This window comes from Rhodopirellula baltica SH 1 (assembly GCF_000196115.1).
Lineage (GTDB): Bacteria > Planctomycetota > Planctomycetia > Pirellulales > Pirellulaceae > Rhodopirellula > Rhodopirellula baltica.
Genome location: NC_005027.1, coordinates 5,137,672 through 5,599,044, shown reverse-complemented (window position 1 = coordinate 5,599,044; position 461,373 = coordinate 5,137,672). Strand labels below are relative to the sequence as shown.

The window sequence follows — 461,373 nt, the reverse complement described above, 5'->3', positions numbered from 1 at the left end:
ACACCTGAACGCTTTGCAGGTTCTGCGGACCGGCGACATGTCCGCGTGTCTTCAGTTCATCAGTGATTTGGCGGAGCAACTCAGTGCGAGTCACGTCGGCAACCGAGGTGGAATTGGTTACGCCGGCGGACAGCCACAACCCACGCCAAACGCATCCCACTAGAACGACAACAACCATCAAGACGTTGCCGCGATTCATGAACCCTCTCGCAATCGATCAAAGTATTCACGGGTTTGTTCACGTTCGTCACGAGGCAAGACCTGATCTTCGAGTGGATCACCTTCTTCGCTGAGGTTCGACTCGATCGCCGACTGGATGTCTTCGCGGGTCACACCTTTTCGGTTGGGACCGTCCGCAAAACCAGCGATGATTGCTCGTCCGCGTTTGACCTTGCCGCGAACCTGAGTGTCGTAGGTGTTGACGTCCGTTTCTTCTTCGGGCCGGTCTCCTTTGCCCTTGCCGCGTCCCATTCCCATCCCTGGTTCTTCGCCCTCACCAAATCCCTGACCCTGGCACGCTTGGCAACCATCGCCATTGCATTGTTTGCAGTTCATTTGGTTCTTGGACTGCGACAGGTCACCCAGGGCCGATTCCAAATCTTCCAGCTCGGACATGGCCATTTGCATGTCGCCCAACTGACTGGACATTTCTTCCATCGCTTGAGCAGCTGCGGATTCATCGCCTTGCTGCATCGCGTCAGCGGCTTGCTGCATCGCATCAGCCATCTTCTGCATTTGCTGCATCTGTGCATCGGCTGATTCAGATTCGTTCAGTTTCTGCTGCAACTTGGCGGCCTCTTCGTTGCGTCCTTCTTTTTTGGCCTGTTCGATCTTCTCTCGCAATTGCTTCTTTTTCTCTTCGTGGTTCTTTGCAGCCTCTTTCATCTGCTCAGCCATCTTTTTGATTTGCTTGTTCAGCTTTTCTTTCTGCTGATCGGTGAGCTTGCCATCTTTCACTTGCTTTGCGAGCTTTTTGATCTCTTCCGCGGCTTTGCCAAACTCACCCTTTTGAATCTGCGACAAAACCTTTTCGGCCGGACCGCCATCGAGCCCCTTCATCTGAGCGAGCGTCTTGCGCATCTCTTCCGGCGACCCCAGTCGGTCCTTGCGAGCTTGGATTTGTTCTTTGATGTCGTTGAGTTCCAGCAACGCGTCCTTGCGTTTCAACGTTTTGCTTTCGGTGATCTTGTCGAGTTGCGATTCCATCTTCTCGAACAGTTCGCGTGCCTCGAGTAAGCCCTTCGCATCGGCTTCTCGCTTTTGTTGAGCCAAACGTTTCTTCAGCTCCGCGGCGGCGATTTTGACTTGTCGAACTTCGCTCGCGTTGACTTCGTTGTTCAGCTCGGAAGTGATTTCGGTTGCCGGCTCGATCGCGAAAACCATGACGGCCAAAATCGGGACAATCGCCAGCGGCAACCAAGAAACTCGCTGAGGTGACAAAGCAAACTTCTCCGCCACGTCCAGCTTGCTGGCTCGTCGGGCGGCATCCTGCCGGAGTGCGTTCCCGGCCGCGGATTTTCCATCCGTCGAACCATCGGATGACAATGCGCTGCTCAAACGTTCTTTCAATCCGAATCGAGAATCGACTTCGGCAGCGACTCGCATGACCGATGGAGCCGAGACCATCGTCACAATCGCGGACGCAAGAATGGAAACCACGGTGGCAGCCACGATCCATCCCGTCGCCCATTGCTGCACCGTCAACGGGGAGGCTCCAACTTCGGAAGATTCCAATCCGAAGCGATCCAGCGGCAACGGGGTGATTGCCATCGCACCGACCGCAATCGTTGCGACAATCAAACCAACAAACCATGTTACAGCGAACGTGCGTCCAAACTTCCCAAGCATCATTCGCCTGCGAGCGGAACGAACCTTCGATTCCACTTTGGCCTTGGCTTCCTCGGGCGACCACTGGGTCAACTCGTCGTGCGGATCCTGCGATGGGGCGACGCTGGTCATGGATAGCTCCGTGGGTGCCCGAAGTTGTGAACTTGGAACGAGTGCGGTTCGATTCTTATCATTATAGCGCGGCGAACGCTTTTCCCGCACGCCGAATCTTGCTCCCGACGGCAGAATCTGTGCGGCGGAATCCGTGCCGTTCCTCAAATTCCCCGATGAAACGAGAATCCTATCCGGCGGGTTCGCCAGTGACGTACACTTCCATACATGTCTCAAACCCAACCCATTACCGACGCGAAAACGGCCGCAGAGCCATTGCCCGGTCCTTCGCAAACGACACGCGGATCTGGCGATTTGCCGGATCCTGACCAGTGCTCGACGTGCGATGTGGTGATTTACGACGGCCACTGCAATTTTTGCAAAGCGGGCGTCCAGAACCTTCGGCGTCTGGATTGGGGTGGAAAGAGGCTGGCGTTTTTGTCGCTCCATGACGATCGAGTGTCGACCCGTTATCCCGATCTGACGCGAGAGCAGCTGATGGAACAGATGTACGTGATTGATCAGCAAGGCCAACGTCACGGCGGTGCCGATGCGGTTCGCTACCTTTCGCGACGGTTACCGATGCTGTGGTTTGCTGCTCCGATCTTGCATCTTCCGGGGACGGCAAAATTGTGGCGTCGGCTGTATCACGAGGTCGCCAAACGTCGGTATCGGCTGGCGGGCAAATCGTGCGACTCAGGTAGTTGTTCGATCCACTGAACGACGATCGTGAAACGTAGTATCGGGCACCGCCGTATCGAAATGGTTTGCCCGGGTCGGCGAATCTGAATGATGGTGAGCTTTGGACGCTGGGTGACAGAGCCGCACGACCGGGCTAAAGTTCGGCGATGAGCCAAACACCTCCCTCTTCCGACAAGCCACTGCCAGAGCTGTCCGACGCGATTCGGATGTTCGAAGCCGCACGTGGTCAAATTGAATTTGCCCGTCAGTACACACTGGAACTGCTTGAAGCGACTCCGATGGATCGCTGGTTCGAGATTCCACCGGGTGGCGTATCCCATGTGGCTTGGCAAGTCGGACACTTGGCCGTCAGCCAATACGGTTTGCTGATGTTCCGGATGCGGGGCCGTCGTCCCGAGGATTTGGATTTGATCAAAGGTCGGTTTCGCAAGACCTATGGCCGCGGCGGCAAGCCGCCCGAATCCAGCGAAGGTCAACCAACCGCGGAAGAGTTGCTCGACAAACTCAATCGCATCCATGCTCTCGCGTCAGCGGAACTGGACGAACTGGATCCTGCTGAGTTGTTGGTCGAGATCGACATGCCGTACGCGGTGTACCCCTGCAAGTTGGGCGCGGTTTTGTTTTGCCCGATTCACGAAGGTTTGCATGCGGGCCAAATTGGAATGCTGCGACGCGGGCTCGGCCTGGAATCCGTTCGCTAGGAACTGAAAGAAACTGAATCCATGGAAGTCCTCGAAGAATCGATCTACGACCATCCCAAGTACTACGACTTGGTCTTTGGAGCTGACATCGCCGCGGAGACGCAGTTCATCTTGGACTGCGCCGACAATTTTCTAACCCGCAAACCGAAGTTGTTCTTCGAGCCTGCGTGTGGGACAGGACGATTGATGGCTTCGCTGAACCGCAAAGGACATGCGACCTGTGGATTGGACCTGAACGAAAAAGCCGTCAAGTTCTGCAATCAGCGTTTGAAACGAGGTGGATTCAAACCAACCGCGATCGTCGCGGACATGTGCGACTTCTCACCCGCTGATTTTCGATCCGCACTCGGCAAAGCCAAAACGTCCAAAGCGGAAGGGCCAGCCTGCGTCGCGTTCAACACGATCAACAGTTTTCGGCACGTGAACTCCGAAGCCGCCGCTCGCGGGCATCTACGCAGTATGGCATCGATGGTTCGTCGCGGCGGGATCTACTTACTCGGTGTGCACCTGACACCCACAAAGGTTCCACCCAGCGAAACGGAATCATGGTCGGCGCGTCGCGGCAACTTGGCGATCAACACACACATGTGGACGATCAACCGCGACAAGAAGAAACGAATGGAGCGTTTCGGAATTCGCTTTGACGTGCACACCCCGAGTCGAAGTTTCCGCATCAACGATGAACTTCACTTGCGAAGTTACACACCGGCACAGATGAATCGGTTGATCGCGGCGGACGACCAATGGGAATGCTTGGCAACGTACGACTTTGCGTATGACATGGATGATCGCATCACCGTCGATGCGTCAACCGAAGACGTTGTTTACGTGCTGCAGAACAAGGGTTGAGCACAGACAGACGCCCCCGAAGAGGACGCCAACCAAGTGTCCCTCAACCGAACGGTGTTGAAATGTATCGGTCCAGATTTTTTTTCTGGATTGTGAGCGGGTTCACACCTCGCTTGCCCGACCGGATCGACCGACAAAAAACGCCCCGATGACAGCCAGCAAACCAGCTCCGGAAAACAGCCCGGCGTTCGTCAGCCAAGCCTGTTTGTCGAGCTCCATGACGCGGTACTGATACATCGCCGGAAGGTCGACTCCGTTGCGATTGATTTCTTCCCATTCCCGAATCATTTGAGCTGAGCTGACCTCTTTGTAGGCCTGACGGAACTCATCGATGTGCCCTTCGGTGGTCAGTGGAACGCTGATAGTGGCCCAATTCACGACACAAAACGCGGCCGCGAGAAACAGGCCGGCTGCCAGCAAACCGAGTGCCGTGAACAGCACTGTCGGCCGGTTGGCTCGACCCTCGGCCGCCTTGGCTTTGGACTTCTCCGTCGCCGCGTCGCCCTCTGCGGTGGGGAGCTGACGCAGTTCACCCAGTTTTGGAACGGGGATGTTCTGGCCGCAATGAGGGCATGGGATCTGGTCACCGGCGCGGGCGGGACTAACCTCGGCGGACTCTTCGCAGTGCGGACAGGGAAGCAAATACATGGCTGAAATCACGGGTCAAAAGAACAACGCCCGGGTGGACCGAGACATTCTGGGAACTAGAATCACGGTGTGCTGAGGGTAACACACGACCAATCGCTCCCGTCAGGACGTCACTCTCGTCGAACGGCCATTTGGCGGCAAGCTGATTCAGAGTTTCATCTGAAATTCTTCAACTTGCTTGGCCAATCGATCACGAGAATCACGTTTGCCTGACCGGACATCCTCTGGATGAGTCGCGATACAACCACAACGAGCTATCGTTCGTCTTCGCTTCCGAATGGGATTCGGTTCGCGCAACAAACGGTCCACCGTCCCTTTTCAGCCTCCAGGATGGAATATCGGGTCAATCGGAAAATTTTTCCAATTGGCAGTTGATTCGGAGGTTCGCAGGTTAACGGGTGGTAGAGTCACTGTGTGTCGGAATTTTCTTCAATGGACGTCGTCGGTCGGTCAATCGATCTGCACCCGCGTCCCTCGCACTGGCAACATTCCCAACACATGGACCGTTTCGAATTCGTTATTGATTGATTGTTCTTCTCGAAACCCAAGTGCTTCTCGAACTTCTCCTGACCGACTTCGCCAGTGACCCAATGCCCGGCGGCAGATTACGTCTCGACCTCACATTCGGCGTAACTACACTCCGACGACGAGCTGCTCATACGAGTGCCGCCGCCCAACGACACGGATGTTCCAAAACCAATTGAATTGCCCCGAACGCTGAATCGCCACAGCGTTCTTTGTGACGACCCACCAAACCAATCGCGGTCGTCGAACATAGAAAAGACAGCCACCTAAAGGAGTATCTACTTTGTTTGATCCGATGATGGATGATTTCGACGACGTTTCAGCACAAAGCACTGACGTGGTCACAGGAGGATTCCGCAAGTTACCAGTCGACGACAGCGAAGACGACAACGCGGTCAGCGTTGCCGATGCGCCCGAAGGCGAAGTCCAATTGGACAGCCCGGACGAACTGATTGCGCTCGATGAGTCGGAAACTTGGTCGGACGACCCTGTTCGAATGTACCTGACGCAAATGGGCGAGATCCCTTTGCTGACACGTCGTCAAGAAATCGAGTTGGCCAAACGTATCGAAGAAACTCGCCGCCGCTTCCGCACGAAGCTGCTCGAGAACCACTACGTATTGGTCGAAGCCTACAAGACGTTGAAGAAGGTTTACCGCGGCCAACTGCCGTTCGACCGAACCGTTCAGGTCAGCGTGACCGATCGTTTGGAAAAAGAACAGATCATTGGTCGTTTGCCACACAACCTGAAAACCCTGCAAACGTTGCTCAACCGCAACCGTCACGACTGGAAAGTCGCGATGAGCAAGAGTGCACCCGCCCGCCGTCGCGCGGAAGCTTGGCGTGCATTGGCTCGTCGCCGTCGTCGTGCGGTTCGTTTGGTCGAAGAACTCGGTCTGCGTACACAGCGCATCGAAACCCGAATCGGCTTGCTGGAGAAATTCTCTCGCCGACTCGACGAAATCGATGAGTTGGTGCGTCAGCAAAAACGTACCAAGCACGGCCGCGAAGTCCGTGAGCAATTGCTGCACGAGCGTCGTCAGATCCTGACCGCTTGCCAGGAAACGCCCACCTCGCTTCGCAATCGCGTGAAGATGTTGGGATCGGTTTACAGCGATTACCAACAAGCCAAACGTGAACTGAGCGAAGGCAACCTGCGCCTGGTCGTCTCGATCGCGAAAAAGTATCGCAACCGGGGACTGTCGTTCTTGGACCTGATCCAAGAAGGCAACGCCGGTTTGATGCGAGCGGTCGACAAGTTCGAATACCGTCGTGGTTTTAAGTTCTGCACCTACGCCACTTGGTGGATTCGCCAAGCGATCACCCGTGCCGTCGCGGATCAAAGCCGCACGATTCGGATTCCCGTTCACATGGTTGAAACCATGAGCCGTGTTCGCAACGTGGCTCGCCAGTTGTTGCAAGAACTTGGTCGCGAACCATCGATCGAAGAAACTGCTCGTCGTGCGGACGTCACCATCGAAGAAGCACGTCGTGTTTTGACAATGAGCCGTTTCCCAATCTCGTTGGATCGTCCCGTTGGCAACAGCGAAGACAGTCAATTCGGCGACCTGCTGCCCGATGGCACCGCAGAGAGCCCGCAGATTGGTGCGACCCAAGAAATGCTTCGTCAACGAATCACCGGCGTGCTGAAAAGCCTGTCCTATCGTGAACGCGAAATCATTAAACTGCGTTACGGTCTAGGCGATGGTTACAGCTACACGCTGGAAGAAGTCGGGCACATCTTCAAGGTGACCCGTGAACGAATTCGCCAAATCGAAGCCAAAGCGGTCCGCAAGCTGCAACAGCCCAGCCGCAGCCAAGATTTGGTTGGTTTCCTGGACTGATGCCAACCTTGGCCGAGATCTTGCAGCAAAGCTGGCAAGTTCATCAATCGGGTAACGTGGACGCCGCGATGCAAATGTATCGCGGCGTTTTGCGTCAGGTACCCAACTCCGCGGATGCCTGGGTCTACCTGGGCATCGCTCAGTTCGACAAACGAGATTTCACCGGAGCGGTGGACTCGTACCAAAAAGCGATCGATCTGCGTTCCAACTTCCCGATCGCGTGGAACAACCTTGGCAACGCATTCCGAATGATCGGCCAAGTCGATCAAGCCGAGGCAAGCTTTGCCAAAGCCATGGAGCTTCAGCCAGGCTATCTTTCCGCGATCAAAAATCGCGGCACGCTTTGGATCTGGAATGGTGAGATCGAACGTGGCCTGAAATGGTATGAAGAAGGCCTCGCGATCCAGCCCGACAACGCCGAACTGCACCGCAACCTCGGTGTGATCTCGCTATTGCTGGGTGACTACGACCGGGGTTGGAACGAATACCGCTGGCGTTGGCGAATGCCCGGTGTCGGTCGTCCCGCAATCACGGATCACTTGCGTTCCGCGGGTGGGCATGTGCCAGTTTGGTCCGGCCAACCACTCGCTGGCAAAACCGTTTTGATCTATCCCGAACAGGGACTTGGTGATTCGATTCACTTCCTGCGTGTCGCCGCGGCACTCGCGCAGGATGGTGCTCACGTGATGGTCGTCTGCCCACCAAAGATGGTCCCACTGTTTTCCTCCGCCGTCGGACCATCAGGTTTGGGCATCGAACGTTTGATCCCAGACATCGACGCTCAATCCGGGCTGATGAGTTTGCCCGCGGGTGTCGAGATCGATTACCAGGGATCTTTCCTCGAGGTGCTCGACGGTTTGTATCAGCGCGATGGCAAACTTTACGACGGGTCCGATTTGTTTCAGCGGAATGAATCGGATCACTGGGCGGGGTACTTGAGCGTTCCGGAATCAACCGTCCACTACTGGGCAAATTTCCTGCAACCGCTGAAGCAACCCGGAAAGAAGCTGATCGGGCTCAACTGGCAGGGCAATCCGGAACACCATGCCGATGTGTATCGCAGCGTTCCGCTGGAAACGTTTCGCCCGCTGATTGAAATGCCAAACGTAGAATCGATCAGCCTGCAATTCGGGCATGGATCCGAACAACTCGAGCAAAGCGATTTGGGAAGCTCGATCCACCGGTTGCCCGACGACATCGACCAATCGGGTGGACAATTTGTGGATACTGCGGCAGTGCTGTGCAACTTGGATGCGTTGGTCACCACCGATACAGCCATTGCCCACTTGGCGGGATCCCTTGGTGTACGCACGATACTGCTGCTGGGCAAAGTTCCCGATTGGCGTTGGCTCCGATCGGGGGAGACGACCGTTTGGTACCCCAGCGTTGAAATCGTTCGCCAAACCGAGCTCGGGGATTGGAAACCGTGCCTTGAAACGGTCCTTTCCAAACTCGCATGACTTCTGTTCCACTTCTCAGCATGAATCTTCCACGTCACGTCGCGATCATCATGGACGGCAATGGCCGTTGGGCCCAAGCACGCGATTTACCTCGCATCGAAGGCCACCGACGCGGCGTCACGACGGTGCGAACGGTCACGGAAATGGCCAGCGAACTCAAACTCGACGCTCTGACGTTGTATTGCTTGTCGAGCGAAAATTGGAAACGGCCGCAGGCAGAGCTCGACTTTTTGATGCACCTGCTTCAGCAGTATCTCGTCGAGGAACGGCGAACCATTCGCGATCAGAACATGCGATTGCGTTTCATCGGAAGACGCGACCGGCTGAGCGATGAAGTCCTGAAGGAAATTGCGAAAACGCAGGCGGTGAGCGAAAACAACACCGGAACGGAATTGGTCCTGGCGGTCGACTATGGCGGACGCGACGAACTGACTCGAATGACTCGGCAACTCGCTCAGCAAGTCCGGGACGGTGAGCGGTCAATCGACGAGATCACTGAGTCGCTGGTGGATGAATCGCTCGACACGGCGGGACTGCCCGACGTCGATTTGATGATTCGCACCGGGGGAGACATCCGAATCAGCAACTACCTGCTGTGGCAGATTAGCTATGCCGAGCTGTACTTCACCCCGAAATGCTGGCCAGAATTCGAGCGAGACGACTTCCAGGCTGCTTTGGATGAGTTTGCCGGCAGACAACGTCGCTTTGGCGGGTTAAACGTGGGCGCCTGACACACTTCCCGACCCAATCTTCCATGACGTGGGTATGATAGAGAAGGTGTTTTCTCCATTCCGTTTTCTTTCATTGCCTCATGCCTCGCAGTCGTCTCGGTCCGCTCGCCATTGAATCCCCGCTGGGTCCCGATCCGTCGGCGAGGGACGCGCGTGTTTGGCGTGCTGTGCACATCAAAATGCGAAAAGCGGTGGCCGTTCGCGTCTTCCAAATGCCATTTGGCGGAACGCAAGAATCGCGACAGGCTTTCGCGGAAGAATGGGATCGCCTCAAACGGCTTGATCATCCAGCGATCGTCAAATGCTACGGCGGCGGCTTTGAAGAGTCAGAAGCCTACCTGGCTCATGAGTTGGTCGAAGGATCCACTTTGGCCGAAGAGATCCAGCGTCGAGGTCGATTGCCTTGGGAATCGGTTCTAGAACTCGCGGAACCGCTGATCGATGCGTTGATGTATCTGCACGACCGCGACATCGTTCACGGAAGAATCACCCCTGATAAAGTCATCATCGCTGGGCTGAGTCCGGTCTTGATCGATGTTCGCGACGTTGACGGAACGCCTCCCTTTCGAAGCGGTCCGTACCACGTTTCGCGTCCACCATCGATCGGCCAAATGATGCGGTCGGCTCCGGAGGCCCCCACGCCAAACGATCCGGTGACCGCCCGCACCGACCTCTATCTGTTCGGTGCGTTGCTATACGAAGCACTCACAGGTGCCCCGCCGATCACCGGTTCCACCGTTCAAGAAGTCACCAGTAACCTGAAGTATCAGTCGCCAACTTCCGTGGCTTCCACCGTGATGGAATGCCCCGTGTGGATGGATCGATTGGTGATGCAGTTGCTCAACAAAGATCCCGGACAACGCCCGGTGTCGGCTGCCGCGGTCAAGCTCCAGCTAGCCGAAGTCCGCAAACGTTCCATGTCTCGCAGTGGTGTCGCCGAGCATGCCTCGAGTGGTTTCAGTCCGTTGTCAGTGACGGACGATGCGGATCGGAAAGAAGCCCGCAAGCTGCTGGGTCGAAAGGAAATCGAAGCGGAGGTTGATTCGATTCCGGATGCCACACCGTGGCACGATCAAGCATTGGTGCTGCTACCCATCCTGGCTTTGTTGATCGGCATACTGGTATGGGTCGCTTGGCCAATGAACGAATCAAAGATGCGAAACGAAGCGGAGGAGCTGCTAGCACAAGACACACGCTCGTCGATGTCGCAAGCTCGCATCAGTTACCTGGAACCAATGTTGGCTCAATTCCCGGATGGAGAACACTCCGAATGGGCGGCCGAACAAATTGACCGCGTGCGAATGGTCGAGGCTGAGCATGCTTTGACGGTCAAGATGAATCGCAACTTGCCTCTCCAGAACGAAGCCGAACGCCTGGTTGCCGAGGCCATGCGGTATGAAACGTTCGGAGACAATGCCACCGCAGTCGACAAATACCAATCGATGATCACGGTGCTCGGAGACGAAGAACAATACAAACCATTGGTCAATCTCGCCCGCAACCGCATTGCGCAGATCTCACAGGCGGACACCAACCAAACCGAAGCCGCCCGGATCATCACGGACCGGCTGAAAGAAGCCGACCGTATGTTCGTCGAAGGGCGAACCATCGCGGCGCGGAAGATCTGGTACAGCATCGAAGAACTGTATGGGTCCAATGCGGCTGTCGAACCGCTCGTTGCCACCGCACAAAGTCGATTAGCGGAAACATCTGCCGGTGCCGCCGTCGACAAACTTCCTTAGCGAGATCGTCTGGATGACTTCCGCCGAAGCGAACCTGGAACTCCCCCCGCCGAACGAAGGCGTTGACTCGTCAGCGGAACAAACGCATGGCGTCTCCGATCGTGTTCACCGTTCGATCGTCATTCAGCCAGGAACGGTTGCACCGGCGTACTTGAAAGGCACCAATGACGACGATGCGGCCCAGTGGTCGAATCGTCCCGTGGCAACATTGACAGTCTTGTTTTTTGTGACTGGTGCCTTCGGGATACCGCTGTTGTGGCGAAACCCAAACTTCTCTGCTTGGCAACGAGTCCTCTGGTCAATTGTGGTGCTGATCTACACGATCGCACTCTTCGTCGGAGTCGGCATGCTGGTGCTACACACACTCGCTCCCACGCAGGGCAACTGACCAATGTGGCAAGCGTGGTACGAATATCGCATCGACTACGCTTTGTTCACCATCGTGTTCTTAGTCGGGCACTCCTCCATCCTTTCGCGCGTCCGACGGGCAATGCCGCCGCCTTCCACGACGCACCCGGAAACATCCACCTCTCCCGAAGCGATTGGATCCGGCTTGCGAACGAGGTTGTCATTCTGCATTCTCGTCTTGTTGCTGATCGGTGGTTTCATAGCGGTCGAAACCGCCGACCGTGTCCAGCGATCGCGAATGCGACAACAAGTTTTCGGAATCGCACCAACCTATGCGGCCGAGTTGCAACAGCTTGGGCATGCGAACATCGACGAGCAAACATCGCCGGATGATCCGCAATACCTTCGCATGATTGAGGCTCAGAAACGTTGGTTGTCGGTCAATCCACAAGTCACCGACATCTACACCATGCGGCGGGTCACAGAGTTAGATTTGTCCACCCGTCCGTTGCCCGATCGCGAAAACAACAACGGACATCTCTACAAAATCATCGTCGACTCAGAGACCGACTATAGCGGCGATGGAAGGATTGAAGGCGTTCGAGAAAGTCGCACTGAGATCGGCGAGATTTTTTCTGACAGCAGCGTCGAGCAAATCGAACAAGCTTTCCGCGGAGTGACAACTTTCGCCAATCAACCCAGTCGAGACCGATGGGGGAAATGGGTTTCCGCTTACGCGCCTCTATTTGATGCCGATGGGAAGGTTGAGGCGTTGGTCGGAGTCGATTTCCCCGCCGAAAACTACATCCATTCGATCATCCTGACCCGGCTCGGTGCGATGGGAATCATTGCCGCACTCATCACTCTGTTTTTGGGTGCAGTCACCAGCATTGGAATGCTGAAGGCTGGAATCGTTGCCCAACAGCGCAGCCACGCTCTGTTGCAAGACCAGCGTGATTTGGCAACCCAGGCCGCCGCGCAAGCTCGGCAAGCAGCCATTATCAAGAATCAATTCCTGGCCAACATGAGCCACGAAATCCGAACGCCCATGCACGGCATTTTGGGAACCGCCGAACTGATGACCCGCAGTTCGCTCGATGAGCAACAACGGCACTACATGTATATGATTCAGACATCGGCAAAAGGTCTGCTCACCGTACTGAACGACATCCTCGATTTCTCGAAGGTCGATTCAGGACAGATGACGTTGGAATCGGTTCCGTTTGAGTTGAAGGATCTTCTCAGCCAAACGATGCACGCCGTCGTGAATCTCAAGAACGAAGAGGTTGATCTGCAATTCCAACCGCCCGTCGGAGTCCCCGAAATCATTGTCGGTGACCCCACACGACTCCGTCAGGTCCTGATCAATCTGGTCGGAAACGCTCTGAAGTTCACCGAACAGGGTCGAGTCACTGTAACCGTCGAGAACGAAACGCGAGACGCGACGACGTTGGACACATCGGATTCAAAAGGATCTCGCATCGCATTCACGATCACCGACACCGGTATCGGCATGACGCAGCAACAGCAGGCCAAGATCTTTGAGGCATTCACTCAAGGCGACTCATCCACGACGCGACGGTTCGGCGGAACCGGATTGGGTTTATCAATCAGTTCGCAATTGGTGGAGTTGATGGGTGGACGTCTGCAGGTCAGCAGTGTTCCAAACGAAGGCAGCAGCTTTCGCTTCGACATCCCGTTGCGGACAACCAATGGGGTGGAGCCTCACGAGATTGCGAAGACACAGCCGCTCGAGACGTCCACCAAGTCATTTGGTCAGTGCGACCAACCGCGTGAACTATTGCTAGTTGAAGACGGTGCCATCAACCGCACCGTCGCGGAAACCATGCTGCGTTCGAGAGGTCATCGTGTGACATCCGTTTCCAATGCGAAAGACGCAATCGAACAACTCCGATTGCATTCATTCGACCTGGTTCTGATGGACGTGCAAATGCCTGAAATTGACGGTTTGACGGCGACTCAGATCATTCGAAACGACTTGCCTGCTCCGGCCAGCGAGGTTCCCATTGTCGCATTGACCGCCCATGCAATGCGTGAAGACCGACAACGATGCTTGGACGCGGGGATGAATGATTGCCTTACAAAGCCCTATCCGCCGGAGGTTTTGTTTGAAACAATCGAATCGTTCGCCACTCATACCGATAACCAAGATGACTTGGTTTCTTCGCCTCAATCAATCGAAAAGTCACCTTCAACCAATGTTGACGAACCGTCGGCCGAACCATTGAACCGCGAGGTGATCCTTCACAATGTTGGCGGTGATTTGCAGGTGCTCGCCATGTTGGTCCAAACCATCACGGATGAATTGCCACCACAAATGCAAAGGCTTCAACAAGCCATCGAAGTGGGCGATTCAACTCAAATTGCACGAGCCGCACACACGTTAAAAGGAACCGCTTCGGCAATCGGTGCGACGCGGGCTCAAGAAATCGCTGACAGGTTGGAAACCTTTTCTTCTGGGGAAACGTCTCAAGAGAAGTCCTCGCATTTTTTCAACAATCAGATGAAAGCACTCGCTAGTGCCTTCGATTTGGCCCAAACTGAACTGAAGAAGTTTCTGCGTTCTTCATCCGGAAGAGAAAACCCCGGAAACGAAACACTATGAAATTGCTGATCGCTGACGACAATCCAGTTTGGCGAAACCTGATTTCGGCGGCTGTCGAAAACTGGGGCTACCGGATCGAGCTGGCTTCGGATGGGAACGAGGCTTATGAGCTTCTTCAGTCCGACGACCCGCCTCGGTTGGCGTTGCTCGATTGGTTGATGCCGGGGATGGAGGGAGTCGAAATCTGCCGCCGGATCAAACAGGATCCCGAAAACCCATTCACCTATATCATTCTGCTCACCAGTCGCGATCGCGACGAAGACATGATTCAGGGTTTGGACGCGGGCGCCGACGACTATTTAACAAAACCAATTGTCGCGCCGCTTTTAAAGAGCCGCCTGACCGCCGCGAGGCGGATTGTCGAAGCCGTTCCACCGATGAAGTGGACGAAACCTCAAATCGAAGGCTTCGACATTGATCATCTGATCGGACGAGGAGCCTTTGCGACCGTGTGGAAAGGCATGCATCGTGCCTCGGGCAAACCGGCAGCGATCAAGATCATTCGCGCGGACCTGGCAACCGATTTGGTCTTCGAACGGTTCGCTCGCGAAATTCAGGTGATGCGAAAAATGGATCATCCGGGAATCGCAACCATCTATGCGAGCCATCTAGAACGCGACCTTGCTTACTACGCGATGGAATTGATCGATGGCGAGTCTTTGGCGAATTACATCGCTCGGGAATCTCCCCGTGCGACTCGCATCATCGAGATGATGGCGATGGTTTGCGATGCATTGCAACACGCGCACGATCATGGTGTGATCCATCGAGACGTCAAACCATCCAACATCATGGTGGGTCCCGACGAACAACCCAAGTTGGTTGATTTTGGATTGAGCAAATCCATGTTCCGAACCAAATCACCAGTGTCGGCAAACAGCACCCACGATGGCGCTGTCCTGGGTACACCACTTTACATGTCACCGGAACAAGCCCGCGGTGACGCAAATAGCGTCGATCATCGATCGGACCTTTACGCAGTCGCAACGATGCTTTATCTGTTTCTGCTTCGAGAGCACCCGCACGGTGCACTGTCGCTGAGCCGCGAAGAAACGATCGATGCGATTGCGAACACCGATCCGCGACCGGCGACCGAAATCAATCCCAAGTTCAACCCGAAACTCGAATCCATCCTGTCTCGATGTCTGTCCGACGATCCCGAGGAACGCCCCCAGTCCGCGGGCCAATTGGCTCAAGAGCTTCGAGATTTCCTCAACGATCGTGCTGCGTTGCGAACGCAAACTCTTTGATCTGCCATGCCTCGACTTGATGCCCGCCTCAAACTGGTTGCGGCAGAAATCCGAGGAAAGATCCACGCCGACATTGGATCGGATCATGGGCATCTGCTCGCCGCTCTGCTGTCAGCCGACCGAATCGAGCGAGGCATCGCGGTGGAGAACAAACTGCAACCGTATCGGAATTCCTCCGCCACGTTGGAACGACTCAACGCGGAAGTTCGACTCGGCGAGGGGATGGACGTCATCGAGGAAAATGAGATTGATTCACTGAGCATTTGTGGCATGGGCGGTCAATCGATTGTTCGCATTCTCAGTGAGCATCCGAACCGACTGCCCAAACAGCTCGTTTTACAACCCAACCAAGCGATCGCCTCGGTCCGGCAATGGGCAAGAGACAACGGCTATTGGCTAACGGACGAAAAGTGCACCGGCACCAAACGGCGCTTCGAAGTGTTGGTTTTTTCGCGGTTTGGACCACCACACGATCCGGTCTATCAGAAGCTAAATGAGGTCGGCTTGGATGAGTCCATGGGATTGATGTTTGGGCCGTGGTTTCTGTTGCGAAAGGACGAACGGTTGTTGCAGCGATTGGCGGAGGAACAACGCTATCTGCAATCAAAACAAAATCTCACCCAAACGAGTCGTGCGAGGGTGGAAACCATCCGCCGACTTCTATCTTCGGATCACTTCCTGAGTCGATAGCCGATCTCGGCAAGTTTCTGCCGCACTCGTTCCACGTGGTCGCCCTGCAGTTCGATGAAGTCGTCCGCCTTCTTCACCGTCCCACCCGCACCGCATGCAGATTGCAGCTTTCCGAGCAATTCGGGTAAATCATTCGCCCGGGACGTCAAACCTTCGACCAGCGTGACGGTTCGGCCACCTTTACGTCGATCCAATCGAACACGTGCGGTCTGTTTTTCCGGCGGCAATCGGTCGGCTTCCCGTTGCTGTTGAGCCTCAGCTTCAGCCTTTTGCTGGGGCGTGCATTTGCACTCGGATTCCTTCTGACCGCACAAATCGCAGGTCGGAGGAATATCAAACGGTGTTCCTGCGAAGAGACGCGTCATGACGTCGAAGGGGGCAAAAGGATCGAATCAATGACTCACGAAAGATCGCTTTCGAGCAGCCATCGGGTGTCGTGAGAACGGTTGGTGATGATCCATCCCAACGACGTTCAATTCAATCCCTTCACGAGCGAATTCGCCTTCGAGTTCGTGCAATTTTTCCATCACACTGTGATCGATCAAGTGAACGTCACTGAAATCGACGGTGCAGTTCTTGCCTTGTTTGAGACTCTTTTCGACAACCTGACGCCGAAAACCGATCCAGTTGCTGAACACAGCCGAATCGCCTGCGTGAACATTGACTTCCGTTTCGGACGTTTCATCGAATTGCAACGTCGGCACAAACAACGATCGCAAAGGAACTCCATTGATCATGTGAATGGCAAACTTGGTCGCAATACCGATCGCAATTCCGATCAACAGATCCGTGGCGAGGACGGCAACCAATGTCGTCGCGAAAATGATCAATTGTTCGCGGCCAACGCGGTACACACTTCGGAATTCACTGGGCGATGCCAAACGAAAGCCGGTGAAGACCAACATCGCGGCCAACGCCGCTCGCGGAATGTTGTGGATCAAACCAGGCAACAAAGCGACGAATCCCAATAAGAAGACTCCGTGCCACATATTCGCGAATCGAGTCTTGGCTTGATTGTCAATGTTGGCTTTGCTCCGCACGATCTCTGAGATCATGGGAAGGCCGCCGATCAACGACGCCGCCATGTTTCCAACACCAACCGCCCAAAGGTCTCGGTCCAGATTCGTTTTTCGTTTGTGGGGATCCAACATGTCGACCGCTTTAGCGCTGAGCAACGATTCCAGTGAACCAATCAACGCAAACATCAGCACCCAGCCCAGAGCAGCGGGAAGTGTTTCGCTGTTGAGGAAAACACCAAAATCAGGAAACGTGATCGCACCAAACAGGTTGAAAGGCACAGTCACTAAGTCGCTTTCGCCGACCGTGAATTCTTTTCCCATCAGAGTGTAGGTGTGGTCGCTGCTCAGATTCATCGCCATTCCCATCGGGATTGCAACCAACAGAACCACCAACGGACCAGGGATCTTGTTGATGAAGCCGTCGCTGGTACGACTTTTCAGAAATGCCAACCCGAACAGGATCAGCAGTGACACACCGCCAATCAATGCGATCTCGGGATTCGCATTCATCAAGAGGTGCGGTAGCTCTTGCAAGATTTCAAGCGGTTCGCCGCTGGCGGACTGGCCGACAACGATGGGCAGTTGTTTGACCATGATGATGACGCCAATCGCCGCCAGCATTCCGTGGACGGCTGCCGTCGGGAAGAAGTCACCAAGAATGCCAGCTCGTAGCAAGCCGAATGCGATCTGAACCAAACCGGCCACAACACCGACGGCGAGCGCCATTTTGTACGCCTGCATGTCTGCGACGGGATCCACTCCGGCGGTATAGCCAAAGCTATTCACGGCACCCAGTACGATCACGATCATCCCAGCCGCGGGACCTTTGATGGTGAGCTCGCTGTTGCTCAAAAAGGTCGTCAGAATGGAACCAACGATCGCGGTGAATACACCGGCAATCGCGGGGAACCCGGAGGCGAGTGAGATCCCCAAGCACAATGGCAGGGCGATCAAAAACACCAAACCGCCGGCGATCAAATCGTCTTTCAGAAATCGCTTGAACCCGCTGATGTCACCGCGGGGTGGGGTGTCCATGCTGGCGGTCGAAGAATCCGAAGGTGCATTCATCATGAAGTCGGCATCGCGAATTGAGTGAAAACCTCTGCCATTGCAGAGGCCGACGCACTCAATTGCAGGCACCGTACCAACCCGACTTGGCATCGGGCATGACCGGGGACGGACCGCTCGTTTTGCCCGCGTTTTCCGCGGCGAAACCTATTTCATTTTTTTGGAAAACGCAGAGAGTTGCCGCTTCGGCTGCCCATCCGTGACGTGGACGTGCAAACGATTGCGTGAAACCTGCAAAGAATTGCACGATTCAGTGCAGACCGTAGCGACCCATTTTGTAGTGGAGTGTCCGGACGCTGACACCGAGCCGCTTGGCCGTGTTTTCTCGATGAAAATCGCATTCGGCCAGAATGGTCGAGATCATCTCACGTTCGCAGTTTTCGACCGCTTCGCTGAGCGAGGCCGGCTGCGTCTTGACCCCTCGGTCCGTCATGGCCGGCTGCAAATCGGTGGGCAGTTCGTTTGAGTCTATCACGTCGCCGGTGTGAGTCACCACCAATCGCTCGACCAAATTGCGAAGCTGCCGGACGTTCCCCGGCCACTGGGCACCAACCAGCACACGCATGGCATCCGGAGCAATCTGCTTCATCGGGCGACCATGACGCGAACAGAAATGTTGAAGGAAGTGTTCGATCAACAAAGGGATGTCATCGCGACGCTGACGAAGCGACGGCACTTCGATCGGAATGACATTCAGTCGGTAGTAAAGATCCTCGCGAAAGGAACCGTCTTGAATCAACTCGGGCACCGATTTGTTGGTGGCGGAAACCACTCGCACGTCCGTTTCCAGCAACTTCTCTCCGCCGACACGCGTGAAGCGACGTGACTCCAACACCCTCAGCAAATCCACTTGGCTTTTCGCTGACATCTCCGTCACTTCGTCGAGAAACAAAGTCCCACCGGTCGCTTGCTCGAAACAGCCTGGCTTTTGCCGCGAAGCGCCGCTGAATGATCCTTTTTCGTGGCCAAACAACTCGCTCTCAAGAAGTGTCTCGGGCATCGCGCCCAGATTGACCGCCACGAATGGTCCACCGCTTCGGTCGCTCAAATCATGCAACGCTCGCGCCACCAGTTCTTTGCCCGAACCGCTCTCGCCCTGGATCATCACCGTGGCTTCGGTCGCGGCGACCTGTCGGATTTGATGAAATACGTCCTGCATCGCGGCACACTGACCGATGATGTTTGACAACTCACCGGCGTCGGCCAATCGAGTTCGCAAAGACTGGTTTTCTTGACGCAGCTCTCGGTGCTCTCGGGCTTTCCGAACCTGTTGCCGAACCAAATTCAAATCGAGCGGTTTGGAGATGAAATCAAACGCGCCGGCACGCATCGCATCGACGGCGGTTTCAACTGTGCCGTGGGCGGTGATGACGATGACGGCGACCTCCGGATCGATATGCCGAATTCGCCCCAGCAATTCGATCCCGTCCATGCCACCACCCAGCCGAACGTCGGCGATCACCAATTGGTAAACACCTGTTTCAAACGTTGCCAAACCTTGTTCAGCGTCGGCTGCGGTTTCGATTCGATCCGCTTCATTGACCAACCCCTTCTGAAGCCCCGAACGAATGTTGGGTTCATCATCGACGATCAGTACCGAAAATTCGCTGCGGTTCATGCTGATTGACTCAGTGGAAGGAGGACCGTGAACTCGGTACCCAATACGGAATGGTCGGAGTCGGGATTGGAGTTCTCAATCACCCGAAAATCGATGCTACCATCGTGCTGACGAACGATCTTGTCACACAAAGCCAGCCCCATGCCAGTGCCGTTGTTGCGAGTCGTGAAGTAAGGGTCAAAAATTTGGGACCGAATTTCTTCGGGAATACCGATGCCGTCGTCCCGCACATCGATCCGAACGAACTCGTCCTGGCGACTGAGCCGGAAGGTGAGCTTGCCTCCATCAGTCATCGCTGCCATTCCGTTTAGCGCCAAGTTCAGCAGGACTTGTTCGAGACCGACGGAATCGCCCTCAATCAGTCCCACCATTTCAGCGGGTAGCTGCACGTCCAGCTTCACCGATTGCTGCTCAGCCTGCGGACGCAGCAAACGCACCAATCGTTCAATCAAAATCGCCACGTCCACGGAAGTTCGACCGACTTGGTTGGTGGAGGCGTAGTTGCGGAACCCGTCCAAGACGTCGTTGATACGGCGGATCTCCGTGTGCAAAACGTCTAGCAGTTCGTCGACTTCCGCGTCCTGCGTGGTCGTTTCCAATCGTTCGCAAAGCAACTGGATATGCAGGGACAGGGCACTGAGCGGATTCTTGATCTCGTGCTGCAAACCTGCCGCGAGTGACCCCAACCCCATGTAACGTTCCATTCGGCGGAGACGTTCTTCCATCAAAGCCCGCTCCGACACGTCACGCACGTGCAGGACGGTGCCGATTTCCTCACCTCTGCGATTCCTCAACAGAGTGCATCCGGCTCGCAGCGTTTGACGATGGCCTTGATTGTCGAGGTTGTAATCACGGTCGCGAATCGGGTGATGATAGGTCGCGACGTCTTCGCGAATCTCGACGAGCAGTGAGTGCAGCTTCCCCAGCGACTCGAGCGTTCGTCCCAGATGATCTTCGTCGCAACTGACCAGCTGCTTTCCACTCGGGTTGATACTGGTCATCCGTCCGTTGCGATCGGTGGTGATCACTCCGGCATCCATGCTGGCCAGCACGTCCGCTGAATAAACTTTGACGTCTTCCAAAGTCCGTTCACTGGTCAGGTAACCTCGCACGACCCAAGCGAAAGCAATCGCGGTGCCGATCGTGTTGAGCCCCAACAGAACCAACAATCCGCCTTGTAGACTCAGTTCGCCTGACAGTTCGCGAGCCGCCTCGAGATCGCTCTTTGGCAAATGCTGGGTCAGTTTGGCGAAAATTTCTTGTTCATGATGCACGTGGTACAACATGGACGCGGTGACCGCGAATGCCGTCAGACTCAGCAGTGCCAGCACCGCTGCGAATCCCCTGACGCTGGGGCCATCGTGATTGTCAAACATCGAGATTGCGTGGTTGAAGGGTCATGTTCATTCGCGGCCAGCGTGCAATGCTTTGCACACATTTTGTGCAACATTCTGCACAACCTCGGGAAGAATCTAACGCGAGCGAAATGGAGTGAGCGAACAGAAAACTTCGTTTTTAACGCCGTTTAAGCTCGCCAGTCGCACTCGTTTTCACCCAGAACCGTCCTTGGCACAACACGTGCTTTCCCAACGACCTTCTGTTTTCTTGGACGCAACCGCAGAACTCGCTGTTTCCCATATGAACTGAAACTGACTTACAAAGCTCAATGAGCTCTGGCAACACGTCGAGCCAAAACCACTCACCAGTCAACAATCAGCCAACCCGTCTCAAATCACCGCTTCCCGCCCTTCACAAGGACACTCAACCAAACACTTCACATCAAGCCACAAACGTCCTGCAAGCAATCGAACACGCACGTCACTTCTTGCCTGCGCAGGGCCCTATCTCAGTATTTGTCCACCACAACACCCTGCACGCTTTCGAAGATCTGCCTTTCGAGAAAGCAGTGATCGAGGGTGGACGACGATTTGGTTGCGAACCCTATCTCAGCGAGGAACGCTACCACCAAGAGCTTTTGCGAGGTCGTATTAGCCGCGAGGATCTTCGCGAAGTCTTGATGGCTGACTTGCAGGATGACGCCGACAAATTGGTGGCGACATTTGGGACTCGCTACACGCTGCGTTTGTCAATGTTGCAGACCGAACTGCAACCCATGCCCGAATCAGGACTCAGTTGGGTCTTGGCCGAGAGCGAATTGTTGAAACGCTTTCGAGAGGAAGTTCCCGCGCCCTATCGCGAAAAAACAATCACCCAAACACGTGGTTGGGTGATGCGACATCTGGAACCGATCACCACGGACACCACATCGTCGAATCCGGCATCTCCGCTACCTGCTCCACTGCAGGATCGTTTAAAAGCGGCCGGTGAATCCCAAATCCATCGCTGGAATGATCAGCAATGGGAATCCTTCACCTTGCACGCGTTGTGGGAGACTTGCCAACAGGGCGTTGAGAAAGCAGAGGTTCAAACACCCAATACGGCAAGCAATGATTCGCTCCATCGATTGATGCGGGGTGAACTTGGCATTGATCTGAAGACGAAGATTGATGACGTCCTGATTCGTTTTTGTGGCTGCTTCCTCGACCAGGGGTTCGCGGATTGGAAGCTGCCCGAGCGGGAAAACGGCTTCGCCAAAGCGTTCGCCGATTTGTACTTGGGTCGGTGGGCGATCCGTGCGGACTGGATGAAACATGTCGACGCGTCGCTACGTGAAGTCCAGTCGCCGGATTGGGATGCCATCCAGAGCATTGAACAGTCGCTGGAACGAATGGGTATTTCGAACAATGAGTGCGAAGGTTTTCTGTCCGAGTGTCTGCTCTCGCTGAGAGGTTGGGCAGGAATGATTTGGCAGATGGAAACAAACGGTCCATTCTTAGCGAATCCAATCCCCGAGGGATCTCTCAACGAGTACTTGGCCATCCGTTTGATTTTGCTCGCGCACGCCATTGAGCACTTCGGCAAAGCCAAGTTCAACGTCGGAACCGCGAGCGAGATCCTTCGACTGGCGTTGAAATCGGCGGACGTCCGGTCCGCGTCCTCCGTGCGTTCCCGCACCCACACGGTATTTCAGCTGGCTCAATTGGGAGGCTGGACTCCCGAGCAGATGCTGAACATGTCGTCCGCTCAATGGCGATGCTTGATAACCGAAATCGAATCATTCGCGTCATTGGATCGCCGCCGGTTGTTGCATGCCGCCTACGAACGCCATTACGCCAACCAGGCGCTCGATGCGATTTCAATTCACTCTCGTCGCCGACGTGAGCTCGCGACAAATTCGCGACGACGTCCAGCTTACGCTGCGATTTTCTGCATCGACGACCGCGAAGAATCATTCCGGCGGCATCTAGAAGAGGTCGCTCCGGATTGCCGCACCGCATCGGCAGCCGGCTTCTTTGCCGTGGCGATGTACTACCAGGGTGCCGATCACGCAAGCTTCCGCCCTCTTTGTCCGGCGATCGTAAAACCACAACACTACGTCCGCGAAGAACCGTTGTTTTCTTCGATGGCCGCCGGTGAACGACGTGCTGTTCGGCGACGACGGCTGGGTTGGTTCGCTCACCAAGTTCATCAAAACTCACGGACGTTGATTGGCGGCTGGGTCACTGGTTTGTTTGGTGCCATCGCGACGGTGCCGATGGTCGCTCGCATCTTGGCACCTCGTTTGACATCGCAGATTCGCGAATCGATGGGAAGCTTGGTTCGTCCGCCAGCAACTGAGCTGCATCTCGAACGACTGGCCGATGCCCCTGGTTCCGATCCGGCGTCGATGGGTTACAGCCTCGATGAGATGTCCCAAATTGTCGTCCGCATATTGCAAGACATCGGCATGGTCGATGCCTTCCCACCCATCATCGTGTTCTTTGGTCATGGCAGCGGCAGCCTGAACAACCCGCACGAATCCGCTTACAACTGTGGTGCCTGCAGTGGAGGTCGTGGTGGCCCCAACGCGAGAGCATTCGCTGTGATGGCCAACGACCCTCGGGTGCGCCGCCGCGTTGCCGAACAGGGGATCGAACTGCCCGATGAAGTTCGCTTTGTCGGGGCCTATCACAACACCTGCAATGACGACGTCGACTACTACGATTTGGATCTCTTGCCGCGGTCACTTCGTGAGCTGTTCCGACGAATTGAATCGGATGTCATCGAAACGCGAGCCCGCAACGCTCACGAACGAGCCCGCCGATTTGAGTCGGCTCCATTGGATTTGACGCCTCAGGAAGCTCTCGAACATGTTGAGGAACGCGCAGAAGATTTGTCGCAAGCGCGACCGGAATACAACCACGCGACCAACGCATTGGTCACGGTGGGTCGACGTGACTGGTCGCGAGGTTTGTTCATGGATCGCAGAGCATTCGTGACCGAATACGACCCGACGGTGGATGACGAAAACGGACACATTCTCACTCGCATCTTGCAAGCTGCGATTCCGGTTTGCGGTGGCATCAGCTTGGAATACTACTTCTCGACGGTGGACGTTGAAGGTTACGGGTGTGGATCGAAGTTGCCGCACAATGTGGCGTCCATGGTCGGCGTCATGACAGGTGCGGCCAGCGATCTGCGACCGGGTCTCTCACAGCAAATGGTTGAGATTCACGAACCGATGCGAATTTTGTTTGTCATCGAAACCACTCCAGAGATGCTTAAAAAGATCATTTCCGAAAACGAAGGCATCCGGCGAATGGTCGAAGGCAACTGGGTTCAGCTCGCCATCCTCGATCCGTCGACCTACACCATCCAGAGATACATCGACGGACATTTTGAACCGCACGTGGTCACCGATCGTGAGATCCCAACGGTCCAGTCCTCGATGCATTGGTACAGAGGCCAACGTGACCACCTCGGGTTTGCGACCATTCAAGAATCTGAGATCAAAACGCCTGTGAGTTCATCCGAGTCCGACGCGAACACATCGGAGGTTTTGGTATGAACACACTGGACATTTTCTTTCATGTGCTGGGCACCGCCGTGGTTGCCAGCCCCGTGTTGCTGCTGGCGGTGATGGGGTTGACCTTGCTTTTCAATCGCCCGCTCAGCGAAACAGCGACGGTTCGGCTCACGCAAACATCGGTGTTGCTTGCTCTCATTCCTGCGATTGCGATTTTGATCGCGATGTTGGCGACGGGAATCCGAAACGTTCCGATCGAATTTGGGAATTGGGTGACGATTCCGGAACAAGCCTTTCACTTTCATTTGAAGTTCACCTTCGATCGACTGAGCATTCCGTTCTTGATGCTCTCGTGTGTGCTATGCGGCGTCGTCGGAGAGTTCACGCGGCGATACTTGCATCGCGAACAAGGCTTTGCTCGGTTCTTTTTGTTCTACGCGATCTTCTACTGCGGGATGGTCCTGTCTTCGCTGGCGGGCACCATTGAAACATTGTTTGTTGGATGGGAAATGGTGGGATTGTCGTCTGCCTTGCTGATCGCCTATTTCCACGAACGCGAAAATCCGGTTCGAAATGGACAACGCGTTTGGACGATCTATCGGCTCTCGGATGCCGCTTTGTTGATTGCCGCGATCACGATGCATCACATGGTCGGCGAAGGCGATTTCGGCGGTCTGATGAACTCAGGAATCTGGCCGGAAGGAACCGCGGCAGTGACTTCATCCCAGGCACTCTTGGTGGGCACGTTGTTGCTGATCGGTGCAGCAGGGAAATCGGCACTCTTTCCATTCAGCGGTTGGTTGCCGCGCGCGATGGAAGGGCCAACTCCGTCGAGTGCAATCTTCTACGGGGCTTTGTCGGTTCATTTGGGTGCCTATTTGTTGCTTCGTCTCAGCCCCTTGTTGGAAGCTTCACTCGCATTGCAAGTGATGGTCCTCTCACTCGGCGTCATTTCGGCCATCGGAGGCGCCTTGATGTCTCGGGTGCAAACCGATGTAAAAACGTCGCTCGCGTATGCGTCTCTGACTCAGGTCGGAATCATCGTCGTCGAAATCGGATTGGGCCTGCGTTACCTCGCGCTCATTCACATCATGGGGCATGCGACATTGCGAACGATGCAGTTGCTCAGGGCTCCAACCCTGCTTCGAGACTACAACGACCTCGAGAATAAAATTGGTTCTCGCTTGCAGCAACAACCTTGGTCAGGTGTGGGCTGGTTGCCAAAACCAGTCCAACGTTGGTGTTATCGATTCGGGTTTGACCGAGGCTTCATGGACATTGCCCTGGATCGTTGGATTGCGGGACCATTCGTGGGTTTCTTCCTCGCCTGCAATCGAACGGAAGAACGGATCACTCGTTTTCTCTCGCGGGAACCTGATTCCAACGTCGAAACCGATGAGTCTGGTTTTGACGACAACACGCCACAAGACATCTCCACCGCCGCATAGGGATCCCCATCGTTGTCTGAACTGCATTTTCCCTGGATCGAATGTTCGATTCTCGTTCCACTGCTCGGTGCCGTCTGGTTGCAACTCCGCAGCAACAGCGAACGCGCGTTGCGGGACACCGTTGTCATCTGCATCGTGACATTGTTGTTGACGATTGGCGAACTGGTCGACTTCACCATGGTCGGCGCATTCGAAGCTCACGACCACTGGCAATTTCTGAGCTGGATCTTTCCGCCGGATGTTTTCGTGATTGACGAACTGAGTGCATTTCAGCTTCCGTTGGCAGCGTTGATTTTCATGGTCATCGTGCTATCAACGCTTCGCACAAAGGCACCACGTTTCTCGCTTGAGTTGGCATTGATTTCAGAGTCGTTGGTGTTGGCAACGTTCAGTTGTCGCGCATCATGGGCATTAGTCGCGTTGTTGATCGCTTCCACCATTCCGCCTTTCTTGGAACTGCGACGTCGCCAGCGGTGCACACGGATTTATTGTTTGCACATGGGCCTGTTCGCTGGGTTGCTGGTCGTTGGTTATGGGTGGTTGACGCTGGTCGACTCCGGCACCACCGCCATTCTGATTCCAGGTGCGTTGCTGACCGCGGCGGGTCTGCTTCGAAGTGGCATTTTCCCGTTGCACTTGTGGATGACGGATCTGTTCGAAAAGGCCACCTTTGGCACCGCGATTTTGCACACAACTCCCTTGGTGGGTGCTTACGCGGTGATGCGATTGGTTTTGCCGATTGCTCCTTCGTGGGCGTTGCAAAGCATCGCGGTTTTATCCTTGTTCACGGCGGTGTATGCCGGTGCGATGGCGTTGGTGCAATCGGACGCTCGCCGAATGTTCTGCTTCTTGCTTCTGTCTCAGTCTTCGTTGATTTTGGTTGGACTGGAACTGGTCACGCCTACCGGACTGACCGGTGCGTTGAGCTTGTGGTTGTCGGTGGCCATGTCGCTGACCGGATTTGGGATCACGTTGCGATGCATCGAAGCAAGAATTTCTCGTTTTTCGTTGGACGAGTTCCACGGTCTCTACGCACAAATGCCGATGCTGGCAGGATTCTTTCTGCTGACCGGACTCGCATCAATTGGATTCCCTGCAACGATCGGGTTCGTTGGAATGGAACTACTGATCGAAGGCGCGGTCGAGGTTTACCCGTTGGTTGGGACGATGGTGGTGATCGCAACGGCGTTATGCGGCATCGCGGTGTTGCTCGCCTATTTCCGAGTATTCACCGGTCGCGAAAATCGAACTTTGGTTTCGATGCGGGCTCGCCCTGCTGAACGTTTCGCGATTCTGCTGCTGACGTTGTTGCTGCTTGGTGGCGGTTTGTACCCACAACCGGGAATCGCTTCGCGTTATCACGCCGCGAAGGAACTGACGCGTTTGCGCCACGACACTCCGCCTGATGGCGAACCAGCCAACGCCGCATCCCATGAACACTCATCCACAGCGGTGAACATACCCGAATGAAGTCTTGCTAGACTTTGGAACGGCGGGCACGCAAACGCTCGGTCGGCGCGAAATCATTGGCACGGCGGTTGAGCAGCGTGCCTCCGACGAGCAACGTTCCAACATCGGGCAATCAAAATTGAATCAGCGTGTTTTCCTGTGGAGTTTGACGTCGTCCTTGGCGGGGTTTTTGTTCGGCTTTGACACAGTCGTTATTTCCGGAGCTGAAAAAGCCATCCAGGGTCTGTGGGCGCTGGGTGATTTCCAACACGGTCTTGCTCTGAGCGCCGCGTTGTGGGGGACCGTCATCGGATCCTTGGTCGGCGGTTGGCCAACTGACAAATTTGGACGCAAAAAGACGTTGCTCTGGATCGGAATTCTGTACTTGGTTTCGGCGATCTGGTCAGGTTTCGCGACCGACGTTTTCTCGTTCATGATCGCTCGCTTCATCGGCGGCTTAGGCGTTGGAATTTCTACCGTCGCGGCTCCGCTATACATCTCTGAAATCTCGCCACCGAAACATCGCGGGACTTTGACTGGATTGTTTCAATTCAACATCGTCTTTGGAATCATGGTCGCGTTCGCGTCCAATTATCTGATTGGCACCTGGGGTAACGAGAATGCTTGGCGATGGATGTTGGCGGTGGAAGCGATCCCCGCTTTGATCTTCACCGTCATGTGCATTTCGTTGCCATCCAGCCCTCGATGGTTGATCGCGGTCAAGAAAGACCAAGCGGCCGGCATGTCGGTTCTGAAACAACTACGGCCAGATGCGTCCGATGAAGAGGTGCAAAGGACGGTCGATGAAATTGTCGCCTCTCTCCGTGCCGAGTCGGACCTGACTCCCGCGGAACCGTTTTGGAGCCGTCGACTATTCACTCCCATATCCATTGCATTCCTCGTCGCGTTTTTCAATCAGCTTTCTGGAATCAATGCCGTTCTATACTTCTCACCGCGAATTTTTGAATTGGCCGGTATGGGCGAACAAGCCGCTCTTTTGCAATCGATCGGCATTGGTATCACCAACCTGATCTTCACCTTTGTGGGCTTGTATTTGATCGACCGACTGGGTCGTCGCACGTTGCTACTGATTGGTTCGGCGGGCTACATCCTGTCGCTGGGGACGTGCGCCTACGCCTTTCAATCCGAAACATTTAGCATTGTTCCCGCATGCATTTTCGCCTTCATCGCATCGCACGCGATGGGGCAGGGTGCGGTCATTTGGGTGCTGATCTCAGAAGTCTTTCCCAACGAGCATCGTGCCGCGGGTCAATCGCTGGGAAGCTTCACGCACTGGATCTTTGCGGCATTGCTGACGCTTGTTTTTCCGGCCGTGGTGGAGACGTTTCATCCCGCTGCCATCTTCGGCTTTTTCTGCTTCATGATGGTCCTGCAAGGACTTTGGGTCATCACGATGTTGCCTGAAACCAAGGGCATCTCGCTGGAGCAAATGGAAGCAAAACTCGGAATCCGCGTTTAAGCGAACTCAGGCAATTTGGCCGCTGCACGCGGGCCGAATGGCGGTCTCGATCTTGCATTGATTGCGTCCGTTTTTCTTTGCGGCGTACAAGGCCAGGTCCGCTCGGCGAAAAGCAGAACGGCTGTCATCAGAAGCCAGCACACATGTGCCACCAACACTGACAGTCACCCTGATGTTTTCGGGGTGAAAGTCCAATCGCTCAATCGCCTTTCGATGTTGCTGCTGAAGCGTTCCGAGTTCATCAATCGACGTGTTTGTAAAGATGATTGCGAACTCCTCGCCACCGATCCGAGCCACCAGGTCACCGGGCCGGCTGATTTCACGAAGTTCTTGACCGACTTTGCAGATGACGTGGTCACCCAAATCGTGACCGCCGGAATCATTGATCGATTTAAAACAGTCAATGTCAACGATGGCAACGCAAAACGGAACACCGCTTTGTGAAAACAACTCCAACCGGGTTTGGAATTCAATATCACAGCGGCGTCGATTGGCGATTCCCGTCATCGAGTCGATGTGAGAAGCCTCTTGAAGTTCCAGCATTTGACGCTGACGCAGAATGGCATGGATCGTCAATCGCGTCAGCAAGTGATCCTTCAAGTCGTTCTTGGATAAGAAGTCTTGAGCGCCCGCTTCGATTGCGGCGAACCCGGTTTCGACTCGATCGTCGCCGGTTTGGACAACGATAGGAATCGATGTGACTCGTTCCCGAATCGCGCGGATTGATTGCAGTCCGCTGCTGTCAGGCAACCCTAAATCCAGCAGGACAACGTCGAAGTCCGATTGTTCGGTCTTTTCAAGAGCTTCACTGAGCGAACACGCTCGAACGATCTCGGCATCGAACATCGTGGAGCGTTGGAACACCCGTGTGATGAACATCGCATCCAAGTCATTGTCTTCGACCAACAACAAGCGAAGAGATTCGATGGGCATAGGTTGGGATCAGTCCGTGAAATGAGTGCCGAGTTTGAGATGACGTTCAAACGTAGGACACATTCGGGACTCCGTAGTCGCCTAACCCAGTAAACCCAGGAATTGATCAATTTCGGCGGGATCCGTGCAGAACGAGGTCACAAATCGGTACATCGCATGCCCCTCAGGTGGGTCCGTCGTGGAGTCATTCGGAGTCGGCCAGGGATAGAAACGGGCCCCCGCTGCTTGCAAGCTTTCTGCTCGCGATTTTTCCATCACCACGAACACTTCGTTTGTTTCGTTTTGCCAAGCGAGTTCCGCAGCGGAAGACTTCTCAATTCCATCGGCCAAACGCGATGCCATCCTATTTGCATGCCGAGCCAAGCCGAGCCAAAGATCGTCATCCAGGTAAGCGTGGAACTGAGCGGCGATAAAACGAGTCTTTGAAAACAGCTGCGCCGCTCGTTTCCGAATGAATGGCATTTGCTTGGCCAACTCAGGACGAAAGAAGATGATGGCTTCTGCACACCAGCAACCGTTCTTCGTACCGCCAAACGACAACACATCGACACCCGCTTTCCATGTCATCTCTGCGGGTGTCAGATCCAAATGGACGAGCGCGTTCGCGAAACGCGCACCGTCCATGTGAAGCGGCAACTTATGGTCATGGACGATGCCACTGATCTCTTTCAGCTGATCAACGTTGTATACCGTTCCCACTTCGGTCGCTTGCGTGATGCTGACCGCCATCGGTTGTCCATGGTGAACAAAATTGGGATCGAACCGCCGCAGTTGCTTTTGCAAGGCTCGCGGGCAAATCCTTCCCAGGTCTCCCGAGACGGGTGCCAGACGAGCCCCCGAGGTGAAGAATTCGGGGGCCCCACATTCATCTTCGATCAGATGAGCATCACGGTGGCAAAGCACAAAGCCACCCGGTCGGTTAACGGCGGACAGAGCCAACGAATTCGCGGCGGTACCGGTACCGACAAAAAAGACTTCCAGCTCGGTCTCGAACAAATCGTTGAAACGTTGTTCGAGTCGTTGATCCAAGTCGCTCGTCCCGTAGGCGGGCGACATCCCCTTCGCGTGGCGGCTCAAGGATTCCGCAATTGGATCGGCGGCACCGGCCCAATTGTCACTCGCAAAAAACATGAACCGATACCTCGCGAAAGTTTAGCGCATTAGAAAATCATCATCCCGCCACGCGGCTCATCGTATCGCTTTCTTGTGCCAACAAATAGTAGAACGTGACGCGACATTTTGACTTGTCGCCTTGCATGATCTTGCACACCTTCGCGATGGCTGCGTCGGCCTCTTCGGATGTCAAATCGAGGTTCACCGAACAGTAACCACGTTTGATGCTGGCCAGTTCTTCAGGGTCAGAGGCCGCGACGATTGCTGAGTCACGGTTCGCTAAAGCCAACCGCAGATGGTTGGCCAAAGATTCCACCGCGTCTTCGCTGGGATTGGGCACGTACTTTTTGACGTTGGCCATGTATTTTTCGATGTCCATCTGTCTCTACTTCATGGTTAAAAGGAGCGGAAGCGACCTCCCGTTTGTAGTGGACTGCGATCGTCAAAACAACCTTGCAAGCGATCGCTGTTAATTCCGCAACCACTGAACTAGATTGGTCGCTCCTATCACCCCCTCAAGGAGTCCTAACACCATGCAAGTGTGTAGATTACGTAAATTCCTTACGCTGCAAACAGTCTTTGCTTTGGCTGTCACAGCCACCTGGTGCGTCAGTGTCGCGGCCCAAAAACCAGACGCTGTGTTCACGGAAGCAAACGGGTTTTTGAAAGTCGAAGCGGAAGACTTTGCTTCACAAACCAACACCGACAAACGCGCCTTCTATTTGACAACCGCTGAATCGGCTCCTTCAGTCCAACCCGATGGAGATCCTTCTCACGCGTCCGATGCCAGTGGCGGGGCGTACCTGGAGATCTTGCCGGACACACGGCGAACACACGCGGACAAACTGATTCACGGAACCAACTTTTCGCCGCAACCCGGCAAAATGGCAGTGCTGACCTATCGGGTGAATGTCCAGACTCCTGGTCGTTACTACGTTTGGGTACGAGCCTATTCGACCGGCAGCGAAGACAACGGATTGCACGTCGGCATCGATGGCACCTGGCCTGAATCAGGGCAACGCCTGCAATGGTGTCAGGGAAAACACTCTTGGTACTGGGACAGCAAGCAACGAACTGAGGCTCAACACTGCGGTGAGCCCGGCAAGATCTTCCTCGACATTCATGAGCCCGGCGAACACAAAATTCACTTCTCCATGCGAGAAGATGGGTTTGAGTTCGACCAATGGTTGATGACGACCGACAGCAGTTTCCAACGACCTCCGGCCGGTAAGTCGAACAAGCCGAAGGAAAATGCGACCACGCAAGTCCTTTCGCTTCCGGCGAAGGAGTTTGAATTCAAATCCGGTGGTTACTACTTGGACCAAGGCAAATGGTTGGCAATCAATCCTGATCGCAATCAATCCGCTGCTGCGAAGAAGGTCTTTCCTTTTCCCAGTGGACGTTACGACGTCACTTTGAAGGCGGTGGGTGAGAACGACGGTCAATCCACCTACTCGGTATCGGCTGACAAAGAGTCGATTGGTTCCTTCACTTGTCCGATGGCGGACCAAACCTTTGCCGAAGGCAAACAATTCCACCAAACATTTGCGAACGTTCAGATCACCGAAGGAGCTGAACTGGAAGTCGCTTCGAAGATCGCATCAGCGGATGGAGCAGAATACAGCCGGGCCCGTTGGAGCGAATTGACATTTACTCCAGCCAACGAAGCGACCGCGAAGGCGGCAGCCAATTTCGCGAAAGAGAATCACCTCGTTGCCGCGAAGACTTCTGCTGAGTCCAACGACCGCACCGGCAGCCCCACCAAACCGGTCAGTGATCAACCTCTACAAATGCCTCGCGAAAAAGACGGCGACGGTAGCGTTCAGGTCACCGGTGAAAAACGCATGTGGCACAAGGTCACCGTCACTCTCAACGGTCCCTACGCTCACGAGCAAGACAACACTCCGAACCCATACTTGGATCATCGGATGGAAGTCGAATTCAAACATGAAAGCGGCAAGCAATATTTGGTACCGGGATACTTTGCCGCCGATGGAAATGCTGCCAATACATCGGCTGAATCGGGCACCCAGTGGCGAGCTCACTTTGCTCCTGACGAAACGGGCGAGTGGACTTACACCGTTCATTTCGCGACTGGAAAAGATGCTGCGATCGATCGCGATGCATCGGCCAAAACGGTGGCTGCATTCAACGGAAAGACCGGAACGTTCAATGTCGCAAAGACGAACAAATCCGGACGTGACTTCCGTGCACATGGTCGACTTCGATACGTCAACCAATCGCACCTCCAATTCGCGGGCACCGGCCAGTATTTCCTCAAAGCTGGTGCGGACGCTCCAGAAACGCTGCTTGGTTATGCTGAATTCGATGGAACCGTCGCTGGCAAACCCGGCAAGGTTCCTTTGAAGAAATATGAACCGCACCTTGGCGATTGGCGTCGTGGTGATCCGACCTGGAAAGACGGACAAGGCAAGGGTTTGATCGGTGCGGTCAACTACCTTTCATCAAAGGGCTGCAATGCATTTTCATTCCTGACCTACAACGCGGGTGGCGACGGCGACAACGTTTGGCCTTTCATTCAGCGTGATGACAAACTTCACTATGATTGCAGCAAGCTGGATCAGTGGGGCATCGTCTTTGACCATGGAACTGAAAACGGCATGTACCTGCACTTCAAGTTGCAGGAAACCGAGAACGATGACCATCGGCAAGGGCAAAAGGCCAAAGGCTTCAAACCTGAATCGCTCGATGGTGGCAAACTCGGGTCACAGCGAAAGCTGTATTTGCGAGAGATCATCGCTCGCTTCGGTCACAACTTGGCATTGAACTGGAACCTCGCCGAAGAAACGACGCAAACCACCGACGAACACCTCGCGATGTTGAACTACATCGAAGAGATGGATCCGTACGGTCATCATCGTGTCTTGCACACTTACCCGGGTGAGCAAGACAAGAAGTACGATCCGTTGCTTGGTGACAAGTCGAATCTGACAGGTGTGTCGCTGCAAAACAGCCACATCAAAGACACTCACTGGCAAACCGTGAAGTGGAGCGAGAAAGCCCGTGAGGCTGGAAAACCTTGGGTGGTTGCCTTTGACGAGTCTGGATCGGCCGCTCACGGTCAGTGCCCCGACCTTGGTTACCGTGGCTACGACGGTCGCGACAAGACTGGCAAGATGACCTACACCCAACATGAAGTCCGCAAGCAAACGCTGTGGGGTAACTTCATGGGTGGCGGCGGCGGAGTCGAATACTACTTCGGCTACCAATACGACGAGAATGATCTCGGCTGCGAAGATTGGCGCAGTCGCGATCAAAGCTGGGACGCTTGCCGAGTCGCCATCGAGTTCTTCCAAAACAACGCAGTTCCGTTTTGGGAGATGGTCAACGCAGACGAGTTGGTGGGCAATGAAAAGCACGACAACTCGAAGTACTGCTTGGCGAAAGCTGGCGAAGCGTACGTGGTCTACTTGCCCAATGGTGGCACCACTTCGATCGATTTGAGTGATGCCGACGGTGAGTTCCAAGTTCATTGGTACAACGCTCGCATCGGCGGCGATCTTCAATCGGGATCCGTCAAAACGGTTTCCGGTGGTGGTTCCGTTGAGATCGGACAGCCTCCCGCGGATGCGGATCAGGACTGGGCGGTGTTGCTACGGAAGTAGTTCACCCTGAACAATCCGAATGGCCCGGCGCAGTTGCGCCGAGGCCATTTTTTTTGCGCGGTCATCAACTCGAAGCAACAACGTCATGATCGGCTCACCGATTGCAACTCGGGTACGTTCAGTAGGAAGGTCAGCGAGTTCGATGATGATTGATTCGGCACACAATCGCCTTCGAATCCTACCAACGTCGACGACACCTTCTCGATTGGCGAACACGATTCGCTTGTTCCACTGAGTGCGAACAATTGGCGAAGACCAAACCGCTGTTTGTGAATCCCCATCAAATCGGCTCGTTGAGTCACCACCATCGATCGCCTCCATGTGCATTCGCATCAACGAATCATCCGGGGCCAACCAACCAGCATCCGTTGCCCAGCGCTCGATCACTTCGCACGACGCACTCGGACGTGCGTTCAGTTCCAGCAACCACCATCGCCCGGATGCGTCGCGAATGAAATCGAGGTTGAACAACCCACGAAGCGAAAACGATTTTGCGACTTGTTCACTCAGTGTTTGCAAATGACGCCAGGGTACGTCACTGACACCGGCGTCTCCAATTCGTGACACCGGACCGCGAGAGCCGGAATAAACAAACGGCCGATCATCGAACCTTTGGTGCAGCCCAACGGTGATCCCCAATATGCGTGTTTGGTCGGCACTGGCAATTGCCACCAACCCGTACGAACGCCCGGCCACGCGTTGTTGCATCCATCCATCGCTTGTCTTCGAATTTGACATATTGGATGGCGCCACCGAACGAACTCCCATTCCGCCGGTGGAGTTCGTCTCCTTCCAAAGCCAGTGAATGGGTCGCCCCGACGTCTGGGCAATCAGATCGCCGACGACAACGACACCATCATTCGCACCGGTCAAGCTGCATCGACCAGCGGAGCATTGATAGGTGATCGGAGTTGCGACGGGGAATTCGCCGCAATCCGATCCGGCGGCGATTTCACGAACAATTGCTTGCAAACGATTCCATCGTTGCCAAGGTTTTCCCCCGCCAGGAACCTGGAGCCCGCCGACATGAATTGTGCGAGCGGCATGCAAATTCGCGACTGATTGGATCTGTTGCGAAAGATTTTCCTGGGAATCTTCGCCAGTCTGAAAAGGATGAAATTGGTCGCAAACCATTCGGGTGTCAGAATCGCCAAACCAATCCAGACCGATGACCCGTGAATTTGGCATGCCACGACGCAGTGACTGCGCAGCCCAGCGGACAGACGCCCCCGCCAGCAGAATCGCGGGGCGGTTTTCACCGTCGCGGGGGTTTGTTACCGTTTCGAGCCTGCCCGACCCACCCATCGCCATTGGTGTGTTCATCCTGCGTGTGGGGTAAGGACCATGTGTTCCCACCGGTAACTCTTTGGGCGTTTGTTTCCCCTCTCCAAAGGCATCTTGTCATGCAATTCCACATTGGTGAATCCCTCGTCGGTGACGGCAACGAAATTTCTCACATCGATCTCATGATCGGCAGCAAGGACGGACCTGTTGGCATGGCGTTCGCCAACGCTCTGGCCAACCAAAGCGAAGGTCACACCAACCTGTTGGCCGTTCTCGAGCCCAACGTTGCCGTCAAGCCATCGACCGTGATGGTGACCAAGGTCACGATCAAAGGAATGAAGCAAGCCGTCCAAATGTTCGGACCTGCTCAAGCCGCCGTTGCACAAGCTGTTGCCGATGCCGTCAGCGAAGGCATCATTCCAAAGGACCAGTGCGAAGATCTGGTTTGCGTCTGCGGCGTGTTCATTCACCCAGCGGCCGAAGATGACGAAAAGATCTACAAGTACAACTACGAAGCCACCAAGGACGCTCTGAAGTCGGCTATGCAAGGCAAGCCATCGGCAGACGACATGTTGGCGAAGAAGGACACCGCCGCTCACCCATTCAAGGGATTCTGAGCCAAAGCTTTTGTCCAAAGCAAACGACGAACAAGCTTCGGGTGAGAACCCGAAGCTTTTCTTTTGCCTTCAAAGAAGTTTCCCTCACCAGCAACGGTCGCGACGATGTCTAAGAAAATCCTTCTTCAACTGGACGTGGATCCTCATCCCAGTTCGTTCGATTCGGTGGTCGCGGTGGATGCGGGCGTCGATCACTTGCTTCAGTACGGCAACGTACAGAGCGAAGCGGTCGAGTCGCTGGTCCACGGAGCGATGTTCACCCGGGGCGGCGACGACCTGAAGAATTCGGCTCTGTTCATCGGTGGAAACGACGTCGTGAAAGCCGAAGCGATCTTTCGCAGTGTCCAAAAGGCATTCTTTGGGCCCGTCCGTGTGTCGGTGATGTTGGACGCATCGGGATGCAACACGACCGCCGCCGCTGCGGTTGCCTCCGCCTCCAAGCACGTGTCTCTAAACGGATGCACGGCGGTGGTCCTGGGAGGCACCGGTCCGGTTGGCCGTCGTGTCGCACAAATGCTGGCACGGCAAAACGCCGACGTGTTGCTGACAAGCCGATCGCTCAACCGTGCCGAGATCGCCTGCAAAGAAATCGGCGAGCACGTCAACTCGGGCAACCTCGAAGCTGCCGCTCCCGAAACCCCAGATGACTTCAGAGCTTTGCTGGAACGAGCCGATGTGATTATCGCCAGCGGAGCCGCCGGCGTGGAGTTGGCTTCGAAGGAGTTGATCGACAGTTTGTCCAAGCTACGAGTTGCCATCGACCTCAACGCGGTGCCACCCGCCGGACTCGGAGGCGTCGAAGCGTTCGACAAAGCCAAGCTGCTTCATGAAGGGGACGAGGATGGTCCCGTGGCGTATGGTCCGATCGGTGTCGGCGGTTTGAAAATGCGGACTCACAAAGCCGCAATCGCCAAACTCTTCACCTCGAACTCTCTAGTTTTAGACGCCGACGAAATCTACGACTTGACGATCGAACAAATGAATCGTTGAGCGTCGAGACGCGAGCACGACACCTGTAGCGACGAAAAAAGGCGAGTCCCGAAAGACTCGCCTTTTTGATGCATTGGCAGGTTCGCGAGAACCGTTTGCAGATGAGCGTTTAAAGTTCGCGAGCGTAGGTCGGGTTCCAACGAACACGGTGCGAGATGTTACGAATGCTAGCGGGTTGGCCGTACGTTCCACGGCGTTTCCAATTGGCTTCTCGGTCACCCAATTCTGGTTGCTCGACTTCATCCGAATCTTTTGGATCGAACAAGTAATCGTAGCTGTCAGGCAGATCGCTCTCGGAGTCGGGCTCAGGAGCTCCAAACTCAACTTTGCCCATGGTCGACTTTGGTTCGGATTCATCCGATTGATACGGAGCTTCAAGTTCCGTTTCTTCCGAATCCAAAACGGGTCGCGAGCTAATCACCGAACCAGGCTCGGTGATGATTGACGAACTGGGATAGCTCGACGAGTAAGGAACCGAGTCAACGATTGGATGGAACGATGAATATCCACTCGTGATTGCTGGACTGAAAGGGTCGACGTATGACAACGGAACCCGTTCAACCACGGTTCGCGGAACCATTTGCTGCACTTGATACTTTTGGTATCGCGGAACCGACACAGGTCGGCGAACCACTTGCACGACTTCCTCTTGCTCGTAGTACTTCACCGTGATCGGTTCACGACGAGTCTTGTAGACGACGCGATTCGTTTGAACCGGTACTTTGCGAACCACTTCTTCGGCTACCCAACGTTTGCTTTGCACCGGCACTTTACGAGTGGACGTTTCCGTCACGGGACGCTGAACGATGTAGGGCACTTTCCGCACGGTGGTTTGTGGAACCATTTTGGTCGTTTGCACGGGAACGTTCTGCGTGACCATTTCGGTTTGCATCCGTTGGACGGTAACGGGAACGTTTTGAGTCACCATTTCCGACTGCATCCGAGTCACTTGGATCGGACGTTGGACTTGCTGAACTTCCGGCACGTACTGCGTCTGAGCAATCTGTTGATTGACGTAGTTCGGACGATAAACCATTTGCGTTTGGACCTGCGGCGGTGTGACCACGGGGACCGCGGTCGCGGCACCTCGAGGGTACGCCAGCAATCCGAGCGGCCCAGGTTGATAGTAGGCTCGCGGGTTCCAACCCAAACCGTATTGCAGTTGGCTTGGGGTAACGGTCGTCTGCGGCACATAACCACCGGCGTCGACCGTTTGTTGTTGCACAGTGGTGACGGGTCGATAGGAAGTGACTTGCTGCGTCTGCAATTGGGTCTCAGTCACAGGCCGTTGAACCATGTACTGCTTTTGAACCATTTGCGTTTCGGTGACCGGACGCTGCACTTGGTATTGCTGCTGGTACATCTGCGTTTCGGTCACGGGACGGTACGTCGTGACACGTTCTTCGCGCTCCGCCGTCTCATTGACGTAGCGAGTTTGTGTCACGGTTTCTTCCCGGTACGAAGTCTCCGTGACCGGTTTATAAATCGTGTAGCGTTCTTCGCGGAACGAGGTTTCGGTCACCGTTTCCGGGACGGTGATCTCACGTTCTTCGACACGAGTTTTCAGGACGGGCCGATAGCTTTTGACCTCTTCTTCGACGTACTGCGTCTCGTAGGTCAATCGTGTTCGCTCGACCAACTCGGGCTGCATGATCGTTTGGGACTGCAAGCGATATTGCGGCGTGAAGCAGCATGCATCCTGAGCCGATGCGGTGCCGGCTGCCAGCAAGCAACTCAGTGCCGAGAGCTTGGCAAATTTCGATGACAGAACAGTGTGATTCATGCGTTCATTCAAACAGAGGTCTTTGAGGCGAAGGCCGATACGAGTCGAAACGGTCATGGTGGCATGTCTCAAAAAGGAAAACCTGGGTGGGACACCGAGATCTCAATGCTTCGAGACGACAGGTGTACAGACCCACGGGTCACAGCCGGATTGTTGCAATGACGCACCCAAAGGAAAGGGCGAACCATCGGCGCGGCAGGCATCCTTGGGGCCAAAACAGCCGCACAAATAAGAGTAGGCAAGACTTAAGCCATTTGCAGAAAAAACCCGTGAAAAACGACACTTTTGCGACCTCCCCGGGGTGGCAGCTTCGCTATTTTGCCGAGACCGTCTCGCCAAACACACAGGTGTTGCATTTTCGCAACATCGCACAATCCACCCAAGCCTCCCGTTCGTTCAGGGCATCATTTTCGATCGACATCGCATCCGAACATCGAAACAGCAGCAAGAAGGCATCCAGAAGCGTAAGAGTCCCGTTCGCTGATCGGATTGCTGCTCCCGTCGCTTCCGCGTGAAGGACAAGTTACTTTGTGAGCCAAGATTTGACTGTTCTTCTTTTGCCCGCCGCCGGACCTCATTGCCTTCCGTTGCGTCGTCTGTCAGCGGGCCCCCACCGATCACTTCCCCGCCCCCTGAGTTCCCACCATGAAAACTGGACCGTTCAATCCCAACCTGTTGTCAGAATCCGTCTTTGCGGTGCCACCGTTGGCTCGTGACGCGGACTACCAAATCGATGCCGACGAAAACGAAAAGATCATCCGCTTCTTAGAAGCCGGCGGCGTCCGTTCGTTGCTGTATGGGGGCAACGCCGTGCTCTACCACACCAGCTTGGCTGACTTTGACGACTTGCTCGGGATGATCTCCGACTCGGCCGGTCCGGACACAACCGTGGTGCCATCGTTTGGCCCATCCTTTGGAATCGCGTCGGATCAAATCAATATCCTTCAAGAGTTTGATTTTGGAACCGCGATGCTGTTGCCGTCGCGAGACATCGTCGATTCGACGGGCATCGCAACCGGTATCCGTAAGTTGTCCGAACAATACGGCAAGCCAATCGTCGTTTATCTGAAACACGACCGTTGGTTGTCTCCCGAAGATTTGAAGTCGCTGGAAAGTGACGGTGTGATCTCATGGATCAAGTACGCGGTCGTTCGTGACAACCCCGCGGAAGATGACTACCTCCGCGAAGTCTTGGACGTCTTTCCTGCGGAGCGGATTGTCAGCGGCATCGGAGAGCAACCCGCGATCGTTCACTTACGAGACTTCGGCATCACAGGATTCACCAGTGGATGTGTTTGCGTCGCACCACGCAAAAGCATGGACATGCTTGGTTCCATCCAAGGCGGTGATATGGAGATGGCAGAATCGATTCGGCAATACTTCCAACCGCTCGAAAACCTTCGCGATGGAATCCACCCAATTCGGGTTCTGCACGAAGCGGTCGCTCTCGCCGGCGTTGCAGAAACAGGGCCGATCCAGCCCATGCTCAGCAACGTCTGCGACGAAACCAAATCCAAGATTCAAGAAGCTTTGCGAACGATGAAGCTGATCGACTGAGTCGTGGCCCAAAGTAGAAACATTCCAAAACAAAAGACCGTGCGGTTACCCCGCACGGTCTTTCTCATTGACACCCACACCAAATCGATGGTCACCAGTCTCAGCGGACCTGGACCTCGATTCGACGAGGCTTTGCTTCTTCGGATTTAGGCAAATGCAATGTCAGCACTCCGTCCTTCAACTCGGCTGTGATACCAGCCGCGTCAATCTTTTCACCGATCGTAAAGCTTCGCTGAAAGTCACCGACTTCGTACTCGGACTGCAGGTAGCGGTCCGCTTCGACATGACGTGTGACCCTTCCGCGAACGGTCAACAATCGGTTCTCAAATTGGATGTCCAAATTTTCCGGCTCGACGCCAGGCAAATCACCTAACAGCGTCAACGCTTGCTCGCCTTCCCAGATATCGAATCGCGGCGTGAACATTTTGCCGCGGTTGCCATTCTGGGTTTGTTCCTTCGAACGAGCATTGGGGCTGGTCACGGTGGTCGTTTTATTATCTGACCCATTGGAATGGGTCGTCATGGCAGTGCTCATGAGATTCTCCAATCAATTAGACAAAGGGGTGGGCCAAGAAGAAAACAAGCGGTCAGTTCGACCGAACTTCAATTCGACGTGGTTTGGCGGTTTCGCTCTTTGGCAACGTGATCTTCAGAATGCCGTGCTGAAATTCCGCCGAGACTTGGTCGGCGTCCACGTCAGCAGGCAACTCCATCGTTCGATGGAAGCTTCCGAAACCACGCTCCTGACGATGCCAAGTCCCGCCTTCCATTTCCGGAGCGGATCGCTCGCCTTTGAGAGTGAGCTGATTCGCATCGACATAAATCTCCAACTGCTCGGAGTTGAATCCGGGCAACTCGGCCTCGACGTAAACCGTGCCCTCGTCTTCCCAAACATTCAGCGCGGGAAAGGTCACAACGGATGTGGGGGATGAACCACCGCGAGAGAACAAACGATCCATCTCACGCGAAAGTTGGCTCAATTCGTTCCAGGGTTCCCAACGAGTCGCTAACATTTTTGATCCTCCGTCTACACGAATGTGCAAGCAAAGTTTGTTGATTCAGTTTCATTCGACAGCGAATGTCAATCTGACAGACGACGTCGTTCGAGAACTTCAAAAATGCAACGAGTGTGCCAATTGATGGCGAAGCGGCCTTAAATTCAGGGCCTCAAAAACGAACCAAACCGTGAACCGGAGCCGTTCGTAGAACAGGGTTTTGGCCCACGCGATCGAAGACCATCGCGGTGAATCATGAGCCGTAAAACGGCCCGTTATGCGAAAGCGGCATGAGGTTCAAACTCAAGACCAAGCGACGGTTTACTGGACCTGACGCAACTGAAGCGTGTCGATGATTTTTTCGTCGGCCAAAGCGTTGGTGATGACCCCCAACCAAACGCCCGGTTTGCACCAACCGCTCTCCTTCAGAACTTCCAATGCGTTGGTGATGGTTTGATCGTGATCTTCGGAGAACTCCATGAAGAACGGCTCCACACCCCACGGCAACATTAAGTGACGGAACGTATGCTCGACATCGGTGAAGGCGAAAATTGGCACACCCCGAGGCCTCAGGGCCCCCAGGACGTAAGCGAGAAAACCGCTGCGGGTGAAGACAACGATTCCTGAATCACCCATCTCCTGTGCCAAGGTGCACGCCGATCGCAGCATCATCGATTTGGGCTCTCGAAGCACGATCTTTGAGTTCAGTTGGCGGCTGACCGTTGGCTCGATGCTGGCGACAATGTTTTGCAGCACACCAACGGACTCCAGCGGGTATTTACCCGTGGTCGTTTCACCAGACAGCATCACCGCATCGGCTTGTTCGCGAATTGCGTTGGAGACGTCCGACACTTCCGCACGAGTTGGAACCGGCGATTGAATCATCGACTCGAGCAGGTGCGTGGCGATGATGACGGGCTTGCCATCTTCTTGGCAGGCACGAATCAAATCGGTTTGAACAAGCGGCAATCGGTGGTAATCAATTTCAACGCCGAGGTCACCACGAGCGACCATGATCGCATCGGATTGCCGGATGATCGCCTTCATGTTGCGAACACCGGCTTGGTCTTCGATCTTTGAAATGATTCGTGCGGGTGAGCCGTGTTCGTCTAAGAATGCACGCAGCGTGCGGACGTCTTCCGCTTGGCGAACAAACGAAAGCGCAACGAAGTCGATGCCCGCTTTGACGCCCGCCGCCAAATCGGTGCGGTCTTTGTCCGTGATCGCGGGCAAGTTGACTTGGACGCCAGGCAAGTTGATGTGACGTCGAGATTCCAGAACGCCGGGCGTGATCACGCGGCAGCGAACGGTGGTGGCGTCTTTCTTCAGTACATGCCAATGCAACAAACCGCTGTCGACCAAAATCGTGCTGTCCAAGTCGATCGCACCGGGCAGGCCCAGATAGTTCACACTGACCCGCGGAGTTCCGTCGGATTCGACCGCCGATTGATCCGCGCAGTCTTCGGTGAACAGGACCAGCTCGTCGCCGGCTTTCAATTCGATCGCATCCTCCACCGCACCGGTTCGAATCTCTGGGCCTTTGACGTCCATCATCACCGCAACGTGACGACTAATATCCTTGGAAACCTTTCGGATCCGTGCGACGATTTCGCCGACCCATTCAGGCGTTCCGTGTGCCATATTGAGTCGCATGACATCGACGCCCGCTTCGATCAACGCCGCTAGTTTTTCGGGGGACTCGGTTGCCGGGCCGATCGTGGCAATGATTTTTGTGTGACGGTAGTCCTGCACGGTTGCGTCTCAATGAGCGGAAATAAGTGACGAGGCGGCGAAGTGTCGCGGGCAAAGGCTCCGCAAACAACCAGTCGGCCGACCAACGGCTAGCATCCCACCGGTGAGGGCTTTGTTGGTCACATTTGCCTCCGTTCGCCTTGCCGGTCACAATGCCGGGCAGCTTCCGAACATTCGCGACTTTGGATTTCGCACGATGTCCCCTCTTGAAATGCAGCCCACGTTCTCTATGGACTTTCCGGTCTCAGCGGATGTCCTCGTGGGTCGAGTGCGGTCGGCAATCAAGTCGCTTGGACCGAACACACGGGCGGTCGCGGCGGGCAAGTGCGTCGAGATTGCTCCGCCAAAAACCGAGACTCGATTCTGGTCACCTCATTTGTCGGTCCAGATCGGTGACGCGCCGGCGAGCTCCAACGCTCAAACCGAAGTCACCCCTTCCGTGGATTCTTCAGACCATCAATCGCATTGCCAGCTATTTGGGCGTTTCTCGCCACGGCCGGAGATCTGGACCTTCTGCATGTTTCTGTACCTCGTGATGGCGATGGTCCTGTGTGGCGGTTTGCTCATCGGCTACGTGCAGTGGAGCCTTGGTGCTTCACTGACGGGCCTTTGGCTGGTGCCACTTTCGCTCGTCGTGATCGCTGGATTGCACGCGGCGAGCTTGGTCGGACAAGGCTTGAGCCGCCACCAAATGATCGAATTGCGAGAGCAGCTGGACCAAATTTTGGATTTGGCGATCCAAGAAACTCCCACTTCGGAACGCCCCGGCTTGTCGACGGCAGACCAAACGCCGACGATGCGGGTCGAAATCACGTCCTGATCTTCCTCATCTCCTTCCCCGCTGACCCCCTGGTTCCATGAGCGTTGCTGATTCCAGTGCTGCTGATTCTGTTGCTGCCCCGGACACTGCCGACACGTCATCGTCCGTCGGTGTGTTTTCGCCTCCGGGATACTACGACGCGTTAGCTCAACAAGTCCTCGATGGCACGCCGATCACCCGAGAGCAAGCTCTGGCGATGTTGGAAGCGTCCGATTTGGACGTGCCCGCGATCATCTCGGCTGGCTACCGAATCCGTCATCAGTACTTTGGCAACACCGTCCAGCTGTACTTTTTGATGAACGCCAAGAGTGGATTGTGCCCTGAGGATTGTCATTACTGCAGCCAATCCAAGGTCTCCGACGCTCCCGTTCCCAAGTACAACATTCTCAAACGCGATGCGTTGATGGACGCCGCCAAGGTCGCTGCCGAACGAGGTGCAAAGACCTACTGTTTGGTGATCTCCGCCCGTGGACCCAACGAACGTGAGATGAAAGCGGTCGAGGAGATCGTTCCCGAGATCAAGCAAAAGTACAACTTGGACATCTGTGCCTGCTTGGGTTTGCTGGATGAATCTCAAGCGGCTCGACTGAAGGCTTGCGGTGTCGACCGAGTCAATCACAACCTCAACAGCAGCGAATCGCACTACGAGAAGATCTGCACAACGCACACATACGAAGACCGCGTTCAAACGCTGCGTCACGTTCGCGATGCGGGCATGGAAATGTGCAGTGGCGGCATCATCGGGATGGGCGAATCCAAATCCGACATCGTGTCGATGGCGTTCGATCTGAATGAGCTCGGTGTGCAATCGATTCCCGTTAACATTCTTAACGCGATCGATGGCACGCCTTTGGAAGGAACCGCCGCCCTCACGCCTCAAGACGCGCTCAAAGCTTTGGCGATGTTCCGATTCGTGAACCCCGATCGCGAACTGCGGATCGCTGGCGGTCGTGAACTGCACCTGCGTCAGTTGCAACCGATGGGGCTGTACGTTGCCAACAGCGTGTTCGTTGGCGACTACCTGACAACACAAGGGCAGGCCCCTCAAGCGGATTACGACATGATTCGCGACCTTGGCTTCGACGTCACCGGTTCGTGCGAAGAGATGAGCATCTGAGGTGGGAACCACCGATCTTCGTTCACGATTGCAAAACGTCTTCGAAACCGATGACCCGGTTGCCATCGTCACCGGCAGTGGGTCACCGCGAGTCGGCCGTGTCATCGCGGAAGAGCTTTCGCGACGCGGTTGCCACGTCGCTTTGCATGCCAACACCAGTGTCGATGAGGCTGAACAAGCCGCCTCACAGTGGCAGCAACGATTTGGCCGAGAAGCAATCGTCGTCCAAGGACCACTCGAACAAGATGCGACCTGCGACGCGATCGTTGATCAAACACATCAACACTTTGGCCGGCTCGACATCCTGGTCAACAGCGCAGCGATCTGGACCCCGACGCGATTGGAAAACATCACCGGTGAAGAGATCCGTCGGTACTTCCAAATCAACTCCGTCGCGTCGTTGCTGTGCGCTCGAGCCGCTGGCCGACACATGGTCGCTCAATCGAGTGGCGGATGCATCATCAACCTCGGTGACTGGGCCACCGTTCGACCGTATGCCGAACATGCCGCGTACTTTCCCAGCAAAGGCGCGATTGAGGTCATGACCCGGTCGCTGGCCGTCGAACTGGGTGCCCACAACGCTCGTATTCGCGTCAACTGCGTTCAGCCAGGACCCGTGCTGCTATCCGATGACGTCTCGCAGGAAACAGTCAACGAATTGGCGGACAGCACCCTGGTTCGGCGAGTTGGAACGCCCGAAGATGTCGCTCACGCGGTCAGCTTCTTCTGCGAAAACACATTCGTCACCGGAGTCTGTTTGCCGGTCGACGGCGGCCGCAGCATCTTTGCGCCGGATGGGCTTCAGATCGGTCGCAACACCGGATGAACCCGGCCAAAGCGAGACCGTCGCGACATTCATTCCGCGACTCAAATCCGGCAATCCAAATCCCGCAACACGGACGCACCTCCACCCAACGGACTGAACCACGATGACCGATTCCAAAACCGAGGCTGCTTTCAAACCCGTGGAGCTGTACACCGACGGTGCTTGCAGCGGGAACCCGGGACCTGGCGGTTGGGCATTTGTGTTGCGTTGCCCGCGGACGCTGAAAGAGATCCAGCGTTCGGGCGGGCAACCTCACACGACCAACAACCAAATGGAATTGATGGCCGTCATCCGTGGACTCGAAGCTCTCAAAGAACCTTGCGCTGTCGATCTGTATTCCGACAGCAAATACGTCGGGCAGGGGATGTCGAGCTGGATGGCGGGTTGGAAAAGTCGCGGCTGGAAACGCAAAGACGGTTCCAAACTGGTGCCCGTCAAGAATGTCGAACTGTGGCAGGAGCTCGATCAGCAAATGCAAGCTCACCGGGTGACCTACCACCACGTCAAAGGTCACGCCGGACACACCGAAAACGAACTGTGCGATAAATTGGCGGTCGCGGCGTACCAACAATATCTGTAACACTGGCCGGACGCGTAAGATAAGCAGTGAGCGGGAAGCAAGTGCTAGAGACCTAGCCCTAATCTCCCGGCCGTCTTGAGTCCGTTTCTCTCACCGAGCGTTTGAAGTCCACTTCGCGGAACACGCTATCGGTTTGTGTTCTTCGTTTGGTCAGTAAGGTTGTCATGTCCCAAAAGAAAGTCGTTGTCGTTGGGGCCGGACCGGGTGGACTGGCGTCGGCGATGCAGCTCGCCGCGGGCGGTTGTGATGTGACCATCCTGGAACGCCGCGGCCAGGTCGGCGGACGAACATCCGCGATCGAAATCGATGGCTTCCGCTTTGACTGCGGTCCCACCTTTTTCCTCTATCCACGCGTGCTCGACGAGATCTTTCACTCGACCGGTCGCGACCTGATGGAAGAGGTCCCAATGGAACGTTTGGACCCTCAGTATCGGCTGACATTCGGTGGCGGCGGTCAACTGGATTGCACGCCCGACATGGACGAGATGGATCGCCAGATCGCTCAGTTTTCACCGCAAGATGTTGGGCAATTAAAGCGGTACATGGACGACAACCGGATCAAGCTGGAAAAGTTTCGTCCCATTCTGGAGTCGCCCTTTCACTCCGCATTGGATGTGATGAAGCCGTCGTTGCTGGGCGCGGCCAAGCACCTGCATCCGTTTCGAACGTTGGGCAAGGAACTTGAACGCTACTTCAGCGACCCAAGGCTTGTGATCGCGTTTGCGTTCCAGTCCAAGTACCTCGGCATGTCGCCGTTCAATTGCCCGAGTCTGTTCAGCATCCTCTCGTTTCTCGAATACGAGTATGGCGTCTTCCATCCCATCGGTGGTTGCAGTCGCGTGAGCGAAAAAATGGCTGAGATCGCCGAAGAGATGGGTGTGAAGATCCGGCTCAACGAACCAGTCGATTCCATCGAAATGGAAGGCCGACGAGTTCGTGCGTTGCATACCCAAGCCGATCGTTACGACGCGGATGCATTCGTCGTCAATGCTGACTTCGCTGACTGGATGACAAAGACGGTCCCCAACGCTTCTCGCAAACGTTGGTCGGACGAACAGATCGCCAAAAAGAAGTTCTCCTGCAGCACTTACATGTTGTACTTGGGGATCGAAGGATTATACGAAGACCTGCCACATCACAGCATTCACATCAGCAGCGACTACAACCGCAACCTTCGCGAAATTGAAACCGATCACATCCTCAGCCAAGATCCGTCGGTGTATGTCCAGAATGCTGGCGTGACCGATCCGACACTGGCTCCCGCCGGGCACAGTTCGCTTTATGTGCTGGTCCCCGTCACACATGACACCGAAAACGTTGATTGGTCAAAAGAAGCCGCCGGTTTTCGCGAATTGACTCTCGATAAACTTGGTGAACTCGGTCTGACCGATGTGCGTGATCGAATTCGTGTGGAACACCAAATCACTCCTGACGATTGGCAAAGCGACTACTCGATCTACAAGGGTGCGACGTTCAACTTGGCACACAACTTAGGCCAAATGCTTCACAAGCGACCACGCAATCGATTCGAAGAACTCGATGGCGTGTATCTGGTCGGTGGCGGAACTCACCCGGGCAGTGGACTGCCTGTGATCTACGAGTCCAGCCGCATCAGTTCGAGATTGTTGCTGCAGGACTTGGGGATGGACACTGGCTTCATCGACGACTCTGCCCGCGGCGTACCGCCTCGTCCCGAGCCCACTGCAGTGGCGTAGGTTTCCAGCTTGTGAATCGGCTCCGTTGGTTTTGCCAGGCCTTCACAAAAAATGGTGATGCCAACGCTGCCTCGCAAAGCAGATAGAATCATGGCTCTGAAATTGCACCCCAGATTCATGCATTCAACACGAGCCTCACGTGAACATCCCATCGCCATTGCGACGCCGAACAAGCGTCTTCGCTGCTGTTCCATTCTGCATCGCAGCCTGCTTCGTCAGCCTTACCGCCACAGTATGCTCGGCCCAGACGTCCGCATCGAACTCAACGGTTCGTCCATCGCATCCAAAGGCTCACGCTCACAACGACTATCTGCATGATCGTCCGCTGCTGGACGCACTCGACAATGGATTTCGCAGTGTCGAAGCAGACATTTTTTTGGTCGAAGGTGATCTTTGGGTTGCTCACTCCACTGCAGAACTTTCCGCCGATCGAACATTGAAAGCGTTGTACCTCGACCCGCTGCGTCGGCGCATGCAAACCCACGCGAATGATTCCCCGGGCTCTTTCCAAAGTGTTGAAGGCGATGGCCAACCCATCACATTGCTGATTGACTTGAAGTCTGATGGAGAGTCGACATATCGGGCACTCAATCAATTGCTATCGAAATACGACGATGTGTTCACGCATGTCGATTCCGATGGCATTCACCGTCGCGGCGTCACCGCCATCATCAGTGGCAACCGTCCCATCGAATCAGTCCAGTCGGACTTGCCGCGTTTCGTTGGCGTGGATGGTCGGCTGGACGATTTGAACAAGGATTACTCAGCCGAGCTGATGCCCTTGATCAGCGATCACTGGGGCCGCAATTTTCAATGGCGGGGCAAAGGCGACTTGCCCGAGGCCGATCGCGAAAAGCTGAGCGGGATTCTGGAACGAGCTCATCGACAAAACCGCCGAGTTCGATTCTGGGCAACGCCCGATCACCAAGCAGCCTGGAAAGTTCTGAATGATGCCGGAGTGGATCTGATCAACACCGACGATCTTGAGGGGCTCAATCAATTCCTGCAAACGCAATCGAATTGACTGTTTGGGACTGAGCGGCGAGCGTGTTGCCGCGAATGGCTTGCGAAATGAACCGATCGGCTCGGCCTTTCCCTGAAAATTTCAGATCTCAGCCCTTCCACCTTCGCGGCTCGTCCGCTTGAGGAAATCTGGGCGTCGCCTCCGAATCGGCCTGATCGACGAGATTCCTTAACCGGAGCGTAAAATTGCGAGTCTTGGAACTTTGACGGCACAAGGTGGATGAATACGCCGCACGAAGCGTGCATAATGTGCATGCTTCCCCGTTGTCCCACCTTCCTCTCCTTTCCATAGGCCCGCCATGAAATCTGCCCCAGCCTCCTCCACCCGTGGCTCGCGAATCAGTCGCCGTCAGTTCACCGCTACCGGAATCGCGGTCGGGGCGGCTATTGGTGTTCACACCAGCCGATCCGCTTCCGCCCAAGCCACCTCGCCCAACGAAAAACTTGGCGTGGCAATTTGTGGCGTCAACAGCCGCGGTGGAGAGCACATTCGAGGGTTCGACAAAGATCCTCGCACCGAAATCAGAGTGTTGGTCGACATTGATGAAAAAGTCGGTAACAGCCGCGCCGACAAAGTCGCCGACTTGCAGGGACTTCGCCCCAAAGTCGTCAAAGACTTTCGCGAAGCTTTGGACATGGACGATGTGCAGATCCTGACCAGTGCTACGCCCAATCACTGGCACGCACTGATGGGTGTCGAAGCGATGCAGGCGGGCAAAGACGTCTACATCGAAAAACCGATCAGCCACAACATTCACGAAGGCCGTGCCCTCGTCGCAGCAGCAGCCAAGTACGGCCGCATGTTCCAAACCGGTACTCAGTGCCGTAGCAGTTCCGGCATTCGCGAAGGCATGCAGTTCCTCGCTGATGGTGGAATCGGCGAAGTCAAGCTTGCCCGTGGCCTGTGTTACAAACGGCGCAAGTCGATCGGCCCATTGGGCGACTATGAAATTCCCGCCGGCGTTGACTTCAATCAGTGGAGCGGACCGGCCACCTACACCGATCCCAAACTGACCCGTCAGCGTTTCCATTACGATTGGCACTGGCAACGTCACTACGGCAATGGCGACTCCGGCAACCAGGGTCCTCACCAAACCGACGTCGCACGTTGGGGACTGGGTCTGGATCGTCACCCCAACGCGGTGCTGAGCTATGCCGGTCGTTTGGGTTACAAAGCGGAACGCAAAGACCCCGACTACGTTGATGCTGGCGACACCGCCAACACGCAAGTTTCGATCTACGATTACGGCGATAAAACCATCGTGTTTGAAACTCGTGGTCTCAGCGTTGACGAATCGGCCGACCAAGAGATCAACGAGTTGTTTGGCTATAGCAAGGGAAACAAGATCGGCGTCATCTTCTACGGTGAAGACGGCTATCTCGTGCAGGGCCCCAGTTACAGCCGTTGTGCCGTGTTCGACAAAGAACGCAAATTGGTGCGTGAATTCAAGACAACATCCAACGTCGGCGACGCCCACTTTGCGAACTTCCTCGATGCGGTACAGTCTCGCGACGCCTCAAAGCTCCATGCCGATGCGCGCTGCGGTCACCTGTCTGCCGCGGTCGCTCACCTGGGCAACATTTCGTACTACGTTGGTCAAGAAAACCGGGTCGATCCCAAAACGATCTCCGAGTCACTCGCGAACATTTCGTCTCTGGATGACGATCAAGCCACGCTCGATCGAACGCTTCAACACCTTCGGGACAACAACGTTGATCCTGAAAAAGAGCAGTTGTCGCTCGGCCCCGTGCTGAAGTTTGATCCCGAGGCGGAAAGCTTTGTCGACAACGACGAAGCCAAAGCGATGGAAACTCGCGAGTACCGCGACGGGTTTGTCGTTCCCAGTGCGACTGACGTTTGATTCGACGAACCTCTCGCAACGGTCCCTGATGTGAACGAAGCCGAAACGATTCGATATCACGCCGCCCACAATGGGCGGCCGGCAGAACTGGACCTGCTGGATCAAACCAAGTTGCCTGGAACGCTGACGCGTTTGGTTTGCACAACCATCGACCAAACGCACGATGCGATCCAACGATTGGTCGTTCGTGGTGCGCCCGCCATTGGCATCGCCGCCGCGTACGGAGTCACCCTGACTCCGGTCGATGCTGAGTCAAACTCGAGCCTGCCTGAAGCGCAGGCTCGGTATCGGCAAACAATCGACTATCTGGCGACCAGCCGACCGACGGCGGTCAATTTGTTCTGGGCGCTGGATCGCATGCGAGCGATCGTGGATGACTTCTCCGGGCCAGTCGCTGAACTTCGCGAACGCTTGGTGACCGAAGCCATTCGGATTCACGATGACGATCGGCAGATGTGTCGTTCCATCGGCTGCCATGGCGCGACGCTATTGGCTGATTGCAAAAGCGTCATGACACACTGCAACGCAGGATCACTGGCAACTTCGATGTGGGGAACAGCCCTCGCACCAATGTACCACCTGCACGAATCCGGCCACTCGCTGGAAGTGTTCGCCGACGAAACACGACCGCTGCTCCAGGGAGCTCGTCTGACGGCCTGGGAACTTCACCAAGCCGGAATTCCGGTCACTGTCTGCACGGACTCAATGTCCGGCAGTCTGATGCGGCAGGGGCGGGTCGACGCCGTCATCGTGGGCGCCGATCGAATCGCGGCCAACGGAGACGTCGCCAACAAGATTGGAACTTACCCGCTGGCTGTTCTGGCCAAATACCACAACATCCCGTTCTACGTCGCGGCACCGACGAACACCTTTGATTCGGAATTGGAATCGGGCGATTTGATCCCAATCGAGCAACGCAGTGCGGACGAAGTTTCGTATCCCTGCGGAACCGATTCACCTCGCCAGACTCCCGAGGGGGTCGCGGTCGTGAATCCCGCGTTCGATGTGACGCCAGCGGAATTGGTAACAGCGTTGATCACCGAAAAAGGCGTGATTTCTGAGCCTGACACAGCAAAAGTCCGGGCTCATCTTGGTCTGTGACCAAACGTGTCACGCCCCTAGCTGATACTACTTGTGTGGACGAGAGAAACAGTTGTCTCAGGGTGAGACGGCCTCTCGTTTTGAAATGAGCTGGACGCGAACTGGTTGGAACGGACTGTCATCGATCCAAACCAAGTCTGAACTCAAATCGATTTGCGAATGTAGTCAAATTCCGCTTAGAATGTGTTTTTTGAGCATTCGCGAATGATTTAAGAGGATTTGGAAGTTTAGGTGAACCTTATGGCGCAGATCTTGCTCCTTAAAGTTTCCTCACGAGGGCATCGCCCCCGTGTTGCAAAGTGAAACGAGAACAACCCTCTTCAGTCTGAGACGTTGAACTCGAACAACCAACGCTTGAAACGATTTTCAAAACGCAAAAGCATCCCGCAGGGAAAGGATTCAGAAATGTTGGTACTCAGTCGAAAAGAAGGCGAAAAGTTGGTCATCGGTGACAACATCGTGATCACGGTCAACCGAATCGCTGGCAATCGTGTCGCAATCGGCATCGAAGCTCCTCGTGAAGTTTCGATCGTGCGTGGCGAATTGGATCAACGTGACAGCGTTGATCGCGTCAGCAAAGACCTAGCGGGTGCTCCAAACTCGGCCATGCTTGAGCACGACATCGCCGTCGCTGGCCAAGCCGAACGTTGATTGCCGCTCTCTCACACTGAGTCCCGTCCTTCCCTCCTGTCTCACGCTGTGGATCTTGCCCCACGTCGATTGAGACCGATTCGGTCGGATCATTGAAGCTGACGCTTCACGTGCTGAGGCTGTGCAAAGCCTCCACGTTGCCCCGGTGCGACACATCAGGTGTGCAATCAGGGACCAGTGTGAACATGCGGTTGGTGGAAAATCATCCGCCGTATGAGATTTCTTGTTCGCGAAAAACGACTCGCGTCTTAGGCGGGCTCGTATCCTAGGCAGGATAGGGGCTGATCCGACTGATCGTCAGATTGCCTGAAAAACATCGCTCAACGTCCGTCCCCGACGTCCTCGGCCGTCCATGGAAATCCGATTGGATTTGAATCGGTTGACGTTCGACTCGTCTCGGCATCGGTTCCGAACCGGTCGCAGATTGAGACCTCGCGAAAACCTCCGTTTGGTCTTTCAGCGTTCCTGCTCTCTGCATTGGTTTTCGTTCCACCTCGCAATCAAACATCGGTGGTAAATCCGTGTCCGGATCAATTGCTGGCAAATTGACGTTCCACAATTGTCCCGGTCGATGCTCGGAATCATTTGCTGTCACTCTGACATCAAAATTGCCGGTCGACATCACCTCGCGAAAAAATGAATCCAAAACCGGCTTGAGCCACCGCCCTGTGTGATCCCATGTCTTGGGCACATCCGGACGTCGATAGTGCGAGACCGCCATGCTCGGGACGCCATGCAACGCCGCTTCGCGGGCGGCAGCGAATGTTCCGCTGACCAGCAGGTCAACGCCCAAATTGGCGCCCGCATTGATGCCAGAGAACACCAGCGAAGCGTTGGGGCACAGCACGGTCATCGCAGAACGAACACAATCGACTGGAGTTCCGTCGACCGCGAACCATCCTGATTGCACTTCGGTGACGGCCAAGTCGCGGGTGGTCGTCACGCTGTGTCCACACTCGCTACGTCCTCGATCGGGTGCAACCACCGTGATGTCATAGCGATCTTGGTTGCCGGATATCTGAATCCATTGCGAGATCGCTTGATGCATTGCAACCAAGCCGGGTGCATCAATCCCATCATCATTGGTCAATAAAATCGCGGTGCGTTGCATCAGCGGATCTGAACCGTTGGCCAAAGGTGAAGTTCGATGAAGTCTGTTTCAGCGAGGTTTGCGCCGGATCAACGCTTGCGTCGCCGACACCAACGAAGGCATTTCGCTGGGACGGGGATCAGGCGGGATCTGAACAAAATAATTCGCGTCGATTCCCATCACTTCTCGGCGTGTCGCTGATTGGCGTGGGTCTTCGTCTAAGAACAAAGACGCCATCTCAAAGTCGCGGTCCCAAAGAATTTGATCTGCCAGTGACTCGATCAATTCATCCCACGCCGCTGTGTCTAGCGAATGCAGATCTGGGATCCGGAATTCCGTTGGCATCACCTCGTCGACATGAATGACTTCGCCCGTCTTACGTTCCATCCCCAGCAAGTCATCGCGGACTAAACAATCAATTGCCGCGTCCCGGATCAATTGCCGCCAGTAGACGTTTTCGACGTCCAACGACAAATCCATTTCCATCTCCACGTGATGGTGCAACTCCGAAAACAGGGCTGCCACCGTGGCTTCGGCAATCGCACTGAGCGGCATGCCTTCGGGCGTGGGCTCCAACAAGTGCTGCGCGACGTCATGCAACAATGCGATCTGTTGTTCGCTGTGCAGGTTATCAAACAGTTCGATCCCGGTCTCGCAGGACCAATCGGCATCGGGCTGCCATTCTTCATCGAACTGCATCAGCAGATCTTCGAGCAACGACTCAATCAATCGCTGCATCAATTCCGCTTCGGCACCTTCGAGCGTGCGATCGCCTTGGCTGGTGTGCCACATGGTCGTACCGATTGATGGTGTGATGAAACGGCATCTAACGAAAAAAGGCCACAGATTTGACTCGGTGGCCTCAGCATACTTCACAGCGTCACCGCCGGGCTAGCCGACAGCGATCCCAGTCACGGATTCGCCAATTGTTCACCGTTCCGCGGAAGGGTGCATCTAACTCACCCAACCATGCGATCGGCGCCCCGTCGGGTCGGCCGCGTGCGTCCAGCTTTTTCAGCAATTGCAGCCGCGTCTGCAAATTGATGCACGTGCACATCCATTTGAGGGAATGGGATACCGATTTCGGCCGCATCCAGTTGCGTTTTGATTTCGCCGGTCAAAGCCTCGGTCATCGGCCAAAAATCTGAGCTGGCAACCCACATGCGGACCTTCCAATTCACGGCACTGTCACCCAAACCAGCCAGCACGACGGCGCTGCCTCGATTTTCGCCTTGGATCACATTGGCAGACAACTGATCGACCGCGTTTTGAAGTGCAGTTCGAGTGGTTTGCAGATCGGCAGAGTAGTCCACACCGACGGGCACTTCGACACGGCGATGTTGATGGTGACTGATGTTTTCAATTGTTCCACCCGCGATTGCGCTGTTGGGAACGATGATGCGTCGGTTGTCAGGGGTGTCCAACGTCGTCGTGAACAAATCGATTTCGTCGACCTTGCCCGTCACGCCAGCCGCGTTGACAACATCACCGACTTTGAACGGCCGAAACACCAACATCAAAACACCGGACGCGAAATTGCTGAGCGTTCCTTGGAACGCCAAACCGACGGCAAAGCCTGCCGCGGCCAACATCGCGGCCAATCCGCCCAGAGGTGCACCCAACTTCGTCAGCACACCGCCGACGACGGCGAACATGATCGAGTAGAAAACCATCTTGCCGACGAACTTGCCCAGCGTTTCATCCACGCGTCGACAAACCGGCCGACTGATGACTCGCATCAGATACTTGGCCACCAAGTATCCGATGAAGATGACAAACAAACCCAAACCCGCTGATAGAAGTGCGGGTGCGAGGTGTGTGGTGGCGTAGTCCGTCAAACCATCGAAGTTGCCTTCGGTCATTTGACTGACCAAGTCCGACGTTGCATCCGCAAAACTTGGAGTGGAAGGATCGGCGGCTCCCAAGTTCATCTCAGAAGCAATGGTGGATGGTGAGATACTGGTTTCGGTCATAGCGAATCACGACAGCGCACGGAGCGGAAATAGAAGACACGTTCTGCAGAACGTCGATACCTCATTCCAGCGAGGGGATTCAAGATCGATGCACACTTGTTTCCTGTTCTCAGCTGGTTGTATTCCTCGCCCAAACCGACTCACGCAGAACAGTTTGCATCGGCAAACGCAGGTATGCATCGCGTGCCGGACGATTGGTTCGATCCACGGCAAGAATCATTCGTGAAGCGGACTCCTCACGACAGCACTCAAGCGCCAACGAAAGGATGTCACGCGAAAATCCACGACCACGAGCCTCAGGAACCACGCCCATGTAGACGACTTCCAAAACCGATGCCGAATCGCCGCCGTGCCGCGCCATCAACAAGCATCCAATGGGTTCGTCGCCCGGTCGCTCGGACAACGTGAACCACAGATCGGGAGCGTAGGTGGGTACGCCTTGATAGCCATCCATGATCTGCGCCGCCGTCCGAAATTGTTCCAGCGAGGGACAATCCATCGACCCCTGATACGTCAGCTCAACCAACGCACGAATTGCGTTCATTTGCTCTTCGTCATCGACATCGACGGCACGAACGTGCAACTGGGTCGGGGCATCCAACGAGTCGAAGGAAGACGATTTGGTCAAGTCGAGAGCGAGATACTCCAAATCGCCGACTTTGGAGAACCCCATCCACTTCGGCCAGGCACTCGGCAAATCGATGGACCGAGTGGAGTCGCCTTCTGCAAACGATGGATCATCCGCATCAGAAGCGGATTCTTCCGGCGGCCAAGCGGTCGCCCACTGCAAGAATCTGATTCCCCGCTGCCGGCAAATCTGACCAAGTGTCCGGCCAAGCCCATCGGCCAATCGTGAATTCTGAGATTCTCGGTCGAGCGGGCGAGCATATTGGTCCGCCGCGACAACGATCGGGCCTGCGTGCAGCACAGTCGCCATATCGCTGTTGGGTGTTCCCAGAACGATCCCGATCGCATCGGAGCTCTCGCTGATCAACAAAATCAAGTCGTCGGTGACTTGGCGTGAAATCGCCGATCGAATTTGGTCCGCCACCATCACCGCTCGAGATGGCGGGATTTGGGCGAGTGCTGGCGGCAGCAGCGTGGGAAGCTCTGTCAGAGAAAATGGCCGAAAAAGCGGTATTCGGTCGGATGCATCGCCAGAATTGGCCGCTTGGGTGCCGTTGGCAGGCTCGTCAAACCCGAATTGGTTGGCGTTCCCCATCATTCTCTCTATGATCGATTGACCGCGTCCTTCTGCGTTCCCTCCCACCCGTCGGGAGGCAAACTGCCGAAGGAACCTTCAGTCCTAAAATTGAGATAAAAATGCTTCGATCACGTCGACGCTCGAACTGGATTCGTTGGGCCGTTTGCCTGTCGATGTTTTCGTGCATTCATGCGATCGACGCATCGGATGCGTCGGCTCAACGGCTGCTGGAACGTTTGCGAAACCGCATTCAAACCCCGCCGCCGTCTCCGCTTCAACAACCACCGTACCAGAATCCTGCTGCCACCAACCGCGCCAATTCGGGACGAAACCGGACGTTGGCCACGCCGTTCCCAAGAACGAATCCGTCGACCGATCGACGTGCCCCAACGACGCAACGCAACCCAACCGCATCGAACGGGCAACCCACCGTGACGGGACGTAGCGGTGAGATCGCGTCGGATAGCATCGAGTTCGGCATGCGAGTCTCGCCGGCGGTTGTCGGCGGATACCAAGGCCTCCGTGTCGATGGCTTTTCGTCCGACTCACGTGCCGATGAAGCTGGTGTTCGCCCGGGAGACTTGATCGTATCGATCGGCAACTCGCGAACACGCTCGCTTGACGAAGCCGTCGCCGCACTCGATGACATCCGGTCGACACCTGGAGAAGAACCTTCCGTCGCGATGCAGTTGTTTCGAGGCGGTCGCTTGTACCGCGGAAATGTTCCGGCAATCGCCAATGAACGCATCGCCGCCAAGCCACCCATCACACTTCCCGATGCCGGCCGAAGTGTTTTGGACGACTCCGAATCAAACATGAATCGTCCGCAGGACAACGAGTTTCCTGCACCCCGACTCCCAGCACCAGCGACCAACCGTCTGCCGCCGCCAACTAACAACGCGGGCCCCACCCTCGCTCGTTCGCGTGGTTCACTTGGCATCGAAGTTCGCGATGCGGCACCCCAACGTGGCGTCATGATCGTGTCGGTTCCTGATGGCACCGCGGGCAAAGTCTCGGGTCTCGCCGAAGGAGATCGGATTGTTTCGGCCTCTGGTCGTCTCATCCGTGGAACGGACGACTTACTTCGTGAGATCTCCGTTCTTCGACCCGGCGACGAAATCGAGTTTGGTTTGATTCGCGGCGACGCAATGCTTCAAAAGCAAATTGAAATGGGCGGGCCGGGCGGCGAACCCACACGTTCCGCCATTGCCAATTCAGCCACCACGACCGCGGAAACCAACGGAGAAACCACCGACTCGGGCGAAGCACCATCGAGTGGATTCCTCGGCGGCATGGGATCCATGTTTGGCAAGATGCTCGGCGGCAACACTTCGACATCGCAGGCACCCGCTAGCGAAGAGCTTCCTCCGCCGAACGCCGAGCCCAAGGCGACATTCACTTTGCCCGCTCCCGCCGAATCCCTGCCTTCGCCCAAGCCGACTGCGGAACCATCGGTCGAGTCCGATCCGTTGGCGTTGCCCAACGATTCCTTCGCTCCAAGTGTCGAAAGTCTTCCGCCCGCCGAGCCCAAGCCACCGACGGTAGAAGAATTGCAACGCGAAATCCAACGCTTGAAGCAACAACTGCAAGCGAAGGAATGACGCCGGAATTCAACTGCGCATTCGCAAGCAAACATAGACGGCGGCGGCAATGAAGTCCGCCGTCGTTCCAGGATTCAAACGGTGAGCTTCGCTCCGCAGATACGCGTCGAACTCTTTGATCGATTCAAGTTCGCCGATACCGGAATTCCCGCTGCGTTGGAAATCGTCCACGCATCGCTCGGCTCGTTTGCGAATCTCTCGTTCGGTTTGTCGGCCATTCTTCCGCGCGATCAAAGAGTCACCGCGGTCGGCCAACAATCGCAAATGAGCCAGCGAAATACCGGATAACAGATCGCCCGTTTCGCGAACGGATGTTTCTACGGTCGGCACAACATCAGCAAAGAAACTCTCAAAGCCGTTTGCGTATTCAACCGCAATCAAATCGCGATTCTTTGCCTCTCGCATCGCGGCCATCACGTCGAACGAATCGGTCAACGATTGAACGTCGAGCGATGGGTCTTCCGGTTGATAATCTCCATCCATGCCACCGGCCGACGCTTTCGCGATCGCTTGTCCCAACCGATGACTTTGTTCTTTCGTGATGTTCAGCAGAACGTTTGAAGTTGCGTCGTGCCAATGATTCAACGTCCATGAATCACTCGTCGGCCGCTGCTGTTCTTCCGCCAACACGATCGGTCCAAACAGCAACGCGATTCCTAGATTGACGTTCGTGTTTGTCCTGCGTCTTGTCTGATCGATCAATGAATGCACTCGATCGCCCAAACCCGATGAGGCCACGGTCAGTTCGATGGCGGCAATTTCGGCGGCAGAAACGAAATCGGCAAAGCAGAGATCGTCAAACTTTGCGACCGGATGAACGTTGCCCGCTTTCGGTGCGGTCGCTTCCAACACGCAAGCGTACTGAATCGCATCGGCTGGACCGCCAATTGTATTCGCGATCCATTGCCACGGATCACGCCGCACCGATGCGTTCCTTGACGCGGGCGAGCAATGAATCAATCGCGGCCAAGGTTTCTTCGGGCGAGTCTTCGATCACATAGTGACCGGTCGTCGCCAGTTCCGTGACTTCCGCGTCGGGCCAAACGGATTGGAAACGTCGCAGACATTCCGGTCGAAAACACCAATCCTTCATTCCCCAAATCAAAGAGATGGGTAGCGATGCCAGGTCCGGCAGATCGGACTCCAGCTGCCGAAGAGTCTTCATCGTGGGATGCGAATCATTCAAAGGAATGTCGCGAACGAACCGATCGATTGCGACTCGGTTCTTCCAATTGTCATAGGGAGCCAGCAATCCCGCTGCGACATCGGGTTTCATCTTCGTACGCGACATGGCCATGGTGACCGCGGCCCGTGCGAACAAGTTCAATCCGCGAACTGCGGGAGTTCCCAACACCGGCATCCGGCACGCGGCAATTCGCTGAGGCATGTACGGCGGTGGGAACGCAGCCGTGTTCAGCAACCCAATCCCAGCCAAGCGGTCTCGGCGAGCATGCATGGCTGACAAACCAATCGCACCACCCCAATCGTGAGCGATCAGGATCACGTTCTTCAGATCCAACTCGTCGACCAACCGAATCAGGTTGTCTCGATGCGCGGCCATCGTGTACGGGAATTCGTCTTCCGATGGTTTGTCGCTGCGACCACAACCGATGTGATCGACCGCGATCACTCGTTGCTGCTTGCCATACCGCTCGATGATTCGCCGGTAGTAAAAGCTCCACGTCGGATTGCCATGCACACAAAGAAACGTTGGCTCGCCATCGGAGGATCCGACCGCGGAACTCGGGATGTCAGAGCTGGCCGCCGTATCGATGTAGCGCAGCGTGTGACCGTCGATGGACAATTCCGACGACGGGTGGGGAAACAGATCGCTAGCAAGATTCGTCATGGCGGCTAGTTTCGACGATCCGCGGCGATTTGACGAGAGGCGGCAACTCAAATCTCAATTGCCACCCGCTTTCAATTCTCTCGCCTGCTTCAAATCTCTAGCAGACTGCATCTTCCAGCCGGATTCTTCACGAACCAGCTTTCTCGGCTCGCTCCGCCCAAAATTTGCGAGCCGCCCGAACGTAGGGCACAAATGCCTTCAATTGGTCAGGTGGAAGCTTGGCCAATCGCTGCTCGGTTTCGCCCAACCACTTCTGGAAAAAAGCGACGCTGCGTGCGGAGATTCTCGGTTGCCCACCAACCTGAAAATACCAAGGCGACGAAATCACGGCCCGGTAGTGGTCCTCGTGCAATGTCACCACTCGAACCGTCGCCCAGCCCGATTCTTTGATTTTCAGAGGAGGGATTCGACCGCCCGCTTTCGCGAATTCGTCCAACTTCGCTCCATAGTGCAACCGACCGTTGTGAATGACTTCGAGGTACTCGACCGGGTCGCGAACGTTCAGGACAACTTCGGCGGTCAGCTCGACCGATTCGTCGCCGCTGACGTCAGCCCGACGAATCTCGAATACATGGCCGGGCAAACGTCCCTCCAAATTAGTCCGCATCAAGGGACCGTTTGTCGCGAAACTGCAACCGTCCCAAGCCGCGTTCCACCAATCTTCCATCGTCCCGACGGCGACCGATTCTTCCCTCGAATCAAACGACGAAGTCTGCGATCGAGCAGCAACATACAAACGGTTGTATCCCACCGGCGAGTTACCCGGTTCATCACCTGAGCCCGCCATCGGCGCCAGTCGGAAACCAGCGTCCAACAAATGCCAATGGATCTGCTCGGCGTCACGTCCAAGCTGAGTCGCATCGGTTCGGTTGGCGGGTTGCAGCATGCGTCCGTCGGAAACGCGATTGACGGATTCGTTCAGTCGCAACCAATCGCCGAGCACAAAGACGCCGTCAATCTTTTCGCTGGCCAACCAAATCGGCAACAACCAAGCGAACGGATTTTCTATCGCAACACGCGTGGAAGAATCGGCCGGCAAACTTGCCAACCAACCGAGTGAAGCAAGCTCCTGCGAAGCAAACTTTTCCGTTGGAACTGGATTCCAGTCGGGATCGATCTGGTTCCGATAAAACGCCAAACCGCCGATGCAGTCGACGTTAGTCTCAATCCACAATGGTTCCGTCGGCCAACCATCAGGCGTTTGCACAGGCTCGTTGTCACCGAACAGGTTCTTAGCGTTGCGACGTGGGATCGGTTTCTCTATTCCGCGTCCGGCAATTTCCAAATCACGGAGGACGTTTGCCAAATGCAGATCCTCTGCCGTCATTCGCATCGGCAAACTTTCCGCCGAACGAGGCACCAAGCAATCGCCGCTCGTCCAGCCTTCCGGTCGCATCTGGACCATTCGCGGAAGTGCGAGTTGATGCTCGTCTTCACCGCCACGTTGAACTTCAAAAGTGCCTCGAAGAACTCGCGACTCGGGACCTCGCGTCAGCTTGAACTCGTACGCGCCATCTTGCAGCGACAGTTCCGCGAATTCATCCAGCACAAATCCGGGCCCCGACGACAGCGAATGACGCGGAGCCACCGAAACTGACTTCGGCCGCGACGTTCGCCGCACCGTTGTGGGCAGCTGTCGGGTCAGCTCCATGCGCGCGATCGTCGGTTCTCCCGTCGACTCGTCAACCACTCGCAGCGTCAGGTCGCCGTCGGCCCAAAGCGGCACAGGTGGGCAGAAACCGCACAAAACCAGGGCAAAAAGGGGACAAATCGACTTCACGGCATTCCCCCATCGGTCTGTGGTTCGGTGTTTGCTATGGTGAATCCACAAAAGACTGTTCCTGTCAAAATGACACAATCGCCTTCAAAATCATTGACACGCTGTGGCCGAAGATCTGTATCAAACGCTGGGAGTTTCTCGCGACGCCGACAAGGCCGAACTGACCAAAGCCTATCGCAAGTTAGCCCGGAAGTACCATCCGGACATGAACCCCGATAACCCGGACGCGCAAGAAAAATTCAAACGCGTTCAGGAAGCGTACGAAGTCCTCAACGACGAACAAAAGCGAGCGGCATACGATCGCTACGGATCCGACTTCGAAAAAATTCGCGGGGGTTGGAATCCCGGAGCCGGTGGTGGTGGCGGAGCAGCGGGTCCATCCTTTGACGGCTTGGATCTGGAACAAATCTTCGGCGCGGCCGGTCGCGGTGGCGGGGGAGGAGGCCAACCTGGATTTGAGAACGGGTTCAACGACTTCTTTGAACAAATCCTCGGTGGCGGAGCACGAGGCGGTGGCGGTTCACCATTCGGTGGTGGCCAGCGATCGGCGCCTCCGCAACGTGGTCAAAACATTCGGCACGAATTGTCTGTCACGTTCCGCACCGCGGTGCTGGGTGACAAAGTCGAGTTCTATCTCGCTCGAGGTGGCAAACAAGAAAAACTGTCGGTCGCGATTCCACCCGGGGTCAGCTCCGGCAGCAAAATTCGATTGCGTGAACAGGGACATCCCGGCCCCGGTGGTGCGGGTGACTTGATCCTGATCATTCAAGTCGACGACCACCCGTTCTACAAACGCAACGGCAACCACTTGGAACTCAAACTTCCGATCACCGTCGCGGAAGCTGTGTTGGGTGCCAAGGTCGACGTGCCAACTCCCGCGGGAACGATCACGCTTTCGATTCCCGCCGGCAGTTCCAGCGGCAAACGTTTGCGTCTGAAAGGACAGGGCGTTCGCAACCCAAAGGGAACGGACGGCGACTTGATGGTCGAACTACAAATCCAATTGCCTGAATCGATCGACGACGAATCCAAGAAACTGATCGAACAGTTCGACGCTGCCAATCCCATGCAGCCGCGTGAATCGCTGAAGTTCTGATCGGCTTCCACCATCACGGCTTCCAATCACTCCGACTTGGACGCCGCTTTCGATTCTAACTCCCTCTCATACATCATCACCGCCATGATGATGTGTCGGTCGGACAAAGTGTTCAAAGGCACCCGGTGCAGGATGCCTTTGCTGTCTTCCAGCTCCACCGTTTCGCGCTCGATGATCCGATTGAGCTTCGCTTTCAAACGATGTTCGCCATCGTGATCTGTCCATGTCGTCCAGCGTTCCTCGGCTGCGGCAGCCTGATCTGGATTGCGTTGCTCTCTGACCACTTCTTCGATGGAAGCATTGTTGGTGATTGGACTGGCCAGTACTTCCCTGGCTGCTCGACTTCCCATCGCGCCCCAGACTCCATACGGACTGCGTGATCCCGGCCGGGTATATTCGCTGCCAATCGACACACCCGGCTGAGAAAGATCTCCCGTGTCGATGCTGTCCCGAACAAACACGGTTCGGCCGTCCATCATCAAAGCATGCACCCCATCGGCGTGCCGACTGGATGCCGATGCAATCGGGTCCTCCATTCCCAAATCCGATAAACAGGTCGGCGAGTTGGGTGGCAAGACGGTTTGGAAACCACTGATCGCCAAAGCTCCGTCTGCCCAACGAGATCCCCGGCGAACCTCCCACCAATCGGCATGGTCACCGTCGCGTGTCTTCAGGCACAACGATGGATTCAAGCTCAACCCTTTGATCCCTTGAGCAATGTGGGACTCCTTCGCGTCATTCTCATCCGGCGTGATCGTTTCGGACATTCCAATTGTGTTGGACAACCCGTCCAAGAAGTCACGAAACCTCTTTCGCTGATTCCCGCTGAACGCACCTCGCATACCCGCCTGCACGCGCCGCATCGATTCGGCATTTTTCTGGTCAATCTTCTCACCCATCAAATACGTTCCGTCACCATAACTAAACACGTAGTTGCAGAACGTTGCTGGATCGATTGCCCCAGGCGGCAGCTCGGGCATCGCCAAGGTCGTCACCACGATTGTTTCTTGTTCCGGCACTTCCGGTTTGGTTTGCATGTCGTCGGGACAACGCAAGGTTGCGAAAGCCGATGCCCATGGTGTGTATTCCGTTGAATCAAACCAGGGCGCTGGACCCATTGGCGGAAATCGCTTCCCGGTCTTCGGCGACACATAGGGATTCGCGATTTTTTCCCACAATGCCTGCTGTTCCAAAAACGGCGAGAGCGTGACCAACGGGCTGAGCCGTCCTTGGTTGCAAGTGTCATCTTCTCCACCAACGGTTCCACCCAACCCCGGCGGCAATTGGTTGTAAGCAGCGTGATAGTTGTGCATCGCCAAGCCCAACATTGCGAGGTTGTTCGAACACTGAATGTTTCGATTAGCAGCACGCTGACGCAAGACCACCGGCAACAACAAACTGAATCCAACTGACGCCACCACGCTGACGAGGATCAGATCTGTGAGAGTGAGCTTTGACTTCATCGGAGAACTCCAAAGGAAAAGGCGGTTGCATCCGCACGGGGATGACTGTGTTTCAAGCTTGGCGGCGACGTTGCGGTTCACTTAATCGGGATCTTCTAACGGGCCCCGAAAGGATCCCTGGCGGCCTCCATCGCCCGCATAAACTGAACCGGTTGACGACCACCGCGTTGATTTGCCCGTGCATCAAAAACGAGCTTCCAACGACCACCCAAAAACGCCCATTGGAAACCGCGAGTGAGTCCCTTGCCGGTTGCCAATGCCTCCTGCAGCTTCCCCAGAACCTCCGGTGTAGCTGTGCTGGTAACTCCAAGAAGCTGATCGTATACGGTGATCAATGCACCTCGCTGTGACCCTATCATCGCTGCCGTCATTGCAATCGCGGCAGGATCATCTCCCTGTTGACCATCGCCGAGAACAACCCACTCACGAACAAATGTTTCGAACTGTTTGTCCTCTAACAATTCAAGTTGAGTCGACAATTGCTCGACCAAAAGCTTCGCTTCCTCCAGCTTTCGTTGGCGATGGGTTTGAACCGCTCGGTAAGCGTCCTGGCTGCTGAATCTCGACAACGCCAACCGACGAATCCCACCTTGTTCGGACATCAAGACAAGGACACCCTTGTCGGTCAAATCCACCTGACGAGCTTGGATCTTTCCGGTGCCTTTTGCCGCATGCCAAGTTTCCAGTTCAAACTTCGCAAACTCAGCGAGCTCTTCCTCGGTGAAAGTGCGCACAGGCTCAGACAATTCGTTGGAATCGAATCGATCCCGGGCCGCTCTCGTCCCCATCGCACCCCAAACCCCGTACGGGCTCTTACTACCTGGCGGAAGAGTCTTGCCTTTGTCCAGGTGTCCTTCGGCAACACTCGGGGATTCCTGATCGCCCACATCGATGGAACTGCTCGCGAATCGCACGGCTCCATCGGCCATCAACACGTGAGCTCCTTCACCGTGCAGACTAGACGCCGACATCACGCCCTCGAGCTCACCTTTCTCCGATGTCGCCGAGTGAGAATTGGGTGGCAGAATGGTTTGAACACCCACTGACAACAGCGATCCATCGGCCCAACACGCACCGCGTCCCTCAGGCCAGTACTTGGTCTGATCGTCCTCATGAGCGTCCAGGCAAACCGCAGGTCGCTCGATCAATCCGGAGACCTCTTTCGCAACACGGACACCGCCAATTCGGGCTTCACTCATCAGCAACGTATTGGACAACCCATCCAGGACGTCACGAAACCGAAAAACCATCTGATAGCCAAACATGCCTCTTAAAGCACCGGGCGTTCGTCCATAGGGTGGCATTTCTTCTAGCGGCGATGCTCCCACATTCATGACCGCGTCGCCATAGTTGATCGTGTAACTGGCGACCGTCGGAAAATCCTTCGCGGTTGGATCGGCGGGACAAACCAACAACTCGGGCCGTTCGTTCCAAGGTGTGTAAACCTTTGGATCAAACCAGGGAACCGGGCCCATCGCCGGGAAGACCTCCCCATTGGCTCGCAATGGGTTGGCAATTTTTTCCCACAACGGTTGTTGTTCAAAGAATGGAGTCAAACCCACCAGCGGACTCAAACGATTCGCGTTGCCCAATGTCGGCTCATCCGCACTTCCGGAGGATGTGCCACCGCATCCCATCGGCATCGCTCGATAAGCAGAATGGTAGTTGTGAAGTGCGAGCCCCACCTGTTTGAGATTCATCTCGCACGTGGACCGCCTCGCGTTTTGTCTCATTCGAGGGACAACGCCGGCTAACAAAACCAAACCCACCATCAATGCAACACCGAATGTGATGACATCGACAAACCTTATGTGAAGCTTCGTTCCCATGACTTCATCCCAACCTAAAAAGAAATCTGAGCGTGACGATGGTGTTCAAACCGTGGCAAACGCGATGGCTTCTCCCCATTCGGTCACAAACGCCCCGACCATTCGTTTCGATCAATCACATCACTGATGAACATCTGCTGAGCCACCAAGATGGATTCATGCAACTGTTCCGCAGTCACTGAACCAGCCTTGTTGGAAACGTCCAATGTTCCGGTCGCATCGCTTAAAAACTCGACCTGATACCCACGGTGAAAGGCCTGACGAGCCGTCGTGTCACAACAAACCTGTGTCATGTAGCCCGCGATACTGACCGTATCAACGTCGTTGGATTTCAGAAATTCGTCGAGGTCCGTGTTGGTGAACGAACCTGGCAAGGCCTTGTCAATCAACGCATCTCTGTGTCGCGACTCCACCTCGGGATGCAACTGCCACATCTCGCTGTTCTTGCAGAACACGGGTGAATCCGGATCGGGTTGATGGTGACGAATCACCGCCGTTGGAACCTTTGCGTTTCGGGCTTGGTCCATGACTTCCAAGATCGATTCCAGATGTCCGACGGGATGCCGAATAGGAAACGCACCGTCGAAGTATTCACGCTGGACATCGATGACCAACAAAGCTCGCTTCATTCGTTCGCCTTTGAAAAAGCAGAAAAGGGGGAGGGCGGTTACACCCTGAGGATGATCATGGCGTCTGAGCCGCTGGAATGCAAATTTCCAGCACTTCCATCACACGCCGACAACTGCAGAAGGCGTGAACCCGGTGACGATTGCTGCGATTGCGGACAGAAACCCGAGAAACACGAATTGGCTGAATCGTCAAAGCACCTCGCCGCGTCGGCTTCTCGCGGCATCAGGGTTGGATCTGCAACTTTTGCAAATCGCTCCTTAGCTTGCCCTCGATCAGTTGGGGATCTTTCATCAGATCTCCATAGCGAAGCAGCGAACGCGCCAACCTCGCGGCAATTGTTTGATTCTCTGGTTTGCCAATGTGGTTCGTGGTTTCGTGCGGATCCTCTTTCAGATCAAACAACCAGGGTTGATCGTCCGCCGACACGATCAACTTGTACCGATCCGTGACTGCGGCGATCCAGGCGGCTTTACTGGAAGCGGCCCGCAAAAACGTGACGCTGTTTCGATGAGATTCCTCGTCGGACGTCTCAATGTTTCGAAACCATTCTGATAGATCTCGTCCCTGAGTCCCCGCGGGCACTTCCTTCCTCAACAACGACAACAAAGTGGGAGCGAAATCAACAGTGCCCATCGCTTGATCGATCCGCAATCCCGCCGAGATCAGCCCCGGTGCCGCGATGATCATCGGAACCTTCGCACTGCCTTCGTATGGATTGCCTTTGTTGAGGCGGCCATGTTCATAGCACAGGTCCCCATGATCTGAAGTGAACACCACCACGGTTCGCTTGGTCAAGCTGAGTTCGTCAAGAAGTGACAACAGCATGCCGACATTGTCATCAATGCATCGAACCATTCCAAAGTACTGTGTCATCAACCTCGCATTGAATCGCTGTTGCGAATTGCGATTGGTCGCTGGCAACCACCCCGGTTGATCCCCATCCAACTGAAACGTCATCGGTGGCCGAACCGGCATGTTTTCAAACATCGTGTCATAAGGCTGACGAACCGTGTTCGGACCATGAGGATCAGGCAACGACAAGTGATAACAAAACGGTTCTTGCGAATGCTCACGAATGAAATCAGCCGCTCGATCACACAACCAATCCGTGCTGAAAGTCTTCTCATCCGCTCCATTTAGATCGTAGTTCGGCTGCCCCTTTTTGTTCGTCGCCGCGACACTCGGTTGACCATTCTCAAAGTCAAATTTCTTCCAGTGACCGCGGTTGAACATGTATCGATTGTCGGAAAAGCCGAATTGGCGATCCGGTCCCCACTGAGGTTTGCCAGGTCCATCCAAATGCCATTTGCCCGCATAGCCGGTCGCATAACCGTCCCGTCGCAGCACTTCCGCGAACGTCACCATGTCGCCGCGAAGCGGTCGGTCGTTTTGGTAGGCACCTGTGTTTTGTGGGTATCGCCCCGTAAAGAAAGCAGCTCGCGAAGGCGTGCACACGGGGGACGTCGCGTAGAACGATGTACAAATCGCACCACGTGCTGCGATGGAATCGATGCTGGGTGTTTCGACCACGGCACCTTTGCCCCAAATTTCAGCCTCCTCGATCGGCAACGTGTCGCGATAACAACCCAACGTCCGAAAATTGTGCTCATCGGTTTGGATGATCAACACGTTCGGTTGTTCGTTTGCAGAAACCGCAGACACCTCGCGTGCCAGAACGCAATTGGCCATCGTCACTGCAAACAAAGCCAACATGCACTTCATTGGAAATCGCAATCGCGATCCAAATCGATGGCAACAAAATGACGATGCGACCATTAGAGACCTGCCTTCGAATCGTGGTGACATGCTGACACTTGTAGAAGAATTTGGATCTCACACTCTAGCCGATCGACGTTTGTCGCGGTTCCGAGACTGCGGCAGGGATATCAACCGCCGGACTTTCGCTGCAGGATCAACGGCCGAGCCGGGACGCTTGTTTCCGACATTCGAACGGGTTGGATCGGCGGGCAAGCGACTTGACCTTCATAAACCGTCCAAAGCGGTTGGCCCGTTTCGACACGGTCGCCAACGCGAAAGTGCAAATCAATTCCAACGGACGGTTCCACGGGATCAGTTGTTTTGCGTCGACCACCGCCCATCGAAATGATCGCATCGCCGATGGCGGGGCAATCAATCGATTCAACCCATCCGGATCGCTCCGCGACGGTGTCGCGTTGTTTGCCCAGCGGCAGATGACCGGAAAGCTTGCCGCCCTGTTCGTGCACCATGCGTTCAAATCGTTGCCTCGCTTCACCCGAATCGAGTTTGCGAGCCAACAACCCCTCCGCCGTTTGCAGATCGCCAGCTTGCTTCGTTGCCACCAGCAACTCCGCCGACAATCGCAACGTCAATGCTCGCACTTCTTCCGGCCCACCGCCATCGAGTACATCAAGAGACTCGTTGACCTCGTTCGCATTTCCGATGGCTCGTCCGAGTGGTTGATCCATGTCAGACAGGACGGGAATGGTCGGCAAACCCGCTTCTACGCCCACTTCTCGAAGCGAGTCGGCCAACTCGGTTGCCTGCTGAATGCTTGGCATGAAGCCAGCCGATCCAACCTTCACATCCATCACCAGGGCATCCAAGCTTGCCGCCAGCTTCTTGCTGAGAATGCTGGCCGTGATCAGCCCCACGGATTCGACTGTGGCTGTGACGTCTCGCAGTCCATACAAACGGCGATCCGCTGGTGCGATTGACTCGGTGGCTCCCACGATGAAGCAACCCACATCCTTCAGGACTCGGCTGGATTGTTCGATCGACAGCTGCGTTTGGTAGCCCGGGATCGATTCGAGCTTGTCGAGCGTCCCACCGGTTCGCCCAAGGCCACGGCCACTGATCATCGGCACGTCCACATCGCAGCAGGCCAGCAGCGGAGCCAAGATCAGCGAGACTTTGTCGCCCAGCCCTCCGGTGCTGTGCTTGTCGACTCGAGGTCGATCACTGACCCGGGGCAGACGTTCACCACTGTCGACCATGCACCGGGTCAGCTCAGCCGTTTCGCGTCGATCCAAGCCGCGAAAGAAGATTGCCATCGCGAGGGCGGACATTTGGTAATCCGTGACCTCACCGCCACAGTAGCCCTCAATCAGGAATCGCCATTGCTCGGCGTTCAGGACCCCGCCGTCCCGCTTGGTCCGGATCAAATTGGCGGTCAGCATCGAGCACTTGCCTTGCGAAAGACTGGAGAAGGGCGGAGAGTCAAACGGGGCGAGCAGGAGTCACGGGGGCGATGCCACGAGGCCCGGTGGAAAACCACGGGATGACATCCTACAAACATCTGGCTTGTCTTTCGACAATTGGCCTTGATCGACTAAGCTAAGGCCCGGATTCAACCTGAAGACTCTTTTCCTCCTTCCTCCGATTCACGGGAATTTTCGCCTGTCTGGCGGACTTTTCTCGGTCACGCGAGATCAAAACGAATGGCACACGGCGCAGCGAAAAAGGTTCCCGCAGGCCCCCCCCGCGATATGTCGCCCGATGCGGTCGCCGCGCGGCTGAAAAGCAGTTTGCTGCAAGAAAAGAAGGAACTGGAAGTCGACAAGATTTTCCGGGCGTTGGTCAAACTGGAAGGTTCTGACCTTCACCTGAAAGTCGGCCAACCACCCATGGTTCGCGTCGGCGGTGAACTCAAACCGCTCAATCGGGGACCGATCGAAGCCGAAGAAATGGTTCGATTGCTGTTGCCGATGATGGACGATCGCAACCTGATCATCTTTGAAGAAGAAGGCGGCGCCGACTTTTCTTACCAATGCGAAGTCGACGGCACCCGCTGGCGGTTCCGGATCAACATGCTGAAATCGCTCGGCAACATCGGTTTGGTCGCTCGTCGGATTAGTAACTTCATTCCCGACTTTCGCGGCCTCTTCCTGCCCGATTCGATTGAAAACCTCTGCCACTACGAACAGGGCATGGTTCTGCTCGCCGGAGTCACGGGCTCGGGAAAAAGTACCACGATCGGTTCGATGCTGAACTACATCAACAGCATCTATCGAAAACACATTTTGACCCTCGAAGATCCGATCGAATTCATCTTCACGGAAGACAAATCGCTGATCAACCAACGCGAAATTGGTCAGGACGTCGTGGACTTCTCCATCGGAATGAAACACGCCGTGCGGGAAGACCCCGACATCATTCTGGTCGGTGAGCTTCGGGACGAAGAAACGTTCATGACGGCGATTCACGCGGCCGAAACAGGTCACTTGGTTTTCGGAACGATCCACGCCGCGAGTGCCTCGACCTGCATCGGCCGGATTCTGGACTTGTTCCCCGAAGAAATGCACAACGCCATCCGCAGCGCCATCGCCTTCAACATGAAAGGCATCGTCGCCCAGAAACTGCTCAAGAGCATCAAGCCTGGCGTTTCGCGTGTGCCAACCTGCGAAGTGATGACGTTCTCGCCAATGATTCGCAAATTGGTCCTCGAAGGCCACGACAACAAACTACCCGACGCGATTCGCATCGGTGCCGAAGACGGCATGCAAGACTTCACCATGAGTTTGAAACAACTGATCGACGATGAATTGATTGATCGGCCGACCGCGTTCGCAGTCGCACCGAACAAGGACGCGCTGAAGATGGCGCTCAAGGGCATCGACGTCAAAGCACCAGGAATCCTGTAAGTGGCAAAGCAATCCAACGAAGAAGTACAACTCTGGCAAACCGTCGCTCCCGTGGAATTCGTTCCTCGGATCAAAGACAACAACGAATTGCAAGCGTTGCTGATCAGCACCCGCCAAGGCGCCGGCTACGCCATCGCTGGCGGCCAAATTGCGCACGCGATCACGTCGCGAGCCACGCACATCCTGATGGATTTTTCAAAGTCCGCCTGTGCGATTCGCTATCAGATTGACGGGGCATGGGAACAGCTACCACCGCTGGATCGCGAAAGCGGTGACGCGATGCTGTACGCATTGAAACAACTGTGCTTGATGAATCCGGCCGATCGTCGCGGCAGCCAAAAAGGCGGCATGCGAGTCAAGTTGGTCAAAGACAAGTATCAATTCAACGTTCAATCACAAGGCGTGCCCACCGGCGAACGTGTGATCTGTCGTTTGGAAGCCGAAGAGATGCCGTTCAAGAAATTGGGCGACCTCGGCATGCGAGACAAAATGATCGAACAGTTCAAAGAGAAACTGAACGGTTCGGGCAACATCGTCCTGATCACGGCCAAGAAAAGCGAAGGTGTTTCGACTTTCTGGAACGTCGCCATCAGTGCCGCTGACCGCTTGGTCCGCGACTTCCAATCGTTCGAACCCGCTGAATCACCCGAACCCGAGATCATCAACATCTCGCCCAACTTGTTTGGTGGAGACACGGGAAAAACCGAACTCGAGATGGTCAACCGAATGGTTCTGCGTGAACCGGATGTGTTGATGTTCCCCAACCCACCGCAGCCCGAATCACTGAAGGTTGCGTTGGAACAAGTCGTCGCCGCCGACCGACAAGTCATCCACCGGATGGCGGCCGAAAGTGCGATGCCCGCCTTGCTAACTTTCTTGGGACGTTACCCGGAATGTCGCAGCCTGATCGCAAACAACATCGGCTGTGTAATTCATCAGCGATTGGTTCGACGTTTATGTGACAACTGCAAAGTCGGGTTTGAACCGCCTCCAAAGCTGCTCGCTCAACTGGGCATCCCGGCTGGTCGAGTTCCGTTGCTCTACAAACCGTTCATTCCACCACCGATCGAACAACAAGTCGACGAGAACGGACGCCCTGCACCAATCACACCGTGCCCCGTCTGCAATTCACGAGGCTATCACGGTCGCATCGGATTGTACGAGATGCTGACACCAGGCCCGCAACTCAAAGCGGCATTGGCCAAGACCCAGGACGCCGGCCAATTGACCGCGATCGCCAAATCCGAAGGTTTCCGCCCCGTCCAATCCGAAGCCGTCCTCACGGTCGCGCGAGGACTGACCAGCCTCGACGAACTCAAGCGAGCGTTTGCCAAACGCTGAGAAATGATCGCGAAGCTCGCCCATTCTTTCAAAGCTTGAAAGAGACATGAGCCACCGTTCTCTCAGCCAAAACAAGCCGAGGCTCGAGCTTGGCCTCGGTGGTGCCTATGGCCGTTGCGTTCCGCGTCGGCTTTCATGGATTCCGGACGGCCTACGCAACTGGACTTGCCGAAGTACTTTTGCCAGTCCCATACCAAGTCACGCCACATCGACGCATCGATGCCGACTTCGGAAAGCGTATGGGCCAGACGATTGGGCAGCTCGGCAACTTGCCCGGCGACTGACTGCGCCGCTGTCCAGTCAAGCAACCGCTTATAGTCGCTCCATCGAATATGGAGGAACCCGCGGTCACTGCTGCGAACACCTTGAGTGTGGACTTCTGGTTCTGCTGAAAGCGTTGTTTTGCTCAGTGTCAGCGGGCTGAGCCATCCGTCGCGACGAATGCGTTTGCCCGTTGGGTTGCGTCGCTTTGCCTTGCGTTTTTCCTGGAGAATTTCGACAGGTGTCTCGCGGATTTCGCACCCGGCTTCTTCCGTGGGAATCGGCTTGAGATCAAACGCGGCGGAAGGGATTTGTTCGCCCTTGCGAGCTTCGATTCGGTCGTAGGCACTGGTGTGCGGGCTGGTCTCGGGCGTGGTGGACATGGCCGCTCGAACTGGATTCAGGTCGACATACATGCTGCAAGCGAGCAAGCCCGCTTCATCGACAATTCGTTGGGCTTTGAAGCGACCTTCCCAGAACCGGCCGGTACACTCGTCTTGCTTGTTGGCCATACGGGCGATCGGTTCGGCCAGGGCTCTCATGAACCAAGAAATATCAGATAAGCGACTGCGGACCTCGGCCAGTCGTTCTTTGTTTCGAACCAGCATCTGAACGTCGTTTTCAGTGGGTTCGGCTAAGTGTTCTTCGAGACGTCGGCCGGGGAAGACTCGCAGCCAGCGAATCGCCACCTCTTCGTCGCTCCACTGCGCACAAACATCCGGCCGATTGCGGAGGATCTGATGCATGTGATTGCTCATTATCGCGTAAGAAAGAACGTCGACGGCGAACACCGACGCCAGAGCCTCCATCCGCCGACGAATCCATTCTTTGCGAAACGAGAAATCCTTGCCGGTTGCGTGATCGACACCAGCCAAAAAGGCTCGACGGACACATCGCTGCACGACATGCACGATCCCAACTTCGCCGGAATCAAACTGTTCACGTCGCTGAGGCCGCGGCATGGCTGTGCTCTCTATCTCGGAACCGACTGAAAAGACAACTGGATCCTACGCAGCGGCACTCGAGAGTCAAGGTTTGGTGGGTGGCACCATCCGACGATCCCCAGAACCGGCCGGTACACTCGTCTTGCTTGTTGGCCATACGGGCGATCGGTTCGGCCAGGGCTCTCATGAACCAAGAAATATCAGATAAGCGACTGCGGACCTCGGCCAGTCGTTCTTTGTTTCGAACCAGCATCTGAACGTCGTTTTCAGTGGGTTCGGCTAAGTGTTCTTCGAGACGTCGGCCGGGGAAGACTCGCAGCCAGCGAATCGCCACCTCTTCGTCGCTCCACTGCGCACAAACATCCGGCCGATTGCGGAGGATCTGATGCATGTGATTGCTCATTATCGCGTAAGAAAGAACGTCGACGGCGAACACCGACGCCAGAGCCTCCATCCGCCGACGAATCCATTCTTTGCGAAACGAGAAATCCTTGCCGGTTGCGTGATCGACACCAGCCAAAAAGGCTCGACGGACACATCGCTGCACGACATGCACGATCCCAACTTCGCCGGAATCAAACTGTTCACGTCGCTGAGGCCGCGGCATGGCTGTGCTCTCTATCTCGGAACCGACTGAAAAGACAACTGGATCCTACGCAGCGGCACTCGAGAGTCAAGGTTTGGTGGGTGGCACCATCCGACGATCCCGACTCTGCATGGCGGCACTCACCTTCGTTCCACTCAACAAGGCCGGAACGTTGCTGACTAGCAGCATCGAACGATCCGTGAGCAAGAACGCTACCGCAGTTCTCTGGTGCAGTGGTATGGTTAATTTACCTCCGTCCCCTTTGATCGTTCCACGCCACATCGACGCATCGATGCCGACTTCGGAAAGCGTATGGGCCAGACGATTGGGCAGCTCGGCAACTTGCCCGGCGACTGACTGCGCCGCTGTCCAGTCAAGCAACCGCTTGTAGTCGCTCCAGCGAATGTGGAGGAACCCGCGGTCACTGCTGCGAACACCTTGGATGTGGACTTCTGGTTCTGCTGAAAGCGTTGTTTTGCTCAGCGTCAGCGGGCTGAGCCATCCGTCGCGACGAATGCGTTTGCCCGTTGGGTTGCGTGGCTTCGCCTGGAGAACTTCATCGGGCATCTTGAACAGAGAACTCGAGCTTCAACTAGGCGACGCGTTTTGAACTGCGACGAACGAACCAATATGAAGGAGAAAGCGACTCAACCGTCGCATCCACGCGAAGTCAAATCCTTATTGGTTAGGCGTCTTTTTGAAGCTCTCCAACTCGTGAGTATGAACTCAGCAATCTTCTTTGTTGTACGATTGCTTGCATCGACATAGCCGTCAATAGACAGCATGCCGTCCACTTCGGCGTCATCAAATCTGACGAACATTACGCGTTCGTCTTCTTTTGATTTGATGATGTCGCGAATCGCCCGCCATTCCAAGCCGCACCATTGCTTTTTGGCGTACTCATCGCAGAGGAAAACCACGATTAGGTCGGATTGATCGCGGTAGATTCTTTGTAACAGTGTATCGAGGTTTGGCCGAGCCAACTGCGCCTGGTAATCGAAGTCGTAGAATACAGAATCGTTGCCAAGTGGGTCACGCAGAGCGTCAACAACGCGAGAAACATATCGACGCTTTTCACCGGGAAAAGAGACGGCGACTTTGAAGTTTAGGTCGGACAGTGAGTACGTAGAACGATCGCTCTTGCCGACAGATTGATCGTTTGCGAGTCGCTCCAAAGCAAGAAGCGACAGGGAAAATGGGTCCGGTTCAATCCGATGAGCCTTGTCCCGCCCAGGGTTTACCTGTGAAAGGTGATACAGCAAGTAGTTGAGCCATACGGACAGCGGGTTTGAATTGACTGCGGCGGTAGGTTTACCGGAACGCCCTTGCGATTTCTCGTTGTCTTGGATTTCGGATACGACCCGCGACTCGATGTATCGGGCTTCGTCGGCGTCGAACATGGTGCCTGCACGGGCTGCCATCCGGACGAACAGTGGTGTGGCGTCACCTTCGATGACACCCATGAAGGTGAGGGCAGACCCGCGGAGGCCCCACTGCAAGTCGCTGTCGTTTATGTTCGTTACCAACTCTTCGATGTCATCGTCAGTGTTCAGCATGCCGTAGTATTGCCACAACATGATCGCGTGATTGGGCTGGACGAATTTGCGGTCCAAGATGGAACCGCCTTCTTGCGTTATGTGGTACGTGTGGAACTGCAGGTGATGGAATTTCGCGGCCTCGGTTTCAAAAGCTTCGATCAGGCGTTGGATTTCCTCAACTTTGTCTTTAAGTGCCACTGGCGTGATGACTCCGTTTTGACGCCCAACAACAGACTCAACCCTACTCAGTAGGATCGTATTCGGGAAATCCCAGGATACGGGGTAAGTGAGTTGGGGTGTTTGACCAACATCACTCAACTCACTCCCGTGCTCAGAATCCTAGCTGCTGCGCGTTGCCGCGGCAACGTTTCGTGCCGGTGGAACCGAATCGTGCCAAACTTGATCCGGGGAGGCTGGAAAACTGGGCCGCAACGATTCAGCAGTCCAACTCGGCGCAAACAAAAACACGTCAGCAAGAACTGACGTGTCGATGTTGTTTTTGATTCGAAGCTTTGGTGAAGCCTAGCGGCTGGCTCGCAGTTGCCCGCGAGCTCGACGCACGGCGGCGTCTTTGATTTGAGCTTGCTCGGGAGTGCTGCTGGGCATGTCCAGTGCTTCTGCCAATGTCTTGGTCGCTTCGTCATTGTCGAGCAAATCCACGGGAATCGCTCGTCCAGTCAAAACGTTCACGACGTCATCCTCGACTTGGGCGAAACCCCCGTCGACGAAGTAACGCTCGGGGCCGCTGACCGTCTGCAAACGCAACACACCGTAGCCGAGTCGGCCAATCATCGGTGCACGACCGCGCTGGACGCCAAGTTCGCCATCGAACATCGGCAAGGCTACAAAGTCAGCTTCCCGATCCAGTTCGGTTCGTTCGGGCGTGACGACGACACATCGAATGGACATCGGTTACTTGGACTCCATCTTCTTGGCTTGCTCTTCGGCTTGCTCGATCGCACCGACGTACATGAACGCTTGCTCGGGCAAGTGATCGTACTTGCCGTCACAGATTCCTTCGAAGCTGCGGATCGTGTCTTCGAGAGACGTGATCTCACCGGGTTTGCCGATGAAGACTTCTGCCACGAGGAAGGGCTGCGACAGGAATCGTTCGATGCGGCGTGCGCGGTGAACGATGGTCTTGTCTTCTTCGCTGAGTTCGTCGACACCGAGAATCGCGATGATGTCTTGCAGTTCGCGGTAACGTTGCAAGATCGTTTGAACGCGGCGGGCGATCGTGTAGTGACGGTCGCCGACGTACTGAGGATCCAAAATTCGCGAGTTCGAAGCCAACGGGTCGATGGCGGGATAAATCCCTTTTTCCGAAATCGAACGCTCAAGGTAAATGAAAGCGTCGAGCTGACCGAACGCCGTGGCCGGAGCGGGGTCAGTCGGGTCATCGGCAGGCACATAAACGGCTTGCACCGATGTAATAGCACCTTGCTTGGTCGAAGTAATCCGTTCTTGCAGAGCACCCATTTCGGTTGCCAGTGTGGGCTGATAGCCCACAGCCGATGGCATCCGTCCGAGAAGTGCGGACACTTCCGAACCGGCTTGCGAGAAGCGGAAGATGTTGTCGACGAACAACAGAGTGTCAGCACCAGTTGTATCGCGGAAGTATTCCGCCATGGTCAGTGCGGACAGAGCAACACGCAGACGTGATCCTGGTGGCTCGTTCATTTGACCGAACACCATGCAGGTTTGCTCGATCACGTTGCGACCGGTCGAACCGATCTCGGTTTCTTGCATTTCCAACCAGAGGTCGGTGCCTTCCCGTGTTCGTTCACCCACACCGGCGAAGACCGAATAACCACCGTGGCTCGATGCGATCCGAGCGATCAACTCGGTCAGAATCACGGTCTTGCCCAGACCAGCACCACCGAACAAACCTGCCTTACCACCACGAACAAATGGGGTCAGAAGGTCAACCACCTTGATGCCCGTTTCGAACAGCTCGGTGTTCGTTGACAGTTCGTTGACGGGAGGAGCCTGGCGGTGAATGGGCCAGTAATCGTCGGCTTGAACATCGCCACGTTTGTCGATGGGTTGCCCGAGAACGTTGAAGACGCGACCCAAGGTGGCTTTTCCGACGGGAACCGAAACTGGCTTGCCAGTGTCGACCACGTTCATGCCTCGCATCATGCCTTCGGTCGAACCCAAAGCAATCGCACGAACACGACCACCACCGAGGTGTTGCTGCACTTCGCCGGTCAAGTCAATGGTGACCCCTTTGTGCTCGCTTTGGATTGTCAAAGCGTTGTAGATCTTTGGCAGTTGACCTTCAGGAAACTCGGCATCAAAGGTTGAACCGATGACTTGAGTGACGCGGCCGGTGGCGGTTGCAGTGGACATGAGGGAGAAGCTCCTAGCGGTTAGCTACTAGCAATTAGCTTATGAATTGAATGGGGTGGTGTGTTTGCTGTGACGATTCGTCATTTGAAAATCGATGACTCAAGTAGCTAGTGGCAAGTCGCTAGAAGCTCTCAAGTTGCCCGAGGGCATTAGCCTTCCAGGGCTTCGACACCGCCGATGATTTCCATGATTTCGCCGGTGATTTGACTTTGACGGGCTCGGTTGTAGGTCATCGACAACTGTTTGATCATGTCGCCGGCACTTTCGGTGGCTCCCTTCATCGCGATCATTCGAGCGACTTGTTCGCTCACCGCCGCATCCAGGAAACACTTGAACAACTTGACTTTGAAGCTGGTCGGCACGACCTCTTCCAAAATGCTTTCCGCCGATGGAAGGAATTCGTATTCGGCATTGGTGTCGTCTGAACCATCCGAAGCGGAATCTGACTCGTCGCCGAGGGAACCAAGCGGAAGCAAGGTTTCGATCACGGCCTCTTGCTTCGATGTGCTGATGAACTTGGTGTAGACGACATCCAAACGGTCGATTTTGCCGGTAATGTATTCGGCCAAGTAACCTTCAGCGATCTTTTCGACATCGTCGTAAGCCGGTTGATCTTCGAACTGCAAGAAACGCTGTTCCGTTTCGATGCCACGAAACTTCAAACCATTGACGCCACGTTTACCGCTGGCATCGACGATCACATTTGGAATCGATTCGCGAAGCGACTTGATGCGGGGCAGAGCGGTTCGCAGAATCGAAGCGTTGTATCCGCCGCACAAACCACGGTTGCTGGCCAGAACCAGAACGCGAGTCGTGTTGATCTTTTCGCGTTGTTCCAACAGCGGGTGCTGCACGTCCAACCCGGCATCAGCGAGTCGCGAGACAATTTTGGTGATCTGCTCGGTGTAAGCCGTGGCCGCGGCAGCGCGGTCCATTGCTTTTTTGTACCGAGCCGTTGCGATCAGCTCCATCGTCCGCGTGATCTTGCGGATGTTGCGAATCGACTTGCGTCGTTTATCGAGGGCACGTGCGTTGGCCATGAATCACTCCGCCTTTCGGGTTCAGGCTGCAGGGGTGGCGGGTTTGTAGACAGTCTTGAACTCTTTGACCGCCGCAACGATGCGTTCAGCGATTTCGTCGCTCAAGGCTGGCGTCGCGGTCAGATCGCTGATCAATGAACTGTGCTTGTCATGGACGTATTGCAACAATTCCTTTTCGAACCTTTGCACTTCTTTGACGGCAACGTCATCGAGGTGACCGTTCGTACCGGCGTAGATGCTGATGACTTGCTCAGCGACCGAAAGCGGTTGGTACTGTGGCTGTTTGAGCAACTCGACCATGCGGTAACCACGGTCCAGTTCGGCCTGGGTCGCGGGATCCAAGTCGGTACCGAGCTGAGCAAATGCTTCCAAAGCACGGAAAGCCGCCAACTGAAGACGCAAACCGCCGGAGACCTTTTTCATGGCCTTCGTTTGAGCGGCACCACCCACGCGAGAGACACTGATACCAGGGTTCATAGCGGGACGAACGCCCGAGAAGAACAAGTCAGGTTGAACGTAGATCTGACCGTCGGTGATCGAAATCACGTTGGTTGGAATGTAAGCCGACACTTCGCCTTCGAGGGTTTCGATGATCGGGAGGCTGGTGATCGAACCGCCACCGAGTTCATCGGACAACTTCGACGAACGCTCGAGCAAACGACTGTGACAGTAGAACACGTCACCGGGGTAAGCTTCGCGGCCTGGTGGGCGACGCATCAGCAAGGACATTTGGCGATACGCTGTGGCTTGTTTGGACAAGTCATCGTAGACGACCAAGGCGTGTCCGCCGTTGAACATGAAGTGTTCTGCCATCGCGGTTCCGGCATAAGGAGCCACGTATTGCAGAGGAGCTGGTGCACTGGCACCCGCCGCGATGACGGTGGTGTATTCCATCGCACCGTGACGCTCGAGGACGTCGACGACCGAAGCGACGGCGGAGTCCTTTTGGCCGATGGCGATGTAGAAACACTTCACGCCCTGACCCTTTTGGTTCAGGATCGCGTCGATTGCGATGGCCGTCTTACCGGTTTTGCGGTCACCGATGATCAGTTCGCGTTGACCGCGTCCGATCGGGGTCATCGAGTCGATGGCCTTGATACCGGTTTGCAGAGGCTCGGTAACTGGTTTGCGTTCAGCAACGCCCGTCGCGATGATTTCCACCGGGCGGGTGATGTCGGTTTGCACGGGGCCTTTGCCGTCCAACGGGTTCCCGAGTGGATCGAGGACTCGACCGATGACTGCATCTCCGGCTGGAACGGACAACAGCGTTCCGAGTGCTTTGACTTCTTGACCTTCTTCGATCGTCAGGTAGTCACCCAGAATGATGACCCCGACGCTGTTTTCTTCCAGGTTGAAGGCCAGTCCGATCGATCCGTTGGCGAACTCGACCATTTCACCGGCCATGACGCCGGACAAGCCGTAGACGCGAGCAATCCCGTCACCAACTTCCAAGACCGTTCCGACTTCGCGGACGTCAATTTTGTTATCGAACTGTTCGATCTCGGCCTGCAAGACAGAGGCGATCTCGTCGCTATTGAATTTCACTGGACCGTACCGTGTTTTCCGATGGTGGTTTGTGCGTAAATGTTTTGAGGTGGAAGTTCAGTCGCCGCGTTGGATCACGACGATGAACTGAATCGATCCGACTGTTCGATCAATTGACGAGCGAATCCAGCCGCAGCGGATTTGCCGAGTTTGTCCAATCGGCTGGCCACTGACGAATCAAAAACGGTGTCGCCGACTCGGATCACCATGCCGCCGATCAGTTCGGTATCGACTGACTCACGAAGGCGAACGGTTTTGCCAAAGCGGCTTGAAAGTTGTTGGGTGACTTCACCACGCAGCTGTTCCGTCATCGGAACCGCCGTGCGAACTTCCGCGACGACTCGACCTGCAGCTTCATCGAACAAATCGACCGCAGCATCGCGAACTGCGACCAAGTAACCGAGTCGACCACGTTTGGCCATCACCTTCATCAGCTTGATCAAGGTCGGATGACTGTTACCACCAAACAAACGATCCACCACACGGCATTTCTCGTCAGCGTCGATTTGCGGCGACTGAAATGCGAGTTGCAGCTTGGGGTTGTGCAACAAAGCTTCGTCACAAATCGCGTTCAAATCACTGACAACCGCATCGGTGGATCCATCCGCTTGAGTCGCAGCGAGCAACGCCCGAGCGTAGGTCTTGCCGAGTTTTTCGGCGCCGACGTCAAGGACGGTGGAATGCGAGGCGGTTTCGGACACGTTGGGGGTCTCGTCGGTTGAGCGTCGTAGGAATTTCAGGGAAGGGAGTTTGACCACGTCAAAGGCGTTAGTTCTGGCTGGGCAGCCGTTCCATCGATTGACGAATCAAATCCGCGTGATCGTCAGCCGACAATTCGCGACCGACCACACTGCGAGCAACTTGCATGGCCAATTTGGACGTTTGTCCGGCCATCTCAGCCATCGCAACTTTCTTTGCATTCTCGATGTCCGACAAAGCTCGCTCGCGTTGGGCGGCGGCTTCCACTTTGGCAGCATCGACAATCTTCTGACCGTTCGCTTCGGCGTCACGACGAGCATCCGCCAGCATCGTTTGAACTTGGCTGGCCGCCTCGTCCAATTTCAACTGGTAATCGCTCAGCATTTGCTTTGCTTCGGCACTGGCCTTTTCAGCCGATTCCAAATCTTCGCGAATCTTTTCTTCGCGAGCCTGCAAACCGCCCAGGACGGCTGGCCAAACGAATTTGGACAGAATCGCCAAGACGCACAGGAAGATGATCAGGTTCCAAATGGCCGACCCACCGTCGAACGACAACAGAGGAGTCGCTGCATGATCGCCGTCGCCGTGACCATGTTCGTCTCCGGCGGCTTCATCGTGCCCATGGTCATCACCTTCGTGATCATGGTCGTGATCGCCATCTTCGCTGTCCGCCGCGTCCGCAAGAGCGTCCACCACGGTCACTTCATCTTGTGCTGCCAACGAGCGTGCAGGTGAAACCACCAACAACACCAGTGAGGCCAGCAAAGTGAGCGAGCTAATTGCAAGCAAGCGTTTCATCAAATTCGACCTAGCCGCGGCACAACAGAATGAACACCAATGCGATGACGGTTGCACCTTCGATCAGTGCAGCCGCGATGATCATCGCCGTTTGGATGCGTCCGCCAGCTTCAGGCTGACGTGACATCGCGTCGACAGCACTGCCACCGATGCGACCAATGCCCAAAGCGGCACCGATAATGATCAATCCGATTCCGATCCCCAGACCCATGCGGCCGAAGTCGTAGGAAGCGATTTCTTGGGCCAACATCATTGCCAGTTCTAACATCTTCAGATTGCTCCGTAAAAATTTTGAGCGAGTGAAAGGGGAAAGGTGTTTTTTGAGTGCGGAAGAATAGTCCAACCAAGTCGAACCGTCATGCCACCCTGCTGTAGTTTCGTCAGAAAGGAGCTGAAAAAGGTTTCAGTCCCGAACGCCTGACGGCGCGAATCAAAACAGTTTGCGGACTCAGGGCAATTTCATCGTGCTCTGAGTCTTGAAAACGAGCGACAAAATGCCACATCGTTTTCTGTTCATTCAAATCGACCGTCGCGGGTCTTTCAAAACGGATCAGACGCCCGCTGGATGACTGGCACCCACGGCTGGACTGATGCGACTGGGGTCAAAAATCTTGTCTGGGTCCATTTGGTTGGCGTCCGTCATTGCGTGCGGGTCGTCGTCCAAATGCTCGTCGTGTTCATGAGTCGCCATCGCGGCGATGAACAGCACGGTCAGGAAGGTGAAGATGAACGCTTGCAGGCAGCAAACAAACAACTCCAACAATGTCAGCGATGTTGCCACCAAGACAACAGGGACGCTGACCGCGTATCCCATTCCCTTGCTCGCTTCACCGGCGGCGAAGATCAGACCAACGAAAGCGGCAAGCACCAAGTGGCCGGCCATCATCGTGCCGAACAACCGCATGGCAAGCACGAAGCATTTGACCAGCAAACTGAGCCACTCGAGCACGTACAACATCAACGCGATGGGCAACATCAAAATGCCGCCATCCCAGCCAATGGGGTTGAAGTGATTGAAGAAGTCTTTGGCACTGGTTTCGCGAATCCCGATGAAAATGATCGCGATCAGCGAGGTCAAAGCCAACATGCTGGTCAACGACAGGTTCCCAGTGGCACTACCGCCCCAGTGCGAAAATGCGTCGTTTCCAGTGATCAACTGCAACATGTAGCCAAATGGGATGACGCCCAAAATGTTGGCAAACAGGATGAAGAAGAACACCGTCCAGATGTAGTGAATGTATTTGTCGGTCAGGCCGTGCAGGTTCGGATAAGCGACCTCATCGCGAATGAACGCACAGATCGTTTCGAACAATTGCGACAGGCGACCGCGAGTTTGATAGCGTCCCAGGCCTTCGCCATGAAAGATGCTGATTTTTCGCGAGCACAATACGCCGGTGATGATCAGCAGCAAACCGACCACGGCCGTCATCATCAAGTGATTGGTCAGGAAGAACTCGTAGTAGCCATCCCGGATTCCCAGCGCGGGAACGTTCGTGTCCTCGCCACCAAACGGAATCTTGAGCAACGGCGAATCATGCAACGCGTGCGGAATCGCGTGATCGGTCGGATCGTGACCGGCTGCGGCTAAAAATGGCAACATGACAAATGAATTGGGTCGGGATGATTTCAGGCAACGTCACGGTGAGCGAACCGTGCGATCACAACGACTTCGACGGCCAATAAACTGACGTGCCAGAACAGCAACCAGCCGGCGGTCCAAGTCTCGGGAGCGTCCAAGTAATAACTACTGGCCAAAAACAACGCAACGGTCCCGCTGATCCGAATCAGCATCCCAGCCAGAAAGCCTTGCGTAGCCAGCCACCGGTCTGTGCTGATTTGGACCGACATCAATCGCGGAAAGACCGAGGCCAAAGCGATCACCCAACTCGCGATCGCCAACTTTCGCCACACTAAAAAGGGACTGACCAGCGACACAATGCCCCAGGTCGAATTTGGCGAAATCAGGCTCTGAAGAAAACTCCCCGCCATCACCAGCAGACACAAAACCAGCCAAACCACGGTGATCGTCGCAACCGTGATCAATACAATTCTGCTCGAACTCGCTTGCGTCAAATGTCACCGCCTACGGGCTGCTGATTTAGTCGTGTACCGAATGACAACAATTAGCCGAATTAGCGCTGGGTATTCGCCCCGGTTGGCGTCTGATCAGCCGCCGCGAACGCGGTACGGCTCGTCAATCAACAGCCCGCCCACGAAGAATTGGGCGTGTCAAACACGTTCCGGAGGCTGATTTCACGATGGAAGCTGATTCACCATCAGGATGAGCCGGTAGAACCCCAAACAGAATCCGACCAAAACTCCGGCGATCGCGATATATGGGGTCTCGTTCCCCATCCAGGGATCCAGCCAGTAGTACCCCATCGCGCCCAGCAGAAGGGGAAAAGATGCCAGTTCGAACCCCGCGGAGGCCAATCGAAGCATCGGCTGCGTGTTGTTGCCTTCGTCGTTCCGTTGCCCTGGATCACTCATGCCAACCCCCTCTCCTAAGCTGTTTGCTCGATTTTCTCAGCGAGCAAGTTATAGTGTCGCGAACATGATCTCACCCAACCCTTCGCAGATTCGTTCGCTCGAACCGTGCAAAGATTGGACGATCAGAGGGTTTTTGTCATCCGAGGGTCCGTCTTTTCGCTTCTCAATCCGGCTTTTCGCCAATCGGACACTGGAACATTGAGCATCCCCTTGCCATAATAGTTGGGCAGCAGATTCCCCCGTTAAGGTGCGATCACTAACCGATTATGCCTCCTTCCCCGGCGTTATGGCTGGGTGAACATTGGCATCAATCTGTTGCCTCAAATCAACCATTCACGCCTTTCCGCCCCCCAACTTTGGGGTGTTCAGTGAGGCGTTCATCTCGAGGAGCCCACCTTGATTAGTACTGTTGATCTACCGTCGCAAACCCGTCGCGAATTGGCTGAAATCGCCAAGAACTACGGAATCACAGGTTGGCACTCGATGCGGAAAGACGACTTGATCAGTGAGATCAAGAAGGCTCAGCAACGGCTGCGCCGAAAAGCCGCCAGTGACGCAAAGAAAAGCCGTGCGGGGGCTGGTGCAGGGTCCGCCAAAGCGAAAAGCACCTCGAAACCCAGCGAGCCGCGAGCCGCCGCCACCGCAAAGAAACCTCGCTCCGCCACGAGCAGCAAAACTCCCACCAAGTCTCCAGCTCGCAAATCTGCCACCACCAAACCAAAGACGACCGTGCGAACTCGCCCCGACGCACCCATGACGGACCTGACGGAACCTAAAGTTTCCGCAAAAACCGAACGTATCCGGGCTGAAATGCGTCGCCGCCGCGAACTGGTTCAAAAGCACAAGGACCTCTCCACCGGCACGCTGGTTGCCGGATCCGCCGTCACCGACGGTGCCCAGCGTCACCGAGCCGATTCTCCTCACAAAGACCGCATCGTCCTGGTCGTTCGCGACGCCTATTGGTTGCAGGCTAGCTGGGAAATCACCCAAACCAGCGTCCAACGTGCTCAGTCGGCAATGGCTGAAAAGTGGCACACCGCGGTCCCAACCTTGCGTTTGTTGGCCGTTGGCGACGTGACCAGCAACAGTGCCGAAACGGTTGCTCGCGATATCACCGTTCACGGCGGAGTCAGTAATTGGTACGTCGACGTCCAAAACCCACCGTCGCGCTACCGCGTTGCAATCGGGTATCTGGCCAGCGACGGAGAATTTCACTGTCTTTGCCGCAGCAACGTGGTCGAAACACCCGTGCCCGGTGATTGCCAACGTCTTGATGAACACTGGCAGGACATCGCTGAAGATTACGAGCGAATCTACGCTCTCAGCGGCGGATACGAATCCCGCAGCAACGACCTGCGAGAAGTCTTTGAAGAGCGTCTTCAACGCAAAATGCCTCATCGAAACGATTCAGGTTCGACCACCGGCGACCCCTCGCTGCTGCGTCAAACCAAACTGCGTTTGGATGTCGAAGCCGAACTGATCGTGTTCGGAAAAGCTGACCCAACGGCCTCGGTGATGGTGGGCGGGCATCCCGTCAAACTGCAAAACGATGGTGCGTTCACGGTTCGCATGGAGTTCCCCGACAAACGTCAGGTACTTCCCGTGACGGCCGAAACACGCGATGGTCTTCGCCAACGCACCACCGTGATCGCGATCGAGCGAAACACAAAAGTCATGGACACCGTCGAACTTCAAGAGAACAACTGAGCATGACGTCTCTCACCACCCTGTCGCGGCGTTTCGCCGCGACTTTTTTGTTGGCATCCGCAGTCCTTCTCTCAGGACTCGCCTCAGCGGACGAACCATCCAAAGCCGAATCAGACGACGATTCGCTAAGTGTCCTCATCATCACCAGTGGATGCTGCCACGATTACGACTTCCAAGCCAAAGCCATCCAGATGGCGGCCACTAAAGCCGGTGTCGAAGCCAAATGGACCGTCGTCAACGATGGTGGCAAAGGCACCCAAGCCGAAATCGACTTCTACGGCGATGAAGATTGGGCCAAACCGTTCGACGTCGTCATTCACAACGAATGCTTCGCCGCCACGACCAACCCCGATTACATCCGTCAGATCACGAAAGCCCACCACGCTGGTGTTCCCGCCGTGGTCATTCACTGTGCCATGCACACCTACCGTGACGCGGAAATCGATGATTGGCGAGAGTTTTTAGGTGTCACCAGCCGTCGCCATGATCACCAAAGCCATTACCCAATCAAAGTGGTCGCGGAAGACCATCCGGTGATGCGTGAGTATCCCGCCGCCCACGTGTCCGCGATGGACGAGCTGTACATCATCGAAAAAGTTTGGCCCAACACAACCGTTTTGGCGACTTCCAAAAGCGAACGTGATGGCAAATCGCATCCCGTCATTTGGACCAACCAATACGGTGATGCTCGCGTTTACGGAACGACCTATGGTCACTCCAACGAGACGTTCCAAGACGATGTGTTCCTCGCCAATCTGGTTCGTGGAATGCTGTGGGCCGCCGGTCGCGTCGAGTAGGTTCTCGACCGCGGCGACGATTGGCCGAGCGTGGATGACCCGAAGCGAAATCAGGCTGTTGATTTGTTCAGGGAAACAACCGATCGCCCCTCAATGAACGACCAACCGGCGTCCAAGCTAGTTTTTGGGTCCCGTTTGGGCTCTCTGGGATTCGTTTGGGCTCATTGTTCAGTGGGTCACGATGAGCCAACGCATCAGTGCTAAACTGATCGACCGAACTCGACACTCCGTTTGGTTGGTCTTTTCAGCTTGAGCTCATTGATGGCACGCACTCTGATCCGAAACGCGCAGGCGGTTTTGCCTGGCGATGGCATCCACAGTTCTTCCGGCACCGTCGATCTTCGTCACGTGCTGATCGAAGACGGGAAGATTCTCGACGCGGACGCCTCATCCACCGCCTCGTGCGATCATTTGATCGAAGCCGACGATCTGTTTCTGCTGCCCGGCGTGATCGATGACCAAGTCCACTTTCGCGAACCTGGTCTGACTCACAAAGAAGATTTGGCGACGGCGTCCCACGCTTGTGCCGCCGGTGGTGTGACCACGTTCTTGGAAATGCCCAACACCAAACCGCCTGCGATCACCATCGAAGGTGTCCAAGCTAAAGAAGCCCTCGCCGCCGAAAAGTCATTGGTCAACTATGGCTTCTACATCGGCGCGACACCGGACAACGTGGCCGAGCTGAATGCCGCTCAAAACGTTCCCGGCATCAAGATCTTCATCGGCAGCAGCACCGGCAACCTGTTGGTCGATGAACAAGCCGCCTTGGAACGCATCTTCGCTGAGACGACTCTGCCGATCTGCGCCCACTGCGAAGACGAAACCACCGTGCGAGCCAATGCAGAACGACTGGCCGGCACCACCGACATTCACGATCACTCTCGTATACGTGATGAAGCCGCCGCGGTGATCTCGACCGCACGAGCAACCGAGTTGGCCCGTCGGCACCAACATCGTTTTCATGTCTTGCACGTGTCCACCGGCGCGGAACTTGTGTCGCTCGTCGATCCATCGCCATACCTGACCGCGGAGGTCTGCCCGCATCACTTGTTCTTCAACGTCGATGATTACGACCGGCTGGGTTCACTGATCCAAATGAACCCTTCGATCAAAACCGCGGAGGACAACGCCAAGCTTTGGCAGGCTCTGCAGGACGATGTCATCCAAGTCATCGCGACCGACCACGCACCTCACACGTTGGAAGAAAAAGCCCAACCCTACCCGCAGTCGCCATCGGGTTTGCCAGCGGTTGAGAACTCGCTCGCGTTGATGCTCAATCAATGCAACGCCGGCAAAGTCACTTTGCCACAGATCGCGCACTGGATGAGCGATGCCCCCGCGCGGGTTTGGGGCATCACGGGCAAGGGCCGCATCGCCAACGGCTACGACGCTGACCTAGTCTTGGTCCGCATGAATTCCGAACGCACGATTCGCGATGAAGACCAACACACGAAGAACCGCTGGAGCCCCTGGAACGGCGAAACCCTTCGCGGATGGCCCGTCACGACGATCGTGAACGGTTCCATCGTGTGGTCCATCGACGGCGGTTTTCGCGAAAAGATTCGCGGCCAAAAACCCATCTTCGATCACGCCCGCGGCGGCTTCTGGAACACGGCTGACGGCATCGGCCCAACAAACGCCTGATAGGTTGCACAACCACACAGGCTTTCCGTTGCTCATTCAGCTTCACAGACTTGATCGATCATCGGCGGACTTCGATCACGCTTTTGCACACCTCTCATTCATTCGCCCCTAGCCACTCAAGTCATGTCGCACGTTCACGTTTTGCAGCACCCTTTGGTTTCGCATCATCTTTGTCAATTGCGAGACAAGCGAACGCGACCGTCTGAGTTTCGATCCGCCGTTTCGCGGCTGGCGATGTTGATTGGTGTTCGTGCGACCGATGACTTGCCGACACAACCCATCACCATTCCCACGCCGGTTGCGGACGCGCCGTGTCATGAATTGGCAACGGATATCGGGATCGTTCCCGTGCTTCGAGCCGGACTGGGGATGGTTGATCCGTTGTTGGACCTGATCCCTGACGCCTCCGTGTGGCACCTCGGTCTGTATCGCAACGAGCAAACTGCCGAACCGGTCGGCTACTATGACAAACTGCCCAAGAAGGGCGCTCCCAACGTCGCTTTGATTCTCGATCCAATGTTGGCCACCGGCGGATCGATCGACATGGTCGTTCGTCGTTTGATGCGGTGGGGAGTCGAAGACATCCGTGTGCTCAGCATCATCGCATCCCAAGCCGGACTCGACCGCGTCGCCAAAGATTTCCCCCACATCAAATTGTTCGTCGCCGCGGTTGACCCCAGCTTGAACGAACAAGCCTTCATCGTCCCCGGCCTCGGCGACGCCGGCGACCGCATCTTCGACACACCGCAAAACGACTGACAATCTCAGATGCAGCCTGATCTTCTAAAGTGAATCGTTTGAACATCCGCATCTGAGCGACCGGTCCCGGCAAGAACCTCACACCGAAATCGCTATGGCTCACCCGGTGAAACGCGACGCTAAAGTTCACGCGAACGATCATCAAACCTCATTTTTCGACTGATCAATGACAACTGGGTAGAATGGCGATTGTTCACGTCTAACTCGGAGCACCCCAAAATGAGCCAACATCTTTCCCCTGAGAACCAAGCCTACATCGACGATCAAGTCGCAGGCGGTGTCTACACCTCACGTGAAGAGGCGATTGATGCGGGTATTGCGTTGCTTCGTAAACGCAACGAATTGGTGGTCCAATTGAAAGAGAGCCGTCGCCAGCTCGACGAAGGCGAGTTGGTTGAATACGACGACCAAACGCTGGCCGCACGATTTGATGAGCTGAAAGCGAAAGCAGCCTCTCGGTCGCAAATGTGAGTCGCTATCTACTTTCGCACTCAGCGAATGCGAATCTCGATGAAATCGCGGGCGATGCGAGCAACGCAGTTGCGATTTTAGAAGCGTTGCACAATACGTTTCAGGTACTGGCCAACCATCCTGGTGTCGGAACTCTTCGAGAAGACCTGTTGCCCGGTATCCGTGTGTTCTCGCCTCCTCGTCCCGCGAACAACTACGTGATTTTCTTCTATCCAATATCCGGAGGCATCGAAGTCGCCGCTGTGATACACGGATCTCGAGATTGGATCAGCATGTTCACCGACGGGTTCAGGCCGAAAAAATCATGACTCACTCGGATGTTGCCGCGGCGCCCAGCGCTTCGGTCAGCAGACTGTGTTCGGTCCATTCGCTGGCGGGACGGATGCTGGTCAAGCGGCCTTGGTGAATCACGCCAATTGAATCGCAGACGCCGAGCAACTCGGGCAAGTAACTGCTGATCAACAAGATCGCTTTGCCCTCCGCCGCCAGCTCACCAATCGTTTGATAGATCGTGCGTTTGCTGCCGATGTCGATGCCGCGAGTGGGCTCATCAAGCAACAAGATCTCGCAATCATGATGCAGCAAACGAGCCAATGCGATCTTCTGTTGATTACCACCGGATAGCTCACCGATCGCCTGGTCCGGGTCGCTCGCCCGAACCGCCAATTCTTTCATCCAATGCTCGGTCGCCTTCTTCATTTCCGATCGACGAAGGAACGGGCCTCGTCGGTAGGGCTCGGTTCGAGTCAGCGTCAGGTTCTCGGTCAGACTGCGTTCCAAGAACAAACCTTCGTTCTTGCGATCCTCGGACACCAAACCCATCGCGTCTCGAATCCAACTCTTCTGCGGATCCCGCCGCGCATCTTCGCGACCCATCACGACGACTTTGCCAGACGCCAATCGATCCAGCCCAAACAGGGCTCGAATCGTTTCCGTCCGTCCCGCGCCGATCAATCCGGCGAGCCCCAAGATCTCGCCTCGGTGCAGCGTCAATGAAACATCGGTAGGCAAACGTGACCCGCGAACATCTTCGAGTTGCAACACGGGTTCGCCACGAACATGGTCGAGGTCGGGATAGAGTTGCGAGATCTCACGACCAACCATCATCTGCACGATGGAATCCATCGGCATCCAATCCGGGTCGTTTTCAGTCAAGCTGCCTGAGCCTGCTGTCACGCCATCTCGAAGGACGGTGAAGCGATCACCGACCGACTGACACTCTTCCAGAAAGTGGCTGATGTACAGCACGCTGACGCCTTCGGATTTCAGTCGCTCGATCACCGCGAACAGGTTCTCGGTGTCGACCTGGGTCAGGCTGCTGGTAGGTTCGTCCAAGATCAACAGTTTCAGCTTGCGATCGGCCACAACCGCGCGAGCGATCTCGACCATTTGCTGCTGAGCGATCGACAATTTGCGAACGGGTTGCGCCGGATCAATGTCTTCGCAGTGCAACCGCTTCAAAGCTTCCTTGGCGATCGCATGTTGCCGACCACGATCCAGCCAACCACCTCCGCGTCCGCCCCATCGAGACGGTTCGTCGCCCAAGGTGATGTTGTCCGCGACCGACAAATCAGGAGCCAGGTTCAGCTCCTGATAAATCATCGCGATACCCGCGGCCTGGGAGGCTCGCGGGTTGCTCAGATCAACCTCTTCCCCATCGATTTGGATTCGACCGGCGTCTGGGCGATGAGCACCGGACAAGACCTTCATCAAGGTGCTCTTGCCAGCCCCGTTTTCGCCGATGATCGCATGCACTTCGCCAGGACCGACGACCAAATCGACGCCGTCGAGCGCCTTGGTCGATCCAAAGTGTTTGCGAATTCCGGTCAGTTCCAGACGATGGGTGGCGTCGGTCACAGCAGTTCGTCGAGTTGCTTGGAGAGACTGGCGAAGTGATCCAAAGTCGTCTTCACCGCTTCGGGCTGGGTCATGTCGACGCCGGCTCCGCGAAGCAGATCCAATGGGTCTTGGCTGCAACCACCACGCAAGAAATTCAGATAATCATTCAGTTCCGATTCGCCACCACCGAGCACGCGACGACTGAGCGCCACGGCGGCACTGAGTCCGGTGGCGTACTTGTAAACGTAGAACGCACGGTAGAAGTGAGGGATACGGAAACATTCCAGTTCCAACGCGTCATCGACAATGAAATCGGGACCGAAGTAAGCATCCAACAACTCGCGATACGCGGCACGGAACGATGCAACGGTCAGCGGTTCACCGGCTTCCGCCATCTCGTGAGTCTTCTTTTCGAACTCCGCGAACATCGTTTGCCGGACCACGGTGGCGCGGATGCTGTCGAGTTCGTTGTTGATCAAATAGGCTCGCTCGGCATCGTCTTGAGCGTTCTCAAGCAAATGATGTGTCAGCAATTGTTCATTGAAGGTGCTGGCAACTTCCGCCACAAAGATCGTGTAATCGTAGTACTGATAAGGTTGGTTCTTCGACGAATACCAACTGTGCATCGAGTGACCGGCTTCGTGCGTCAGCGTGAACACATCGTTGAGCACTTCTTCTTTGAAGTTCATCAAGATGAACGGGTCGCCATCGAACGACCCGCAACTGAAAGCGCCGCTTTGTTTGCCCCGGTTGGGATAGCGATCAGCCCAACGGCCACGCAGTCCCTCTTCCAGCGTCGACACATATTCGTCGCCGAGCGGTTGCAACGATTCCAGCACGACGTTGACCGCTTGGTCCCACGTGTGATGCTTTTTGATTCCTGACAGGATCGGCACGTAAGTGTCGTAATGATGCATGTCGGGCAAGTTCATCTTGCGACGACGCACGTCCAAGTATTCGTGAACCGCTGGCAATGAATCTCGCACCGCTTGGATCAAATTGTCATAGACCGACACGGGCATGTTGTCGGGGAACAGCGACGCTTCCAGGCTGCTCTCGTAGTTGCGGGCACGAGCGTAGTACACGTCTCGGTGGACGCTGCCGGCCAAGGTCGCCGCCAGCGTGTTCTCGTGTTCCGAGAAGACTTGGTAGTACTGATCGAACGCCTTCTTGCGAACGTCGCGATCGGTGCTGTGCAGGAACTGAATGAACGTTGCGTGCGACAACTCCATCCGTTGTCCGTCTTCGTTTTCAAGCTCACCAAAACGAAGGTCCGCGTCGTTGAGCTGTCGAAAGGCGTTGCCTGCCGCGCCCGCCATCTCGCCTTGCATCGCCAGCAAACGTTCTTCGCGATCGGTCAACGTGTGTGGACGATAGCGAACGATTCGCTCGAGCAACAACTTGTAAGGTTCCAGAACCGGATCGTTCAAAAACGATTCCATTTTTTCCGGCTCGATGCTCAGCAATTCGGGACGAACAAAGCTGCTGGCCTGCGACGCTTTCACGGCCAAGTTTTGAAATCGCGACTTGCGGGCTTGATGATCGCTGTCGGATTGATTCTCGGTTGTTCGCAAAAACGCGTACGTGCCGCAGCGTTCTGCCATCCGGTCGAACTCGCCATCAAAATCCAAGAATTCACGGATGACTTGGGCCGATTCGCCCAAGCGTCCTCGGTAGGTTTCGAAGGTGTCGATTTTCGACGTCAGCGTGTCGAAATCGGCCTGCCAACCCTCCTGGGATTCGTACAGGCTGGACAGGTCCCAGCAATCGCTGGCAGCGACTTCGTCGCGGGTTAGCAATTTCGTGGCGGCGGGTGCGTTCATCCGTGGAGCATCGTTGGTGAGAGGAGTGAAGACGAGATTGAGTGCGATAGTTTAGCACCGGACTCAAACCGCCATCACCGCCTCATGGACCAAGTCCTAAATCCTTCGAATTCTGCTGATTCCCAGCACTTTTGAAGGGATTTGGCCCCACGGAATGAATCGACCATCCCTCACTGGAAGCCTTCGCGACAGATCCGGTCGGGTTGGAGTCCTTCCGGACGATCTCGATCTTCAAAAGGTCTCCAGAATACGGATCCTCCATCGCCTTGGGCGGCAAATCCAATTGGTCAGGTGTTACATCTTCTCCAGTCAACTCGTGCGTTCGAATCGCGTTGAGAATCCTCAAGCACCGACATCGAATGCGATCACGTTCAAATGAATTACGGCAAGCATCCACCGCAGTCATCGCAATTTGGCTCAAGGCACCCAAAGGTGGACCGCGAGTGTTCGGTAAGTCACACGTTGGCATTTTGCCGAAGTCAATCTGAGTTTTCATCGCCGACAGATAGTCCTGAAGCTCTCCTGAGATTGTCCGGATCATCATGCCCATGGATTCGATTGATGCGATCCCGTACGCCCGTTCGGTTTTGAGAGCATGCACGAACGCGTCACTTGATTCGTGTTCCGCCAACACTTTTTCGATTTCGGCGTGCGTGCCGGGATCCAGCGGTTGCGTCTGCAAGATCGCATTGAGTTGATTGATGGCCGATTGCCGGATCGCAACGTTGGTTTGATAAACAACGACTGTCGGCCCCGTCTCTTGCAGACCGGTCAAACGGATTAAGTCGACGCACAGCATCGCGGACTCATCGACCTTGCCTTTGGCTGCCAAGAACCGCGAACCACAAAGCATCAACCGGCCAACCATTCGCAATCGGCTGACTTCTTTCAGCAAGACTTGCATGTATTGATCGGGCGGCATCACACCGGACGGCGTCAGCGGCGAAGGCCACGCGTATCGCTGGCAATGCGACGCGTCTCGCAGAGCGGGCAAGACCTCCGGGTGCTTTTGAAAAGCGTCTTCAAACAACGCCTCGTTTTGTGCAGACAATGATCGGTGAAGATCAGCTGCCGCATCGGAATTCAGATAGGGCTGCAGTTTCTTGGAGAGGCGTTCTGCCGGTTCGATCACCTCCATGATTTCACTTCGCGCATCCACTTTGTCCGCCATTGGCCAAACAGAAACGGGAGTCCGATCACCCAATTCCGAGAGCGAGATCGGATCACCAGCCGATGCAATGGCCTGCAACTGATTCTGAACCCGGTATTGCCGAAGCCCGATTGGAAACATCACCACCAACAGACCGACGCACAGCAAACCCAGACAGCCGAGTGAAATAGTTTTCGCGTTCATGCTCCCCCAGGCCAGATCACCCGCTAGCAGGGGCGCGGAAATTTTGGTGAGTAGGCCAGGTTTTCACCTGGCAACCTAGCCGATGCTTCGAAAGAAGCGAGGCGCGCTGACACTCCAACCCATTGCAAGGTGAGTCGTCTATCGCTTGAGTACTCGCCCTTGCCAGGTGGAACCATGGCCTACAACTCAGTGCGTGCCAGGTGGAACCGTGGCCTACGAACTAGCCGGCGGCGAACGCTGCCTGGGCTTCGGTCCGAATTTGATCGGCTGATTTTCCGGTCGCGGCACACAATCGTTTGACCTCGTCATTTTCCAACGAGAACCGCAGCGTTCCGTCCGGCAAACGCACCGTCTTGCCCTTCGCAGGTCCGTCCGGCGTTTCCACCGTCTGACTTTCGCGAGCCAGCTTGGACCGATTCATCTCCGTTCGTCGAAGTCCGATCGTGCTGGTTTGAGTGAACAGCAACGTTTGCAACGCGCCGATTCGGCTGGCGTCACAGAGCACCGAAACCGTCGTCGCCAAACGTCCCTTTTTCATCACGATGGGAGTCTGCCAAACATCCAGGGCTCCCGCGCTCATCAACAGCTCGCTGACATTGGCCAATTGTTCCGCCGTCGCGTCGTCGATGTTGCTTTCCAACAAGGTGACGCGATCGGTTTCGATCTGACCTTGGGAAGAACTCGCTTCGGTCAGCTCACCCAGCGTCACCCGCAACACATTGGCTTGACCTTCCAAATCGCGCGTTCCGGATCCATAGCCCACTCGCAACGGAGTCATCGCCGGCGGCGGTCCAAACGATCGAGCCAGCGTCTTGATGATCGCGGCCCCGGTGGGCGTGGTCAGTTCCGATTCAATGTCACAAGCCATCAACGGCACGCCCGTCAGGATTTCCGCAGTGGCAGGCGCCGGCACAGCAACGCGGCCATGATCAATCGTGATCGCTCCCGTCCCAGTTGGAATGGTCGATGACGTCGCATGTTGAACATCCAACGCATCGATCGCGATCGCAACGCCGACGATGTCCGCGATGGAATCGATCGCGCCGACCTCGTGGAAGTGAACTTTCCGAAGCGAACAACCATGGACCTTGGCTTCCGCTTCGCCCACGCACAAAAAGATCTTTTTCGCGAGAGCCTTGGCGGAATCGTTGATCTCGGTGGCTTCGTCGATCATCGCATCAATGTGGTGCAGATGCCGGTGAGCCTTTTCCGGCGGGTGATCGATGTGAATTTGCACGGCTCGAAAACCGCACTTTTTCACTTCCTCGGTCCGCAGCTTCAAATCCGGCAGGTTCAGCGAATGCAGCCCCTGCTGGATCTGGTCCACGGACACGCCCAAATCGATCAGGGCGCCCAACGTCATGTCGCCGCTGATTCCCGATAAACAGTCAAAGTGAAGTGTTTTTGTCATGCGGAATAATGGAGCAAAACGAGCTGAAATTACCAGGCCGCCGCTTCATCAAAACCTCACTTTGGGGCCTCCATAAATCGCGTTCCGGTGAACACGTGATTCGTGGTAACTTGTCTGCCTACCGCAACTTGCTCGTCATCTCCTCCGGAACTTTTCATGACCGACGAAAACGAAAATTTGCCAGCCGAAGCCATCGGCGAAGATGAATTGCAACGGCCGCAACCGATCGATGATCCGATCTCCGACAACCAGTCGCAGGACTTGTACCAAGTCATGCGGCACACGATCGAGCGATTGGAAAAGGACAACACGGCTCGCGGTGATGTGAAGATTCTGTCTCGAACGATCCGGGAATTGCGGTACGCATTCAAAGTCTTTCGGCCGTATCGACGGCGACGCAAAGTCACCATCTTCGGATCGGCCAGAACGGCTCCCGATCGCCCTGACTATCAATCGGCGGTCGACCTGGGTCGGCGGATGGCGGCTCACGGTTGGATGATCATCACCGGTGCCGGCGGCGGCATCATGGAAGCCGGTCACAAAGGTGCCGGACGGGATGCATCGATGGGCCTCAACATCATGTTGCCGTTCGAACAAGGCGCGAACGAATACATCGAGAATGATCCCAAGTTGGTCACGCTGAAGTACTTCTTCACTCGCAAGTTGATGTTCCTCAAAGAGTGCAGCGGCATCGTCTGCTTGCCCGGGGGATTTGGGACGCTCGACGAAGGCCTCGAAGTCCTGACACTGTTGCAAACCGGCAAGCAAACCATGATGCCGTTGATCTTCCTCGATCATCCCGGCGGCAGTTACTGGAAGGACTTGGGCAAATTCATTGACAAGCAACTGATGTGCAATGGCATGATCAGTCCCGAGGACGTGGCCCTCTACAAAATCACCAACTCGGTTGATGAAGCCGTCGAAGAGCTGCTGACGTTCTACGACGTGTATCACTCCCAACGTTACGTCGGTGATCAGTTGGTGCTGCGGATGAAGCGAAAGCTCTCGGAAGAAACCATGGAATTGATCCGCACCGAATTCGCGGACATTTTGAAGAGCGGCACGTTTGAACAAACCGGACCGCTGCCGGAAGAAGCTGGCGAGCCCGAACTGGCCGACTTCCCAAGGTTGGTGTTCCACTTCAACCGTCGCGGCCTCGGTCGATTGCGAATGTTGATCAACCAAATCAACGGTCATCCACTGACGACCACCCCCGATCCCGAGTGCTGAACAAGCCCAGTCTTTCTTAGCGGAGCGGCGCAAGCCGCCCGGTGCGTCACCAGAGACCCCTGCGCGCTTCCCACAATCGTTGGCATCCTCGCCTGCGAAGCCTTAAGCTGAAGGCTTGATTCCCATCCCCATCGCAGCCGACGAGGATCTCTGATGTCGACAACCCTTCCAGAAATCGCACCCCCAAAAGTCCGTCACACCCAGTTGTTCATCGACGGCCAATGGCGGGATTCAGCCAGCGGAAAAACGTTCGCCACGATCAACCCGGCCACCGAAGAAGAGATCGTTCAAGTCGCCGAAGGTGACAAGGAAGACATCGACGCTGCAGTGAAAGCGGCTCGCAAAGCGTTTGAGTCGGGTCCCTGGCGGACGATGGACGCTCGCGATCGCGGACGGCTGATGATGAAGTTGGCCGATGCGATCGAGAACGAGATCGATGAGCTGGCTCAACTCGAAACACTCGACAACGGGAAACCCCTTCGCGAATCGCGACATGCGGATTTGCCCTTGGTGATCGATGCCCTCCGCTACTACGCCGGCTACGCGGACAAGATCCAAGGCGAAACGGTTCCCATTCGTGGGAACTACCTCTGCTACACACGGAAAGAACCGGTCGGTGTGGTTGGACAGATCATCCCTTGGAACTTCCCCATGTTGATGGTCGCTTGGAAGTGGGGACCGGCTCTCGCCACTGGCTGCACGATCGTGATGAAACCCGCTGAACAGACACCGCTGACCTGCTTGCGGATGGCGCAGCTCGCCAAAGAGGTTGGCTTCCCCGATGGCGTCATCAATGTCGTGCCGGGCTTTGGCCCGACCGCCGGTGGAGCCCTGGTCGACCATCCTGGCGTCGACAAAATCGCCTTCACGGGAGAACACCGAACGGCTCAATTGATTATGAAGAACTCCGCCCAATCGTTGAAACGACTGACGTTTGAACTGGGCGGCAAAAGTCCCAATGTGATCTTCAGCGACGCGGACTTGGATGCCGCCGTGCAAGGCAGCTTCGTGGGTCTGTATCTGAACCAAGGCCAATGTTGCTGTGCCGGCAGTCGCGTGTTCGTCGAAGAATCGATTCACGAAGCCTTCGTCGAAAAACTGACCGATTTGACAAACAAACGTGTCGTCGGCAACCCATTTGAACACACCACCGAACAGGGTCCTCAAATCGACCAAGCTCAATTCGACAAGATCATGAGCTACATCGACAAAGGCAACCAGCAAGGCGCGTCCTGCGTCAGTGGTGGCAAGCGTTCCGGAGATCGTGGTTACTTCATTGAGCCGACCGTGTTCACTGACGTTCAAGACGACATGGCGATCGCTCGCGATGAAATCTTCGGTCCTGTGATGAGCGTGCTGTCATTCAAAGACAGCGACGACATTCTGAAACGAGCCAACGACACGATGTTTGGATTAGCGGCCGCCGTGTGGACGCAAGACATCAAGAAAGCTCACCACTTCGCCGCCAACGTTCGCGCGGGAACCGTGTGGGTCAACTGTTACGACGTCTTCGACGCCGCCGCCCCATTCGGCGGATTCAAGATGAGTGGCCAAGGCCGCGAACTAGGCACCGAAGGCCTGAAGGCTTACCTGGAAAGCAAAACCGTGACGGTGGCCCTTTGAGCCGCGGAAGTGGAGCGGCCTCAGGGCTCGATTCCCTGAGGCCTTCTTCAACATGGACTGGGTCTCACTTCGACGGTCGTCTTGCTGGCCACAGGCCATCAGCAACATGTCTGGGCCGGATCGCATTCCAACTCTTCCACTGAGTCGCTGAACAACGGCGTCGAGAAGTAGCGTTCCATGCGGTCGGGAAAGACCGTGACGATCGTTGAATCGGGCGGGAGATCGCGTGCGGCTTCCAGGGCCGCGGCGAAGTTCAACCCTGAACTTGGCCCGACGGGAAATCCACGCCGGATCAGTTGGCGACAACACGCCAAAGCCACGCTGTCTTTCACATCGACTTGTCTGAGTCCGGGCAGATGGGCATCGCGGAAGATTGCCGAAGCACTTTCCACCACACCCGGTATCTTCTTGCTGAAACTGGAACACTCCAGCTCATACAGGCCATCGGAGCAGACCGGCCGAGCCAGCACCGGCCGAGTGATGCATCCAAAATCGCAGAATCCCTGGTACAGCCCGACCAAGGTGCCACCCGTTCCGACCCCACTGACGACCGCATCCACCGAGCGAGAAGGAACTTGAGCGATGATTTCTGCGGCGGTTTGATAGCGATGTGCCGCCGGGTTGTCTGGGTTCTCAAACTGCTTGCTTGCGAACGCTTCTCCTCGACCGGCGATCTCATCTGCTAATGCCATCGCTCCGCCCACACCTTCTTCCGCCGGTGTCAGGATCACTTCGGCTCCAAACGCTCGAATCATCTTGATCCGTTCGGAACTCACCCCGCGCGGCATGACCGCAGTGAATCGCAAACCAAACTGGGCGCACATCAATGCAAGCGAAATGCTGGTCGACCCGCTCGATGCTTCGACCACCGCATCACCACGGCCCAGCAACCCGCTTCGGATTGCCTTTCCCAAGATGAAACGAGCGATCCGATCTTTGGTGGAGCCACTCGGGTTGTGATATTCCAGCTTGCACCAAATGACTGGCCCATCATCGGACAGTTTCACCGGCGCAATCGGAGTCGTGATCGCTTCGGTCGCATAGCTGTACGAAGCCGGATGATTCGTCATTATTTCATCGCGGGTTGCGAGTTCTTGGCGGTGACACCATTTGTCAAACCAACAATTGACATTCCGAGTTTGGCGAATGCCACTGTTTTCTGCAGCAACATAAAATACGGACGACCGACCACCCTTAACACGCCGTCTTGGGTGATGATCCAAACAACAAAAGATGACTCCGTGGAGATTTCTTGCTGGCGGAGTCATTCCATCCGGCGAGGACCGTTCATCAGTGGTTGCGTGTGCTTTGGCCAGTCATACTGTTGACCTGACCGGTCGTTTAAAAGGGAGCAGTGACCGCTGCTCCGATCGGATGCCTGTTCCATGCCACTGCCTGATACTTGAACGCTGAGTCCATCTCATGAGACAGCCGTTGATTGCCGTGATCCTTCCGACGCTCCTCCTCGGCCTTTCTGGACTCGCATCGGCGGAGTTCGACACCGATCGACTGGCTCTGGCGGGAGACAACCGTGCGGAACTGGAACGAGCCCTGGCAGATGCCCCAGCGGATCAACGGGAAGGAATCGAGTTCCTGATCGCGAACATGCCAGAGAGTGATCTGCAAACGCTTTCGGCGGACTACCTGTTGGAAAACACTCGACTGGCCTATCAAGCATGGACCAATGCACCGTGGGCAAAGGAGATTCCTAAAGACATCTTCCTCAACAATGTTCTGCCCTACGCGAGCATCAACGAGCGACGTGACGAGTGGCGAGCCGATTTTCGAACGCGATGCCTGCCGATGGTGGAAGGAGCGAGCTCACCGAGCGAAGCCGCCGCTTTAATCAATCAAAAACTATTCAAAAACGTCGGCGTCAAATATTCCACCCGGCGAGTGAAAGCGGATCAAAGCCCACTGGAATCAATGGAAACCGGGTTGGCGTCGTGCACGGGTTTGTCGGTGTTGCTGATTGATGCTTGTCGTTCTGTTGGGATCCCCGCTCGGTTTGTGGGCACGCCCCTGTGGTTCAATCAATCCGGAAATCACTCGTGGGTGGAAGTCTGGGACGATGGCTGGCATTTCACAGGTGCCGCTGAACCAACCGGGAACGAACTGGATCGTGGTTGGTTTGTCACCAATGCAACCAAAGCAGACCGATCGTCAAAAGCTCACGCGATCTATGCAACCAGTTTCAAACAGACCCCGCTCTCGTTCCCATGCGTTTGGAATCGAAAGCTTCGAAGCATTCCCGCTGTGAACGTGACCGACCGCTACGTTGCTCTTCAAAAGTCATTGCCGCCCGGCATGACTGAGTCGTTGTTCGTGGTGCATGGTGCGGATGGGCACCGAGCCAGTTGCCGATTGCGAGTCCTGGAAGGCGACGAAGTTGTCTTTGAAGGTCAAACCAACGACGAGGGATTCGATGCCAACGATCATCTTCGTGTGGAACTGAAACAACAACACAAGTACTCCGTCTTGATCGGCGAAGGCGATCAAGTCATTCGTGACACCATCATCACCGATGCGGATGAGGAATTGCATGAGCACCACCTCGTCTCCGTCGATGCCGTCTCCGAATCATCGGCAGACAAACCCGCCACCGCGATCAAAGCTCTCCGGGATTACCTTCAGTCCCAACCGGCAGCGGATCTCAAGACAATCCGCGCTCAATCGTTCAGCGATGTCGCGTTGACCGCGGACGATGTTGTCCAAGCCAGAAAGATCCTTGCGGAGCATCAAAAGCAAACTCTTCTCAAAACTCGTGCCGAGGAGATGAAGGCTCGGGTGTTGGTCCACGGTGATCATGAGATGCCGTTTGACTATCGCGTTTTTGGCGAAGCACCCGAAGACGGCCGCAGTCTCTACATCTCCATGCACGGCGGTGGTGGTGCCCCGAAAGCGATCAACGATCGTCAGTGGGAAAACCAGAAACGTTTGTATCAACCCGAGGAAGGTGTCTACGTGGCACCGCGTGCACCAACCGACACATGGAATCTATGGCATCAAAAGCACATCGATCCGATGTTCGTGCGTTTGATTGAAAACATGGTCGCGTTTGAAAACGTCAATCCAAATCGTGTCTACGTGATGGGATATTCCGCGGGCGGTGACGGCGTGTATCAACTGGCACCGCGTCTGTCCGACCGCTGGGCAGCCGCCGCGATGATGGCTGGCCACCCCAACGAAACCTCCGCCCTGGGACTTCGCAACGTTCCCTTCGCGTTGCAAATGGGAGGCAAAGACGCCGCCTACAAACGCAACCAAATCGCTGCGGATTGGCAAACGAAGCTCGCTGAACTGCATGAAGCGGATCCCGAGGGATACGAACACTTCGTGAAGATCTACCCGAACAAAGGCCACTGGATGGATCGCGAAGATGCGGTCGCACTTCCTTGGATGGCGAAGCACACTCGAAACGTGACCCCGTCCAAGATCGTGTGGGTCCAAGACGATGTGACTCATTCGCATTTCTACTGGTTGGGCGTGGAGGAGTCGTCGGTCAAAGCCGGTGCGACCATCATCGCAACCGTCGACGGTCAAACGATTGATTTGACCTCCTCGGACGTGAACAAGATGGAGGTCTTCTTGGACGACCGATTCATCGACTTGGACAAACCGATCCAGATCACCAGCGGTGGTCAAACGCTGTTCGAAGGCCAGGTCACGCGAAGTTTGAAAACACTCGCGACAACCTTGGACGAGCGATCCGATTCCGAGCTCGCCTTCCCGAGTTCTGTCGAAGTGGAGATGCCCAAGCCGTTCCCTCAATCGTTGGTTCCTGCCAAGGATCTGCCACGATACACCGCGGCGAAGATTGATACGGAGCTGACGATCGATGGTCGCTTGGACGAGGAAGCTTGGCAGCAAGCCCGCAAGACCACCTCCTTTGTCGACTTGGTCAGCGGGCAACCCACTCGCTACGACACACGCTCATCCATCCTGTGGGATGACGAGTTTCTCTACATTGGATTCTGGTTGGAGGAGCCCAATGTCGACGCGGAGTACAAAGACCGTGACGATCCGATTTACTACGACAACGACGTCGAAGTCTTCATCGCTGGAAAGGACGCCTACTACGAGTTCGAGATCAATTCCTATGGAACCGTCTACGAAGGTTTCTTTGTATGGCAGGAAGCGTATGAGAAAGGCGGTTACGCATCCGACCCACAACTCGCCAAAGACACTCCGAATCAACAGGAGTTCGATGGCGTTGGTTTCACCAACCATCCACGCGGAAAACGCATCGCGTTTCTAGGCTACGACTTTCCCAATTTCAAATCCGCCGTTCACATCAACGGGACCTTGAACGACGATTCCGACGTCGATCAAGGCTGGACGGTCGAGTTGGCATTTCCATGGAAGGAGATGAAATGGCTTGCCAAAGGCGACGATCGATCGCTGCCACCCAAGGTCGGTGACCAGTGGCGAATCGATCTCTTCCGATTCAACAAGACCAAGGCCCCCGAACCCGCCACCGACTCCAGCGGCTGGGCCTTCGGCAAACACGGAGTCTGGGACTCCCACATCCCCGAAATCTTCCCAGTCATCACCTTCGCTGAAGAGTGACCGAATTGGGCTCGACACGGACCGTTGAGACGCTCGTTTCGGCTCGGAGGTTTTCCTAGCCACATGGGTGGCCTGCAGATACACTGATAGAATGGGTGATGTCACTGAACTGTTGTGCCAGGTGCGTTCGGGCGATGCGAAAGCGTCGGAGGGCCTGTTGCGCGCTGTCTACCAGGAGTTGCGTTCGATAGCGGAAAGTCAATTCGCAGTGGAACATCGGGAGCGCACTCTTCAGCCCACGGCGTTGGTCAACGAAGCCTACCTACGTCTGGCATCTGGCGGACGTCTGCAGAAATTTGATAGTCGCGGGCATTTTTATGCAGCCGCTGCCGAAGCGATGCGACGAATTCTGATTGACGCTGCACGAGCTCGGGGAAGTCGAAAGCGAGGTGGTCACTGCCGACGACTCGCACTAGGTGAAGTAGCGGATGACGTCACGCCCGCAACCGATCTTTTGCTCGATCTCGACGACGGGCTGGAGCGATTGTTCAAAGTCGATCCCGATTCTGCCAAGCTGGTTGAACTTCGTGTGTTCGCCGGGTTGTCGATCACCGAGGCTGGCGAATTGATGAAGATGTCGCGAAGCACCGCCTATCGGAACTGGGAATTTGCTCGCACTTGGTTCGCGGTTCACTGGGACGGTTAGGGGCAACGCATGTCGGATTCACCCAAACAAGAATCCATCAAGGATGTGTTTTTGCAGGCAATTGAAATTGATGATGTCGTAGAACGCCAACGTTTCGTTGCACTGGCCTGCCAATCAAATGAACCAATGCGAAAGGCGGTGGAGCGGTTGATGGCGTCCCACCATCAGCAGGAACCCAACCGACTGGATGATCTCGTCGATTGTTTGGGTGTTGGTGAGACCCAGTGGACATCGACCCGCTCGGGAATTTGGCCGGAGACATTCAAAGCCAATCAGATGCATCGCATCGATCGTTATTCGATTTGCGAGCTGATCGGCGAAGGTGGAATGGGCAGCGTCTTTGTAGCTCAGCAAGAACAACCTGTCCGTCGCAAAGTTGCTCTCAAGATCATTCGAGCAGAAATCGCTACGAAGGAAGCTTTAGCACGATTCTCCGCCGAGCGTCAGGCACTGGCGATGATGGACCATCCTTGCATCGCCAAAGTCTTGGATGGTGGGGCAACGGAAAGTGGGCAACCTTACCTGGTAATGGAGTTGGTTCAGGGGACGCCCATCACTGAGTATGCAAGTCATTCCGGATTGTCCATCGAGCAACGATTGCGTCTCTTCCAAAAAGTTTGCCACGCTGTCCAGCACGCTCATCGAAAAGGAGTGATTCACCGCGACTTAAAACCCTCCAACATCTTGGTTGCTGAAATCGATGGGGAAGCACTTCCAAAGGTGATCGACTTTGGATTGGCCAAAGCACTTGACCAACCGCTCACCGACATCACGATCCACACTGGTTTTGCACAGTTGATGGGAACACCGATGTACATGAGCCCCGAGCAAGCGGAGATGGGGACGATCGACATCGACACTCGAAGCGATGTCTATTCCCTCGGAGTGTTATTGTACGAACTGATGGTCGGTGCGCCACCGTTTGATCGTGAAACCTTCAAAACGGCAAGCTTTGACGAGGTTCGCCGAATCATACGTGAGATCCAACCTCCTCGACCTAGCGTCGTTAGCCGCACCCTCTCTGCCAATGAAAACGTCAATCATCAACAAGGTGACGTTCAACGGAAGTTGCACCCGAGCATTCGGGGAGAGCTGGATTGGTTAATCATGAAGACGATGGAAAAAGACCGTCGCCGGCGATACGGATCGGCGTCTGAACTCGCAGATGACATCCAGCGATACCTCACCGGTCAGACGGTTTTGGCATGCCCTCCATCACCAATCTATCAGTTTCGAAAAACAGTCAGCCGTCACCGCTTTGCAATCGCAGTGTCCTCCGTGGTGCTCGTCTCATTGGTCATGACAAGCATCATTTCGACTTGGAAAATGCTTGAGGTTCGCCAAGCCAAATCGATCAGCGAAGCGCGAGAACGGCAAGCGAATGAACTGCTTGAATGCAATCAGTTGCAACAAGCAGTGTCAGCATATCAGGCTGGCGATCTCTTGCAGTTGTCACAACTCACGAAGATCGTAACCCACCCTCACGCATTGCCATCCAGTAGTCGAGTGACTGAGCAATCAGCGTTGTCCCACTTTTTTCGAGCGGCGGCCACTCCAGTACCCAACCAGTGTTTTAAAACGTCTTCAGCGATTCATGAAATCGCGATCTCATCGAAACGGAAAGCTGTCTTGTGTGCATGCGAAGATGGTAGCGTTGTCATGTTTCCCTTGGATGGCTCGACGACTGCCGGACGTTCCTTGGGACGTCATGATGAACCGGTTCACGCCGTCTCGTTTTCACCGGACGGTTCAATGGCGGTCAGTGGATCGACGTCGGGGTTGATCAAGTACTGGGATGTGGAAAAGACAATCTGCATTCACCAAGTGCGGCCGGTGGAGAACGGGATCGAATCGCTCGCTTGGTCGCCCGATGGTCGGTCCGTTGCCGCGGGCTTTCGTTACGCTGGCGTCTGGGTGGGTGATGCGAACGGGAATGAGAAATTTCGCCTTATCAATGATCATCGTCATGAGACTCTTTTGTTCACGCCTGACAGCCAGGAATTGTTGGTTCCGACACGAGATGGAATTCATGTCTGGGACGTTTCCGCTGCAAGGCACGATCGGACAATCGAGACCGATCCCTTCACAAATGTCCGTGCGATGTGTTGGGCAGGACCGAATCAACAGTGGCTGATTGCTGGCGAACGATACTTTGATTCGCTGGCTGTCTTTGATCGCGAGACCGGAGCGAGACGGGGCACGTTCAATGTCAGTGCGTCCTACGCGAAATCGCTGGCAGCATCTTCCAATGGAATGTGGCTGACGGCGGGGTATGGCGACGGAAGGATTCAGATCATCCGCTTGCACGGAACAGATGAATCAGAGGTCGGCGGCGAAGTGCGCACACAGTGGAACGCTTATCAACAAGACGACAAGCGATTGGCTGTAGGTTGGCTAGAAGATGACCCAAACCAATTCATCACTGCCGGCCACGATGGAACAGCACAAAGATGGGATCTCGATGGTGTCGTCCCGAAAAGTGAATTCAGATCTCCGGTCGCTATCGAGGGAGCTTATCTATTGGATGACAAGCCCGATCCAGTCTTGTTACTCCGAGGGCAAGAACCGACCCGATTGCCGGTCGAAAAAATGTCCCTTCGAGCCGAGGAGGGATTGGTCGCGTTGCGAAGCGACAATCAGATTTCCATTGTGTCACTAAGGACTCGCCAGACACTGACCACAATCGATTCGCCACCCCAACGCGATGAGCATCTGGCTCTTTCCTCCGATGGCAGCCGCCTGGTCGCTGTCGGTGGTGGTTTCGCTTTTGTATGGGAATCGGTCGATCGCTGGGTCACCCACGAGTTGATAGCAAGCTTCACTGCGATCGACAACGGAAATGCCGTTTTTGCCAACCACAATCAAACATTGATTTGCGGGACCGCCGACGAAGAATCGCTGCAGGAACTGAATATCAAATCGGGCGAGGTTGACCATCAGTACAGGATTTCACATCCGCGCGTGGTCGCCATTAGCAATGACGAACGGCAGGTGGCAATTGGAAATGACCAGCGTTTGACGGTTTGGGATCGGAAAACCGACCAGGTTTTTTTAGATATCCGCGAAATGTCGAGAATCTGGTCGCTACGTTTTCTCGCCGACGACCGCGTTTTGATCTCAGGTCATAACGATGGGCGGATCATGGCCTGGCACGTCCCGACCGGCCAACCGCTGGGCACGTTGTATCACCCGCGTCCCGGACTCAGACGCCCGCAAAACCTCCAATTGTCCGGAGACGGACGCCGCATGCTTCTGGTTTACCCCAGCGAGCACGGCTACGTCCCCGTGCTGCTGGGCCGTTAACACGTGTTCAATCAATTCGCCAGTGTCCTTCTCGGCAGATCAGAATAGCCTTTTGGACGAATCATCGATCACTGCATCGTTCGACCAGACGTCTCCTTTTCGCCATCCTTCTTGCAACCAATCCATTGACGCGAAAACAAAATCAGATGCGTCCAATTCACTGTGGCTCGGTTTTCGGAGGTCTGTTTCGAGGGGTTCTGAAACCGCGTCTGCGTCTATCAGATTGAGGTAGTTGATCACTCGGAGTGCATCCAAGGCGGTTGCTTTTCCATCACGATTGACATCGTAGAAGTTCCGAGGATACGGATCGACAAGTATCGGGTCTCGTAAAACCCCCGTTACAGGATCGGAGTGAACGCGATCATTCAATTCGTTGATGATCCGTAATGCGTCTAACGATTGAACGTTCTCCGATCCCGTGACATCAAAAGCATTTACCACATTGGTCCAACCCGTACGACGGAAACGCAACTGCGTCACACCATTTTCAAAGACTTGCGTCAGCGTCTCGTTTTCTCGTTCCGTCGATTCATACTTCCACTCGCCGCGAGGATCGACCACGACTCCCTCAGACGACTCGAAGATCAATGACTGAAAGCCAAGCAGTTCGTGATCGATGACTTGCTCGTCAGTACTGACACGCACGTTGATCTGTCCTGACGAAGCGCCGCCGACAAGGGCGTCGCTAGAGGACGAACCCGCACTGACCGTCACGGACGACGATGGATCCAATACCATCACAACAACATCGTTGCCACCACGGCCCAGCATACGAATCGCCGTCTCCGATGTTGGATTCTCATCATCGCCCAACTGGACCGGCCCACCACTTTGATAATCCAGTTCGATTCGATCGTCGACATTTTCTGCACCCAAGAGCGTAAAAGTCTGCACACCGCTCATGGAGCGATCGACCAAGAGTGTTTGAGAAACGCGATCGAAGACTTCAAGGTGTTCCCCGTTCCGTCGGACAACGACGTCGCTGGCCGTCGCATCGGGAAGAGTGACTTCGAGAGGTTGAGGGACATTGTCGTCCCCACCGAGGACAGTGAGCCGGAATCGCGACGACTCCGCGAATGCAATTTCTTCCGGACTGAGTTCGAGATTCCCGTCCGGACTCGAAAGATCAGACAGAGTGGTGACTACCGAGGAGTCTTGCGGAATCCCCAAACTGACCAGTACGTCTTCAGCGGGTCGCATAGCCACGACCGGAATATTGAAATACAAACTGCCAGGAAGTCTTCCCCCTAGCGGAATTGGGTGAGCCGAAGCGGACAGAAAGGAATCAGTTTGAAGATTGTCTGTTGAGAACTCTGCGAGCGAAACGGTCCCAAATACCCCATCGAGCAGGGTAGCATTTCGCATTGCGACGATAATGGGATAGACATTGAAATTTCCATCGTCATCGAAAATATCGATCTGTTCAGAACGAGTTTCGATCACTTCACCGCTATCGATCCACTCAACGTTGAGTTGAGGGACATCACTGCCCACGATCAAATGGTTGGGATATTCAATCTCGATCTCGACCATGTCTCCTGAACTAGAAGATGAGGCGTTGATCTCGAGTTGGTCAACGGAATCGATCTGGTCGGAGAGCGAAACGATCACATTCGCCAAATTGGAATAAAGTTCCGAGTTCGTGTCACCAAGAAAGTCCTCCGCCAACATCGACTCGGTCTGCAAGGGATTGTCATCAAAGTAGAACGTCACCTGCCCAGACGGCGCAAACAAGTTTTCGACGGGGAATGAGATTCGCTGGACTTCTCCGACGACAGGTGCGAGCACGCCCTTTTGATCGATCAACAGGTCTGTGAACATCTGATCGATGCCGAACGTGGAATCGCTTTGGAGCGTCTGAGCGGCGACGCGAAGATTGAACTCCTCACCAACGTTGACTCGGTAGTCAATCGACTCCGTGTCGTTGATGGAGACCTCCGAGACTCCCTGGAGGTTCTCGATCAACGCATCGTTTTCATCGCGCGCCGACAAAACGAATTGAAGTAGCGGGTCCGCGGCGAGGAGATCTCGTCGCTCCAGCATCTCGAGGCGGAGATGCCGAGATCCAGGGAGGAATCGCACTCCACGAGTAGCAGCATCAGTTCGCAGAAGTGATTGAAACATTATGTGGCTACCAATTGGGGAAAGCTCCAATGACTTCAGAACCAAGCCACCACCGACGTCGCTACAGCTTGGAAGGGCAGGCGCATCAGGAATCTGGTGAGCTCGGTTTCAATCTCTTCCTCTATGCCATGCGAAAATCACCAAACAATCGTCCCGCATCACGTTTGTTTTCGGACGCCTGTCAGGAGACGATCCCGCTGAACGGGCGAGCGTGTCCTGAAGAAAAGAAATTTCCGGGAAAAGACGGGACAGATCGAAGTGGCTTTTCGCATGAAGCTTTGGCCTTCGTTTTGTCTCCCCAATCCACTCGGCTTTCTCGATGACATACTCAAGCAGTCGCCGATTCAATCCATTCCTTGGCCCCCGCAAACCAAGCCGATCTGCTCCACGTCGCCGCAAATTGCTCGCTGAACAATTGGAAAAACGCCATTTGTTGGCTGGGGATATTTTCCTTTCGAGTGGCTTTGTCTACGAGAAATTGCCATTGGATTCTCCAGTTGGTGAATTAGCAGCAGTCAATCCCGACGGTACCGCTCCGTACACTTTTGAGCTGGTCGCTGGTGAAGGCGGAGAGGACAACGCCAATTTCCGCGTCGACTCGGAACAACTGGTCACCGCCGCCACGTTGGACGACGAGGTGCAGTCGGTTTATTCCGTTCGTGTGCGTGCCACCGACAGTTTGGGAGAGGTCACCGAAAAAGCGTTTCAAATCGATGTCCTGGACACGGATGGCGAATACCACGATGTCATCGGTACCTCCGCCAATGAAATCTTCACGGCGCAGTACGTCGGCAGCGGGACCAACGAATGGTTGGTCAGGCGTGGCGGCTCAACTGTTTTCAATGGCGAATTGGACACTCCAACAACCAAGCTACGAATTTTGGCGACCAGCGGTACCGACACTTTGTCAATCATCGGCAGCAGTGGCGACGACACGTTCATAGTCGATGGGCAAACAACGGAAGTCAACGGCTTCGCTGTGATCGGGCATAGCGTCGAAACAAGACAGATTTTAGCTGGCAACGGGAATGACACCTTGATCGGTCCCGACACCAACAACCTGTGGACGATCGATGATCGCAACGACGGCACGCTCAATACAACAACCAGCTTCTACGATGTCGAATCGCTCGTCGGTGGATCGGCAGACGATACGTTCCAGTTCACCGGAGGTAGTTCGGACTACATCAACGGAACGCTGGACACCGGCGAGGGTTGGGACACGCTGGACTACTCACAGTTCTTCGCGAGCCACAGCGTGTATGTCAGTTGGGCACAGAACCGAGCCACCGGTGTCGGAACTAGCTCATACACAGGAATTGCGGGTGCTGCCACCAACTTTGAGGCCGTCGTGGGTTCGGGGGCCAACGGCTACCAGAGACTGGAAGGTCCTGACTCCGTCAACCAGTGGACGATCACCGGAGAGAACACCGGCAACATCAACAACGGCCAGTACAGCTTCACCAACATCGCTCGCCTCGAGGGTGGACCACAAGCAGATGTCTTTCGCGTCGAAAGTGACGCATCCATCACCGGCTCTGTCAGCGGCTCCATCAACGACGATCGCATCGAATTGGAAGATCGCGGCGTGCCGCTCGATGTCAACGTTTCCAACCGCAATGTTGCAGGAGTACTCGGCAGCTTCTATGCAGGAGAATTGCTCATCGAAGGAGAACAAGACAACCGCTTGATCGGTGGCACCAGCACTGTAACGTTGAACCTGCAATCCGATGGGACCGTCATTGCCAACAACGTGCACTACAGTGCAGGTTTCGATCAGTTCGTGGGAGGAAGTGGTACCGCGTCACTCCACGCTCCCGATTTGTCAACCGACTGGTACATCACTGAAGACGACACCGGTCACGTCCTTTTCGATGGCCAACGCTTCGACTTCACGGCCGTCGAACGTCTGTATGGCAGCGACACGGCGGACTCCTTCACCGTGGATGTCGGTGGGAACTGGAGCGGTCAACTGTATGGACGAGATGGAGATGACAACTTCACGATGCTTGGCCAATCGACTGGGGCAGTTCGTGGCGAAGGCGGCAGCGACACGCTGATCGGTCCGAACGTGAATAGTGTCTGGACCATCGATGATCGCAACGACGGCACACTCAATACAACAACCAGTTTCTATGATGTCGAATCGCTAGTCGGTGGATCGGCAGACGATACGTTCCAGTTCACCGGAGGTAGTTCGGACTACATCCAAGGCACGCTGGATACCGGCGAGGGTTGGGACACGCTGGACTATTCGGAGTTCTACGTAAGCCACAGCGTGTATGTCAGTTGGGCACAGAACCGAGCCACCGGCGTCGGAACTAGCTCATACACAGGAATTGTGGGCGCTGCCACCAACTTTGAGGCCGTCGTGGGTTCGGGGGCCAACGGCTACCAGAGACTGGAAGGACCAGACTCGGTCAACCAGTGGACGATCACCGGAGAGAACACCGGCAACATCAACAGCGGCCAATACAGCTTCACCAACATCGCTCGCCTCGAGGGTGGACCACAAGCAGATGTCTTTCGCGTCGAAAGTGATGCATCCATCACTGGTTCTGTCAGCGGCTCCATCAACGATGATCGCATCGAACTGGCCGACCGCGGCGTGCCGCTCGATGTCAACGTCTCCAATCGCAATGTTGCAGGAGTACTCGGCAGCTTCTATGCAGGAGAATTGCTCATCGAAGGAGAACATGACAATCGCTTGGTCGGTGGCACCAGCACCGTAACACTGAATTTAAACACCGACGGGACCGTCACTGGGAACAATGTGCACTACAGTGCAGGTTTCGATCAGTTCGTGGGAGGAAGTGGTACCGCGTCACTCCACGCTCCCGATTTGTCAACCGACTGGCACATCACCGGAGACGACACCGGTTATGTCCTCGTCGATGGCCAACGCTTCGACTTCACGGCTGTCGAACGTCTGTACGGCAGCGACACGGCGGACTCCTTCACCGTGGATGTCGGTGGGAACTGGAGTGGTCAACTGTATGGACGAGATGGAGATGACACCTTCACGGTGCTTGGCCAATCGACTGGGGCGGTTCGTGGCGAGGGTGGCAGCGACACGCTGATCGGTCCGAACGTGAACAGCGTCTGGACCATCGACGATCGCAACGATGGCACGCTCAATACAACAACCAGCTTTTACGATGTTGAATCGCTGGTCGGTGGATCGGCAGACGATACGTTTCAGTTTGGTGACATTAGCAGTTCGAACTACATCTACGGAACGCTGGATACCGGCGAGGGCTGGGACACGCTCGACTACTCGCAGTATCAAGCCAACACCAGCGTCCTGGTCAGTTGGAGTGCGAACCAAGCCAATGGTGTTGGGACCAGCAGTGGACGCGCGGGGGCAACCACCAACTTCGAAGCTGTCATCGGCTCGGGATCCACGTACCAACGAATCGAAGGACCTGACTCGGTCAATCAGTGGACAATTACCGGTGAGAACACGGGCAACATCAACAACGGCCAATACAGCTTCGCCAACATCGCTCGCCTCGAGGGTGGACCACAAGCAGATGTCTTTCGCGTCGAAAGTGATGCATCCATCACCGGCTCTGTCAGCGGCTCCATCAACGACGATCGCATCGAATTGGAAGATCGCGGCGTGCCGCTCGATGTCAACGTTTCCAACCGCAATGTTGCAGGAGTACTCGGCAGCTTCTATGCAGGAGAATTGCTCATCGAAGGAGAACAAGACAACCGCTTGGTCGGTGGCACCAGCACCGCAACATTAGACCTGCAATCCGATGGGACCGTCATTGCCAACAACGTGCATTACAGTGCGGGTTTCGATGAGTTCGTGGGTGGGAGTGGTACCGAGTCACTCTACGCTCCAGAGCTAGCAACCGATTGGCACATCACCGGAGATGACACCGGTTACGTCCTCGTCGATGGCCAACGTTTTGACTTCACGGCCGTCGAACGTCTGTATGGCAGCGACACGGCGGACTCCTTCACCGTGGATGTCGGTGGGAACTGGAGCGGTCAACTGTATGGACGAGATGGAGATGACACCTTCACGGTGCTTGGCCAATCGACTGGGGCAGTTCGCGGCGAGGGTGGCAGCGACACGCTGATCGGTCCGAACGTGCACAGTGTCTGGACGATCGATGATCGCAACGACGGCACACTCAACACCACGACCAGTTTCTATGATGTCGAATCGCTGGTCGGTGGATCGGCAGACGATACGTTTCAGTTTGGTGACATTAGCAGTTCGAACTACATCTACGGAACGCTGGATACCGGCGAGGGCTGGGACACGCTCGACTACTCGCAGTATCAAGCCAACACCAGCGTCCTGGTCAGTTGGAGTGCGAACCAAGCCAATGGTATTGGGACCAGCAGTGGACGCGCGGGGGCAACCACCAACTTCGAAGCTGTCATCGGCTCGGGATCCACGTACCAACGAGTCGAAGGACCTGACTCGGTCAATCAGTGGACAATTACCGGTGAGAACACTGGAACAATCAACGACGGCCAGTACAGCTTCGCCAATGTTGGACGTCTCGATGGCGGCCCCCAGGAGGATGTCTTTACCATCGAAAGTGACGGTTCCCACGATGGCTTTTTCATCGGCAACGGTGGCACTGACCGCTTGGAACTCGCCGCACGCAGTGAGCCCCTGGAAGTCAGTGTCAACAGCCGCAGTGTCCCCGGTGTGCTCGACTCCTACTCACTTGAAAATGTCGTCGCCCTGGCGCCTGCGGACAATCAACTGCTGGGAAGCGAAGCAAATACCAATTGGCAAGTCACCGCCGATGGTGACATCCGAGTCAACTCCGTGACTTACACGGGCTTTGATTCCATCCTCGGCGGCAGTGGCGATGACACGCTGCTGGTGGATTACACCGGCGGAAACCTGGAAGCCGCCCTGCAAATTGCCTTTGACGGTGGTTCGGGAGGAAATGATGGCTTGGGATTCACCGGAGGCAGCTTCCAGACGGTGTCCTATGACCCAGCCCAAGGAACGCTTCAGCTCAATGATGTGACATTCGAACTGGCGACCGGAAACCTGTTCAACCTGACCAATTCAAGCATCGCCAATCTGCTTGTCGACATCGATCAAACCAATCTCGTTGCCAACGAAATCACGACCACTTTCACTGCCGCTGATACCACCGACACGCTCATCTCCTTCAGCGAATCGCTGGGTGGACTTCTGGTTCGCAACGTGAGCGGAAGACTGACCGTGTTGGGCGACATCATTGACAGTGACACCGTCACTCTCGCAGGCATCGGCAGCTCCTTGGCCGCGAATGTTGCCATCGACGGAGGTGGGGGAACTGATCAGGTCGCCTTCGACGAGACGTTCGTACTGAAGAACAATGACGACCTGGATGTTCTCGCGGAGCAGATCACCATCAACGCCGGCGTCAGCGTCCAAACTCAAGGGACGGGACGAGTCACGTTGAAGGTCGACGATCTAAATGTTGATCTGACATCAACGATTCAATCCGCCGACTCGGTGGTGCTGGCTCCGTTATCGGCCGACAGGGACATCGGGGTAGGTACGGAAAACACGGGTGAACTAAGCCTTCCCATTGGATTGCTCAATCGAATCACGAGCCCATCGTTGGTCATTGGCAACGAGGAAATCAACGGCGACATCACCTTGAGTGGCGATGTGACACTGGCAACAAACACCGATCTGCAATTCATCACATCAGGTGACATCTTCCTGGCAGGCACGATCGACACCGCTGGGGGCAAGCTTTGGTTGAATCCAGGTGCGGCTCCTCACGCGGTGCACGTTGGTTTGACATCCAATGAAGTGATTGCCAGCGAGTTGTCTTTTGCCCCCAATCGCGACATTCGATTCACAATTGATGGCACCACACCAAATACTGAATATTCCCAGCTCAGCCTCCTCGGTAGTCTGGATCTGACCGGAGTCAATCTGGTCATCGATGGGGAGTATTCAGTTGGACTCGCGGAGTCCTTCGTCTTGATTGAAAACGACGGAATGGAAGCAGTGTTGGGAACCTTCAAAGGTTTGCCGGAAAGTTCGTTCATTGACAATTTCCTCGGCTCCTCACTGAGTGCACAGATTACCTATTTGGGATCAGATGCGGCGACCGGCAATGACGTCGTGTTGACCGTGACCACACCACCCAATGTCCCACCCGTCGCCGATGCCGGTGGTCCATACGAAGTAAATGAGGGTGGGGCAGTGCAATTGAACGCATTGAATTCCCGCGACCCTGACGCGTCAGATGAGACACTCGTCTTTCATTGGGACCTGGATGGCGACGGAGTATTCGGAGAGACAGGAGTCGGAGCTGAGCGTGGCGATGAACTTGGCAGCAATCCAGACTTTGACGCAAACCATCTAAATGGTCCAACGAGCGTGACAGTGGGCATGCGTGCGATTGACTTATCAGGTGATTCGGACACCGCCTACGCAACTGTCAACGTTCGCAACGTGGCTCCGACAATCTCACTTGATCCCTCGATCGCAGTCGGCAGAGGTGAAACCTGGACAATCGATGGTTCTTTTGTTGACCCAGGGCCTGATATCTGGACAGGCACAATCAATTACGCGGACGGTTCCGGTGATCAGCTTCTAGTGCTCAATGGAAACGAGTTCGAACTCAGCCATGCCTATGGTGCCGCGGGCGTCTACACCGCCATCGTCACGATTGACGACGGGGAAGGCGGGGTTACCAGCAAGAATTTGATCGTTGAAGTGGACTTACCGCCACTGGCAGACCTGACATTGATCTCCTCGGATGTCCTGTTTGATCCAATCAATCCGGGCGTCGGTGAATCATTCGATTTTGTCGTGGACGTGACCAACGCGGGAACACTTGCCGCGAGTGAAGTTCCTGTCAGCATCCAGGTATACGACGCCTTGACGGAGTCATTCTTAGAAATCGGTCGTGGGTTGCTTCCTTCGATTGATGCGGATCCCGAAGAAGATGCGAAATCAGAAGCACAGATTCGCGTGACTTGGGACGGCAACAACGGTCAGCCTGCGTTGCCAACCAAGGAAGCGTACCTACTAGTTCGCGTCGTGTTGGATCCTGACTCAACGATCGAAGAATTGGACGAGTCAAACAATGAGGCAATCCAAGTCTTGCAAGTCGGCAGCCCCGATTTCGGCTCCGCCGAGTTAGTCGCGGACATCCCTGACCGCACGTTCTACCGAGACCAATACGTAGCAGTCGGCGGCCAAGCTTACTACGACTTCAGTACCATTCCGGGAACCAATGACTTCCCCATCCAGAACGCAAGCGTGACCGCTCGGTTGTTCGACTCGTCAGGCAACGTGTTGGCAGCATCAGGAGCCCGGACGGCACCCAACGGCAATTTCCTGCACACCATGCGGAGCCCGAAGGAAGATGGTGACTACACGCTACGGTTTGAAATTAGTGACGGGACATTTAGCAGGGTGTTTGAGTCGACACTCACCGTCGACGGCGAATCCCCCGATCCTCCACCGCAACGACCACGCGGACCGGCAGGACCGGGCTATGTCTTCTCTTCTTCGGTTGAGGTCACTGATCCCGTTTTACCAGAGAATCCTCAGATCGGTGAAGAGGCAACCATCCTCGGCAGCTTCAACTTCGAGCTCGATCAACTTCTTTTGAAAGTTCCTGTGACATTCAACGACCTTTTCCCCGTCGCCGGACAGGTACGCACGTTCGAGATTGGAAGTGGCTCGATCAGTTTTCCTGAAGGCGGTCTAGCTGGCCCTGCTTTGCTATCGATGGGATGGACGCCGACGGCGGAAGGCTATCACATCATCCAAGTGATCGCTAAGCCTGAATTCGAGTTCAAAGCTCATACGCATACAACTCGATTGGTACTGGTCGGCGACCTGGACACCACTTCGTTGAACGTCGAATACGATACGACCATCGTGCCCGATTCTGAACTGGTGTCGTTGATGTCCGCTTCAAGAGGTTTTGCGACCGCCTTTGCCGCTCCATCCATGCGGGCAGTGGCCGTCAGTGAGACACCCGAACCCGGCGATACGCTCTCATTCACCCTGCGATACGAGAACACGGGCACCACCACTATCACTGGTGGAGTTCTGATGGACGACTTCGATGAATCGCTGATGGGGATGCCTACCAATATCAGCGACGGCGGGACAGCCGACGGCAATGTGATTCGCTGGGAACTTGGTGATATCGCACCAGGGGCTTTCGGAACTGTAACTTATGAAGTGACCATCAACTCCTCGGCTGAGTTCCCACCGGGATCAGCATATCTATTCAATACGGCAGTCTTGAACGCCGACCAAGCCGTCGCGGCGAGCACCAGCGAATTAACAGTAAACAACAATGCACCGGTCATCAGCAGCATCAACGTTGAACCAATCATAGATGCAAATGGTGATGTCACACTTACTGGAACGTTCAGCGATGCCAGCACAGTGGATACCCACACAATCAACGTTAGCTGGGGAGACAATCAAACCGATACCCTGATATTCACGGCGGGACAGCGAGAGTTCCGCATCGGCCATTCGTATGCATTGAATTCGTCGCCCCCGAAAGACGGCATCTACGCAATCAACGTCAGTGTTTCCGATGACAGTTCGCAAACCAGTAACAGTGGCGTTACGACGCAGTTGCCGGCAGTTGCGTTGGCAGACAGTTTTGAAGTCGATCAAGCGACCACGCTGTCAGTCGAAATTGCCGACAGCGTTTTAAGCAATGACATTGGGGCGACAAGCGATCCATTGCAAGCGGTTCTAGCAACAGCACCAGAGTATGCAGAGAGCTTCACACTCAGGCCGGATGGAACCTTCACCTACACGCCGCTGGAAGACTTCCGCGGAATCGACGAATTCAGCTATTACGCCGAAAACAGTGCTGGAAAAAGTCAAACGGCCATCGTCCAAATTCTCGTCCGCAACCTCGCACCGACTATCGAGTCGATTGAGCTAGCGGGTCGCGATGACCAATCTGTTGCGGGCGAAGTCGTGCGGATCAGCGGAACCTTCCTGGATGCAGGAACGTCGTTGATCCATTTCGGTACCGTCGATTGGGGTGATGGAAGTGGTCCTCGACCATTGGAAATCTCAATCGATTCCAACAGCAAAACTTTCGAAGCGACTCACATTTACGCGACTCCAGGATCGTATCCAGTTGAGATCACAATCGACGACGGAGACCTTCATACAACTACGTCACTGACAGCGGAGATCCAATCCGCCGAACCTACGACTGGTGTGAGGTTGGTTAACGGAGTGCTGCACATCATCGGTACAGACCAAAACGATTTGGTCAATGTTTCTCGCCTTGGATCCCGCGTCTACGTCTACGCCAACTTTCTGCCATCTACCCACCGCTTGCAACTCGGTTCCACCTGGTTCCCGCTTGCGGATGTGCAATCAATTGAGGCGAAAATGCGGGATGGCAACGATATCTTCCGTGCGTCCGCGTGGGTCACCGTGCCCGCAACGATCGATGGTGGATCCGGAAACGATGTCCTCACAGCAGGTGGCGGTTCCAGCCTCCTGCTTGGAGGAGAAGGAAATGACTTCTTGCTCGGCGGGCAGGCGCGCAACGTATTGATTGGGGGTGGCGGTCGCGATCATCTACTCGGCGGTCGTGATGAAGACCTTTTGATCGGTGGTGACTTTCATGCGATTGACGAAAACCCTTCCGGACATTCCTTGCAAGACCAAGTCATGTCCGTCTGGAACGGCGATGATCCCTACAACACGCGGATCGAAGCGATCGATGGGTTGATCGACGACACCGACGATGGTGAACGAGACATGTTGTTTGGCTTATCAGGACGAGACCTGTACTTCAACGGTTTGGGAGATCGCGCGATAGGTGTCAGGCGTGCCGGATCCCAGGCAGAAACCATCCTGTAACGACATTCCTCCAACGACGCTCAAAGCTTCCCTCCCATTGACCTGCTTCAAGATGATCAACCAACAATTTGCTGTGACTCGATTGATACCAATGGCTCCGAGAACGTTCGTCATCCTGACGGTTCTTGTCGCATCGCAACAATCGCATGCTGCTCTGGTCACCTCCTCGGGGATGATTCATGCCTCCATTAGGATTGACGGTGTGGTCGACAGCGGCGGCAATCCGGTATCAACAACCGGGCTAGACATAATGAGCGAACCGTATGATCAATCTGATGACTTTGGTTTTGGTAGCGTCGTGACTTCAGCATTTGCATCAGCAAATGGAGGGAGCAACCCCAACTCACTCGGCGTCGCCGACACCATTCAGATCGACAATTCGATTGAAATTGAATTGAACGGTCCTGGGACGAGTGAACCGTTCGCATTCTCAACTGTCGGCATATTGCTCGACAATAGAACCGGAGCGGATGTCACGATCAACTTTTCGGTGAACTACCAACTGTATCTTGAGTCTAGTCGCTGGTCCGATCCTGAAACCATATCAATCATTTTTGGTGATTTGGACATCACCTATAGCGACGCCGAAAACGTGGTCTTTCTCGAACACGAGTTGAGTGACCCTGATGGGGGTATCACATCAATCAGTAACTCAGCCAGCTTCGCGATCGACTTGGTGAGCGACCAGGATACAACTCTATTTCTTTCTTCCTTTCTCAGTGGACAAGCGTCCGTATCGGCAGTGCCTGAACCTTCCAGTCTAGCTGTAATTACTCTCGTTTCGGCTGCGAGTCTGCTGAGAAGATGTCGCCGGCGAAAGAATCCAGCGATCAGTTAATTCGGCAGTGAAGCCAACCCAACAAAATCAAGCAACCGCTGAGTAATCATCCAGTACCGACACTGGTTAAGAAGTATGATCACCGTTTATGTTTTGGGAAATGTGTTCGCCAAAACGCGTTGCAACATACAAATTGGCCAATATCGAATGCACTCGTGAGTGGTGAAATGAACTCGCGACGACTTCCGTTGGGAGGAGCGCTTTCCGCAGATCCTTTCCAAGGCTTTAAGGACCCGAATGACTCGGGGTATTCAAATCTGAGAAATTTGCTTCGCACCCGTGGCATGCCTTATCCTTACCGTTCTTCTTTTTCGGATTGGACGGAGTCTTGGGGTCCGGTGTTTCAAACCAGGTGGGTACACAATGAATCGAGCGAAGACGATGGGATTCTTGATGGTGCAAGCCGTGTTGGTTTGTTTTCCGGTTATTGCCGATGAGCCGGAGAAAATCATTGAGAAGATCCAGTCTTTCGATGTGAAACCGAGTCCGCTGACCGCCATCACCGGTTGCGAACATTCCGCGACTTGCTTGCTCGGCTATTACGACGGGAGCATCGAGCGGATGGACCTGGAAACCGGAACGAGGACAGAAGTCTGCCGAGGCGTTGCACCGATCCGGCACATCGCCCTGTCAAACGATGAGCAGCAGTGGTGTGCGGTTGTGAGTGGTCAAGACGAAGAAGTCCATTTGGTCTTTGGTCAGTTTGATGGTTCCAGCGCGTTGAATGTCATTCCGCTCGCCAACGGCTTGAGGTTGCGAGGATGCTACGCCGAGTTCTCCCCCGACGGAAAGTTCATTGGCATTTCAGTTCGCGGGCTCAAAGACAACAGTTCCGTTTTCTTCGTCGCTCACTGCGAAACCACTGAGATCCTTTGGGAATCAAACACCAAAAGCACAGTGACCAGTACTAGTGGCTTGCCACAATTGTTTGGGCTGACTTGGATCGGTGATCACAAGGTGGTCTTTCTTTCAAACCAATCCAAGTCGGGTTCGGCCGTCCGAATCATCGACGCGGCGACTCTGATAGATATGTCGCCTCTGGATCGCCGACGACATATCAATCTGAAGAGAAAGCCGGAGTCCATTCAGGTTCCTGGAGAGATCCTGCAGATTCGTGCGGCGATTGACAAGAAATCGATCATCGTCCTCTCTGACCTTGATCCAAAGACCACGCTTTTGAAGGTGGCTTTTTTCAAGTGTGCACTGTCCAACCCCGAAGGTCAGGCAAGTCCAGCAGCACAGGCTGAATTGCTGTCCCAAATGCCGCAGAGCCACTACCTGCGTGACTACGTTTATCTCATGAATGATGAAGGCAGTTTTTTGGTCAACCTGAGGCAACCCAATGCTGGCGGCTTTTCTGTTGCCTACGAGCTCTATGTGGTCCATCCAGCAGGTGTGAAGTTGATTGAACGATCAAACGCACCCGCCATTCTGCTCGCCGCTGAGAACTCGGTGCGGTTGCAACATGACCGAAACAATGAGACTTCTTTTTTGTTTGGATACGTTAAAATCGATGAACAACAAAGTCTGCTCGCAATACGCCACCACCCGACAGAGACCCGTGACGACGGGGTCTTCGATTTAAACTTCCAAGGCAGGCATCCAACCAGTGTGATGGCAGGCGACAAGCCCAGGTACCTGGTGATTGCCGCAGTGAATGTGGTGCTTCCGTTCATTCCTGATGTCCCGACCCGAATACAGCAACCGCCGGTGTCACCGATCGTGGTTGCCGAATTGGTCCCCGCAATTGGGTCATAGCCTGGACTGGCGACACTTTATCATCGATGTGTTGCGATCAGTCCAACAGCTCGTTCAATTGCAGCCAAGCTTTGAGTTGGTTGGTCCATTGGTCGACGGGGCGGTCGCCGCGGAACATGCCGAAGCCGTGGCCGCCGGTGGGAAAGAGATGCATTTCGGCTGGGACGCCGTGTTTGATGCACGCCGAGTAGTAACGCAAGCTGTTTTCGACTGGAACAGCCTTGTCATCGCCAGCGTGAACCAAGAACGTGGGGCATGTTGATGAGGTGACTTGTTCGTCTCGTGACATTTGGTGCACCAATTCGTCACTGGGCGATTCACCCAACAGGTTCTTCTTCGAACCGCCGTGCGTGACCGCTTTGTCCAGCGAGATCACCGGGTAAATCAACGCGGCAAAGTTGACTCCGGTTTGCGGGTCCGTTGCGATGGTGGACGCTAGGTGACCGCCAGCGGAGAAACCCATGATGCCGACTTGGTCCGTTTTCAGTTTCCACTCGTCAGCATGATCTCGCATCAACTTCACCGCTTGGCGAGCATCGCCCATGGGAATCGGATGCTTGTGAGCACCACCGCCACATCGGTACTTCAAAACGCCAGCCGTCACGCCTTGTTCGGCAAACCATTCGGCAACCACGTGGCCTTCTTTGTCGATTGCCAGCCCGCCATAACCACCGCCGGGGCAAATCACAATCGACGTTCCTGAATGCTTGTCCGGGTCAGCGTGGTAGACCGTCAATGTCGGACGCAAGATGTCCGTGACCCAGGCATTTCGTTCGCCTCGATCGTGCAAAACTTCGGTGTCATCGGCTGGGGTGGATCCGAGTTCTTCGTCGGTCCAAAGTTGAAGCGTTTCAGGTTCCGCAGAATGAGCGGGTGGGGAAAGTGGCATCCAGGTGGCAGTGAAAACGGCAAGCGTAAGAGCAAACTTCCAGGAAGTGTTCATGGGCAGGGCATTCGCGAACAAGGTGGGATGATTCGTTGTGACAAACGAAATCATAACTCGTCACGACGCGAAAAGTGTGAGTGGGCCTGTCTGCCTCTCGAGACAAAATTCGCGAGGATGTTCCGCCGCTGCGTCAGTGCATGTTTGACGCGGGCGATTCGTTGCTGGCCGCTTGGCTGACCCGAGGTGGGTTCAATTGCGACTCGTCCCACATCGGTTGCGGCTCGGGAACAGGGACCGACATGTCTGGCTGAGAGATTGCCGGAACGGATTGATGCGGAACCGGTTGGCTACGGAACATTTGATGGTAATCGGCCAAATGCTGATCCACATCGCGAGAGAGCATGCGTCCGTTGGCGTGACCTGCGATCACACACCCGTAGTACAACGCCGTCCCGCCCCCAGGGATGAACCAGCTGGCCGTGCCCGCCACATAGGTTCCGTAGGCAGGATACTGAATGCGATTAGCTTCGATGATCCCGGCTCGATCGTGACGATCGTAGAGATGAGCCATCACGTCACGCGATGCGATCGTTTCGTGCCAAGTTGGAAAGAACATGTACGCCAGCGCGTACGTGCCTTGATAGCGACGACGCGTGAAGTCCTTAGCATGAGCCAGTTCATGCAATGCGATCGCGGGAACATCGCTGTAGAGGTGAACCGTTTGCGTGTACGGGTTGAAGTGGTCGCCACCGAAGAAGCGACCTGGCAGAATCGTTTCGCCTCCGACGGACAACAGCCCCAAGGTGTAACGATATGGCCACGCGACCGTTTTGTTCTGCCGCAATCGGTGAAAGTCTTGCAGCGGTGCGTATTGGTTCACACGCACCTTCACGTGCGGCAGGTTGTTCTCATCCAAGTAGCTGGCAACCGTCTCAACGGTCGGGGCAGTGATCTGGTGATTGTCGACCCGATGGTCCCACAACAAGATTTTGTCTGGGATGCCCCAGATCCATCCCGCAGTATCGAGCACCTTGTGGGGCTCGCCAAACTCAACCTGGCTGCTTGAATCGTTGAGCAACTCGGGAGCGATGTATTGCGGGCGAGCTGGAATGTGTGCAGGACTCAGCACGTGGCAACCGGTGGAACTGAGCAGTCCCAACGTCGTCGCCACGAGAGCCAAGAGTTGGCAACGAATCGCTGCGTGCACCTTCATTCCGCCAATCCCTTCACCGAATTCTGATGTCGACTGAGACTCACGAAGTGATTTTCGCGAGCGAGCCTATCCATGAACCGAAGCGAACCAGCAGGTGGCTCGGCTCCGCAGGATTTCTATCGGAAGGGAACCGGGTCCAGGACGAATCGAACTGGACCGGTCATGCGAATTTTGCTGCCTTTGACGGCAACGGTTTCACGTCGTCCGTTTCACGCCAAGCGGTCGGTCGCCACGTGATAGTGCGGGTCTTCGGAAACGTTGACTTCAACCAAATCACCCGCCTGATTCAACAGCGAGCGACATTCTTGGCTGAGGTGAGTCAGGTGCAAACGCTTGCCGGCGGCTTGGTATTTCTCGGCCAGTCCATTGATGGCTTCCAGACCCGATTGGTCGTAGACGCGGCTGTAGTAAAAGTCGATCACCACGTCGTCGGGATCTTCGGCAACGTTGAACATCTCTTTGAACGACGACACCGATGCGAAGAACAGCGGGCCGTGCAGTTGATAGATTTTGCTGCCAAATTCGTTGATTTTGACATCGGCACCGATGTGCGTGGCGTGTTGCCAAGCGAAGACCAAAGCCGAGACGATCACACCCAAGATCACAGCGGATGCCAAGTCGTGCATGAACACGGTGTATCCAGCCACCAAGATCATCACAAACATGTCACTGCGAGGCATGCGACGAAGCATCTTCAGCGACGCCCATTCGAACGTTCCGATCACCACCATGAACATGACGCCGACCAAAGCCGCCATTGGAATTTGTTCAATCCAAGGTGCCAAGAACAACACGAACAACAGCAAGCAGATTGCGGCGGTGATTCCCGAAAGTCGACCGCGACCGCCCGAGTTCACGTTGATCAGAGATTGACCGATCATGGCACAGCCACCCATGCCGCCAAACAAACCACACACCAAGTTGGCAGTGCCTTGTCCGATGCATTCGCGGTTTCCTTGTCCACGAGTTTCAGTGATCTCGTCGATCAGCGACAACGTCATCAAGGATTCGATCAATCCCACGCCACACAGAACGATTGCGAAGGGGAAGATGATTTTCAGCGTGGCCAAATTAAATGGGACCATTTCGAATTCCATCCAGAACGGCATCGGCAATCCGCCGCTGATGCCCGATTCTGAACCCGCCGTGTCTTCCGCAGCGGGATCGGCCGGTGGCATTTCAATGTCAGGCGTGTCAGTCGCCGATGCGAAGGAATCTTTGATCGATGGTCCGTCTTGCGCGACAACGGCACTGATCAATGTGGTGGATCCATCGCCCGAGCTAACAGGATTGAATTGCCCGGCGTGCAGGGCGGCTTCGGCTTCTTCGGCGGCAATGGCTTCGTTGGCGGCTTTGGTTTCAGCCGCGATTGTGTTGGTTCGCAACATGTCACCGACGGTCGCTACCAAATTGTCGCCCGACTCGTTTTGTTGCGATTGATTCACCGCCACGGCGATCAAGGTGATACTCAGAATCGCTGCCAACGAAGCGGGAACCGCCGTTGTGACTTTGGGCAGCAACCAAATGATCGCCATCGTCAAACCGACCAATGCCAACATTGCAAACAATGGCAAACCGTTCAGGTAAACCAAGGTTCCCGATTCAGACAGAGTTTTAAAACTGCCCAGCTGCGCCATACCAATGACGATTGCCAGTCCGTTGACAAATCCCAGCATCACCGGGTGCGGCACCATTCGGATCAGTTTTCCTAAACGCAGCAAACCGATGATGATTTGCAACACGCCACACAAGATCACGGTCGGGAACAAGTACTCGACGCCATGATCGGCGACCAAGGCAACCACGACCACAGCCATGGCTCCGGTCGCACCTGAGATCATCCCGGGACGGCCACCGACAACCGCAGTAATCAACCCAAGAAAGAAAGCCGAGTACAAACCGATCAGAGGTGACACGCCAGCAACAAAGGCGAAGGCGATCGCTTCTGGTACGAGGGCCAACGCAACGGTTAGGCCAGAGAGAAGGTCGTTCTTGAACGAACTGGTTTGTTGACGAAAAAAGTTCAGCATGTTTGTTTCCGAAGCCGCGACTCACGATTCAGTCGCTGGCTCTGCTAGGTCATTAGAAAGGGAGCTTCCTCAAACGTAGGCCACCGTGAGACATAAGCACGACCGAATGAAGATTCGGGGCATCAGCAAAAACCCGATCGACTTACCATCGAGGTATCGCGGGCGGGTGTTGAAACCCAAGAAGCGACGCAGGTCATTCCGTTCATTCCTGCGTGAAAGCCGGACTATAATCCTGTCCTACCATGGGTCAACGCGAATTCACTTGGCCCAGCCCGCCTTCGGTCGATGCCACAATCCTCAATCATCGACTCACCAGAAGTCGTGACGCAAACTAACGCGCCTCACACTGACTTTAAGTTCATCCGTGGTGACTGTTCGCCCCGGTACCCGCCCCGTTTGTCCCACCAAATCCACAGATTTCGATCATGCGGCTCGTTACAGATTTTTTTAACGCTTTCCCGTTTCTTCAACGAAACTCCACGTCATCCGCGTTGATGTCACTGGTGTTCGCCGGATGTTGTCTGCTCAACGTTGGATTCGAATCCATCGCGGAAGCGGATGAACCGGCGGAGCAGACAAGCAATGTCTCGGTAAAAATCTTTGACACCAATGCGCCGGGTTGGCGGCAATTGGATGGAGATGATTTCGTACGAGTCAACGGCGACGATCAAACACTGACCTGGGAAGGCACCGAGGCTCTCGGCAGCGGCCAGCCCATCGGTGTGACGCGCACGAACTTCGAAGTCAAAAACTTTGAACTGGTCATCCAGTGGAAGCATCTCAAACCGGCCGGCAACTCGGGCGTTTTTGCTTGGGTGCCCATGTCAGCACTGAAAGACCTACCGCCCAATCGACTTCCCAACACGGGAATCGAAGTCCAAATGCTGGACCTCGACTATGGCCGCATGTACACCGAAAAAACCGGCAAGCCACCCACTTGGTTCACCAGTCACGGTGACATCTTTGCCGTCGGGAAGTCATCGATGCAGCCATTCCCACCACTTTCGCCCGATGGACATCGCAGTTTTCCATCGGCTGAGACAACGAATCCGCACGGCGAATGGAATCAGTACTACGTTCGCGGGATCAATAGAGAGATTCGATTGTGGGTCAATGGGGTGGAAGTCTCCGGAGGACGCAGTTGCTCGCCCGACGAAGGCTTTTTGTGTTTGGAATCCGAAGGCAGCCCAATTCGATTCCGCGAAATATGGCTACGTGAGCTCCCCTGAGCACCGATTTAGAAACCATTCGGGATCAAAAAGGTAGCGGAAGGGCGCGAGCCGAATGGCACTTACTTTACAACTTCACCCTCGCCCCTGGGGAGGTCGTGCAGATTGTCGAGGTCGCGTTTCAGCGGAGTTCTGTATGATGCACCTCTCCCGAAACGAAGTTTGGGGGGAGGTCGAGCGACGCCGTTCAGGCGTACGCGAGGGAGGGGGCCGAGCATGGAAAACGGCGCGGATTGCCCTCCCCCGGAAATCTCGCTGAACGCTCGCTTTCCGACCCCTCCCGCTGCACGGGCGGGGTTCTCAAGGCGTTACTGGCGATGCACGTAAAAATTCACAACCTCCTTGAGGGGGTGTGAAGTAAGTGCCATTCGGCGCGAGCCCTCCGGTGACACACCGGGCGGCTCGCGCCGCTCCGCTGTAACCGACACTTAATTCCGAACGGTTCCTTAACACCAACAATTGTTAGACCGGCCAATATTTGGCTCAACCGATCTGTTTACGAGCGACGATCTACTGGATTCGCTCGCTTTGAAAAATCAGCCCTGGTCAAAACGACGGTCGGTCGTTATCCTCCGCGATTCGAAAATCCGACCTTCCGGTCAATTCCCACTTCACCCCGAACCTTTTTCCCGCCATGTATGCCATCTTTGTCGACGGTGGACGCCAATACCGAGTCGAGCCAGGAATGGAACTCGACGTCGATTACCGTGACATCGCTGCAGGAGAAAACCTGAAATTTGAAACCGTTTTGGCCGTCGGTGCCGAAGACGGGCTAAAATTAGGTGCTCCAACGTTGGACGGTGTTTCGGTCAGCGCTTCGGTGTTGGGGATGTCCCAAGACAAGAAGATCTACATTCAAAAGTTCCGTCGCCGTAAGCACAGCAAAAAACGCACGGGACACCGCCAAAAGAACACCCGCATCCGAATCGAAGAAATCGCGGGCGTATGACGCTTTCCTAACCGGCTGAATTGATGCCCCACCTCCGCCTGACAGATTTTGAACTAGGCGCAGTTCTCGGTGTGGGCACGGTCGGCACGGTTTACGACGGGAAAATTCTTGATGACGTCGAAGTCCACCCCGCCGCGGAAGCCATCCGCGGTCAGGATTTGGCGGTCAAAAAGCTGCACCCGGCCGTTTCTCAAGACGACCTGATCCAGGCCCGATTTCGCCGCGAAATGGTGATCTTGGAACGTTTGCAGCATCCAAACATCATCGGCTATTTCGGTGGTGGCTCCGAAGACGGTCAATTGTTCTACGTGATGGAACGTGTTGACGGCGGCACGATCAAAGATCTGCTGGAAACCAACGGAGCTTTGGCTTGGCCCGTGGTCGTCGATGTGGCTCGGCAAGTTTGCTCGGCACTGCAGTGTGCCCACAACCATGGTGTGATTCATCGCGATTTGAAACCGGGCAATTTGTTCCTTACCCGCGACGCTCACGTGAAGCTGGGTGACTTTGGAATCGCTCGCGACCAACACTCGTCCGATCTGACCTCCCAAGGTTTGACCGTCGGCACCCACGCGTACATGGCCCCGGAACAAATCACCGGTGATGAGGCCATCAGCGGCAAAGCCGACCTGTACGCTCTCGGCTGCGTGCTGTTTGAAATGCTCGCCAATCGAAAGGTTTTCGCGGGTGAGAACTTTGCTCAGTTGTTTGAACAACACTTGCGGACCAAAGCGCCCACAATCGCGTCGATTGTGCCCGACGTGCCCCCGGAACTGAGCCAGGTCATTGCCGATTGCCTTGAAAAGTCACCGGACGATCGACCTTTCAACGCTCGATCGGTCCAAGGTGTGATGATCGAGATCGGCGAGAAATACAATCTCTCGGCCCCGCCTGATTCACCAGTCGGACCAAACCATTCCGAAACAGGGAATGCACCCAAAGACGTCAGCGCGGACAGTGTGACCGAGAAAGGCCGACGATTGCTGGAAGAACAAATTCACTATCGATTGGGCGGCACGTCACGCGAACCGGTGAGTGCGGGGAAAGTCAGCCTGATTGTGGTCGCGATCATTGTTTTGATTGTGTTGGCCGTCTCGCTATCGGGTGGTTCGTAGTTTTGAAACCGGCGTTTGGCATGATTTGAGTGCGAGTCGCTGGCCTCAATCACTGCGGTAGAACGCATCATTGTGCTGGTTGATGTGATGCATGCAGCGTGGAGTCATCTGGTGTTTCAGCCGCCTGTTATTGGGCTCGGTTTCACCAGCGAAGCACGATTCACTCCCGGGTGGATCCTGCGTTTTGCAAAATCATTCACTCGAACATGCTTTGATCGCGTTAAAAAACGTCAATTCTGAGTGAACGACCACACCCAATTCGTCGGGGCGTGAAGTATTCTGCCTCGACTGGTATCTTGAATGCAGGCAGCACGAAGTCTCGAAGGTTGTCGGCGATTGTCTGCCAACAACGCGTCTGCTTGCCTCCCTCTTAGGACATTACCGATGCCCCGTCTCTCCCGCCTAATTCCCACCCTCTGTTTGGCCACGTTCGTCATGACCTCCCCCGGCAACGCCCAAGATGATTCTGCGGCCAAGGTCGATGATCAACTCGGCTACTTCCTCGGATTCACCGTCGGCAACTCTTTCGTTCAACAAGGTTTCGAACCAACCGACTTCACCGTCGAAGGTATGAACCAAGGTCTGAAAGACGCGTTGTCAGAAAAGGACCCAGCGTTGTCCGACGAACAACTGCAAGAAATCCAAGGCAAGATTCAAGCCATGATGCAGAAGCGTCAGGCGGAGCGGATGGCCGAGCTTAAAAAGCAAGGCGTGATGAACAAAGAGAAGAGCGACTTGTGGCTGAAACAAAACGCCAAGGCGAAGGGCATCAAAGAACTCGAGGGTGGACTGCAATATAAAGTGGTCAAGGAAGGCGAAGGAGCATCCCCGACCGCTGAAGACACCGTCGCGGTTCACTACACCGGCAAACTGACCAATGGCGAAGTCTTCGACAGTTCGGTCGAGCGTGGTCAACCTGCCAAGTTCCCTGTCGGTCGAGTGATCCAAGGATGGCAGATGGCTCTTCAGAAGATGAAGGTTGGTTCGAAATGGATGCTCTACATTCCACCAGAATTGGCATACGGCGAGAACGGTTCGCCACCAAAGATCGGACCCAACGAAGTGTTGGTTTTCGAAGTCGAGTTGCTTGAGATTTTGTAGATCGTTTCGGCAATCTCGACACAATCAATTGATCATGGACGCTCGTCATTTGGCGAGCGTCTTTTTTGCTATCCCCACTTATCTCATTTGTTCCCCGAAGGTTCTCGCTATGAAGAAGTCTTGGATTCATCAGCTGCTGCTCAGTGGAGCCGCAACAGCTTGCTTGGCCACGCCGGCCGCAATCGCGGAATCACCCGATGCGGTGGCGTCCACGCCGAAGCAATCTTCGTCCACCATCAACTTGGCCGATCCTCCCGCATCGCTTGACGTTTCACCGATGCCGGTCAAAACCGTGGAAGCGTATCCGAACCTTCGCATCAGTCGTCCGGTGATCATCACCGGTTCGGGCGATGGCAGCGGACGTGTGTTCGTCGCCAGCCAAACCGGTGAAGTGTATGCCTTCGACGAGAACGACAGCGAGATTTCCGAGCCTGAAGTGTTTGGTGACTTCAGCGAGCTGGTCACCTACAAGGACAATGAAAACGAAGAAGGGTTCTTGGGTTTGGCATTCCATCCCAAGTTCAAAGAGAACGGTCTTTTCTACGCTTACTACACCACGTCGGACAAACCGCACGTTTCTGTGCTGACTGAGTTCAGCACCGTCAAAGGTAGCAACAATCAAAAGGGTGATCCTTCGACCGCACGCGAGTTGATGCGGATCGAGCAACCGTTTTGGAATCACAACGGCGGCACCGTCGCGTTCGGTCCCGATGGTTACTTGTACATCGCTTTGGGTGACGGTGGTAAAGCCAACGACCCGCTGCAATCGGCACAAGACCCGAGTCAGTTGCTTGGTTCGATCATGCGGATTGATGTCGACAAACGCGATGGCGACAAGCCTTATGGAATTCCCGACGACAACCCTTACGTCGGCAAGTCCGATGCACGGCCGGAGATCTACGCGATCGGGATTCGCAACATTTGGCGAATGGCATTCGATCCCAAGACCGATTTCCTATGGGCAGCCGACGTGGGCCAAAACGAGTGGGAAGAAGTCAACCTGATCCGTCGTGGCGGGAACTACGGTTGGAGCCTGCGGGAAGCCAATCACAAGTTCACGTTGAACGGAAATGGTTCTGACGCTCGTCCTGATTTGATCGATCCGTTGATCGAATACCCGCACACCGATGATTGGGGCAAATCGGTCACTGGCGGAGCTGTCTACCGCGGAACTCAAACACCGATGCTCGATGGTTATTACCTCTACGGTGACTATGTCAGCGGAAAGGTTTGGGCGTTGAAATACGATGCGGAGACATCGACCGTCACCGAGAACCGTCCCATCTCAGCAAGCGGTTTGCCCGTCTTCACGTTCGGACAAACGGACTCGGGCGAAGTCCTGGTCAGCACGATGATGGCCGGCGGACGAATCTACAAATTCGTCGCTGAGTGAATCATCTCCCATCGAGCCGCTGAGCCTCGCCGCGAAAGCTTCCTCCTCCGAACAACGAATCCCGGCTTTGGATTTGTCCGGAGGAGGAACATGGAATGAGACTTAGCCACGCGTCAACAACAAGTGACGATGTTAGCGGTGTGGCGCAAGCCGCCCGGTGAGGAACCGGAGGGCTCGCGCCCTTCCGCTACTTTTTAAAATCCCGAAATTGTTCCCGAATAGCTCCTCAGCGAGCGATATCAAACGCGAAGATCAGGTTTTGGTCACGAATGAACAAAGTCTGATCAGCCACCACGGGGTGAGCCCAGATCGCACCGCTTCCGCGAGGCAAATCGGTTTCGCGAGGAATGGTCAACTTGCCGAGCGGTGACCAACGATCCTTGTTGGGTTCCAGCAGAACCACGGTGCCATCTTTGTCGTTGTAGCAATACAAACAACCATCGGCGAAGCAGATCGAACCACTCGTGTTCGGACGCAACTTCTCTTGCCAAAGCGTATCGCCGCTCTTGATGTCTTGAGCCATCCAAACACCACCACTGGCTTTGGTCAGTCCGTAGATGGTTCCATCCACAGCCACCACGCCGCCGTGGTGGTTCATCATGGATTTCCCATCCAAGTGGTAAACCTGCTCGGCGTTGATTCCGTTGCCAGCGGATGTCAATTTCAACAGAACATTGCCGGCACCGTAGTCACTGGTGTGGTAGATGTGGTCGCCGAGAATCAGCGGCGTTGGAATCGTTGCAACTTTGTTTCCTGATAGTTCATTTCCGAACAGCTTCTCGCCTGATTGGCAATCAAACGCTACCACGCCGATGCTGCCCGCGGTGACGTAGTAGTCGACATCGCCGATGGAACCCTTCATGGCCGAAACATAATGTGCGACTGAGTCGACACCTTTGGACTGCCAAAGCAATTTGCCGGTTTGACGATCCAAGGCAATCATGAAGTTGCTGCGTCCCGGGGTGACGACCACACGATCACCGTCGATCAATGCTGACTCGCTGTATCCCCACTTGGGAATCTCACCACCGTAATCAGCGACCAAGTCCACCGACCATAGCTTGGCACCGTCTTCGCGTCGCAATGCCGAGACGACACCCACATCAGACATGACAAAGACCTGATCACCATCAACGGTTGGGGTGCTGCGTGGTCCGCCGCCCCAACCGGTGTTGTAGTCGTCACCGGTGCCGGCTCGTGAAATCGGAACTTGCCAGATCGATTGTCCGGATTTGGCATCGATGCAAATCGCATAGCAATTCTGTTCGTCTGATCCCATCGAGAACAGCTTGCCGTCGACGATGGTCGTGCTGCTGTACCCACGTCCGGCAGTGGAAAATGTCCACTTCAGTTCAGGACCACCTTCCGGCCATGTTTGCAACAGACTTTGATCGGCCGCTTTCCCGTCTCGGGCCGGACCTCGCCATTGAGGCCAATCGGCATCGCCGGCCAGCAAACTCGTTCCCAGCGTGCTCGTTGCCAATGTGATTGTGCCGAGCATCAAAGAAGTTGCGGCAAATCGATTCAGCTTTGCCAAGATTGGCCGAACAGATTCGAATGAGGGCAGGATACGAAGTCGACGAAGCATGATGGCTCGTTCCGTAGTGGTGTGAAGGCGGGGAAGGTCGGAACTTTTGGTGAAGTTCCGCCTTGGCACTTTAGCAAACCACCTCACGCCATCCAAGCAAGCCGAATGGTGATCTGGACGCCATTCGATCCCGGCCCCATTTTTTTAGCCAATCCAGGACATCGTTTTGCAAATCCAGAGTTGGGAAGCACTTAGGAAGTAAGCGAAATATCGGAGCTGAACCGAGAATCGGTCCACATCGGGATCTGAAAACGCCATGATTGACAGTTGCACCACGTTCTTTCACCAAACCTAGTCCGGCGGGAGATCAACCAGGCGGTGAAACTGGATTAGACTGACAGACACCGTTTTTGCTGAGAGATTTCTGTTGAACCGATCGCCTTCCAATTCGACATCATCAGACACCACGACCGCTTTGGTGATCGCTTCCAAAGGAGGCGACAACGAAGCGTTGGGTCGACTGATGCTGCGCTATCGAGGGTATCTGTTGATGCTGGCCCATCGGTATCTCAGCGATCAACTTCGCCGGCGAATCGATCCTGCGGATTTGGTGCAAGTCACGTTTTTGGAAGCCAAACGTGACCTGCATGCTTTTCGAGGTGAATCGGCGGGTGAGTTCGCGGGCTGGTTGCGTGGCATGCTGAAAAACAATGTTGCATCAGCGGTCGCTCATCACGTGATGACTCAAAAACGTTCGACCAAGAAAGAAGTGCATGCCGGAGGGGCCGGTGGCGATGGCAGTCAGCCGGACAACTGGATCGCACAGATGCCCGGAGCCAAAACCAGCCCGAGCGGCGTCGCGGTTCGACAAGAGGCCGTCAGCGCGATGATGCAAGCACTGCACGAACTTCCAGAAACGCAAGCTGAGGCGATTCGTTTGCGTTACATGGAAGGCTTGTCGTTGAAAGAGATCGTCGACCGAATGGACAAGAGCGAAACCGCGGTCGCCGGATTGCTCAAACGCGGTTTGAAAAAGCTTCGCACGATTTTGGACACCGGCAGCAGTCCATGGTGGAAGACGTGATGGCTGAGTCCAACGAAGACGACTTGGATGAGATCTTCGCTTTGTACCTGTCCGCATGCGACACAGGGGAACTGACGTCACGAGATGACTTTCTCAACCAGCACCCCGAACACGCCGATCAACTTCGCGAATTGATGGATGCTGCTGACTTGATCGGAACGTTTTCAATGGCCGGGTCGGATGCCAAGGGAACGTCAGGTCCATGGACAGAACCCATAACGCTGCCACCCGATGCGGAGATCAGCGACCAAGCGGCTCAGTTGGCATCAACGGCCAGCCAGATCGACGTGCAAACCGACATGGCGGACACGATTGGAATCGGCACCGCGTTGTCGGCTGACGGGTTGGGCGAACACTCCAATGTGGATCCCAATTTGACGTTGCCGATGGCCAATCGATCACAGGGCGATTCGGGTCCGTCGCTGCCGTTTGATCTGGGTGACTATCAGCTGCTCAAAGTCTTGGGCGTTGGTGGGATGGGTGTGGTCTACCTGGCCAAGCAACGGGAACTGGACCGGTTGGTTGCGGTAAAGATGATCCGCAGCGGTATTTTGGCGGGACAAGATGAAGTCAAACGCTTTTACACCGAAGCCAAGGCCGCCGCGAAGCTCAAACATCCCAACATCGTTGCCGTTCACCAATTTGGACGCCGTGCTGGCCACCATTTCTTCTCGATGCAGTACGTCGAGGGAGAAGACCTCCAAAAGGTGCTCGCCAAAGGCCCGTTGCCGTCTCGACGTGCCGCTGAGATCGTTCGCGATGTGGCTCACGCCATTCATCATGCACACAGCCGCGGAGTCCTGCATCGCGATCTCAAGCCCGGTAACGTGCTGATCGACCCATCCGGCCAGGTCCACGTGACCGATTTCGGTTTGGCAAAGCACACCGATGCGGACAGCAGCGTGACGGGCAGCGGTGCCGCGGTGGGAACGCCTCACTACATGGCTCCCGAGCAAGCTCTCGGACACAGCGATCGTGTGACCCATCACAGTGACATCTACTCACTCGGTGCGATCCTATTTGCGGCGATCACTTCGAGACCGCCAATTGTTGGCGACACCGTGATGCAAACGTTGTTGAAGGTTGCTCATCAACCTCCGCCGACTCTGCGATCGGTGTGTCCGGAAGCGGAGTCGGATCTGGAAGTGATCGTTGCTAAATGCTTGGAAAAGCAGCCCAAGGATCGCTACAAAACTGCTAAGAACTTGGCTGATGATCTGAATCGGTTTTTGTGCGGACAAACCATTCATGCTCGTTCTCGAAGTCGAGCCCGCAAGGTCGTTGATTGGTTCGGGCAAGTTCCCGTGGTCGCCGCGGTCACGGGTCGCCAAACGTCTGGCACCCCGGTCGGACAACGTCGCTTTCAAAATGGAATCTTGTCGGCTTCGCTGATTCTTCCGCTGTTGTTGTTTGGCGGTTTGGTTTGGCAGCAACGAATCAACAACGCGATGCCGACTCAAATTCGAATTGCCGGTGGTCTTCCCGGTGGTCTGTACAATCGCGTCTCCGAACAGCTGTCGAAAACATTGCAGTCACAAACGTCGGTTCCTTGCGAAGTCATTGGAACCAATGGCACATGGGACAATCGCGAACGATTGATCGCTGGTGAATTTGAGTTGGCACCCATCCAAGCGACCGCGGTCAACGGTGAAACACTTCGTGTGGTCGCACCATTGTTCTACGAAGCGGTCCACGTTCTCATTCGCGACGATAGTGAAATTGATTCCGTCGAAGATCTCTCGGGACAACGCATTGCCGTGGGGCCTCATGGCAGTGGTTCCCGTCGAGCCGCTGAAATGGTGCTAGAGTCGCTGGGATTGTCCGAATCCGTTTCACCTCGCGTCGAAATGCCATGGGACACACTGCAAGAAACCAATCCGAAAGTTTCTGCGGAAGCCGCGATCATTTGCATCGGCGTCGGCAGTGATCTAGTCACTCGAATGTTGGCAGAACAGCGATGGCATTTGCTGCCGCTACCCGATGGCGTTTCGATCGCGCTGCAGCATCCAACGTTGCACGCGATGACGATCGCGACCGATGCGTACGCGGGTTCGAGCATTCCTCCATCGGGAATTCACACGGTCGGAACCACCGCGTTTCTTGTCTGCCGAGATTCAGCTCCTGATCCGTTGATCGAGAGCACGCTGCAAGCACTCTACGAAGAACCTTCCATCGTCGGGTTGATCCCCGCGCGACAAGCGGCCGAATGGCAAGGCCTCGCCTTCCACCGCATCTCGCGACGCTACTACGACGACTTGGAAGCTCGTTTAGCCAACACTCAGTGAAACCAACTGAGTTGCGTTCTGGTCAAGATTTCGCTTGCTTCTTTTTCCGTTTGGATTGGCCGCGTTTCATGTGATTGAGGGCGTCCAATTCGGTCGCTTGGCCTTTGTCGCCGCAATGCTGCATCCATTGATCGAGTTCCATTCTCAAGGATCGCATTGTCTCATAATGAGCTGGATCGGCGGCCAGGTTGTTCAGTTCCAACGGGTCATTCGCGAGATCGTAAAACTCGATTTTGGGACGCTGTGTGTAACGCTCGACCAGCTTAATCGCTTTCGCGTTTCCAGCTTCCGCTTCGCGTTTCCAACTGACAAACTCTTTCGAACTCGTGCAAGCATTTTGGAAAGTCACCTCCGGGGTGAAGTTCCAAATGTACTTGTAACGTTCCGATCGGACGCTCCGAATGCCGTAGTACTCGGAACCGTTGTTGATTCCTCGTGTGGTCATCTCCCCAAACACCAGGTTTTTATGAGTTTGCTTGCCAGCCAAAACAGGTAGCAAACTTTTTCCGTCGAGTTTCGCTGCCATCTCGGAACTGAGATCGCCACCGGCCACCTCGATCCATGTCGGAAGAAAGTCGATGTACTCGATCATGGCATCGTTCGTCGATCCGGCTTCGACATGCCCTGGCCAACGGACGATGCAACCTGATTGCAGCCCGCTGTCATAACAAGTCCATTTCGCAAATGGCATCGAATTGCCTTGTTCGCTGACGACGATCAACAGGGTGTTGTCGGCGACTTTGTATTGGTCAAGCAAATCGATGGCCTCTCCCACCTGCGAATCGAAGTAGGTGATCTCAGCCAGGTAGCGAGACATCCCATCGCGAGTTTCGGGTGTGTCCAGAATGTAGGGCGGCAACTCGAGTGTCGCAGGATCGTAGCGGGAAGCATCGCCTTTGTTCCAAGGTGTGTGAGGTTCGTTGGAACATAAGAACAGGCAGAACGGTTGTTCGGTTTCAGAGCACGCTTTCACGAACTCTTCCACCGCCTCAAAGTCGGGGTTGGAGTTGCCCGGCAACTGCTCCCAATTGAAAACCGATGGTGGTGCGATGTGTCGTTTCCCACTCTGTGCGACCTGATAACCCAATGGTTGCAGGAACTGAACCACGCTATCGGTTCCTTCCGGGACAAACGTGTGATTCGGGTAGGCACCTGATTTCACCGGGTACTGACCGCAATAAATGCTGTGCCGGGTTGGCGAGCACATCGCGACGGATTGGAAGCAACGGGTGAACCGCATTCCTTCATCCGCCAACGCATCGATACGTGGTGTGTGGGCTTGGCCACCGTAGCAACCAATATCTCGAAAGGTGCAATCATCGGCGATGACAAAGACCAAGTTTGGCTGTTCATTCGCTGTCGCAGCTTTTCCCATCAAGAAAAGCGAGACAACAAAGACCGATAGCGAGAATAACAACCGAATCATGAGTTCACCTTCTTTCGCCAAACAGGGCGAGCATTCGCCGTGATCTCTTCGTTCAATTCTTCCATGCGAGCATGCATTTTCTGCACGCGTTCGGGTTGTTGTTCAACAAGGTTATTCTTCTCACCGATGTCCTGTGACAAATCAAACAGAAAGACCTTTGGTTCGGGCTTCGGTCCCTTCGCATTCGGACCTCGACGCGCTACCTGTCGCAGATATTTCCAATCGCCCATCCGAATACCTTCAAGCACACCATGTGCGGAATAGAAGACGAATTCATCCCGGGCAGACTCGTCCGATGTGAAAGTCGACGTCAAGTCGATCCCGTCGATCTTTCGATCGTTCTCCAGTGCGACGCCCGTGAACGAAGCGATGGTGGGAAGCAGGTCCATGTTGGTCGCGAAAGCGTTGCTGGATGTGCCCGCAGGAATGCGTCCTGGTGCCCACATGATGCAAGGCACTCGCTGGCCTCCTTCAAACGTGGTGCCTTTTCCGGCTCGCAAGGGACCGGCACTTCCGCCATGGTTTTTGAATTGCAACCAAGGTCCGTTGTCGCTGGTGTAAACGATCAGCGTCTTTTCTGACAAACCAAGATCACGGACGGTTTGAACCAGACGCCCCACTTCCGTGTCGATGTGCTCGATCACGCACTTGTATGCATTTTGTGGATCGGGATCGTAAACGTCCTCCGGCACATACAAAGGAATGTGCGGCATGGAATGAGGCAGGTACAAGAAGAACGGTTTGTCTTGGTTTGCTTCGACAAACTCGATGGCCCGATCCGTGTACCGGCGGGTAACGGTCCTTTGATCAACGGGCAGTTCGATGATCTCTTCATCTTGCACCAACGGTGTGTTCCACAGAGTCACCGCAGAGGACTGGTCCGTCCAACGATCATCCGACGACATCTTGCCGAGTCGTTTGTTGTCGGGATGATTCATGTCATTGGAATACGGAATCCCATAGTAAGAGTCAAAGCCGTTGGATGTTGGCAGCGTTTCCTTGTGGTGACCAAGATGCCATTTGCCAACGCAAGCGGTGGCGTAACCGGCTGACTTCAAATGGTCCGCGATGGTGACCTCATCCGGATGCAATCCATAAGTGCTCTGCGGGAACAAGACATGCTGATGCAATCCAACCCGCTTGGGATAGCAGCCCGTTAGCAACGCCGCTCGCGAAGGCGAACACACCGAACACGCTGAGTAGAAGCTGGTGTAGCGACGTCCTTCGCTGGCCAAGCGATCAAGGTTTGGAGTCTTGATATTGGGTGAACCATAACATCCCAAATCGTTGTAACCTTGATCATCGGTGAAGATCACGATGACGTTGGGCTTCTCGGTCGTGTCGGTCGACTCAGCAGCCGAGCTGTGGCTACCAAGCAGTGCGAGAAACCCCGCGAGGCCGAGCACAATGGATTGGCAGCGAGGAATCGGGAAAGCGCTTCTGGATGACATGAACTCGCCTTGCAAAGGAGGGAGGACGGTTCCTGCCAGGCGAAGGAACCGGTGGGCTGCGGTCCATCATAGCCACTGCTGCCAGACGAAGCAGCAAAGGATCGTGCCTTCAGACCGCACATCCACGACGGCCCCCTCCGGGGCGTCGATTCAACGAGTGAGGTAGCGGAACTCGCCAAGAGTTTCGGCCTGCACCGTTATTCGCCGAAAGTCTTGGCGACTTCCGCTACGGCCAGATGCGTCAGTAATAAAATCGACATCCTCCGGGGCGAATGCGCGTGAATAGCGCCGAGAGAGCCCCGAGACCCACCCGCCTTGATCCACGACCTCCTCAGCTGGCGAGCAACGCCTTCGTAGCGATCGTGATGTCGGGCTGACGCATCAGCGATTCGCCGACCAAGATGGCTTTGATGCCGCCGGCTTTCAACATTGCGACGTCGGCCGCGGTTCGGATGCCGCTTTCACCGACCACCAATCGGTCCGAAGGAATGTCCGCCGCCAAGCGAACACAGTGTTGCAGATCAGTTTCGAAAGTTCGCAGGTCTCGGTTGTTGATTCCAACCAATCGGGTCTTGGTTGCCAGAACCGGAGCCAGGTTCTCAGGCTCGTAGAGTTCGATCAGCGTTTGCAGGCCCAACTCGGAGGCTTGCTCATCCATCTCGATCAATTGCTGAGGCGAGAGACATTCGGCGATCAACAACACCGCATCGGCACCGGCGACGCGGGCCTGCAGCAGTTGATAGGGATCGACGATGAAGTCCTTGCGAAGGATTGGCAAATCAACTGCCGAGCGGACTTGGCGGAGATAGTCCAATGAGCCTTGGAAGAAGGGTTCGTCGGTGAGCACGCTGATGCAAGCGGCTCCCCCGTCTTCGTACGACTTGGCGATCGTTGGTGGGTCGAAGTCTTCGCGAATCAGGCCGGCGGAAGGACTGGCTCGTTTGACTTCGGCGATCAAGCGAACTTGATCGGTGGCCGCGAGCGAACCGTGAAAGTCTCGGCACACGGGAAGATCCTTCGCCGCCGCGACGAGTTCCGCGGCGGGCACGGAAGCTTGATCACGCGCGATGACTTGGCGGGTTTTTACCAGGATGTCGTCGAGAATCGTCATCGCAATGCTATCGGTCGATCAGTGTTTGAAGTGACGACGACCGGTGAAGACCATCGCGATTTCGTGTTCGTCACAGGCGGCAATCACTTCGTCATCGCGACGCGAACCGCCGGGTTGAATGATAGCCAGCACGCCCGCTTTCGCGGCTGCTTCGATCGAATCGGGAAAGGGGAAGAACGCATCGGACGCGAGAATCGATCCTTCGGAACGCTCTGCGGCTTTCTTGATCGAGATCTCGACGCTGTCGACGCGGCTCATTTGGCCGGCACCCACGCCGATCAACGATGTGTCTTTGGCCAGCACGATCGCGTTGCTCTTCACATGACGAACCATTTCCCAACCAAAGGAAATGTCGTCCCACAGGTCATCATCGACGGGTGTTTCCGTGACGGTGTTCCACTGCAAAGGTGAGCTGACCATGCGGTCGGCGTCTTGCACCAACATGCCGCCGCTGATGAATCGCCGCGACACTTTGCGAGCGGGTTCGTCCAAGCGACCAACTTGCATCAAGCGAACGTTGTCTTTCCAACGCGGTTTGGTTGTCAGCAGCCCGACCGCACCGGCTTCGAAATCGGGTGCGACGATGGCTTCGATGAACAATCCGGGCTGACACAAAAATTCGGCCGTCGCTTCATCGAGCGTTCGGTTCATGCCAATGACGGAACCAAAGGCTGACAGCGGGTCACCAGCCATGGCTTTGTCGACCGCTTCGGAAAGAGTGTCACCGGTTGCAGCACCACAGGGGTTGTTGTGCTTGATGACAGAGACCGCTGGTTCGGCAAAACCGCGAGCGATGTCGAGAGCGGCATCGAGGTCCAGCAGGTTGTTGTAAGACAACTCTTTGCCACTGATCTGACGAGCCGACACCAAGTTCGCGGATCGATCCGACGAATCGGAATACAACGCGGCTCGTTGGTGCGGGTTTTCGCCGTATCGCAACTGGGTTTTGCGTCGTAGTGACACGTGCATCGAAGCGGGGAACTCGCCGCCCACCGCATCGCCTTGCATGTAATCGGCGATGGCTCGGTCGTAGCCGGCGGTGTGATCGAATGCTTCGGCGGCGAGCTGAGTGCGTAGCTCGTCGGTGGTTCCGCCCAACGTTTCCAGTTGATCGAGAACGTCGCCGTATTGCTCGGGACTGGTAGCGATCGCGACATCGCCATGGTTTTTCGCAGCCGCTCGCACAAGGCTGGGGCCACCGATATCGATCTGCTCGATGCATTCGGCTCGAGTCGCACCCGAACGACTGACCGTTGCGGCGAATGGATACAGATTCACGACGACCAAATCAAATGGCTCGATGTCATGATCAGCGATCGTGTCCATGTGATCATCGAGGTCGCGACGAGCCAAGATGCCAGCGAAAATTCGCGGGTGCAGCGTTTTGACGCGACCATCCAGCATTTCCGGAAAACCGGTGTACTCGGCCACATCTTCGACCTTGATACCGGATTGTTCCAAGTGGGCACGAGTCCCACCGGTGCTGTAGATCGTGACTCCAGCGGCGGACAATCCGGCGGCAAAATCTGCCAGCCCCATCTTGTCGCTGACACTGATCAATGCGTTACGGACGGGGACCACATCAGACACGGTAAACGACTCGGTTCAAGAAAACGGTTGAAAGCCCCACAGCAGCTTCCGGCAACTCAAACCGCCATGTTCCTTCCCACCGCCAAGACGGTCAAGGCACCGTTGACGATCCGTTCATGTGGCGAAAGGCTCTGCGGGCATCCGAACCCGAATTCCAGCCTCGGCCATGTGCTGTTTGGTCGGTCCGATTGGGTGGGTGCCAAAGTGGAAAATGCTGGCCGCCAGAACCGCGTCCGCCTTCCCATCGCGAATGGCCTCGACCAAGTGGTCCGGATTTCCAGCTCCTCCACTGGCGACCACTGGGATCCGCACCGCTTCACTGACCGCTCGGGTGATCGGAATGTCATATCCGTCGCAAGTACCGTCGGCGTCCATACTGGTCAGCACAATCTCGCCGGCCCCCAGTTCCTCGACTCGTTTGGCCCACTGGACCGCTTGCAGCCCGGTCGGTTTGCGACCGCCGTTGATGTGCACCTCCCAGAATTCTTCGCCGTCTTTTTGGACTCGTTTGGGATCGATGTTCACCACGATGCACTGACGCCCGAATCGATCGGCGGCTTGGCGGATGAAGTCGGGGTTGGTCACGGCTGACGAGTTGATGGACACCTTGTCGCAACCGGCCGACAACAACGCTCGAACATCCTCGACCGTTCGCACGCCACCGCCCACGGTCAGCGGCATGAAAACCTGTTCTGCGGTACGGCGAACGACATCCAACAAGATCGCTCGTTCTTCGTGGCTGGCGGTGATGTCCAAGAACACCAATTCATCGGCCCCTTCGGCTTCGTATCGCCGAGCCACTTCGACTGGGTCACCGGCATCTCGCAAGTTCACAAAGTTGGTGCCTTTGACGACGCGTCCGCCATGGACATCGAGGCAGGGAATGACGCGAGCGGAAAGCATGGGGAATCCAGTGGAAATGGCGGACGAGCAGGGCGGTGCTAAGCGGGTACGCTGGAATGATTCGGGTTGAATTCCGTTAGCCGTTCGGGCATTCGCCCCGGTTCAGTGCGGGAACCGTGGCTAACGCCAAGCGGCTCACGTACCCGATGACACCTGCGTACCTGCTTATCAACGTACCCAATCGGATTTCAAAAACGCAAGGATGCCAGCCGGTCAGGACAGGTCACTTACTCGTCGGCGGCATCGACCGCGGCCTTGCTTCCGCTGCGGATCGTGATTGCTGGAACAACCCAAACCTCGGACTACTCCGCTTGGACCTTGAAACGCAGATCCTGGATTTTGGCTTGCGGGTGTTCCTTGGCCAACTTTTTCAAGATGCGGCGTTTCTGAAACGTCAGCTCCTGCATGACGACGCTGTCGACCGCGTAGATCATCAGCACGCCGCGTTGCAGTTTGCCGACTCGAAACGAAGAAGCGATCGAAGCATCGACGGCGGATTTGATTGTCCCTGTCAAAGCTGACTCGGCCCCGACGGAAGCGTATCCGCGTCGGCTCATCAATTGAGAAATCAGACTGCCGATTTTTCGCGGTCCGCCGGATTTCTCTTCGACCAGTTTGGGCGGCAGGCGTTTTGAAGAATTCGCCCCGCGACTGGATTCACCGCCGGATGGTTTAGGCGGTTGTCCCATGGCGATCACCGATCACGAGCCATCGGCATGATGACGTAAGCGTACCCGTCGTCGGTCTGCAGCAGAGCGGGTGACTTCGCCGATTCGATTTCCATCACGACGGTCGACTCGTTGTCCATCACTTTGCAGAAATCGGCCAGGTAACGATGGTCCATTGTCAACGTGATCGACTCACCGTCGTAGGCGATCGGCAATTCGATTTGTGATTCACCCAGGTCGGCGGTTTTGGCTTCCAGCTTCAACGTGCCGTCGGCGAAAGTGAAGTCGACTCCGCGGCTGTCCAGGTCGGTCACGATGGCGGCTTGGCGAAGGGCCGCGAACAAGGGCCCGACGACCACATCGATCTGAATCGCGTTTTCTCGTTGGGGCAAAACCTGACGCCAGTTCGGATAGCGACCTTCGACCAAACGGCTGCTGATGACCGCCCGTGGGGTCCGGATCAGAAGGTCGTTTCCACGAGAGGCGACCTCGACGAAATCGTCCTTCTCGCTCAGGGCTCGTTCGATCAATCCGATCGCTCGCGTCGGCACGATGGTGGTCATTCCACTGGTCGCGTGGCCGCCAACCGATTCGCCGGTGCCTTCCATTCGGGCCAGTCGCCGGCCGTCGGTTCCAACCGCGATGACGGAGTTTTCTTCCATTTCCAAAAGCACACCACCGAGGGCGTAGCGGCTGCTTTCGGAGTCGGTCGCAAAGACGGTCCGGCGGAGCATTTCGCGAAAGGTGCGAGTGCTGATCTGGTGGTACTTTGACTCGTCGAATTCGTGGACGCTGGGGAACTCATCGGGGTTGTTTCCGGGCAAGCGAAACTTGCTCCGGCTGCCCGAGATTTTGATGCCGGCTTCATCGGTTTCGATCGTGATCGTCTCGTCGTTGCTCTCTCTCAGAATCGGCCCGGTTCGGGCCACTGGCAGCAGAGCCGTGCCTTCGGTTTCAACCTCGATTCCCTCGCTAACGTCCAACCGAATTCCGACCTCTTGGTCGGTCGCCATCAGCGTGATCTTGTCGCCCGCGGCGGTCACTTTGACGTTCTGCAAAATCTCCTTCGGCGATCGGCTCGGAGCAATCGATGCTGCGAGGACGAAAGCGTTGGCGAGGATGTCTCGTTGGCAGGTGATCTTCATCGGAGCGATTGAAAAAAGAGACAGGGCAGGAACGCCGACAACCGCCGGCCGAGCCCCACATGCTTCGCGGCAAACACGTTGCTCAGGGCGGTCCAAGTTGTAACGCGATCGCTTCGGATTGGCATCCCCTGAAAGCTCCACCGAAGGCCCCGATTCGAACACGACCCAAAACCGCATGTGAGCTTGGGCGGTTCTTCCCAGCATGTTTGCTATCAAAACTTACTAATTTAATTACCGTCGTCGTCGTAATGTGTGGACGCCGAGTGTCTGAAAGCGTTGTTTGAAACTCAAATGACCCCGCGAAACACGATCAAAACAGCGACTAAAGCATTGTGGATAACCTGTCGTTTGGATGTCTCAAATCTGTCTGAAGTTGGACCGACTTCGAACACACCCAGACAGTGACTTGCCAATGGCTGCCAAAAGTCAGACATTTTCAGACAGACTTCAGACAGTGAAATGACAGGTTATCCACAGGCGTTTTTGGGGTGAAAACGAGGGTCGATGAGCACAAAAAAAGAATTTGAGAACGACCCAAAAAAGTCCATTTCGAGGACGTTCGATGGGCCTCGTCTGACCGTTTTGTGGACGACCGTGCAATCTTCCGAGCAGGCGGAAGCGATCGCGAAGGGGTTGCTGCGGGAGCGTTTGGCAGCATGCGTGCAGATCGATTCACCGATCATCAGCCACTACGTTTGGGACGGCCAGTCCTGTTCAGAAAAAGAGTTCCGAGTGGTCATCAAAACCATCTCCCAACGAACCGATCAGGTGATCGATTGGTTGGCCCAGAACCATCCCTACGACGAACCTCAGATCGTCGCCTTGCCGGTCGAGAAGGCGTCGCCGGGATACGCTCGATGGGTCGACGAATCAACGTCGGAGTGATCGCAGATGGGCTCCGCTCAATGGCCCCTTGCCTCTGACCAATGGATGGAGGCTCGCTGAAGAAGTCGTTCGTTCGGCTGGAACTGAACGGCGACGTTGATGCACCAAAAACGCCCTCTCGGGCTCTCGAGGTCATGCAGTTTTCAGCATTGGCTTACCTCTCCCGAAACGAAGTTTGGGAAAGGTTGAGCGACGCCGTTCAGGCGTACGCGAGGGTGAGGGCCGAGCAAGGGAAGCGGCGCGGATTGCCCTCCCCGGAATTCTCGCTGAACGCTCGAATCCCGACCCTCCCCAACTGCGTTCAGGAGGGTGATTTCAACCTCGCGAGTACGGCACTTGAAAACTGCACGACCTCTCTTGGTGGAGGCCAGCAAGGGCAGCGTGGCTGAGCCGAAGTTGGCCGCTCAGGTCACTTCGAATCGCCGATTTGGATGGCGTCGATGGAGGTGAATTTGCCCTCCTGCATGTTAGCTCCACCGAGCATCACCAACCGGTCGTCAGTGGTGGGAAGCATGCGGTGAAAGAACCGGGCCGGTTCGACCTTCGCGACCGTTTCCCAGACCTGTCCATCGGCTGCCAATCGGTGAACAAATCCGTCCAACGTGGTGACGTACAGACGACTTCCAGCGGCGAAAGCGGAGGACCCAAAACCAGCCATTCCGGATCCGGGCAGCGATGGTGCCACCGACCAAGTTTTGGCTGACGGGTCGTAAACATCAACCCGGGTGGTCGGGCCGCCTTCGGATCGCATGCCACCGACGACGAACAGTTTGCCGTCATGAGCAGCGACGCTGATCGCTCGTCGTTGGAAGGGGGGCGTTGCGACGGGTTGCCATCCCGAATCGGGGTTGGTCAGGTTCAGCGACCAAGCCGTTTGATGCCAGGTGCTGTCTTCGCTTTCGCCATTCAGACTCCAACCGCCGAACACGTAAACGGTGTCACCGAGGACCGCCGCGTCCAACGAGGATCGACCTTCGGGCAGGGCGGGAAGTTCGGTCCAGGATTTCGTCTTGGGATCAAAGCTGGCGACGGCGGGTTGCGATCGCAGGTCGTGTTCTTCGCCAATGTCGTTGACGGCTGTGAAGCCACCGATCCGAATCAGTCGGTCGCCATGAGCGACCAAAGCCAACCCTTGCAATCGAGGACCGGTCGCAACCGTTTCCCATTTCGCATTCGGTTCGGTGGTGTCCAACGCCCAAAGGCGGTTGGATTGTTCTTCGGTCGAATAAGAGTGAGCGCTGCCGGTGTGTCCGCCGTAGGCATAGATCGTTCCGTTCAGGAACGCGGCTCCGAAACTGGTCAGCTCCTCAGGCAGATCGGCCAGTCCAGATGGTTGGATCGTCACGTCGCTATCAGCGATCACCTTGGGAGACTCGGTTGGCTTTTTCGCCGTGGACGATTCCGATGAGACACGGAACGAGGCGGTCAGGTAGTCGGCGGTGCTGGAGTACGCTTCGCCGCCGAGTTCCCCCTTGGCGTTCTTGTCGGTGATGCCCGCCATGACCGAGTTGAGTCCGGGCTCGATGATGTCGGACGAAAATGACACGCGGCCGTTGCTGTTGGTCGTCTCGGTTCCGGCTTCGTGGCCGTCTTCGCAAAATAGTTTGACTTCCGTTTCGGGCAGAGGTTGTCCGTCACGAAGCAACTGAACTTCGATGTCGCCATTCTTTGCCGATGTGATGACGGTTTGCAAATCAGCCCCCGGCCGAGGATCGGTGGGCCAAGCTTTCGCGTCATCCTGTGGCAGGTGTTCGACGTGGTAGGTCAGCTTCATCCCGTGGTACAGACCGTAGGTGACCGAACCAGCGATCTCGTCGCCTTCCGGAATCGGTTGCGGGCTTTGGATGCCGACCAAGTTATCTGTTTCGACCGGTTTCATCTCAATCGTTTTGCCAGCAGCCGACGCGTTGGTGCTGTGCAACTCGATTTGCTGGACCGCTTCGGGCATGGGGTAAGTGCGATCGTCAGTCGATTCACCAAACCACATGACCGCGTGCCCATTGGAATCGGAGGCGAGCCAAGGGAAGTGAGCGGAGGCTGACGAGGTCCCACCAAGAACCAAGGCCAATGCGAGCAGTTGTCGTCTTTTAGAAATTTTCATGATGATTGATTGTTACGGAGGGATTTGTTTTGTTTGGGAAAGAGTCGCTCGGTGGGGCGACTGGACAGTTGGCTGGGACAACGTGGCCGATATCGGCACGCATCGTTGTCCACGTTCTCAACGCTTGGTCAGCTCGAACGTCAATGGTTGGACGTTGGCTGCGTCAATCGTTGCTTTCAGTTGACCGGTGCTTCGATAGCGTGCCGGGATGGTTCGAGAGTTCAGTGGATCTCGATCACCGTTCTGCATGGCAGCCACCGCTTCGTTCATTTCAGGTTCCAAGGGAGTGACGATCACGTGATGTTCACCCGGCGAGGGACCGTTGGTCGAATCAAAAGCGAAGTGTCCCTCAGAAATCATGGTAACGCTGTCGTGAAGTCCGGGCTCGGTTTTAACGGGGGTGAACCGGATCATCGCACTGGGCAGCGGTTTGCCACCGAGTGTGACTTCGCCTGAGATAGCCACGTGTTCTGATTCAGGTGCCTGAGAACAACCAGCGGACAGAATCAAGATCCATGCAATGCTGAACGCCCAAAGTGGTTTCAACCCATTCGTGATTGTTCGAACTGACATGGAAACATCTGCACATCGCATGATCACGGAGCTTCCTCGACAACTTCACGACCGTTGCGGGTGGCCAACGCGTTCAGCAATTCGCGATCAAGAGACTCGGACGTGAACCGAACACTGCCGTCACCAAACAAGAAGTAGACACCGCCTTCGTGCATGCTTTGGAATCCGCCATTGTTCGCAGCGTTGTGAACGTTGAGTTCCTTCTGGCTGGTGCCCAGAGAAACCTTCGGGTAACCAAGCACCCAACGAGCGGTTCCCCATTTCACCGTTCCTGCAACACTGGCGGGACTGGTCCACAGATAGTCGGCCATGTCATAGGTCGTTTCGCCGTATGCGATCGTGTTGCTGCTACCATCGATTAAGTCGCGAAAACCGGTGGCAGGATTGTCGTATCCGTAGGCGGTCCAGTTCAAACCAAACATCCCATCAGCTTTGGGCATGTAAGCGGCGGTGCCTTCGCACGCGAGATAGCTTGATGGTCCACCGGTTTCATTCAGATCTCTGTCCGGAACGCTTCGAGGCAGAACCATTGATGGGCACAAATAGGTTGCGATCGTTTGTGCCGCGACTTCTTGATTGATGGGATCAGAGTACGAACGGCTGAAGTCAAATTGTTGATACGTGTTGGCTTCTTCCAAGAACGGCAGGGCAGCCGTCAACGGGCCCAAGAAGTTGCTCAGCCGTGAACCTTCGGGAAACTTCTTGAAAGTGCCGTGGTAGTTGTGAAGTGCCAATCCAATCTGCTTGAGATTGTTGCTGCAGCTCATCCGGCGAGCGGCGGCACGAGCGGATTGAACGGCGGGCAACAACAATCCGACCAGCACACCGATGATGGCAATGACCACCAAAAGTTCGACCAACGTGAATGCTCGTCGCCGCGGGCTTCGGGCGTTCGAGATCGTTGGGACGGATCGGCCAAGATCAGTGGAAGGGGATGCAAACGCGGAAGTACGGGCGCGGAAGCGCGCAGAAATGGGCATGGTTTTCTCCAGCCAGAAAGTCACAGAACGGGAAACGTCCCAAGGTCGGGACGGATCGAGCGTGGCTGGCTAGAGAGCGAAAGAGCTCGTCGCTTGCTGCGTCGTCGATGCTGATATTGCGAATCAGTCGCATTAATTATGCTTGTTCTGACGGTTGTTGCAACCGTGGCTGGTAAGAAAGTTCGCTGGAGCCCTCCAGGAGGAGGGGGTTCGACGTCATTTTGACTGCGCAGCAATGACGTTTTGAGCCAATTTGCTTTGAAAGTGGTGCTGCATTCATGCAGGACCCACTCCAGCGGAGAAGGTCACGCGGATTTTAAGTGCAGTGCCAGTACCCTTGAGAACCTCGCCTGTGCAGCGGGAGGGGTCGGAAAGCGAGCGTTCAGCGAGATTTCCGGGGGAGGGCAATCCGCGCCGTTTTCCATGCTCGGCCCCCTCCCTCGCGTACGCCTGAACGGCGTCGCTCGACCTAGTATATCGCTGTTGCTGAGTTTTAACTGTTTGTCAGTCGATTCGCTGTGACGACCATTGGGCAGTCGCTCTGCCGAAATGGTTGCTCGCTTGCAGATCGCTTTCGACCCTTTATTCGGCGTTCGCCAGTACGAGGGGGAGCTTGGTCGCAAGCGAGTTCTTTTACCCGAACGGTCGCCAGGTCGGCTTCTTAGCCAGACCGCATTTACTAGGCAGGGATTTGAAAGATGAATCGCGAAGCAACAACCATCAGCGTCAACGAAGCAACTCTTTCGAGAACCGGCTACCAGCGGGTCATTGGCGTCGACGTCGCCAAAGACAAACTCGACCTGTGTGACTCGCACGGGAAGATCACCGGCTCGATCAACAATGACCTCGATCACATCCACAAGCATTTGCTCGATCACATTGATCCAGCCTCTCGCACTTTGATCATTTGCGAATCGACAGCAAGTTACCACTTACTGATGATGGACGCCGCTCACGACAATTCGGTCGACGTCGCGGTGGTCAACGCGCGACAGGTCCGAGACTTTGCCAAAGGTCAGGGCCGGCTGGAGAAAACGGACCAGATCGATGCAGGTGTGCTCTGCCAATTCGGTCAGGATGTCAAAGTTCATCTGACGGCTCCTCGCACTGCTCAGCAGAAGCACCATACCGCCTTGGTCAATCGACGTGAGGCATTGCTGAAGATGCGTGGCCAGGAGCGGATGCGGTTGGAACACACCCATGACGCCGAGGCAATCAAGTTCCTTGAAGAGATGTTGGAAAACATCCAAAAGCAGCTCAAAAGCGTTGAAAAACGCCTCCATGAGATTCTCAAGGAGCTTGCCAAAGAGGATCCCAAGGTCGATATCCTGCTCAGTCACACCGGTGTCGGCAAAGTCACCGCGAGCGTGCTGCTCACTCGGTTGCCTGAATTGGGAACGCTGAACCGAAAGCAGGTGGCCAAGCTTGTTGGCGTCAGTCCGATTGCCAACCAGAGTGGCAGGAAGGATGGCAAGCGTCCGATTCGCGGCGGACGACAAGACGTACGCAACGCGATGTACATGGCGGCTAATTCGGCACGCAGACACGACCCGGCGACCAAGGCGTTTTACGAACGGCTTCGCCGCCAAGGCAAGCCCTTCAAGGTGGCGATGGTCGCTTGCATGCGGAAGATGCTTTCGACGCTCAATCAAATGGTTCGCAACGAAGAAACCTTTGACGCAACGAAGTACGCCTCCATGGCCGAGGTGCAATCCTGTTGCTAATCCACCCAAGCGTCGCCGCGAGTCCCTTTCGCCGAGCCCGATCGAGGTCGCACCGCCACAGGCAACCACCACGCGAAGTGAAAAGGGGGCAGCCGGGCATCGAAACAAGCCCGACAACCGGCTGCCCGACGTACTCGCGTGTTGCCACGCGGTACCAGTTTGCAAGTTTAATCAAAGCGAGCTTTTACCCAAGAGCCCGCCGTTAAGATGCTGCGCAGAGAACGCCATGGAATCAAAAATTTTATGATTTTTGATCGCTGACACTTGCCAGATTCATTACGGTCGCTCCCCCAAAACTTTGTTTCGGGAGAGGTGCTCAAAGGCTGAAACCCGCTAAAACGCGGCCTCGATGTACTTTGGTTTCACTCAAACAGAGGTCAGGTCACACTCCCGCATTCTTCGAGGTCAGGCTTCCGCCTGGCAGGTGTTTTCCAATCGGCCGATGCCATCAATTTCGACCACACAGCGGTCACCGGGTGCCAAATATCGAGGAGGTGTACGTGCGTCACCCACTCCTGAAGGAGTTCCCGTAAAGATTAGGTCGCCGGGCTTCAGTGTCATGAATTTCGATAGGTGGGCGATCAACGCGGGAATATCGAAGATCAATTGGTCGGTTTTGCTCTCCTGCAGTGTTTCGCCATTGATGTGCAATCGAATCGGGAGATTGCCTGGATCAGAAATCTCGTCCGCGGTGACGACGGCGGGACCAAGCGGAGCAAACGTGTCAAACGATTTGCCAACCAACCATTGCCCACCGGGACGCCCTTTTTGCCAATCTCGCGATGACACATCGTGACCAACCGCATATCCAAAGACCGCATCCATCGCTTCGTTGGCATCGACGTGACGGACGGTTTTGCCGATGACCACGACCAATTCCGCTTCGTAGTCGACCTTGTCGCTGATCTTTGGCAGCACAATGTCTTGTCCGTGCCCTACCAGCGCCGAATTGAATTTGCTGAACACGACCGGCAGCGATGGTTTCTCGGCTCCCGTTTCAATCGCGTGATCGAGATAGTTCAAACCGATGCAAAGAATCTTTTCAGGGCACGTGACCGGCGGCAACAATTGATCGGGAGCATCGATCCACTGTGCTTCGGTGGGCGTTGGCAATTGATCGAAGTCTGTTTTGCCAAGTGAAAAGAGTGTGTTGCCTTGCAACCATTTTTGTTCGATCTCCGCACCCATCAAATCGCCAACGGGACAAACTTTGGGACGCGGAGCCAGTTGTGTTTCAGGTTCTTTTCGAATCGCCAACCGTGTGGCACCGGAAGAATCAACGTAACGGCAAAAAGCAACCATGAGGGCAACCAATCGAAGTGGCAAAGAGGCGGGGGAAGGTGAACTGTTGCAGTCAAAACTGACGGCGAGATGAACCGTTGATTTGCTAGCAAATCTTTTCTTTTGCAAGCAATACCATAACGATCCACTCAATTGTTGGGGGAAGGCAGCAGAGGCCCAAACGAATCTTTACACTGCGACCACGCGTCGGCATACTCCGATCCCCGCGACTGCATTGGAGCTCCCGCGGGCGAGTTCGATCCTCTCTCTTCCCACCGTCTATGAACACCTTGGCGATCAACCAATTGTCGACTCTTCGATGGGAATTCGAGCAAGACGCTCAAGCGTATTCCAACCGAGGTTTCGAAGGCATTGGCTTGTTTCGACCGAAGCTTGATGACTTAGGAATCGATCGAGCGGTGGAGTTGTTGGCCGAAACAAACTTGCGAGTCACTTCGCTCAGTTGGGTCGGTGGATTCACCGGCAGTGATGGTCGAGGATTTGATGATGCTGTTCGCGACGCGATGAGCGCGGTTCGCGACGCCGCGGAATTGCGAGCCGAAACATTGATCGTGTTGGCTGGTGGTCGCAACAACCACATTCGCAAGCATGCTCGACGGACGCTTTGCGACGCGTTGTCTCACCTCGCGATCATCGCCGAAGAATTTGGCGTGAAGCTTTCTTTGGAACCAATTCACGCCGGATGCGGCATGGAATGGTCGTTCGTCAACGATTTGGAGTCGACCCTCGAGATACTCGACATGGTCGACAGTCCCAACCTAGGGATCGTGCTGGATACCTATCACGTTGGTATGGATGACCGGGTGCTCGATATGCTGCCGCACGTCGTTCCTTTCATGCATTTGATGCAGTTGGGCGACGGTCGACACAGTCCACTCGGAGAGATGAACCGCTGCCTTTTGGGTGAAGGCTGCGTTCCAATTCAATCGCTCGTCCACCGAGTTTTGGAATTGGGGTTTGCAGGTCCAATCGAAGTGGAATTGATTGGCGAAGACGTTGAACCGCTTAGCTACGAGTCGGTTCTCGATCACACGCGATCGTACCTGGACCAAAACATCGGGCCCGTCAAATCGACCTAGGTCCGGTTGCCACCAGACCAATCGATTGAAAGCTAGAATCGTACCAGCTTCGCTGTTTGAGATTAAACCAAACGGCAGTGCTGCAAAATCGCGTCCGCATCGGCTTTGTAGCCCACATAAAACGGGCCGAACTCAGCGTACTTCGCGCTCGCTTGATCGAATCGCATCTTGTAAACGATGTCTTTGAGGTACTGAGGATTGCGACCCCACAAGGTCACCATCCATTCCCAATCGTCCAGTCCCACGCCGACGGAGATCAATTGGCTGACCTTGCCCGCGAAAGCCATTCCGCTCTGGGCGTGTTCGGCCATCATTTGATTGCGAGCACTGAACGGTTCCATGAACCAATTGGCACCTGGGACCCGGCTCTTGTTCATTGGATAGAAACACGCCGAAGGCCAATCCGGAATCTCGGGTTGCAACCGATTGCGATTCATCATCGGCAAACGTCGCTCATAGGCACCCACTTTCGCCGCCAACTCAGGTGAGTCCGGTGCATTGCCTTCTTTGATCAATCGTTGGCGATATTCCTCAATCGACGGAACGTATTCGCTCACTTCGCTGACCGAGACAAACGACCAAGCGGGTTCGACCAGCCGGCCCAATCCCGGTGCCATGATCGCTTGATGAATGCCATCCACTTTGGCTGGATCTGGATCCATGACCATGATGCCAAAGTCGCACTCATGACCGCTGATCCAGTACGAAGCCAAACGTTCCGGGACCGCATCACCGGTAGGATTGAGCGCCGCCAGAAATTGTTCGCGATGATTTGGTGCAATCGATCCATCAAACATCTCACGACGGAATCGATAGAAGTAGTGACCGCAATGCCAACCTTCTTCTGGAATGACACTTGGTTCGGGCAAAGGAGCATGCCCGGGCCGGCCGACTCCTGGAGGGGGACCGCCAGCAGAGGGTGCGGAAGGACGTGACTGCGATGGATCAGATGTCATGGAGGTCGATCGAGTGGGTGTTTGTTTGGAGGACGTCGGACGAAGTGGCAGGTTCAGAATCGGAACCTGCCTTCCTCGAACCACCCAGTGTAGATCTCGATCGTCGATTTTGCAGCGCGTTATCGCAGCGACCACTGCAAAGATCGGTCTTGGTAACCATGTTGCCGTGACCAATGACGCTTTCCTTCGGCACCGAAATAACCATACGAATAGGGCGTTTTCCAACGAGGTTGGACCGTGGCGGCGGGAATTGTCGGGCGAGTCTGAGGATTTTTGACCCAGTGTTCACCCACACCCAACCGACCCGGACCCTTCGCACCGGGATCGTTTTCGACTCCGGGAGGATGGGTCAAAGGAGCCATCGTTGCTTTGGCTTTTTGGTGAGCGTGCTGCAAGTGAGGGTGCACGGATCCGGCGGATTGCTGGTGCCCGTGTTGTGAGTGACCGGAAGATTGATTCGGGGCGTAGCCATTTGCTGGCACGGAACCATGGTTTCGAGCGTTCTTCGGTGCTGAAGGAGCCAGGATGATCACGTGAGGAACCTGGGCCGGCGAATGGAAACCAGACGCTCCATCCCAATAGTCCGCCAAACCAACTTCTTGGTGGGGAGCTCCATCGACGTAAGTCTCGGAAGACACAATGGTTTCGCCGCTCTGAAGGGGCAACTGAACTGGCGGTGGCAACTGTGCCCGAGCGGAAGTCGTCATCAACGCGATCATTCCCGCCAAGAGCAGGGCTTTTAGCTTTGCGGACCACGCCGGGGCATGTTCCGCATGCGGCGGTTGCTTTGGAGCATCAAAATTCCCGCCAAACAGTCGGCGATTCGGGTGGTTCAGCATGGGACGGCAATGGTTGGAGAAACCGACGGGCGGAACAGACATGTCCGCTTCGTGATGAACGGGAAATAAGTGTCAGGTCCCTCTGGCGAAAACGACCCACCAGTCGATCCTGACCGTTTCTGTTCATTGCGTCGAATCAGCTACTGAGTCGAATTTGCTGGCTCGAGCGAGAAACCTTCGACGGTATCCGCTACCAAACTCAAACCGCCAATCACAAGAGGCGAATCACCCTGGCGGGAAAATCCAGCGGCTTGGTACAAGCGATCTTTGGTAGCCGTCCGTTGTTCGCTGCCGTGAGTCCAGAAAACCCATTTTCCGCTCGCTTGATTTACTTCCATGAAGAGTTTTCGCCGAGTTCTGCGATTATCGCTGCGACGTCGTATGTCCTTGTTGGGCATCTTGCTGTCGTCTTTGGTGATCGCTGCTTTGTGGGGCGCGAACATCGGCACGCTTTACCCGATGGTGGAGGTTGTTTTCAAAGGAGACGATCTGCCGTCTTACGTCGATGAACGACTGGCCGAGGCACGCGTCACGGTCGAAGAACAACGCGTTGAACTCATTCAACTGAATGATGAGTTGGACGAGCTTCAACAACGAGCGAAGACAGCAACCGACGCCGACACCAAGGCTTCGTTGCAACAAAAAATCAATACAACGACGTTTGAAATTTCCTCCGCTGAGTTGGCACAAACAGCGACCAAAAAATCGGCGGAATGGTTGTCTTGGGCCCAGCCTTGGATTGACCAATCGGCTCCGCGAGGTGCGTTTCCGACGTTGGTATTTATCGTCGTGATGTTGGTTGGTGGGACTGCGATCAAGCTGGTCGCCCTGACCATCAACCTGATGCTCGTTCAATACGTCGCCGAAGGCACGGTGATGGAACTGCGAGAAAAGTACTTTCGCAAATCACTGCACTTGGACCTCGATCACTTTGGGCAGAACGGATCGGCCAACCTGACCAGTCGGCTCACCAATGATGTCGCTCACATCGCCGTCGGCGTCAGCACGTTGCTCGGGCGACTGATTCGCGAACCGCTGAAAATGGCGGTGTGTTTGTTTGGAGCCGCGACGGTTTGCTGGCGTTTGTTGTTGTTGGTGATGATCGTTTCGCCCTTGATGGCGTTTGTGATGCATCACCTCAGCCGTGCGATTCGTCGAGCCAGCCGCCGAGCGATGGAAGAGATGAGCAGTCTCTATGGAATGCTCAACGACGCATTCGGCGGAATTCACGTTGTCAAATCATTCAACACACAAGCCTACGAACGTGCCCGTTTTCGCGCTCGCGTGCAGGCCTATTTCCGCCGCTCGATGAAGGTGGCTCTGTACAACACACTCGCTCGCAGCAGCAGCGAATTGCTGGGTTTGACAATGGTCGGACTGGCAATTTTGGCGGGTGGTTATTTGGTGATCAACCAACAAACTCACTTGTTGGGCATCCGCATGAGCGCACGTCCGCTGGATGTTGGACAAGTCCTGTTGTTCTTTGGTTTGCTGATCGGTGCCTCTGATCCAGCTCGCAAGTTGTCCGATGTTTGGACGTCGCTTCAGCGTGGTATCGCCGCATCCAATCGCGTTTACGAAATCATCGACGAACCCATTCGAGTGACCGAGCCAACCAACCCGGTTCACTTGGATCGTCCTCACCGATCGATCGAGTTCAAAGGCGTTCACTTCCAGTATCCTTCCGGACCGATGGTGCTGCGAGGCATTGATCTGACGATCCAACATGGCGAAACGATCGCGTTGATCGGTCCCAACGGTTGCGGCAAAAGCACGCTGATCAATTTGCTCTGTCGTTTTGACGATCCGCACCAAGGTGAAGTCTGCTTTGATGACGTGGCAATCAATCGATTGGCTACGCGTGATCTGCGGCGACGCATTGCATTGGTCAACCAACGCACAGTGCTGTTTGATGATACGATCGAAAACAACATTCGCTACGGCAGCCCCAGCGCTGACGCTCACGATGTGGTCCGGGCCGCCAAGCTCGCTTTTGCCGATGACTTCATTCGGCGGAAGACACCGGATGGATATCAAACGATGCTCGGATCCGGTGGTGTTCGATTGTCGGGCGGCCAAATGCAACGGATCGCACTCGCACGTGCCTTCCTGCGGGAGCCTGACATCTTGATTTTGGATGAGGCGACTAGCCAAATCGACATCGAAAGCGAACAGCTGATCCACCGCGCCCTGGAAACGTTCTTGGAAAATCGCACGGGAATCATGATCACTCACCGAGCCAGCACTCTCGCGATGGCCGATCGAGTCGCGGTATTGGATTTGGGGCAAGTCGCCGATGTGGGAACGCATCACCAGTTGCTTGCTAGCAATTCTTTCTATCGCAGCCTCTGCCACAGCGATCTGACCGACGCGGCCTGATCAAGCCCGACGACCGGTTGCATGCGACCGTCGCAACGGCTGAACTAGAGACTCAGGATTCTGTCCCCTCGTGTTTCTGGTTTATCCATCATGTTTGCACACGTGCGCCGTTGGTTCTTGTCGGGAAGTTGCATGGTTTTCGCGTTGGCTGGTCTGTCCAGCGATTCACATGCTGATGAAGGCATGTATTTGTTCAACGATGTCCCTCGCGAATTGCTGCGAGATCGGCATCAGTTCGAACCGTCCGAAGAATGGCTGAAGCATTTGCAGCTCTCTTCGGTTCGATTCAACTCCGGTGGCTCCGGATCGTTTGTGTCCTCCAATGGTTTGGTGTTGACCAACCATCATGTTGCCAGCGACACGTTGGCCAAACTCAGTTCCAAAGAACGCAATCTGATCGACGATGGGTTCTTGGCGAAGAGCTTTGACGAGGAACTCAAGGCACCTGATTTGGAACTGAATCAACTGATCTCGATCGAAGATGTGACCGATCGGATCAACCAACAGATCACGAATGCGGACGACGCTGAAGAAGCCGCGAAAGAGCGACGAGCAGCGATTGCGACGATCGAGAAAGAATCGCTCGATGAAACCGGTCTGCGAAGCGACGTCGTGACGCTGTTTGGTGGAGCCAAGTATCACCTTTATCGATACAAGAAATACACCGACGTGCGATTGGTTTGGGCTCCCGAGACCGCGGCTGCATTCTTTGGCGGCGACGCGGACAACTTTGAATACCCTCGCTACAACCTCGACGCGACGTTGATGCGAGTTTATGAGGATGGCGAACCTGCCAAGCTAGAACACTTCCTAAAATGGAATGATCAACCCGCCAAGGATGGGGACCTGGTCTTTGTCAGCGGTCACCCTGGTCGCACACAGCGAATCTTTACCGTCGAAGCCCTGGAATACCTCCGCGACAAACGACTGCCACATGTATTGGATTTGCTTCGTCGCAAAGAGGTTCTGCTTCAGCAATATCGTTTGGAAGGCAAAGAAGCGGCACGCCGTGGACGCGACGAGTTGTTTGGAATTCAAAACGCTCGCAAGGCTTACTCGGGCATGTTGACGGGACTTCAAGATCCGCAAACGTTTGTGTCCAAACGAGGTCGCCAGGATCGTTTGCTGACGGCACTTTCGAAGTCGCCCGAGCACTCGGGACTGGCGGACGCATGGAAAGAAATCGCGGAAGTGCAAACGGAGAAGGCCGAGTTGCTGGACCGCTCGGTGTCGCTTCGCAGTGAGCTTTTCCAACTCGCGCTTCAAATTCTGATTCTTTCCGAAGAAGATCGCAAACCCAACGAAGAACGATTGCCCGGATACACCGATTCGGGACGTGAATCGCTGATGGCTCAGCTGCTGTCGCCCGCGCCTATTTATGACGATTTGGAAATGGTGAAGTTGGCCGACGAGATCGCTTTGTTGCTCGAAAGCCGCGGGATGAACGACTCGATTGTCCAGGAGGTCTTGGCCGGTCGTTCACCGAAACAGGTCGCCAGCGAATTGGTGACCGGGACGAAAATCAAGGACATCGAGACACGAAAGGCGCTGATCGACGGCGGATTGGATGCGGTCTTGGCATCGAAGGATCCAATGATTCGATTGGCTCGTGTGATCGCACCGGAGTATCGCCGAATCGACAAGATCAACGAGCAACTCAGTGAGCGCGAAAAACAAGCTTATGCCGAGATCACCCAAGCAACGACGGCGATCGAAGGCACCGGAGGTTATCCCGATGCAACGTTCACTCTGCGTTTGGCGTTTGGTGTGGTTTCTGGTTACGAAGAACGTGGCGAGCAGATCAAGCCGACCACGAATTTCGCAGGAGCGTTCACTCATGCGAAGGAACACGAAGGCCAAGAAGACTTTGATCTTCCTGAATCTTGGATGTCGGCCAAAGAGAAGATCGACTTGGAAACTCAGCTCAACTTCGTCTGCACCGCTGACATCATCGGTGGCAACAGCGGTTCACCGGTGGTCGATCGAGATGGTGTCCTGGTGGGTCTGATCTTTGATGGAAACATCCAAAGTCTGACCAGTGACTACCTCTACACCAACGTTCAAAGCCGAGCGGTGAGCGTGTCCGGTGTCGCAATACCCGAAGCGTTGCGTTCGATCTACCAAGCCAACGAACTAGCCGATCAACTCGGAAACTGAGTCGGTTCGGCAGAGAAGCTTTCGACTGGTGGACAAAAAGTCCACCAGTCGTTTGATCATCGATTTCTAATCAGTCCGTTTTGGCTTCAATCAAGTCACCGGTTTGCTCCGCAACTTCGCCGGCAGCTTCGCGAATCTCATCATTTTGATCTTCGAGCTCTTCCAGTTCGTCGGACGAAATTGCGCCGTCAGCCTGAGCTTCATTGAGCTCTTCTCGGCCTTCTTGCACTTCTTCGTTGTAGTTGTCGACCGACATATCGTACTGCGCTTCGTCGCATCCGATTGCGGTCAAGCAGGTCGCGAAAGCGGCGGTCAATGCGAATGATTTCCAAGGCATGATGAACCTCTCTGAGTGGGAGCGTGAGATTGGAACGACGCGCCCGATGAATTAAATCATCGTTGTTGACGCGTAGGATCTTTCTCGGTCGCACATTTCATGCCAGAAACAGACACCTGAGGGCGTCTGGATGCTTCCAATATGGAAACCGAAATTCTCAGCGAACGATGACCAAGACTTCGGTGATGAAATCGTTGCCGGTACTGGCGGCTTCGGGTGAACCCAATGCGAAATCGATTCGATTGGTGAACGATTCGGCTTCGACGGGCATGAAATCCCGGTTACTTAGCGCCATGCCGAGTCGTTGCAACGAACGCCTGTCTTTGGCGTTCAAGTCATATGCGACGGCACTCGAAGGAGCCACGTCTTCATCCTGTTGCCAAGCGATACCGGAGACCGCATTGCCCATCGCCATCGACATACCGACGGATTCGATCGAGTCTTCGTCGGCGAGCAGTTCGAGGAACAAGCGATCCAATTGTTTCGCCGGACCTCTTAGCAACAGAATTTGATAACGAGTTTTTTCGTCGAGGGTGACGGATTCACGCGTCGCTTCGATCAAATTTTCGCTGACGAGCTGTTTGCTCGACGCTGCCAAACCGGCCGTCGTCATCGCCTTGCGAACAGGGTCGCTATCCAATGCAAAGTGATTGCGGGCAGCAGGATCACGGACCTCTGGTTTCAGTTGAACGTCATAGATCAACACCGCTCCGGAGAGCGATTGAACTTCACTGTTGTTGCCAGCAGCAACGGTCGCCGACATATCAACGGAAGCAGCGTTGAGCTGGGGAGTGGTTTCAGTATTCGTTGCCGAAGCAATGGAGTTTAGCTCCGGGCTGTTCGGTCCGTTGGTGGCGGATCCAGCCGGCTCAGTGACCGAATTCATCGCCGATGATGTGTCTTCAGCGAGCATGTTGCCAACGGGCAAATCGCCAGCCGATTGATCCATCGGGTCATCGATTGCTGCGATGGTTTCCACGGCGGGAGCACGCTCCGAATCCAACTGATCGACCGAGTCAATTTCAACATTGGCTGGATCGGCCTGCGCAACTACGGTGGAGGGATCGCCAATCGGATTGTTCGGATCGGTATCGATCAAACTGTTTTGCAGTGAGGCAACCAACAAACCCGCCGCGGCCAAGCCGGCGATCGCAGCCACCCAAGTTCTTCGTGCATTGCGACTGGATTGAGGAATCACCGATTCGACAGGGACCGAAATCGGAAGCTTTCGCAGCGGGTGATCGGACGACAGATCATCGTCGATGGCTCGTTGTTGTGCTGCAGCGACAACGCGGGATGCAAAATCGGATGGCAAGCTCGATGAGGTGCTTGTGCTTTGGTGCAACGACCGCAACATTTGACGATCGAATTCCGCATCGCTGAGTCGCTGGGCTAAGTCAGCGTCCATGCGCAACTGCTCGGCGAGCCATTGCGATTGATCATCGCTCAAACGACCATCCAAATGGTCGCTGATCAGCTGATCGATCTGTTCAGGTTTTAGAGACATGATGCTGTTCTTTTGCAGCGAAAGCGAGGTTTGAAACGTATCGAACCAACGCGACGCGTCCATGCGTAGGGGTACAGTGTGAACAAGCCGGCCGCCAGAGCGGTGCATCGGGTTGTCAAGGTGTCAGATGGCGGATGAACTCACAAAGTTCCCAAATTAGCTAGAAATCGTTCCGTCTGGGGTACCCACCATCGATCGCGAGACCATTTTAGGGGCCAATCGCAAGGCTTATCAGCGGATGACGGCCGCCGGATCTCCGCTGTGCCAAATCGTTTCGGACGAGGAATTGGCCAATCCATTGCAGACTGTCGACGCCGCTGGTTGGCTGGGCGGGGACATTTCCGGGAAAAAAGTTCTGTGTCTTGCCGCCGGTGGGGGTCGTCAAAGCTGCTTGTACGCGGCCGCTGGAGCCCTTGTCACGGTGGTGGATCTCTCTCCTGCCATGCTGGAACAGGACCGCATTGCGGCTCGCCAGCGGGGTCACCAGGTCGAATTGATCGAAGGATCGATGGATGATTTGTCGATGTTGCCCGCGGCGGGTTTTGACATCGTGATCCATCCCGTCAGCACGTGTTATGTGCCCTCAGTCGTGGTCGTTTACGCCCAAGTCGCGCGGGTGATTCGAGGTGGCGGCATTTATATCAGTCAGCATAAGTCGCCGGTGAGCTTGCAAACGTCGACCCAGCCGCGTGCTGCGGTGAACGGTTCGCCCCGATACACGGTGGAACATGCGTACTACCGAAACGGTTCCTCGTCAAAGTCGGGGCCGAACACTCCCGTTCCTCCGCCCGCCGCCAATCCGGTAGCCGCTCGATTAAGAGAACCCGGTGCCGTGGAATTTTTGCACCGATGGGAAGAATTGATTGGCGGAATGTGCCGTTCCGGATTTGTGATCGAGGAGTTGGCCGAGCCAATGCATGCGAAACGAGACGCCGAACCGGGCAGCTTCGCCGAGCGAGCTCGTTTCATCCCGCCTTATGTTCGGATCAAAGCCCGTCGACGAAACGATCAGACGGCAACCGCCACGACGACTCAGCGACTTTGGATTCCCGAAAACTGATCTAGCCGAGTCGCCACGGCAATTGATAGTTCCAAAGCATCCGCTTCACGCGCGGTGCCTCAACTTCGATCACTCAGTTCGACTCGCCGGTGCCAGCGTGAGATCCATGACCGCAATCGGAAACCACCGAGTTTCACGCTTTGGCAAATCACATTCAACCGTATCGTTCACACGCGAAAGCTGTTGCTGTTCCGTGTTGCAATGTGGCTGGCACCAGCCCGAAGCGGTCTCTTGCGAGTCTGAAGCAGCTCGATGGTTTGAAACGACATGGTGCGTTGCTATTGATCTTGATGGCGATGTCGGTTGTCAGCACCGGCTGCGTGCGTCGCCGAATGACGGTGCGTACCAGCCCACCGGGCGCAACGGTCTCGATCGACAACCAATTGATCGGAACCTCTCCAGCCTCCACTGATTTCATTTACTATGGTACGCGTGAGGTTCGTGTAGAACGCGAGGGCTATCGTACGGAAGTCGTGCTTCGGAAAATGAAGCCACCGTGGTATCAACTGCCGGTATTGGACTTCGTGAGCGAAACGCTTTGGCCAGGTGAAATTCGCGATGAGCGGATCATCGATATTGAATTGGTGCCTCAAGTGATCGAACCCTCCGAGGATGTCCTGAATCGTGCCGAAGCCCTCCGCAATCAATCGCGAAGTGGCATTATCCCTGCAGGCTGATTCGACCGATCCTCCGTGGATGAAGTGGGGCGGGCTTTTCATCGGTCCGCTTTGCATCGTGGTTCTGATGGCGACGGTTTGGACGGGCCGCGACCGTCTCGCTTTTCGCGACGTCAGCCATTTCTACACGCCGCTGTACCAGTACGTTGGCGAGCGATGTGCCGAGCAACCACTGACGTATTTCTGGTCCGCGATGTGGAACCCACTGGACCAAACGGGAATGCCGTTGGCCGGCGAGACAACGACCGCTGTCTACTATCCAGTTCGGCATTTGGTTTATCTTTTGGCGTCGTTGGTAGACCAGTCACCGGCCGAATCCGCATCGCCAAATGAACTGCCTGATGATGCTTCGTTGGCACTGGCTTGGTATGTGACGTTGCATTTGGTGTTGGCCTCGTTTGCAGCCTACTGGGCCGCTCGGCGGGTCGGATCGCAATCGGCGTTTTCCGTCATCGCCTCGCTGGCCTACCCGATGTCCGGCAGCGTTTTGTTTCTTACGACCAACCCACCTTTTCTGGTCGGAGCAGCATGGTTGCCGTTTGCGCTGCTGCCCCTGGTTCATGCAAAGGAGTACGGTTGGAAGTTGCCGTCGTTTGCATTGGCCATGATGGTCCTGGGCGGTGATCCACAAACAGCACTTCATGTCGGAATCATTGCCGGACTTTGGTTGATCATCGACGTGATTCGACACTCGCGTGATCGCAGTGGCGGGCAATCCTTTTGGTTGCGTCTGCTTCGCTTGATGGGCATCGCAGCGATGGCTGCTGTGCTAGCGACACCACAGATTGTTGCGTCGGTGAATTGGGCCAGCCACAGTGGTCGTGTTTGGTCAAAACTGGATGCATCGCAATCGTTCGCTTTTTCGGTCGCGCCGTGGCGATGGTTGGAGTTGGCGATACCATCCTTGTTTGGTTCGCCATGGCCGGTCAACCATCGTTGGGATCGTCCGGTGTTTGCTGGTGGAACGGTCAGTCCGATCGATGCGTTGTGGACGCCCAGTCTGTACATCGGCATGTCGACGTTGGTCCTGGTCACGATCGGATTGCTCGGAAGATACCGCGGCCGCATTCACGGCACCGGTTTGTGGTGTTACGTGTTGCTAGCATCCGGATTCGCGGCGATGGGTTGGTACGGACCATGGCACGCGCCGTATCAATGGCTGGTTGATTGGGTGCCGGGTTACGATGCGTTTCGCTACCCGGCGAAGTGGTTGCCTTTGGTCGCATTCGCTTTGGCGATGCTGGCTGCACAGGGTGGACAATGTCTCTTCAATGGATTGATTCGCGAATCGTCCCATTCAAACGAGTTTTCGAACGGCCTGCTGACAAAACGCCGAGCAGTTTGGATCTGGCTTTTCTCGACGCTGGGATTGGTCCTTTCCAGCATCGCGGTGTGGTTCGCGATGGCATCCATGAAGTCAGCGCCGGTTGATGTGGTATGGGGACCGTTTCAATCGGAGACCGCTTGGTATGGATGGTTGATCGGTACCGCTCATGTTTGGATTTTTACCACGATCATTCTTTCGATGAGCGTCGAATGGAAACGTCCGATCAATCGGCAAAAGCTGGCTTGGGCATGGGTCGTTCTGATCGCGAGTGACTTGATGATTGCTCATTGGAATTTGGTTCCGACCATCAACCGGAATGCTGAACGTGCCGCCTGGCACGAACTCGATCACTCCGAATCCGCAACACTCGATGCAGCACGCTGGATTCGAACAGCGGGTGAAGGTGAGTATCCCGCGAAGTGGGCGACCACGTCAGATCGGCAACGATTGTTGGCCATGGAAGTTCATGATCGTCGCCGATGGTATGGTCGTTGGCATATGGTCGAGGACGAAGCGGTATTCAACAGCGTCGTCTCGATCAGGCCTTGGGCGATCGATCAGTTTTGGGATGCGACCGGCCAGCAGTCCACACCGATCAATTGGCAACAAACGGCGTCATGGCTGGGCGTTGGAGGATCGCGAACGTCGAATGGGCAGAGCCACGTTTGGCCGACTCGAGATTTGCGATTTCATCGTCACGATCAAGTGGTGACGGAGGGCGAGATTCCTTGGCCGAAGCGAATCGAGATGGCTTCGGATTCAGGAGACCAAGTTGATGCGATCGCGGTTGACTCGACCGCCGTTTCGGAAGGAAGGTTAGAAGACACCTTTGTATCGCGGCGAATTTACCAGGACGGTGGCTGGCGAGCGGAGTTTCGGTCGCAAGACACCGCGGTCGAACCAGTTCCGTTGACGGTGTTTTCTGCCGACGGTGTGGCGCAAGGCGTGTGGTGTCCGCCCGGTACTTGGACTATCCGTTGGATCTATCAACCCCGGGGGCACAGGGGTGCGGTGATCGTCTGGATTTGCGGATGGTTGATGTTGCTAGTGGCCTCAATTTGGTCGGTCACGCGAGCGAAGCATGGGCCATTCAGCCGGGTCCGAGAATTGGAACGAGCCAAGTGATTGACCCTACCAGTGGTCTATTCCTCGTCGAAGAACAATTCGTCCGCTGGATTCCAGCGAATGTTTTTCATCGCATCGATTGAAAGTCGGCCCTGGTTGCGTTGAGGGTCGCAAGTCGGCTGAACCACTTCGTTCGGGTTTTCCTGCATGTCAAATCGTTCGCCATCGGAAAGTTGCAACACGGGGCATGCATAGCCTTCAACCGGTCGGCGAATCACGTCCGCCCATTTTCCGTTTGCCAGTTCGACTCGACTTCCCAGAGGAAACAACGACTTAGTGCGCAACAAGGCATGAATGACCTGAGGGTCAAAGCTTCCATAGCGAGCTTGATGCAGAATGAATCCCAACGCATCGTGTGGCACCAACGCTTTTCGAAAACCCGTTCCGAGTGTCAAACGAAGATAGGTATCGCAAACGTTGAGAATGCGAGCGTAGATATGAATCCGTTTACCTTCCAAACCAAACGGATAACCTTCACCGTTGTATTGTTCGTGGACTTGTTCGATCGCCAACAGAACCGAGTGAGGGATGTCAGAAACTTCGCGAAGACTATTCGCTGAGATGACCGGGTGTTTGCGATACTCCCATGTTTCCTCTTCCGAAAACGCACCACGTCCAGGGACGCTGTATGCGGGATCCATGGAATACAAACCGATGTCATGAAGCAAACCGGCCATGCCGATTTCCAACACCGAGGGACCGTCCAAATCAAGTTCGGTTCCAATGGCCATGCCCAACACACCCAGCTTCACGCTGCGGTCGGTCAGTGACATTTCGGTGTTGCAGGCGACGACTTCGCCAATCGTTTGATCGTGGTCGTCCACCATCGCGGAAGCGAATGCGCCAGATAAATCCGACAACGCTTCGACGGTTTGCATCTTGCGTTCGGTCAGTGCCAAACGGATCTCTTCGAACTTACTGCGAGCCATTTTGACGTGGCCTTGCAATGTCCGCCGTCGTGTAAGGTCAATGGGTTCGTGATGACGATTGACCAAAGCGTCTTTCAACGGCACTCCCTTGATCCATTTGGTTGGATCACGTCCGGGAGCATGCGACGCATCTTTTTCTCGTGTGCTTTTAGGCTTCGCTTTGGCCGCGCCCGATTTGCCGCGGTTGCTCAGTACATCGGCTTCTTCAGCATTGACGGTCAGTTCTTCGATGCCGCGTTCCCGCAGACCATCGATGACTTCATTGGTGATGCGCGTACCAGTGCCGAGTAGCAATCGGCCCATTTCGTCTTCGATCGGTGTACGACAAATCGCACCGACCTGAAGATCGTCGACTGGAACAAGAACAGTGTTCGTACTGTCGTTCGCGTTAGAGGTAGTTGAAATCATATTGTGCCCAGTTCATTTTTTGCTCCGGCGTGGAGTACGATCGAACGAGTCCAAATTCAATGCTGCCCGTGCATGCGGCCCCACCCGATACTCCAAATCTAGGTTTCAAAGTGAGCTTAGGCCGGAGTCTTCCGCGAATTTTATGAAACACTCCTTGAGCCCGTCCGTGGATTTGGCCGTCGTTGGCGGGGGAATTGTCGGCCTCGCCACCGCGATGACCTGGTTGCAAACCCGTCCTGGTCAGCGCGTGACGGTGCTAGAAACGGAGTCTCGGGTCGGCCAACACCAGAGCGGCCACAACTCCGGCGTCATCCATTCGGGCATCTACTATCAGCCCGGAAGTGAGAAAGCTTTGTTGTGCCGGGAGGGCAAAAGCAAACTCGAAGCATTCTGCGATGAATACCGGATTCGCTGGGAAAAATGCGGAAAAGTCGTCGTTGCAACAGACCGTAGCGAACTGAGTTCGTTGGAAAGAATCATTGATCGAGCGGAACGCAACGGAGTTGAATTTCGACGAATCACAACGGACGAATTACGGAAACTCGAGCCTGCTGTTGCGGGTGTTGATGCGATCGTGGTTCCCGAAACAGGCATCGTGGATTATGGGTCGGTTTGCGACGCTTATCGGCATCGCATCGAAGAAATGGGTGGGAGCGTCCAGTTGGGTTTTCAGGTCCAACGATTGGATGCGGATGACACGGGCGTTCGTTTGGCGGGTGTTGATCACAATCAATCAGTTGGGAAGTTCGATATTCGAGCTCGTTCGGCGATTGTTTGCGCGGGACTGCACAGCGACGCGTTGGTTCGGCAGGGTGACTCCGTTGCCTCCGATTCAGATTCCGCGAATACATCGTCTGAGGAAGTCCGAATCATTCCTTTTCGGGGCGAATATTATGAGCTGCGGCCCGAACGGCGCGGTTTGTGTCGAAATCTGATCTATCCGGTTCCCGATCCCGCGTTCCCATTCCTTGGAGTGCATTTCACTCGGATGATCGATGGAAACGTTGAGTGTGGTCCCAATGCGGTGCTGGCTCTCGCCCGTGAAGGTTACCGATGGCGTGACATCGATGTTCGATATCTGCAACGAACATTGGGGTACAGCGGTTTTCGTCGGTTGATTCAGAAGCATTGGCGGAAAGGCCTCGGCGAAATGAATCGTTCGCTACGAAAGTCCGCTTTCGTGACCGCACTTCAGAAGCTCATCCCTGAACTGCGTGCCTCGGATTTGATTCCCGCCCGAGCCGGAGTTCGGGCTCAAGCGGTGCGAGCCAACGGTGAATTGGTCGATGACTTCTTGTTCCGATCAACGCCCAAAGTCACTCACGTGTTGAACGCACCCAGCCCCGCGGCAACGGCGTCGCTGGCGATTGCACGGCGGGTGATCGAACAGCATCAGAACCTGAACCCCAATTCATAGAACGTCGGTTTTGATCGCGGTTGCTCACGCGCTGCGGTAGGTCGGTTCTGGACGACCGGGACGAAAGCTGTCTAGTTGAGTTGTTTCGGTCTCGGCATTCAAACGAGACGCCACCGATTGGACAACCTGCTGAACTTCTTCGGTCAAAGATTCCGGCGCCAGGCGAACTCGAGCGTTGATGATCGCTTTTGCCGTTGGAGTGTTTGTGCCAGAGGCAATCGACAAAACAGTTTGCGAATCGCTGTCGATCAAGTTTGCAACGCTGACTGGTTGATCATCCGCTTCGTTGTCGCTGCAGAGCACCTTCAAGTGTCCCGGTTCGGCACCCAGTGACAGCAAACGTTGTCGCAGTTCATCGACCAATCCCACGCTGAGTTCATCGAGTGCAAACGCGTGCTCGCTTTTGAAGTTCACCGTTGCGTTGAGCCAACCAAGTTCGGCTTCGCCGTCGGCGTACACGTCATAGTCAACTTCCATCATTGAATCACGAGGTGCCGCGTTGCCTTGAAAGGCTTCGTACAAAACATCCAAATTCTCGCCGGTCTTGGCTGACAACGGGATGACTTTGCGACCTGGGTACTGCTCGTTCAATTGTTCCTTGAGCGATTGCACGTCTTCCTCGGACAATTCATCGATGCGGTTGAGCAGGATGATCTCGGACTCTTCGAGTTGCTTGCGAAAGATGTATTCGGCTTTCTCAGAAAATCCTCCGCCAACACCCGAAAGAATCTTCTTTCCATGATTGGGTTTTAGAACCACGGCATAGGGACGATGCACAAACTTTTCGCCCAAACGTTCCATCATTGGGACCGCGATGGTTGCGATCAAGTCAGTGCAGCTTCCAACCGGTTCTGCGAGAACCACATCGGGGCGTTGTCGGTTTTCGAATTCTTCCATCGCATCGGTCAAACCATCGAAGTTGCAACAGAAACAAGATCCGGCAACTTCGTTGACCTCCAACCCTTGGCTTTTGAGCAATTGCGTGTCGACCAAACCGGCAGCTTGATCGTTCGTCACGATGCAAACGTGCTTGCCTTCGGCTTGCAACTGTTTCGCCAGTCGTGCGATGAGCGTGGTTTTGCCGGCTCCCAAAAAACCGCCGATCATGATGAATTCAATGGGCTGGGGCATCGGTGAGTCTCAACGGTTGAAGATGAACAGAAACCACGTCGGAACGCCGGTAGCAGCGAATTCCATGACTCAGACATTCTGACGAACGTCAGAACGTCAGTCAATCATCGGGCCCATGTCGAGTTTGCAGCAACCGAGGTTCAATGCGGTTTGTTTCGACTTCCCACGACTGGGCAGCATGCCTTCTTTCAGCGAGTAATAGATGAACTTCCCTTCCCGCTGGGTCTGCACCAAATCGGCGTGAAAGAGGACTCGCAAGTGGTGCGAGACGGTGCCGATTTCTTGTTCCACCAAGATGGCCAGGTCAGAAACACTCAGCGGGCCGCCTTGCAAAGCACGCACGATTTGCAGACGCAACGGGTCGCCGAGTGCCTTCAAGTAGCCCGCACACTGCATCTCATTCGGTTCGGGTGGTGGAGTGGTCATGGACGAATTGTAGGAGAAAACGTCATGGGTGACATTCGCACGTCATGATCATTCGATCGTGGAAATTGCTGACCTGTGAATTAGAGTGAGTTCATGTCCCCCCCGGCAGGAACGTCGCTCTTGGAAGAACCCGTCGACCAAGACTTTGACGAGCAAATCGACCAATCGACGCCTTCGCATCGCGGTGCTTTGGAAGGATTGTTTGCGCTGGCATGTCCGCTGCTATTGATCCTTGCCGTCGCATTGAATCCGCTGGATCAATCCGACTCGACTCCGGCCGGTTCGGCCGGTGCTGGTTTGACGATGGAGGTGGCTTTGAAACTGCTGTTGTCGGGCGCGGTTGGCTCAGTTGCCTTGTTGGGTTGGATACTTTGCCCGGCGGTTCGCCAACGCCTCATGAAATTCCCAGGTTGGATTTTGGTGGCGCTGGGTGGCGTCTTTGTCGTGACCAGCACGGTGGCTTTTGGTCCTGCTGCAACCGTGTCTCGAGCCGCGGCGATGATCAGTTGTGTATACATCGTCTTCATTGCGGTGACGCTGCAGTTCTTGACGCTACGACAAACGCTTCAGTGCGTGCTGGTCGGTTTGGTGCTGCATCTGATGGCGGCGTGGTGTTTGTACCTGGGCGGTGGCGAGACGGCGGTCTATCAAGAAGAATTGGGGCAGTCTCTTATCATCGAGCGCATGGGCAGCACGGCGCACCCCAACTCACTCGGGCGCATTGGTGCCTTGGCAATTCTGGTTTGTTTAGGACTTTGGCGAACGAGAAACCGTCCGCTCACTCCTATCCTGATCGCAACGATGGGATTCGTTTTCGTGATCTCAAGCGCGACAATGTTTGAATCAATGAGTCGAACCGCGGTGGTTTCGTGTGCCGCATCCGTGTTGGCTGTGATGATTGATCGGTTGGCCAATCGTCGCGGGTTGGCAATGGGTTTGTGCGTTGTGATGGGGATCTGTTTGTTGATGCTGGCGGTTGGATTGTTGTCGGAGGGTTCCGATGTCGGCAGCCGCGTGGTCGCCGTTGGCACCAAGACCGGTGACGTGAATGAACTGACTTCAGCCACCGGGCGAACGGAGATATGGGCGGAAGCGATTCGCTTCATCGCTCAGCGACCGCTGACCGGATGGGGGCTCAATAGCGCGCCGTTGTTGCTGGAAGATTTTTCATATCACACGCACAATCTGTTGTTGCACGCGATTTTTTCGGCGGGAATCTTTGCCGGTATCTGTGTCTCGGTGCTGGTCGCGTGGACGGTGTATCACGCGTTCACGGTCGTCGACCCTATGTTCCGTGGAATCGCGGCCTACATCTGTGTCTCGGGGCTGTTTGAAGACACCGCGTTTGAAACATTCCCATTCGCGTCGACGCTGTTATGGTTGCTGGTGTTGCTCGCCGCATCGGTCGAGATGCCGCGATCGGACGAATCGGACAATGTCTTGTCAGATCAATTGGCCAGCGACCTCACCCGATGAGATCGCGAATCACGTGGGCTTCTTCGACACCGGTGAGTCGTTGACTGAGCCCCCGGAACTTGAACGTGAACCGTTCGTGATCGATTCCCAACAGGTTCAACACGGTTGCGTTCAGATCGCGGATGTGGACCGGATTTTCAACGATGTTGTAGGAGAACTCATCCGTCGTTCCATAGTCAAAACCAGCTTTCACGCCGCCGCCGGCCATCCAAGTTGTGAAGCAACGTCCGTGGTGATCGCGACCTGAACTGGGGTTGTCCAGTTGGCCTTGGCAGTAGACGGTGCGACCAAACTCACCTCCCCAAATCACCAGGGTGTCATCGAGCATTCCTAATCGCTTGAGGTCTTGGATCAATGCGGCGGAGGCTTGATCGACATCCTTGCATTGCCGCGGCAATTGATTGCGAATCGAAATGTGTTGATCCCATCCGCGATGGAACAACTGGATGAAACGCACCCCGCGTTCGGCCATGCGTCGGGCCAGCAAACAGTTCGCAGCGTATGAACCGGGACGCCGGGCGTCTTCGCCATAAAGTTCAAACGTGGATTCCGGTTCGTCCGAGACGTCCGTCAGTTCTGGTACCGATGTCTGCATGCGATAAGCCATCTCGTAGGCTTCGATGCGAGCCAGTGTCTCGGGATCGCCCGTGGCTTCCGAATGCATTTGGTTCATTCGTCCAAGCGTGTTCAAGAGCTCTCGACGTGAGTCACGCGAAACGCCATTGGGGTTCTTGAGATACAGGACCGGGTTGGCACCGGGACGAAGCATCACGCCTTGATGGCTGGAGGGCAGATAGCCGCTGCCCCACAACCGCGAAAACAAAGGTTGGCCGGGGTTCTTTCCACTGCCTTGGCTGAGCAGCACCATGTAGGCGGGGAAGTCTTCATTTTCAGAACCCAGCCCATAGCTCAGCCACGCACCCATGGATGCGTGACCCATTTGCTGTGATCCAGTGTTGATGTAGGTCACCGCGGGATCGTGGTTGATCGCTTCGGTCCACATCGATCGCACGATCGAAATGTCATCGGTGATCTCTTGCAAGTGTGGCAGCAAGTTGCCAACCCAAGTTCCGTGCTGGCCACAACGTTTGCCACCCCACAATGGTTTGACGACGGGGAACTGACTCTGACGCGACGTCATCCCGGTCAGTCGCTGCCCGCCGCGAATGGAATCAGGCAGATTGGTGCCGTGCAATTGTTCCAGTTCCTCTTTGTGATCAAACAGGTCAATGTGACTCGGTCCGCCAGATTGAAACAGATAAATGACTCGTTTGGCTTTGGGGGCAAAGTGTGGCAACCCCGAGGCTAGATTCGTTTGGATCTGACCGCCTGACGAAGCCGCGTTGGGATTGGCTTCGGACGCCAGAAGCTTTCCCAGTGCCATCGCACCAAGACCCGCGGCCGAACTGCCAAAGAGCGATCGGCGAGTCATCATTTGCGATTGTCGCAATCCGAGTTCGTGAATCAATGATTGGTTCATGAGAAGATGCGTTTTGATGTGGTGGACGGTTGATTGGTGACAGCGTGAACGTTGGGCGAGTCGATCAAAGTCGAGTCAGCGTTTCGCTCAAATTCAGCAGCAACGTTGCGACTTGCATCCATGCCGCATGTTCGATGGGATCAAGTGTTTCTAAGCGGGGCGATTCGCCAACCGACACGGCGGCCAAGGCATCCTGAGGTGATTGAGCGAAACGTTCACGTTCGGTTTGCAGCAGTGACTGCACGGCGTCACGCTCTTCGTCGTTGGGCTTTCGACCGACGACCAGAGTGAAAGCCTGATCGATGCGATCGAGATCTGAAACGGATGTCTCGTTTGAGGCGGATTCGGTCCACAAACGCTCGGCCAATACGCGAGCTGCTTCAGCGAACTGCGGATCGTTCAGGGTCACGAGTGCTTGGATGGGCGTGTTCGTCGCCCCGCGATCCATCGTGCACAATTCACGGCTGGGTGCATCGAAGGCGGCCATCGCCGGATGAGGACTGGTTCGTTTGACAATCGTGTAGAGGCTGCGTCGATACAGCTTCTCGCCGTGGTCCTGAACGAAGACTTGTTTGGTCGCGGGCGTGCTACCAAAGTGGCTGACTTCTTTCCAAAGCGCCGGCGGTTGATACGGTTGCAAACTGGGACCGCCCACATGTGGCACGAGCAGATCGCTGACCGCGAGAGCTTGATCGCGAATGAATTCGGCTGGCAGACGGAACCGAGGCCCGCGTGCAAGCAACCGATTCTTAGGATCGAGTTCGATCTGTTCCGGTGTGGCAGAGGATTGTTGGCGGTAGGTTGCACTGCTAACAATTTCGCGAATCAGTTGTTGTTGGTCCCAACCGATCTCGACGAAATGTGTCGCCAGATAATCCAGCAATTCTGGATGGCTGGGGTATTCTCCTTGCGAACCAAAGTCGGCTGATGTGGCGACCAATCCGGTACCAAAGAACAACGACCAAATGCGATTGACCGCCACGCGAGAGGTGAGTGGATGCTGGGAATCGGTCAACCAACGAGCCAAGTCCAAACGGTTCGCTGTCTCATTCTTATCGGCGAGTTCGGGCAGCACTTCGGGAGTCGTTGGAAAGACGCGGTCCGTGGGTGAGTCATATTGGCCGCGGTCGAGCACAAACGTTTCGCGAGGTTTCGCGGCGGTGTTCATCACCATGGTTGAGAACGAGCCGGTCAACACGTCGCGGCGTTCCTCCAGGTTGTTGATCCGGGTTCGCAAAGGTTGGAGCTGATCGCTCGTTTGACGAAACGTTTCGAGGACTGTTTGTCGTGTCGCGACGTCCCATTCATCGGAAGGCGTTTGAATGGCATCGACCAGTGAAGGGCTCCAACGACTGTCGGTGTCATTGCCAGTGAATGGTTGGATTTGCCATTCGTACGGGAGCGAGTTGCCCTGGCCGAAGACCAGCAGCACGCTCAGATACGGTGTCGTTTGAGGATCAATCGGTTGATCGAAAGTCAACGTAAGATGTTGTTCTGTTTGACCCGTCGAAGGTTGCCACCAACGTTCATTGCTTTCATTCCGAATCGATCCTGCTGTGTGTCCGTCCGCTTGAGTGCTCGCGGTGACTTTTCGGAATGACAACTGACGGTGGTAATCAACCTGGTCCGCTGGTTGTTCCGTCGCCGAGATCAAAACGGTGGTGACCTTGGGGACCGCCTCGTCAAAAGGCGTCAGGACCATGGGTGGTTCAGTCGACTCGGCTGCATCTTCTTTGTTTGCTTCCGTTTCGGGTTTGGCGGGACCGGGTCGCGGGTGAAAGGAGACACGAAGGCCGGTGATCGGTGATCCGTCAGTCAGTTCTTCCGTCGCGAATCGCAGCGAGTGACTCATCCCATTCAATCCGCGGCTGGGTTGAGCGATCTTCACCGTGCCGTTTGCATCAAACTCCATTGCACCGCGAAGGTTGGGCGAGGAGACATCCAACAGTTCGATCGGCACGAACCGAAACTGGTCGCCGCGTCTTTCTTCTTCCTGTCGCTGTGATTCCAGCCATGCTTCCAACCCTTCCGTGGTTTTAGCCAATTGCACACGTCGTTGCTCCAGCTCTGATTCAAGTTGTGGCAACTCGTCAGTTTGAAGCACCGTTTTGGCCATGATGTTTGGAGCCGCATTGCGACCCGAATTCCCATCCAACCCATGATCTTGCAGCTCGTTGAAGAATGCGAAGAACTGATAGTATTCGTGCTGTGAGATCGGATCGTATTTGTGGTCATGGCATTGGGCACAACCCATCGTCAAACCCAGGAAGACTTCGCTGGTAGTTTTCACCCGATCGGCGACATAGTTTGTGAGGTTTTCCTCCGGAATCGTGCCGCCTTCGTGCGTGATCATGTGATTGCGATTGAAACCCGTCGCGATCAGTTGCGACTCGGTTGGATTGGGAAGCATATCACCCGCCAGCTGTTCGGTCAGGAACTGATCAAAAGGCATGTTGTCGTTGTAGGCCTGGATCACCCAGTCTCGCCACAACCACATGTGACGACCGCCGTCGATCGAATAGCCGTTGGTGTCGGCGTAGCGAGCTTGATCGAGCCAAGGAAGTGCCATCCGTTCGCCATGATGGGGTGAACCAAGCAGCCGCGTGATCGTTTCTTGATAGGCGGTTTCGCCGTGCAATTGGTAATCGCGGACGAAGGCGTTGGCCTCTTCGGGGGTCGGTGGCAAACCGGTCAAGTCAAAGCTCAATCGGCGAATCAACGCTCTCGCGTCAGCTTCCGGTGAGGGTGCTAAACCAGCTTCGGCCAAACGTTGAGCCACGAAGAAATCTATTTCGTTGCGAGCCCAGCTCTTTTCGGATGGTTCCTCGGTGAAGTCAACCGTTGGAACTTCCGGCGTCGTCGGTGGAATGAACGCCCAGTGGCCTTCATAGGCGGCACCCTCTTCGATCCAACGCTTTAGCAATGTCTTTTGCTCCTGCGTCAAAGCGAGATGAGATTCTGGGGGCGGCATCAACATGTCCGGATCGTCGCTGATGATGCGTTGCCAGGCTTCGCTCTCTTGCACGTTGCCAGGCACAATCGGTTGGTAGCCGCCAAGATCCGCCGTGGCACCTTCCAAGGTATCCAGTCGCAAATCCGCTCGACGACCATGTTCATCGGGACCGTGACAGTGGAAGCAGGTTTCCGAAAGGATTGGACGAATATCGCGATTGAATTTCAGCTTGCGATTGGCAGCGGATTCGAATTCAGGAATCGACACGGCGGTCAACGCAGGATGGTTCATTGAACCCGAGGAATTGATGACCTTCCAAGGATTGGGGGTACGTCGGTCGGAGGAACGCCCACCGTCGGAGTGATTGGTGGTCTGGGTCGTCGTGCGATCGACCTCAGGGGATGAGGTCACGATTTCATCCACCATCGCCACACGTGAGCGGTTCGTTGCAGTCCATGTCTGCAACAAAAGCATATTGGAAACGACCAATGCGCAGGCGGCGGCACACCAAGCAAGAAACGGGCGCATGCTTGAGTGTTGGGATGCGATTGGCGAAGGTGAAATTGGCGTTGCGATCGAATTTTGCGAAACCAACGCTTCGTCCAAATCACAAAGATCAAGGTAGTGGTCCAAGGCCTCGCTGTCGGACATCAAAATCCCACGCAGTTCGCCGGCTTCCTCAGCCGTCAGTTCGTTTGCTGAGTGAGCGGTCAGCAATTGATCGATTCGTTCCCGAGAACTCATGGGGTTTCCGCTGTTTGTTGAGAAAGGGGAGGATCGGAGAGAAGCTCGACGTCGATGGAATCGGTGTCCGTCGGATCTTGGTTCCGTTGAACGCAGCGAATCAAACGTTGGCGAGCCCGGTGAAGGGCTTGGCCGATTGCATTGGCTTTGCGTCCGGTGTGCTCGGCTAATTGGTTCAACGTTTGTCCATCGAAATAGAAGAGCTTGATCAGTTCACGCTGATGGTCGGGCAGTTGTTCCACGCAATGCTTCAAGCGTTGCCAATCGTTGTGTTGACGCTGTTGTTCGACCCTTTCGCGATGACGTCGTTCGATGACTTCATGAAGTTGATCGTCGATCAGCACCACAGACCGTGACGTGGCAAGTTTTCGCGTCTGATTTCGATGATGGTTGATCGCAATCTGACTCAACCAGGCGACAAAGTTGGTTCCTTCTTCAAAAGCGTTTTGCTTTTCCATCGCGGTGACGTTCGCTGATTGCAGCACGTCCTGCGCAGCGTGGACCGATCCGGTCAGCCTGATCAAATGACCAAGCACAGGACGTTGGGCCTGCTGAAGCAGGTCTTCGAAAGCCTTGCACGAACGAGTCAAACCATTGGGTCTCCACCAAGTGATGTAGGGAGCACGCTTCGTTTTACTCCGAATTTTCACACTTTTGTGAAATCGGTCCCAAACCCAATTGGGGCGAGGAAGCGATTATGCTGCTGCTGAAGTTCCCACCTCCCATCCCACCCACGGAGAAACTCCCACCATGAGAACACCCCTACCCACCCGATTTTTGCTCGCAGGAATCGCGATCGCGAGTTGTCTGATGAGCCTGCCAGGCTCGACCGCACAGGCGGAATTGATGATGCCAGCGATCTTTGGCGATTCGATGGTCGTGCAGCGAAATGAGCCCGTTCACATCTGGGGCTGGACCAAGCCCGGCCAAGAAGTCAGCGTTCAACTGGGCGATCGAGCCGCCAAAGGCAAAGCCGACGACGAAGGAAGATTCGACGTTTCAGTCCCAGCCCTTCCTGCGGGCGGACCTTACGATTTGACGGTGAAGGCAGACGAGACCAAGACCTTCACCGATGTTCTGGTTGGCGAAGTTTGGATCTGCTCAGGGCAATCCAACATGGCTTGGGCCGTGCAAAGTGCCAACGATGCCGATCTGGAATCACTCTCTGCCGATTACCCAGAGATTCGTCTGATCTCGGTTCCCCAAGTCGGCACGCAAGAACCGCAACGTGACTTCAAGGGAAAATGGACGGCCGCCACTCCTGATACCGTCAAAGACTTCTCGGCTGTGGGATACTTCTTCGGTCGACAACTTCATCAAACATTGGATGTGCCAGTCGGTTTGATTGACAACGCTTGGGGCGGATCCGCGGCAGAAGCTTGGATTCCTCGCGATGTGCTGGAAGCCGACGGCAAGTACGAATCGATGCTGGCAGGTTGGGACAAACGCATGGCTAATTACGACTTTGATGCGATGGTCAAGTCGTGGGAAGAAAAGCATCGCAAGTGGGTAGCCGATGGTCGCAAAGGCAACGCGCCTCGGCGACCACGTGATGACTCGGCCGGCAACCATCGTCCCGCCAACATTTATAACGGCGTGTTGTTGCCAACCATTGGTTACACGATTCGTGGCTCAATTTGGTATCAGGGTGAATCAAACGCGGGACGAGCCTACGAGTATCGCGATTTGTTCCCGCTGATGATTCAAACTTGGCGAGACAAATGGGGACAAGGCGACTTCCCGTTCTACTGGGTCCAGCTAGCTGACTTCCGCTCGGAAGTCGAAGAGCCGACCGACAGCAGTTGGGCAGAACTTCGCGAAGCTCAAACGATGACGATGTCGCGATTGCCAAACACAGGCGAAGCTGTGATTTTGAACTTGGGCGAATCGGCTGACATTCACCCGAAGAACAAGCAAGACGTGGCCAAACGATTGGCTCGATGGGCACTGGCAAAGGACTATGGCTATGACATTCCCTATCGAAGCCCGACCTATCGCGACGCGAAGTTCGAGGACAACAAAGCAATCGTTCAGTTCGATCACGTCGGTGGTGGCTTGGACACGTTTGACGTTCCCGAGCTGATTGGATTCACCATCGCAGGCGAAGACCAAAAGTTCGTTCACGCGAAGGCCAAGATCGTCGGCAAGGACACCATCGAAGTGTCAGCAGAGTCCGTCTCGAATCCGGTTGCCGTGCGATATGCCTGGGCCGACAACCCAGTTTGCAATGTGCAAAGCAAAGAAGGTCTGCCGATGACTCCTTTCCGAACGGATGACTGGCCAGGCGTCACTCAACCGAAGGATTGATGAAAGTCATCCCTCAAAGATCTGATCGATAGCAACCGCTCGAGCAAAATGCTCGGGCGGTTTTTTTTCGCGAGTCCGGAATCCAGAAGGCGTGAAGCCAGCGAAGAAACCTCGTACAAACCCTCCGCACGGATGTCCACTGATGGTCAAACAGGTGGACTTTCCCTTGCTCGAACTTGGGTTGTCCACAGGACGGGGAATGTCGGATCGGAAGGCTTTAAAGGGAACCATCTAACCATTAGAGATTCATTGAGAGTGCGAACATCACGCTAGCAGTTGAGAATAATTCGCATTTTTTACTCCGGCCGACTCGGAAATTGCTTGAAAACGCTCATCTTGAATCCTTAGTATCTCTATACGTTTGCACGGGGGGTGGAGTTATCCACCGACCGTCTTTTCGAAATCATTTCGCAAGAGAGAAACGAGAGAACGATGATTGGGCACAGGAGAGATTTATCGAGGGGCGCATTTACGCTGGTGGAGTTGTTGGTGGTGATTGCCATCATTGGGGTCTTGGTTGGTTTGTTGTTGCCAGCGGTTCAAGCCGCTCGTGAAGCAGCCCGACGCATGAGTTGCAGCAACAATTTCAAGCAGCTCGGGCTAGGGATTCACAACTATCACTCTGCATTCAACCAGCTGCCGCCTCATGGTGGCGGAACCGGTGCGGGTCTTGAGACGCCATCGGCGTGGTGGCGTGCGAGCAACACGGCAAATCGGAAAAGTCTAAGCGTGATGGTTGCGCTGACTCCATACTTTGAGCAACAAGGATTGTGGGAACAAATTTCCAATCGAAGCTATGAAACAGTGACCGGTGCGGCACCGCCGGCACCGCTTGGTTACTGGCCCGCGATGGGACCAAGTCCCAAAGCTTATTCGACGGATCCAGGTTACATTCCGTGGCAAACAGAGATCGCCATGTTGCGTTGTCCCAGCGACCCGGGAATGGGTTTGCCGGGTCGTGGCCGAACCAACTACGGTCCATGCTTGGGCGATTCGCCACAGATCCAAATGCAACAACACTACGATCTGGCGACGTTTCTCCCTAGCATGAACAACGGAAACGTCATCAGGGCAAAAGCCGCCCACCGCGGTTACTTCGCTCCATACTCCTCATTCAAATTTCGTGACGTGCTGGATGGTTTGTCCAACACAATTGCGATGGGTGAAATTGTTTCTAACTTGGGCGACAGAGCGGTCAAAGGATCGTTGTCATGGAACGGGGGCGGAGCGGACAATGACGTGACCAACAATCCACTGCATTGCGTGGAATCGGACGAGATCGATCCGGAACGGCCTCAGTTTTGGTGCCCCACGGGAGCCAGTCATTGCTCACCGCCGGTATCGGTAGTCAACGCCGAAACAAACGGACGCGGGATGAGTTGGGCATCCGCGTTTCGGTTGTCCATCTCCGGCGTCTTCACGGTACGTCCTCCCAACAGTGAGTTGTGCATCGGTCACTGGGCCGACCACCCCGGTACCTTCTCACCGAGCAGTCATCACCAAGGTGGCTGCCACATTTTGATGGGAGACGGTGCGGTGAAATTCATCACCGATTCCATCGAAGCAGGAAACCAAAACGCACCCATGATCAGTTCCACCAACAAACCGGGCTCCGCCAGTCCCTACGGTGTTTGGGGAGCATTGGGTAGCAAAGCGGGCAAGGAAACTGTCTCCGAATTCTGACTTGCGATCTGATCACACGGCACGCGTCGATTCGCGTGCCTTTTCTTGACTGAGCCACGGTTGGACATCGTGGCTCGATGAGTTGTTCATTGATTTGAATAGGCTCGCTCTTAACTCAAACCCACTCAATTGAATTCAGGTACATACGATGACCAAAAACACGTTGGCTTTGTTCTTCTCCGGTTGTTTACTGATCGGCGTTGTTGTTGGCTGCGACGACTCGGGCAGTACCGTGGTCGCTCCTCCCACAGATGAACCCACAACAGAGGTCCCCGGCGGCGAAATGAGCGAAGAGGAGTACGCCAAGGAACTTGAGAAGTCGATGCGTTGATGCGAAAGGGTCAAGCAGCATGCACATCAGTCGGCAGCGAATCGGATGGAAGGCTGGTAGCCTTTTCGCATTGGCCGTTGGCTGGGTGGTTCAATCCGCAAGTGTGCTATCGACGTCGGGTGAGAGCCCGAGCAAATTAAATCAATCGAACGTGGCGGCTTTGCCCATTTATGTGGGCAAAGCTGTTTGTGCAGAGTGCCATCGCAGCAACTTTGAGAAGCATCGGGAATCGGGCCACGCTTCCACGTTTAGGTTCACGAGTGATCCGACCATTTCAAATTTGTTTGATGGAAAAACAGTCGATGCGGGTGAGAATCACGGTTTGTTTCATTATCGATCTTCTGAAGAAGGATTGTTAGCACTCCGTGCTTCGGATGAATCGGCCAATGGACTGGTACCGATGCAGTTTCCGTTTGCGCTGGGGTCGGGTCGCAATGCAATCACTTTGTTCTCAATCGTGCGAGAGGAATCGAAGGCGTCCTCCGTGATGGAACATCGGGTTTCATGGTACCCAGACCGAGGCGGCGAACCATCGAGTCATCGAGCCGAAGACTCACGACAATTCGGTCGCTTTGGATTGACGCCAGGGCACACGAACACCGAACCATTGGAAGCGATGGATTGTTTTGGTGAGAGGATTCGTGGAGAAAAGATGGATTCCTGCATCGAATGTCACACGACATCGGGGAAGATCGTTGATCACGAATTAAGAGATCTGATTCCGAATGTGGATTGCGAAAAGTGCCACGGTCCAGGAAGTGAACACGTTCGCCAAGCTCGTCGGATGGATGCACCTCCGCCATTTTCCGTGGGACGTTCGGATTGGGACGGAGAATCAGAAATTCAACTGTGTGGGTCTTGTCATCGCCTGCCTCGGCACGTTTCTCCGAAGGAGTTGCGCGACTACTCCAGCGAGTTGCTGCGATTGCAGCCAATCGGATTGTTACGCAGTGAATGCTATATCAAGTCTGGTCGCTCGTTGACATGTTCGACTTGCCACAACCCGCATCAAGACGCTCGTTTGAAGTCAACAGCTGACTACGACCAAGATTGTCAAACGTGTCACCAACCACACGTTGATTCACAAGTGGCTTGCTCTGTCTCTACCGATGGTGGATGTGTGAAATGTCATATGCCGCCTATCTCGGTGGAGCAGGACATGGTGTTCCACGACCATTGGATTCGGGTTCGAGAACATGAGTGATCAACATCGACGAAAGTTGCACTGGTCGTTGAATCTGGTTGTCTTTGCAACAATGACTTCGCAACTTTCATGCGATGCAACATCAGAGTCAAAGTTGCCTTCGGCTTTGAGCAAGGCTGGTTTGGAGGTTGAGCAAGATGAATCCACCGCCGAAGTTCTCAGCAACGATCGGCCAAAGAGATCTTTGCCTCGACAGGATACAGTGCAACCTGCGATTTCAGTCGACGTCGCCGCGTCGCGTGAACTGGCGGAACAGGCACTCGCCGATGGCAGGATCGACGCAGCTTACGATCACGCACGCGTCGCCTTCCGTTATGGACCTGACGATCCATTGGTAATATTTGTCATGGCTCGTGTCTTGGGTGAGCGGCATCGATTCGAGGAAGCCATTGCGATGTTGGATTCGGTTGCTATGCGCGATCCACAAGCCAGGTTGCCCACGCTAGGCCAAACGGCGCAGTGGATGGTTCTGAAAGGTGATTGGGAGCAAGCCGAAAATCGGTACAAGGCAATTTTGGATGAGGTCCCCGACATCGCAATGGTGCATGAGGAAATCGCCAAGTTGTATCTTCGGCAAGGTCGCCGTCATGATGCCTCCAGTCACATCCGGCAACTTTGTAAGTCCGGTACCGTGAAGGAGCACTGGATGCTTGAATTGCTGTCTATCTCGGATGATCCATTTCCGATGGTTGGCAGCGAAGAAGACGAACCCATTGGTGTTCTAGGAACAGCACAGGATTTAGTAGCGAATGACTCGCGTGAGGAAGCGATCAAGACGTTGATCAATTCGCCGGGCGAACCATCGGATCCGGAGCGGTCTTTGCTTGGTCGATTGTTGGCTTTGGAGGAAGACGAAAATGGTCTGACGCAGTGGTCCAACGAAGTGGTGCTCAGCGACGAATCCAACGCGGACGCTTGGTTTGCGATTGCGACGCTGCATCAGATGCGCGGTGAGCACGAAAAAGCAGTGGCTTGTTATTGCAAAGCCCTTCTGCGTGACGCAACGGATGACATTGGGTATCAGCGTTTGAGTCAGTCACTGCAACAACTCGCGTTGGAGGACGCGGCCAAAAATGCCTCGGAACGAGCCGAGCTGATTCGTCAATCCAAATCGCTCGGAGATCAAATCAGGCGGTCGGCGGGCGGAAAGTACGAGCAAGTCGTCGAACTGGTTGAGTTGCTCGAGCAATTGCATCGACACGATGAGTCTTTGGCTTGGAATACGATCGCCGTCGCCAATTCGGGCCGTCCAAAGAACGAAGTTCAACAAGCGATTCTGAAAATCAACGAGCAACGCTTGAGTTGGTTGGAATCAAAATCATTTCAGACAGACCCAACCTTTGTCCTGTGTGGATTGGATCTTGATGACCTTCCAATCGTGCCAGATTAACTGATAGTTTGGCGCTCCAGCCATGCTCGCCAGTTGTTGGCGTATGTTTGCAAAAATTGGTCGGTCGTGGTCGCGTCCCAGGCTTGGCGATTCCAGGAGGCGGAGATGCAGATCTGGCCCCAATTAATGCAAACGCCCAAAGCGACATTGGTTCCCTCGCGACCGGGAGGCGAGCCGAATACGTTGTGAAGGTAGGCGTCGCCGATTTGAAGCTGCCCATTCCTTTCCGGAAAGAACTTTTTCATTCCTCGCGAAAGATCACCGGTGTAGGTGAGGACGCTGGTGGTCATGTGCCGACTGCGTTCGATCACCCACCGCATGAAGCGCGGGTGTTGAACCGCCGCAGCCAAGCCGTCCAGGAAATCCATGTGCACACGAGTTTCTTTGATTGCCACCACTTCGTCCGCGACGCTGGAGATGAGTGCATCACGATCCTGGCATTGGTCTTTGCGTCGTCCCAAAAAAGCGAAGCTGAGCCGATTGGTTGCTGGCAGATCCAAGTCTTTTCGAGATCGCAAATCAACCGGCATCATCACTCGGTAGCGGATTGCTTTTCCACCACCATGGGATTGTTCCCAATGCTCAAAGGTTTGGAACAGCATCGCGATCGCGAGGTCGTTGACTCGGATGGACGCGTTGCTGCAGGCCTTCTCAATTGAGGCTGATTCTTCCTTGCTAAACAAGATATGTCGCAAGGGTCTGCTGATTGCTTGTGACTCAGGCGGTTGCTGAGTTGATGTGGAGCCAGACCCCCGGGGTGTCGAAAGAGCTGCGGGACGCTGGAAGTGAAAGTAGTAGGCATTCCGAATTCGATCCCAAGTCGTTAACGAACGTTTGGGTGGTTTGGAAAGCAATTCGGAGAAGTCGTTTCTGTCGCGGAGACGTTCTGGATTGGGCGCCGACCGTGAAGATTTTCGTGAGGTTTTACCGCACTCTGGATCGCCCGTTGCCCGAGCGTAACGTGTGAGTGTCCCAACGAGGACTTGTCGCATCCCAACGCCATCGCCACAAGCGTGATGCAATTGAACATAGAGGCGGCTGCCGGTTTCTGCGGGGACGTACCAGAAGCGACATCCTGACTCGCGAAACAAATCAAAAGGTTGTGTCAGGGGATTGTTAGCGGGTCCCGTGGTCAGTGGCAGGTCTTCGTTGGTCAGTACTCGAGGTGCCAGATCCTGATCAAAATGCCAGAAGAATCGCTCGCCGTGACGCACCAGCTTGCAAGCGAGCAAGGGGTGATCCTTCACCGTCTCGTTCAATGCGTTTTGTAAGACAGGTAGCTGCAAAGGCGTCGAAAACTGCAGCTCGATAAAACTGACGATGGGGCACGACTCTTTTTCGTCCAAGACGAAGAAGGTTTCCAGCGGCGTCAGCGGCAAGGGAAACAGCGGTTTGTCTGAATCCTGTGCAGGCATGTTGGAAACCAAGGCGTCAAAGAAATGAGAGCGTGTCGCTCTTGAGGACAGGCTAATCCACCGCCGACAAAATGCAATTTGGGAACGACTGGAGCTCTCAGATCAAGTCTCGCAAGCTAGTCATCGCAAGAGGTTCTTTGGTTGCAAATGGCTCGCCATATTGGCGATCGATTAAGCGACCCCAGTAAGCCGCATCGTCGCGGAATCGATCGGTCAAACTCGGTGGGCCTGGGTCGCGACCGGTGATGAATTGGCTTTCGTAGGCACGGATCGATTCGAGTTTTCGGTCCCACTGTTCTGAGATGTCGACAATCCAGCTGGGTTGCACTGCCAAACGCAGGTGAATGCAAAAGTAATAGTAAATGCGTTGGGGATGATGTCGCGGACCCGGCATAGCCGTCTTGCTGAGCTTGGAATGAAACCGTGCCGCTTCGACCAGCTGAGTCGCAGCAACATGATCCGGATGAGCGTCTTCGTGATAGGGTGCGAACAACCATCGCGGTCGCAAGCACCGAAAGAAAGAAGCGATGTGTTCTCGAGCGGGCAGGGTGGCTTCGACGGCTCGATTGGTTAATCCGGCGTTGCCTCGCCAAGTCAGCTTCATGATTTCGGTTGCACGGGCTGTTTCGCGTTTTCGAATGTCGAGACTGCCATGGGGTGTCGGTTCGCCACTGGTCAGATCCAGCACCCCGACTCGCATGCCTTCGTCGATCATTCGCATGATCGTCCCGCCCATGCCCAACTCCGCGTCGTCGGGATGAGGTGCAACGACCAGGAAGTCGAGCGGTTCAATGTTGTCTGGATCAGGATAGGGATCAGAGTCCGTGAAGACGGAGGAAGTGACGGTCATCGTTGAGGTAGCTCCAATGCGATGGCTTGATGAGCGTTGCGTATGAGGATGAGGTTGTCGACCACGGTAGGGATGTTCCACGTCTTGTGTTGCAAAGCTGGAATGCGAATCAATTCTTGGTAGTCATCTGGATCGGCGGCAACCAGCACGACCTCTCCTTCTTCTCCCTGCACTACCAGGACATCTTCAACCAAGACTGCTTGTCCTTGGCCGAGTCGATCTCGACGTGATTGCTCCCACAGTCGCTTGCCGGATTCAATTTCAACTGCTTGCAAAGCACCGTTGCTCAATCCATAGGCGATGCCGTCTCGAACCAGAGTGTGATTGAACTTGGTTTTCAAGACTCGGGACGAATGCCAAATTTCTTCGGCAACAAACGTCTCGGTCTCTGAGGAAGCGTCCTTCGAAGTGTCATCGTTGGCGTTCGTTGCGTTGTCGACGCGGGTGACTTGGATCAAAGAGCTTCCGCCGCCGTAGCCTTTGCCGATCAAAAATTGATTTTCACCAGCTGGCATTGCCGCGGCACAGTTGGCACCCGAGTTCGATTTGCCTTCCCAGGGGAACGACCAAAGGATTTTGCCCGATTCAATGTCATGTCCGGTGATATCGGCTTCGTTGACGGAAACAATTTGTCGTTTGCCGCCAAGAGTCATGATCATCGCGGAGGCATAGCTGATTTGCTGATCACCACTCCGCCAAACGGTCTCGCCGGTTGCCGCATCCAAAGCGATCAATGAACGCCCTTCGTCTGATGCGGATGCGGGACCACCAAGCGGGAGCACACAAAGATTGTCGACAATCAATGGCGAACCCGATCGGCCCCATGAGATCGCTTGTTCCGATTCTTCGATGGTCCAACCTGTGATTTCAATCAGGTCCCGTTTCCAAAGGACTTCACCGTCGGTCAGTTGCAAGCACCAAACGGTTCCCGTGGCACCTTGGGCATAGACGCGGCCGGGTGACAATTCGGTCGCCGGAATGATCGCGGGAGTCGAACGCGGACCGCCGCCGCCGAGTGCTTGAAAGTGATTCGCCTCGTGTTCGACCAACCAGAGCAATTGACCATCGGAGAGTCGATAGGCCGTGACGCACTCCATTTCATCTCGTTGTTCCAGAGTCACCGCGATGCCATCGGCGACCGCAAACGAAGACCAACCTTCGCCGATTCCGATATCCCATCGCCGAGTGATTTCATCGGCGGATGTAGGAATCTCAAATTCGCGTTCTGGCATCACTCCCGTGCGACCGTTTCCTAGAAACCCCAACCATGAACCCTCTTCTGTTGAACTCTGTACTTCCACAGCGAGCTCATCTGAGTCGGATTCGGCCAAAGGGGTGACTTTCAAAGCAGGTGTTTCGTTGTTTCCGAACCTCCAGGAGAATCGCGGAACCATTTCGCCCGAAAAACTCTCGAACCGGAGAAGCGTGCCTGCTGCGACGATCGATGCCAAACAAAACGCTGGAACCAGCCACGCTTTTGCCGCCGCTGAACTGGCACGTTGCAGCTGATACAACACAAATAGCAACGCGATTCCGCCGGCCGCCAGACTTTGCAGCAAAGCTTTTTGATAATCGGTCTCGTGGGCTCGAGATTGAATCAGCCCAACGACGATGACGCCTGCGATCAGGGCGACCAAAGCCTTCAGCACATGGCGGCGGACGGCGGTTACTTTAGTAGGCACGGTTTTCGCGGGTTCGAAACCTGTTGGTTCAGAATTCGAGGATGTCGAATCGGGAGGAGTCACGGTCATGGTCGACCAAACACTGCGAGAGAGAAATGTTGAAGCGTAGGAAAAAACAGCTATCGGAGAACGGTAACACGCCGCCCAGGTTGGCGGAATTAGTTCCCGAGTCTGATCCTACCGATCCGATCCAACTGGCGTTCATCTCGGATTTGCATCTGTTCAGTTCTCGCTGCAACTATGATCGGCACGAGGCGACGGTTCGGCGGGCGGTGGAGGCTTCGAACGTCTGCGTCTGGGGCGGCGATCTGTTCGATTTTTGCTGGAGTCGGATCGGTGGTGGCGAAGTGTCACGCAAAGCCGCAATCGATTGGTTGGAAGCCTGGCGAGCCGAATTTCCGGACAAGACTTTCGTCTATCTCACGGGCAATCACGACGCCCAAGCCGCTTTTCGCGAGTCACTGGAACGGTGGGCTCGTCCGCACACCCAGCCCGAAGACTTGTTACCGAGCGACACTCATTCGGACGACTCGGACTCGACGGGATCGGCTCAGCACGTGCGATTGCCGATACGCCCCGGATCCGTTCACGTGGGATTGGATGCGATTCGTTTGGCTGACACATTGATGGTCCATGGCGACGTGATCGAGGGTGGCCGCCATTCTGTTGGACTGGATCAATATCGAAACCGTTGGGCTCATGAACCAGCCACTTCGCCCGCCAATCTACAAAACGGTTTGTACGACGCCGCGGTGACCGCCCGATTGCATTTGGCCGCGGCGGGGGTCGCTCATCGTCGGCGATCGACGTGTTTGCGTTTGCTTCATTGGGCGAGGCAACAACCTGATTGGATGCACCAAGACATTGGCCAAGTCGTTTTTGGACACACTCATCGGTGCCTCGGTGGTGTCCATGTCGCTGGAATTGACTTTTACAACGCCGGTGCCGCGGTCAAACACGTGAAATTTGAACCCGTGGTTCTGCCGGTTTCGGTCAGTGTTTGAGCGACTGAAAGGTTTGTTTATGGCATTCACCGCACTGCTAATGCTTCACGGAGGAAATCTGACCTTCCTTCGTGATCGTCGCAGTCAAGTCGTTTCATTGGCACCATTAGTTGAGATACACTGCAGCGTAACAGTCAGAGGCGGACTGGCCGTGAACCCCTACCGATTGTTCGGTGGTTGAGAGGGATGTGTGTCGTCGTGTTTACTCTGTTGGCCGGTTTCGCGAACGCGACCGGTAGATTGCTCCATGCAAAATCACCCACAACAAACTCAGTCGCCGCTGGCGCAGGCGCAAGCCGGTCAGTCGCAGAACGGACAAATGCAATCTCAATCGGGAACTCTCCCGTCTTTAGCTGGTTACGAAACCGGATCTTTTTTCGACGAAGTGGTGGATCAAGACTCGTTTGCGCGGCCCGATGCGGTCGCGCTGGTGGATTTGATCAATCGGCTGCCACCGGGTGAATTGAATCGTCGGCAGCTGGCAATTGAACGGTCGCTGTACCAAATGGGCATCACGTTCACGGTTTACAGTGACTCGGCGGGCACTGAAAAAATCATGCCCTTTGACATCGTTCCGCGAATCATTTCGCCAGATGTTTGGACGCACATCGACAGTGGTTTGAAACAGCGAATTCGTGCGCTCAACCGCTTTTTGTCGGACATCTACAACGAACGAAAGATTATCGAAGACGGCATCATCCCGGCGTCGATCGTGGATTCTTGTCCGGCTTATCTGCCTCAGTGCAAAGGTCTGCGTCCGCCGCACGATGTTTGGTGTCATATCACCGGGACCGATTTGGTTCGCGACAACGACGGAAACGTCTTTGTCCTGGAAGACAACCTGCGATGTCCGTCCGGCGTTTCGTATGTGTTGCAAAATCGCTCGGTGATGAAACGGAACTTCCCACAAGCGTTCACGGCATCGATGGTTCGCCCGGTCAGCGATTATCCCGCGCGGCTGTATCAGATGCTTCGCCGGATGGCACCAAGTCACGTTGCCGATCCGAACGTGGTCGTGCTGACACCGGGTGTCTACAACAGCGCCTACTACGAACACTCCTATCTGGCGCACCAGATGGGCGTTGAATTGGTCGAAGGACGTGATCTGTTGGTCAAAGACGATTGCGTTTACATGCGAACGACCGATGGTCTTCAAGCGGTCGACGTGATCTATCGACGCGTTGACGACACCTTCCTCGACCCGGAAGTGTTCAACCCCAAATCTGTCTTGGGTGTTCCCGGGTTGATGTCGGCTTATCGAGCCGGCAATGTGGCGCTCGCAAATGCACCGGGCACCGGTGTCGCCGATGACAAGGTCGTCTACGCCTATGTGCCGGAGATGATCCAGTACTACTTGGGCGAAGAGCCGATTCTTTCCAACGTGCCGACATACCTGTGCGATCGCGAGGAAGACCGCGCCTATGTCTTGGATCACTTGGACGAATTGGTTGTCAAAGCGGCTGGCGAATCAGGTGGCTATGGCATCTTGATCGGGCCGCATGCCACGCCAGAAGAACGTCAAGAATTCGCGGCAAAGATCATCGACAATCCTCGCAACTACATCGCTCAACCGACGCTGCAATTGTCTCGGGTCCCGACCATGGTGGACGATCACTTGGAAGGACGTCACGTCGATTTGCGTCCTTACATCCTTTGTGATGGTCCAGACGATGTGTGGGTACTGCCCGGCGGTCTGACACGAGTGGCACTCAAAAAGGGTTGTCTCGTCGTGAATTCGTCCCAAGGTGGCGGTAGCAAAGACACATGGGTGGTCGCACAAGCTGGTGAAACCATCGCTCGGGTCTAGAACTGTTGGCAGGGCTTGTTTGGCCGCGATAGCCACCCTGCATCGATCCGCTTTCGCCGTTTTCAATTCAATCGCGCAGTCGCTTTTCTTTTCATCGCTGACACCACTGATATGCTTTCACGCGTTGCTGAATCCGTTTACTGGATGAGTCGCCAAGTGGAGCGTGCTGAGAACATCGCACGCTTCTTAGAGGTCACTCTGAACTTGATTCTGGATCAACCTGAGAACTTGGTTGATCCATGGAGTCCGTTGGTGCAGGTCACCGCTGATGAGGAATGGTTCGAAGAGAAATACGGCAAACCCGATAGTCGCAATGTCGTTCAGTTTCTCGCGTTCGACGATGAGTATCCCAACAGCATGGTTTCCTGTTTGCGAGCGGCTCGCGAAAATGCTCGTGGCGTTCGTGAGACTTTGTCCTCGGAAGCGTTCGAACAACTCAATCAGTTTTATCACTTCGTTGGCGATGCTTCGCCCGCAGCGGCGATGGACCCGACCAGCCAGTTTTTTGATGATGTTCGAAAGCAGACTTTGCTTTGGAGCGGCGTGTTTGCCAGCACGATGGCTCAGGACAGTGGATGGCACTTTGCGAACTTGGGCCGCATGCTTGAGCGAGCCGACAAGACATCTCGAATTTTGGATGTGAAGTACTTCAACTTGCTGCCGAACTTGGCAGACGTTGGCACGGCGGTTGACGATTTGCAGTGGTCGGCATTGTTGCTGGCAATCAGCGGGTTCGAAGCCTACCGTCGCGATCACCATCAAATTGAAATTGAGAAGGTCGTTGATTTCTTCCTTTTCAATCGCAGCTTTCCAAGATCGATTCACCACTGCATCGCCTCAGCGAACTGGTCACTCGGAGAAATCGAGCAGGCTTCCTCCAGCGACATGACCCGTACGGCGGGTCCCATTCTCGACGAACTGCAACATCGTTTAGCTCACACTCAAGTCGAAGAAGCGCTAGCGGGCGGCATGCACCAATTTGTTGATTCGGTTCAATCCGAAATCAACCGAATTGGTGAAGCTCTTGGACAAGACTATTTTCAAATTTCGGTGAATTCATGACGATCCGCGTCGCGCTCCATCACAAGACGTCGTACAAATACGAACGACCGATCATGGTCGGTGCTCAACAAGTCCGATTGCGTCCGGCCTATCACGGTCGAACGCCAATCGTGTCGTACAACTTGGCGATTTCCCCCGAAGATCACTTCTGCAACTGGCAACAGGATCCTTTTGCCAATCCGGTTGCGCGATTGGTCTTTGAGAAACCGACGGACCATTTCACCGTTTGCGTGGATTTGGTGGCGGACATGACCGTCATCAACCCGTTTGAGTTTTTCGTCGATGACTCGGCTCAGGAATGGCCATTCGAATACGACGATCAAGTCAAACGGCAATTGGCCAGCTACCTCGCGCCGGTGGAGATGACGCCCAAGTTTGAGAAATGGATCGAGACGCTGCCGAAGAAGTCGGAGCGAATCATCGATTTCTTGGTCGATGTCAATCGAGCGGCTCAATCGAAGATCGATTACAAAATCCGTTTGGAACCAGGTGTCCAAACGCCTGAAGAAACGCTGACGCTGTGCAGTGGCTCGTGCCGTGATTCAGCTTGGTTGTTGGTCAACGCGTTTCGTCACATGGGGATGGCGTCCCGTTTTGTGTCGGGGTATCTGATTCAGTTGACCGCGGATCAAGAATCCTTGGACGGACCCAACGGACCAACGGAGGATTTCTGCGATCTGCATGCGTGGACCGAGGTCTATCTGCCCGGTGCCGGATGGGTTGGATTGGATCCAACCAGCGGTTTGATGGCCGGCGAAGGTCACATCCCGCTGGCCTGCACGCCGACATTCACCGATGCCGCGCCAATCATTGGTGGGCATGAACCATGCGAAGTGGAATTCGAACACGAGATGACGGTCACTCGGGTCCACGAAGATCCACGCGTGACCAAACCGTATGCCGAATCAACTTGGCAGGACATCTTGCAGGCCGGCCGAGCGATTGATGAGCAATTGGAATCGGCTGATGTTCGGTTGACGATGGGTGGCGAACCCACATTCGTTTCGATCGACAACATGGATGATCCGCAATGGAACACGGATGCCGTTGGTGAAGAGAAAAGAGTGCTCAGCAATGTTTTGCTGACTCGTCTGCGAGAACGTTGGGCACCGGGAAGTTTGCTGCACTACGGTCAAGGCAAGTGGTATCCCGGCGAGTCGCTTCCTCGGTGGGCGCTGACTTGTTTGTGGCGGCGTGATGGACAACCGATTTGGCAGGACGATCAATGGATCGCCGATGAGGGCAAGGATTACGGTCACACTCACCGCGACGCGGAGCGATTTGTAAAGTCGCTGGCACGTGAGCTGAATGTCAGTGCCCGGATGACGTTCCCCGTTCACGAGGACGTCTTTCATTACTTGTGGCGAGAAAATCGTCTGCCGATCGATGTCGATCCGACGGATCCGAAGCTGGAGGATCCCAACGAACGTGCGATGATGATGCGAACGTTCAACGCTGGGCTCGGTTCGCCCGTTGGTTATGTGCTTCCGGTTCGCCGAGCATGGTGGCAGGCCCGTCCGGGATGGATCAGCGGCCGATGGCCCGTTCGAAGCGAACGCGTGTACTTGATCCCCGGCGATTCGCCGATCGGTTTGCGATTGCCCCTGGATCGTCTGCCAGTTGCTTCCGCATCCGAGGCTCCGTTCTACACCGCGCCGATGGATCCGACCGCTCCGCACGGACCGTTGCCGCCGCCTGAGATGCCGCGTGGCAATGAGCAAGACCCGCGAGGCAATCGACGGGTCGATTCGTCGGACGAGTCACGAGAACGAATTCACCCACAAGTCTTGGATGAAGAGGACGACGACAATCTGCCGACCAGCGAAGACGTGGTGCAAACGGCGCTGTGTGTGGAGTGTCGATACGGGCGATTGTATGTCTTTATGCCGCCCACCCAACGGATCGAGGACTACTTGGATTTGGTCACCGCCGTTGAGCAAACCTGTGCATCGACCAAATTGCCCGTCATCATCGAAGGCTATTTGCCGCCCGCTGACGATCGAATCGAATTGTTCAAGGTCACTCCTGACCCAGGTGTGATCGAAGTCAACACGCAGCCGACAGGATCTTGGGACGATTTGGTTGAGTTGACGCAATCGCTGTATCACGAAGCTCGCAAATCACGTCTGGGCACCGAGAAGTTCGACTTGGACGGTTACCACACCGGGACCGGTGGAGGAAACCACATCGTGTTGGGTGGACGTTCCACGAACGAAAGCCCGTTTCTGCGGCGGCCTGATTTGTTGGCCAGCTTCATTCGGTTCTGGAACAATCACCCGTCGCTATCATACATGTTCAGCAGTCGGTTCATTGGTCCAACCAGCCAAGCACCTCGGATGGATGAGGCTCGACAAGACGCGGCGTATGAAATGGACATCGCGCTGAGTCAGTTGCCTCCGGTCGGCAGTGATGTTCCGCCGTGGTTAGTTGACCGCTTGTTTCGGGATCTGATGGTCGATTTGACGGGCAACACTCACCGTGCCGAAATTTGTGTCGACAAGTTGTACTCGCCTGATAGTTCAACCGGACGTTTGGGGTTAGTCGAACTGCGTGGCTTTGAAATGCCACCCCACGAACAAATGAGTCTGGCTCAGTTGTTGTTAATTCGCTCGTGCGTGGCCGCATTTTGGCAGCAACCTTACGATCGACCGATTCAACATTGGGGCACTCGTCTTCACGATCAGTTTTTGTTGCCACACTTTGCTTGGCAGGATCTCACGCAATTGATCGGTGAACTCAACGCCAAGGGCTCGCCGATATCAGCGGATTGGTTCGCGGTGCACCATGAGTTTCGTTTCCCATTGATTGGGGAGATGGTTCTCGATGGAATGCGTTTGGAACTCCGCAGTGCGATCGAGCCTTGGTACGTGATGGGTGAAGAACCCGGATCGAGCGGAACGACTCGATTTGTTGATTCATCTTTGGAACGGTTGCAAGTCTTGGTTGATGGGTTGGAACCGAATCGTCACGCGTTGATGGTTGCTGGTCGCGAAGTACCGCTGCATGCGACCGGCGTCGCCGGTCAGTATGTTGCGGGCATTCGATATCGTGCCTGGCAACCGCCTCGATGTTTGCATCCGACGATCGGGATTCACACCCCATTGCAATTTGATTTGGTTAATCGAGCGGCCAGTCGTTCGATCGGGGGCTGCACCTACCACACCGTTCACCCTGGTGGTTTGAGTCACGAGCAGTTCCCGGTCAATCCGAAGGAAGCTGAGTCCAGACGTGCATCTCGTTTCCGTGAGCTGACCCTCACCGGAGGCGAAGTTGTCTTGCCTAGCTTGCCTCCACGAACGGGCTACGAGCCATTCCCGGTAACGATGGATCTTCGACGTGGTTGATCAAACTTTTTTGCAGTAGCGAATTCGTTGATGTTTGCGTGATGTCGGCAAAAAGTCGTCGTTCAATCGGGATTCAGGTCACTCGCTGAATCACCGTCCGCGGTTACAATTGGGCTTCAATGCTCTGCACTGACGAAGACGTCGACCACGATGGAAAGTCCTCGGGTCGACGCTTTTGCCAACTCCGATCGACTCCAAGGTGAACGTGCCGACTCCCACTGCAACAGACACTGCGACTGATTCGACCACGGGATCGCCACCGGCACTTTCGTTAGGCAGCTATGCTGCGATGGCGGATCGGTTTGACGAGTGTCGTTTGCCCGATGGCACGCTACGACCATGTTGGAAAAGCATTGCTGATGAGGTCACGAGCCTTGGCAAGTCGGGGCTGAACGACCGCGAATCGCAGATTGAACAATTGATTCGCGAGAACGGGTCAACGTTTCAGATCGACACTGGTGAAGGCACGCAGACACGCCCTTGGCAATTGGCGACCGTGCCGATGGCTATCGCGGAGCAAGATTGGAACCGGTTGGCTACCGGACTTGCTCAACGGACGCGTGTTCTGGAAGCCATCCTGGCTGATTTGCTTGGGCCTCAACGGCTGATTCGTGAACGCGTTTTGCCACCGGAGTTGTTGTGGGACAACCCTCGTTTCCTTCGTGTCTATCACAACCTTCCGGTGTCCGCCGGTCATCGGCTGCATCTGGTTGGTTTCGATGTTGCTCGTGCCAGCGATGGTGCATGGTGGGTCACGGGTGATCGGACCCGGGCGCCGAGCGGTTTGGGCTACCTGCTCGAGAATCGAATTGTTCACGGACGCATTTTTCCGCATCTCAGTCGCACCGCCAACGTGCGTCGGCTGGCATCCTTCTTCGGATCGATGCGACGTCATTTTCGATCGCTCGCGCCTCGTCAAAACGATAACCCACGAGTGGCATTGCTGACTCCCGGCCACGGCAGCTATCGCGATTTCGAAGACGCCTATCTCGCTCGGTATTTGGGATACACCTTGGTCCAAGGCCGCGATTTGGCGGTTCGCGGTGAACGGTTGCATTTGAAAACGTTGGGCGGGTTGCTTCCGATCGAAGTCCTTTGGCGGCATGTGTCTGATCGAAAGTGCGATCCGTTGGAATTGGAGCCTCATTCAACCGAGGGTGTCACCGGATTGCTGCGATGCAAACGTGGCGGTCAATTGGCGGTTGTGAATTCGATCGGAACTGCGATCGCTGAGATGCCCGCACTGATCCCATTCTTACCGGCTGCGGCGAAGTTGTTGTTGGGTGAAACGTTGCAATTGCCCAGCGTGGCGACCTATTGGTGCGGGGCGGAAAAGGAACGTCGGTATGTTTTGGAACATCTCGATGAATTGGTTCTGCGAGATGCGTTCGCGGTCAGCGACACGCGGCCGGTGATGCCGGTTCGATGCACCGCCGAAGAAAAGGAAGCTTTGGTTCGTCGCATCAAGGCCCAACCCAATCGATTTGTTGGGCAACATCGGTTGTCTCACAGCGTCACACCGGTGTGGCATCGAGAGCGATTCGAACCATGGCACGTTTCACTTCGGACGTTTGTGCTGCAAACCAAGACCAACATCGAAGTGTTGCCGGGTGCACTCGCCCGTGTCAGTCCGAAAGAAGATCTGCTGAGCAACTCGCCGACACAGGGTCAACTGACGCAGGATTGTTGGATTGTCAGCGACAAACCGGTCGACCACGAAACCACATTGCTCTCCAACGACGATCGCACAATCGTTCTGCGACGCAGTGGAGCTGAGTTGCCCAGTCGTGTTGCGGAACATCTGTTTTGGTTGGGGCGTTACGTAGAACGTTGTGAGTCCATCGCGAGATTGCTGCGAACGACATTGGCTCGTCTCGTAGGCGAAGACGAACTCAACGATCTACCTGAGATGACGAGACTGGTGGCTGCTTTGGCGGCCGTTGGACAACTTGAACCTGACTACGCGATTGAGGGCCTCGACGGCGCCATGCCTCAATTGGATAGCGTGCTGCCGTCCAGTGTCTTCGACACCGCCAATCCGCGTGCCCTGCAAAATTCGGTCGCCAGCGCCCTGCACAACGCGACGGCCGTTCGCGACCGGATCTCACTGGATGCCTATCGCATTTTCCAAAGCATTCACGCGGATATCTCGGGTTCGCGAAGACCGACGACGGTCAACGTCTCGCGAGCGATGGAACGGCTCAACCGTTTGATCACTCACTTGATGGCGTTCAGTGGATTGACCGCGGAGAGCCTGACAAGAACACATGGATGGCGTTTCGTCTTGCTGGGACGTCGTTTGGAACGCGCCGATCAAACCGCCGAGTTGTTACTTGCTACGATGGCTCGTCCGGTCGCTGACGAAGTTGGATTGTGCGAGAGCATTTTGGATGCGACCGACAGCTTGATGACCTATCGATCGCGTTATCTGTCATTGGTTCGTCCGGCACCCGCGATTGATTTGATGGTCACGGATGAAACCAACCCAAGGTCGCTGCGTTTTCAGCTCAACGACATTCAGCAGTTGCTCAGTGATCTACCGACGGAACCAGGCCGTGTCGCATTGGGCGCTGACGAACGATTGGCTCGTGAACTTCAGCACCCGTTGTTGATCGCGGACGTTGCGACTCTCACTGAGGTCAACGCGTCGGGCAACCGAGTGGAACTTCAGCGGTTGTTGGAATTGGTTCAAACAAAGATTCCTCAATTGGCAAACGCGATTGCTGGACGATACCTCATTCATACTGCACCCGAGCAGACTTTGACTGGCGATCGCGAACAATCACTGGATGAATCCTTGATGCCTCCCGAAGCAACTCAAAGGTGAATTCAATGCCTCGGTCGGTCACTTACGACATCGTTCATGAGACGAAGTACACCTACAGCGAGCCCGTCGCGGTTTGTCTGAATCAGCTTCGCATGCGTCCGCAGACACGGCCTCCGTCGGTGGTATGCAATCAATGCAACGTCACCATCGAACCGGCACCGGCCAAAGTGGATACGCACCCGGACTACTTTGGCAACGTCGTTGATTCGTTTGCGATCGAATCGCATCATGAATCTTTGATGGTCAAAGTCACCAGTCAGGTGCAGGTCAGTGCGGTGAATCCCTTTGATTCGCCGAGCATTCCGACGGTGGCGGAAGTCGTCCATGCAATTCGAACCGGCCAGACCGAAGCCGATCTCTTTGCCAAGGAATACGTGTTCGCCTCCCCTCGCATTCCCTTGGCCGCTCACTTCGCCGAATATGCCAGGCCGATTGTGAACGATGCCTCATCGATCTTGGACGCGGTGTTGCAACTGACCAAACACATCCACAATGACTTTCAGTACGATTCCACCGCCACGGATGTCACCACAACGACCCAGTCTGCGTTTGAGCTAAAGGCGGGTGTGTGTCAGGATTTCTCGCACGTTCAAATCGCCTGTTTGCGAAGTCTTGGGTTGCCCGCCCGGTACGTCAGTGGCTATCTGCGAACGTTGCCTCCGCCGGGAAAACCTCGTTTGATCGGCAACGATGAATCCCATGCCTGGATCAGCGTCTACGCGGGCGAAGCACTGGGATGGATCGACTTTGACCCAACCAATGCATGCCAGATTGGCCTCGATCACATCCCGGTTTGCGTTGGTCGCGACTACGACGACATCAGTCCTATGCGAGGCATCGTGCTGGGCGGTGGCCAGACGACGTTGGCCGTGAAGGTGGACGTCGCACCGGTCGAACTGCCAACCGAAGTGGGGCCACCTGCCTGACGCATCCTTGAAAGTCCCAACGCTTCAACGCCTCTTTGTCTGAGCAGCCTCGAAGTGGCACCCATTCAATCTCTCTCTCAATCATTCGTGGCTCGCGCCTACCGGCGTCCACAGAGATCCGTCCATTGGGCGAACCGAGGCCGTTTCGATCGAATTTTCGCCCCGGATGGGGCCGTCGTGGGGACTTGGATGGGATTGCTGTGTCGCCCTTCGGGCTATGTCGAGCCGAACGATGGCAACCGACGATCCAGTAGCAAGAATGCTACCGAATCGCTCCGGCGCACAAGGATGGTCAAACGACCTCCGTCCCCTTCGATTGGCCGCTAGGTTCGCGCGGCAGCAACGCATTTGTCAAATGCATTCAGCGTACTACGGAGCTCGTCGTAATCAATTCCGCGACGGCAATTGTGAATCTGGTATTTGAGGTAGCGACGAATCGCAGATCGCTGCGATCGGTTGAACAAGTCACAGACATGGGTATCGCGATACTTGCCGCTGTCCGCCATTCGCTCGAGGTGGAACATGAAGGACTCAGATAGATTACCCCTTTCATCCTCGCCGCGAATCATAGTCGTGATGATAGTTGGAGTGTAGAAACGAAAGCCCAACGGATCGAGATAGCTGAGTGCGTGATGGCGTGTGTGGAGGTGAACCGACGGGACGCGCCGCCAATCAATCCGTTCCGCCCGTTCGGAAAGTGCATCGTCTTCAGGGTTCCCGTACCAGTCAGCGGAAGCAGCGGTATAGATATTGATGCCATCACCCAGTGACACGTAGCGAAACGCGTATGCGATGTAGTCGATCAGCCACTGCTTGAGCGTTAGTGCCAAGATGGAGACTCCAGCCACAAATGTCGGCGAACGGTATGCCTAACCGAGAACGCGTGATAATGATTTAAGCGGCCAATTCGTTTAGCTCGCGTTCTCCGATTCACCCGACGGTGCGTCGCTTCGTAGCAGGCTAATGGTTGGCTCGACGACACCCGCCGCCTGAACATTGTTGGCAACGGGAAGATTACCGATGCCCGGCGCGCTCAAAGCCATTGGTTCAACGCTCCTCGCGGTCCAGAGAAATCCAGTAAAGCCCAGGCAAAGCAAGACGGCGTGCGAATAGACCGACGTCCATTGGCTACCTCGGCGAGCAAGACGAAAGACAATGAGAATGTCCACTGCAACCACGATCAATACAATCGGCGTGTAGGCGGCAATGAAATCAGAGACCACCGCGATGCGCTCAAACTCTGGAGTGAGTTTCGTGCCGACAAGCCCGTAGAAATCTTGGAAGGACCAATGTATCTGGACGACCACGAGGTAGAGCGTGCCAAAGGAAAGCAAATGGACGATCGAAAGCGAGAACGCGGAAAGCCAATTTCCCTTTCGAAGCGGTTTGATTTCTGATTTGTCACCCATGTTTTAGTTCCAGATCGAAAGTGTGTGGATAGCGAAAGATCGATCGTGCCGGCGAACGAATTGCGATCGATGGAGGCACAAGAGGTGAAGGCATAGATCTTGCGTTGAACTTTGTTCCCGCACTGGGTTGGATGGGCAAGCGAATCAGGACGTCTGGTTCGCTAGAAATAGTCTACCAGATACGATTTTTGGCATGCCGGAAGAGCGGCCAGGCAAGCTGACTCTCCGGTGGGCGATCTTGCTCGTGTCGCTTTGCACTTTCTACCTGAGTTTGCAGGTACCAACCGTAAAGATTCTCTCCATTCACCAACGGTCATCTTGAACGGAGGGCTTGAACTTCAGCTAGATGACGCGTTTTAAACCGCGACGAACGAAGAAAGCTGAAAGAAAAATTGACTCAATCGCCGAATCCACGCGAAGTCAAATCCTGACTGATTCTGTACTTCGTCAGTCGATGTCGGGCAGGAATTGCCGGCGGAATCCATGTGGAATTTCCCGCCACCATTGTGATCGCCATCGCCCAATTGGCGCCCATGGACTTACTGGTGTGAGTTCGCATGATGCAGCACTGTCGTCAGCCCTATCTGTGTCGAACGTATAGACATTTATTGCGGCTCGTCGCCGGATAAAGCAAACGTAGTTGTTCCAGTAGTAGTCGGTCCCGAAGTCGGAATGGTTAAAGTTTAGCACGTCACGCCAAAGCTTCGCCCCAGCGATCGTGTAGTCGAATTGCCCGATGTAGGGAATACCATCCGTGGGGCCAATGCAATCCAGATCTTTGACGAAACGTTGAATTTCGAGTTGAGATTCATCGTTAATGATTCGCGTCAACTTCCGATCGCACAGCGTTCGTATCGCAGCCTTGCATGATGCGGCGGTTGGGACCGGAATGACGGTAGCGTCGACCAATCCTCGTGCATAACCCGGGGCGTTGTCTACGCGTCGTGGCTCGTAGTGCACGAGATTGAGCATCACGTATTCCGCGAGGGTGAGTCCGAATTCAGTCAGCGTGTTGCAAAGCGAGTCGTTTACGTTGGATCTCAAGAATCGAGCGGCTTGAGCGTTTGCCGCAGAGCATTTTGTTGATGCGTGAAATGCACAGAATGTTTGGGTTAACCGGGTCGGGAGTATTGATCCACCACGTGGAAACGCACGCCATCCCGACTCCGCGTGCAGTACGCCCAATATGGGCGTGATCTTGTGGGGTGCCCTTCCTTCGGGAAGCCAATCCCCTGTACTTAGTTCCGGTTTCTTTCGAGGAGTCAGTATACCAAATGTAACTCTGAAGAAAGACAGTACGAGGCCATTCACCTAGCAACCCGGAGCAACTGCGGGGCGGTGACAAACCGTGGGGAAAGTTTGGTGGGTGGCACCAAACGGGCGCCTTTTGTCCGAGTCGCCATGGCGATGCAAGCAAATCCGCTTGGAGAAAACGAGCAGCATTTATTTGCATGGGGCCAACTCACTGGGATAGGCTGGCTTCCCGGTTGGCGTGGCGGAGGCGGAGGTGGCTGGCATTGGGACGAGCCACACGTTTCGTCATATCGTGGCGTCATCGCTGGTAGACTGGTCGATTGGTTTTGCTGTTTGTCTCCCTTGGAAAGAGCGATGGGTTCCTTTTCTCGACGAAATGTTTTGCGTGCCGCGGGTGTTTCGGTGGGCTTGCCGGCGTTTGCATCGTTGTCTGCCAAGGAAACGTCTGCCGGAGAAACCAAACGCGAACCGGCGGGGATCAAAGCGAAACGACGGATGGTCTGCATCGGCAACATGCTGGGTTTCTATCCCGACGCGTTTTGGCCCAAGCAGCCCGCCGAGAATGCTTCCTCGTCCAGCACGCCATTGAGCCAAGGGTTGGTCGAGCATCATCAGATGCAGTTCGGCGAATCCAGCCAATCTCTCGCTGAGATTGAAGATCAACTGACCGTGATCTCGGGATTGGACCACGGATTCAAAGGCGGGCACTTTGCGATTCATGCGTTCTTGTCGGGTGTTCGTCAAGTCGACGCGCACACGATGCCAATGGCCAACATCACTTTCGATCAGTTCGCGGCCCAATCGATTTCTGGGCAAACCAGGTTTCCGACATTGACGATTGGAAGTGAGTCTGGGATCCACGGCGGGTGTCAGCTTTCCTGGACGCGAAGTGGAACACGAGTGCCACCGATCCCCGGCCCACAACAGTTGTTTGAAAAACTATTTGTTGGTACCGATCCGAAAAAGAAGCAAGCCGCCGCGGAACGCATTGGACTGCAGAACTCGATCTTGGATTTGGTGCATTGGAACGCGAACGACCTCAAGAAGCGATTGAACCAACAGGACCGCCACAAGTTGGACGAGTACCTGACTTCAGTACGTGATGTGGAAGAACGGTTGGCTTTGCGTCGAAACTGGATCGATGTTCCCAAACCCGAAGCTCCGTTTGATTCCCCGAAGAATCGCAATCTCGTCGAAGACTTGCCGCTGCTGTATGACCTGATCGTGTTGGCGTTGCAGACTGACTCAACACGAATTGCGACGCTTGAAATTGGCGGCGACTTCAATCCAAATGACTTGGGTATCAAAGGCGGCTACCACGCCTTGTCGCATCATGGCCAACGCCAAGAGAACATCGACAAACTGGTCGCGATCGAGCGTTACCAAGTCGAACAGTTCACACGATTCATCAACAAACTTGCGAGCACCCACGATGAGTATGGACCACTGCTCGATCAGACTTCGGTGTTGTTTGGAAGTGGGATGGGCAACGCCAATTCTCACACCAATTCCAATTTGCCACTGGTCGTCGCCGGCGGTGGTGGCAAGCACGGGCGATTGTTGGCGTTTGATGAGAGAGCCAAAGACCGTCCGCCTTTGACGAACCTGTACGTCTCGATGCTACAAGACTTCGGGATCGAGACCGATGCATTCGCGACCAGCACCGGAACGCTGCGAGGTTGGACGTGATGCTGTCGTCGCATGTGTTTCGGCTATTGGTCGTCTGCGTTTTGTTGCAACCGTGTGGTGGCGCGCTGGCGAAGGAAGCTCAGCCAATCGATCCGGTTGGGTTTCTCGAGAACTATTGCATTGATTGTCATACAGCCGACGATCCGGCGGGTGAGCGAGATTTCGAGTCTCTTGATTTGGACGACTCGCACTGGGACACGCAATTGGCATTGCAGGAAGCGATCGATCAGTTGACGCTTCGATCGATGCCGCCTGAAGATGGTGATCAACCGTCCGAGCAAGTACGCTTGGCCGCGATCGACGTGTTGACTCAGCAATTGACTCGAATGCGTCAGGAATCAAACAGCACCAACGGTCGCACCGTGCTGCGACGACTTTCCCGTCGTGAATATCGAGAAACGGTTTCTGATCTGCTCGAGATCGACATGACCATGTTTGATCCGACACACGAGTTTCCGGCGGACAATTTGTCGGAGCACTTCGACAATGTGGGTGACACGTTGGTGATGTCCGAGCACTTGTTGGAGCGTTACCTCGATGCGGCCGAACAGTGTATCGCCAAAGCCATCGGTCCGAGCGAGCGACCCAGGACTCAGGAATGGAGGTTTCATCGCAAGTTCCCGCAGCAAGCAGAACTGAGGACGGCCCACGCTCGTGCGTTTCTGAATCGATATTTGTGTCTCTACGATCATCCATTCAACGACAAAACGGAGGGTGGATACGGCCACATCGAAGCGTTTGTTGGAGGCGTTCCGGTCGATGGCGTTTATGAGGTTTGGGTGCATGCGAAGGCGATGCACCGGGACACGAAATACAGCGAACGAGCGGTCAAAATCGACTTAGAAGAACCGTTCCGATTGGGAATTCGACCTGGTGACTCCAGTATCGGCGACATGCCTCACCGGCAACCCATCCAGCCTTTATTGGCGGAGTCCGTGGTTTCGGACGACGAGTTCAAGTGGATTCGATTCGAGGTGCCGCTGGATCGAGGGTTCGTTCCGCGATTCACGTTTGAAAACGGAATGCATGATGTTCGCGGATCGTTCGCCCGTATCTACCGAATGCATTTTAATTTGCTTCCTCAAGAAATTCGCGACACGCGTGGCATCTTTGAACAACGCATTGCCATTATCAGCGAAGGGACACTTCCACACTTGCGAATTGATGAAGTGAAGGTTCGCGGGCCGCTCGATGTGGAATGGCCTACCAAGAGTCAGCAGGCTCTGTACGGCGGCGACATAACCGGCGAAGAACACTGGGCCGAATCAGAGGTGCGGGATCGGATCGAACGATTCGCATCGAGAGCCTACCGGCGTCCGGTTACTGAAACCGAGGTTGAAGGCTTGGTTGCGTTTTTCGATTCACGAAAAGCATTTGGACGCTCGTCGGATCAGGCCTACGGCGACACCGCCAAAGCGATTCTTTGCAGCCCTTCGTTCTTGTATTTCCAAACATCAACGACGGAAGACGGACAGCTTTCGGATCATGCGTTGGCGGAACGTTTGTCGTACTTCCTGACATCGAGCATGCCCGATGAAACACTGCGTCAATTGGCTGATGAGGGAAAGCTCAACGATCCCGAGACTCTGCGGCAACAAACTCGGCGACTGCTCGCCTCAGAGACGTCCGATGAGTTTGTTGCCGACTTTCTCGACAACTGGTTGGATCTTCGTTCGCTTGGTTCGATGCCGCCGGACCCAAGGGAGTTTGCCGCTTTCTACTCGGGTGATTTGCAAGTCGACATGAAAACCGAGACTCGAATGTTCTTTCGAGACTTGATCGATCGAGATGCTTCGCTGAACGAGTTGCTGACCGCTTCGCATTCCTTCCTCAATCGCGACTTGGCCAAGCTGTACGGCGTCGACGATCACTTCCCGCCAGAGGATGCCTCGGGGTTCCGACGCTTTGATTTCGCACAGTCGCCCGTCCAAAGAAAGCTTGGCCGCGGTGGGTTGTTGGGCCAGGCCAGTATTCTGACAGTGTCTGCCAACGGCATTGAAACATCGCCCGTGACTCGCGGGGTTTGGTTGCTGGAAAATGTGCTCGGGACACCCACGCCACCGCCGCCGGATGATGTGCCCGCGATCGAGCCTGACACGCGTGGTGCGAAAACGATCCGCGATCAGCTGTTGAAGCATCGTGAGGATGCGACTTGCTTTCAGTGCCACCGAAAGATCGATCCGCTCGGTTTCGCGATGGAAGGCTTCGACGCGATTGGTCAGTCACGGAAGGTTTACAACATCAAATCAGGACGACCGATTTTTACGTCCGGCGAACTTCCCGGTGGTGCCAAGTTTGATGGACCCGAGGGATTGAAGCAGCAACTGGTCAAGCGGAAGGATTTCATCGCTCGGACGGTTACCGAGCGGTTGCTAACGCATGCACTCGGACGACGAATGGAACCAACTGACCGTGCAGCGGTGGATGCGATCCTGATGCCGCTCAAGGGGGAGGACTACCCGACCGCTCAGTTGATTGAGTCCATCGTGACCAGCGAACTTTTTCGTCGCTGATCAGGACTGATTGTCGCGCCAAGTTGGACGTCGACGTCGGGCTTTTGGGTGGTGGTACACCAGATCAAAGGTCGCGTCACGGGCCGACAGTTTCTTGCCATCAGGACGGTCGGTGGGACGAAACACCTTCGCACGCAGACGCTTCTTTTCATCGAATTGGTCATCGTCCAATTCGAATTCGACATAGGAATCAATGTCGAATGTCTCGCCGTTGTAGGCTTCCCACGCTTTGAAGTGGAAGAAGACGTCTTCGCGGAAATCGTCCGAGTCGATGAAGCCGTATTCGCCTTCGGGCTTGATGACTTTGATGCGGCCCAAGCGGCGTTTCTGAATGCGAAACGGCTTTTCCGTATCGTCGGAATGGTCTGTTCGAGGTCGGTTCATACGGTCAGTTTAACTCGGCCGATCCAGGAACGTCAGTCGTATCCAGCCAACGAGCGACTGAATTTGCCGTCGCACGACGGATCATGCGGGGCCACATCATCGCGTCATCTGAATTTAAAAGATCTGATGTGGCAGGAATTCGGTGCCAAATTCCCTCTTCGATCTCATTTTCGAGCTGTTCGGCGGTCCAACCCAAATGGCCGATGATCAACCGGTAGGGAAGGTCGCTGGATTTCATCAACGCTTCCAAATTTTCGCGTTGAGCGGCGACAAAGATGCCTTCGCCGGTTTCGGCTTCCGCCAATTCGCGGTTCGAATGAACGGCCACAATCGGCCCCGACAACGGTCCACCAAAGTGCAACGAGGAACCATTTGCGAGCTTTCCTGAAAGGAGTTGCTGTGCCAGTTGGTCTTTCTGGTCGCCCGAAATCACGACCGAGGGAACACCCGAAACAGGGTGTTCGATCGAATCGGATGATGGATCAATGGTGCTATCGCCTTCGGATGTCTCGTCCAAATCTTCCGCGTTCCAACGAGGGATTTTCGGCGTTTCTTGCGGAGTCCCCTGGATGGTGATCGCACCCGCCATGGCTTGCATGGGGCGGTTGAGCATCAATCCAATGGCGTGTTCGGTGTCTTCGTGGACCATCAGGCAAACCGCTTGGTTCAGCACCGTGCCATCGACCAACGTCGAGCTGACCAGCAAATTACCCGCTTGAACGTTTTGCATGTGAATTCCAATTGGACGGAGAAGAGGGTGGTTGCCAAAAAGACAGTCACCCGTGAAGACTGCTGAGTAGATAGGCAAGCGGCGCGCCAAAAGCGATCTTGCGACCTCCCGAGTTCTCTTAAAGCCCCTGATTTCCGGTCTCAAACTGCTATGAGCGATTTCATCCCACCCGCCATGGACCAAATGCGAAAGAACTACTCTTTGGGAGGGCTGCATGAAAACGACGCGAAATCCGACCCTTTGGTTCAGTTTCAGTCTTGGTTTGAAGAAGCGTTGGAGGATGTTCCAAACTGGTTCGAACCCAATGCGATGACGCTTTCAACGAGCGATGTCAGCGGCGATATCACCAGCCGCATCGTTCTTTTGAAGGGAGTCGAAGAGAAAAAGTTCCTCTTCTATACGAACTACGATTCGACCAAAGGATCGCAAATGCGAGCCAACCCGCGAGTTTCGCTGTGTTTGTTCTGGCCACACTGCCAACGCCAGGTCCGCATCCAAGGGACGGTGGACAAGGTCTCGCGTGAGATGTCGGAAACGTATTTTCATTCCCGTCCCCGCGACAGCCAATTGGGTGCTCACGTCAGTCAGCAGTCCTCGGTCATCGACTCTCGTGAAGCGATGGAGTCATCGTTGGCGCAATTGAAAGCTCGCTATCCCGAAGGCACCCAGATCCCATTGCCTGAGAATTGGGGCGGCTATGCGGTGACTCCAATGAGCTTTGAGTTTTGGCAAGGACGGCCGAGTCGGTTGCATGATCGTTTGGTTTACAAACGCGACGACGCCGACTCAAACGATTGGGTGATGCAGCGTCTGTCGCCCTGACGACGACCGAATTCTGGCGAATCCGGCTACAGGGAAGTCGGCTACAGGGAATCAGGCTACTGTGAATCCGATTATTGGGAAGTCGAATGGCTGCTTCCGTCTGATCACTGTTGGCTCGATTGAGCCTGCTGGATTTGCAGAGTCGACTTCGCATCGGTTGATTCATCGTTCGGATCGGGTGGTCGAACCGTGATCGACAAATTGATGGATCGATAGGTGCGGTTGAATTCTTCCACAAACAAGTCCTGGTGCGTTGGTGGCATCAGCAAGGGACCCTCCGCGTGGCCGCCTTGAAACAGGATCGCATCGCCAGGAAGAGTCTCTCGCCAACTGCTCATGATCTTGATTGAACCCAGGCTGCGTGCGAATCGTTCGGGTGAGGAAATCCGAGTGTCTTGTCGACTCGGTTGATGATCGTTTCACCATGGAAGTAACGTCGAAGATTGACGCAAGCCAAATCGTTTGAGTCATCGACTCGGCGAGCGGATTGAGCGCCGACGTGTGGCGTGATCAACACGTTGGGATCGTCCCACAACGGGCTGTCTTCGGGCAATGGTTCGGTGTAGGTCACATCGACGCCGGCCCCTGCCAAATGACCGCTTTGCAAAGCATCGATCAGGGCTTCTTCGTCGAGCACTTGGCCGCGAGCCACGTTGATCAGGTAGCCGCCCGGTTTCATCGCGGCAATCTGTTCCGCTCCGATCCATTTGCGAGTCGAAGCGTTCAGCGGCAACGTCAGAATCACAATGTCGCTGGCGGCGAACAGATCGTTGACGCGCTCGGCTGGCCAAAGCGTTTCCACTTCGGTCGGGCAATCTTCGGGGTAGTAATCCGTCGCGATGAGACGAACATCCCATGGTGCAAGCTTCGCCGCGATGGCTCGCCCGTTGCCACCCAGACCAACAATGCCAATGGTCTTTCCGCGAAGATCGTCGGTGGGAAGGCGAATGAATTCGCGTTTGGGCCGGGCTCGTTCAAACAGCCCAATGCGTCGCAAAATGCCGAACAACAATGCGAATGTTTGCTCGGCGACTTGAGGTGCAAACAGTCCCGAGGCACTGCTGACCATGATGTTTGGATTGGCAATCACGCCAGGAACAAGGCAGTGATCCAGGCCGGCGGCACTGGATTGAATCCAACCCAAGCGTCCGGCCGCCAACACGCGATCCCAGTCGACGGGAACCTTGGCATGGCCGATGAAGATGTCTGCCGTGGGAAGCAATTCGTCGATGCGTTCCTGACCCGCATCCACAACCTCGACGTCGTGGTTGAGTTGGCAGTTCGGGTCCGCCTTCAATTCCGCGAGCGTCGTTTCGAGTTGTTCGATGTGTCGCGGCAGGGCGGGGTAGCACAAGACGACTCGGCGAACCGAGTCGATCTCACTGAGCGGCAATCGTTCACGCGGTTGCGACATTGACGAACACCTTCAGGGCATCTTTGTCTTCGACCAACAAACGCATCATCTCTTTGTAGTTGTCGAGGCCATCAACCGGGTTGGTCAGGATTTTCTCCAACACACCTGGGAACATCATGTCACCAAGTGCGAGGTCACGAATGCCCATTTCAAAGTGGCCGCGGTTGGCGTTGACGCTGCCGAGCAAGAGCTTGTTGCCGAGCACCCATTCCAAGTTGATCTTGTCCGAAGGAACTTCGGTTTTGCGTTCGCCACCGGTGATGCCGGTCCAAACCACAACGCCATTGTGCCCGATGTGTTCCATCGCTTCGAAGGCCAGCGGGCTGAATCCGGTTGCGTCGACAATCAAATCGGGACGACCGGTCTTGGCGACCAATTCCGTCATGGATGTTTGTGAGGTGCTGACATAGGTCGATTCCATTCCTTCGACGATTTCAGCCTTCAGGTTGGGAGCTTCACCGCGGGCGAGCGTAAAGACCTCGAGTCCGCGAAGCTTCAGCACCAACGTGGTCAGCAAACCGATTTGTCCGGCGCCCAAGACGTAAGCGACCTTGGGGTTCCAAACCTTCATTCGGCGTTGAGCTTCGTAGGCTTGGTGCACCGCTTTGGCTGCACAGCTCATTGGTTCTTGCAACACGTGCAGGTGTTGCAAGCCTTGTGGCACACGAACGATGTATTCTTCTTCGTCGACGAAGTACTCGGTCAAGAAACCATGACGCAGGTTGATGCCGCGTTCGTAGTAGGTTTCTTCGCTGGTCATGTCGTTGGTGCCGATCAGGTCATAGATCGAATTACCAGGACGGCGGACGGTGGCGGTCACATAGTCGCCGGGTTTGACTCGTTTGACGTTCTCACCAACCGCTTCGACGACGCCGAAGCATTCGTGGCCGATGACCAAATAATCGTCACCGTCGGGAGCGTTGCCGTAGAGGGCGTCATTGATTTCGCGGTCCGTCGCGTCGACGCCCACCTTCAAGACTTTGACCAGCACACCCAGGCCGTCGGCGACTTGGTCAACCGAGGGACGAGCGATCTCTTGCATGTGAACACTGTTGGGAGTTCCCGGCTTGACCGCGACGGCTTTCATCAAAAAATCCACTCATCTGGGGGTGTCGAAGAAATATTGGAGGCCGCTTTCGACCCCGCCAATCGGTTCGGAAGACAGAATCGCCCTCAAACCGCCCAGATCCTAACGAGACGGCGAATTTCCCGTGAGGGGGTTCTCTATGTATTTTTCACAAGAACGGTTGTCAAAAATCAAAGGATTGGAATACTGGAGGTATGGCAACATCTCCTTCCACTTCTGATTCGACCACCGACACGTCGACCGAAGGCCCCATTTCGGTGGTGACTTCGCGATCGCAACCGGCGGTCAATGCAGCAGCGGTTCGGAGTGTGGATCGTGAGTTGTTGCTTTGTCTTCGCAGTGGCAAGCCGAAGGCGATCGGTGATTTGACGGAACAATTGGGCGTGACCGCGACGGCGGTTCGGCAGCGTGTCGAACGGTTGCTCGAGGTTGGGTTGATCGCTCGAGAGAAAGTCGTTGCTGGTCGTGGTCGGCCGACTTACCACTACGTTTTGACGCCCGCGGGTTATCGCCGAGCGGGTGCGGATGCGACCGAATTGGCCGAGGCCATGTGGGCGGAGATCGTCGCGATGGCTGACGGTGATGTTCGCGAACAATTGATTACCGCGATCGCGTCTCGACTGGGGCGTCAATTTGCCGCGGCATTGCGAGGCGATGCTGATGGCGTTGCGGTTCACGACGAAAAGAAGCCGTCGTGTTCGTGCCAGCAAATTGGTGCGGACCAAGATTCGTTCCAAGAACGGATGCAGCGATTGACGGCAATGCTGCAAACGAAGGAGATTTCGGCCTCGCTGATCGAGCCGGCTTCTCAACAAGACGGTGTCCTGCCGGTTTTGGACATCGAGGCATGTCCTTATCCAAGTTTGACCGCTGCGGCGGGCGACCGTTCGATGTGCCGACTCGAAGAACAAATGTTATCCGAAGCTTTGGGCGAAGACGTTCATCTGAGCAGCTGCCGGATGGACGGCGACTCCTGTTGCCAGTTTTCAACCAAATCGGACAACGAACCCAATTCACCCTCCAATTCCGAATCGGGCTGAGAGAACCAGACTCACCGATTTCGCTATACGACCAACTGTTATCTCTTGAAGGCTTGTCTTGCCATGAACCACATCCTGAAAATCGAAAACCTGCACGTCTCCGTCGGCGACAAACCGATTCTGCGTGGGGTCAACCTGACGATCAAACACGGCGAAACACACGCCTTGATGGGACCCAACGGGAGCGGCAAAAGCACGCTCGGTTTGGCGATCATGGGTCACCCCGGCTACACGGTCACCGAAGGCAGCATCACGTTGGACGGCGAAGACGTCCTTGCGATGGCACCCGATGAACGTGCTCGCACCGGAATCTTCATGGCGTTCCAACGTCCCATGGCGATTCCCGGCGTGAAGATGGCTGACTTCCTTCGTCACGCAACGACCAACGTTCGCAACCCAGACCGTAAAGAAGGCGAAGAGTTGATTCCGATGCGGGAATTCCGCAAGGAACTGAAGGAAAAAATGGCTCACTTGCGTATGGATGTTGAGTTCGCACGTCGCTATGTCAACGATGGGTTCTCCGGCGGTGAAATGAAGCGAGCTGAGATCCTTCAACTCGCCATGCTGCAACCCAAATTCGCCGTTCTCGATGAAACGGACTCGGGATTGGATGCCGACGCGGTGCGTTTGGCTAGCGAATCGATCGCTGACATCGGCCGCGAAAAGATGGGTCTGTTGATCATCACGCACCACGACAAATTGTTGGTGCACAACCCGCCCGAGTTCACACACGTGATGCTCGGTGGCCGTCTGGTTGAAACCGGCGGCAAAGAATTGGCCGTGGAATTGCACGAGCATGGTTACGACCGAATCCGCAAGGCGTACCCCGAGGCCGAAGCTGCTAACCAAGAAATGTTGGCCGAAGAAACCGCGGTCTGATTGATCGCGACGATTCCTACCGAGACAGACTCCACACCAAGCCCACTGAGCTTTACCTATGGCGACCGACGTCACTGAAAACGACCAAATCGGCGAAATCAATAAGTACAACTTCCGCACCGAAACCACCGGTGTCTTCAAAGCCCAGAAGGGCCTGAGCGCGGAAGTCGTCAATCAAATTTCGGACATCAAGAACGAACCCGATTGGATGCGTGAGTTCCGGCTGAAATCTTTGGCCGAGTTCGAATCGCGACCGATGCCCAAATGGGGCGGGGCGCTCGATTTGGATTTCCAAGACATCTACTACTATCTCAAACCGACCGGCCAGTCCGAGAAGTCTTGGGACGATGTTCCCCAAGAAATCAAAGACACGTTTGACAAGCTGGGCATTCCCGAAGCCGAGAAGAAGTTCTTGGCCGGCGTGAAGGCACAGTTCGAAAGCGAAGTCGTTTACGGATCGTTGCAAGAAGACCTCGCCAAACAAGGCGTGTTGTTCACCGATACCGACACCGCGGTTCGCGAACATCCTGAATTGTTGCGTGAGTACTTCGGCAAAGTCATCCCGCCGACCGACAACAAATTCGCCGCACTCAACAGTGCGGTTTGGTCCGGCGGTTCGTTCATCTATGTGCCACCTGGCGTGCAGATCGAATTTCCTCTGCAAGCTTACTTCCGTATCAACGCGGAAAGCATGGGCCAATTCGAACGAACGTTGATCATCGTCGACGAAGGTGCCAGCATTCACTACGTCGAGGGCTGCACCGCTCCGATGTACACGACCGAATCGCTGCACAGCGCCGTTGTGGAAGTGATCGTCAAAAAGGACGCTCGTTGTCGCTACACGACGATCCAAAACTGGGCCAACAACATCTACAACCTCGTGACCAAACGCGCTTATGCGTACCAGGACGCGACGATGGAGTGGGTCGACGGAAACCTTGGCAGCAAACTGACGATGAAGTACCCCGCTGTTCACATGATGGAACCCGGTGCTCGTGGCGAGATCCTTTCGATCGCGTTCTCGTCCGCTGGTCAGCACCAAGATGCTGGTGCGAAGCTTGTGCACGCGGCTCCGAACACAACGGGCCAAATCATCAGCAAATCGATCAGCAAGAACGGCGGTCGCAGCAGCTACCGCGGTTTGGTTCGCGTCGAACCGGGGGCTCACAACAGCAAGAACAACGTTGTCTGTGACGCGTTGATCCTGGACCCGGAAAGCCGCAGCGACACGTACCCCTACATCGAGATCGCCGAACAAGACGTTCAGATCGGTCACGAAGCCAGCGTTTCGCGAATCGGCGAAGAGCAAATGTTCTATCTGCTCAGCCGCGGTCTGACCGAATCAGAAGCCAGCACGATGATCGTCAACGGTTTCATCGAGCCGCTCGTCAAAGAGTTGCCGATGGAATACGCCGTCGAAATGAACCGATTGATCCAACTGCAAATGGAAGGCAGTGTCGGCTAATTCATCGTTGACACGCAAACACCAGTTGCTCGCGGCTTTACTTGGTCACACTTGAAATTGACGCATTGATAGCGGAAGGGCGCTAGCCCTCCGGTGACGCATCTGGCGGCTTGCTCCGCTCCGCTAAGACGATCTGATGCCCACCACACAAGCTGTTGCTTGGCGGTTGCCTATCGAGAGCGATTTCACCGAGCGACGTTCCTATTTTCAGCCACCGCAAAATACTCTTTTCACTTTTTCTCCATGACCACCACCTCGACCCTCACGTTTGATGCCGCGGGCTTCGAAGCCTTTCTCGCATCGCGGAAAGATGAACCGCAATGGTTGACCGATCTGCGACGGGAATCGTTTTCGCACGCCGACGCAATGGATTGGCCCGCTCGTCGTAGCGAAGAATGGATCCGCACGGACATTCGAACCTTCCAAATCAATAAGTTCGCTCCGCCGGTCGAAGCAACCGCGGGCGACGTCCCAGCCGTTCACCAGCTTCGTGATGGAGTGGAACCTGGCGGCGTTTTGGAAACCTACGACAGCCAAGTGGTTTCCGAATCGCTCGACGAAGAACTCGCCGCAAAAGGCGTGATCTTCGGCAGCTTGGAACGTCTGTGCCGCGAACAACCGGACAAGGTTCGCCCGTTCCTCTACACGGTCGTGGATCCTGACTACGACAAGTTCGCTGCACTGCATGCTGCGTTTTGGTCCGGTGGCCAATTCCTGTACGTGCCACGTGGCGTCGTGATCGAAAAACCAATCTACCTTGGTTCAACGCTGAGCGACGGCGGAACCGACACGGCTCACACATTGATCGTGTTGGAAGACGGCGCCGAAGCGACCGTTCTTCACGAGTGCAACAGTGCCAATCCAGAAGCGGCCGGTTTGCACATGGGTGCGGTCGAGCTGATTCAGAAACCTGGTTCGCATCTGCGGTACGTCAATGTCCAGGAATGGGGCCACAAGACGTATCACTTCGCGCACCAACAAGCGAACATCGACCGCGACTCGCAACTGCAATGGACCATCGCTGCGATGGGTTCGGGTCTGTCGAAGGTCAACCAATCGGTCGACATGGTGGGTGCCGGAGCCAACTGCCAAGTCAACGGCGTGATGTTCACGGAAGGCCGCCAGCACTTGGCCTACCACACCCAGCAATATCACCGGGCGCCGAACTGCCACAGCGACTTCTTGTACAAGTCCGCTCAGCAGGACAAGAGCCGTACCGTGTGGCGTGGGATGATCAAGGTCGACAAGGTCGCTCAGAAGACCGACGGATATCAACGCAACGACAACTTGGTCTTGTCCAATCATTCGCGAGCCGATTCGATTCCTGGATTGGAAATCGAAGCTGATGACGTGCGTTGCACGCACGGCAGCACGACGGCCAAGGTCGACGAAGAGCAAATCTTCTACGCTCGTTGCCGAGGCTTCACCCAGAAGGAAGCCACTCGCATGATCGTCAGTGGATTCTTCCAGCAGATCTTCGACCGGATCACGATCGAAAGCGTCCGCGACGCACTGGCCGCCGCGATCGCACGTCAAGTTCGCGAATACGAGTGATCTCGAGTTCCGTTCGTTTTAGCGGAGTGGCGCGAGCCGCCCGGTGAGAATCCAGAGCGGGCTGTTGATTTAATGAGCCGTACCGCGTTAGCGGCGGTTAGTCAGACGCCAACCGGGGCTAACGCCCATCGGCTAATGGTTGTCATTCGGTATGCGACTAAATCAACAGGCTGATAGGGCTCTCTGCCGCATGCCTGTAGCACGGTGGTCCCCCACCGTGACTTCTCCCAGAGCGTGAATTTAAGCACGTGAGCGGGAGTCATTGGGGTTGATCACGTCGCGGCGTCTCTCCGAGACGCTGTCATTTGCGAGTCTCAGAGAGCCTCGTCTAGTGAGGTTCTACCCGATCATTCCCGCCGACCTGCTAAAGTGGAAACGGGCAAGCAACAGGTGGATGAATTCTGACTTACAATGGTCAGGGTCATTCACCATGAGGCCCTCCATGACGCCAACCCAACGAATCGCACGGCTGCAGTGGTTTGCTTTGGGACTGCTTGCCTTCGGTGCAGTGATTCAGTTTTTAGGCAATGGAGCTCCCGCCGAGGTAGTGTCCAGTTTGGTGATGACGACCGGGTTCATGTGGTTCATCACTTGGTCAGCGATTCGGTGCGTTCTGTGTCCAGGGCGAATCTGGATCGATGTTTTGAAAACATGGCTGGTATCACACGCGCTTCTATTGTTGCTCACGACCGCGCATGTGTTGAGTTTGTGGGTTGAAGGTCGCTCGGCACGTGCGGCGGACTGGCCAGATCACTTGGCGTTGCTATCTGCGACTTCATTCGCAACCACGATCTCTTTGTTGGCCACTATGTTTTGGGTGGGCGGATGGAAGCTGTTTCGAATTCGCCTGCGTGATCGCGTGAGCGGCGACCCAATCACACCTGCGAAGGTTTCGTTGGTCGATCTGATGTTGTTGACAACCGTCGTCGCGGTCTACATCACGGTTGCTCGACTGCAACAGAAATTGGTCTTTGAACCGAATGAAGAATTCTTGGGACCATCCTTCGTTTTCGTCATTGTCTTGATTTTCAGTTTGACCGCGGGCTTGATGGGTTGGTTCGTCGTTCTATTGCCGACCTGGATATCGATGGCTCGGCATTGGAGCGTTCTTCGCCGTCGCATCGCTTGGACGGCGTTTTATCTCGCATGGGCGGTGTTGGCAGCGATTGCTTGGATTGGGAACTGGACGGAACCTGATTTCTGGATCACTTTTTCGGTAACCGCGGGCTGGATCGCATGCAATCTGATTTTGGTTCAATGGTTGGTCGTCAAACATCCAACTTTCATTGGGATCGAGTGGTATCGTTTGTCGAAGCTTCGGTCCGAAAAGGCGACTGATCCGCTCCGGTGACATCGTTCAGAACCTCGTGAAACCGGGCGGCCTTTTTGCGAGCATTCAGGTACAATTGAACAACGGTTTTCCGATCGTCAATTCACGCAGTCAAAATCAGTTTTCAATAGCGAAGCGTATGAGTTCTTCCCGCCCTTTCGATCCGTTGCGTTCCCGTGTGGCTCAGGCGGCCAGCACTTCGCCGGAGCAACGCGTGCTGGTGGGATTGGAACATTCAGAACTAGCGTTCCGCGTGGTGGAAGATGGTATTCGCGAGCGTGATCCACACGCCGATGAAGCGACGGTCAAGCGATTGTTGTTCGAGCGGATCGAGTTGATGCGTCGCATGCAAAACAGGGCCTTGTCGGAGCCGTGAATCTTCAACAATCGGTTTCGAGAATCATTGCCGCTCTCAATGAGGCTGGACTAGATTATATGCTCGTCGGATCGTTCTCGAGCATGTACTATTCATTTCCACGATCCACAACGGATGCCGACTTTGTGATCGGCACTGCTGATTTCGATATTCAGTCACTATCAAACTCGCTTGGCAGCGAGTTTAAGTTCGATCCACAGCTCTCTTTCGAGACTATTGGTGGTTCGATCAAGAATGAAATTCAAATCGTGGGCAGCCCCTTCCGAATCGAGCTGTTTCGTTTGACCGACCAAGCTTTTGATCAAGTACGGTTTGAACGTCGTCAAAAAGTCACCATTGCAGGCGACGAGGTTTGGATTCCGACACCAGAAGACGTCATTCTGCAAAAGCTCATCTGGTCTCGCCCCCAAGACAAGAATGATGTGCTGGGTGTGATCGCGGTGAACTACCAAGAGCTCGATCAAAGATATCTCCAAGAGTGGGCGGAAAAGCTCGGACTTGCCGAAGAGTTTACTAGCGCATGGGCGTTGGCGATCGAGTCAGTGAAATGAACGAAGGCGTTGAGAATAAAACCAGATTCTTGCTTACGACACACCTTGCTGGAAACAACCGGACACTTCTATGACATCCACACCGTTGCGTTTTCGTCCTCTGCTGAAGCAAACCATTTGGGGCGGACGCCGATTGGGCGAGATGCTGCACAAGCCCATCGGTGATGCGGACGACTACGCCGAAAGCTGGGAGATTGTCGATCATGGTGACGACCAGAGCGTCGTCACCGACGGCGAAATGGCGGGGCAATCGTTAGGGGAACTGTTTGCCAACCGTCGCGAGTGGTTGATGGGCAAGGACTGGGTGGAAGCCAACCCCAATGCGAACACGTTTCCCTTGCTTTTGAAGTTCCTGGATTGCAACCGTGTGTTGTCGGTCCAAGTGCACCCGGACGATGCCTACGGTGCGACGATGCAACCGCCGGATCTGGGCAAGACGGAAGCCTGGGTGATTCTGCACAGCGAACCTGACAGTGTGATTTACTCGGGGCTGAAGGCTGGTGTTGATCGCGAATCTTTGCGAGAGATGATGTTGGCGGGTGAGACCGATCGTGCGTTGCACTCGTATCATCCCGAAGTGGGAGATTGCGTTTTCATTCCTGCGGGAACGGTGCACGCTTTAGGTGGCGGATTGGTGGTCGCGGAGATTCAGCAATCCAGCAACACGACGTTTCGATTGTTCGATTGGAACCGCGTGGATGCATCGGGCAAATCGCGACCGCTGCACATTGAGTCGTCGCTGGAAGTGTCGGATTACGAACGCGGGCCGGTTGAGCCGATTCGCAAACCGATTCACAGCGGAACGGAAACGTTGGTCGAGTGTGACAAGTTTGTGCTGCGACGAGTGCATGGCAGCGATCAAACGATCGCCGGTGATGATCGTTGTCACTTGCTGACAGTGATCTCGGGCGAGGCGACTCTGTCGGGTGAAAACGGCCCGACGAAACTGGCCACCGGCGAGAGCGTGTTGCTGCCCGCCGCGTGCGACCAGATGGATTTGCAGGCCGGAGAATCCACCGTGCTGTGGATGTCACCACCGACCAGCATTTGATTCGAAGACTGTACCGAAAGAGCATTTTTTTCTAGCGGAGCGGCGCAAGCCTCCCGGTGCCTCGATACCGGAGGGCTCGCGCCCTTCCGCTACAAAGGGAACCTGGAGGTCGTCCTGCAACAGCTCTTTAGAAACGCGAAAGCGGGTTGTCGCGGTGTTTCAATGGAAACTGCACCACGGCACCGTTTTGACGGTGTGATTCGAGAACGGCGCAAACCATCTCGACCGTCGTTCGTCCTTGGCTGGCATCACAAAGTGGCTGGCGATCTTCGCGAATTGCGGCGACCAAATCGCGAGCTGGGAATCCATGGTGTTCCACCATTTGTCTCAGATCCTCTCGCGGTTCGGATTTGCCGATTCCCGCGGCGGTGATGGGGATCCAGGCGGTTGGTTCGGTTGGCGTTCGAAAGGGATTGCCAGGCAACAGATACGCCAGCGGACTCTTGTCGATATGAATCGCGATTGTGCCCTTGCTTCCAATCAGCCGCAGCCCAAACCCTGCGTTCTCGGTGCCGTCATTGGCGATGGAATCAAACGTCGCGACGACGCCATTTTTCATTTGATAGCGAGCATGCACGGCGTTGCCAGCCATCAGACCCAGACCTTCGCGACCTTCTTTGATGTCGGATGTTTTAACTAGCCGACCGTCTTGCACCAAAGATGCTGAGCAAGAGACCGGGTCACCCGCCAAATAGTGCGTCAGGTTCAGGACGTGGGTTCCCAAGACCCAGAGATCTTCGACGCCACCGCGATGATCACTCTTGCCTCGACCACGAATTTCGAGAAGGCGTCCGATTTCGCCGTCCTTGATCAGCTCACGTACCAACGGCAACGTGGGATGGTATCGGTTCCGATGAGCGATCGCGATTTTCGCGTTGTGTTGTTTGCAGGCGGCGATGAGTGAGTCTGCTTCCGCAGGTGTTCGAACAAATGGTTTCTCGATGTAAACGCCCCGGGCCCCGGACTGGATCGCCGCCATTGCCATTTCGTGATGCTGATCCACGTGTCGCGGGCACACCGCCACGATGTCAGGTCGAATTTCATCAAGCATTACGCGGTAGTCGTCATAGCCGCGATCCACCTTGAGCCGCTGTTGGGCTCGTTTCAGTCCTTCCGGGTTGGCATCCGCGATGGCCACCAGTTCGGTGTCGGGCAATCGTTTCCAGATGCTATCGAGTCCATGACCAAAGTCGCCGCGACCGGTGTGGCCAATCGCGACCGCTTTGAGTGAGTCTGATTTCGCTTGGGCGAGAGCGGGTGTGGCGAGGCTGGCCGCTGCAGTCGCGGCGAGAAAGTGTCGTCGTTGCATGATCGATCACTCAGAAGGCGGGGAGTTTGGTGGGAGCTTGGTGGGAGCTCGATCATAACTCGAAATCAAGCGTTCTGTTTGATGGGAGGTATTGTGCGCTGCTTCCCATGGCCGGCCCTCACCCTCGCGTACGCCTGAACGGCGTCGCTCGACCTAGTATATCGCTCTCCCCAAACTTCGTTTCAGGAGAGGTTGCTGTTGCAGATGCCTAACTCAAACTCCGCCCATCAAATTCACTTCTCGCCCAAGCCGACGATTTCGAGCAGTCGCAAGGCGTTGGTTGTCGGTGACACGCCGTCGCGCATTTTGTAGTCGAATGTCATTCGTTCATCGCCGCTGGCGTCGGGCGTGATGGTTTCGCGGAAGTGAACGGTGTGGGCGAGTTTCATCAGTTCCGGATCATCGGCGAGTTCCAAGTCGTGCGTCGTGATGGCTCCGATCGCACCTGCGTCGACTAGGAACCGCAGCACGCGTGCGACCGCGATCTGACGTTCGCGACTGTTGGTTCCTTGCAGGATCTCATCGAGCAAGAAGAACTGAATTCGATTGGTGGAACCAGCAGCACGTTGCTCGGCCAGTTTCCGGGCATGCGTAACGACGGCGGACAGACGATTCAGTTCTGCCATGTAATACGAGACGCCTTGGCTGAGGTCATCACTGACTCGGATGCTGGTTCCCATCTCGACGGGCGGCAAGCTCATGTGTCGACAACACACCGGTCCGCCGGCCATGGCCAGGGCGACGTTGAGTCCAGCACTTCGCAACATGGTGCTCTTGCCCGACATGTTGCTGCCGGTGACAAGCAGCAACGTACCCGTCGGACCAATCGTGACATCGTTGGTGATCCGTGCTTCGTCTTTGAGCAACGGGTGTCCGAGACCTTGGAACGCGATCGTGGATTCCTCTTCGAGCCACTGTGGCGAGGACCAATTCGGTGAATCGTGTTGCAGGGCGGCGATCGACATCAAAGCTTCGAGTTCGCCGAGAGCATCAAACCATTCGGGAATCTGGCTGGAGTAACGCGACTTCCAACCTTCCAGTCGGCGTAGCACACGGACGTCCCACAACCAAAACGCTTGCAGTGGCAGATACAACAAGAACGTGGATGCGGTTTGTTTTAGGCCGCCCATGCGAGCAATTTTGGCCAGTTCACGCATTCCCTGAGAAGCCGAATGGGAATCCTCGTCGTCACTGAGCAACGTTCGGCGAATATGAGCGGTCGGTCCGGCGGGATCGGTGGGTGATTCTGGCAGCCAATTTGCCGCATCGAAGAGCTCGGCGTAATCGTTGACGCTGCGTCGGGACGCCATCGCGATTTGAAAGATGGCCGCGACGGGGCCGAGCAAAAACGAGCCGATCGCCAGGTTCAACACCGCAATGCCAATCAACGCGTACATCCCCATCCGTGCCGCATCTTCTTGATCGGTAATCGTCCCGAAGATCATGCCGAAAACGATGAGGATTGCCACCACGGCGGTGAAGTTGCCCCATGGAATCAACCATCGATGGGGTGGCAACCAATTGGGTTCTTTGGACCACTGGACGAATGATTCCGGGTCACCGGTGCTGCCGCCAATGTCGCGGGCAAGCACATAAAACCGCAAACGGTTCTCAGGTTGATCGGCGAGGTATTTAACCGATGAATGCCGATCTTTCGCGAGCGGCGGATCGACGGGACTGCACAACCAATTCGCCAACGTTCGAACGCCGGGCGTGGTCGCGGCCATGGAAGTCAACTGGAACAGCGATGCGTCACCAACCAGATCAAGGTCACCCGCCAATGCTTGTTGCTCGGGCGTGAGTTGGATCTCCGACGAGCGAATGCCAACACTATCGCGAGCGAGCGATTTCCAATCACGTTGCAATCTGGCCTGCAATCGATGCAAGGTTCGTGAGTGGTTGCGAAGCAACTGCATTTGTTCGCGAACGGTTTCGTTGCGAACGACGGTCACCAAAAATGCGATCAAGGATCCTGCGGCCACGCAGATCCAAATCGTGTGTTGGGTGGTGAGTGAAAAACCGATGCCCAGAACCAGCCCGACGAAAAACACCATTCGCCAAACGGCAAAACGTGAGTCGGAAGTTTCGAGATCCTTCAAATCGTGATCGATGGTCTCGATCTGGGAAGCGTAGTCGGACATCCGTTTCAGGCTGCATCCAATGCGGTGGAGGACCGACGGGTTGGACGCGAACGTCCATCGATGACTTTCGTCGCCACTCGGTCTTGAAGGTTGGGTCGAAAAATGGTCAGCAACAGCAATGGCAGGAACCAGGACATGTAGAGGCCACCGCCGTAGCCGTGCCAGAATTGTGCCGCGACCATCAAAGCGGCGGAGCAACTGATCAAGATGCCCAAGTTCTTTTGTCCGGGCCAAACGGCGAAGAAGAAGCTCAGGATCACGTAGCCGACGATCACCGGCAAACGCCAGATTGGATTCCAACCGAGTTCCCAAATTCCGGTCAGTTCATTGGGACCTTTATTGGGATTGAGCACCCCGAACATCCGCTGGACATGTGTCAGGAACGGTTCACCACCGGCGAATGCTAGCAACGCCATCAGGACGGTCAGTGCGACCAACACGGCGCCCGCGAATCTTCCAACGCCTCGCTGCCAATAGAAGCTGCACCACAGCGGTAGCAGAAACAACGGGTAGTACAGCAATCCAGCCGCGGCACCGATGAACAACCCTGCAATCAAAGGTTTGCGATACATCAGCACCGCCCACAAAATCAGCGCAGCGGGAACGACATGGTCAACGCGACCAGTCATTTGAGCCGTGTAGGGCATCAACAGATACAGCGTCGCGCAACCGGCACCAGCACGGAGGTTTCCGAAGTGTCGATTGCCGATCAGCAGAATGCCAATCAACACGGCGGACTGAGCCAAGATGGCGATAATCTTTGCGATCATCGTTCGACGTTGTTCCGCGGCGGTCAACTCCGCCATTGTTGGTGGTTCGGCACCGGCAATCGCTTCGCTGATCGGTCGTGTGGGGATGGCCGGCAACATGTTGATCAGCGCGTACCCGGGCCCCAGCTTGGGACCTTGTTCTTGTTGAATCTCAGGTGTGCTGGCCACCACGTTGGCCATCATGAAGATGAACAACGAAATGCCCAGAAAGTTCAATCCGCCGGTGGTCAAGTTGGGATCTAGCAGTGGTCGCCGAACCATCAATGGATCGAGCAACATTCGCAGGAGCACCAGGAACTGAATACCAAACAGGGTGATGAACCCTGTTCGTTGCAACCCGGCCGCTCGGCGGTAGGCATCGGACTCCTGCAGCTTGGTCAGTTCTTCCGCGGTCAGTTCGCGTGGTGCTGGAGGTGACTCAGGTTCGGCGGGGGCTTCCGTCGTCACCGGTTGCGAACCGGGACTTGTTTCGGATTCTGAGCTCGTTTCATCGGTGGGGGGCAACTCAGCCGGCGCAGCCTCCTCGGGGGCCACTTCCGCTTCGATGGGAATGGCATTGGCGGCGGCACTGATTTCCGCGGACGCCAATCGGGCCAGACGTGTTTGCCGACGGTATCCCTCGTTGACCATCAACAATCCGGGTGCCAGCAAGATCAGCAGCACGATGTCGAGATTGCGGATGCTCCAAAAACGACGGAAGACGAAGAACAGGCCAATCGTCAAAAACGACGACATGTAAACCCACGTCGTCGGGTCGGGGCGTCGGTAATAGAGGAGGAATTCGCTCATGGTCGTAGGATAAACGCCTGAACCTACGGGGGATATAGCGGGCGAAGCAGATCGATGCCCTGAAACGAAGGCATTTGTTCAATCGCAACCGTCTGGGCTCGTCGTGAATCGAACTGCTCAACGCGAATCTCGGTGAGATAGAATGGCTGTTTCCCACCATCATTTGCCTCGGTCCCGCCATGGGCCCGGTCCCGTCATGGTGCTCGGTGCCTACCCAAGCAGCCTGTTGATTTAGTCGTATACAGAGTGACAACAATTAGCCGATGGGCGTTAGCCCTGGTTGGCGTCTGACCAACCGCCGCTAACGCGGTTCGGCTCATTCAATCAACAGTCCCCAAGGGCACAGGTGCCTCCGCAGGGATCTCAGTACCTACCCAAGGATTCGCCAATGCATTGTTTCAGCAGACGAAGTTGTGTTTCAATCGCATCGGCGATGGGTTGGATGATTCTCCTGCCGATTGGGATAGGGAACATCAACGCCCAGGATACGCCCTCGCAGACGGAGGTTCGACGATCTCTCGCCAAGGCGACCAGGTACATGTCCACGACCATTGCCGATCATGGCGGATACGCATGGGTCAGCAGCGTTGATGGTGAACTCAGCAATGGAGAAGGAGCATGCAACAACGACCGAGTCTGGGTTCAACCGCCCGGTACGCCGTCGGTTGGGGACGCGTTTCTGAGAGCATATTTGCTGACGGGCGAATCGGTGCATTTCCAAGCGGCAACCGATGTTGCAAAAGCGTTGATAGAAGGGCAGCTTGCTTCGGGTGGATGGAATTACTTCATCGAGTTTGATCCGGAACTGCGAGCCAAGATTCCCTATCGAGTCGGAGTGCGTTCCAAAGTCGGCAAAATGGCACACACGCCCGAACCCGGTGGCTGGGAGATTTGGCGGCAGCGAAAATTCAAAAACAACACAACGGTCTTGGACGACAACACGACATCCGCGGCTGTGTCCTTCCTGCTGAATCTTCAGGCGGCGATGGAGGTGTCCAACCAACCTGCTTCATCGACTTTGTCCGGGACCATTGATGTCGCATTGGAGTCGACTCGTTTGGCCCAGTTCCCGATTGGTGCCTGGTGTCACAACTACGATCGCATGCCGGTTCAACAGCCGAGCGTCTCGCACTACCCGATCATTGATGCCAGCTACCCGGAGGATTGGTCTCGCACGTGGACGAAGAAATACGCCGGTTGCTATTTGTTGAATGACAGCATTACCCAAGACATGATCGGAATGATGTTGTTGGCCTGGAAAACGACCGGTGATGATCGTTATCGAGATTGCGCGATTCGTGGCGGCGAGTTTTTACTGCGTGCTCAGATGCCCGAACCACAACCTGCGTGGGCCCAGCAATACGATCGACACATGCACCCGGTTTGGGATCGAAAGTTCGAGCCACCCGCCATCGCAGGTCACGAATCGCAAACCGTTCTCGAGACATTGATGGACTTGTATGAAGCAACTCAGGACGCGAGGTTTCTAAAGCCGATTGAACCGGCGATCGCGTATCTGAAATCTTGTTTGCGACCCGATGGCGGAATGCCGCGGTACACCGAGCTGAAGACCAACAAGCCGTTGTATTTCAATTTGAAGTACGAGATGACCAATGATGATTCGGAGATGCCTGATCACTATGGATTCGTCGGTGAATCGAGGTTGGATTCGATCGAGCTTCGTTACCGCCGTCTGCGTGATGGCACCACAGAAAAAGCCGCCAAGATTTCCGCGAATCGAATCGCAGAAATATTGGCGGCTCAGCATGCTGATGGAGGCTGGCGAGAACCGGGGTTTGTTCGCGATCCCGAGGGTCGCAAAGTGACGCCAAAGGAAGGAGTCATTCAGTCCGCAACGTTTGTAAAAAACATGGGATTGCTTTGCGACTATTTGGAATCCGAGACCGGTTCGTCGACGCCTTGAGCAGGTCGGCAGGAGTCTTTCCACATTTGGACCGTTTGGGCAAGCATTGTTGCTCCCGCATACAACCGGAGCTAACGCCCAAACGGCTCACATGGTTTTGTCCGATGATTCCTGCCTATCTGCTTAGCCCATTTCGATTTCGTAGCCTTCGCGGTACGGACGAGCCAACATCGAGTTGGCTTGATCGTCGCCCACGATTTGCTCGCTTTCGTTGTCCCACTTCAGATCGCGGCCCAATCGAGCCGAGATGCCGGCCAAGTGACAGACGTTGAGCATTTCCATGTGCGTGTGCACGTCGGAGATGGGCTCGAGTCCTTCGCGATGGCAGTGCAAGAAGTTGAACCAATGAGCACGACGTTCGTTGTGCTCGACCGGCAAGCCTTTGTAGACCTTTGAAATTGCATCTTCGGGCAGTGGGTTGTCCGCCAAGTCTTCGACTGGTTTACCCGATAGGTTGCCGCGACTGACAAAGATGCGACCTTTTTCCCCTTCGATCAACACGCCGTTGCGGGTGTCGTTGCGAATGATCATTTCAGTGCCACCAGGATAGGCGACGTTGAATTGAAACGCGGTCGCTGTGTTGTAGCGATCGATCTGGACTGGTTTGCCGTCTTTGTATTCGACGGGATGTTGAGCTGAACCACCGATCGAGACAGGGCCTTCGGTTTGACCGTTCAGCTTCAATGCCCAGTTGCAGATGTCGACGTGGTGAGCACCCCAGTCGGTCAGTTTGCCGCCGGAGTATTCGTACCACCAACGGAATTCATAGTGACCGTTGGACTGCTTGCCATTCTCCGAACGACGGTAGTCGACCTTCGGTGCTGGGCCGAGCCACAGGTCCCAATCCAACGCTTCGGGTGGCGAGGCGACGGGCAGGGCTTCGCTGGTGGGAGCTCCGCCGATGGCCGCTTGCACACGATGGATCTTGCCGAGACGTCCTTCGTTGACGATCGCCATCGCTTTGACGAACTTGTCGAACGTACTGCGTTGTTGCGTTCCGACTTGAACGATTCGCCCGGTTTCTTTTTGAACTTTGCGAATCAATTTGCCTTCGTCGATCGTCAATGTCATCGGCTTTTCGCAGTAGACATCTTTGCCGGCGTACAGTGCTTCGATCAAAGGTTTGGTGTGCCAGTGATCCGGTGTTGCGATGTGAACGACTTTGATGTCATCGCGTTCCAGCACCTTTCGATAATCCGAGTGCATGGCGGCTTTGCCATCACTGAATTGATCGTTGGCTTGCTGAGCGCGACTGGAATCGGCATCCGCGATGGCGACCAAGTTCAGCCATTGCTTGGCGGAGTTGAGGTTTCCGCGTCCCATGCCGCCGGCACCGATCAATCCGATGTTGATCTTGTCATTGGCAATTTCGTCGGCCAACGAACGAGGCGACCAAGCGAAGTAAGGCGTCATGGCCGCGGCACCCGCGACCGCTTTCAAAACCGTTCGGCGGTTTGTGGTAGCGGTTTCACGTTTGGATGGATTTTGGTTCAAGGTGGGACCTCAGTAGGAGGGAATGGGCAGGGTAGAAATGCGGGGCCGATCCCGCAGGCGAACGATGAGACACGCCAAAGGAGTCCTCAAATGCCGCTTCTTTAAGCAAACAATTGGTGCAGTATACTCGAACATGTCGATCAAAATCGAGTCAGCCAGATTCATGGGCAATCGATGAATCCCTCGGAAATGGGCCGTTTTATCGGGTCGAGATGCAGTGGGTGACCGATTTCGCGTTCCTGGCGAGAACCTGGATTGGTTCGCCATTAAGATGAAGCAGTGTCGGTCGACCCGCCGAAATGAACGGGATTGCGAGTGGGACTCGGACAATGCGACTGGACTTTTGACAACGAATTTGGTCGCCTGAAAGGCACCGAAGATTCAACGCCCCAATTGATTGAGATACCGATGTACCTCCGTATGGCCAAACGATTCGCGATGGAAACCGATAAACGGTTGCTCGCCAAAGCAGTCTGGGCACTCGGTGTGAAAGGATTGCGAAGCGTCCATCGTCACAAACGACGACTCAAACGAGGCGAGTTCTTCCCGCCGTTTTTGTATTTGTCGGTCATCAACAGTTGCAACCTGCGCTGCCAAGGTTGTTGGGTTGACGTCGGGGCAAAGCAACACAAGATTGAACTGGACGCGGCCAATCGAACAATTGAACAAGCCAAAGCGATGGGCAACAGCTTCTTTGGCATCTTGGGCGGTGAACCGTTCATGCACAAAGATTTGCTGAATTTGTTCGAGGCCCATCCGGACGTTTACTTCCAAGTCTTCACCAACGGTCATTTCATCACCGATGAAGTCGCGGCGAGACTTCGCAAGTGCGGCAACGTCACACCGCTGATCAGCGTCGAAGGATCGGAGATCATCAGCGACACACGCCGCGGCCGTGATGGAGTTTTGAATCAAACCATCGCGGGTATCGAAGCCGCAGTTCGAAACAAGTTGCTGGTCGGTGTTTGCACCAGCGTTTGCAAATCAAACATCGATGATTTGGTTCGCGACAAGTGGGTCGATCGGCTGATCGAGATGGGCGTGATGTACACGTGGTTCCACATCTATCGACCGGTCGGTCCCGAGCCCAATCCGCAGTTGGCGTTGTCCAGCGAAGAGCAGCGACGCGTGCGACAGTTCGTGGTCGACACGCGAGCGACCAAGCCGATCATCGTCATCGATGCTTATCACGATGATGCTGGCAACGCGCTGTGTCCGGCGGTCACCGGTTTCACGCACCACGTGGGTCCTTGGGGGGATATCGAACCGTGTCCCGTGATTCAGTTGGCAACCGAATCGATCCACGACAGCAAACCGCTCAAAGAAACTTTCAACGAGTCTGGCTTCCTGCGTGACTTCCGCGAACTGACGGCCCAAAACACTCGCGGATGTGTGATCATGGAACGGCCTGATCTGTTGCTCGAATTGGCTGACAAGCACGGGGCGCGTGACACGACGGCTCGCGGAAAGGTGATGGAGGAACTTCGCAACGTCGAACCGCGACGCAGTCAGTATCAACCAGGGGACGAAATCCCTGAACGCAGCTTCGTTTATCGGTGGGCAAAGAAGTACGCGTTCAATGACTTTGGAACGTACGGCAAGCACTATCAAGAGAGCCAGTATCGCGATCCAGACCAACAGCCACCGAAGTCATCGGCGGGACAGCCCGATTCGCAATTGCCCGTGCTGAATTGATTCATGATTGTTCCGGAGTATTGGGCGGAAGCGAGCGAGCGCATTGTCGGGGCAAAGACCAAACGGAAGGTCAAGCGATTTGGTTGGTCGGACATCAGTGTGGAAGAGGCACAGAAGCACGCGAATCAGCGGGTTGCGGATGCCATTGCCGAGATCAAACGCGGCGAGATGCTGCCGTTCACTGAGCCCAAGGTGGCCTACAACGGTGCCGACGGATTGCCGATTCGCGAGGAGATCATTGATCGACGCGGTGACGCCGTTCTGACTCGCAACGCTTATGGGGCGTTGTGTTTGAACACACCGGACATTCTGTTTGCCGATGTGGACGTGCCGCAATCAAATGGTTGCGCGATCTATGTGGTCGCGTTCGTCGTCAGCGTCGTGTTGCTGTTTGTTTTGTCTTTTCAATTGGACATCACCAACCCCATTTTCCTGGTGCTGTTCTTGTCGATGCTGTCAGCGGCCCTGTTTGGAAGCTTGATCGAAACGGTTCGTCGTCGCGTGAGTGGCACGCCCGAAACGATTGCACGCAAACGCATCGCATCCTTTGCGAAATCGCATCCCGAGTGGAAGCTGCGTCTTTACGAGACGCCCATGGGTTATCGAGTGCTGGTCACTCACGCCACGTTTGATCCACGCGGGGCGGAAGCACTGGACTTCTTTGACCGGATCAAAGCCGATCCGGTTTATGTGCGGATGTGCTTCAACCAGAATTGTTTCCGCGCTCGAGTGTCGCCAAAGCCATGGCGAGTTGGGATGAGCGAACACATGAAGCCGCGTCCGGGCGTGTGGCCGATTTCGTCGGACAGGCTGCCCGCACGTGAGGCTTGGGTGAAGCAATACGATCAGGCTCGCCAGCAACACGCAGCCTGTCGCTACGTCGATTCGTTTGGCAACGGTCGGCCATGCCAAGAAGCCAACGAAGTTCAACGTTGGCACGACGACCTGTCAGCGGCCAACCAAGATTGGCCAATCGCTTAGTAGCAGAAGTCGTCAAGACTTTCGGGATTTCGTCGAGCAAGTCGAAACTCTTGACGAGTTTCGCTACCCGAACTGAGTCATGCACATCGGAACTTTTGATGTGCCAAGCGTAGGCCGAATGAAGGAGGCTTTGCGACGCACATCCGGCAATGACTTGATACGTTCGCCGGATCATCGCCGGAGCGGCTTGATCCGGCCTACCTCAGAAATCCTTCACTCAAAAGAGCAACGTCGCTGCTTGGTTCTTCAGAGCGACCCTACTTCAAGCGACCTTGAGATTCGCCTTCGGCCAATTGTGGTGGGCCATTGTAGTTGTCGCGGAAGACCTTCCAATCGGATGGTGGTTCCTGTTCGATGAAGCTCTGCATGAAGAACTTTTGCAAACTAGCTTGGATCGAGTTTCGTTTGACGTTGGTGAACTCGTAGTGGTCCCACTTCGGTTGAGTCTTTGGGTTGAAGTTGGGAGCGTACATGATCAAAGCTTGCGGCAAGAACGTTTTGGCGTCCAAGGCGATTTGCACGACTTTGTATTGAGCACGGTCGGCTTGGTGTTTCGGGTAAGCCGCGATCAAGATCAATTCAGGTTTGGGTGAGTGCATTGGTTGGACCCAGTACCGTTGTTTGATCTGTTTAGCATCCGCATTGAAGACAAACGGCAACGGGCTTTCGATGATGCGTTGTCCCTGCATGTCGGGTGGCAACTGTTGGATCTTGCACTGCTTGGTTGCGTGGTCGAATTCTTTCAGTTCGGTGCCGGTGCAAACCCAGTGTTCGCCATACAGGCCTGGTTTGGCGGAGTACTTCGGTTGTCCTTTTTCGTCCATGCCGTCGTAGCTGACGACCGCTTTGACTTGGAACAAGCCTTTGTCGGGATTGGCGTATTTGATGACGCCTTCGGCTTTGTTCGCATAGACATTCGCGGGTGCGGCAAAGAGATCAAAGTGCCAGCGTTTGAAATCGCACTCAAGTGTCTTGGTGCCTTTGCTTTGCTGTTCCCAAGCTGCCAAGATTTGATCGAGACGTTGTTGCTCGGCCGCACTCAGCGGTGCAAACGGTGCTGCGTTTGGATTGGTGGGAGCGGCGGTTTGCTGTGTTTGAGCAGGTGCGGCGGCGCGGCCTTGTGCCATCACAGGTTGACTGGTGGTGACCATGAAGCCAGCGACACCAGTCAAGACAGCCAGAAACGCTGCACGTGTGGAGAACGGTCGGTGAATCACCGAAAAATTCAAACGCATCATCCTTGACGCTCGTATCAAATGGGGAGGCGGACCATCGGGTCAATCGGATTGGCCGGTCAATTGAACGGGGACCGACTGGATCGGGGGAATCCGATTCGCCGAGCCTATCTGAATGAACCGTGCGGTCGAAAGGCCGAAAAACGGTGTTTTCCACTCCCGTTCACTGCCAAAACGCGCTCTATGGAGACGAATTGGGTGGCTAGACGCTCGAAATGAAGGTTTTCGGGGTGTTACGTTCGCCTAAGTCGCCTAAAATACAACGCCCTGCCTTGGTGAATCCAACGTCAGTTTTCTGGCACCCGCCTTCGGGTTCACGTCCTTTCCCATCCTGTTGAAAACATGCGACGCATTCCAAATTTGGTACGCGCCTCCACCTTCTCCTGCCCAGGCATTTTTGCCGGCATGGGGATGATCTTTCGGATCGGTGCGGCCGCATCATTCGCTTTGCTCGCTTGCATGGCTCAGCCGGTTCCGGCCGCCGAAAGCAGCTCGCTCGATTCAGTGATCGCTGAAGATCCCGTTTTGTCGGCGGGGCTGAAGATCTATGCCGAGCAATGTCTGCAGTGCCATGGTGAAAAGGGATCGGGAACGGAAGATTTCTATCCGGATCCTTTGGTGGGTGATGGATCGATCGGTGAATTGACCGAGATCATCGTGGACACGATGCCCGAGGAAGATCCCGATCTCTGCGTCGGTGAGGAAGCGGCGGCTGTGGCGGCTTACATCCATCATGCCTTCTACAGTGAAGCGGCGCAGATTCGTAATCGTCCGCCGCGACAATCCTTACAGCGTTTGACCGGAACTCAGTTTCGTCAAAGCCTGTCGGACTTGTACGCCCACTTCGCGGGGCTCCAAGAGACGACTTGGGAAAACCACCAATCGAAACACGGTTTGTCGGTTTCTATTTACGAGGGCAAAGGTTGGAAGAAGGAGAACCGAAAGATCGAACGAGTCGATTCGGTTGTTGATTTTGACTTTGGCAAAGAAGGCCCCGGCGAAGGTGTTCCTTGGGACGAATTTCATGCTCACTGGGATGGTGGATTGCGTGTCGAGCAAACCGGTCGCTATGAGATCGTGGTCCGAAGCAAAACGTCGTTCACGATGGACTTTGGTCACGATTCGAAGCAGTTGATCGACAACCATGTCCAATCAGAAGGTCGCAATGAATTTCGGCGTACGTTGTTGCTGACCGGTGGGCGGGTTTATCCGCTTGAGATCGACCTCAACCAACGCAAGAGAAAAGGTGAAACGCCACCGGCAAGCATCTCGCTTTCTTGGGTTCCTCCAGGTGGCATTGAAACAATCATTCCTGCTTCGGCGTTGGTCCCGGGTTGGAGTCCACCTGCGTTGCAACTTTCCACGACCATGCCGCCCGACGACAGTTCCTACGGGTTCGAACGAGGTATCTCGGTCGACGTCGCTTGGGATTCAGCCGTGACGGAAGGTGCGATCGAGTTCGCCGTCGCGATGCGAGACCAGTTGTGGAACGAATACGTTCGGAAGCATCGAAAGGATGAGCGTTCTCGGGAAGAGAAACTCAAAGACTTTCTGTCTGACTTCGTCACGGTTGCTCACCGGGGAAATGCGGAAGCGGTCCATCCCGAACGCATTGTGGTTCCTGCGATCGAAGCGTTTGAAGACGAAACCGACATCACTAAGTCCGTCGTGTTGATGACGCTGAAGTCACCGCGGTTTTTGTATCCCAGCCTTGATGCGGATCGGACGGTTTCGCAGCAGGTTGCCAATCGTTTGGCACTAGTGTTGCACGACTCACTGCCATCGGAGGGTTGGTTGCAGGATCGAATCAAGAAAGACCAGCTGCGGGACGAACAATCGATTCGCAGGGCGGCGGAGCGGATGCTCGATGACGCTCGGACTCGAGTGAAACTGAAGCAAATGCTTTATCACTGGATGGAACTTGGTCCCGAGGACGACCTTCGCAAAGACGATGAGAAGTACCCCGGTTTCAGCGAAGAGTTGATCGCGGATCTGAGGACCTCGCTTGATCAGTTCCTGGACGCAACGGTGTGGAGTGAGACCAGCGATTTTCGGCAACTGTTGGCGGCCGATTGGTCGTTCACGAATCAACGTTTGGCGGATTTTTATGGAGAAGCTTGGAAGCCGGCCAAATCCGGTGATGAGAATACGGACGAGCAGAATGGATCCGGCACGTGGACTCAATCGGTTCGTGACCCGAACATTCATGTCGGTGTGTTGACTCATCCGTTGGTGATGGCTCGGTTGTCATACCATTCGGCGACATCCCCGATTCACCGCGGCGTGTTTTTGATTCGCCACGTGATGGGGCGCACCCTACGGCCACCCAACGAAGCGTTCTCGCCACTCAGCCCGGATTTGCATCCGGATCTGACGACCCGTGAACGAGTGGCGTTGCAAACCAGTCCTGAAAGCTGCCAGATCTGTCATTCACGAATCAACCCGCTTGGGTTTGCACTCGAGCATTTTGACGCGGTTGGCAGGTTCCGCGAAAAAGACATGAACAAGAATGTCGACGCATCGGGCAGTTACCTGACTCGCGACGACGAACGAATCGAATTCGAAGGGGCTCGTGGATTGGCCGAAGTGGCGATCGCGAATCCGGACACACACCGAGCCTTCGTGACTCGGATGTTTCAGTATTTTGTCAAGCAACCGGTGGCCTCCTATGGCACCCATGGCTTGGACGAGTTGACGGAATCATTTCGGCAATCCGACTTCAATATCAAAAAGTTGATGGTCGACATTGCTGTGATCGCGGCGAGCGACGCCTTGCCAGATTCAGAGCCTAAGAAGAAACAACCTAAGAACAATCAAACGGCGGGAGCTTGAAATGAATATGGAACCCACTGCACCACGCAAACCATCGAAACGTCTTTCGCGTCGTCGGTTCTTGCAACGCACTGGCATCAGCGCCGCTGCGTTGAACTTCACGATGAACCTGCCCAGCCTGGCTTTGGCGGCCGACGCGACGCCACGTCAACGGTTGATCATCGTCTTCAGCCCCAACGGCGTGATCCCAGATCACTTCTGGCCCAAGGGTGACGAAGAGAAGTTGGAATTCAAACGGATCTTGAAACCACTCGAACCGTTCGCGGATCAAACGCTGACGATCAAGGGTTTGTGCAACCAAATCCAAGGGGACGGCGATGGTCACATGCGCGGCATGGGATGTTTGCTGACCGGAATCGAGTTGTTCCCCGGGGACATCCAAGGCGGCAGCGACACGCCCGCGGGTTGGTCGATGGGCATCAGCATCGATCAATTCCTCAAGAATCAATTGCAAGCCGATCCATCGACGCGAACTCGATTTGGTTCGTTGGAATTCGGTGTGATGGTTCCCGATCGCGCCGACACCTGGACTCGTATGTCTTATGCGGGAGCCAACCAGCCGGTCGCACCGATCGACGACCCGTACAAGATGTTCGACAAACTCTACGGCCAAGCCAAGAACCGTGAGTTGCTGGCGAGTGTCTTGGACGATTTGACCGACGACTTCAAGAAAATTGAATCAATGGTCAGCATGGAAGATCGACACTTGTTGCAGCAGCACGTCGAGTTGGTTCGCAAGGTCGAGAAGGACCTAAAGATCGAACTGGAAGCGAGCACCAAGACGGTTGGCCACGCGGTCCCTGAATTGACCCCCAACGTCGAAGTTCAAAACGACAACATGCCCGAGATCACTCGGATGCAAATGGAGTTGTTGGTCAGTTCGATGGCGGCCGACTTCGCTCGCGTCGCGACGTTCCAAATCACCAACAGTGTCGGTCAACCTCGGATGCGTTGGTTGGACATCGATGAAGGGCACCACGGTTTGTCACACGAGCCCGATTCGAACGAAGACGCGTACGAGAAACTGATTCGAATCAACACGTGGTACTGCGAGCAAATCGCTCACCTGGCCAAACGTTTGCAGGACACACCTGAGCCCGGTGGCAGCGGTTCGATGCTGGACAACACCACGATCATTTGGACGAACGAGCTTGGCAAAGGCAACTCGCACACCCGCAACGACATCCCGTTTGTGTGTGTCGGTGGCGGTTTAGGCCTGCGAACCGGCCGAGCGAAGGATTACGGCAAGGTGTCTCACAACCGATTCCTGATGACGATCGCCGAGCAAATGGGCTTCCCTCAGAAGAGCTTCGGCAACCCCGACTTCTGTGGCGATGGATCCCTGACCGGACTTGTTTGATTTCGCGAAAGGTTGATTTCGCGATTAGTGGTGGCACAGGAATGGCAGCGGCGGTGGCGTGGGCTGGAACGATTGGTAGAGTTTCCATGATCCAGTTGCCATCCTTCGCGCCATTTGCCTCCATGAGATATTCGCGTGACATTTGATCTGACGTTTGACAATCGATTCACGCGAGATTTGCCTGCGGACACGGAGCCGCGAAATTTCACTCGCCAAGTTCACCAAGCGGGTTTTTCGCGAGTGAAACCGACGCCGGTTTCGGCTCCGAAATGGGTGGCCGGATCCAAAGAAGTCGCCGAGCTGATCGGTTTGGATCCGAAGTGGTTGGGATCGGCCGAGCTGACCGAGGTTCTGGCCGGCAACGCTCTGGCCGATGGCATGGATCCTTTTGCGATGTGCTACGGCGGTCACCAATTTGGAAATTGGGCCGGGCAATTGGGTGATGGCCGGGCAATCAATCTTGGCGAAGTGGTCACCGCGGATGAGAAGCACTGGACGTTGCAGCTCAAAGGGGCTGGGCTGACGCCATACTCTCGGACCGCGGATGGTTTGGCGGTTCTGCGATCGAGCGTTCGCGAATTTCTTTGCAGCGAAGCGATGCATCACTTGGGCGTGCCGACCACGCGGGCTCTCAGTTTGGTGCTGACCGGTGAGAAGGTGCTTCGTGACATGTTCTATGACGGGCATCCTGAGCATGAACTGGGTGCGATCGTATGCCGAGTCGCACCGTCGTTCATTCGGTTTGGCAACTTTGAGATCTTCGCGTCACGGGAAGACACCGAGACGTTGCAAACGCTGGTGGAACACACGATTCGATCGGAGTTTTCGCATCTGTTATCGGAGCCGGATGCCGAGATTGGCCCGGATGTGATTGCGGCGATGTTCGAGGAAGTTTGCCGGACGACCGCGGAGATGGTGGTGCACTGGATGCGAGTCGGCTTTGTCCACGGTGTGATGAACACGGACAACATGTCAATTCTTGGGCTGACGATTGACTATGGCCCGTACGGTTGGCTGGAGGATTACGATCCCGACTGGACGCCGAACACCACCGACGCGCAAGGGCGAAGGTATCGCTACGCTCATCAGCCTCAGATCGCCCAGTGGAACTTAGTGGCGTTGGCCAATGCTTTGGTTCCGTTGGTCAAGGAAGCGGAACCGTTGCAACGAGGGATCGCGGTTTATGTCGAGGAGTTCCAAAAGAGTTGGCACTCAATGATGGCAGGCAAGCTGGGGCTGTCCAAGTACGAGAGTGAGACCGATGACGAGTTGGTCGACTCGTTGTTGACGTTGTTGCAATTGGCCGAGACCGACATGACGATTTTCTATCGGCGGTTGGCGGACATTGAACTTGGGACGCGAGAGCAACCTGTCACGTTGGAACTGGCGGCTGTGCTTCGTCATCTTTCCGAGGCGCACTACGTTGCCGATGAAGTCACGGAAGAGTACCAGCAGGCGTTGATGGATTGGATGCGTTCCTATCAATCGCGTGTTTTGGCGGACGATGGTTTTCCCGCGGAGGATTCGCAGCGACGGCAGCGAATGAATGCGGTCAATCCGAAGTATGTGCTGCGGAACTACTTGGCTCAGTTGGCGATCGATGCGTGTGACAAGGGCGACGATTCGTTGGTGAGTGAGTTGTTGGAAGTTCTACGTCGACCGTATGACGATCAACCGGGGAAAGAACGCTTTGCCGAGAAGCGACCCGAGTGGGCGCGTCACCGTCCGGGTTGTTCGATGTTGTCGTGCAGTTCATAACCTATCTTCGGATTGGTTCGAGCCGCGCACATCGATGGACAAACACTTCTCATGCGAATTCTGTTAACGAATGATGATGGCGTTCATGCCCCAGGTCTGGCGGCACTGCGTCAACAACTGCGTCACTTGGGCGAGGTCATCACGGTCGCTCCGGCAACGGAGCAAAGTGGTGTTGGCCATTCGATCACCTATCTGACCCCGTTGGTTCCAAAATCCATTCATCGCGATGGTGTTCATTGGGCTTGGGCGGTCGAAGGGTCACCGGCCGATTGCGTGAAGCTTTCCTTGGCTGAGTTGTTCGTCGATGAACCCATTGATTTGGTCGTCAGCGGGATCAACAACGGACTGAACGCCGGAATCAACGTGCTGTATTCCGGCACCGTCGCGGCTGCGATTGAAGGCGCGTTCTTTGGCGTGACCAGCGTCGCTGTGTCGCTAGAAAATTCGGACGACAACGACTTCGACGCGGCGGCGGTGATCGCTCGCAATGTCATCGGTGAAATCGTTCGTCATGAAGAGTCGCGAGGTGGGTTGTTCAATTTGAACGTGCCGACTGCTGCGACGGAATCTGCAAGCGAAGTGAAAGTCGTGCCGATGGGATTGGCTCAGTACGGACGACGTTATGAAAAACGTCAGGACCCCGGCGGACGTGATTACTATTGGGCACTGTGGACACAACCCGATAAGCCACCTGCGGAAATGACCGACGTGACCCAGCTTCGCGAGGGGTGTGTGACCTTAACCCCCCTGCATTTCAACTTGACGCGAGATGATCTTCTAAGCGAGATGAAGGATTGGAACTTGCGTCCGTGATTCCACTCAATTCGTTTTGCGCGTCTCGATTCGAGTTGGCCGGCCCGTAGAATGTTTTCGCGTGGCGGGACGAATGAGACCGACACGCTGCTTTTCTATTTGAGCCGGATGCATGCAGAACTCTTCCCGACGCCTTCGCGTTGAAAACTTGGAACATCGACGCTTGTTGGCTGCCGATTCCATGATCGGTCCACATAATCCTGATGGCTGGGGAGAGGTTTCGGTGCCGTCCGCTTTGGCCGCAGCAGAAGACGTTTCTTCGCGAGAGAGTTCTGGTCGCGAAGCAGAAGGCGAAAGTGTCCTCAAAGTCCGGTTGGATTTCTCACTGGACAGCAGCAATTTTTTCACGACTCGATATCCGCAAGCCAAAGCGGTGATGCAGGAAGTGGTGAACCAAGTGGTCGACCGGTTCAACGATACGTTGGCCGCGGTCAATCCGCCGAGTCGATCGGAGATTCAGTGGCAGCCCGCGGTGCTCGATCCGCGGACGGGAGCACTGACCTCGCTGCCTCAATCGTTTCGTGCGGCGGCCAATGAGATTGTGGTGTACGTTCGTGGAAACAACTTGACCGGGCTGACTCGTGGTTTGGGGGGCTACAACTCATTTGGTGTGGGATACAACTGTCCCGATCAAGCCTGCGTCAATCAGGCGAACGCATTCATCAGCAACCTGACCACTCGCGGTGAGACGGGTGCTGCGGCTTCGACGCCCAGCGATTTTGCACCGGTCGTTGGTGCAATCACAATCGATACGCGAAGCGACGTGGATTGGAATTTCGGAGCTGTTGATACCGGCGAGCCGGGCCAGTCGGACTTCCGTGCGGTGGTGGCTCACGAATTTGCACACGTGTTGGGTTTTGGAACGGCTCCGTCGTTCAGCCGATATGTTGCCGGCGGCCGTTTCGCAGGCCCGAATGCCAATGCGATCTTTCCCGGTTCCGCGAATATTCCGATGAACGGCAGCAGCCACTTGGCCAGCTCGGTTCGCGATGTTGTGCCAACGACGATGACCAGTCACTTTGACGGGATGTTGAGCGATCTGGATTTCGCGATCTTGGATGACATTGGTTGGGAACTGACGCCGGACACCCGACCAACGGTTCAGATCGCAACCACGGAACAAACCGTTCCGGAATCTGCAGGCGCGGTTTCGGTCAGTGCGACTTTATCAGCCGCGCCCTCTCAGAGTATCTCGGTGCCCGTGGTGATCTCGGGAACGGCATCGGCAACTTCGGATTACACCGTCACGCCAGCGGCGTTCAATTTTTCATCCGGTCAACGCACCGCGACGATGACGGTGAACGTGGTCGACAATGGTACAAACGAGGGTCTTGAGTCGTTGACGATTCGTCTGGTCGATTCGACTGCCGCCAAGCTGGGAGCGAACACGGAAACCTCGGTCAATATTTTGGATGACGACGGATCGCCGGTCGGACAGACGCAATTGAACTCGCCCGAGTTCAGTAGCACCGCCATCACGGTCCCGGGCAACAATCAACCAGTTGCGTACTTGTTTCGTGCTTCCGCGAATACAACTTTGAATGTGACCAAAGTCGGATCGGCGGCGTCATCAGAAGCGTTTTTTGTGCTCGATGAAAATTTGCAACCAGTCGGTCAATACAACGGTGCGGGTGAGTTGTCCGTGACGTTGTCAGCCAACCAAAATTACGTGCTGCGTTTCGAAGCTCGTGCGACCGCCGAACAATATCAAATCGCATCGACCGCTGGTTTCCAAGCCATCAACAACGACAGTCCTACCAACATTCTTCAACCATCCGATGTGACTGGGGATGGCGAAGTCTCTGCATTGGATGCCTTGCGTGTCATCAACGCGTTGAACGCAGCGGGTGCTTCTGAAATTAATATCGGCAACGAAGCGTTGGAACAGGGAAACTACTATGACGTCACTGGTGACGGGAAAGTGACATCATTGGACGCGTTGCGAGTCATTAACACGTTGTCCGGTCCGGCATCTGGAAATTCCGAGGGGGCGGCGGTTTCGAATTCTTCGGCAACGGCTTTCACGCCGCCGGTTGCAGAATCTGGTGCAACGCGTGCCGACGAAATGGGCCCGCACAAACCCAGTGAGACACAGCTTGGTGGCTTTGTTCCCGCAGTGATTTCTGTTCGCTTGGCTGATCACAATCATGCTCACCATGACGACGAGCATGAGCATGAAGATGACCACGGAGATGAGCATCACGACGAGTCGGAGCACGATCACGCGCACGACAACGACTTCTTCGAATCTTCATCTGCCGCGTTTGCACCAGCGTTGGTGGATTCGGTCTTTGTAGAAATTGGCGCCAGTTGTCTCGCTTGAGCCGCGGTTTCGAGTCGCGTTGGATGGGTTAGACTCACCCCGTCGGCTCGCTGGGTTTCGTTTCGATTCAATCCAGCCTCGTCCAGTTCGGAGAGCCAACTCCAATTCAAACGAGGGTGATTGCGGTGCACGTCAAAGATGCGATTCGGTCGACAATGAATTTGAGCGACATGGTCTTTCGAGGCTATCTCGGCGACCTGGAAGACGCGGATCTGATGCGTCGACCTGGAAAGGGGTGCAACCATCTGGCATGGCAAATCGGACACTTGGTTGTCGCAGAAATCATGATGCTGGGCGGGATGTTTCCTGAGTTCAAAACGGAATTGCCCGAAGGCTTTGAAGAAGCCCATCACAAAGACAAAGTGGATTGCGATGACGCATCGAAGTTCAACACGTTAGCGGAATACTTGGAGCTGATGACCAAGGTTCGTGCCAACACGTTGGCGGCTCTCGAAGCGATGGACGAGTCCAAACTCGATGATCCAGCGCCAGAACAAATGCGAGCTTTTTGCCCGACCGTTGGCGACATGATGATCCTGATCGGGACTCACCCGATGATGCACGCTGGGCAGGTCGTTCCTGTTCGCCGCGAATGTGGCAAACCGGTGATGTTCTGAACGTCGGTTCGGACACTCAGACAAATTGGCATAAAGCTCTTCGGGCATGAAAAAGCCGGAACAGCTTGGTGGCTGATCCGGCAAAACAAAAAGTCTCCTCGCTTCCCGGAGGAGGCGTGCTGTTTTTGAGTGTTGTGCTCGCAAGGTTGAAGTCACCCTCCTGAACGCTGTTGGGGAGGGTCGGAATGCGAGCGTTCAGCGAGAATTCCGGGAGGGGAGTGCGCATCGCTTCCCATGCCCGGCCCTCACCCTCGCGTTCACCTGAACGGCGTCGCTCGACCTCTCCCCAAACTTCGTTTCAGGAGAGGTTCTCAAATGCAGAAGTCCGCCAAAATGCGGCACTCGAAAACTGCACGATTTCGAAGCGGGGCGAACGTCCAAGCGGCTACGAGATGAAACTCAATCGTTCCTGGGCTGCCTGCTCATTTCTTCTTGCGAGGTTTCTTGGGGTCCAGGTTTTGATCCAATTGTTCCTTGCTGACGGTGGATTGGATGCCGTCTTCGGGAATGTTGCCTTTGGCGGTCCAGACCAACGCGTTGAGCACGACTTTGCGATAGTCCTCGATGCCCCAGTTGTCGTGGAAGTGACCGCCGGTGAATCCGAATCCGCGACCACCATCGGGACGTTCGACCACCCACATCATCGCTTCGGCTCGGCCGCCGGATGCTTGGATGTGAGCGTAGGGGCCTCGGGGGTAAACGTAGGGGCCATCACGAACATCGTCGGATGGTTTGGCCAACAGGATCGGTTGGAATTGAAGGCCATCGATTTCTTTGGCTTCGTTGCCGGGCATGCCTGACAAGAAACGCATGTTGAAGTACCACTCGTCGTTGGCTTGGAACGGTTGGACCCCGTTGGTGACGGGGTGATCGGGGAAGACCGCGAAAGTGGGTTCCCAAATTGGGTTGCATGAAAACTGGTGTTCATAGTGGCCACCGATCCAGCGTTTCATTTCGTCGCCGGCTTGATCGGTCAAGACTTCCACGCCGTAGTGCATGAAGCCCAGGCCGACTCCGTTTTTGGCCCACTCGTCGATCATTTTCAGGCGACGCCCTTCTTCTTGGACAATTTCGTGGCGTCCGCCACCGTCCATGTAGAACACGACCGCATCCGCGTTGTCGAAGATAGCTTCGTCTTGGGGCCATCCGTTCAGGACCACTTCGACGTCCAAATCTTCGACGTCTTTCAGGGAATCAGCCAGCAGTTGCACGCCTGCATTGAACTCGTGCATTCGGGGCGGGTGAGAGGGTTTGCCAGCGACCAAGACGAGTTTTTGAGTTTCTGCCAGGCTGGTTTGGGGCACGACGGCGGTCGCGACGAACAGCAGAATCAGGGCAGGGATGAGATGCAAACGACGGACGTTCAAGGTGTTCACTCGGAGTGCGGGAGGGTTGGAAGGAAGGAACCCGCAGTATAACTCACCGTCCGTTTCGGCGTCGTCAGGTCTGACCCCCTCGTTGGTATCAGAGCATCATGCCGGCGATGGCACCGGTCATGCAGCACGCCAGCAACCCACCGAACATCGCTCGAAGTCCCAGGGAGGCCAGGTCGGATTTTCGTTCGGGGACCAATCCGCCGATCCCGCCGACCTGGATTCCAATCGCGGCGAAATTGCTGAATCCGGCCAGGGCATACGTCAACACCGTCGCGGTGCGTGCACTGATGGTGGGTTCTTCCGCCTGAACGAGTTGGCCAAGTTGTTGATAGGCGATGAATTCATTGGCGACTGTTTTGAGACCGATCAGTTCGCCCGCCGCTCGGCATTCTGAGGTGGGAATTCCTAGCAGCCAAGCAAGTGGCCAGCACGCGTAGCCCAGGATCACGCCAAGAGTGACCAGGGGATCTTTGTTGGAGTCCACCCAGCCGAAGGTTGTGCAGATGCCACCAAGCAGCAAATCGATCAGTGCGATGAGGGCGAGAAATGCGATCAATATCGCGCCCACGTTGAGTGCCAACTTCAATCCATCGCTGGCGCCTTCGACCGCCGCCGCAATGACGTTCACATGCGTTCGTTCGATCTTCAGCGTCATCGCGTCGTCGGCGACCTTTTGGTTGCTATTCGAACGCTCGGCAGTCAATTCCTCTGGCGTGTTCGGCACCATGACCTTTGCGATCAAGAGAGCTGCGGGCGCACTGATGATTGACGCGGTCAGCAGGTGGCTGATGTCCACGCCCATCTTTGCGTACGCACCCAGCAAGCCTCCCGTGACGGTCGCGAATCCGCCGGTCATCATCGCGCACAGTTCGCTGCGGCTCATCCTCGACAGGTACGGACGGACGACTAAAGGAGCTTCGGTGTGACCGACGAACACGTTCGCCGCAGCGGCCAATGTTTCTGGCCCGCTCGTTTTCAAGGAGAACTTCATCACCCAAGCCATCGCCCAAACGATTCGCTGCATGACCCCGAGGTGATACAGAACGCTCATCAGCGAAGAGAAGAAGATCACGGTCGGCAAGACGCCGAACGCGAAAGTTGCCAGCAGTGAATCGCCCAGTGGGTTGTTTGCACCGGTGGAAAACAAAAATCCCGATCCGGCATCGACGGTGCTCATCAATTTCTGAAAGCCATCGCCGATGTGTTTGAATGTTTTTTGACCCAGGTCGGTTTGCAGCACCAGAACAGCCAGAGTGAATTGCAATAGCAGGCCGCCGATCACAATCCGCCACGGAAATTGTCGTCGATCGGTGCTGATGGACCACGCCAGTGTCACGAACACGACGATGCCCAAGCCGCACACCAATCGTGGGAAGATCTCGTTCAACTGCGGCACCAGAATCAGGAAGCATGGTCTGCGATCAATATCGCCCGTGATAAACTTTGTCGCCGATCATATCATCCGGAAGCATCATCCAAGGATGCGAAAGATTCAGCGTCCCGGCCGATCACTCTCCATCCATCGTGAAGTTGATGAGCAACTACGACAAAGTCCCGTATCCCGATTTCATTCATCCGGCGACTCTTCCTGGCAACATGGCCGCGATCGCTCGGCTGCACGGTGTGAATGCACCATCGCCGGAGTCATGCCGTGTTTTGGAATTGGCGTGTGGTCCAGGCGGTAATTTGATCTCGTTGGCAACACTGTTGCCGAACAGTCACTTCGAGGGAATCGATTTAGCCGCCGGTCACGTAAAAACGGGCAACTCGATGATTGGCAAGCTCGGTCTATCGAACATTCAGTTGCACCACGGACGGATTGAGGATTGGGTCACGGAAGCGGATAGCGATGAGGAACGGTTTGACTACATCATCGCGCATGGTGCTTATTCCTGGGTCCCCGAAGAAGCCCGGCAAGCGATCCTGGCGATTTGTCAGTTGCGTTTGTCTGACAACGGAGTCGCGCTGATTAGCTACAACACTTATCCAGGTTGGCATCAGCGACAAATGGCCCGCGACATCATGCGATATCACGCGGATGGAATTGAGGATCCGCAGACGCGACTGCGACATGGTAAGGCTTTGCTGAGCTCGGTTGCGCAAAACGTTCCGCAGGGATCAGCGTACCGAGTGGCCCTGGAAGAAGAACTCAAGGCACTCGATCAGGCCAACGAAGCCTACATCTCACACGAGCAATTCGAAGACACCAATCGGCCCTGTTACTTTCACGAATTCGCGACCGAAGCAGCCTCGCATTGTTTGCAAACCATCGCCGAGGCGGACTGGGGCGATTCAACCTACGAACAGGTTCGTCCCGATGTCGCATCGGCGCTGGCGTCGCTGCCAAAAATTCGCCGAGCCCAAACGCTGGACTTCTTTCGTCGTCGAACGTTTCGGCAAACATTGTTGTGTCGCGACTCGGTTGCCGTCAGTGAGCAGCTTCAGTCCTCTGCGATGGAGTCGATGCACTTTGTGACTTCGTCCAAGCTGGAAGGGGATCAGATCACCGGTTCGAACGGGTTGAGCGGAACCGTTGATCATCCCGTGACCCAAGCTGCCATCGGTCGCTTGGTCGATCAGTACCCGTCATCGATCAGATGCGAAGAACTCTGCGCAATCGTTGATTCTCAAGAACCTGATTCGATCGCGACTTTGAAAGCCGATTTATTCAATTTGGTATGTGTCGGATTGGTGTCGGTCAGTGCATCGCCGACGGAGGCGTGCCGCGAAGTTTCTTCCCACCCGCGTGCCACGGCGCTTTCACGAGAACAAGTCTTGCTGGGTGATACCGTGACAAATCTGCGTCACCAACCGATTCGACTGGATGATACAACGGCTCATTTGGTCCGGTGCTGCGATGGTCAATCGGACCATGCGAGTTTGATCGAGAGCATGATCGCTTATGCGATGGCCAACGGTGGTTTGGTCGAAGGAGAACAAGTCATCACCGGCGAAGAGAATCTGCGACCGTTGGTGAATTCAAAGATGACTTCCAACCTGCAACGTCTCGCTGCGATGGCATTGTTGGTCGGATGAAACGATTGAACAGGCGGACGCGTGCCCGAAGGCAGGCCACCGTCTCCATTTCAGAGGTCGTGCCGTTTTATTTCACCCTCCCCTCGCTTCGCTCGACCCTCCCAGGGGGAGGCTGATGAGAAACGCTTGGCAACACAGCACTTCAAAACTGCACGACCTCTTCAGTTGGCGGGCGTGGTCGGTGGCGTGGCGACTGGCGAAATCGTTCGCTCAAGCGAAGGACGATAGAAGATTGCCACGGGAAGGAACAACACCGCCATCGCGCCGAACACGGTGCTCCGCGGCAGATCAGCGGAGGTCAGGATCGTGTTGAGGATTTGATACAGCACGCCTGACATCACGATCGCGAAAAAGTTGGCTTGGTTCATGACCGCGATCATGCGGCCTTTGAGTTCCTCAGGCGGTCGGGCTTGCAGGAACACTTGAATCGGAATCGCGAAAAATGCGGCGGAGGCGCCGAGCAGCATTAGCACGGGAATCGAACCGCCAAAGCCGAGCAGGTGTCGGCCGCCGGGCAACGAGATCGCGAGCACGGCGCAGAAAGCGACGACGCCCCACATACCAATTTGAATGACAACCCGGTCAGACAGTTTGCGGCTCAGTGCACCCGCGGCGGCGCCACCGGCGGCGATTCCGACGCTGATCAAGGACACCATCAAACTGGTCTTTGTGTCAGATATCTCAAGCTGAGTTTTACCGAGCGAGTTGACGGCTTGGATCGTCAGGCCTGCGATCAACCAAAACACGCACGATGCCAGCAACGCGATCAACAGTGGTGTGTCTTTTTTGAGAAGCGTCCGCATCGCTTTCGGGACCGCCAAGTATTCGGCTTTGAGTTTCAAGGTCGGATCCGCGGCGGGCAGACGAATGATCAAGAGGCTGGTGATCGTTCCAACAACTGCGATGCCAACGCACACCAGCGAACCGATCCACAAACCCGAGGCGGCTTCCATTTGTGGGACTCCCGCCGGCACGATCGAATCCTTCAGCGGGCCGGCGACCGCGGTGCCGATGATGATCGCTATGAAGGTAGTCATCAGAACCAAACCGTTGCCGCGATTGAGTTGGTTGCCCGACAACATCTCGGGCATGATGCCGTATTTGCCAGGCCCAAAAAATGTGCTTTGCAGCCCCATCAAGAACAGCACAATCCAAAGTCCCGCGAATCCGATCATGGGCGTGGCGAGGAACGCGAGCAGACCGAGTCCCATGACAACGATCTCGGCGACCTTACTGGTTACGATGATCGTGCGTTTGCTGAAACGATCGGCCAGGTAACCGGCCAAGCCGCCAAAGACAACAAAGGGCAATCCGAAGACGACTGTGGCGATCCCTTGCAAGTCACCTCCGCCGGATGGTTTGGCCGCTGGTGCACCAGCGAGGTCCTCGGAGACTTCGACTGCCACGGCGCCATCGACGAGGTTGGTTTCGGTGACCGTGGCCGCAACGGCAGTGGGAATGGCCAGCAACAGCAACAACTGTTTGAAAAGGTTGTCGTTGAAGGCACCAAAGAATTGGGTCGCGATGAAGCCAACGAACGAGGGATGGCTGAGCGAGTCGATCGGACCGTCTTTGGGCTGGACGCCGGCGGGATCTGATTCGGTGGGCACTGCTGCGTCACCGATCGCGTACGGGTTGTCAGCTGCGGTGGACGCGGTGGGAGAATCTGACATGGAGATTCAGTTACAGTGGAAAGCGAGTGGAGCGAAGACAGAGCGTGAACGGAAGCAAAGCTTTGAGCGGTGCGGCTCGGAAGATGGATTGCCGTCTACCGAGCAAAGTGCCCGTTGGACGCGGAGCCATTCGCACATTCTTCGAGGTTTGTCTGTTCACTTCCAGATGAATCCGTTTGGGAGCCACCGAAAGGGAGCGATGATTCGAGACGCAAGGTTACCATCATGCCGATGACGCCGGGTTACCACACAGGCGGGTTGTTGCTGCACGATCCGGTCTCGACGATCGAACCCTTGGTGTCGATGGGATACCGCTGCGTCGCGGTTCGGCCGAGAAGAGGGATTTTGGCCTGGGAGAAGGGGCTGGCGGCGGATCGGACCTTGTCCAGCCAAGCTCGCGGCCCAGAGAGCGACTCCTGGGATCGTTTTCTGGATGAGGCACGTTTGCATCGTTGCCGGGTCGTGATCGATACCGAGTCGTCGTTTGTGCTGGATCGCGAAAAAGCGGCGATGCCTTCTTTGGCGGATTCGAATGCCGATTGCAGTCAGGCAACCTTGGATTGGTGTGAGCACTGGATTCGGATGGCCGAGCGATTGCCGGGCACCGTTTTGACTCTGGGCTCGGGAGTTTGGCCGCGAGACGAGTTTTCACCGGGATTGAGCGAATCGGATTTGGAACGATTGGCATCGAGATTGGAATCACTGGCCTCGTTTGCTGAGCAGCGGGGCGTTTCAATTGCGCTACGGCCGGCGACGGGGCACGCGATCTCGAGCGTCGCCGAATTTGAGCGGATGTGCCAGTGGCTTCCCGAAAGCGTGAATTTGGGCCTCGCGGCGGATCTGGGCGAAATGGTTTCGGCGGGCGAGATGCCGTTGGGGGCTCGGTTGCAGCGGAACGCCGAACGGCTGAAGCTCGTGTATTTGTGCGATCACCGTTGGCCGGGGCAGCCGCCTCGCGATTTGCCGCTGGGGACGGTTGGACGCGATGACACACCGATTGGCACCGGGGAACTGACACTTCGCCGGGTCACCGAGACACTGGGTAAGATGGGATTTGACGGCCCCTTGGTCGCTCGGGTCGAAGGGCACTGCGAACAAGGGTTGCGAATCCCGCGTCTAGGAATGCAGCATTTGATGCAGTGCCGATGGTGGCGACAGGCTTGTGAGCAGACATGAAACGAATTTGTGAAACCTAAAAGCCTTGTTTTTTGCGACAATTGCAAGTGGACCGGCCAACCGGGACACTCCTATGATCAAAGAGCACCGGCAAGGACTCTTGCGAGAGTTGGAGGCGGTGCCGAACTTCCAAATCAGCAGCAATGAACGAAGTCTCGGTTGTGACAGATGTGATTGCAAAACCGGCCGTGCAGGCTGGCATTGCTCTAGTGGTTCTAGCCATCTTGATTGCACTCGCATTTTGGGTGTTGGCAAGGTTGCGCGACTACAACACTGACGACCAGCTAGACACCCCAGAAGTGTTCGCAAACCTGGAAGAAATGCGACGCAAAGGTGACATAAGCGAAGAGGAATTCCGAACTATACAAGCAGCAACGCGGTCAACTTCCGCTTCGACGACTGATCCTCCGGTTCCCTCAGCCTCCCAGGCCGATTCCGGTCTCGATTCTTCCCCTCCTCCTCGTTCTTACGAAGAGGGCGAGAATGAATCGCGAACCTGAACGAACAAGGCACCGGAGAAACGGTGAGTCGTCGATCACAGCCGATCTCGTTGCGACCCAAAACCGTCGATGGTTCGCCCTCCCAATTCTCGGGCATACCAATCATCGACAAACGATGAAACCCATTACCAAACCACGAGTGGCTCGAGCTTCGAGGACAAGGATGTTCCTTCGGCGCGGGTTGATCCGGATGCAAATTCGGGTCGCTAGGTGTTGAAAAGCATTCGAGTCGTGGCCGATCCGTTCGATGTGTCGAGTTCTTTTGCGAGAACGCGCCTTCAATGTTCGGTGGATGCGAGGAATCGCGTACAATAAAGCGTGAACGCCGAATACGGTGTTGGCGCTCGATTGCCCGCGAAAACCTCATTGATCGTCATCCGCCGACGCCGAGGGACGAGCCCGCAATGTTGGACTCATAAAAGTAAGGAGTCGTGTATGCCCACCAAGGAAACTTCGAACTCTCGCCGCGGCAGCGCAGCGACGAAGAAGAATGCGTTTTGCAGCTTCTGTCGTAAGAGTTACCGTGACGTCGGTCCCCTCGTCGAAGGCCCCGGAGACGTTTACATCTGTGCCGAGTGCATTGACTTGTGTCAATCCATTCTGGATCAGGAACAACGTCGTCGCGGCCCGTCCAAGTCATTGTTCAGCGACATCCCGTCGCCGCGTTCGATTGTCGAGCACCTGGACAATTATGTCATCGGTCAAGGTTCGGCCAAACGCGTTTTGGCGGTGGCGGTTCACAACCACTACAAACGACTCAGCAATGGTGCCGATGGCAGCAACGGCGAAGTCGAGATCGAGAAGAGCAACATCCTGTTGGCAGGACCAACAGGCAGCGGCAAAACATTGCTGGCTCGTTCACTCGCTCGCATGCTGAACGTGCCCTTCGCCATCGGCGATGCGACCACGCTGACCGAAGCGGGTTATGTGGGCGAAGATGTCGAGAACCTGTTGCTGAAATTGTTGCACGCTGCTGACTTCGATGTCGAAGCCGCTCAGCGTGGGATTCTTTACATCGATGAAGTCGACAAGATCGGCAGCACGAACGGCAACGTCTCGATCACGCGTGATGTTTCAGGTGAAGGCGTTCAGCAAAGCTTGTTGAAAATGCTGGAAGGCACCGTCGCCAACGTTCCACCACAAGGCGGACGTAAGCATCCCGAGCAGCAGTACATCCAGCTGGATACGAGCAACATCCTGTTCATCTGCGGTGGCACGTTTGTCGGAATCGAAGAGATCATTCGCCGTCGTCTGGGACATCGCACGCTCGGATTTGGCGAAGGTGCCAACGTCCGCAACGAGCAAACTCCGGGTGAATTGGTCGCTCAAGTCCAGACCGAAGACATTCTGAAGTTCGGTTTGATTCCTGAGCTCGTTGGTCGGATGCCGGTCATCAGTTACCTGCAGCCGCTCGATTTGGAAGGTCTGATTCAAGTCCTGACCGAACCCAAGAATTCCTTGGTCAAGCAGTATCAAGCGTTGTTCGCGATGGAAAATTGCGAACTCGAGTTCACCGAAGAAGCCTTGCATGCGATTGCGAAGAAAGCGGTCGACAAGGGCGTCGGGGCTCGTGGTTTGCGAGGCATCATGGAAGACGTGATGCTGGACATCATGTATGACTTGCCCGAACAAGAAGCCGGCAAGGTTTACACGATTGACGAAGCGATCGTGACCGGCAAACAAGACTTGTTCAAAATGCCAACGACCAAGAGTGCCTAGGCACCTCTGAATGATCTGATGATACGAATCCATTCGTTGAAATCTAACTCGCATCGCCAAGCCCGCCTGTTTCAGGTTGGCTTGGCGTTTGCCGTTTGGTGCGGCCTGGTCGTCGGGACGTCGGGGCTGATATTGATCGCCGGCTCGCATTCCGCGTTTGCGAAACAACCGCTTGCCAAAGCGGCGTGGGGCGTGGACTCGGGCGTCGTTCGTTTGCCAGCCGGTTTGGTTGCACAGTCGATGCCGCGCGATCGATTCAATCAGTTGTTGTTTCTTGGCACACCCAAGCTGAGCCACGGCGACGTTGATGACGTGATCGAAACGGTTCGTCAAAATAGCAGCCTGTTTGGATTGGCGATCATGGCCACGGTTGTTCAGCAGGACGGCAAGTACCAGCTTCGCGAAGTCGGGCTGGGGCATTCCTATATGATTGGCAAGCGTCCGACGATCGTCACATCGGAGAAAGCGGACTCGCTCGGGGCGGACTTGGGGATGATTGCCAGTCGCGTATTGGCCAAGAACGAATCCATGATGGATCCGCCGATGGTGGTGATTCAGACCACGTCGTTGATCGTTTTTGATGTCACCGCGTTGATGGCGATCAATGGTCAGCATGTCGATCGTCGGATGCGGCATTTGATTTGGACGCACCCAACGACCGGTCGAACGGCAACGGCGGTTTGGTTGCTGAACGAAGAAATCACTCCTCCGGGTGCAAAACAGTGGGCGATCGAGTCCGCAATGCCGATTCATCTGATTCCGGCTGACACCGTCGAGGATCGTGCCATTCATGTTGATGGCGACGAAATCTCGTGGGCGATACCCAGTGACCGGGCATTTGCACTGCAGCGATTGCCTGGCAAGACGCAGGTTTCCTGGTCTCCCGCGTTGCGAGAGCATTTGGGAAATCGAGCGTTTGACGAAGCCTCACTGGGTCGAATGCTGGAAGCGATCAACGATGCGATTGCCAGTGCGACTGGATCGGAGACGCAAAACAGGTAGTTTTGGCCTTGCAGGCAGGCCGGAAATCGGCATACTGCCGTGCTTCGAAAAATTGCTCCGCCAGGAATCCCGCGCCCCGTGTTCGGAATCGCACTTCTCAAAGTGCCGTTTTTGATTCAACGATGATGGCTGCGAACACGATTTCAAAGCGGTTTTCCCCTTCCATATCCACTTTCATTGCCCAGGTCGGTCCCCGTTATGACGGACGTCATTCAAGTCACTAAACGTGAATCCACCGGCACGGCCGCCACTCGCCGTTTGCGTCGCGACGGTCATGTTCCTGCCGTCCTGTACGGTCACGGCGAAGCCAACGAACACTTGGCTGTTCCTTCGGCACAAGTCAAAGGCCTGCTGCGTCACCACAGCAAGACTGTCCAGCTGTCCGGCGATGTCGATGAGACCGCCTTGGTCAGCGACATGCAGTGGGATCCATTGGGCATCGAAGTCCTGCACATGGACCTGATCCGGGTCAACCTGAAGGAAAAGGTCGAATTGGGCGTGCCAATCGTGCTCCACGGCGAAGCCGTTGGTGTTCGCGAAGGCGGAATGCTGCTGGAAAACGTTCACGAAGTTGAAATTCGTTGCTCAGCCGGATCGATTCCTGACAACTTGGTTCTGGAAGTCTCCGAACTAGGTGTGGGCGAGCACAAAACCGCCGGTGATTTGACGCTTCCTGAAGGCGTGGAATTGATCACCGACGTTGACGTCGTTATCGCGCACATCGAAGCTCAACGCGACGAAGAAATCGCCGAAGCTGGCGACGCCTTGGCAGAACCTGAGGTGATCAGCAAAGGCTCTGGCGAAGCGGACGAGTGAAGTTAGTCGTCGGCTTGGGTAACCCTGGTCGGAAATACGACCAAACCCGCCACAACATTGGATTCATGGTCGCCGACGCCCTCGTGCGTCGGTATGTCGGTTCTCCCCCGACGACCAAATTTGAGGGAGAGATCAGCGAGTGTCGCATCGAAAACGAAAAGGTTTTGGTGCTTTGCCCGCAAACATACATGAACGCCAGTGGGCAAAGTGTCCGCAAGGCAATGGATTTTTACAAACTTTCCCCGGAAGACATCCTCGTCATTTGTGATGACTTGAACCTCGAAACCGGTCGCGTTCGATTGCGACGATCTGGTTCCGCTGGTGGTCAAAAAGGCCTGGTCGACATCATTCGTCACCTCGGCAGCGAACAATGGGCGAGACTAAAGATCGGAATCGGACGTCCGCCAGCGAAATGGCAGGTGTCTGATTATGTTTTGGGCAAGTTTGACAAAACCGAATTAGAAGAAATGGAACATGCCATCGTGCATTCCTGTGACGCCACCGCTTGTTGGGTGGCCGACGGAGTGACGGAAGCCATGAACCGTTACAATGCCGCCAGCGGCACTTAGTCAATTTTTTTCCCGTTCCCGCACCTCCCGCGATCTTTCCCGTGGCAAAAGTCAACACTTACGAAACGCTGTTCATCCTCGATAGCAATCACTACGCACGCGATCCCGGTGGCGTCGCCAAGCAGCTCGAAGAGCTGATCGCCGAGAACGGTGGTGAAGTGCAAGTCAGTCGGATGTGGATGGAGCAAAAGCTCGCTTATCCAATCGACAAGCACCAAAAGGGCACCTACTACCTGATCTATTTCAGCATGGAAGGCCCGAATTTGACTCAATTGGCTCGTGCCTTCGCACTGGCGGAGCCCGTTATTCGTGAACTGACCATCAAGTTGGATCCTCGTTTGGTTGAGCCAATTCTCGCCAACGCTCGTGGTGAACACTTCACCGGACCAGCTGGTGCAGAAGGTTCCGACGATGAGTCGACCGAAAGCACTGACGAAGCGGTTGCTGAAACCGCCGATGCTTGATCGCGATTGATTCGAATTCCGGGAGGACACAACCATGGCAAGTTTTAACCGCGTGATGTTGATGGGTAATTTGACCCGCGACATCGAACTGCGTTACTTGCCCAGCGGAATGGCCGTCGCGGAGTTTTCGATTGCAGTCAACGAAAAACGCAAGGCGTCCGATGGACAGTGGGTCGAAGATGTTTCGTTCTTTGAGATCACGCTGTTTGGACGCACCGCAGAAGTCGCGAGTGAATACCTTTCCAAAGGCTCACCGATCTTCGTCGAAGGCCGTCTGAAACAGGACACGTGGGAAAAAGACGGTCAGAAGCGTTCCAAGGTCAAAGTGATCGGCGAACGCATGCAAATGATCGGCGGCCGAGGTGAATCCGGTGGCGGTGGTGGAGGTGGAGGCGGACGACCCGCTGCTTCGCGACCGAATTCCGGTGGGGCTCCTGCCGAATCGCAACGTTCCAATTACGTCAATTCCAATACTCCTTCCTCGCATGATTCACAACCGACCGGAGACGGCCCTGGTTACGACGAACCGGATATCCCGTTCTAGCAACCAACCCGCCACGTGACGTTTTCGATCACCTCCGATCATCCCGAATCAGAACCCTTTATCCTTCGACCCTGAACCATGTCAAAATCAGCGACTAGCCACTTCAAGCGGCTTCCAAAAGGCCAGAATGGCGGTATCGAACTGCTGTTGATCCACAACGTTGAACACCTCGGACGCCAAGGCGACTTGGTCGAAGTCAAAGCCGGTTACGCGTTGAACTACTTGCTGCCACAAGGTTTGGCGACGATCGCAACCGACCACCACAAACGGATGGTCGAGAAGCACCGCGAAAAATTGCGTGCGATCGAGTTGGAGAAGCTGAAAAGCTACCGCGAACAAGCCGACGAATTGGCCAAGCAGTCGATCACGATCGAAGCCAACGCCAACGACGAAGGTCACTTGTACGGCAGCGTCGGTCCTCACGAAATCGTCGATGCTCTCAAGGCCAGCGGCATCACGTTGGCTCAAGACCAGATCCGTTTGGAAGGTCCTTTGAAAGAGTTGGGTCTTTACACGGTGAAGATTCACCTGCACAGCGAAGTCGATGCCAGCCTGAAGGTTTGGGTCGTTCCAACCGTTGCTGCAGAAGGTGGCGAACCAGGCGCCAGCTGATCTGGACTGCGACATTTTTGGCGTTGCAATCCGCAACGCAAAACGCCAGAAGAGATAGACGCAACCGTGCACCGATGTTCGACTCTGATGTCGAACGGTTGCACGGAATGCAATGAGACACGATCAGGCCCTGAGTCTGGTTGCCACGGGGCTGTGGCGGAACTGGCAGACGCGCTAGATTTAGGATCTAGTTCCTTCGGGAGTGCAGGTTCGATTCCTGTCAGCCCTATTTCCATTTGAACGAGTGAAACCTCATGGATGAGGCCACACGGTATCGATTTCACGCGATGTGCTTCGCGCGATCATTCGTTCTAAGCGGTTTCTTGTCGTGGTTCATCGCTGGGACCACAGACGCTCAAACGCCGCCAATGCAAGTGTCACCGTCTCAACCGGTGGCCATTGAGCATGACCCCAGTCGATGGCTCATTGGCGAGCCTCCTGAAATCGAGCTGGAGAACTTTCGCCGTGGCGTGTTCCAGGGCGGCGAATTGTTGGGTGGGTATCTCTCAGATGGTAGTGATGCATCCGTTGGCCCCGGGATGTCTGGTGGGTTCGACGAAACGTTTTGGGAAGTCCGGCTGAGCACAGGCATTCCTCTGGGAAGCCTCGACAACTTGCTCGGAGTGCGTCCATTCTTTCGGGCGGACCATCTCAGTGGTCTGTCGGGCATCGATGCCCCAGAGACGCTCTACAGCACCGGTGTCACGTTGTTTCATCGCAAGAAGTGGAACGAGCGTGTATCGACCATCGTCATCGCAACGCCATCGGTTCGGAGCGACTTCACGACGAGCGACAACGCGTTTCGGTTGTTTGGGTTGGGGTTGGTCAATTGGCAGTGCCGTGAGGACTTGAGCCTGTCGTTGGGAGCGGTCTATTTCGATCGCAGTGACCTCGGTGTCTTGCCGGCGTTTGGTTTGAGTTGGACTCCGACACCGCGATGGAAAATTGACTTGATGATGCCGCGACCACAAATCAATCGACGATTGTGGGTCGATCCGGGCCAGGCGGAAGGTTGGGCATTCGTCGGTGGTTCAATCGGTGGCAATACGTGGGCGGTGACCCGCGAAGGCGGCGTCAGAGACGGCCAAAGTGATGAATTGACCGTGAATGGCCTTCGGGTCTTCGGTGGCTACGAAACGCTCGTGACGGGCAATCGGGGATGGGGAATGGAGGTCGGCTACGTTTTCAACCGATCGCTGGAGTACGAGCAGGATGCGATTGAATTCGACCTGCACGATGCGGTGTTCATCGAAGCGAACTGGAAATTTTGAGCAGGGTTGTTTCCGGAGAATTCCTGATCGGCTCGGTCTACAATCTGTGCGAAGGCGAGGTCCGATGGATCTCTATTTTCCGGATGATTCCAATGACCGACGCATCATGCTCTCTTCAAAAAGTCTATCGTCCTTCGCTTCTTGCTTGGTTTTGTTTTCGCTTTCAGTGGGGATCCATCGGCAGGCGTCCGCACAAGATGGATTTCCTGGCGATCGTTTGAAAGAGTTGGCTCCACCCAACTTCGCCATTGGCGGAGTGATGGGCGGGTACGACACCGAGTCGCTCAACACCCCGGTCCTTGATCTGGCTCGATCGGAGTTCAATGCGGTGACGGCGAAGGCGTTCATGCCGTTTGGTCCTTGGACCGACCCCAACCAGCCGATCGATACGTCGGGGCTCACACAGAACGTTGCTTGGGCCGTTCAGAATGGCATGCAGGTGCACGCTCACGTGCTGGTCTATCCGACTGAGAATGTTCGACTGCCTTGGTTCCAAAACCTGCCCAACGAAGAGGTCGAGCAAGTTCTGCAGCAGTACACGTCGACGATGGCGAGCAGTGTGTCCGGCGGTGTTTGGGTGTGGGACGTTGTCAACGAAGTCATTGGTGACAACGGCGACGTGATGGATGCCGATGGGCTTCGGATGGGGCTTGGTACCGGTGAAAACTATGTGCCCTACAAAGAGTACGCGGCGATGGGGCCGGACTACATCGCGAAAGCGTTTGAGTGGGCTCACGAAGCCGATCCGAACGCGTTGCTGATTCTCAACGAGTACTCCGCCGAAACGGTGAACGACAAATCGGACCGTTTGCTGGCGTTGTGCAAGCGACTGCGAGACCAAGGTGTTCCCATCGACGGGGTTGGTTTTCAAAACCACTGGCTCGACCTTCGCTACGAACCCAACTACGACAGCATTCGCGAAAACTTTCAACGGTTTGCCAACGAGGGTTTTCAGGTCTTCATCACCGAGTGTGATGTGGCGGCGGTTCACACGCAGGACCCAGCGGGCAACCCTCCATCGCAGGAACAGCTGCAGCGTCAGGCTCGCGTGTTTTCGAACCTGTTGCAGATCGCGCTCGAGCAACCTGCGTGCAAGTCATTCTTGATGTGGGACTACACCGATGAGACCTCGTGGTTGCAGGACACGGACTTCACATTGAGCTTGGCGGATCGTCGACCGGGATATTCCGACACGGTGATTCCACCCGGAACATCAATGTTTGCAACGCCGATCGCAGGCGGCGATGGCATCGTTCCGATCTCGCCGAAGTTGGCGTATTTGGAGATGCAGGCGACCCTTCTGAATCGATCTTTCGACACCTACCGAGTGACCAGCGGTTGGGATTGGCAAACGTCCTACTTGGCTCGCTTTGGTCAACCCAATTCGGAAGGCCAGTTCGTTCCGGGCACCGACGTTTATGCCGAACGCTTGGACGATCAGTCCGAGACGTGGTCCAGCTTGAAGTGGGAACTGGAGCGGATTGATGCCAGTGCTTATCGCATTCGCAACCTGTGGGGCGATGGGGCGGACTATCTGACTCGGCAACCCGACCCCAATGAAGATCCCAATCAAATTCTGCCTGGCGGTACCGTCGGGATGCAGACGCTCAATCAAGCTTGGACGAGCCAGCAATGGTTCTTCATTCCGGCCGGCAACGGTGGCTTTCGATTGGTCAACGGATGGGCACCCGAAGACGGCGTTCTGACCCGCGAGGCTCAAGGCCTGGACTCAGTCGGCGACTATGTGCCTGGCCCTGAGGTTCGATTGCATCCACCGGCGGATTGGTCCAGCCAGGTCTGGTACTTCCACCGCATCGGCCAATGAGTTGCAAGGAACCATTCTGCCGAGTGAAACCGGCAGAATGAAAGAAACGAGTGGGAGAAGATCTTGACTGAACGCATCAAAACAAATGTGACTCCAGGGTCAACGAGGTTCGCTTAATCACCTACTCTGGAAGACTCCCGAAAAAAAGAATGAAAAACTTGCGTCCCAGGTCTTCGTTCGTTACGTTGGACCCACGGACAGGCTGGTAAGAAGCACCCACGGGAAGGTCAAGGGAGAAGATGATACGTTCCGGATTGACGTCAACGCAAAGCGACCACCATTTGATCTTCGTATCACTTGCGTACTTCATTTCAGTGTGCTGTCCCTTTCCCGGGATCGAAGCAGCGGAAAATTCTTCCACTAAGATCTCAAAAAATGTTTTATTCTCGAACGTAGATGTGTCAACTTTACTAAGAACCTATCCGGTAACCCAATTAAGTCGTAAGTCTATATTTGAACGGAGGTTGATCACCGGTTGGAGCAAGTCGCCTAATACTACAGCGCTAAGTTTTGGGCCATCGGCATCGTGTGATGCTTTCGGGGTCGATGCCGAGTTCGGCGTATCTGTCGAGCTTCGTTTGCGTATGGCTGATGCGAGCCGCTACGTTGCGTGATTGATAGTAGTTGATCCGTGAGGCGACCTGATCAAGCAACATGCGACGACTCTCACGAGGGAGTGACCAGCTGACAACGATTGCGTCGACCGCGTCGCGAATTTGCTGAATTGTCCACTCCGGATTTTTTTTCCCGCTCCTGCTGGCAGGTTTGCGAAAGAAACAGATAGCTCAACGACGTGATGATCAAGTGGCGTTTCAGACCCAAATATCGGCGCCCCTCGTAACAGTCTAAGCCGACCTCTTGTTTCTGATCCTCGAAACAACGTTCCACTCGCCATCGCTGAAACGCAACCTGTAGTAGCATCGCCATCGAAGCGAACTCGCTCGCGTTGCTGACGAAGAATTTCAGTTCGCCGTCAAGCACGTTTCTCGCGACCACCAACCACAGAGACAGCCCCGGTAGTCCGTCGCTGCCTTTGAGTGTGACGCGAACCCGCTTGGCTTCCCAGATGATGGGACCTTTCTCGCCGTCTTTGACGCGGTAGCGTTTCCAGCGTTTCGCTTTCATCGCTTCGCCGTGCCAGAACACTGTTTCAACACTTCGCGGCGAACTTTCCCCGCTCTTGACGCGGGGTGTCTTGCGACCTCGGCCGCGGCCGCCCTTGCGATAGGGCTGCTCGGTCACTTCGGGATGCTTCTCCCAAACCGAAAACGTTCGCGGCACTTCAAGCACAAACTTCTGATCGCGGTCGGCAAGAGCTTCCAGGAATCCAGGTTTACCGCCGTAGCCTTCGTCAGCGGTTAGCCAAGGATATTCAATCCCCTCCTCCTTACTGCGATCAAGCAATTCCAACGCGATCTGCCACTTGGGGCGATAGACCATCTCATCGGGAATGCCGGCGGCGGCACAACGTTCGCGGTCGTTACTCCAGCTCTCGGGGAGGAACAGTTCACCATCGACCATGCAGTGAAAGTCTTCGTTCGCCGCAGCCAGATGAACCGTGACGATACAGTTCTCCTGCTTGCCGACTTTGCCGCACCACTGTCGTTGCACGCCAGGCGTTTTGTCGCCCTTCTTGACGTCGCTGGTTTCGTCAATGATCGCGACAGTGTTCTTGTTGACATGCTCATCACGGACGATGTGGATCAGCCTCCTGCGAAGTCCATCTTCGTCCCACCGATGCTGGGCGATAAATTCCTGCAAGGTTCGCACCGGTGTACCGGCTTGCAACGCAATCGGCTCCACACTCTTGGCGTCCAGGTCGGAAAGTTGACCACGGACATAGGTCGTCAAATGAGCCCTCGTGTCGCTTCGTCGAAAACAATCGCCAAAGCGAGCCAAGTAAGCATTTAACCGATCTTCGAGTTGTTCCAGTTCAGCGACATCCATGCCAAGCTCTCCGTGCAGCAAACAAAATCTCCAGCTGCTATTCTCAGCGAAAAGCCCGGACCTCTACAATACCAGCTAGCGCTGTAGTACTAAGCATGCGTCCGATCGAAGCGACATGGATCATTGCTTCGCTTGATTCTGTCCGGTGTTCATAGTCGCGACTGAGTCGCCGCCAACGTCCAAACCAACTGAATGTTCGTTCCACTACCCAACGTTTCGGAAGCAACACAAATCCCTTTGCTCCCTTGGGTCGCCGAATGACCTCCAGCTTCCAAGTCAGATTCGCTTGACGACCGAGCCAGGAATTCAAAGCGTGATTGTGGTACTTCGAATCGGCCCAGATAACTTGTAGTCGTGGTTGCTTTGATTGCGAAAGCTGCTTCAGCACCGGCCTAGCCGCATAGGCATCGTCGACCGATGCGATCGTCACCGTGACAGCAAGTAGCAGACCGAGCGTGTCGACCACAATGTTTCGCTTTCGCCCCGTGATTTTCTTGCCTCCGTCGTATCCTCGGCTTCCACTTCGTTCGCTTGTCTTGACGCTTTGGCTGTCGATACTGCCCGCGCTGGGTTCCAGTTCTTCACTCGGCGCCTCCAGCATTCGAATCGCCCCAACGAGTCGCTCGTTGACTTTTCGCAGGGTGCCATCATCACGCCACTTGGCGAAGTAGTCGTACACCGTGCTCTTGGGAAGAAGGTCATGAGGGAGCATGTCCCACTGGCAGCCGCTACGGCATTGGTAGAGGATCGTGTTGACGACTTCACGCATATCCACAGTGCGTGGCCGACCGCCCTTTCGACTCTTGCGAGGCTGCGGAATCAACTCGCAGATGATCTCCCACTGCTGATCAGTCAAGTCGCTTGGATATCGTTTTCGTCCACCGTCGTTCATCGCACACTCCGTTGCTTCGAGGAACACAAAGTGTGGTGATTACTGGCGTTTTCGAGAAGTCCAGTTTCCGGATAGGTTCTAAGTACTGGCCAGGTAAGGACCACACCAACAGACACGATACTCGCGAACGAGACATGCAGCGTAGAGATACCATTTGTAAACTCGTCCGAGACTACCGCAATTGTAGATTCTATACAAACTAGCTGCGGTTGCTTGTCGAGAAGTACTGGAGCACTGAAGCTGCATTCAAATGAAACAACCCTTGTGTCATTTGAATTGCACGGACGAAAACCAGGTAACTTTGGCGTCGACATCGTGCTGACGCTCGCCAATGGATCAAAGAAGAAGGTGATTCTCAGGGGAGTAGCTAAGCCCAGATTTCGTCTGCATCCCGAAGTAATTGAGGTTCACGAACGCGAAACAGAAGACTACGAATGCTATTTGGAAAACAATTCTGGACAGATGTTTGATGAAACGGTTCGACTTGCTTTTGAGAAAACTCAGTCAGGTGGAATTTCGATAACAGAACGAAGCGCGAATCGTCTAACATTCATGCTCAACAAGAAATTGGTTGCCGAGGCAACCGAGAACGACGGCGGACTGTTGCAGGGAATATTGTATTCGGGAGAGATAGAACACAAATTGTCGATAAAAGTCCTGGACGCCAAACGGGCTGTGATACTACCAAGAATTGTTACAGCTGAAGGTGAAGGCTTGCGTGAGTTTAGTATCTATCTCCGTAGTAGCAGTGCAAAAATAACTGAAGACGACGCTCGAAACACGACGATTCAAAAACTCGCTCCGATTTCATCGAGTGTTCAGGGAGGCACTCTCGAGCTAGTTTCCTATCGGGCAGTTAGCCCGCTTTTAACGAAACTTACCTACAAACTTGAGGCAAGTTTCAAAAACCTCCTAGCCTCCAGGTCGGTCTTAAGCTTGTCGTTAAACGACAAGATAGATGGAAAGCTCATCCTGTTGATCCCTCAGTCAAATGATCAGTGAAAGTTTGTTACGATGTTAAAACCTAGAAGCGTCGCCGTCTTATTTGTGGTGTTCTTCCAATCAGTGGTGACCGGCCAAGATTGCTTTTATTACAACGGGGACAAGCTGTGCCCGTCTCCGCCTCAAAGAGATCCTTGCGGCGACGTTGCGTGTGACGGTGTTTGTCCAAAGGGTGCGAATGGCTCCAATCGTATCTATGTACAATGGCCATTCCCTGAAGAAGACGAAGAAACCATGGTTCCTTGGCTCGGCGAGGAACTCATCGAGAATGATGGAGAGGACGGTTACGGACGTATTGAACGGGGTGATTTCACGTGTTTCACGGTCTATAGCTGTACGTGCAAGCAGTTGTTTTTGGTGGGGACAACGGGTGGGGCAGTCAAGAACTGTGTCAGAGGAACTTGGATATTCGATGAGGAGGTGGTCATCGAAGAACTCGACTATGAGTGGCCGTGCGAAAACATTGATCTGGAGCAGGACGATACTGGCGGCGATGGGACCATGGATGAAGACGAAGCCGGTAGTGCTGGTGATGGAGGCTATGAATGATTCACGTAGTCAAATGCTGGCAGCACACAATGAGAATTTCTTTCGTCAGTCTTTTTGTTGTTTTGTGGCCACGAGTAACGATAGCTGATGGTCCGTCTTCAGTGGCAATTCCAAACGAAGATGCTGTGGTCAATGCGCTCGTCAGTTATCTTGAACATGGAAGTGAGATTCAAAAGGACTTTGCAGCTTGGGTATCTGTTGAACAAACGACAACAGGGGACGATTTTGAATTACCGCTTGTCTTGAAAGTGCAATACATCTTTGCTGCGAACGAAGTGGACTCGTGGCAGTATTGGTCTCAGGGACAGAAGTCTAGTCGTGGCCCCGAAAACAATCCGTTTTGGGCGCAGTACTTGCGAAATCCGGATCATATAACAACGCTACGTGTTGGGGTCGGTCCCATTGTACGGAAAGGTGAAATTAAGGAAAAAGCAAAACAGAACTTACACTTTCGCAATCCGTTTCACAGAGCATTGTCCGATGTCACCGCGATCCAGATGAACAGAACATCTGAACAGTATTTAACCAGGTTGTTCTTGGAAGTTGCGAAACTAGGGGAAGCAAGTTACGAAAAAAAAACCGGGGATCTGTTGGCTCGCTTTGAACTTGGTGGCAATGGATTTGACGTTTGGATCGATGTTCGATTTAGCAGTGATAAAGGAATGATGCCGAGCGAGGTGGTTTTTAATTCAATGGAAGATGGGAAGGTGATGATTTCAAACTACACCCGTACCAAATGGCAGCAAAAGGCAAAGCATTGGTTGCCGACCTCTTTCGAATCTTTCACGCAGGACTGCGCAGGCACGGTCAAACAGGATTTAATCGTTGATGTTGAATGGAAGGTTGGCGACGAGGCCCCAAATCAGCTTCCAGCTTACGAGGACGACGATTGGCGTCGGTATTTTTGTGAGCTGTTTGAGCGTGACTGCTACGATCACAAGGCAAGAATGGCCGAGTTGTCAGCCATGAGGGGATTGTTCAAGAAATCGAAACAGACAGAACCCAGCGACCCGGAATGAGGTGGCGTCAATATGGCGTCTGGTATCAGTTGACCGAAGTTCGCACATCTCACCGGCTTAGACGGAGGTGAAGAGTCTTTCGCTTTGTTGTGGTTGCCTTCGTCGACTGAGTATGAAGCGATTTCCTGACGGTAAGTCACCCGCGACTGCTTAGCTCTTGGAATCGCGAGCGGTTTCGAGTTGTTGGATCCATGGGGCGATGTAGAAACCGTTGTCGCGGTAGGTGCGTCCGCTGACGAGGTTGCCGTCAATCACGCACGGTTCATCGACGAAGATTCCGCCGCAAACTTCTAAGTCGAATTGGCACTTCGCAACGGTCGCCATTCGGCGTCCGCGAACTCGATCGGCGTAGGCGGGGATCTCGACGCCGTGGCAAACGCTGGCGATGGGTTTGTTGGTGTCAAAGAAGTGTTGCGTGATCCGCACCAAGTCTTCGTCGTAGCGGATGTACTCCGGTGCTCGGCCGCCTGAGAAGAAGATGCCCGCGTAGTCGTCTTCCTTCACCTCGGAAAAGGGAACATCGCAATCCAGCGTGTAGCCTTCCCATTCCTTGGTGATCGTCCATCCCGGTTTGATTTCGTGCAAGACAAGCTGGTAGAGCCGTTTTTCGGGTGCAATGACGACCGGTTCGAAGCCAGCTTCTTGCAGCCGGTAGTACGGATACATCGTGTCCAGCAACTCGGTGGCATCACCGATAACGATCAACACTTTTTCCATGATGAATTCTTGTGGTTTGGTGGTGGGGCTGGTCGTGTGGCAACCGTTCGTCCGAGCCACAACGACGTGGGAGGTCGGTACTTTAACCTGTCGCGGAGCACCGCCCCAACAGGTTGGTCAGGATGACCAAAACAGGGCATTGTCTCCAAAACGGCAGCGAATGCCGTGACAGGATTGCGTCGGTTGATCAGGGGTGGTGGAAAATTTCGCATGTTTTTTGCCGCTTCAGGTCCATTCTTGACCTAGAGTTCAGGTGCTGGCTCACGAGAAGCCAGTTTTGGAGCCGGGGGGTTCCTTCCTAGGAGACGTGGGCAGTTTGCTGTTCCAATCCAAGTACCCCTACGATGACAATCAGCTCCAGCACATCAACGAGTTTCGCAAGTCGGTCTCTCCTCGTCGAGAACTTTCAACTGAGCGCCCGTGCGTCCAGTCAGTCCGAACCCGAGACACTTCTGCGTCGCGTGAACACCACGTCTGACCGGATCAACTCACTGGTTGCTGGCATCGGTGAAAAGCTTTTGGATGCCGCTCGTGCCGGTAGTTCTTTCACAAATCTGCAGGGCAGCATCGACACAGCACTGACTGAGATCAGTGAACTCTTGGGGCAATCATTGACGTTGGGCGGATCCGGGAATTCCGTTGTGCGTGGCCTCGATTCCAGTCAGATCAAAGACCTGGAGATCTTGTCGTTGCCGCCCAATGGATCGGCACGCTTTTCTGGTGGGATCACTCAACAAGCGGGCAATGCGAAAGTTTTGATCACCGATGCGGCGCGTTTGCAAGGCGGCGGTTCGCTCGACCTGAAGATCGGCGGTTCAGAGCGACGAATTCAGTTTCAACCGGGACGTTCTATCGCTGGCATGGCTCAGCAAATCAATTCGAAGAATGCTGGCGTTAAGGCGATTGAACTGGATGGGAAACTGCGTTTGACGTCGCGGAGTTCTCAATCGCTGGAGGCGACCGTGCGACCCGTTCGAGTAGGACGAAACTACGGCGACAATCAATTGTTCGGAGTCAATGCGTCACAGATCGATCGTGTTGATCTAAGCCGATTGCCCGAAGGCGTGTCCGAAACAGTACAGGGACAAGTTGATTCCGTGGCTGCCGTTGCTCGACTGACTTATCAAGGCAATGCCAGTGGGTTGGTCACGGGATCAGCGAACTTTGATCTGAGCGGAGATCTCGGCACCGCGAATGTGGAAACCACTCGTGGTGAATCGTTGCTTTCATTCGCAGAGAAAATCAACAACGTTTCGGCATTCACCGGTGTCAAGGCAGAAGTCAATGGGAACGAGCTTCGACTTGTGTCTCAAATGCGAGGTGATGATGCGGAAGTGCGATTGTCCAACGTCGTGCGACAGTTTCGTCCAACGGTTGAGGGCGTGAATGCGGCGCAGATCCCACGATTCGATTTGCAAAGCATCGCGGATGGAGCCGTGGTCGAACTGTCCGGGACCGTCACCACCGCCGCAGACACTGCGAAGTTGCAATACCAAGGCAGCGGGGGCAACGTCGCCGACACCGCCTTGTTCACTCTTTCGGGCAACCTGGGAAGCGAACAAATTGCTATCGTCCAAGGTGAATCGCTGAGCGATGTCCGTGATCGAATCAATGCGGAAACAGAGTCCACGGGAGTGGTCGCCACGGTCGACGGCGACACGCTTCAGTTCAGCGGTCAAACGGTTGGATCGTCGGAAAGCATTCAGGTGACGTTGGATGACATCACTCAGTATGTCGATGTCGAAGGTGTCAACGCGGGTCAGATTCAAGGGTTCACGGTGAACTCATCGGAGCCCCGTTCGACCAACATTCTTAGCGGAACCGTCGACCAAACGGCAACCAAAGGCCAGCTGACTTACGATGGCTTCTTAGGTGCGGTCAGTGGTAGCGCGACGTTCAATCTGACAGGCGAGTTGGGTACGGCTGAAATTGATGTTTCCGCCTTTCAGTCGCTCAGTTCTCTCCGAGACGACATCAACGATCGAACGGGCGACACGGGAGTGGTGGCCACGCTGTCCGGCAGTCGGCTGACATTGGAAAGCCAAGGTGAGGGCTCCGATGGCATTGTCGAGGTGGACGTTGTGTCGGGATCCTTCGACACGAATGGCGGGGATGGAAACGGAAACGCCGCTGGCACGGATGCCCAATTGACCATCAATGGTGAATCCGTCGTTGCCGATGGAAACCATGTGGACTATGTCGATTCGCTCGGCTCGTATTCCTTTGACGTGCAGTCCGGGTTCACGGGGACGTTTGACTCGATCGAAGTGACCACCTCAGACGGAAGCTTTGACCTGACCGGAGGTGATGAAACAGGTACGGCTTACGGTGTCGATGCAGAGGCCACTCTCAATGGTCAATCATTCGTCGCGAATGGCGATGAGTTGAGTGTCACCATCGATTCCGCTGTGATGGCATTTGATATCGAAACTGGATTTCTGGGAGCGATTGATCCCATCACGTTGCGATCAGATGAAGATGAGTTTTCTATCACGGGTGGGGATGGAAACGGCAACGCTTATGGGCAAGACGGCCAAGCAACCATCAACGGCCAAACCTACACTTCATCCACCAACACGTTCGAGGTGTCCCTCGGCGAGAGTTCGGTCGACTTGGAGTTTGTGGACGGGTTTGTAGGAGCCCTGGACACATTTGAAATTGATTCCGAGGTCACTGTTCAACGTCGCACTGGTACTCCCAGTACCTACCGATCATCAGCGACTCGCGAACAGTTTATGATGAACGGTCAAGAAGTGACCAAGGTCGACGGACGATACGAATTCGAGCAGGATGGCGTGCGGATCGGTTTCCAACTCGCCGAAGGTTTTCGGGGCAGTTTTGACAACTTCACGATCAACGCCAATGGGTCCGCATCGGAGTCCTATCGCAGTTCCAAAATGGAAGCGTTGACTGGCACAACGCTGGAAGCAACCCAGACCGCGCTGGCGGATCTGTTTCAACTGGCATCGGGTGGAAAGTACGACAGCGAAAACACGGATGCGCTGGATGCTTACAACGTGACGAAGGACGCTTTGGCAAATCTTCAGTCCATGTTTGGTGTTTCCACCCGCCGAGGGCGTTCTCTCAACGGACTGCTGTTCGATCAAAGTGCGTAATCAACGGCACACCGTTGCCTTCAATAACTGTTGGTATCCAGTCGTACCTTTCCGTGGAAGATCCAATAGATGATCACGGTGTAGCTGATGACACACGGCATCCCGATTCCCGCGATGATCAACATGATGTTCAGGGTGCTCTCGCTGCTTCTCGCGTTGTCGAGCGTGATGCTGTAAGAGGGGTCAATCGTGGAAAGCACGAAGTTGGGAAAGATCGCGACGCTGAAGAGCGAGGCCAGGGCCAGGATCACCATCGCCGATGAGAAGAAGGCGTAGGCGGGTTTACCGAGGTGCATTGCACGCGGAATGTTCAACACCGCCAACGCGTTGAGGATTGGGACGACCCAAAGGATGGGATAGTTGGCAATGTTCTCGGTTGCATGGGGCACGTGCCACCATGTCGCGAACGTGACGAGCGAATACATCCCGGCGAAAACATAAAACAAGGGTGTGATGGCCGCTCGCACACGCTGCTGCAATTCATGTTCTGTTTTTAGATACAAGAAGATCGCACCATGCAGTGCAAACAGTGACACGGTCAACGTTCCCACCAACAACGGGTACCAAGTCAACTGGCTGAGCAAGCTGCCTTCGTAATGGTACATGGGTCCGAGTTCCATTCCCTGCATGACGTTTCCACCGGCGATGCCGAGCAGCAACGCCGCGCAGGTTGAGGACAAAAAGAAACCCAAGTCCCACAGTCGTCTCCACGTGGGAGAGTGAACTTTCGAACGGAACTCAAGGCTGACGGCACGGCCAATCAAGCAAGTTAGGAGCAAGTAGAACGCGAGATAGAAACTGCTGAACACGGTGGCGTAGGCGACGGGAAACGCAGCGAAGAGAGCTCCACCAAATGTGACCAGCCAAACTTCGTTTCCATCCCACAGCGGTCCGATGGAATTCATGACCAGTCGACGTTCCTCATCCGTTTTCGCGATGAACGGATGAAGGATTCCAACACCCAGATCAAACCCATCCAGGATCGTGTAGCCGCATAGCAGAACACCCAACGAAACAAACCAGACGAACGTGACGGTTTCGTAGCTCATTCCGAGTCCTCCTCGAGGAAATCCCCACCATGTGATTTTCCGGTGCGTTGAAATTGTTCCGACATGGAACCCGGATGCGTCCGTCGTTTGTGTTCTAGCAATGCATCGACGCTTTCGGGGCCATGCTGAATTTTGTGGTTTAACACAAACACCCAGACCGCGAAGAGCATCGAGTAGATGATTCCAAACAAGATGATGGAGCTGAGGACTTGTTCGGCGGTGACCGATTCGCTCAGACCATCGGCCGTTTTCAAGCCAATCATTTCCACGCCGTCTTGAATCGACGGATAAACGATCCACGGTTGTCGGCCAACTTCGGCAGTGATCCAGCCAGCCTGATTCGCGGTCATCGCAGCGATGGGCATGAACACGATCGTCCACAGCAACCAGCGGCGTTGCAGCAGGGTGCCTCGAAACCAGAACCAGCAGGCGAGCGACGAAACTCCAATCATCATGGTTCCCAAGCCGACCATCACATGAAACGTTTGAAACGGCAACCAAACCGGCGGCCGTTCGTCGGAAGGGATTTGGTCCATGCCAGGGACGGGTTCCATCGGATCGTTGTAGACCATCAGACTCAACAGATAGGGGAGCTGGACACCGAAGTGAACGGTCTCTTCTTCTGCGTCGGGCCATCCGAAAAGGTAAAGTCCCGTGGGCTGGTCCGTCGTTTCGAAGTGGGCCTCCATCGCAGCCAGTTTCGCTGGTTGTGTTTCGACGAGCTTTTGAGCCGAGTCATGACCCGTCGCGGCCGCAAGGATCGTGAACAGCAACGAAGTGGGCAATGCGATCGACAAGCAGCGACGCGCGATCTCTTCGTGTCGCCCTTTAAGCAAGTAGTACGAACAAACCGAAGCGACGAAAAATGCTCCCAGAACGAATGCACCGATCAAAGTGTGAGTCAGGCGATCAACCGATGATGGGTTGAAAACCATGGCCCAGAAATCGGTGACCTCGGCTCTCGGCAGGGACTCGCCTTGCACGTCATGCCAAACGATGTGATAGCCGGACGGCGTTTGTTGCCAACTGTTGGCGACGACGATCCATACCGCGCTGAACATCGACCCCAGAAACACCATCAACGTGCTGAACAAGTGCATGGTCGGACCGACTCGATCCCATCCAAAGACGAGCACAGCCAAGAATCCACTTTCCAGGAAGAACGCGAAGATCCCTTCGGCGGCCAGTGCAGATCCGAACACGTCGCCGACAAACCGAGAGTAGGCGGCCCAGTTGGTGCCGAACTCAAACTCCATGACGATGCCCGTCGACACACCCATCGCGAAATTGACGGCAAAGATTCGTGTCCAAAACCGGGCGGCCGCTTCCCATGCCGGATTGCGAGTTCGGTAATACGCCAATTCGCATAGGAACAGTTGCAGACCCAAGCCAATCGACAACGGCGGAAACAGATAGTGGAACATGATCGTTCCTGCAAACTGCAACCGGCTGAGAATCTCAACGTCCATCATGGGGAAGTATCCGTTGGTTGATGTCGTGGTGAGTTCATCACGGCGAAGGGAATTGGCGAATGAATCGACGATCGATCCAAGTCTTTAGTGTCCAGCACCAGCTCGCATGGAACGAAAACCATCCGTAGTCGAGCAGGCCTTTTCCATCACCGGTATTCAGAATTTTGAGAAACGTCTTCCGCGAACGGAATCTTTTCAGCGGCGTTTCTGCAACGAATGCTCGAAGGTTGTGCCATAGAATGGGACTCTGACGCACCGCTGTCACGCCGGCTTTTGGGGCGGGATTACGAACGATCGTTCCAGCGTCTCCGACGGAAAAAACATGTTGGTGCGACAGCGATTGAAGAGTCTCAGATGTGGCAACAAAGCCGCGGTCATCGGTGTCGAGTTGCGTTTGGTGAAGGATGGTTGGTGGGGCGGCACCGGTTGCCCAGACGACCGCGTCGAACGGAAGCGTTACGCCTTCGTTCGTCGTGAGTGAATCATCACCAATTTCGGTAACCGCCGAGTTGAAGTGGGTTTGAATGTTTCTCGCCGCCAGCAACCGCAGAATGGTTTCTTGGCTTTTCGCATTGAGTTCATCGCTGACGGATGGGCTGCGAGAGAACAGATCTAACTGCACTCGGTCGAGTCGGTCTTGCTTGCGGAGATGTTCGTGCAGGCACAATGCGATTTCGATGCTGGCCACTCCGCCACCCACGATGGCAACTCGTTTGTTGGTGCCCTTTGAATCATCCACGCAATCGATTCGTTCGGACAATCGACGCAGGAACGTTTGCATCGGTTTGGTTGGAACGATCAAAGGCGACTCGTGTTCGTTCCAACCGGCCGGCATCGATCCGACTCCGATCGATAGCACATCGAATGACACTGGGACGTGGTCAGAGAAGTGAATCTGGTTCGTATCCAGATCGATGGATGTCGATTTGGCGATGATCAATGTCGCCCCGGCTTGATCAGCCATCGCTCGCAAGTCGATCTGCATTTCTTCTTCAGTGAATTGTTCACCGAGTGTGCCGGGCAACATGCCGGAATAGGTTGCGACGGGAAACGGGCTGATGCAGATCAAATCGCAATGAGCGATTGGGCGATCGGCCCATTGTTTCATCACGTGGGCATTGGTGTGTCCGATGCCGAGCAGCACAATCGCTTTTTGAGTCGGCGGCTTGCGAACCGAGTTCATGTTCTTGCATTCAACACGCGAAAACATCGAGCGGGACGGTATGTCCCAGCCGAAACGATGTCATCACATTATTGCCGAGCGAACCGACGCGAAAAGCTGTGGCGAAGCGTCACACGCGGTGGAACGTCGCTTTCGATGGCAAATGCCAAGCGACGCTCGCCGTAAGATCACGCCAGAATATCGCGAACGACGTGGCCGTGCACATCGGTCAAACGGAACCGGCGGCCTTGGTATTTGTATGTCAGTCGCTCGTGATCGATGCCCATCAGGTTCAGGATCGTGGCATTGAAGTCATGCACGTGGACACCGTTTTCCGCCACGTTGTAGCTGAACTCATCGGTCGTTCCGTAACTCATTCCGGGACGGATTCCGCCGCCGGCCATCCACGTCGTGAAGCAACGCGGATGGTGGTCGCGGCCATAGTTGCCCGGCGTCAGTGTGCCTTGTGAGTACGACGTGCGTCCAAACTCACCGCCCCAGATGACCAGGGTGTCATCCAGCATTCCCAGACGCTTGAGGTCTTTGACCAATGCGGCGGATGCCTGGTCGGTTTCTTTGGCTTGACCGGCGATTCCCTTTGGCAGGTTGGAATGTTGGTCCCATCCTTGATGGTAGAGCTGAATGAACCGAACGTCTCGTTGTGCCAATCGTCGAGCCAGCAAACAGTTGGCGGCGAAGGTCCCGGGTTGCTTGGCGTCTTCACCGTACAAGTCGAACGTGGACTCCGGTTCGTCGGAGAAGTCCGTCGCATCGGGAACGCTGGTTTGCATCTTGAACGCCATCTCGTACTGAGCGATCCGCGATTGGATCTCTGGATCAAATTCGCGTTGATACTGGTGCGAGTTCAAACGGTTGATCGAGTCGAGTTGTTGACGCCGATGATCGCGCGAGATGCCTTCGGGGTTGGACAGATACAACACGGGATCTTCACCGCCCCGGAACTGGACGCCTTGATACTTGGAATCCAGGAATCCGTTGCCCCACAAACGTGAGTAAAGCGGTTGACCGCCTTGGCCTTTGGTGACCAGCACCACAAAGGCGGGAAGGTCGTCGTTTTCGCTTCCCAGTCCATAGGAGATCCACGAACCGAGCGATGGCCGGCCAGCGATCTGCGACCCGGTTTGAAAGAACGTGATCGCGGGGTCGTGATTGATCGCTTCGGTGTGCATTGATTTGATGAAGCACACATCGTCGACGATGTCCCGGTGATACGGTAGCAGTTCGCTCAGCCAAGCACCGGATTGTCCATGTTGGGCAAACTTGAACTTGGAGGCTGCCACCGGCAACGAGCTTTGATTCACCGACATGCCGGTCAAACGTTGCTCGCCACGAACCTCGGGAGGCAATTCGCGTCCGTGCATTTGTTCGAGCATCGGTTTGTGGTCGAACAAGTCTTGCTGGGCCGGGCCGCCGGATTGGAACAGATAGATGATCCGTTTTGCTTTGGGAGCAAAGTGCATCCCGCCAAGATTTGCAGCGGGTGCTGCGGCCGATGCCATGTCACGTCCGAGCAAGTGCGCCAGCGCGGCGGCACCGACGGTGGAGGTGGCTTGCTTCAGAAAGACACGGCGTTTGGATTGCAGTGAGAAATCAGGAGTCATGATGGGTTCCCTCGCGTGAAAGATGGCGAGAAGGGTGGTGGCATGGAAGTTCGATGAAACGGTTTGGGGATGGACCGCCCTAGCGGGCTGTTGATTGAATGAGCCGCACCGCGTTAGCGGCGGTTGGTCAGACGCCAACCGGGGCTAACGCCCATCGGCTAATTGTTGCCATTCGGTATATGACCAAATCAACAGGCCGCTAGCGTTTCCAAATCGTGGCGTCCAGGTTCAGGATGACTTGGCACAGTGAGGTCGTGGTTGCGAGTTCGGCGAGGGGGACTTCGCTGGGCAGTTCGCGTTCGCCGATCGACAGGTAGCTCTTGGCCGAATCAACGTCTTTCTCGAAGAACGTTTGCTCTTGTTGATAGAGCGTGACGAGTTCTTCCAGTTCGGTTGGATCGGGACGTCGTCCTGCCAGTTGCAAGAATGCGTTCTCGATTCGTTGTTCCGGTGCCTCGTTGCTCATCAAAGCGGTTGCCAGTACCCGAGCGGCTTCGATGAATTGTTCATCGTTGAGCAGCACGAGTGCTTGCAATGGCGTGTTGGTTCGCGATCGTTTGACCGTGCAGACTTCACGCGACGATGCATCGAAAACCATCATGTTGGGAAGCGGTGCGGTGCGTTTCCAAACCGAATACAGCGACCGACGGTAGAGCGATTTGCCAACCGACTGTTGATACGGCGGCGACATCCCGTTGGATTCTCGCCAAAGGTCTTGGCCCGGTTGATAAGGCGACACCGGAGGTCCGCCCATCTCGGGATTGAGTAATCCAGAAGCAGCCAACGCGAGGTCGCGAATTTGTTCGGCGGCGAGTCGATAGGACGGGCCTCGGGCGAGCAGGCGATTGGTCGGGTCGCTGTTGAATTGTTCTTGCGTGCAGCGGGAATCTTGACGATAGGTCGCCGAGAGCACGATGTTGCGGCACAAGCGTTGGATGTCCCAATCGTGATCAACAAAATCGCGAGCCAACCAATCGAGAAGCTCCGGATGCGTTGGCAGGTCACCTTGCAAACCAAAGTTCTCGGGCGTGCGGACCAACGGATCGGCGAAGAAGTTGCCCCACAGTCGGTTGACGGCAACGCGAGCGGTTAGCGGGTGCTCTGGGTGCGTGATCCATTGTGCCAACCCGAGGCGATCCTTGCGAGCGTCTTCAGGGAACGGAATCGGGATGGCTTTCAGAACCGTTCGTTCAACCCGTGTGGTTTCGTTGGTTTCGGCATCGTATTCCCCGCGTAGCAACAGGTGCGTTTCGCGAGGTTCGTCCATCTCACGCATGATCGGGATTTCTTGGATGACCTCTTCTGCCATCACAAATTCGTGCCGGGCCTGGCGAAGTTGAGCAAACGCTTCGCGAGCGTCTTGATCCAATGCGGATGCGAACGTGGCGGCGTCAGCGGGTCGAGCTTCGCCGGTCGCTAAGACTTGCAGTTCAAGCGATGTCAGGTTGCGTTCGTAAAGACGGACATCATCGATCAAGCCACCGGCGAACCCGCGAGCTCGGAATCGTTGTCCGATCACGAAGTCTCCGCCATGGTCGACGACAACGTTGCATGATTTTTTGACTTCGTCTCGCAGCGTCACTGTTTCCAGTTCACGCCCATTGAGGAAGAGCTTCAGCCCTGACGCCTGGGACGATCCGTCGTAGGTTGCCGCGACTTGATGCCATTGGTTGGCTGGGATGGGTTCCACTGTTCGAACGCTGATGGCGTTGCCCGGCCAAACCCGAGCCATGCGAGATTCGAGGTGACCATCTTGGATCGTCAGGTCGTATCCGTTGTAGCCACAGTCGGTTCCGCGAGTGTGATGAACAATCAGGCTGCGTTCAGGAGAACGTTCGGGATCGTTGAGCGTGACGACGACGGTGAATGGTGTCCAACGATCCAGTGGTTCAATGTCGTGAGCGGTCACACCGCGTTCGCCGTCCAACTTCAATGCCATTCGGTCGCTCGGACCGCTGGATTGATTGGAGGCTGCTTCTTTGGAATCGTCTTTGGCGGCCAAACGAGCTTTATCATCATCGGCAAGTGTTGGATTCAGCCGAGCGATCTGGCAATCTTCGACGGGAACCAAGTCACACATCTTTGCCCAAGCTCGGTCGGACTCGGATGGGTGATAAACGGGTTTGACAGCGTTGTCGAAGCCTTGATCGAACGACAAGGCGAGTCGCAGGTCAGGAATGTCGTCAGCGGTGATGGACGCCGCTTCGCTGGTCTTGAATCGATCCTTGGTAGCGGCAAGGACCGCTTGGTAATGTTGTTCTGAAGCAGCTAGTTCTTGACGAGACCGCTCGAGTGCCGCGGATTCTTCTTCGGTGGGAAGCAGCATCGACGGGCAGGGGACTTTCTCAGTGCGATCGTAAACGCCGCTCTCGTCGATCGAATTGAAGAATGCTGAGAGCGAATAGAATTCGCGAGCGGTGATCGGGTCGTACTTGTGATCGTGGCAACGGGCACACTCCAAGGTCAGTCCCATCACGGCGGTGCTGAAGGTGTGAACTCGATCGGCTGCGTTCTCGATTCGCCATTCTTCAAAGACCGCACCGCCTTCGTTGTTCAGACGATGAATGCGATTGAAAGCGGTCGCCAGTTGCTGGTCTCGCATTGGGTCTTCCAGCAGGTCACCGGCGATTTGCCACGTCAAGAAATCGTCGTACGGAAGGTTTTGGTTCAGGGCGCGAACGACCCAGTCGCGATAGGGCCACTGGGTGTTGAGCTTGTCGCTTTGATAGCCATAGGAATCGGCGTAGCGAGCCACGTCGAGCCATGCGATCGACATGTGTTCGCCGAACGCGGATGATTGCAGCAGTTGATCGACCGCCGCTTCATACGCTCGTTCGCGATCTTTCTGGACGGCTTTCTCAAAGCTTTGAATGGTTTCTGCTGATGGTGGCAACCCGGTCAAGTCCAACGTGACTCGGCGCAACCAGCGCAACGGATCCGCTTCTGGGTTGGGCTGTTGTCCGGCCGCTTCGATTTTGGCCAGAACAAAGGGGTCAATGGTTTGTTTGGGCCAGTCGGCCTGTTTGACCGAGGGCGTTTCGACCGTCAGAGGTAGTTTTTCAAACGACCAATGCGCTGCGTAAGGAGCTCCTTCGTCGATCCAACGCTTTAGCATCTCTTTCTGCTCGTCGGTCAGCTCCAGATTCGCGTGAGGCGGTGGCATCACCAGATCGGGATCATCGCTTTGGACTCGATCCAGCAGTTCATCTGATTCCAACACGTACGCCGCGTCTTCGCGGATGTCCAAACGCAGGTCCGCTTCTCGGGTGCCATCGTCAGGACCGTGGCAAAAGTAACAACGGTCCGAAAGGATCGGCCGGATGTCACGGTTGAAGTCAATGTCATCTTCAGCGAAGACAACGGCGGAAGTGACCGTCGGCCAAACGAGCAGGAAAGGGATGAGAGAACGAAGCGAAACGAACATGGTGGATTAGCAGCTGTGGGGAAGGTTGCTGGGGTGCGAAACGGTCCGGGCGGGCAGACTCCAACGTGGACTAGATTCGTTCGAGCTTGATTGGTGGCGTGTGGTTGGCGTTCCACTGGCACACGTACAGGTTTTTGTCTTCGTCGACGCAAACGTCATGGCCGTGCATGATCGGCTGGCTTTCAAGCTGATAAGAATTCTGAAGCACGCCATCGATGTACTCCGGTTCGGAACCACCTGGGTTGGAGACGACTTGGTCGCCTTCCAGGACGGTCATGAATCCGGTGTGACCGGCCCAAGGCGATCCTCCCGAACGCGGTTGGGACCAGCAGACTCCCGCGTACAAGTTTTGGTCGTCGATGACCGGACGACAAACTCGCATGTTCGGCAGCGAAACCGTCTTCACGTATTGGCCATCCAATGTGAAGAACTTGAAGCAACATTCGCTGCGTGAGGTGCAGACGATCAAAGGTTGATTCGGGTCACGGGTGTCGAGTGCGACTCCATGGGCGTTCTTCAGATTCATGTTGGGGTCTTCGTTGTTGTGCCCACCCCAGTGGCGAATGTATTCGCCGTTGCTGTTGTACTGAATCACATAGTCCTTGCCGTAGCCATCAGCCACATAGATGTCCCCATTGGGACCGACGGTGGTTTCGGTTGGGCAGAACGGATCACCAGCGTTGTAGATGCCAATGGTTTGTGGATGGCCGATGTCAAACAGGATGCGGCCATCCAGCGACATCTTGGTCACGCGGCCGTTGTTGCGGATCGCTTTACCGTTGCGATCCAGGGTCCATCCGCCATCGGTGATCAACAGGAACTCTTCGTCACCTTCGTCCATCAGGCTGAGCCCGTGACCGCCGGGGAAGATGGTTCCCCAGGCATCCAGCAGTTTGCCGGATTTGTCAAAGACGAGGATGTTGTTGTCGGTGTGGTCACCAATCATGAACAACCGGCCGCGTTTGTCCTGCACCATTTCGTGACAGTTAAGAAGCGGCGTTCGGAGTGCACTGATTTGGGCCCAGTCACGAATCACACGATAGCGATAATCACCGTGGCCGATGATCTCGGGTTCGTCCTTGGGCGGCGCGGCGGTCAACGTGCGAGTGGCAGCGGTCGCGGCGAGAGCGGTGACGGCGGTTTTCTGCAAGAAGTTGCGGCGGGGTGTCTGGGTCAAGGGTCGAGATCCAGGTGAAGTGATGGGGACGAGCGGAACGAGGTACCGCGCGGGAACGATTGATTCGGAGACCAGTTTCGCTGGGAAAACGTTGGTTGTCTTGCATGAAGCGATTATTCTTGTGTAAAAAAACAGCATGAAAAAGACACTCAATAGACAAGCGTTTTTCGCTCGCTTGGCTCCCGGTCAGGAGATTTTGAAGCTCTTTGATTGGTTGCCGGATGTGTCCTTTTTCGTCAAAGATCGCGAGGGCAGGTTCATGGCGCTGAATCGTCGTGGTTGTGAATACTGCGGCGTGTTGTCCGAGTCGGAAGCAATCGGGAAGACCGATCACGACTTCTTTCCGAAGACACGGGCGGACGAATATCGAGAAGACGATTTGCAGGTGATGGAATCGAAAGAAGCGATCATCAACCGAATTGAAAGTGCGCCCGAAGAAGCCGGGTCGCCGCGGTTGGTCACGACCAGCAAGATTCCGCTGAAGGATCGCCGTGGACGAGTGATCGGTGTCGCGGGGTTTTCACGTCAAGTCGAAAGGATGCAGTCGGGCAGCGCGGACTCGTTGGAGAAGGTGATGGAGTACATCCACGCTCACTATCGCGAAGACATTCCGACGGGGCACTTGGCTGAGATGGCGGGGTTGTCGGCAAGTCATTTTGAGAGGCGATTTCGTTTGGCGTTTGGTGCGTCACCCCGCCAGTATTTGATTCGCGTTCGAGTGGAGAATGCGGCGCGATGGTTGCGAGAAACGGATGAGCGTGTGACCACGATCGCACAGAGTTGCGGCTTCTATGACCACGCACACTTCAGTCGCAGTTTTCAACGCATCATGAAGATGTCGCCGACTGAGTATCGCAAACGCAAACAGAGCTGAACGCAGCGCCCACAGAGTAGAACAATTGTCCTCAATTGTTCCGTCAGGCAACGTTCCCTCGCCAAGCCATGCCGAGATTCAAACAAACGGTCTTGCTGATCCTCCATCGCGTGAAGCAAAGACGTTGAAGTTCCACACATTCGCATCCCACTTTTCCGCGAAGCGAACCAGCCACGCAAACAGTTGAGGACAACGGTTCTACTCTGGTTGAGTGTCCGAAGTGACAGAGTAGAACAATTGTCCTCAATTGTTCCGTCGGGCAGCGTTCCCCGCCAAGCCATCCTGAGATTCAAACAAACGGTCTCGCTGATCTTCCACCGCGCTAAGCAAAGATGCTGACGTTCCTTTCATTCGCATCCCACTTTTCTGCGAAGCGACCCAGCCACGCAAACAGTTGAGGACAACGGTTCTACTCTGGCTCGGACAGCAGTGCGGTTGCAACGGTGTCAGCAAACAAGATGCCGCGGCAGGTGAGCCTGAGGTGGTGGTTCTCGTGCGTGACCAATTCCATCGACTGAAGTTTCGTCAGCGTTTTCGCAAGCAAGGTTTCCAAGTCGATTGAAGTTCGGTTATCAATCGTGGAAAGGTCGATCCCGTCGAGTTGACGCACGCCAAACGCGGCCAGTTCACGAGCGTACTGTTCCAATGTGATCGCCTCCGTTTCATCGGTTGCATTTCCGCCGGCCAGCATGCGTTTGAGGTACGTCGTTGTGCTGCGATGGTTGACTTCGCGTCGACCGTCAACGAAGCGTGCGGCTCCGGGACCAACGGCGTGCCAACCACGTCCCGCCCAATAAGCCAGGTTGTGTTGGCATCGCGTGGCACCTCTTGCGAAACTGCTGATCTCGTACTGCTGCCAACCGTCGATTGAGAATTGTTGTTGAGCGGCTTCGTACATTTGCAGTTCCAGCGTCTCATCAGTTTCCGATAGATCGCCACGCGAACGCCGTGACCAAAACGAAGTGCCTTTTTCGAATGTCAGGGCATAGGTGGAGACATGCGAGATCGAGGAGGCTGCCGCGATCGACAAATCGTTTTGCCAAGTCGCGAGGGATTCGTTGGGGGCACCAAAGATCAGATCGATCGAGACATTGCCGACTCGTCGGTGAGCGGATTCGATCGCGGAGAGTGCGATGGATTCGTCATGGCCGCGTTCGAGGCATCGCAATTTTTCGGCGTCAAACGATTGAACGCCGAGGCTGATTCGATTGACTCCGATGGCTTGCAAAGCATCCAGGCACTCAGGCGAGATGTCTTCGGGGTTGGCTTCCGCGGTGATCTCAGCGTCATCGGCGATCGGGAATGCATTCGAGATCGCTCGATGCAGTCGCTGCAGACGTGTGGCTGACAAACGCGTTGGTGTGCCGCCGCCTAAGAAGATCGTTCGCAGCGGCAATTCATGCGAGGAGTTGTCGATGCCTTTGAGTTCACGCTCGACGGCATCGAGGTACTGATCCTGCAACTCATCGCGGCCCGCGATCACGCTGAAGTTGCAATAGCCACATCGATGACGACAGAACGGAACGTGCACATACAGCGACTGTGGTTGGGGCCAGCCGCCGGGAGGGATGCACGTCATGTTAGATCCAGAGTTTCAGCCGGTCGTCCAGCATGCCGGGCAATGCCTTTTTGACAAAGCGTCGGATTTGGACGTCGGTGTAACGCGTGCTGGCGTGAGACCCGATGATCAGTTCGTTTTTAAAGTTGTCCGCTCGTTCGCGATAGTCATCCACGTGCATGTGACCATGTTTGTGGATTTTCGATCGACGATGTTCGGGCGCAGCAAACGTGAGTTCGCTGATCAAAATTTTGGACTCATAGAACTCGGGGTTGTTATCCAATCCCTTGGGTGACGTGTCGCCGGTGTAAGCGAACACCGGCACACGTTGCTCGGTGGTGATCTCGGTGCCTGCCATTTTAAGATCGCGAATTTTTTCGCCGGGCAGGTCCAGGTACTCGGGTTTGAGTTTGTGACGACGTTGATAGACGATGAACCCGAGTGCATCGATCGTGTGATGCACGTTCATTGACTTCACAACGTACTCGCGACCGATTTTGGTTTCGTCGCCATCGAGCAATCCGACCAGTTCGCATGGCATCGCACCGCGATCAAGGCTGCGGAAGGTTTGCAACATCTTCCAGGCCATGTCGACCGCTGAATCGGGCAGGTAAATGACGGGCGGGTCCATCTTCATCATTCGTCGCCGAGACACGTACGCGGGGAGGGCCGCGATGTGATCCAGGTGCGCATGCGAGATGAACATGGTCGGCGTGCCCATGAAGTCCCAGGGTTGGACCCCGACATCAAACAGGAGTTTGAGTTCGTTGACACGCCAGCAAGTTTGCACGGCGGCACGCGAATAGCCCTCGATCGTCAGTCCATCATGGACATGCGAGAGAATTGGAATGTTGTCGACCATCAACGCATCCGGATCGGCATGTTGCTGTTGTCGATCGAGTCGGTGCCGTAGTTGTCGACTTCGTTGACGTTCAAATTGTCTGAATAGCGTTCGGTCCGCACGACTTCGATTTCACCTTGGTCGTTTTGGTCGACTGCGGCACCGTGGTGCCGAGTCAGTTCCAACATGGCCAGGAACCAACCGATGTAGGCCGATTTGTGTTGCCCGGCGGGCACCAAATCGACCAGCGGAACGCGGGGGTGGGCCGCCAATTCTTTGTGGATCTTTTGCATGTAGACGTGAATGGGGGTGTCGTCGTAAATGACCTCGGTGGCTGGCGGCCCGGCGGATTCACGCATGATCCGTCCGAAAGCACTGACCAAGTCCCAAATTTCCAGTTCGACGATGGGTTGATCGGCGGGGTCGTTGCGGCGGGTCGGGAGGTCGTCGGCGACGCGTTCAAATCGGGTTTGCCAACGAGCGGACATTTCGTCCAGGACCGCTGCCGCGTCGCGAATTTCTTTGTATTGCAGCAGGCGTTCGACCAACGCTTCGTGCGTGTCCTCGACCGTTTCTTCTTCGGTTTCATCCTCAATCTTGGGCAAAACAGCCTGGCTTTTCATTTCCACCAAGGTGGCGGCCAGTTCCAGGAAATCACCGACTTCGCCCAGATCAAGTTCCTGGAGCACATCCAAGTGAGCGACGTATTGGTCGACCACTTTGGCCAGCGACATCTCCGTCAGCGACAATTCTTGGCGGCGGACCAAGTACAGCAGCAGATCGATTGGCCCTCGATAGACCGGCAAATCGATGCGAAAGCTCATGCAGTGGGTCGCTCAGGATCGGAAAGGGCTGAAAGTAGGTGAATGAGGGACAAAAACGGGAGGAACAGGTTCGAGAGGCGAGCTGGTTCCGGCGGAATCGGGTGCCGAAGCGGAGCTATCAGCGAACATTCGGCGTCTGGAAGTGCTCTGTCCCGGCAGATCGGGCAGCGAGTTTGCAGCGATTGGCCCGAAGCCCTTGGCAGCGTCAACCTCCAAAATTATCATGCGTCGCTCTTGATCGCGACCCTTCCGTTGTATTTGTCGCGTCTTCGACGCGATTGGCGATCTTTTTTGCTCTCACATGGCGACTCACAGGCATTTTCATGGCCAGTCCCAACCAACGTCATTTGCTCTCGGCGCTCGTTCAAAACGTGCCCGGAGTGCTTGCACACATTTCCGGAATGCTCGCTTCCCGCGGTTACAACATTGATTCGTTGGCTGTCGGTGAAACGGAAGATCCAACGCTTTCGCGAATGACGTTTGTCGTTGTCGGCGACGACCAAGTCCTCGACCAAGTCCGCAAACAACTCGAGAAAATCGTCACGGTCGTGCGTGTGCTGGATATCAGCTCCAACGATTACGTCGAACGCGATCTCCTGCTGGTCAAAGTCACCGCTCCCGCTGGTGGCGTCCGCAGCGAAATTCGCGAATTGGTCGATATCTTCCGCGGTCAAATCGTCGATGTCGGCGAAGGGGAAGTGATGATCGAAATCAGCGGCCGAGCCAACAAGGTCCAGGCTTTCATCGAACGAATCGATCGCTATGGCATCGTCGAATTGGTCCGCACGGGCCGAATCGCGATGGTTCGCAGTGGTTCGCAAGTCACCTCGAGTGAGCCCGCTGCAGAAACCGTCCAAGCCTAACACCGATTCAGTACCGATCCCTTCCAAATCATCTTTCCCCACACACCCTGAGTGACTTCTCATGGCAGCCACCATTTACTACGAAAACGATGCCGACCTATCTCACCTGAAAGGCAAGAAGGTCGCGATCTTGGGTTACGGTTCGCAAGGACACGCCCAAGCTCAAAACCTGCGTGACAGCGGTTGCGAGGTCATCATCGGCCAGCGTCCCGGCAGTGCGAACTACGACTTGGCCGTCTCGCATGGGTTCGAGCCCATGTCGATCGCAGAAGCCACCAAGGCAGCCGACGTCATCAACGTGTTGCTTCCCGATGAAGTTCAAGCGGACATCTATCGCGATTCGATTCGTGACAACCTGTCCGAAGGCAACGTGTTGATGTGCTCGCACGGTTTCAACATTCACTTTGGTCAAATCGATCCTCCCAAGGGCATCGACACTCTGCTCGTCGCCCCCAAGGGCCCCGGCCACTTGGTCCGCAGCGAGTACGAAAAGGGTGGCGGCGTTCCCGCATTGATCGCACTGGGTGAAGGTGCATCGGAAACCACCAAGCAAATTGGTTTGGCATACGCCAAGGGCATCGGCGGAACTCGCGGTGGTGTCATCGAAACCACCTTCGCCGAAGAAACCGAAACCGACTTGTTCGGCGAACAAGTTGTCTTGTGCGGCGGTGTCAGCGAATTGGTCAAAGCTGGTTTTGACACTCTGGTCGAAGCTGGTTACCAGCCTGAAATGGCTTACTTCGAGTGTATGCACGAGCTGAAGTTGATCGTCGATTTGTTGTACGAAGGTGGTTTGAGCTACATGCGATACAGCATCAGCAACACCGCTGAATACGGCGATTACGTCACTGGCCCACGTATCATCACCGATGAAACCAAAGCCGAAATGAAGAAGGTTCTCGAAGAGATCCAACAAGGCGAATTCGCTCGCAAGTGGATCAGCGAAAACCGTGCGGGTGCTCCTTTCTTCAAGGCAACCCGTCGTCGCGAACGTCTGCACGGTGTCGAGCAAATCGGTCTCGGCCTTCGCCGCATGATGAACTGGATCGACGAAAAAGAAGTTTGATCCGGTGGGCGGCCCCGTTGAAGATTCAGGCCGCACTCCAAAGGTCACCGGTTCGGTCCAAGACTGGACGCAATTGCAAATCGATTGCGTCCGCCGGTGGCACGATGAGCCCATGGCCAACCCGTACTCGGGTTGGCTGAGATGGGTGTGCCAACAACATGCTTTCAATTTTGAGTTGTGGCACGAAGAAGACGTCGCACGCAATCCAAGCGTGACCGACGCTCGCATCGCTGAAGTCAAACGTTCCATCGATCGGCTGAATCAACAGCGAAACGATTGGATCGAAAAGCTGGACGATGCGATCACGGAATCCATCCAGCAATCGAGCGTGGTGGTTGCTGAAGACGCTCCGATCAACACCGAGACGCCCGGCAGTGCGATCGATCGGTTGTCGATCATGTCACTGCGCCTGTTCCACTATGCCGAGCAGTTGCAGCGGCAGGATGTGGATGCCGAACACCGATCCAAGGTGGAGGCAAGGTGGTTGCTCTGCCAAGTCCAGCATGCGGATCTGTCAGCGTCGCTGCAAACCTTGATCGATGACATTTTCGCTGGCCGCAAACGTCACAAGACGTACCGGCAAATGAAGATGTACAACGACCCCAGCCTCAACCCTGAAATGTCGGACTCGTAGGCCAGGTCTCCGTAGCCGGATTCGCCAAGAATTCGGACGGGCATGGGCAAGCCGTGTCGGCGGGCAACCTGTAGCACGGCGGTCTCCGCCGTGAACTTCCCCTCAGCATCCGGCAACGCACCCCTCACGCTCCGAATTCTTGGCGAATCCGGCTACATCTTTCTGTGCTCGCCTCGCTTTGTTCCAAAGCATCGGTTGGGATGCCATGTGGAACATGGCCTACGTGGCGTGTGTCTCCGAATTCGCCAGGAATTCGGATGGGCATTGCAGAGCCTTGTTGACGAGAAAGAACGTTGCTAATCCGTAGGCCAGGTTGTACCTGGCGGTGGTGATTGGCCGGTCATTTGCGATCTTGCGAACGTTGCTGGGACGCCTCGCTTTGTTCCAAAGCGTCGGTTGGGATGCCATGGGGAACGGAGCCGCAACCTGTAGCACGGCGGTCTCCGCCGTGAATTTCCCCTCAGCATCCGACAACGCACCCCTCACGCTCCGAATTCTTGGCGAATTCGGCTGCATCTTTAATCCGGCTACATCTTATGCGTCCAATCCATACGCCTTGATCGCGTTGTCGGTGAAGAAGGCGGCTTGTTCGTCTTCGCTCAATTCCGAGGCGAGTTGGCGAACGGTGTCCAGCCATTGTTTGTGGCCGGTTCTGAGCAAGCACACGGGCCAGTCACTGCCAAACATCAGACGCTTCGGGCCAAACGCTTCCAGGGCCACGTCCCAGTACGGGCGGATGGTTTCGATGTCCCAGTCCGCGTCGCGAACTTCAGTGGCGACGCCGGAAAATTTGCAGGTCAGGTGTTCGCGGCGAGCGAGTTCTCTGAAGTGCGGTTCCCACTGGGGATCCATCGTGCCGCCCGAGATCGTTGGCTTGGCAATGTGATCGACGACCATCGGCAAACTTGCGTGGCGGTCAGCGAAATCGATCGCAGCGGGAAGTTGTTTGGCGAAGATCAGAATGTCATAGACCAAGTTGTGTTGGCCCAGCAGCGAGACGCCGTGGTTGAACGCTTCGCCATCGAGAAAGCGGTCATCTGGTTCGTCTTGGACAACATGTCGCATGCCGACCAGTTTGTCGCGTCCCGAGACGGATTCCAACTGAGATTCCATGTCGGGATCCGCCAGTCCGATCCAGCCGACCACGCCGCGAATCAGGGGTTCTTCGCTCGCGATTTTTAGCAGGTCGTCGGTTTCCTGCATCGACTGGCGAGCTTGAACGCTGACGAAGCCATCGACTCCGCTCTCGCTGGCAATTTCGCGAAGTTGAGCGGCGAGGAAGTCCTGGCGTAGGACGCTCATGTCGTCGCTGATCCAGCCGTATTCTGCCGGATCATAGGCCCAAAGGTGGTGGTGCGAATCGATCAACATGATGATTTTCTCTATAGAGAAATGTGGTGTGGGGAAGGTGTTCGCGTGGCAGAACGCGCGTGAACCACATCCTATCTCGCAACGCCAGCATGGGAACCTGAAGGCAGGTTGGAGTGTCCTGCTCAAGCGGCAAAATGGTCCCTGACGGGCCGCTGCCGGTCCCGCGCTCACTTCGGTGGAGGGTCACCGAGATTCGGTTGCACTCGTCACCCCATTTGAAAATTGCGTTCGTCTCTGCCGTTCGGGTTGCTCGTTTGTTGGTAGGCGACGAAGATAACGGTTCAAAGGTGCGGGAAAACAGCGTCTATTCTCATCCTCTTTGATTTTCATCCCTTCGCCTGCTTTTGGGTTATCCATGTTGCAAGCCACGTCGACTGATCAGCTTCTCGCCGAACTCATCCGCGAACGCATTTTGATGCTCGATGGTGCGATGGGGACGATGATCCAGCGATTGGAATTGGATGAAGCGGCGGTGCGTAGCGACCGGTTCGCGGACCATCACAAAGACCTGAAGAACTTCTCGGACATCCTTTGTCTGACGCACCCTGAGAAGATCACCGAGATCCACTCCAAGTACTACGAAGCGGGCAGCGACATCGTCGAAACGAACTCGTTTGGTGCTTCGCCGATCGGGATGGTCGAGTTCGATCTTCCGCTGGAGCTGGTCAACGAGATCAACGTCGCCGCGGTCGCGTGTGCTCGCAAAGCCGCGGATCAATGGACCGAGAAGACACCCGACAAGCCTCGGTTTGTCGCCGGTTCGATAGGTCCGACGACGATGCAGCTCGCCATCAGCACCGATGTCGAGGACGCGGCCTTCCGAGCGACCACGTTCGACAAATTGGCCGACAGTTACTACGCCCAAGTGAAGTCGCTGTGCGAAGCCGGCGTGGACATCTTGCTGCCCGAAACCGCCATCGACACGCTGAACCTGAAGTCATGCCTGTTTGCGATTCAGCGTTACTTTGACGAAGGTGGTCGGCGGGTTCCCGTGATGGTGTCGGGGACCTTCGACAAGGGCGGGCGAACGTTTGTCAGCGGTCAAAGCGTGGAAGCCTTCGTCACCGCGCTTTCGCACTTCCCCGTGTTGTCGGTTGGGATGAACTGCGCACTCGGGCCAGACATCATGCGTCCGCACGTCGAAGAAATGTCCAAGGCGACCGGGTTGCCAATCAGTTGCCACCCCAACGCCGGGTTGCCCAACGAGATGGGCGCGTTTGACTTGGACCCCAAGCCAATGGCCGAGATCGTTGGTGAGTACGCGGATAACGGCTGGATCAACATTCTAGGCGGATGTTGCGGTACCACTCCCGATCACATCCGGGTGATGACCGAACGGGTCCAAGGTTGCAAACCCAAGCAAGAAGACAAGAGCGGTCCGGTTTGGACTCGTTTGTCAGGTCAATTGCCGATGGTGATGCGTCCTGAGATTCCCTTCACGATGGTCGGTGAACGCACCAACGTGACGGGCAGTCGCAAGTTCGCTCGTTTGATTCGCAACGAAGAGTACGACGAAGCCGTTGAGGTTGCTCGCGAGCAAGTTGAGAACGGTGCGACGATCATCGACGTGAACTTCGATGATGCGTTGCTCGATGGCGTCGAAGCCATGACGCGATTCCTGCGTTTGATTGCGGGTGACTCCGTCGTGGCCGCCGTTCCGGTGATGATCGACAGCAGTCGCTGGGAAGTCATTGAGGCTGGTCTGCAAAACGTGCAGGGCAAAGCGATCGTCAACTCGATCTCTCTGAAGGACGGCGAGGAAGAGTTCCTGCGTCGTGCAAGGTTGGTGCGCCAATATGGTGCGGCAACCGTCGTGATGGCATTTGACGAAGAAGGCCAAGCAGCCGACGAAGACAACAAGGTCCGAATCTGCAAACGGGCGTATGACTTGTTGGTCAATGAAGTTCATTTCCCACCCGAAGACATCATTTTTGACCCCAACATCCTGACCGTTGCGACGGGGATGGAGGAGCACAACAACTACGCGGTTGATTTCGTCAACGCGGTTGAGCGGATTAAGAAAGAATGTCCCGGTGCGAAGACCAGCGGCGGTGTCAGCAACATCAGCTTCAGTTTCCGTGGCAACGATCCAGTTCGCGAAGCCATCCACAGTGCGTTTCTTTACCGAGCGGTGAAAGCTGGTTTGGACATGGGGATCGTCAACGCGGGGCAGTTGGAAGTTTACGAAGAGATCCCGAAGGACTTGCTTGAGCATGTCGAGGATGTGCTTTGGAATCGTCGTGATGACGCGACCGATCGGATGTTGGAATTCGCAGAGACGGTCAAAGGCAGCGGCAAGAAAAAGTCCGGCGAAGACCTGACTTGGCGAGAGAACTCGATCGAAGAACGGATGAAGCATGCTCTGATCAAGGGCATCGACAAGTACATCGTCGAGGATACAGAAGAGGCTCGCCAGCACTACGACAAATGCTTGCATATCATCGAAGGTCCATTGATGGCTGGCATGAGCGTGGTCGGCGATTTGTTCGGCCAAGGCAAGATGTTCTTGCCTCAGGTCGTGAAGTCCGCACGCGTGATGAAGAAAGCGGTCGCTTATCTTGAACCGTTCATGGAACAGGAAAAAATTGAGTCCGGAACGCAAGATCACAAGGCCCGCGGCAAGTTCCTGATCGCGACGGTCAAAGGCGACGTGCATGACATCGGCAAAAACATCGTCGGTGTGGTGCTGCAGTGCAATAACTACGAGGTGATTGACTTGGGCGTGATGGTTTCCAGTGAGAAAATCCTGGAGGAAGCCGTCAAGCAAGACGCCGACATGATCGGTCTGTCAGGGCTGATCACACCCAGCCTCGATGAAATGGTTCACGTCGCTCGTGAGATGAAACGTATTGGGATGAAGAAGCCGTTGTTGGTCGGTGGTGCAACAACCAGTGCCAAGCACACGGCGGTTCGGATCGCACCGGCTTACGATGGTCCGGTACTGCACGTTTTGGATGCCAGTCGCAGCGTGGGTGTCGTAGAGAAGTTGCTCAGCGATGAGTCTCGCGATGCATTCTTGGAAGCCAATGTCAGCGAACAAGAGAAGCTGGTCAGCAGTTTTCGCGAACGCAAACAGACTTTGGTTTCTTATGAACAAGCTCTCGAGAAACGGTTCCAAACGGATTGGGAAACGGTTCGCATCGACCAACCGGAGTTCATTGGAACGAAGGTTCTTGAGGACTTCCCGCTGGCAACGCTTCGCGAATACATCGATTGGTCGCCGTATTTCATGACTTGGGAACTGAAGGGCAAGTACCCGAAGATCTTCCAAGACGAAACCGTCGGTCCGATCGCGAAAGAAGTGTTCGAGAAAGCGAACAAGATGCTTGACCGAGTCATCGATGAAAAGCTGATCCGAGCCAAAGGCGTGTATGGTTTCTGGCCAGCGGCATCGGACGGCGATGACATCATCGTTTACACCGACGAGTCTCGCACCGAAGAACGCACGCGATTCCATTGCTTGCGTCAGCAGTGGGAGCGTCGCGGGCAAAAGGATTTTCGCTCGCTGGCCGACTACATCGCCCCAGTCGATAGTGGTCGCAAGGACTACCTCGGTGGCTTTGCCGTGACCGCTGGATTGGGTGCGGAAGAATTGTCGATGCGATTCAAAAAGGAGCTGGATGACGAGAGTTCGATCATTGCTTCGGCGGTGGCCGATCGTTGTGCGGAAGCCTTCGCGGAATACTTGCATCAACAAGTCCGCCAGCAATGGCAATACGGCAAGGAAGAGAACCTGTCCAACGAGGACATGATCGCGGAGAAGTACCGCGGCATTCGGCCGGCGGCTGGCTATCCTGCGTGTCCCGATCACACGGAGAAGCGAACGCTGTTTGACTTGTTGGAAGCCGAGAAGAACACCGGGATCAACCTGACCGAGAGCTATGCGATGTCGCCAGGAGCCAGTGTCAGCGGTTTGTACTTCTCACACCCCGATGCCAAATACTTCACCGTCGACCGAATGACGAAGGATCAAATCGAATCGTATGCGGCTCGCAAGGGCTGGCCAATTTCGGAAGTTGAGCGTTGGTTGTCACCCAACTTGGCGTATGACCCATCCTGATCGTCGGTGGCTGTGGTTGGTCAGTGGGATCATCCTCGCATTTTTAGTGCGAGGTTCGATCGTGCTGGCCAAACTGGATTCGTTGGATGCGGATCCGGATGCCTATCGAGTGATCGCGGAAACGCTGGCCCAAACCGGTACATTCGGTTTGATGGGCAATAGTGAGGTGGCAACCCCGACCGCGTTTCGACCGCCGTTGTACCCGTGGTTGCTATCGTTCTTCGTCGATGCGGATGGCAGTTTGGCGTCCGGTTGGGTGGCCATGTTGCATGTGTGTTTGGGTGTTCTGACGATCGTTTTGACCTGGGATGTCGCTCGCAGGTGGTGGTCCGAGCGAGTTGCTTGGATCGCAGCGGCACTGGTGACGATTGATCCGATGCTGCTGTGGCAATCGACTCTGGTGATGACGGAGACCATCGCTACGGCACTGACCGTGATGGTTTGGTGGTGGTGGGTGGCGAGGATGAACCCCAATCCCGCTGTTGTCACATTGGACGACGGTGACCTGATCAATTCATGTGACCGATCACCTTCGCGACCGATCATTGATGCCGTTGTCTTTGGCGGATTGTTGTCGCTCACCGTGTTATGCCGGCCGACGTTCTTGGTTTGGGCGGCGATGTTGATTCCGGCGTTGTTTTTCATCGGTCCGAGTTGTCGGACAAGGCGATTGGCCCGTGTCGGCGTCGTGGGTTTGATTCTCGTTGCAACCGTTGGACTGTGGACGTTGAGGAATGTGTCGCAGCTTGGTCACCCGATTTGGGCGACCACTCACGGTGGCTACACATTGCTGCTGGCCAACAACGATTCGTTTTATGACTCGTTGGACAAGTCATCGATTGAATGGAAACCTTGGGAACGCACGCCGTGGGATCCGACTGAGTTCTTCGCTGAGTACGAAGCTCGCGAAAGGGGGTTCGACGAAGTCTCGGATGATCGAGTGGCCTACGAGATGGCCAAGTCCACCATCTCGAATCGGCCGGCGATGTTTGCTTGGTCGTGCATCGCTCGGGCGACGAGTCTTTGGCATCCGTTTCCTGCCCGCACGCCCGATCGATCGATGATGGTCGTGCTGGTGATCGGGCTGTATCAGACGGGACTGTTGTGGATGGCTGTGTTGGGAATTGCCAAGCACTGGCGTTTGTGGTGGCATCCCAACGCTTGGCCTGCGTTCGCGTTGGTGATCACGCTGACCGCAGTGCACAGTGTGTACTGGAGCAACCCACGGATGCGTTCACCGGTCATTCCCATGTTGGCCGTGGCAGTCGCGTGTGGCATGGTGCCAAGACAAGCGGATCAAACCAAACCGACGTAGCCGGATTCGCCAGAATACGGGCACTCAAGATCACAACCCGCCGCGTCAGCAAGGTCGTTCAGTGTTCGTCCGAAATTTGGCGATTCCAGCTACGGTGAAAGGCGATCGTTGCTCCAATCAGCCGACGGCCGTTAGGCCCGGTTCTCGTCCCGTGAATTCCGGGCGATGGCGATCCAGATAGGTTCAAGTGAGGCCTTGCTGACGCGGCGGGTTATGAACGGGGGGCCGAGTTCTTTGATTGGATCAGCGTTGTTCGAGCAACGATCGTTGACGTTCGTATTTGTAACCGGGCATGAAGAAGCACCCCGCTGCAACGATGCCAAAGATCAAATGAGCGGCAGATGGGAACACCGCCATCGCCACCGAGGTTGCGAGCAAGAGCACTGTTTGAATGTAAAACGCTCCACTCAGCATGCCGGCTTTGATCAGGAAGACCATGGCAGTGATCACACCCAACATTGGTGCCAATCGCAGTGGTTCCAGTCCGATCCACCATTCCAAGGGAAACAGCAAGGCCGTCGCAATCAGGCTGGCGCCCCAGACGTGAGCGACTTGTCGTTCAATGAACGTGACTGGTCCCATGCGTTGACGCAGTTTCCAAAAAACGGCGGCCCAGGCACTCAGTCCGATCACCCAAACGAAAACATAGATCCAACGTTCATTGATTCCAGCAAGTGCCATTTGCCAAGTCATCAGACTGGCAACCAACAGCACCAACGAATGCCACATCCAAAGCAGCCCCCACTTTTCAAGCACGGCCGCGTGATGGGTTTCGCGAAAGACTCTTGCGAGGACTTGGTTGAAGCGACCGCTGCGAGCGGAGACACGTTCATCGGCGAGGTAGGCTTCGATGTCGTTAGCGAGGGCTTCCGCGGTTGGGTATCGCAGGTCGGCTGGTTTTTGCAGGCAACGAATCGTGATCATCTCGAGATCACGATCCAAACTTGGGCGCAAGGCTCGCGGAGGCGTGGGGTCTTGTTCCGTGACCAGCATCACCAGTTCCATCGGTGATTCCGCGACGAAGGGAGCTCGTCCGGTCAAAGCGAAGTAGAGCACGCAACCAAGGGAATACACATCACTGGCGGGACCGATGTCACCGCGACGGCCGCCGGCTTGTTCGGGCGACATGTATGCGGGGGTGCCGACCAACATGCCGGTTCGGGTCAGGTCCATCTTGGCACCGACTTGTTTGGCCAACCCAAAATCCGTGATCATCGGTCGCCCGTCTTTGGCGATCAGGATGTTGCCCGGTTTGATGTCACGGTGCAGGATACCGGCTTGATGAGCCACCGCGACGGCGCGAGCGATTTGGGCGACCATGCGTGCCGCCTCACGTGGTGCCATGGGACCGCAGGCGACTCTTTGGGACAGGGTTTGTCCTTCGATGAATTGCATGCTGAAGAATGGCCGGCCTTCGATGTCACCGACTTCGTAAACCGGCACAATGCTGGGGTGATCCAAGGATGCGGTTGCCGCGGCTTCGGCCATGAAGCGTTGCAGATCCGCGTCGCTCGCCAAGCGACCGCGAAGGATCATCTTGATTGCGACTTCACGGTCCAGCGATCTTTGGCGGGCACGAAAAACCACGCCCATGCCGCCACGACCGACTTCTTCCAGCAAATCAAAGTCGCCGATGGTTGTCGGCAACCGAAGGCTACGCCAACGACTCGATGAGTCTTCGGCAATATCGGGGACATCCGGAACCATGGGGGCTTCATCGTAGGCGGTGCCAGCGGTGTCGGTGACCAACACGGCTCCCCACAATTGTTTCAAGTCATTTGCAAGCGTCGGATGCTGCTCACAAATGGCGTGGAAGTCGACGACTTGGCCCTGGCAAACTTTGTCCGTCAGTTCCGCCAGCACATCCGCAAGGTATTGATCGTGCGTCCGAGCTTCATCGGATGAGCCGGTGTGCGACGGGTCTGGTGAAGAGGCCATCGAAGCCTCAACCCTGCGAGTCGTTGTCGACGCCGAAGTTTTCCTTGTCTTCTTCCAGCACCGCTTTCAACCGGCGAACCGCACGCAAGTAACGCATGCTGGCGGCGGGGGGATTCAGGTTGAGAACTTCGGCGATTTCGAGGTTCGAAAGGTGTTCGTAATGCCGCATCAGGATGACTTCGCGATCACCTTCGTCGAGCTTCTGAATGGCCGCTTCGACCTGCGTGGCAATTTCACGCTGGGTCGCGACCGCAGCGGGAGTCATCGCTGGGTCACACAACTGAATCGCGAGATCGACGGACGATTCATCCACGCGTCCGCCGCCGGCAATCGGTTGCTCGCGGTCCATGTTGCGTTTGGCGCTGACACGGTGGCGACGGTAGGTGTCAATGATGTGATCCCAGGCGATTTGCCGGAGCCACAAATGGAAAGCCATCACGGGATCGTCGAGGTACTTTTGAAGACGCCCGCTGGCTTCGACCAAGACTTCTTGAACGACATCGCTGACGTCCACGCGTCGCTGGACTTTTCGATCCAAACGGACCTCCACCAGTCGACGGATTGGGCCGCGGTGTCGGTCTAGCAGTTGGTTGACGGCTTCGGTGTCGCCCTGGCGTGCTGCTTGGATCAGCACTTCAGTGTTGTCGCCCGATGGCCATAAGGATTTGGTCATGTTCACGCTCCAGTCACATGGTAGCGTGTTGGAAATAGGGCAATCGTCCCTGGCTCACTTCCATTCGCGAATTTGAATGTTCTTGAACCAAACTTTCATCGCGGGGCCTTGGTGCAATTGCAACGCGATGACCCCCGAGTCGGCTTTTTTGCCCGGTTGTTGGTCGACCAAACGGATCATCAGGGTTTCGTTGATGAACTGTTCCAAGTGGTTGTCACGCACCAAAATGCGGTAGTCATTCCATTCGCCCAGATGGATGCTGTTAGCGAGCTCCTCGGCGGTCGCGAATTGTTCGGTCGTCTTTTCGCCGGTCGCCCAAATCGTGGTTTGTTGTCCGCGGGTGGCCAAAATTCCGCGGCCTTTTTCTTCGTACAGGATCCCCGCGAAACGATTGGTCGCATCGATGTCGGCTTGATATCCACCGACGATGAATTTCTCTTCGTCGAGGACTTTGCTGCGATACTGGATGCCCGAGTTGCCGCCAATCATTTTGAATTGCAGCGTCAGCTCAAAGCTGCCTTTGACCGGGCGATCGAGAATCAAAAACGTGTTTTGCTTGATCGGTGCTTCGTCGGTGGTTTGCCCATGAATGGCTCCGTCGTCGACCGACCAAAGGTCCTCACGTCCACGCCAGCCATCAAGCGTTTTGCCATCGAACAAGGTGACGGTTTTGGCACCCTGCATGGTCTTGGCCAGGACAGCCTTTTCGCTGTCTTGGGCGTTGGCGGGTGAAGCCGCGAAGGTGGCGGCGAGAGTCAGGAAGCAAAGAACGCGGTTCACGGTTGAGCTCATGAGGTGGGGCCGGGAAGTTGTGTTTCGGGCAGGAGAATGCCGGGACGGGCAGTTTAACCGGAGGAATCTATGGATGTGGGGCATCGGGAAAAATCCCGTGGCAACCAAACGGCACCCGCACTCAAGAATCTTCGCCCAGGTTGAACAGGTGTCGCAACGCCTCCAGCAGGCCTCGCGAGTGCCCGTCCGCCGCGTCGTCTCGCAGCGAGGCCATCGGCGGATGGAGCAGTTTGTTGGTCAGGCGATCGAAGGACTTTTCGATCTCTTTTTGCATGGCCGTGTCGGTGGAGCCATTGAGTTTTCCAAACAGCCGCTGCAGCTCTTCTGCTTTGACTTTGTCAGCCCGTTCTCGAAGCCGGCGAATGACCGGTCCGGTCGCACGTTGTTGCAGCGACTGAAAGAAGCCATCGACTTCTTCGTCGATGATTTTCTTCGCCTTCGGCCACTGCTTTTCTCGTTCGCGGCGATTGCGATTGCATGCAGCTTGCAGGTCATCGATCTGGTACAGATAGACGCCGGGTTCGTCGCCGATGACCGGATCGAAATCTCGCGGAACGGCCAAGTCGAGGACCAACATGATGCGGCCACCTCGTTTGGCATTCAGAGCCGCGAAAGTGGATGCGTCGACGATCGGTTCTTCCGCCGAAGTGGTACCGATTAGCAAATCCGCTTGCACAATCTGGTCGTGCAGGCTGTCCATTGATTCAGCGTCGGCACCAAATTCGTCGGCCAGCTTTTGTGCTCGATCGAGACTTCGATTGACGACGCATAGATTGTTCGCACCGCCGTTTTTCAGATAGCGAAGCGTTTCTTCGGCCATCTCACCGGCACCGCAGAGCACCACGCGTTTGCCCTGCAGGCGGTTGAATACCTCGGGAACAACTTCGCCGATCGCAACACTGGGAACGCTCAACCGGCGACGGTGAATGCTGGTTTCAGTTTGGACGCGTTTGGCGGTTCGGTTGGCAGCTTGGAATACGCCGTGAGTGATTGGGCCGGTGCGATCGGCATCGTTGGCCAAGTCATAGGACTGTTTGACCTGCGATAGGATCTGGGCTTCGCCGACGACCATGCTGTCCAAACTGGCCGCGACCAAGAACAAGTGTTCGACGGCTTCGCGGCCTTCCCGAATGATCATGTGGTTGGCGACGAAGTCACGCGATTGGTTAAGGCAGTCGGCGACCAAGTCAATCAAATCGTCGGATTGCAGGGAAGCCGGATTGCTGCCCGCCCCGTACAACTCAACCCGGTTGCAGGTGCTCAGAAGAACCAGTTCGGCATCGGCGAATCGTTGGCCAAACAGTTCGAAGGTGCGATTAATTTCATTCTCGGTGAACGACAACTGCTCGCGAATTTCAACGGCAGCGTCGTGATGGCTGCACCCGATCATCTTCAGGGTCATGACTGGCCTCGCGGCGTTGTCATTCCCGGTGCCACTTCGTTTTCGGGCAACTCGATTTCTGAGTCGATGTTTTGGATTGGCGTTTCGGCGGGTGCGTCGGATTGGTCGGCACCGTGAGAACTGGATAGCACACCGGTCATGGCGAGTGCCAAAAATCCAAAGCTGGCCAGAGTTAAGTAAGCAACTTTGCGGCCGCGGCTGGCGGGAGCGTAGAAGTACTCGACCAGCGTGGCTGATACCAACCACAGAAACAGCACGCCGGAAAGAATGATTCCGCCGTCGGTCCATGGGATCACACCCAAACGGTTCCAGTTCATGACGACACCGGAAACCAGGCCCAGCCCGACGGCTGCGGTGCTGATGATCAAGCAACTTCGGTTGAGGTTTTGAAGGGTTTCCAAGGTTGGTAAACGGAGCGATGAGCCAGCCTGCTTGCGTTTCAAACGCCATGATTGGACCAAATACATGGCTCCGGCCAAAAAACCGATCAGAACGGCAGCGGAACCCAGCATCATGGATGCACCGTGCACGCCTCGCCAAACCTCGACGGCTTCGCTGCGTTCAAATGCGGGCATGTGACTGACCGCTCGCGAAAGCGCGATCATGGCGAGAATTGCCGGCAGGAAGAACAGTCCGATGATCGTGTCCGGCCGTCTGAGATAGAACGCGAAAAAGGCGATTGCCAATCCCAACGCGACCATCAGCGACCAATCGGTCCAAGTTGCCAGACGCCCGACGTTGGCTTCATTGGCAATCGACGCGGCTCGTAATGTCAGATAGGTGACGTGGGTGAAAATACCCAAACCCATCATCACGACCACGGCCAGACCGCGACCCGGGACACGGCCCAGAAAGCGCAACGCTTCTAAAACCAGCACCACGAGGTAGCTGGCCGAGAAACACGTGACCGAAATTTGACGCAAAAGATCCATCATGGCTTTATCGTACACCGACCTGAAAAATTGTCAGCCTGGAAGGGATCGCTCACCAGGGTTGTTCAGAGAATGCTTGGATTTGAAGCCCACCTTCGACACTCATTCGCACCCGGATCGCTCCTTCTCGCGATGTCACGTGCACGCCTCCCCCCGCCGCGGACAGCATTTCGGTGACTTCGGGTTTTGCCGCACGTTGTCCACCGCTGACGATTGTTTCCAATGGTCGGGCCCACTGCAGGACCGCCTCGGCATCCATTTGCAAACTGCCATGATGAGGTGCCATCATCACCCCGCCGGGTGGCGGTCGAGGCGTGTTGGTCAGCACCGCGGTTCCCGGCGGTTCCAAATCGCCCGGCAACAGCAACGCACGATTTCCTGAATCGATCCTCAACACCAGCGAATTTGCATTGTCGTTGGCTTCGATTCGTTCTTTGGGCGGGTGCAGCACCGTGACTCGATCTAGCCAACTGGGTCCGGTATGTCGAACACGCTTGCCCCGGTGAACTTCCAAAACCGGAATCTCGTGCTGGCGGATCGCCTCCGAAGCCTGAGCCAGCGCAAAACCGTCGCCTTCAAAGAAACCGGGCGGAACAACGATCACGCCGATCGAAAACCGTTTGGCCAGACCCGGCAATGCGTTGAAGTGATCCGTATCAGCGTGCGAAAGAAAAATCCCATCGATGTGCGTCGCTCCTAATGCCCACAATGCATCCTCGATGTTCCGGCTGGTCGCGTTGGCGTTGCCCATCCAGCCGCAATCATAAAGCCACACCTCCTTCTCGTCGGGACGCACGATTGTTGCGGTCCCGTGTCCTACATCGACGAAGGTGGCTTCCAACGTTTGATCAGGAAGTTCCGCTAGGTAGGTTGCCAACCCGTAGGCGATCCCGATCCAACTGACCAGCAAACCGGCTTCGATTACAAGACGACGAATTCCTTGGGAGGTCACCATCGGCCGAATCGCAGCCCACGCAATCAAGCCGAGATAGAAGACGACGATCCAAATCGTCGGCGGCGACGGCAACCAAAAGTGACCGCCGGGCAAGGTCGCCGCTGAATCGATCATCCACTGCATGATCGAAAGCAACTTGCCGCAAACCCCACCGGGAATCCACGCCAGGGATGGCAACCACCAACCTGCCAAGATTGTCATCACACCGGCGGACAACGCGAGAGCCATCAATGGTGAAAGCATGACGTTGACGATCACGCTGATTGGCGAGACCACATGGAACTGTGACCAAACCAACGGCAGAGCCATGAGGGTGACCGCGCCGCTGTACCACAGCACTCGTCCCGTCCATGAAAGGCAAAACGAGAACAGCCGTCGCCACGCGGTTTGAGATTGGCGAGCCAACTCATCAAAGCGTTCTTCCACGCGAATCGTTTCTGCCGCGGGTGTCAGTGCACTGGAGAAGGGACGTCCGCACATCAACAAGGTAGCGACGGCCAAAAAAGACAACTGGACGCCGATGCCGAAAATCTCCGCCGGCATCCAAATCATCAAGATGATCGCTGCCAAGGACAACGAATTGAGCGGGTGATGTGGACGAGCCAGGAGTCGGGCGAGGATCACTGTCGACATCAGGATCGCGGCTCGTGTGACCGGCGGGCGAGCACCCGTGATGGCGACATAAAACAGCATCACGATCACAATCAATGTGACCGACCCGGCGATTGGCAGACGCAACAAACCTGCCACCGCACCGGTCAACAAAACGATGATTCCTAGGTGCAGTCCGCTGACCGACAACAGGTGCGCGGTGCCGGTGACCAGCAAACGTTCATTGGTCGGACGATCAAGGAAATCTCGTTGACCGAGCGTTAGGGCCAACGCGAGTCCACGTTGCGAAGGTTCGATTTGGTTCAAAATCGTGTCTCGAGCCGAGGCGGCGCGATCGGCCAACCACCGCTGAAGAGCATTGTCCCACGGCAATGCACCATCGGTGACTTCGCCAGCTGTTAGCAATTGAACTTGGTCGGCCGAGCCCACTCGCATGCGCGCGTGAATGTTCTGCCGACGTGCTGCGATTCTCTGATCGGTTTCACCCGGGTTGCTCGGTGGTGGAATCGCGGCGATTCGACCGTACAGTTCAACCGGATCGCCCGGTCGCAAGTCCTCTCGTTCCGCATCAACCATCACCATCACTCGGCCGGTGAATGGAACTTGCCGAGTGCCACGTCGCATCGTGACCACGCGAACAATCAATCGAGTTTGATACTGCACATCGGATACAACGGCTTTGTCGGATCGAGCACCATCGAGCCCGGAGGTTCTCGCAACGGTGTTCTCCAGAGCATCCCTTTGCAAACGAACTGGTTCATCGACAACTGCGACCATGACTGTCGGCTCTTCCTCGTAGGTCAGTACTTCGCGGATGGTCGCCGAAGCGTATTGCCATTCATCCAGTGCGTGTCTCCCCGCAAATGCGAATAGAAGAAACCCGAACCAGCACGCTGTTCTAAATCGAGAATGAAATTTAAGGCGAGACCGCGAGTGGGCACGCGCGATTTCGGAACGGGCTGGCGTGGCTGCGAACCATGCCAGGACCCAGGCAACCACCATCGCGATCATCGCCCCGAACCAGACCCGCGGGGATTGAGGCCAAACATGGTTGAGAGTCAGCCCAGCCAGTCCGGTGGCGGCAAACATCGTCAACGGCTGTCGACTGGGGAGTTCCGTGAGGTGCCGAGTCGAGAGACTGCCTTGCCGCATTCTGAAGTCAAATCCGAAAGAAAAGATGCCGCGGTGAATCGCAGGCCGCATAACCCGTACATCCGGCACGGTTTCGCGGTGTTTCAGTTTGCCTGGTCGGCAAACTCACTGGAATGCTCAGCCCGAACCTAACCCGCGTGCTACTCATTGTACGGCCAAGAACTCTCGGTCACACGCTTCTAGATCTTTGAGGGATCGGACTGAATGTCCACTTCCCGACTTCGCACTGTTTCTTATTGCACGAGGAAACCCATGCCAACGACTGCCAAATCATCGCCAAAAACTTCCGCCGCCAACCGCTCCAAGGGTAAGAACGTTGGTGAAGAAGTGGTGACCATCGATCGTCGTCGTAGCGAACGTCGCGATGGCAACGCCGATGCGAGCGATGCAGGCATGATGGACCAGCCTCGTCGAAAGAAACAACGTCGTCGTCACATTGATCCAACGACGTGCGAACGCGACTACAGCGACCAAGAAGTCGAGTTCATGAAAGCGATGGACGACTACAAGCGTGACTCCGGCCGAATGTTCCCGACCTGCAGCGAAGTCTTGGAAGTCCTGCGGTCGCTCAACTACGTGAAGCTGTCCGATGAGCAATTTGAAGAGTTGGGCCTGAACGACGCTCCCGAAGGCGAAGAAAGCTGGAGCGATGAGGAAGCCGACGAGCTAGCCGAAGTTTGATCCCAACCGATTCGTATCGATCATTCGATTTCAGGGGTGTCCATTCAAGTGGACGCCCCTGTTTTCGTAGACTCAGCACTCGATGTGGGCATCCAAATTTCGCCGCGACCATCAATCAGTTGGTCACCGCGACAGACGTCCAGTGATTGCAGGAAGTCGGGCGTCATCCATTTCGCATCGCAGTTTCGACTCAACAGAGCCAAGAAAGCTGAACGCAGCGGAATGGGCGTCGAGAATCGACGTTCGTCGAGCGTCGGTGGCTGGCCAAAGATCAATGTCCCTCGCCGCATTCCATAGGCGATCGTTGGCCCGCAAGTTCCGGCCACGCCAATCGTGCCGGCAACCATCCAAGTTGCCAGACGCGTTCCAACGTTACCAGCAATCCAGATTTCGCCACGACGCATCCGATGGCCCGCATCATCACCGGCGGATCCTTCGACAATCATTTGGCCGCCATTCATTCCAACATTGCGGGAACCGATTGGCGAACCCAGGTAATTGCCCGCATTGCCACACACCACAATGCGTCCACCCGACATGCAACTGCCCGCGTGGTCACCAACGTTGGACTCGCAAAGGATCTCGCCCAGCTTGTGTTGGAATCCGATTCCCGAAACACGTTGCATGCAGCCATCAAAAACCAGCCGGGGCAATGACGCCTTGGATTGCACGGAGACTTCAAAAAGATCGCCGATCGCCATCGGGCCAGATCGAGATTGCAACTCGAAGCGTTCTATTTCAAGAGTTGAAAGTTGGATCCATTCATCCAGTCGGATTCGCGACGCGTCCAGCGACGAGGGCAACTCGGATCGAGGACGCAGTGTGATTTGATTCATCGTTCGGCACCTGAATCGGAGGCCGATGATGCGTCAGCAAGCAATTCGTGCAGCTTGAAATGATGTCGGCCAAGCTTGCCGCCATAGTTACCCGCCGAGACGCTTAGTAACCCTTCGGAAGCACCCGCTTCGCATGCGGCAGTGATGCCAACTCGCATGGATTCTGCGATCTCATCAAACGACAATCCGTCAATCACCACTTCGATCGCCGCATTGGCCTCGGAAGGCAATTCTGATGGCGTGACTTCTCGCAAGGTCGGGCAGAACGAGTCGTTGGTCGACGCAAACAATGCGGCGTATTTCGATCCAACTTTGGATCCGCTACGAGTTGTTCCGCCGGGGAACGGAGTGATGATGCCAGGTAATTCTCGCATCGCATCAATCGCGGCACGACTGGCAATGGTGACGGACTGCATGGTTCGTCCGACCAAGATGAAGTTACCACCTCCTATCGCGTCAACTCGACCGACGTCGTGCTGGCAAACGAATTCGCCATCCATCACGGGAATTCGCCAGTAACGCACGGGGCGGGACCTTCCATCCGCATCCAAGTGCTGTATTTGTTTGCTGATTTGGTTCCCGTCACCAAAGTATCGCAGGGACTTTCCGATCGGAACGCGTTTGGGATGCACCTCGCGACCACCTGGGATGCCGCCGTACAAAGCGGTTGTGGGACAAGTCAAAACGCACTGACCAGCACGCCGGGGAATTTGCTTTTCCAGATCTTTGCCCGACATTCCGAACGCCAATATCGCGACGCCTGGGCGGCCGTCGGGTGTCTGCTCGGGCGACAGTGTTTGTTCGACCGCGATTTCAAGCCCACAAGCGATGACACTGGTTCCGAACCCGCACATTGCCCTCGCGGATTCATCGCACCAACGCCGATCATCCGCGGTCACGATCAGCCGGGTGGCCTTCATGTCAAAGGCTTCGGCAAAGGTGTCTTTGATCGAGACGCAGGCAATCGACAATGATTTGGGAGTCGCGGCGGGATCAGCCATCTTGATTCTCCGGCCACGTTGTTTCGACCAAGCGCGTGCCGATCACATCGTCCATCTCACCTTTGGAAATCTGCAATCTGTCCATCGCGAAGGTTCCCGTCCGAGCATGCATATCTCGGAACTTGGGGACGTAAGTGGGATCGACTTCGACCGAGGCGACCAGCGTGCTGTCTCTTCGCGCGGCGGTCGCGGTCTCTACGTTTTGACCTCGTGAACGAATCCGAACGCCCTGTTTGAATACATCTCGCGGAGTACGGAACATGGTTTCGATGTTGGCGTTTTCTTCGTACACGACCACATCGGCCACGCATCCCGGTTGCAATCGACCTCGATCAGATAGTCCCAGAATCGATGCGGGGGCGGACCGAGTCATCACGGCGATGTCGTCGAGCGAATATTCGCGATCGATGCCGGCGAGTGAGCTGGCGGCTGCCGCGTCGGAATGAATTTCGGAGAGCGCTGTTTCTCGCAGCGAGCGATCGGTGAGCAAGGCGATCAGGTGCGGGTAAGCCGTGAAAGGACCACCGTTGGGATGGTCGGTCGTCAGGAAAACTCGTGACGGGTTGTCGACCATCAAGAACAACTCCAATCCGATCGCCCATTGCAAACTGTGCACAAATTCGCGACGTGCGTATTTGAATGGAACCACGCCGCAGCCAGCTTCGCATTCGATGTCCAGCAACACTGACTTGCGAGGTTTCGCGAGGTTGCGATTGTCGAATTGATGCATTGCGTCCGCACTGATCGTGACGGTTTGGCCAAACTGAATTTGTCCAACGTCCAATGTCACATTGGGGTTGGCTTTCAGAGCATCGGCCAACTTCGCCGCCGAAGATGAAAACTTGTAGGGGCCTTCCGTTCCATAGCTGTGGAACTGAGCGTGGGTCAGATGGATGGGATAGCCATCGGCGGCTCGAATCGTCGCCAGCGTCGAATCGATATTGCCGGGCACACCCAAGTTACTGCAATGAACATGCAACGGATGTCGCAATCCAATTTCGGAAACCGCTCTGCACAGCACGCGAATGATTTGGCCGGGAGTGATCCCGTATTTCGGATGTTGGGTGTCCACATCCATTTCGCGTTCGTTGAATTTGAATGCGTTGATGCCGCCTGGGTTCACGACCTTGACCGCGATGCAGCGAGTCGCTTGAACCATCCAAGCCACATAAGCATTGATGACTTCTTGTGGTTCATCGTCGGCGATCAGTCGAAGCAACACGTCATCGTTGCCGAGCAAGCAGTATCCGCCGGTATCAAGTCCGCGAATGTCGGCCATCTCCGCGTGTGCGGATCGTGCGTTGCAGGGAATCACAGCGGGCTCAAAGCATGTCGTGTAGCCCATGTCCAAGTAACGCGACGCCGTCACCGATGCTGACGGAAGAAACTCGCATGAGGCTGCGTCTTCTCCGTTGACGCGTGTGGCTTCTCGCCAGGGTGGCATTTGGTCGCCCAACAACATGCGAGCCAAGGTGATTTTGCCTCCGCCGATGTGCGTGTGCAAATCGATGCCACCCGCCATGGTGATGCATCCACTGCCATCAATCGTTTGATCGGCGACGGTTCCTTTTTCAGGAGCCTTGATGAGATAACCATCTCTCCACCAAAGATCCGCGATCGTTCCGCCCGGTTTGGCTCCAGGAGCCGACGGATCGATCAGCCGGCTTCCTTGAAGAACAGTGAGCATGGTGAAAAACAAACGCGGGAAGTGGCGAGCGGATGGCGAAGGCTGCCAGAAATGAATGTTCGGCGGGGAATATACGCGAATTCCGATGTCCCTGGTACGATGCTCCCCCTGAACCTTGTGATCCATGTTTCGCCATGGAGCGGTCCATTGCAGTCACGGTTGGCCTTCATCGACCATTTATTCTCGTCCTCATCCTCCTCGATCCAGTCTACTTGCGTGTCCCATGAGTGAATTGATTATCAGCGTCAGCGGTCTTCGCGGCATCTTGGGTGAAACCCTGACACCCGAAGTCGCCGTGCGTTTCGCAGCCGCGTTTTCGGCATCAATGCCCGAAGGAAAAATTGTGGTCGGACGCGACGGACGCACAACGGGACCGATGCTTCGCAGTGCCATCGTTTCCGCACTGACCGCATCGGGACGCGACGTGATCGACGCGGATGTCGCCGCGACTCCCACCATCGGCGTGCTGGTTCGCGAATTGGGAGCTGTCGGTGCCATCGCGATTTCGGCCAGTCACAACCCACCGGAATACAACGGCATCAAGTTGTTTGGCGGCGACGGCCGAGTCCTTGACGCTGAATCGGGAGCCAAAATTCGCGACGCCTACTTTGCTGGAACGAACCAATGGGCGACGTACGACAAAATTGGTCAGGTGGACTCGATCGAAGATCCCCATGCAGCTCACCTTGAAAAAGTGCTGGCGACGGTCGACGTCGATGCGATCAAGGCCAAGCAATTTCGTGTGCTGATCGACAGCAACCACGGTGCGGGTGGATTGCTCGGTGTGCGATTGCTCGAAGCGTTGGGGTGCACCGTCGAAGCGATGGGCCACGAGCCGACAGGGAAATTCGCTCACACGCCCGAGCCGACGGCTGAGAATCTGCAGGGGATTTCTGCAGATGTGACCGGTCGCAAGTGCGTCGTTGGCTTTTGCCAAGATCCCGACGCGGATCGGTTGGCTCTGATTGACGAAACAGGCCGCTACATCGGCGAAGAATGCACGTTGGCGTTGTGCGTTAGGCAAGCGATGGAGACCGGTCGTAGGTCGGGCCCAATTGTGATCAACGGAGCGACCAGTTCCATGAGTACCTTGATCGCAAAACAGCATGGCGTCGAGACATTTCGCAGTGCGGTGGGTGAGGCCAACGTGTGTGATTTGATGATTGCGAAGAAGGCGGCTTATGGTGGCGAAGGCAACGGGGGACCGATCGATCCGGCGGTGGGCTACGTTCGCGATAGCTTTGTTGGCATGGCTCAAACGTTGGCGCTCTTGGCACGAACCGGGAAACCGCTCAGCGAGTTGGCCGATGAGTTGCCGCAGCTCAGCATTCACAAAAGCAAAGCGGGTGTTTCCGCTGTACAATTGCCGGCTGTCTTCGACAAGTTGGAAGCCAAGTTCACCGACGCGGAAGCGACACGTGGTGACGGGATGCGATTGCAATGGTCGGATCGTTGGTTGTTGGTTCGCGGCAGCAACACCGAACCGATTGTTCGGATGATCGCCGAAGCACCCACCGCGGACGAGGCCGCTTCTTTGTGCGACCAAGCCTCCGAGTTGTTGGGTTAACTCGCCGTAGGCCAGGGTCCCACCTGGCGATGCTGGCGGGCCGTTACCTGATCGAACTTGCGAGGGTTGGTTTGATTGACGCCTCGCTTTGTTCCAAAGCATCGGCTGGGATGCCATGTGAGACATGGCCTACTTGGTGCACAAACGCCGTAGCCGGATTCGCCAAGAATTCGGAATGCAACAAGACGTTTGAATCCGGATTCTTGACGAATCCGGCTACGTTCAGATTGATGTTGGAACTTATGTCACGGTGGCGATGATGGTCCACACACCCGTGATCAACATCGCAATGCCCGACAACCACAGCATGGCGTCCCAAAGCTTGCCGGGACGCAGTCCATCGACGGAGCGTTTGTAGCGAAACCAAATCGCGGCACCGGCGATCATTGGCAACACCACACCTTGGGTGACTCCGCTGATCAAAACCAATTTCGCCGGTGAAGGAAATGCGAGGTAAAACACCAGGCTCATGATTGGGAAAAACGCACCAAGACCACGCACCCATTTGTCTCTCGTCGCTTGGCTGTCGTCGATCCATCCGATTACCCGCAGGGCATCGGAGAACACACGTGCGTGCCCGGCACAGGCGACGAAGAAGGTGCTGTACAGCACCGCGATCGCACCAAACAAAAACAGTGCGGCGGCCCAGTTCGAAAAGACGGGCACGTACATCACCGCCAACGTCCGCACCAAATCGGACTTCTCAGGATTCAGTCCGACACGGTGCAATACGGCGGCACCGAGCAAATAAAACGCGATGGTGGCAAACGTGTAAACCAGCATGGATCCCCAAGCGTCGACCTGCATCACTCGCATCCATCCCGCTGCCCGTTCACGCCACTCGGGTGTGCCATCGTCTTTGCCGGTGAACTTCGCATAGCCTTTTTCGAGGCACCAATACGGATAAGCGACCAACTCACCGGCTCCCACACCGATGATGCCAAACGTTGCCAGCGCAGTCGCGAGCGCGGTGCTGCCGTTGGCCGAGGAGGGCAGAGCACCTTTCAGTCCGGAAAAGAATTCTTCCGTTGTAACGCGGTAATCGACTTCGCCCTGCAACAAGAACAAGTTGATCAGCGTGAGCAACGTGAACGATCCGACCAATACGGTGCTGAACGTTTGAATCAATCCATACCGACCGACGAACAATAGGACGCTTGTTGCAATGGTGATGATGGTCGCCCAGAGTTTGATGTCCGGCGGTTCATTTTTTCCGTGTTCCAGTTCATGAGTGACTCGCATTGCGACCACCTCGGTTTCTCGGGCGTCGAGTTCTTTGAGACGCTGGGGAGTTGAAGCGTTGGATTCAGGATCGTTGGAACCATCCGTGGCGGTGCCGTCATCGGACGAGACGGATTCGGATCGGGCCGCATATCGTTCGAACGTCAGTAGTTGTTCCGCGTCGGCGACACGATTTTCTGAAACGCCTTGTGCGGTGGCCGGTATCGTGAGCGCTACTGCTTGTCCGACGCTGCCGACGATCCCGCCCTGTTGTCCGATGCTGGCCAGCCACATGACCGCCCAAGCCCAAACCAACCAATTGCCGTGGCGACCCAGTCTCGGGCCGGGCAATTCGTTGAAACCTTGCAGCGACGTTTTTCCACTGATCAATGTGTAACGCCCCATTTCGACTTGGGTGAACACTTTGACCACGCAACCCAGCAGGATCAACCAAAGCAATGTGAAGCCAGCTTCGGCACCGGTTTTGGTCGTTGCGATCAGTTCGCCGCTGCCCACAATCGATCCGGCGATGATCAATCCAGGCCCAATGTTGGTAAGAATTCGCCACCAATGCGTCGGCGGATCTCGGCGTCCAGATTCAGATGATTTCAAAACGTGCTCGCGATCGACAACAGAGGTGGGATGAAGTGGCGAAAGCTTGATATAGTAGCACCACCATGCCACGCGATGAAAACCAACTCGATGCTGAAAATCAGCGAGCGCTCGACACCACCATTGGTGTTGTGACGCCGGAGAACATTGCGTTTGAGTATCAGTTGGCAGGGCCGTTTCGGCGGTTGCCGGCTTACATCATTGATGTGTTGGTGCGAGTCGCCGTGATTGGCGCAATCATCTTGTTCTTGCTGTTGTTCATCGGTTTGTCCGGTTTGCGAGAACTCGGTGCGTTCGCGATTGCCGCTGGGATCATCAGTTACTTTTTGATCAGTTGGTTCTACGGCGCGGCCTTGGAAGCCTGGTTCAACGGTCGGACCGTTGGGAAATGGGCCTGCGGCGTTCGAGTGATCGATGTCGATGGGTGTCCGATCAATGGCAAACGGGCCGTGCTGCGGAATTTGCTGCGGATCGCGGATCTGGCTCCCGTCGCGGCATTGAGCAGTATCGACGAGAACATTCCACCGACGTTTTTGATTCCGACCGGGATGGTGGGATTGATCTGCGTGATCAGCACGCGGCGAATGCAGCGACTCGGCGACATCGCCAGTGGCACCATGGTCATCATCGATGAAAAGACATGGCAATTGCCCGTCGCCAAGATCGATGACCCGCGGGTCGCTCCGTTGGCCACATTCATCCCCGGCGACTATGCAATTTCGCGAAGCATGGCGAGGACATTGGCGGTCTATGCCGAGCGTCGGCACTACCTGACGCCAGCTCGACGTCGCGAAATTGCTCGGCACCTGACGCTGCCGCTGATCGATCGGTTCGAATTTCGGCCTGACATCGACGCAGACTTGCTGATGATCGCATTGTACTACAAGACGTTTTTGGCCGAACGAAACGCCGAGCCCGCCGATTTAGGGCCGCTGGCCGGGTACAGTCCCCTGGTTCGCGACATGGCCGCTCAGGCGTCGAACGCCTGAGAACGGCGCCCAATTGCCGAGTTTCACGCGGCGGAGGGTTCACCTTGCGATGCCGCCGACATTTTCGGTATCGTCGCGCGTTGATAATGCCACCGAGACCGCATTTGTGGCACCGACGACCCGCGACAAGAGCAAGGACGCGATTGTGGCTCCACAACCTCAACTGAATCACGGCACGTCGGTTCCGACGTTGACCCCGCTGTCGCCGCTGGACCAAATCCGTTTGGTCCGCGAAACGATGCTGCGAGAAGCCGAAGCCATTCAAAAGGCGGCCGCGATCGCATCCGCCGATGCCGCGGAAGCCGCCGCTTGGATCAGCCGCTGCGAAGGTTCGATCGTTTTGACCGGGGTCGGTAAAGCAGGTTTAATCGCTCAAAAGTTGGTCGCGACGTTGGCCAGCACCGGATCGCCGGCTCATTTTCTGCATCCGATCGAGGCCGTTCACGGAGATCTCGGACGCGTTCAATCCAAAGACTTGGTGATCGCTTTTTCCAATTCCGGCCGCAGCGAAGAAGTTGTTCGCGTGGTCGAGTACTTGAAACACCAAGCTTGCGGCATCATCGCCGTGACCGCCGATCGAGAAAATCCGCTGGCCGAATTGGCGGATCACGTGGTCCCGATCGGTCGTCATCGCGAAGCCTGTCCCGACGGATTGGCTCCCACTAGTTCGACGTCGGTGATGTTGGCCGTTGGAGATGCCATTGCCGTTTTGGCATCACGTTTGTGCGGATTCACGCCCAACGACTTTGCTCGGTTCCATCCCGGTGGAGCACTGGGTAGAAAGCTGACCGATGTGCGGCAAGCCATGCGGCCGTTGGCAGAATGCCGTCTCGCACCCCAAACGATTTCGATTCGCGAAGCGATGATGATCGGCGGCGCGGGCCGTCGAAGCGGTGCAATCTTGTTGCTCGATGAAAGCGAACGACTGGCCGGCATTTTCACCGACAGCGATCTGGCTCGGTTGCTGCAACACCGTCAAGAAACCAGCTTGGATGAACCGATCGAATTGTTCATGACCAAGCAACCGATCTGCATCGCGGACGACGAGCGTTTGCCGCGAGCGGTCGAGATTCTATCGCAACGAAAGATCAGTGAACTGCCTGTCGTTGATTCCGATCATCGTCCCATCGGAATGATTGACATCACGGACTTGGTGGCAACCGGCGATGTTCGCCAGACAGTGTCATCCAGCCAAGGTTCCATCCAATCCAACCCAGACGACTCATCCGGTGAAGATGGGCCTCGTTGTATTCCCATCACCTCTGGAGACTGAATTGTCCTCCCGCCATCCCATGATTTCGGATCGTGACATCGCCGGCAAAATCAAATGCATTTTGACGGACGTCGATGGCGTCTTGAGTGACGGGAAACTGTACTACGACTCCACCGGCGCCGAGACAAAGACATTTCATGTTCGCGACGGGTATGGCATCAAAGCCTGGATGAACGCGGGATTGCATTTTGGAATCATCACGGCCCGGCACAGCGATGCGTTGACTCGCCGAGCCAAGGAGTTGGGCATCGAGCATGTTGTGCAGAGTTCTGCCGACAAGTGGCAATCAGCGACCGACATGATGGCGGCGATGAAGGTCACCCCAGACGAGGTTTGCTACATCGGCGACGACGTGCCGGATATCACGGTGATGTGCCGAGTTGGACTGGCTGCGGCCCCCGACGACGCGTCGATTGATGCACGCGAGGCAGCTCACTGGATCACGCGATTGCCAGGCGGATCAGGTGCGGTTCGCGAATTGATTGAACGCTTGATGCGTGCCGGGAAAAATTGGCCGACTCTTTCGAAAGATCCTCCATGCTGACGCAGTTGCGCGACTATTTAGTCGGCCTGTGCATTTTGTCGGTGTCGGCCGGTCTCTATCAAGTCACTGTGGCAGCGTGGTTGACGCCGCCCGAAATCGTCGCTGCGCCCGTTGCTCCACCAAAGGTCAGTACCGGTGATGCCAATCTGGACGATCTTTTCGCGGACACGGACTGGCAACGCGGGCCGACGATTCGTTTGAAAACCGACGACGGGATGTTGTTGTGCAAAGAATGCACGCAGGTCGACGGTCAAACATGGACATTGAAACCGATCACGATCGTGATTGGACGTGGATTGAACGAAGACGGTTCCAAAGAACCCATTTTGATCTCGGCATCAGAGGGCGCGTCGATCAAGTTCGATGCACCGTTGGATGTGATGAGTGGTGAAGCCCCATCGATCGAACGCGGGCAACTGCGAGGCGACGTGGTGATCCAGCGATCGACCCAACCCACCACCAACGCGGTTGGACTCGACGCATCAGCCTATCAAGTGCGAGGAATCTCCGCCGAGCCGCCTGATCCGAAGGACACGACGGATTCCGTTCTGCATATTCGTACATCCAATGTCGGTATCGATCGTCGAACGATTTGGACGAACGATCCGATTCACATGCAGGTTGGACGAGCCACCATGATTGGGCGAGTGCTGACGTTGCACTTGGCCGCTTCCGCATCTTCGGCGGGAAATTCCAGCGATGTGACCGACACGTTGGACCGGATGGAATTGGTCTACTTGCAAAAGCTTTCGCTGCCGCTGGATGACCCGAACGATCCATCGCAGGATGATCCCAAAGGCGTCGTCGAAGTCCGCTGCGGCAACATGATTCAGTACGATTTTGCCCTGGATCAGTTGAGTATGAATCAAGACGTGGAGCTGATGCGTTTGCCAGCCTCTGCAGCCGCTACCACCAATCAAATCTCGCCGCCGCGAGAAGATTGGATCGATCGCTTTCGGTGTGATTCGCTGGTCATGACGCTTCGCGATCCGTTGAATTCCAAACTGCGTCGTGATGACGCGATGGACTGGATTGATCGCGTCGAAGCAACCGGATCGCCCGTCCAAATGGACATCCGATCTCAGTCCTTCGGGATGACGGCAGGGCGAATCTTGTTTGATCCGGTCGAAGGTTGGCTGATTGCGGACCCTGTCTCGGCCGCTGATGTCGCGGTAGCGATGCAGCCCAATAATGCGTCGGCCAATGATCCCAATCGAGACTATGTGCGATTGCAACGTGGTGATCTGGAGGGCTTCCTTTCGCAGATTCGCTACCGGTTCAATCCTGCCGAACCGAAACAACTGGGAACGATTACCGTCGAAGGCAGTGGACGTGTCTTTCACCACGCTGCGGATTCCGCCATGCGATCATTCGCCTGGCAAGACGGTTTGCAAATTGAACCGCAGGGCATCGCGACTCCTGATCAGCTGCAGGTTGATTTTTCTGTTTGGTGCGAAGGGCAGTTGCACGCAATGCTAGCCGATGGCGGCTCCTTTTTGGCCGATCGAGTCGAAGGCATTTTGCGACCTGAGCCCAACAACAAACCCAAACGTATCGGCCGTTCCGACGATTCCGATGGTTCGTTGAACCAGAAATGGTTGCCGGAAAGTCTGGCTGCGATCGGCAACGTTCAGATCAATTCGTCGACGTTGCAAGCACGCACGAACCGAATGCACCTTTTCTTTCAACATGAAAAAGAAGCCGCTCCAACAAAAGCGGGCCAGAGCGGTGACGACCCGATCCGAAATTGGGTGCGTCAGCCCGATGCGAGTGAGTCCGCGGTTGGCGAAAATCCAAACCCGACCGCGTCGCAGCCCGCAACGATTCGCGGCGATATGGTGGCCGCAACCTTGACGATGGGCGACGGAGAATTGACCGCGACCGACCTGAGTGTCACCGGCGGCGTGGAAGTCACACATCCGATGAAAACCCGAGCTGCGAAAACCGCTGCATCGGGGCGTCCGAATCAAGTGCCCGCCATCATGTTGGCAACTTTGACCGGTGAGAAGCTTCGTTTTCGCGATGGTGGTGCTGGTGATGTGATGGAAGTGACCGGTACGAACAGCGTTCCAGCACGTCTTCAGATGGGCGACGGTTACTTTATCGGTCCTCAAATTCAAATTCGTCCGGAAGACAACTTTGTTTGGGTCAATGATGCGGGGCAATTTGTGTTGCCTTCACATATGCTTCCTTCGCTTTCGGTCGCCTCACGCAATCCATCACAATCCACCGCACGTTGGTCCAGGCCACCGCGTTGTCGCTTTGGTGGTTCGATGACTTTCGACGGCAATGTCGCGACGTTGGCGGGCGGAGTTGTGTTGGACACGGTCATCACGCAAAACGAATCGACCAATGAGATTCAAATGCGAGGGGATCAACTGAAGTGGACGCTGACTGATGCGATCCATTTGCGAACACCTGATAGCTTCAAGAAAACCGGCATCGCCGAAATTGCACTCGTGCAAACGGGATCGCAACCGGTGGAATTGACCGTGGACCAGTTCGCTCGCGATGGCGTCCACGAATCTCGACACCATTTGCAAACGTCTCGCTTGGCTTGGGTGCCGGGCGTCGAGCCCAACCCAGCGGTTCAGAACGCGGCTGGTGCGGCTCCTGTTTCGACCAGCAATGGCGCATCGGGGATGATCATCGCACCGGGACCGGGTTCCTACCGAGCTTGGGTGCGGAACGCCAAAGGCGGCAATTTGTTGACCACGAACTTGTCGGCTGGTTCGAATCCAAACGACCAGCGGTCGGCCGCATCGAATTCGCGATCTTCTGCTTGGAATCCAGAGATGATCGAGGATCAGAACGCATCTCGAGCCGCCGGTGATGCTCAGGAGCCGACCATCATGGGAGTTCACCTGATCTTCCAGGAATCGATGCAGGGTGATTTGCTAGCCAAGACGCTGACGTTCCGGCGAGGCGTTCGCGTGGCTCAGCAAACCCTGCCCGATTTCGAAACTCGAATGGACGCCAGCCGAATGGATTTGTTGTCAGAAGGCGAATCCACTATCGATTGCGACATTCTGAGAATGGCGATCGACCCCAGTGTGCCATTTCGCCAACGCACCATGGGCGTGACCACCACCGCCTGGGAGATCGAAGCTTCCGGTGGCGTGTTGTTCCGGACTCGTACCGACAAATCGGCCGTCACTGTTACGGCGGACCGTTGCGGGTATGCCGCAGCGAAGGACCTCTTTACCGTGTTTGGTGCTCCGACGCGTCCGGCTCGATTGCTCCAGACAACGGCACTTGGCCAGCCGGGGCTGAATCTGGAAGTCGGTCACGCGACGATTCGACTGAAAACGATGGAGATCCTCTCGATGCAAGTCCACAGGATCTTGCCGGGGGAAATCTCTTCGCTCAACAATCGACCGACGCAGCGATAGTCGCCGGATAAACGACACAACTGGCACGAAGATTGCGTTGTTGGCTGTCATTCGCCGCAATCAATCGATTCGAGGATCGCTTGTCCGTCGCGGACGCGAATTGAACCGCAGAGTTGTAAAGTCGATTTTGAACGGGTCGATTCACCGCGTTCTCCGAGCCATCCCATCCGAGGGAAACGAAGTCATGAGCCAATTATTGGAAGCAACCCAATCTGAGTGTCAGGTCAGTCGGATGTTGCAACGCATCGAAAGTGTGTTACTAGAACACGAGGCATTGAGCCCTTATGCAAGCGACGTCGATGTCTCGGTGTACGAGTCGACCATCGTTCTGGAAGGCACCTTGCCAACGGCAGAGTTGCAGCAACAGTTGGTCCCCTCCATTCGCCAAGCCGGAGTGCTTTGGAGGATCAAGAACAACGTCGCCGTAGAAGCGACCGCAACAAAGCTTTAGTCGGTCGGACTTTGAGAGCCAAACAACAGTCTTCCAATGCATTAGCTGTTTTGGTGTTCGCCACAGTGCCGGCGTACACTTTGGGTGGGCAAAGAAAAGGGGAGGGGATCTTTTTGGGTTGCCTTGACCTAGCGATTGATGGTCAGGTTCGCGCCGTTGACTGTGTTTTTTGGGGTGCGAATGGAAGCAGCCTTAGATTGCGAGGCATCTCGCGGTTAACAATCAGTCGGGTGTCGGACTTCCGAATATGAATAGACCCCCGTCCCAATAGTGTTCGGCCCGGCGTTTGCCGGGCTGGAATATTGGCGGATGGTTGGCGAGTTGAGTGTGGGTTCATTGCGAAGGATGCGAAGCGATCCGGCTTGCCCAGGGCCGTTGCGTTTTTGTGTTTGGGACCGCGCAGCATTCATGCCGAGACCAGTCAGGCAAAATGACCTCCCGCAACGCCGATTAGCAAATTTCTTTACGCTCCTCTTTGACACGCTTTGCCTCTTCTGCAGCTGCTTGCTTTTCGATGTGAGCAATCAGCTCCTCTTCAGTGGCTAAGCCTTGGAAGTAGAAGCTGATCATTTCAAACGTTCGTTTCGTGGGGCGAGATCCAGTCCACAGGTTGATCAGCAAGCAGGCAATCACCGAACAGTAGACTTGAATCTGGATTCCATTGGCGTTGTGGCTGATCAAGTGATCGCCGCCCATCAGTTGCTTGTAGAACCGAAAGAAGATTTCAATTGTCCATCGGTAGGCGTAGATCAGGGCAATGATTTCAGCAGGTACATTCAGTAGATTGGTGGCAATGCGAAGGATCCCATCGCTGTTGGGGGCCTTGGAACCTCTCGCCTTTCCGCCAGTGCGGTTTTGATGAGGCGTGCAGCGGATTTGGATCAACCGGATCGGATGATCAGGGGAATTTGAGCTGCTGCTCGATCCTCCAAGCTTTACTATCGTATCGCTGAGTACCCCCGCAGCACGGTCACCTTCGGTTAACTCAAGTTCTTGAGTCGTCTCGTAAACCGTGTTGTCACGTAGTCGGCAAACATAGCTACTCGATGACGCGACGATTGAATTGAAGAGCGAGAACTTGGCATAGCCACGGTCCATCACGTACAGGCGATCTTCTTCGAGCACTCGTTTGAGAACGGCCCGTTCATCGTGTTGCCCACCGCCATCAGGTGTCACGTCGACTCGCGCAGGCAGCAGGTTATTGACCTCAAAGTGTGTGTGTAGTCGCCATCGCACCAGCGCTGAGCCCGTTGTTTGCTTCAGAATGGATGCGGCAATCAGCGACGGCAACGCGTTGACAAGTGAGCCATCCACGGCGGTGATCGTTTGCTGAATGCTGCTCAGTCGCGGGTCCGGGGCAGCATCGTTGACTTCAGCAGACAAGGCCTCAATGACTGGCTTGAGATGGTCTGCAGAGAACAGCCCACCGGCTTCGGATAGCGATCCCAGCGAAGCTTTCTCGTTGCTCAGTTTGTTACGTACTTTCGTCAACTCACTGGCCTGCGAGATTGCTCGCAAACTTGAGACAGTGGGGTTCAGGACATACAGCAACACGAGCATGCAATACTGATCGTAGTGCAGCGTACGGTTACCAGCGGTATCACGCTGGCACTCATGTTCGTGAAGATGCTCGAGCAGGGGCTTGAGCATGGCGAAGTATTTGAGGCCTTCGATTTTGATCTTTGGCTTGACGAGAGATTCCTGTGTTCGCTCGCCCTGGTCATCAGGAAGCTTTCGTCTTTTGAGTCGCTTGGTTTTGGTTGGCATGGCAAACCAACGATTGCCCGCTCAACGCAGGAGTAAAGCAAGATCGACGCATGAGCCAAACCGGTTTCACGCCTCTCGACTCTGGCGGATGCAAACCAGTGAATGTTTCACATCATCGCAACTGCCCGCCAGTCTCCTTGAAGCACGAACGAGACACTCTCGCCCAGCGAGCGAAGACAGGCCAAATTATCGATACTAGCAATTCAGCGTCGGCCGGCAAACGTCGGGCCGAACACTATTGCCCCCGTCCCCTTATCGATCGCCCGGCTGTCGTCGCTCCGCGACTGGTTGGTCTGGATGATGGAAAAGACAATGCAACAGCCGCGGAGTGGCGGCATCTGTCTTCACGCGACCCGCCAAGCCGGTCCGACGCTACACCCAAAGATCAGCGTCGAGGTTTCGGTAGCCGATGGCTTCGGCGAGGTGCTCTTCGCTGATGTCAGGGTCTCCGGCGAGATCAGCGATCGTTCTTGCCACGCGTAAAATTTTGTCGTGGGCACGTGCGGACAGACCCAGCGACTCAACTCCAGCTTTAAGCAACGCTTTGCTGGCAGTGTTCAATTCACAATGCTGCCGCGTTTGGCGACTACTCATCTGAGCGTTGTAACGAATCGGGCTTCCCGCGAAACGTTCGGCTTGCACATCTCGGGCCCGCATGACTGAGTCACGCATCATCTCGCTGGTCTCACTCGATGCATCACGAGCCGACAATTCATCAAACGGTACCGCGGGAACCTCGATGTGAATGTCGACTCGATCTAGCAGCGGACCCGAAATCTTTCCCATGTACCGTTCAATCTGTGGCGGTGTGCAGTTACAGCTTCGTCGAGGATCTGACCTGTACCCACAAGGGCACGGGTTCGCTGCCGCTATGAGCATGAAGTCTGCGGGGAAGGTCGTGCTTCGGAGGGCTCGTGAGATGGTGACGACGCCGTCTTCGAGTGGTTGTCGCATGACTTCGAGTGTCTTGCGGTTGAACTCCGGCAGTTCATCCAAGAACAAGATGCCGTTGTGAGCCTTGCTGATTTCACCCGGTGCGGGCGGACTGCCTCCGCCGACCAAACCCGCGTCACTGATCGTGTGGTGAGGGCTGCGGAACGGCCGACGCGCCAGCAATGGTTGTTTGGCTGGAAGCTGCCCCACGGCGCTGTAGATACGAGTGGTCTCGATCGATTCGGCGGGGACTAGCGGAGGCAAGATCGTCGGCATGCGTTTGGCCAACATGGTTTTCCCGCTCCCCGGTGGGCCAATCATCAGCAGATTGTGGCGACCCGCTGCGGCGATCGTCATGGCTCGCTTGGCGGATTCTTGGCCTCGTACATCGGCGAAGTCGACTTCGTATTCGCTGAAGGCCTCAAAGATCTCTTCCACACCACTGGGTACTGGCGGGACATCGATCTCGCCAGCAAAGAAGGCGACGCACTGAGATAGACTGTCGACTGCGATCACTTCGAGGTCTTCGACCACCGCGGCTTCGGCAGCCGATTCGGATGGCACGACCAAACCTTTCAATGATTTGTCCTTGGCCGCTTCGATCGCGATGGATAGAGCACCTTTAACGGGACGGGTGATGCCCTCCAGTGCCAGTTCTCCGACAACGGCGTAGTCTTCCAAACGGTCGAGTACCAATTGGCCGCTCCCGGCGAGCACTCCCAAGGCAACAGGCAAATCGAATGAGGGTGCTTGCTTCGGCAAATCGCCCGGTGCCAAATTGATAACCACACGATCTTGCGGCCGGATGAAGCCGCTGTTGACGATCGCTCGTTCGACGCGGTGAGTCGATTCTTTGACAGCCGCTTCTGGCAGACCCACCAAGATCGTCTTGGGCATCGCGGCTGGAGAAATATCGACTTCGACGTCAACGGGCATCGCTTCGATACCGAGCAACGTGAATGTTTTGAGCCGTGCCAGCATCGATTTTGTGCCCTAGCGGAGACCATTTTCCAAGTCACCGATGATGACGGTGACGTGTACACAAAGCAACCAGGGACGCGATTCTCGCGGTCTGTTGTCGTTCGCAGGGCTGGCCGTCGACTACCGTTGGTTGGCGGCTTCCGCCGCTTCGCGGGCTGCATTGATCGCTGGCAGAAGCAAGCCGATGAGCACCACGAAGGTCAACAATCCAAACACGATTCCAAGAATGAGTTTTAGCTTGGCCGATTGAAAACGTTTGGGAAGGCTTCCGGTGGGGGCGTTTGGCTCAGTGAGAAATGGGTGCTGTTTTGCAAGCGATCGCCACTGCAACAAACGGATCAGATACCAAGGACAAATGATGATTAGACCGATGCCGCTGCAAAAGAAACACAAGATGATGGCCAGCCAAAACTGACGGGCGTCTTTGATGATCGCTTCCGTCTTTTTGACAACCTCAGGACTGAGACCTCCAGGACCAACGTTGGAAGCGGAGTCAATTACGTTGCCAGCAGCGTACGGGTTATCGGACATGAGGGGCCATCGTTCGGGAGTGAAAACAGGCTGCATCAAACGACGTGATTGCAACTCAGGCCCGAGAGTGTACCCAAGGTTGAGCACGCAGTGCGTCTTAGGCGGTAATAGAATTTTTGCTTCGTTGTCCGTGCGCCCAATCAGTCCGCACGTTTAATCAATTGGAAGATTCGGTTGACTTCCAGCCACGACGAAATGCTTCGAAGGCATCTCGGACTGGAGCCGGAGCTTGGCGTCGATTTCCGCTGTCTTGCAATCCTCTCAAGCCGTCTTTTTCGCTTGGTTTGGACTCAGAACGTATGGCCTTGGGAGCTCGCATACCCAAACTACGCAGTGCTTCTTCAACATCGGAGCGGTCCAAGTTTGGATTCGCACCCGGTTGGTCAATCGGTTTGACGTTTTGCCAACGATCACGGAAACGTTGCAAGTCTTCGGGAGTCCACTTCAATCGATCCAGCAAATTTTGATCGGGATCCTGACGAGTCTCGTCGAGATAGTCGAGCACCATATCTGTGGCTTGCTTGGTGTATTCCAATTCAGCCGGATTGGCCTTTGGCAGTTCGGCTTCGCCGTCGCCTGAACCATTCAAGTTTCCGCTGGCCGTTGATTCACCGGTGAAGTTGGACGATTCGCTCCCGTTGGAATTGGACTGCGATGGGGTTCCATCGTTGTTGTTGCTTGCTTTTTCGGAGCTGCTCAGGTCTGAACCACTTGGAGAAGCATCCGACGATGCATCTTGATTCGATGAGTTTTGATCGCCTGCCTGATCGCGGGGTGTTCCCTGCTCGGATCCTTCGCCGCCTGACGTGTCTTGATCGCCAGAGTTGTCTTGGTTTCCAGAGTTCTGCGTGCCAGCGTCGGATGCGCCCTCCTGCGAACCCTTGCTATCTTCCGATGAGGGCAATCCATCCGGCGTTTGCCCGGGGTCTGCGGATGGTTGTTCTGAGTCTCCCGAAGCTTGGCTGGGCTCTCCCGATTGAGCGTCAGAAGATTCTGAACCGGATTCGCCCGACTCTTTTCCCGATGACTCTTCACCGGCATCACCGGATGATGATGCATCGTCGGAAGGCAAGCCTTCGCCCGCGCCATCGTCGTTGGATGGGTTGCCGCTCGACTGTTCCGAACCATTCTGTTGAGCACCTGGATCGTTTGTGTCGTCGGATTGCGACTCAGATTCAGTTCCGCGCGGGGGACCTTCTTGCGAGTTCCCGTCTTGCGATGTGCCACCTTGAGGTTCGGGGCTGTTCGAGTCATTTCCACCAGGATCGTCACCGGACGGATTCTCTCCGGATGGTTGTTGACCGCCTTCGCGTTCTTGTTGTTCTTTCAAATACTCGTTGATGCGTTCGAACGCTTCCGCGTCATCCTGCGGTGCGGATTGTGGTTGGGGTGAACCGCCGGATTCTTGAGAGCCTTCCGGCTTCCCGGAAGAGCCTCGCGATCCGTCTTGATTGCTTCCCGGCTCAGATGATTCCGAGGAGCCTTGTTCACCGACGTCACCGCTTTGCTGGTTGTTGTTTTCTTGGCCGTTTTGTCCTGAACCATCGGTGGACCGTTGTGAGTTATCAGGCTCGCCCGCTTCGTTCTCACCCGATTCACCACCGGTGGAATTGTTCTGACCTTCCGACATGGCGTCCGGATCGTTCGAACTTTCACCGGGATTTCCTGCAGAGGATTCGCTTGAGTCGGAACCATCATTGTTGTTCGAATTTGAGGCGCTGTTGCCGCCGTTTGATTTTGATGGATCGTTTGGATCAGAGTCGCCTTCCGATGATTCGCCGCCCGATGAACTGCCATTGGAATCGCCACCGCCGTTATCGTTCTCGCCGGTTTGCTCGGAATTGGATTCGCCTGAGCCGCTTTGGCCTTCACCGCCTTGGCCACCTTGTTCGGATTGTCCGCTTTCTCCACTGCCACCGCCTGATTGGCCCTCCTCGCCCGCGCCGGACCCATTGGGCGAACCACCATCGTCGGGTGTTTGCCCGTCGTTGTCGTCTTGCTCGTCGGGGGTTTGTTCTTCTGAATCACGCCCGGCGACGATCTGCAACCGGACGGGTGCTGTCCGCGTAACGCCAGGCTGAATATTTGGATTGCTGGCGTCGCGTCGATTGTCTGTCGCGACTGCTACCACTTCGACTTCGTCACCAACCATCAATCGTGACGCTCGCGAACCACGACGACCGGCATTGGCCAAAATCATGCGGGATGGGCGAAAGCGATACTCCGCGATTTGGTTGCCCTTCTCACCGGATTCGCTCTTCCATAAAGATGCCCGAGCGATCAGATCGATCCCGCGACGAATTTCGATTTCGATTTCGGACAATCCAAAGTCCACATCGGCAGCGTGAATTTCAAACAGTTGTTGAGCGTCCATCGGAACGGGTTTGGGAGACCGTCGAGGGACGACGATTGTGATCTCCGGCGGTAGATCACGAATCACTTGAATCGGATAAACGATCGGGTCGGAATTGGTTTGTTCAGCTTGGTCCCAGACTCGAATGCGATAGCTTTCCAGTTCAACCGCACGCGTCGCGACTTCACCACTGCGCAGATCAAACGGCAACTCCAGCGACCTGCCATCGTCGCTCAGCGTCATCTCTCGGACACCCGCTGTCGCGCGAACTTCTTGGCCCATCGGTTTGGGATTGAATTCGACCACCGCACGAGCCACCGGTCGATTGACTCGTGCTCTCAAAGTTACACGTGTTCCATCGACGCCTCGAATGGAACCGCTGCGTCGAATGCGAGATGATTCTCCGGTGTACGACGGTGGTTGATATTCAACTTCGGTAACACTGACGACAGGCGTGTCACGTATGGTCCATTCAAACGGTCCCGCGACCGCATCGCCGGCAACGATCTCGTAACGTTGGACACCCCTGGCTTGGTGAGAGACATCAATGGATGCGGTGTAAGCGATGGTCGCCGAGGTGCTGGTTGACTCGTCGATCTGCATCTCGGTGGATCGGCCGTCGGCGAAGGCGTTACTCGAAGAACGGGATGATTCTTTCACGTTCGAATTCAGCCAACGGAACTCGACGGATTCTTCTTCTCGCAAGCCCCGGATGTTCGCAGAAACCACCACCGTTCGCCCAGCCAGAATCTCCGCATCACCGGGTTGAACGTCCGTGATCTGGACTCGGTTGGCAGGTCGAATGTTGGCCGTGGGAGCCATCACCCGCGCCGCCGATTGCAATGTGTTCTTGGGGGATGCGATCACGTAGATCATCAGAACGGACATCAAAGCGATCGTTGCGATCCACCATCGCAGCAACCCGGTGGCTTCTTCGGGCAACGCATCAATCGATCGCAGTTTCGCAGCGGTGGTCGCACCGATTGACTGGACGACTCGTTTGGACAGGTGACCTTTGGAAGTCGCATCGCCGGAGTCTTGCGCGGTCAACGTGATGTAGCTGGAAAGAGCATGTCCCAGTTCGGGATGGTCTCGCTCCAGGGCACGCGCGGCGTAGTCCGCACGAACTGATGAACGCATCACTGGCCAAACCGAACGGACGATGTGAACCGTCGCTGCGACGATGGCGATCGAAGCAAAGGCCAACCGACCGGCAATGCCCGGTGACCAAATCCATTGGTCCATCACCACCCAGGCCAGCATCGCGGCCATGGCCACCAGGACCCCACGAAGCATTTGACGTGTCAGTTCGGCTCGCCAAAGCGCGGACCGAGCGGCATCAATCCGGGTTTGGATCAATGTGTCGTAGGCCGGTTTCGCTGTGCCCGAGGGTGACCGAGATTCGGTGCCGGACGGCGATGTTTGCGAAACGGAGCTGCGGGGGGACGAAGCGACGGACAAGCGGTCTATCCAAAAACGAATCAATCAAACGCCGGAACCTGCCGATGGCGACCATAACGTTCCCGGCGAGGACAACGTTACTGTTTCTCAACGTTACTATTCTATTTGATCGGCGATCCGGTCACCTTGGAAGCATCTTCTGGATCAGGCGAAACATTTGTTCTGTCGGGCGCTGTATGTTATTCGCAAGAAGAAAGTTCGGTGCACCGGCCTTGGTTGGGTGACCTGAATCGCTCCAATCGGGGTGGCTTTGTTCGTTTACAACGATTTCGCGGGCATCAGTTTGGGTACAAACGACAGATTCGCTGGAGAGTTGTTTTCGGTGATTGCTCGTTGTGAACATATTGGGGGACCTAACACAGACGTGGATCGACGGGCGGTTTTCTGGCCGAAGATCTTTAGATTTGCTGCCGGCCGCTTTCAGTCGACTTTCCGATCCTGCCGCGTTGGGGCAAGATACAGTCGGCGATTCGTGAGATTGACACCGTTTTCAGTCTGACGCGGCACGGATTTCAACCTCAACCTTTTCCACCTATTCCAAATCGGCCATGAGATACGCTTTTCGGCTCGCAGAACTGCTTGGGCACACCCCTGATCGGCGCAAACGCCCCGGTACGATCAAAGCGATCGTCGAACACACCGGATTGGATCGACACCAGGTTGCTTCGCTACTCAAGAACGAAGCCAAGTACATCCCGTTGGATGCCCTGTCGCGTTTGTGCGATTACCTGATCGATCAAGGTCACGCGACTGCGGATCAACTGCCCGGTGCCTTGTTCGCTGTTAACGCAGAAAACTTTTGGGAGCAGTTGGCTCGCCGCAGTGACATCGAAATCGTCGTCGGTGTACGTCAAGGCGAAGGCAACAACTCACCTGAGAACGCGATGGTCGTGGCCAGCGACTCGGTGTTGGTTGGCGAATTGCTCAATGGCATCTCGACGCTGGGTGGTGTGGCCAAACACATCGGCGAAGGCCCCGAGTCAAACGCAACGACATCGGTGCCGATGCCCGATCGCATTCAACAATCGTTGGTGTGGAGCCCCGGTCAGGTTTCTTTGGAAGACGCTCGCGCTCGTGCGACCGAAGTCTTCGAAGGATTCACCGAAGCACAAGGCGACCGCGGAATGGTTTGCATCGGCAGCGTGAAGAGCAACCCAGCCGTCGAGCTGTTGTTCTCCGATGCCTTTGGTTGCACACCGTTCGTGACCGAAGACGACGTTGATGACGTATCGGCCCGCAGTTGCCCGTTCTTCCTTCGCTATCGTGACAGCGACCCAAAACCGGGTGCCGCTTCGGCTGGGATGCGTTTGAGCAAAAACATGGACGCTCCTGAGCCGGGCTTCTACTACGAAAAAGACGACGGCACGTGGGAGTACGCGGGCGGACAAGGCAAAGACACCGCGTTGGTGTTCTACCTGTTCCATGAAGCCCTCGGTCGCTTGGACATGGTGCTCAGCGGTTTCTCCGGTCGAGCCACTCGCTTGTTGGCCAAAACATTGGCAATTCGCGGCGAAGAGTTTTGGCCACCCGTCTATCACGAAGCAGGCGTCCAAGTCGGTGCGTTCCTGGTTCAGTACGACGATGCGGAATCCAAACCCAGCCGCGACGATTTGCTCTACAACACCGGCGGAGCTGCCAAGATCATGCCTCTGTCACGAGAAGCGATCGCACGCCGAATGGCTCGCCGCTAAACCAAAACCGAGCTCGTACGATGGATTTCCAAGTCCGTCGTCAACACATCTCGGGTGATGGATTTGCGTTTCCAAATGTCGCACCTCTCCCGAAACGAAGTTTGGGGAGAGCGAATGTCATCTCCCTCCCCCCTGGGAGGGTCGAGCGAAGCGAGGGGAGGGCTCAGCATTGGATCCAGCGCGTAACCCTCCCCGGCCCGAAGCGGGCCCACTCTCCAAAAGGAAGGGTGAAGTAAAACTGCACAATCTCTCTCGCGGGCGGGGTTCTCAGGGCATTGCGAGCACGACGCTCAAAAAACTGCACAACCTCCGGTGCTGCCCAGGAAGAAGAGTTTCATCCGCTTTCGGGCCGACAACACTATCATCTAGCAACCCAGGCGGACGCCCTGGGCGATTGGCAACGTCCGGGCTTCTGTTCCGAATTTTTCAAGAGGCGATGCAGTGTTTCCCGTTGCGTTTGCGTCTGGAAAGACCAAACTAAACCCCCCGTTTTCCTTCCCACTTTTGTTTCTCCGTCTCCTGACAACTCATGTTTGATTGCGTTGCACTCGTCGGTGCCACCGGTGCCGTCGGCCGAATCGTTTTGGATCAGCTCCACGCTCGCAAGTTCCCCATGCGGAAACTGCGTTTGCTTGCCTCGGCTCGCAGCGCCGGCACCGAAGTTCGTTATGGCGACGAAATGCTGACCGTCGAACTGCTGGAACCATCCGCTTTCGAAGGTGTCGATCTGGTCATCGCCAGCACTCCCGACGAAGTCTCCGCTGAGTTCACGCCTTGGGCGGTCAAAGCCGGCGCGATCGTGGTCGACGAGAGTGCTTATTGGCGGATGGACCCGACTGTTCCGTTGATCGTTCCCGAAGTGAATCCCGAAGCGGTTGATGGTCACCAAGGCGTCATCGCCAGCCCCAACTGCAGCACGACTCAAATGGTCGTTGCACTGGCCCCGCTGCACAAAGCCGTTGGCATTCGCCGCGTCATCGTCAGCACCTATCAAGCAACCAGCGGTGCTGGGTTGGCTGGCAACGTCGAACTGGAATCCAGCACACGTGCCAGCCTTGACGGGCAGGCTCATTCACCAGAAACATTCCAGCATCCGATCGGGTTCAACCTGATCCCGCAGATCGGTTCGGAAAAGCATCTCGGCTACACCAGCGAAGAGATGAAGATGGTGCACGAGACCCAAAAGATCCTCGGCGACGATTCCATCCAAGTCTGCCCAACTGCCGTTCGTGTGCCTGTTGCAATTGGACACAGCGAATCGATCTTGGTCGAAACCCGCGAACCGATCACTGCCGAAAAAGCTCGTGAGCTTTGGGAAGTAGCCGACGGTGTCACCGTGGTGGATGACTTGAATGCCAAGTCCTATCCCATGCCACGTGATTGCGACGGCAAGGACGATGTCTTCGTCGGCCGAATCCGCCAAGACATCAGTTCCGAAAACGGAATCGCGTTCTGGTGCGTCAGTGACAACCTTCGCAAAGGTGCCGCGACCAACGCGGTTCAAATCGCCGAACTGTTGGCCAAGAAACATCAGCCCGCCGTCGGATGATGAGCTGAGCTATCGTGTCAAACCCTTCTGAATGCCGGATGCGATCATGAAACAAGTCGTCACCGTCGTTTCACCGCATCTGGCCGAGAACGTTCTCGCCGCCTTGCGTCGAGCTCCGCTGGAAGGGTTGAGTGTCATGGAGGTCAAAGGTTATGGCCGCCAAAAAAGCTACCTCGATCAGTACCAAGACACCGAGTACTCAGAAGCCTTTGTGCCGAAGGTCGAGATCACGCTCTGGGTCGATGACCTGCGTCTTGAAGAGGTCCTCGACAAGATCGTCGCGGTCACTCGCACCGGCCGCATCGGCGACGGCAAGATCCTGGTCATGCCGGTCGCGTCGTTCATCTGAACGGAGCAAATTCGCATCACAACCCGCGGCGTTATGTGCTTTTGATTGATTGAGCCGTTTAGGCGTTAGCCTCGGTTCCACCGCCACAGAACCGGGCCTAACGGCCGTCGGCTAACTGGGGTAGCGCCTCGCATCACCGTAGCTGGAATCGCCAGATTTCAGATTTCCACGTTGCCGTCTGGTTCCGACCAAGTTCGATCGTCATCACAACCCGCGGTGTTGTGTGCTTTGATTGATTGAGCCGTTTAGGCGTTCGCCTCGGTTCCGCCGCCATAGAACCGGGCCTAACGGCCATCGGCTAACTGGGGTAGCGACCCGCATCACCGTAGCTGGAATCGCCAGATTTCAGATTTCCACGTTGCCGCCTGGTTCCGACCAAGTTCGATCGTCATCGCAACCCGCGGTGTTGTGTGCTTTTGATTGATTGAGCCGTTTAGGCGTTAGCCTCGGTTTTACCGTCACAGAACCGGGCCTAACGGCCATCGGCTAACTGGGGTAGCGACCCACATCACCGTAGCTGGAATCGCCAGATTTCAGATGTCCACGTTGCCGTCTGGTTCCGACCAAGTTCGATCGTCATCGCAACCCGCGGCGTTATGAGCTTTTGATTGATTGAGCCGTTTAGGCGTTCGCCTCGGTTTTACCGCCACAGAACCGGGCCTAACGGCCATCGGCTAACTGGGGCAGCGACCCGCATCACACCGACCGAATTCTGGCGAATCCGGCTACGATCAGCATTCTCTCAAACTCAAGCACCGTTGTTTTGCCACCACGATGTGATCCAACACGGTGATGCCGATCAGCTTGCCGGCCTCGGTCAGACGCTCCGTCACCGCATGATCTTCGCGGCTTGGTGTGGGATCACCGGACGGATGGTTGTGCACCAACAACACCGCTGCGGCCGCGTCCCGGATCGCCGGCCGAAACACTTCGCGAGGATGCACCAGCGAACTGTCCAGCGTTCCAACCGTGATGCGATGCGTGCGAATCGGTTTGTGCTTGGTGTCGAGCGTCACGATATGGAACTCTTCCTGCACCGCATCACCAGCCAGGTAAGCGAACTTCTGCGCGCAGTACTCGGTCGCTTCCGTGGTGCTTGTGATTTTGACGATCGGCACCGGGCGTTCGCGAGCCGCTTCGGTTGCGCGGCGACCCAGTTCAATGCCCGCCATGATCTGGCAGTAGCTGGCTTTCGTCACCGCTTTGGTGATGTGTCGCAACTCCGAAACGCTCTGTTCGCGAATCGCATCCAGTACCTCGTCAAAATGGTTGGCCAGCTTCGTGCCTCCCGTCGTGGCTGATTCACCGACCACACCGACGCGTATCAGGATCGCCAACAGGTCTGCGTTGGACAGTGACGCCGCACCGTCTCGAAGCAAACGTTCTCGAGGTCGTTCTTCTTCCGGACGCTCTTTGACTTGATCGCCATGAATTTGATCTTGGATCCAGCGGTCGATCAAATCGATCGGATCACGAGATGTCCATGTGTAATGAAGTTCGTCGTCAGAATGAAAGCGTTCCAGCACACCGGCTCGAACCACAGCATTGATGGTTCGCGTGACAAAGGCCGCTTGAGGTTCCTCGACCAAATCCGGCAATTGGCTTTGCAAGAATCGATCGTGATAGGCCAACGGATACAACAACGCTTGCAAACGTCGACGTCGGGCATCGCTCATGGGACAACTCTTCATCCGCGATCATCTAGATATCCAAACACAGCGAAGATACCTTAAATCGATCGATGCCTTTTGTGAGGTATCAAATTGACGCGCCCACGACCTTCGTTTCCATCGCAACATGTCATCCATCTTTTCGAAAATCATCGCCAAAGAGATCCCGGCGGACATCGTCTACGAAGACGACCTGTGCCTGGCATTTCGGGACATCGCCCCAAAAGCCCCCACGCACATCCTGGTCATTCCCAAACGCGAGATCGTGTCGCTGGCGGATTTGACAGACGAGGATCAAGCGGTCATGGGACGCTGCGTTGTCGTGGCATCTAAAGTCGCGGCGGACGAAGGACTGGGCGACGGCTTTCGCTTGGTTGTGAACACCGGATCCGACGGCGGACAAGAAGTCCCACACGTGCACTTTCACTTGCTCGGCGGCCGCAAAATGACCTGGCCACCAGGCTGAGTCCCGCCCCTCCCAACGACCACCAACGTAGCCGGATTCGCCAGAATTCGGACTGCAAGGCGTTTCTGTCGCACGACCAGAGTAGAACATTTGTCTCAAATGTTCCGTCGAGCCACGCCCTCCTCCGTGCCCCCGCAATTCGTCGTCATCACGCGACTCAGAAGACTTACATCCCCTTCATTCGTAGCCGGATTCGCCAAGAATTCGGACTTCACCCGTCGCCGCTCCGCGGCTTGGAGGGCGCGGGTTTGCAACCGAGACCTCGGGTTGAAAACCCGAGGCTGACAACTGTCACCGCTCCGCGGTTGTTGGAACCCGCCGACGCGCACGACCAGTCGCGGAGCGACGGCAGCCGAGAGCCTTGGGTTTTCAACCCAAGGTCATCCGCTACCACACACGCGCCTCAAGTCACGGAGTGACGACAGTTGGTCGCCTTCCGTCGACATCATCATGATTCGCTAAGCGAGAACCGGGCCTAACGGCCGTCGGCTAATGGATGCAGCGATATGTGATCGCCGTTTTCCATTTCGTCTCAACCCGCCGCGTCAGCACGACCAGAGTAGAACATTTGTTTCAAATGTTCCGTCGAGCCCCGTCCTCCTCCGTGCCCCGTTGTTTCCCCTTCACCACGCGACTCAGAAGACGGACCCCTCCCTCATCCGTAGCCGGATTCGCCAAGAATTCGGACCGCACCCGTCGCCGCTCCGCGGCTTGGAGGACGCGGTTTTGCAACCGAGACCTCGGGTTGAAAACCCGAGGCTGACAAATGTCACCGCTCCGCGGTTGTTGGATCCCGCCGACGCGCACAACCAGTCGCGGAGCGACGGCGGCCGAGAGCCTTGGGTTTTCAACCCAAGGTCATCCGCCTACCACACCCGCGCCTCAAGTCGCGGAGCGACGACAGTTGGTCGCCTTCCGTCGACATCATCCTGATTCGCTAAGCAAGAACCGGGCCTAACGGCCGTCGGCTAATGGATGCAGCGATATGTGATCGCCGTTTTCCATTTCGTCTCAACCCGCCGCGTCAGCACGACCAGAGTAGAACATTTGTCTCAAATGTTCCGTCGAGCCCCGTCCTCCTCCGTGCCCCCGCAAATCGTCGTCATCACGCGACTCAGAAGACTGACATCTTCTTCATCCGTAGCCGGATTCGCCAAGAATTCGGACCGCACCTGTCGCCGCTCCGCGGCTTGGAGGACGCGGTTTTGCAACCGAGACCTCGGGTTGAAAACCCGAGGCTGGCAACTGTCACCGCTCCGCGGTTGTTGGATCTCGCCGACGCTAACGACCAGTCGCGGAGCGACGGCAGCCGAGAGCCTTGGGTTTTCAACCCAAGGTCATCCGCCTACCACACACGCGCCTCAAGTCGCGGAGCGACGACAGTTGTTCGCCGCGTCAACAAAGCCACGCCCTACCAACTTGATCTCTTTTTCCCAGCACTTTCGAATTCTTACCCGTCTCAATTTCAATTTGGGTGGAGTTTGCCGGCTGAGGTGCCGATGACGAAACAAGGCGATTCATTCAAGTCGAATGCGTCGTCCATTTGTCCTCCCACCTGTTCGAGACACGGATCGTCCCGATGAAATCCTCCTGTGCTGTCGTGTTGACGCTGGTCTGTTTGCTGATGTCGACCGGATGTGTCGGTCCTATGTGGAACGCTTGCGGCCCGTGTGGTCCTGGCGTCGGTTGCGACAGCGGCGCCTGTGGTGATTCGTGCGGCGGTTGCGATTCCTGCGACGGGTGCGGCGAACTGTACATCGACCCATGGATCAACGAACCCGCCGATTGCTACGACCCATGTGACTCGTGCGGCAACTACAACGGCCAATCTTGCGGCAAGTGTCGAGCCGTCTTCACCGGCATCAAGAGCATTTGGGGCTACAAACGCGACGGTTGCGGCACCGGCTGTGACACCTGTGCAGGCGGCCGGCCACTGTTCCCAGTCGCCGATCTCGGTGGCTGCGATGGTTGTGGTGGCTGCGACTCCTGCTCGACCGGTTGCGATTCCTGCTCCGGCGGCTGTGACTCTTGCTCCGGAGGATCGTATGGTCATTCCTCCGATGGCGTGATCCTTCACGAAGGCGAAACGATCATCAGCGACAGCGGTCATGGGCACACCTCAACCGTGGCAGCTCGCACCGCTCAGAACCGTCGCAACTCACCGGCACGCCAGATCTACCGCACGCGATCGGTCAACGGCCAACAACCCACGTTGGCTTACTGAGCGGAAGGTGCAAGCCACCGCTCGGCATGGCAAATCGGCCAGCCGCGATGGTTCACTTCAGCGATGACTTGCCCGTCAGTCTCGCTGGGCACAAACACGCAGACGTCGTCGACGTCCAGCGAATCCAGGTCCACGTCGCCGAGTGACCGCCATTCCTTTTCGGCGGTCCAGTCCTGGTCGCGACCTTCGGCCTGATAGAGATAACGTTCGTCGGCGGGCAAACCATCACGCACGGACGCCGGACCATAGATGACCGGCCGCAACCCAACCTTGGACGCGGCCGATCGTCGAATCGCGATCCCAAACGGTTCGTAGTCCCATCGCGAGACGTGTGACCGAAACGTTCGGCGCCGCAACAGATCCGGCAACGGCACGGCGGAGAGACAAACCACGCGGTGATCTTTTTTGGATGTGGTCGCCCCGGCTATCAAACGCCGCATCCGCACGATGCGACGCAGCGAATGCAGCGATTCTCGCGCGGCAGCTTCGTCGGACCCCAGCAACATCTCGTCTCGGTACTGAGTCCATGACTGGCCCGGCCAAGGACCGTCGCAACGACGAGTGCAATGAACCAGCCATTCGTCTTGTTCCAATACGTTTGAATCCGTTGATTTCTTTGCGGTACCGGGTTGGCTTCGTTCCGCATGAATGTCCGAGATCACATCACACGAGCGTGACAGGAACCTTCCCAACGCTCCGGCTTTCAACAAACGTTCGGCCGCCTTGGGATCATCCATGCCAACCCGCACTCCAAACGGATCGACTTCCAATCGTCGCAGCACGGCTTGTTCGATCTTCCCGCCGCGGCGAGATTGCAACACATCAATGCGGTCGGCCACCGCGATAATCCACTCATCCCGGTTGATGGCGAACCGCGGTTTTTCGGAACGCAAGGCGTCTGGGGATGGCAACTGGCTGCAAGTCCAGCGAACCAGTGGAACGTCGAACGTTTTGGCTGCCTGAGTGACCCAAGGCTCCGCGGCCGACTTCTCAACGGTGACCACGTGTATGCGTCGCTCGCGAGCGTCCAGCATCGAAGCGGCCAGTTGCCGAGCCATTTCGCGGTGCCGGGTCGGACTGTGTCCCAACCGACTGCAGACCGGGGCCAGCACAGGCTGGGCGGGCAAACCGAGATCGCGGCAGAGCGAGTGGAATGACTCTGGCGTGAATTGCCGAGCCAGGTCCGGGATCAGGTGCTCAAGTCGCCGCCACCGCCGGTCAGGCCGTTTGTCCGCGTCCGGAGAGGTGCTGGAGCCACGCGAGTGGTCGGGGTTGGGTGGCGCGTCAGAACGCATGGCCGAGCCGTGGGAAGCGGGAGCGAACCGTTGGGAGGGCAAGTTCAGGAGCGAACGTTTGTCCACGTTAGCAGTTTTGCGGGTCCGGATAGGCGGGCGGCGTCAAAACGAATCCCTCCGGAATGAAAATCCAGAGAAAACCCGCCTTGAATCGCCGCCGAGCACCAGCTAACATTCGCCCCACACGAGTCGGAAACGGCTCGCAATCCCCTGTAGCTCAGTTGGTAGAGCAGGCGGCTGTTAACCGCCTTGTCACAGGTTCGAGTCCTGTCGGGGGAGCTGAAGCAACATTGCCTGGGCATTTTGAGTCGTACTGACCAAAATCTCCCAGGTTTTTTTGTGCGCCGTCGGCTGCAGATGCCCGAGTACGAGCAGGAATGGGACCGCCAATGGGACCGCGGTCCCGTTCGCAGTTGAGTCCGGTCTCGGTTGGTGACTCGAGAAAGCCCGATGATGCCATTACGCTTGCAAGCGATGGTGCTGCCTAGAGTAGGCCGGACCAAGCGAAGCGATGTTCCGGCAATCCAGAGCGGTTCGTCGCGGCAACATCTGTGCAATTGCTGGAACGGCGTCGCGTGGCTCCTTGGTCCGGCCTACTTCAATCGCTGAATCTGCCATCGGCTGTTCGCAAAGCCGGTTGACGTGAAAGCTTGGTTGGCGTCACGGTACGAAGCGCAAATGAACTGAGGTTGTCATTCGATGCGACTGCAGAACTGCGAGACCGCAGGTTTGGATTGCCGATACGAGACGATTCTTACATCGAGACCGTGCGACTTTGTTTTCAAGAACGCTCTCTCGATCGCGCTGGTGATCCAGACGTCGTCATTGCCAAACACGCCTCCGCCGAGCAGCGTGAGGTAGACGACGTTGATGCCGGTGTGTGACGCGTTGATAGCGGCGGCAAGGAAGGTGGCTTCATAGGCGGCGTCGAGAATCAGCTTGGCGAAGTCTGTCCACAATTCGGCGGGCTGGCGACCGTAGGCAACCGGCAGTGCGGAGCAATACGCTTGGCTGACGCGATGTTCAATACCGGGAAGCGTCACGTCGGCTTGCAATTGCAGGCCGATTCGCAACTCGCTGCGAAGTTCGTCCAAGTCTGATTCGCTTGCCGATTGCAGACGATTGGTGATGCGCCGAAGGCCATCGTCGGACGGGAAAAGATAGCCGTTCTGCATTTGCCAAAGCTGGCCGTCTTGATTGCCGAGTTTGCTTCCCAGATCGGCGGAGCAGTCGATTTGATGGTCGGCGGATTGGCCGATGCGGTCGCCGACCGGTGCAAAGTAGTTGCGATAGATCGTGCCGACTCCGCACGCGATCGCGCACGCCGGGCCTTGTGTTGGGTCGTTCTCGTAGATGCCGACGCCGCGTTCAGGAGTGACCGATGGGCCGGTCATTTCTAATAGATTGAATTGTGACGCGACTTGGAACAGAGCGCCCGCGTTGGCCGAGTCCGCGTGCAACTGGCGAACGTCGCCAACGTGTTCGCGAATCGTCGATGGATGCGTCTGAACGTTGAGTTGCGAAACGGTTTGGCGAAGTTCCGATAACTTCGGTGTTTCCAAACGACCGAACGCAAATCGTTTTCCGTCGGGGCAAACGATCTGATCGCTTTCGATCGATAGTTCTCGGCGAACCTGTTCAGGCGATTCTTCCTCGATTCCGGTAAGCTCTGTCAGCCAAGTCATGACGTTTGTTGTTTTTCGAGATTGAATGGACCGCCGCGATGGCACGCAAATTGGATCAGATTCTCGTTGTTGATGTCGAGTCGACGTGTTGGGACGGTGAACCGCCCGAGGGCGAGGAGAGCGAGATCATCGAGATTGGTTTGTGCCTGGTCGATGTTGCCTCTCAGAAGCGAATCGGCAAGCACAGCATTTTGGTGAAGCCAGAGCGGTCGACGATCAGCGAGTTCTGCACTGAACTGACAACGCTGACGCCGGAGATGTTCACGGACGCTGGTACTCTGGCTGACGCGGTCAAGCGACTCAAGAAAGAGTTCGCGTCAAAGGATCGGCTGTGGGCGAGTTGGGGCGACTACGACCGGCGACAATTTGAACGGGTGTGCCAGTCGGCCGGCGTTGGGTATCCGTTTGGGCTGACGCATCTGAACGTGAAGACCCTGTTCGCGGTTTCGCTTGGGTTGAATCACGAGGTCGGCTTGGACGGTGCCTACAACAAACTGGGGATGACGATGGAGGGGACGCATCACCGAGGTGATGACGATGCATGGAACATCGCGGATGTCTTGTGCCGGCTTCTTTCCAAATCGAGAAAAATCGCGTTGTGAAGACGATCGACGTTCTTTTCGTGTGCAGCAAGAACCAATGGCGGAGTCCGACGGCCGAGGCGATCTATCGACGCGACGATCGGGTGTCCGTTCGATCGCGTGGCACGGCGAAGACGGCGGTGCAGACGATTCGGGCGAGCGATATCGCTTGGGCAAACGTGATTCTGGTGATGGAAGATAAACATCGACAACGGATCTTGGCCGACTTTCCTGGGGAAGCCAAGTTCAAGCCGATGCATGTGCTGGACATCCCGGACGACTACCGGTTCATGGACGACGAGTTGGTGGAGTTGATCCGGTCGGCGGCGGAGCCGATCATGGCCATCTTACTTGATGAATCAAAGCGTTTCCCGCCGAGGTAGTGCTCGAACAATCGGTAGGGCTGGTCGCCGAGATGTTGGACCTCGAAAAGCCCAAGCCCGAATTTCGTAAAGACTTCAGTGTCCAGGAAAGCGTTTTTGGGTTTGGCTTCCTATACCAAGCGTGCTTTCATCCGTCGCGACGCCCGTGGCAGTCGTGAAATAACCGGCGACGCCCGTCACCACGGGTGACCACATAATAGATGGCGCTTTCGTTCTCCAGTCGGGGCAGACGTGGCATCGTGGCTAGCTGGCGGAGCGTTGAATCGCCTCCATCTTCACTGGATGAAAGCCGAAGACCAAGTCTGACCCCGGCGAAGCCCTCCTTGAACTAAAGTTGGATCGACAGCACACACATTGTCCCAAAGGACCAGATACGGATGGCGGACTCACGACAATGCCCTCGATTCTTTGGTTCTACAAAGACTGGTGTAGACGCGGCCGGGCCAAAACAGGCACACATTAGAAGCAACTCGCCCAGATTTGCAGAAGGGAAATCCAACCGCAGACCAGAGGTGTCAACTACGCTAAAGATGATGCTCTGGCAACTACCACCAACCCAAACAGCCGCTCGATTTGCTAGCATTTCGTGACAGGGAGACCAAATTTGGCTACGGCAGCTCAACTACGATCACTAATTGAAAGCTTTGCTGAGAGCGATGAAGATCGCTTTTACGCGGTGGCTATGCAGATAATCGCGAAAGCTGAGAAGGCAGGAAACCACAAAGTTGCAACGGATCTTAGGACCCTTCTGGCCGATGCGAAAGCGTCTCGAGAGTTTGAACGGCCCAACCGCCGTCCAGTTCCCATTGCAGCTCCAACGGGAGAACTGGCCGGACTGATCGCAGCATCGTTTCCAGCCGTTCGACTTTCCGACATGGTCTTGAGTCCAACCATCACCGCCAGCCTTGAACGACTTATTGAAGAGCAGCGTCAATCAGAACGCTTGCAGGCAAGCGGATTACAGCCAAGACGGAAGTTGCTGCTAGTTGGACCGCCAGGATGCGGCAAAACAATGACAGCGTCAGCAATCGCAGGTGAACTGCACCTCCCGCTGATGACAGTTCAGCTGCATAGCATCATCACGAAGTATCTCGGTGACACAGCGCTCAAGTTGTATTCTGTTTTTGAATCCGCGGTAGATCGGCCGGGAGTCTACTTCTTCGATGAATTTGATGCGATTGGTGCTGGTCGATCGGACAGTGGTGACGTTGGGGAAATGCGTCGAGTTCTAAATGCATTCCTAACATTTTTGGAGCAAGATCAGTCTGATAGCCTTTTTGTCGCGGCGACTAACCTTGTCTCTATTCTAGATCCGGCCCTTTTTCGGCGATTCGATGACGTCATTACATATGATGTTCCGGACGACAAATTGCGTGAACAACTGATACGAAACCGCCTTTCAACGTTTTGTTCGAGCAAAACGTTGGAGCTTTCTGAGGCGGTCAGCGCCTCGGATGGGCTAAGTCATGCAGATGTCACTCGCGCGTGCGAGGAAGCTGCCAAGCAAATGCTGTTGAACAATCTTGAGCAACGCGAATTGCCTTCAGTGCTAACGCGAGAAATTATCAACTGGCGTGACAGTCACGCACGGAAGCTAGCGGGTAGCTAGATACATTCCAAATCTTGTCATATCCTTACCCTCTTACTCACATAGGGGGCAACGAAATGCCAGATTTAGACCACCTGTTTGATCAATCAGGTGCCGTGCCGCAGCGGCACAAACCAACCGATGTTGGCAGAGACTCAGAGTTTGACCTGCCGCCACGGCCCGATCAAGCAGCACATGGTTCCAAGCTTCAGTTAGATATTGAGGCTGCAAAAAAGCTGCCTGAAACTGAGATCAGCGAACCGCCGCCGAATGGCCTGACGTTAACGTTCGAGAGCGAAGACAATTTCGGATTGAGGCTAAAAAGCCTTGACCTTCGTGGCTCAGACATTCAGCTCCTCAGTGTTGCACAAGTTGGTGCGAAGCAAATCGCGAACGTTTTCGTTCCAGACGGGAAGCTGAAAGAGTTTGAAAAGCGGGTTACGGAATACCTTCAAGTCGACCCCAACGATCCGGAAAAGATCAAAAACAAAAAGCTGGTTGAGAGCATCTCAGGAATTCGGCGTGCGGCCGCAAGAGCGTTATTCACGGATGCTCCAAATCGTTTCCCGTCGGATGAAGCAAGACTGGTCTGGTGGGAAGTCTGGCTGCGAACTTCAGCTGTTTTCGATGAAGCAAAACAAGACGTTGATAATTTCGTCGATCGTGCAAAACAACTTGGATTCTCAGTTCGATCTGAATTGACGTTCTTCCCTGAGCGTGCCGTCTTTATGGTGCGTTGTTCTGTTGCTGACTGGGCTCGCTCGAATGTCCTCCTGACTCAGCTTGCTGAATTGCGTCGCGGCCGAACACTTGCGACTGAGATGGTGACTCTTCCTGCGGTTGATCAGCGTGAATGGATCGACGACTTGCTTTCCAGGCTCGCTGTCGCCCCAAAGTCCGCTCCTTCTGTCTTGCTAATCGACAGTGGTGTCAATCGCGAACACCCGCTCTTGGTTGATTCACTTGCTAAAACTGATTGGCACGCGGTGTACAGCGCATGGTCAAAGGCCGATAAAGATCCCCAGCAGCATGGTACAGCGATGGCCGGGTTGGCGGTCTTTGGCTGCCTTTCAAACGTCTTTGAAAGAAACGATCAAGTTGAGCTTCGCCACCGGTTGGAATCAACTCGACTTTACCGGCCAGATAAACCACACGATCGCAGGAACTGGGGTGCGCTTACAAACGTGGCTGTACGGCGGGCAGCTCTAGCTGCCCCGAACCGGCAGCGTGTCGTGTGCCTTGCTTTGACAGCGGACACCGACGCAGACCTTGGTGCACCGTCATCCTGGTCAGGAGCAATTGACGCCCGCGCAGCTGGGGTGCTGGCTTCTGATCGCGTTTTATTTGTCATCTCAGCTGGAAATGCTGCAACGGCCAAAGGCGGCAACTTGAAAAAGCGTGGCGGCATTCAAGAACCCGCGCAAGCGTGGAATGCTCTAACGGTTGGGGCGATGACAGAAATTGGCCATCCAACAACAAAGCACTACCGGGGTTGGAAATCAGTTGGCGTTCCCGATGGGTTGAGTCCTTGGAGTCGTACAGCACTCCCGTGGAATTGGGATGGGCACCCGTTCAAGCCAGATATCGTGCTTGAAGGCGGTAACGGGGCGGTACAGAAACCCGGTGACGAGCCCGACCTAATCGACGATGTTGCTCTGCTGTCAACGATGACGCATCCTAGCGGAAGGCTGTTGACTACATTCGGAATGACAAGTGCCGCTGCCGCAGAAGCTGCGAGACTGGCTGCTCGCACCATGGCACGCTATCCAGCATATTGGCCTGAAACGATAAGAGGGTTGATGACTCATGCTGCTCGATGGACCGATCAGATGAAAACTGAATCGACAGTCGACGGAAAACTGAAGAAAAACCGTTTGCTGGGTTGTTTTGGCTGGGGGACTCCCACTGAGGAAAATCTCATCGCAAGTGCAGAGAATCGTGCAACATTAGTCATAGAGGATTCACTTAGACCGTATCAAAAAGTCAAAAGCGACATTGAGTACAACGAGGTGAATTTTCATCGCTTACCCTGGCCGACCTCTTTGTTGCAAAGCCTTGGAAGCCAGGATGTCTCCGTTCGTATCACTCTCTCATACTTCATCGAGCCGAGTCCCGGAAGGCTTGGATGGGCGGATCGGTTTCGCTACCCATCACACGGACTTCGATTTCATCTTCAACATCCTGATGAGACTGACATTGGTTTTAAGCATCGCGTGACAAGTGCCACTTGGCCGAACCCAAAAAAGAAGCCTTCGGTTGTCTCTGATTCAAAACGATGGACGCTCGGAACAAAGAAACGCAATCGTGGATGCCTGATCCAGGATGAGTGGACGGGAACCGGTGCAGAGCTTGCCACCTGCGGACAAATCGCGGTGTTTCCGGTACTTGGGTGGTGGAAAACTCGCAAACATCTAAATCGTTTCGATGATAATGCGAGGTACAGCCTCATTGTTTCGCTTCGGACCAAGCCCACCCTGAACGGCCTCCAACTCTATGAATCGTGTAAAACGCTTCTTCCGATTGCAATCGAGAATTGACAATGCAAGACGAGACCGAAATTGTGCTTAGAGCCACAGTTGACGACGACTCTATACAACGGCTGGCCGAACGAATTATAGAGTTGCTTGACCAGTCGACTCCAGATGACGCCGCGAGAGCACGTCGACTTGCAGCATCAAGACATGCTCTGTTTCGCGGACAGCAACTACCTGAAGATGCTGGGCTATTGATCGACACACGGGAAGTCGCGGAATTGCTGAACGTCTCAGAAAAACTGTTTATGAAAGGGATCGGAAAGAGGCAATGCCGCGGCCAATTCGTATCGGGCGGGCAAAACGCTGGGGAGCCGAAGAAATTAGGACATGGGTTGCCGAACGCTGTCTGCCGCGATCGGAGTGGACTTGGCCCAAGCCCAACTAAGAGTTTGAAACAAGGAAGGACGCTAGACCTTCCTGCTTTGCCGTGCGATTACAAGAATGGCTTGCCGAACCTCGGGTGAGACGCGGCACCAAATTGCGATCAATTCGCGAAGCAAATCGTCGCTTTCATTTGCTGCACCCAAGACTGCACCCACCGCTTCGGAAACATCCCTTTTACCCGTGTTCTCGGTGGACGTGCTATTCCTGTCCGGGGAGCTGAAGCAACATTGCTTGGGCATTTTGAGTCGTACTGACCAAGATATCCCAGGTTTTTTTGTGCGCCGTCGGCTGCAGATGCCTGAGTACGAGCAGGAATGGGACCGCCAATGGGACCGCGGTCCCGTTCGCAGTTGAGTCCGGTCTCGGTTGGTGACTCGAGAAAGCCCGACGATGCCATTCCGCTTGCAGGCGATGGTGCTGCCCAAAGTAGGCCGGACCAAGCGAAACGCGGTTCCGGCAATCCAGAGCGAGTCGCTGTGGCATCAGCTGTGCGTCGCTGAGTGGTGCCAGTCGTTGGCCTTGCCGACGTGATTTTTTGCGTTCGTTTGCGGGTCTCGGCATTCTGCTTGTGAACCTAAGGTCCGATTCCCTCGGTCAGATCCGGCCCCGGGGCTGTCGGGACCGGACGATTCGCCGAGTCTCTGTTGTGCCGACGGGTGCGATGAACGCCGCAGCCGTTCGCTCATTCGTTCGCGGCGAAGTCGCCGAAGTCGAAAGCGAACTGCCTGATGATGCGATTCCCCTTTGGCAGTCGTCGACGCGATTAGTTCTCGCCACGTTGGCGGGATGCCAACCGTACGAGCTGCAAAAGCGTTCGATGCCTAATGATGTTCGCTACGAAACCATCGACATCGCGAAGGGCTACAACATCCGCGTGACGCCAACGCTGATGATCTTCGTCTCCGCTATGTTCCCGATCAAACTTTGACCGGCGGTGCCGGTCGGTGCTGGGACACACTGGGCCTTGCTGTCCAGAGGAGATCGCGAAGCATTGGTCCGAGTGTTTTCCGATGAAGTCCGTCAGCGGAGCGGCACGATCGGACGCAACCTGAATAGAATGCGTTGAGTGGTCTGGCAGCGAGCCGGCATCGCAACTTCCAAGATGAGTGGGAACCTGAGACCAACATGAGCATCAAGAGCATCGTCTGGATCGTCGTCTGTCTGTCGAGTGTGACAGTGGCCGTGGCCGCTGAACCCAGGCCGAACGTCATTCTGGTGATGACTGACGACCAGGGTTGGGCGGAAGTTGGCTTCCATGGAAATGAGGTCTTGAAAACTCCCAACCTTGATCGGTTTGCTGCCGAGGGAACGGAACTGACGAACTTCTATGTTTCGCCGATGTGCACGCCGACGCGTTCGTCGCTCATGACCGGGCGATACCACTTTCGTACCGGAGCGCACGACACGTACATCGGCCGTTCCAACATGAACCCGGAGGAAACGACGATCGCGGAAGTTTTCGCCGGCGCGGGTTACCGCACTGGTATTTTTGGCAAATGGCACCTCGGCGAAAACTTCCCCATGCGGGCCGAGGACCAAGGCTTTCAAAAAGTTGTCGTTCACGGCGGAGGCGGCATTGGGCAATTTGCCGACTACCCCGGCAACACGTATTGGGATCCGACGCTGCAGTACAACGACTCGTTTAAGAAAGCCAAAGGCTACTGCACTGATGTCTTCATCGATGAATCCATTCAGTTCATGAAGGATTCCGGCGAACAGCCGTTCTTCTGCTACCTGCCGCTCAACGTTCCTCACTCGCCATTCGATGTCGCGGATGAGTTTCGTGCCGACTACGACAACCAAAACCTTGCGGATCCCGATGGGCGAAAATGGGTCGCGCCGATCTACGGGATGATCACTCAGTTCGACGGTGCCTTCGGACGCCTGCTTGAAGCGGTGGAGGACATGGGCCAGCGTGAGAACACGATCATCCTATTCATGAGCGACAACGGTCCGAACTCGACCTACTTCACTGCCGGATTGCGGGCAAAAAAGGGGAGCGTTTATGAAAACGGTATCCGCTCTCCGTTTGTGATTCAGTGGCCCAAAACTCTGCAGGGCGGGAGGAAGTTCGACACGCCAGCGATGCACATCGACTTGCTTCCGACGCTGGCAGATGCCTGCGGAATCGGCTTGCCCGCCGATTTGCAAGTGGACGGCAAAAGCATTCTTGGTCTGCTGCATGGGGAAACGCAGGGATTCCAGCAGCGTTACCTATTCATGCAGCACAACCGCGCGAATGTTCCTCCGAAGTACGAAAACTGCATGGCGCGTCGTGGACCGTGGAAAGTGGTCGGCGATGGAGGCGAACCAACCGGTTTTGAGCTTTACAACATCGAACAGGATCCTGGCGAAACGCGGGACTTGGCCGACAAGCATCCGGAGATCGTGAAAGCGTTCGTTCGAGAGTATGAGGCTTGGTTCGACGATGTGACGACTCAACTGCGGCGTGACAACGGCGTGCCGTATCCCACCGAACTGAATCCGGAACAGAAACGAGACTTCCGGTTCACCTGGCAAGACTGGTGGGGCGACAAGACCGGATGGCGACCCAACAACTATGGTCGATGGCGAATGAGCAACCCAGGGCTGATCGAACGCTTCGATATCTCGATCGTTCCGCATCGACGACACCGCAAGCAGGCCGCCACGGTGAAGTTCATTTGGACGGACAAGACGATCGTCAAGGAACTGGACAACGTCCCCAGCCAGGTCGAGTTGACGGATGTTCGGCTGGCCAAAGGAACCGGCTGGATGGAAGCTCAGCTTCACATCGATGGAAAGATGCATGCGGTCCAAGAGGTTCGGATAAAACCACACTCCACAGCGAACGTGAAGTAGAAGAAGTCGACGATCGCGAAAGCGAGTTGTTTGAAAACGCGAGCTCGTCTGCAAGCTCAGCGTGATGCCGCTCTGGGCTGACATCCACCACTCTGACGGGCAAGAGTGCCTTCTTGTACCCCACATCTTGTGGGAGCCGCTTGCGTAGGGAATACAGGCGTTTTGAAGCCAAACATCCCTTGTCCAAGAACCATTCGTGTTCGATCAGCGGAGAGTAGCGTTCCCTTGGCCGCTCTGGCGGAACACTAATCCACTCTGATCGGACACTAATCTTTGGTGTTTCGAGATGTGATGTATAGAAAGGCAAGAGTGCCCAATCTACTTACGTAGATATATTGATGACGGCTCAATCGACAAGTTGAAATGGGCGGGCAGTTCGTGCCGTTTCCCATGCTCGGCCCTCACCCTCGCGTACGTCTGAACGGCGTCGCTCGACCTCTCCCAAAACTTTGTTTCAGGAGAGGTGCGTCGTGTGGAAATCCGAAGGAATTCCGTCTCACTAAACTGCACGACCTCCTGCGCGGGCGGGGTTTTCAAGACGCTACTGGCATAGCACTCAAACACCGTGCAAACGAATGCGCCCTGCAAGATCAAACGTTCCGCAGGCTAGTGGCAAACATGGTTTTCACGCACAAACGGCTTAGAACGGAGCTGAAAACAAGTGACGTAGCGGAAGAACGCGAGCCCTCCGGTTCCTCACCGGGCGGCTTGCGCCACACCGCTAACATCGTGACTTGTTGCTCACGAGATGAAAGCCGACTCTTCTAAACCGATTTCGGGTTGAAGTCGGCTAAGTTTGGCGACTTGGTTTTCACGCCTTCCGCCGGAACCTCGACCTTGGCACTCCAGACGATTCCGTTGAGGATCAGTCGTCGCAGGTCTTCGTCTCGCCAGTTTTTGTAGTAGTGCGGCATCACGACGCCGAATCCCCGGCCGGTGTCCTCTCTTTCGATGCACCACGCGACCGTTTCTCCTTTGGGAGCTTCCGGTGGCAACATCGAGGTCGCCAGCACGGTTGCCTTCGGGGCAAGTTGGTTTCCTTCCGTACCGAAGTAGTTGTTGAAGTAAGGCTCGTCACGAAGGGTGAATTCTTTCCAGCCTCGTGTGACCGGATGATCGGTCTCCGCGGGAGTGATGGTTGCTTCGGGGAAAACGCGGGCAAATGATTCGTGGTGCGGGCAGGATCGGTTGGCGAAGTAACCGCCCATCCATCGCAACAGCGGGTGGTCGCCATCGGACGTGACATCCTCGCCTAGCAAGCCCGTCGCATAGTGAATGCATGCGATGCCCACGCCACGCTGCATCATTTCGTCCAGGTCGGCGAGGTTCTGCTGCGGGTTGGGAAGGCGGTTGGGCGGGAACAGATCCCCGATGAAAACAACCGTTGATGCGGCGTCGCGAAGCGACTGATCGGGCCAGCCCTCGACCACGTCCGCCTGGATCCCAGACAGATTTTCCATCTGTTCGAGAGCGTGTTTCATCAGCCGACCTCCGGCCTCGACTTCGTGAGTACCCGGCGGATGGCTGCTGGGGCCGACGATGATCAGCACTCGCGTGGAACCATCAGCAGGTTCATCGGACCATCCATGAGTTGGCGATACCGCAGCACCGGCGGCCACGAGTCCGGAAGTCGTCTTGATGAATCTTCTGCGGGACGCATGTGCCCGTTCGTTTGCGGGTCGGTTGGGTTGGTTCGTCATTTCGAAGGTTGCTCCAAGTGATGCGATTTGTGGCGACGCCGCAGATCTAGATGATAGGTGATCGAGCAGAGTGCTGTTTAACTGTGTGCGCTCCCGACGGCCTCGCTCACATGCTGGAATCCATCTCGTTTGAGTAAATCCGCCAAGCCGGTGCAAATATGTTTCACGACGCTGGGGCCTTCGTAGATCATGGAGGTGTAAACCTGAACCAGCGAAGCACCGAGACGTATTTTTTCGTACGCGTCTTGCGCGGTGAAGACACCTCCGGCTCCGATGACAATGTATCGATCGCGATCCATCCGGCGGTACAACTCTGAGATGCAATCGTTGATCAATGCGGCGACGGGACGGCCCGCCACGGCGCCAGGTTTGTCGATCAGGTGTTCCGGTGCAATCGAGAGCATCGGTTTTTTCGAGGGCAGGTTGAAACAGAAACCACGTACAAACTCAAAGCGTTCACACTGAGTGAGCAAATTCTCCAGATGACCGGGATCATTGTTGGGGGCTATCTTGAGAAAGACTGGGGATTGAATTGGCAGCGGAGCCAAGCGTTCGAGCAAACGTCCGACATTGGCCGGTTCGGAGAAGAAGCTCTTGCCGCCTTGGGCGTTCGGGCAGCTGAGATTGAACATCAGGTAATCCGCGTGAGGATGAAGTTGCCGCGTGCTGAATTCGTAGTCGCTCAGGATCTGCTCATCGCTGCAGGCTGGTGCGTTTGCACCGTCGTTGGTTTTGACAATGTTGACGCCAAGCGGAAGACGACCTCGATGCGAACCCAGTCGTGTGGAAACGATTTCGGCACCATCGTTGGGCAGGCCATAGTTCACGATCACGGCGCTGTCCTGTGGTAGCCGAAACAGTCGTGGCTTGGGGTTCCCTTTCGACTCTCTCGCCGAGACGGAACCGATCTCGACAAACCCGAATCCCAAGGCGTCCAACATTCGTAACGCACGTCCATTCTTGTCCCACCCGGCCGCCAGTCCGATTGGATTGTCGAATTGCAGCCCGGCAACGTCGGTCTTCAGCATGGGATCGTGAGACTCCAGACACCGTTGCATGACATTGGTAACCCCTGGCAAGACACCCATCCACCGGCACCCTTCCACTGCCAAGTGATGGGCTGTTTCGGCGTCGAGTGAAAAGAGCAGCGGCCGGACAAGCGTCTTGTAGAGGTTCATCGCTGTCGTCTTGAAACGAGGAGTTCTGGTGGGCTTCTCAGGCAGGTGTCTCGCGCATGGTGCATCAAGGTACACGAGTGACCCGCTGCGCCGCGAAGCAATTGATTCAAAGAATTGGCGGAGGCGAGCGATACATCGATTGGAACCCGTTGACCTGGTTGTTCTGAACCACGAAGGGCTAGTGCGACGGTGCTCGCAGGAGTAGGCCGGACCAAGCGGAGCGCTGTTCCGGCATTTCAGAGCGGTTCGTTGTGGTGTGTTGCCGGAACGGCGTCGCGTTGCTCCTTGGTCCGGCCTACTTCTGGCAGGTTCTCATCGAAGAATGAAAATCTCTACGGCGAATCAAGAACCGGCGTGAATTGAATTCTGTCGATGGCGAATTCGCCGGTCGCACCAAGGAAGATGGACCTTCGGTCGGGGATCTCCCATCCCGGTGGCATTTCAATCTGATTCGGATCGCCACTCCATCGAATCGCTTCGATGTCATCGATCAGAACCACGATCTCGTGTTCGCGGACACTCAGTTCTACGGTACGAGATTCGTTCAGCTCAAAGAAGAAACCTTCCGTCCAAGTCGGTAGCGATTCATGCCGAGTGATTCCGTCGATGCGTTCGATAAAGCAACCACCAACGTCGCGGTGGGTGCCAACGGCGAGCATCCCTTTCGAATCACCGAATGGCAAAGCGACATTCAAACCGCCATAGAGTTTGTTGGCGTCACTACGACGTGTAACCACAAGTCTCAAATCGTATTGAATGGGGACCTCAAGCGGTAGTTCCAGCACGGCGCGAAGCCCTTGTTCGTAATCTGGCGTCAGCAATCGATCCGCCTCGATCTTCCACTGACCAATGATGCTGTCCCGGACCACATCCAACCGATCTACTGCGTCGACACTTCGCTGTCGTTGATCGGTTGCTAGTATTGCTGGCGAAGGTGTCTTGCTGGTTTGCCTCGGATTGGAGACCGACGCCCCAGTCGGCGTTGCATCGAAAAGCCACGTGGTCATGAGAAGGGGAAATCCAATAACGCAATATGCCAGCAAAGCAGCGCCTGCTATTCGCCACCAATTCGCTGAACGTTGCGAGATCGCAGTAGGACCACTGTCCTTGCTCCTCGATAAAGGAACCCGTGCGACAGCAATGAACGGCGTCAAAGCTTGGATCACATTGTCTGGTGTTTGAAAGCGATCCTTCGGGTCAGGAGACATCATCCGATCGATAATGTCTCGCAAACTGTCCGGGATTTTGTCCTCATCGATCAAGCCTTCGGATGATTCTGTATTGGCTTGATTGGTGTCGCGCCCGTCCGCCTTCTTCGGTGCATTTGGCGGTCGACCAAACAATAGAAAATGCAGCGTGGCTCCAAGCGAATAGATGTCGCTACGAATATCTGCTTGGCGTGCATCTTGAGCTTGTTCAGGGGCCACGTAAGCCGGTGTTCCAATGAACGTTCCGATTGCGGTGATGCTGTGGCTCGCGGTTTGAAGGTTTTCATCCGAATCATCCGGCACGGCAAAAGAAGCCAAACCGAAATCGAGAATCTTGATCGTGACGCCCGACAATTTGGAGGCATTGTTGCCTGAGCTCTCGTGAGAGGTGGACATCATCAGGTTCGGAGGTTTGATATCGCGATGTACCATGCCGTTTTCAAAGGCATGCTGCAAACCAGCGGCAACCTGTGCGATGTATTCGCAGGCAACAGGAACCGATAGCCGACCCCGCTGCTTAACCAGTTCGGCCAAATCGATCCCGTCAACATGCTCCATGACCAATAGGTGCAACTCCCCGACCTGTTCGGCGTCGAAGGCTGTGACAATGTTGGGATGCACCAATCGAGCGGCGGCTTTGACTTCACGTTGGAAACGTTGGATCGCCTTTGCATTTCGAATCAATTCAGGTTTGATGACTTTGATTGCCACCAGGCGATCCATCAAGCGATGTCGTGCTTTGTAGACGCTGCCCATTCCACCTTGCCCGATTGCCTCGAGCACTTCGTAGCGTGGATGAGTGATGAGTTCAGCGGAGATTGAAGACAACGGTGAAGGGTCTTTGTCGGCTACTGAAAACCCCGAGTCGCCACCGGCCACTTGGTTTTCGTCGGCAGTTTCCCGCTCATCAAGATTCTCGAAATCCGGATGCGGAGAGGGGACGGTCATCACAGGTTTCCGAAACGAGCAGCCATACGTCGGGACGATCCCCAGCAAGGCTACGATGATAGTCGATCGAGGGTTGCGTTGGTGATAGCTGTTGCTTGATGGTGCTGGCCAAAGTAGGCCGGACCTAGCGGAGCGCTTTTCCGGCATTTCAGAGCGGTTCGTTGTGGTGGATTGCCGGAACGGCGTCGCGTTGCTCCTTGGTCCGGCCTACTTCAGTCGCTGACCGATGCCTACCATTTACCCTCGGAATCTAAGTTGACGCTTTTGTTTGACGGGGTTCTGTATTCTGCCAAATGATTCACTGAATCCATGCTACGCCAGCGAGTGCGGCGATCTCGCGTGGTGCTGAGTGGGCTGATCGTGAATGATGGGGTGTCTGTTTACAATTTGCAGGAAAGGGATCTCATGAAAATCGAGTTGCGTTCAATCTTCTACCCGAAGCCGGTCGATCCGGACGGTTACCTTCGCCCGCACGAACTCTCGGTGATCTGTCAGTCAAGCGAGAGTGAGAATGGTGAGGTGGTCGCAGCTCGGTTGGCGGTTGATTACCTCGATATCTCGCGGGCCGAGGACGAGGGGATGAATGTCTGGGAAGTCTGTGATGCGGATTCGCAGGGGTGGTACAGTGTCTGCTCGGCAATACTTGAGCCAACCGCTCCATTCGCCGAGTATCGGAAGGAACTAGGGATCGATCATCCCGTGTTTGGTATGGCTTTCATTCACCGTGTCGCCATCCACTCGTCGTTGCGTGACTGGCAACAAATGATCATCGACTCGGTGTCCAAGCTGTTCTCGGGAGAAACAGCGACGGTGATGTGGAGAGGGACGACCGACATGACGGATCGGGAACTCGCGAGCCTTGGGTTTCGGATCGTTGCCGGGGAAGACCTGTTGTTTCGTCCCAATGTGCTCAGAAGCGAGTATGAAACGGTGAACGATGACCGTGATCCAAACTTTGACTTGAAGGTCCCCCAAGAAGCTGCGGAGTATGTTCAACGGGAATGGGAAAACGCGGAGCAAACAGATTTCGATGTCTACTGAGCCGAGCGTTGGCAGGCACCCGCAGCATGTGTTGCCGGAGCGGCATGGTGTTGCTGCTTGGTTCGGGCCGCATTGCGGGTATGAGTCGAAGATGGATGTTCGGGATGGTTTGACGGTTGGATGTTCTTGGAATGGCTAGCAGGCTGTTGATTTAGTCGCATACCGAATGACAATCATTAGCCGTTGGGCGTTAGCCCCGGTTGGCGTCTAATCAACCGCCGCTAACGCGGTGCGGCTCAATAAATCAACAGCCTGCTAGACCGGGTCGGGGATGATCTTTCCGGTGCGGTCGTCGACTCGGTGCAGTTGGGTGATGTCTCCCATCGCTCCGTCGCTGGTTTTTAAAGAGACCAACCAGTAGGGATCGTCGGGCACATTCGCGGCCACCATCGCTTGCAGGATCTCCAGGTCGTGCACGCCATTCTCGCTGTAGAGCTTCGCGTAGAACTCTTTTTCGCGGCGGATTCTTTCGGTGTCAAACAGCACCGCCGAACACTTCGTGCCTGGTGGAATGTTCCCGAGGTGCTCGATCACAGTCATGATCGCCGCCTTTTGATCCATCTCTCGTTTCGTCAACTGTTGCCCCTCAGTGAGTTTTGTAGTTGCGTCGTTCAACAATGAATAAGTGGCATAGGCTTCCAGCCTGTGTTCAGCGCAATCACAGACTGGAAGCCTATGCCACTTGTTTTACTACTTAAGCACGTGAGCGCGAGTCATTGGGCTTGATCACGTAGCGGCGTCTCTCCGAGACGCTGTCATTTGCGAGCCTCAGAGCGACTCGCCTACGTGAGGTTCTACCCAATCATTCCTGCCGACCTGCCTAGCCTTGTCGGCGTCCGCCTCGGTTCTAGCAGAAGGAACCGGGGCTAACGCCCAGGCGGCTCATTGGAGACATTGAAAGGCGACTCAATCAACTGGTTGTTATGTGTCGGGTGACCTGGAATGGATTCTTGGGCGTTGTTCAATGCGAAGTTGAAGAACGCCGGTGGCCAATGAGAAGAGTCACACATCTCCCAAGCTACAGTCTGGGCTTGGGTGGTTGAACGGCGGGTTGCCAAGGGACGATGCCGTCGAGTTTGGTCTCTCTTGAAAACACTTTGCTGCCACAAGTGACGTACAGAGTCGACATGTTGTTGCCCGCCAGCACACAGTTGGAAAGTTTGCCCGACAAGCTGGGACGGGTGAGGATCAGGTGGACTCGGCCAGGCGGATCGATGATTTGAATGCCCAGTTTCGTAGCGACCAAGAGCGATCCGTCTTTCGTCATCGTGACGCCGTCGGCACCGCCGATCATGTCGTCTTGCGGCGTGTGGACGTAACTGTAGGGCTGGCCAAACAGCAGTTCTCCTGTTGCCGAGTTGATTTTGTACGACCACACGTAACGGCCTTCTGCATCGACGACCATCAGGAAACGTCGATCGGGAGTGACGATCAATCCGTTTGGTTTCTTAGGACCTTTGCCAGCTTGGATCGGCTTGCCGTCACCACGAGGATTGCCATCGGCGTCGATTGGCAGATACCACACCACTTGTTCCGTGGGGCCGGTGAAGTAGATGCCGTGTTCGAGCACCACCAAGTCGTTGCAGGAAACGCCCGAGCACAGATCGGTGCGACTGCCATCGGGATCGATTCGCGTCACCGTCAGGGCTTTGTTTCGTGCGCAGTAGAGACGACCGACAGCATCGAACATCAACGCGCTGACGCCGGGCATGTCGTCGGCAAACTTGGTCGCTTTTTCAGTGCCTGCAGCGATCTTCCAAATTTCGCCTCGTGGTCCATCGATGAAGTACACGTCGCCATTGGGTGCGACCGCGGGGCCTTCGGTGTACTTGTGACCTTCACTGACCAGTTTCCACGATTCGCCTTCGATCAAGCGGTCTTTGATTTCCGGATGTTCTGAAACGTTGGTTTCGATGGGTTGATCAAAGTTCTTCCACAGCCACTTCATTGCGTCGGCAAAGATCGCGGCGCCGTGTTTGCCATTGTGGCCGCCTTCGCCCCAGATGTTTTTGACTTGGTAACCCGCCCACTGCAGCGATGACAACATGGTTTGATTGGCGTTCCACCAACTGCCGCCGTAGATGTTCAGGTCATTGCTACCGTCCTGCAAAAAGACCCGCAGGGGTTTGGGTTCGTGTTTGCGAACCAGGACCGGGTACTCGTCACCGCCTCGTAGGCCGACGTAGGTGCCAACGGTGCTGAAGACTCGGCGGAACTGATCGCTCCGGTGCCAAGCAACGCCGAACGCGGCGATCGCACCGCTGCTGCTGCCACCGATGGCTCGCAGATTGGGATCTTCCGTGATCGCATACGATTTGCGGACCTCAGGAAGCAACTCGTCGATCAGAAACGAAGCGTAGCGATCGCTCACGGTGTCGTATTCAAAGCTGCGATTGAAACGATCTTGAGCCCCCTCGCCACCGGGAACGACGCCGGGGTTGATGCAGACGGCAATCGTCACCGGCATTTCGCCGCGATGGATCAGGTTGTCGAAGACATGGTGAATTCGATACTCGCCGTTTTCGCGGACGTACTTGGCACCGTCCTGAAAAACCATCAGCGCCGCCGGAGAGGACTGGTCGTACTGGGCTGGGACGTAGACGAAGTAGTCACGCTCCGTGCCTGGGTAGATCGTGCTGTCGGTGAAGCGGTGGGCTGTCACCACGCCTCGAGGGACGCCGTCCTTGGCCACGGTGTCGGGGTGAACCGGGTAGCTCTCTTGGGCAGGCGTCACCATCGCGGGCAGCAAGAGCAAGGCGAACAGAATCTGTGCACTGGACCCGGCAACGAACGCCGTGAAGGATTGAGGGCGTCGTGAATGGACGCAGCGGTGAATCGCGAATGTCATATCAAATCGTCGATGTGGGAGAGAATGATCTGGGGAGAGTTGGAGGGGGCCACCAAGATAGTCGAGCCGAGGTGGTTTTGTTTCCCGGCCGTTCTCAAGCGATTGGCGTTTTCGAACATTTCAGACATTTTCTCGGTCATAAACGGGGCCGTCTTGTTAAGTAACGGTGTGAGGACTTCTTTGGACGGAGGATCAAATGGACGAAACCGCACGACAAGCAACTCGGCAATGGACACTGGCACAGCCCGCTGTGTCGGCGTTTGTGACATCGATGGTGCGTGACTTCGGTGATCGCGATGATGTGCTGCAGGAGGTCGCGGTCGCTGTGATTGAGTCGTATGACTCCTATGATCCGGAGCTTCCGTTTGTGCCTTGGGCGATCGGCGTCGCTCGGAATCAGGTGAATTTGTACATGCGGAACCGGCGGAAAGACCTGCTGGTGTTCGACGACGATGCAATCGCTTGCTTGGCAGTCGCGATTCCAACCGTGGCTCAGCAAGATTCAGCGAAACTGGATTTTGTCACGGAATGCCTGGGTGGTTTAGAGAACCGTGCTCGTCGTCTTTTCGAGTTGCGATATCAGAAGAACATGAAACCGGCCGCCATTGCCGAACGAGTGGACATGTCGGCGAATTCTGTCGCCAAAGCACTGCAAAGGATTCGAGATCGTGTTCGGAACTGTGTCGAACGCAAGAGTGTGGAGGCGATGTCATGAGCTCTTCAGTCGAAGATTTGATGGACGGCTACTTCGACGAATCGCTGTCGCGGGAGCAATTTCAGCAACTGAATCAGTGGATCAAATCCGATCCGCTTCACGCCCAGAGGTTTGCCTCGGAGTTGTTGTTGCATGACCGACTCCGCAATGAATTCGTGACGAATGAGTTGATGGATCAACGATCGACGGCCGAGCAGTCCACGGTCAACGATCCAACCTTGTCCCGAGCGCACGAGCGACCCAATGTGGTCACGCTGGGCGGTTCAATCGGAAACACTTGGACGCGATCCGTGATTGCCATGGCGACGACGGCGTGCTTGGTGCTGATCAGCCTGGCGTTTCTTTGGAATGGCTTGGGGAGCACGTCGGCTTCCGCCGCGGTGATGGAACTCAATCGCATCATCGCGGCCAATCGGCAATCGTTGGATCGGACGTTCTTGATTTCGGTGGAAGAGAGCGTGGTCCAGGAAGATGCCAGACGTGATTCACCGGAGCATCGACGGCCGCCCAAGCCTTCTTTGGACAACGCAATTTTGGATGTTCGAGGTTCGAATCAGTTCGTGTTGAAGCGGGAAGTGGAACCCGGTGTTTTTTTCATTACGGGAAGCAACGGAACGAGCAGTTGGGCGGTTCGTCCGGACGGACCGGTTCGAATGAGCGACGACCTGACGCGGTTCAATCGAGACTTGCCCGGGCACGAACGATCGTTGCCGATCAATAACATCGAGGACGGGTTGGACGCATTGCAGACCGCTTACAACTTGGAATTGTTGTCGGTGGAAAGAATCGAAGGCGAAGTCCAGGGCCGGGATGTCGAATCCGACACGGAAGCCACCCGGCAGATGGTGGCGACGAAGAAACCAGGCTTCCGAGGGCCGGAACGAATCGAGATTCTCTACACCGCAGCCAGTGGCCAGATTCGTCAGATGCGATTCATCGACATGCCATACGGACGGAACATCGTCACGTTGAAAATGACGTTGATTGAGGAGCAGCCGTTTGCTGCGGACCATTTTGATCATGAATCCCATCACGACCCGAAACGTATCGTGGAGTTTGAATAGATGAACAGGACACGAATTCTAAAACCCGCCTTGGGTTTGGTCGCTCTCGTTTGCGTGGCCGCCATCACCAGTTTTGTTTGGATGCAGGTGGGCTACAGCCAAGGCGAGAATCGCGGCGGGGTTGGCAAGCCACGAATCAGTGACACGGTGCAGGCGAACATGTACGCCGACAACTGGTTCATCCTGTATCTCAATGGCGAACTCGTCGCGGTCGACTCGATCCAGTTCATGCCACACAACGTCGTGTCGGTCGACATCCTGCCGGACTATCCGATGACGATCGCTGTGATGGCCAAGGACAACGCGGATGCAAAGACGGGAATGGAATACGCCAATACCAGTATCGGCGATGGCGGATTCATTTTGAAATTTGGCGATGGCACGGTGACCAATGCCAACTGGAAAGCCAAAGCCTTTTCTCGTGGTCCCATCGATCGAGACACCAAGAACCCGCGGGTTGAGAACACAACCATCCCAGAAGACTGGTACACGGTCGATTTTGACGATGAATCATGGGGTCAAGCGACGGAGTACACCCAGTCGCAGATCGGCCCCAAGGAACCGTTCTTCGAGCACGACTTTGAAGGTGCGCGTTTCATTTGGACGGAGGATGTTGAACTCGACAACACCGTCATTTTTCGGCATGTCGTGGCCACACCGCCAGACGGAAAAGCTCGCCCTGACTTTTCCAATCTGAACGACATCGTTCCAAGTGGGCCTCGACGAAGACCTCGGTGAACTCCTTTCGAACCGTCATTGAAAAGAAGACCATCTCTATGAACTCACGCTCACTCATCCCGGCGGTTGCGAGCCTGCTTTGTTTGGTAGCGACCACCCACGTCGCCGCACATGAAGGCGGGCATCATGGGCATTCCCACTCGTCCGCTCCATCGAGAACTTGGAACATCGCAGCAGATGGATCGCATCTGCACGGATCATTTGTTTCGGCAAAGGATGGCAAGGTTCAAATCCGTCGAGAGGATGGGACACTCACGGACGTCCCGATCGAGCGTCTGGTCGCTGCCGACCAAACCTGGGTCCAGGAAAGAATCGAAGCGATCCAAAATCTCAATCGTCAGCATGCGATCCGGCTCGTGGCGGTGAACCAACCGGTGCAAGCCAGCTCAAAGAACGCGGCGACGAATGAGACGATGCCAGCGATCGGGGCGCACTTCGAACCGTTTGAGAAACTGTTGCGGCTTCGTTGGGACAAAGACTTTCTTTACGTGGGTTCCAATGGATTGCCAGAGCATCCGATGATGATTGGCATTCGTTCGTGGCAACAACAAGTTCCGATCCCACAGAAATACCTTGGCAACAATGCATGGCAAATTCCTTTGCACCCCGTTCCGGCAAAGAATCCCATGTCGACCAGGAACGATTTTCTACGTGGTGCGATTGCTTTGGCCGTCAATGGCGTGCCGATTTTTAACCCGCTGAACAATCGCGGCGATGATGCCTACTTGTTTGGTGAGCTGGACGAATACGGTGGGCATTGCGGTCGAGGGGACGACTATCACTACCACATTGCTCCGGTTCATCTGGAAGAAACAACCGGGAAAGGCCAACCGATTGGATATGCGTTGGACGGCTATCCTATCTTTGGTTATCAAAATCCGAAGGCGAGCGATTTTGCACCGCTCGATGAACTTGGCGGGCACAAGGACGCGTCGGGCAACTATCACTACCACGCACAGAAGACCTACCCGTATTTGAATGGTGGCTTTTACGGTGAAGTGACCCAGCGTGGTGGTCAGGTGGACCCGCAACCACGCGCTGAACCGATTCGCCCTGATCTGCGACCGCTACGCGGCGCCGTGATCACCGGATTCAGCAAGACGGGCAATCGATTCGAGTTGGTGTACGACGTGGAAGGACGACAGGGATCGGTGACCTATGTCGTCAAGGATGATAGCACGGTCGATTTCACGTTTCAGGATCCAACAGGTGAATCGCGAAGCGAGACCTATCGCAGTCGCATGGGCAAGCCGTTTCTTCCGCAAGCTGATATCTCAGGAGCAGGCGACGGTCTCAACGCCGATCAAACGTCTCGATTGAAAGTCACCAGTCCCGCGTTTGCGGCAGGCGATGAATTGCCGACTGAGTTCACCGGTGACGGTGCGGGCGTGTCGCCGCCGATCGCTTGGACGAAAGGGCCGAAGGGGACGCAGTGTTATGCACTCAACCTTTGGCACACGCCTGGGCCAGGTGATGTGAAGTCGTATTGGTTGGTTCACGATATTCCCGCGGATGTCACCAGTCTGCCACAAAACGCGAGTGGGATTGGGACGGTGGGAATCAACGACAAAGGCCACGCAGGATACGACCCGATGAAATCGAAGGGACCGGGAGTGAAGCAGTATCACCTGACGGTTTATGCGTGCTCCGAGAAACCCGAGTTTGCGACCGACCAAGTGACTCGAGCGGAGTTGCTGGAAAGCATTTCGGACATCACATTGGCCGAGGGCACGTTGGACTTTCAGTACACTCGATCGCGCAGTCGTTCATTCCTGATTCTGATTGGAATTGTGGTTGTCGCTCTGCTGGCGGGAGCGTGGTTCAGTCGAAAGAAATTCACAGTCCCGAGAGTTGCCGGTTGAAATCGAACTGCAGATCGGGATGCACTTTCTCGATCGCCTTGTCGATTTTTTTGAGCTGTGTCGCGTACATGTTTTGGCTGACGCGGCAGCCGCCGAAGCTGATTCGTTTTTCTTTGATCCGCTGGCAGAAGTGAATTCGGACTTGCAGTTCGGTTTCTTTGTCGCCGGAGAACCTCAGCGATTTGTCCATCCAACGGACGACTTTGCGAAGCGTTTTTTTGTGAATCTTGCCAGAGACGCTGAGATGCTCATCGATCTCGTCGCACAGTTCATCCGCGTACGCTGGTTCATCGTCCGCTTTCATCAGCAAGTACGTCAGCAGCTCTTTGCTCTCGACTTTGAACTTGGCCATCCGAACGCAAACGTCGAGCAACTCATCCTCATCCAGCTTGGCGAGTTCTTTTTTCAACTGGCTGATCGTGGCGGCTTTCATGGCGTCTCAGAGAGTAGGCTGGAGATCCCGAGCTGAACGTTTTGAAGTGGCGTTTTGTTGGTGACCCGACGCGTGAGTTTTGAATTTGCGTCTTTCCTCGAATGGCCAACGGCCTCGTTCAACATAGCCAGGGGCATCGCCCCTGGAGCAGAAAAACACGGACCCATTTTGGCCAAGGGCCAAACTCAATTCAAAACGTGTGGGTTGATGTTGGCCGTTGGCCAACCAATTTCACTTCATTCTCGATCCCTGGGGCGATGCCCCAGGCTACGATGACGAAGGCCGTTGGCCAACAAAACCGAATGCAGAAAGCGCAACTTCAAAACTCACGCGTCGGGTTGTGGTCTCGAGTAAATCAACAAGCCGTCATGCCTCGGGTTACCAAAAAACAAAAACGCTACTTCAAAAGCGGATTGGGCGGTCGCGATATCTTAGCGGCTCGATGGCGGGTTGGAATTCCCACTCGCCAGCGGCGTTCTCCTGGTGCGATTGCTGCAAAAAGCGGAAGATGGAAATCTCTGCGACGACTATTCTGTAGCCGACTGTTTCGGGCAGCGATGCTTTGCCTGGCCTCCAAGGGAAAACGATTTGTGAATCGAATCACCATTTTCGGAATGCTGCTGTTGCTCAGCATGGGATCCACTGCGACGGCACAGAATGACCGAGCGATCTTGCAGACGTTGATGTTTGAGTCGCCGGAGAAACTAGCCGCGGACGCCGTGTCGGGTGGTGACGCGGTGCGAGGAGCGGTGGTGTTCTTCACCCCCTCGATGTCGTGCGCAAGCTGTCATGCGGTCGGTGTACCGATGGAGACGTCGCAGGCCAACGTGGGGCCAAATCTTGCCTCGCCCAATCCTAATTTGTCGAATGTAGAAATCGTCGATGCGATTCTTCATCCGTCCAAGAGCATCGCAAAGGGTTTCAAGACCATCCAAGTTTTGACGGTGGACGGAAAAGTGCTGACCGGTGTTCTTGTTGCTGAGTCCGATGAGTCGGTCCAGTTGCGCGATCCATCGACTGGCAAAACGATCGAAGTCAGCGGGGAAGAAATAGAAGACGTCGCGATGAGCGAATTGTCCGTCATGCCCGAGGGTGTCGCGGGACAAATCGAGAGCCGCCAAGCGTTTTTGGATTTGGTTCGATACCTGATTGAAATTCGCGATGGTGGTGCGGCTCGGGCAGCCGAGTTGCAGCCGAAGGTCATGCCAACGGCCGAGCCATTGCCGGAATACGAATCGCACATCGACCACGCCGGGATTCTCGCTTCGTTGGATCAACAGGCGATGAAACGTGGCGAAGCGATCTACAACCGAACGTGCGTGAATTGTCACGGCACGGTCGATGAACCTGGTTCCTTGCCGACGTCGTTGCGTTTTGCGTCTGGCAAATTCAAGAATGGATTTGATCCACACAGCATGTACCAAACCATCACGAATGGTTTTGGTTTGATGCTGCCGCAGCGAAACCTGGTGCCGCAGCAGAAGTACGACGTGATTCACTACATCCGGCAGGCGTACTTGAAGGATCACAACCCGACTCAGTTTGCTCGGGTGGACGAAGAGTATTTGGCGAGTTTGCCCAAGGGCGACACACGCGGTCCGGAACCGTCGCTCATCGAAGCTTGGCGGGAAATGGACTACGGTCCAAATTTGATGGCGACGGTTGAGATCGGCGACGACGCGAAAAACTTTGCTTACAAGGGGCATGCGATTCGTCTTGACCAGGGCCCAGGTGGAATCACACGGGGAGAACACCGCGTTGTTTATGAGCAAGACACGATGCGAGTGGCTGCGGCTTGGTTGGGCGATGAGTTCATTGACTACAACGGTATCAACTTCAACGGCGTCCACCGGAGACACCCGCGCATCGTCGGGGATGTGGTGTTTGAAAACGCAAACGGTCCTGGATGGGCCAACCCCGAAAACGATTCCTTTGACGAGGTCCGTGAACCGGGACGTGATGGTCGTTTTTATGGACCACTGCCCAAAGCCTGGATTGACTACCAGGGGACTTACGTCAGCGGGATGGAAACGATCCTGCACTATCGCGTCGGGGGAATCGATGTTCACGAGCGGCCAGCACTTGATCAACTGGGTGAGAGATCCATTTTTCAACGGACGCTGTCGGTGGGTGCCAATGAGAGCCGGTTGACGATGCGAGTGGCTGATCGTGAAAGAGGCGAAGTGTTGCTGGACGATGATCACGCGAAAGCGGTTTGGTCAAGTTCCACGGATGACTCTGCAACGATGGCGTTTGTGGTCACGGGCGATATCAGCCAACTGGAATGGCAGTTCGCCGATGACCAAATTCGACTGGCACTGATGCCGAACGCGAATGCAAGAAACTTTGTGGTTCATGCCTTTCGAACGGATAACAAATCAGACGCAAAGCAAACCATTGACCAACTCATCGAAGGGCTCGATCCCGCCGCGCGTTCAGCAAAGGACTGGGCGAACGTTGCAAAAGAGAACAGCAAGCGTTGGCCGCAAATCGTCACCACGAAGATCACCACCGCGGACGCTGGTGGACCTTTCGCGGTCGATACGATTCAATACCCCGTCAACAATCCGTGGTTTTGCCGGATGCGATTGACCGGTGTCGACTTTCTCGACGATGGCGAATCCGCCGTGCTGAGTGATTGGGATGGGAACGTCTGGAAAGTCACCGGATTGCATCAACCGGAAGTGACTTGGCAGCGGATCGCATCGGGTTTGTTTCAGCCACTCGGGATCAAAATTCGCGACGGCGAGATCTTTGTGACTTGTCGCGATCAAATCTGCCGTTTGCATGATTTCAACGCCGACGGTGAAACGGACTACTACGAGAGTTTCAACCACGATCACTTCGTCACCGATCACTTTCACGAATTCGCGATGGGATTGCAATGCGATGACGATGGCAACTTTTACTACGCCAAGTCAGCTTGTCACGCGTTGCCCGCGATCGTTCCGCATCACGGGACGTTGCTGAAGGTTTCCGCGGACGGATCGTCGACCGAGATTCTCGCGAATGGTTTTCGTGCCGCCAACGGCGTCTGTTTCAACGACGACGGAACGTTCTTCGTCACGGACCAAGAGGGACATTGGAATCCAAAGAACAGAATCAACTGGGTTCGTCCGGGGCGGTTTTATGGCAACATGTTTGGTTACCACGATGTGACCGACCCAAGTGACTCGGCGATGGAGCCACCGATGTGTTGGATCACCAATTCCTTCGACCGGTCACCGGCCGAGTTGTTGTGGGTGACCAGCGACAAGTGGGGGCCGCTGAAAGGTTCTTTGCTGAACACGTCCTACGGCTATGGCAAGTTGTACGTGGTCCCTCATGAGACCGTCGGCGATCAGATGCAGGGTGGGATGTGCGAATTGCCGCTGCCTCAATTCCCGACCGGGATCATGCGTGGACGATTCCATCCCGGCGATGGCGACTTGTACGTGACCGGGATGTATTCGTGGGCGGGAACCCAGCAAGCCGACGGTGGTTTCTACCGGGTTCGCTACACCGGCAAACCGATCCACGTGCCGCTGAGTCTGCAATGTCGCGGAACGACGGTGCGAATTGGATTGAGCGACGATGTCGACCCGGAGTCGGTCACTCCTGAAAGCTTTTCAATCAGCCGTTGGAATATCAAACGATCGAGGAATTACGGTTCCAAACACTTTGACACCCAGGCAACCGAAGTGACTTCTGCCAAGTGGGATGAACAGCAACGCGAGATCGTGCTGGAACTGCCGGAGCTGAAGCCAACCTGGTGCATGGAGATTCAGATGGAGCTGCGGGGGGCGGATGGAGAACCGATTCATCGCGTGATTCACAACACGATCCACGAACTGAATTGATCTCAGCAGTGACGCGATTGAATGGGTTTTGCTCGGATCGAGCGAAGCACTGAACCGCGTGAAACTCGTCGGGTCGGCGGCGACCGTTCGCGGCGATGGCATCGTTTGCGACTCAAAGAAACGCGTGTTGCTTTCGTCATGAAACGCGATCCCCGCAGGTGGCCGGACGCCTGCTGGTCGGGTTCGTTGAGTTGTATCGATTATGCGGGCCGTGGTTGGGGGCATTCCGATTTTTCGCGTTGCAAGCGAAATGTCGTCTGCGAGCATTCCGATGATTCGAACGAGTGGTTGTCCGTTTTGGCACTGCCACTGATTGGGAGGCGTCCAGTTCGATTCGCTGATGAGTGTTGTTGCATGACGAGTAATCGCAGCCCCGCCACCGCCAAACCGTCCATGTTTGCGATCAAAGGATCTGCGGGCCGCAAACCGTTGTTGCTGGGGCTTTGCTTGATTGCAATGGTCTTGGTCAGCGGGGGATTCGTCGCGTCGGTGCTGTCACGCTCGGCCCGAACACCGATCTTCACCCTGACGGGGGTGTATGGTCCTGAGTGGGATGTGAACGCTTGGGTCGCCGAAGATTTGAATTGGATACGGGAGTTGGGCCAAAGCACGTACTCGGTCCAGGCCTTGCCCGGTGCTGGCGAGTTGGCGGGTGGATTTTGGGATCAGGCCGATGACTCCATTCGAGCGGCGCTCGCTTCATGCCCGAGTGAACGCCCTCTGGTTTTCTATGTCAATTTGCACGGCGTTGTGAATGACGACGGGCAAGCGTGCTGGGTGCCACCCAACGGATCTGTCGTGGATGGTTCCACGTGGTTTCCGATCAATGATTTTTTGGATCGAGTCGCGCAGATTCAGTCTCGTGTTGACGTTCGGCCGATGTTGTTGCTGCTCGAATGCGGTCGGCTGCGGTCGCACTGGCCTGCCGGAATTGCCGATAACGACTTTGATGATCGGTTGACCGAGACACTGGCACAACACGCTCGCAACTATCCCGAATCCAACGTCACCATTCTTTCGTCGACGGCACGTGGACAACGTAGTTTCTATTCGCGACGTGGCGATGGGGATGTATTCACCCGATACGTTGCCGAAGGATTGGCGGGTGCCGCGGATGGCTATGGGACAACGAGTCGGGCGGACGGTTTGGTCGATACCGAAGAACTGCATCGCTTCGTCCGCCAGCAAGTTGGCGGATGGTCGCAGCAGCATCGCGGCGTGGCCCAAACACCGACACTGCATCGAACCGCGTCGTCCAATCCGGTCACCGTCGCACGCGCCAGCCGCGGGCGTTTTGGAGCGTCATACGTCAAAACGCCTCCACCGTCCAAGGATGAAACCGATCGATTGAAAGCGGCGATTGATTCGGTCGTCGTTCTCGGGAAACACGACCCAAGTTCGGTCGACGCACACGCATGGTCACAGATCCAGCGCACGATGCACGCGATCACTCAATCGGTTTATGGTGGAGAAGCAGCAAAGGCATCGAGTGCTAGATGGTACAGTCGACTCGATCGGCAACTGCAGGGACTCCGCCAAGAAATCGCGAATCGGGCGAGCGAGTCATCTCACTTTGCGGACGTCGAAATGGACCGCGAAGCGGAGCGAGTTTGGTCCACGATCGCAAAGCAACCGACGCGAGAAACCACCGCCGAACTGCTGGATGATTTGGACGACGACAAAGTGATGCCGGTGCCGATGCTGTACGCGATTTATCAGGCGGGCGAGCAATCACGAACCGATCCGAACACTTCCGAATTGAGTTTTTGGAGACATCCCGATTGGATCCAACGCACCGCCAAGGCGCAAACCGAATGGTTGCACGTGGTGCGTCGTCTCCCCGACGCGATCTTTCCTGCCGTTGATCAAATCACGTTGGACGTGCAGCAAAGTCGGCGACATCTGGCGGACACAATTTTGGCGTCGACCGTGTCGTCGGATGTCAATCCGATCAAGCCTGGACACGATGGGGACGCACACGATTCAGTCACGTCGGCGTTGTCGGATTTCGAACGAGTCGTCAAAGAACGCCGAGACATTTTGGCGGGTTTGGTCGATGCGTGGCAGACTCGAGATCGAGCGTTTTCGGAATTGCCGTATCTGTTTCAATCGATCGACGAAGAAGCAACGGCATTGGTAACGCATGAAAAACACGGCGTGAATGAAGCAAACCTGAACGATGTCATCACGCTGGACAAGCTGCTGAACGAGTTCATCGATGGCAAGCAGGTTTGGTCCACAGAGACTCATGATCAGATCGTGATTGCTGCCAAACGGGCGGATGAGTTCTTGGAACACATGGGCGGATCATTTCAAACGTCGACGGCGTCGATGTTGCTGACTTCTGATCCCTATCAGGCGATGCGGGTGGAGAAACAGCTTCGTGAGACGGATGAAAAGCTGGCGATGAAGCCCTTCGAACCATTGCATCAGTCGGCGGGACATGATCACGAGGACGACCACCAACACGGATCGGACAAACACATCAGCGACGATTTCCTGGCGGTTTTGTTGGGATTGGATCCAGATGAGACCAGCCCATCGGATGTTCGCCGGCGTTTGCGTTCATTGACCTCGGTTGATCACGACCATGCGTGGCGGCATGTGGTTTCGATCGTCGTGGACGAAGCGTTTTCGCAAGTGATTGCGGATCATCAAAGAACGTCACGGCAGTGGCGGTTGGCTTGTCGAATCGACGAGGTGCTGGGTGATTTCTGGTACGCACCGACAAGCAATGGCACAGCCTACTTTGACGCAACCGCTCAAACGTTGTTGAAGTTGGCCAAACCCGAAGACAATGAGACGCCGGATTGGAAATCGATTGAGCGATCCGTGACGGCCAAGATGGAGGCTCGCCGGACGGCGTCGACCAAGGGATTGATTGTCCGTGCGACTTCGCAGCCATCGTTCTTGGATCAACAGACCCAGTCGGTTTCAGTGAAGCTTGATACGGCCGACGGCCAGGGTGATCTTCCGGAGGGAATCGCGGTGATGTCGATTCATCGTGATGGCATCAAAACATCCGATGCTCAGCAAGCGGTGTCGATTCACGCGACCGATGCACCGACCAACGTGGAACTGACGCTTGCCGTCGATCAAAAGCGGCCTTCGTTGGCGGAGGTGAACTTTCGAGGCAACCGCTATCAATCCTCCGTCATGTCGTCGGGCACGGCGTTTGGCGTGACCAGTCGCGGTCAAACGGTCCAAGATGGAGCCGAAATCACGATTCGTGACGCGATGGATGCGGGGCGTGCGATCACGTTTGTGATGGATTGTTCGGCATCGATGAACGATCCGTTGGGCGAAGAGATGGGGCGTTCCGCACTGGGAGCACAACGAGCGAGTAAGTTTGAAGCCGCACGATCGGCGGTCTACGAAATGATGCGGCGGTTGCAGCCAGGGCCATCACAGGTTGGTTTGGTTCTGTATGGTCATCGGATGGCGATTCGTGCGGGTGATCCAGCAAAAGATTCAGGCGATGGAAGTGGTCAAACAACTCTGTTGCAGAAACGCTATCACAAGCGATTCCCTTTCCCGCCGACAATTCAACCGTTTGAAGATGTCGAGGTTGCTTTGCCGACGGGACGTTTTGACACAGCGGAATTGGAGCTCGCCCGTCAACACTTTGATGCAGCCGTTCCGTGGGGGCAGACGCCGCTCTATCTTTCGATTTGGAAGGCGATGGAGGACATCAGTCGAACCGGCGATGGTGTTCGCAAAGACGTCGTGGTGATCTCTGACGGTCGCAACTACCAATTCAATCCAACCCCCGAAGCGATCTTCTCGATTGGTCAGTTGGTGACTCAGGCGAAGACACTGGGCGTCCAAGTTCATGTCATTGGGTATGGACTGGCTAGCCACGAGGCCGCGGCCGCAGCGATTGAGTTCGAGGCTCTCGCGAGCGGCACCGGCGGTCAATCGATCACGGATATCAAAGAAGCGACGGAGTTGCTCAAGCGATTGGAAGAGTTGTCGTCTTCCGAATCATTCGAATTGCAATTGGCTGATGGAACCAAACACGTTGGCACGTTTGGGGACACGATCACGCTGCCCGGAGTTCAGTCCGTTAACACGTCCGTGACCGCGACCGTTGGTGACAAATCAACGGTCCTCGCGGTGTCGCCCGGTGATCAGTTGGACTTGATCGCCAATCAGATGGAGCACCCACTGGCAACCTTGTCATATCTCAATGGGGCTCCTCAATTCAGCGTGCTCGCGACGCCGGAAGGGCATGCCACTACGGTTCGGATGGGAGTGCACACGCCGACAATTCAAGAGAATCGATGTCGTTTTCAATTGTCGATGCAACGAACCGACGCTCAGGTTTCTGACCGTCCACTTTCGATGTGGGTGGAGGTTCACCCGGTGCGACAAGGTAACTCTGGCCAGAAGCAATCGCCTGAAGTGGCTTATCGAAATGGTGCGTTTGAATGGTTGGCGGGCAAGCCGTGCCCGGTCGCTGAATTCGAATGCTTGGGTTGGCCAAGCGATGCGGTGGGTTATCAGATCAACACGTGGTGTTCTGCCAAGCGTTTGGCAAGCGAAACCATGTCCGTCGCTGCGGGATCACAACCGAAACAGACCAAGACGTTGGCGAATTATCCTGGCGTGAAGGTTCATCTGAGTCGCCAAGGGGACGAGGTTTCGGTTGGGTTGGAGTATCCTACCTCGCAGGCCCCTGATCACGATTCGATGTTGATCGTTCATGTTGAGGATGCTGGCTCGCAAGACCATTGGTACGACGACAGCGGCCAGCGAAGCTTTCACGTTTTCCGGCAAACCGACCCGACCGCAGAGGTGCAGATCGAATTGCAATCGATCGCGGAAATGAAGCGTCAATCGGTTCGCACGCTCCAGCCAGTTGACGGTTCGATGTTCCCAAGTGTTGCGACGCTGGGAGCAACGAGTCGACGATAGGCGATTGCCGTTCGACGTTATTGGCTTACGTCTGGCTTCGAGGGAATCATTTCAAGCCGCTTGCCATGCTCGGCCCCTTCCTCGCGTACGCCTGAACGGCGTGGCTCGACCTAGTATATCGCTGTTGCTCCCCCAAAACTTCGTTTCGGGAGAGGTTCCCAAATGCAGACACCCGTCAAAACGCAGCACCAGAAACTGCACGACCTCGAAGAAGGACGCTGATGAACCATCGTGGTTCGAGGCGTTTGTGAAGTCGACGCTTTTGAAGTCACAGCGAGGTGGCTGACTTATTCCGAAAGGATCTGTTGGATCAGTTCGGGCGGTGGGCCTTCGATGGGATAGTCCGTTTGGAGTTCGCAGCCGCAGGAGTCAGGTTCGACTGGGCCTCCGCAGGCATCGAGTGCCAAGCGGGCCAATCGTCGGGCTTTGGAACTGGGTTCAAACCAGCTGCAAGGTCCGGTTTTCTCAAACACCATTCGTGTTAGTTTTTGACGGATGGGGATGCTGCAACATCCTCCGCAACCGGGATCGCATCCACGCCGCGAAGCGATGACCGCTTCGATCGCCGCGATGCGGACGTCTGCCGAAACATCGTCCAGTCCTGCAAGAATGCCTTCTTCCACATGTGGATTGACGGAGCAGTCTTCGCCAGCCAAAACGCCGAGGGCTTTCACCTTGGCGGCTGTGGCGACCTTCGCTTCTTTGGCCTTGAGTGCACCGGCGACGGCGGGCGAAGGCGAAGCCGCGTTGGCTGGATGCGAAGACGGCAGACTCATCGGCGGCGGCTGCAATGCGGGAACCGCGGTCGCTGCTTTTTCATAAGTGATTTGCCCCAGCAGCACCGTCTTGCGAATGCAACGACGACCGATGGTATCGATCCCCAAGAACCGCGGCAGCGTCATCGGAACCGGAGCCGGTGGAGTCGCGACTCCATCGGGGCCGATCAAGACGGGCGTGGTGGCCTGACGCTCCAAGACATTCAACGACGTGCAGCCGGACGCGAGAACCAGACAGCCACACGCAAACAGCACCGGCCACGCATGCGTGGCTCCCGTCATGCCGTTCGTTGTTGACCGTCTGGAATTCATGTTGAGGCGTTCGTCTTCAATCGATGCGGATGGTGGGGAGGTCAGTTGGCTGAGGCGGTTTCACGGCGACCTCCACACTTTTGCGATAGCGATCCCCGCGATAGAGACCTTCCAATGTCAATTCGTATTGGCCTGCCTTCACGGCGGGAAACACGAAATGACCGCTCGCATCGGTCAGTGCCTCTTGGGGTAAATTCGACGCTTGGGAGGGTTGTTCCACGCTTTTTTCGTCAGGATTGTCAGGCTTTTCTTTTGGCAACGCTTTCAACGCGACTTTCATGCCTGCGACCGGCACAGTCACGTAGGCGATTTTGCCTTGCAACACGGTGACTTCGGCTTCGCGGCGAGCTTGCAACTCCGCCTCGGTGAGCAATTCGATCGCGAGTGTTTTGATCAGACCTGGGTTTTGTGCTGCGTCGGTTGCTTGCATCAATAACGTGTGGGTTCCCGATGCCAGCTTGTCCGTCGGAAGAATCACGACCCAGCTTCCATCGCCGAGTCGTTGCCCAGGAACGGGTTTCACATCGGGCGTGAACTCCTGTTGACCGGCCGTCGCCCAAGCCGCTTGGATGGAAGCCGCTTCACTGAGTCCCGCGTCATCAACGGTGACACGAACTTCCACTGGCCCGCCCAAGATCGCAGGCAACGGTGATCGGATCTGAACGTCCTTCAGCTTGGGTGGCAACGTGTCAAACACGGCCGTGATCGGGTTGCTCCAAATCAGTTGCTCGCCTCGTTGCAGGCTGGCGATCAGCGGAGCACGCTGGTTTCGCACCACGCCGACCGGCACACTGAGTTGATGCGGACGAACATGACTTTGCAGTCCTGGTTGGCCAAGTGGATCCACACCGGCCCATGTGAATTCGATCGCGGCCGGCGTGGTGACCGAAACGGTTGGTTCGTTTTGCAAGTAGCGATCGCCATTCAGATCCAATCCCAATGTCACAACGTCGTTGCTGTAGTGGAACAGCTTGTCGCTGAGGTCGACCCAGACATCGGCAGAGACAGTTTCAGCGTCTTTGGAAACGATCACCGGTGGAACGTCTCGGGAGGGTGGCGCATCGGGCAACAAAGGAGCCCCGATGATGACGGCCGCGTGATCATCGGTTGGGGTGAGCAATTGCTCGCTGCGATTGCCTGCCAACTGAAACACAAACGCACTCGGCCACTGATCGCTCAGCACTCGAACGCCGATGGGATGTCCATTGCAAGCGGCCGACGAGAAGGACTTGGTGACGCGAGAATCAGGGGCGATCATTTGTTCGCCATGGGCCACGGTCTGATGAGTCAGCAGGTCAACCAGTTCGATGCGAACATGTGTCGATCCATCGACGCCAGCGAGTGCGCTGATCGACACATCGACTTTGCGAGCGTTGTGGTCATAGGCCACCACCGGTTGAATCAGCGAGTCGGGGCGATACACCCGAGGACTCAAGTCGATCCATTGCACGCGATCGTTTTCGGTGTCGGTGACTTCGCACCAAAGTGATGCGACGGCGACGGGCGGTGCATCCGGTTCCAGTTTGGCAGCGGGGAACATGACCTTGGTCCATTGCCCCAACGTGGTTGCCAGTTTGGGCTGGATCGCCAATTCGGTCGGAGGCGTTTGGGTGGCGAGCCATCGCTGGGCTTGCGCGGACTTCATTGTCGGTGGGCAAGTACGCCCGGGGGCGGACCAGCCCAGCAGACGCACCTGAACGAACTGCGATGACGAGTCCGTTGGCTGGATCCAAAGCGGCGCAAAGAGGTCTCGGTTGGCATGCATGACCCATGAGTTGCCAGCACTGGATCGGGCGGTCGCGAAATCGGACAGCGGCAATTCCAAAGGCACACTGGTTCGAAAGATATTGTTCTGAGTGATCCAGCGAAGGTTGATCGCGGACTTTTCCGGCGTCTTCACGTTCCCTGTCTGGGATGCACGGCGGATCTCGATCGAAGCGGTCGTTTGCTTCGCTGGCAAACCAAGTTTTTCAGACGCGGTTGAGGTGGATGTGGCTCTTTGAGTGACGATCGAGCGATAGTCGGTGGCGCCCGAGACGCGTTGGACAGGCGTGATCGCTGAATCGGCCAAGGTGTCGATCTGCAACCAACCACCGTCCGTTTCGATTTCCAAAATCCCTGAACCCATCGATTGCGAGGGTGATTGAACGGCGATGTCCAGCACCACGCGATCTGACATCGCCAGCGAGCCTTGAACGGTCACGTCAACATTGGTGTTGGATTCGACTCGGGGAAGTGCGGGCAACCCAGCCCAAGCGGCGAGGCGTTGGTAGCGGCTGTTTGAGATCGCGTAGCGTTCCCGTTCGTCTTGGGTTGCATCCACGGCACAGGCAAACGTGTCCGCGACAAGCGTGGGCAAAATCTGCGACCAACGCTGCATCACCGCATCCAAGTCTGTTGTCACCATGCCTTGCTTGGCTGGTGATTGGATGTCCGATTTCAGTGCCCGCACGAGTTCTTTGTAACGGTCGACGGCGGTGACCATTTCGTCTTCGGATGTGGATGCGTTCAGCAGCGTTTGGCTTGCGGTTTGGGCGGCTTGTTGCAACCGATCCAGGGTGCCCGGTTTGCTTTCCGTCCCAGCTAGTTCGAGTTGGGCGGCCAAGGTCGAACGTTGAATTCGCGTTCGCGTGCTTTCGACAAATCCTTCGCTGGATCGCGAAACGGCGACCGTTTGGATGGTCGACGATGACTGGTCCTGTTGCGATTGAAGTTCAGCAAGCAAACCAGACAAGCGATGTTCGATGGACTGGATCATCGCGTCGCCCTGATGCATCGAATCGCTGTTGGCAGTGTCCAGCCATCGTTGCAGTGAGATCGTTTCCAACAGCAACTGGCAAACCGAATCATCCATCAGTGATTTGGCTCGAATGGGCATCGCCACGAATGCGTTCAAGTGATCGATGACTTCATCTCGTAATTCACTGGCTCGATCGATCGCCACCGCGTCGTTTTTCAGTCTCGTGAATGTGCGAATCGCTTTCTCGGTCTGGTCATGCACATGAGCCAGATAGTCAGATCGCACCGGGCTGAGCAGACTCCGTTCGGCATCCAGTCGCACCCATTGTGTTTCTGCCAACTCGGGTTCAAACCATGTGCGAACCGTCGGGTTCATCGCGACTTGGTTGGCGAGGACACGGCACCTGATCAGTGATTGCTTGAGTGCCCAAGGTGCGTTTTGCTGCAGCACGGATCTGGCCCACACCACTTCGTCCCACGTCGCACTGGACGGAATGGGCGAGTCCATCCAAGTCTTCGCGGCGGCTTCGGTGGCATCCGCGTTGAGCAGCGTTTGCAGTCCGTCAAACAATTCGCTGCACTGATCGCTGCGATTGGTATGAATGCCATCGGCATGCATTTGAATCGCCACCGCCAGCGTGGGTGCGGTCACATCGATCGTGTGATGCTTGACTTGTTCCGAGTCGGCAGTGGGGTGGTCGACAGTTGTCGATGGCGTCGCAATCGCTTGGGCAGACGCCGCGGGTGTGGTGTCGACTTCCGGATCCGGAGCGGGTTGAACCGGTGCCAACAGATAACGTTTCCACTGTCCTCGCGGGATGCTGGAAAAGGAATGCGGCACTGCTTGGTCGTCACCGTCGGGACGTTCGGGGCTGACCACATCCAACCATTCGGCCACCGAGATGACACCGTCGGCGTTGATGTCTGCGGGTACTTCCAAGCCGTTCATCGCGGCTCGTGTGAGCGGCGTGACGTGTTGGGCTGGATCGATCAGGTCATGATTGATTTGGCTGTGATGCGCGACGACCAAAACATTCGAATGGCTCAGTGCCGAGACCTCGCGATCGAGGCACTGAGCGAACTGCCACGCGTTCATCTCGGGCAAGCGTCCGATCGAATCGCCGACGCTTTCGATCGCGTCGATCAACACGATCACCGGGGTTTGAGTTTTGCTAAGGTTTCGAAGGAACTCGGAAACGTCCAGTGGCGATGTTTGTAACGTCGACTCTGAATTCAACGACAACAAAATGGCATGGCCGTCGACCACCAGCGTGGTACCGGCAAGGTGAACGAGCCGTGTGCCTTCGGAGAAGTCTGGTTGCGTGAATTGGTTTGCGGCTGAGAGTGATCGTGTTGGAGTCACGCGGGCCGTCGGCATTGCCTGACCGAACTGCGCGAGTGCATCCAGCGATGCAAGAGCAACCGCCTGGGCCGGAACCACCGGAGCAGGTTGGGGCTTTTTGGGCGGCACCGGCCCGATTGATTGAATCAACAACCGAGGTGATTCAAGGGGACGCCAAACGGAGACCACAAAAATCCCAAGCAAGGAAGCGAGCACCATGGTCAGCGCAACCTTGATGCGCGTCCGCGATCCCGATGAGGTCGGCTGGTTTCGCCAATCTCGCAGTCGTGATTCTTTGACATGCGGGCTGTTGTTGGTTTTGCTCATGTTCTAGCCGCCGACCTGAACGGTGGGTTCACCGGTTGCGATCGATCCACCGTGGGCAGTCGGGTCACCCATTCGAACCGCGGGTTTGCCACCGATCATGACGGTGGCGGAACCTTTGGAAAGAGTGTCGGGTGGCCCGGTGCATTCGGCCTCATCGCCCAAAACTGCGGCGGGCATGCCACCGATCAGCACTGTTGGTTCTCCCGGACCGATGATCGGGCCTCCGACATGTGGGACGACACCGGTGACCATCGGGCAGCTGTGTTCGTCCATGATTCGTGCAGCAGGCGGCATCACTGGTTCCCTTGCTTGGTGTCTTGTTCACGTTGCAGCAACACGCTGCCGGACTGCAACCATTGCTGCATCGCGCTGTCTCGATCAGCCTCTGCCGAAACGGACCAACGATGCGCGGTCATGATTGCGACGCCGCTCAAGTGCGCGGGCGGTGGGATGGGCGGTTGATCGTCCGGTCCCAGACTGCCACCGCTAAAAATGATCGCCTGAGCGATCCAACGAGTGACGTTGTCAGGAGAATGGACGGGCAGTTGATCGCGAACTTTGCGGCGGTCGGTTTCGTCACCCGAGGTTTGCCAAGCGAGAATGCTTTGGTAGAGCGTACTGCTGGCGCGATCGACAAAACCCGATGCATCGATCGCCCAACCGATTGCGGTGCGAATCGGCAACGCACCAGCGAGAAACCGGATCGCGTCGTCGTTCAAGGATGAATCGATCAAACGCTGAAGGAAGTCCATCGTTTGATCGGGTGACTGGATCAACGCGATGGATGCTTCGGACATCGACATCATTTTCGCAAGACGAGCGATGGTTGCATGATCGTCGAGGATTTCGTCGGATGTGGCTTGTTGTTTTGACTTCGCTTCGGTGGTCACAGTCGTCACATCGGGTGACCAACGAACCGAGAAAGCGGTTTGACCGGCAACGAATTCGGTCTCGCACTGGCCTGTCTCAGACAGCGTGAGCCGATCGCATGAGTCTCCGGCGACGATCAGTGCATTCTGACCATCGAGGACTTCGATCACCGCGTTGGTTCCGCAGCGAACGACAAAGTGTTCCGGCGACAAAGCGGCGTCATCAGGAAGGCTCATTTCCACCCACTCGCTACTGCCCACGCGTGCTTCTTGACCGACGCGCAAGATCAACCGCACATCGATGTCGTCAGCGGGATGAGCGGTGAGTAAAAGTGGCATGGTGAATCGAAAGATTAGGAAGAAACGGACAAACGCGAAGCCAATTCTGCAAAAAAGGGGTCAGACCCCTTTTTGAGGAATTTCAGTTGATTTGGACGATGGCTCCTTTGACCGTGAGCGAGCCGCCTGAACTGAGTTCTGCTGTTGCGCTGCCTTTGAGTGTCATCGATGCATCAGCGGCGGCTTCAATTTCGGGAGCGGCCATGCTGATTTTTGCATCGCCCTTGATGGCGATTTCGGTTGCTTGGATGTTGATGCCCGATGGTGTCAACTCAATGGAAGATTGACCGCACTTCAACGTGATCGACGTGGCCGCTTCAATCGTGATTGCGCCGCTTTCCACCGACACATTTTGATCGCCTTGTTTAATCGTCAGGTTGTCGTCGCCCGCATCGATCGTCGTCGTGCGGTCTTGGCCGATCTCAGTCGTCTGGCTTCCCGATCCGCTGCCGACACCGATTTGGACGTTTTGATCGTTGTAGATTTCGATCGTTTGGTCGCCGCTGTCTGATTTGTCGAAACCGACTTTCAAGGAATCATCGTTTTCGACGACTCGAACAAAATCACGTTCGCTGTGCAAATAAATTTGCTCGGCATCTTTCGTGTCATCAAACGTCAGTTCGTGAAAACAGTTCGTGTCTCCTTCTTTGGTGCTTCGTGTGCGAAAGATCGTTTTGGCTTGACCATCGGCCAGGTCTTCCGGGGGCATGCGATCGGCATTGAAGACCCGACCGGTCACGATCGGTCGATCCACGTTGCCGTCTAAGAACGCCACGATCACTTCTTCGCCCACTCGCGGAATCGAGACCGCACCCCATCCCTTGCCGGTCCAAGGCTGGGTCACGCGAATCCAACAGGAACTGCTGTCGTCACCGGTTCCGACTAAATCCCAAGCGAATTGCACTTTGATGCGGCCATACGCGTCGGTCCAGATTTCTTCACCATCAGGGCCGACAACCGTTGCGATTTGAGGGCCTCGCATGACCGGGCGTGCGGTCGTTTGTCGGCTGCGGTAGGGAATAGACGAAGGAAGCAACTGCAGTCGATTGCTCAGATGAAAGGAATGGGCACCTCCGCCGCCGGCCGAAACATCACCGGCTGTCATCATCAGATGTCGGCCGACGATCAGGTATTCTTGGTTGAGATCATCGACGGGATGCGACGTCATCGTCAAAAGGTTGCCTGCGATCACCGAGGGTGTCGAGACATCCACGGCGGCGGCGTGTTGGTCTGATGTGGCGGCTTCGGTCAAAACGCGAGCGTAGTGTTGGCCGTCGTCGGTCTCAAAGAACTGACCCGGGAACTCGTACCACTCCCAGTCGCTTGCCGTGTCAGACGCGTTCTGGCGAACGGTCATTTCGGCGCGGGGTTTTTGGAAATCGTAGTCTCGCAACACGTATGACGCCGTGTTGAAGTCTCGCTCATAGGTCCACTGCGACAGACACGTTTCAGTGCCCGGTTGTTCCACCGCGTGATAAGGCAGTGAATCAAAAGACGTCGACGCTTGATGGGCACTGACGTCATCGCACAGCACCATCGTGTGTTGGTCCTGGGTGTATTCGAAGAAGTAGTAAATGCCTTCCTCTTCAAACAGTCGGCTGAGGAATTGAAAGTCCGATTCGCCATATTGCACGCAGTAGGCGCGTTGGCGATACGTTTGCGTGAGTCGATCTTCCAGTTCGCCGGTGAACCCTCGAGCCTCGATCACCGCCTTGGCGATTTCGACCACGGTCTGCTGTTGAAAGACTTGCGACCCTCCGACATGCCGTAGCAATCCCATCCAGGGAGCAAGCGTTGCGTGGTATTGGTACAAGCCAGCGTTGGTGCCAACTTGACCGAACCGAGTGACATAACCGTGCAAGTACTCAGGCGAATCGTCTGCATCGCCGATGCGAATCGAGACAGGTTGTTTGAGCAGATCGAGCGGATCGATATCGCCTTCAGAGCTGACCAAATCCAACGTCCCGCCAAAGGGTCGCCCGAGTTGTTCTGTCCAAGACACACCGGTCAACACGAGCGCATCGTCATCCAACGGTGTGCTGACGGCGATCGGACGGTTGGCTTGGGTCAGAGTCATGACGATGAAATGCTGTGCAACGCTAGAGAATGAATTGGCAGTCGCCGACATCGGCGCGGGGAGCTTTTCCGTGAACCCAAGCACTTCGGCCAAGAGCACCGACGCGTCCCAGTGACAACCGTGGGATCGTGTTGCGATCCAAGATCAGACGAACGCGGCAATCCAATCCGGGATCGACATAGCCTCGAATCAAATCATGAAGGGTGTCGTGCGATTCACCGCCAGGCAGTAGTTCTTGAAACAAATCAAACGGGATCGGCCCAATGTCCAAATCGACCATCGAGCAACGATCTGGGACACTGCGTCCGAGCACAACGCTTTGTCCCAAGCGACCACCGCGGCCCGCGGATTCTCCGCGACCAGATGGCCGTTCCGATGGAGAGAGCAGCGTTCGGTCTTCTGGTTCCAAACGGAGTTTCCTCAACTGAAATGTCTTGACATTCGCATCCGCGTGAACGGTTGCAGAAACCACCGCCGCGAGACCTTCGGCGTTGCGATGTGTGGACCCGAAACGGCCGCTGAAGTACAGTCCCGAGTTGTCAGCAGAGGTTTGATCGGCGTCGGATTCTGCACCAGGATTCAGCGTGCCGGAGATGGAGCCCACGTACGCTGCGAAGCGGTCCGTTTCTGGGCGATCACGCTGGACCGCGCCGCGACTGCTGCTCCACGCTCGATAAAACAGCGTGGCCATGCGGTGATGGAATAGGTTGAGAAACGATTCCAACGCGGGGTCGGCGTTGTGCCTGGTTTCATGCCGGACCGTTTCGGTCATGTGCAGCGGCAACGGACCTCCCGGCCCGAGCAGACCAAAGAACCGTTGGCTGATGTGTGCACGCTCATCGTGCCCCGAATCGATCCGGTCAATCGTTGCGGGTGCAAAGTCCAGTGCCGTGGTTTGTCGGATCCGGACGGCCTCTTGGCTCGTTTGTCTGGCGTGACCAACGCGAGGCATCGTCGGTGACTCGGCTTCAATTCGTCGCATCGCTTGAAAGAAATCGAGCGACTGAACCGGTTTCCCGAGTTCTCCCGTAAGACGCTGTTCCCAATTGGCGGTGGAGTCTGAAGTGGTCATGGACTTGTCAGTCGGAACGGGAACGGCAATTCAATGTTTCGGCGTGAGGGTCGTTACCCAAAGAAGGCGATCGATCGATGCAGTGGGCTAGATCAGTGCGGTCGTCCCGGTGCGAACCGGCCATCGATGCACCGGACCACGTGAGGGCGTGCGGAGCGACGTTTGTGTGAAGCTGTTCAATGACACAAAGCGTGCCATGAAACGATCCAGCACTCCGGCGAGCAAGAAGGCACCTCCGCCTTCGAACGCCGACTCGTCCAACTCCAATTCCAGGTGCACTCCGCGACCGTGAACGATGGGGCCGGGCATTGGAATTTGCCGCGTGACAGCTTGATTGGTCACTGCCAGAATCCCGTCCACCTGACGTCGTGTCGCGGGCAAGTCTTCGGGGCAATACAGATACAGGGTTTGCCGCAGCAACGCGGCCGCATGATTCGAGTTGGGATCCGCCGATTTTTCGCGATCGCACAGCGATAGGAAGTTGGACGTCAAGTGATTGACCAGTCGCCAACATGTCTCTCCATCTTCGGTGGTGAGCGGTGCACGCGGTGTGGTGGGACCGGACAGACAACTGATGGAAGCAACTGGTCCCGGTCCATCCAACGTGAACGCGTCCCGCCAACCGGCTTTCGGTTTCAGCAGCGCGAGGTCGCGGTTGGTGCAATAGACCGTCGATGACAGTTGGCGAATCGGATGCCGTGAAGGTCGTTGACTTGAATCGGTCAGCGTCACAAAGACTTCGGTCCCCAAGTATGGCGAGCGATGACCGTACTCACGTTGGTTCGTCGAAGGTTGTCGCGGACGACGATCGAGTGTGTAGTAGGCCGCGTGCTGCTGGCGAGCGGCCATGTTGGTTGGCGGTGCGTACAGCGGCAGGAACTCAATTTCTTGCTGAGCCGATGTTCCGTGACCGAGCAATTGTTCGACCGACCAAATTTCAAAGTCCATGGGTCGGCTGCGGTCGACCAACAGTTGGTGTTCGGATTTGGTTTCCGAAATCGGGACACGATCGGCCCGTTGCTTGAACAAGTTGACTGCCGGAACACAGTGCAACGCCAAGTGTTCACGGTTAAGACGTCCCACCAAATCCTTCTGCGATTGGTCAACGCCGATGATGATTTCAAGTTGGTTGCCCTTTGCCATTGAAACCGCTTGGGACAACCCCTTCAGCGTTACGAACAGGAACTTTTCAGGCAGCAAGAAATACTCTTGCAGCAATCGGTATCCACTGAACGACCGAGGCTCGCCGGGCAACAAAGCTTCTGCATCATCAAATCCACCAGCGACAAGCGAAGCCGAATCCAGTCGTTGCCATTGATCCGACGCTGCGTCGCCGACAACGATGGCGTTCTGATGTGCGATGAGCAACTCAAGCAACTGATGAGCGGTTTCGCCACCGCGAAGATGAATCGGTAGGCTGTCCAGTTCAAGTGCCGACATGGGCAAGCCGGCCGTGGTTTGCAGCGTGATTCGCAGTGCCGCACGACAAGGCATGCCCTTCATGATGGAAGGCATCGGTCGACGGGTCGCGGTGCCACGTTCCACCCACTCCACGTCCATCAATTGGATCGGCCACAAATCAACCGGAGCGGTTGTTTCGAATCGACACGGCGTTGGACAGGTTTGGCTGGACGGTCCCTGCAAACGAGAACCTCTGGGCAAACGGTAGCCGCTGGCCAGCGATCCCTCGTCAGGATCGGGATGAATTTGAACGATCGCTGCGGATGGGATCGGCCGCGTGTAGTGCGGGTAAATCGATTGCAACAATCCGCGGGTGAGTTGTGGAAACTCGGAATCCAGACGGCGATGGACTCGCGCCGCCAAAAACGCGAATCCTTCTAGCAGACGTTCGACGAAAGGATCCGCGCACGCGAATTCGTCCATGCCCAGTCGACCGGCGACCGCAGGGTATTCTTGTGCGAACTCCGCCCCCAGTTCTCTCAGGTAGCCGAGTTCTCGGTTGTAATGATCGAGGAACTGAGCTTCCATGCGTCAAATCCAACCGAGGTGAACAAAGGAGTTGAGTGTGCGGGATGTTTGGCAAAGCCATCTTTCCTGTGCTCACTCGTGGGCTGTGGTCATTTTGACCGTGACACTCATCACGGTTCTTGCTCAATAGCACAATTGGGCTTCGCGACCCAAGAGGTAATTCGCAGACCACAAACCAGCTACGCCGCTCGGCGTTGACCGTGTCCCGGCACCACCTTCTGACATTGGCCGTTGCCCAAGCAGATCGAGATGCCCATCGCAAAGGATTCCAACGCATCGGAGGGGCCAAAGAGGGCCCGGATTTGCACGATCACGTCGCCACGCACGTACTCATTCAACCGGCAGGTCACATCCAGAGTGTCCGGTCGCAGCCGAGGTTCAAAACGCCGAATCGCTTCGGTGAACTCTCGTTGAAGATGTCGCAGGTCCAATCCGCTGCTGGTCATTCCCGTCAGATCGGGAACGCCATAGTTCAACACGCTTTTTTGAACCAATGGCCAAGCCGACAGATCGGTGTCCTCAGACATGCGGCGTGTTCCAAACAACGCCAACAGATCGCGTTCGATTTGCGAACTCAAAATCGCCATGTGTTGGCGACGTTGCTGGCGTGAAACACCGCCTGGCGATCGAGAATTTGGCATCACACGAACGTCGCCACCGCCACCGCTCTCGCCACGGATCAATCGATCCAGGAGCGAGGATGACGGTTGTTCGATCGGTTCGTTGGATGCCATGACAGCTCAGCCTAGGCGGCTTTCTGTTCCGACAGGTTCCAGCCCTTCTCGGTCGCTTTCTTCGCCGAGTCGCCGTCGTACTTGGTGTACGCCATTTTGATCTCGGTGAAGTTGAGCGTGAAGTTTTCGCAAGGCTTGCTGTCGCCCATGCTCGACTGTGAGTAGCTGGTGACGATTGGGTCGACCAATGTCACGGTCAAGTAAACCTGTGGGTTACCTTCGTTGTCGGTTTGCAAGTAAGTCAGGGTTGCGCCTTGCAGCGAAGCACCTGAGACACTTTGCATGAACAACTCGGTCGACGCGATGTCGAAGTCCTTTGCACATTGCAGTTCGGTGAACGCGGGCGAGCCGGTTTCACGAGCCGAGCTGCCGGCAACGCTTGCGACGGTACGATTGGCACCGAAAGAGACCGAGGTCAACTTGATCTGGTCTTCGTAGCCAGCAACCGTTGCGTCGCCCTTGATCTCAGTCGTGAACTTCAAAAAAATCATGGTTTCAGTTTCCTGGAATGAATGTTGTTTGGGGTCGTCTCAAAGCCGAATGATCAAGCGGCCTTGGCGGACGGCAGCTTGCTAACGAGTCGCAATGACACGGTCAAACCTTCCAGTTGGAAGTGAGGACGCAAGAAGAATTTGGCGGTGTAGTATCCAGGGTTGCCCGGGATCTCTTCGACGACCACTTCGGCACCCGCCAAAGGACGACGAGCTTTGTCCAATTCCGATGCGGTGGCTGGGTTTGTGTCGACGTACTGGCTGATCCAGTTGTTGAGCCAGATTTGCATGTCGGCACGTTCTTTGAACGAACCCACTTTGTCGCGAACGATGCACTTCAAGTAGTGAGCAAAGCGGCAGACGGCAAACAGATACGGCAAACGGCCCGACAAACGAGCGTTGGCGGTTGCGTCGTCGTCTTCGAACAAGCTTGGGTTGTTGAGCGACTGAGCACCGATGAACGCAGCCAAATCGCTGTTCTTGCGGAACACCAATGGCATCAGTCCGTTCTTTGCCAATTCGGCTTCGCGACGATCGCTGATCGAGATTTCGGTGGGACATTTCATGTCCACGCCGCCGTCATCGGTTGGGAAGACGTGAACGGGCAATTTTTCAACTGCTCCGCCCGATTCCACACCGCGAATCCGTGAGCACCAGCCGTGCATTTTGAACGAGCGGTTGATGTTCACAGCGAAAGCGTAGGCACTGTTGGACCAAACGTATCGGCTGTGGTCTGGACCCGCGGTTTCTTCTTCGAACGCGAATTCTTCCACGGGGTTGGTCGCGGCACCGTAAGGCTGACGTGACAGGAAACGCGGCATCGTCAAACCGATGTAACGCGAATCTTCGTCGTCGCGAAGCGAACGCCACGATGCGTATTCGACGGTTTGGAAGATCTTGGTCAAATCGCGAGGATTGCCGAGCTCTTGCCACGAATCCATGTGCATCAAAGCGGGCGCAGCCGCGGTGATGAATGGGGCGTGTGCGGCGGCGGAAATCTTCGCGATTTCGCCCAGCAATTCGACGTCGACGGGCGAGTGATCGAAGTAGTAGTCGCCGATCAATGCACCGTAGGGTTCACCACCGAATTGGCCGTACTCTTCTTCATACAACTTCTTGAAGATCGGGCTTTGATCCCAAGCGGTTCCTTTGAACTTCTTCAGCGTCTTGTGAAGATCTTTCTTGGAGATATTCAGGACGCGAATTTTCAGCATCTCGTCGGTCTCGGTGTTGTTCACCAAGTGCGCGAAACCACGCCATGCACCTTCGAGTTGTTGGAAGTCATCGTGGTGCAGAATTTCATTCATTTGCTCCGAGATCTTGCTGTCGATTTCGGCCACCAAGGCTTCGATCGTCTTGATCACGTCGCTCTCGGCAACCATCTCACTGGTCACAAGTTGAGCTGCTAGCGTGTTGACTGCCCGTGTGACAGCCAACCCGGCGTCATCGGTGCGTGGCTTGAATTCGGCTTCCAACAATTCCGACAATGTGTCGAGTGTGATTGTGTCGGTGATATCGGGAGCGGCTTCCGTGGTTTCCGATTGTGTTTCGCTCATCCTTGAGTCCTTCGAGATTGGTGGTGGTTGTTGGTGTGACGATTCGATCAGGCGGCTTCTGCGGCCGAATCGGATTCGTCAATTTCGAGCGGCTTTTCAGCGAGCTCTTTCAACAGTTCAGGATCATTGATCAATCGGGACACCAATTCCTCGGCGCCGGCTTTGCCGTCCATGTAGGTCACCAACTGAGCCAATTGCGTTCGTGCGTTGAGCAACTTGTTGAGTGGTTCAACACGTTTGGCAATTTGGCCGGGGGTGAAGTCGTCCATGGATTCGAAGGTCAAGTCGATGTTCAGGCTGCCTTCGCCGGTCAGCGTGTTGTCCACCTGAAACGCAGCGCGTGGCTTCATCGATTTCAAACGGTCGTCGAAATTGTCGATGTCGGTTTCGAGGAACTTCCGATCGGCGACGTCTTCGAGTGGCTCGGACGGATTGCCCGACAAGTCAGCAAGCACTCCCATCACGAAAGGAAGCTGAACCTTTTTCTCGGAACCGTAAGTTTCCACGTCGTATTCGATTTGAACGCGAGGTGGACGGTTACGAGCAATGAATTTTTGGCTGCTTTCGGACATCAACTTTCCTTTTCAGAACAGCGGCGATAGGGTGAATTTGTGATTGGTCAGGTTTGATGACTGGGGCATTAGTCTTCAAACTGACCCGCTAAATTGATTGCTTGCGAGAGTGCGTCAGGTGCAAGTTCTCGAATGATGTCAACGAAGTCTTGGTTGATCATCCGGCGAGCCCGACGCAGCAAGAGCGGCACGGGGCTGGACGGTTCATGCAACTCGAAGTACCTCGTCGCCGCGTCGAGTGCCTGGGCAGCTTCTTCGCGAGATTGAACCCGAATGCGACTGAGGCTGACGATCGACTCGTCAACGTCTTCAGAGTCCCACTCATTGGAAGTGTCGTGAGAAGCGGCTGGCTCGCATTCATCGCCGCTGACATCTTTGACCGCGGCATCCGAAACGGACAAACGCTGTCGCAGATGTGTCTTGAACAATTGGCCGCACGCGGAAAGGCAGGATGATAATTCTTTGGTTTCCCAAATCCCGGTGCCCAGATGCTGTTCCAGGAAGTCCACCGTCTCTCGCAGTGCGTTTTCTGCTTGTTGGCAGATTTCGTAGCGATGTCGAAGTTCGGCAACGGGCATCGCCAAAAAGGCGGCTTCCACTTCCATCGGTGTGGGAGAATCCGCGGACGAGGTCGCATTGGACTCGCCACGCGATCGACGCACATCGTTGAGTGTCACCACCACATGAGGCAGCGACTCGACCAGCGTCATCCGCCCGATCATCGATGGCAATCGCTCTGGCTCACAAAGACGACCCAGGGCATTGATTCGTATGAATGGATCGTTGTTGTCTTCGGGATCCAGTTGTGGATGAACGTCGTCCCAATGGTCGCGAACCCAATCGCGGAGAAGCGTCATCGCCTCAGTCAGACCGTCGAGACCCTTCAGATGCGTCAGGCTTTCGACCAAGAGAACCGCCAACCGGAGATCGCGAGTTTCGCTCGCCATCTCGATCGCTAGTTGGTGAATGGCTCGCCAATCCGGTGGTTGAGCCGCAATGACGGTCTTTCCGTACTGCTGTTCTCGAGTGCCTTCTGCCAACCGGGTCATCTCAACAAACCGTGCGTCGTACTCAAGACTCACGCCCGAAGGCGAGTCCGGAGACACGGGGGCGGTTAGCGTTGAGAGGTCGGCAATGGTCATGAACGATGTCGGGTCTTGGTTTGGCGGACACTCATCACTATCTGAATTTTTGCCTGTAGCGATTGAATCGACTTTTCGGTTCTCAACCCTGAGTCACTTTGATCTCTTTTTCAAGAAATGCGTGGAATGATCCAATCGCGCGAAGCGGAATCAAGCCAAAACGATGGGACGCAGCAACATCCAAAGCTGGCTGAGAAACAGTGCAATCAAGATTCCGGTGACCACCATCAGAGACGTCGCGAATCGTTGGTGACGTCGCCAGGCTTGGCGTTCTTCCGATGTCCAAGTCAGATGGTTTTGTTGATCGATCATGTGTGCGACGACGGACTCGAAGAAGTATCCCTTCGAACCGTTACTCTTGGACGAACGATCGCCTGGTGACGCGACAAACAGGCCGCTGACGATCGGTGCGTTCACTTCCGAAACGCCTCCGGAATGCGAAGACGACATGTCGACCGGATTGGCTGCGCAGCTTTCGACCATCAGGCTTCGCAGCGAGGATCGCCAACGACGACATTGGATTAGAACGCGAACCAAGCGGTGATTTTGAGGTTGGGTCAACGAACGAGGGACTTGGAAAACCTGCTTGACACGATTTTCGATCTCTCGAATCGTGTCATTCGCCAATTGATTCATTGCTTCGCCCGTGGGGATTTCTTCCGAGACAAATGGTTTGCCCAACGCCACGGACGATTGTTGTTCCACCATCCGCAGACGTCGTTGCAATTCCTTGTAGTCGTCGGGATGGTCGTTCTCGGCGATCATCATCGTGACTGGGCTGGCGATTCCCAATTCGGATTGCATCTGATCGAGATCGCGACGGATCGCTCGTCCGATTTTTCGGCCGGATTCACCAGGCGAAGAACCGCTTTCGGCGATCATTCGCGAATCCACCATCACAAGCGTGCCGTTGATGGGGGCATGTGGAAATCGTTCGGCTCTCAGTCGTGCGCAAAGATCAGACAACTCTTGCTGTGATTGCGTGGTGCGAACGGAGGACAGCGAATCAGGGATGGCGCGAGTGGGCTGAGCCATCGGCCGGATGGATTGAGCGTCCTGGACCAAGCGATCGGCTCGTTCGAGCGATTGCATGGCGTGAGTGACCGACGTGGCTTGTGCCTTTGCAGTCTGAGTTTGAGGCTGAGCCACGGCAACGGCCGCGGGGTTTCCTCCGGTGGCAAGTGGTTCAGCAGCACTTTCGTTTGCTGCGTCATCGCCAGGTGAATCAGCGGGGGATGATTCGTCGTTGTCGCTTGCCGGTTTCTCGCTGGTGTTTGCATCAGATGTCAATGCGGATGCTTCGGCGACATGGTCGGGAATCGATTTTGGCTGCTCGGCGTGTTCGTCCGACGTTCCGCTTCGCAAGAGTGTTCCATACACACCAATGTCTCGGCAAAAGATCAGCAAGCGATCTTTGGACAAATGCCAGTCGATCGCGGGGGACCCTTCGGACGTCGATTGAGAGACGGGAGCCCCTTCGGATCCGAGCCACGCTTCTTGTTGGTGACGTGTTTCACAACCCAACACCAAGAAGCAAGGGATTTGATTGAGTCCCACGCTATGCTGCGACAGCAATTGCATGCCCGATTTCCAGCCGGCGCGAACTCGAGCGTCGCCGAGAGGCATGTCGGCCATCCAAATGCGTACCGTCACATAAGTGACCACGCAGGAAAGTGCCCAAAGAACCAGCAACCACACACCACGCTGAAGCGTCATGTAGTCGCCCCAGGCAATTCGCGTTGGGTCGATGGAGTAAACCAACCAAGCTGCCGCGGCCAAGACGAGCAGACCGACTCCCACCAACGCGGCAACCATGGCTGCTAACGACACGTTCAGTCGCGATTTCAGGCGATCTTTCAGACTGGGCGTCGCGTCATCGGACATCGATCGTTCTCGTCGAGTTGTATGGGATTGGCATTACTTTCCCGCCGAAAGCGTGTACATCGTGATGTTGGCGATCAACATTGTTGCCGCCGCGACCGTCCACCAAACGATGCTTCGTCGTGTCGTGTTCGGTGCCGCTCCGCTCAGGGATCGGTGCAGACGCGCCGGAATATCCACCTCGGCAGCGTCGCTGCTGAGTTGATGCTGTGTCTTTTCCAGCCACAGTTCCAACGTTGCCGGAATGCCCAGCTCTTTCGTCGTGGCTTCTGACAATCCCGGAATCGAGTACACACCACGGAATCCCAGCAGGACGCAGTCATGGAAGACTCGCAAAACGCCGGTCGAAGAGTCACGACTGGCGACCGCGGCCATTTGATAGAAGCGTTCGCTGCAATCACGCGAACCAAACAGGCTGGCTTCCAACACGTGATCGTTCCACCATGATCGACCGGACCATGGCATTTCCAGCAACAACTCGTCGGTCAGAGAGACCAACGCGTACATGGCCTCTTCCCAGCGATCATCGTGATGATGACTTTGCCTTGCCTCCGTCAAACGCTGCGACAAGGACTGGTGAATGGCAACGGGATCCAAGGGCTCGTCGGCGTGCAGTCGGTCGATCAGTTCCAGCACACATTCGGTGTAGTCGTCGGCAAATTGTTCGAGTGATTCATTCATCACACTGAATCCGATCGCTTGGTCGCAAAAATTGCGAACTGCAGTGATGCGGTGTGGGCGTCCATGCGAACCTTCAAGGTTTGATTGCCCGCCAGTTGTTGCGGATCATCAATCAATTGCTCGCGAATTCGAAGTGCGATCGTGCCGGTGTCCAACACGTCGGTCCAGGCCGGACCGCGGCCGCTGATTTCGAAGAAGCTCCAGTCCGATTGAGACGGCAAGACTCGCGGGACTTCTCGCAATGGTTTCAGTTCCAATCCCATCGCGCGTTTGCTGTACAGCGTTTCGACTTGTCGGGCACTGCCCATTTTCCAATCGAGGAAACCAGGCGAGAGCAGCTTGTCGAGTCCCGCGGCGGAGAGTTTGCCACGACGCACGCCCAAAACGCACTGCCAATCGCTTGTCAACCATTGCGGGTCCAGGCTGACCTGCATGCCCAAACCTGCTCCGATGAAGAAGCGTTGTTGGTAGGCGTTCTGGCCGACCGACGCGATTCGCGATTCAATTCTTCGTCGCAATTCTTGGAACAGCGGGCCGATTGCATCGTGATCGTAAGCGGCGATCGCCTGCAAAGATCGTGTTTCACCAAACAGATCCAATCCGCCGGCGACACGACTGAGTTCCACGTAAGCGTTCCACGGATGGACGCCGCTGGATTGATTCAGAACACCCAGAACCGCGGCAGCTTGGTTGAGCGTTTGAAGCATCAAGATGCGTTGAAGATCACCGGGTTGTTCGGCGTCCATTCGAACGCTGCGATCATTGACGAGCTGCGACAACAGTTCGATCTTGAGCATCATCATGTCGTGGATCGGCCGCAGAAATCGCTGTCTCATTTGCGACCATGCGGCACAGTCCATCAACGGTGGGACGTATCGTTCATCCAATTCTGCGATCGCTCCGCCAACCGTGCCTCGTTTAACGCGGGCGATCCGCAAGACGTCGTAGCCGGTCAGATCTTCGGTCGAAAGTTTGAGGACGGCGTTGACGCGGCGAAACAGTACGGGCTCAACGCTGGCACCATCGGTTTCGTCAGGAACATGAATTTGAAGTTGTCGAAAACGGGCTCCTTCGGCTTGATCGCCTTCGGCCACGTTGGAAACACCAAGCTGCAACCGAGGAACGGCAAGGAACACGTCGACGCTGTCGCCGCCGCCAACCGGAATGGTTTCGTGAGCAGCGTCCGGTGTTGCCGAAGTCGAGGAAGTGGCACCGGAAACGGCAAATCCAGCCCGCAGGTCGACTCGTTCGGTTGTTTCTCCCACAGCCAATTCCACCAACGTGCCCTCAGGCATTTTGGCTCGGACGCCGTCGAGTTGGAAAAAGCCCAACGCGAGCGCATCGGCGTTGATTGAGATGCTCGCCAGTCCATAGCTGTAGGGGTTCTGCCAGCGCGAAGCCGCCGCTTGGCTTTCCTGCCAATGGCGATCCCATGCCTGGAGATGGTGTGGTCGGAGGAACAGTCCCTCGTGCCAATGGACCGCAAGATTCTGCATCGGATTCCTTTCCGAACGTTGGCTGGGTGCCGTCAAATCCATTTGACTCTAGCAAGCCCCAATCTTGGTATGTGGCCGGAGATTAGCTAATTCACGTGCACACTTCCAGACGATATTACCGATACAGACAGCCACTCTTAGTTTCACGACATGCTTTCACGGTTGTCGTGACTTCACTTTGACTCGCGAAGTGAACTGCCGCATCATCCAGGCCCCGCGACGAAGTGTGATCAAACCCGTCCACATTGCTTTGCTGCTTTCGCACGCCCTGTTGGCGTTTCCGCTCTCGGCTCAAGATCCGGTGGTGTGGAACGACCTCGGTGCTCCGCTGCTGCGCCATGACTCGCTCTCGGATGCACCGCTGCACGCGGAAGGTTTGATCGAAGCACCGCTATTCGAACCGCTTCCCGCCCATCCTGGCGAAATAGAATCGATTTCGATTGGCTCACCGAGCATCTATCCCGAGCCCATTGTCGGCGAATCCGCGGACTGGTTGGCGATTGGTGGTGGCAACCCCGTTGGCTCCAGTTGTGGTTGTCAGTCGACTTGCCAATGCGAGTCGGGTTGCGATGTGGGCTGCGGTTGCAATCAATGCCGGGAATTGGTTTCCAGCCAGTGGACGCCTTGGCAGGATCTCTCGTTTCCAAACATCCACGAAGCGTTGGAGCGTCTCAGTCCAGGAGCTCACTTTCGTCAAAACCGCTCGCGCGATCGTGGTATCGGCTACGAACGAGTGATGTTTGCTCCCAACGTGCTGGACACCGCCATCGTTCCGGCACACGTGGGCATTCGATACCAAGTCGACCATGGGCTGCGTACCCCGGATCGAGCGGAATACTACTGGGGTGATCCGCCAGACAACGAATCGGGCGTGAACTCGCAAGACCTGATCTTTCGACTCGCTGCGGGGACGGAGCGGTTGATGGCGTTGACTCAGTACACGATGCGGTCGGTGGACCCGGAGGTGAACGGCAACACGACTGGTTTCGGCGACATTGTTCTGGGGGCCCAAGCCCTCTTGGTTGATGGTGACCGGACGAAGGTTGCCACGATCTTTCGAACCTATTTGGCCAGCGGACCTGCCGACCGAGGCCTGGGGACCGGGCACACATCGTTGGAATTTGGTTTGCTCGGACGACGCTGCCTTCGTCCAGAAACTTACGTCTTTGGCGAAGTCAAATATTGGACTCCCATCAAAGGGACCGCTGGCGTCGCTGGAGATGTATTGACCACTGGTTGGGGAATCAGCACGATCGCAGCGGAAAGCGATGTGTTCGCGTTCTTGCCGACCTTCGAAGTGCGAACGTTGTCGTTTCTGTTTGGCGGCTACCACGATTCTGCAGGCACGCTGCAGGCAATCGATGGTGAAACCGCGATCGAATTCTACCCCGGTGCCCGCTTTGTACTGGGACCCGAGAACGACATGGGTTTGTGGGAATTCGGATTCGCGACGGGCATCACCGCCGCCGATGACGACTGGTTCGATACCCGAATGGTCTTTGATCTTCGCTTGTCGCTTTAAAACCAAGACGACTTCCGCGAGAAAGTCCTCTTCATTTAGCGAGCTCGCAGATCAGTCCTGTGATTCCAACGGAATCGTTCCTCCGACAACGGGCAAACTCAGTTGAGTATGCTGAAGATCGATCGTGAGCTTGGTGCCCGGGGTGGGATGCAGCGTGTAGTCGCGATCGCTGGAAAAGACCATCAATCCGATTTGCTGCCCTTTGGCGATGACTTGATCGTCGGGTTGCAGGTCGAACTCGATGTCATAGAACTGGCCCGGGACCAACGGTTTGCTCTCACGCATGGACTCGATGTTCTGTGGGTCGGCCCATCCTCGCGTGATGATGTTGTCGGTGATCTTGGAATTCTTCTGTGTGTTCCAAGGCAGCGAGACCAGCCAGACGCTCAAGTTGGCAGCGGGACGATCACACGCAAGTCGCAGTTTGATTCGCGGGGTTCCCGACAGATGAACTGCTTCGCTCAATTCCGGCGTGGTGTAGATCAAGCGATGTTCGGTGTATTCGGCTTGTGCCAACGTTTCACCAGCGAATGAAAAATTGTCCACCAACGTTTCCGTGATGGGTTCGGTGAGGGGCGCTGTTTGCAAACGCCCGCGTTGGGGAGCTCCAGGAACCGGATAGACCACCACGTCTTTGGCTTCTGGGTGCGGGTATTGCGGGTACTCGGTCGGTTTGGTCCGCTCATCTTTTTCGCGAACAATCCAAGACTTCGAACCTTTTTCTACGCCGTTGTCTTCGCCATAGAGATAGTGAGTGAACCACCGATTCATCATGCTGATTGGTGGAGGCCCGCCGTGTCCGCCTTGGTGCATGAACAGTTGGGTTTCGACACCGTTCTTTTTCAACGCTTCGTAAATACGGATGCTGTGTTCAGGAACGACATTCCAATCATTGAACGCGTGCGCCATCAGCACTGCCGCTTTCACTCCGTCGACTCGGTTCAAGTAGTCACGCGAGTACCAGAAATCGTTGTAGTCCCCTGTGGCTCGGTCTTGGTTGGCCATCATCTGTTCGTCACGGATGTGGCAATCGCAGTACGCTCGAGTTTCTTCGTCGCCACCGCTGTGAATGAAGTCGTACAGGATGTCGATGTCTTCCCCGAGGTAGCCGCCTGGATGGCGCACCAATCCATTGGATCGGTAGTAGTGGTAGTAAGACGTGTTGGGAGCCACGGGGATGATGACTTCCAGTCCCTCGACGCCAGTCGTGGCGGCTGCCAACGGGATCGTTCCGTTGTAGCTGGTCCCTGTCATGCCGACTTTGCCTGACGACCAATACGCTTCCACGGGTTCACCACCGAAGGGTTCCGTGAATCCTTTGGCGCGCCCGCACAACCAATCGATCACGGCTTTGGGAGCCAACGCTTCGGGATCGTCACCGACCGTTGGGCAACCTTGCGAGAGACCGGTGCCTGGGGCACTGGAATGAACGACGACGAACCCACGCGGAAGCCAGTCTTTGACATGTCGTTTGGAGATGATCGGACGCGTGCCCTCACGCTCAATCGCAGGAGCAGCGGATCGTTTGGGTGGCTCATCGCCGAGTTCTTGTCGGGCGTCCCAGAAATAGGATTCATCACCACCCGTTGTTCCCGCGAAGTAGGGACTTGAGTTGTAGATCACAGGGAGCTTCAGCGACTGCGTGTCGGTTTGCGTTGGCCGGGTGACACTGACGTGCATCCGATCGAGCTTGCCATCGCCGTCCAAATCGAACTCGGTTTCGACCCAAAGATCGTGACGGATCCAGTAGTCCGAATCTTCCAGTTCTTTGATGACTTGCGCTTCGCCATCCTTGATGACTGGTATCTGGATCTCACCCCCTTGGACAGGTGAGATCGCGAGAAAGAGGACGGCTAGAACGGGCAAGCGGAGGCGTTTCATGGTTGTGAAAACCCAGGTGAGATCGAGGCGAGACCGCACCAGCTTAGTCACCTCAGCGAACCGTCTTCAAGCGACGCCGCAGAATCCGAGGTAGGGGAGCGTTTCGCGAATCTACCGCCTGTTTTGGTCTATTTCTCCTCCGATGTGCCGGAACACCTCGGGGGGATGGAACGCGATCGAGAACGCGCGTTGTTCGAAGGGGTTCCATCTACCCAACCCCCGCCACCCGTAACCGACTGAGGCCTCTCAGTCGGAGACCCATCCCTGTCTTCGCTGCTGAAGTTCAGTGCTGGGCCGACTGAGAGGCCTCAGTCGGCTACGTGGTGGGTGGTTGGAGGTTACATTGAATGCATGTCGAACGTTCGCCTTCAGTTTGGGTTCTTTGATCCGAAGCAGGAGTATTCGGTCACGCACGGTGTTCTTCCTCATTGGGAACAACCCGGTGCGACCTACTTCATCACGTATCGAACTCACGATTCGATCCCGCAAGCCGCGTTCGAATTGTGGAAGCGACAACGAGCCGATGCACTGCGGCGGTTGGAAATTGATCCAGACGATCCCAACTGGACGTCGGCATTCGGTCGTTTGGACTGGGGAGTCCGACGCCAGTTCGCTCGCCAATTCGCAACGATCCTGGAAGCCAGTCTGGATGAATTGCACGGCGCGTGTGCGTTGCGATACCCGAATGTTTCCAACGTGGTCGCTGAGAACCTCCTGCACTTTGACGGCATGCGGTACAGCCCGGGTGGATTCGTTGTGATGCCAAATCATGTGCACGTGTTGGTATGCCTGGATCGCAACGTGACGTTGAAGGAGCAGTGTCGAAATTGGAAGCACTACCAGTCGTGCCAGATCAACTCCTTGCTTGGAAACAAAGGTCGGTTGTGGCAACCCGAGAGTTTCGATCACCTCGTGCGTGATGGAGACCACTTTCAAAGGTTCCGGAAGTACATCCAGAACAACCCTGTCAAATCAAGGCTGAAAGAAAGCGAGTTCAGATTGTATCTTCCAAACCTCCAAAACGCCCACTTCGTAACCGACTGAGGCCTCTCAGTCGGTCGAGGATGGATGCTGACCGAGAGGCCTCGGTCAGCTACGTGGTCGCTTGCTCCGTCGGTCGAACATCACCCTGAGACTGCCGCTGGTTGCCAGCGTTGGTTTGATCGTTCAGGGACACCGCGAGGGTGGGCATGGACGAGCTCATTGTCTCCACGCGAGATTTGGCTGCATGCAATGATGTAACCGACTGAGGCCTCTCAGTCGGTTGGGGATGGATGCTGACCGAGGGCCTCGGTCAGCTACGTGGTCGCTTGCTCCGTTGGTCGAACATCACACTGAGATTGCCGCTGGTTCCCAGCGCTGGTTTGATCGTTCAGGGACACCGCGAGGGTGGGCATTGAAGAGTTCTTGGTCTCCACTCCGCATTTGGCTGCGTGCAAGGATGTAACCGACTGAGGCCTCTCAGTCGGTCGGGGGATGGATGCTGACCGAGAGGCCTCGGTCAGCTACACCCGCTGCGATCGCTCCGAGCACGGCACCCGACAGGTGGGACTCGACCAGCGGTTGAAAACCTTCGGCGTTGACGAAGAGGATTTCTCCGGTGGTGAATTCGTAGGCGAGTTTTGCGAGGAGCAAGATTCCAGCGGCGGTCCAGCAACACGTGAACGTGCGGTCTCGGTCTGCGAGAGATTGGCGGATTTGGATGACGAGGAACCAAACAAACAATCCCGTGTCGATGCCGCTCAGGCCTCGATAGGTCGTGACGTCTTGGCACGTGAGCAAGATGGTCGCAGAGATACCAACTGACATCGCGATGAGTGCGACGGGATAGAGCCGAGGGCTTTGTCGTTCGCAAACGCCACCCAAGACCGCGAACATCAGCACGTCCCAAAACAAGTGGCCGCCGCCAAAGTGGGTGAGGTGACCGGACAGAAGCCGCCACCACTGCCCGGAGGAAACGGCGGCGAAGTCGAGCTGCAACCCAGCGGTTAGGCTGGGGAAGGCGTACGCTGCGATGGCGATGACTGACATCAGCAGCGTCACTGGAATCTGTCGGAGCCAGACGCTTCCCTGACGGCACAACGATGGGATCGATGTGCCGTTGGTCTTGGGAAGCGTTGCGATCAGTGTTTCACCAGCACTCATCGGACCACATCCTGATGGTTGCTTCGAGACTTGCGTCGACGCATCATCGCGGCCGCCGCACCGCCGAGGGAAACGATCCCAGTGATCGGGCCGATCGGTCCGCCGCCTCCTCCACCGCCGCCCCCGTAGTTGCCACCGCTCGATCTTGGGGCCGGTGAGGGTGCTGAGGCCGGTGTTGGCGTTGAGACGGTTGCCGGTGCAGAGGCGGCTGGCACAGCGGGTGGTGAGTTCGTGGATGCCTGATGTCGAGGTGCTGGCTTCGCAGCGGCGACCGATCGGCCGGCTGATTTTTGGGTCATGCCTTCAGGTGTCATGACTGGGACGGCTTCGGTGACCAGTTGTCCTTGCGGTGGTTCGGAAAGTTCTTTTTCGACGGCGATGAACGAGGTGTACTGGGTCATCAGTTGATGCTTCAGTCCCAACTCAGTGATCTCGGCGCGGCCCGCAGGCGTTTCAGCTCCCACGTCACGGTTCCAAATTTGCCGTATTCGTTGGCGAGCCCAGACCGGACCGATCGAGTCATGCTCGGCTTCTTGTTCGGGAAGTTCGAGCTCCATTCCCATCTGAACAGGTTGTCCTGAGACGTTGCCTTTCAAGGTGATGGTGCCGGTTGCTGGTGTGTCGTAACGGCCTAGGACGATCAGAGGTTTGCCCGCGTACAGATCGGGAAGCCGCGAGGGCACTTGGTCTTTCACTCCCAGTCCTCCCCAATCGATTTGCAAATCGGTCATGTAGGGTTGGCTGGTCAGTTCATGGAATCGGCGAGCGATCTCCGGCGTGTTGTCTTGGTTGGTGACTTGCATTGAAAACCCGCGTCCCATTTCGGCCGCGCGGCTGATCAAGTAATCATTGGGTGCGGCTCCGAATGCGATGGGGAACACGCGAGCGTCTTGGAACTCAGGCTGTCGCAAGTAGCGAAGGATCGAGTGGTCGTTGCCGACGAGTGCATCGGTCATCAGGATCATGTAGCGAGGACGCGCGGATTCGTCTGCCTCGCCGCCGAGTGCCAACTTGAGTGCGGGCAACAGGTTGGTTCCACCGCTGGCACGCAGGCCGCGAACAAATTGTTTGGCGGATTGGATGTTCGCGTCGGTTGCCGAGACGGCATTGGGTTGGAACGCGGTCGTACGGTTGCTGAAGGCGATGACTCGGAATTCGTCGTTGGGGTTCAAGTGATCCAGCACATGATCCGCGAACAAACGCAGTTGGCTGATCGCGGGCCCGTTCATCGATCCGCTGGTGTCCAACACCAAGATCACTTCGCGAGGTGTGATTTCCGTGGGCTCGATCGACCACTTGGGCTGCAACGCCAACATCACGTAACCATCTTCTGCGTCGGATTCGCGATGGGTTAGTGAAGCCAGAGTGCTGTCATCACCAGCCAAGCGATATTCAATGATGAAGTCCTTGTCTGCGACGGTGGATTGGTTCTTCAGTGTGATCGCAGCGTGGGTATCGGAGGTTTGTTGAATGTCCAGCTCATGAGTGACTGGCACGATTTGCTGGATCGGCATCGCAGCGTCAATCTTCACTGACACGAACACGTCGTTGCCGTTTCGCATGCCTTCGGGAAGGGCATCGGGCGTGATCCGCGAGGCGTCGGGGACTTGGTCGGTGTCGGCCGCCCAACCGCGTCCCACGTTGGGACGAGTGACTGGAGTTCCTGGGATGTATCGCGGGCCAACAACCATGGGGAAACGGAAGACGTAGCGATCTTCGTCGATCTCCAGCGGGTGCACGTACTCAATGTGGACGGTCACTTCGCTGTTCGCTGGAATGTTGGCGACGGATTGAGAGAACACGTTGGCTCGCTCTTGTTCCAACAGTGCCGCTTTGCGACCCTCGTCGCGAGCTTGTTCGTATTCTTGGCGGGCTTCCTCTTTGCGTTTCACTTCGCCGACGATCACTCGTTCGCCGATTTGAAACGAGTAAGCGTCGACGGCGCAGTTCTCAGGCAGCGGGAACACGTACAACGCTTCCAGCCGTTCAGGATGCGGGTTTTGGAACACTTGCGAGACACGGACACGAGCCAGCACCCCTGAGATCTCAGTTTCCACCCGAGTCTCTTTCAGCGTGAAGCTTGGGTTGGGCGCCGGCAGTTTGGCTTTGAGTTGTTCGAAATCGTTTTCGCCGACTCGCATCTGCCCCTGCGTGACGGGCACCCCGCCGAGCACGGTGTAGCCAGCCTGTGCGACGGCAGACCAAAGGAAGGCGGAGGCCAGAACGACGACGGGCGCGATCAAAGGCAATCGTGTCGATTGCATACGATGGCCGGGGGATTGAGCGTTCACGAGACGAGGTGCTCCAGGATCGAGAATCGAAGTGACTCCCTAGAAAGATCCCGTCGTTGCGGCGGTGGAGCGCGGAATCGTGAGACTTATGCTGAAAACCTCTCTGAGCTTGTAGCAGACTATCAATCGCGAAGCCTCATCAAGGCCGTGGCCAGGTCGCCGTTTTTCGGCTGCTTAGCCGGCGGGATTGCGGGCTTTGACAAGCAGGCGGTTGAACTCAGCAAGTTCGCCTTCGGAAAAGTGAGAGAGTTGTCGACGATGCAGGGCCAGGATGGGGCTGTCGAGTTTGGAGAGGAGTTGTGTGCCGGCTTCCGTGATCGACAGCATGCGGTTCGGGTGGGAGACAGAAACCAGTTGTGCTGAAACCAATTGGTCGACAAGCGATTGAATATCATCTTCCGGAAGAAGCAATTGGTTCAAGAGTTCGTCCTGTGCCTGAGGAATGCCTTTCCCGCGCAGGATTCGCAAGATGTTGTAGAGCGAACCGAATAGTCCGTGTTGATTCAGCAACGAGATGAATGGTTCCTGCATCCATTCCGCGGTTTTGATCAGATTGAGTCCAGCCTCTTGTTCAGGAACGGTGAAGGGATCGCGTTTCTTGAGTTCCAACTGCAGTTGGGAAGACGTGTGCGATTTCGCTTTTGCTTGTCGACGAAGTTGCCCGGGCGAAATTCCGAACTCGCGTCGAAACGCTTTTCCGAATGCGGCTTCGGATTGGTAGCCAGAATTTCGAGTGACTTCGGTCAAGGTTACATCACCGGTGCGAAGTCTCGCGGCGGCTCGCTGCAAACGCCACCAAGTCAGATACTCGAGGGGCGGTCGTCCCGTGATCGTTTTGAATCGTGCAGCAAAAGCTGATCGAGAGACGGACAACTCATTTGCCAATTCGGCGACTGTCCAGCGATGCTCGGGACGTTCGTGCATCAATTTCAACGCCGCCCCAATTTCGTCGTCTGCCATGGCGCGAAGCCAACCATTGCTTTCGCTGTTTGACTTGGAACAGTTTCCTCCCGATCTGAGAGCGGCAATGAACAATGCATTGACGATGCCCAAGCTCACCGACTTCCAGCCACCTCGCTGTTCCTCGATTTCTGTTCCTAAGCGACGAACCAGTTCGCTTGAAAGTGATTCATCATTCGACCGAACGATGATCGTCGAAGCCAAGTTAAGTACTGAGAGGCCGATGGAACCCGAAGTGAACTCAATTTGGCCAGTCGTGACTCGCGTGTCTTCGGAACGCGATTCGAGTCGGTGCTCCTGACCTTCGATGGCGAAGATCGTATCGCCGCTGTTCAGCGAATGCTCAGCGGCGGCGGACGTGAAACGGATTTGTCCGCTGACAACCGCGTAGAAGGACAGCCGCTGTGCTGCTACTGCCACTGTGGGGGAGGATCGGGGGATGGATGCAACCTGATGGACCCACGTCTTTCCTCCGCTCAGTGATTCTTCGAGGTGGGCAACCATCCCAGCAACACTCAAGAAATCAGCAAGAACGTCCATTGGCTTCGCCCCTCGCTTGGGAATGGCTGAGTTGCTCACATCGCCTAACTTTGGACGATCGGACTAGAAGTATGGTGATTTGGATATTTAAAGTCCATCTGACCGGTCGTAATATGGGCACATGTTTTGGATCAAGAACGATTGCACCATGAAGGCGAGCGAGTGATGAAAGCGAAACGAATTGGTTACTGGGTCACGTTGGCGTTGTTCTGTCTTGCGATGGCAGGCGGCGGATTTGCGGATTTGACACAGAACGCAGCCATCATGGAGTCGATGACAAGACTGGGATTTCCAAGCTATGTGGCGACCATCTTGGGCTTTTGGAAAATTGCTGGAGTGGTCGCTCTTTTGCTGCCAGGGTTCGGGCGGTTGAAGGAGTGGGCTTACGCAGGCTTCTTCTTCGATCTGACGGGAGCCACTGCGGCTCACTTGTTTGTCAAAGATGCGATGCCCGAGCCGATCGTGCCGTTGATCATCCTGGCAATCGGAATGGCGTCTTGGTATCTCCGCCCCGCGTCACGCTGCATTGGGCAGATGTCGATCGCAGCGGCCGCCGACAGGACGACGCATTCTGTCAGCGATTCATGAAGGCCTGATCAGGATCCGTCGAAGTGTGTTGTTCCCAAGGAGGGTTGAAATGTTACGCCAAAATTTCTTGAAGACGATCGCAATGGCAAGTGGAGCTGTGACGATAGGAGCCTCGCTGCAAGCGATGGCAGAGACATTGCCCGAAGATGGCAACGTGATGCCCGCTTTCTTCATCGGCCACGGTAGCCCTATGAACGCGCTGGGAGACAACGAGTTCACTCGCGGTTGGAAAGCGGCGATGGAGGACGTGCCCAAGCCTAAAGCGATCCTTTGTGTTTCTGCTCACTGGCTAACGCGTGGAACGTGGGTCACTGCAATGGACCGACCGAAAACGATTCATGATTTTGGTGGATTCCCTCGCGAACTTTCGGAAGCTCAGTACGCGGCACCGGGTGATCCTAAATTGGCCGGGCTGGTCAGCGACACGGTGAAAGGCACGCCCGTTGGTTTGGATCAAGGTTGGGGACTGGATCACGGTACTTGGTCGGTGCTCAAGCCTGTTTTCCCAATGGCAGACATCCCTGTGGTGCAAGTCAGCATCGACATTGCGAAACCGGGAGCGTGGCACTATGGATTGGCGAAGGAGCTGATGAGTCTTCGCCGTCGAGGTGTGTTGATCATCGGCAGCGGCAACATTGTTCACAATTTGGGATTGATGAACTTTCAAAACTTCGAACGAGGATTTGATTGGGCAATTGAAATCGATGAGACGATCAAGCAACTGATTTTGAATCGTGATCATGGCAAGCTTTGCGACTATCGATCGCTCGGCAAGTCAGCAAAACTCGCGATTCCGACACCTGATCATTACTATCCGTTGCTCTACGCATTGGCTTTGCAGGATGCAAACGAGGAAGCCACGATTTTCAACGACAAAGCAGTTGCGGGATCCATCACGATGACCTCTGTGCGGATCGGCTGACGGACGCGAACCGATTGAATCAACGCGGGAAATGGCAGCGTTTCGAAGCCATTTCATGTGTTTGCTTCGCCGTAGCCAAGAGGGGATACGGAGGATCGACCGAGCCGACAAAAGGACCGGCGGTCATTGCGGGCAGCGGTTTCTCCGATATCTTTTGGGGACCATGAGTGATCCCCAGCCCAATCCGCCCGAGTCAAATGGTTCGCTCGATTCCAACCGTTCGGCCGAGTCTGACAGTGCGCCTGTGTCGAAAGGGACGCAGCCCAGTGGCTCGCAGCCCAACGATCCGCTGCACGGCGTGACGCTAAAAGCGATGGTGGAATACTTGGTCGACGAGTATGGCTGGGAGCGGTTGGGGGAACGAATTCGCATCGACTGCTTCACGTACGACCCAAGCATCAACAGCAGTCTGAAGTTTCTTCGAAAGACAGAATGGGCTCGGGCCAAGGTCGAACGGCTGTACCTGGACTCAATCAGCTATGACGAACGGAAGGGCAAGCGAGCGTCTCAAGCTACGGAAACTCCCGCGATGCCGGGCAACGTTTGGGAACGTGCTCGACGTCGCGATGCGAACGACGACTGATTGGTCAATTCAATGCATTGTTTGCTCACCGCGGACGATCGAGCATTCAATTTTCCTCGGGTTTTAGTTTTCCCACCTGGACCGCCGCACCCATATTGGCGATGCCCGGGCCAAAGTAAGACTTTCCGAATGGCAGAATCATGGGTTCTTCCCAAGGACGGAATGGCACCATGGAAGCGATCTCGTCGAGTCGGTGGAGGATGTCTGGCGGCAGCGGACCTTTCGCGGCTGCCTTGACGCTGGTATCCAAATGATCCGCTGTCTTGCAACCGATGGGAATGGTCGAAATCGATGGGTTCGACAGCACGAAGCGGAGGCACAATTCAAACGCGGGCATGGCTGCTTGGTCGAGCAGCTCGTAGTAAGCAAGCAGTTGTTGTTGACGAGCCTCAGCCAACCAAATCGGTTTCGCGAGGACTTCGTTGTCAGCACGACGAGTCAAGAAGCCTTGCCCGTACGCCGACCCCAGAACGATGCCCATGTCGTTTTCGACTGCGGCAGGGATCACCGAGTCGGCTGCTTCACGGAAGAGCACGTTGTAGTTGAAAGCGGTCAACACGACGTCGAACCGATTGCTTTTGACCAATGACGTCAACTCAGTGACGGTGGTGCCGGCCAGTCCGGTGTAGCGAATCTTTCCGGCCGCTTTGAGTTCATCCATCAGATCCAATGCCGGACCTTCCAACGGTTCGTAGCTGGACCACCAAGGATATTGTTGCGGTCGGTCGGGTTCGTGCACCATCAATACGTCAATGTGATCACGACCGAGAAGGCGAAGGCTTTCGTCAACCGAGTGACGAAGTCCGTTGATGTCCTGAGGATCAAACGGCTGAGGTCGACCGCCTAGTTTGGTGGTCACGATTAGCGGTGCATCGATCCCCGCAATCGCTTCGCCCACGGTTGCTTCACTGTCAGCATAAGCAGGTGCGGTGTCGAGTGCGTTGACGCCCAGGTCCATCGCTCGTTGCATGATCCGTTTGGATTCGGCCACGCCGCCTGCAAGCGAAGAGGTGTAGAGCCCGCCGATTGATAGGACGCTGGTTTGAAGGTCGGTTCGACCGAGTCGTCTTGTTTCCATGATTTGATGCGTTGAGAGTTCGGGTTGGAAGTAGCCGAATGCTTTCACCTAGATAGGTTCTGCCGTGTTGGTCAGTGAAGGTTGGCAGGGTGTGATTGACGGAAGAATTTGCAGCCAGTTGTGCCGAGCAAACATGCCACATTCTCACGAAGAGTGGATTTCCGTGACAACGATGGCGGGTGAGCTCATCAAGTTGCTCGGTTGCGGACAAGTCTTGCGATGGCCAGTTCTTCATTGGTGTCGACCACCAGAGTGCGGACACGAGCGTCTGGTGCGGAAATATCGGCTGGGTCGTCGCAGCAGGATTGGTTCTTTTCCTCTGACAACGAAATTCCAAAATGCTGGAGTGAATCGCAAACCAACCCGCGGATTTCAGATGAATGTTGTCCGACGCCGGCGGTGAAGACCAACGCATCTAAACCGCCCAGGATGGCGATGTAGCTGCCGACCGTTTTGATGATTCGGCGAACGTATATGTCAATCGCGAGCGTTGCGGCTGGATCGCCAGCCTGCCGGCGTTTGAGTACTGTCCGCATGTCTTGGTCGCCGCACAGCCCAAGCAGTCCGCTTTTTCGATTCAGCGAGTTTCGTACATCGCTCGGTTCGAACCCGGCGTGTTCGGTCATATGAAGCACAATTGCTGGATCCAAATCGCCCGAGCGAGTTGCCATCACCAGTCCTTCCAGCGGCGTCATTCCCATCGATGTGTCCACGGCGTGACCGCCGATCGATGCGGTTGCACTGGCACCGCCACCGAGATGCAGTGAGATGATGCGAGATTCATCGTTGCCACCGATGAACCGGATCGCTTTCTGAGTGACGTACTGGTGCGACGTTCCGTGAAAACCGTAACGACGAACGGCATGTTTCTGATACCAGTCTTCGGGAACGGCGTAGCGATACGCGGCTGGTGAAAGCGTTGCGAAGTAAGACGTGTCAAAGACCAGGGTTTGGGGCGTTCCAATTCCGACCAAGCCTTCCACTACCGAGCGGGCGGCTGGATTGTGCAGAGGAGCCAGTGTGTCCAGCGTGCGCAGACGCTTCAGAACGTCAGGCGTAACGACGGTGGGTTCCAGAAACAGGTCGCCGCCTTGCACGATTCGGTGCCCGATCACGCAAACGTTGTTCAGCCCGACTTCGTCGATCGCAATCTTGGCAGCCACAATGTGGTTGATGGCGTCTCCGCCGGGTTGTCCAATTCGGTCGACCAATCCCGATGAGATGACTTCTTCGGTTTCGGCGTCAATGCACGCGTACTTCAGCGTTGTGCTGCCGACATTGAAAACCAAGACATTCATGAAGCCACCGTTTGTGCTTGGATGGCCGTGATCGCGACGGTGTTGACGATGTCCGTCACTGTGCATCCGCGAGAGAGATCGTTGACCGGTTTGTTCAATCCTTGCAGGACGGGACCAATTGCGATGGCACCCGCGGATCGCTGGACGGCTTTGTACAAGTTGTTGCCGGTGTTCAGGTCGGGGAAGACCAACACGGTGGCTTGTCCCGCGACGGGGTTGCCCGGCATCTTCGTTGCGGCGACGTCGGGATCGACGGCGGCGTCGTATTGCAGGGGGCCTTCGACCAGCAAATCAGGCCGTCGTTTGCGAACCATCGCCGTCGCCTCGCGCACCTTGTCAACATCTTCTCCATGGCCACTTTCGCCGGTGGAATAAGACAGCATGGCAATTCGCGGTTCAATGCCAAACTGCACGGCTGTTTCAGCACTGCTGATTGCAATTTCAGTCAGTTGCTCGGCGGTCGGATTGGGGATCACTGCGCAGTCACCGTACACCAGCACCCCATTCTTCAAACACATCAGAAATACACTGCTGACCACGTTGACATCAGGTCGCGTGCGAATGAATTCAAACGCGGGACGGATGGTATTGGCGGTGGTGTGAACCGCGCCGGAAACCAAACCGCCCGCCAAACCGCGATGCACGAGCATCGTGCCAAAATACGTGACATCGATCATTCGGTCATGAGCGATGTCGGTGGTGACGCCTTTGTGTTTACGAAGCTGATAGTACTCACTAGCGAACGAGTTCCTGAGTGGACTGGTCGCGGGATCAATGATCTCGAGCCCGTCGTTGGGAAGCATGACGCCCGCCCGCGCCGCCGCGGCGGCAATCAGATTGGGATCGCCGAGCAGTACCACATCGGTCACATCGCGACGCCGCAACACATCGACGGCTTGCAGGATTCGCGGTTCGGTTGCTTCGGGCAATACGATTTTGACGCGTTGTTGTCTTGCCCGCTGGATCAACGAGTGTTCAAACAGCATCGGCGTGATTCGCGGAACGATGGGAGCTTGCAGTCGATCGGCCAGCGAGTCCGTGTCGACGTGACGTTCGAAGACTCCGATCGCAGATTCAATCTTTCTCGGGGAGTGATCTCCGATTTCGGCGCGAACCTCAGCGGCCTTGGAGGCGACCGTGTAAGTGTCTTCAATAGCAACCAAAATCGGCAATGCGTTCGCGTTTTCCACTAAACGCCGGATGGATGGAGGTGGCAGGATTCCGCCGGTCAGTACGACCGCAGCCGGCGATGGTCCGTCGGGTTGCGAACAAGCCAGCACGCAGCCGACCAGGATGTCGCTGCGGTCACCGGGTGTCATCACCAAGGCCGCGTTGGACAACCGTTCCAAAAAGCCAGGCAGTTGCATCGCCGCGACTTTGCGAACCGCGACTTCACGATCCAGGGAGGACTCATCGCCAGAAACCAGTTTGGCACCGATGCCGGATTGAATTTCACGGACCGTTGGTTGGCGAAGCAACGGCTCATCGGGAAGAAAGTACAGAGGTGCTTTGGAATCCAATTTTGATGTCTTGATCGCCGCGTTCAGAGCAGTCGATTGATCGTCGGGGACTTTGTTGATGATCGTCGCGATCAACTGGGCGCCTCGATCCACAAAACTCTCGTTTCCAATCAGCACGGATTGAACGCATTCATCGACTGAGCGATCGCCCATTGCGTAAACAGAGAGAACTCGCGAACCGATGTTGGCGGCGATGTCCGCATTCAGTTCAAACTCCAACTCCGGTGCGAGGCCTTGGTAGCTGGTGCCTTCGACGACAACAAAGTCGGCCTTCGCTTCCAATGACTTGAAGCGTTGTTGAATGAGCTGAATGAGGTTGCTGTATCGGTCATCCGCCAACATTTGTCGGGCTTGTGCCCGTGTGACACCGAACATCTCATCGGCGGGAGTGACGATCCCATACCGGGATCGCATCATGCGGATGCTTTGGTCTTCGTTGGGGCCGACATGGACGACCGGGCGAAAGAAAGCCACCCGACCGAATCGCCGAGCCGCCAATTCCATCATCCCCAGGGCGACCATGCGTTTACCGGTCGCGTTGCCGTTGGTGCCAATGTAGACGCTGCGTTGAATCAAAGGTTTGCCGTGCCGCGAATAAGGTCATGACCATCCCGGATCGGATAGTCGCAGAGTTTGCTGGTCGCTCAGTCTAACAGTTGTGGGAGTGAACGCTCACCGTGCCAGGTGTCAGAATGCGAGCCGCCGAGTCGCTTTCGATTCAAGCAGGGAGAGTGGTGGAGCGTTGGCTATCGCTTTGAGGCGAGAATCACATGAAGTGCAGGGAACGCGATCTCGAGATCCATATTCGTGGGCATTTTTCGTTGGCCGTGTATGTTCGCAAGAGGGGTTGGTGATCACATCGATCGCTAGCGGAATGATGTTTGTCGATACGTTAACATCCGGCTCAGGGAGATCATTGGACGCTGTGCGTGAATTTCTGTTTGCGACACAAGGACGCAGATTGCGGCAGTTAAGATGAGCGAGTCGGCGTTCGCTGCGGTTCTCGAGATCCACTGTGACGTGAACAGCAAATGTGAGCTGGATGTGTGGTGATCCCCAACACTCGCTATCGCATGAGTGCTGGGGCTTGTCCCGGCCAAGTAATGAACGGGAAAGGGTCTCGGGTACCTTTTGTGCGAAGCACCCAATGGGCCGTTCCGGCAAAGGATTGCTGACACTTATTTTTCGACGGTTCCTAAGAGCCTGCGGATTCCAAGAGTGGTTCGAACAAAATTAACTGACCTAAACGCTGATTGCTCATTTGATATGAATCGTATTCTTCGTGTTGTCACGCCATTGTGGATGCTTCTTGCTTGCTCTGTGCTTGCGACCGAAGTGGAAACGGCCCCGCAAACAACCCTTCGGTTGTCAGGGATGTTCGCGGACCAAATGGTGTTTCAAAGACAATCCAACGCTCCGATTTGGGGAACGGCAGATCCTGAAGCGATCGTTTCGGTGACCCCGTCGTGGTCGAACGAAACGGTTCAGGTCATCGCTGATTCCCAGGGGAAGTGGAAAGCCAAAATCAAAACACCGTCAGCGGGCGGCCCGTTTCAGGTTCGCATCACCAGTGGTGATCAAACGCTGCAACTGAACGATGTGTTGGTGGGAGAAGTGTGGATTTGTTCCGGCCAGTCAAACATGCAGTGGAAGATGCGTGGCTTTGGTGTGGATCATTTCAAAGAGGATGTTGTCCGAGCCAAGTACCCGCAGATTCGTTTCTGTGATGTGCCTCAGATGTTGGCTTTGGAAGGACAAGACGATGTCCAAGCGAAGTGGACCACTTGCAGCCCGCAGACCGTTCTGAACTTCAGTGCGGTGGGCTATTTCTTTGGTTCGCGTTTGCACCAAGAGCTCGACGTGCCCATTGGATTGATCTCGACCAATTGGGGCGGATCATCGGCCGAGGCGTGGGTCAGTCCTGAAGTATTGAAGGAACACTTTCCCGAGTTCGATGAACTGTTCGCGACCAATGCCAAGTTGGCGGACGAAGTCGGGATCACGTTTGGACGTGGTCAGAAAACACCGCGGGGTCTGAATCAACGCAACCCAAGCGTTTTGTACAACAGCATGATTCGGCCGTTGATTCCGTTCTCTTTTCGTGGGGTGATCTGGTACCAGGGCGAATCCAATGTCAAACAGCCCGAACAATATCGCACTCTGTTTCCAGCGTTGATTCGTGACTGGCGAAGTCGTTGGGGTGCCGGCGATTTTCCGTTCTACTTTGTGCAAATCGCTCCTTTCGCTTACAAGCAAGAACCGATCAGTGCGGCTTACTTGCGGGAAGCACAATTGATGTCGTTGTCGGAACCCAACACCGGGATGGTTGTCACGATGGACATTGGTGACCCGAACAACATCCATCCGAAGAACAAGAAGCCAGTCGGGGAGCGACTGGCTGGATTGGCGCTGGCACGTGACTACGGGCGTCAAGATTTGGTGGATTCAGGACCGCTCTTTCAGCGTTCTGAAGTTGAAGGTGCATCGATTCGTCTGCACTTCAAACATGTTGGTGGCGGGTTGAGTACGACGGACGGGAAGGCACCGAGTCATTTTGTCATCGCCGGGGCCGACCAAACGTTCGTCGCAGCCGACGCTGAGATCGACGGGGACAGCATCGTGGTTCATAGCGATGCGGTCGCGAAGCCGGTTGCCGTGCGATATGGCTGGGGCAGCGGCGACACGCCCAATTTGTCAAATCAAGATGGCCTGCCGGCTTCCTCGTTTCGAACCGATGATTGGCCAATCACTGCCGGGAAACCCTGATCATGAGAACGACAAACATGAATGAGACTCGAACAATTCGTTTGTGGGTGGGGTTGTTGTTGACGTTTTGCTGGAACGCCTGCCTGGTTTCCGCCGAGGCAGCGGAGCAACCACACATCCTGTTCATCATGGCCGATGACATGGGATGGAAGGATTTACACTGCCAGGGCAACGACGTGTTGCGGACACCAAACATCGATGCGTTGGCAGAAGCGGGGGTGCGTTTCGACAATGCCTATGCCGGATCCACGGTTTGCACTCCGACACGAGCGTCTTTGATGACGGGGCTGGCACCCGCGAGATTGCACATCACCCAACATGGGGCGGATAGCAAATCTTTCTGGCCGGATGATCGTCTGATTCAACCTCCGCCGACCAATCATGAACTGCCGCACGAGACCACCACGATGGCGGAGCGATTGAAAGCGGCAGGGTACACCACCGGTTTCTTTGGCAAATGGCATCTGGGCGGCGACAAAAAGTACTGGCCAACCGAGCACGGTTTTGATGTGAACGTTGGTGGTTGCGGGCTGGGTGGACCACCGACTTACTTTGATCCTTATCGCATTCCCGCCTTGCCACCTCGCAAGGAAGGCGAATATCTGACCGATCGTTTGGCGGATGAAACGATTGCGTTCATGCGCCGTGAAAAAGACAAGCCGATGTTCGTGTGCCTGTGGACTTACAACCCTCACTATCCATTTGAGGCACCGGAGGACCTGATCGAGCATTACAAAGGCAAAGAAGGTACCGGTCTGAAGAATCCGATCTATGGTGGCCAGATCGAAGCCACTGATCGCGGCGTCGGACGTGTGCTGCGTGAGTTGGATTCGCTCGGGATCGCGGACGAGACTTTAGTGGTGTTCACCAGTGATAATGGCGGTTGGTCGGGTGCGACGGACAATCGACCGCTTCGGGAAGGCAAGGGTTTTTTGTTCGAGGGTGGTTTGCGGGTGCCGTTGATCGTTCGTTGGCCAGGTGTGACCGAAGCGGCGACGGTGAACGAAACCCCTGTGGTCAGCATGGATCTGACAGCAACGATCTTGGACGCCGCGGGGGTGAGTCTCGCCAACGGTGAATCCCTCGATGGCGAATCATTGCGGCCGTTGTTCAGCGGTGGCAAATTGGAACGCGACGCCTTGTACTTTCACTACCCGCACTTTGCGTTTCACAAAGACAATCGCCCTGGTTCCGTGATTCGCAGCGGTCAATACAAGTTGATTCTTCGTCATGACGACGATTCGGTCGAACTGTACGACTTGCAGAACGATCTGAGCGAGACAAGCGACCTGGCCGCGGTCCACCCGGACGTTGCTCAGGAGTTGAAGGGTCGGTTGATGGAATGGCTGGAGGCAACCGGCGCGGGAATGCCAGAAAAGCGATAGGCTGTCTTCCGCGAAATGCAGAAGCGGTGCCGTTGTTCAACCGCAACGACATCCGGACCATGACATGCGGTTGATCGACTGACCTTCCGCGAGAGAGACTGGGAGGCGATGTTGGGGGCGTCTCCCTCTGTCTTTCAACCACAACGATTTTTCAGGAATGCTCCCGCGTGACGATCGCCATCGCTTTTAGTTGGGGTGTGTTCGTCATCGTGGCGATTCAGGCTGCTTTTTCGCTGATGTTTGTCGTGTGGATGTCACGACGAGCCCGGTTGTCTGAACCGAGCTTCACACCCAAAGCCGCGGTCATCCTGTGTCTCCGCGGTGCGGATCCATTTTTGAGGCAGTGCCTTCAGCACTTGCTCGATCAGGATTACCCGGAGTTTCAATTGCATGTGGTGGTGGATAGCCAAGAAGATCCTTCGCGAGCCATTCTGCGCGACTTTGAATCGGACGATCGGGTGCGGGTCAGCGTCTTGCATGATCCGCCGGAGACATGCAGCCTGAAGTGCGGCTCGATTGTTCAAGTGATTCGAGAACTGGATCCATCGTTTGAGGTCATCGCACTGTGTGATGCCGACACGGTTCCCCACCGAACGTGGTTGGCCGAGCTTGCGGCACCACTTCACGACCCAACGGTGGCGGTCACCACCGGCAATCGTTGGTACCAACCTCAAGATCCAACCGGGGCATCGTTGGTTCGATATCTCTGGAACATTCCCGCAGCGATCAACATGATCGTCTTCCGAATCGCTTGGGGTGGAAGCCTGCTCATTCGTCGTCAGGTCATCGACGAAGCCGGTTTGCTCAAGAAATGGTCGCGTGCATTTTGCGAAGACACGATGCTCGACCGAGTGGTGCGTCGCCACGGGTATCGGCAGGTCTTCGTTCCCAACGTGATGGTCGTGAACCGGGAAACGTGCACCTTCTCTGATTTGATGAACTGGGTGCCTCGGCAGTTGTTGACCGCGAAGCTTTATCATTCGAGTTGGCCGGCGACGGTCGGCTACGGCATCATCTCGTCGGCCATTCCGTTTCTCGCGGCGGTCGTCGCGATTGTGGGTTGGATGCAATCTGATATGGAATCGGTGCGGGTCGCGTTTTTCGCGTTTTTGGCCTTCGAAATTTCGAATGTCGTGCTGGTGTTGATGTGTGAAACCAGTTTTCATCGAAGCGGGGGCCTTAGCGAAACCGCAACGAATGGGTTGCCCGTGGCGTCACTCGTGAAACTGCCGTTTTGGATCGTTGTCAGCCAGATCGTCTCGCCGTTTTGGTTTTGCAAGTGTTTCTTGACGAAGAGCGTGAAGTGGCGTGGCATCGTCTATCACATTCGTGGCGACAAGATTCAACGTGGGCCGCACACCGTTTATTCCCAACCCACGCCTAAAACTCGATCGCTGTGATTCCTTGATAGAGATTCTCTATTAAGCACATGAGCGGGAGTCATTGGGGTTGATCACGTAGCGGCGTCTCTCCGAGACGCTTTCATTTGCGAGTCTCAGAGAAACTCGCCTACGTGAGGTTCTACCCGGTCATTCCTGCAGCCCTCTTTAGGACTGGATGACTTTGCGGGTTAGGTGGTTTGCTTGGGAGGTAACGGTATTGCTGTCAGGCCCGTCCTGCGACTCCGATAAACGTTAAGGTCCAACAACCTCAAGGCATGCATCCGAGGACTCAGCGAACCACGAATGCGTACTTCGCGATCATTCGAATTGACTCACCGTGCGATGGCTTTGATGCTGGTCGCATTGGTGGCCACCAGTTTCCCGGGATGCCGGACGTGGATCCCGCGTGCGCCACAGCGACCCGGGATGACCGCGTCAGATTGGGCCGCGATCTCGCTTGAGAAGCCCGTTGGAGAACTTGTCGCCGGGCAGCCCAACCAGCCATCTGAAATCGTGACGGTTTCGCATTTTGAATCTTTGGGGCAGCGATCGCCACCAACAGCCGACGAGTTCGATCAATTGACGCCTTGGCAATTGTCATTGGACGAAGCAATCCAGTTGGCACTCGGAAACAGCCAGGTCATTCGTGACCAAGGCGGCCGAGTGTTGTCGTACCCGGACATGGTGCGAACGACATTGGATCCAGCGATGCTTCGCAACGATCCGAATTTGGGACTTGATGCGAGCCTGTCGGCTTTTGATACCCAGTTTCAATCGAGTTTTGTTTGGAACGGCGATGGTAACTCTGTCAATTCAGCTTTTTCAAACGGCCAGTTTGGCGTCTTTTCCCAACCCGAAACGCTGGCGAGGTTGGGTGTCGGCCGCATCCTGCATTCAGGAACTCAGGTGTCGATCGGCGGCATCGGTGGCTACGACGAGGAATTGGCTGGTGGACTGTATGCGGCTTATGGAGCGGAGGTTCGGCATCCGCTGATGCGAGGATCGGGAACCGAAATCAACGAGATCGCCGGACCGCAGGCCAAACCCGGTGTGTACCGAGGCATCCGGATTGCCCAGATCGATCATCAGCAGGTCACTCTGGAAGTGGAGCAGGCTGTTTCTGAATTGGTGCGAGATGTCTCGATCGTCTATTGGGAGTTGTTCTTCGCCTACCAAGATTTGGAAGCCAAACGAACAGCGATGGAAAACACTCGCCAAGCGTGGCAATTGGAGCAGCAACGCGTTGAACAAAGAGTCAGCCCGCCCGACGTGGAAGCGGTGGCGAGGCAGCAGTTTTATTCTGCTGAGGCGGCTGTTCGTAACGCAATCTGCGGCACGGTTCCTGGCAAAACGGGCGTCTACAACGTTGAGCTCCAACTGCGGACGTTGCTGGGGCTTCCTGCGTGCGACGACCGTTTGATTCAACCCATCGGGCCTCCGCTGCAGGCACCGATCCGGTTTGATTGGCATGAAAGTGATGCGTTGGCACAAGGCAGCCGAATCGAGCTTCGGAAACAACAGGCGGTCATCGCCAAGCGTGTTCTCGAAATCAAGGCGGCGAAGAACCTGCAACGTCCCCAGTTGGATTTCATCGGGCAGTATCGACGACTGGCAGATGATCCAACCAATGACACTGAACTGTTTGACAGTGCGTTGCAAGGTTGGCAGGTGGGTGTGGACTACAGCCGGCCGGTGGCGAACCGACGAGAGAACGCAGCGGTTCGACACGCTCAGCTTCAGTTGCAGCGTGAGCGAGCAATCGCAGAGGAACAGCGTCGACAGATCTCGGCACAACTTCGCACCACGTTCATCGGTCTGGATCGCGCGTATGGCACCATGAACTCGATGGCAAAGAGTCGTGAAGCGTCACTGGTTCGGTTGGCTGCTCAATCACAACGGCATGCCGCGGGTGACATCCAAGTGGAAGATGTGTTGGAAGCTCAGATCCGAGCGACGAAAGCGGAAACCGAATTTCAACGCAGTGTCGTCGACTACAACCTCGCCTTCATCAAAGTCCACCATGCTCGTGGCACTTTGATGCAAGCGATGGGGGTAGGATTTGCCCAGCCAACATACGACGAGTGTCGATTCGCTTTGAACTCGGCTTCGGTGTTTGCCCGACCTGAAAACCTCGACAACAATGTGACTGGTACTCGAATCGCCAGCCCATCCGCGTCGCAGCGAAAAGCAATGCCGCAACCGGGAACGTTTCGTTAACACGTGTGGCGGACGTTTGTGATCCAGCGATCCGTCTAAGCCGGTGCGGGGAGGATCGGAGACAACCACGTGAGCCCCGGTTGCATGAGGGAACCGTGGCGAACGCCAAACGGCTCACATAATCGCTGGCACTTACCGAAGCGTTTTCACTTTCGGAATGATTCTGGCTAGCGTGGTGCGTTTGACTTCGCCAACCACGACCGGTGAATTTGGGTCCAGGCCGGTTCCGATCACTTCGGTTTGCACGCCGTCGTCGATACCGACAAGCACTGAGATCGGGCGAACTTTTCCGTCTTGTGAGGGGACCCAAACGTAGGCGGTGTCACCTTTGCCGGGGCCGTTGGAATCCTCTCGAGGAGAGATCAAGTCGGTGGCGATGGATTGTTCCATCAATTCGGATTCCGGCCACCACTGAAGAGCACCGGTCGGAACCAGACACGCTTGCTCACGCTTGGTGATTTCGAATTCGACATCCGTGGTCATGTGTGGCAAGAGTTTCAAATCGGTTTGGTCGATCGCCACCATCACGTCGTAAGTCACAAAGTTGCCGTGCATCCTGGCGTTGAGCAAGATCTCTTTGACATGACCTGTCATCACTTGATCGCGATGGGCATCCACGGTGAACGTAACAGGTTGCCCTCGTTGCACCTTGCCGATATCGCTCTCGCTCACGGACGCCCGAATCTGCATTTGGTCGAGGTCTTTGGCCAGCAAAAAGAGCCCCGGATGACCGACGCTGACATACTGACCCAGGTTGGCTCGTCGATCGATCACGATGCCATCGATCGGGGAGCGAATGTTTGTGTTTTCCAGACTGACCTTGGCGTGATGAACCTCCGCTTCGGCTTCTTCCAATTTGGCTTGTCCCACCGCGAGCATCGCGGTTGCCATTTCATGGGCGGTCACGATCTCATCGTAGACGCTCTGTGAGTTGGTTGATCGCAGCTGATTGGCTCGATCAAGGTTGCGTTGCGATTGTTGGGACTGGGCCTCCAAGCGAACCAAGTCAGCCGCAGCCAACCGGTAGGCGGCAGTGGCCTTTTCCAAAGCGATCTCGTACTGCTGAGTGTCCAGTTGGAAGAGCACGGTGCCTTTGGTGACGCGTGAACCAACGCCGATCGGTTTGTTTGGATCGCGAGAATCGATGCCAAAGCGGACGATCTTCCCGGCCACATCGGGGCCCACTTGAACGACTTCGTCGGGTTCGATCGTTCCCGTGGTGCCAACGGTGATCACGAGGTCTCGCTGCTCGACGTTGACGGTGCGTAGTTCCGGCAGGTCGTTGCGTTGGCTGAACAGACGCAATCCGATTGCCGCCACAAACAAGCAGCCAACGGCGGACATGCCAATCAAAAGACGGGAAGGCAGCGAGCGATTTTTAGCGTGGTGACTCAAGCGGTCGTTCCTTGCCTCGACATGACATTCATGCGTCCGTCAACGAGTTTCACCGCACGATCCGCGGCAAAGAAGTTTGGTTTTTGTTCGACAGCTCAATGATCGAGCCCAGACATCGATGATCGATCGTTCTTGTTTGGACGCACGTCATCAACGTTCTTCCGTTTAGCAAAGCCCGCTCGGCGAACCAATAGCAGTCGGGGGATCAGATGGCGGTGCGATGAAGAATCGGAATGATTTAAGCGGCGAGAGTGGACTTCGAGTTGTTGGTTCGCTCGTGGCCAAAGTTGACCTCATCACCGTGTTTGCGTAGTTTGCTGCCGGTCCGTTCCTCCTGATTCGCTTTTCGCGGCCTCGCTTCACCATGTTCGCATGACTCTTCTTCACTTCGCGACGTTTGCGTTCTGGGTACTGATCGGATTTGCTGCGGTCAACGCACTGTGCACCACGTTCTCGCTGGTGGCATTGTTCCGCCACCGTCGTGAAACACCCGACGACGACAATCTGCCTCGGGTCGCTGTTTTGCTGTGTCTACGAGGAGCCGATCCCAATTTGGCGGGCGGGCTGCGGAGACTGATGAAACAGCAGTACCCTGATTACGAAGTCTTCATCGTGATCGATTCCGATACCGATCCGGCGTGGGGAGTCGTGAAACAGAGCGCCGACAACGCGGAAGGCAAATCCACCGCCTGTCAGGTTCACGTCTCGACGCTTCGCCAGCGACTGGAGACTTGCAGTCTGAAGTGCAGTTCGCTGGTGCAGCTTTTGGATCAGATCGATGATTCGTTCGAGGTGGTTGTGCTTGCCGATTCCGATCTCGAAAGCCATTCCACTTGGCTGCGTGAATTGGTGGCTCCGCTAGCCGACCCGCGCGTCGGTGCCTCCTTTGGCAACCGATGGTTCCTTCCGAGCCGTGGTTGGATGGGATCACTCGTGCGTCAAGTTTGCAATGCAATCGGCGTCGTCACGATGCATCTGGGACAAATTCCCTGGGGAGGTTCTCTGGCGATCCGGGCATCGGTGGTGAAGGAGAGTGGGCTGCGTGAGACACTGACCCGATCAATTGTCGACGATGGTCCCGTTCGAGTGGCGCTCAAGAAGCAAGGGTTGAGGCTTCAGTTTGTCCCATCATTGTTGATGGCCAACCGAGAAGACTGTGATCTGCGGTTCGCTCACAGTTTTCTCACACGGCAATTGAAATGGACGCAGACGTACATGAGCAGCCAATGGCCGATCATGCTGGTTTACACGTTGGGTGTGCTTGGCATTTACATGGCCACGTTGGTGCTGGCCATCGGTTGCGTGCTGATCGGATACCACGTGGAAGCGTTTTGGTTTGCGGCCGGGGCTGCTATCTACAGCGGGGCGGTCATGACGCTCTGGTTTTTGTTGGACGTGGCTGCTCGCCGAATCATTCGGGCACAGGGCGAGCCCGTTCCCAGCATCCTTGGCGTCCAATTGTTGAAGCTACCCCTTGCGATGCTGTTGGCCGTTGTCGTTCACGTCTCTGCCATGATTTGCGCTACGCTTCTCAGACGGGTGATTTGGCGAGGTGTCACCTATGAAGTGCACGGGCCCAGCGAAGTTCATCTGCTAAGCGACGGGGTGATGACGGCGTCACTTGAGCCAGCCAACGTGTCCCTTTGAAATTCGCGTCATTTCGAGTTTTGAAGCTCAACCAGAAGCGACTTGATCGTGCGAACGATGCCCGGCCACGCTTTGGGATGCCAACCGAACTGGATGGTTCGCAGCAACGCTCGCGAAGCGATTCGCCAGTCGCCGGAATACACCGCACGACCACACAATGTCATATACAGTTCAGCGGCTCGATGCTGTTCGGTTGATTGGGGTCGTCCGGTCGACATTGCATCTTTCCAAAACCGATCGACCGTTTGGACTGGCGTGGGGACCGTGCTGGTTCGCAGATAGAAACCGACTTGTACGAGGAGCGGACCCAGATCAAGAGGCGGAGAGTTATGGAGCTGCGACTTGGCGTTTGGACTCTTTTCAGAAAGGTAATGTCGCCAAACGGAAATCCACCAATGCAGCGAAGCGGTCAGCTCGTTGGAGTCCGATTGACTCTCATCACCAAGCGTTCCAAACGCACCGATCATCTTTCGGACTTCTTCGGGATCTGAGCCTGCCGCTTCCGTCCAGCTTGCGAAGTGATACAAGCAATCGTGAGCGATTCGTCGGCCATCGTTTCTGGAATACGAACGAGTTCGCTGAAGTTGCTGAGCGGCTGCTTCGGTGTTTTCGATGTGGAACAAGTGCCAAGCCAGCCACATGCTGGAGTAGTATCGGACGGACCGTTTGTTCCGTTGGATCGCAGTAGGAACCAGCGGATTGCGGTAGAACTTGTCTAGCACGATCGTGGCATATTTGACCTGGTCCAAACCGTTGCGGCGAATGGTGCTGAAGCTGTGCCGTCGGTAACACAGCGTGGACGCTTTCTGCCATTGAAAGGTGCAGCCGGCCAGAGACAGTCGGAGCAGCAAATCGACATCTTGCGACTGAAGCAGTTCAGGATCGAACCCGCCCACTCTTTCGAGCCAATCGCGACGAAATAGCATCGAGCCGAGCTTGGCGGGTTTGTGTACCAACCAAGTGTTCAGATCGAGTTCGGGAGCATCGATCCAAGGTTCGATCACCTTGGTCACGGCGCCGTTTTCGTCCGTGATGTTCCAACCACTGTGCACCGCACCCAAATCGGGATTGGCATCGAGAATCTCGGATTGGTGAACAAACTTTCCGGGCAGGAACCAATCGTCGGCATCCAAAAAGGCCACGTAGTCTCCGGTGGTTTCGCGTAAACCGACGTTCCGTGCGACAGCCGATCCCGAGTTGGATTGCCGGATGACCTGAATGCGATCTGAGAATCTCGCCAGCACTTCGGCAGTGTTGTCGGTCGATCCATCATCGACCACGATGATCTCGGTGTTGCCGACGTTCTGATCGAACACGCTCTGCAAAGCTTGTTCGATGAATGTCGCATTGTTGAAGGCGGGGATCACAACGCTGATGCACGGTCGTGAATCGCGAGCTGATTTTGCACCGACTTCGCTTTCGTTCGCCATGTTGCAGAAGGCCGCGAAGTAGTGTTCAAAGGTGGCACGGAAGAAGACGCTGCGTAGGGGGCACGATACCAATTTCGCACTCAATGGCACAGTTGTGGGATCGGCACCAAGAAATGGGCTGGATGTCATGATTCAAAGCCGCAACATCTCATCCGGTGGCGTCGGCAGTCGCCTCCTTTGCCGATACATTGTCGGCAAACGCAATCACCAAGGACCGAGTCTTCGAAAGCACCGAGATGAACAATGGCCGCCTCGCGGTTTACGAATGGAATGCGTGGGAGCTGTTTTCGATTTGCGAATGGCGACCCGATGCGTACCGAATCAAGGCTCATCCGGATGACGAAGTGCAGGACGTGCTGGATCGTTTGCCACCGGACACCTCCGATTTCTTGGTGCAAATCAACCTCAGTCGGCAAGCGTTGTTTCCAAGGCAACGCAGCGAGCTTTTCGAGACACTTCAGAAGCAAGGGATTCGCACGTGGAACGCCAACGTCGACGACATGACCAAGCGATTTGTCCAAGGTGAGTGTCAGCGACTCGGGCTTCCGACCACCGCAGCGACCCGGGACGGAGATCCGGACGAGAAGTTGATTTTGAAATCCGATTGCAACCACGGTGGCCGAAACGAACGACGGCTCGATCTGGAGACTCGCCGTCGTCTTGGATTGCCACCTGAATCGACATTGATTGATGGCAGCCTGGATTACCCCGTCATGAAGCGTTCGGAATTGACCGACCAGTGGGATGATCCGGGGCTCGTTGTGGAACGGTTGATCGAAAACTCCCGAGGCATCTACTATCGAGCCTACGCGATTGAGGGTCGATTGGTGATTTCTCGCTTTGTGCCACCGAATCCCGACCATCCCATCCAGCGAATTGAAGGTGCGAAAGCAAGACGCAACTTCCTGTACGAGGACTACACCCAACTTGTTGGTGCATCCAATTCAGACGATGGCCTGCCGGCTCGCTTGAAATCCGTCGTCGCCTCGTTCTTGGTTGGGATCCAGCTCGACTTTGGTGCACTCGATGTGGTCGAGGACAATGAAGGAAACTTTTACATCATTGATCTCAACATCACCCCGTATTGGGGAAAGCCTGGGCAACGCAAAATGACGAGGTTTCTCCGTGGGGAACGATCGCTGCGAGAGAAGCTATCAAAACGAATGACGCGATGGATCACCGGGTGTTGTTCCAATGCCAAACACCCAGCATGAACACACCTCGTTTGACTTTCTTTCTTGATTCAACGACGCATCGCTGATGTCACTCACCTACCCGCTGACCCATTTTGAAGAGCTGATGCTGCATCAAGACAGCAACGCTTTTCCGACGAACTGTTTTGTTCGGATGCGGTTCCGCGGGTGTCTCGATGAGACCGGGTTTCGCACGGCGGCACTCACAGCGGTTGCGCGACACCCGTTGCTACACGCCCGGGTGCAGCGACATCGTGGACGGTATCACTGGCACGTCGATGAACCCAATCCCAGCATCACTTGGTGCGATCAAGCCAACGACGAACAACCCGCGTTTCGCCGATTGGACCTCGAATCGGAACACGGATTGAAATTCGCGGTTTGTTTGCATGAGCACGAATCCGAGTTGATGGTCCAGTTTCATCATGCTTGTTGCGACGGCCTCGCGATCTTTCAGGTGGTGCATGAATTGCTGTTGGCCTACGCGATGCAGGTCGATGAAAAGGCGGGCGTTTCGCTACCGGAGATCGACCTGAGTTTGCTTCAGAACCGTGGTTCGATTGGATTGACGAGGGGCAGCTTTCTGCGGCTTGCCTCCCGCCAGGCCGTCGGTCTTCGTGGGGTCTGGCAGTTTTTGACGCGGAAACCGTCGCAATTGTTGCCGCATCGAGTGCCCCAGCGAGATGAACCTGCCCCGCCGAGTTTCCCGTCGGTGATTGCCCATCACTTTCAGCCGGATGTTTCAGCTGGCGTGAGACGAGCGGCCAAACTCGCGAAAGTGACCCAGAATGACCTGTTGATCCGCGATCTGTTTCTGGCGTTGGAGGAGTTTCGTCGATCGCACGGTGTTCACGATCCAACCGCCTGGTTGCGATTGATGATTCCGGTCAGTATGAGACGGAAGCATCAATACCAAGCACCCGCTGCTAACATCGTCAGTTCCGTGTTCCTGGACCGACGGGCGATTGACATGGAGGAACCGGAGCACCTGCTTCAAGACCTCAGCGAAGAGATGAGTCTGATCAAGCATCGGCAACTCAATCATCTGTTCCTGTATTCCCTGTGGGCACAAAGGATGTTGCCGCAAGGATTGCAGCGGACCGCGAGACCGAAACGCTGTCAGACAACGGTCGTCTTCACCAACCTCAGTCGCGTTTTCGCGAGATCACCTTTGCCTCGCATCGACGGTCGGCTGCAATGCGGGGATGTGGTGCTGCTTTCCGTCGAAGCAATCCCGCCGATCGCGAGACACCTGAATGCGGCTCTGGGCGTCAGTTGGTATGCAAATCAAATGACGATCACGCTGCACCACGATCCACGAGCGGTTTCCCACGAAGCCGCCGGCGAGTTGCTAGGTGGATTGGTTCGGCGAATGAGAGAATCCGCGAAGGCGAAGTGACACTTGTTTCCCGGCTGTTCCCAAAACAACCAGGGAGATGTGCGCGATGCAGAACGTGCTTTGTGATTCCGTCGCTCTGTCTTGTCTCGTCGGATCGCCCTACAATCCGCTTTCTGTTGAATGGATTCACGTTGGGGGCTCTCTTCCGCTGGTCAATTCGTTCATGCTGAAGCGTACGACTCAATACACCTCCCTATTGGGCTTATCGGATGACCCACACCGATCAATCGGTCGCACCTGCGGCATCGCCGGAAGCCGAGTCGCAGGCGAGGGACGCTGTCAGCGAGGTGGAGCCCTACGAGTTCACGGAAATCGCGATGCCGATCATCGCCATGCATGTGCTGGCATTGTTTGCATTCATTCCTGAATTCATCACCGGAACCAACGTGTTGTTGCTGATGATCAGCTTGGTCGTCTTCAGCAACGGAATCACGCTTGGCTACCATCGCTTGTTGACGCACAAAAGCCTGCGAGTTCCCAAGTGGTTGGAATACGGCTACGTCGGGCTCGCGTTGTGTTGCCTGCAGGAGTCGCCGGCCAAGTGGGTTTCAACGCATCGACGCCACCACAGTCATTCGGACGAGCCGGATGACCCGCATTCACCAACTGCTAGCTTTTGGTGGTCACACGTTGGTTGGTTGCTTTGGAAGCGAAAAGGGCAGCATGAATTCCGAACGGATGATCGCTACTGCGCGGATATCATCGCTGATCCGTTCTACGCACTCATGGAAAAGTACCCCGATCTGCCGGCGGGAATCTACATCCTTCACGCAGGTGTGATTTGGTTGCTTGCCTCAGCACTTTTTTTGGTTGATAACAGTTTTGTATCAGCGGTTTGGCAAGGTGCGGGGCTCGTGCTTTGGTGCGTTGTTCTGCGAACTGTCATGATTTGGCACTTTTCATGGTCGGTCAATTCGCTAACCCATTGCTTCGGCTATCAAAACCACAAGACATCGGACCAAAGTCGAAACAATTGGTTGGTTGCCATCGTGAGCAACGGCGAAGGCTGGCACAACAACCACCACCATGATCCCGCGAGTGCATCGGTCCAGCACAAATGGTGGGAATTTGATGCAACCTATCTTCAAATTCGTGTTCTTAAACGACTCGGATTGGCCACGCACGTGATTGAGCCTCGGCAATTCCGCAAGGGGTCCGTTGAGCCAGACAACCCCAGTCGCCTGAACAAACAGACGGGGTAAGGATTTCACTGTCGTGTTTCAACGACTTGGTTCGTCGCGTTCGGTTGTGACAGACAACATGAAATTCGCGTAGGCATCGGCGCATTGATCGACGGCGTGCCATTTGGCAATGTGATTGGCTGCTGCCGAGCCTGTTTGCTGGCGAGCATTTTCATCACAGGCGAGCGAGCGAAGGGCGTTCGCGAGTCCTGCATGGGAAGAAATCTCGATGGGGATCCTCACCAGCGAGTCACCCGGGTAGTCCAACGCAGATCCGGAATCGAAGACGACACAGGGCTTGCCCGCACCCATCGCTCTGATCAGCGTTGCCGATGATTCGCCAGCAGAAGGGAAGCGGAGGTTCACCACAACGTCACTGTGGTCGATGAAAGCTTGGAAGGTGTTCATATCGACTCGGCCGGTTACGTGCATGTGGTTCGCCAGTCCGGATTCGATGGTGAGCTCCCTCAGGCCGAGTGAATCAGGCAGCTCGCCGACCACCCACAATTCAAACGGCGGAATTTGCTCTTTGATGGCAGCGAGTGTGGAGATGAGACTGTCCAATCGCTTCTGGACGGTTGCCAATCCCAGCGCGACGAAGATCAGTCGATCAGGGTGCATTCCAAGTCGCTTGCGAACGTCGCTCGCGTTCGTTTCTTCGCAATCAGTTGAACGCGAATATTGCAGTGGGATTCTTTGAACGGGAATATCGGGTAGCAGGTCTCGGACTCGGTACATCGATTCGAAGGAATGCACGATCACGGCTTTCGCGTTCTGCAGGGCGGGGGCCGTCATCGGCAAGCCGAACCGAAAGGCATCGCCTGACAATTCACGCTCGGCGAGATCGGCGATCACTTCGCCCAGCGGCCCGTGGTGTTCGACAGCGAGTTTTCGAAAGGTGTCTGAATCGCTTCGCCGAAGCATTGTCTGTTCGAAGAGATGGTGCAGGACCCAGTCGTGCAGCACGACCACACCTGGCTGCTGCATGGCCTCTTGAAGGATGTATTCGTGAATGTGGCTGTTGCCGAGATGGTACAGGCGAGGTGTCGCACGGTCGCGTTCCTGATTGGACTTCCATTCGCTGAGTCGCTCGAACGGGAAACCGAAATGCTCCGGAGTCGGTGCATCGTCGGCAATGATGTAGATGGCGTTCAGTCGGGAAGCCAGTGACGGAGCCAGTTCGGCGGCATAATCCGCGATGCCAGAGGCGGTTGGCGGAAGCGGGGTGAAGATCGCCCAGTCACCAGCGAATACACGCTCGGTTGTGTGGGGATTGCATAGCGAGTTGCCCGCCGAGGAAGTGTCTTCGAGGATCCTTTGCCGAAGCTGGCGAGCTCGAAGTTCCTCGATCGGGACACCGTACAACTCCAGCAACGCGTCATGATGCTGATGAAGGATTTGTTGAACTTCCTGCAGGCTGAATGGGCGATGCGGTTCATTGGGATCTCGGCCGATCAAAGTGCCGATCTTTTCAAATAGCTTGCTGAACACCGAATCTGCCAATCTTGCTTGCGGAGCGTTCGTGGTCGCTGCGGAGACTCTGCGGACTCACTCAAACGCTTTGCGATCCGTTCTACCCGTTGGGTGTCCTCACGAATAGCAACCGCCTGACGCAGATGCTTCTCAGACAAACGCTGCTCCGTTAGACTCGGCAAACGCATTGGGTGACGACCAAAACCCGCAACCTTTCTGACTGAAAATGGACGGAGTCATGTATTACGCGATCAATTCGCCAGCTCTCTCGCACAATGCTTTTGACGATGAAACCATCGTCATTCATTTCGCGACTGGGAACTACTTCAGTTTGCGTGAGATGGCCGAAGCGATCTGGCAACGTCTTGAGAAGCAGCCGTTGACGGTCTCGGCAATCGTCGACGCGACTGAGGGAGCACCTCCGGAGGCGGCTGCCGAAGTGGAGAGCTTTTTAAAACAACTGTTGGCGAATGATCTCATCTGTGAATCACAGGATCGTTCCAGCTCCGAAACGGTGGAGAGCCTTGGGGCCTGGCGGACACCGACGATGGAAGTCTTCGACGATATGAAAAACATGTTGCTCGGGGACGTCATCCACGACACCGACAAGGATGGTTGGCCTCAGATGGTCCAAGACGACCAGACTGCTCCTGGCCCCCGCTAACCTTAGGACAGTGGTGATTGGTCACGATCATCGCGAGAGATGACATGACGACAACCACAACCCGCGATGATTCTCAGGCTGCTTTGATGCAGCAGTTTGATCGTGTTGCTGAAACTGATGGCTTGGTCGAAAAGCGATTGTCGATTGGTGGACGCCAGGTTTGTTTGAAGTTCGCTGGTCAGCCGTTGCTGCGTCGATTGATGCCGGCTTTGGGACACCACCCTGAAGGCAGTGGCCCGGCCGAACTGACCATTCACTTTTGGGACAGCGCCACTCCGCCGGTGGAGTACTCGTTGGCGGAGTGGACCGGTTTGCAGTCGGTCATTCGCCCGGGCGACGATACATGCTGGACCTTGATTGAACCGGGCATTGGTTTATTCAGTCGGCTGACGCAGGATGGGAATGCGTTTGTCTGCTGTCGAGATGGTAACGAGTTGCCGGTTTGGGAATCTGCGGTCCCGTTGCGATCTTTATTGAATGCATGGTTTGCGCCTCGTGGCAGCGTGGTTCATGGTGCCGCAGTGGGAAACGATCAAACGGCGGTTCTACTGGCGGGAGTGGGCGGGTCGGGAAAATCCAGTACCGCGCTGACCTGTCTTGCCGAGCCGGATCTTTATCATTTAGGCGATGACCTCGTCATGCTCACCAATGATCCGCAGCCCGTGGTCAACAGCCTTTACAACTCTGCAAAATTGCTGCCGGATAACCTTCTCCGTTTCAACGATCTGTCGCTGTCGGTCAATCCGACCCTGCCGCGCAATCCAGAGAAGGAGACCTACTTTTTGTTTCCGAAATTCGCGGAAAAGTTGGCCATGCAGCGACCGCTAAAGGCGATCCTGTTGCCGCGAGTCAGTGGCGAAACTCAGACCAGTCTTGTTTCGGCGACTCAAGCGGAAGCGTGGCACGCGATTGTGCCCGTCACGCTGACGTTGTTGGGTGGAACTCGCCCCGAGAACATTCAGTCGATTGTGGAGATCATCAAACGTGTTCCGGTCTATCGTTTGAATTTGGGATCGGATCGCAGCGGAATTGCTCCCGTCATTCGTCGGGTATTGGACGGACTTGAGACGGAAGCAGAGGTCTCGCGATGACAGAAACCATCAGTGTTGTGATCCCGGCGTACAACGCCGAGCCGTTTCTCGCGGAGGCGATTGAAAGTTGCCTGGCCCAAACGCGGCAACCCAATCAGATCATCGTGATCGATGATGGGTCGACGGACCGCACAGCAGAAGTCGCACGCTCGTTCGCGGACTCGGTGACGCTGGTGCCATTGGAAAGAAGCGGTGCGGGTGTTGCTCGCAATGCGGGGCTTGCCGCTGCGACGGGTGACTACATCGCGATGCTGGATGCGGATGATCGAATGGTCCCGAATCGACTTCGATTGCAAATGGAGCTGTTCGAAGCTCGCCCGGAAGTTGGCATCGTTTTTGGGCATCAACTGATTTTCCAGGATGGCGAAGACCCGGTGGAACATCATGAAAAGGGCACGGGACGCGTGCTGACCCCATGCGTGACCGGAACGGTGACGTGCCGCCGAAGCGTCTTCGATGATGTCGGTCCGTTTTCGATCGATCCCGACACGATCGAGGTGCTCGACTGGTTTGCCCGTGCCGACGACCAAGGCATTCTCAAGGCCAGCGTCGAAGAGGTCGTCCTCTATCGACGCCGCCATGCAAACAATTGGTCCACTCAGAACCAGAACCGTTTGAAATACGTTCACATGCTGAAAACGGTGTTGGACCGGAGACGCGCTCTGTGACGTTCTTGGCGCGTTGGATGGACGGTGACCAGCCTTGGCCGCGCGGCTGTTGGCCAAACGAGGCACAACGGTTGTTGCTGCAAGCTTGTTTGCTTGAGGACGATGCCGCCGCCACACGTGCTTGGCAGAAATGGGAAGCGTTGATCCCTTGGGACTTCATCGATTTCGGCTCGCATCGATTGTTGTTGTTGCTGCATGATCGTTTGCGTCGCCTCGGTCTGACATCCAAGGATCAAGGCCGGTTGGCGGGAGTCGCACGGTACTACTGGGTTCAAACCGAGTTGCGACAGCGGCAAGCGATTGCGATTCTTCAGCTTTTTGAGAACGCCCAAATTCCAACGCTGTTGCTCAAAGGAGCCGCACTGAACGCGACGGTGTACCGGACTGGGTTTCGGGCGATGAACGACCTCGACGTGGCGGTTCGCCGCGAAGATGCTCCGCGGGCGGTTCAACTGCTGAACGAAGCGGACGCCGCACCTCCGAAGATTGTCTTGGATGAATCGTTTCGTTTCGGGCATGGCACCAACTTCAGTTTGGCCGACGGCACCGAGATTGATCTTCATTGGGACTTCTTTCACAGTCGGTCGCTGTCGCCTGATCAGCAGCAAACGCTTTGGGACGCCAGTTTGCCAGTGAAGATTGGGCCTGCCAGCAGTCGAGTTTTGTGTCCCGCGGATCAACTGTTGCACACCTGTGAGCATGGTGTTCGATACAACGAAACCCCGCCGTTTCGTTGGCTGGCGGATGCCTTTCAAATCATTCGAGCAGCAGGAACCGAGATGGATTGGTTGCGACTCGCCGCGCAGGCGAGGGAATGCAACGCCGTGTTGCAGGTTCGTCGAAGTCTGCAATGGCTGAACGAGAACCTGGATCTGCCGATTCCAGACGAGGCCTTGGCAGACCTGGATGAGAGCAAGATGTCACTGGCCGATCGCTTGGAGTACCGAGTTGCGGGCCAACGCGGACTCGCAGGGCAACATACTTTTTGGCAGACGTTCCCCGAGCACGCTTTTGCATGGTATCGGGAAGGACGCCCTGGTTCACTTGCTAAGTACCACTGTTTGCAACACAACATCAGCCAGAACTACGGTGGTCGATGGTGGGAATTCACCAAACTTGGAATGCTGCAAACCGCGTCTCGGGTGAAAGCGGCCGTTCCATCCATTGGAAAGATTCGACGCTTTGTCGTTAGCACTCTCCCGGATGACGAAATCATCGGTTGCCATGAAGTCGAACGGTCGGGACATCGAACATTCCGTTGGACGAGTGGTGAATCATCGCTGGTCGTGACGCTTCCACCTGGTCAATACGATGTTGATGTTCACGTGTTTCCGTGGCGTGATTGGGGTTCCGATTTGGCATCGGAATTGAGAGTTGATTTCAACCGAAACGGTTGCTTGGTCACGCCGGTGGGGAATCGCAATCGTGTTTTGCGGTTTTCAATTCAGCGTGATATGTTTGGCTCCGCGCCGCAGCAGCGTCTCACATTTCGATGTGGCAGTTTTCGAGATGTGCCGGAAGACGAAAAGCGGCATCTTGGGCTTCCGTTGAAAGCGGTTTGCTTCCGGCCACGAAAAAGTGGTGGCACTGAGTCGTGAAAAACGCAGCAGTGCCAACGTTCACCCGCCGCATCTCCACTTGTTGAATCCGACCGACTATTTCACTGAAAGAGAATTGATGTCCAACCAACGTTCTGTTGGAGTCGTGCCGGGATCAACGGATTCAACCGGGATTCAAACTGACCGCTACGAAATCCCATCCAATCCAGAGGGGCGAATTCGACTGGCGCCGCAGACAACGTTCACGATGCATCGCAGTGGATGGACCGGCGCGATGGATGCGTTGATTCCGGAGCACAATGAGAACGGCGTGATCTTTGATGGTTTTTTGGATCGCCTTTTCGATCCTCATTGGCCGCATGAAACAGGACCGACTTTGCCGGTGACTCAGCCATGGACGGGCGTCTTTCACAACCCGCCTGGTGTAAAAGGTTGGCACAGTTCCTCGGGGGCTCCTCAACGTCTGATTGCGACCGCCGCGTTTCGCGAAAGCATGCCGGCATGCCGAGGGCTTTTCACTCTATCGGATTACTTGTCCGATTTTCTTACGAAGGAAACCGGGCTGCTCACCTCGACGCTGAGACATCCAACGGAAATTCCCGATCGGTTGTTTTGCATGGATGCATTTGCAAGCGAAGCGGAAAAGAAAGTTGTGATGGTCGGTTGGTGGCTTCGGAAATTGGCGGCGATCTATTTTCTTCCCCTGGATCACGACAGCGGGTTTCGAAAGTATCGACTGATCAGTAATCCATGCACCGAGTTGGAACACGCGAGTTTGTTGAAGCAAGAGTTTGTGCGACAGTCGATGGCTCTTCGACAACCACTCTTGCCGGCCTATCGTGACAACACGTTCGCATTGTCTCGGCACAACAACGCTGACTACGACGAGTTGCTTTCCAAGAGCATCGTGTTTCTCGACCTTTACGATGCGTCCGCTAACAATGCCGTGGTCGAGTGCATTGCACGTGCGACCCCGTTGCTGATCAATCGCATTGCGCCCGTCGAAGAATACTTGGGCGTGGACTACCCGTTCTACTTTGAGTCATTGGACGAGGCCGCTCGTAAGGCTCAGGACTTGGACCTGGTCGCGGCAACTCACGAGTATCTGATGCAATGTCCGATGCGGAAGAAGCTTTCAACGTCGACTTTCCTGGACGATTTTCGCAGCAGCGATGTTTACCAAAATCTGAAGATCTGATCCGTCTCTCTTCGCGATTCATCGCCAGGTTGTTCGAGAAAGCGTCTCGTCAAGTTTTCAATTGCTCCCAAACATTTTTCAATCATTTACCTCGTGACTGCACAAGTGAACCAGCATCCCCAACGAAGAGTCTTGATCGACGGAACCAAATTGGCCGATTCGGTGTCCGATGGGATCCGCCGGTATGTTTCGGGACTTCTTGGTGCGATGAGAGCGGTTGCGGATCAGCATCCTGAGTGGGCCGTGGATGTTCATGTCGGTGCACGCATCATCCCGCTCGCTGAGATTGACTCGTGGCTGACGCTGCCTGAACCGCAACCGGCTGGGGCAGGGCAGTTTTTTCGAGGGACGTTGGACCTGATTCGTTTGCAGCATCATGTGCGGACGTCGCGGTACGATGTCGTGCATCTAACCATGCCAAATACCTTTCACACGTTTCGGCGTTTCCGAGGCGGTCGCTTGGTCACGGTTCATGACCTTTCCCATTTGGCATGCCCTCAGTGGCAGGCCGCTGTGAACAGCGAAAGCTTGGAACGCGGGCTGCTCGATGCTACGGAACGAAACGCTTGGTACAGCACGGACACGGATTTCATCCGCCAGGAAATGATCACCCGTTGTGGTCTGTCGAACATCGCTGTCACCGGTGCCGGTTGCGATCGATCGATTTTCCATTCGCGGTATTCGCAAGAAGCGAAAGACGCTGTCAGGCGGAAGTATTCGATGCCCGACGCTCCGTTTTTGCTTTCAGTTGGAACGTTGGAACCGCGAAAAAATTTGTTAGGGACGGTGCGAGCCTACCGCCGATTGTTGGAAACGAACCCGCAGACTCCGATCGAGCTGGTCATCGTCGGGAAATACGGTTGGGGCGATCTCGATGACGTGTACGACGCCGCGAAAGATTGCGACCGGATCCACTGGCTCGGAAGCGTTCCGGATGAGGATTTGCCACTGATATATTCTCAAGCGGAAGCACTGTCGTATGTCTCGCATTACGAAGGATTTGGTTTGCCCCCGCTTGAATCGATGAATTGTGGTGTGCCCGTGATTTACGGTTCCGGGACCGCGGTGGCTGAAGTTGTTGCGGGCGCCGGTTGGGCGGCTGATCCCAACGACATTGAACAGATCTGCGATTGTTTCGTTGAGTTGGTCACACGACCTGATCTTCGCGAAGAACGGTCTCGAAAAGCGATTGCTCGGTCGGAATTGTTTGATTGGCAACGCGTTGCCGAAGCGATGTGGGAGCAATACGAACTCGTCGCGGAAAGCTCTGCCTCTCGGTTGGCAGGCTGAGGCGAGTCATGATCGCAAGCTGATGAGCATTCCGAAGATCCTGCATCAAACGTGGAAAGACGAACACGTTCCGGATGACTTTTCTGAATGTGTCCAGTCGTGGAGGACCCATCATCCGGATTGGCAAGTTCGATTGTGGACCGATCGAGACAACCGCCAATTGATCGCGGAAGAGTACGCTTGGTTCTTGGAGACGTACGACGGCTATCCGACGGCCATTCAACGCGCCGATGCAATTCGGTACTTCATTCTTCACCGGTTTGGAGGCATGTACGTGGATCTGGACTTCATTTGTCTGAAGTCCCTCGATCCATTGTTGGATGGGCGAGCATGCGTTGTGGGGATGGAGCCGCCGCAGCATTGTCGGCATCATCGAGTTCCCAATCTGTTGTGCAATGCGCTGATGGCGGCGGCACCCGGGCATCCTTTCTTCGAGCGAGTGATCCGGCGGCTGCCCGAGTTCGTTCATCACGTCGAGAACAACGAGCCGATTCTCAGCAGCACGGGCCCGATCATGATGACCCGTGTCTTGGCCGATTTGGAGACACCCGAATCTGTCACGGTGCTTCCTTCTCGGTTCTTGTATCCGTTGACGATGCACCAGGCGGCTCAGTACCGGCTCGCGGGGCATGTGGGCGTCGATCTTTCTGACGCGTTCGCGATTCACCTGTTCTATGGAACCTGGTGGAAGACCGAACGCTGGGATCGGAATTGGCGAGGCTACTACAAGTTGAAGTCTTGGATTCAGCGACGTGGCAGCGGGCATTGGGATCGCGTTGCCGCATGGTTGGGCGATCCACGCTCGTAGTGTTGGGCCGCAGTGGGCCGAAGAATGGTGCTCGATGGAGTGAGATTCATCGGCTTTTACGGGGTGATCGCCGGTCGGATCTCAATTGCGACCGGGGTTGGTTCCCTGCTATATCGAGCCGCAGCGTCTTCACCCACGCGGCCGGAAAACTCGTGTTTTCCGCATCCTGCCTGAGTCACCCAACATGCTACGTCGATGAAACTGCTTCTGATCCTGCTTCGATCATCCTGGATTTCTGGTCTGGTTTCCGGACTTTTGGGAGCGTTCAGCGGTGTGGCAAATCTCGGCTTGATCATGCTGATCCACCACGCTTTGACGGGGGATCCGTCCGAGGCGGGTTCGTTGCCGTATTTGTTTGCCGGTGCGTGCGTGTTGGTCCTGGTCACGCAAGTGACGGCCAAGTGCTTGCTTGTGCAATTGTCTCAGGCAACCGCGGCACGACTGCGATACGAGCTGTGCACCAAGATCATTTCGGCTCCCTTGCCGACCTTGGAATCCGTTGGCTCGCATCGGTTGTTGGCTGCATTGATCAACGACGTCAACGCAATCACATCGGCCTTGTCCGCATTTCCTGGGGCATGTGCCAACGCGATGGTGTTGGTTTGTGGATTGGTGTATTTGGCGACACTGTCCGTTCCATTGGCGGGCGGGACGATTGTGATGGCGGGCATCGGTGTGTTCACGTTCATGACGGGGCTGAGGTTTGCCAACCGGCATCTTCGACAGGCCCGAGAAGACCAAGACGAAGTGGTCAAGCAATTGCGTGCCATGATCGATGGCATCAAAGAGCTCAAAGGCAACAACATGCGTTGTCTGGACTTTGTCTATGACGTGTTGTTGCCAGCCGACACCAAGATGCGTCACAGCCTGATCATCGGTTCAAACATACAGGGGTTTGCGCACAGTTGGGGACGGTTGTTCCTGTTCATCGGCATCGGGCTGTTGCTGTTTGCTTGGCCGCAAATCGCGACGGTGTCGACGGCGACGTTGACCGGATACGTTCTGACGATTTTGTATCTGACTTATCCCTTGGATGGGATCTTGGGTTGGTTGCCGGCGATGAATGGTGCCTCGATTGCGGTGGCCAAGATTGAGAAGCTGGGTTTGATGATCGATCAGCCTGAACAGCAGACCTCCCACGTTGCGCCGACCAAGTTTGATTCGCTTGAGATGCGAAACGTGACTTATCGGTACGATTCCACGGACGATGAGTGCTTTGCACTGGGCCCCGTCGATTTAACGCTCTCGCCCGGTGAGATTTTGTTCATCGCGGGTGGCAACGGCAGTGGGAAAACAACGCTCGCGAAATTGTTGACGGGACTTTACGTTCCCGACACCGGTCAGTTGTGCTGGAACGGTCGAGATGTGACCAGCAAGGTTCGAGCAGATTACCGTCAACTGTTTTCGACGGTCTTTGTGGAAGGCCATCTGTTCGATCGTTTGTTGGGAGTTGATGTCACGCCCGGCAAGTTGGAGCATTGGATCTCTCTGCTGGGGATGGAAGAAAAGGTCGATGTGCAAACCGGTCGACTGTTGACCCAGGAACTCTCTCGGGGCCAGCACAAACGTTTGGCGTTGTTGGTTGCGGCGCTCGACGATCGCCCGATCTTTGTTTTCGATGAATGGGCCGCCGAACAAGACCCAGGATTCAAGGACATCTTCTACCAACAGATCCTGCCAGAGCTTCGACGGATCGGGAAAACCGTCGTCGCGATCACGCATGATGACCGCTATTTCTCCGTTGCCACGCGAGTGTTGATGGTCGTCGATGGTCGGTTGACTGATGCGACCCAGAAAGCGGCTGATTCGTTGCACGTCATTCACAGGGACGCAGCGTGATCCAACTGTATGGCCTTCGCAAAGATTATCGGGTCGGTGACCACGATCTGCCGGTGCTCAAGGGCATCACGCTGAACATCGAAGCGGGGGAATATGTTGCGTTGATGGGATCGTCGGGGTCTGGGAAGACAACCCTGATGAACTTGTTGGGGAGTTTGGATCATCCGACCGATGGTGACTACCACTTGGCCGGGATTGATGTTTCAAGTTTGACTCCGTTGGAGTTGGCCGCGTTTCGAAGCCAGCACATCGGGTTTGTCTTTCAGAACTTCAACCTGCTGCCACGGGCGACGGCACTCGACAACGTGATGCTGCCGACGATCTATGCCTCCGACGGAAGGTCCAGGCGGGAGTGCATCGAAGACGCGACGAAGTTGCTGGAGTCCGTCGGTTTGGGAGGTCGGTTGGACCACATGCCCAATCAATTGTCCGGTGGCGAACGACAGCGAATCGCGATCGCTCGAGCGTTGATGAACCGCCCCAAATTGTTGCTGGCCGACGAGCCAACCGGGAACCTGGACACGGTCACCGAACAAGAAATTCTGGCGTTGTTTCGTCAGCTCAATCAAGAACACGGCATCACGTTGGTGGTCGTCACGCACGATGCGGAGGTCGCTCATGAAGCGGACCGTGTCGTGCGCATGAAAGACGGTTTGGTCGCTGAGGATGTACGTCAACGTGCTTCGACCGTTGATCGGTCTCGCCTTGCGAATTCCAGAGCTGAGCCGCTGCGTGAGCCGGCGTCCGCCTGGTCGCTGCCCGCGACTTGGAATGCGATTGTTGTGGCTGTTTTGGCACTCCGTCGCAACGCGTTGCGGACCGTGCTGACGATGCTGGGGGTGATCATCGGTGTTGCCTCGGTGATTTCGACGATGGAGCTCAGTGCGGGGGCATCCACCGCGATTGAAGAAACCGTCGCGAGCATGGGCGCCAGCATGCTGACGATCAGTCCGGGGAAAGCGTCCAGTACCAGTGGACGTCAACGACCGATCCAGATCATTCCTGATGACGTCGTTGCGGTCGCCGAGCAATGTTCGGCCGTCAAGGTTGCCGCTCCGCTTGTGTATTCGCAGGTCCAGTTGGTCCGCCAGAATCGCCGCTGGAGCCCCAATCTTGCTCTCGGTACAACGTCGCAATACTTGGCGGCAAGGAACTGGGATCAGTTGGAACTGGGCACACCGTTCACGCAGGAACAAGTTCTCGATGCGGCGAAGGTTTGCATCTTGGGCAAAACCGTTGCTCACGAATTGTTTGACTCGGAGTACCCGATCGGCGAAGAAATTCGCGTCAACGGGGTTCCGCTTCGCGTGGTCGGCGTCCTTACCGAAAAGGGCGGGGATGTGATCGGGAACGATCAAGACGACATCATCATCGGACCGTGGACGACGTTCAAACTTCGAGTCAACAGCAGCACCGGCGCGACGGCTCAGTTCAGCACGTTCGCGGATCAGATGCCGCCGATGCAATTGGCATCAACCAGACGCTCGACGCAGCGAGAAGAGATTCACCAAATCTATGTGGAGGCCGAGTCGCCGGATCACGTGGAGTTGGCTCGGCAACAAATCACTCAGGTGCTTTCCCGTCGTCACAACGTCGAACCGGCGGGGGCTTATCGCATCAATGACATCACCGAAGTATCCAAAGTGGTTGGACAAGTCGTCGGTGGTGTATCGGCATTGGGTTTGGTGATTGCCGGCGTCTCACTGATGGTCGGCGGCGTGGGAATCATGAACATCATGTTAGTCTCGGTCACCGAGCGGACGCGAGAAATCGGATTGCGGATGGCGGTCGGAGCCAACCGCAGTGCGATCCTTCGTCAATTTCTAATCGAAGCGACGGTGTTGTGCGTGGTGGGCGGATTCATTGGCATCTTCGCCGGCCACATGTGGTCTGTGTTGGTTGGCCGAGTGATCGGTTGGCCGACCGCGATGTCGATCTGGGCTCCGATCGTTGCCGTGACGGTTGCCGCGACGGTGGGAATCGTTTTCGGTTACTACCCCGCTCGAACAGCATCGCGATTGAATCCAATCGATGCGTTGCGGTACGAGTGATCCAGAGTCGTCTTCAGGCGAAGCCTAACAGGCTGTTGATTTAGTCGCATACCGAATGTCAATCATTAGCCGTTGGGCGTTAGCCCCGGTTGGCGTCTAATCAACAGCCGCTAACGCGGTGCGGCTCAATAAATCAACAGCCTGCTAAGCACAGGTGACTTTCGAGAACAGCAGCCGACAGGTGTCGATCGCTTCTCGAGGGATCTTCGTGGCAGTCGAATTGCCATCGACGTAGTGTCCCAGTTCGGTCGGGCAAAGATCTTGGTTGGTCATCAGCTTGGACAACACGCGTGAACTGGCGCGGATGGTCAAAGTTTTGGGGCAGGGCAGTCCGTGGGCAACTTCCAATCTGGTCGCACCCTGACGACTGACCACTCGCCATTGTCCACCACCGGGGCCCAAAATGTTCAGCCCGAGCAATGTTTGAGGCTGCGTCTCCGCCTGCTCCTCCTCTTTGTGTTGCATGGATGCGACGGTTGCATCCCGCAAGTAGTCAACCAAGTGATTGATGGGCTCCACTCGAGGGTCGCGACGCTTGCCCCATCGATCAGCCAAACCAAATGCAAGGTAGCGATGGATCACTGTTTCATCAATTTCGGGACACGAAAGGTCCGAGGTGAACGCAAGCAGGTTCGAATTGTCGAAAGTTGGATCGGTTGAGTTGTAGGATTCGTAAAGCGAAACGCCAGAGAAATAGTTGCGTTCAAATCCGTTCAGCTCTTCATGAGGAACGTCGATGTCACCGCAATATTGAACCCCGGTTGAGTTGAAGTACGAGCAACAGCAATCAATGATCTTTCGCGGCGTCAGGTGGACCCGAGGAGTCAAATGAAAGGTTTGACCATGGGCTTCGGGCGTATCAAGAAGCCGCGATACCACGTCGGCAACCCAATCGATGGGAACAACATTGCGGCGTTCTTCCCCGGTCATCGGAAGCCGAATGGGGGTGTGACGTACGCCGTTTTGGTCCGGTTCCACCATTGGCACCAACAATGCCATCAGTCGCAGGTAAGTGTGCAGACCGTGGTAGCTGGTCGTGTGTCCGGTCTGAGAATCGCCGGAGATCACCGCCGGCCGGTAAACGGTCAGTTGATCCAAGAACGATGCTGCTCGAACGGCTTGTTCCGCTTCAAACTTACTCTGCTCGTAGTCGTTCCGAAAGTTCTGTCCGACATCCAAATCCAATTCACGAACCAAGTCGGTCCGATTGCCGCAAACGTAGGCGGTGGAGAGATAATGGAAGTCTCGGATGTCAGTTTCGCGACAGAACGCCAAAACATTCTGGGTGCCACCCAGGTTGGTTTTCCAAGGGTCGCCGGTTCGGTCGGAGCCTTGGAATTTCAGCACCGCGGCCCCGTGAATCATCCGGTCGCAATTTTGCCGCACCCATTCGGTCGCACCAGCACTGAGACCAAGATTTGGATGGACGATGTCCCCTTCCAAGCAAACCGGGCGAGGCAATTCACGGCCCAGTTCGGTTTCAAACCGTTGCAGAATCGCTTCCACTCGTTCGTGAGCGGTTTTCTTCTTGGTGCTTCTCGCGATCACCGCGATGCGTTTGCCGCTCATCATGGCGTTGCGAAGCAGGTACTGTCCGACAAGACCAGTTGCGCTGGTCATCAAGGTGTATTGATGGTTGCCAATAACCATAGAGAACAGACGACACGAGGTGCCAAGAAGGCCACGGATGGGATGAGTGGGGGCGGGGATGGTCGTCGGTGATTGTAGTGGTCGTCATGAACAAGCTGCAAGGCACTGTCCGGTGAGTCGGACAGGCACTTCAACGAACATGTGCGTCACCGAATTTTGATCTCCATAGAAATTCGCTGAAGCGGCATGGCACCGCGGCCTTGCGAATCGTGTAGTTCGATCGAGTCGTTTGATTTGATAACAAGTGTGTAGCAGATAGGGGGTGATTTCTCGGCAATCGCTGTTTCGAAGGTTTCTCGAGTGACGGTGGCGACCGCACTTTCGAATTTGACCAATTCGCTTTTGTCTTCTGTCATGCACAGCTGCTTGGCTTTGTGGGTCCAGGTTCCTTGTTCGAGGCTGGTCACACTGTACAGTTGTTCGTTCGAGTTTCCGGCAAGCATCATCAGCGTGGAATAGGTCTCGTACGTGCCGTCGGCGTCGAAGCGATAGGTGCTTCGATTGATTCCCGTGTTCCCGCTGGCGTAGGATTCCTTCACTTCAAAACGCCAGTTGCCGACGACCTGTGAAGCTGGCTTTTCGGGTTCGGCAGCTTGGGGTTGTTTCGCAGAATTGTTTGCCATCGTTGCCGGTGGATCGTCTTCTTTGGCAACCACTGGATTGAGCGGTAGATCGAGGGCACGCAGTTCCGAATTCGAGACGACGCACGAGAAGTGACCCATTGGAATGGGAGCACCCAGTCCGCTGTAACGGTCAACCTTGGTTCCGGACTTCCAATCGACCAGTGTGCTGCCATCGATCAGGACATAGTCGTCATCGCAAAAGATGGCACCCTTGCTTGTTCCAACGCCGCCGATCTCTGTGTCTTGAATCCACTCGTTGCTGCGAAGATCCAGAATCAAAACGCGACCAATGGATGACAAATAAAGTTTGTCTTCGCTGGGATTGAAGGAGAGTTTGGGATAGTAGATGCGTCCGAGATCGCTCAGCGGTTGCGACCCGGTGATCTTCCCTTCCAACAGATCGACCATCACCAGTTGCTTTGCCGAGGCGATCGCCAATTGGCTCAGATCAGCATTGGTGTGCCAATAGGGTGGCGATCCCATTTCGATTTGCCAAAGTGCACGTCGTTGTGGCATTTGCCAAGCCACGATGTGCCCAGCTTTGCTGCAGGTGATCAAACGGTTGTCTGGGCCGGCGGTCGCGAATCGGATGCCGCGGTTGGATTGACCCGCGTAGGGTTTCCATGCGTCGTCGCGTTGTACCTTTCCATCGCGAATGTCCCAAGATTGCAAGTCCTCGTTGGTGGTGGTTCCATCCTTGTCTGTCCCGATCATCACGATCGTGCCGCCATCGCCGAGGATGGCGATCGGGTGCATGGCGGTTCCGGAGACCGCAGGCAGCTCGGTCAATTGACCGGTGCGAAAGTTACCAATCATCAGATGCGTTTGGGCCGTAGGTCCGCTGCCGCTGATGTCGCTGACGGCCGCTTTCATCAGCAGGCTGTTCGCAGCATGAGGTTGCCGGCGGCCTTGCGGTTTCGGCAAAGCGACCGCACTGGGTTCAAACTCGGGCGGTTGCGGCTCGGAGACCTTCACGTTCCAAACGGTGTTCGAAAAATCCAAGCGTGGAGCGGCGCCGAGTTCCGCTTCAGGGTCGTTTGAAACCGCGATTGGTTTTGGTCGGCCCGTATCAGATGAACGCGAAGATGGAGAACGCGGGGCCGGAGTTTGTGGAACGGATTCCAGACTCTTCAGATACGTTTGATCGGCTTCACTGAGTCGAACGCTTGCGATCTCAATCTTGCGTCCAGCACTTGTTTGCAGAACGACCTTCTCGCCGACCTTTTCGATCAATTTCGCGGAGACCTGAAAGCGACCGGTGGAATCCTTCCAAACTCGTTCAACGCTCGGGAGTTTGTCCTGGGCGGTTGCAAAGACGAGGCAGAATAGCAATGACGGAATGAGTCCAATTGCGATGCGAAACATACCTTGCTCTCAACTGTTCGAACGCCGGGTTGATTGGATGAATGCGGGAAGCGATGAACGCGGGAAGCATTGTACCGTTGCTGAGAGCAAGTGTTGTCGTCCGTACCGCGGCGACGCACGTTCATTCTTCGCCCAATGAATACTCCAAGCTTTGTTTGCCTGATTTGTCGATCAGTGTGGCCGTGCCGCTCGCACCACCCACGATGAACTGGCTGCCGTCGCGATCGGAATCCAATGCGTACAGGTAATCTCCGGCGACCTTGGTATTGGTTTCTCTCGCTCCGTTGTCGGTGCGATAGACCCGGAAAACACTGTCTCCGCTCGTCACTCCGAGTCGATTTTCGCGGCCGACGAAAACCAGTTTCGTCACTTCGGTTTTGAATCCAGTTATCGTGCGTGTGGCCTGCCCGGTTTCAATGTTCCAAACTTTGACCGTCGCGTCGGCGGAACCCGTCGCGAGCTCACGAAGATTCGCGTTCCAGGCAATCGACGTGACATGGTGGGTGTGGCCTTCGAGTGTTTTGATCAGCTTGCCGGATTCGACGTCCCACAGTTTGATCATCTGGTCGGCGCCTCCGGTGGCCAACGTTTGCCCATCCGGTGAAAATCGAACACAGAAAACGGTGTCGCCATGCGGGTTGGGGATCTTTCGAATCAAGGACCCGTCGGAGACTTTCCAAAGCATCCATTCGCCTGTCCGAGAAGGCTCGCCGCCACCGGTGGCGAGCAATTTGCCCGAGGGATGAACGTCGATGCTCAACACGCGATCCGCGAATGGGCTCGGCCCGGTTGTCGCACCGATGGTTTGGCGAAGACTCCATAAACGGGGCCGAGCGACGAACGCCTGTGTCTGGCCGTTGGTCCCTTGGATCAGAACGCAACGATCTCCGCTCGCGATCAGTTGTCCGTCGGTCGGCAGTTCGGGCAATTCGGCCAACCAGTCGCCGGATTCGGCCCACAGACTCCATGAGTCTTCCGATGCGTCGTCCGTGTTGGCGGCATGGGTGAGAATGCGAGAGCCTGAGAGCATGACCGCGAATGTGGCGTCGGTCGCACGAGATGAATCGTGACGTGATTGGGACGCGGTGGCCGTGGCCTTTCTGGATTCGTGATCTTGTTTGAGTTTCGCGAGAATTTGCTGATGACGCTCACGCTCCGCCTCCAGTTCCTTCAGTCGCGTCTCTCCACTGACCTTGATTTTCTCGGCTTGACCGAGGGCTGTCACTGCAGCATCCAGTTCGCTTTCTTTGGTCGCGAGGGCTTGTTCGGCTTCGGCAAGCTTCTTGGCTGCTGACTCGGCGGCTTGCTTGGCTTCCTCAACACGGGCCTGTTTCTCGTCACGCAGTTTGGTTTTGGTTTCGATGTCTTTGGCGATCGACTCCAAGTTTTTCTGTTCGGCCATCACGTCGTCTTCGGCCTGTTTGGCGTCCTTCTCTTGAGCCGCGACCAGTGTCTCGGTGACCAACGTTTGCCAATTGTCGTTTGCTAATTGAGCTGCTGCGACGGGATCCTTCTTCGCGATTTCGAGATAGCTTTGATCGGCGATGTTGTATCGTCCCAAGGCTCCTGATTCGGTGCTGATCCACAGCGTGGCACCGTTGGACGAAAGCGATGCAGACACGGCGGGCGAGGGCAATTGGCCGGTTGCTTCGAATGATTGATCGGTTGGATTCCAGTTGGCAAGGTTGCCTGCTGCATCCATCGCGATCAACCGTCCCGGAGACTCGGACGCCGAGTGGATCGCAAGGACAGCTTGTTCAAAAACGTTGTGCTCTGTCTTGGTCCAAACCTCTTCGTCTCGCTTCCAAAACAAGACTTGTCCCTTGTCGGTCGCGGTCGCTAAGTGATCCTCTTCGATCCACTGCATCGAAGTGAGCGTGTTGGCAGCATCGAAGGTTTCGACGTCTTTGCGATCGATTCGAACGATGCGAATCGCACTGTCCCACTGAATCGCGGCTTGTTGAGCCGCGTTGTCCAAAGCGATCCGAATCTTGGTCGGATTGTCGGTCTTCAGGCCCTCGGTTTTCAGATGATCGGGCAGGTCAAAGCTTTTCATCCACAGCCAGCGATCTTTGCCGACTTCCGCCACACTCAATTCTCCGCGGCGTGAAAGCACGGCGAAGTGACTGCCGCTAGCGTTCATTGCGATTGCCAGGGTGTCATCCAGGTTGATGGCGGGAATCGTGGCTGATTCGAATGGCGACATCTCCCAAAGTTTGACATTGCGATAACCTGCCGAGATGATTTGACGACCGGTTGAATCGATGTGCAGGTCTTGGACGAAGTCATCGTGAGCTGGTTTGGTGACTTCACCTTCGACGATTGCAAGCGTCTCGATGGGCTGAGCGGACTTGGCACCGAACAGACGAATCTCATTTCCAAAGCTGATCGCGGACAGTCTTCCATCGTCGGTCATGGATGATCCGTAGACGGTCTGCAGCGACGATGGAAGCGGTTGCCACTCTCGCTTGATCGGTGTGCTGGGGGCTTGGTCGACGACGGCACCGGACTGGATCCAACGTTTTAGCAGGGCCAGTTCCATCGGAGTCAAAATGGATGCCGAGACATCATTGTCCTCCGGGGGCATCACAGGATCGTCCGCATGAGAGGCGAGCAGAAACAGTCGGCTCGATTCGGGTTTGCCGGGAAGCACAAGATCATCCAATTCGGATGTTCGAATCTGTTCTCCCGACTCCAAGTTCACACCGCCCTCGTCGTCGCTGCTGTTGTGGCAGGCGACGCAGTTCTTTTTCAATACCGGTGCCACATCGCGGCTGAACAGGACCTCGCGGTCGTCCGGCAATTCGTCGATTGGGAGCGTGTCTGCTATCGCTTGGTTGGTCCTGCCGATGAGCGAATCAAGTCCGACGCTCCACTCAAAACTCAGTGCCAGCACAACGAGCAGCGTCTTCGTGGCTGGACGGATCATGGCGATGCTTCTTTGGCTGGGACAGGTGGAACGGTGAGCCAGAACTCCGTCAGTGGAACGGACGGTCGCAGGTTGTAGGTGGCCTGGATGGTCTCTTTCGTTGGTTGGTCATCCGCGTCCAGAATGGTCCCCAAAATTCGAAAGCGACCGTGACCAATCGCATTGTCAGACGCGGTGACTTTCAGTTTGATTGTTTTGGCGGTGTCGCCCTTGGGTTCTGAAACCACGGGTTCTGCCTGGATACCTTCCGGTAAATCGGTTGCGGCGACTCGGATTTTGGATTGGAAACCGGACTTGCGATTGACTGACACGCTGAGTTCGAGCGGTTTGGCCTGAGTGATCACGAAGTGATCTTCCGCAATCGAAAGTTGACATTCGGGTTTCGATTCGCGAATGGACAATTGATAGAAGTGTCGTGGTCCAAACTCACCCAGCATTTCGGAGATCGCGACGTCGATGGGACCGTCCTCGGCCGCGGTGAAGTCGACTCCCGCGTCATAGCCTCCGGAGGAAACATCGTCGTTGCTGGCCAGTGTTTTGCCGGACTTTGGATCTGTGATTGTGAGCTTGGAATCGAGCAAGAATCCATCGGCTTTGGACCGAACTTCGGCACGGTACTTTTTGCCTTTGTTGGCAGTGAATGAGTAGCGATGCGTTTCATCTGCCTTCGTGAAATGGCCGAACAGCAAAGCGGGCAGTGTCCCCTCGAACTCGTCCCCGGGCAAAACTCGATGGACCGCTTCATAAACTGGCGGGACCCAAGACCAACCCAAGGCACCAGGAATGGTCGCGATGGGAGGCGAGAGGTTTTCGGCGATGTCGGAAACAGTCGCGGTTTGATCTTCGAGGTTGTAGCCAAACGCGATGGCTCTCTTTTCGTTGGCAGCAACATGATCGACAAAGGGACCCGTGGTCACGTCCAACGTGTAAAGGAACGAGGGGGATCCCGCGTAGCCGATCGTGCTGTTGGGCGTTTCGGGAAACGCGAAAATTCGAATCAGCAGATCTTGATCCGAGACGGTTGGGTAGACGATTTGTGGGTCCAATCCACGGACATCGTCGGAATGGTAGAGCACGTTCCCGCGGAGATCGGTCAATTGAAGTACCGCATCCATCGGTGACTTCAACACTTGGTTGGCGGTCGCGGACACGACCAACGTCTGGCCCGCTTTCAGTGACACGCGGTAAGCATCACTGTCTCCGCCCTTGGCCAAACGTCCCGCAACCAAAGTGGGAAGCTCGATGGGGTTGGCCTGCGAACGTTTGTCATTGGGCTCTGTTTCAGAGAACACGTCGGCGGTGGAGAGAACCAGAGGAACCAATCCGGTCATGGACTGGTCATCGTGGAATCGGATCCACGCGACTCCCACCGAGGCATCGTCGGCAACTTTGATCGTTAGCTTTCCGGACTCTTCGCCAGCCGAGACGGAAACCTGGTTGACATCGCAATCGATGTTGGGCGGCCAATTTGGAAAGGTGCCTTCTGCAGTGACCGCTGTCTCGGCACCAACGGCAACCGCCGGCGGGAACACGCGATCCAGCTTGATTTGTGCGTGAGCCAATTGCGAGGTGAAGCAGCACAGAACCAGCATCCAGGCCAGTCGGTGACTGAGTCCGGCAAAGACCACGGAGCAACCCGCATCGCGTGAACGAAGAATGCTTTTGTCGCCGCACTTGCAGTTGATTGAATTCAAGGAGTGACGCACTAGCTCATCAACTCGGTGATCGGAGTTGCGTCGCTGACCAAGTGAGTGGGACGTCCCTCGCCGGTGTACATCATTTGGCCCGGATCGATGCCCATTTTTTCATAGATCGTCGACACAAAGTTCTCTGGCGAGAGGACTCGTTCGACGGCCGCGTAACCTTGTCGGTCGGTCGCACCGATGACTTGCCCGCCCGGCGTCTGGCCGCCGGCAAACACGACGCTCATGGCATTGGACCAGTGGTCGCGACCACCGCGTTCGTTGATTTTGGGCGTCCGTCCGAACTCACCCAAGACAACCACCAAAGTGCGTTCCAGCATGCCTTGTTCTTTGAGGTCGGAAATCAACGCCGCGACGGTGGCTTCAAACGGCGGCAGTTTCTTATCCAGCGCATTGAAGATGTCGACGTGATGATCCCAGCCTCCGCTGTAAAGCGTCACGAAGGGAACGCCCGCACCGACCAGTCGTCTCGCCAACAGGGCTTGTTGGCCAAACGGGTTCCGCCCGTAGGCATCGCGAATTGCGTCGGATTCTTGGTGGATGTCGAAAGCGGCCTGAGCTTCTTTGCTGCTGATGATTTGCAGGCTCTGTTGATAGAACTCATCGACCGCCAAGGTTGGGTCGGCGACGCTGGCGTCATTGAAACGCATCATCGTGTCGATGCGTTGACGGATTTGTTGTCGCGAACTGAAGCGGCCATCGGTCAGTCCCGTGGGAATCGTGACATCACGCACGCGAAAGCTGGAACGGTTGGGATCGTCGGGAACCACAAACGGTGCGTACTTGCTGCCCAAGAAGTTCGGCCCGCCCGATCGCGACATCCGGGGCAGCGAAAAGTAAGCGGGGATCCCATGTGGTGCGCCGATCTCTTTGGAGACCACACTGCCCAGGCTGGGATGGAAACTGACAAACGCACCACAGCCAACAGGGATGCGAGGCGGGGCCCCGGTCATCATGTAGTGATTGCCGGCACCGTGGTTGCCTTGGTCGTGTCGAATCGATCGAACAATGGCCAGGTCGTCGCTGATCGCCGCCATCTTTTGCATCGGTTGGGCGAACTGGATCCCAGGCGTCTGGGTCGCGATTGGCTGGTAAGAACCGCGAATTTCGACGGGTGCATCAGGCTTCGGGTCAAACGTCTCGTAGTGACTGGGGCCACCATCCATCCAGACCAAGATGCATGCATCGGCCTGAGCGGTTTTGCGGCGAGAACCTGAACCCTCCGACGCGCGTGCTTGTGCACTGAGCGCCCCCGAGAGGCCTCCGCCGATCAGTCCGCCAAGACCCAATTTCAGACCGTCGCGGCGCGTCAGTCCTTCACAGTTTGTCCAAGTGTTCGACATGGTTCATCAGTTTTGAATAATAAACTCAGGCGAATTCGTCATCGCCCAGATCAAATCTTCAATGACGCGTCGCCGGTTCTCTTCGGTGGCGACGTCGTCCTTCGCATCGCTGCTTGGATTCGCTTCGTCGCTTTCGCTGGCTTCGCGAATCAGTGTTTCGGCAAAGCTTTGTTCGTCGGCGTTTGGTTTTCGCGAAAAGATGGCCAAGTACAAATCCGTGACGATGTCCGCGGGTGATGAGTCACTTTTGGCCAGTCTTGCGGCACGTCCCGAATCACTTCGGATGCGTGTGTCCAGTTCTCGTGCGTTCATCAAGTGCAGCGTCTGGGTGACCGACGAATCGGGGATGCGTTCGCAGGGCGGATCCTTGTTCTCGTCGGGTCTGCCAAACGTGTCCAAAAACGTCGAATCGATCCGGTGCGTCCAGACTTGGTTGGCTCGCGATTCGGGAGCCAACGCAGAAAACGATTCAGACGTTTCCGTCACATCCGCGACCGCTTGGGCCAGCACCTCGGCTCGCAATCGATGCCGGTAGTGACGCGAGTAGTTCAATCGGTCGGCTGCGTTGGTTTCGTTGGGAACGGAACTGAGCGAGTAGACGTTGGAGAGCACGATGGTCTTGATCAAGTTCTTTTGATCGAAACCGGATTGTTGAAAGTGCTCGGCCAAGGCATCCAGCAGTGCCGGGTTGCTGGGCGGGTTGGTGCTGCGAAGATCGTCGACGGGATCGACGATGCCTCGGCCCATCAACTGTGCCCACACGCGATTGACGTGAACCTGGGCGAAGTAGTCGTTGTCCGGGGAGGTCATCCATTCCGCGAGTGCGTCCCGTGGGTCCGAACCCTCGGGCACGTCGGCCGTTCCGAACAGGGGCGATGGAGGCAGCACTTCGTCGGTCACCGGATGTTTGACGTCGCCCTTGGTCAAAGCGTAAACGATCTCTTCGCCGCCGGAGATTGGCGGGGACAAACCTTTGCCTTTGCGACCGACTTTGCCAAAGTAGGCGGCGAAGGAATAGAAGTCGTGCTGGCTCCACTTTTCAAACGGATGATGGTGACACTTGGCGCATTCCAATCGGACGCCGAGAAACAATTGGCTGACCAACGTGGCAACTTCATCGGGGCTGCGTCGATCACGGAACAGCGTCACCGCTCCGTTGTGCCAAGTGCTGCCTTTGGCTGTGATCAGACGTCGTGCAAATTCGTCGTAGGGAACGTTCTCTCGAAACTGCTGGCGAATCCAGTTGTCATAGTTCAGGACCGCCTTGATTCCGACGCGATAGGGATTGGGACGCAGCAGGTCAGCCCATTGGTTGGCCCAGTGATCGATGTATTCGGGTTGATCGAGAAGACGATCGACCAACTGTTCACGCTTGTCGGAATCTTGCGAATCCAGAAATTCGCGAGCCTCCTCCATCGTCGGCGGCCGTCCGATCACATCGGTGTAAACGCGTCGCAAGAACGTTGACTCACTGGCAGGATCCGAAACTTGGATTTGAAGTTGGTTCAGTTTTTCATAGACCAAGTCGTCGATGAAATTCGCACGGGCTTGTTGCTCGTAGAATTCTTCGGTCAACGCGGTCGTTCGCGGGATGCTGACATTGGCCACACAAATGTGATTCATGTAGCGAGCCATCACCGCGGTCTCGCCTGGAATCGGTCCGGCAACGAGTTTTCCCGTGGCGTTGACCGATGTGATCGCATCGTCGTTGGACAGATACCCAGTCAAAGATGTGACATCTCTCTGGCTGCCATCGCTGTAGTGAGCCACCACCGCGAGCTGAGCCGTTTCGGATGGTTTGAGCAGGAACTCGGTCTGAGCGATTTCAACGGATGTCACCGAGGGTTCGTCTGCCAGTCGACGCGGCGCGCCTTGACGAATCCAGGCGGTCAGGGTGGCGTAGGCCTTCGATCCCACTTCGATTTTTCGACCACCGCCATGGGGCAATTCGGCCGTTGCCTTTTGAACCAACAGGCTGGACTCGGGAGACCGGATGGTGAGCCGTCGCCCGCGGGCCTGTCGAACAATCGCGTCGTAATCGAAGTTGGAATCAAATCCCAGCAACGAAAGTTGGAACCCATTCTGGCCGCGTTGTTTGCCGTGGCAGGCACCCGCGTTGCAGCCGTGAGCAGCCAGGATGGGCTGGACGTCCAATTCGAAACTGACCGGCGTTTCAACGACGACAGGTGATTGCGAGCCGCTTGGCAACGTCTGGTTGGACGCAGTCGCCGGCAATGTCGGATCCGCGAAGGCTCGGTCGAGACCGACAAAGCATTGGCAGATGACCCCCAACAACATCGCTGCTATGGCGACGTGAATGGGCGATAACCTTGGGGAAAGGCGATCAGACATGGCGGGCGGGAGGTGGGTGGGGTCTGGGGAGGGACCTTCAGCATAGCCAATTGCGGAGCGCCGTTGGGAACTAATTTTCGCGAGGCACAGGATCGACCGCGTCGGAAACATCGCAACCGTTCAACCGGAGTCGCACCAGCAGATCGTTGAGAGCCGGGCGAGCGGTTGGAACCTCGGGCAAATGGGACTGTTCGTGAGCCTCCTCCAGTTGACGAACCAATCGCTCAAATTCGCCGGCATGAAAGTCAAGGTCGGCGGCATCGAGCGTTCCTTTCTCCGGCCCAGTTAGCTTGCGATCGATCAGCTCATCGATGTACGACAGTCTCGCGGTTTGATTGAGTGTCACGAGGTTGGACTCGACGACGCCCGCCCGCATCAAATGAATACCAGTCAACAGCACGCGGTACACGTAGAGCAGCGGTTTGACCCGCGGCGGTGTTTCCTTGGAGAACAGTTTCCACTGAGTCGCTGCGAAACCGAGGTAGTGGTGAGCGTGATGCCGGGTGATGCAGTTCTCCGCGATCGATTTCAGTTCGTCGTGTTCCGGCGTGGTGCGAACGACCAGCGGTGAGAAGACTTGTTCGAGCACGTAACCGTTTCGTCGCAACATCAGTCCAAAGAACTTGCCAACGTCGTGTGTGACCAGGTCAATCTCAAGGCCGTCGTAAACCCCTTCTTTCTCAATGGTCAGTTCGCCATCCTCCAAACCGACAACCGTTTGCAGTGGCAGCAAGTGCACGCCGCGAAGATCAAAGTCGGAGTTGGCGGATGGGAAACCGTACAGGTGAGCTCCACTGATGGTGGCGAACAACAGCGGATGGGGTGCAGCACGGATGTGCGGCAACATCTTGTCGTAGTCAATAATTCGGGCATCGATCATGGAAGGTCCTCTTGAATGGCTTTGCGGCGAGCATCGATCAGGAACGCATTGGCTCGTTCGTAGTCAGGACGGTCGGGCAGTGGGGTGGTTTGGAAAGCGGATTCGAATTCTCGTTGCAGTTCTTGTCGCCATTCATCTGCCGCGTGGAATGGCATGTCGCCATGTTTGATCGTCAGCAAGCGGTCTCGGTGCTGTCCGACATCAACGATTATCTCGCCGTTTTGCAGAACGTGCGTTCCCGACAGCAGCAACCGAATCAGGTGCATGACATGTTTCCACTTCACACGGCCTTGATTGCGGATGTCCGTTTGCATCTTTTTGAATTGCGAGGCGACGTAGCCTGAGAACGTTTGGAAAACGAGCTTGGACAGAAAGGCGTCGCGCATCGCCAGCAAGTCTTTGCCGAGCGGTGTGACCTTTTCGACAATTGGCGAATAGAGGCATTCCAGAACGTTCGGGTTCGCTTTCAAAGCCAGCACAATGAACTTCTGCAGTTCCCAGTAAACTTCCTGGGTTTGGTCGTTCTCAAGTTGTTCCGGGACACCATAGAGCGACCAATGAAGTTCGGCTGGCGGAAGGTAGATGCCTCGTCGATCTGTGTCGGAATCTTCGTCGTCCAGCCCGTAGGCTCGTGAACCGATCACACAGCGGTAAATGACACGCTCATACAGTCCCGAGTCCATCAGCGGTGCGGTGGTATTTCGGATGAATTGATTTTTGAACTCGGACAATCGAACGAGCTGGTCGTGATGAATCGCGGCTTCGAACCCGTCGCTGAACTTGACGCGATACGCGTGGGTGCGATCGACCGGCGACCGCACGATCACGCCAACCGCACCGGCGGGATGAGCGATTCGATCATTCGTTGTCATCACATCTTTTTGAGCGACAACCTGCGTGCCCGGTGAATGGATCAGCGAAGAGTGCTTGGGGAGATTCATCGAATTCGACTGATGCGGTAAAAACAGGAGGGCTTGATTGTAGGTGGTGGAAAGAGTCGAGCGGTCGAAGGTTCGGTGAAGATTGGAAACGCCAACATGATGAATCTGTTCATGTCATGATGTGTCTCTTGATGTCGGAATATGTCGCGTCGTTAGGAGAACAGCATGACACTCAAACAGCTCGCGCAAGAAGTCCTCGACCTGATCGATGCTGGTGAGTATCGAGTCGACGAGACGGTCGTGCGATTTGCCGAACAACAAAATCGAGCGGTGCAATCGACCCGGTTGTATCGACCGGATGAGCTCGAGTCTCTGCGAGCGGAACCCGCGAAAGTGAGGCAAGTTGTCCATGTAGTTGATGGAACGACTCAGGTGGTTGCTCAGCAATTGTCAGGTGCAGGTGAACTAGCGTTGTTGAACTTCGCTTCCGCACGCAATCCGGGTGGCGGTTTTTTGAACGGTGCAAAAGCACAGGAAGAAGACCTGTGTCGATGCAGTGGTTTGTATCCCTGTTTGATCGAACACATGGAATACTACGAAGCAAATCGAAATCAATCGTCGCTGTTGTACACCGATCATGCCATCTTCAGTCCCAAGGTTCCGTTCTTTCGAACCAGGGGCACCGGCGATCTGCTAGAGGTTCCTTTCTTCGCGTCCGTGATCACAGTACCGGCTCCGAATAGCAGACCTTTCCTGCGTGGCAATCCCAATGCGACCGAGGAGTTGGAGAGTACCTTCCTGCGGAGGTGGCGGAACGTTCTTCGAATTGCAAGGGATCAGAACGTGAAGTGTCTTCTTCTGGGGGCGTGGGGATGTGGAGCGTTCGGAGGTGACCCGTTGATGGCGTCACGCACCGCGAAGTCCGCAATTGCATCGGATGGTGGCGATATCAGCGAGATTGTTTTCGCCATTCCCGGTACCGGACGGCAGAGCAAAGCGAACTTGGACGCATTTCGCGAAACGTTCGGATGATGAGTGAAAGGTTGGCTGTGGATCCGGAGTGTGGCTTGCCTATCGTTTGCTCATGCTGCTTGCGATGCGGTCCCGGTCGATGCGATCAATGACTTCCATGAGTCGTGGCTTTCGGCCATGTTTTGTTTTGAAATCGGCCAGGATGTTTTCCCATTCCGCTTGCCGGTTGTTTTGAAACAAGAGCGTCTTGACCTTCTTGAGATGATTTCCGACCAACGGATATGTTTTGGTGTTGGTCTGCGCAGCGACGGACAACGCTTCACGCAGATAGATCTCGATCGCGCGTTCGGGATGAGATTTTTCAACCGACTTCGCCACCGACAAGCGATCAATGCGAGCGGAATGGAACCGCGAGTCCGATGAATTTGCATTCGCGGTATCGTACAACCGCAACGTTTCATCTGGCGAACTGTTTTTGATCGAAAGACCGATCAGTACATCGTAGTGTGGGCCGCGGTCGTGCCTCGTTTCGCTGACAGGTTGGTCGGCGTCCTGTCCGAGTGGTGCTCGCGGCAAGGGCCAAGCCTTCGTCGCTTTTGTTCGTCGCATTTGGTTGCGGTCCAAGTCCGGTCGTTTGCCCGTTTCCAAGAACCGGCGAGCCGCGGTTTCAGTGACTGCTTTGCATTTTGCTTTGTTGGATGCTTGGAGCAGCTTTTCAAACCCGTCGACCGATGGTGATTCGAAAAAGTCTTCGGCAGCGATCGCCGCGGGGATTTTCCATTCTTTCCGCTTCGATGCGAGTTCACCAATCAATTCTTGAAGGTGATGAATGATCCCACGGAATTGAAGGTCCGTTTCGCGAAGACCCCGAAAGGCGAGTTCTTCTGCTTCGGCGTCGAAGCCATCGTCCATCAATTCTTTGACCGCTCTCATGAAGCTTCCACATGTCAGCGCTTCAGCGACACTGATTTCACGAGCTTCTTCATCTCGACCACAGGCACGCAGGGCGTGAATCGCCATGCTTCCCGTTTGTTCGCGTTGGCGGTTTGGACTGACGAAACCATGCGGATCGGTTTTGGCGGGCAGAGAATGCAAGCGAACGATCAGTTCGTCGGCAGCCGATGACCAAGCCGACTTCGGCCATTTGCTTTGGAACAACTCTGCGACGGAGGCGGCCAGATCGTAGTCGTCATCGAGACTGAGATCGAACGCTACAAGCAATCTCTGCTCGTCGGTGAGTGAAGACTTTCGAATCGCTTTGGCGACCGTTTCCATACACTCGCACAGTTGACCGCAGACAGATCCATCGTCATGGCCTCTGTTGACTTGGTCCGTCCCGCGAGTCATCAGCTCCTTTCCAAGTTTGACCAGCTCGTCCGCATGCCCGGCAGCGAGCAATGTCGTCATTCGTTTTTGGAGTCCGCTGTAGTCAGGCAGTTCACCCTCACCATCCCAAGCGTCATACCACGCCTCTTCTGCGGTTAACTTTCGCATTTCTTTGTAGGCTTCCGCGAGCAATTTATCGAAGTGGCCACTGGCGATGGTGACTTCATCTGCTAGCGTTCGTCGGATGGAGGGTTCGGCGGAACAGCATTTCATCAATCGGTCGATCAAGTTCTCTTTGGATTCATCGGCCAAATATTCGCGGATCTGTTTGTCGGTTGTGCGTTGTTTCTTGGACGCCCCGGAGGATGGTTTCGGAGCGGGCGTCGTGTTGTCGTCTTGCAAGTGTTCAAACCGAACGTCGGTGTCAGAGATGCTCGGTGGGCGTTTGCCTGCTTCACAATCGGCGATCATTTTCAACACCGTCGCAACGCCATGCTTGCAGTCGTACCCAACCGGGCAAGAGCAATAGGAACTCAGTTGCACACCAGAACGCTTTTTGGTGTTGAGCGAGACCCGAGTGATGTAGGACTCGGTTCCTTGTACGGTGGCGATGATCGACCCATCACCGCAGAGAACCAGTTTGCGAACTCGACCCTGTTTTTGATAATCTTCGCCGCGCTGAATCGTTCGGCTTCCGGTCCAGCTTTCGAGCGTGGACCAGGTCAAGGTTTGCCACGCTTTGACGCTCACCGCCATGTATCAATTCCTTTTGTGAGTTTCTGAACGGGAGACGCGGAAGCCATTTGGTGCGATGCGGACTCAGACCGTCGCAAGTACCGATTCCAAATGATCGATGATCGCGGCATTTTTTTCTGCATCCAGTGCATCGGCGTGTGGCGTGCCGAATTCTCCGGCGTCGTTGTTGAAGTATTGGCCTGAGGCATCGGCGAACTCTTCGTCCAGAGCTGCACGGACAAGGATGTTGGCCCCGATCGTGATGTCTTTTCCTGGAACGCCGAACGCCTGATGGACCATCTTGCTGGAAAGCAGAGAGCCCGGATTCACGGCGATGATCGCTGGGCCATCGGTGCCAAGCTTATCAGCTAACCCTCGGGACCACATGGTGAGTGCAAGCTTGCTTTGGGAGTAGGCCTCCAGGTCGTCCAATTGAAGTTCACCGCGGAACGCAGCCATGTCGACAGGCTTTTGAGCGGCAGAGGAAACGTTGACGATCCGTCCGGATGAATCCATCCGCGATCGAAGTCGCTTTGCCAGCACGTAGGGTGCGATTGTGTTGACGACGAATCGAACATCAAGACCGTCAGGAGTCATCGGATCGGATGTGGACAGCACACCAGCGTTGTTGATCAGCGCGTCGAGGTGGTCATGTTTCGCGGCGACTGAACCGGCAAGCGACTCGACTTCATTGATGTCCGACAGATCCGCGAGGTGCGATTCGATCGATGCCTCGCTCGACAGCGAGTTTAGAGACTGCTCGACTTGTTTGAGCTTGTCCGCATTGCGGCCGTGAATCAAGACATGGTGACCTCGTGAGACCAATGCCTTGGCGGTTTCTAGGCCAATGCCATCGGTGGCACCAGTGATCAAAATGCGTTTCATTATGTTCTTTCTTCGTGTTGGAATTCGGGGAGTAGTTCGTCGGCGATTTGTTTCAAAGTCGTCTCAATGTCGGCTCGGTTGAATCGCAGGTTCAAGGCGATGTGATTGACACCCATTTCCTGCCGCGACCGCAGGTACTCGCGAAGCGGATTGATGCCGATTCGCAATCCCAGATGAATGGGTGTGGGCGGGGTGTCGGGGGACTCGGTGAGGTCGATGTAGAGCGGTTGCAAGACAGGTTGGTTGGGACGCCCGATGGTTCGCATTCGCTGGCGCCAATCCTGAATGACACGTGCTTGCGATTCGGCTGGTCGCGGGTAAGTCATCCAGCCATCACCGTGAGCCGCCAACCACTCAGGACTCTGTTGACTGCTGCCCGTGATCAGCAATGGAAGCCTGCCGGAGACCGGCTTGGGTAGCATGTCCATTTCGCCCGTGACTCGCCCGCGTTGGTTGTCGAAGCGTGGCCATGGATCACTCATCTTGCGGATGTATCGGTAGGACTCGCGAAAACTCGCACCTCGATCAACAAATGGGGCATTGATTGCGGGGGACTCTTCTGGACGGTCCCCGGAAGCCACGCCAAGGATCTGTCTGCCTCCAGACAGCACGTCCGCCGTGGCGGCGGCTTTGGCAACGTGAGCGGGATGTCGCAAAGGCAAAATGATGCTGGCAACACCCAACGCGATCCGTTCGGTCATCCCCGACAACATTCCGAGATACACGAATGGGTCATAAGTCTGGCCGGCATCTCCAAAAGCCGGGACATTGAATGGGACATCACGCAACCAGACCGCCGAGAAACCCAATGCTTCGGCAAGCTGCACACGTTCGATGTGTCGGTGCATTTCCGGGACAGGTCCATCACTGTAGTTTTCAATCGGAACCACCAATCCGAGGCTCAGTCGGTTCGCATGGAACACGCTGTTGTACCCACGGTTGATGGATTGGAATTCAACGGTTTCGGGAGTGGTTGCGGAGGACATCTCACTTTCGATCGATCAAGAGGAATGGAAAGCCGTCGGTTCGCGATGATCCATCCGGTTGACGTCAGTCAACATGACGCATCAGTTCTCGATGACGACTTTGCCCATGGCTTTGCCGCTTTCAAGTCGTGCGTAGGCTTCGCCAGCTTCTTCCAAAGAGAAGTTGGTTTCATCAAGGATGGGCGTGAGGGCACCCGATTCAGCGATCTCGGTCAGCTTGCGAAGAATGTCGCCATGCTCGGATCTTTTGTGGTTGTGCAACATGGGAATCAGCATGAAGACGACATGCAGCGACAATCCCTTGAAGTGAGCCGGTGTGAGATCCAACTCGCACATCGAAACCGTGGTTGCGACTTGCCCGTTGAGTGCAGCGGCTTCGAATGAGTTGGTCAGGTTGGCTCCGCCGACGGAATCAAACACCACATCGAATCCCGCCCCACCGGTGTGCTTGGCAACGTATTGCTCGACCGATTCGGTTTTGTAGTTGATGCCTGTCGCACCCAACTTTTCGATCAGAGCAAGTTGTTTGTCACCGCCGCCAGTGGAATAGACGTCGGCTCCGAAGTGTTTTGCCAATTGCAACGCGACGTGTCCTACGCCGCCTGATCCACCATGCACGAGGACTTTCTGGCCGGCTTGGATGCCTGCGCGAACCAGACCTTCGTAGGCGGTGATTGCGACGAGTGGCAAGGCGGCGGCTTCCTTCATCGACAGGTTCTTTGCCTTGTGCGCGATCAAGTCGGCATCGGCAACGATGTACTCGGCTAACGTGCCCGGTAGATCCGCCAGCCCGCCAGCGCACCCATAGACTTCGTCGCCGACGGAGTAGTTCTGCACACCTTCGCCAACGGCTTCGACAGTGCCGGCAAAGTCCATTCCAAGGAGAGCGGGTGCATCAGGTGAGAGAGGCAGGTCCTTTCCCATCTTGCGAATCATCGTGTCGACCGTGTTGACGCTCGAGGCGGCAATCTTGACCAGGACGTGCCCCGGTTTGACTTCGGGTTGATCGACCTCGGAAGCCTCGAAGGGGGCGTTCTCACCGTAGTTCTTGATCAGCATGGCTTTCATGAGTGGTTTCCTTTGAATCGAGATTGGATCAGACGCGAAAGAGATATTTCGTTGTTTTCGCGGTCGCCTGACTGTTTGTTTGTCAGTACGGTGTGATAATAGAGGTAGATGCCAACCCGGCAAGAACGCACTTTTCAAGCCTATAGGCACAAAATGGATACTAATGGAAAATCCCGGCACACGAACTACGAACTGCCGGCTTGTCCCGTGGAAGCAACGCTGGAATTGATCGGCGGCAAGTGGAAAGGCATCGTGCTTTATTACTTGATGGTCGATGGACGCCTCCGATTCAGCGTTCTCAAACGCAAAGTCGGCTGTGTCACGCAGAGAATGCTGACCAAGCAGCTTCGCGAATTGGAGGACAGCGGGTTGGTCAATCGGATCGTCTACGCCGAGGTGCCACCGCGGGTCGAATACGAATTGACGGAAGAGGGCGAGTCGCTCACGCCCGTGCTGCTGACACTGAAGAAGTGGGGCGAAGCTCACGCATTGCAACTACTGCAGGAACGCGAAAATCGCAAAGCGGTGGAAGCGTCGTGACCGATGTTTTCTTGGGGTGCATCTCCATGAGTTTTGTCATCGCATGGATTTAGGTTGCATGCGGGCGATGTTCGTATCTCGGCGACGCTTTCGGTTGCAACTGTAGTGGATGAGGCAACGAATCCTTCCACTTTCCTGAACACCGCACTCTTCTACCGACCATTCCCAGGACAACAGAGATGGATTTGAAATTAGGCGGCAACGTGGCTTTGATCACCGGCGGTGCGAGTGGGATCGGGTTGGCGACCGCGCGAATGTTTGCGGAAGAGGGTTGCTCGCTTCAGCTTTGGGATGTTTCGCCCCAAGTCGAAGAAGCGGCGAGCGAGTTGCGAGAGCAGGGCGTGAAAGTCGGCACCCAGATCGTCGACATTGTCGATGAAGAACAGGTCAAGCAAGCGGTCGGTTCCTGCATGGATGAACACGGACGTCTCGACCATGTGGTGCACTGCGCGGCGATTGGGTCGGGGAAGTTTGGGTTTCCGTTCACCCACGTTGCCCCAAGCGATTGGAAGCGAACTCTGGAGGTTAACGTCATCGGGATGGCGAACATCGCTGCAGCACTGGCTCCGCCGTTGGTTGAGCAGCGGTCTGGATCGTTTGTGTTCCTCGCCTCCATCGCGGGACAGATGGGGTCGCAGACCGATCCGCCTTACAGTGCCAGCAAAGCAGCCAACATCAACTTTGCGCAGTGTATGGCAAAGGACTTGGCACCGCACAATGTGCGGGTCAATACGGTTTGCCCGGGGATGGTGAAGACACCGCTGAACCGATCGGTGTGGCAGGCTTGGTACGAACGCACCGATCCTCGGGACCAACTTTCCTACGAAGACTGGACGGAGCAGAAGATTAAAAACGTGATCCCGCTCGCACGTTGGCAAACGAGCGAAGACGTCGCCGCAATGATTGTGTTTCTTTCGTCAGAACGAGCCAAAGAAGTGACTGGCCAAACCATCAACGTGGATGGTGGTTGCGTGATGCACTGCTAGCGGTATTGGGCGATGGCAAGCAATCAACGGAACATAACAACGGTCATTCTGTTTGGTTGTCAGACGCCACGTCATTCTTCGTGCAGCAACAAGTAAGCGAGAAGGTCCCGGATTTCGGTAGCAGTCAACGGATCGAGAAGCCCGGTTGGCATGATCGAGTTGGTGAGTTCTTGGCGTCCTTCGACATCATTTTTGTCGACGTAAAAAACCTTGCCATCCGATCCTATGTAGCCCTCGCGTTGACCCTCGCGAGCGATGATTAGTCCGTTCAGGACCTGGCCGTCAAATGTCAGTAGTTGTTGCGGGCGGTAGTAGGGTGCCATCTCCGCGCTAGGATGGACGATGTGCTTTAGCAACCAAGTTTGGGTAATTCCAGTTTGTTTGTGGATAGTTGTCAGGTCAGGACCCACCTCGTTGCCGCGACCGTTTACGGCATGGCACTTGTAGCAGCCTGCCAAGTTGTTGTGGAAGAAGAGACGGCGTCCAATATTCGGGTCTGGTTCACCTTCGACTTCGTCGATCAATGTGTTCCAGTCCGAGAGTTGGTCCACCGATGGCTTGGCAGGCAGTTTGCGTTTCAGCAGGCCAGCCGAGACGAGTGTACGTCTCGCTTCGTTTGCGATGATCGGGTGATGGTGATTCGCCAACTCTTGCAACACGTCGGAGTTCTCAGTCGCCAACGAGGCCAACCCTGCGATTGCATCGGCGCGAAGATTCGCATCGAGGGACTCATCGCCAGCGACCTTGTTCAGTGCTGATGCTTTGTTGGCATCGGGATGAATGGCAAGGATGTGCACCGCTTCTCGCTGGATGGTTGCATCGTTTAAATCAAGGAGCGATTCAAGGACACCGATGGTCAGTCGGGGGTGATCGACGTTGAGGGATTGCAGGGCAATCCTGCGAAGTTGTATCGGATTGCTGTCATCGAGGGTTAGTTTCAACAAGGTGTCATCGGGCGAGAATTCTCGCGTCGTTGGGCTGCTGATTTTGGCGAGGGACGCCACCACGGCTTTCAGGTCACGGCGACTCAAATCATCTCGTTTGAGAAGTTGTTCGAGTGAGACGCGATGATGTTCCAGTGTTTCGTCGGCGATCCATTTGATGGCGACGAAACGAACGTCGGAGGACTTGTCGAGTAGCAAATCTGGGATTCGATCGACGAATTGGCCGGAGGAGCCCTTTCGTTGGTCGATTCGTTTGAGAGTGACTGCGTAGTGGACGCGGGCGACCTCATTCATTGTTTTCCAGTCGAGGTCTTCGATCTCTTTTGGATGTTGAACCAGAGTGTTCATTGCCGCGGTTCGTACGTACGGATCTGGGCTGCCAAGTAGCTCAATTGCCTTGTCGATCGTTGGTTCGGCAATCTCATTGGTGCGTGGTAGCGGCGTGAGCGAGACAGGTTGTTTGAACTCAACTCGCCAAATTCGCCCGTGCCCGTGAACCGGATAGGAAATCTTGACCCAATCGCTGATGTAAAGGAACCTTCCGTCGGTTGAATAAGAAAAGTGGACTGGGCGGAAGTCATCTGGTCCGCTCAAGAATTGTTCTCGCGTGGCTTCCAGCGAAGCTCCCTTGGGCGTCAGCTTGTGCAAGTCGACTCGGTTGTCAGTCCATGACGCGGTGAGCAAATGGTTGACACCAAACGGGATCACACCGCAAGCTGCCTCGTTCAACACCCCGGCCATGCCGAGCGTTCCAGGATTTTCACCATTCCAGCAAACCAGCGGGTGCCGTCCTGATCGACCATACCGAAACTCGTAACCAAAGTCTGCGCCGGGGATAACGTGAAGCAAGCGATTGGGTGGTGTCGCGTCAGGATCGTTGTCGGTCGAAAAGAGGTTTCCGGCCAGATCATACGTCATCCCGAAGGCGTTCCAGTGTCCAGTGGAAAGTCGAGTGAGTTCCGCTCCATCGGTTCGGCAGCGGTAGGTCGATCCGCCTTCGCCACCACCGGATAGTTTGGTGCCGTCGGAGCCAACGAAGGTGTAGTCGACGCCGAGATTTTCACCGAACCCAAACGCGAGCGAGTCTGGATCCGCTGGGTCGATGGCCAGTCCGCCTATGCCGTTGTGCGGGTAGTCTCCTTCGGTCTCGCAGACGACCAGTTTTTCCGGTTCACCATCCGCGGATTGTTTGCTGGACGCATTGAGAAATCGCCCAATGAACCAACGCGTGCTGACGTACAAATGACCATCGGGACCAAACAGCAAATCAGTGCTGAAGGTATGGCCTTCATAGAAGACGCTACGTTTGTCGGCGACACCATCTCCATTGGTGTCTTCGAAGACGAGAATGCGATCGGTCTTCGGACCCGAGTAGTTGGATTCTCGTTTGTGAGTGTGGTTTTCTTGCACAAAGACTCGTCCATCCGGGGACACCGCGACACCAACCGGTGTCACCAGATCCGGGTTCTGAGCGAACAACGTCACCGATTTGATGTTGGGGTGATGGATCTGGGGAGTGAATGAGGCTTTGTCGTTGGACGCCCAAGACGATTGAGTTTGCGAGCGGGCGTCGTTGGTGGGCAATGCAAAAAGGCAGAGTAGAAAAATGGAGGTGAGATATTTCATCGACATTCGGTGGGACCGCCGGGTGGGAGTGGCAAGGTGGGATGCGAATCAAAACCAACTTAATGCATCCACTGGTCCCGAGGTGACATGATTCTTTCCGGCAGGCGTTCCAGACCTCTGTGGAGGCAGATCACGATGATGCGATGCCGAGTGATTTGATTCGTGATGCAAGGGTGGTCGGTTTCATTCCGAGTAGAGCGGCGGCACCCGTCTCGCCGTACACTTTGCCTCCACACGCTTGCAGTGCTTTGCGAATGTTGTTTGCCTCGAACAAGCGGAGTTCAGCGGCGGTCATGATCTCGTCGGGTTCGTGCGAGTGAACGGGGACGATGTTTTGCGAATCGATGTCGGGTTGTGACGCGAGATTCAGTTTCAGTTTACCGGGAGGAGATGTGATCAACGCTCGTTCGAGCACGTGTTGCAATTCGCGAATGTTGCCGGGCCAGTCATAACGCTGAAGTTCGTTGGCGTTGGCTCGCGTGAGTCTCGGTGTTGGCTTGCCAAGCCGTCGGGAAAGGCTCGTGAGCAAGTGATCGGCCAGCAGCGGGAGATCGTCTTTTCGATTTCGAAGCGGTGGCAAATCGATTGGGAACACACTGAGTCGGTAGTAGAGATCGAGTCGGAATTTGCCGGCTTCCGCTTCGGCCTTCAAATCACGGTTGGTGGCGGCGATGATTCGAACGTCCACCATGCGAGTCCGTTCTTCGCCGACGCGTTCCAGTTCGCCTTCCTGCAGAACCCGCAGAAGTTTGCTTTGCAGGTCCAAGGGGATTTCGCCAATTTCGTCAAGAAACAAAGTGCCACCATCGGCCAGTTCAAAGCGGCCAATGCGATCACGTAGAGCGCCGGTGAAGCTGCCCTTGGTGTGTCCAAAGAACTCGCTCTCATAAAGCTCACGAGGAATCGCCGCGCAGTTGACTTTGATCAACGGGTGTTCATGACGAGAGGAGCGAGCATGAATCTCGCGTGCGACCAGTTCCTTGCCAGTGCCGCTTTCGCCCATCACCAACACGGTCGAGTCGGTCGGTGCGACCAAGCGAATTTGCTGTGTGACGGTTTGCAACGCATCGCTTTGCCCGATCATCTCACCGAATGCTTCTCCACGAAGCTCTTCTTGGAGATAATCGTTTTCGAGTTCCAAACGTCCTCGCAGGCTTTCGATTTCTTCCCAAGCCTGCGCGTTGGCGATGGCAGACGCCACGTGGTCGGCAATCATTCGCAACCAATCGAAGCAAGCGTCACCGATCGTGGTGCGAGCGAAGACACTGAGTACACCCAGCACCTTGCCGCGGTGAATCAGCGGTTGTCCTCCAAATCCAAGAATACTTTCTTGCAAGGCCCAATCGCGATGCACCAACCAATCGGGATCGCCATCGATGTTGGGAACTTCCAAAGGAGTCCCGGTGGCAGCGATGCGTCCGACTTTCCGCACGCCAAGTGGGAACCGACGAAAAGAACCGTCAATGCGGCTGAGGTCCGTATTGGGATCCACGACCGATGTTCCTGCACTAGCCACTAAGTGAAGGCATTCGGTTTGGTCGGGGCACTCCGATCGCATCGGGCACGTGGGACAACCTTCGCCCGGTTGGATCAGCCAGATGCGAGCCAAGGCCACCGCATGAGAGCTGGCCAAATGATCAACGACCAATCGCAAAACGTCGGCGACGCTCCGCTGTTGAGGCATCGCCAGCAACAGTTTCTTGTGGTCACGGATCAGGGGAATTCGGTGTTCGATCATGGGTGACAGGATGCACGAGATGTCGTTGTGTTGCAACGAAAAATCGTTGGGTCACGAAATTTCGTGCTCATTGTTTGATTGCACGTGTTTTTGTAAGTGGTTGATAGTGTGAGACTTACAGGGCAGTTGTGAGGATTGGCACAGTTCGTGCCTAAGGGAGACTCGACACCGATGATCGAATTCGGTGCTTTTCAACTCTCTCGGATCCCAATGGAGTCCAATCATGTCCCGAATCGAAACCGTGAACCCAGCTCTCGCGACCGGTAAAGCCAAAGAGTTGCTCGACGCTGTGCAAGCCAAGCTTGGGATGACGCCCAACCTGATGCGTGTGATGGCCAATTCACCGGCTGTCTTGGATGCGTATTTGAAGTTCAGTGGCGCTCTCGCGGTCGGTGCACTGACTGCCAAACAACGCGAACGCATTGCCTTGGCAGTGGGCCAAGCGAACTCGTGTGACTACTGCCTCAGTGCCCACACCGCACTTGGCAAAATGTCGGGCCTGACCGCGTCTGAAATTCTTGATGCTCGTCGTGGCAAAGCGGACGACGCCAAGGCCGGAGCCATCCTGGCGTTCGCAAATCAAGTTGTCGCGAAGCGTGGGTTGGTCTCGGACGCCGATGTCACAACCGCTCGCGAAGCAGGGGTGACGGATGCGGAGATCGCAGAAACGGTCGCCAACGTTTCTCTCAACATCTTGACCAACTACCTCAACCATGTCGCTCAAACCGAAGTGGACTTCCCGGCTGCCGAAAAGTTGTCGGACGATTCGACAATGGATTCGTGCGGTTGCCACACGGAAGCGTGCAGCGTCGCTTGACGCGATGCGAAGTAACCAAACGTTGCGCTAGAAACATTGGAGAATCAACATGGCAAGCCCAACTGACATCCGGCCGCCTTTCACGAGTGAGTCCGCCATTCAAAAAGTGCGAGCGGCGGAAGACGCCTGGAACTCGCGGGATCCGCAGCGAGTCTCGCTGGCGTATTCCATCGACAGCGAATGGCGCAACCGAGATACGTTCCTGCGGGGACGCGATCAGATCGTCCACTTCTTGTCTGGTAAGTGGAAGTCGGAACAGGAGTATCGCCTCGCGAAACAATTGTGGGCGTTCTCTGAAAATCGAATCGCCGTTCGGTTCCAGTACGAGTACCAAACCGAGGCCGGAAGTTGGTTTCGTGCCTATGGCAATGAAAACTGGGAGTTTGATCCCGATGGTTTGATGCGGCGACGTGAGGCCAGCATCAACGACCATGCGATCGATGTCTCGGAGCGAAAGTTTCATTGGCCGTTGGGTGCCCGACCATTGGACGACCCTGGCTTGCAAGAGCTCGTGAAATGAAGCGGCCGATCACTTGCCCTCGCGTGAACTCCGCTTCCGCGAGGGCGTTTTGGCGGCGTAGCAGACGATTGAACATCCCATTAACCAACCAACTCGAAATATCGAACTATGAAAACTCAATCAATCACCCAGTTGGTCATCGGAGCTGCCATTGCTGTGGCTTTCGTTGGACCCATCACAAAGACCGCCCGCGCAGATGACCGCGGGCATGTCACTGCTGATTCACAGGTCATGCATCGCACGATCCAGATCGATGACCTGGAGATCTTTTACCGGGAAGCGGGGCCGAAAGATGCACCGACATTGTTGCTGTTGCACGGGTTTCCGACTTCTTCCCACATGTTTCGAAATTTGATTCCTGCTTTGGCGGATCGCTATCACGTGGTCGCACCGGACTATCCCGGGTTCGGGTTCAGTTCGGCTCCGTCGGTCGACGAGTTTGAGTACTCGTTTGATAACCTGGCTCGTGAGATTCAGGTTTTCACTGAAAGACTGAAGCTGGACCAATACTCGCTGTACGTGATGGACTACGGCGCCCCGATCGGATTCCGCTTGGCGACGGCACATCCTGAACGAGTTCAAACGCTGATCATTCAGAACGGAAACGCCTACGAAGAAGGCATCGACAACCAGTTTTGGGTGCCCGTGAAAGCGTTTTGGAATGAACGGTCATCTGAGAACCGGGACGCGCTTCGTTCGATGTTGACGCTGGATGCGACCAAGTGGCAATTCACCAACGGCGTTCGCAACGCCGCGACGATCAGTCCGGACAACTGGGGACATGTGCAGCCACTGCTCGATCGTCCTGGGAACGATGAGATTCAACTCGAGTTGTTCCACAGCTATGGCAGCAATCCAGCGTTGTATCCCCAGTGGCAAGCTTACCTTCGCAAGCATCAACCGCCGACATTGATCGTGTGGGGAAAGAACGATGCGATCTTCCCTGCTGAAGGTGCATACCCCTATCAACGCGATTTGAAAAACGCGGAGTTGCACTTGCTCGACACCGGACACTTCGCATTGGAAGAAGATGGTGAGGTGATCGCGAATCACATGCGACGGTTCCTTGGCCAGCACGTGCATTCACGCTGAACGACGCGGCCTTCACTGCCAAACACGCAGAGTAGGACCGGGGATGGATTCATGTCGCGAACTGGCAAACGCATGGACCAAACCGCCGCCCATGGTTTCAGGTGTGTCCCGTATGATCACCAACTCGATGACTCCATTGCGGTGTTGGTTCAAAAGTTCATCGAGTCGAGTGGACTCGATGTTGTGGGCCCCCGATTGAATCCCCTTGGGGATCACAAATCGATCCAGCAACGACCAATCAGCCGTTTCGGTTTGCAGATCCAGCCACTGGGTTGATTCGAGTGAGAGTCGAGCGGTTCCAGGAGGAATGGGGCGTCCGTAAATTGAGAAGGTGGCGTCCGGGGTTCTGGAAGCGAAACCGATCCCGGACGGGACGGCGGTCAGTTGCAACGAGGTTCGCTGGATCGGTTGCTCGGAGAGGTTTCGCAGGTCAAAACGCAAGCGGATTTGGCGATCGAATCCGATTTGTTCGCTGGATTTCTTGACCAGCAGCAGGTCCTCGGGCCCCTTGCGGATGTTGGGATTCCTTTGGACCCAGATGTCTCCACCGTTCCCTTGCGCCGCGATGATTTGGGTGAGTTGTCCGGAGTTCTGTTCGAGCGGCACTCGGTATTCGCTAGCGGCCACAATTTGCTGAGGCAGCAACCAAGCGGATGTTTGTTCGGTCATGCTGCGGGTTTCTCCCGTTGCGGCCACTTCGATGTCGACTTGTCCATCGAACACCTCGACCACCGACGCTCCACCGGATTTCACAGACACACCAAAGCTGGTCCCTTGATCAATCAGGCGGCCGTTGGGGGTGTCGACGACAAAGCCTCGCAAGCCATCGCGAACGGTGATCACAGCGGTCCCGCTGACAAGGCGGCAGTGCATTGGATCCAAAATCTGCAGCTCCGCAGGACCTTCCAAGTTCAACTGCGTTTGATTGTCAAAACGCAAGGAGGCGAATCCGCTGGCCAACCGCAAGCGTCCGGTGCCCAGTCGTTGTCCTTCGGCGAGCGGCATGGTCGAGGTCTGCCACAAACACTCGACAGTTTGTTCGAGCACCGCGAACGTTTCGGTGGATGGTGACTCGCTTGGATTGCGATTCCAAAACGTCACGATCAAAAGAATGGATGCGGCCAATCCGATGGCCCACGGAATGAGTTGCCACGGTCCAAGCTTTGATTTTTCGCGAGTCTCCAACTTCTCGGCTGGCCGTTGATCACGAGCTTCGATGCCCAGCAAGCACAGGTCGCCATGCAAACCCGCGGCTTCGGCGAAGTCTCGGATTCTTTCTGGAGAAGCCATCGCGATGGATTCGAGTTCTTGAATTTCTGCTTGGGTTGCGCGGCCATCCAAAGCAGCGTCTCGTAACTCGAGGTAGCGTTTTTCGACGTTGGTCATGACGTCACTCCTGCGTTCATTTTTCGAGTCACACAGTCTCGCAACGAATCCCGAATGCGACTGAGCATGCGATAAACGGCATCGAGGGATCGGCCGGTGCGAGTGGCGATGGATTCGATCTTTTCACCCTCGGTGTACCGCTGGTCGATCAGTTGCCGGTGTCGCTCGGGCAACGATCTGACACAGGCACGGAGATTTTCGAGACGTTGATCGTAGCGGTCCGTTTGTGTGTCCAGTTGGGTTGCCACCGCGGTCAAGAACTCATCTGAAAATTGCAGACGGCTGCGTTGTTGCTTTTGCCGCCACGCTCTCATTTGATTGAATGCGACGCGACAGGACCACGCGGTGAAATTGGTGCCCCATTCGAAGTCATCGAATTTTCGCCACAGAACCAAATCGGTCTCTTGCAAGACCTCCTCCACATCGTTGCGGTCATTCATCAGGCTCATCAGGTAGGCAAACCGATGACGACGGGTTTGCCCGAGCAACCGCACAAACTCTTCGGTGTGATCGATGGGACCGGTGATCGATGCATCGTGTTCGGGAGTTTCGTGAGATGGGTTCATGCCGTTGATCAATCGCGGTTCGGACGGTGTCTTGTCATGCAAAAGAAGACAGCCGATGGGACGCCTTTTTGGACAAAAATGTGGGGGCAATCTCAAAATGGTCGATAATTCATGTCCAATGTTTCCGTGTTCCGCTATTTCAAGGCAGTTCAGCCACCTTGGAACGATTCTCACACCGAAACCCTTTGGGTTCCCCCATGCAATCTCTGCGGCGTCTCATTTTATGCTGTTGGTTCTTGTTGATCGTCACGAATGCAAAGTTTGCTGGCGGCCAGCAGCCACCGATTCGGACGGATCTGGTCATCAGTGGCGTTCGGCCGCACCTGACGACGTATGGCATCTACAGCCAAAACGGGGCGCATCTGAAGTCGGGACACAATGAGTGTGGGATCGGAGCGATTGTGCCGTGGGCCGGGAGGCTTTGGATGGTCAATTACGCGCCTCACATGCCGCGCGGCAGCGAACACAAATTGTTCTCCGTCGAATCGGATCTGACCAAGCCCCTGAATGTGCATCCCGAAAGCGTCGGTGGAACACCAGCGGGGCGGATGATTCACGAAGAGTCGCAGCAGTTGCTGATTGGGCACCACTTGATCGATGCCAAAGGCAAGGTGCGAACCATTTCTCCCGGCGACATGCCAATGCGAGTGACGGCGATCACGCGGCATCTGAAAGATCCCGAGAACATGGTGTACTACATCGACATGGAGGGATCCATTTGGGAGGCCAACGTGCATTCGTTGGAGGTCAAGCGGTTGTTCAAAAAGCCCGTTCCGGGTTGGCATGGAAAGGGCGGCTACACCTCGCAAGGACGTTTGGTGATTTCCAACAACGGGGAATTGCACGTTGGTGATTACAAAGATGTTTTGGTTGGTGGCGAAGCCACGGACGAAGAAGAGCGTGGGGTGTTGGCGGAGTGGGATGGCGAGACATGGCGGATCGTTGAGCGTCGGCAATACACCGAAGTCACTGGCCCCAAGGGCATCACGGGCGGCAGTGATGGAAATGAGCCGATTTGGTCGATGGGCTGGGATCGACGGAGCGTTCGTTTGAAGTTGTTGGAGAACGGAACGTGGCACACTTATCTGCTGCCCAAGGCTGCCTATTGCAATGATGCCAGTCATGGTTGGTACACCGAATGGCCGCGAATCCGCGAGATCACAGACGGACGTTGGATGATGGACATGCACGGCATGTTCTTTGATTTTCCGAAGGGGTTTTCGGCGACCAATTCCAAAGGCTTGCGCCCCATCGGAAGCCATCTCCGCTACGTTCCTGATTTTTGTGCTTGGAACGATCGGTTGGTGCTGGCAACGGATGAAACCAGTGTTCAAGGCAATCCCTTGGCGGGCCAACCACAGAGCAATTTGTGGTTTGGTGACTACCAGGATCTGAAGACTTGGGGGCCCGCGTCAGCTTACGGTGGCCCCTGGATTGATGATGAAGTGAACGCGGATCAGTGGTCGGATCCATTCCTCGTCGACGGTTTTCAAACGCGAACGTTGTATCTGGCGGTTGGCCAGTTGAAATCGAAGCCGGTGGTCGCCTTGCGAGCGACGGATCAGCAAGCGATCACATCGATGCCCGAGAAGCTAAGCGTGCTTCCGAACGTCACGGTGCGACGTGGCAACTGGACTCGGCCGGCAAAAGGATATGCCTTTGAAGTCGATCAGCCCGTCACGGTTTACTTGGCCGTGGATCATCGAGGTGACCCGCCCATGTCATCGGAATGGCAGTTGACGCAGATGGAAGTCCGGTGGGGCAACGGGCACCATGATCGCGTTTACAAACGTTCGTTCCCAGCAGGGAAAATCTCCATTCCTGCGAATGAAACCGAGCACACACCCGGATCGTTTGGGATGCCGCACACTGCGTTCGTCGAAGGCAACGCGACGGTGAAAACGATTCGAGGTGAAGGAGCGACGTTGAACGAACCGCAAGCTTCGCGGCAATCCAAGAAATTCGCAGTGCCTGCAGATTCGTCGGTTCAGCTCACCATGCAAATCGATCCCAATGGAACGAACGAGTGGGTTGATTTTCGCGAATTTTCGGTGGCTGGTGGAGACAGCGCGGTGGAGTTGCTTCCCGAAGAGTTGGAAGCTGTTTGGGTACGGTTCAAAACGGATCGTGATTGCATGGCGACGGTGTTCTTGCATCAAACATCCGCCTATCCAAATCAGCAGCGTCACGAGGAACTGTTTGCTGGATTGGCCGACGTGGATGATTCGCAAGCCATTGAAGCATTGGTCTATCCCGCTCAACGCAGTCGTGATTTGCGGTTGCTGACGGCTGATGGAAAGGCATTTGAATTCACAAAGGACGGCTTCCAATTTGAGTCGGATGAATTTGATTCAAAGTTGGCCGAGAAGCTGCAAGTGGAACCGGAGTTCACGGTGGATGAGGCTTCCGTCATCGTTCGAAATCAGGGAAGAAATTATCGACTGCCCAAGGGCGACGCGATCTATGACAAGCCCTTTGAATCGGGTTGGCCTCGAGCGCTACGAGAAGTGGAGTCAGAACGCACGATCGCGAATATTCATGGGACGTTTTATGAAGTGCCATTGGTGATCAATGGTGCTCCGCCGGCTTGGAATTTGATCCGCCCGGTGTCGAGTCATGGAAAGCGGATCTCGGACTATTGTTCCTGGAACGGATTGTTGGTGCTGAGTGGTATCAAGCAAGACGCAGCGGCGAGCGAGCATGTGTTTCGTGATTCGGCATCAGGCATGGGACTGTGGTTTGGTGGAGTGGACGACCTTTGGAAGTTTGGCAAACCGGTCGGACACGGGGGCCCCTGGAAAAACACCGACGTCCGGGCGGGGAAACCGTCGGATGCCTATCTGATGCGGGGCTACGACAAGAAAGTGCTGACACTGTCGCACACCGACACGACTCCGGTAACGATGACCGTGGAAGTGGACTTGGACGGCGAAGGTCGGTGGATCCCGGTGAAGGAATTGGTTGTGCCTGTCGGAAGCACGGTCCGGCACGAGTTTCCGGTTGGTTTCTCTGCCTGCTGGGCACGTGTCGTCAGCGATTCCGACACGACCGCGACGGCGATGTTCGACTATCAATGAGAGGCGGATCGTGTCGGTGGAAATGCCGGTGAAGGCATTCACGCGAGAAGTTGCGGCACTTTTTGTGTTGACGACCATGGGAATGACCGATATCGTTAATCGTAGATCGGC

At 55.5% G+C, this 461,373-nt stretch carries 340 protein-coding genes, 2 tRNA genes and 2 pseudogenes (1 of these 344 only partly in view); 173 read left to right on the top strand and 171 right to left on the bottom strand.

What is annotated here, in order from left to right:
- Nucleotides 1-199: the beginning of a hypothetical protein gene (locus RB_RS21400; protein WP_011122728.1), read on the bottom strand. Its footprint begins 407 nt before the window's first position; 199 of the gene's 606 nt are visible here — the first part of the coding sequence; its start codon is at nt 197-199; the stop codon falls past the left edge of the window.
- On the bottom strand, nt 196-1,959 hold the full coding sequence (locus RB_RS21395) for a hypothetical protein (RefSeq protein ID WP_011122727.1): 1,764 nt from the start codon (nt 1,957-1,959) through the stop codon (nt 196-198). The genes RB_RS21400 and RB_RS21395 overlap by 4 nt, the downstream gene beginning before the upstream one ends.
- A 207-nt stretch (nt 1,960-2,166) precedes the next feature.
- Between RB_RS21395 and RB_RS21390 the strand changes: the two genes are divergently transcribed.
- The 3 genes from RB_RS21390 to RB_RS21380 all read left to right on the top strand — a co-directional run bounded on the left by RB_RS21390 (nt 2,167) and on the right by RB_RS21380 (nt 4,190).
- Complete coding sequence (locus RB_RS21390; protein WP_007337214.1) at nt 2,167-2,658, top strand: thiol-disulfide oxidoreductase DCC family protein; 492 nt, start codon at nt 2,167-2,169, stop codon at nt 2,656-2,658.
- A 128-nt stretch (nt 2,659-2,786) separates the two neighbouring features.
- Nucleotides 2,787-3,341 (top strand): DinB family protein, encoded by a 555-nt coding sequence (locus RB_RS21385; RefSeq protein WP_007337215.1) that lies wholly within the window; start codon nt 2,787-2,789, stop codon nt 3,339-3,341.
- Nucleotides 3,342-3,362: 21 nt separating this feature from the next.
- Nucleotides 3,363-4,190 (top strand): class I SAM-dependent methyltransferase, encoded by an 828-nt coding sequence (locus RB_RS21380; protein WP_011122726.1) that lies wholly within the window; start codon nt 3,363-3,365, stop codon nt 4,188-4,190.
- A gap of 102 nt (nt 4,191-4,292) precedes the next feature.
- On the opposite strand, the gene RB_RS21375 is transcribed toward RB_RS21380, so the two are convergent.
- Nucleotides 4,293-4,838, bottom strand: coding sequence for a hypothetical protein (locus tag RB_RS21375; protein WP_007328297.1), 546 nt, complete (start codon nt 4,836-4,838; stop codon nt 4,293-4,295).
- An 808-nt stretch (nt 4,839-5,646) separates the two neighbouring features.
- Between RB_RS21375 and RB_RS21370 the strand changes: the two genes are divergently transcribed.
- The 8 genes from RB_RS21370 to RB_RS21335 all read left to right on the top strand — a co-directional run bounded on the left by RB_RS21370 (nt 5,647) and on the right by RB_RS21335 (nt 16,053).
- Complete coding sequence (locus tag RB_RS21370) at nt 5,647-7,206, top strand: sigma-70 family RNA polymerase sigma factor (protein WP_007328293.1); 1,560 nt, start codon at nt 5,647-5,649, stop codon at nt 7,204-7,206.
- Nucleotides 7,206-8,666, top strand: coding sequence for a tetratricopeptide repeat protein (locus RB_RS21365; RefSeq protein ID WP_011122720.1), 1,461 nt, complete (start codon nt 7,206-7,208; stop codon nt 8,664-8,666). Before RB_RS21370 ends, RB_RS21365 begins: the two co-directional genes overlap by 1 nt.
- On the top strand, nt 8,663-9,397 hold the full coding sequence (gene uppS, locus RB_RS21360) for a polyprenyl diphosphate synthase (protein ID WP_007328291.1): 735 nt from the start codon (nt 8,663-8,665) through the stop codon (nt 9,395-9,397). The genes RB_RS21365 and uppS overlap by 4 nt, the downstream gene beginning before the upstream one ends.
- An 80-nt stretch (nt 9,398-9,477) precedes the next feature.
- Nucleotides 9,478-11,139 (top strand): serine/threonine-protein kinase, encoded by a 1,662-nt coding sequence (locus RB_RS21355; RefSeq protein WP_007328290.1) that lies wholly within the window; start codon nt 9,478-9,480, stop codon nt 11,137-11,139.
- 13 nt (nt 11,140-11,152) lie between these two features.
- Nucleotides 11,153-11,527: a hypothetical protein gene (locus RB_RS21350; RefSeq protein WP_011122719.1), complete on the top strand. Its 375-nt coding sequence runs from the start codon at nt 11,153-11,155 to the stop codon at nt 11,525-11,527.
- 3 nt (nt 11,528-11,530) lie between these two features.
- Nucleotides 11,531-14,113 carry a hybrid sensor histidine kinase/response regulator gene (locus RB_RS21345; RefSeq protein ID WP_007334319.1) on the top strand — a complete coding sequence of 861 codons (2,583 nt, stop codon included), beginning with the start codon at nt 11,531-11,533 and terminating at the stop codon, nt 14,111-14,113.
- Nucleotides 14,110-15,363 (top strand): protein kinase domain-containing protein, encoded by a 1,254-nt coding sequence (locus RB_RS21340; protein WP_007334318.1) that lies wholly within the window; start codon nt 14,110-14,112, stop codon nt 15,361-15,363. The genes RB_RS21345 and RB_RS21340 overlap by 4 nt, the downstream gene beginning before the upstream one ends.
- A 6-nt stretch (nt 15,364-15,369) precedes the next feature.
- Nucleotides 15,370-16,053: a class I SAM-dependent methyltransferase gene (locus tag RB_RS21335; RefSeq protein ID WP_007334317.1), complete on the top strand. Its 684-nt coding sequence runs from the start codon at nt 15,370-15,372 to the stop codon at nt 16,051-16,053.
- On the opposite strand, the gene RB_RS21330 is transcribed toward RB_RS21335, so the two are convergent.
- The 4 genes from RB_RS21330 to RB_RS21310 all read right to left on the bottom strand — a co-directional run bounded on the left by RB_RS21330 (nt 16,035) and on the right by RB_RS21310 (nt 21,134).
- Complete coding sequence (locus tag RB_RS21330) at nt 16,035-16,418, bottom strand: translation initiation factor (protein WP_007326321.1); 384 nt, start codon at nt 16,416-16,418, stop codon at nt 16,035-16,037. The genes RB_RS21335 and RB_RS21330 overlap by 19 nt on opposite strands.
- A 27-nt stretch (nt 16,419-16,445) precedes the next feature.
- Entirely contained in the window at nt 16,446-18,143 is a 1,698-nt protein-coding gene (locus tag RB_RS21325; RefSeq protein WP_164922321.1) for a SulP family inorganic anion transporter, read from the bottom strand.
- Between the two features lie 247 nt (nt 18,144-18,390).
- Nucleotides 18,391-19,758 carry a sigma-54-dependent transcriptional regulator gene (locus RB_RS21315; protein ID WP_011122716.1) on the bottom strand — a complete coding sequence of 456 codons (1,368 nt, stop codon included), beginning with the start codon at nt 19,756-19,758 and terminating at the stop codon, nt 18,391-18,393.
- The gene (locus tag RB_RS21310) at nt 19,755-21,134 is read right to left on the bottom strand and encodes a two-component system sensor histidine kinase NtrB (RefSeq protein WP_011122715.1); all 1,380 of its coding nucleotides are present in this window, start codon (nt 21,132-21,134) and stop codon (nt 19,755-19,757) included. Before RB_RS21310 ends, RB_RS21315 begins: the two co-directional genes overlap by 4 nt.
- Before the next feature lie 290 nt (nt 21,135-21,424).
- Between RB_RS21310 and RB_RS21305 the strand changes: the two genes are divergently transcribed.
- From RB_RS21305 to RB_RS21290, 4 genes are all read left to right on the top strand, one after another.
- A complete protein-coding gene (locus RB_RS21305) occupies nt 21,425-24,646 on the top strand; it encodes a DUF2309 domain-containing protein (protein WP_011122713.1) in 3,222 nt (1,073 codons plus the stop codon).
- Entirely contained in the window at nt 24,643-26,052 is a 1,410-nt protein-coding gene (locus RB_RS21300) for a proton-conducting transporter transmembrane domain-containing protein (protein WP_011122712.1), read from the top strand. Before RB_RS21305 ends, RB_RS21300 begins: the two co-directional genes overlap by 4 nt.
- 12 nt (nt 26,053-26,064) lie before the next feature.
- Nucleotides 26,065-27,522, top strand: a complete 1,458-nt coding sequence (locus RB_RS21295; protein ID WP_011122711.1) for a proton-conducting transporter transmembrane domain-containing protein — start codon at nt 26,065-26,067, stop codon at nt 27,520-27,522.
- Nucleotides 27,523-27,640: 118 nt separating this feature from the next.
- A complete protein-coding gene (locus RB_RS21290) occupies nt 27,641-28,981 on the top strand; it encodes a sugar porter family MFS transporter (RefSeq protein ID WP_007326312.1) in 1,341 nt (446 codons plus the stop codon).
- A gap of 6 nt (nt 28,982-28,987) precedes the next feature.
- On the opposite strand, the gene RB_RS21285 is transcribed toward RB_RS21290, so the two are convergent.
- The 3 genes from RB_RS21285 to RB_RS21275 form a co-directional block, all read right to left on the bottom strand.
- Nucleotides 28,988-29,914, bottom strand: coding sequence for a GGDEF domain-containing protein (locus RB_RS21285; RefSeq protein ID WP_011122709.1), 927 nt, complete (start codon nt 29,912-29,914; stop codon nt 28,988-28,990).
- An 81-nt stretch (nt 29,915-29,995) separates the two neighbouring features.
- Nucleotides 29,996-31,045 carry a threonine aldolase family protein gene (locus tag RB_RS21280; RefSeq protein WP_007326310.1) on the bottom strand — a complete coding sequence of 350 codons (1,050 nt, stop codon included), beginning with the start codon at nt 31,043-31,045 and terminating at the stop codon, nt 29,996-29,998.
- 40 nt (nt 31,046-31,085) lie between these two features.
- The gene (locus RB_RS21275) at nt 31,086-31,388 is read right to left on the bottom strand and encodes a DUF2853 family protein (protein WP_231845853.1); all 303 of its coding nucleotides are present in this window, start codon (nt 31,386-31,388) and stop codon (nt 31,086-31,088) included.
- Between the two features lie 277 nt (nt 31,389-31,665).
- Here RB_RS21275 and RB_RS21270 point away from each other — a divergent pair, with 277 nt between their 5' ends.
- Nucleotides 31,666-34,653 carry a DUF5060 domain-containing protein gene (locus tag RB_RS21270; RefSeq protein WP_164922984.1) on the top strand — a complete coding sequence of 996 codons (2,988 nt, stop codon included), beginning with the start codon at nt 31,666-31,668 and terminating at the stop codon, nt 34,651-34,653.
- Here RB_RS21270 and RB_RS21265 read toward each other — a convergent pair.
- Entirely contained in the window at nt 34,642-35,976 is a 1,335-nt protein-coding gene (locus tag RB_RS21265) for an ATP-grasp domain-containing protein (protein WP_164922320.1), read from the bottom strand. The two genes, RB_RS21270 and RB_RS21265, sit on opposite strands and share 12 nt — an antisense overlap.
- Before the next feature lie 80 nt (nt 35,977-36,056).
- On the opposite strand from RB_RS21265, the gene fae reads away from it, so the two are divergent.
- Both fae and RB_RS21255 read left to right on the top strand, forming a co-directional pair.
- Nucleotides 36,057-36,554, top strand: a complete 498-nt coding sequence (gene fae / locus RB_RS21260; RefSeq protein ID WP_007326305.1) for a formaldehyde-activating enzyme — start codon at nt 36,057-36,059, stop codon at nt 36,552-36,554.
- A 63-nt stretch (nt 36,555-36,617) separates the two neighbouring features.
- Entirely contained in the window at nt 36,618-37,544 is a 927-nt protein-coding gene (locus RB_RS21255) for an NADP-dependent methylenetetrahydromethanopterin/methylenetetrahydrofolate dehydrogenase (RefSeq protein ID WP_011122705.1), read from the top strand.
- Nucleotides 37,545-37,653: 109 nt separating this feature from the next.
- Here the strand turns inward: RB_RS21255 and RB_RS21250 are convergent, their stop codons facing one another.
- Nucleotides 37,654-39,384, bottom strand: coding sequence for a hypothetical protein (locus RB_RS21250; RefSeq protein WP_007337241.1), 1,731 nt, complete (start codon nt 39,382-39,384; stop codon nt 37,654-37,656).
- A gap of 588 nt (nt 39,385-39,972) precedes the next feature.
- Between RB_RS21250 and RB_RS21245 the strand changes: the two genes are divergently transcribed.
- Nucleotides 39,973-40,884, top strand: a complete 912-nt coding sequence (locus RB_RS21245) for a dihydrodipicolinate synthase family protein (protein WP_007337243.1) — start codon at nt 39,973-39,975, stop codon at nt 40,882-40,884.
- Between the two features lie 100 nt (nt 40,885-40,984).
- On the opposite strand, the gene RB_RS21240 is transcribed toward RB_RS21245, so the two are convergent.
- The 3 genes from RB_RS21240 to pyk form a co-directional block, all read right to left on the bottom strand.
- Nucleotides 40,985-41,407: an Hsp20/alpha crystallin family protein gene (locus RB_RS21240; protein WP_390175296.1), complete on the bottom strand. Its 423-nt coding sequence runs from the start codon at nt 41,405-41,407 to the stop codon at nt 40,985-40,987.
- Nucleotides 41,408-41,471: 64 nt separating this feature from the next.
- Nucleotides 41,472-41,897 (bottom strand): Hsp20/alpha crystallin family protein, encoded by a 426-nt coding sequence (locus tag RB_RS21235; protein ID WP_164922319.1) that lies wholly within the window; start codon nt 41,895-41,897, stop codon nt 41,472-41,474.
- A gap of 303 nt (nt 41,898-42,200) precedes the next feature.
- Nucleotides 42,201-43,631, bottom strand: a complete 1,431-nt coding sequence (pyk, locus tag RB_RS21230; RefSeq protein WP_011122699.1) for a pyruvate kinase — start codon at nt 43,629-43,631, stop codon at nt 42,201-42,203.
- Nucleotides 43,632-43,827: 196 nt separating this feature from the next.
- Here pyk and RB_RS21225 point away from each other — a divergent pair, with 196 nt between their 5' ends.
- The 9 genes from RB_RS21225 to RB_RS21185 all read left to right on the top strand — a co-directional run bounded on the left by RB_RS21225 (nt 43,828) and on the right by RB_RS21185 (nt 53,326).
- A complete protein-coding gene (locus tag RB_RS21225) occupies nt 43,828-44,451 on the top strand; it encodes a hypothetical protein (protein WP_231845851.1) in 624 nt (207 codons plus the stop codon).
- A 37-nt stretch (nt 44,452-44,488) separates the two neighbouring features.
- Nucleotides 44,489-45,568 carry a biotin synthase BioB gene (gene bioB, locus RB_RS21220; RefSeq protein ID WP_007326296.1) on the top strand — a complete coding sequence of 360 codons (1,080 nt, stop codon included), beginning with the start codon at nt 44,489-44,491 and terminating at the stop codon, nt 45,566-45,568.
- Nucleotide 45,569: 1 nt separating this feature from the next.
- Entirely contained in the window at nt 45,570-46,394 is an 825-nt protein-coding gene (locus RB_RS21215; RefSeq protein ID WP_011122697.1) for an SDR family NAD(P)-dependent oxidoreductase, read from the top strand.
- Nucleotides 46,395-46,497: 103 nt separating this feature from the next.
- Complete coding sequence (gene rnhA, locus RB_RS21210) at nt 46,498-46,974, top strand: ribonuclease HI (protein ID WP_007326294.1); 477 nt, start codon at nt 46,498-46,500, stop codon at nt 46,972-46,974.
- A 164-nt stretch (nt 46,975-47,138) separates the two neighbouring features.
- A complete protein-coding gene (locus tag RB_RS21205; protein WP_007334293.1) occupies nt 47,139-48,689 on the top strand; it encodes a phytoene desaturase in 1,551 nt (516 codons plus the stop codon).
- Between the two features lie 139 nt (nt 48,690-48,828).
- On the top strand, nt 48,829-49,713 hold the full coding sequence (locus RB_RS21200) for a phosphatidylinositol-specific phospholipase C/glycerophosphodiester phosphodiesterase family protein (RefSeq protein ID WP_011122695.1): 885 nt from the start codon (nt 48,829-48,831) through the stop codon (nt 49,711-49,713).
- A gap of 298 nt (nt 49,714-50,011) precedes the next feature.
- Nucleotides 50,012-51,574, top strand: a complete 1,563-nt coding sequence (locus RB_RS21195; RefSeq protein ID WP_007337250.1) for a Gfo/Idh/MocA family protein — start codon at nt 50,012-50,014, stop codon at nt 51,572-51,574.
- A gap of 30 nt (nt 51,575-51,604) precedes the next feature.
- Nucleotides 51,605-52,675, top strand: coding sequence for an S-methyl-5-thioribose-1-phosphate isomerase (mtnA, locus tag RB_RS21190; RefSeq protein WP_011122694.1), 1,071 nt, complete (start codon nt 51,605-51,607; stop codon nt 52,673-52,675).
- Between the two features lie 405 nt (nt 52,676-53,080).
- On the top strand, nt 53,081-53,326 hold the full coding sequence (locus RB_RS21185; protein ID WP_011122692.1) for a carbon storage regulator: 246 nt from the start codon (nt 53,081-53,083) through the stop codon (nt 53,324-53,326).
- A 265-nt stretch (nt 53,327-53,591) separates the two neighbouring features.
- Here the strand turns inward: RB_RS21185 and surE (RB_RS21180) are convergent, their stop codons facing one another.
- The 4 genes from surE (RB_RS21180) to RB_RS21165 form a co-directional block, all read right to left on the bottom strand.
- Entirely contained in the window at nt 53,592-54,437 is an 846-nt protein-coding gene (gene surE, locus RB_RS21180; RefSeq protein ID WP_164922982.1) for a 5'/3'-nucleotidase SurE, read from the bottom strand.
- A 48-nt stretch (nt 54,438-54,485) separates the two neighbouring features.
- The gene (locus tag RB_RS21175; RefSeq protein WP_007326285.1) at nt 54,486-55,208 is read right to left on the bottom strand and encodes a hypothetical protein; all 723 of its coding nucleotides are present in this window, start codon (nt 55,206-55,208) and stop codon (nt 54,486-54,488) included.
- A gap of 167 nt (nt 55,209-55,375) precedes the next feature.
- The gene (locus RB_RS21170) at nt 55,376-56,389 is read right to left on the bottom strand and encodes a mechanosensitive ion channel family protein (protein WP_011122689.1); all 1,014 of its coding nucleotides are present in this window, start codon (nt 56,387-56,389) and stop codon (nt 55,376-55,378) included.
- A 109-nt stretch (nt 56,390-56,498) separates the two neighbouring features.
- A complete protein-coding gene (locus tag RB_RS21165) occupies nt 56,499-57,614 on the bottom strand; it encodes a GNAT family N-acetyltransferase (protein WP_164922318.1) in 1,116 nt (371 codons plus the stop codon).
- Between the two features lie 98 nt (nt 57,615-57,712).
- Between RB_RS21165 and RB_RS21160 the strand changes: the two genes are divergently transcribed.
- A complete protein-coding gene (locus tag RB_RS21160; protein ID WP_011122687.1) occupies nt 57,713-59,194 on the top strand; it encodes a PDZ domain-containing protein in 1,482 nt (493 codons plus the stop codon).
- A gap of 9 nt (nt 59,195-59,203) precedes the next feature.
- Here RB_RS21160 and RB_RS21155 read toward each other — a convergent pair whose 3' ends face one another.
- The 3 genes from RB_RS21155 to RB_RS21145 form a co-directional block, all read right to left on the bottom strand.
- Entirely contained in the window at nt 59,204-60,118 is a 915-nt protein-coding gene (locus RB_RS21155) for a triphosphoribosyl-dephospho-CoA synthase (RefSeq protein WP_164922317.1), read from the bottom strand.
- Nucleotides 60,108-61,043 (bottom strand): alpha/beta fold hydrolase, encoded by a 936-nt coding sequence (locus RB_RS21150; protein ID WP_164922316.1) that lies wholly within the window; start codon nt 61,041-61,043, stop codon nt 60,108-60,110. Before RB_RS21150 ends, RB_RS21155 begins: the two co-directional genes overlap by 11 nt.
- Before the next feature lie 127 nt (nt 61,044-61,170).
- Entirely contained in the window at nt 61,171-62,823 is a 1,653-nt protein-coding gene (locus RB_RS21145; RefSeq protein ID WP_231845850.1) for a hypothetical protein, read from the bottom strand.
- Between the two features lie 103 nt (nt 62,824-62,926).
- Between RB_RS21145 and RB_RS21140 the strand changes: the two genes are divergently transcribed.
- Complete coding sequence (locus tag RB_RS21140; protein WP_007334279.1) at nt 62,927-63,919, top strand: DnaJ C-terminal domain-containing protein; 993 nt, start codon at nt 62,927-62,929, stop codon at nt 63,917-63,919.
- Between the two features lie 26 nt (nt 63,920-63,945).
- Here RB_RS21140 and RB_RS21135 read toward each other — a convergent pair whose 3' ends face one another.
- The 5 genes from RB_RS21135 to RB_RS21115 all read right to left on the bottom strand — a co-directional run bounded on the left by RB_RS21135 (nt 63,946) and on the right by RB_RS21115 (nt 70,999).
- Nucleotides 63,946-65,382, bottom strand: coding sequence for a DUF1559 domain-containing protein (locus tag RB_RS21135; RefSeq protein WP_231845849.1), 1,437 nt, complete (start codon nt 65,380-65,382; stop codon nt 63,946-63,948).
- Nucleotides 65,383-65,477: 95 nt separating this feature from the next.
- On the bottom strand, nt 65,478-67,211 hold the full coding sequence (locus RB_RS21130; protein ID WP_011122682.1) for a DUF1559 domain-containing protein: 1,734 nt from the start codon (nt 67,209-67,211) through the stop codon (nt 65,478-65,480).
- Between the two features lie 83 nt (nt 67,212-67,294).
- Entirely contained in the window at nt 67,295-67,840 is a 546-nt protein-coding gene (locus tag RB_RS21125) for a cysteine hydrolase family protein (protein ID WP_011122681.1), read from the bottom strand.
- Nucleotides 67,841-68,063: 223 nt separating this feature from the next.
- A complete protein-coding gene (locus RB_RS21120; protein WP_164922980.1) occupies nt 68,064-69,617 on the bottom strand; it encodes a sulfatase family protein in 1,554 nt (517 codons plus the stop codon).
- Between the two features lie 110 nt (nt 69,618-69,727).
- Complete coding sequence (locus RB_RS21115; RefSeq protein ID WP_011122679.1) at nt 69,728-70,999, bottom strand: thymidine phosphorylase; 1,272 nt, start codon at nt 70,997-70,999, stop codon at nt 69,728-69,730.
- Nucleotides 71,000-71,260: 261 nt separating this feature from the next.
- On the opposite strand from RB_RS21115, the gene RB_RS21110 reads away from it, so the two are divergent.
- Nucleotides 71,261-72,463: a type IV pilus twitching motility protein PilT gene (locus tag RB_RS21110; protein WP_011122678.1), complete on the top strand. Its 1,203-nt coding sequence runs from the start codon at nt 71,261-71,263 to the stop codon at nt 72,461-72,463.
- Complete coding sequence (locus tag RB_RS21105; RefSeq protein ID WP_007326269.1) at nt 72,464-73,804, top strand: ATPase, T2SS/T4P/T4SS family; 1,341 nt, start codon at nt 72,464-72,466, stop codon at nt 73,802-73,804. It begins immediately after the preceding gene.
- 62 nt (nt 73,805-73,866) lie between these two features.
- On the opposite strand, the gene RB_RS21100 is transcribed toward RB_RS21105, so the two are convergent.
- The 14 genes and pseudogenes from RB_RS21100 to RB_RS21030 form a co-directional block, all read right to left on the bottom strand.
- Complete coding sequence (locus tag RB_RS21100) at nt 73,867-75,027, bottom strand: transposase (RefSeq protein ID WP_011122677.1); 1,161 nt, start codon at nt 75,025-75,027, stop codon at nt 73,867-73,869.
- Nucleotides 75,028-75,127: 100 nt separating this feature from the next.
- Nucleotides 75,128-75,616 (bottom strand): annotated as a pseudogene (locus tag RB_RS21095) (hypothetical protein); the annotation flags it as partial.
- A 243-nt stretch (nt 75,617-75,859) separates the two neighbouring features.
- Nucleotides 75,860-76,159: pseudogene (locus tag RB_RS28390) on the bottom strand (hypothetical protein); the annotation flags it as partial.
- An 83-nt stretch (nt 76,160-76,242) separates the two neighbouring features.
- The gene (locus RB_RS27915; RefSeq protein WP_011122674.1) at nt 76,243-77,451 is read right to left on the bottom strand and encodes a toll/interleukin-1 receptor domain-containing protein; all 1,209 of its coding nucleotides are present in this window, start codon (nt 77,449-77,451) and stop codon (nt 76,243-76,245) included.
- 204 nt (nt 77,452-77,655) lie between these two features.
- On the bottom strand, nt 77,656-78,042 hold the full coding sequence (locus RB_RS21080) for a F0F1 ATP synthase subunit epsilon (protein ID WP_007327186.1): 387 nt from the start codon (nt 78,040-78,042) through the stop codon (nt 77,656-77,658).
- A 3-nt stretch (nt 78,043-78,045) separates the two neighbouring features.
- A complete protein-coding gene (atpD, locus tag RB_RS21075; RefSeq protein ID WP_011122672.1) occupies nt 78,046-79,485 on the bottom strand; it encodes a F0F1 ATP synthase subunit beta in 1,440 nt (479 codons plus the stop codon).
- A 149-nt stretch (nt 79,486-79,634) separates the two neighbouring features.
- A complete protein-coding gene (atpG, locus tag RB_RS21070) occupies nt 79,635-80,525 on the bottom strand; it encodes an ATP synthase F1 subunit gamma (RefSeq protein WP_011122671.1) in 891 nt (296 codons plus the stop codon).
- Nucleotides 80,526-80,546: 21 nt separating this feature from the next.
- On the bottom strand, nt 80,547-82,070 hold the full coding sequence (gene atpA / locus RB_RS21065) for a F0F1 ATP synthase subunit alpha (RefSeq protein WP_007334261.1): 1,524 nt from the start codon (nt 82,068-82,070) through the stop codon (nt 80,547-80,549).
- Nucleotides 82,071-82,144: 74 nt separating this feature from the next.
- Nucleotides 82,145-82,828, bottom strand: a complete 684-nt coding sequence (gene atpH, locus RB_RS21060) for an ATP synthase F1 subunit delta (protein WP_011122670.1) — start codon at nt 82,826-82,828, stop codon at nt 82,145-82,147.
- Nucleotides 82,829-82,838: 10 nt separating this feature from the next.
- Nucleotides 82,839-83,567: a F0F1 ATP synthase subunit B gene (atpF, locus tag RB_RS21055; protein ID WP_007334260.1), complete on the bottom strand. Its 729-nt coding sequence runs from the start codon at nt 83,565-83,567 to the stop codon at nt 82,839-82,841.
- Nucleotides 83,568-83,577: 10 nt separating this feature from the next.
- Nucleotides 83,578-83,835 carry an ATP synthase F0 subunit C gene (gene atpE, locus RB_RS21050; protein WP_007327179.1) on the bottom strand — a complete coding sequence of 86 codons (258 nt, stop codon included), beginning with the start codon at nt 83,833-83,835 and terminating at the stop codon, nt 83,578-83,580.
- A 282-nt stretch (nt 83,836-84,117) separates the two neighbouring features.
- The gene (atpB, locus tag RB_RS21045; protein WP_007327177.1) at nt 84,118-85,167 is read right to left on the bottom strand and encodes a F0F1 ATP synthase subunit A; all 1,050 of its coding nucleotides are present in this window, start codon (nt 85,165-85,167) and stop codon (nt 84,118-84,120) included.
- Nucleotides 85,168-85,193: 26 nt separating this feature from the next.
- Entirely contained in the window at nt 85,194-85,610 is a 417-nt protein-coding gene (locus RB_RS21040; RefSeq protein WP_052028830.1) for a hypothetical protein, read from the bottom strand.
- 210 nt (nt 85,611-85,820) lie between these two features.
- The gene (locus RB_RS21030) at nt 85,821-86,057 is read right to left on the bottom strand and encodes an AtpZ/AtpI family protein (protein ID WP_007337279.1); all 237 of its coding nucleotides are present in this window, start codon (nt 86,055-86,057) and stop codon (nt 85,821-85,823) included.
- Between the two features lie 396 nt (nt 86,058-86,453).
- Between RB_RS21030 and RB_RS21025 the strand changes: the two genes are divergently transcribed.
- From RB_RS21025 to RB_RS21000, 6 genes are all read left to right on the top strand, one after another.
- Nucleotides 86,454-87,764: a DUF4912 domain-containing protein gene (locus RB_RS21025; protein ID WP_007327172.1), complete on the top strand. Its 1,311-nt coding sequence runs from the start codon at nt 86,454-86,456 to the stop codon at nt 87,762-87,764.
- Between the two features lie 2 nt (nt 87,765-87,766).
- Entirely contained in the window at nt 87,767-88,561 is a 795-nt protein-coding gene (locus RB_RS21020; RefSeq protein WP_007327171.1) for a ThuA domain-containing protein, read from the top strand.
- A gap of 261 nt (nt 88,562-88,822) precedes the next feature.
- Nucleotides 88,823-90,205 carry a dihydroorotase gene (locus tag RB_RS21015; protein ID WP_164922315.1) on the top strand — a complete coding sequence of 461 codons (1,383 nt, stop codon included), beginning with the start codon at nt 88,823-88,825 and terminating at the stop codon, nt 90,203-90,205.
- A gap of 123 nt (nt 90,206-90,328) precedes the next feature.
- Complete coding sequence (upp, locus tag RB_RS21010) at nt 90,329-90,964, top strand: uracil phosphoribosyltransferase (protein ID WP_011122661.1); 636 nt, start codon at nt 90,329-90,331, stop codon at nt 90,962-90,964.
- Nucleotides 90,965-91,183: 219 nt separating this feature from the next.
- Nucleotides 91,184-91,435, top strand: a complete 252-nt coding sequence (locus RB_RS21005) for a ribbon-helix-helix domain-containing protein (protein WP_007337282.1) — start codon at nt 91,184-91,186, stop codon at nt 91,433-91,435.
- Nucleotides 91,432-91,743: a type II toxin-antitoxin system RelE/ParE family toxin gene (locus tag RB_RS21000; RefSeq protein WP_007334253.1), complete on the top strand. Its 312-nt coding sequence runs from the start codon at nt 91,432-91,434 to the stop codon at nt 91,741-91,743. The genes RB_RS21005 and RB_RS21000 overlap by 4 nt, the downstream gene beginning before the upstream one ends.
- A 1-nt stretch (nt 91,744) precedes the next feature.
- Here RB_RS21000 and RB_RS20995 read toward each other — a convergent pair whose 3' ends face one another.
- The 4 genes from RB_RS20995 to larC form a co-directional block, all read right to left on the bottom strand.
- Nucleotides 91,745-93,292, bottom strand: coding sequence for a sugar ABC transporter ATP-binding protein (locus RB_RS20995; protein ID WP_164922314.1), 1,548 nt, complete (start codon nt 93,290-93,292; stop codon nt 91,745-91,747).
- Complete coding sequence (gene pepF, locus RB_RS20990; protein ID WP_011122658.1) at nt 93,289-95,097, bottom strand: oligoendopeptidase F; 1,809 nt, start codon at nt 95,095-95,097, stop codon at nt 93,289-93,291. Before pepF ends, RB_RS20995 begins: the two co-directional genes overlap by 4 nt.
- Nucleotides 95,098-95,179: 82 nt before the next feature.
- Complete coding sequence (locus tag RB_RS20985) at nt 95,180-96,451, bottom strand: hypothetical protein (RefSeq protein ID WP_011122657.1); 1,272 nt, start codon at nt 96,449-96,451, stop codon at nt 95,180-95,182.
- Between the two features lie 220 nt (nt 96,452-96,671).
- Entirely contained in the window at nt 96,672-97,862 is a 1,191-nt protein-coding gene (gene larC, locus RB_RS20980; RefSeq protein ID WP_011122655.1) for a nickel pincer cofactor biosynthesis protein LarC, read from the bottom strand.
- 156 nt (nt 97,863-98,018) lie between these two features.
- Here larC and RB_RS20975 point away from each other — a divergent pair, with 156 nt between their 5' ends.
- Both RB_RS20975 and RB_RS20970 read left to right on the top strand, forming a co-directional pair.
- Entirely contained in the window at nt 98,019-99,092 is a 1,074-nt protein-coding gene (locus RB_RS20975; RefSeq protein WP_164922313.1) for an LOG family protein, read from the top strand.
- Between the two features lie 153 nt (nt 99,093-99,245).
- Complete coding sequence (locus RB_RS20970) at nt 99,246-100,715, top strand: aldehyde dehydrogenase family protein (protein WP_011122652.1); 1,470 nt, start codon at nt 99,246-99,248, stop codon at nt 100,713-100,715.
- 98 nt (nt 100,716-100,813) lie between these two features.
- Here RB_RS20970 and RB_RS20965 read toward each other — a convergent pair whose 3' ends face one another.
- Entirely contained in the window at nt 100,814-101,785 is a 972-nt protein-coding gene (locus RB_RS20965; RefSeq protein WP_007329930.1) for a cysteine synthase family protein, read from the bottom strand.
- Nucleotides 101,786-102,137: 352 nt separating this feature from the next.
- On the opposite strand from RB_RS20965, the gene RB_RS20960 reads away from it, so the two are divergent.
- The 3 genes from RB_RS20960 (at nt 102,138) to RB_RS20950 (ending at nt 109,233) form a co-directional block, all read left to right on the top strand.
- Entirely contained in the window at nt 102,138-105,284 is a 3,147-nt protein-coding gene (locus tag RB_RS20960; RefSeq protein ID WP_011122649.1) for a transglutaminase domain-containing protein, read from the top strand.
- A gap of 91 nt (nt 105,285-105,375) precedes the next feature.
- The gene (locus RB_RS20955) at nt 105,376-105,930 is read left to right on the top strand and encodes an ECF-type sigma factor (RefSeq protein WP_164922312.1); all 555 of its coding nucleotides are present in this window, start codon (nt 105,376-105,378) and stop codon (nt 105,928-105,930) included.
- 9 nt (nt 105,931-105,939) lie between these two features.
- Entirely contained in the window at nt 105,940-109,233 is a 3,294-nt protein-coding gene (locus tag RB_RS20950) for a serine/threonine-protein kinase (protein WP_011122647.1), read from the top strand.
- A gap of 39 nt (nt 109,234-109,272) precedes the next feature.
- Here RB_RS20950 and RB_RS20945 read toward each other — a convergent pair whose 3' ends face one another.
- Nucleotides 109,273-111,357, bottom strand: coding sequence for a dockerin type I domain-containing protein (locus RB_RS20945; RefSeq protein ID WP_164922977.1), 2,085 nt, complete (start codon nt 111,355-111,357; stop codon nt 109,273-109,275).
- Between the two features lie 319 nt (nt 111,358-111,676).
- On the opposite strand from RB_RS20945, the gene RB_RS20940 reads away from it, so the two are divergent.
- From RB_RS20940 to RB_RS20930, 3 genes are all read left to right on the top strand, one after another.
- Complete coding sequence (locus RB_RS20940) at nt 111,677-121,213, top strand: PKD domain-containing protein (protein ID WP_011122644.1); 9,537 nt, start codon at nt 111,677-111,679, stop codon at nt 121,211-121,213.
- Nucleotides 121,214-121,265: 52 nt separating this feature from the next.
- The gene (locus RB_RS20935) at nt 121,266-122,051 is read left to right on the top strand and encodes a PEP-CTERM sorting domain-containing protein (RefSeq protein ID WP_164922311.1); all 786 of its coding nucleotides are present in this window, start codon (nt 121,266-121,268) and stop codon (nt 122,049-122,051) included.
- Between the two features lie 381 nt (nt 122,052-122,432).
- A complete protein-coding gene (locus tag RB_RS20930) occupies nt 122,433-123,809 on the top strand; it encodes a hypothetical protein (protein ID WP_231845847.1) in 1,377 nt (458 codons plus the stop codon).
- A 37-nt stretch (nt 123,810-123,846) separates the two neighbouring features.
- Here the strand turns inward: RB_RS20930 and RB_RS20925 are convergent, their stop codons facing one another.
- The 3 genes from RB_RS20925 to RB_RS20915 form a co-directional block, all read right to left on the bottom strand.
- Nucleotides 123,847-124,752 (bottom strand): alpha/beta hydrolase, encoded by a 906-nt coding sequence (locus tag RB_RS20925; protein WP_231845846.1) that lies wholly within the window; start codon nt 124,750-124,752, stop codon nt 123,847-123,849.
- Nucleotides 124,753-124,885: 133 nt separating this feature from the next.
- A complete protein-coding gene (locus RB_RS20920; RefSeq protein WP_011122639.1) occupies nt 124,886-125,908 on the bottom strand; it encodes a hypothetical protein in 1,023 nt (340 codons plus the stop codon).
- 209 nt (nt 125,909-126,117) lie between these two features.
- Nucleotides 126,118-127,938 carry a SulP family inorganic anion transporter gene (locus RB_RS20915; protein ID WP_011122637.1) on the bottom strand — a complete coding sequence of 607 codons (1,821 nt, stop codon included), beginning with the start codon at nt 127,936-127,938 and terminating at the stop codon, nt 126,118-126,120.
- A gap of 425 nt (nt 127,939-128,363) precedes the next feature.
- On the opposite strand from RB_RS20915, the gene RB_RS20910 reads away from it, so the two are divergent.
- From RB_RS20910 to RB_RS20875, 5 genes are all read left to right on the top strand, one after another.
- Nucleotides 128,364-129,167, top strand: coding sequence for a 3-keto-disaccharide hydrolase (locus RB_RS20910; RefSeq protein WP_011122635.1), 804 nt, complete (start codon nt 128,364-128,366; stop codon nt 129,165-129,167).
- Between the two features lie 634 nt (nt 129,168-129,801).
- Nucleotides 129,802-130,116: a 50S ribosomal protein L21 gene (rplU, locus tag RB_RS20890; protein ID WP_007325148.1), complete on the top strand. Its 315-nt coding sequence runs from the start codon at nt 129,802-129,804 to the stop codon at nt 130,114-130,116.
- A 23-nt stretch (nt 130,117-130,139) separates the two neighbouring features.
- Nucleotides 130,140-131,231: a serine/threonine protein kinase gene (locus tag RB_RS20885; protein WP_164922309.1), complete on the top strand. Its 1,092-nt coding sequence runs from the start codon at nt 130,140-130,142 to the stop codon at nt 131,229-131,231.
- Nucleotides 131,232-131,666: 435 nt separating this feature from the next.
- Nucleotides 131,667-132,332 (top strand): FKBP-type peptidyl-prolyl cis-trans isomerase, encoded by a 666-nt coding sequence (locus RB_RS20880; RefSeq protein ID WP_007325151.1) that lies wholly within the window; start codon nt 131,667-131,669, stop codon nt 132,330-132,332.
- Between the two features lie 109 nt (nt 132,333-132,441).
- Nucleotides 132,442-133,725: a PQQ-dependent sugar dehydrogenase gene (locus tag RB_RS20875; RefSeq protein ID WP_164922308.1), complete on the top strand. Its 1,284-nt coding sequence runs from the start codon at nt 132,442-132,444 to the stop codon at nt 133,723-133,725.
- A gap of 226 nt (nt 133,726-133,951) precedes the next feature.
- Here RB_RS20875 and RB_RS20865 read toward each other — a convergent pair whose 3' ends face one another.
- The gene (locus RB_RS20865) at nt 133,952-135,313 is read right to left on the bottom strand and encodes a PQQ-binding-like beta-propeller repeat protein (RefSeq protein ID WP_164922307.1); all 1,362 of its coding nucleotides are present in this window, start codon (nt 135,311-135,313) and stop codon (nt 133,952-133,954) included.
- Nucleotides 135,314-135,680: 367 nt separating this feature from the next.
- Between RB_RS20865 and RB_RS20855 the strand changes: the two genes are divergently transcribed.
- Together RB_RS20855 and RB_RS20850 are read left to right on the top strand one after the other, a co-directional pair.
- Entirely contained in the window at nt 135,681-136,337 is a 657-nt protein-coding gene (locus RB_RS20855) for a sigma-70 family RNA polymerase sigma factor (RefSeq protein WP_007325155.1), read from the top strand.
- Complete coding sequence (locus tag RB_RS20850) at nt 136,322-138,622, top strand: serine/threonine-protein kinase (protein ID WP_011122624.1); 2,301 nt, start codon at nt 136,322-136,324, stop codon at nt 138,620-138,622. Before RB_RS20855 ends, RB_RS20850 begins: the two co-directional genes overlap by 16 nt.
- 22 nt (nt 138,623-138,644) lie before the next feature.
- Here the strand turns inward: RB_RS20850 and RB_RS20845 are convergent, their stop codons facing one another.
- The 7 genes from RB_RS20845 to dnaN all read right to left on the bottom strand — a co-directional run bounded on the left by RB_RS20845 (nt 138,645) and on the right by dnaN (nt 147,120).
- A complete protein-coding gene (locus RB_RS20845) occupies nt 138,645-140,048 on the bottom strand; it encodes a sulfatase family protein (protein ID WP_164922306.1) in 1,404 nt (467 codons plus the stop codon).
- On the bottom strand, nt 140,045-141,499 hold the full coding sequence (locus RB_RS20840) for a sulfatase family protein (RefSeq protein ID WP_390174934.1): 1,455 nt from the start codon (nt 141,497-141,499) through the stop codon (nt 140,045-140,047). Before RB_RS20840 ends, RB_RS20845 begins: the two co-directional genes overlap by 4 nt.
- A 331-nt stretch (nt 141,500-141,830) precedes the next feature.
- Nucleotides 141,831-142,610, bottom strand: a complete 780-nt coding sequence (gene trpC, locus RB_RS20835) for an indole-3-glycerol phosphate synthase TrpC (protein WP_011122620.1) — start codon at nt 142,608-142,610, stop codon at nt 141,831-141,833.
- An 18-nt stretch (nt 142,611-142,628) separates the two neighbouring features.
- The gene (gene purH, locus RB_RS20830; RefSeq protein WP_011122619.1) at nt 142,629-144,200 is read right to left on the bottom strand and encodes a bifunctional phosphoribosylaminoimidazolecarboxamide formyltransferase/IMP cyclohydrolase; all 1,572 of its coding nucleotides are present in this window, start codon (nt 144,198-144,200) and stop codon (nt 142,629-142,631) included.
- Between the two features lie 114 nt (nt 144,201-144,314).
- Nucleotides 144,315-145,103, bottom strand: a complete 789-nt coding sequence (gene hisF / locus RB_RS20825; protein WP_007325161.1) for an imidazole glycerol phosphate synthase subunit HisF — start codon at nt 145,101-145,103, stop codon at nt 144,315-144,317.
- A 302-nt stretch (nt 145,104-145,405) separates the two neighbouring features.
- A complete protein-coding gene (locus RB_RS20820) occupies nt 145,406-145,801 on the bottom strand; it encodes a DUF721 domain-containing protein (RefSeq protein ID WP_011122618.1) in 396 nt (131 codons plus the stop codon).
- Nucleotides 145,798-147,120, bottom strand: a complete 1,323-nt coding sequence (gene dnaN, locus RB_RS20815) for a DNA polymerase III subunit beta (RefSeq protein ID WP_193427747.1) — start codon at nt 147,118-147,120, stop codon at nt 145,798-145,800. The genes RB_RS20820 and dnaN overlap by 4 nt, the downstream gene beginning before the upstream one ends.
- A gap of 300 nt (nt 147,121-147,420) precedes the next feature.
- Here dnaN and cutA point away from each other — a divergent pair, with 300 nt between their 5' ends.
- Nucleotides 147,421-147,801 (top strand): divalent-cation tolerance protein CutA, encoded by a 381-nt coding sequence (cutA, locus tag RB_RS20810; RefSeq protein WP_011122616.1) that lies wholly within the window; start codon nt 147,421-147,423, stop codon nt 147,799-147,801.
- A gap of 409 nt (nt 147,802-148,210) precedes the next feature.
- Here the strand turns inward: cutA and RB_RS20800 are convergent, their stop codons facing one another.
- The 3 genes from RB_RS20800 to RB_RS20790 form a co-directional block, all read right to left on the bottom strand.
- Nucleotides 148,211-149,902: a kelch repeat-containing protein gene (locus RB_RS20800; protein ID WP_011122614.1), complete on the bottom strand. Its 1,692-nt coding sequence runs from the start codon at nt 149,900-149,902 to the stop codon at nt 148,211-148,213.
- A 117-nt stretch (nt 149,903-150,019) separates the two neighbouring features.
- On the bottom strand, nt 150,020-150,475 hold the full coding sequence (locus RB_RS20795; RefSeq protein ID WP_231845843.1) for a hypothetical protein: 456 nt from the start codon (nt 150,473-150,475) through the stop codon (nt 150,020-150,022).
- Nucleotides 150,476-150,498: 23 nt separating this feature from the next.
- Complete coding sequence (locus RB_RS20790) at nt 150,499-151,479, bottom strand: DUF1559 domain-containing protein (RefSeq protein ID WP_011122612.1); 981 nt, start codon at nt 151,477-151,479, stop codon at nt 150,499-150,501.
- Between the two features lie 674 nt (nt 151,480-152,153).
- Between RB_RS20790 and RB_RS20780 the strand changes: the two genes are divergently transcribed.
- Nucleotides 152,154-153,179 (top strand): IS110 family RNA-guided transposase, encoded by a 1,026-nt coding sequence (locus RB_RS20780; RefSeq protein WP_011118756.1) that lies wholly within the window; start codon nt 152,154-152,156, stop codon nt 153,177-153,179.
- Nucleotides 153,180-153,584: 405 nt separating this feature from the next.
- On the opposite strand, the gene RB_RS20775 is transcribed toward RB_RS20780, so the two are convergent.
- The gene (locus tag RB_RS20775; RefSeq protein WP_164922304.1) at nt 153,585-154,481 is read right to left on the bottom strand and encodes a fumarylacetoacetate hydrolase family protein; all 897 of its coding nucleotides are present in this window, start codon (nt 154,479-154,481) and stop codon (nt 153,585-153,587) included.
- A gap of 260 nt (nt 154,482-154,741) precedes the next feature.
- Between RB_RS20775 and RB_RS20770 the strand changes: the two genes are divergently transcribed.
- The gene (locus RB_RS20770) at nt 154,742-155,560 is read left to right on the top strand and encodes a sugar phosphate isomerase/epimerase family protein (RefSeq protein ID WP_007333052.1); all 819 of its coding nucleotides are present in this window, start codon (nt 154,742-154,744) and stop codon (nt 155,558-155,560) included.
- Between the two features lie 62 nt (nt 155,561-155,622).
- Here RB_RS20770 and hemQ read toward each other — a convergent pair whose 3' ends face one another.
- The 3 genes from hemQ to RB_RS20755 form a co-directional block, all read right to left on the bottom strand.
- Complete coding sequence (gene hemQ, locus RB_RS20765) at nt 155,623-156,516, bottom strand: hydrogen peroxide-dependent heme synthase (protein WP_011122608.1); 894 nt, start codon at nt 156,514-156,516, stop codon at nt 155,623-155,625.
- Between the two features lie 119 nt (nt 156,517-156,635).
- Complete coding sequence (locus RB_RS20760) at nt 156,636-157,397, bottom strand: hypothetical protein (protein WP_011122607.1); 762 nt, start codon at nt 157,395-157,397, stop codon at nt 156,636-156,638.
- Nucleotides 157,398-157,495: 98 nt separating this feature from the next.
- Complete coding sequence (locus RB_RS20755) at nt 157,496-157,693, bottom strand: hypothetical protein (protein WP_164922303.1); 198 nt, start codon at nt 157,691-157,693, stop codon at nt 157,496-157,498.
- Between RB_RS20755 and RB_RS20750 the strand changes: the two genes are divergently transcribed.
- Entirely contained in the window at nt 157,692-159,734 is a 2,043-nt protein-coding gene (locus RB_RS20750) for an ABC transporter ATP-binding protein (RefSeq protein ID WP_011122606.1), read from the top strand. The genes RB_RS20755 and RB_RS20750 overlap by 2 nt on opposite strands.
- A 90-nt stretch (nt 159,735-159,824) precedes the next feature.
- Nucleotides 159,825-161,891, top strand: coding sequence for a S46 family peptidase (locus RB_RS20745; RefSeq protein ID WP_011122605.1), 2,067 nt, complete (start codon nt 159,825-159,827; stop codon nt 161,889-161,891).
- A gap of 70 nt (nt 161,892-161,961) precedes the next feature.
- On the opposite strand, the gene RB_RS20740 is transcribed toward RB_RS20745, so the two are convergent.
- Nucleotides 161,962-162,228 (bottom strand): lipoprotein, encoded by a 267-nt coding sequence (locus RB_RS20740; protein ID WP_007325175.1) that lies wholly within the window; start codon nt 162,226-162,228, stop codon nt 161,962-161,964.
- A gap of 157 nt (nt 162,229-162,385) precedes the next feature.
- A complete protein-coding gene (locus RB_RS20735; RefSeq protein ID WP_231845841.1) occupies nt 162,386-163,735 on the bottom strand; it encodes a hypothetical protein in 1,350 nt (449 codons plus the stop codon).
- A gap of 238 nt (nt 163,736-163,973) precedes the next feature.
- Here RB_RS20735 and RB_RS20730 point away from each other — a divergent pair, with 238 nt between their 5' ends.
- The 3 genes from RB_RS20730 (at nt 163,974) to RB_RS20715 (ending at nt 167,924) form a co-directional block, all read left to right on the top strand.
- Nucleotides 163,974-164,795: a class I SAM-dependent methyltransferase gene (locus RB_RS20730; RefSeq protein WP_007333044.1), complete on the top strand. Its 822-nt coding sequence runs from the start codon at nt 163,974-163,976 to the stop codon at nt 164,793-164,795.
- A 140-nt stretch (nt 164,796-164,935) separates the two neighbouring features.
- The gene (locus tag RB_RS20720) at nt 164,936-165,472 is read left to right on the top strand and encodes a PEGA domain-containing protein (protein ID WP_231845840.1); all 537 of its coding nucleotides are present in this window, start codon (nt 164,936-164,938) and stop codon (nt 165,470-165,472) included.
- A complete protein-coding gene (locus tag RB_RS20715) occupies nt 165,450-167,924 on the top strand; it encodes a YfhO family protein (RefSeq protein WP_164922970.1) in 2,475 nt (824 codons plus the stop codon). The genes RB_RS20720 and RB_RS20715 overlap by 23 nt, the downstream gene beginning before the upstream one ends.
- A 17-nt stretch (nt 167,925-167,941) precedes the next feature.
- Here the strand turns inward: RB_RS20715 and RB_RS20710 are convergent, their stop codons facing one another.
- Nucleotides 167,942-169,261: an HD-GYP domain-containing protein gene (locus RB_RS20710; RefSeq protein ID WP_011122601.1), complete on the bottom strand. Its 1,320-nt coding sequence runs from the start codon at nt 169,259-169,261 to the stop codon at nt 167,942-167,944.
- Nucleotides 169,262-169,403: 142 nt separating this feature from the next.
- Between RB_RS20710 and lhgO the strand changes: the two genes are divergently transcribed.
- Nucleotides 169,404-170,678 carry an L-2-hydroxyglutarate oxidase gene (gene lhgO, locus RB_RS20705; RefSeq protein WP_011122600.1) on the top strand — a complete coding sequence of 425 codons (1,275 nt, stop codon included), beginning with the start codon at nt 169,404-169,406 and terminating at the stop codon, nt 170,676-170,678.
- Nucleotides 170,679-170,702: 24 nt separating this feature from the next.
- Here lhgO and RB_RS20700 read toward each other — a convergent pair whose 3' ends face one another.
- Both RB_RS20700 and RB_RS20695 read right to left on the bottom strand, forming a co-directional pair.
- Nucleotides 170,703-171,809, bottom strand: a complete 1,107-nt coding sequence (locus RB_RS20700) for a GTP-binding protein (protein ID WP_011122599.1) — start codon at nt 171,807-171,809, stop codon at nt 170,703-170,705.
- A gap of 96 nt (nt 171,810-171,905) precedes the next feature.
- Nucleotides 171,906-172,235, bottom strand: coding sequence for an ArsR/SmtB family transcription factor (locus RB_RS20695; protein ID WP_011122598.1), 330 nt, complete (start codon nt 172,233-172,235; stop codon nt 171,906-171,908).
- A 93-nt stretch (nt 172,236-172,328) separates the two neighbouring features.
- Between RB_RS20695 and RB_RS20690 the strand changes: the two genes are divergently transcribed.
- Nucleotides 172,329-173,711 carry an O-antigen ligase family protein gene (locus RB_RS20690; RefSeq protein WP_011122597.1) on the top strand — a complete coding sequence of 461 codons (1,383 nt, stop codon included), beginning with the start codon at nt 172,329-172,331 and terminating at the stop codon, nt 173,709-173,711.
- On the opposite strand, the gene RB_RS20685 is transcribed toward RB_RS20690, so the two are convergent.
- The 3 genes from RB_RS20685 to RB_RS20675 form a co-directional block, all read right to left on the bottom strand.
- Nucleotides 173,701-175,191: a DUF1501 domain-containing protein gene (locus RB_RS20685; RefSeq protein ID WP_011122596.1), complete on the bottom strand. Its 1,491-nt coding sequence runs from the start codon at nt 175,189-175,191 to the stop codon at nt 173,701-173,703. The two genes, RB_RS20690 and RB_RS20685, sit on opposite strands and share 11 nt — an antisense overlap.
- Before the next feature lie 64 nt (nt 175,192-175,255).
- The gene (locus RB_RS20680) at nt 175,256-178,888 is read right to left on the bottom strand and encodes a PSD1 and planctomycete cytochrome C domain-containing protein (RefSeq protein ID WP_011122595.1); all 3,633 of its coding nucleotides are present in this window, start codon (nt 178,886-178,888) and stop codon (nt 175,256-175,258) included.
- Entirely contained in the window at nt 178,885-179,478 is a 594-nt protein-coding gene (locus RB_RS20675) for a sigma-70 family RNA polymerase sigma factor (RefSeq protein ID WP_037200268.1), read from the bottom strand. Before RB_RS20675 ends, RB_RS20680 begins: the two co-directional genes overlap by 4 nt.
- A gap of 187 nt (nt 179,479-179,665) precedes the next feature.
- Here RB_RS20675 and RB_RS20670 point away from each other — a divergent pair, with 187 nt between their 5' ends.
- From RB_RS20670 to RB_RS20650, 5 genes are all read left to right on the top strand, one after another.
- On the top strand, nt 179,666-181,195 hold the full coding sequence (locus RB_RS20670; RefSeq protein ID WP_164922967.1) for a sialate O-acetylesterase: 1,530 nt from the start codon (nt 179,666-179,668) through the stop codon (nt 181,193-181,195).
- A gap of 432 nt (nt 181,196-181,627) precedes the next feature.
- Complete coding sequence (locus tag RB_RS20665; protein ID WP_144043581.1) at nt 181,628-182,878, top strand: DUF1559 family PulG-like putative transporter; 1,251 nt, start codon at nt 181,628-181,630, stop codon at nt 182,876-182,878.
- A gap of 148 nt (nt 182,879-183,026) precedes the next feature.
- Nucleotides 183,027-183,209 carry a hypothetical protein gene (locus tag RB_RS20660; RefSeq protein ID WP_007325192.1) on the top strand — a complete coding sequence of 61 codons (183 nt, stop codon included), beginning with the start codon at nt 183,027-183,029 and terminating at the stop codon, nt 183,207-183,209.
- 19 nt (nt 183,210-183,228) lie between these two features.
- Nucleotides 183,229-184,413, top strand: coding sequence for a multiheme c-type cytochrome (locus RB_RS20655; protein ID WP_007333030.1), 1,185 nt, complete (start codon nt 183,229-183,231; stop codon nt 184,411-184,413).
- Nucleotides 184,406-185,803, top strand: coding sequence for a tetratricopeptide repeat protein (locus tag RB_RS20650; RefSeq protein WP_011122588.1), 1,398 nt, complete (start codon nt 184,406-184,408; stop codon nt 185,801-185,803). Before RB_RS20655 ends, RB_RS20650 begins: the two co-directional genes overlap by 8 nt.
- On the opposite strand, the gene RB_RS20645 is transcribed toward RB_RS20650, so the two are convergent.
- From RB_RS20645 to RB_RS20635, 3 genes are all read right to left on the bottom strand, one after another.
- Entirely contained in the window at nt 185,800-187,218 is a 1,419-nt protein-coding gene (locus RB_RS20645; protein WP_173391559.1) for a hypothetical protein, read from the bottom strand. The genes RB_RS20650 and RB_RS20645 overlap by 4 nt on opposite strands.
- A gap of 97 nt (nt 187,219-187,315) precedes the next feature.
- Nucleotides 187,316-188,068 (bottom strand): bacillithiol biosynthesis deacetylase BshB1, encoded by a 753-nt coding sequence (bshB1, locus tag RB_RS20640; protein WP_007333027.1) that lies wholly within the window; start codon nt 188,066-188,068, stop codon nt 187,316-187,318.
- Nucleotides 188,065-189,717 carry an outer membrane protein assembly factor BamB family protein gene (locus tag RB_RS20635; protein WP_164922966.1) on the bottom strand — a complete coding sequence of 551 codons (1,653 nt, stop codon included), beginning with the start codon at nt 189,715-189,717 and terminating at the stop codon, nt 188,065-188,067. The genes bshB1 and RB_RS20635 overlap by 4 nt, the downstream gene beginning before the upstream one ends.
- 182 nt (nt 189,718-189,899) lie before the next feature.
- On the opposite strand from RB_RS20635, the gene RB_RS20630 reads away from it, so the two are divergent.
- From RB_RS20630 to RB_RS20605, 6 genes are all read left to right on the top strand, one after another.
- Nucleotides 189,900-190,754 (top strand): metallophosphoesterase, encoded by an 855-nt coding sequence (locus tag RB_RS20630; protein ID WP_164922965.1) that lies wholly within the window; start codon nt 189,900-189,902, stop codon nt 190,752-190,754.
- Nucleotides 190,755-191,001: 247 nt separating this feature from the next.
- Nucleotides 191,002-192,561 (top strand): circularly permuted type 2 ATP-grasp protein, encoded by a 1,560-nt coding sequence (locus RB_RS20625; RefSeq protein WP_007340179.1) that lies wholly within the window; start codon nt 191,002-191,004, stop codon nt 192,559-192,561.
- Nucleotides 192,562-192,672: 111 nt separating this feature from the next.
- Nucleotides 192,673-193,623, top strand: a complete 951-nt coding sequence (locus RB_RS20620) for an alpha-E domain-containing protein (protein ID WP_007325200.1) — start codon at nt 192,673-192,675, stop codon at nt 193,621-193,623.
- Entirely contained in the window at nt 193,620-196,967 is a 3,348-nt protein-coding gene (locus RB_RS20615) for a transglutaminase family protein (protein WP_011122581.1), read from the top strand. The genes RB_RS20620 and RB_RS20615 overlap by 4 nt, the downstream gene beginning before the upstream one ends.
- A gap of 289 nt (nt 196,968-197,256) precedes the next feature.
- Nucleotides 197,257-199,794 carry a circularly permuted type 2 ATP-grasp protein gene (locus RB_RS20610; RefSeq protein ID WP_231846509.1) on the top strand — a complete coding sequence of 846 codons (2,538 nt, stop codon included), beginning with the start codon at nt 197,257-197,259 and terminating at the stop codon, nt 199,792-199,794.
- Nucleotides 199,795-199,799: 5 nt separating this feature from the next.
- Nucleotides 199,800-200,720, top strand: coding sequence for a transglutaminase family protein (locus RB_RS20605; RefSeq protein ID WP_007333019.1), 921 nt, complete (start codon nt 199,800-199,802; stop codon nt 200,718-200,720).
- A gap of 323 nt (nt 200,721-201,043) precedes the next feature.
- On the opposite strand, the gene RB_RS20600 is transcribed toward RB_RS20605, so the two are convergent.
- From RB_RS20600 to RB_RS20590, 3 genes are all read right to left on the bottom strand, one after another.
- Nucleotides 201,044-201,550, bottom strand: a complete 507-nt coding sequence (locus tag RB_RS20600) for a DUF6714 family protein (RefSeq protein WP_231845836.1) — start codon at nt 201,548-201,550, stop codon at nt 201,044-201,046.
- An 81-nt stretch (nt 201,551-201,631) separates the two neighbouring features.
- A complete protein-coding gene (locus RB_RS20595; protein WP_231845835.1) occupies nt 201,632-202,054 on the bottom strand; it encodes a hypothetical protein in 423 nt (140 codons plus the stop codon).
- Between the two features lie 522 nt (nt 202,055-202,576).
- The gene (locus tag RB_RS20590; RefSeq protein WP_164921255.1) at nt 202,577-203,173 is read right to left on the bottom strand and encodes a hypothetical protein; all 597 of its coding nucleotides are present in this window, start codon (nt 203,171-203,173) and stop codon (nt 202,577-202,579) included.
- Nucleotides 203,174-203,737: 564 nt separating this feature from the next.
- Between RB_RS20590 and RB_RS20585 the strand changes: the two genes are divergently transcribed.
- Together RB_RS20585 and RB_RS20580 are read left to right on the top strand one after the other, a co-directional pair.
- Nucleotides 203,738-205,072 carry a DUF1552 domain-containing protein gene (locus RB_RS20585; protein WP_164922300.1) on the top strand — a complete coding sequence of 445 codons (1,335 nt, stop codon included), beginning with the start codon at nt 203,738-203,740 and terminating at the stop codon, nt 205,070-205,072.
- Entirely contained in the window at nt 205,072-207,585 is a 2,514-nt protein-coding gene (locus RB_RS20580; protein ID WP_164922964.1) for a DUF1592 domain-containing protein, read from the top strand. Before RB_RS20585 ends, RB_RS20580 begins: the two co-directional genes overlap by 1 nt.
- Here the strand turns inward: RB_RS20580 and RB_RS20575 are convergent, their stop codons facing one another.
- Together RB_RS20575 and RB_RS20570 are read right to left on the bottom strand one after the other, a co-directional pair.
- Nucleotides 207,586-207,969: a cold shock domain-containing protein gene (locus RB_RS20575; protein WP_007329795.1), complete on the bottom strand. Its 384-nt coding sequence runs from the start codon at nt 207,967-207,969 to the stop codon at nt 207,586-207,588.
- A gap of 4 nt (nt 207,970-207,973) precedes the next feature.
- Nucleotides 207,974-208,699, bottom strand: coding sequence for a YqgE/AlgH family protein (locus tag RB_RS20570; protein ID WP_164922299.1), 726 nt, complete (start codon nt 208,697-208,699; stop codon nt 207,974-207,976).
- Between the two features lie 150 nt (nt 208,700-208,849).
- Between RB_RS20570 and pdxH the strand changes: the two genes are divergently transcribed.
- Nucleotides 208,850-209,521, top strand: a complete 672-nt coding sequence (gene pdxH, locus RB_RS20565) for a pyridoxamine 5'-phosphate oxidase (RefSeq protein ID WP_011122568.1) — start codon at nt 208,850-208,852, stop codon at nt 209,519-209,521.
- Between the two features lie 104 nt (nt 209,522-209,625).
- Here the strand turns inward: pdxH and RB_RS20560 are convergent, their stop codons facing one another.
- The 3 genes from RB_RS20560 to RB_RS20550 are packed head-to-tail and all read right to left on the bottom strand — an operon-like array spanning nt 209,626 to nt 212,034.
- Nucleotides 209,626-209,859 (bottom strand): hypothetical protein, encoded by a 234-nt coding sequence (locus RB_RS20560; RefSeq protein WP_011122567.1) that lies wholly within the window; start codon nt 209,857-209,859, stop codon nt 209,626-209,628.
- Nucleotides 209,856-210,935 carry a D-2-hydroxyacid dehydrogenase gene (locus RB_RS20555; RefSeq protein WP_011122566.1) on the bottom strand — a complete coding sequence of 360 codons (1,080 nt, stop codon included), beginning with the start codon at nt 210,933-210,935 and terminating at the stop codon, nt 209,856-209,858. Before RB_RS20555 ends, RB_RS20560 begins: the two co-directional genes overlap by 4 nt.
- On the bottom strand, nt 210,919-212,034 hold the full coding sequence (locus RB_RS20550) for a glucose 1-dehydrogenase (protein ID WP_007329800.1): 1,116 nt from the start codon (nt 212,032-212,034) through the stop codon (nt 210,919-210,921). The genes RB_RS20555 and RB_RS20550 overlap by 17 nt, the downstream gene beginning before the upstream one ends.
- Before the next feature lie 182 nt (nt 212,035-212,216).
- Between RB_RS20550 and RB_RS20545 the strand changes: the two genes are divergently transcribed.
- The 8 genes from RB_RS20545 to RB_RS20505 all read left to right on the top strand — a co-directional run bounded on the left by RB_RS20545 (nt 212,217) and on the right by RB_RS20505 (nt 220,268).
- Nucleotides 212,217-213,062 carry a helix-turn-helix transcriptional regulator gene (locus RB_RS20545; RefSeq protein WP_007329801.1) on the top strand — a complete coding sequence of 282 codons (846 nt, stop codon included), beginning with the start codon at nt 212,217-212,219 and terminating at the stop codon, nt 213,060-213,062.
- A gap of 63 nt (nt 213,063-213,125) precedes the next feature.
- Complete coding sequence (gene sufC / locus RB_RS20540; protein ID WP_007329802.1) at nt 213,126-213,941, top strand: Fe-S cluster assembly ATPase SufC; 816 nt, start codon at nt 213,126-213,128, stop codon at nt 213,939-213,941.
- 58 nt (nt 213,942-213,999) lie between these two features.
- The gene (gene sufB / locus RB_RS20535) at nt 214,000-215,406 is read left to right on the top strand and encodes a Fe-S cluster assembly protein SufB (protein WP_007329803.1); all 1,407 of its coding nucleotides are present in this window, start codon (nt 214,000-214,002) and stop codon (nt 215,404-215,406) included.
- Nucleotides 215,407-215,649: 243 nt separating this feature from the next.
- Nucleotides 215,650-216,960 carry a Fe-S cluster assembly protein SufD gene (sufD, locus tag RB_RS20530; RefSeq protein ID WP_164922298.1) on the top strand — a complete coding sequence of 437 codons (1,311 nt, stop codon included), beginning with the start codon at nt 215,650-215,652 and terminating at the stop codon, nt 216,958-216,960.
- A gap of 442 nt (nt 216,961-217,402) precedes the next feature.
- A complete protein-coding gene (locus RB_RS20520; RefSeq protein WP_164922296.1) occupies nt 217,403-218,311 on the top strand; it encodes a hypothetical protein in 909 nt (302 codons plus the stop codon).
- A 118-nt stretch (nt 218,312-218,429) separates the two neighbouring features.
- Nucleotides 218,430-218,666 (top strand): hypothetical protein, encoded by a 237-nt coding sequence (locus RB_RS20515; protein ID WP_164922295.1) that lies wholly within the window; start codon nt 218,430-218,432, stop codon nt 218,664-218,666.
- A complete protein-coding gene (locus tag RB_RS20510) occupies nt 218,663-219,217 on the top strand; it encodes a nucleotidyltransferase (RefSeq protein WP_007329807.1) in 555 nt (184 codons plus the stop codon). The genes RB_RS20515 and RB_RS20510 overlap by 4 nt, the downstream gene beginning before the upstream one ends.
- A gap of 70 nt (nt 219,218-219,287) precedes the next feature.
- Nucleotides 219,288-220,268 carry a type I phosphomannose isomerase catalytic subunit gene (locus RB_RS20505; protein ID WP_011122560.1) on the top strand — a complete coding sequence of 327 codons (981 nt, stop codon included), beginning with the start codon at nt 219,288-219,290 and terminating at the stop codon, nt 220,266-220,268.
- A 127-nt stretch (nt 220,269-220,395) separates the two neighbouring features.
- On the opposite strand, the gene RB_RS20500 is transcribed toward RB_RS20505, so the two are convergent.
- The 3 genes from RB_RS20500 to RB_RS20485 all read right to left on the bottom strand — a co-directional run bounded on the left by RB_RS20500 (nt 220,396) and on the right by RB_RS20485 (nt 225,277).
- The gene (locus RB_RS20500) at nt 220,396-221,577 is read right to left on the bottom strand and encodes a Gfo/Idh/MocA family protein (RefSeq protein ID WP_011122559.1); all 1,182 of its coding nucleotides are present in this window, start codon (nt 221,575-221,577) and stop codon (nt 220,396-220,398) included.
- A gap of 233 nt (nt 221,578-221,810) precedes the next feature.
- Nucleotides 221,811-223,718: a MutS family DNA mismatch repair protein gene (locus RB_RS20490; protein ID WP_164922294.1), complete on the bottom strand. Its 1,908-nt coding sequence runs from the start codon at nt 223,716-223,718 to the stop codon at nt 221,811-221,813.
- Nucleotides 223,719-223,723: 5 nt separating this feature from the next.
- A complete protein-coding gene (locus RB_RS20485; RefSeq protein ID WP_011122556.1) occupies nt 223,724-225,277 on the bottom strand; it encodes a hypothetical protein in 1,554 nt (517 codons plus the stop codon).
- A 538-nt stretch (nt 225,278-225,815) separates the two neighbouring features.
- Here RB_RS20485 and RB_RS20475 point away from each other — a divergent pair.
- Nucleotides 225,816-227,201 (top strand): polysaccharide lyase, encoded by a 1,386-nt coding sequence (locus RB_RS20475; RefSeq protein ID WP_164922292.1) that lies wholly within the window; start codon nt 225,816-225,818, stop codon nt 227,199-227,201.
- A gap of 123 nt (nt 227,202-227,324) precedes the next feature.
- Here the strand turns inward: RB_RS20475 and RB_RS20470 are convergent, their stop codons facing one another.
- Nucleotides 227,325-228,695 (bottom strand): Gfo/Idh/MocA family protein, encoded by a 1,371-nt coding sequence (locus tag RB_RS20470; RefSeq protein WP_011122554.1) that lies wholly within the window; start codon nt 228,693-228,695, stop codon nt 227,325-227,327.
- A 420-nt stretch (nt 228,696-229,115) separates the two neighbouring features.
- Between RB_RS20470 and RB_RS20465 the strand changes: the two genes are divergently transcribed.
- Both RB_RS20465 and RB_RS20460 read left to right on the top strand, forming a co-directional pair.
- Nucleotides 229,116-230,390, top strand: a complete 1,275-nt coding sequence (locus RB_RS20465) for a radical SAM protein (protein WP_007339900.1) — start codon at nt 229,116-229,118, stop codon at nt 230,388-230,390.
- A gap of 3 nt (nt 230,391-230,393) precedes the next feature.
- Nucleotides 230,394-231,371 carry a hypothetical protein gene (locus RB_RS20460; protein ID WP_011122551.1) on the top strand — a complete coding sequence of 326 codons (978 nt, stop codon included), beginning with the start codon at nt 230,394-230,396 and terminating at the stop codon, nt 231,369-231,371.
- Between the two features lie 257 nt (nt 231,372-231,628).
- Here the strand turns inward: RB_RS20460 and RB_RS20455 are convergent, their stop codons facing one another.
- Nucleotides 231,629-232,609 (bottom strand): TIGR03009 domain-containing protein, encoded by a 981-nt coding sequence (locus RB_RS20455; RefSeq protein WP_164922291.1) that lies wholly within the window; start codon nt 232,607-232,609, stop codon nt 231,629-231,631.
- Nucleotides 232,610-232,948: 339 nt separating this feature from the next.
- Here RB_RS20455 and RB_RS20450 point away from each other — a divergent pair, with 339 nt between their 5' ends.
- The 6 genes from RB_RS20450 to RB_RS20425 all read left to right on the top strand — a co-directional run bounded on the left by RB_RS20450 (nt 232,949) and on the right by RB_RS20425 (nt 242,309).
- Nucleotides 232,949-235,438 carry a PA14 domain-containing protein gene (locus RB_RS20450; RefSeq protein WP_011122548.1) on the top strand — a complete coding sequence of 830 codons (2,490 nt, stop codon included), beginning with the start codon at nt 232,949-232,951 and terminating at the stop codon, nt 235,436-235,438.
- Between the two features lie 7 nt (nt 235,439-235,445).
- Entirely contained in the window at nt 235,446-236,798 is a 1,353-nt protein-coding gene (locus RB_RS20445; RefSeq protein ID WP_164922962.1) for a DUF1552 domain-containing protein, read from the top strand.
- A gap of 135 nt (nt 236,799-236,933) precedes the next feature.
- Nucleotides 236,934-238,556: a protein adenylyltransferase SelO gene (locus RB_RS20440; RefSeq protein ID WP_011122546.1), complete on the top strand. Its 1,623-nt coding sequence runs from the start codon at nt 236,934-236,936 to the stop codon at nt 238,554-238,556.
- A 51-nt stretch (nt 238,557-238,607) separates the two neighbouring features.
- The gene (surE, locus tag RB_RS20435; protein WP_037201557.1) at nt 238,608-239,369 is read left to right on the top strand and encodes a 5'/3'-nucleotidase SurE; all 762 of its coding nucleotides are present in this window, start codon (nt 238,608-238,610) and stop codon (nt 239,367-239,369) included.
- A gap of 112 nt (nt 239,370-239,481) precedes the next feature.
- On the top strand, nt 239,482-241,692 hold the full coding sequence (locus RB_RS20430; RefSeq protein WP_011122545.1) for a dockerin type I domain-containing protein: 2,211 nt from the start codon (nt 239,482-239,484) through the stop codon (nt 241,690-241,692).
- 155 nt (nt 241,693-241,847) lie between these two features.
- The gene (locus RB_RS20425) at nt 241,848-242,309 is read left to right on the top strand and encodes a DinB family protein (protein ID WP_231845834.1); all 462 of its coding nucleotides are present in this window, start codon (nt 241,848-241,850) and stop codon (nt 242,307-242,309) included.
- 422 nt (nt 242,310-242,731) lie between these two features.
- On the opposite strand, the gene RB_RS20415 is transcribed toward RB_RS20425, so the two are convergent.
- Nucleotides 242,732-243,685, bottom strand: coding sequence for a ThuA domain-containing protein (locus tag RB_RS20415; RefSeq protein ID WP_011122544.1), 954 nt, complete (start codon nt 243,683-243,685; stop codon nt 242,732-242,734).
- An 88-nt stretch (nt 243,686-243,773) separates the two neighbouring features.
- On the bottom strand, nt 243,774-245,081 hold the full coding sequence (locus tag RB_RS20410; RefSeq protein WP_011122543.1) for a NupC/NupG family nucleoside CNT transporter: 1,308 nt from the start codon (nt 245,079-245,081) through the stop codon (nt 243,774-243,776).
- A 137-nt stretch (nt 245,082-245,218) separates the two neighbouring features.
- Here RB_RS20410 and RB_RS20405 point away from each other — a divergent pair, with 137 nt between their 5' ends.
- Nucleotides 245,219-246,721 carry a methyltransferase regulatory domain-containing protein gene (locus RB_RS20405; RefSeq protein ID WP_231845833.1) on the top strand — a complete coding sequence of 501 codons (1,503 nt, stop codon included), beginning with the start codon at nt 245,219-245,221 and terminating at the stop codon, nt 246,719-246,721.
- Between the two features lie 161 nt (nt 246,722-246,882).
- Here RB_RS20405 and RB_RS20400 read toward each other — a convergent pair whose 3' ends face one another.
- Entirely contained in the window at nt 246,883-248,394 is a 1,512-nt protein-coding gene (locus tag RB_RS20400; protein WP_011122540.1) for an MFS transporter, read from the bottom strand.
- A gap of 225 nt (nt 248,395-248,619) precedes the next feature.
- Here RB_RS20400 and RB_RS20395 point away from each other — a divergent pair, with 225 nt between their 5' ends.
- From RB_RS20395 to RB_RS20340, 12 genes are all read left to right on the top strand, one after another.
- On the top strand, nt 248,620-249,570 hold the full coding sequence (locus RB_RS20395; RefSeq protein WP_011122539.1) for a sugar phosphate isomerase/epimerase family protein: 951 nt from the start codon (nt 248,620-248,622) through the stop codon (nt 249,568-249,570).
- Between the two features lie 143 nt (nt 249,571-249,713).
- Nucleotides 249,714-250,070, top strand: a complete 357-nt coding sequence (locus RB_RS20390; RefSeq protein WP_007324829.1) for an SHOCT domain-containing protein — start codon at nt 249,714-249,716, stop codon at nt 250,068-250,070.
- Between the two features lie 435 nt (nt 250,071-250,505).
- Nucleotides 250,506-251,789: an ATP-dependent Clp protease ATP-binding subunit ClpX gene (gene clpX, locus RB_RS20385; RefSeq protein WP_007324828.1), complete on the top strand. Its 1,284-nt coding sequence runs from the start codon at nt 250,506-250,508 to the stop codon at nt 251,787-251,789.
- Between the two features lie 18 nt (nt 251,790-251,807).
- Entirely contained in the window at nt 251,808-252,791 is a 984-nt protein-coding gene (locus tag RB_RS20380) for a pyruvate kinase (protein ID WP_164922290.1), read from the top strand.
- A gap of 198 nt (nt 252,792-252,989) precedes the next feature.
- Nucleotides 252,990-253,607, top strand: coding sequence for a 50S ribosomal protein L25 (locus tag RB_RS20375; RefSeq protein WP_007324826.1), 618 nt, complete (start codon nt 252,990-252,992; stop codon nt 253,605-253,607).
- The gene (gene pth / locus RB_RS20370) at nt 253,604-254,176 is read left to right on the top strand and encodes an aminoacyl-tRNA hydrolase (protein ID WP_011122535.1); all 573 of its coding nucleotides are present in this window, start codon (nt 253,604-253,606) and stop codon (nt 254,174-254,176) included. The genes RB_RS20375 and pth overlap by 4 nt, the downstream gene beginning before the upstream one ends.
- Before the next feature lie 41 nt (nt 254,177-254,217).
- A complete protein-coding gene (gene rpsF, locus RB_RS20365; protein WP_007324824.1) occupies nt 254,218-254,640 on the top strand; it encodes a 30S ribosomal protein S6 in 423 nt (140 codons plus the stop codon).
- 34 nt (nt 254,641-254,674) lie between these two features.
- Nucleotides 254,675-255,184 (top strand): single-stranded DNA-binding protein, encoded by a 510-nt coding sequence (locus RB_RS20360; protein WP_007339883.1) that lies wholly within the window; start codon nt 254,675-254,677, stop codon nt 255,182-255,184.
- Between the two features lie 78 nt (nt 255,185-255,262).
- Entirely contained in the window at nt 255,263-255,796 is a 534-nt protein-coding gene (rplI, locus tag RB_RS20355; protein WP_011122533.1) for a 50S ribosomal protein L9, read from the top strand.
- 147 nt (nt 255,797-255,943) lie between these two features.
- Nucleotides 255,944-256,025, top strand: a tRNA-Leu gene (locus RB_RS20350).
- 25 nt (nt 256,026-256,050) lie between these two features.
- Complete coding sequence (locus RB_RS20345; protein WP_011122532.1) at nt 256,051-257,067, top strand: DUF6268 family outer membrane beta-barrel protein; 1,017 nt, start codon at nt 256,051-256,053, stop codon at nt 257,065-257,067.
- A 106-nt stretch (nt 257,068-257,173) separates the two neighbouring features.
- The gene (locus RB_RS20340) at nt 257,174-258,892 is read left to right on the top strand and encodes an endo-1,4-beta-xylanase (protein WP_231845832.1); all 1,719 of its coding nucleotides are present in this window, start codon (nt 257,174-257,176) and stop codon (nt 258,890-258,892) included.
- A 666-nt stretch (nt 258,893-259,558) separates the two neighbouring features.
- On the opposite strand, the gene RB_RS20335 is transcribed toward RB_RS20340, so the two are convergent.
- The gene (locus tag RB_RS20335) at nt 259,559-260,839 is read right to left on the bottom strand and encodes an IS701-like element ISRba4 family transposase (RefSeq protein ID WP_076611259.1); all 1,281 of its coding nucleotides are present in this window, start codon (nt 260,837-260,839) and stop codon (nt 259,559-259,561) included.
- Nucleotides 260,840-260,882: 43 nt separating this feature from the next.
- Nucleotides 260,883-261,731 carry an IS5 family transposase gene (locus tag RB_RS20330; RefSeq protein ID WP_164922288.1) on the bottom strand — a complete coding sequence of 283 codons (849 nt, stop codon included), beginning with the start codon at nt 261,729-261,731 and terminating at the stop codon, nt 260,883-260,885.
- Nucleotides 261,732-261,848: 117 nt separating this feature from the next.
- Here RB_RS20330 and RB_RS20325 point away from each other — a divergent pair, with 117 nt between their 5' ends.
- From RB_RS20325 to RB_RS20315, 3 genes are read left to right on the top strand one after another with little or no spacing between them, the layout of a single operon-like run.
- Nucleotides 261,849-262,733, top strand: coding sequence for a DUF1573 domain-containing protein (locus RB_RS20325; RefSeq protein WP_164922961.1), 885 nt, complete (start codon nt 261,849-261,851; stop codon nt 262,731-262,733).
- Between the two features lie 12 nt (nt 262,734-262,745).
- Nucleotides 262,746-263,282: a chaperonin gene (locus RB_RS28190; protein ID WP_011122526.1), complete on the top strand. Its 537-nt coding sequence runs from the start codon at nt 262,746-262,748 to the stop codon at nt 263,280-263,282.
- Nucleotides 263,279-264,301, top strand: coding sequence for a hypothetical protein (locus RB_RS20315; RefSeq protein ID WP_011122525.1), 1,023 nt, complete (start codon nt 263,279-263,281; stop codon nt 264,299-264,301). The genes RB_RS28190 and RB_RS20315 overlap by 4 nt, the downstream gene beginning before the upstream one ends.
- 150 nt (nt 264,302-264,451) lie before the next feature.
- Here the strand turns inward: RB_RS20315 and RB_RS20310 are convergent, their stop codons facing one another.
- Nucleotides 264,452-265,078, bottom strand: coding sequence for a DJ-1/PfpI family protein (locus RB_RS20310; protein WP_011122524.1), 627 nt, complete (start codon nt 265,076-265,078; stop codon nt 264,452-264,454).
- Between the two features lie 284 nt (nt 265,079-265,362).
- Here RB_RS20310 and RB_RS20305 point away from each other — a divergent pair, with 284 nt between their 5' ends.
- The gene (locus RB_RS20305) at nt 265,363-268,134 is read left to right on the top strand and encodes a flagellin hook IN motif-containing protein (RefSeq protein WP_011122522.1); all 2,772 of its coding nucleotides are present in this window, start codon (nt 265,363-265,365) and stop codon (nt 268,132-268,134) included.
- 20 nt (nt 268,135-268,154) lie between these two features.
- On the opposite strand, the gene cydB is transcribed toward RB_RS20305, so the two are convergent.
- The 6 genes from cydB to RB_RS20270 all read right to left on the bottom strand — a co-directional run bounded on the left by cydB (nt 268,155) and on the right by RB_RS20270 (nt 278,040).
- On the bottom strand, nt 268,155-269,183 hold the full coding sequence (cydB, locus tag RB_RS20300; protein WP_011122521.1) for a cytochrome d ubiquinol oxidase subunit II: 1,029 nt from the start codon (nt 269,181-269,183) through the stop codon (nt 268,155-268,157).
- Nucleotides 269,180-270,655 (bottom strand): cytochrome ubiquinol oxidase subunit I, encoded by a 1,476-nt coding sequence (locus RB_RS20295; RefSeq protein WP_011122520.1) that lies wholly within the window; start codon nt 270,653-270,655, stop codon nt 269,180-269,182. Before RB_RS20295 ends, cydB begins: the two co-directional genes overlap by 4 nt.
- Before the next feature lie 37 nt (nt 270,656-270,692).
- Complete coding sequence (locus RB_RS20290; RefSeq protein ID WP_164922286.1) at nt 270,693-271,838, bottom strand: FAD-dependent oxidoreductase; 1,146 nt, start codon at nt 271,836-271,838, stop codon at nt 270,693-270,695.
- 167 nt (nt 271,839-272,005) lie between these two features.
- Nucleotides 272,006-273,439, bottom strand: coding sequence for a DUF1501 domain-containing protein (locus RB_RS20285; protein ID WP_164922285.1), 1,434 nt, complete (start codon nt 273,437-273,439; stop codon nt 272,006-272,008).
- Nucleotides 273,440-273,638: 199 nt separating this feature from the next.
- Nucleotides 273,639-276,863 carry a DUF1553 domain-containing protein gene (locus RB_RS20275; protein ID WP_011122517.1) on the bottom strand — a complete coding sequence of 1,075 codons (3,225 nt, stop codon included), beginning with the start codon at nt 276,861-276,863 and terminating at the stop codon, nt 273,639-273,641.
- A 70-nt stretch (nt 276,864-276,933) separates the two neighbouring features.
- Nucleotides 276,934-278,040 carry a 6-bladed beta-propeller gene (locus tag RB_RS20270; RefSeq protein ID WP_231845831.1) on the bottom strand — a complete coding sequence of 369 codons (1,107 nt, stop codon included), beginning with the start codon at nt 278,038-278,040 and terminating at the stop codon, nt 276,934-276,936.
- A 136-nt stretch (nt 278,041-278,176) separates the two neighbouring features.
- Here RB_RS20270 and RB_RS20265 point away from each other — a divergent pair, with 136 nt between their 5' ends.
- Nucleotides 278,177-278,914 carry an AraC family transcriptional regulator gene (locus RB_RS20265; RefSeq protein ID WP_011122515.1) on the top strand — a complete coding sequence of 246 codons (738 nt, stop codon included), beginning with the start codon at nt 278,177-278,179 and terminating at the stop codon, nt 278,912-278,914.
- Between the two features lie 409 nt (nt 278,915-279,323).
- On the opposite strand, the gene hemW is transcribed toward RB_RS20265, so the two are convergent.
- The 3 genes from hemW to RB_RS20250 are packed head-to-tail and all read right to left on the bottom strand — an operon-like array spanning nt 279,324 to nt 282,137.
- Nucleotides 279,324-280,493: a radical SAM family heme chaperone HemW gene (hemW, locus tag RB_RS20260; protein ID WP_011122512.1), complete on the bottom strand. Its 1,170-nt coding sequence runs from the start codon at nt 280,491-280,493 to the stop codon at nt 279,324-279,326.
- Between the two features lies 1 nt (nt 280,494).
- Nucleotides 280,495-281,334, bottom strand: coding sequence for an MBL fold metallo-hydrolase (locus RB_RS20255; RefSeq protein WP_007339871.1), 840 nt, complete (start codon nt 281,332-281,334; stop codon nt 280,495-280,497).
- Complete coding sequence (locus RB_RS20250; RefSeq protein ID WP_007327962.1) at nt 281,334-282,137, bottom strand: segregation and condensation protein A; 804 nt, start codon at nt 282,135-282,137, stop codon at nt 281,334-281,336. Before RB_RS20250 ends, RB_RS20255 begins: the two co-directional genes overlap by 1 nt.
- Nucleotides 282,138-282,460: 323 nt before the next feature.
- Between RB_RS20250 and ilvN the strand changes: the two genes are divergently transcribed.
- From ilvN to RB_RS20235, 3 genes are all read left to right on the top strand, one after another.
- Nucleotides 282,461-283,000: an acetolactate synthase small subunit gene (gene ilvN, locus RB_RS20245; protein WP_007339870.1), complete on the top strand. Its 540-nt coding sequence runs from the start codon at nt 282,461-282,463 to the stop codon at nt 282,998-283,000.
- Nucleotides 283,001-283,061: 61 nt separating this feature from the next.
- Nucleotides 283,062-284,066, top strand: a complete 1,005-nt coding sequence (gene ilvC / locus RB_RS20240) for a ketol-acid reductoisomerase (RefSeq protein ID WP_007339869.1) — start codon at nt 283,062-283,064, stop codon at nt 284,064-284,066.
- A 4-nt stretch (nt 284,067-284,070) separates the two neighbouring features.
- Nucleotides 284,071-284,700, top strand: a complete 630-nt coding sequence (locus RB_RS20235; RefSeq protein WP_011122508.1) for a DUF4254 domain-containing protein — start codon at nt 284,071-284,073, stop codon at nt 284,698-284,700.
- 124 nt (nt 284,701-284,824) lie between these two features.
- On the opposite strand, the gene RB_RS28615 is transcribed toward RB_RS20235, so the two are convergent.
- The 3 genes from RB_RS28615 to RB_RS20220 all read right to left on the bottom strand — a co-directional run bounded on the left by RB_RS28615 (nt 284,825) and on the right by RB_RS20220 (nt 286,071).
- The gene (locus RB_RS28615) at nt 284,825-285,001 is read right to left on the bottom strand and encodes a hypothetical protein (protein WP_164922960.1); all 177 of its coding nucleotides are present in this window, start codon (nt 284,999-285,001) and stop codon (nt 284,825-284,827) included.
- Entirely contained in the window at nt 284,920-285,108 is a 189-nt protein-coding gene (locus RB_RS20225; protein WP_164922283.1) for a hypothetical protein, read from the bottom strand. Before RB_RS20225 ends, RB_RS28615 begins: the two co-directional genes overlap by 82 nt.
- 126 nt (nt 285,109-285,234) lie before the next feature.
- On the bottom strand, nt 285,235-286,071 hold the full coding sequence (locus RB_RS20220) for an amidohydrolase family protein (RefSeq protein ID WP_164922282.1): 837 nt from the start codon (nt 286,069-286,071) through the stop codon (nt 285,235-285,237).
- A 355-nt stretch (nt 286,072-286,426) separates the two neighbouring features.
- Here RB_RS20220 and metH point away from each other — a divergent pair, with 355 nt between their 5' ends.
- Nucleotides 286,427-290,131, top strand: coding sequence for a methionine synthase (gene metH, locus RB_RS20215; protein ID WP_164922281.1), 3,705 nt, complete (start codon nt 286,427-286,429; stop codon nt 290,129-290,131).
- The gene (locus RB_RS20210) at nt 290,118-291,446 is read left to right on the top strand and encodes an ArnT family glycosyltransferase (protein WP_164922280.1); all 1,329 of its coding nucleotides are present in this window, start codon (nt 290,118-290,120) and stop codon (nt 291,444-291,446) included. Before metH ends, RB_RS20210 begins: the two co-directional genes overlap by 14 nt.
- A 243-nt stretch (nt 291,447-291,689) precedes the next feature.
- Here RB_RS20210 and RB_RS20205 read toward each other — a convergent pair whose 3' ends face one another.
- The 6 genes from RB_RS20205 to RB_RS20180 form a co-directional block, all read right to left on the bottom strand.
- Nucleotides 291,690-293,384 carry a serine/threonine-protein kinase gene (locus RB_RS20205; RefSeq protein WP_011122500.1) on the bottom strand — a complete coding sequence of 565 codons (1,695 nt, stop codon included), beginning with the start codon at nt 293,382-293,384 and terminating at the stop codon, nt 291,690-291,692.
- A 7-nt stretch (nt 293,385-293,391) separates the two neighbouring features.
- Nucleotides 293,392-294,057 carry a sigma-70 family RNA polymerase sigma factor gene (locus tag RB_RS20200; RefSeq protein ID WP_164922279.1) on the bottom strand — a complete coding sequence of 222 codons (666 nt, stop codon included), beginning with the start codon at nt 294,055-294,057 and terminating at the stop codon, nt 293,392-293,394.
- A gap of 54 nt (nt 294,058-294,111) precedes the next feature.
- The gene (locus RB_RS20195; protein WP_007334461.1) at nt 294,112-294,837 is read right to left on the bottom strand and encodes a 3-keto-disaccharide hydrolase; all 726 of its coding nucleotides are present in this window, start codon (nt 294,835-294,837) and stop codon (nt 294,112-294,114) included.
- A gap of 133 nt (nt 294,838-294,970) precedes the next feature.
- Entirely contained in the window at nt 294,971-296,251 is a 1,281-nt protein-coding gene (gene hemA, locus RB_RS20190; protein ID WP_007334460.1) for a glutamyl-tRNA reductase, read from the bottom strand.
- Nucleotides 296,248-297,186: a cytochrome c biogenesis protein CcsA gene (gene ccsA / locus RB_RS20185; RefSeq protein WP_164922278.1), complete on the bottom strand. Its 939-nt coding sequence runs from the start codon at nt 297,184-297,186 to the stop codon at nt 296,248-296,250. The genes hemA and ccsA overlap by 4 nt, the downstream gene beginning before the upstream one ends.
- 49 nt (nt 297,187-297,235) lie before the next feature.
- A complete protein-coding gene (locus RB_RS20180) occupies nt 297,236-299,953 on the bottom strand; it encodes a ComEC/Rec2 family competence protein (RefSeq protein WP_164922277.1) in 2,718 nt (905 codons plus the stop codon).
- A gap of 201 nt (nt 299,954-300,154) precedes the next feature.
- Between RB_RS20180 and RB_RS20175 the strand changes: the two genes are divergently transcribed.
- On the top strand, nt 300,155-300,583 hold the full coding sequence (locus RB_RS20175; RefSeq protein ID WP_037201511.1) for a hypothetical protein: 429 nt from the start codon (nt 300,155-300,157) through the stop codon (nt 300,581-300,583).
- A 44-nt stretch (nt 300,584-300,627) separates the two neighbouring features.
- Here the strand turns inward: RB_RS20175 and RB_RS20170 are convergent, their stop codons facing one another.
- Genes RB_RS20170 through RB_RS20160 form a run of 3 tightly spaced genes read right to left on the bottom strand, consistent with a single transcriptional unit; the run spans nt 300,628 to nt 304,107 of the window.
- On the bottom strand, nt 300,628-301,419 hold the full coding sequence (locus RB_RS20170) for a formylmethanofuran dehydrogenase subunit C (protein WP_011122493.1): 792 nt from the start codon (nt 301,417-301,419) through the stop codon (nt 300,628-300,630).
- On the bottom strand, nt 301,416-302,420 hold the full coding sequence (gene fhcD / locus RB_RS20165) for a formylmethanofuran--tetrahydromethanopterin N-formyltransferase (RefSeq protein ID WP_007334456.1): 1,005 nt from the start codon (nt 302,418-302,420) through the stop codon (nt 301,416-301,418). Before fhcD ends, RB_RS20170 begins: the two co-directional genes overlap by 4 nt.
- A complete protein-coding gene (locus RB_RS20160) occupies nt 302,413-304,107 on the bottom strand; it encodes a formylmethanofuran dehydrogenase subunit A (RefSeq protein WP_164922276.1) in 1,695 nt (564 codons plus the stop codon). Before RB_RS20160 ends, fhcD begins: the two co-directional genes overlap by 8 nt.
- 223 nt (nt 304,108-304,330) lie before the next feature.
- Here RB_RS20160 and glmM point away from each other — a divergent pair, with 223 nt between their 5' ends.
- Nucleotides 304,331-305,674, top strand: a complete 1,344-nt coding sequence (gene glmM, locus RB_RS20155) for a phosphoglucosamine mutase (RefSeq protein ID WP_164922275.1) — start codon at nt 304,331-304,333, stop codon at nt 305,672-305,674.
- A gap of 240 nt (nt 305,675-305,914) precedes the next feature.
- Here glmM and RB_RS20150 read toward each other — a convergent pair whose 3' ends face one another.
- The gene (locus tag RB_RS20150; RefSeq protein ID WP_011122489.1) at nt 305,915-307,579 is read right to left on the bottom strand and encodes an Nramp family divalent metal transporter; all 1,665 of its coding nucleotides are present in this window, start codon (nt 307,577-307,579) and stop codon (nt 305,915-305,917) included.
- On the opposite strand from RB_RS20150, the gene RB_RS20145 reads away from it, so the two are divergent.
- The 5 genes from RB_RS20145 (at nt 307,573) to RB_RS28185 (ending at nt 314,156) form a co-directional block, all read left to right on the top strand.
- Nucleotides 307,573-308,496 (top strand): RDD family protein, encoded by a 924-nt coding sequence (locus RB_RS20145; RefSeq protein ID WP_164922274.1) that lies wholly within the window; start codon nt 307,573-307,575, stop codon nt 308,494-308,496. The two genes, RB_RS20150 and RB_RS20145, sit on opposite strands and share 7 nt — an antisense overlap.
- A 106-nt stretch (nt 308,497-308,602) precedes the next feature.
- Nucleotides 308,603-309,769 (top strand): KpsF/GutQ family sugar-phosphate isomerase, encoded by a 1,167-nt coding sequence (locus RB_RS20140; RefSeq protein ID WP_164922273.1) that lies wholly within the window; start codon nt 308,603-308,605, stop codon nt 309,767-309,769.
- A 19-nt stretch (nt 309,770-309,788) separates the two neighbouring features.
- A complete protein-coding gene (locus RB_RS20135; RefSeq protein ID WP_164922959.1) occupies nt 309,789-310,313 on the top strand; it encodes a KdsC family phosphatase in 525 nt (174 codons plus the stop codon).
- Nucleotides 310,307-313,705: a hypothetical protein gene (locus RB_RS20130; protein ID WP_164922272.1), complete on the top strand. Its 3,399-nt coding sequence runs from the start codon at nt 310,307-310,309 to the stop codon at nt 313,703-313,705. Before RB_RS20135 ends, RB_RS20130 begins: the two co-directional genes overlap by 7 nt.
- Before the next feature lie 184 nt (nt 313,706-313,889).
- Nucleotides 313,890-314,156 carry a hypothetical protein gene (locus RB_RS28185; RefSeq protein WP_231845829.1) on the top strand — a complete coding sequence of 89 codons (267 nt, stop codon included), beginning with the start codon at nt 313,890-313,892 and terminating at the stop codon, nt 314,154-314,156.
- A 450-nt stretch (nt 314,157-314,606) separates the two neighbouring features.
- Here RB_RS28185 and RB_RS20120 read toward each other — a convergent pair whose 3' ends face one another.
- The 4 genes from RB_RS20120 to RB_RS20105 all read right to left on the bottom strand — a co-directional run bounded on the left by RB_RS20120 (nt 314,607) and on the right by RB_RS20105 (nt 322,080).
- Nucleotides 314,607-315,923 (bottom strand): IS4 family transposase, encoded by a 1,317-nt coding sequence (locus tag RB_RS20120; protein ID WP_011120113.1) that lies wholly within the window; start codon nt 315,921-315,923, stop codon nt 314,607-314,609.
- 372 nt (nt 315,924-316,295) lie between these two features.
- Complete coding sequence (locus tag RB_RS20115; RefSeq protein ID WP_007334446.1) at nt 316,296-317,837, bottom strand: YifB family Mg chelatase-like AAA ATPase; 1,542 nt, start codon at nt 317,835-317,837, stop codon at nt 316,296-316,298.
- A gap of 120 nt (nt 317,838-317,957) precedes the next feature.
- Nucleotides 317,958-318,368 carry a hypothetical protein gene (locus RB_RS20110; protein ID WP_231845828.1) on the bottom strand — a complete coding sequence of 137 codons (411 nt, stop codon included), beginning with the start codon at nt 318,366-318,368 and terminating at the stop codon, nt 317,958-317,960.
- 157 nt (nt 318,369-318,525) lie between these two features.
- The gene (locus RB_RS20105) at nt 318,526-322,080 is read right to left on the bottom strand and encodes a circumsporozoite protein- membrane associated protein (protein ID WP_164922270.1); all 3,555 of its coding nucleotides are present in this window, start codon (nt 322,078-322,080) and stop codon (nt 318,526-318,528) included.
- 650 nt (nt 322,081-322,730) lie between these two features.
- Between RB_RS20105 and RB_RS20090 the strand changes: the two genes are divergently transcribed.
- From RB_RS20090 to RB_RS20080, 3 genes are all read left to right on the top strand, one after another.
- Nucleotides 322,731-323,873, top strand: coding sequence for a helix-turn-helix domain-containing protein (locus tag RB_RS20090; RefSeq protein ID WP_007327931.1), 1,143 nt, complete (start codon nt 322,731-322,733; stop codon nt 323,871-323,873).
- Between the two features lie 529 nt (nt 323,874-324,402).
- A complete protein-coding gene (locus RB_RS20085) occupies nt 324,403-325,422 on the top strand; it encodes an aspartate-semialdehyde dehydrogenase (protein ID WP_011122477.1) in 1,020 nt (339 codons plus the stop codon).
- A 31-nt stretch (nt 325,423-325,453) separates the two neighbouring features.
- The gene (locus tag RB_RS20080) at nt 325,454-325,771 is read left to right on the top strand and encodes a P-II family nitrogen regulator (RefSeq protein ID WP_007327966.1); all 318 of its coding nucleotides are present in this window, start codon (nt 325,454-325,456) and stop codon (nt 325,769-325,771) included.
- Nucleotides 325,772-326,502: 731 nt separating this feature from the next.
- Here RB_RS20080 and radC read toward each other — a convergent pair.
- Nucleotides 326,503-327,447, bottom strand: a complete 945-nt coding sequence (radC, locus tag RB_RS20075) for a RadC family protein (protein ID WP_164922268.1) — start codon at nt 327,445-327,447, stop codon at nt 326,503-326,505.
- A gap of 121 nt (nt 327,448-327,568) precedes the next feature.
- Between radC and RB_RS20070 the strand changes: the two genes are divergently transcribed.
- Complete coding sequence (locus RB_RS20070; RefSeq protein WP_011122473.1) at nt 327,569-327,907, top strand: histidine triad nucleotide-binding protein; 339 nt, start codon at nt 327,569-327,571, stop codon at nt 327,905-327,907.
- 1,579 nt (nt 327,908-329,486) lie between these two features.
- Nucleotides 329,487-330,131: a hypothetical protein gene (locus RB_RS20065; RefSeq protein WP_051058126.1), complete on the top strand. Its 645-nt coding sequence runs from the start codon at nt 329,487-329,489 to the stop codon at nt 330,129-330,131.
- Here RB_RS20065 and RB_RS20060 read toward each other — a convergent pair.
- Entirely contained in the window at nt 330,125-331,426 is a 1,302-nt protein-coding gene (locus RB_RS20060; protein WP_231845826.1) for a hypothetical protein, read from the bottom strand. The two genes, RB_RS20065 and RB_RS20060, sit on opposite strands and share 7 nt — an antisense overlap.
- 206 nt (nt 331,427-331,632) lie before the next feature.
- Here RB_RS20060 and RB_RS20055 point away from each other — a divergent pair.
- Nucleotides 331,633-331,705: transfer RNA gene (locus RB_RS20055), tRNA-Asn, on the top strand.
- Between the two features lie 413 nt (nt 331,706-332,118).
- Here the strand turns inward: RB_RS20055 and RB_RS20050 are convergent.
- A complete protein-coding gene (locus RB_RS20050) occupies nt 332,119-333,111 on the bottom strand; it encodes a hypothetical protein (RefSeq protein ID WP_164922267.1) in 993 nt (330 codons plus the stop codon).
- Nucleotides 333,112-333,149: 38 nt separating this feature from the next.
- On the opposite strand from RB_RS20050, the gene RB_RS20045 reads away from it, so the two are divergent.
- The 7 genes from RB_RS20045 (at nt 333,150) to RB_RS20015 (ending at nt 341,422) form a co-directional block, all read left to right on the top strand.
- Nucleotides 333,150-333,713, top strand: coding sequence for a 3'-5' exonuclease (locus RB_RS20045; RefSeq protein WP_164922266.1), 564 nt, complete (start codon nt 333,150-333,152; stop codon nt 333,711-333,713).
- Complete coding sequence (locus tag RB_RS20040; RefSeq protein ID WP_011122463.1) at nt 333,710-334,075, top strand: low molecular weight protein tyrosine phosphatase family protein; 366 nt, start codon at nt 333,710-333,712, stop codon at nt 334,073-334,075. Before RB_RS20045 ends, RB_RS20040 begins: the two co-directional genes overlap by 4 nt.
- 604 nt (nt 334,076-334,679) lie before the next feature.
- On the top strand, nt 334,680-335,684 hold the full coding sequence (locus RB_RS20035; protein ID WP_164922265.1) for an AAA family ATPase: 1,005 nt from the start codon (nt 334,680-334,682) through the stop codon (nt 335,682-335,684).
- Nucleotides 335,685-335,740: 56 nt separating this feature from the next.
- Nucleotides 335,741-338,200 (top strand): S8 family peptidase, encoded by a 2,460-nt coding sequence (locus RB_RS20030; RefSeq protein WP_164922264.1) that lies wholly within the window; start codon nt 335,741-335,743, stop codon nt 338,198-338,200.
- Between the two features lie 438 nt (nt 338,201-338,638).
- Nucleotides 338,639-338,935: a hypothetical protein gene (locus tag RB_RS20025; RefSeq protein WP_164922263.1), complete on the top strand. Its 297-nt coding sequence runs from the start codon at nt 338,639-338,641 to the stop codon at nt 338,933-338,935.
- A 307-nt stretch (nt 338,936-339,242) separates the two neighbouring features.
- Nucleotides 339,243-339,509, top strand: coding sequence for a hypothetical protein (locus RB_RS20020; RefSeq protein ID WP_164922262.1), 267 nt, complete (start codon nt 339,243-339,245; stop codon nt 339,507-339,509).
- A 197-nt stretch (nt 339,510-339,706) separates the two neighbouring features.
- Nucleotides 339,707-341,422: an arylsulfatase gene (locus RB_RS20015; protein ID WP_231845825.1), complete on the top strand. Its 1,716-nt coding sequence runs from the start codon at nt 339,707-339,709 to the stop codon at nt 341,420-341,422.
- A 764-nt stretch (nt 341,423-342,186) separates the two neighbouring features.
- Here the strand turns inward: RB_RS20015 and RB_RS19995 are convergent.
- The 3 genes from RB_RS19995 to RB_RS19985 all read right to left on the bottom strand — a co-directional run bounded on the left by RB_RS19995 (nt 342,187) and on the right by RB_RS19985 (nt 346,456).
- Nucleotides 342,187-343,122 carry a ThuA domain-containing protein gene (locus RB_RS19995; protein WP_011122454.1) on the bottom strand — a complete coding sequence of 312 codons (936 nt, stop codon included), beginning with the start codon at nt 343,120-343,122 and terminating at the stop codon, nt 342,187-342,189.
- A 77-nt stretch (nt 343,123-343,199) separates the two neighbouring features.
- The gene (locus RB_RS19990; protein WP_011122453.1) at nt 343,200-344,300 is read right to left on the bottom strand and encodes a quinone-dependent dihydroorotate dehydrogenase; all 1,101 of its coding nucleotides are present in this window, start codon (nt 344,298-344,300) and stop codon (nt 343,200-343,202) included.
- 332 nt (nt 344,301-344,632) lie between these two features.
- Nucleotides 344,633-346,456 carry a serine/threonine-protein kinase gene (locus RB_RS19985; RefSeq protein ID WP_231845824.1) on the bottom strand — a complete coding sequence of 608 codons (1,824 nt, stop codon included), beginning with the start codon at nt 346,454-346,456 and terminating at the stop codon, nt 344,633-344,635.
- A 405-nt stretch (nt 346,457-346,861) separates the two neighbouring features.
- On the opposite strand from RB_RS19985, the gene RB_RS19980 reads away from it, so the two are divergent.
- The gene (locus RB_RS19980) at nt 346,862-347,497 is read left to right on the top strand and encodes a hypothetical protein (RefSeq protein ID WP_231845823.1); all 636 of its coding nucleotides are present in this window, start codon (nt 346,862-346,864) and stop codon (nt 347,495-347,497) included.
- A gap of 255 nt (nt 347,498-347,752) precedes the next feature.
- Here RB_RS19980 and RB_RS19975 read toward each other — a convergent pair whose 3' ends face one another.
- Both RB_RS19975 and RB_RS19970 read right to left on the bottom strand, forming a co-directional pair.
- Nucleotides 347,753-348,058, bottom strand: a complete 306-nt coding sequence (locus RB_RS19975; RefSeq protein ID WP_231845822.1) for a 3'-5' exoribonuclease — start codon at nt 348,056-348,058, stop codon at nt 347,753-347,755.
- Between the two features lie 457 nt (nt 348,059-348,515).
- On the bottom strand, nt 348,516-350,345 hold the full coding sequence (locus tag RB_RS19970) for an SMP-30/gluconolactonase/LRE family protein (RefSeq protein WP_011122444.1): 1,830 nt from the start codon (nt 350,343-350,345) through the stop codon (nt 348,516-348,518).
- 196 nt (nt 350,346-350,541) lie between these two features.
- Between RB_RS19970 and RB_RS19965 the strand changes: the two genes are divergently transcribed.
- The 4 genes from RB_RS19965 to RB_RS19950 are packed head-to-tail and all read left to right on the top strand — an operon-like array spanning nt 350,542 to nt 354,724.
- Nucleotides 350,542-351,060: a sigma-70 family RNA polymerase sigma factor gene (locus RB_RS19965; RefSeq protein WP_011122442.1), complete on the top strand. Its 519-nt coding sequence runs from the start codon at nt 350,542-350,544 to the stop codon at nt 351,058-351,060.
- Nucleotides 351,057-352,124: an anti-sigma factor family protein gene (locus RB_RS19960; protein WP_011122441.1), complete on the top strand. Its 1,068-nt coding sequence runs from the start codon at nt 351,057-351,059 to the stop codon at nt 352,122-352,124. The genes RB_RS19965 and RB_RS19960 overlap by 4 nt, the downstream gene beginning before the upstream one ends.
- The gene (locus RB_RS19955; RefSeq protein WP_011122440.1) at nt 352,125-352,862 is read left to right on the top strand and encodes a hypothetical protein; all 738 of its coding nucleotides are present in this window, start codon (nt 352,125-352,127) and stop codon (nt 352,860-352,862) included. It abuts the gene before it with no gap.
- Nucleotides 352,859-354,724 (top strand): YHYH protein, encoded by a 1,866-nt coding sequence (locus RB_RS19950; protein WP_011122439.1) that lies wholly within the window; start codon nt 352,859-352,861, stop codon nt 354,722-354,724. Before RB_RS19955 ends, RB_RS19950 begins: the two co-directional genes overlap by 4 nt.
- Here the strand turns inward: RB_RS19950 and RB_RS19945 are convergent.
- Nucleotides 354,699-355,157 (bottom strand): hypothetical protein, encoded by a 459-nt coding sequence (locus RB_RS19945; RefSeq protein ID WP_007340546.1) that lies wholly within the window; start codon nt 355,155-355,157, stop codon nt 354,699-354,701. The two genes, RB_RS19950 and RB_RS19945, sit on opposite strands and share 26 nt — an antisense overlap.
- A gap of 590 nt (nt 355,158-355,747) precedes the next feature.
- Here RB_RS19945 and RB_RS19940 point away from each other — a divergent pair.
- Nucleotides 355,748-358,996: a DUF6797 domain-containing protein gene (locus RB_RS19940; protein ID WP_011122437.1), complete on the top strand. Its 3,249-nt coding sequence runs from the start codon at nt 355,748-355,750 to the stop codon at nt 358,994-358,996.
- A gap of 354 nt (nt 358,997-359,350) precedes the next feature.
- The gene (locus tag RB_RS19935) at nt 359,351-363,913 is read left to right on the top strand and encodes a vWA domain-containing protein (protein ID WP_231845821.1); all 4,563 of its coding nucleotides are present in this window, start codon (nt 359,351-359,353) and stop codon (nt 363,911-363,913) included.
- A gap of 287 nt (nt 363,914-364,200) precedes the next feature.
- Here the strand turns inward: RB_RS19935 and RB_RS19930 are convergent, their stop codons facing one another.
- From RB_RS19930 to tssK, 15 genes are all read right to left on the bottom strand, one after another.
- Nucleotides 364,201-365,001 carry a hypothetical protein gene (locus RB_RS19930; protein WP_011122435.1) on the bottom strand — a complete coding sequence of 267 codons (801 nt, stop codon included), beginning with the start codon at nt 364,999-365,001 and terminating at the stop codon, nt 364,201-364,203.
- A 16-nt stretch (nt 365,002-365,017) separates the two neighbouring features.
- Nucleotides 365,018-369,409 carry a carboxypeptidase-like regulatory domain-containing protein gene (locus RB_RS19925; protein WP_011122434.1) on the bottom strand — a complete coding sequence of 1,464 codons (4,392 nt, stop codon included), beginning with the start codon at nt 369,407-369,409 and terminating at the stop codon, nt 365,018-365,020.
- A 3-nt stretch (nt 369,410-369,412) separates the two neighbouring features.
- Complete coding sequence (locus RB_RS19920; protein WP_007340539.1) at nt 369,413-369,703, bottom strand: PAAR domain-containing protein; 291 nt, start codon at nt 369,701-369,703, stop codon at nt 369,413-369,415.
- Nucleotides 369,703-370,617, bottom strand: a complete 915-nt coding sequence (locus tag RB_RS19915; RefSeq protein ID WP_011122433.1) for a DUF6931 family protein — start codon at nt 370,615-370,617, stop codon at nt 369,703-369,705. The genes RB_RS19920 and RB_RS19915 overlap by 1 nt, the downstream gene beginning before the upstream one ends.
- Before the next feature lie 82 nt (nt 370,618-370,699).
- Complete coding sequence (gene tssI, locus RB_RS19910; RefSeq protein WP_164922258.1) at nt 370,700-372,694, bottom strand: type VI secretion system tip protein TssI/VgrG; 1,995 nt, start codon at nt 372,692-372,694, stop codon at nt 370,700-370,702.
- Between the two features lie 22 nt (nt 372,695-372,716).
- A complete protein-coding gene (gene tssG, locus RB_RS19905) occupies nt 372,717-373,766 on the bottom strand; it encodes a type VI secretion system baseplate subunit TssG (RefSeq protein ID WP_011122431.1) in 1,050 nt (349 codons plus the stop codon).
- 87 nt (nt 373,767-373,853) lie between these two features.
- Nucleotides 373,854-375,755 carry a type VI secretion system baseplate subunit TssF gene (gene tssF, locus RB_RS19900; protein WP_011122430.1) on the bottom strand — a complete coding sequence of 634 codons (1,902 nt, stop codon included), beginning with the start codon at nt 375,753-375,755 and terminating at the stop codon, nt 373,854-373,856.
- Nucleotides 375,756-375,934: 179 nt separating this feature from the next.
- Nucleotides 375,935-376,489 (bottom strand): type VI secretion system baseplate subunit TssE, encoded by a 555-nt coding sequence (gene tssE, locus RB_RS19895; RefSeq protein WP_011122429.1) that lies wholly within the window; start codon nt 376,487-376,489, stop codon nt 375,935-375,937.
- Between the two features lie 11 nt (nt 376,490-376,500).
- Nucleotides 376,501-376,980, bottom strand: coding sequence for an Hcp family type VI secretion system effector (locus tag RB_RS19890; protein WP_007328777.1), 480 nt, complete (start codon nt 376,978-376,980; stop codon nt 376,501-376,503).
- A 53-nt stretch (nt 376,981-377,033) separates the two neighbouring features.
- Nucleotides 377,034-378,536, bottom strand: coding sequence for a type VI secretion system contractile sheath large subunit (tssC, locus tag RB_RS19885; RefSeq protein ID WP_007328776.1), 1,503 nt, complete (start codon nt 378,534-378,536; stop codon nt 377,034-377,036).
- A gap of 47 nt (nt 378,537-378,583) precedes the next feature.
- Nucleotides 378,584-379,108, bottom strand: coding sequence for a type VI secretion system contractile sheath small subunit (tssB, locus tag RB_RS19880; RefSeq protein ID WP_007328775.1), 525 nt, complete (start codon nt 379,106-379,108; stop codon nt 378,584-378,586).
- 68 nt (nt 379,109-379,176) lie between these two features.
- Nucleotides 379,177-380,250, bottom strand: coding sequence for a type VI secretion system protein TssA (tssA, locus tag RB_RS19875; protein ID WP_007340532.1), 1,074 nt, complete (start codon nt 380,248-380,250; stop codon nt 379,177-379,179).
- 150 nt (nt 380,251-380,400) lie between these two features.
- The gene (locus RB_RS19870; protein ID WP_011122427.1) at nt 380,401-382,134 is read right to left on the bottom strand and encodes a type VI secretion system protein; all 1,734 of its coding nucleotides are present in this window, start codon (nt 382,132-382,134) and stop codon (nt 380,401-380,403) included.
- Between the two features lie 33 nt (nt 382,135-382,167).
- Complete coding sequence (locus RB_RS19865) at nt 382,168-382,812, bottom strand: DotU family type IV/VI secretion system protein (protein WP_164922257.1); 645 nt, start codon at nt 382,810-382,812, stop codon at nt 382,168-382,170.
- On the bottom strand, nt 382,812-384,308 hold the full coding sequence (gene tssK, locus RB_RS19860) for a type VI secretion system baseplate subunit TssK (protein WP_231845820.1): 1,497 nt from the start codon (nt 384,306-384,308) through the stop codon (nt 382,812-382,814). Before tssK ends, RB_RS19865 begins: the two co-directional genes overlap by 1 nt.
- Nucleotides 384,309-384,498: 190 nt before the next feature.
- Here tssK and RB_RS19855 point away from each other — a divergent pair, with 190 nt between their 5' ends.
- Complete coding sequence (locus RB_RS19855; RefSeq protein ID WP_231845819.1) at nt 384,499-385,830, top strand: hypothetical protein; 1,332 nt, start codon at nt 384,499-384,501, stop codon at nt 385,828-385,830.
- Between the two features lie 51 nt (nt 385,831-385,881).
- On the opposite strand, the gene RB_RS19850 is transcribed toward RB_RS19855, so the two are convergent.
- Nucleotides 385,882-387,711 (bottom strand): Xaa-Pro dipeptidyl-peptidase, encoded by a 1,830-nt coding sequence (locus RB_RS19850; protein WP_164922256.1) that lies wholly within the window; start codon nt 387,709-387,711, stop codon nt 385,882-385,884.
- 351 nt (nt 387,712-388,062) lie between these two features.
- On the opposite strand from RB_RS19850, the gene RB_RS19845 reads away from it, so the two are divergent.
- Complete coding sequence (locus RB_RS19845; RefSeq protein ID WP_164922255.1) at nt 388,063-388,755, top strand: transposase; 693 nt, start codon at nt 388,063-388,065, stop codon at nt 388,753-388,755.
- A gap of 417 nt (nt 388,756-389,172) precedes the next feature.
- Here the strand turns inward: RB_RS19845 and rrtA are convergent, their stop codons facing one another.
- The 3 genes from rrtA to RB_RS19830 all read right to left on the bottom strand — a co-directional run bounded on the left by rrtA (nt 389,173) and on the right by RB_RS19830 (nt 393,647).
- Nucleotides 389,173-389,856, bottom strand: coding sequence for a rhombosortase (gene rrtA / locus RB_RS19840; protein WP_011122419.1), 684 nt, complete (start codon nt 389,854-389,856; stop codon nt 389,173-389,175).
- On the bottom strand, nt 389,853-392,147 hold the full coding sequence (locus RB_RS19835) for a VIT domain-containing protein (RefSeq protein ID WP_011122418.1): 2,295 nt from the start codon (nt 392,145-392,147) through the stop codon (nt 389,853-389,855). The genes rrtA and RB_RS19835 overlap by 4 nt, the downstream gene beginning before the upstream one ends.
- 174 nt (nt 392,148-392,321) lie before the next feature.
- A complete protein-coding gene (locus RB_RS19830) occupies nt 392,322-393,647 on the bottom strand; it encodes a helix-turn-helix domain-containing protein (protein ID WP_164922254.1) in 1,326 nt (441 codons plus the stop codon).
- A 165-nt stretch (nt 393,648-393,812) separates the two neighbouring features.
- On the opposite strand from RB_RS19830, the gene RB_RS19825 reads away from it, so the two are divergent.
- The 3 genes from RB_RS19825 (at nt 393,813) to RB_RS19815 (ending at nt 395,740) form a co-directional block, all read left to right on the top strand.
- Nucleotides 393,813-394,235 (top strand): DoxX family protein, encoded by a 423-nt coding sequence (locus tag RB_RS19825; RefSeq protein WP_231845818.1) that lies wholly within the window; start codon nt 393,813-393,815, stop codon nt 394,233-394,235.
- 49 nt (nt 394,236-394,284) lie between these two features.
- Nucleotides 394,285-395,157: a 4,5-DOPA-extradiol-dioxygenase gene (gene ygiD, locus RB_RS19820; RefSeq protein ID WP_007324092.1), complete on the top strand. Its 873-nt coding sequence runs from the start codon at nt 394,285-394,287 to the stop codon at nt 395,155-395,157.
- Nucleotides 395,158-395,320: 163 nt separating this feature from the next.
- Entirely contained in the window at nt 395,321-395,740 is a 420-nt protein-coding gene (locus tag RB_RS19815; protein WP_231845817.1) for a VF530 family protein, read from the top strand.
- 46 nt (nt 395,741-395,786) lie between these two features.
- On the opposite strand, the gene RB_RS19810 is transcribed toward RB_RS19815, so the two are convergent.
- The 3 genes from RB_RS19810 to pta all read right to left on the bottom strand — a co-directional run bounded on the left by RB_RS19810 (nt 395,787) and on the right by pta (nt 400,212).
- Complete coding sequence (locus tag RB_RS19810) at nt 395,787-396,818, bottom strand: aldo/keto reductase (RefSeq protein ID WP_231845816.1); 1,032 nt, start codon at nt 396,816-396,818, stop codon at nt 395,787-395,789.
- A gap of 188 nt (nt 396,819-397,006) precedes the next feature.
- Nucleotides 397,007-398,116 (bottom strand): acetate/propionate family kinase, encoded by a 1,110-nt coding sequence (locus tag RB_RS19805; RefSeq protein ID WP_164922253.1) that lies wholly within the window; start codon nt 398,114-398,116, stop codon nt 397,007-397,009.
- Complete coding sequence (gene pta, locus RB_RS19800) at nt 398,113-400,212, bottom strand: phosphate acetyltransferase (protein ID WP_011122411.1); 2,100 nt, start codon at nt 400,210-400,212, stop codon at nt 398,113-398,115. The genes RB_RS19805 and pta overlap by 4 nt, the downstream gene beginning before the upstream one ends.
- 690 nt (nt 400,213-400,902) lie before the next feature.
- Between pta and RB_RS19795 the strand changes: the two genes are divergently transcribed.
- From RB_RS19795 to RB_RS19780, 4 genes are all read left to right on the top strand, one after another.
- The gene (locus RB_RS19795; RefSeq protein WP_164922252.1) at nt 400,903-402,402 is read left to right on the top strand and encodes a sialate O-acetylesterase; all 1,500 of its coding nucleotides are present in this window, start codon (nt 400,903-400,905) and stop codon (nt 402,400-402,402) included.
- A 17-nt stretch (nt 402,403-402,419) separates the two neighbouring features.
- The gene (locus RB_RS19790) at nt 402,420-403,787 is read left to right on the top strand and encodes a sulfatase (protein ID WP_164922251.1); all 1,368 of its coding nucleotides are present in this window, start codon (nt 402,420-402,422) and stop codon (nt 403,785-403,787) included.
- A 167-nt stretch (nt 403,788-403,954) separates the two neighbouring features.
- Nucleotides 403,955-405,187: a glycosyltransferase gene (locus RB_RS19785; protein WP_011122407.1), complete on the top strand. Its 1,233-nt coding sequence runs from the start codon at nt 403,955-403,957 to the stop codon at nt 405,185-405,187.
- A gap of 285 nt (nt 405,188-405,472) precedes the next feature.
- The gene (locus tag RB_RS19780; protein ID WP_011122406.1) at nt 405,473-407,386 is read left to right on the top strand and encodes a TolC family protein; all 1,914 of its coding nucleotides are present in this window, start codon (nt 405,473-405,475) and stop codon (nt 407,384-407,386) included.
- Nucleotides 407,387-407,518: 132 nt separating this feature from the next.
- Here the strand turns inward: RB_RS19780 and RB_RS19775 are convergent, their stop codons facing one another.
- Nucleotides 407,519-408,730, bottom strand: coding sequence for an efflux RND transporter periplasmic adaptor subunit (locus RB_RS19775; protein WP_164922250.1), 1,212 nt, complete (start codon nt 408,728-408,730; stop codon nt 407,519-407,521).
- Nucleotides 408,731-409,153: 423 nt separating this feature from the next.
- Between RB_RS19775 and RB_RS19770 the strand changes: the two genes are divergently transcribed.
- Complete coding sequence (locus RB_RS19770; protein WP_011122402.1) at nt 409,154-410,428, top strand: glycosyltransferase; 1,275 nt, start codon at nt 409,154-409,156, stop codon at nt 410,426-410,428.
- Between the two features lie 8 nt (nt 410,429-410,436).
- Here RB_RS19770 and RB_RS19765 read toward each other — a convergent pair whose 3' ends face one another.
- Nucleotides 410,437-411,987 (bottom strand): glycosyltransferase family 2 protein, encoded by a 1,551-nt coding sequence (locus RB_RS19765; protein WP_011122401.1) that lies wholly within the window; start codon nt 411,985-411,987, stop codon nt 410,437-410,439.
- 107 nt (nt 411,988-412,094) lie between these two features.
- Here RB_RS19765 and RB_RS19760 point away from each other — a divergent pair, with 107 nt between their 5' ends.
- The 3 genes from RB_RS19760 to RB_RS19750 all read left to right on the top strand — a co-directional run bounded on the left by RB_RS19760 (nt 412,095) and on the right by RB_RS19750 (nt 415,652).
- Nucleotides 412,095-413,072: a hypothetical protein gene (locus tag RB_RS19760; RefSeq protein WP_231845815.1), complete on the top strand. Its 978-nt coding sequence runs from the start codon at nt 412,095-412,097 to the stop codon at nt 413,070-413,072.
- 46 nt (nt 413,073-413,118) lie between these two features.
- Complete coding sequence (locus tag RB_RS19755) at nt 413,119-414,450, top strand: hypothetical protein (RefSeq protein WP_011122399.1); 1,332 nt, start codon at nt 413,119-413,121, stop codon at nt 414,448-414,450.
- A gap of 209 nt (nt 414,451-414,659) precedes the next feature.
- Nucleotides 414,660-415,652, top strand: a complete 993-nt coding sequence (locus RB_RS19750; RefSeq protein WP_011122398.1) for an acyl-CoA desaturase — start codon at nt 414,660-414,662, stop codon at nt 415,650-415,652.
- Nucleotides 415,653-415,670: 18 nt separating this feature from the next.
- Here RB_RS19750 and RB_RS19745 read toward each other — a convergent pair whose 3' ends face one another.
- Nucleotides 415,671-417,122, bottom strand: a complete 1,452-nt coding sequence (locus RB_RS19745; protein ID WP_164922953.1) for a glycosyltransferase family 4 protein — start codon at nt 417,120-417,122, stop codon at nt 415,671-415,673.
- Nucleotides 417,123-417,342: 220 nt separating this feature from the next.
- On the opposite strand from RB_RS19745, the gene RB_RS19740 reads away from it, so the two are divergent.
- The 9 genes from RB_RS19740 (at nt 417,343) to RB_RS19700 (ending at nt 428,272) form a co-directional block, all read left to right on the top strand.
- On the top strand, nt 417,343-417,768 hold the full coding sequence (locus tag RB_RS19740; protein ID WP_231845814.1) for a PqqD family protein: 426 nt from the start codon (nt 417,343-417,345) through the stop codon (nt 417,766-417,768).
- Between the two features lie 44 nt (nt 417,769-417,812).
- Nucleotides 417,813-418,859, top strand: a complete 1,047-nt coding sequence (locus RB_RS19735) for a serine kinase (protein WP_231845813.1) — start codon at nt 417,813-417,815, stop codon at nt 418,857-418,859.
- Nucleotides 418,856-419,527 (top strand): glycosyltransferase family 2 protein, encoded by a 672-nt coding sequence (locus RB_RS19730; protein ID WP_011122393.1) that lies wholly within the window; start codon nt 418,856-418,858, stop codon nt 419,525-419,527. Before RB_RS19735 ends, RB_RS19730 begins: the two co-directional genes overlap by 4 nt.
- Nucleotides 419,524-421,125 (top strand): nucleotidyltransferase domain-containing protein, encoded by a 1,602-nt coding sequence (locus RB_RS19725; RefSeq protein WP_164922249.1) that lies wholly within the window; start codon nt 419,524-419,526, stop codon nt 421,123-421,125. The genes RB_RS19730 and RB_RS19725 overlap by 4 nt, the downstream gene beginning before the upstream one ends.
- On the top strand, nt 421,109-422,284 hold the full coding sequence (locus RB_RS19720; protein WP_231845812.1) for a hypothetical protein: 1,176 nt from the start codon (nt 421,109-421,111) through the stop codon (nt 422,282-422,284). The genes RB_RS19725 and RB_RS19720 overlap by 17 nt, the downstream gene beginning before the upstream one ends.
- A gap of 93 nt (nt 422,285-422,377) precedes the next feature.
- Nucleotides 422,378-423,574 (top strand): glycosyltransferase family 4 protein, encoded by a 1,197-nt coding sequence (locus tag RB_RS19715; protein WP_011122390.1) that lies wholly within the window; start codon nt 422,378-422,380, stop codon nt 423,572-423,574.
- A 22-nt stretch (nt 423,575-423,596) separates the two neighbouring features.
- Nucleotides 423,597-424,382: a glycosyltransferase family 32 protein gene (locus RB_RS19710; protein WP_007324116.1), complete on the top strand. Its 786-nt coding sequence runs from the start codon at nt 423,597-423,599 to the stop codon at nt 424,380-424,382.
- Between the two features lie 195 nt (nt 424,383-424,577).
- The gene (locus tag RB_RS19705) at nt 424,578-426,221 is read left to right on the top strand and encodes a cyclic peptide export ABC transporter (protein WP_011122388.1); all 1,644 of its coding nucleotides are present in this window, start codon (nt 424,578-424,580) and stop codon (nt 426,219-426,221) included.
- On the top strand, nt 426,218-428,272 hold the full coding sequence (locus RB_RS19700; protein ID WP_011122387.1) for an ABC transporter permease: 2,055 nt from the start codon (nt 426,218-426,220) through the stop codon (nt 428,270-428,272). Before RB_RS19705 ends, RB_RS19700 begins: the two co-directional genes overlap by 4 nt.
- A 144-nt stretch (nt 428,273-428,416) precedes the next feature.
- On the opposite strand, the gene RB_RS19695 is transcribed toward RB_RS19700, so the two are convergent.
- From RB_RS19695 to RB_RS19660, 8 genes are all read right to left on the bottom strand, one after another.
- On the bottom strand, nt 428,417-429,892 hold the full coding sequence (locus RB_RS19695; protein WP_231845811.1) for an SDR family oxidoreductase: 1,476 nt from the start codon (nt 429,890-429,892) through the stop codon (nt 428,417-428,419).
- Nucleotides 429,893-430,068: 176 nt separating this feature from the next.
- Nucleotides 430,069-431,910 (bottom strand): SHD1 domain-containing protein, encoded by a 1,842-nt coding sequence (locus tag RB_RS19690; RefSeq protein ID WP_011122385.1) that lies wholly within the window; start codon nt 431,908-431,910, stop codon nt 430,069-430,071.
- 121 nt (nt 431,911-432,031) lie between these two features.
- Nucleotides 432,032-434,839, bottom strand: a complete 2,808-nt coding sequence (locus RB_RS19685; protein WP_011122384.1) for a WD40 domain-containing protein — start codon at nt 434,837-434,839, stop codon at nt 432,032-432,034.
- The gene (locus tag RB_RS19680) at nt 434,836-436,533 is read right to left on the bottom strand and encodes a PPC domain-containing protein (RefSeq protein ID WP_231845810.1); all 1,698 of its coding nucleotides are present in this window, start codon (nt 436,531-436,533) and stop codon (nt 434,836-434,838) included. The genes RB_RS19685 and RB_RS19680 overlap by 4 nt, the downstream gene beginning before the upstream one ends.
- An 11-nt stretch (nt 436,534-436,544) precedes the next feature.
- A complete protein-coding gene (locus RB_RS19675; RefSeq protein ID WP_011122381.1) occupies nt 436,545-437,885 on the bottom strand; it encodes a DUF1501 domain-containing protein in 1,341 nt (446 codons plus the stop codon).
- A 6-nt stretch (nt 437,886-437,891) separates the two neighbouring features.
- On the bottom strand, nt 437,892-440,183 hold the full coding sequence (locus tag RB_RS19670; protein ID WP_164922951.1) for a DUF1549 domain-containing protein: 2,292 nt from the start codon (nt 440,181-440,183) through the stop codon (nt 437,892-437,894).
- 124 nt (nt 440,184-440,307) lie between these two features.
- On the bottom strand, nt 440,308-441,117 hold the full coding sequence (locus RB_RS19665; protein ID WP_011122379.1) for a nucleotidyltransferase domain-containing protein: 810 nt from the start codon (nt 441,115-441,117) through the stop codon (nt 440,308-440,310).
- The gene (locus RB_RS19660) at nt 441,114-442,058 is read right to left on the bottom strand and encodes a nucleotidyltransferase domain-containing protein (protein WP_011122378.1); all 945 of its coding nucleotides are present in this window, start codon (nt 442,056-442,058) and stop codon (nt 441,114-441,116) included. The genes RB_RS19665 and RB_RS19660 overlap by 4 nt, the downstream gene beginning before the upstream one ends.
- 165 nt (nt 442,059-442,223) lie before the next feature.
- Between RB_RS19660 and RB_RS19655 the strand changes: the two genes are divergently transcribed.
- The gene (locus tag RB_RS19655) at nt 442,224-443,030 is read left to right on the top strand and encodes a TIGR02452 family protein (RefSeq protein ID WP_011122377.1); all 807 of its coding nucleotides are present in this window, start codon (nt 442,224-442,226) and stop codon (nt 443,028-443,030) included.
- Between the two features lie 39 nt (nt 443,031-443,069).
- Here RB_RS19655 and RB_RS19650 read toward each other — a convergent pair whose 3' ends face one another.
- The 4 genes from RB_RS19650 to RB_RS19635 form a co-directional block, all read right to left on the bottom strand.
- Entirely contained in the window at nt 443,070-445,052 is a 1,983-nt protein-coding gene (locus tag RB_RS19650; protein ID WP_011122376.1) for an SWIM zinc finger family protein, read from the bottom strand.
- A gap of 63 nt (nt 445,053-445,115) precedes the next feature.
- Nucleotides 445,116-445,916, bottom strand: coding sequence for an SDR family NAD(P)-dependent oxidoreductase (locus RB_RS19645; RefSeq protein WP_011122375.1), 801 nt, complete (start codon nt 445,914-445,916; stop codon nt 445,116-445,118).
- Nucleotides 445,916-446,839: an LLM class oxidoreductase gene (locus RB_RS19640; RefSeq protein WP_164922950.1), complete on the bottom strand. Its 924-nt coding sequence runs from the start codon at nt 446,837-446,839 to the stop codon at nt 445,916-445,918. Before RB_RS19640 ends, RB_RS19645 begins: the two co-directional genes overlap by 1 nt.
- 144 nt (nt 446,840-446,983) lie before the next feature.
- On the bottom strand, nt 446,984-447,970 hold the full coding sequence (locus tag RB_RS19635; RefSeq protein ID WP_011122373.1) for a zinc-dependent alcohol dehydrogenase family protein: 987 nt from the start codon (nt 447,968-447,970) through the stop codon (nt 446,984-446,986).
- Nucleotides 447,971-448,123: 153 nt separating this feature from the next.
- Here RB_RS19635 and RB_RS19630 point away from each other — a divergent pair, with 153 nt between their 5' ends.
- Nucleotides 448,124-448,510 carry a winged helix-turn-helix transcriptional regulator gene (locus tag RB_RS19630; protein WP_011122372.1) on the top strand — a complete coding sequence of 129 codons (387 nt, stop codon included), beginning with the start codon at nt 448,124-448,126 and terminating at the stop codon, nt 448,508-448,510.
- 179 nt (nt 448,511-448,689) lie between these two features.
- Complete coding sequence (locus RB_RS19625; protein WP_011122369.1) at nt 448,690-449,496, top strand: SDR family NAD(P)-dependent oxidoreductase; 807 nt, start codon at nt 448,690-448,692, stop codon at nt 449,494-449,496.
- Between the two features lie 71 nt (nt 449,497-449,567).
- On the opposite strand, the gene RB_RS19620 is transcribed toward RB_RS19625, so the two are convergent.
- Complete coding sequence (locus RB_RS19620; RefSeq protein ID WP_231845808.1) at nt 449,568-452,066, bottom strand: PVC-type heme-binding CxxCH protein; 2,499 nt, start codon at nt 452,064-452,066, stop codon at nt 449,568-449,570.
- Nucleotides 452,067-452,196: 130 nt separating this feature from the next.
- Nucleotides 452,197-453,804: a sigma-54-dependent Fis family transcriptional regulator gene (locus tag RB_RS19615; RefSeq protein ID WP_193427788.1), complete on the bottom strand. Its 1,608-nt coding sequence runs from the start codon at nt 453,802-453,804 to the stop codon at nt 452,197-452,199.
- Between the two features lie 223 nt (nt 453,805-454,027).
- Between RB_RS19615 and RB_RS19610 the strand changes: the two genes are divergently transcribed.
- The 3 genes from RB_RS19610 (at nt 454,028) to RB_RS19600 (ending at nt 456,233) form a co-directional block, all read left to right on the top strand.
- Nucleotides 454,028-454,621: a carboxymuconolactone decarboxylase family protein gene (locus tag RB_RS19610; RefSeq protein ID WP_164922248.1), complete on the top strand. Its 594-nt coding sequence runs from the start codon at nt 454,028-454,030 to the stop codon at nt 454,619-454,621.
- A 49-nt stretch (nt 454,622-454,670) separates the two neighbouring features.
- Nucleotides 454,671-455,141 carry a nuclear transport factor 2 family protein gene (locus tag RB_RS19605; protein WP_011122365.1) on the top strand — a complete coding sequence of 157 codons (471 nt, stop codon included), beginning with the start codon at nt 454,671-454,673 and terminating at the stop codon, nt 455,139-455,141.
- A gap of 108 nt (nt 455,142-455,249) precedes the next feature.
- Nucleotides 455,250-456,233, top strand: coding sequence for an alpha/beta fold hydrolase (locus tag RB_RS19600; protein ID WP_011122363.1), 984 nt, complete (start codon nt 455,250-455,252; stop codon nt 456,231-456,233).
- A gap of 12 nt (nt 456,234-456,245) precedes the next feature.
- Here RB_RS19600 and RB_RS19595 read toward each other — a convergent pair whose 3' ends face one another.
- Together RB_RS19595 and RB_RS19590 are read right to left on the bottom strand one after the other, a co-directional pair.
- A complete protein-coding gene (locus RB_RS19595; RefSeq protein ID WP_011122362.1) occupies nt 456,246-457,619 on the bottom strand; it encodes a FecR family protein in 1,374 nt (457 codons plus the stop codon).
- Nucleotides 457,616-458,185 carry a sigma-70 family RNA polymerase sigma factor gene (locus tag RB_RS19590; RefSeq protein ID WP_231845807.1) on the bottom strand — a complete coding sequence of 190 codons (570 nt, stop codon included), beginning with the start codon at nt 458,183-458,185 and terminating at the stop codon, nt 457,616-457,618. Before RB_RS19590 ends, RB_RS19595 begins: the two co-directional genes overlap by 4 nt.
- A gap of 197 nt (nt 458,186-458,382) precedes the next feature.
- On the opposite strand from RB_RS19590, the gene RB_RS19585 reads away from it, so the two are divergent.
- Nucleotides 458,383-461,262, top strand: a complete 2,880-nt coding sequence (locus RB_RS19585; RefSeq protein WP_231845806.1) for a hypothetical protein — start codon at nt 458,383-458,385, stop codon at nt 461,260-461,262.
- Nucleotides 461,263-461,373: the final 111 nt, after the last annotated feature.

Coding starts and splice junctions, on each gene's coding strand:
- RB_RS21395 (WP_011122727.1), bottom strand. CDS start 1,959: ATGACCAGCGTCGCCCCATCGCAGGATCCGCACGACGAGTTGACCCAG.
- RB_RS21390 (WP_007337214.1), top strand. CDS start 2,167: ATGTCTCAAACCCAACCCATTACCGACGCGAAAACGGCCGCAGAGCCA.
- RB_RS21385 (WP_007337215.1), top strand. CDS start 2,787: ATGAGCCAAACACCTCCCTCTTCCGACAAGCCACTGCCAGAGCTGTCC.
- RB_RS21380 (WP_011122726.1), top strand. CDS start 3,363: ATGGAAGTCCTCGAAGAATCGATCTACGACCATCCCAAGTACTACGAC.
- RB_RS21375 (WP_007328297.1), bottom strand. CDS start 4,838: ATGTATTTGCTTCCCTGTCCGCACTGCGAAGAGTCCGCCGAGGTTAGT.
- RB_RS21365 (WP_011122720.1), top strand. CDS start 7,206: ATGCCAACCTTGGCCGAGATCTTGCAGCAAAGCTGGCAAGTTCATCAA.
- uppS (WP_007328291.1), top strand. CDS start 8,663: ATGACTTCTGTTCCACTTCTCAGCATGAATCTTCCACGTCACGTCGCG.
- RB_RS21355 (WP_007328290.1), top strand. CDS start 9,478: ATGCCTCGCAGTCGTCTCGGTCCGCTCGCCATTGAATCCCCGCTGGGT.
- RB_RS21350 (WP_011122719.1), top strand. CDS start 11,153: ATGACTTCCGCCGAAGCGAACCTGGAACTCCCCCCGCCGAACGAAGGC.
- RB_RS21345 (WP_007334319.1), top strand. CDS start 11,531: ATGTGGCAAGCGTGGTACGAATATCGCATCGACTACGCTTTGTTCACC.
- RB_RS21340 (WP_007334318.1), top strand. CDS start 14,110: ATGAAATTGCTGATCGCTGACGACAATCCAGTTTGGCGAAACCTGATT.
- RB_RS21335 (WP_007334317.1), top strand. CDS start 15,370: ATGCCTCGACTTGATGCCCGCCTCAAACTGGTTGCGGCAGAAATCCGA.
- RB_RS21330 (WP_007326321.1), bottom strand. CDS start 16,418: ATGACGCGTCTCTTCGCAGGAACACCGTTTGATATTCCTCCGACCTGC.
- RB_RS21325 (WP_164922321.1), bottom strand. CDS start 18,143: ATGATGAATGCACCTTCGGATTCTTCGACCGCCAGCATGGACACCCCA.
- RB_RS21315 (WP_011122716.1), bottom strand. CDS start 19,758: ATGAACCGCAGCGAATTTTCGGTACTGATCGTCGATGATGAACCCAAC.
- RB_RS21310 (WP_011122715.1), bottom strand. CDS start 21,134: ATGTTTGACAATCACGATGGCCCCAGCGTCAGGGGATTCGCAGCGGTG.
- RB_RS21305 (WP_011122713.1), top strand. CDS start 21,425: ATGAGCTCTGGCAACACGTCGAGCCAAAACCACTCACCAGTCAACAAT.
- RB_RS21300 (WP_011122712.1), top strand. CDS start 24,643: ATGAACACACTGGACATTTTCTTTCATGTGCTGGGCACCGCCGTGGTT.
- RB_RS21285 (WP_011122709.1), bottom strand. CDS start 29,914: ATGCCCATCGAATCTCTTCGCTTGTTGTTGGTCGAAGACAATGACTTG.
- RB_RS21280 (WP_007326310.1), bottom strand. CDS start 31,045: ATGTTTTTTGCGAGTGACAATTGGGCCGGTGCCGCCGATCCAATTGCG.
- RB_RS21275 (WP_231845853.1), bottom strand. CDS start 31,388: ATGGCCAACGTCAAAAAGTACGTGCCCAATCCCAGCGAAGACGCGGTG.
- RB_RS21265 (WP_164922320.1), bottom strand. CDS start 35,976: ATGAACACACCAATGGCGATGGGTGGGTCGGGCAGGCTCGAAACGGTA.
- fae (WP_007326305.1), top strand. CDS start 36,057: ATGCAATTCCACATTGGTGAATCCCTCGTCGGTGACGGCAACGAAATT.
- RB_RS21250 (WP_007337241.1), bottom strand. CDS start 39,384: ATGACCGTTTCGACTCGTATCGGCCTTCGCCTCAAAGACCTCTGTTTG.
- RB_RS21245 (WP_007337243.1), top strand. CDS start 39,973: ATGAAAACTGGACCGTTCAATCCCAACCTGTTGTCAGAATCCGTCTTT.
- RB_RS21240 (WP_390175296.1), bottom strand. CDS start 41,407: ATGACGACCCATTCCAATGGGTCAGATAATAAAACGACCACCGTGACC.
- RB_RS21235 (WP_164922319.1), bottom strand. CDS start 41,897: ATGTTAGCGACTCGTTGGGAACCCTGGAACGAATTGAGCCAACTTTCG.
- RB_RS21225 (WP_231845851.1), top strand. CDS start 43,828: ATGTCCCCTCTTGAAATGCAGCCCACGTTCTCTATGGACTTTCCGGTC.
- bioB (WP_007326296.1), top strand. CDS start 44,489: ATGAGCGTTGCTGATTCCAGTGCTGCTGATTCTGTTGCTGCCCCGGAC.
- rnhA (WP_007326294.1), top strand. CDS start 46,498: ATGACCGATTCCAAAACCGAGGCTGCTTTCAAACCCGTGGAGCTGTAC.
- RB_RS21205 (WP_007334293.1), top strand. CDS start 47,139: ATGTCCCAAAAGAAAGTCGTTGTCGTTGGGGCCGGACCGGGTGGACTG.
- RB_RS21195 (WP_007337250.1), top strand. CDS start 50,012: ATGAAATCTGCCCCAGCCTCCTCCACCCGTGGCTCGCGAATCAGTCGC.
- RB_RS21185 (WP_011122692.1), top strand. CDS start 53,081: ATGTTGGTACTCAGTCGAAAAGAAGGCGAAAAGTTGGTCATCGGTGAC.
- surE (WP_164922982.1), bottom strand. CDS start 54,437: ATGCAACGCACCGCGATTTTATTGACCAATGATGATGGGATTGATGCA.
- RB_RS21175 (WP_007326285.1), bottom strand. CDS start 55,208: ATGTGGCACACCAGCCAAGGCGATCGCACGCTCGAAGGTGCCGAAGCG.
- RB_RS21170 (WP_011122689.1), bottom strand. CDS start 56,389: ATGACCGAAACCAGTATCTCACCATCCACCATTGCTTCTGAGATGAAC.
- RB_RS21165 (WP_164922318.1), bottom strand. CDS start 57,614: ATGATGGGGAACGCCAACCAATTCGGGTTTGACGAGCCTGCCAACGGC.
- RB_RS21160 (WP_011122687.1), top strand. CDS start 57,713: ATGCTTCGATCACGTCGACGCTCGAACTGGATTCGTTGGGCCGTTTGC.
- RB_RS21150 (WP_164922316.1), bottom strand. CDS start 61,043: ATGACGAATCTTGCTAGCGATCTGTTTCCCCACCCGTCGTCGGAATTG.
- RB_RS21135 (WP_231845849.1), bottom strand. CDS start 65,382: ATGAAGTCAAAGCTCACTCTCACAGATCTGATCCTCGTCAGCGTGGTG.
- RB_RS21130 (WP_011122682.1), bottom strand. CDS start 67,211: ATGGGAACGAAGCTTCACATAAGGTTTGTCGATGTCATCACATTCGGT.
- RB_RS21125 (WP_011122681.1), bottom strand. CDS start 67,840: ATGAAGCGAGCTTTGTTGGTCATCGATGTCCAGCGTGAATACTTCGAC.
- RB_RS21120 (WP_164922980.1), bottom strand. CDS start 69,617: ATGGTCGCATCGTCATTTTGTTGCCATCGATTTGGATCGCGATTGCGA.
- RB_RS21115 (WP_011122679.1), bottom strand. CDS start 70,999: ATGCTGACCGCCAATTTGATCCGGACCAAGCGGGACGGCGGGGTCCTG.
- RB_RS21110 (WP_011122678.1), top strand. CDS start 71,261: ATGGCACACGGCGCAGCGAAAAAGGTTCCCGCAGGCCCCCCCCGCGAT.
- RB_RS21100 (WP_011122677.1), bottom strand. CDS start 75,027: ATGCCGCGGCCTCAGCGACGTGAACAGTTTGATTCCGGCGAAGTTGGG.
- RB_RS21080 (WP_007327186.1), bottom strand. CDS start 78,042: ATGTCCATTCGATGTGTCGTCGTCACGCCCGAACGAACCGAACTGGAT.
- atpD (WP_011122672.1), bottom strand. CDS start 79,485: ATGTCCACTGCAACCGCCACCGGCCGCGTCACTCAAGTCATCGGTTCA.
- atpG (WP_011122671.1), bottom strand. CDS start 80,525: ATGGCCAACGCACGTGCCCTCGATAAACGACGCAAGTCGATTCGCAAC.
- atpF (WP_007334260.1), bottom strand. CDS start 83,567: ATGAAACGCTTGCTTGCAATTAGCTCGCTCACTTTGCTGGCCTCACTG.
- atpE (WP_007327179.1), bottom strand. CDS start 83,835: ATGTTAGAACTGGCAATGATGTTGGCCCAAGAAATCGCTTCCTACGAC.
- atpB (WP_007327177.1), bottom strand. CDS start 85,167: ATGTTGCCATTTTTAGCCGCAGCCGGTCACGATCCGACCGATCACGCG.
- RB_RS21030 (WP_007337279.1), bottom strand. CDS start 86,057: ATGAGTGATCCAGGGCAACGGAACGACGAAGGCAACAACACGCAGCCG.
- RB_RS21020 (WP_007327171.1), top strand. CDS start 87,767: ATGACGTCTCTCACCACCCTGTCGCGGCGTTTCGCCGCGACTTTTTTG.
- RB_RS21015 (WP_164922315.1), top strand. CDS start 88,823: ATGGCACGCACTCTGATCCGAAACGCGCAGGCGGTTTTGCCTGGCGAT.
- upp (WP_011122661.1), top strand. CDS start 90,329: ATGTCGCACGTTCACGTTTTGCAGCACCCTTTGGTTTCGCATCATCTT.
- RB_RS21005 (WP_007337282.1), top strand. CDS start 91,184: ATGAGCCAACATCTTTCCCCTGAGAACCAAGCCTACATCGACGATCAA.
- pepF (WP_011122658.1), bottom strand. CDS start 95,097: ATGAACGCACCCGCCGCCACGAAATTGCTAACCCGCGACGAAGTCGCT.
- RB_RS20985 (WP_011122657.1), bottom strand. CDS start 96,451: ATGAACGCGAAAACTATTTCACTCGGCTGTCTGGGTTTGCTGTGCGTC.
- larC (WP_011122655.1), bottom strand. CDS start 97,862: ATGACAAAAACACTTCACTTTGACTGTTTATCGGGAATCAGCGGCGAC.
- RB_RS20975 (WP_164922313.1), top strand. CDS start 98,019: ATGACCGACGAAAACGAAAATTTGCCAGCCGAAGCCATCGGCGAAGAT.
- RB_RS20970 (WP_011122652.1), top strand. CDS start 99,246: ATGTCGACAACCCTTCCAGAAATCGCACCCCCAAAAGTCCGTCACACC.
- RB_RS20965 (WP_007329930.1), bottom strand. CDS start 101,785: ATGACGAATCATCCGGCTTCGTACAGCTATGCGACCGAAGCGATCACG.
- RB_RS20960 (WP_011122649.1), top strand. CDS start 102,138: ATGAGACAGCCGTTGATTGCCGTGATCCTTCCGACGCTCCTCCTCGGC.
- RB_RS20955 (WP_164922312.1), top strand. CDS start 105,376: ATGGGTGATGTCACTGAACTGTTGTGCCAGGTGCGTTCGGGCGATGCG.
- RB_RS20950 (WP_011122647.1), top strand. CDS start 105,940: ATGTCGGATTCACCCAAACAAGAATCCATCAAGGATGTGTTTTTGCAG.
- RB_RS20945 (WP_164922977.1), bottom strand. CDS start 111,357: ATGTTTCAATCACTTCTGCGAACTGATGCTGCTACTCGTGGAGTGCGA.
- RB_RS20940 (WP_011122644.1), top strand. CDS start 111,677: ATGACATACTCAAGCAGTCGCCGATTCAATCCATTCCTTGGCCCCCGC.
- RB_RS20935 (WP_164922311.1), top strand. CDS start 121,266: ATGATCAACCAACAATTTGCTGTGACTCGATTGATACCAATGGCTCCG.
- RB_RS20930 (WP_231845847.1), top strand. CDS start 122,433: ATGGGATTCTTGATGGTGCAAGCCGTGTTGGTTTGTTTTCCGGTTATT.
- RB_RS20925 (WP_231845846.1), bottom strand. CDS start 124,752: ATGAACACTTCCTGGAAGTTTGCTCTTACGCTTGCCGTTTTCACTGCC.
- RB_RS20920 (WP_011122639.1), bottom strand. CDS start 125,908: ATGAAGGTGCACGCAGCGATTCGTTGCCAACTCTTGGCTCTCGTGGCG.
- RB_RS20915 (WP_011122637.1), bottom strand. CDS start 127,938: ATGCTGAACTTTTTTCGTCAACAAACCAGTTCGTTCAAGAACGACCTT.
- RB_RS20910 (WP_011122635.1), top strand. CDS start 128,364: ATGCGGCTCGTTACAGATTTTTTTAACGCTTTCCCGTTTCTTCAACGA.
- rplU (WP_007325148.1), top strand. CDS start 129,802: ATGTATGCCATCTTTGTCGACGGTGGACGCCAATACCGAGTCGAGCCA.
- RB_RS20885 (WP_164922309.1), top strand. CDS start 130,140: ATGCCCCACCTCCGCCTGACAGATTTTGAACTAGGCGCAGTTCTCGGT.
- RB_RS20880 (WP_007325151.1), top strand. CDS start 131,667: ATGACCTCCCCCGGCAACGCCCAAGATGATTCTGCGGCCAAGGTCGAT.
- RB_RS20875 (WP_164922308.1), top strand. CDS start 132,442: ATGAAGAAGTCTTGGATTCATCAGCTGCTGCTCAGTGGAGCCGCAACA.
- RB_RS20865 (WP_164922307.1), bottom strand. CDS start 135,313: ATGCTTCGTCGACTTCGTATCCTGCCCTCATTCGAATCTGTTCGGCCA.
- RB_RS20850 (WP_011122624.1), top strand. CDS start 136,322: ATGGTGGAAGACGTGATGGCTGAGTCCAACGAAGACGACTTGGATGAG.
- RB_RS20845 (WP_164922306.1), bottom strand. CDS start 140,048: ATGATTCGGTTGTTATTCTCGCTATCGGTCTTTGTTGTCTCGCTTTTC.
- RB_RS20840 (WP_390174934.1), bottom strand. CDS start 141,499: ATGTCATCCAGAAGCGCTTTCCCGATTCCTCGCTGCCAATCCATTGTG.
- trpC (WP_011122620.1), bottom strand. CDS start 142,610: ATGACGATTCTCGACGACATCCTGGTAAAAACCCGCCAAGTCATCGCG.
- hisF (WP_007325161.1), bottom strand. CDS start 145,103: ATGCTTTCCGCTCGCGTCATTCCCTGCCTCGATGTCCATGGCGGACGC.
- dnaN (WP_193427747.1), bottom strand. CDS start 147,120: ATGCTGGGAAGAACCGCCCAAGCTCACATGCGGTTTTGGGTCGTGTTC.
- cutA (WP_011122616.1), top strand. CDS start 147,421: ATGAGCACAAAAAAAGAATTTGAGAACGACCCAAAAAAGTCCATTTCG.
- RB_RS20800 (WP_011122614.1), bottom strand. CDS start 149,902: ATGAAAATTTCTAAAAGACGACAACTGCTCGCATTGGCCTTGGTTCTT.
- RB_RS20795 (WP_231845843.1), bottom strand. CDS start 150,475: ATGTCAGTTCGAACAATCACGAATGGGTTGAAACCACTTTGGGCGTTC.
- RB_RS20780 (WP_011118756.1), top strand. CDS start 152,154: ATGAATCGCGAAGCAACAACCATCAGCGTCAACGAAGCAACTCTTTCG.
- RB_RS20775 (WP_164922304.1), bottom strand. CDS start 154,481: ATGGTTGCTTTTTGCCGTTACGTTGATTCTTCCGGTGCCACACGGTTG.
- RB_RS20770 (WP_007333052.1), top strand. CDS start 154,742: ATGAACACCTTGGCGATCAACCAATTGTCGACTCTTCGATGGGAATTC.
- hemQ (WP_011122608.1), bottom strand. CDS start 156,516: ATGACATCTGATCCATCGCAGTCACGTCCTTCCGCACCCTCTGCTGGC.
- RB_RS20760 (WP_011122607.1), bottom strand. CDS start 157,397: ATGTCTGTTCCGCCCGTCGGTTTCTCCAACCATTGCCGTCCCATGCTG.
- RB_RS20750 (WP_011122606.1), top strand. CDS start 157,692: ATGAAGAGTTTTCGCCGAGTTCTGCGATTATCGCTGCGACGTCGTATG.
- RB_RS20755 (WP_164922303.1), bottom strand. CDS start 157,693: ATGGAAGTAAATCAAGCGAGCGGAAAATGGGTTTTCTGGACTCACGGC.
- RB_RS20745 (WP_011122605.1), top strand. CDS start 159,825: ATGTTTGCACACGTGCGCCGTTGGTTCTTGTCGGGAAGTTGCATGGTT.
- RB_RS20740 (WP_007325175.1), bottom strand. CDS start 162,228: ATGCCTTGGAAATCATTCGCATTGACCGCCGCTTTCGCGACCTGCTTG.
- RB_RS20735 (WP_231845841.1), bottom strand. CDS start 163,735: ATGTCTCTAAAACCTGAACAGATCGATCAGCTGATCAGCGACCATTTG.
- RB_RS20730 (WP_007333044.1), top strand. CDS start 163,974: ATGACGGCCGCCGGATCTCCGCTGTGCCAAATCGTTTCGGACGAGGAA.
- RB_RS20710 (WP_011122601.1), bottom strand. CDS start 169,261: ATGATTTCAACTACCTCTAACGCGAACGACAGTACGAACACTGTTCTT.
- lhgO (WP_011122600.1), top strand. CDS start 169,404: ATGAAACACTCCTTGAGCCCGTCCGTGGATTTGGCCGTCGTTGGCGGG.
- RB_RS20700 (WP_011122599.1), bottom strand. CDS start 171,809: ATGCCCCAGCCCATTGAATTCATCATGATCGGCGGTTTTTTGGGAGCC.
- RB_RS20695 (WP_011122598.1), bottom strand. CDS start 172,235: ATGACCACTCCACCACCCGAACCGAATGAGATGCAGTGTGCGGGCTAC.
- RB_RS20690 (WP_011122597.1), top strand. CDS start 172,329: ATGTCCCCCCCGGCAGGAACGTCGCTCTTGGAAGAACCCGTCGACCAA.
- RB_RS20685 (WP_011122596.1), bottom strand. CDS start 175,191: ATGAACCAATCATTGATTCACGAACTCGGATTGCGACAATCGCAAATG.
- RB_RS20680 (WP_011122595.1), bottom strand. CDS start 178,888: ATGAGTTCTCGGGAACGAATCGATCAATTGCTGACCGCTCACTCAGCA.
- RB_RS20665 (WP_144043581.1), top strand. CDS start 181,628: ATGATTGGGCACAGGAGAGATTTATCGAGGGGCGCATTTACGCTGGTG.
- RB_RS20660 (WP_007325192.1), top strand. CDS start 183,027: ATGACCAAAAACACGTTGGCTTTGTTCTTCTCCGGTTGTTTACTGATC.
- RB_RS20655 (WP_007333030.1), top strand. CDS start 183,229: ATGCACATCAGTCGGCAGCGAATCGGATGGAAGGCTGGTAGCCTTTTC.
- RB_RS20650 (WP_011122588.1), top strand. CDS start 184,406: ATGAGTGATCAACATCGACGAAAGTTGCACTGGTCGTTGAATCTGGTT.
- RB_RS20645 (WP_173391559.1), bottom strand. CDS start 187,218: ATGCCTGCACAGGATTCAGACAAACCGCTGTTTCCCTTGCCGCTGACG.
- bshB1 (WP_007333027.1), bottom strand. CDS start 188,068: ATGACCGTCACTTCCTCCGTCTTCACGGACTCTGATCCCTATCCTGAT.
- RB_RS20625 (WP_007340179.1), top strand. CDS start 191,002: ATGCAAAATCACCCACAACAAACTCAGTCGCCGCTGGCGCAGGCGCAA.
- RB_RS20620 (WP_007325200.1), top strand. CDS start 192,673: ATGCTTTCACGCGTTGCTGAATCCGTTTACTGGATGAGTCGCCAAGTG.
- RB_RS20615 (WP_011122581.1), top strand. CDS start 193,620: ATGACGATCCGCGTCGCGCTCCATCACAAGACGTCGTACAAATACGAA.
- RB_RS20610 (WP_231846509.1), top strand. CDS start 197,257: ATGGCGGATCGGTTTGACGAGTGTCGTTTGCCCGATGGCACGCTACGA.
- RB_RS20605 (WP_007333019.1), top strand. CDS start 199,800: ATGCCTCGGTCGGTCACTTACGACATCGTTCATGAGACGAAGTACACC.
- RB_RS20585 (WP_164922300.1), top strand. CDS start 203,738: ATGGGTTCCTTTTCTCGACGAAATGTTTTGCGTGCCGCGGGTGTTTCG.
- RB_RS20580 (WP_164922964.1), top strand. CDS start 205,072: ATGCTGTCGTCGCATGTGTTTCGGCTATTGGTCGTCTGCGTTTTGTTG.
- RB_RS20575 (WP_007329795.1), bottom strand. CDS start 207,969: ATGAACCGACCTCGAACAGACCATTCCGACGATACGGAAAAGCCGTTT.
- RB_RS20570 (WP_164922299.1), bottom strand. CDS start 208,699: ATGCAAAACGTTCAAGCGGGTAATTTGCTGGTCAGCTCGACGTTGGTC.
- pdxH (WP_011122568.1), top strand. CDS start 208,850: ATGAGCGATTTCATCCCACCCGCCATGGACCAAATGCGAAAGAACTAC.
- RB_RS20560 (WP_011122567.1), bottom strand. CDS start 209,859: ATGAGCAGTTGGCGAGAGACTCTTCCTGGCGATGCGATCCTGTTTCAA.
- RB_RS20555 (WP_011122566.1), bottom strand. CDS start 210,935: ATGTCGCAACCGCGTGAACGATTGCCGCTCAGTGAGATCGACTCGGTT.
- RB_RS20545 (WP_007329801.1), top strand. CDS start 212,217: ATGGCAACATCTCCTTCCACTTCTGATTCGACCACCGACACGTCGACC.
- sufC (WP_007329802.1), top strand. CDS start 213,126: ATGAACCACATCCTGAAAATCGAAAACCTGCACGTCTCCGTCGGCGAC.
- sufB (WP_007329803.1), top strand. CDS start 214,000: ATGGCGACCGACGTCACTGAAAACGACCAAATCGGCGAAATCAATAAG.
- sufD (WP_164922298.1), top strand. CDS start 215,650: ATGACCACCACCTCGACCCTCACGTTTGATGCCGCGGGCTTCGAAGCC.
- RB_RS20520 (WP_164922296.1), top strand. CDS start 217,403: ATGACGCCAACCCAACGAATCGCACGGCTGCAGTGGTTTGCTTTGGGA.
- RB_RS20515 (WP_164922295.1), top strand. CDS start 218,430: ATGAGTTCTTCCCGCCCTTTCGATCCGTTGCGTTCCCGTGTGGCTCAG.
- RB_RS20505 (WP_011122560.1), top strand. CDS start 219,288: ATGACATCCACACCGTTGCGTTTTCGTCCTCTGCTGAAGCAAACCATT.
- RB_RS20500 (WP_011122559.1), bottom strand. CDS start 221,577: ATGCAACGACGACACTTTCTCGCCGCGACTGCAGCGGCCAGCCTCGCC.
- RB_RS20490 (WP_164922294.1), bottom strand. CDS start 223,718: ATGTCCGACTACGCTTCCCAGATCGAGACCATCGATCACGATTTGAAG.
- RB_RS20485 (WP_011122556.1), bottom strand. CDS start 225,277: ATGAGCGAATTCCTCCTCTATTACCGACGCCCCGACCCGACGACGTGG.
- RB_RS20475 (WP_164922292.1), top strand. CDS start 225,816: ATGTCCACGACCATTGCCGATCATGGCGGATACGCATGGGTCAGCAGC.
- RB_RS20465 (WP_007339900.1), top strand. CDS start 229,116: ATGGCCAAACGATTCGCGATGGAAACCGATAAACGGTTGCTCGCCAAA.
- RB_RS20460 (WP_011122551.1), top strand. CDS start 230,394: ATGATTGTTCCGGAGTATTGGGCGGAAGCGAGCGAGCGCATTGTCGGG.
- RB_RS20455 (WP_164922291.1), bottom strand. CDS start 232,609: ATGATGCGTTTGAATTTTTCGGTGATTCACCGACCGTTCTCCACACGT.
- RB_RS20450 (WP_011122548.1), top strand. CDS start 232,949: ATGCGACGCATTCCAAATTTGGTACGCGCCTCCACCTTCTCCTGCCCA.
- RB_RS20445 (WP_164922962.1), top strand. CDS start 235,446: ATGGAACCCACTGCACCACGCAAACCATCGAAACGTCTTTCGCGTCGT.
- surE (WP_037201557.1), top strand. CDS start 238,608: ATGCGAATTCTGTTAACGAATGATGATGGCGTTCATGCCCCAGGTCTG.
- RB_RS20430 (WP_011122545.1), top strand. CDS start 239,482: ATGCAGAACTCTTCCCGACGCCTTCGCGTTGAAAACTTGGAACATCGA.
- RB_RS20425 (WP_231845834.1), top strand. CDS start 241,848: ATGAATTTGAGCGACATGGTCTTTCGAGGCTATCTCGGCGACCTGGAA.
- RB_RS20405 (WP_231845833.1), top strand. CDS start 245,219: ATGAGCAACTACGACAAAGTCCCGTATCCCGATTTCATTCATCCGGCG.
- RB_RS20400 (WP_011122540.1), bottom strand. CDS start 248,394: ATGTCAGATTCTCCCACCGCGTCCACCGCAGCTGACAACCCGTACGCG.
- RB_RS20395 (WP_011122539.1), top strand. CDS start 248,620: ATGCCGATGACGCCGGGTTACCACACAGGCGGGTTGTTGCTGCACGAT.
- RB_RS20390 (WP_007324829.1), top strand. CDS start 249,714: ATGAACGAAGTCTCGGTTGTGACAGATGTGATTGCAAAACCGGCCGTG.
- clpX (WP_007324828.1), top strand. CDS start 250,506: ATGCCCACCAAGGAAACTTCGAACTCTCGCCGCGGCAGCGCAGCGACG.
- RB_RS20380 (WP_164922290.1), top strand. CDS start 251,808: ATGATACGAATCCATTCGTTGAAATCTAACTCGCATCGCCAAGCCCGC.
- RB_RS20375 (WP_007324826.1), top strand. CDS start 252,990: ATGACGGACGTCATTCAAGTCACTAAACGTGAATCCACCGGCACGGCC.
- RB_RS20360 (WP_007339883.1), top strand. CDS start 254,675: ATGGCAAGTTTTAACCGCGTGATGTTGATGGGTAATTTGACCCGCGAC.
- rplI (WP_011122533.1), top strand. CDS start 255,263: ATGTCAAAATCAGCGACTAGCCACTTCAAGCGGCTTCCAAAAGGCCAG.
- RB_RS20345 (WP_011122532.1), top strand. CDS start 256,051: ATGGATGAGGCCACACGGTATCGATTTCACGCGATGTGCTTCGCGCGA.
- RB_RS20340 (WP_231845832.1), top strand. CDS start 257,174: ATGCTCTCTTCAAAAAGTCTATCGTCCTTCGCTTCTTGCTTGGTTTTG.
- RB_RS20335 (WP_076611259.1), bottom strand. CDS start 260,839: ATGGATGTCGCTGAACTGGAACAACTCGAAGATCGGTTAAATGCTTAC.
- RB_RS20330 (WP_164922288.1), bottom strand. CDS start 261,731: ATGAACGACGGTGGACGAAAACGATATCCAAGCGACTTGACTGATCAG.
- RB_RS28190 (WP_011122526.1), top strand. CDS start 262,746: ATGTTAAAACCTAGAAGCGTCGCCGTCTTATTTGTGGTGTTCTTCCAA.
- RB_RS20315 (WP_011122525.1), top strand. CDS start 263,279: ATGATTCACGTAGTCAAATGCTGGCAGCACACAATGAGAATTTCTTTC.
- RB_RS20305 (WP_011122522.1), top strand. CDS start 265,363: ATGACAATCAGCTCCAGCACATCAACGAGTTTCGCAAGTCGGTCTCTC.
- cydB (WP_011122521.1), bottom strand. CDS start 269,183: ATGAGCTACGAAACCGTCACGTTCGTCTGGTTTGTTTCGTTGGGTGTT.
- RB_RS20295 (WP_011122520.1), bottom strand. CDS start 270,655: ATGATGGACGTTGAGATTCTCAGCCGGTTGCAGTTTGCAGGAACGATC.
- RB_RS20290 (WP_164922286.1), bottom strand. CDS start 271,838: ATGAACTCGGTTCGCAAGCCGCCGACTCAAAAAGCGATTGTGCTGCTC.
- RB_RS20285 (WP_164922285.1), bottom strand. CDS start 273,439: ATGACTCCTGATTTCTCACTGCAATCCAAACGCCGTGTCTTTCTGAAG.
- RB_RS20275 (WP_011122517.1), bottom strand. CDS start 276,863: ATGTTCGTTTCGCTTCGTTCTCTCATCCCTTTCCTGCTCGTTTGGCCG.
- RB_RS20265 (WP_011122515.1), top strand. CDS start 278,177: ATGAAAAAGACACTCAATAGACAAGCGTTTTTCGCTCGCTTGGCTCCC.
- hemW (WP_011122512.1), bottom strand. CDS start 280,493: ATGACGTGCATCCCTCCCGGCGGCTGGCCCCAACCACAGTCGCTGTAT.
- RB_RS20255 (WP_007339871.1), bottom strand. CDS start 281,334: ATGGTCGACAACATTCCAATTCTCTCGCATGTCCATGATGGACTGACG.
- RB_RS20250 (WP_007327962.1), bottom strand. CDS start 282,137: ATGAGCTTTCGCATCGATTTGCCGGTCTATCGAGGGCCAATCGATCTG.
- ilvN (WP_007339870.1), top strand. CDS start 282,461: ATGGCCAGTCCCAACCAACGTCATTTGCTCTCGGCGCTCGTTCAAAAC.
- ilvC (WP_007339869.1), top strand. CDS start 283,062: ATGGCAGCCACCATTTACTACGAAAACGATGCCGACCTATCTCACCTG.
- RB_RS20225 (WP_164922283.1), bottom strand. CDS start 285,108: ATGGCATCCCAACCGACGCTTTGGAACAAAGCGAGGCGTCCCAGCAAC.
- RB_RS20220 (WP_164922282.1), bottom strand. CDS start 286,071: ATGTTGATCGATTCGCACCACCACCTTTGGGCCTATGATCCGGCAGAA.
- metH (WP_164922281.1), top strand. CDS start 286,427: ATGTTGCAAGCCACGTCGACTGATCAGCTTCTCGCCGAACTCATCCGC.
- RB_RS20210 (WP_164922280.1), top strand. CDS start 290,118: ATGACCCATCCTGATCGTCGGTGGCTGTGGTTGGTCAGTGGGATCATC.
- RB_RS20205 (WP_011122500.1), bottom strand. CDS start 293,384: ATGGCCTCTTCACCAGACCCGTCGCACACCGGCTCATCCGATGAAGCT.
- RB_RS20200 (WP_164922279.1), bottom strand. CDS start 294,057: ATGACCAAATCCTTATGGCCATCGGGCGACAACACTGAAGTGCTGATC.
- hemA (WP_007334460.1), bottom strand. CDS start 296,251: ATGACCCTGAAGATGATCGGGTGCAGCCATCACGACGCTGCCGTTGAA.
- ccsA (WP_164922278.1), bottom strand. CDS start 297,186: ATGATGGATCTTTTGCGTCAAATTTCGGTCACGTGTTTCTCGGCCAGC.
- RB_RS20180 (WP_164922277.1), bottom strand. CDS start 299,953: ATGCGGCCTGCGATTCACCGCGGCATCTTTTCTTTCGGATTTGACTTC.
- RB_RS20175 (WP_037201511.1), top strand. CDS start 300,155: ATGCCAACGACTGCCAAATCATCGCCAAAAACTTCCGCCGCCAACCGC.
- RB_RS20170 (WP_011122493.1), bottom strand. CDS start 301,419: ATGAATCAAATCACACTGCGTCCTCGATCCGAGTTGCCCTCGTCGCTG.
- fhcD (WP_007334456.1), bottom strand. CDS start 302,420: ATGGCTGATCCCGCCGCGACTCCCAAATCATTGTCGATTGCCTGCGTC.
- RB_RS20160 (WP_164922276.1), bottom strand. CDS start 304,107: ATGCTCACTGTTCTTCAAGGAAGCCGGCTGATCGATCCGTCGGCTCCT.
- glmM (WP_164922275.1), top strand. CDS start 304,331: ATGAGTGAATTGATTATCAGCGTCAGCGGTCTTCGCGGCATCTTGGGT.
- RB_RS20145 (WP_164922274.1), top strand. CDS start 307,573: ATGCCACGCGATGAAAACCAACTCGATGCTGAAAATCAGCGAGCGCTC.
- RB_RS20135 (WP_164922959.1), top strand. CDS start 309,789: ATGATTTCGGATCGTGACATCGCCGGCAAAATCAAATGCATTTTGACG.
- RB_RS20130 (WP_164922272.1), top strand. CDS start 310,307: ATGCTGACGCAGTTGCGCGACTATTTAGTCGGCCTGTGCATTTTGTCG.
- RB_RS28185 (WP_231845829.1), top strand. CDS start 313,890: ATGAGCCAATTATTGGAAGCAACCCAATCTGAGTGTCAGGTCAGTCGG.
- RB_RS20120 (WP_011120113.1), bottom strand. CDS start 315,923: ATGCCAACCAAAACCAAGCGACTCAAAAGACGAAAGCTTCCTGATGAC.
- RB_RS20115 (WP_007334446.1), bottom strand. CDS start 317,837: ATGCTGGCACGGCTCAAAACATTCACGTTGCTCGGTATCGAAGCGATG.
- RB_RS20110 (WP_231845828.1), bottom strand. CDS start 318,368: ATGTCCGATAACCCGTACGCTGCTGGCAACGTAATTGACTCCGCTTCC.
- RB_RS20090 (WP_007327931.1), top strand. CDS start 322,731: ATGAGATACGCTTTTCGGCTCGCAGAACTGCTTGGGCACACCCCTGAT.
- RB_RS20085 (WP_011122477.1), top strand. CDS start 324,403: ATGTTTGATTGCGTTGCACTCGTCGGTGCCACCGGTGCCGTCGGCCGA.
- RB_RS20080 (WP_007327966.1), top strand. CDS start 325,454: ATGCCGGATGCGATCATGAAACAAGTCGTCACCGTCGTTTCACCGCAT.
- radC (WP_164922268.1), bottom strand. CDS start 327,447: ATGAGCGATGCCCGACGTCGACGTTTGCAAGCGTTGTTGTATCCGTTG.
- RB_RS20070 (WP_011122473.1), top strand. CDS start 327,569: ATGTCATCCATCTTTTCGAAAATCATCGCCAAAGAGATCCCGGCGGAC.
- RB_RS20065 (WP_051058126.1), top strand. CDS start 329,487: ATGAAATCCTCCTGTGCTGTCGTGTTGACGCTGGTCTGTTTGCTGATG.
- RB_RS20060 (WP_231845826.1), bottom strand. CDS start 331,426: ATGCGTTCTGACGCGCCACCCAACCCCGACCACTCGCGTGGCTCCAGC.
- RB_RS20050 (WP_164922267.1), bottom strand. CDS start 333,111: ATGACTTGGCTGACAGAGCTTACCGGAATCGAGGAAGAATCGCCTGAA.
- RB_RS20045 (WP_164922266.1), top strand. CDS start 333,150: ATGGCACGCAAATTGGATCAGATTCTCGTTGTTGATGTCGAGTCGACG.
- RB_RS20030 (WP_164922264.1), top strand. CDS start 335,741: ATGCCAGATTTAGACCACCTGTTTGATCAATCAGGTGCCGTGCCGCAG.
- RB_RS20025 (WP_164922263.1), top strand. CDS start 338,639: ATGGCTTGCCGAACCTCGGGTGAGACGCGGCACCAAATTGCGATCAAT.
- RB_RS20020 (WP_164922262.1), top strand. CDS start 339,243: ATGAACGCCGCAGCCGTTCGCTCATTCGTTCGCGGCGAAGTCGCCGAA.
- RB_RS20015 (WP_231845825.1), top strand. CDS start 339,707: ATGAGCATCAAGAGCATCGTCTGGATCGTCGTCTGTCTGTCGAGTGTG.
- RB_RS19995 (WP_011122454.1), bottom strand. CDS start 343,122: ATGACGAACCAACCCAACCGACCCGCAAACGAACGGGCACATGCGTCC.
- RB_RS19990 (WP_011122453.1), bottom strand. CDS start 344,300: ATGAACCTCTACAAGACGCTTGTCCGGCCGCTGCTCTTTTCACTCGAC.
- RB_RS19985 (WP_231845824.1), bottom strand. CDS start 346,456: ATGACCGTCCCCTCTCCGCATCCGGATTTCGAGAATCTTGATGAGCGG.
- RB_RS19980 (WP_231845823.1), top strand. CDS start 346,862: ATGAAAATCGAGTTGCGTTCAATCTTCTACCCGAAGCCGGTCGATCCG.
- RB_RS19975 (WP_231845822.1), bottom strand. CDS start 348,058: ATGGATCAAAAGGCGGCGATCATGACTGTGATCGAGCACCTCGGGAAC.
- RB_RS19970 (WP_011122444.1), bottom strand. CDS start 350,345: ATGACATTCGCGATTCACCGCTGCGTCCATTCACGACGCCCTCAATCC.
- RB_RS19965 (WP_011122442.1), top strand. CDS start 350,542: ATGGACGAAACCGCACGACAAGCAACTCGGCAATGGACACTGGCACAG.
- RB_RS19960 (WP_011122441.1), top strand. CDS start 351,057: ATGAGCTCTTCAGTCGAAGATTTGATGGACGGCTACTTCGACGAATCG.
- RB_RS19955 (WP_011122440.1), top strand. CDS start 352,125: ATGAACAGGACACGAATTCTAAAACCCGCCTTGGGTTTGGTCGCTCTC.
- RB_RS19945 (WP_007340546.1), bottom strand. CDS start 355,157: ATGAAAGCCGCCACGATCAGCCAGTTGAAAAAAGAACTCGCCAAGCTG.
- RB_RS19935 (WP_231845821.1), top strand. CDS start 359,351: ATGACGAGTAATCGCAGCCCCGCCACCGCCAAACCGTCCATGTTTGCG.
- RB_RS19930 (WP_011122435.1), bottom strand. CDS start 365,001: ATGAATTCCAGACGGTCAACAACGAACGGCATGACGGGAGCCACGCAT.
- RB_RS19925 (WP_011122434.1), bottom strand. CDS start 369,409: ATGAGCAAAACCAACAACAGCCCGCATGTCAAAGAATCACGACTGCGA.
- RB_RS19920 (WP_007340539.1), bottom strand. CDS start 369,703: ATGCCGCCTGCTGCACGAATCATGGACGAACACAGCTGCCCGATGGTC.
- RB_RS19915 (WP_011122433.1), bottom strand. CDS start 370,617: ATGCCACTTTTACTCACCGCTCATCCCGCTGACGACATCGATGTGCGG.
- tssI (WP_164922258.1), bottom strand. CDS start 372,694: ATGACTCTGACCCAAGCCAACCGTCCGATCGCCGTCAGCACACCGTTG.
- tssG (WP_011122431.1), bottom strand. CDS start 373,766: ATGACCACTTCAGACTCCACCGCCAATTGGGAACAGCGTCTTACGGGA.
- tssF (WP_011122430.1), bottom strand. CDS start 375,755: ATGGAAGCTCAGTTCCTCGATCATTACAACCGAGAACTCGGCTACCTG.
- tssE (WP_011122429.1), bottom strand. CDS start 376,489: ATGGCATCCAACGAACCGATCGAACAACCGTCATCCTCGCTCCTGGAT.
- RB_RS19890 (WP_007328777.1), bottom strand. CDS start 376,980: ATGATTTTTTTGAAGTTCACGACTGAGATCAAGGGCGACGCAACGGTT.
- tssC (WP_007328776.1), bottom strand. CDS start 378,536: ATGAGCGAAACACAATCGGAAACCACGGAAGCCGCTCCCGATATCACC.
- tssB (WP_007328775.1), bottom strand. CDS start 379,108: ATGTCCGAAAGCAGCCAAAAATTCATTGCTCGTAACCGTCCACCTCGC.
- tssA (WP_007340532.1), bottom strand. CDS start 380,250: ATGACCATTGCCGACCTCTCAACGCTAACCGCCCCCGTGTCTCCGGAC.
- RB_RS19870 (WP_011122427.1), bottom strand. CDS start 382,134: ATGTCCGATGACGCGACGCCCAGTCTGAAAGATCGCCTGAAATCGCGA.
- RB_RS19865 (WP_164922257.1), bottom strand. CDS start 382,812: ATGAATGAATCACTCGAACAATTTGCCGACGACTACACCGAATGTGTG.
- tssK (WP_231845820.1), bottom strand. CDS start 384,308: ATGCAGAATCTTGCGGTCCATTGGCACGAGGGACTGTTCCTCCGACCA.
- RB_RS19850 (WP_164922256.1), bottom strand. CDS start 387,711: ATGAAACGCCTCCGCTTGCCCGTTCTAGCCGTCCTCTTTCTCGCGATC.
- RB_RS19845 (WP_164922255.1), top strand. CDS start 388,063: ATGTCGAACGTTCGCCTTCAGTTTGGGTTCTTTGATCCGAAGCAGGAG.
- rrtA (WP_011122419.1), bottom strand. CDS start 389,856: ATGAGTGCTGGTGAAACACTGATCGCAACGCTTCCCAAGACCAACGGC.
- RB_RS19830 (WP_164922254.1), bottom strand. CDS start 393,647: ATGGACGTTCTTGCTGATTTCTTGAGTGTTGCTGGGATGGTTGCCCAC.
- RB_RS19825 (WP_231845818.1), top strand. CDS start 393,813: ATGAAAGCGAAACGAATTGGTTACTGGGTCACGTTGGCGTTGTTCTGT.
- ygiD (WP_007324092.1), top strand. CDS start 394,285: ATGTTACGCCAAAATTTCTTGAAGACGATCGCAATGGCAAGTGGAGCT.
- RB_RS19815 (WP_231845817.1), top strand. CDS start 395,321: ATGAGTGATCCCCAGCCCAATCCGCCCGAGTCAAATGGTTCGCTCGAT.
- RB_RS19810 (WP_231845816.1), bottom strand. CDS start 396,818: ATGGAAACAAGACGACTCGGTCGAACCGACCTTCAAACCAGCGTCCTA.
- RB_RS19805 (WP_164922253.1), bottom strand. CDS start 398,116: ATGAATGTCTTGGTTTTCAATGTCGGCAGCACAACGCTGAAGTACGCG.
- RB_RS19795 (WP_164922252.1), top strand. CDS start 400,903: ATGAATCGTATTCTTCGTGTTGTCACGCCATTGTGGATGCTTCTTGCT.
- RB_RS19790 (WP_164922251.1), top strand. CDS start 402,420: ATGAATGAGACTCGAACAATTCGTTTGTGGGTGGGGTTGTTGTTGACG.
- RB_RS19780 (WP_011122406.1), top strand. CDS start 405,473: ATGCGTACTTCGCGATCATTCGAATTGACTCACCGTGCGATGGCTTTG.
- RB_RS19775 (WP_164922250.1), bottom strand. CDS start 408,730: ATGTCCGCCGTTGGCTGCTTGTTTGTGGCGGCAATCGGATTGCGTCTG.
- RB_RS19770 (WP_011122402.1), top strand. CDS start 409,154: ATGACTCTTCTTCACTTCGCGACGTTTGCGTTCTGGGTACTGATCGGA.
- RB_RS19765 (WP_011122401.1), bottom strand. CDS start 411,987: ATGACATCCAGCCCATTTCTTGGTGCCGATCCCACAACTGTGCCATTG.
- RB_RS19760 (WP_231845815.1), top strand. CDS start 412,095: ATGAACAATGGCCGCCTCGCGGTTTACGAATGGAATGCGTGGGAGCTG.
- RB_RS19755 (WP_011122399.1), top strand. CDS start 413,119: ATGTCACTCACCTACCCGCTGACCCATTTTGAAGAGCTGATGCTGCAT.
- RB_RS19750 (WP_011122398.1), top strand. CDS start 414,660: ATGACCCACACCGATCAATCGGTCGCACCTGCGGCATCGCCGGAAGCC.
- RB_RS19740 (WP_231845814.1), top strand. CDS start 417,343: ATGTATTACGCGATCAATTCGCCAGCTCTCTCGCACAATGCTTTTGAC.
- RB_RS19735 (WP_231845813.1), top strand. CDS start 417,813: ATGACGACAACCACAACCCGCGATGATTCTCAGGCTGCTTTGATGCAG.
- RB_RS19730 (WP_011122393.1), top strand. CDS start 418,856: ATGACAGAAACCATCAGTGTTGTGATCCCGGCGTACAACGCCGAGCCG.
- RB_RS19710 (WP_007324116.1), top strand. CDS start 423,597: ATGAGCATTCCGAAGATCCTGCATCAAACGTGGAAAGACGAACACGTT.
- RB_RS19705 (WP_011122388.1), top strand. CDS start 424,578: ATGAAACTGCTTCTGATCCTGCTTCGATCATCCTGGATTTCTGGTCTG.
- RB_RS19695 (WP_231845811.1), bottom strand. CDS start 429,892: ATGACCAGCGCAACTGGTCTTGTCGGACAGTACCTGCTTCGCAACGCC.
- RB_RS19690 (WP_011122385.1), bottom strand. CDS start 431,910: ATGTTTCGCATCGCAATTGGACTCATTCCGTCATTGCTATTCTGCCTC.
- RB_RS19685 (WP_011122384.1), bottom strand. CDS start 434,839: ATGATCCGTCCAGCCACGAAGACGCTGCTCGTTGTGCTGGCACTGAGT.
- RB_RS19675 (WP_011122381.1), bottom strand. CDS start 437,885: ATGTCGAACACTTGGACAAACTGTGAAGGACTGACGCGCCGCGACGGT.
- RB_RS19670 (WP_164922951.1), bottom strand. CDS start 440,183: ATGTTGTTGGGGGTCATCTGCCAATGCTTTGTCGGTCTCGACCGAGCC.
- RB_RS19665 (WP_011122379.1), bottom strand. CDS start 441,117: ATGATCGATGCCCGAATTATTGACTACGACAAGATGTTGCCGCACATC.
- RB_RS19660 (WP_011122378.1), bottom strand. CDS start 442,058: ATGAATCTCCCCAAGCACTCTTCGCTGATCCATTCACCGGGCACGCAG.
- RB_RS19655 (WP_011122377.1), top strand. CDS start 442,224: ATGACACTCAAACAGCTCGCGCAAGAAGTCCTCGACCTGATCGATGCT.
- RB_RS19650 (WP_011122376.1), bottom strand. CDS start 445,052: ATGGCGGTGAGCGTCAAAGCGTGGCAAACCTTGACCTGGTCCACGCTC.
- RB_RS19645 (WP_011122375.1), bottom strand. CDS start 445,916: ATGAAACGCATTTTGATCACTGGTGCCACCGATGGCATTGGCCTAGAA.
- RB_RS19635 (WP_011122373.1), bottom strand. CDS start 447,970: ATGAAAGCCATGCTGATCAAGAACTACGGTGAGAACGCCCCCTTCGAG.
- RB_RS19630 (WP_011122372.1), top strand. CDS start 448,124: ATGGATACTAATGGAAAATCCCGGCACACGAACTACGAACTGCCGGCT.
- RB_RS19625 (WP_011122369.1), top strand. CDS start 448,690: ATGGATTTGAAATTAGGCGGCAACGTGGCTTTGATCACCGGCGGTGCG.
- RB_RS19620 (WP_231845808.1), bottom strand. CDS start 452,066: ATGAAATATCTCACCTCCATTTTTCTACTCTGCCTTTTTGCATTGCCC.
- RB_RS19615 (WP_193427788.1), bottom strand. CDS start 453,804: ATGATCGAACACCGAATTCCCCTGATCCGTGACCACAAGAAACTGTTG.
- RB_RS19610 (WP_164922248.1), top strand. CDS start 454,028: ATGTCCCGAATCGAAACCGTGAACCCAGCTCTCGCGACCGGTAAAGCC.
- RB_RS19605 (WP_011122365.1), top strand. CDS start 454,671: ATGGCAAGCCCAACTGACATCCGGCCGCCTTTCACGAGTGAGTCCGCC.
- RB_RS19600 (WP_011122363.1), top strand. CDS start 455,250: ATGAAAACTCAATCAATCACCCAGTTGGTCATCGGAGCTGCCATTGCT.
- RB_RS19595 (WP_011122362.1), bottom strand. CDS start 457,619: ATGACCAACGTCGAAAAACGCTACCTCGAGTTACGAGACGCTGCTTTG.
- RB_RS19590 (WP_231845807.1), bottom strand. CDS start 458,185: ATGAACCCATCTCACGAAACTCCCGAACACGATGCATCGATCACCGGT.
- RB_RS19585 (WP_231845806.1), top strand. CDS start 458,383: ATGCAATCTCTGCGGCGTCTCATTTTATGCTGTTGGTTCTTGTTGATC.